Source organism: Micromonospora sp. NPDC093243, from assembly GCF_044753725.1.
Classification (GTDB): domain Bacteria; phylum Actinomycetota; class Actinomycetes; order Mycobacteriales; family Micromonosporaceae; genus Micromonospora.
The window spans coordinates 649,309-1,041,648 of the sequence record NZ_JBIVNT010000001.1 but is presented as its reverse complement, the minus strand read 5'-3'; the positions used below and the strand labels follow the sequence as shown (position 1 = coordinate 1,041,648).

342 protein-coding genes, 1 pseudogene and 1 riboswitch are annotated in these 392,340 nt (G+C 72.6%); of the genes and pseudogenes, 208 read left to right on the top strand and 135 right to left on the bottom strand.

Features of this window, described 5'->3' with window-relative positions:
• Positions 1–1,058 precede the first annotated feature (1,058 nt).
• Complete coding sequence (locus tag ACIP9D_RS04720) at positions 1,059–2,627, top strand: MFS transporter (protein ID WP_350871100.1); 1,569 nt, start codon at positions 1,059–1,061, stop codon at positions 2,625–2,627.
• Positions 2,628–2,638: 11 nt separating this feature from the next.
• Positions 2,639–3,247, top strand: coding sequence for a TetR/AcrR family transcriptional regulator (locus ACIP9D_RS04715; RefSeq protein ID WP_350871098.1), 609 nt, complete (start codon positions 2,639–2,641; stop codon positions 3,245–3,247).
• Positions 3,248–3,351: 104 nt separating this feature from the next.
• Here ACIP9D_RS04715 and ACIP9D_RS04710 read toward each other — a convergent pair whose 3' ends face one another.
• Both ACIP9D_RS04710 and ACIP9D_RS04705 read right to left on the bottom strand, forming a co-directional pair.
• A complete protein-coding gene (locus ACIP9D_RS04710) occupies positions 3,352–5,271 on the bottom strand; it encodes a helix-turn-helix domain-containing protein (RefSeq protein ID WP_350871095.1) in 1,920 nt (639 codons plus the stop codon).
• A 14-nt stretch (positions 5,272–5,285) separates the two neighbouring features.
• Positions 5,286–6,068, bottom strand: a complete 783-nt coding sequence (locus tag ACIP9D_RS04705; RefSeq protein WP_350871093.1) for a 3-hydroxybutyrate dehydrogenase — start codon at positions 6,066–6,068, stop codon at positions 5,286–5,288.
• 247 nt (positions 6,069–6,315) lie between these two features.
• Between ACIP9D_RS04705 and ruvC the strand changes: the two genes are divergently transcribed.
• The 8 genes from ruvC to ACIP9D_RS04665 all read left to right on the top strand — a co-directional run bounded on the left by ruvC (position 6,316) and on the right by ACIP9D_RS04665 (position 15,688).
• Entirely contained in the window at positions 6,316–6,843 is a 528-nt protein-coding gene (ruvC, locus tag ACIP9D_RS04700) for a crossover junction endodeoxyribonuclease RuvC (RefSeq protein WP_350871091.1), read from the top strand.
• On the top strand, positions 6,840–7,442 hold the full coding sequence (gene ruvA, locus ACIP9D_RS04695; protein WP_350871089.1) for a Holliday junction branch migration protein RuvA: 603 nt from the start codon (positions 6,840–6,842) through the stop codon (positions 7,440–7,442). Before ruvC ends, ruvA begins: the two co-directional genes overlap by 4 nt.
• Positions 7,439–8,509: a Holliday junction branch migration DNA helicase RuvB gene (gene ruvB, locus ACIP9D_RS04690; protein ID WP_350871087.1), complete on the top strand. Its 1,071-nt coding sequence runs from the start codon at positions 7,439–7,441 to the stop codon at positions 8,507–8,509. The genes ruvA and ruvB overlap by 4 nt, the downstream gene beginning before the upstream one ends.
• A 192-nt stretch (positions 8,510–8,701) precedes the next feature.
• Complete coding sequence (gene yajC / locus ACIP9D_RS04685; protein ID WP_400449336.1) at positions 8,702–8,989, top strand: preprotein translocase subunit YajC; 288 nt, start codon at positions 8,702–8,704, stop codon at positions 8,987–8,989.
• Positions 8,990–9,248: 259 nt separating this feature from the next.
• Complete coding sequence (secD, locus tag ACIP9D_RS04680) at positions 9,249–11,168, top strand: protein translocase subunit SecD (protein WP_350871083.1); 1,920 nt, start codon at positions 9,249–9,251, stop codon at positions 11,166–11,168.
• A gap of 1 nt (position 11,169) precedes the next feature.
• Positions 11,170–12,357: a protein translocase subunit SecF gene (gene secF, locus ACIP9D_RS04675; RefSeq protein ID WP_350871081.1), complete on the top strand. Its 1,188-nt coding sequence runs from the start codon at positions 11,170–11,172 to the stop codon at positions 12,355–12,357.
• Between the two features lie 107 nt (positions 12,358–12,464).
• Complete coding sequence (locus ACIP9D_RS04670) at positions 12,465–13,031, top strand: adenine phosphoribosyltransferase (RefSeq protein WP_350871079.1); 567 nt, start codon at positions 12,465–12,467, stop codon at positions 13,029–13,031.
• 170 nt (positions 13,032–13,201) lie between these two features.
• Positions 13,202–15,688: a RelA/SpoT family protein gene (locus tag ACIP9D_RS04665; protein ID WP_396700276.1), complete on the top strand. Its 2,487-nt coding sequence runs from the start codon at positions 13,202–13,204 to the stop codon at positions 15,686–15,688.
• A 244-nt stretch (positions 15,689–15,932) separates the two neighbouring features.
• Here the strand turns inward: ACIP9D_RS04665 and ACIP9D_RS04660 are convergent, their stop codons facing one another.
• Both ACIP9D_RS04660 and ACIP9D_RS04655 read right to left on the bottom strand, forming a co-directional pair.
• On the bottom strand, positions 15,933–16,772 hold the full coding sequence (locus tag ACIP9D_RS04660; protein ID WP_350871078.1) for a peptidylprolyl isomerase: 840 nt from the start codon (positions 16,770–16,772) through the stop codon (positions 15,933–15,935).
• Positions 16,773–16,832: 60 nt separating this feature from the next.
• Complete coding sequence (locus ACIP9D_RS04655) at positions 16,833–17,717, bottom strand: peptidylprolyl isomerase (protein ID WP_350871076.1); 885 nt, start codon at positions 17,715–17,717, stop codon at positions 16,833–16,835.
• A gap of 259 nt (positions 17,718–17,976) precedes the next feature.
• Between ACIP9D_RS04655 and ACIP9D_RS04650 the strand changes: the two genes are divergently transcribed.
• Entirely contained in the window at positions 17,977–18,696 is a 720-nt protein-coding gene (locus tag ACIP9D_RS04650) for an MBL fold metallo-hydrolase (protein ID WP_350871074.1), read from the top strand.
• 54 nt (positions 18,697–18,750) lie between these two features.
• Complete coding sequence (hisS, locus tag ACIP9D_RS04645) at positions 18,751–20,079, top strand: histidine--tRNA ligase (protein WP_350871072.1); 1,329 nt, start codon at positions 18,751–18,753, stop codon at positions 20,077–20,079.
• Positions 20,080–20,241: 162 nt separating this feature from the next.
• Here hisS and ACIP9D_RS04640 read toward each other — a convergent pair whose 3' ends face one another.
• On the bottom strand, positions 20,242–20,757 hold the full coding sequence (locus ACIP9D_RS04640; protein WP_350871070.1) for a PaaI family thioesterase: 516 nt from the start codon (positions 20,755–20,757) through the stop codon (positions 20,242–20,244).
• A 56-nt stretch (positions 20,758–20,813) separates the two neighbouring features.
• Between ACIP9D_RS04640 and ACIP9D_RS04635 the strand changes: the two genes are divergently transcribed.
• Positions 20,814–21,290, top strand: coding sequence for a helix-turn-helix domain-containing protein (locus ACIP9D_RS04635; protein ID WP_350871068.1), 477 nt, complete (start codon positions 20,814–20,816; stop codon positions 21,288–21,290).
• A gap of 61 nt (positions 21,291–21,351) precedes the next feature.
• Here the strand turns inward: ACIP9D_RS04635 and ACIP9D_RS04630 are convergent, their stop codons facing one another.
• Positions 21,352–22,245 (bottom strand): GDSL-type esterase/lipase family protein, encoded by an 894-nt coding sequence (locus ACIP9D_RS04630; RefSeq protein ID WP_350871066.1) that lies wholly within the window; start codon positions 22,243–22,245, stop codon positions 21,352–21,354.
• Between the two features lie 192 nt (positions 22,246–22,437).
• On the opposite strand from ACIP9D_RS04630, the gene ACIP9D_RS04625 reads away from it, so the two are divergent.
• Positions 22,438–23,484 carry a S1 family peptidase gene (locus tag ACIP9D_RS04625; protein ID WP_350871064.1) on the top strand — a complete coding sequence of 349 codons (1,047 nt, stop codon included), beginning with the start codon at positions 22,438–22,440 and terminating at the stop codon, positions 23,482–23,484.
• A 163-nt stretch (positions 23,485–23,647) separates the two neighbouring features.
• Here the strand turns inward: ACIP9D_RS04625 and ACIP9D_RS04620 are convergent, their stop codons facing one another.
• The gene (locus ACIP9D_RS04620) at positions 23,648–24,463 is read right to left on the bottom strand and encodes a DUF998 domain-containing protein (RefSeq protein ID WP_350871062.1); all 816 of its coding nucleotides are present in this window, start codon (positions 24,461–24,463) and stop codon (positions 23,648–23,650) included.
• A 187-nt stretch (positions 24,464–24,650) separates the two neighbouring features.
• On the opposite strand from ACIP9D_RS04620, the gene aspS reads away from it, so the two are divergent.
• From aspS to ACIP9D_RS04600, 4 genes are all read left to right on the top strand, one after another.
• Positions 24,651–26,456: an aspartate--tRNA ligase gene (gene aspS, locus ACIP9D_RS04615; protein WP_350871060.1), complete on the top strand. Its 1,806-nt coding sequence runs from the start codon at positions 24,651–24,653 to the stop codon at positions 26,454–26,456.
• 107 nt (positions 26,457–26,563) lie between these two features.
• Positions 26,564–27,376: a sugar nucleotide-binding protein gene (locus tag ACIP9D_RS04610; RefSeq protein ID WP_350871058.1), complete on the top strand. Its 813-nt coding sequence runs from the start codon at positions 26,564–26,566 to the stop codon at positions 27,374–27,376.
• A gap of 87 nt (positions 27,377–27,463) precedes the next feature.
• Positions 27,464–28,063 (top strand): helix-turn-helix domain-containing protein, encoded by a 600-nt coding sequence (locus tag ACIP9D_RS04605; protein WP_350871055.1) that lies wholly within the window; start codon positions 27,464–27,466, stop codon positions 28,061–28,063.
• The gene (locus tag ACIP9D_RS04600; protein ID WP_350871053.1) at positions 28,060–29,409 is read left to right on the top strand and encodes an MFS transporter; all 1,350 of its coding nucleotides are present in this window, start codon (positions 28,060–28,062) and stop codon (positions 29,407–29,409) included. The genes ACIP9D_RS04605 and ACIP9D_RS04600 overlap by 4 nt, the downstream gene beginning before the upstream one ends.
• A gap of 210 nt (positions 29,410–29,619) precedes the next feature.
• Here the strand turns inward: ACIP9D_RS04600 and ACIP9D_RS04595 are convergent, their stop codons facing one another.
• Positions 29,620–30,360, bottom strand: coding sequence for a GNAT family N-acetyltransferase (locus ACIP9D_RS04595; RefSeq protein WP_350871051.1), 741 nt, complete (start codon positions 30,358–30,360; stop codon positions 29,620–29,622).
• A 140-nt stretch (positions 30,361–30,500) separates the two neighbouring features.
• Between ACIP9D_RS04595 and ACIP9D_RS04590 the strand changes: the two genes are divergently transcribed.
• The 27 genes from ACIP9D_RS04590 to nusB all read left to right on the top strand — a co-directional run bounded on the left by ACIP9D_RS04590 (position 30,501) and on the right by nusB (position 60,886).
• On the top strand, positions 30,501–30,710 hold the full coding sequence (locus tag ACIP9D_RS04590; RefSeq protein ID WP_155332763.1) for a hypothetical protein: 210 nt from the start codon (positions 30,501–30,503) through the stop codon (positions 30,708–30,710).
• Positions 30,711–30,783: 73 nt separating this feature from the next.
• On the top strand, positions 30,784–32,340 hold the full coding sequence (locus ACIP9D_RS04585) for a replication-associated recombination protein A (RefSeq protein ID WP_350871049.1): 1,557 nt from the start codon (positions 30,784–30,786) through the stop codon (positions 32,338–32,340).
• A gap of 2,480 nt (positions 32,341–34,820) precedes the next feature.
• Positions 34,821–35,444: a hypothetical protein gene (locus tag ACIP9D_RS04580; RefSeq protein ID WP_350871165.1), complete on the top strand. Its 624-nt coding sequence runs from the start codon at positions 34,821–34,823 to the stop codon at positions 35,442–35,444.
• A 150-nt stretch (positions 35,445–35,594) separates the two neighbouring features.
• Complete coding sequence (locus ACIP9D_RS04575) at positions 35,595–36,059, top strand: DUF948 domain-containing protein (RefSeq protein WP_350871047.1); 465 nt, start codon at positions 35,595–35,597, stop codon at positions 36,057–36,059.
• Positions 36,060–36,086: 27 nt separating this feature from the next.
• Positions 36,087–36,392: a hypothetical protein gene (locus ACIP9D_RS04570; RefSeq protein ID WP_350871045.1), complete on the top strand. Its 306-nt coding sequence runs from the start codon at positions 36,087–36,089 to the stop codon at positions 36,390–36,392.
• Positions 36,389–39,067, top strand: a complete 2,679-nt coding sequence (gene alaS, locus ACIP9D_RS04565; RefSeq protein ID WP_350871043.1) for an alanine--tRNA ligase — start codon at positions 36,389–36,391, stop codon at positions 39,065–39,067. The genes ACIP9D_RS04570 and alaS overlap by 4 nt, the downstream gene beginning before the upstream one ends.
• A gap of 73 nt (positions 39,068–39,140) precedes the next feature.
• Positions 39,141–39,599, top strand: coding sequence for a Holliday junction resolvase RuvX (gene ruvX / locus ACIP9D_RS04560; RefSeq protein ID WP_350871042.1), 459 nt, complete (start codon positions 39,141–39,143; stop codon positions 39,597–39,599).
• Positions 39,599–40,795, top strand: a complete 1,197-nt coding sequence (gene mltG, locus ACIP9D_RS04555) for an endolytic transglycosylase MltG (protein WP_350871040.1) — start codon at positions 39,599–39,601, stop codon at positions 40,793–40,795. The genes ruvX and mltG overlap by 1 nt, the downstream gene beginning before the upstream one ends.
• A complete protein-coding gene (locus ACIP9D_RS04550) occupies positions 40,795–41,619 on the top strand; it encodes a shikimate dehydrogenase (RefSeq protein WP_350871037.1) in 825 nt (274 codons plus the stop codon). The genes mltG and ACIP9D_RS04550 overlap by 1 nt, the downstream gene beginning before the upstream one ends.
• Before the next feature lie 142 nt (positions 41,620–41,761).
• Positions 41,762–43,465, top strand: coding sequence for a glycoside hydrolase (locus ACIP9D_RS04545; RefSeq protein WP_350871035.1), 1,704 nt, complete (start codon positions 41,762–41,764; stop codon positions 43,463–43,465).
• Positions 43,466–43,675: 210 nt separating this feature from the next.
• Positions 43,676–45,619 (top strand): hypothetical protein, encoded by a 1,944-nt coding sequence (locus ACIP9D_RS04540; protein WP_350871162.1) that lies wholly within the window; start codon positions 43,676–43,678, stop codon positions 45,617–45,619.
• 86 nt (positions 45,620–45,705) lie between these two features.
• Positions 45,706–46,272, top strand: coding sequence for a DapH/DapD/GlmU-related protein (locus tag ACIP9D_RS04535; protein WP_350871033.1), 567 nt, complete (start codon positions 45,706–45,708; stop codon positions 46,270–46,272).
• Entirely contained in the window at positions 46,265–47,860 is a 1,596-nt protein-coding gene (locus ACIP9D_RS04530; RefSeq protein WP_350871032.1) for a lipopolysaccharide biosynthesis protein, read from the top strand. The genes ACIP9D_RS04535 and ACIP9D_RS04530 overlap by 8 nt, the downstream gene beginning before the upstream one ends.
• A 2-nt stretch (positions 47,861–47,862) precedes the next feature.
• Entirely contained in the window at positions 47,863–49,224 is a 1,362-nt protein-coding gene (locus ACIP9D_RS04525; RefSeq protein ID WP_350871030.1) for an O-antigen ligase family protein, read from the top strand.
• Complete coding sequence (locus ACIP9D_RS04520) at positions 49,221–50,864, top strand: lipopolysaccharide biosynthesis protein (protein WP_350871028.1); 1,644 nt, start codon at positions 49,221–49,223, stop codon at positions 50,862–50,864. The genes ACIP9D_RS04525 and ACIP9D_RS04520 overlap by 4 nt, the downstream gene beginning before the upstream one ends.
• 8 nt (positions 50,865–50,872) lie before the next feature.
• Complete coding sequence (locus ACIP9D_RS04515; protein WP_350871026.1) at positions 50,873–51,775, top strand: sulfotransferase domain-containing protein; 903 nt, start codon at positions 50,873–50,875, stop codon at positions 51,773–51,775.
• Positions 51,772–53,031 (top strand): hypothetical protein, encoded by a 1,260-nt coding sequence (locus ACIP9D_RS04510; protein ID WP_350871024.1) that lies wholly within the window; start codon positions 51,772–51,774, stop codon positions 53,029–53,031. The genes ACIP9D_RS04515 and ACIP9D_RS04510 overlap by 4 nt, the downstream gene beginning before the upstream one ends.
• Before the next feature lie 224 nt (positions 53,032–53,255).
• A complete protein-coding gene (locus tag ACIP9D_RS04505) occupies positions 53,256–53,735 on the top strand; it encodes a UDP-N-acetylglucosamine--LPS N-acetylglucosamine transferase (RefSeq protein ID WP_350871022.1) in 480 nt (159 codons plus the stop codon).
• 101 nt (positions 53,736–53,836) lie between these two features.
• Positions 53,837–54,451, top strand: a complete 615-nt coding sequence (locus ACIP9D_RS04500) for a glycosyltransferase (protein WP_350871161.1) — start codon at positions 53,837–53,839, stop codon at positions 54,449–54,451.
• The gene (locus tag ACIP9D_RS04495; RefSeq protein ID WP_400449307.1) at positions 54,412–55,362 is read left to right on the top strand and encodes a glycosyltransferase family 2 protein; all 951 of its coding nucleotides are present in this window, start codon (positions 54,412–54,414) and stop codon (positions 55,360–55,362) included. Before ACIP9D_RS04500 ends, ACIP9D_RS04495 begins: the two co-directional genes overlap by 40 nt.
• Before the next feature lie 120 nt (positions 55,363–55,482).
• On the top strand, positions 55,483–56,139 hold the full coding sequence (locus tag ACIP9D_RS04490; protein ID WP_350871018.1) for a class I SAM-dependent methyltransferase: 657 nt from the start codon (positions 55,483–55,485) through the stop codon (positions 56,137–56,139).
• 135 nt (positions 56,140–56,274) lie between these two features.
• Positions 56,275–57,453, top strand: coding sequence for a chorismate synthase (gene aroC, locus ACIP9D_RS04485; RefSeq protein ID WP_350871016.1), 1,179 nt, complete (start codon positions 56,275–56,277; stop codon positions 57,451–57,453).
• Positions 57,454–57,455: 2 nt separating this feature from the next.
• Positions 57,456–57,989: a shikimate kinase gene (locus ACIP9D_RS04480; protein WP_350871159.1), complete on the top strand. Its 534-nt coding sequence runs from the start codon at positions 57,456–57,458 to the stop codon at positions 57,987–57,989.
• 39 nt (positions 57,990–58,028) lie between these two features.
• Positions 58,029–59,108, top strand: coding sequence for a 3-dehydroquinate synthase (aroB, locus tag ACIP9D_RS04475; protein WP_350871014.1), 1,080 nt, complete (start codon positions 58,029–58,031; stop codon positions 59,106–59,108).
• Positions 59,105–59,542 carry a type II 3-dehydroquinate dehydratase gene (gene aroQ, locus ACIP9D_RS04470; protein ID WP_350871011.1) on the top strand — a complete coding sequence of 146 codons (438 nt, stop codon included), beginning with the start codon at positions 59,105–59,107 and terminating at the stop codon, positions 59,540–59,542. Before aroB ends, aroQ begins: the two co-directional genes overlap by 4 nt.
• A gap of 352 nt (positions 59,543–59,894) precedes the next feature.
• Entirely contained in the window at positions 59,895–60,452 is a 558-nt protein-coding gene (efp, locus tag ACIP9D_RS04465; RefSeq protein ID WP_120683886.1) for an elongation factor P, read from the top strand.
• 23 nt (positions 60,453–60,475) lie between these two features.
• Positions 60,476–60,886 (top strand): transcription antitermination factor NusB, encoded by a 411-nt coding sequence (gene nusB / locus ACIP9D_RS04460; RefSeq protein ID WP_350871156.1) that lies wholly within the window; start codon positions 60,476–60,478, stop codon positions 60,884–60,886.
• Between the two features lie 74 nt (positions 60,887–60,960).
• On the opposite strand, the gene ACIP9D_RS04455 is transcribed toward nusB, so the two are convergent.
• Positions 60,961–61,449, bottom strand: coding sequence for a transcriptional regulator (locus ACIP9D_RS04455; protein WP_013285505.1), 489 nt, complete (start codon positions 61,447–61,449; stop codon positions 60,961–60,963).
• 287 nt (positions 61,450–61,736) lie between these two features.
• Between ACIP9D_RS04455 and pyrR the strand changes: the two genes are divergently transcribed.
• The 19 genes from pyrR to ACIP9D_RS04360 all read left to right on the top strand — a co-directional run bounded on the left by pyrR (position 61,737) and on the right by ACIP9D_RS04360 (position 83,879).
• Positions 61,737–62,321, top strand: coding sequence for a bifunctional pyr operon transcriptional regulator/uracil phosphoribosyltransferase PyrR (pyrR, locus tag ACIP9D_RS04450; RefSeq protein WP_350871008.1), 585 nt, complete (start codon positions 61,737–61,739; stop codon positions 62,319–62,321).
• Positions 62,318–63,244, top strand: a complete 927-nt coding sequence (locus ACIP9D_RS04445; protein WP_350871005.1) for an aspartate carbamoyltransferase catalytic subunit — start codon at positions 62,318–62,320, stop codon at positions 63,242–63,244. Before pyrR ends, ACIP9D_RS04445 begins: the two co-directional genes overlap by 4 nt.
• On the top strand, positions 63,241–64,518 hold the full coding sequence (locus tag ACIP9D_RS04440; protein ID WP_350871003.1) for a dihydroorotase: 1,278 nt from the start codon (positions 63,241–63,243) through the stop codon (positions 64,516–64,518). The genes ACIP9D_RS04445 and ACIP9D_RS04440 overlap by 4 nt, the downstream gene beginning before the upstream one ends.
• Positions 64,515–65,657, top strand: a complete 1,143-nt coding sequence (carA, locus tag ACIP9D_RS04435; protein ID WP_350871000.1) for a glutamine-hydrolyzing carbamoyl-phosphate synthase small subunit — start codon at positions 64,515–64,517, stop codon at positions 65,655–65,657. Before ACIP9D_RS04440 ends, carA begins: the two co-directional genes overlap by 4 nt.
• Entirely contained in the window at positions 65,650–68,997 is a 3,348-nt protein-coding gene (carB, locus tag ACIP9D_RS04430; RefSeq protein ID WP_350870997.1) for a carbamoyl-phosphate synthase large subunit, read from the top strand. The genes carA and carB overlap by 8 nt, the downstream gene beginning before the upstream one ends.
• Positions 68,994–70,034, top strand: coding sequence for a quinone-dependent dihydroorotate dehydrogenase (locus tag ACIP9D_RS04425; protein WP_350870994.1), 1,041 nt, complete (start codon positions 68,994–68,996; stop codon positions 70,032–70,034). Before carB ends, ACIP9D_RS04425 begins: the two co-directional genes overlap by 4 nt.
• Positions 70,035–70,248: 214 nt before the next feature.
• Complete coding sequence (locus ACIP9D_RS04420; protein ID WP_350870992.1) at positions 70,249–71,523, top strand: adenosylmethionine--8-amino-7-oxononanoate transaminase; 1,275 nt, start codon at positions 70,249–70,251, stop codon at positions 71,521–71,523.
• 80 nt (positions 71,524–71,603) lie between these two features.
• Entirely contained in the window at positions 71,604–72,440 is an 837-nt protein-coding gene (gene pyrF, locus ACIP9D_RS04415) for an orotidine-5'-phosphate decarboxylase (RefSeq protein ID WP_350870989.1), read from the top strand.
• A 178-nt stretch (positions 72,441–72,618) separates the two neighbouring features.
• Entirely contained in the window at positions 72,619–72,936 is a 318-nt protein-coding gene (gene mihF / locus ACIP9D_RS04410; RefSeq protein ID WP_007458370.1) for an integration host factor, actinobacterial type, read from the top strand.
• Between the two features lie 25 nt (positions 72,937–72,961).
• Positions 72,962–73,495, top strand: coding sequence for a guanylate kinase (locus tag ACIP9D_RS04405; protein ID WP_350870986.1), 534 nt, complete (start codon positions 72,962–72,964; stop codon positions 73,493–73,495).
• 51 nt (positions 73,496–73,546) lie between these two features.
• Positions 73,547–73,813: a DNA-directed RNA polymerase subunit omega gene (gene rpoZ / locus ACIP9D_RS04400; RefSeq protein ID WP_025617742.1), complete on the top strand. Its 267-nt coding sequence runs from the start codon at positions 73,547–73,549 to the stop codon at positions 73,811–73,813.
• Positions 73,814–73,827: 14 nt separating this feature from the next.
• Entirely contained in the window at positions 73,828–75,036 is a 1,209-nt protein-coding gene (coaBC, locus tag ACIP9D_RS04395) for a bifunctional phosphopantothenoylcysteine decarboxylase/phosphopantothenate--cysteine ligase CoaBC (protein ID WP_350870983.1), read from the top strand.
• An 86-nt stretch (positions 75,037–75,122) separates the two neighbouring features.
• On the top strand, positions 75,123–76,316 hold the full coding sequence (gene metK, locus ACIP9D_RS04390; RefSeq protein WP_350870980.1) for a methionine adenosyltransferase: 1,194 nt from the start codon (positions 75,123–75,125) through the stop codon (positions 76,314–76,316).
• A gap of 59 nt (positions 76,317–76,375) precedes the next feature.
• Positions 76,376–78,286: a primosomal protein N' gene (locus tag ACIP9D_RS04385; RefSeq protein ID WP_350870978.1), complete on the top strand. Its 1,911-nt coding sequence runs from the start codon at positions 76,376–76,378 to the stop codon at positions 78,284–78,286.
• A gap of 176 nt (positions 78,287–78,462) precedes the next feature.
• Positions 78,463–79,446, top strand: coding sequence for an AAA family ATPase (locus ACIP9D_RS04380; protein WP_350870976.1), 984 nt, complete (start codon positions 78,463–78,465; stop codon positions 79,444–79,446).
• Positions 79,447–79,595: 149 nt separating this feature from the next.
• Entirely contained in the window at positions 79,596–80,864 is a 1,269-nt protein-coding gene (locus ACIP9D_RS04375) for a cytochrome P450 (protein ID WP_350870973.1), read from the top strand.
• Positions 80,865–80,908: 44 nt separating this feature from the next.
• Entirely contained in the window at positions 80,909–81,469 is a 561-nt protein-coding gene (def, locus tag ACIP9D_RS04370; RefSeq protein WP_350870971.1) for a peptide deformylase, read from the top strand.
• An 8-nt stretch (positions 81,470–81,477) separates the two neighbouring features.
• Complete coding sequence (gene fmt / locus ACIP9D_RS04365; protein ID WP_350870968.1) at positions 81,478–82,404, top strand: methionyl-tRNA formyltransferase; 927 nt, start codon at positions 81,478–81,480, stop codon at positions 82,402–82,404.
• On the top strand, positions 82,359–83,879 hold the full coding sequence (locus ACIP9D_RS04360; RefSeq protein ID WP_350871154.1) for a transcription antitermination factor NusB: 1,521 nt from the start codon (positions 82,359–82,361) through the stop codon (positions 83,877–83,879). Before fmt ends, ACIP9D_RS04360 begins: the two co-directional genes overlap by 46 nt.
• A 69-nt stretch (positions 83,880–83,948) precedes the next feature.
• On the opposite strand, the gene ACIP9D_RS04355 is transcribed toward ACIP9D_RS04360, so the two are convergent.
• Together ACIP9D_RS04355 and ACIP9D_RS04350 are read right to left on the bottom strand one after the other, a co-directional pair.
• Positions 83,949–84,836 carry a septum formation family protein gene (locus tag ACIP9D_RS04355; RefSeq protein ID WP_350870966.1) on the bottom strand — a complete coding sequence of 296 codons (888 nt, stop codon included), beginning with the start codon at positions 84,834–84,836 and terminating at the stop codon, positions 83,949–83,951.
• An 87-nt stretch (positions 84,837–84,923) separates the two neighbouring features.
• On the bottom strand, positions 84,924–85,808 hold the full coding sequence (locus tag ACIP9D_RS04350; protein WP_350870963.1) for a septum formation family protein: 885 nt from the start codon (positions 85,806–85,808) through the stop codon (positions 84,924–84,926).
• Positions 85,809–86,062: 254 nt separating this feature from the next.
• On the opposite strand from ACIP9D_RS04350, the gene rpe reads away from it, so the two are divergent.
• The 7 genes from rpe to ribH all read left to right on the top strand — a co-directional run bounded on the left by rpe (position 86,063) and on the right by ribH (position 92,419).
• Positions 86,063–86,743 (top strand): ribulose-phosphate 3-epimerase, encoded by a 681-nt coding sequence (rpe, locus tag ACIP9D_RS04345; RefSeq protein ID WP_350870961.1) that lies wholly within the window; start codon positions 86,063–86,065, stop codon positions 86,741–86,743.
• Positions 86,637–87,701, top strand: a complete 1,065-nt coding sequence (locus ACIP9D_RS04340) for a response regulator (protein ID WP_350870958.1) — start codon at positions 86,637–86,639, stop codon at positions 87,699–87,701. Before rpe ends, ACIP9D_RS04340 begins: the two co-directional genes overlap by 107 nt.
• Positions 87,702–87,781: 80 nt before the next feature.
• Positions 87,782–87,952, top strand: a riboswitch (FMN riboswitch).
• A gap of 168 nt (positions 87,953–88,120) precedes the next feature.
• Entirely contained in the window at positions 88,121–89,182 is a 1,062-nt protein-coding gene (gene ribD, locus ACIP9D_RS04335; RefSeq protein WP_350870955.1) for a bifunctional diaminohydroxyphosphoribosylaminopyrimidine deaminase/5-amino-6-(5-phosphoribosylamino)uracil reductase RibD, read from the top strand.
• 1 nt (position 89,183) lies between these two features.
• The gene (locus tag ACIP9D_RS04330; RefSeq protein ID WP_350870952.1) at positions 89,184–89,876 is read left to right on the top strand and encodes a riboflavin synthase; all 693 of its coding nucleotides are present in this window, start codon (positions 89,184–89,186) and stop codon (positions 89,874–89,876) included.
• The gene (gene pnuC / locus ACIP9D_RS04325; RefSeq protein ID WP_350870949.1) at positions 89,876–90,574 is read left to right on the top strand and encodes a nicotinamide riboside transporter PnuC; all 699 of its coding nucleotides are present in this window, start codon (positions 89,876–89,878) and stop codon (positions 90,572–90,574) included. Before ACIP9D_RS04330 ends, pnuC begins: the two co-directional genes overlap by 1 nt.
• A gap of 76 nt (positions 90,575–90,650) precedes the next feature.
• Positions 90,651–91,919, top strand: a complete 1,269-nt coding sequence (locus tag ACIP9D_RS04320; protein WP_350870946.1) for a bifunctional 3,4-dihydroxy-2-butanone-4-phosphate synthase/GTP cyclohydrolase II — start codon at positions 90,651–90,653, stop codon at positions 91,917–91,919.
• Positions 91,919–92,419, top strand: coding sequence for a 6,7-dimethyl-8-ribityllumazine synthase (gene ribH / locus ACIP9D_RS04315; protein ID WP_350870944.1), 501 nt, complete (start codon positions 91,919–91,921; stop codon positions 92,417–92,419). The genes ACIP9D_RS04320 and ribH overlap by 1 nt, the downstream gene beginning before the upstream one ends.
• 24 nt (positions 92,420–92,443) lie before the next feature.
• On the opposite strand, the gene ACIP9D_RS04310 is transcribed toward ribH, so the two are convergent.
• From ACIP9D_RS04310 to ACIP9D_RS04300, 3 genes are read right to left on the bottom strand one after another with little or no spacing between them, the layout of a single operon-like run.
• The gene (locus tag ACIP9D_RS04310; RefSeq protein WP_350870941.1) at positions 92,444–93,187 is read right to left on the bottom strand and encodes an amino acid ABC transporter ATP-binding protein; all 744 of its coding nucleotides are present in this window, start codon (positions 93,185–93,187) and stop codon (positions 92,444–92,446) included.
• A gap of 1 nt (position 93,188) precedes the next feature.
• Positions 93,189–94,034: an amino acid ABC transporter permease gene (locus tag ACIP9D_RS04305; RefSeq protein WP_350870938.1), complete on the bottom strand. Its 846-nt coding sequence runs from the start codon at positions 94,032–94,034 to the stop codon at positions 93,189–93,191.
• The gene (locus ACIP9D_RS04300) at positions 94,031–94,900 is read right to left on the bottom strand and encodes an ABC transporter substrate-binding protein (RefSeq protein ID WP_350870935.1); all 870 of its coding nucleotides are present in this window, start codon (positions 94,898–94,900) and stop codon (positions 94,031–94,033) included. The genes ACIP9D_RS04305 and ACIP9D_RS04300 overlap by 4 nt, the downstream gene beginning before the upstream one ends.
• Positions 94,901–95,098: 198 nt before the next feature.
• Between ACIP9D_RS04300 and ACIP9D_RS04295 the strand changes: the two genes are divergently transcribed.
• The 17 genes from ACIP9D_RS04295 (at position 95,099) to argH (ending at position 111,824) form a co-directional block, all read left to right on the top strand.
• Positions 95,099–95,362, top strand: a complete 264-nt coding sequence (locus ACIP9D_RS04295; RefSeq protein WP_350870932.1) for a phosphoribosyl-ATP diphosphatase — start codon at positions 95,099–95,101, stop codon at positions 95,360–95,362.
• A 46-nt stretch (positions 95,363–95,408) separates the two neighbouring features.
• Positions 95,409–96,254, top strand: coding sequence for an ATP phosphoribosyltransferase (gene hisG / locus ACIP9D_RS04290; RefSeq protein WP_350870929.1), 846 nt, complete (start codon positions 95,409–95,411; stop codon positions 96,252–96,254).
• 54 nt (positions 96,255–96,308) lie between these two features.
• Positions 96,309–96,782 carry a PH domain-containing protein gene (locus ACIP9D_RS04285; protein ID WP_350870926.1) on the top strand — a complete coding sequence of 158 codons (474 nt, stop codon included), beginning with the start codon at positions 96,309–96,311 and terminating at the stop codon, positions 96,780–96,782.
• Positions 96,783–97,128: 346 nt separating this feature from the next.
• A complete protein-coding gene (infC, locus tag ACIP9D_RS04280) occupies positions 97,129–97,779 on the top strand; it encodes a translation initiation factor IF-3 (RefSeq protein WP_350870923.1) in 651 nt (216 codons plus the stop codon).
• Positions 97,780–97,799: 20 nt separating this feature from the next.
• On the top strand, positions 97,800–97,994 hold the full coding sequence (gene rpmI / locus ACIP9D_RS04275; protein WP_007458415.1) for a 50S ribosomal protein L35: 195 nt from the start codon (positions 97,800–97,802) through the stop codon (positions 97,992–97,994).
• A 31-nt stretch (positions 97,995–98,025) separates the two neighbouring features.
• Positions 98,026–98,418 carry a 50S ribosomal protein L20 gene (gene rplT, locus ACIP9D_RS04270; protein WP_030335718.1) on the top strand — a complete coding sequence of 131 codons (393 nt, stop codon included), beginning with the start codon at positions 98,026–98,028 and terminating at the stop codon, positions 98,416–98,418.
• A gap of 28 nt (positions 98,419–98,446) precedes the next feature.
• Complete coding sequence (locus ACIP9D_RS04265; protein ID WP_350870920.1) at positions 98,447–99,298, top strand: RNA methyltransferase; 852 nt, start codon at positions 98,447–98,449, stop codon at positions 99,296–99,298.
• A 219-nt stretch (positions 99,299–99,517) separates the two neighbouring features.
• Positions 99,518–100,588, top strand: a complete 1,071-nt coding sequence (gene pheS, locus ACIP9D_RS04260) for a phenylalanine--tRNA ligase subunit alpha (protein ID WP_350870917.1) — start codon at positions 99,518–99,520, stop codon at positions 100,586–100,588.
• A 39-nt stretch (positions 100,589–100,627) separates the two neighbouring features.
• Complete coding sequence (pheT, locus tag ACIP9D_RS04255) at positions 100,628–103,174, top strand: phenylalanine--tRNA ligase subunit beta (protein WP_350870915.1); 2,547 nt, start codon at positions 100,628–100,630, stop codon at positions 103,172–103,174.
• Between the two features lie 161 nt (positions 103,175–103,335).
• The gene (gene argC / locus ACIP9D_RS04250; RefSeq protein ID WP_350870913.1) at positions 103,336–104,337 is read left to right on the top strand and encodes an N-acetyl-gamma-glutamyl-phosphate reductase; all 1,002 of its coding nucleotides are present in this window, start codon (positions 103,336–103,338) and stop codon (positions 104,335–104,337) included.
• A complete protein-coding gene (gene argJ / locus ACIP9D_RS04245; protein WP_350870911.1) occupies positions 104,334–105,506 on the top strand; it encodes a bifunctional glutamate N-acetyltransferase/amino-acid acetyltransferase ArgJ in 1,173 nt (390 codons plus the stop codon). Before argC ends, argJ begins: the two co-directional genes overlap by 4 nt.
• Positions 105,503–106,390, top strand: a complete 888-nt coding sequence (argB, locus tag ACIP9D_RS04240) for an acetylglutamate kinase (protein WP_350870909.1) — start codon at positions 105,503–105,505, stop codon at positions 106,388–106,390. The genes argJ and argB overlap by 4 nt, the downstream gene beginning before the upstream one ends.
• Positions 106,387–107,664: an acetylornithine transaminase gene (locus tag ACIP9D_RS04235; RefSeq protein ID WP_350870906.1), complete on the top strand. Its 1,278-nt coding sequence runs from the start codon at positions 106,387–106,389 to the stop codon at positions 107,662–107,664. Before argB ends, ACIP9D_RS04235 begins: the two co-directional genes overlap by 4 nt.
• Positions 107,661–108,632, top strand: a complete 972-nt coding sequence (argF, locus tag ACIP9D_RS04230) for an ornithine carbamoyltransferase (protein ID WP_350870904.1) — start codon at positions 107,661–107,663, stop codon at positions 108,630–108,632. The genes ACIP9D_RS04235 and argF overlap by 4 nt, the downstream gene beginning before the upstream one ends.
• Positions 108,629–109,144, top strand: a complete 516-nt coding sequence (locus ACIP9D_RS04225; protein ID WP_350870902.1) for an arginine repressor — start codon at positions 108,629–108,631, stop codon at positions 109,142–109,144. Before argF ends, ACIP9D_RS04225 begins: the two co-directional genes overlap by 4 nt.
• Positions 109,141–110,346, top strand: a complete 1,206-nt coding sequence (locus ACIP9D_RS04220) for an argininosuccinate synthase (protein ID WP_350870900.1) — start codon at positions 109,141–109,143, stop codon at positions 110,344–110,346. Before ACIP9D_RS04225 ends, ACIP9D_RS04220 begins: the two co-directional genes overlap by 4 nt.
• Before the next feature lie 14 nt (positions 110,347–110,360).
• The gene (gene argH, locus ACIP9D_RS04215) at positions 110,361–111,824 is read left to right on the top strand and encodes an argininosuccinate lyase (protein WP_350871151.1); all 1,464 of its coding nucleotides are present in this window, start codon (positions 110,361–110,363) and stop codon (positions 111,822–111,824) included.
• A gap of 55 nt (positions 111,825–111,879) precedes the next feature.
• Here argH and ACIP9D_RS04210 read toward each other — a convergent pair whose 3' ends face one another.
• From ACIP9D_RS04210 to ACIP9D_RS04185, 6 genes are all read right to left on the bottom strand, one after another.
• Positions 111,880–112,233, bottom strand: coding sequence for an MmcQ/YjbR family DNA-binding protein (locus ACIP9D_RS04210; RefSeq protein ID WP_350870898.1), 354 nt, complete (start codon positions 112,231–112,233; stop codon positions 111,880–111,882).
• A gap of 106 nt (positions 112,234–112,339) precedes the next feature.
• A complete protein-coding gene (locus ACIP9D_RS04205) occupies positions 112,340–112,777 on the bottom strand; it encodes a DNA-binding protein (RefSeq protein WP_350870895.1) in 438 nt (145 codons plus the stop codon).
• Between the two features lie 95 nt (positions 112,778–112,872).
• Entirely contained in the window at positions 112,873–114,045 is a 1,173-nt protein-coding gene (locus tag ACIP9D_RS04200) for a CU044_5270 family protein (RefSeq protein ID WP_350870892.1), read from the bottom strand.
• A complete protein-coding gene (locus tag ACIP9D_RS04195) occupies positions 114,042–114,566 on the bottom strand; it encodes a sigma-70 family RNA polymerase sigma factor (RefSeq protein ID WP_350870889.1) in 525 nt (174 codons plus the stop codon). Before ACIP9D_RS04195 ends, ACIP9D_RS04200 begins: the two co-directional genes overlap by 4 nt.
• A gap of 136 nt (positions 114,567–114,702) precedes the next feature.
• Positions 114,703–115,086, bottom strand: a complete 384-nt coding sequence (locus ACIP9D_RS04190; RefSeq protein WP_350870886.1) for a VOC family protein — start codon at positions 115,084–115,086, stop codon at positions 114,703–114,705.
• A gap of 71 nt (positions 115,087–115,157) precedes the next feature.
• The gene (locus tag ACIP9D_RS04185) at positions 115,158–116,096 is read right to left on the bottom strand and encodes an aminoglycoside phosphotransferase family protein (protein WP_350870883.1); all 939 of its coding nucleotides are present in this window, start codon (positions 116,094–116,096) and stop codon (positions 115,158–115,160) included.
• 112 nt (positions 116,097–116,208) lie between these two features.
• On the opposite strand from ACIP9D_RS04185, the gene ACIP9D_RS04180 reads away from it, so the two are divergent.
• A complete protein-coding gene (locus tag ACIP9D_RS04180; RefSeq protein ID WP_350870880.1) occupies positions 116,209–116,652 on the top strand; it encodes an OsmC family protein in 444 nt (147 codons plus the stop codon).
• A gap of 93 nt (positions 116,653–116,745) precedes the next feature.
• Here the strand turns inward: ACIP9D_RS04180 and ACIP9D_RS04175 are convergent, their stop codons facing one another.
• The 3 genes from ACIP9D_RS04175 to ACIP9D_RS04165 are packed head-to-tail and all read right to left on the bottom strand — an operon-like array spanning position 116,746 to position 119,933.
• Positions 116,746–118,485, bottom strand: a complete 1,740-nt coding sequence (locus ACIP9D_RS04175) for a multicopper oxidase family protein (RefSeq protein WP_350870877.1) — start codon at positions 118,483–118,485, stop codon at positions 116,746–116,748.
• The gene (locus ACIP9D_RS04170; protein ID WP_350870874.1) at positions 118,482–118,934 is read right to left on the bottom strand and encodes a DUF6220 domain-containing protein; all 453 of its coding nucleotides are present in this window, start codon (positions 118,932–118,934) and stop codon (positions 118,482–118,484) included. The genes ACIP9D_RS04175 and ACIP9D_RS04170 overlap by 4 nt, the downstream gene beginning before the upstream one ends.
• 9 nt (positions 118,935–118,943) lie before the next feature.
• The gene (locus tag ACIP9D_RS04165) at positions 118,944–119,933 is read right to left on the bottom strand and encodes a carboxymuconolactone decarboxylase family protein (RefSeq protein WP_350870872.1); all 990 of its coding nucleotides are present in this window, start codon (positions 119,931–119,933) and stop codon (positions 118,944–118,946) included.
• 144 nt (positions 119,934–120,077) lie between these two features.
• Between ACIP9D_RS04165 and ACIP9D_RS04160 the strand changes: the two genes are divergently transcribed.
• Complete coding sequence (locus ACIP9D_RS04160; protein ID WP_350870869.1) at positions 120,078–121,208, top strand: sensor histidine kinase; 1,131 nt, start codon at positions 120,078–120,080, stop codon at positions 121,206–121,208.
• Between the two features lie 236 nt (positions 121,209–121,444).
• Positions 121,445–122,107 carry a response regulator transcription factor gene (locus ACIP9D_RS04155; protein ID WP_350870866.1) on the top strand — a complete coding sequence of 221 codons (663 nt, stop codon included), beginning with the start codon at positions 121,445–121,447 and terminating at the stop codon, positions 122,105–122,107.
• Positions 122,108–122,195: 88 nt separating this feature from the next.
• Here the strand turns inward: ACIP9D_RS04155 and ACIP9D_RS04150 are convergent, their stop codons facing one another.
• From ACIP9D_RS04150 to ACIP9D_RS04140, 3 genes are all read right to left on the bottom strand, one after another.
• Positions 122,196–122,546: an STAS domain-containing protein gene (locus ACIP9D_RS04150; protein ID WP_350870863.1), complete on the bottom strand. Its 351-nt coding sequence runs from the start codon at positions 122,544–122,546 to the stop codon at positions 122,196–122,198.
• 142 nt (positions 122,547–122,688) lie between these two features.
• A complete protein-coding gene (locus ACIP9D_RS04145) occupies positions 122,689–123,297 on the bottom strand; it encodes an STAS domain-containing protein (RefSeq protein WP_350870860.1) in 609 nt (202 codons plus the stop codon).
• On the bottom strand, positions 123,294–123,662 hold the full coding sequence (locus ACIP9D_RS04140; protein WP_350870857.1) for a hypothetical protein: 369 nt from the start codon (positions 123,660–123,662) through the stop codon (positions 123,294–123,296). Before ACIP9D_RS04140 ends, ACIP9D_RS04145 begins: the two co-directional genes overlap by 4 nt.
• Positions 123,663–123,872: 210 nt before the next feature.
• Between ACIP9D_RS04140 and ACIP9D_RS04135 the strand changes: the two genes are divergently transcribed.
• The 3 genes from ACIP9D_RS04135 to ACIP9D_RS04125 are packed head-to-tail and all read left to right on the top strand — an operon-like array spanning position 123,873 to position 126,453.
• Complete coding sequence (locus tag ACIP9D_RS04135; protein WP_350870854.1) at positions 123,873–124,541, top strand: response regulator transcription factor; 669 nt, start codon at positions 123,873–123,875, stop codon at positions 124,539–124,541.
• Complete coding sequence (locus ACIP9D_RS04130; protein WP_350870852.1) at positions 124,538–125,896, top strand: HAMP domain-containing sensor histidine kinase; 1,359 nt, start codon at positions 124,538–124,540, stop codon at positions 125,894–125,896. The genes ACIP9D_RS04135 and ACIP9D_RS04130 overlap by 4 nt, the downstream gene beginning before the upstream one ends.
• The gene (locus tag ACIP9D_RS04125; protein ID WP_350870849.1) at positions 125,893–126,453 is read left to right on the top strand and encodes a GerMN domain-containing protein; all 561 of its coding nucleotides are present in this window, start codon (positions 125,893–125,895) and stop codon (positions 126,451–126,453) included. The genes ACIP9D_RS04130 and ACIP9D_RS04125 overlap by 4 nt, the downstream gene beginning before the upstream one ends.
• Positions 126,454–126,536: 83 nt before the next feature.
• Here ACIP9D_RS04125 and ACIP9D_RS04120 read toward each other — a convergent pair whose 3' ends face one another.
• Complete coding sequence (locus tag ACIP9D_RS04120) at positions 126,537–128,897, bottom strand: low temperature requirement protein A (RefSeq protein WP_350870846.1); 2,361 nt, start codon at positions 128,895–128,897, stop codon at positions 126,537–126,539.
• A gap of 255 nt (positions 128,898–129,152) precedes the next feature.
• Here ACIP9D_RS04120 and ACIP9D_RS04115 point away from each other — a divergent pair, with 255 nt between their 5' ends.
• A complete protein-coding gene (locus ACIP9D_RS04115) occupies positions 129,153–129,608 on the top strand; it encodes a phage holin family protein (protein ID WP_350870844.1) in 456 nt (151 codons plus the stop codon).
• A 65-nt stretch (positions 129,609–129,673) separates the two neighbouring features.
• Here ACIP9D_RS04115 and ACIP9D_RS04110 read toward each other — a convergent pair whose 3' ends face one another.
• Positions 129,674–130,549 (bottom strand): alpha/beta hydrolase, encoded by an 876-nt coding sequence (locus ACIP9D_RS04110; protein ID WP_350870842.1) that lies wholly within the window; start codon positions 130,547–130,549, stop codon positions 129,674–129,676.
• Between the two features lie 372 nt (positions 130,550–130,921).
• Between ACIP9D_RS04110 and ACIP9D_RS04105 the strand changes: the two genes are divergently transcribed.
• Positions 130,922–131,551 carry a VOC family protein gene (locus tag ACIP9D_RS04105; RefSeq protein WP_350870840.1) on the top strand — a complete coding sequence of 210 codons (630 nt, stop codon included), beginning with the start codon at positions 130,922–130,924 and terminating at the stop codon, positions 131,549–131,551.
• Between the two features lie 17 nt (positions 131,552–131,568).
• On the opposite strand, the gene ACIP9D_RS04100 is transcribed toward ACIP9D_RS04105, so the two are convergent.
• The 3 genes from ACIP9D_RS04100 to ACIP9D_RS04090 are packed head-to-tail and all read right to left on the bottom strand — an operon-like array spanning position 131,569 to position 133,165.
• Entirely contained in the window at positions 131,569–131,859 is a 291-nt protein-coding gene (locus ACIP9D_RS04100; protein ID WP_350870838.1) for a hypothetical protein, read from the bottom strand.
• An 8-nt stretch (positions 131,860–131,867) separates the two neighbouring features.
• Complete coding sequence (locus tag ACIP9D_RS04095; protein ID WP_350871148.1) at positions 131,868–132,866, bottom strand: NADPH:quinone reductase; 999 nt, start codon at positions 132,864–132,866, stop codon at positions 131,868–131,870.
• Positions 132,866–133,165 carry an antibiotic biosynthesis monooxygenase gene (locus ACIP9D_RS04090; protein ID WP_350870835.1) on the bottom strand — a complete coding sequence of 100 codons (300 nt, stop codon included), beginning with the start codon at positions 133,163–133,165 and terminating at the stop codon, positions 132,866–132,868. Before ACIP9D_RS04090 ends, ACIP9D_RS04095 begins: the two co-directional genes overlap by 1 nt.
• 135 nt (positions 133,166–133,300) lie before the next feature.
• Here ACIP9D_RS04090 and ACIP9D_RS04085 point away from each other — a divergent pair, with 135 nt between their 5' ends.
• On the top strand, positions 133,301–133,783 hold the full coding sequence (locus ACIP9D_RS04085) for a MarR family transcriptional regulator (protein ID WP_350870832.1): 483 nt from the start codon (positions 133,301–133,303) through the stop codon (positions 133,781–133,783).
• A gap of 41 nt (positions 133,784–133,824) precedes the next feature.
• On the opposite strand, the gene ACIP9D_RS04080 is transcribed toward ACIP9D_RS04085, so the two are convergent.
• Entirely contained in the window at positions 133,825–134,445 is a 621-nt protein-coding gene (locus ACIP9D_RS04080; RefSeq protein ID WP_350870829.1) for a helix-turn-helix domain-containing protein, read from the bottom strand.
• A gap of 205 nt (positions 134,446–134,650) precedes the next feature.
• On the opposite strand from ACIP9D_RS04080, the gene ACIP9D_RS04075 reads away from it, so the two are divergent.
• The 3 genes from ACIP9D_RS04075 to ACIP9D_RS04065 all read left to right on the top strand — a co-directional run bounded on the left by ACIP9D_RS04075 (position 134,651) and on the right by ACIP9D_RS04065 (position 137,020).
• The gene (locus tag ACIP9D_RS04075) at positions 134,651–135,691 is read left to right on the top strand and encodes an aldo/keto reductase (protein ID WP_350870826.1); all 1,041 of its coding nucleotides are present in this window, start codon (positions 134,651–134,653) and stop codon (positions 135,689–135,691) included.
• Between the two features lie 129 nt (positions 135,692–135,820).
• The gene (locus ACIP9D_RS04070; RefSeq protein WP_350870824.1) at positions 135,821–136,171 is read left to right on the top strand and encodes a DoxX family protein; all 351 of its coding nucleotides are present in this window, start codon (positions 135,821–135,823) and stop codon (positions 136,169–136,171) included.
• Positions 136,172–136,288: 117 nt separating this feature from the next.
• Positions 136,289–137,020, top strand: a complete 732-nt coding sequence (locus tag ACIP9D_RS04065; RefSeq protein WP_400449287.1) for a class I SAM-dependent methyltransferase — start codon at positions 136,289–136,291, stop codon at positions 137,018–137,020.
• On the opposite strand, the gene ACIP9D_RS04060 is transcribed toward ACIP9D_RS04065, so the two are convergent.
• Together ACIP9D_RS04060 and ACIP9D_RS04055 are read right to left on the bottom strand one after the other, a co-directional pair.
• A complete protein-coding gene (locus tag ACIP9D_RS04060) occupies positions 137,021–137,716 on the bottom strand; it encodes a cation transporter (protein WP_350870818.1) in 696 nt (231 codons plus the stop codon). It lies immediately after the preceding gene.
• Positions 137,713–138,072: a metalloregulator ArsR/SmtB family transcription factor gene (locus ACIP9D_RS04055; RefSeq protein ID WP_350870815.1), complete on the bottom strand. Its 360-nt coding sequence runs from the start codon at positions 138,070–138,072 to the stop codon at positions 137,713–137,715. The genes ACIP9D_RS04060 and ACIP9D_RS04055 overlap by 4 nt, the downstream gene beginning before the upstream one ends.
• A gap of 118 nt (positions 138,073–138,190) precedes the next feature.
• On the opposite strand from ACIP9D_RS04055, the gene ACIP9D_RS04050 reads away from it, so the two are divergent.
• Both ACIP9D_RS04050 and ACIP9D_RS04045 read left to right on the top strand, forming a co-directional pair.
• Positions 138,191–138,784: a hypothetical protein gene (locus ACIP9D_RS04050; RefSeq protein WP_350870812.1), complete on the top strand. Its 594-nt coding sequence runs from the start codon at positions 138,191–138,193 to the stop codon at positions 138,782–138,784.
• 167 nt (positions 138,785–138,951) lie between these two features.
• On the top strand, positions 138,952–139,626 hold the full coding sequence (locus ACIP9D_RS04045) for a DUF1524 domain-containing protein (RefSeq protein WP_350870810.1): 675 nt from the start codon (positions 138,952–138,954) through the stop codon (positions 139,624–139,626).
• Positions 139,627–139,793: 167 nt separating this feature from the next.
• On the opposite strand, the gene ACIP9D_RS04040 is transcribed toward ACIP9D_RS04045, so the two are convergent.
• Positions 139,794–140,450, bottom strand: coding sequence for a class I SAM-dependent methyltransferase (locus tag ACIP9D_RS04040; protein WP_350870808.1), 657 nt, complete (start codon positions 140,448–140,450; stop codon positions 139,794–139,796).
• A gap of 20 nt (positions 140,451–140,470) precedes the next feature.
• Here ACIP9D_RS04040 and ACIP9D_RS04035 point away from each other — a divergent pair, with 20 nt between their 5' ends.
• The 4 genes from ACIP9D_RS04035 to ACIP9D_RS04020 all read left to right on the top strand — a co-directional run bounded on the left by ACIP9D_RS04035 (position 140,471) and on the right by ACIP9D_RS04020 (position 144,505).
• Positions 140,471–141,172 (top strand): XRE family transcriptional regulator, encoded by a 702-nt coding sequence (locus ACIP9D_RS04035; protein WP_350870805.1) that lies wholly within the window; start codon positions 140,471–140,473, stop codon positions 141,170–141,172.
• 76 nt (positions 141,173–141,248) lie between these two features.
• Positions 141,249–142,901 (top strand): MFS transporter, encoded by a 1,653-nt coding sequence (locus ACIP9D_RS04030; protein WP_350870802.1) that lies wholly within the window; start codon positions 141,249–141,251, stop codon positions 142,899–142,901.
• Between the two features lie 43 nt (positions 142,902–142,944).
• Positions 142,945–143,358, top strand: coding sequence for a YciI family protein (locus ACIP9D_RS04025; protein ID WP_350870800.1), 414 nt, complete (start codon positions 142,945–142,947; stop codon positions 143,356–143,358).
• Position 143,359: 1 nt separating this feature from the next.
• Entirely contained in the window at positions 143,360–144,505 is a 1,146-nt protein-coding gene (locus ACIP9D_RS04020; RefSeq protein ID WP_350870797.1) for a DUF6596 domain-containing protein, read from the top strand.
• Positions 144,506–144,577: 72 nt separating this feature from the next.
• Here ACIP9D_RS04020 and ACIP9D_RS04015 read toward each other — a convergent pair whose 3' ends face one another.
• The gene (locus tag ACIP9D_RS04015; protein WP_350870794.1) at positions 144,578–146,422 is read right to left on the bottom strand and encodes a glycoside hydrolase family 15 protein; all 1,845 of its coding nucleotides are present in this window, start codon (positions 146,420–146,422) and stop codon (positions 144,578–144,580) included.
• Positions 146,423–146,748: 326 nt separating this feature from the next.
• On the opposite strand from ACIP9D_RS04015, the gene ACIP9D_RS04010 reads away from it, so the two are divergent.
• Positions 146,749–147,990: a cytochrome P450 gene (locus ACIP9D_RS04010; RefSeq protein WP_350870792.1), complete on the top strand. Its 1,242-nt coding sequence runs from the start codon at positions 146,749–146,751 to the stop codon at positions 147,988–147,990.
• 61 nt (positions 147,991–148,051) lie between these two features.
• Here ACIP9D_RS04010 and ACIP9D_RS04005 read toward each other — a convergent pair whose 3' ends face one another.
• A complete protein-coding gene (locus ACIP9D_RS04005) occupies positions 148,052–149,716 on the bottom strand; it encodes a Na+/H+ antiporter (RefSeq protein WP_400449333.1) in 1,665 nt (554 codons plus the stop codon).
• 342 nt (positions 149,717–150,058) lie between these two features.
• Between ACIP9D_RS04005 and ACIP9D_RS04000 the strand changes: the two genes are divergently transcribed.
• The 9 genes from ACIP9D_RS04000 to ACIP9D_RS03960 all read left to right on the top strand — a co-directional run bounded on the left by ACIP9D_RS04000 (position 150,059) and on the right by ACIP9D_RS03960 (position 161,429).
• A complete protein-coding gene (locus ACIP9D_RS04000) occupies positions 150,059–151,477 on the top strand; it encodes an MFS transporter (protein WP_350870786.1) in 1,419 nt (472 codons plus the stop codon).
• Between the two features lie 194 nt (positions 151,478–151,671).
• Complete coding sequence (locus ACIP9D_RS03995) at positions 151,672–153,675, top strand: molybdopterin oxidoreductase family protein (protein ID WP_400449332.1); 2,004 nt, start codon at positions 151,672–151,674, stop codon at positions 153,673–153,675.
• Positions 153,672–155,195 (top strand): FAD-dependent oxidoreductase, encoded by a 1,524-nt coding sequence (locus ACIP9D_RS03990; RefSeq protein WP_350870780.1) that lies wholly within the window; start codon positions 153,672–153,674, stop codon positions 155,193–155,195. Before ACIP9D_RS03995 ends, ACIP9D_RS03990 begins: the two co-directional genes overlap by 4 nt.
• Positions 155,192–157,690 carry a nitrite reductase large subunit NirB gene (gene nirB, locus ACIP9D_RS03985; protein ID WP_350870777.1) on the top strand — a complete coding sequence of 833 codons (2,499 nt, stop codon included), beginning with the start codon at positions 155,192–155,194 and terminating at the stop codon, positions 157,688–157,690. Before ACIP9D_RS03990 ends, nirB begins: the two co-directional genes overlap by 4 nt.
• Entirely contained in the window at positions 157,687–158,031 is a 345-nt protein-coding gene (nirD, locus tag ACIP9D_RS03980; protein ID WP_350870774.1) for a nitrite reductase small subunit NirD, read from the top strand. The genes nirB and nirD overlap by 4 nt, the downstream gene beginning before the upstream one ends.
• Positions 158,031–159,206, top strand: a complete 1,176-nt coding sequence (locus ACIP9D_RS03975; RefSeq protein WP_350870772.1) for a uroporphyrinogen-III synthase — start codon at positions 158,031–158,033, stop codon at positions 159,204–159,206. Before nirD ends, ACIP9D_RS03975 begins: the two co-directional genes overlap by 1 nt.
• A complete protein-coding gene (locus ACIP9D_RS03970; protein WP_350870769.1) occupies positions 159,203–160,036 on the top strand; it encodes a sirohydrochlorin chelatase in 834 nt (277 codons plus the stop codon). Before ACIP9D_RS03975 ends, ACIP9D_RS03970 begins: the two co-directional genes overlap by 4 nt.
• Positions 159,958–160,443, top strand: a complete 486-nt coding sequence (locus tag ACIP9D_RS03965; protein ID WP_350870766.1) for a carboxymuconolactone decarboxylase family protein — start codon at positions 159,958–159,960, stop codon at positions 160,441–160,443. Before ACIP9D_RS03970 ends, ACIP9D_RS03965 begins: the two co-directional genes overlap by 79 nt.
• A 152-nt stretch (positions 160,444–160,595) precedes the next feature.
• Positions 160,596–161,429, top strand: coding sequence for an SDR family NAD(P)-dependent oxidoreductase (locus tag ACIP9D_RS03960; RefSeq protein ID WP_350870763.1), 834 nt, complete (start codon positions 160,596–160,598; stop codon positions 161,427–161,429).
• Between the two features lie 23 nt (positions 161,430–161,452).
• On the opposite strand, the gene ACIP9D_RS03955 is transcribed toward ACIP9D_RS03960, so the two are convergent.
• The 3 genes from ACIP9D_RS03955 to ACIP9D_RS03945 form a co-directional block, all read right to left on the bottom strand.
• Positions 161,453–162,229, bottom strand: a complete 777-nt coding sequence (locus ACIP9D_RS03955) for a TIGR03943 family putative permease subunit (protein WP_350870761.1) — start codon at positions 162,227–162,229, stop codon at positions 161,453–161,455.
• Positions 162,226–163,296 (bottom strand): permease, encoded by a 1,071-nt coding sequence (locus tag ACIP9D_RS03950; protein WP_350870760.1) that lies wholly within the window; start codon positions 163,294–163,296, stop codon positions 162,226–162,228. Before ACIP9D_RS03950 ends, ACIP9D_RS03955 begins: the two co-directional genes overlap by 4 nt.
• A 154-nt stretch (positions 163,297–163,450) precedes the next feature.
• Positions 163,451–166,756 (bottom strand): S8 family serine peptidase, encoded by a 3,306-nt coding sequence (locus ACIP9D_RS03945; RefSeq protein ID WP_350870757.1) that lies wholly within the window; start codon positions 166,754–166,756, stop codon positions 163,451–163,453.
• A gap of 326 nt (positions 166,757–167,082) precedes the next feature.
• On the opposite strand from ACIP9D_RS03945, the gene ACIP9D_RS03940 reads away from it, so the two are divergent.
• From ACIP9D_RS03940 to ACIP9D_RS03870, 15 genes are all read left to right on the top strand, one after another.
• On the top strand, positions 167,083–167,475 hold the full coding sequence (locus ACIP9D_RS03940; protein ID WP_350870754.1) for a transcriptional repressor: 393 nt from the start codon (positions 167,083–167,085) through the stop codon (positions 167,473–167,475).
• Positions 167,476–167,491: 16 nt separating this feature from the next.
• Positions 167,492–167,734: a Fur family transcriptional regulator gene (locus ACIP9D_RS03935; protein ID WP_400449330.1), complete on the top strand. Its 243-nt coding sequence runs from the start codon at positions 167,492–167,494 to the stop codon at positions 167,732–167,734.
• 373 nt (positions 167,735–168,107) lie between these two features.
• The gene (rpmB, locus tag ACIP9D_RS03930; protein ID WP_350870751.1) at positions 168,108–168,344 is read left to right on the top strand and encodes a 50S ribosomal protein L28; all 237 of its coding nucleotides are present in this window, start codon (positions 168,108–168,110) and stop codon (positions 168,342–168,344) included.
• Positions 168,344–168,511, top strand: coding sequence for a 50S ribosomal protein L33 (rpmG, locus tag ACIP9D_RS03925; RefSeq protein WP_350870748.1), 168 nt, complete (start codon positions 168,344–168,346; stop codon positions 168,509–168,511). Before rpmB ends, rpmG begins: the two co-directional genes overlap by 1 nt.
• On the top strand, positions 168,511–168,816 hold the full coding sequence (rpsN, locus tag ACIP9D_RS03920; protein ID WP_350870745.1) for a 30S ribosomal protein S14: 306 nt from the start codon (positions 168,511–168,513) through the stop codon (positions 168,814–168,816). The genes rpmG and rpsN overlap by 1 nt, the downstream gene beginning before the upstream one ends.
• Positions 168,817–168,903: 87 nt before the next feature.
• Positions 168,904–170,376 (top strand): choice-of-anchor M domain-containing protein, encoded by a 1,473-nt coding sequence (locus ACIP9D_RS03915; RefSeq protein ID WP_350870742.1) that lies wholly within the window; start codon positions 168,904–168,906, stop codon positions 170,374–170,376.
• A gap of 92 nt (positions 170,377–170,468) precedes the next feature.
• The gene (locus tag ACIP9D_RS03910) at positions 170,469–171,692 is read left to right on the top strand and encodes a WxL protein peptidoglycan domain-containing protein (RefSeq protein ID WP_400449329.1); all 1,224 of its coding nucleotides are present in this window, start codon (positions 170,469–170,471) and stop codon (positions 171,690–171,692) included.
• Positions 171,692–173,206, top strand: coding sequence for an anchored repeat ABC transporter, substrate-binding protein (locus tag ACIP9D_RS03905; RefSeq protein WP_350870739.1), 1,515 nt, complete (start codon positions 171,692–171,694; stop codon positions 173,204–173,206). Before ACIP9D_RS03910 ends, ACIP9D_RS03905 begins: the two co-directional genes overlap by 1 nt.
• A gap of 14 nt (positions 173,207–173,220) precedes the next feature.
• The gene (locus ACIP9D_RS03900) at positions 173,221–174,801 is read left to right on the top strand and encodes a TIGR03773 family transporter-associated surface protein (protein WP_350870736.1); all 1,581 of its coding nucleotides are present in this window, start codon (positions 173,221–173,223) and stop codon (positions 174,799–174,801) included.
• Positions 174,798–175,547 (top strand): anchored repeat-type ABC transporter ATP-binding subunit, encoded by a 750-nt coding sequence (locus ACIP9D_RS03895; RefSeq protein ID WP_400449277.1) that lies wholly within the window; start codon positions 174,798–174,800, stop codon positions 175,545–175,547. Before ACIP9D_RS03900 ends, ACIP9D_RS03895 begins: the two co-directional genes overlap by 4 nt.
• A 35-nt stretch (positions 175,548–175,582) precedes the next feature.
• Entirely contained in the window at positions 175,583–176,404 is an 822-nt protein-coding gene (locus ACIP9D_RS03890; RefSeq protein ID WP_350871141.1) for an anchored repeat-type ABC transporter permease subunit, read from the top strand.
• Positions 176,405–176,552: 148 nt separating this feature from the next.
• The gene (locus ACIP9D_RS03885; protein WP_350870733.1) at positions 176,553–177,209 is read left to right on the top strand and encodes a choice-of-anchor M domain-containing protein; all 657 of its coding nucleotides are present in this window, start codon (positions 176,553–176,555) and stop codon (positions 177,207–177,209) included.
• Entirely contained in the window at positions 177,206–177,859 is a 654-nt protein-coding gene (locus ACIP9D_RS03880; RefSeq protein ID WP_350870731.1) for a choice-of-anchor M domain-containing protein, read from the top strand. Before ACIP9D_RS03885 ends, ACIP9D_RS03880 begins: the two co-directional genes overlap by 4 nt.
• 341 nt (positions 177,860–178,200) lie before the next feature.
• The gene (locus ACIP9D_RS03875) at positions 178,201–178,803 is read left to right on the top strand and encodes a hypothetical protein (RefSeq protein WP_350870728.1); all 603 of its coding nucleotides are present in this window, start codon (positions 178,201–178,203) and stop codon (positions 178,801–178,803) included.
• A gap of 127 nt (positions 178,804–178,930) precedes the next feature.
• On the top strand, positions 178,931–182,110 hold the full coding sequence (locus ACIP9D_RS03870) for a BTAD domain-containing putative transcriptional regulator (RefSeq protein ID WP_350870725.1): 3,180 nt from the start codon (positions 178,931–178,933) through the stop codon (positions 182,108–182,110).
• Between the two features lies 1 nt (position 182,111).
• Here ACIP9D_RS03870 and ACIP9D_RS03865 read toward each other — a convergent pair whose 3' ends face one another.
• Positions 182,112–182,939 carry an ABC transporter permease gene (locus ACIP9D_RS03865; protein WP_350870722.1) on the bottom strand — a complete coding sequence of 276 codons (828 nt, stop codon included), beginning with the start codon at positions 182,937–182,939 and terminating at the stop codon, positions 182,112–182,114.
• The gene (locus ACIP9D_RS03860; RefSeq protein WP_350870719.1) at positions 182,936–183,916 is read right to left on the bottom strand and encodes an ATP-binding cassette domain-containing protein; all 981 of its coding nucleotides are present in this window, start codon (positions 183,914–183,916) and stop codon (positions 182,936–182,938) included. Before ACIP9D_RS03860 ends, ACIP9D_RS03865 begins: the two co-directional genes overlap by 4 nt.
• Positions 183,917–184,224: 308 nt before the next feature.
• On the opposite strand from ACIP9D_RS03860, the gene ACIP9D_RS03855 reads away from it, so the two are divergent.
• Both ACIP9D_RS03855 and ACIP9D_RS03850 read left to right on the top strand, forming a co-directional pair.
• Positions 184,225–185,178: a methyltransferase gene (locus ACIP9D_RS03855; protein ID WP_350870716.1), complete on the top strand. Its 954-nt coding sequence runs from the start codon at positions 184,225–184,227 to the stop codon at positions 185,176–185,178.
• A gap of 42 nt (positions 185,179–185,220) precedes the next feature.
• The gene (locus ACIP9D_RS03850; RefSeq protein ID WP_350870713.1) at positions 185,221–185,550 is read left to right on the top strand and encodes a hypothetical protein; all 330 of its coding nucleotides are present in this window, start codon (positions 185,221–185,223) and stop codon (positions 185,548–185,550) included.
• Between the two features lie 59 nt (positions 185,551–185,609).
• Here ACIP9D_RS03850 and ACIP9D_RS03845 read toward each other — a convergent pair whose 3' ends face one another.
• The 6 genes from ACIP9D_RS03845 to ACIP9D_RS03820 all read right to left on the bottom strand — a co-directional run bounded on the left by ACIP9D_RS03845 (position 185,610) and on the right by ACIP9D_RS03820 (position 190,603).
• Positions 185,610–186,374 carry a DUF427 domain-containing protein gene (locus ACIP9D_RS03845; protein ID WP_350870710.1) on the bottom strand — a complete coding sequence of 255 codons (765 nt, stop codon included), beginning with the start codon at positions 186,372–186,374 and terminating at the stop codon, positions 185,610–185,612.
• A 123-nt stretch (positions 186,375–186,497) separates the two neighbouring features.
• Entirely contained in the window at positions 186,498–187,316 is an 819-nt protein-coding gene (locus ACIP9D_RS03840; RefSeq protein WP_350870707.1) for an ABC transporter permease, read from the bottom strand.
• Complete coding sequence (locus ACIP9D_RS03835) at positions 187,313–188,071, bottom strand: ABC transporter permease (protein ID WP_350870704.1); 759 nt, start codon at positions 188,069–188,071, stop codon at positions 187,313–187,315. The genes ACIP9D_RS03840 and ACIP9D_RS03835 overlap by 4 nt, the downstream gene beginning before the upstream one ends.
• 13 nt (positions 188,072–188,084) lie before the next feature.
• Positions 188,085–189,059: an ABC transporter ATP-binding protein gene (locus ACIP9D_RS03830; RefSeq protein ID WP_400449271.1), complete on the bottom strand. Its 975-nt coding sequence runs from the start codon at positions 189,057–189,059 to the stop codon at positions 188,085–188,087.
• Positions 189,060–189,171: 112 nt separating this feature from the next.
• Positions 189,172–189,720 (bottom strand): YciI family protein, encoded by a 549-nt coding sequence (locus ACIP9D_RS03825; RefSeq protein WP_350870701.1) that lies wholly within the window; start codon positions 189,718–189,720, stop codon positions 189,172–189,174.
• 52 nt (positions 189,721–189,772) lie between these two features.
• The gene (locus tag ACIP9D_RS03820; RefSeq protein ID WP_350870699.1) at positions 189,773–190,603 is read right to left on the bottom strand and encodes a TetR/AcrR family transcriptional regulator; all 831 of its coding nucleotides are present in this window, start codon (positions 190,601–190,603) and stop codon (positions 189,773–189,775) included.
• A gap of 245 nt (positions 190,604–190,848) precedes the next feature.
• Here ACIP9D_RS03820 and ACIP9D_RS03815 point away from each other — a divergent pair, with 245 nt between their 5' ends.
• Positions 190,849–191,538 carry an FAD-binding protein gene (locus tag ACIP9D_RS03815; RefSeq protein WP_350870696.1) on the top strand — a complete coding sequence of 230 codons (690 nt, stop codon included), beginning with the start codon at positions 190,849–190,851 and terminating at the stop codon, positions 191,536–191,538.
• Complete coding sequence (locus ACIP9D_RS03810; RefSeq protein WP_350870693.1) at positions 191,436–192,194, top strand: BBE domain-containing protein; 759 nt, start codon at positions 191,436–191,438, stop codon at positions 192,192–192,194. Before ACIP9D_RS03815 ends, ACIP9D_RS03810 begins: the two co-directional genes overlap by 103 nt.
• A 73-nt stretch (positions 192,195–192,267) precedes the next feature.
• On the opposite strand, the gene ACIP9D_RS03805 is transcribed toward ACIP9D_RS03810, so the two are convergent.
• Positions 192,268–192,948, bottom strand: a complete 681-nt coding sequence (locus tag ACIP9D_RS03805; protein ID WP_350870690.1) for a hypothetical protein — start codon at positions 192,946–192,948, stop codon at positions 192,268–192,270.
• 193 nt (positions 192,949–193,141) lie between these two features.
• On the opposite strand from ACIP9D_RS03805, the gene ACIP9D_RS03800 reads away from it, so the two are divergent.
• Entirely contained in the window at positions 193,142–193,630 is a 489-nt protein-coding gene (locus ACIP9D_RS03800) for a hypothetical protein (protein ID WP_350870687.1), read from the top strand.
• 136 nt (positions 193,631–193,766) lie between these two features.
• On the opposite strand, the gene ACIP9D_RS03795 is transcribed toward ACIP9D_RS03800, so the two are convergent.
• The 5 genes from ACIP9D_RS03795 to ACIP9D_RS03775 form a co-directional block, all read right to left on the bottom strand.
• Complete coding sequence (locus ACIP9D_RS03795) at positions 193,767–195,278, bottom strand: hypothetical protein (RefSeq protein ID WP_350870684.1); 1,512 nt, start codon at positions 195,276–195,278, stop codon at positions 193,767–193,769.
• A gap of 70 nt (positions 195,279–195,348) precedes the next feature.
• Complete coding sequence (locus ACIP9D_RS03790; RefSeq protein WP_400449268.1) at positions 195,349–198,177, bottom strand: PQQ-dependent sugar dehydrogenase; 2,829 nt, start codon at positions 198,175–198,177, stop codon at positions 195,349–195,351.
• Positions 198,178–198,280: 103 nt separating this feature from the next.
• Positions 198,281–200,410, bottom strand: coding sequence for a ThuA domain-containing protein (locus ACIP9D_RS03785; RefSeq protein ID WP_350870681.1), 2,130 nt, complete (start codon positions 200,408–200,410; stop codon positions 198,281–198,283).
• 107 nt (positions 200,411–200,517) lie between these two features.
• A complete protein-coding gene (locus tag ACIP9D_RS03780) occupies positions 200,518–203,388 on the bottom strand; it encodes a ricin-type beta-trefoil lectin domain protein (RefSeq protein ID WP_350870679.1) in 2,871 nt (956 codons plus the stop codon).
• Positions 203,389–203,569: 181 nt separating this feature from the next.
• Positions 203,570–206,713: a glycosyl hydrolase family 95 catalytic domain-containing protein gene (locus tag ACIP9D_RS03775; protein ID WP_350870676.1), complete on the bottom strand. Its 3,144-nt coding sequence runs from the start codon at positions 206,711–206,713 to the stop codon at positions 203,570–203,572.
• A 623-nt stretch (positions 206,714–207,336) separates the two neighbouring features.
• Between ACIP9D_RS03775 and ACIP9D_RS03770 the strand changes: the two genes are divergently transcribed.
• Positions 207,337–208,695 carry a M28 family peptidase gene (locus ACIP9D_RS03770; protein ID WP_350870673.1) on the top strand — a complete coding sequence of 453 codons (1,359 nt, stop codon included), beginning with the start codon at positions 207,337–207,339 and terminating at the stop codon, positions 208,693–208,695.
• Positions 208,696–208,820: 125 nt separating this feature from the next.
• On the opposite strand, the gene ACIP9D_RS03765 is transcribed toward ACIP9D_RS03770, so the two are convergent.
• On the bottom strand, positions 208,821–209,501 hold the full coding sequence (locus ACIP9D_RS03765) for a DUF305 domain-containing protein (RefSeq protein ID WP_350870670.1): 681 nt from the start codon (positions 209,499–209,501) through the stop codon (positions 208,821–208,823).
• A 278-nt stretch (positions 209,502–209,779) separates the two neighbouring features.
• On the opposite strand from ACIP9D_RS03765, the gene ACIP9D_RS03760 reads away from it, so the two are divergent.
• Positions 209,780–211,552, top strand: coding sequence for an LVIVD repeat-containing protein (locus ACIP9D_RS03760; RefSeq protein WP_400449266.1), 1,773 nt, complete (start codon positions 209,780–209,782; stop codon positions 211,550–211,552).
• A gap of 130 nt (positions 211,553–211,682) precedes the next feature.
• Here ACIP9D_RS03760 and ACIP9D_RS03755 read toward each other — a convergent pair whose 3' ends face one another.
• Genes ACIP9D_RS03755 through ACIP9D_RS03740 form a run of 4 tightly spaced genes read right to left on the bottom strand, consistent with a single transcriptional unit; the run spans position 211,683 to position 214,302 of the window.
• On the bottom strand, positions 211,683–212,609 hold the full coding sequence (locus ACIP9D_RS03755; RefSeq protein WP_350870667.1) for an acetamidase/formamidase family protein: 927 nt from the start codon (positions 212,607–212,609) through the stop codon (positions 211,683–211,685).
• 9 nt (positions 212,610–212,618) lie between these two features.
• Positions 212,619–212,990 (bottom strand): cupin domain-containing protein, encoded by a 372-nt coding sequence (locus tag ACIP9D_RS03750; protein WP_350870664.1) that lies wholly within the window; start codon positions 212,988–212,990, stop codon positions 212,619–212,621.
• Positions 212,991–213,043: 53 nt separating this feature from the next.
• Positions 213,044–213,454: a RidA family protein gene (locus ACIP9D_RS03745; RefSeq protein WP_350870662.1), complete on the bottom strand. Its 411-nt coding sequence runs from the start codon at positions 213,452–213,454 to the stop codon at positions 213,044–213,046.
• On the bottom strand, positions 213,451–214,302 hold the full coding sequence (locus ACIP9D_RS03740) for an NAD(P)-binding domain-containing protein (RefSeq protein ID WP_350870660.1): 852 nt from the start codon (positions 214,300–214,302) through the stop codon (positions 213,451–213,453). Before ACIP9D_RS03740 ends, ACIP9D_RS03745 begins: the two co-directional genes overlap by 4 nt.
• Before the next feature lie 88 nt (positions 214,303–214,390).
• Between ACIP9D_RS03740 and ACIP9D_RS03735 the strand changes: the two genes are divergently transcribed.
• Positions 214,391–215,287: a LysR substrate-binding domain-containing protein gene (locus ACIP9D_RS03735; RefSeq protein WP_350870658.1), complete on the top strand. Its 897-nt coding sequence runs from the start codon at positions 214,391–214,393 to the stop codon at positions 215,285–215,287.
• Positions 215,288–215,338: 51 nt separating this feature from the next.
• Here ACIP9D_RS03735 and ACIP9D_RS03730 read toward each other — a convergent pair whose 3' ends face one another.
• Positions 215,339–217,093 (bottom strand): ABC transporter ATP-binding protein, encoded by a 1,755-nt coding sequence (locus ACIP9D_RS03730; RefSeq protein ID WP_350870656.1) that lies wholly within the window; start codon positions 217,091–217,093, stop codon positions 215,339–215,341.
• Positions 217,090–218,754 carry an ABC transporter ATP-binding protein gene (locus ACIP9D_RS03725; RefSeq protein ID WP_350870653.1) on the bottom strand — a complete coding sequence of 555 codons (1,665 nt, stop codon included), beginning with the start codon at positions 218,752–218,754 and terminating at the stop codon, positions 217,090–217,092. The genes ACIP9D_RS03730 and ACIP9D_RS03725 overlap by 4 nt, the downstream gene beginning before the upstream one ends.
• Positions 218,755–218,945: 191 nt before the next feature.
• On the opposite strand from ACIP9D_RS03725, the gene ACIP9D_RS03720 reads away from it, so the two are divergent.
• Positions 218,946–219,500, top strand: a complete 555-nt coding sequence (locus ACIP9D_RS03720) for a GNAT family N-acetyltransferase (protein WP_350870651.1) — start codon at positions 218,946–218,948, stop codon at positions 219,498–219,500.
• Positions 219,497–220,027: a GNAT family N-acetyltransferase gene (locus ACIP9D_RS03715; RefSeq protein ID WP_350870648.1), complete on the top strand. Its 531-nt coding sequence runs from the start codon at positions 219,497–219,499 to the stop codon at positions 220,025–220,027. The genes ACIP9D_RS03720 and ACIP9D_RS03715 overlap by 4 nt, the downstream gene beginning before the upstream one ends.
• A 39-nt stretch (positions 220,028–220,066) precedes the next feature.
• Here the strand turns inward: ACIP9D_RS03715 and ACIP9D_RS03710 are convergent, their stop codons facing one another.
• Genes ACIP9D_RS03710 through ACIP9D_RS03695 form a run of 4 tightly spaced genes read right to left on the bottom strand, consistent with a single transcriptional unit; the run spans position 220,067 to position 223,967 of the window.
• Positions 220,067–220,840, bottom strand: coding sequence for an ABC transporter ATP-binding protein (locus ACIP9D_RS03710; RefSeq protein WP_350870646.1), 774 nt, complete (start codon positions 220,838–220,840; stop codon positions 220,067–220,069).
• Positions 220,837–221,916, bottom strand: coding sequence for an iron chelate uptake ABC transporter family permease subunit (locus ACIP9D_RS03705; RefSeq protein ID WP_350870644.1), 1,080 nt, complete (start codon positions 221,914–221,916; stop codon positions 220,837–220,839). The genes ACIP9D_RS03710 and ACIP9D_RS03705 overlap by 4 nt, the downstream gene beginning before the upstream one ends.
• A gap of 4 nt (positions 221,917–221,920) precedes the next feature.
• Positions 221,921–222,928 carry an iron ABC transporter permease gene (locus ACIP9D_RS03700; protein ID WP_350870642.1) on the bottom strand — a complete coding sequence of 336 codons (1,008 nt, stop codon included), beginning with the start codon at positions 222,926–222,928 and terminating at the stop codon, positions 221,921–221,923.
• A gap of 31 nt (positions 222,929–222,959) precedes the next feature.
• Entirely contained in the window at positions 222,960–223,967 is a 1,008-nt protein-coding gene (locus ACIP9D_RS03695) for an ABC transporter substrate-binding protein (protein WP_350870640.1), read from the bottom strand.
• A 101-nt stretch (positions 223,968–224,068) separates the two neighbouring features.
• On the opposite strand from ACIP9D_RS03695, the gene ACIP9D_RS03690 reads away from it, so the two are divergent.
• The 5 genes from ACIP9D_RS03690 (at position 224,069) to ACIP9D_RS03670 (ending at position 230,422) form a co-directional block, all read left to right on the top strand.
• Positions 224,069–224,779: a siderophore-interacting protein gene (locus ACIP9D_RS03690; protein ID WP_350870638.1), complete on the top strand. Its 711-nt coding sequence runs from the start codon at positions 224,069–224,071 to the stop codon at positions 224,777–224,779.
• Positions 224,780–224,884: 105 nt separating this feature from the next.
• Positions 224,885–226,060 (top strand): siderophore biosynthesis protein, encoded by a 1,176-nt coding sequence (locus ACIP9D_RS03685; RefSeq protein ID WP_350870636.1) that lies wholly within the window; start codon positions 224,885–224,887, stop codon positions 226,058–226,060.
• Positions 226,057–227,685, top strand: a complete 1,629-nt coding sequence (locus ACIP9D_RS03680; RefSeq protein WP_350870634.1) for an IucA/IucC family protein — start codon at positions 226,057–226,059, stop codon at positions 227,683–227,685. Before ACIP9D_RS03685 ends, ACIP9D_RS03680 begins: the two co-directional genes overlap by 4 nt.
• Positions 227,682–229,280 carry an IucA/IucC family protein gene (locus tag ACIP9D_RS03675; RefSeq protein ID WP_350870633.1) on the top strand — a complete coding sequence of 533 codons (1,599 nt, stop codon included), beginning with the start codon at positions 227,682–227,684 and terminating at the stop codon, positions 229,278–229,280. Before ACIP9D_RS03680 ends, ACIP9D_RS03675 begins: the two co-directional genes overlap by 4 nt.
• Positions 229,277–230,422, top strand: coding sequence for an alanine racemase (locus ACIP9D_RS03670; RefSeq protein WP_350870630.1), 1,146 nt, complete (start codon positions 229,277–229,279; stop codon positions 230,420–230,422). Before ACIP9D_RS03675 ends, ACIP9D_RS03670 begins: the two co-directional genes overlap by 4 nt.
• A 23-nt stretch (positions 230,423–230,445) precedes the next feature.
• Here ACIP9D_RS03670 and ACIP9D_RS03665 read toward each other — a convergent pair whose 3' ends face one another.
• Positions 230,446–231,192, bottom strand: coding sequence for an SDR family oxidoreductase (locus tag ACIP9D_RS03665; RefSeq protein ID WP_350870628.1), 747 nt, complete (start codon positions 231,190–231,192; stop codon positions 230,446–230,448).
• 86 nt (positions 231,193–231,278) lie between these two features.
• On the opposite strand from ACIP9D_RS03665, the gene ACIP9D_RS03660 reads away from it, so the two are divergent.
• The 5 genes from ACIP9D_RS03660 (at position 231,279) to ACIP9D_RS03640 (ending at position 239,501) form a co-directional block, all read left to right on the top strand.
• Positions 231,279–231,911, top strand: a complete 633-nt coding sequence (locus ACIP9D_RS03660) for a TetR/AcrR family transcriptional regulator C-terminal ligand-binding domain-containing protein (RefSeq protein ID WP_350870626.1) — start codon at positions 231,279–231,281, stop codon at positions 231,909–231,911.
• Positions 231,912–232,195: 284 nt separating this feature from the next.
• The gene (locus tag ACIP9D_RS03655; RefSeq protein WP_350871134.1) at positions 232,196–236,074 is read left to right on the top strand and encodes a ThuA domain-containing protein; all 3,879 of its coding nucleotides are present in this window, start codon (positions 232,196–232,198) and stop codon (positions 236,072–236,074) included.
• Between the two features lie 270 nt (positions 236,075–236,344).
• Positions 236,345–238,402, top strand: a complete 2,058-nt coding sequence (locus ACIP9D_RS03650; RefSeq protein ID WP_350870624.1) for a M6 family metalloprotease domain-containing protein — start codon at positions 236,345–236,347, stop codon at positions 238,400–238,402.
• Between the two features lie 74 nt (positions 238,403–238,476).
• Positions 238,477–238,908 carry a hypothetical protein gene (locus tag ACIP9D_RS03645; RefSeq protein ID WP_350870622.1) on the top strand — a complete coding sequence of 144 codons (432 nt, stop codon included), beginning with the start codon at positions 238,477–238,479 and terminating at the stop codon, positions 238,906–238,908.
• On the top strand, positions 238,905–239,501 hold the full coding sequence (locus ACIP9D_RS03640; protein ID WP_350870620.1) for a TlpA disulfide reductase family protein: 597 nt from the start codon (positions 238,905–238,907) through the stop codon (positions 239,499–239,501). The genes ACIP9D_RS03645 and ACIP9D_RS03640 overlap by 4 nt, the downstream gene beginning before the upstream one ends.
• 25 nt (positions 239,502–239,526) lie before the next feature.
• Here the strand turns inward: ACIP9D_RS03640 and ACIP9D_RS03635 are convergent, their stop codons facing one another.
• From ACIP9D_RS03635 to ACIP9D_RS03625, 3 genes are all read right to left on the bottom strand, one after another.
• A complete protein-coding gene (locus tag ACIP9D_RS03635; protein WP_120729441.1) occupies positions 239,527–239,733 on the bottom strand; it encodes a helix-turn-helix transcriptional regulator in 207 nt (68 codons plus the stop codon).
• Positions 239,733–240,167 carry a DUF2975 domain-containing protein gene (locus ACIP9D_RS03630; protein WP_350870617.1) on the bottom strand — a complete coding sequence of 145 codons (435 nt, stop codon included), beginning with the start codon at positions 240,165–240,167 and terminating at the stop codon, positions 239,733–239,735. Before ACIP9D_RS03630 ends, ACIP9D_RS03635 begins: the two co-directional genes overlap by 1 nt.
• A gap of 107 nt (positions 240,168–240,274) precedes the next feature.
• Positions 240,275–241,237, bottom strand: a complete 963-nt coding sequence (locus ACIP9D_RS03625; protein ID WP_350870615.1) for an AraC family transcriptional regulator — start codon at positions 241,235–241,237, stop codon at positions 240,275–240,277.
• A 219-nt stretch (positions 241,238–241,456) separates the two neighbouring features.
• On the opposite strand from ACIP9D_RS03625, the gene ACIP9D_RS03620 reads away from it, so the two are divergent.
• A complete protein-coding gene (locus ACIP9D_RS03620; protein ID WP_350870613.1) occupies positions 241,457–243,073 on the top strand; it encodes an NAD(P)/FAD-dependent oxidoreductase in 1,617 nt (538 codons plus the stop codon).
• A gap of 63 nt (positions 243,074–243,136) precedes the next feature.
• Here ACIP9D_RS03620 and ACIP9D_RS03615 read toward each other — a convergent pair whose 3' ends face one another.
• The 4 genes from ACIP9D_RS03615 to ACIP9D_RS03600 form a co-directional block, all read right to left on the bottom strand.
• A complete protein-coding gene (locus ACIP9D_RS03615; protein WP_350870611.1) occupies positions 243,137–244,480 on the bottom strand; it encodes a glycoside hydrolase family 18 protein in 1,344 nt (447 codons plus the stop codon).
• Positions 244,481–244,586: 106 nt separating this feature from the next.
• The gene (locus ACIP9D_RS03610; RefSeq protein WP_350870610.1) at positions 244,587–244,946 is read right to left on the bottom strand and encodes a hypothetical protein; all 360 of its coding nucleotides are present in this window, start codon (positions 244,944–244,946) and stop codon (positions 244,587–244,589) included.
• A gap of 60 nt (positions 244,947–245,006) precedes the next feature.
• Positions 245,007–246,467 carry an SDR family NAD(P)-dependent oxidoreductase gene (locus ACIP9D_RS03605; protein ID WP_350870608.1) on the bottom strand — a complete coding sequence of 487 codons (1,461 nt, stop codon included), beginning with the start codon at positions 246,465–246,467 and terminating at the stop codon, positions 245,007–245,009.
• Positions 246,468–246,646: 179 nt separating this feature from the next.
• Positions 246,647–247,900: an MFS transporter gene (locus ACIP9D_RS03600; RefSeq protein WP_350870606.1), complete on the bottom strand. Its 1,254-nt coding sequence runs from the start codon at positions 247,898–247,900 to the stop codon at positions 246,647–246,649.
• 124 nt (positions 247,901–248,024) lie between these two features.
• On the opposite strand from ACIP9D_RS03600, the gene ACIP9D_RS03595 reads away from it, so the two are divergent.
• On the top strand, positions 248,025–248,960 hold the full coding sequence (locus ACIP9D_RS03595) for a LysR family transcriptional regulator (RefSeq protein WP_350870604.1): 936 nt from the start codon (positions 248,025–248,027) through the stop codon (positions 248,958–248,960).
• A gap of 25 nt (positions 248,961–248,985) precedes the next feature.
• Here ACIP9D_RS03595 and ACIP9D_RS03590 read toward each other — a convergent pair whose 3' ends face one another.
• On the bottom strand, positions 248,986–249,444 hold the full coding sequence (locus tag ACIP9D_RS03590; RefSeq protein WP_350870602.1) for a MarR family transcriptional regulator: 459 nt from the start codon (positions 249,442–249,444) through the stop codon (positions 248,986–248,988).
• 28 nt (positions 249,445–249,472) lie between these two features.
• On the opposite strand from ACIP9D_RS03590, the gene ACIP9D_RS03585 reads away from it, so the two are divergent.
• The gene (locus tag ACIP9D_RS03585; protein WP_350870600.1) at positions 249,473–250,021 is read left to right on the top strand and encodes a hypothetical protein; all 549 of its coding nucleotides are present in this window, start codon (positions 249,473–249,475) and stop codon (positions 250,019–250,021) included.
• Here ACIP9D_RS03585 and ACIP9D_RS03580 read toward each other — a convergent pair.
• Together ACIP9D_RS03580 and ACIP9D_RS03575 are read right to left on the bottom strand one after the other, a co-directional pair.
• Complete coding sequence (locus ACIP9D_RS03580) at positions 250,000–250,695, bottom strand: ElyC/SanA/YdcF family protein (protein WP_350870597.1); 696 nt, start codon at positions 250,693–250,695, stop codon at positions 250,000–250,002. The genes ACIP9D_RS03585 and ACIP9D_RS03580 overlap by 22 nt on opposite strands.
• Before the next feature lie 199 nt (positions 250,696–250,894).
• A complete protein-coding gene (locus ACIP9D_RS03575) occupies positions 250,895–251,968 on the bottom strand; it encodes a hypothetical protein (protein WP_350870595.1) in 1,074 nt (357 codons plus the stop codon).
• A gap of 260 nt (positions 251,969–252,228) precedes the next feature.
• Here ACIP9D_RS03575 and ACIP9D_RS03570 point away from each other — a divergent pair, with 260 nt between their 5' ends.
• The gene (locus tag ACIP9D_RS03570) at positions 252,229–254,535 is read left to right on the top strand and encodes an LLM class flavin-dependent oxidoreductase (protein ID WP_350870593.1); all 2,307 of its coding nucleotides are present in this window, start codon (positions 252,229–252,231) and stop codon (positions 254,533–254,535) included.
• Positions 254,536–254,565: 30 nt separating this feature from the next.
• On the opposite strand, the gene ACIP9D_RS03565 is transcribed toward ACIP9D_RS03570, so the two are convergent.
• From ACIP9D_RS03565 to ACIP9D_RS03545, 5 genes are all read right to left on the bottom strand, one after another.
• Positions 254,566–255,093 carry a MarR family winged helix-turn-helix transcriptional regulator gene (locus ACIP9D_RS03565; RefSeq protein WP_350870590.1) on the bottom strand — a complete coding sequence of 176 codons (528 nt, stop codon included), beginning with the start codon at positions 255,091–255,093 and terminating at the stop codon, positions 254,566–254,568.
• 63 nt (positions 255,094–255,156) lie between these two features.
• Entirely contained in the window at positions 255,157–255,984 is an 828-nt protein-coding gene (locus ACIP9D_RS03560; protein WP_350871132.1) for a DUF72 domain-containing protein, read from the bottom strand.
• Positions 255,985–256,160: 176 nt separating this feature from the next.
• Entirely contained in the window at positions 256,161–257,444 is a 1,284-nt protein-coding gene (locus ACIP9D_RS03555) for a D-alanyl-D-alanine carboxypeptidase (RefSeq protein ID WP_350870588.1), read from the bottom strand.
• Positions 257,445–257,520: 76 nt separating this feature from the next.
• Positions 257,521–258,483: a class A beta-lactamase gene (gene bla / locus ACIP9D_RS03550; protein ID WP_400449328.1), complete on the bottom strand. Its 963-nt coding sequence runs from the start codon at positions 258,481–258,483 to the stop codon at positions 257,521–257,523.
• 101 nt (positions 258,484–258,584) lie between these two features.
• Entirely contained in the window at positions 258,585–259,205 is a 621-nt protein-coding gene (locus ACIP9D_RS03545; protein WP_350870582.1) for a TetR family transcriptional regulator C-terminal domain-containing protein, read from the bottom strand.
• A gap of 104 nt (positions 259,206–259,309) precedes the next feature.
• Here ACIP9D_RS03545 and ACIP9D_RS03540 point away from each other — a divergent pair, with 104 nt between their 5' ends.
• Both ACIP9D_RS03540 and ACIP9D_RS03535 read left to right on the top strand, forming a co-directional pair.
• Positions 259,310–260,026: an SDR family oxidoreductase gene (locus ACIP9D_RS03540; protein ID WP_350870579.1), complete on the top strand. Its 717-nt coding sequence runs from the start codon at positions 259,310–259,312 to the stop codon at positions 260,024–260,026.
• A 29-nt stretch (positions 260,027–260,055) separates the two neighbouring features.
• Positions 260,056–260,295, top strand: coding sequence for a 4-oxalocrotonate tautomerase family protein (locus tag ACIP9D_RS03535; RefSeq protein WP_350870576.1), 240 nt, complete (start codon positions 260,056–260,058; stop codon positions 260,293–260,295).
• Positions 260,296–260,362: 67 nt separating this feature from the next.
• Here the strand turns inward: ACIP9D_RS03535 and ACIP9D_RS03530 are convergent, their stop codons facing one another.
• Positions 260,363–261,409, bottom strand: coding sequence for an acyl-CoA desaturase (locus ACIP9D_RS03530; RefSeq protein WP_350870574.1), 1,047 nt, complete (start codon positions 261,407–261,409; stop codon positions 260,363–260,365).
• A gap of 94 nt (positions 261,410–261,503) precedes the next feature.
• On the bottom strand, positions 261,504–261,752 hold the full coding sequence (locus tag ACIP9D_RS03525) for a hypothetical protein (protein WP_350870571.1): 249 nt from the start codon (positions 261,750–261,752) through the stop codon (positions 261,504–261,506).
• A 223-nt stretch (positions 261,753–261,975) separates the two neighbouring features.
• Here ACIP9D_RS03525 and ACIP9D_RS03520 point away from each other — a divergent pair, with 223 nt between their 5' ends.
• The 10 genes from ACIP9D_RS03520 to ACIP9D_RS03475 all read left to right on the top strand — a co-directional run bounded on the left by ACIP9D_RS03520 (position 261,976) and on the right by ACIP9D_RS03475 (position 272,778).
• Positions 261,976–262,887: an NAD(P)-dependent oxidoreductase gene (locus ACIP9D_RS03520; RefSeq protein ID WP_350870569.1), complete on the top strand. Its 912-nt coding sequence runs from the start codon at positions 261,976–261,978 to the stop codon at positions 262,885–262,887.
• A 105-nt stretch (positions 262,888–262,992) separates the two neighbouring features.
• The gene (locus tag ACIP9D_RS03515; RefSeq protein WP_350870566.1) at positions 262,993–264,369 is read left to right on the top strand and encodes an FAD-dependent oxidoreductase; all 1,377 of its coding nucleotides are present in this window, start codon (positions 262,993–262,995) and stop codon (positions 264,367–264,369) included.
• A gap of 252 nt (positions 264,370–264,621) precedes the next feature.
• Positions 264,622–266,148: an alkaline phosphatase D family protein gene (locus tag ACIP9D_RS03510; protein WP_350870563.1), complete on the top strand. Its 1,527-nt coding sequence runs from the start codon at positions 264,622–264,624 to the stop codon at positions 266,146–266,148.
• A 13-nt stretch (positions 266,149–266,161) separates the two neighbouring features.
• Positions 266,162–267,490, top strand: coding sequence for a hypothetical protein (locus tag ACIP9D_RS03505; RefSeq protein ID WP_350870560.1), 1,329 nt, complete (start codon positions 266,162–266,164; stop codon positions 267,488–267,490).
• A gap of 117 nt (positions 267,491–267,607) precedes the next feature.
• Positions 267,608–267,985, top strand: a complete 378-nt coding sequence (locus ACIP9D_RS03500; protein WP_350870557.1) for a TraR/DksA C4-type zinc finger protein — start codon at positions 267,608–267,610, stop codon at positions 267,983–267,985.
• A 236-nt stretch (positions 267,986–268,221) separates the two neighbouring features.
• Positions 268,222–269,409, top strand: a complete 1,188-nt coding sequence (locus ACIP9D_RS03495) for an RNA ligase RtcB family protein (protein WP_350870555.1) — start codon at positions 268,222–268,224, stop codon at positions 269,407–269,409.
• Positions 269,406–270,029 carry a peptide chain release factor H gene (gene prfH, locus ACIP9D_RS03490; RefSeq protein WP_350870552.1) on the top strand — a complete coding sequence of 208 codons (624 nt, stop codon included), beginning with the start codon at positions 269,406–269,408 and terminating at the stop codon, positions 270,027–270,029. The genes ACIP9D_RS03495 and prfH overlap by 4 nt, the downstream gene beginning before the upstream one ends.
• Before the next feature lie 246 nt (positions 270,030–270,275).
• Positions 270,276–271,055 carry a basic amino acid ABC transporter substrate-binding protein gene (locus ACIP9D_RS03485; RefSeq protein ID WP_350870549.1) on the top strand — a complete coding sequence of 260 codons (780 nt, stop codon included), beginning with the start codon at positions 270,276–270,278 and terminating at the stop codon, positions 271,053–271,055.
• A gap of 83 nt (positions 271,056–271,138) precedes the next feature.
• The gene (locus ACIP9D_RS03480; protein WP_350870546.1) at positions 271,139–271,933 is read left to right on the top strand and encodes an amino acid ABC transporter permease; all 795 of its coding nucleotides are present in this window, start codon (positions 271,139–271,141) and stop codon (positions 271,931–271,933) included.
• A 5-nt stretch (positions 271,934–271,938) separates the two neighbouring features.
• A complete protein-coding gene (locus tag ACIP9D_RS03475; protein WP_350870543.1) occupies positions 271,939–272,778 on the top strand; it encodes an amino acid ABC transporter ATP-binding protein in 840 nt (279 codons plus the stop codon).
• 60 nt (positions 272,779–272,838) lie between these two features.
• Here ACIP9D_RS03475 and ACIP9D_RS03470 read toward each other — a convergent pair whose 3' ends face one another.
• From ACIP9D_RS03470 to ACIP9D_RS03460, 3 genes are all read right to left on the bottom strand, one after another.
• Positions 272,839–274,101: a hypothetical protein gene (locus ACIP9D_RS03470; protein ID WP_350870541.1), complete on the bottom strand. Its 1,263-nt coding sequence runs from the start codon at positions 274,099–274,101 to the stop codon at positions 272,839–272,841.
• Positions 274,102–274,162: 61 nt separating this feature from the next.
• The gene (locus ACIP9D_RS03465) at positions 274,163–274,996 is read right to left on the bottom strand and encodes an aldo/keto reductase (RefSeq protein ID WP_350870538.1); all 834 of its coding nucleotides are present in this window, start codon (positions 274,994–274,996) and stop codon (positions 274,163–274,165) included.
• A 191-nt stretch (positions 274,997–275,187) separates the two neighbouring features.
• Entirely contained in the window at positions 275,188–275,778 is a 591-nt protein-coding gene (locus ACIP9D_RS03460; protein WP_350870536.1) for a dienelactone hydrolase family protein, read from the bottom strand.
• A 64-nt stretch (positions 275,779–275,842) separates the two neighbouring features.
• On the opposite strand from ACIP9D_RS03460, the gene ACIP9D_RS03455 reads away from it, so the two are divergent.
• A complete protein-coding gene (locus ACIP9D_RS03455; RefSeq protein WP_350870533.1) occupies positions 275,843–276,454 on the top strand; it encodes a helix-turn-helix domain-containing protein in 612 nt (203 codons plus the stop codon).
• A 228-nt stretch (positions 276,455–276,682) separates the two neighbouring features.
• Complete coding sequence (locus ACIP9D_RS03450) at positions 276,683–277,399, top strand: alpha/beta fold hydrolase (protein WP_350870531.1); 717 nt, start codon at positions 276,683–276,685, stop codon at positions 277,397–277,399.
• A gap of 89 nt (positions 277,400–277,488) precedes the next feature.
• Here ACIP9D_RS03450 and ACIP9D_RS03445 read toward each other — a convergent pair whose 3' ends face one another.
• Positions 277,489–278,304, bottom strand: a complete 816-nt coding sequence (locus ACIP9D_RS03445) for an SAM-dependent methyltransferase (protein ID WP_350870530.1) — start codon at positions 278,302–278,304, stop codon at positions 277,489–277,491.
• Positions 278,305–278,418: 114 nt separating this feature from the next.
• A complete protein-coding gene (locus tag ACIP9D_RS03440; RefSeq protein WP_350870528.1) occupies positions 278,419–278,904 on the bottom strand; it encodes an FBP domain-containing protein in 486 nt (161 codons plus the stop codon).
• A gap of 58 nt (positions 278,905–278,962) precedes the next feature.
• Here ACIP9D_RS03440 and ACIP9D_RS03435 point away from each other — a divergent pair, with 58 nt between their 5' ends.
• The 3 genes from ACIP9D_RS03435 to ACIP9D_RS03425 all read left to right on the top strand — a co-directional run bounded on the left by ACIP9D_RS03435 (position 278,963) and on the right by ACIP9D_RS03425 (position 281,676).
• A complete protein-coding gene (locus ACIP9D_RS03435) occupies positions 278,963–279,532 on the top strand; it encodes a WHG domain-containing protein (RefSeq protein ID WP_350870526.1) in 570 nt (189 codons plus the stop codon).
• Positions 279,533–279,728: 196 nt separating this feature from the next.
• Positions 279,729–280,664 (top strand): rhomboid family intramembrane serine protease, encoded by a 936-nt coding sequence (locus tag ACIP9D_RS03430; RefSeq protein WP_400449243.1) that lies wholly within the window; start codon positions 279,729–279,731, stop codon positions 280,662–280,664.
• Between the two features lie 58 nt (positions 280,665–280,722).
• Positions 280,723–281,676, top strand: coding sequence for a GNAT family N-acetyltransferase (locus ACIP9D_RS03425; protein WP_350870522.1), 954 nt, complete (start codon positions 280,723–280,725; stop codon positions 281,674–281,676).
• A 38-nt stretch (positions 281,677–281,714) separates the two neighbouring features.
• Here the strand turns inward: ACIP9D_RS03425 and ACIP9D_RS03420 are convergent, their stop codons facing one another.
• The 3 genes from ACIP9D_RS03420 to ACIP9D_RS03410 all read right to left on the bottom strand — a co-directional run bounded on the left by ACIP9D_RS03420 (position 281,715) and on the right by ACIP9D_RS03410 (position 286,352).
• Positions 281,715–282,605 (bottom strand): ABC transporter ATP-binding protein, encoded by an 891-nt coding sequence (locus ACIP9D_RS03420; protein WP_350870521.1) that lies wholly within the window; start codon positions 282,603–282,605, stop codon positions 281,715–281,717.
• Positions 282,602–285,628, bottom strand: coding sequence for an FtsX-like permease family protein (locus ACIP9D_RS03415; RefSeq protein ID WP_350870519.1), 3,027 nt, complete (start codon positions 285,626–285,628; stop codon positions 282,602–282,604). Before ACIP9D_RS03415 ends, ACIP9D_RS03420 begins: the two co-directional genes overlap by 4 nt.
• Positions 285,629–285,704: 76 nt before the next feature.
• Entirely contained in the window at positions 285,705–286,352 is a 648-nt protein-coding gene (locus ACIP9D_RS03410; RefSeq protein WP_350870517.1) for an ATP-binding cassette domain-containing protein, read from the bottom strand.
• 182 nt (positions 286,353–286,534) lie between these two features.
• Here ACIP9D_RS03410 and ACIP9D_RS03405 point away from each other — a divergent pair, with 182 nt between their 5' ends.
• Together ACIP9D_RS03405 and ACIP9D_RS03400 are read left to right on the top strand one after the other, a co-directional pair.
• On the top strand, positions 286,535–287,191 hold the full coding sequence (locus ACIP9D_RS03405; RefSeq protein WP_400449240.1) for a M23 family metallopeptidase: 657 nt from the start codon (positions 286,535–286,537) through the stop codon (positions 287,189–287,191).
• Positions 287,192–287,432: 241 nt separating this feature from the next.
• Positions 287,433–290,786, top strand: a complete 3,354-nt coding sequence (locus ACIP9D_RS03400; protein ID WP_350870514.1) for a S8 family peptidase — start codon at positions 287,433–287,435, stop codon at positions 290,784–290,786.
• A gap of 65 nt (positions 290,787–290,851) precedes the next feature.
• On the opposite strand, the gene ACIP9D_RS03395 is transcribed toward ACIP9D_RS03400, so the two are convergent.
• A complete protein-coding gene (locus ACIP9D_RS03395) occupies positions 290,852–294,220 on the bottom strand; it encodes a hypothetical protein (protein ID WP_350870512.1) in 3,369 nt (1,122 codons plus the stop codon).
• A gap of 420 nt (positions 294,221–294,640) precedes the next feature.
• Here ACIP9D_RS03395 and ACIP9D_RS03390 point away from each other — a divergent pair, with 420 nt between their 5' ends.
• Entirely contained in the window at positions 294,641–296,722 is a 2,082-nt protein-coding gene (locus ACIP9D_RS03390) for an NPCBM/NEW2 domain-containing protein (protein ID WP_350870509.1), read from the top strand.
• Positions 296,723–296,792: 70 nt separating this feature from the next.
• On the opposite strand, the gene ACIP9D_RS03385 is transcribed toward ACIP9D_RS03390, so the two are convergent.
• The 3 genes from ACIP9D_RS03385 to ACIP9D_RS03375 are packed head-to-tail and all read right to left on the bottom strand — an operon-like array spanning position 296,793 to position 299,887.
• Complete coding sequence (locus tag ACIP9D_RS03385; RefSeq protein WP_350870507.1) at positions 296,793–297,809, bottom strand: methyltransferase; 1,017 nt, start codon at positions 297,807–297,809, stop codon at positions 296,793–296,795.
• Between the two features lie 34 nt (positions 297,810–297,843).
• On the bottom strand, positions 297,844–298,833 hold the full coding sequence (locus ACIP9D_RS03380) for an acetylxylan esterase (protein WP_350870505.1): 990 nt from the start codon (positions 298,831–298,833) through the stop codon (positions 297,844–297,846).
• Between the two features lie 16 nt (positions 298,834–298,849).
• Positions 298,850–299,887, bottom strand: a complete 1,038-nt coding sequence (locus ACIP9D_RS03375; RefSeq protein ID WP_350870503.1) for a LacI family DNA-binding transcriptional regulator — start codon at positions 299,885–299,887, stop codon at positions 298,850–298,852.
• 302 nt (positions 299,888–300,189) lie between these two features.
• Here ACIP9D_RS03375 and ACIP9D_RS03370 point away from each other — a divergent pair, with 302 nt between their 5' ends.
• The 8 genes from ACIP9D_RS03370 (at position 300,190) to ACIP9D_RS03335 (ending at position 310,965) form a co-directional block, all read left to right on the top strand.
• Complete coding sequence (locus ACIP9D_RS03370; RefSeq protein WP_350870501.1) at positions 300,190–301,176, top strand: ABC transporter permease subunit; 987 nt, start codon at positions 300,190–300,192, stop codon at positions 301,174–301,176.
• The gene (locus tag ACIP9D_RS03365; protein WP_350870499.1) at positions 301,173–302,111 is read left to right on the top strand and encodes a carbohydrate ABC transporter permease; all 939 of its coding nucleotides are present in this window, start codon (positions 301,173–301,175) and stop codon (positions 302,109–302,111) included. The genes ACIP9D_RS03370 and ACIP9D_RS03365 overlap by 4 nt, the downstream gene beginning before the upstream one ends.
• 45 nt (positions 302,112–302,156) lie before the next feature.
• Complete coding sequence (locus ACIP9D_RS03360; protein WP_350870497.1) at positions 302,157–303,797, top strand: extracellular solute-binding protein; 1,641 nt, start codon at positions 302,157–302,159, stop codon at positions 303,795–303,797.
• An 87-nt stretch (positions 303,798–303,884) separates the two neighbouring features.
• Positions 303,885–305,414, top strand: coding sequence for a GH39 family glycosyl hydrolase (locus tag ACIP9D_RS03355; protein WP_350870495.1), 1,530 nt, complete (start codon positions 303,885–303,887; stop codon positions 305,412–305,414).
• Complete coding sequence (locus ACIP9D_RS03350; RefSeq protein ID WP_350870494.1) at positions 305,411–306,100, top strand: DUF624 domain-containing protein; 690 nt, start codon at positions 305,411–305,413, stop codon at positions 306,098–306,100. The genes ACIP9D_RS03355 and ACIP9D_RS03350 overlap by 4 nt, the downstream gene beginning before the upstream one ends.
• Complete coding sequence (locus ACIP9D_RS03345; protein WP_350870491.1) at positions 306,097–308,130, top strand: beta-galactosidase; 2,034 nt, start codon at positions 306,097–306,099, stop codon at positions 308,128–308,130. Before ACIP9D_RS03350 ends, ACIP9D_RS03345 begins: the two co-directional genes overlap by 4 nt.
• Positions 308,127–310,184, top strand: a complete 2,058-nt coding sequence (locus ACIP9D_RS03340) for an alpha-glucuronidase (RefSeq protein WP_350870490.1) — start codon at positions 308,127–308,129, stop codon at positions 310,182–310,184. The genes ACIP9D_RS03345 and ACIP9D_RS03340 overlap by 4 nt, the downstream gene beginning before the upstream one ends.
• A 37-nt stretch (positions 310,185–310,221) precedes the next feature.
• On the top strand, positions 310,222–310,965 hold the full coding sequence (locus ACIP9D_RS03335; protein ID WP_350870488.1) for an MBL fold metallo-hydrolase: 744 nt from the start codon (positions 310,222–310,224) through the stop codon (positions 310,963–310,965).
• 34 nt (positions 310,966–310,999) lie between these two features.
• On the opposite strand, the gene ACIP9D_RS03330 is transcribed toward ACIP9D_RS03335, so the two are convergent.
• The 4 genes from ACIP9D_RS03330 to ACIP9D_RS03315 form a co-directional block, all read right to left on the bottom strand.
• Positions 311,000–311,962, bottom strand: a complete 963-nt coding sequence (locus ACIP9D_RS03330; RefSeq protein ID WP_350870486.1) for an LCP family protein — start codon at positions 311,960–311,962, stop codon at positions 311,000–311,002.
• A gap of 259 nt (positions 311,963–312,221) precedes the next feature.
• The gene (locus ACIP9D_RS03325; RefSeq protein WP_350870485.1) at positions 312,222–315,053 is read right to left on the bottom strand and encodes a M36 family metallopeptidase; all 2,832 of its coding nucleotides are present in this window, start codon (positions 315,051–315,053) and stop codon (positions 312,222–312,224) included.
• Between the two features lie 306 nt (positions 315,054–315,359).
• The gene (locus ACIP9D_RS03320; RefSeq protein ID WP_350870484.1) at positions 315,360–315,998 is read right to left on the bottom strand and encodes a response regulator transcription factor; all 639 of its coding nucleotides are present in this window, start codon (positions 315,996–315,998) and stop codon (positions 315,360–315,362) included.
• Entirely contained in the window at positions 315,995–317,194 is a 1,200-nt protein-coding gene (locus ACIP9D_RS03315) for a histidine kinase (RefSeq protein WP_350870483.1), read from the bottom strand. The genes ACIP9D_RS03320 and ACIP9D_RS03315 overlap by 4 nt, the downstream gene beginning before the upstream one ends.
• 147 nt (positions 317,195–317,341) lie before the next feature.
• On the opposite strand from ACIP9D_RS03315, the gene ACIP9D_RS03310 reads away from it, so the two are divergent.
• Positions 317,342–318,103, top strand: coding sequence for an ABC transporter ATP-binding protein (locus ACIP9D_RS03310; protein WP_350870482.1), 762 nt, complete (start codon positions 317,342–317,344; stop codon positions 318,101–318,103).
• Positions 318,100–320,637, top strand: coding sequence for an ABC transporter permease (locus tag ACIP9D_RS03305; RefSeq protein WP_350870481.1), 2,538 nt, complete (start codon positions 318,100–318,102; stop codon positions 320,635–320,637). The genes ACIP9D_RS03310 and ACIP9D_RS03305 overlap by 4 nt, the downstream gene beginning before the upstream one ends.
• A gap of 30 nt (positions 320,638–320,667) precedes the next feature.
• Here ACIP9D_RS03305 and ACIP9D_RS03300 read toward each other — a convergent pair whose 3' ends face one another.
• From ACIP9D_RS03300 to ACIP9D_RS03275, 6 genes are all read right to left on the bottom strand, one after another.
• On the bottom strand, positions 320,668–321,414 hold the full coding sequence (locus tag ACIP9D_RS03300; RefSeq protein WP_350870480.1) for a hypothetical protein: 747 nt from the start codon (positions 321,412–321,414) through the stop codon (positions 320,668–320,670).
• A 155-nt stretch (positions 321,415–321,569) separates the two neighbouring features.
• Positions 321,570–324,011: a hypothetical protein gene (locus ACIP9D_RS03295; protein ID WP_350870478.1), complete on the bottom strand. Its 2,442-nt coding sequence runs from the start codon at positions 324,009–324,011 to the stop codon at positions 321,570–321,572.
• Between the two features lie 187 nt (positions 324,012–324,198).
• Complete coding sequence (locus tag ACIP9D_RS03290) at positions 324,199–325,212, bottom strand: SDR family oxidoreductase (RefSeq protein WP_350870476.1); 1,014 nt, start codon at positions 325,210–325,212, stop codon at positions 324,199–324,201.
• Between the two features lie 81 nt (positions 325,213–325,293).
• Positions 325,294–326,904: a ricin-type beta-trefoil lectin domain protein gene (locus ACIP9D_RS03285; protein WP_350870474.1), complete on the bottom strand. Its 1,611-nt coding sequence runs from the start codon at positions 326,902–326,904 to the stop codon at positions 325,294–325,296.
• Between the two features lie 303 nt (positions 326,905–327,207).
• Positions 327,208–329,466: an esterase-like activity of phytase family protein gene (locus tag ACIP9D_RS03280; RefSeq protein WP_350870472.1), complete on the bottom strand. Its 2,259-nt coding sequence runs from the start codon at positions 329,464–329,466 to the stop codon at positions 327,208–327,210.
• A gap of 146 nt (positions 329,467–329,612) precedes the next feature.
• On the bottom strand, positions 329,613–330,035 hold the full coding sequence (locus ACIP9D_RS03275; protein ID WP_350870470.1) for a DUF2000 domain-containing protein: 423 nt from the start codon (positions 330,033–330,035) through the stop codon (positions 329,613–329,615).
• A 50-nt stretch (positions 330,036–330,085) separates the two neighbouring features.
• On the opposite strand from ACIP9D_RS03275, the gene ACIP9D_RS03270 reads away from it, so the two are divergent.
• Together ACIP9D_RS03270 and ACIP9D_RS03265 are read left to right on the top strand one after the other, a co-directional pair.
• Complete coding sequence (locus ACIP9D_RS03270; RefSeq protein ID WP_350870469.1) at positions 330,086–330,898, top strand: AraC family transcriptional regulator; 813 nt, start codon at positions 330,086–330,088, stop codon at positions 330,896–330,898.
• Between the two features lie 184 nt (positions 330,899–331,082).
• Positions 331,083–331,904, top strand: coding sequence for an alpha/beta hydrolase (locus ACIP9D_RS03265; protein WP_350870466.1), 822 nt, complete (start codon positions 331,083–331,085; stop codon positions 331,902–331,904).
• A gap of 45 nt (positions 331,905–331,949) precedes the next feature.
• Here the strand turns inward: ACIP9D_RS03265 and ACIP9D_RS03260 are convergent, their stop codons facing one another.
• The 4 genes from ACIP9D_RS03260 to ACIP9D_RS03245 form a co-directional block, all read right to left on the bottom strand.
• Positions 331,950–332,783: a helix-turn-helix transcriptional regulator gene (locus tag ACIP9D_RS03260; RefSeq protein ID WP_350870464.1), complete on the bottom strand. Its 834-nt coding sequence runs from the start codon at positions 332,781–332,783 to the stop codon at positions 331,950–331,952.
• 232 nt (positions 332,784–333,015) lie between these two features.
• On the bottom strand, positions 333,016–334,440 hold the full coding sequence (locus tag ACIP9D_RS03255; RefSeq protein ID WP_350870461.1) for an aldehyde dehydrogenase family protein: 1,425 nt from the start codon (positions 334,438–334,440) through the stop codon (positions 333,016–333,018).
• 83 nt (positions 334,441–334,523) lie between these two features.
• Positions 334,524–335,267 (bottom strand): hypothetical protein, encoded by a 744-nt coding sequence (locus ACIP9D_RS03250; protein ID WP_350870458.1) that lies wholly within the window; start codon positions 335,265–335,267, stop codon positions 334,524–334,526.
• On the bottom strand, positions 335,264–335,767 hold the full coding sequence (locus ACIP9D_RS03245) for a SigE family RNA polymerase sigma factor (RefSeq protein ID WP_350870457.1): 504 nt from the start codon (positions 335,765–335,767) through the stop codon (positions 335,264–335,266). Before ACIP9D_RS03245 ends, ACIP9D_RS03250 begins: the two co-directional genes overlap by 4 nt.
• A gap of 143 nt (positions 335,768–335,910) precedes the next feature.
• Between ACIP9D_RS03245 and ACIP9D_RS03240 the strand changes: the two genes are divergently transcribed.
• A complete protein-coding gene (locus ACIP9D_RS03240) occupies positions 335,911–336,735 on the top strand; it encodes a DUF3152 domain-containing protein (RefSeq protein WP_350870454.1) in 825 nt (274 codons plus the stop codon).
• A 70-nt stretch (positions 336,736–336,805) separates the two neighbouring features.
• On the opposite strand, the pseudogene ACIP9D_RS03235 reads toward ACIP9D_RS03240, so the two are convergent.
• The 3 genes and pseudogenes from ACIP9D_RS03235 to ACIP9D_RS03225 form a co-directional block, all read right to left on the bottom strand.
• A pseudogene (locus tag ACIP9D_RS03235) lies at positions 336,806–337,249 on the bottom strand (YybH family protein); the annotation flags it as partial.
• Positions 337,250–337,304: 55 nt separating this feature from the next.
• Positions 337,305–338,273: an RNA polymerase subunit sigma-70 gene (locus tag ACIP9D_RS03230; protein WP_350870451.1), complete on the bottom strand. Its 969-nt coding sequence runs from the start codon at positions 338,271–338,273 to the stop codon at positions 337,305–337,307.
• A gap of 27 nt (positions 338,274–338,300) precedes the next feature.
• Complete coding sequence (locus ACIP9D_RS03225; protein WP_350870449.1) at positions 338,301–338,612, bottom strand: STAS domain-containing protein; 312 nt, start codon at positions 338,610–338,612, stop codon at positions 338,301–338,303.
• A gap of 260 nt (positions 338,613–338,872) precedes the next feature.
• On the opposite strand from ACIP9D_RS03225, the gene ACIP9D_RS03220 reads away from it, so the two are divergent.
• On the top strand, positions 338,873–339,748 hold the full coding sequence (locus ACIP9D_RS03220) for a hypothetical protein (protein ID WP_350871129.1): 876 nt from the start codon (positions 338,873–338,875) through the stop codon (positions 339,746–339,748).
• Positions 339,745–341,307, top strand: a complete 1,563-nt coding sequence (locus ACIP9D_RS03215; protein ID WP_350870447.1) for a hypothetical protein — start codon at positions 339,745–339,747, stop codon at positions 341,305–341,307. The genes ACIP9D_RS03220 and ACIP9D_RS03215 overlap by 4 nt, the downstream gene beginning before the upstream one ends.
• Positions 341,308–341,414: 107 nt before the next feature.
• Here ACIP9D_RS03215 and ACIP9D_RS03210 read toward each other — a convergent pair whose 3' ends face one another.
• From ACIP9D_RS03210 to ACIP9D_RS03180, 7 genes are all read right to left on the bottom strand, one after another.
• Positions 341,415–342,557 (bottom strand): glycosyltransferase, encoded by a 1,143-nt coding sequence (locus tag ACIP9D_RS03210; RefSeq protein WP_350870444.1) that lies wholly within the window; start codon positions 342,555–342,557, stop codon positions 341,415–341,417.
• A 7-nt stretch (positions 342,558–342,564) separates the two neighbouring features.
• Positions 342,565–343,656, bottom strand: coding sequence for a glycosyltransferase family 2 protein (locus ACIP9D_RS03205; RefSeq protein WP_350870442.1), 1,092 nt, complete (start codon positions 343,654–343,656; stop codon positions 342,565–342,567).
• Positions 343,657–343,857: 201 nt separating this feature from the next.
• The gene (locus ACIP9D_RS03200) at positions 343,858–344,823 is read right to left on the bottom strand and encodes a zinc-binding alcohol dehydrogenase family protein (protein WP_350870440.1); all 966 of its coding nucleotides are present in this window, start codon (positions 344,821–344,823) and stop codon (positions 343,858–343,860) included.
• Positions 344,820–345,179 carry a hypothetical protein gene (locus ACIP9D_RS03195; RefSeq protein WP_350870437.1) on the bottom strand — a complete coding sequence of 120 codons (360 nt, stop codon included), beginning with the start codon at positions 345,177–345,179 and terminating at the stop codon, positions 344,820–344,822. The genes ACIP9D_RS03200 and ACIP9D_RS03195 overlap by 4 nt, the downstream gene beginning before the upstream one ends.
• The gene (locus tag ACIP9D_RS03190) at positions 345,176–346,042 is read right to left on the bottom strand and encodes an extradiol ring-cleavage dioxygenase (RefSeq protein ID WP_350870434.1); all 867 of its coding nucleotides are present in this window, start codon (positions 346,040–346,042) and stop codon (positions 345,176–345,178) included. Before ACIP9D_RS03190 ends, ACIP9D_RS03195 begins: the two co-directional genes overlap by 4 nt.
• A gap of 27 nt (positions 346,043–346,069) precedes the next feature.
• Positions 346,070–346,840, bottom strand: a complete 771-nt coding sequence (locus ACIP9D_RS03185) for a citryl-CoA lyase (protein WP_350870431.1) — start codon at positions 346,838–346,840, stop codon at positions 346,070–346,072.
• Entirely contained in the window at positions 346,825–347,961 is a 1,137-nt protein-coding gene (locus tag ACIP9D_RS03180) for a CoA transferase (protein WP_350870430.1), read from the bottom strand. The genes ACIP9D_RS03185 and ACIP9D_RS03180 overlap by 16 nt, the downstream gene beginning before the upstream one ends.
• Positions 347,962–348,154: 193 nt before the next feature.
• Between ACIP9D_RS03180 and ACIP9D_RS03175 the strand changes: the two genes are divergently transcribed.
• The 3 genes from ACIP9D_RS03175 to ACIP9D_RS03165 all read left to right on the top strand — a co-directional run bounded on the left by ACIP9D_RS03175 (position 348,155) and on the right by ACIP9D_RS03165 (position 352,235).
• Entirely contained in the window at positions 348,155–349,591 is a 1,437-nt protein-coding gene (locus tag ACIP9D_RS03175) for an amidohydrolase family protein (RefSeq protein WP_350870428.1), read from the top strand.
• A gap of 3 nt (positions 349,592–349,594) precedes the next feature.
• The gene (locus ACIP9D_RS03170) at positions 349,595–350,398 is read left to right on the top strand and encodes an IclR family transcriptional regulator C-terminal domain-containing protein (RefSeq protein WP_350870427.1); all 804 of its coding nucleotides are present in this window, start codon (positions 349,595–349,597) and stop codon (positions 350,396–350,398) included.
• 238 nt (positions 350,399–350,636) lie between these two features.
• On the top strand, positions 350,637–352,235 hold the full coding sequence (locus ACIP9D_RS03165) for a DHA2 family efflux MFS transporter permease subunit (protein WP_350870425.1): 1,599 nt from the start codon (positions 350,637–350,639) through the stop codon (positions 352,233–352,235).
• 95 nt (positions 352,236–352,330) lie between these two features.
• On the opposite strand, the gene ACIP9D_RS03160 is transcribed toward ACIP9D_RS03165, so the two are convergent.
• The 4 genes from ACIP9D_RS03160 to ACIP9D_RS03145 form a co-directional block, all read right to left on the bottom strand.
• Positions 352,331–352,936 (bottom strand): TetR/AcrR family transcriptional regulator, encoded by a 606-nt coding sequence (locus tag ACIP9D_RS03160; protein WP_350870424.1) that lies wholly within the window; start codon positions 352,934–352,936, stop codon positions 352,331–352,333.
• A gap of 133 nt (positions 352,937–353,069) precedes the next feature.
• Complete coding sequence (locus ACIP9D_RS03155) at positions 353,070–354,629, bottom strand: alkaline phosphatase D family protein (RefSeq protein ID WP_350870421.1); 1,560 nt, start codon at positions 354,627–354,629, stop codon at positions 353,070–353,072.
• Positions 354,630–354,777: 148 nt separating this feature from the next.
• Positions 354,778–355,722, bottom strand: coding sequence for a class A beta-lactamase (gene bla / locus ACIP9D_RS03150; RefSeq protein ID WP_350870418.1), 945 nt, complete (start codon positions 355,720–355,722; stop codon positions 354,778–354,780).
• Between the two features lie 112 nt (positions 355,723–355,834).
• Positions 355,835–356,293 (bottom strand): DUF5709 domain-containing protein, encoded by a 459-nt coding sequence (locus ACIP9D_RS03145; protein WP_350870416.1) that lies wholly within the window; start codon positions 356,291–356,293, stop codon positions 355,835–355,837.
• 217 nt (positions 356,294–356,510) lie between these two features.
• Between ACIP9D_RS03145 and ACIP9D_RS03140 the strand changes: the two genes are divergently transcribed.
• Both ACIP9D_RS03140 and ACIP9D_RS03135 read left to right on the top strand, forming a co-directional pair.
• Positions 356,511–359,324 carry a family 78 glycoside hydrolase catalytic domain gene (locus ACIP9D_RS03140; protein ID WP_350870414.1) on the top strand — a complete coding sequence of 938 codons (2,814 nt, stop codon included), beginning with the start codon at positions 356,511–356,513 and terminating at the stop codon, positions 359,322–359,324.
• An 83-nt stretch (positions 359,325–359,407) separates the two neighbouring features.
• Positions 359,408–364,054 carry a family 78 glycoside hydrolase catalytic domain gene (locus ACIP9D_RS03135; protein WP_350870412.1) on the top strand — a complete coding sequence of 1,549 codons (4,647 nt, stop codon included), beginning with the start codon at positions 359,408–359,410 and terminating at the stop codon, positions 364,052–364,054.
• A gap of 61 nt (positions 364,055–364,115) precedes the next feature.
• On the opposite strand, the gene ACIP9D_RS03130 is transcribed toward ACIP9D_RS03135, so the two are convergent.
• On the bottom strand, positions 364,116–365,147 hold the full coding sequence (locus ACIP9D_RS03130) for a LacI family DNA-binding transcriptional regulator (RefSeq protein ID WP_350870410.1): 1,032 nt from the start codon (positions 365,145–365,147) through the stop codon (positions 364,116–364,118).
• Positions 365,148–365,462: 315 nt separating this feature from the next.
• Here ACIP9D_RS03130 and ACIP9D_RS03125 point away from each other — a divergent pair, with 315 nt between their 5' ends.
• From ACIP9D_RS03125 to ACIP9D_RS03085, 9 genes are all read left to right on the top strand, one after another.
• A complete protein-coding gene (locus tag ACIP9D_RS03125; protein WP_350870408.1) occupies positions 365,463–366,986 on the top strand; it encodes a sugar ABC transporter ATP-binding protein in 1,524 nt (507 codons plus the stop codon).
• Positions 366,983–368,044 carry an ABC transporter permease gene (locus tag ACIP9D_RS03120; protein WP_350870405.1) on the top strand — a complete coding sequence of 354 codons (1,062 nt, stop codon included), beginning with the start codon at positions 366,983–366,985 and terminating at the stop codon, positions 368,042–368,044. The genes ACIP9D_RS03125 and ACIP9D_RS03120 overlap by 4 nt, the downstream gene beginning before the upstream one ends.
• Positions 368,034–369,092: an ABC transporter permease gene (locus ACIP9D_RS03115; protein WP_350870402.1), complete on the top strand. Its 1,059-nt coding sequence runs from the start codon at positions 368,034–368,036 to the stop codon at positions 369,090–369,092. The genes ACIP9D_RS03120 and ACIP9D_RS03115 overlap by 11 nt, the downstream gene beginning before the upstream one ends.
• 37 nt (positions 369,093–369,129) lie before the next feature.
• Complete coding sequence (rhaS, locus tag ACIP9D_RS03110; RefSeq protein ID WP_350870400.1) at positions 369,130–370,215, top strand: rhamnose ABC transporter substrate-binding protein; 1,086 nt, start codon at positions 369,130–369,132, stop codon at positions 370,213–370,215.
• 65 nt (positions 370,216–370,280) lie between these two features.
• Complete coding sequence (locus ACIP9D_RS03105; protein WP_350870399.1) at positions 370,281–370,634, top strand: L-rhamnose mutarotase; 354 nt, start codon at positions 370,281–370,283, stop codon at positions 370,632–370,634.
• Complete coding sequence (rhaI, locus tag ACIP9D_RS03100) at positions 370,631–371,812, top strand: L-rhamnose isomerase (RefSeq protein WP_350870397.1); 1,182 nt, start codon at positions 370,631–370,633, stop codon at positions 371,810–371,812. The genes ACIP9D_RS03105 and rhaI overlap by 4 nt, the downstream gene beginning before the upstream one ends.
• A 25-nt stretch (positions 371,813–371,837) precedes the next feature.
• Positions 371,838–373,880, top strand: a complete 2,043-nt coding sequence (locus ACIP9D_RS03095; protein ID WP_350870396.1) for a bifunctional aldolase/short-chain dehydrogenase — start codon at positions 371,838–371,840, stop codon at positions 373,878–373,880.
• Positions 373,881–373,896: 16 nt separating this feature from the next.
• Positions 373,897–374,115 carry a LuxR C-terminal-related transcriptional regulator gene (locus ACIP9D_RS03090; protein ID WP_350870394.1) on the top strand — a complete coding sequence of 73 codons (219 nt, stop codon included), beginning with the start codon at positions 373,897–373,899 and terminating at the stop codon, positions 374,113–374,115.
• On the top strand, positions 374,112–375,560 hold the full coding sequence (locus tag ACIP9D_RS03085; RefSeq protein WP_350870392.1) for a rhamnulokinase family protein: 1,449 nt from the start codon (positions 374,112–374,114) through the stop codon (positions 375,558–375,560). The genes ACIP9D_RS03090 and ACIP9D_RS03085 overlap by 4 nt, the downstream gene beginning before the upstream one ends.
• 31 nt (positions 375,561–375,591) lie before the next feature.
• On the opposite strand, the gene ACIP9D_RS03080 is transcribed toward ACIP9D_RS03085, so the two are convergent.
• The 10 genes from ACIP9D_RS03080 to ACIP9D_RS03035 all read right to left on the bottom strand — a co-directional run bounded on the left by ACIP9D_RS03080 (position 375,592) and on the right by ACIP9D_RS03035 (position 385,304).
• Positions 375,592–376,263, bottom strand: coding sequence for an FCD domain-containing protein (locus ACIP9D_RS03080; RefSeq protein WP_350870389.1), 672 nt, complete (start codon positions 376,261–376,263; stop codon positions 375,592–375,594).
• Positions 376,264–376,305: 42 nt separating this feature from the next.
• Positions 376,306–377,157, bottom strand: a complete 852-nt coding sequence (locus tag ACIP9D_RS03075) for an amidohydrolase family protein (protein ID WP_350870387.1) — start codon at positions 377,155–377,157, stop codon at positions 376,306–376,308.
• Positions 377,154–378,164, bottom strand: coding sequence for an aldo/keto reductase (locus ACIP9D_RS03070; protein WP_350870386.1), 1,011 nt, complete (start codon positions 378,162–378,164; stop codon positions 377,154–377,156). The genes ACIP9D_RS03075 and ACIP9D_RS03070 overlap by 4 nt, the downstream gene beginning before the upstream one ends.
• The gene (locus ACIP9D_RS03065; RefSeq protein ID WP_350870383.1) at positions 378,161–378,496 is read right to left on the bottom strand and encodes an L-rhamnose mutarotase; all 336 of its coding nucleotides are present in this window, start codon (positions 378,494–378,496) and stop codon (positions 378,161–378,163) included. Before ACIP9D_RS03065 ends, ACIP9D_RS03070 begins: the two co-directional genes overlap by 4 nt.
• A 51-nt stretch (positions 378,497–378,547) precedes the next feature.
• Positions 378,548–379,573: an ABC transporter permease gene (locus ACIP9D_RS03060; RefSeq protein ID WP_350870382.1), complete on the bottom strand. Its 1,026-nt coding sequence runs from the start codon at positions 379,571–379,573 to the stop codon at positions 378,548–378,550.
• Positions 379,570–381,036, bottom strand: a complete 1,467-nt coding sequence (locus ACIP9D_RS03055; RefSeq protein ID WP_350870380.1) for a sugar ABC transporter ATP-binding protein — start codon at positions 381,034–381,036, stop codon at positions 379,570–379,572. The genes ACIP9D_RS03060 and ACIP9D_RS03055 overlap by 4 nt, the downstream gene beginning before the upstream one ends.
• Before the next feature lie 68 nt (positions 381,037–381,104).
• The gene (locus tag ACIP9D_RS03050; RefSeq protein WP_350870378.1) at positions 381,105–382,154 is read right to left on the bottom strand and encodes a sugar ABC transporter substrate-binding protein; all 1,050 of its coding nucleotides are present in this window, start codon (positions 382,152–382,154) and stop codon (positions 381,105–381,107) included.
• Positions 382,155–382,319: 165 nt separating this feature from the next.
• Entirely contained in the window at positions 382,320–383,081 is a 762-nt protein-coding gene (locus tag ACIP9D_RS03045) for an SDR family oxidoreductase (protein WP_350870375.1), read from the bottom strand.
• Positions 383,074–384,459, bottom strand: coding sequence for an L-fuconate dehydratase (locus ACIP9D_RS03040; RefSeq protein ID WP_350870374.1), 1,386 nt, complete (start codon positions 384,457–384,459; stop codon positions 383,074–383,076). Before ACIP9D_RS03040 ends, ACIP9D_RS03045 begins: the two co-directional genes overlap by 8 nt.
• Positions 384,456–385,304: a fumarylacetoacetate hydrolase family protein gene (locus ACIP9D_RS03035; RefSeq protein ID WP_350870372.1), complete on the bottom strand. Its 849-nt coding sequence runs from the start codon at positions 385,302–385,304 to the stop codon at positions 384,456–384,458. Before ACIP9D_RS03035 ends, ACIP9D_RS03040 begins: the two co-directional genes overlap by 4 nt.
• Positions 385,305–385,605: 301 nt before the next feature.
• Between ACIP9D_RS03035 and ACIP9D_RS03030 the strand changes: the two genes are divergently transcribed.
• The 4 genes from ACIP9D_RS03030 to ACIP9D_RS03015 all read left to right on the top strand — a co-directional run bounded on the left by ACIP9D_RS03030 (position 385,606) and on the right by ACIP9D_RS03015 (position 391,867).
• On the top strand, positions 385,606–388,992 hold the full coding sequence (locus ACIP9D_RS03030; protein WP_350870371.1) for a glycosyl hydrolase family 95 catalytic domain-containing protein: 3,387 nt from the start codon (positions 385,606–385,608) through the stop codon (positions 388,990–388,992).
• Positions 388,993–389,058: 66 nt separating this feature from the next.
• Positions 389,059–389,829, top strand: coding sequence for a (Fe-S)-binding protein (locus ACIP9D_RS03025; protein WP_350871127.1), 771 nt, complete (start codon positions 389,059–389,061; stop codon positions 389,827–389,829).
• A gap of 17 nt (positions 389,830–389,846) precedes the next feature.
• Positions 389,847–391,268 (top strand): LutB/LldF family L-lactate oxidation iron-sulfur protein, encoded by a 1,422-nt coding sequence (locus ACIP9D_RS03020; RefSeq protein WP_350871125.1) that lies wholly within the window; start codon positions 389,847–389,849, stop codon positions 391,266–391,268.
• The gene (locus tag ACIP9D_RS03015) at positions 391,250–391,867 is read left to right on the top strand and encodes an LUD domain-containing protein (protein WP_350870369.1); all 618 of its coding nucleotides are present in this window, start codon (positions 391,250–391,252) and stop codon (positions 391,865–391,867) included. The genes ACIP9D_RS03020 and ACIP9D_RS03015 overlap by 19 nt, the downstream gene beginning before the upstream one ends.
• A 98-nt stretch (positions 391,868–391,965) precedes the next feature.
• On the opposite strand, the gene ACIP9D_RS03010 is transcribed toward ACIP9D_RS03015, so the two are convergent.
• A partial coding sequence (locus ACIP9D_RS03010) for a hypothetical protein (protein ID WP_400449220.1) occupies positions 391,966–392,340 on the bottom strand: 375 nt, incomplete at its 5' end.

Below are 392,340 nucleotides of genomic sequence, written 5' to 3'. Positions count from 1 at the left end.
CACCCCCCGGATCATCCGAAAGACAGGGGCAGGAAGTCATACCGGGCCGAGCGACCGAGGGTCCCCGGCTGGGGACGATCAAAAAGGTAACGGGGGGGGGGGCTTACGGCGTCGGGTCCAGGTGTAACGACCGGCGGCCCACCATCATTCCGGGGGCGGCTCGTCGGCCGGTCCAGGTGTAACGACCGCCGGCCCACCATAATTCCGGGGCGCCGGGCCACCGTCGGCGACCGGATGAACCGGCCGACCGAACGGGCTGCTACCTCGGCCGTCGGGGGTATTCAACGACGCCCGGGCGCCCACCATTCCGGCCCCGGGATGCCACCGGTCACACGCCAATACGCCCACCACCGCGCAGGACGCTTCGTACATCGCGACGCTCGGGCAGGACACCTCGGCCAGCGCGTTCCCGCCGGCGTGCATGCGCGGTGCAGTGCGGCCGGGTCCAGGTGAGGTGGTTGTCCGTTTCCAGGGTCGGATCGGCCGCCGCCCCCTAACCCCGGCGATCGGGTCCGGCAGTCCGGGGCGCGTGGGCGATCCTGCATCGGCACTAGCGCCTTGATCGACTCACCATCCTTGAGGTCGGGGTGAAGAGGCGATCGGGACACCCCGACATCAGCGAACCGGAGTCGATCAAACCGGACATGGCTTCTGATCAACTCCAGTTCGCCGACGTGGCGGTTATCCGCCCACCTGGTCACCACCATGTCGGCGACATTGCGGGCCACCGGGCGCCGGGCCACCGGGCGCCGGGCCACCGGCTGCGGGGCCGCCGAGCCGCCCGGCCAGGACGCGGGGGTCGCTGAGCCGCCGGGCCGCCAGCAGCCGGGCTGACGGGCCCCCCAGGCGCCGGGCACAGCACCGGTCGCCGGTTGCCGGGCTGGCGGGCCGCCGGTCGCCTGGTCCCTGGGCTCCCGGCCGTCAGGGGAGAGGTGACGCCGGACACATACGATACGGATCGGTTCCGTATCGTTAATGGGTGGGCTTAGGCTGACCGTGATTACGAGTCTGCTCCGTATCGTATCTTCGGGCGGGGCCACCGGGGGGGAGAACCGGCAATGGAGATCCGCGACAACACGGGCCACCCGAGGAGGTGGGCGATCCTGGGGGTGCTGGTGATCAGCCTCCTCGTGGTCGTCCTCGACAACACCATCCTGAACGTCGCACTACGTACGCTCGCCGACCCGACGCACGGGTTGGGTGCCAGTCAGGGCGAGCTGGAGTGGGCGATCAACTCGTACACGCTCGTCTTCGCCGGTCTGCTCTTCACCTTCGGGGTGCTTGGCGACCGCGCCGGTCGTAAGCGGTTCCTGCTGATCGGTCTGGTGCTCTTCGGCCTGTCGTCGCTGCTGTCGGCGTACGCGCAGAGCCCCGGGCAGTTGATCGCGGCCCGCGCGCTGATGGGGGTCGGCGGCGCGGCCATCATGCCGGTGACGCTCTCGATCATTTCGAACGTCTTCGACCCGCGGGAGCGGGGCCGGGCGATCGGCGTCTGGGCCGGCGCGGTCGGGCTCGCCGTCGCGATCGGCCCGGTCCTGGGCGGCGCGCTGCTCGAGCACTTCTGGTGGGGTTCGGTCTTCCTGATCAACGTGCCGGTGGTCGTGCTCGGCGTGGTCCTGGTCGCGCTCCTGGTGCCCGAGTCGCGGGACCCGAAGCCGGGCCGGATCGACGTGTTCGGTGTGGTCCTCTCGGTGGTGGGTCTCGTCGCGCTGACCTACGGCATCATCGACGGCGGCGAGCACGGTTTCGGCCGGCCGGTGGTGTGGGTCTCGATCGTCGGTGGCCTGGCGGTGCTCGCCTGGTTCGTCAACATCGAGCGGCGCAGCACCCACCCGTCGCTGGACGTCCGGCTGTTCAAGGTGCCGCAGTTCGCCGCGCCGGTCGCGATCGTCGGCCTGATCTTCTTCGCCGCGATGGGCGTGATGTTCTTCAGCTCGTTCTACCTGCAGCTGGTGCGCGACTACAGCCCGCTGCAGACCGGTCTGCTCTTCCTGCCGTTCGCCGGCGCCCAGCTGATCTTCGCCCCGCGCAGCGCGGCGATGGTCCGCAAGTACGGCGGCAAGGCGGTCGCGGTGGTCGGGTTGGTGCTGACGGCGATCTCGCTCGGCGCCTTCACCTTCATCGACGCGCAGACCCCGATCTGGGTCGTGCTGATCTTCTTCTTCATCCAGGGCGTCGGGATGGCCAACATCATGCCGCCGGCCACGGAGTCGATCATGTCGTCGTTGCCCCGGGAGAAGGCCGGTGTGGGTTCGGCGGTCAGCAACACGGTCCGCCAGGTCGGTGGCGCGCTCGGCGTGGCGGTGCTCGGCTCGGTGCTCTCCGCGGTCTACCGGGCCGACGTCGACCCTGCGCTGGCGGGCCTGCCGGCCCAGGCCCGGGACGCGGCGAACGAGTCCATCTCCGGCGCCTACGCGGCGGCCGGGCAGCTCGGGCCGGCGGCGCCGAAGCTGCTCGCGGCGGCGAACGACTCCTTCGTCACCGCCATGCACTGGGCGGCCGCGCTCTCCGCGCTGGTGGCCGCGCTCGGCATCCTGGTGGCGCTGCGCTGGCTGCCCGGCCGGGCAGCCAGCGAGCCGGCGCCGGCGGCACGGGCCGCGGCACCGGAGTTGGCCGAGACCGCATAGGTTCGGGGACAATGTCCGACATGACGTCCACTGCTGATGCTCCGCGGTCGCCCGGGCGACCGCGGAGCGTCCGCGCCGATGAGGCGATCATCGAGGCCACCCTCGATCTGCTCGCCGAGGGCAGCACCATCGAGGCGCTGTCGATCGAGGCGATCGCGGCCCGCGCCGGGGTGGGCAAGGCCACCATCTATCGCCGTTGGGCCGGCAAGGACGCGCTGCTGCTGGACGCGCTGCGCCGGCTCAAGGGCATCCTGCCGCAGCCGGCCGGGCACTCCGTCCGGGACGATCTGGTGCTGCTGGTCGGCGCGATCGGAAAGAACGTCGACCCGCGTGCCTCGAAGATCATGCCCTGCCTGGTGCCCGAGGTGAACCGCAGCCCGGACCACTTCCGGCTCTACCAGAACATCATCGCCCCGCGCCGGCAGTTGATGCGCGAGGTGCTGCGACGGGGGATCGCCGAGGGCGTGCTCCGGCCCGACCTCGACCTCGAGGTGACCATGGCCCTGCTCACCGGGCCGATGCTGATCCAGCGCGTGCTGCAGTGGAACCCGGACCTGGACGAGCAGACCCTGCCCGGGCAGGTCGTCGACACCGTGCTGGCGGGCATCCAGGCCCGCTGACCGCGCTGCCCTTCCGTCGATCATGCAGTTGTGGTGGTGCGCGAAAGGCGCCTGTCACCACTTGTCGGGCACCACGACTGCATGATCGACCCCGAGGGTGGCGGTCAGCCGGTGGGGGTGCGTAGGCGGTGCAGGCGCAGGGCCAGCTGCACCTCCAGGGCCCGCTCCGGCCGCTGCCAGTCCGCGCCGAGCAGCTGCCCGACCCGCTCCAACCGCTGGGTCACCGTGTTCACGTGCACGTGCAGCTGCTCGGCGGCGCGGGCCAGACTGCCACCCACCCCGAAGTACGCCTCCAGCGTCTTCACCAGGGCGGTGCCCCGCCGGGCGTCGTAGTCGACCACCGGCCCCACGGTCGCCGTGAGGAACTGCTCCACGTCCCGGTCGCCGCCGTCGCCGACCGCGCCGAGCAGCAACCCGACGAAGCCCAGCTCGGCGGTGCTCGCGCCCTGCCCGGCCCGGCCCAGCGCGCCGAGGGCGGTGAGGCAGCGGTCCGCCTCGCGGAACGTCGCGGCCAGCGACGCCGGCGTGGCCGACGGGCCGCTCGCCCCCGCGGTGACCGGCCGCCCGGTGATCCGGGACAGGTCCCGGGAGACCGCCCGGGCGCTCGCGCCGGCATCCCGACCGGGGAGCATCAGCACCACCCGGCCGTCGCGCGCCGCGGCCAGCCCGCCGCGGGTCGAGGCGTACGTGGTGGCCCAGGAGAGCACCCGCTGCCGAGCCGAGCCGGTGGCCGCGATCGCGTCCTCGCCCACCGCCACCAGCACGTGCGGCGCGTCCAGGTCCACCCCGAGCCGCCGGGCCCGGCTGCGCAGCGCGTCGGTGTCGCGCAGCGGCCGGGCGATCAGGTCGTCGAGCAGCTCGCCACGGACCCGTCCCTCCGCCTCGGCGACCGTCCGGCGGAACAGCAGCAGCAGCGCCGTCACCAGCGCGGCCCGCTCCAGGATCCGCTGGTCGGCGTCGACCAGCTCCTCGTCCGGGCGCAGCACCAACGCGCCCAGGTTCTCCGCGCCGGCCACCACGGCCGCGTACCAGAGCGAGCCCCGCCGGACGCTGCGTCCCTCGGTCCGGGAGGCGGCCACCGCCTCGACGATGTCCGACCGGTCCGGCTCGGTGATCTCCCCGACCCGGGCCAGAAGCCGGCCCTCCGCGTCCAGCGCCAGCAGCGCCCCGCCGAGCACCTCGGTCACCGCCGCCGCCACGTCCTCCACGCCGCCGCCGCGCAGCACCAGCGCGGTCATCCGGTCGTGGGCGGCCGCCGCGCGCTCCACCGAGCTGCTGTGCGCCCGGATGGTGGTGTTCGCCGCCGACAGCTCGGCCAGCGCCGAGCGGGTCTCGGTGAGCAGCCGGGCGGTGTCGATCGCGACCGCCGCGTGCGCGGCGAGCGAGACCAGGAGGGCGACCTCCTCGCGGACGAAGGGGCGGGCCGAGCGGTTCGCCGCGTAGAGCACCCCGATGGAGGTCGAGCCGAGCCGCAGCGGCACGCCGAGGATGGCCACCAGGCCCTCCTCGCCCACCCCGGCGTCGATCTCCCCGGTGTGGTGGAAGCGGTCGTCCTCCGGATAGTTCGCGGTGACGTACGGGGCGCCGGACTGGGCCACCAGGCCGCCCAGTCCCGCGCCCATCGGCAGCCGCAGCCGCTGGAAGCGGGCGGAGACCGAGCCGTCGGTGACCCGCATGTAGGTGTCGCCGCGCTCGTCGTCGTTGAGGGTCATGTACGCCACGTCGGCGCCGAGCAGGTTGCGTGCCCGGTGCACGATCGCCCGCAGCACGTCGTCCAGGTCGCGTAGGCCGGCCAGGTCGCTGACGGTGTCGTACAGCCCGGAGAGCTCGGTCTCCCGGCGGCGGCGCCGCTCGAGCAGCGCGCGGACCCGCAGCGCCACGGTCTTCGCCTGCTCCAGCTCGGCGAGCCGGTCCGGGGGCAGCCCGGCGGCGCGGGCCGCGACCAGCGGCCCCTCGAACTCGACCGCGGCGGCCTCCCGGGCGAGCAGTTCGAGGAACTCCACGGGCGAAGACATGACGCCCATTGTGCGCGGGGCCACTAGTTCGCCGTCCAGCCCCCGTCGAGCGCGATGGACGCGCCGGTGATGAAGGCCGCCGGTGGCGCACAGAGGTACGCCATCAGCTCGGCGACCTCCTCCGGCTCGATCAGCCGCTTGATCGCCGCCCGGGCCAGCATGATCTTCTCGACCACCTCGGACTCCGGGATGCCGTGGCTGGCCGCCTGGTCGGCGATCTGGCTCTCCACCAGCGGGGTGCGCACGTACGCCGGGTTGATGCAGTTGGCGGTGACGCCGTGCTGCGCGCCCTCCAGCGCGACCACCTTCGACAGGCCCTCCAGCGCGTGCTTCGCCGAGACGTAGGCCGCCTTGTACGGCGAGGCGCGCAGCCCGTGCACCGAGGAGATGTTGATGATCCGGCCCCAGCCCCGGGCGTACATGTGCGGCAGCGCGCGGCGGATGATCAGAAACGGCGCCTCCACCATGACCCGGTGCAGGTACGCGAAGCGCTCCGCCGGGAAGTCCGGCAGCGGGGCGACGTGCTGCAACCCGGCGTTGTTCACCACGATGTCCACGTCCGTGTCGAGCCGGTCCACCGCCGCGCCGTCGGCCAGGTCGACCCCCTCGGCCCGGCCACCGGCCTCGGCGGCCACCGCCTTCGCCGCCTCGACGTTGCGGTCCACCACCAGGACGGCCGCGCCGGCCGCCGCCAACCGCAGGGCACAGGCCCGGCCGATGCCGCTGCCACCCCCGGTCACCAGGGCGGTCCGACCGGTCAGGTCGACGTTCACGACGTGGGGGACCGCCACGGGTTCTGCCGTCATGGCGCAAGAAGTTACGAGCTGTGTGGCCGGGCGCACATGGGGTGGCGACACATACTCCACCGCCAAGGTGTGTGGGAGCGCGGCCGGTCGCGGTCGATCGCCGGCTCGCCGTCGTCTGCCCGGGCCGGCGGGGGCGGTGGGATGTGAGGGTGCGGTCCGGCGTCGGCGTGTCCCGGCGGGCCGGCGTTCGGGGCCACCAGTAGGGTGTCGAACACACGTACTGCTGGCAGCTGGGGGAGGAGGCGGCGTGCGGGTGCTCGGCGTCGACCCGGGGCTGACCCGGTGCGGGGTGGGCGTGGTCGAGGGCGTGCCCGGCCGGCCCTGCACCCTGGTCGCCTACTACGTGGTCTACACCGACCCGGCCGACGAGCTGCCGCTGCGCCTGCTGCACCTGGATCGCAAACTCACCGAGCTGGTGGCGGAGCACCGGCCGGAGAGCGTGGCGGTCGAGCGGGTGTTCAGCCAGCACAACGTGCGCACCGTGATGGGCACCGCGCAGGCCAGCGGCATCGCCGTGCTCGCCGGTGCGCGCGCCGGGCTGCCCGTGCAGACGTACACCCCGAGTGAGGTGAAGGCGGCGGTGACCGGCTCCGGGCAGGCGGACAAGGCGCAGATGACGGCGATGGTCACCCGCCTGCTGCGGCTGCCCGAGCCGCCCCGCCCGGCCGACGCCGCGGACGCGCTGGCGTTGGCGATCTGCCACATCTGGCGCGGCGGAACCCGCTCCAAACTGGCCGCCGCGGCGGACCGGGTACGACGAGGAGGAGCTAGATGATCGCGAGCGTGCGCGGCGTGGTGACCGCGACCGGCCCCGACCAGGCCGTGATCGAGGTCGGCGGGGTGGGCCTCGCGGTGCACTGTGCGCCGGGCACCCTCGCCGAGCTGCGGGTCGGCCAGCCGGCCCGACTCGCCACCAGCCTGGTCGTCCGGGAGGACTCGCTCACCCTCTACGGCTTCGCCGACGATGACGCCAAGCAGCTCTTCGAGCTGTTGCAGACCGCCAGCGGGGTCGGCCCCCGGCTGGCCCAGGCGGTGCTCGCCGTGCACACCCCCGACGCGGTCCGCAAGGCGATCGCCAACGCCGACACCGCCGCGTTGACCCGGGTGCCCGGGATCGGCAAGAAGGGCGCCGAGCGGTTGGTGCTGGAGCTGCGCGACCGGATCGGTCCGGTGCCGGTGGGCGCCGACGGCGCGGCCGGGGTGGTCGGCGGCGCCTGGCCGGACCAGGTGCGTCAGGCGCTGGTCGGGCTGGGCTGGACGGCCGCGCAGGCCGACCAGGCGGTCGCCGCGGTGGCGGAGACTGTGGACGGCCCGACGCCGCCGGTGCCGGTCCTGCTCAAGCAGGCCATCCGGCTGCTGGGCCGGACGCGATGACCGGTCCCGACCACGGCGTGGTCTCGGCGTACGTCGCGGACGCGGAGCGGGACGCGGAGGCCAGTGTCCGGCCGAAGCGGCTGGCCGAGTTCATCGCCCAGCACCGGGTGCGCGACCAGCTCGACCTGCTGCTGCAGGGGGCGATGCGCCGGGGCAGCCCGCCCGACCACATTCTCCTGTCCGGGCCGCCCGGCCTCGGTAAGACGACGTTGGCCAACATCGTGGCGGCCGAGTTGGGTGCGGGCATCCGGGTGACCAGCGGGCCGGCCATCGAGCGCTCCGGCGACCTGGCGGCCATCCTGACCAGCCTCGCCGAGGGCGACGTGCTCTTCATCGACGAGATCCACCGGATCGCCAAGCCGGCCGAGGAGCTGCTCTACAGCGCGATGGAGGACTTCCGGGTCGACGTGGTGGTCGGCAAGGGGCCGGGCGCCACCGCGATCCCGCTGGACGTGGAGCCGTTCACCCTGGTCGGCGCGACCACCCGCTCCGGCCTGCTGACCGGGCCGATGCGCGACCGGTTCGGTTTCGTCGCCCACCTCGACTTCTACGCCCCGGCCGATCTGGAGGCGCTGCTGCACCGCTCGGCGCGGATCCTCGGCGTGCCGATCACCGCCGACGGCGCCGTCGAGATCTCCGGTCGCTCGCGGGGGACGCCCCGGATCGCCAACCGGCTGCTGCGCCGGGTGCGCGACTTCGCCGAGGTACGGGCCGACGGCGTGGTCAACCTGGAGACCGCGCGGGCGGCACTGACCGTCTACGACGTCGACGCGCTCGGGCTGGACCGGCTGGACCGGGCGGTGCTGACCGCGTTGGTCGACTCGTTCCGGGGCGGCCCGGTCGGGCTCTCCACCCTCGCCGTCGCGGTGGGGGAGCAGCCGGACACGGTCGAGGAGGTCTGCGAGCCGTTCCTGGTCCGGGCCGGTCTGCTGGCCCGTACGCCGCGGGGGCGGGTGGCGACCGAGGCGGCCTGGCGACATCTGGGGCGTACACCACCGAATGGTACATTTGGTGCCGATGCCCCTCCCGTGGCCGATCTGTTCTCGACCGCGCCCGATCAGCCGTGATCCGAACGTGATCTGTGCCGCATTCGGCGTTCCCAGGTGCAGGGATTAGACTCGCCGCGGTCTGTACAGGACGTGAGAATCCGCCTCCGCTCCGGCACACCTGGTGCCGGCGGGAGGCCAATGGGAAGGTCTGTAACCGTGCAATACCTTGCAGCGGGCAGCGGCGGGGCCGGCGGTCTGACGCCGATCCTGATGATCGTTCTGCTCTTCGGCGTCATGTACTTCATGATGATCCGCCCTCAGCAGAAGCGCCGCCGCGAGGCCGCGGAGATGCAGTCCGCGCTCGGCCCCGGTGACGAGGTTGTCACCATCGGCGGCCTCTACGGCACGGTCACCGGCGTGGACGACGACACCGTCCTGCTCGAGGTCTCCCCCGGAGTCCAGACCCGGTACGCCCGGCCGGCCATCGCCCGGGTGGTCACCCGGGCCGAGCTTCCGGCGGAGCCGGCGACCGAGGACGCGGACACCGTCAAGGAGTGACCCGCCCCCCGTCGGGGCAGCCCGGCCGGTCCCAACCGGCCGAATCCCGACGGGGCGGCGGTGGCGACATCAAAACTGGATAATCGGGTCGACGCTGGGCGTCGGCACACCTGCGTGACCGGTCGGCGCCCCCGCGCTCTCCGCCGCGACGCCGTGCCGCCGACCGCAGCCGGGCCCGGTCGGATCCGTCGGCCCGGGATCCCGGCCCGACACCCGTCGCCGCGGGGGCGGCGCGACCGTACAGGGAGACAGGACAGCCGTGGCACCACCTCAGGGACAGATGCGCCCCGGGCGGCAGCTCGCCGTACTCGGGCTCATCTTCGTCGTCCTCTATCTTTTGGTGTTCTTCTCGGGCGGCGCCAAGGGCAGCTTCACCGACCGGCTCGAGCCCCGGCTCGGCCTGGACCTGGTCGGCGGCACCCGCCTGACGCTGGAGGCGAAGAACACCGTCGACGGTCGGCCCCCGACGGCGGAGAACCTCGAAGAGGCCCGCCAGATCATCGAGAACCGGGTCAACGCCTTCGGCGTGGCCGAGGCCGAGGTGGTCACCGAGGGCAACCGGAACATCGTGGTCTCCCTGCCCGGCGAGAACCGGGACCTGACCAACGTCGGCACCCCGGCCGAGCTGCGCTTCCGCAAGGTGCTCAAGGCGGCCGACGGCAGCGGTGCGATCGCCGCCCCGCCGGCCGCGACGCCGGCCCCGTCCGGCAGCGCGAGCCCGGCCCCCTCGGGCAGCGCGACGCCGACCCCGTCGGGCAGCGCCGCGCCGAAGGTGACCAGCTCGCCGTCGGGCGGCCAGGGCGGCATGGCGCCGGCGCCGAGCGCGAGCGCCACCCCGACCCCCTCGACGTCGGCCTCGCCGAGCGCCGCCGCGCCTGCGCCGAGCGCCAGCGAGGCACCGGTGCCGGCCAGCATCGAGCAGCAGCGCAAGGCCGTCGAGCAGAAGGTCGGTGCGGCCGCCTGGTCGGCCGCCAGCGGGTTGCAGGCGCCGGCGGACCTCACCGCCGACCCGTCGCTCGCCGACAAGCTCAAGCCGTTCGGCACGCTCAGCCCGCAGGAGGTCGCCGTCCTGCCGGCGCAGATGCAGTTCAACGTGCCGACCATCGGCTGCGCCCAGCTCGACGGTCGCCCGCCGGCCTCGGTCTCGGACCCGCAGCAGCAGGTGGTGGCCTGTGAGGACGGCGCTGCGAAGTACCTGCTCGACGTGGCGAAGGTGCTCGGCACCGACGTGAGCGACGCCAGCGCGGTGATGGACCAGACCAGCTCCTGGGTGGTGAGCCTCGACTTCACCGGCAACGGCCAGGAGAAGTGGACCAACCTGACCCGCGAGGCGTTCAACAACGAGGGCCAGGCCTGTGACGCCTCCGCCCTCGGCCAGGACGGCAAGTGCCGGGTGGCCGTGGTGCTGGACAACGAGATCGTCTCCTCGCCCGAGATCCAGGGCGTGCTCACCGGCGACTCGCAGATCACCGGCAACTTCACTCAGAAGGACTCCAGCACGCTGGCCAGCCAGCTGCGCTACGGCGCGCTGCCGGCGACCTTCGAGGCGCAGGAGCAGCAGAACGTCTCCGCCACCCTGGGCGCCAGCCACCTGCGGGCCGGCCTGCTCGCGGCCGGCATCGGCATGCTGCTGGTCATCATCTACGCGTTCTTCTACTACCGCCTGCTCGGCTCGGTGATCTTCCTGAGCCTGATCCTCTCCGCGCTGCTGGTCTTCGGCGCGCTGATCGTGCTCGGGCGGCAGATCGGGTTCACCCTGACGCTCGCCGGCATCGCCGGTTTCATCGTCTCGCTCGGTGTGGCGGCGGACTCGTTCGTCATCTACTTCGAACGATTGAAGGACGAGATCCGCGAAGGCCGCAGCCCGCGTAGCGCGGTGCCGCGGGCGTGGATCCGGGCCCGCCGGACGATCATCTCGGCGAACGCCATCTCGATCCTCGCGGCGGTGGTGCTCTACATCGTCTCGGTCGGCACGGTGAAGGGCTTCGCCTTCGCCCTGGGTCTGGCGACGGTGCTGGACCTGGTCGTGGTGTTCCTCTTCCGGCACCCGATCATGACGATGTTCGCCCGGACCCAGGCGTTCCTCTCGCCCCGGGTCAGCGGCCTGGGCCGCGTCCTGCGGACGGCCGAAGCCGAGCGGGAGACCACCACCCGCCCGTCGCGCGTGAAGGAGGCCTGACATGGCCGGTAGCGGTTTGGCCACTCGCCTCTACCGGGGCGAGGCCGGTCTCGACATCATCGGCAAGCGCAAGCTCTGGTTCGGCATCGCCGGCGCGCTGGTGCTCGCCGCGCTGCTGAGCTTCCTGTTCCGGGGCTTCACCCTCGGCATCGAGTTCGAGGGCGGCAACTCCTTCCAGGTGCCGGCCAGCGTCGGCACCCTCAACCAGGCCGAGGACCGCGTCGACACGGTCCTCGCCGACGCCGGCAGCACCGAGGTGGAGTCGGCCCAGCGGGTCGGCGGCGCGGGCGGCGAGTTCTACGAGTTCCGCACCGCCGTGCTGAACTCCGAGCAGGCCAACGCGGTCAAGTCCGGGCTGGCGCAGGAGTTCGGCATCAACGCCGACCAGATCAGCTCCAACCAGGTCAGCGCGGCCTGGGGTGGCCAGTACACCGAGCGCGCGCTGCTCGGTCTGGTCATCTTCATCGCGCTGGTGATGCTCTACCTGATCATCCGTTTCGAGTGGCGGATGGCGGTCGGCGCGGTCTCGTCGCTGCTGCTCAACCTGGTCCTCACCGCCGGGGTCTACTCGCTGGTCGGGTTCGAGGTCACGCCGTCGACGATCATCGGCTTCCTCACCATCCTGGGCTTCGCGCTTTACGACGTCGTCGTGGTGTTCGACAAGGTCCAGGAGAACACCCGGGGCATCACGGCGAACAACAACCAGACCTACGGCGAGGCAGCCAACCTCGCCATCAACCAGACCCTGATGCGGTCGATCAACACCGGTCTGGTCGCGCTGCTGCCCGTGGGTGGTCTGCTCTTCATCGGTGTCCCGCTCGGCGCGGTCACCCTGGAGGACCTCGGTCTGGTGCTCTTCGTCGGTATGTTCATCGCGGTCTACTCGTCGATCTTCTTCGCCACCCCGGTGCTGGCGACGCTGAAGGACTTCGAGCCGCGAATCCAGGCGCACAAGAAGCGGGTGCTGGCCCGGCGGGGCGCGATCGCCCGTGGCGAGGTGACCCCGAAGGGCGCACCGCGCGCCAGCGCCGGCGGCGGCGAGAGCGTCGTCGACCCGGAGGCCGCCGCGCTCGCCGGCGCGGCGCCCAAGGTGGGTGCCAGGCCGGCCGCCAAGCGGCAGACCGGCGCCCGCGGTGGGCGGCCGACCGGTGGCGGCGGAAACCGGCCGGGCGGCGCCAAGCGGCGCTGACCGACCGCCGGGGGCCGACCCGGTAGGAACCGACCTGACGGCGTCCTTCATGCTGTGCGAGCAGCATGCAGGACGCCGTCGTCGTCGGAAGGGAAACGGGAACTGCCGTGACGGAGACCCACAGCGCCGAGGTACGCGGGGACAGCGGTGTCGAGACCGCCCGGCTGGTGGCGAGCCGGGTGCTCGACGTGCCGGACTTTCCCAAGCCGGGTGTCGTGTTCAAGGACCTGATGCCGCTCTTCGCCGACGGGGCCGCGTTCCGCGAGGTGACCGACCGGATCATCGCGTACCACGGGCGGGACGCGTTCGACGCCGTGGTGGGCATCGAGGCGCGCGGCTTCGTGGTCGCGGCGGCCATCGCCTACGCGACCGGGGTCGGCGTGGTGCCGGTGCGCAAGGCGGGCAAGCTGCCCCGGGCCGCCTACTCGGCCTCGTACGAGCTGGAGTACGGCGAGGCGACCCTGGAGGTGCACCAGGACGCGTTCACCGCGGGGCACCGGGTGCTGGTGGTGGACGACGTGCTCGCCACCGGCGGGACCGCGGCGGCGACGCTCGACCTGGTCGAGCGGGCGGGCGGCACCGTGGCCGGGTTCACCGTGCTGCTGGAGCTGGGTTTCCTGGGTGGCCGGGACCGGCTCGCCCCCCGTCCGGTCCATGCCCTGCTGACCGTTTGATCCGGGTGGCCGCTGGTAGGCCCGGCGCGGTCCGTCCGGCGGAGCGGCAGGGCACCGTCTGTGCGGGTAGCATTGCCCTTTGCTGACGCCGGCGGTACACCGTTCGGCGGCACGAGACCAGACCGATCGGCGTACGGTCGGTGTGTTTCCGGCGAGCGGTGAGGAGGCCGGTGTCCCACGATGTCGTCCCTCCGGTGGAGGGCACGTTGCACCCGACAGGCGACGCGGACGGCTCGGTGACCGACCGGAACGGTGACGCGACAGCCCGGGTGACGGGCTCTGGCAACGGCTCAGGCCTGACCGACCCGGTCGACGGCGCCCGGCCGGCCGACAACGTGGTGGTCCCGTTCCGGGCCGACGGGTCGGTCGAGCCGGCGGTCGGCACCGGTTTCGGCTTCTCCAACGCGCCCACCGGCCGACGGGTGCGGGCCCGGCTGGCCCGGTTCAACGCGCCCTGGCAGACCTCGCAGGTCAGCGAGGTGCTCGAGCCGCTGATCTCGACACACCGGGAGAACCACCCCAAGGCGGATGCCCGGCTGCTCCAGCGCGCCTTCGACACCGCGGCCCGCTGGCACTCGGGGCAGTACCGCAAGTCCGGTGACCCGTACATCACCCACCCGCTGGCGGTGGCCACCATCCTCGCCAACCTCGGGATGGACACCACCACGCTGGTCGCGGCGCTGCTGCACGACACCATCGAGGACACCGAATACACCCTCGACCAGATGCGCGCCGACTTCGGTGGCGAGGTCGCGCTGCTGGTCGACGGTGTCACCAAGCTCGACAAGGTCAAGCTGGGTGACGCGGCCAAGGCCGAGACCATCCGCAAGATGGTGGTCGCGATGGCGAAGGACCCGCGGGTCCTGGTGATCAAGCTCGCCGACCGGCTGCACAACATGCGTACCCTGACCTTCCTGCCCCGCCCCAAGCAGGAGCAGAAGGCGAAGGAGACGCTGGAGATCCTGGCCCCGCTGGCCCACCGGCTCGGTATGAACACCATCAAGTGGGAGCTGGAGGATCTCGCCTTCGGCACCCTCTTCCCGAAGCGGTTCGAGGAGATCAACCGGCTGATCGGGGAGCACCAGCCGCAGCGCGAGGCACTGCTGCGCCAGGTCACCCAGAAGGTCTCGACCGACCTGAAGGCCGCCAAGATCAAGGCGGACACCACCGGCCGGCCGAAGCACCTCTACTCGATCTACCAGAAGATGATCGTGCGGGGGCGCGACTTCAACGACATCTACGACCTGGTCGGGGTGCGGATCCTGGTCGACACCGTGCGCGACTGCTACGCGGCGCTGGGCGTGATCCACGCCAACTGGCAGCCGGTGCCGGGCCGGTTCAAGGACTACATCGCGATGCCCAAGTTCAACATGTACCAGTCGTTGCACACGACGGTCATCGGGCCCACCGGTAAGCCGGTGGAGATGCAGATCCGCACCTACGCGATGCACCGCACCGCCGAGTTCGGCATCGCCGCGCACTGGAAGTACAAGGAGCACAAGGGCACCCAGATCGTCGGCCCGCCGGCGCACATCGACGAGATGACCTGGCTGCGTCAGCTGCTGGACTGGCAGCGCGAGGCGGCCGACCCGAGCGAGTTCCTCGACGCGCTGCGCTTCGACCTGTCCAGCCAGGAGGTGTACGTCTTCACCCCCAAGGGTGACGTCATCCCGCTGCCGACCGGGTCGACGCCTGTGGACTTCGCGTACGCGGTGCACACCGAGGTCGGGCACAAGTGCATCGGCGCCCGGGTCAACGGCAAGCTGGTGCCGCTGGAGTCGACGCTCTCCAACGGCGACGTGATCGAGATCTTCACCTCGAAGTCCGACACGGCCGGCCCGACGCAGGACTGGTTGGGCTTCGTCAAGAGCCCCCGGGCCCGGACGAAGATCCGCCAGTACTTCAACAAGGAGCGGCGCGAGGAGGCGATCGAGGCCGGCAAGGACGCGATCGTCAAGGCGATGCGCAAGCAGGGCATGCCCCTGCAGCGGATGCTCACCTCCGACGCGTTGATGTCGATCGCCCGCGACCTGCACCTGGCCGACGTCGCCTCGCTCTACGCGGCGGTCGGCGACAGCCAGGTCAGCGCCCAGTCGGTGGTGCAGAAGCTGATGGCCGCGTACGGCGGCGAGGAGGGCGCGGCGGAGGACATCGCCGAGACCGCCGTCGCCACCCGGCCGCCGCGCAGTCGGCAGAGCAGCGCCGATCCGGGTGTGGTGGTCCGTGGCGTCAGTGACGTCTGGATCAAGCTGGCCCGGTGCTGCACCCCGGTGCCGCCGGACGCGGTGTTCGGCTTCGTCACCCGCTCCGGCGGGGTGAGCGTGCACCGCGACGACTGCGCCAACGCCGAGGATCTGCGGGCACAGAGCGAGCGGGTGGTCGAGGTGAGCTGGAAGCTCACCTCCGCCTCGACGTTCCTGGTCGCCATCCAGGTGGAGGCGCTCGACCGGCACAAGCTGCTCGCCGACGTCACCCGGGTGCTCTCCGAGGAGCGGGTCAACATCCTCTCCGCCACGGTCACCACCACCCGGGACCGGGTGGCGGTGAGCCGGTTCAGCTTCGAGATGGCCGACCCGAAGCACCTCGGCCACCTGCTGGCCACGGTCCGCAAGGTGGACGGCGTCTTCGACGCCTACCGGGTCACCTCCGGCGCCTGACGCCGCCCGGCTGACCGGGCCCGGAGGGCGCGGCCTGCCGGGTCCACCGTGGCGGGCTCGTCGGTGCGCCCGCCAGTTCGCGAGATCACCCGCCCCGACACCGGCGCCATGACCACTCGACTTCCGTGAAAGTCGGGGTATCCGGGCGACCGGACACCCCGACATCCGCGCACCCGAGTCGATCACGAACGAAAACGCCCGCCGGTCGGTGACCGGCGGGCGCTTCGTCGTACGAGGGGCGCGCTCAGGACTGCGGCGCGCTCATGGTCAGCTTCTTGATGACGATCTCCTTCTTCGGGTGACCGCCACCGGCCTGCTGCGCGAAGGCCTTGTCGTCGCCGGCCTTCGCCACGTCCTGGACGATGTTCATACCGCCGGTGACGGTGCCGAGGACGGTGTAGTTCGGGTCCAGCGGCGAGTCGCCGTAGACGATGAAGAACTGGCTGCCCGTGCTGCCCGGCTGGCCGGAGTTGGCCATCGCGATGACGCCCTCCGGGTAGGGGGGCCGCTTGTCGGTCGGCAGGTTCTCCTCGGCCATCCGGTAGCTCGGGCCGCCGGTGCCGTCGGTGTCCCGCCAGCCCTTGCCGGTGGCGCTCGGGTCACCGCACTGGAGCACCTTGATGCCCTCGGTCACCAGCCGGTGGCACTTGCTGTTGTCGAAGAAGTTCTTCTCGGCCAGGTGGGTGAAGCTCGCCGCGGTGCAGGGCACCAGGGACCGGTCGACCTTGGCGGTGATCGGCCCGAGGTTGGTGTCGATCGTCATGGTCTGCACACCGGTGTTCGACTGCTGGTTGGCCGGCAGCCCGACGTCCTTGATCTCCTTGATCCGCTGATCGGCGGGGATCTCGGTGTAGGCGCACTGGGCGAGGCCGCTCGCGGCCGTCTCGGTGCCGGTCTTGTCGTCGTCGCCACCCAGGCTGGTGGCCAGCCAGACGGTGCCGGCCACCACGAGCAGAAGGGCGAGGCTCGCCCCCACGATCGCCTGGGTCTGCCGGCGCTTGCGGGCCAGGGCCGCGCGCTCGGCCATCTCCTTCTCGAGCCGGGCGCGTGCCGCCGCGCGCTGCCGCTCTCTGGTGGACGTCACGCCTGGATCCTCCTGGACTGTCTGTCTGGGTGCCGCTGCGGGTGGGGTGGGGCTGCCCGGTCAGCCGGCGCTCGGGCTGGGCGCCGGGGCTCCGGAACCGGTGGGCGCCGGTGCGCCCCCGGCGACCGGCTCGCCGACGGTGAGGCTCTGGATCGTCACGTCGGTCTTGGGCTTGACCGTGGCCCCGGTCCCATTGTCCACGGTCGGCAGGGCGCCGACCTTCTCCAGGACGTCCAGGCCGCCGGTGACCTTGCCGATGACCGGGTAGGCCGGCTTCTCCGGGTTGTAGTCCTTGAAGAACAGCAGGAACTGGCTGCCGTTGGCGCCCGGCGGGTTGGCGATCATGGCCACCGTGCCCTTCGGGTAGGCCGGCGGCTGCCCCGGGGTGGGGCTGGCGGACGGGCTCGGCTCGGCCCCGTCCGGCACGTTCTCGTCGTAGAACGAGTAGGTCGGGCCGCCCAGCCCGGTGCCGCTGGGGTCGCCGCAGCGCAGCGCGCCCTCGGCGGTGATCTCGTGGCACTTGGTGTTGTCGTAGAACGACCGGCCCGCCAGGTGGGCGATGCTCGCCGCCGCGCACGGCGCCGAGACCAGGTCGAGCTCGGCGGTGATCGGCGCACCCTGGTTGGTGGTCACCGTCATCGCCCGGGTGCCCTCGGTGGGCAGGCCGGTGGTGGCCGGAGTGCCCACGTCCTTGAGGTTGGTGTTCGCCGAGGCGTCCTGCGGGGTCCAGAGGCAGACTTCCTCGGCGGCGCTGTTCTTCGCAGGATCCGAGTCGAAGGCGCCCAACGCCCAGGCCGAGCCGGCCACGATCAGCGCCAGCACCAGAGCGGCGCCCACGCCGGCCTGGATCTGCCGCCGGCGCCGGACCCGTCCGGCCCGACGGGCCATCTGCCGGTCGAGCTTGGCCCGCGCCAGTTTGCGCTGCCGGTCCCTGCTGGAAGCCACCCGTGCTCCCCTTCCTCTACGCTGGTCGTCACCGGCGGCGGGCGTCCCCCGCCCGGGCGGGCCAGTGCGCCACGCCACACGCCCGCCAGAGTGTACGGCCACCGGCTGGGAATGTGGTGTACGAGGTCCCGGCTGCGCTTATCGGAGCGGATCACTGTGCCGAACGGGAACGGCGGGACGGATGGGTCCGCCTAATGCGCTCGTGCCGCCGGTTAGGCTGCTGGCAGACGGACAGCAGCTCGACGGAAGGGGAGCGGACGTGCTCGTGGCCGGCTTTCCCGCCGACGCCTTCGGCACCAACTGCTACGTGGTCGCCACGGCGCCCGGCGAGCAGTGCCTGGTGGTCGACCCCGGGATCGGCGTACTCGACCGGCTCGACGCCCTGCTCGCCGAGCACCGCCTGCACCCGGCCGCCGTGCTGCTCACCCACGGCCACCTCGACCACACCTTCTCGGTGGCGCCGGTCTGCGGGGCGCGCGGCGTCACCGCGTACGTCCACCCCGGCGACCGGGAGATGCTGGCCGACCCGGCCAAGGGCCTGTCGGCGGAGCTCAGGTCGCTCTTCGGGGGGCGGTTGCCCTACTCCGAGCCGGAGGACGTCGCCGAGTTGACCGACGCCGCCACCCTCGCGCTGGCCGGGTTGGAGATCACCGTCGACCACGCACCGGGCCATACCGGCGGGTCGGTGCTGTTCCGGATGCCCGGCGCCGGCTCGCGCTGGGAGGCGGACGAGGTCTGCCTCTCCGGCGACGTGCTCTTCGCGGGCTCGATCGGCCGCACCGACCTGCCGGGCGGCAGCATGCCGGCGATGCTCACCAGCCTGCGGGACAAGATCCTCCCGCTGGCCGACGACACCGTCGTACTGCCCGGCCACGGCCCCACGACCACCATCGGCCGCGAGCGCGCGACCAACCCGTACCTCCTCGAGGTGGCGGAGTCCGGCGACGCGCGCCCGGCCGCACCCACCCGCGGCCTGTAGCCGGCCGCACCGACTCTCCCCGCGCGGGCCGCGCGGGTCCGCGAACGGAGCATCATGAGCAAGCCCACGCCCATCTCCGGCTTCCCCGAGTGGTCACCGCCGCAGCGGTTGATCGAGCAGTACGTGCTCGACCGGATCCGGAACACCTTCGAGCTGTACGGTTTCGCCCCGCTGGAGACCCGCGCGGTCGAGCCGCTCGACCAGTTGCTGCGCAAGGGGGAGACCTCCAAGGAGGTCTACCTGATCCGCCGGTTGCAGGCCGACGCCGACGGGCCGGCCGGCGACGACTCGCTCGGGCTGCACTTCGACCTGACCGTGCCGTTCGCCCGGTACGTGCTGGAGAACGCCGGCAAGCTGCAGTTCCCGTTCCGGCGCTACCAGATCCAGAAGGTGTGGCGCGGGGAGCGGCCGCAGGAGGGGCGCTACCGCGAGTTCCTTCAGGCCGACATCGACATCGTCGACCGGGACACCCTCGCCGCGCACCACGAGGCGGAGATGCCGCTGGTGATCGGCGACGCGCTGCGCTCCCTGCCGATCCCCCCGGTGCGCATCCAGGTCAACAACCGCAAGATCTGCGAGGGCTTCTACCGGGGCATCGGGCTCACGGACCCGGAGGCGGCGCTGCGCGCGGTCGACAAGCTGGACAAGATCGGCCCGGCGAAGGTGGCCGAGCTGCTGGCCCAGACGTCGGGCGCGAGCGAGGCGCAGGCGAAGGCGGTCCTGGCGCTGGCCGAGATCTCCGCGCCGGACGCGTCGTTCGCCGACGCGGTGCGCGCCCTCGGGGTCACCGACCCGCTGCTCGACGAGGGGATCGAGGAGCTGGTCCGGGTGATGGAGACCGCGACCGCGCACTCGCCCGGGCTCTGCGTCGCCGACCTGCGGATCGCCCGTGGCCTGGACTACTACACCGGCACGGTCTACGAGACCCAGCTGCGCGGCTACGAACGGTACGGCTCGATCTGCTCCGGTGGCCGGTACGACAACCTGGCCAGCTCGGGTTCCGTCCGGTTCCCCGGGGTCGGCATCTCGATCGGCGTCACCCGGCTGCTCGGCCTGCTCTTCGGCACCGGCGGGCTGTCGGTCTCCCGGGAGGTGCCGACCTGCGTCCTGGTCGCGGTGATTAGCGAGGAGCAGCGTCCGGTGAGCAACCGGGTGGCCGACGTGCTGCGCCGGCGCGGGGTCCCGACCGAGGTGTCGCCGAGCGCGGCGAAGTTCGGCAAGCAGATCCGCTACGCCGAGCGGCGGGGCATCCCCTACGTCTGGTTCCCCGGCGTGGACGGCGCCGCCGACGAGGTCAAGGACATCCGTTCCGGCGAGCAGGGGCCGGCCACCGCCGACACCTGGACCGCGCCACAGGCGGACCTGAAGCCCCTGGTGAGCTGACCCGACCCGACCCCTCTCCCGACTCTCCTGACTCTCTCGCGACTCGCGTCGATCATGCAGTTGTGGTGGGGGACACATCCCGCTTTTCGGTATGTACCAGGCACCACGACTGCATGATCCACGGGGCCGGGGCCGGGGCCGGGGCCGGGGCCGGGGTTGGGGTTACGCGTCCGGGGTTAGCGGGAGGATCAGGCAGGTGCTGGTGGCGTGGGCGACCAGGCGACCGCGGGCGTCGGTGAGGCGGGCCTCGGCCAGGGCGGTGCGGCGGCCGCGTTGCAGCACGGTGCCCTCGCAGCGCAGCGTGCCGGAGTCGACGGTGGCCGGGCGGAGAAACTTCACGTTCAGGTCCAGCGAGGTGTAGCCGACGCCGGCCGGCAGCGTGCTGTGCACGGCGCAGCCGGCGGCGGTGTCCAGCAGGGTGGAGAGGATTCCGCCGTGGACGGTGCCGAGCGGGTTGTAGTGGAACTCCTGCGGCACCATCTCCACCGTGACGCGTCCCTCGTCGGCCGTCATCCGGGACATGTCGAGCAGCTGCATCACCGGCGGCGGGGGCAGTTCGCCGGCGAGCATCGCCTGGAGCATCTCCAGGCCGCCGCGCCGGCCGAGCGCGGCGGCGTTCTCCGCGGGGTCGGACCAGGAGAAGGTGCGACTGCGCGTGGCGTCCTGCGTCTGCGTCATGGACTCAGGGTGTCAGTCGGTTGCTGAGTCTGTCAACGAGACCTAGCCTGGTCGCCATGAGGCCCCCTGCGCTGGACTGGTCGGTGGAGAACTGCACCATCGCCCGGGCGATGGCGATTCTCGGCGAGCGGTGGACCCTGGTGGTGCTCCGGGAGGTCTTCAACGGCATCCGTCGCTTCGACGACATGCGGATCCGCACCGGCATCCCACGCCAGGTGCTCACCAACCGGCTGGCCACCCTGGTCGAGCAGGGCGTGCTGCGCCGCGAGCCGTACCGGGAGCCGGGCAGCCGGGTGCGCCACGAGTACCGGTTGACCGACAAGGGGCTCGACCTGTGGCCGGTGCTGGTCGCCGTGCTCGGCTGGGGTGACCGCTACCTGGCCGATCCGGAGGGCTCGCCGCTGGCCGTCGAGCACCGCGACTGCGGCGCCGAGATCCGGGTCGGGCTGCGCTGCGACAGCGGCCACCCGGTGGAGTCACCGCGCGACGTGGTGCCGCGACCGGGCCCGGGCGCCCGTCGCCGAATCGGCTGACCGAGGTGACCGGCCGCGCCGGCGGGCGGGCGGGGACGGTCGCCCACCCGCCGGTCGGTGGTCACCAGCGGAAGCCGGCGGCGTACGAGACGTTCGCCAGCACCTGCTGGCCGGTGGCGTTCGGGTGGAAGTAGTCCCAGCCGGAGAGCTGGCTCAGCGTGAACGGGTAGCCGAACACCGCGTTGTCGTCGAAGTCGCAGTTCGGGCCGTACGCGGCGCAGGCCTGCGCGAGCTGGGTGTTGTAGTCGATGACCCGCTGGCGTACGCGGTTGCGCCGGTCGGTGTCGGCCGGGGCGGTGGAGGTCGGGTTGGCCAGCATCGACTGGCAGATGCCGAAGAGCGACCACGCGCTGCGGGCGCTGCCGCTGTCCTTGCCGACCGACCAGAGCCGGCGGATGTCGGGGATGCTGATCAGCTGCACCCGGGCGGTGGGCAGCCCGGTCTTGAGCCGGTTCAACGCGGCGTCGATGTTGGCCCGGTAGGTGCTGACCGGGGTCATGCTCGACTCCGAGCTGGTGCAGGCGTCGTTGGCGCCGATCAGCATGGTCACGTAGCCGACGCCCTGGCCGACCGCGGTGCCGGCCTGCCCGTACATGTCGGCGGACTTGGCCCCCGACCGGGCGTCGTTGTGGTTGCGCCCGCCGATGGCCGGGTTGACCGCGCGGATGCGCAGGTAGTGGCTGTTGACGGCGGAGTTGTCACCGGTGCTGAAGGACCGGGACGTGCAGTCGACGTACCAGCCGCAGGCGTTGAAGCCACGGGTGATCGAGTCGCCGAGGCTGGCCATCGCGCTCGGCGGTGGCCCGGGATCGGCGGCGGCAGGGGCGGCGGGGAGCAGGGCGAGCGCGGTGAGGGCGGCGAACGGGACGAGTAGGCGCCGAATGAGGGACATGGTGGCCTCCGGGTCGCGGGTGCCGAGGGGGAGGTGCGGTGAGCAGATGGTATAGACAGCCATCTGTGTCCACAATGTTTCCGGTCGATGACCACCGTTGACGGGGCGAAAAGGACAAAGTTAGGTCTTGCCGATGATCTTAAGCATGTGAATACTTCAGTGAGTCGCGGCCGATTCCCCCAGTTCGGCCGGATTGTCCTGTGCCCCCGCCAGCCCCTGGTGTGGGCCGTCGCTCCCTCCCTGGAGGTTTGTTACATGCGACCCACGAGGTCATCGATCCGCCACGCCGCCACCCTCACCGTGGCCGGAGCCCTGGTCGTCGGCTCGCTCATCGGCGCGCCTGCCCAGGCGGCCCCCGCCGCCTCGCCCGACACCGCCGCCGCCCTCGCCGCGCAGCTCGGCGACCGCTCCGCCGGCTCGTACATCGACGCCAACGGCAAGTCGGTCGTCACCGTGACCGACGCGGCGGCCGCCCGCCAGGCGAGCAAGGCCGGCGCCACCGTCAAGTACGTCACCCGCGGTGCCGCCGAGCTCAACCGGGCCACCGCGGACCTGGAGCGCTCCGCCAAGATCCCGGGCACCGCCTGGTGGAGCGACCCGGTCACCAACCAGGTCGTCGTCTCCGTGGACAGCACCGTCACCGGGGCGAAGCTGGAGCGGGTGAAGGCCGCCGCCGCGCGGGCCAACGGCGCCGTCCGGATCGAGGCCGAGGCCGGCGTGCTGAGCACCCGGATCTCCGGTGGCCAGGCCATCTACGCCGGTGGCGGCGGACGCTGCTCGCTCGGCTTCAACGTGCGCAGCGGCAGCACCTACTACTTCCTGACCGCCGGGCACTGCACCAACATCTCGTCGAGCTGGTACTCGAACTCGGCCCAGACCGCGCTGATCGGCACCCGGACCGGCACCAGCTTCCCGGGCAACGACTACGGCATCGTCCGGCACAGCAACTCCGCCAACGCGGCCGGCAACGTCTACCTCTACAACGGCAGCTACCGGGACATCACCGGCGCCGGCAACGCCTCCGTCGGCCAGTCGGTGCAGCGCTCCGGCAGCACCACCGGCCTGCGCAGCGGCTCGGTGAACGCGACCAACGCCACGGTGAACTACGCCGAGGGTTCGGTCTCCGGCCTGATCCGGACCAACGTCTGCGCCGAGCCGGGCGACAGCGGCGGCTCGCTGTTCAGCGGCGGCACCGCCCTGGGCCTGACCTCCGGCGGCAGTGGCAACTGCCGCACCGGCGGCACGACCTACTTCCAGCCGGTCACCGAGGCGCTGAGCCGCTACGGCGTCAGCGTCTTCTGACCCAGACCAGCTGAGCGGGCCGCCGGATTCTTCCGGCGGCCCGCGTCGTGCGTCCGGGCGGTGGCGGCGGGGCTGAGTCGGTGGTTGGGGGGTGCGTTGCGCGGGTCGCCGCCTTGTCGGCGGGGTACCGCGCGGACAGCCGACTCACGGAAGCGGGGCCGACTCACGGAAGCGGGTCAGGCCGCGGCGGGGCTGGCTCACGGGCCGGCCGACGGGAATCGTGCGGCACGACCCGGGTCACCCGCCGACCCGAGTCGACGGGCGGGGTGGCGTCGGCGGCCGTGGCGGGCCCGGCGACCGTGGTGAGACCGGCGGGAGTGGTGGGACCGGCGGCCGTGGTGTCATCGACGGCCGCGGCGGCCCAGGCGAGCTGCGCCCGCCGGGCGGAGAGGACTGCCAGCAGCGGCCAGAGCGCGACGGCCACCGCCAGCACCCGCTCGGCCAGCCCGGTGCGGGACCCGCCGGTCACCTCGAACGCGAACCAGCCGAAGAGGCTCAGCAGCAGCGCGGTGACGCTGAGCCCCACCGCCCGCCGGAACGCCCACGGCGGCTCCGGCCGGGCCGGGTGCCCGGCGTCCGGGCCGGGCGGCAGCCGCAGCGCCGAACCGGCCGGCCAGAGCGCCATCGCGAGGACGGCCACGGTGGCCACGATTCCGTGGCCGAGGGAGCCGCCGACCGTCGGCCGGGGGAAGGCGATCAGCGCGATGGTGGCCACCCCACCGACGGCGAGCAGGAAGCGGCTGGGCAGCCCGGCCGCGTGCAACACGGCGGCGATCGCCACGTAGCAGCCGCCGAACAGCACCAGACAGCCGATCATGATCCAGGCGTCGGTGGCGTCGTGCCCGGCCAACTCGCTGATGGTGTCCCGGATCGGGTCGTAGCCGGCGGGCTGGCGGGCGCCCGCGACCGTCCAGCCGGTCACCAGCAGCACGGGTGCCGCCGCCGCCGTGGCGACGGCCCAGTTGGGTACGACGCGCATTCGGCCACGTTAACCGGCGCGGCGTCGCGCCGAGCCGGGTTCGCGCCGACCGCCCAACGACGAATTTCCCTGGCGCGCCGACCGCCCGGCGACGAATTGCCCTGGCGTGCCGGGTGCCCCGGAACGAGGACTGCCGCCCCTGACAGAATGCCGGTGAGGACTGTTCCACGATGAGGAGTTGCCAGCCGTGATCCGTACCCACAATGCCGGAAGCCTGCGCGCCGCGGACGCCGGCTCGACGGTGACGCTCGCCGGCTGGGTGGCCCGCCGCCGCGACCACGGCGGTGTCATCTTCGTCGACCTGCGCGACGGCTCCGGCGTGGTCCAGGTGGTCTTCCGCGAGGAGGACGCGCACGCGCTGCGCAACGAGTTCTGCGTGAAGGTCATCGGTGAGGTGACCCGCCGCCCGGAGGGCAACGAGAACCCGGAGCTGCCCACCGGCGAGGTCGAGGTGACCGTCGCGGAGCTGGAGGTGCTCTCCGAGGCGGCGCCGCTGCCGCTGCCGGTCGACGACCAGATCGAGGCCGGCGACGACATCCGGCTCCGGTACCGCTACCTCGACCTGCGACGCAGCGGGCCGGCGAGCGCGATGCGGTTGCGCTCGCGGGCCAACCAGCTGGCTCGCGGCGTGCTGCACGAGCGGGACTTCCTGGAGATCGAGACCCCGACGCTGACCCGGTCCACCCCGGAGGGCGCCCGCGACTTCCTGGTGCCGGTCCGGCTCCAGCCCGGCAGCTGGTACGCCCTGCCGCAGTCCCCGCAGCTGTTCAAGCAGCTGCTGATGGTCGGCGGGATGGAGCGCTACTACCAGATCGCCCGCTGCTACCGCGACGAGGACTTCCGCGCCGACCGGCAGCCGGAGTTCACCCAGCTCGACATCGAGATGTCCTTCGTCACCGAGGACGACGTGATCGACCTCGGCGAGGCGATCGTCTCGGCGCTCTGGAAGGAGCTGGCCGGGCACGAGATCTCCCGGCCGATCCCGCGGATCACCTGGCACGACGCGATGGCCCGGTACGGCTCCGACAAGCCGGACCTGCGCTACGGCGTCGAGCTGACCGAGCTGACCGACTACCTGCGCGGCACTGAGTTCCGGGTCTTCGCCGGCGCGATCGACGCCGGCGGCTACGTCGGCGCGGTGGTGATGCCCGGCGGCGCGTCGCAGACCCGCAAGGAGCTGGACGGCTGGCAGGACTGGGCAAAGGCGCGCGGCGCGCGCGGTCTGGCGTACGTGGTGCTCGACGCGGAGACCGGCGAGGCGCGCGGCCCGGTGGCGAAGAACCTCTCCGAGGCGCACCTGGCCGGGCTGGCCGACGCGGTCGGCGCCAAGCCCGGCGACGCGATCTTCTTCGCCGCCGGCGCGAACACCCGCGAGGCGCAGGAGCTGCTCGGCGCTGCCCGGATCGAGATCGCCAAGCGGGCCGGGCTGGTCGACGAGAGCGCCTGGGCGTTCTGCTGGGTGGTCGACGCCCCGATGTTCGAGCGCACCGACGAGGGTGGGTGGACCGCGGTGCACCACCCGTTCACCTCCCCGAACGCCGAGTGGGTGGACCGGTTCGAGGAGGCGCCGGACCGGGCCCTCGCCTACGCGTACGACATCGTCTGCAACGGCAACGAGATCGGCGGCGGCTCGATCCGTATCCACCGCGGTGACGTGCAGAAGCGGGTCTTCGACCTGCTCGGCATCACGCCGGAGGAGGCCCAGGACAAGTTCGGCTTCCTGCTCGAGGCGTTCAAGTACGGCGCGCCGCCGCACGGCGGCATCGCCTTCGGCTGGGACCGGGTCTGCATGCTGCTCGCCGGCGCGGACTCGATCCGCGAGGTGATCGCCTTCCCGAAGACCCGGGGCGGCTTCGACCCGCTGACGGGCGCGCCGACGCCGATCACCGGCCAGCAGCGCGCCGAGGCCGGCATCGACGCCAAGCCCAAGCCCCCTGCCACCCCGCACACCGGCACCGCCGGCCCCGCCGCCCCGGTAGCCGACCCCACCTGACCCACCCGGGGGCCTGCCCCTGTTGATCAAGAGGTCCGCGTCATGATTCGCTGTCGACATGACGCGGACCTCTTGATCCTTTGTGGGAAGAGCGGGGGCGGGGCGGGATGAGGCTGCTCGTGGTGGGGGCCAGCGGGTTCCTGGGCGGTGAGGTGTGCCGGCAGGCGGTGGCCGCCGGGTGGCCGGTGGTGGGGACGTACCACTCGGGCGCCGTCGGGCTGTCGGGAGTGCGGGCGCGGCGGCTCGACGTGACCGACCGCGCCGCGGTGCGCGCTCTGGTCGCCGAGGTGCGGCCGGACGCCGTCGTGAGCACGCCCTACCGGTACGGCGACTGGACGGTGACCGCCGACGGGGCGGCGCACGTCGCGGTCGCCGCCGCCGAGGTGGAGGCGCGGTTGGTGCACCTCTCCAGCGACGCGCTGCACGCCGGCCGCCCCGAGCCGTACGCCGACGACGAGCCGCCCCGCCCGGTCTACCCGTACGGCGCGGCGAAGGCGGCGGCGGAGACCGCGGTGCGGGCGATCGACCCCGGCGCGGCGCTGGTGCGCACCTCGCTGATCCTGGGGGAGGGGAGCAAGCAGATCGAGCTCTGCCGGGATGCGCTCGCCGGCCGGGCGGCTCTCTTCACCGACGCGATCCGCTGCCCGGTCGACGTCACCGACCTGGCCGCCGCCGTGCTGGAGCTGGTCGAGGGCGACCACTCCGGCCCGCTGAACGTGGCCGGCCCGGACGCGGTGAGCCGCGCCGAACTGGGCCGGCTGGTGGCCCGCCGCGAGGGGCTCGACCCGGCCGGCCTGAAGACCACTACCAGCGCGGAGGCTGGGGCGACCGGCCCCGTCGAGGTGCGCCTCGACTGCTCCCGCGCCGCCGGACTGCTGCGGACCAGGCTGCGCGGGGTCCGCGAACTCCTCGCCGGCTGAGCGCCCTCGGAAGCATCCCCGACGGTCACGCACACTTCCTATGCACAACTATTGTGCATAGGAAGTGTGCACAGCTATTGTGCATGCATGGATGACGAACATCCGGGCGGGCCACCCGCCCCCCGCAGCGTCCAGCTGGACGCCCGGCAGGTCCGCACGCTGGCCCATCCGCTCCGGATGCGGCTGCTCGGCACGCTGCGCCTCGACGGGCCGGCAACGGCCACCGCGCTGGCCGAGAAGCTGCACACCAACACCGGGGCGACCAGCTACCACCTGCGGCAGCTCGCCGAGGTGGGGCTGGTGACCGAGGACCTCGACCGCGGCGCCGGCCGCCAGCGGTGGTGGCAGGCGGCGCACGACATCAGCAACTTCGAGCCGACGGACTTCGACGACGACCCGGACGCCCGAGCGGCGGTGCAGTGGATCCAGGCCGACCAGGTGCGGCTCCTCGCCGAGCAGGCCGAACGGTGGATGGCCGTCGCGCCCGGCTGGTCCCGCGAGTGGCGCGACGCGGCCGGCATGGGTGACATGGTGCTCGAACTCGGGCCGGCCCGGCTCCGCGCGCTCAACGACGAGCTGTGGCAGCTGCTGATGCGCTACCGCGACGAGGCCACGCCCGACGAGCCGGACGCCCGGTCCGTGCACGTCTTCCTGGCCGCCTTCCCCCGGGTGGAGGAGGAACGATGAGCGCGCTCTCCGTACGCCAGGTCCGCCGCCGTTTCCTGGTGCTGCATGGTCTGCGCTGGCTGCCCTCCGGCCTGATCATCCCGGTGATGATCCTGCTGATGCAGCAGCGCGGCCTGTCGCTGTCCCAGATCGGGCTGGTCACCGTCGCCCAGGGCCTGGTCGTGCTGGCGCTGGAGCTGCCCACCGGCGGGCTCGCCGACGCCCTCGGCCGGCGGCCGGTGCTCCTGGTGGCCTGGACACTCGGCCTGGTCTCTCTGCTGATCTTCGCGGTGGCCGACTCGTTCGCGCTCTTCGCCCTGGTCTGGGCGTTGCAGGGCGTCTTCCGGGCGCTGGACAGCGGCCCCCTGGAGTCCTGGTACGTCGACGCCACCCTGGCCGCCGATCCCGAGGCGAAGTACGAGCCGGGTCTCGGCTACGCGGGCACGGTGATCGGCGTCGCCATCGCCGCCGGCGCGCTGCTCAGCGGCGGTCTGGTCGCGCTCGGCCCGATCGGGCCGGTCAGCGCGCTCACCGTCCCGGTGCTGGTCGCCGCCGCGTTCCAGCTGGTGGCCCTGGTCGCCCTGCTGGTGCTGCTGCGGGAGGTCCGCCCGGCCCGGGGCGCCGGGGCGCTGCGGGCGTCGCTCGCCGAGGCGCCCCGGATGATCGGTCAGGCCGTCGGGCTGCTGCGCCGCTCCCGAGTGCTCCTGGCGCTGGTCTCCGTCGAGCTGTTCTGGGGCTTCGGGATGGTCACCTTCGAGTCGCTGCTGCCGGTGCGGCTCTCCGAGGTGGTCGGAGATCCGGACCGCGCGGCGGCGCTGCTCGGGCCGGCGAACTCGGCGGCCTGGCTGGCCGGGGCGGCCGGCGCCGCGCTCACCCCGCTGCTGCTGCGCTGGCTCGGGGCCGCCCCGGGCGCCGCGCTGATGCTCCTTCTCCAGGGCGGCACGGTGGTCGGGATGGGGCTGCTCGCCGGCCCGGTCGGTGTACTGCTCGCGTACCTCGCCTGCTACACCGTGCACGGGGCGGCCAACCCGCTGCACCAGGGCCTGCTGCACCGACAGGTCGACGGCCCCTACCGGACCAGCGTCATCTCGCTCAACTCGATGATGGGCCAACCCGGCTTCGCGATCGGCGCGGTGGCGCTCACCGCGCTCGCCGACACGGTCAGCGTCACCGCCGCGATGCTGGTCGGCGCCGTGGTGCTGGCCCTCGCCGCGCCGCTCTACCTGCCCGCCTGGCGGGCCGGTCGCGGCTCAGGGCCGGTGTCGCCCGGCCCGACATCGCCGACTCCGGTCCCGACCGGCGTCGCCGAGCCGGCGGGTGCCCCGGGCGCCGCGACGGCCGACGCACCCGCCGCGAGGGGCGGCTGAGCCGCCACTCGGGAAGGCGTGCGCACCGAGCGTTTCCGGGGACAGTCGATCCTGCGGGGCCGACCCTGTGGACGGTTGATCCCCACCCCGGTGGCGGCGCCGGACCTCAGCGAGCGTGATACCGCAGAGGCATTTTGATGACTCTCCGGTATCACGCTCGCCGCGTCGGTCGGCTGGGGAACGCAGGAGGCGGTGCGCCAGGCACGGACCTCAACCGAGCCGGACCGAGCTGAGGCCGAGGGTGTGGATGAAGCCGAGCCGCCGGTAGAGGCGGATCGCACCGACGTTGACCGGATAGACGCCCAGCGCCGCCTGGTCGTACCGGGTCAGCAGGGCCCGCGTCATCGTGGCGGTGAGCGCCGCGCCCAGCCCCTGCCCGCGAACGGCCGGGGCGACGGTGAGCCCGGCCAGGAAGCCGATGTCGCCCCGGCTGCGATCCGCCCCGCAGGCGACCAGCCGGTCGCCGTCGCGGATGCCGTACCAGTCGACGACCCGGGGGTCGCCCGGGCGTGAGGTGCTGGTCGGGAAGGCCTCGTCGACCAGCGCGGCGAGCGCCGGGTGGTCGGCCTCGGTGAGTCGGACCACCCGCTCCTCGCCCGGCTGTGCGGGCGGCGCTGTGCTGGTCCAGAGGAAGTCCCAGTCGTCGTGCCGGCCCACGGTCAGCCGGCCCGCCAGGTCGTCCGGGCCGAGCCGCGGCAGGTGCACCCCCTGGCCGGGGCGGAGCGTCCCCTCGGCGGTCAGCGCCCCGCAGATCTCCGCTGCGGGGACGGCGGCGCCGAACCCGCAGGCGCCGACACCCTGCCCCGCCGGCAGCAACCACACGACCGCGCCGTCGCGTCGGTAGCCACGCGGCTCGACATCCCGCCCGAGTTGGTGCCGGACGAACGGGTGGTGGCCGGCGGCGGCCAGGACGGCGGCCCGGCCGTGCAGGGCCTGGTCCGAGACGATCATGTGATCAGCCTAGAAGCCCCGACCCGGCGCGTCCCCCAGGGCGCCCGCCCGGAGCGGCCGGTCCACGGTGGAGATTGGCGAGCGGACCGATTGGGTACATCTCGCGCCGACCTACTGGGAACCCCCACCGGAGGAACGCCATGCTCGCCATTCTCGCGGCGATCGTATTCGGTTTCGCCCTGCTGCTCGACCTGATGGACACCAACTTCGGCGCGCCGGACCTGTTCAACTGGAACACCCTCGTACTCATCGGCCTGCTGCTGCTCTCGCTCTACCTGGCCGGTGTCGGCCGCGGCCCGGGTGGCGGCGGCGGCCGCTGGTACCGGGGCCGGCGTCCGGGTCGGGGCTGACCGGAACCGATCACCGAGGTCGGGCCGCGGCGCGATTCCGGCGTTGCGGACCCGGCCCGGTACTGTTCCCGTGATGGAGTCCGACGCCCTCTTCTCCCTCGGTGAACCCGCCGGAGCGCCCAGCGCCCCCGCGGGTTCCGCTGGCGTCGGCGGGTTCAGCACGGTCGGGCCGGATTCGCCCCTGCCGGTACGGATGCGTCCGGCGAGCCTCGACGAGCTGATCGGGCAGGACCACCTGCTCGCCCCCGGGGCGCCGCTGCGCCAGCTGGTCAACGGCGGCGCGCCGATGTCGGTGATCCTCTGGGGCCCGCCGGGTAGCGGCAAGACCACCATCGCGCACCTGGTCGCCGGGGCCACCGACCGCCGGTTCGTCGCCATGTCGGCGCTCTCCGCCGGGGTCAAGGACGTCCGGGCGGTGATCGAGACGGCCCGTCGGCAGCGCCGCAGCGGCGGCCCGCAGACCGTGCTCTTCATCGACGAGGTGCACCGGTTCAGCAAGACCCAGCAGGACTCGCTGCTCGCCGCGGTCGAGGACCGTACGGTCACGCTGCTCGCGGCCACCACCGAGAACCCGTACTTCTCGGTGATCTCGCCGCTGCTCTCTCGGTGCGTGCTGCTGACCCTCCAGCCGCTGGACGACGAGGCGGTGCGTGGCCTGCTGCGCCGGGCGGTCGCCGACGATCGGGGTCTCGGCGGAACGCTGACCCTGGAACCGGCGGCCGAGGACCACCTCGTCCGGCTCGCCGCCGGCGACGTACGCAAGGCCCTGACCGCCCTGGAGGCCGCCGCCGCCTCCGCCGCCGCGCTCGGCGCCGGCGTGATCGACCTGAGCACCGCCGAGCAGGCGGTGGACGTGGCCGCCGTCCGCTACGACCGGGACGGCGACGCGCACTACGACGTGATCAGCGCCTTCATCAAGAGCATGCGCGGCTCGGACGTGGACGCGGCGCTGCACTGGTTGGCTCGGATGCTGGTCGCCGGGGAGGACGCCCGGTTCATCGCCCGCCGGCTGGTGATCTTCGCGAGCGAGGACGTCGGGATGGCCGACCCGAGCGCGTTGAGTGTGGCCACCGCCGCCGCGCACGCGGTGGAATACGTAGGGCTTCCGGAGGTCCAGCTCAACCTCGCCCAGGCGGTGATCCACCTGGCCACCGCACCGAAGTCCAACTCGGCCACCACCGCGATCGGCGCGGCCATCGCCGACGTGCGGGCCGGGCGGGGCGGTCCGGTGCCCCGAGGGCTGCGCGACGCGCACTACGCCGGCGCCCGCGGGCTCGGCCACGGTGCCGGTTACCGCTATCCGCACGACGACCAGCGCGGCGTGCTCACCCAGCAGTACGTGCCGGACGACCTGGTCGGCACCGACTACTACCGGCCCAGCCAGCACGGCTCGGAGCGGTCGGTGGCCACCCGGCTGCCGCTGCTGCGCCGGATCGTCCGCGGGCTGCCCACCCCGGTGAGCCGGCCGGCGGCGTCGGACTCGGCGGCGACGCGACCCGTGGTCCCGGCGGCCGGGCCCGAGGCGCCGGCTTCGGTCCCGGCGGGCAACGGCGGTCGACCGACGGGCCCGGATGGCGCCGAGGTGGCGGAGCAGGGCGGCAGCGACGCCGCCGGAGAGGGTCAGCAGTGAAATCCCGTGGGGAGCGACCGGAGGACGGCCCGGACGAGCGGCGCGATCCCCGTGCCAAGGGCCGCCGCTGGGGGCGGGGCCGAGCCGAGGCCGAACCGGAGGAGCCGGTCAGCGGCGAGGAGTTCGGCTGGATCGACGACCTGCGCTCGGCCAAGCAGCAACAGGTCGAGCTGGGGCCGGGTGCGCCGGAGGCCGGCGGGCCGAGCGTCCGTGGCGGCGTTCCGGTACCACCCGGCCCGGACGGGCCACCCCCCGGCGCGCCCCCGGTGCGCCGGGGCGGACCGGAGAGTGGCGCCGCCCGGCCGCGTCCGGTCGACGGGCCGTGGCCCGGCGCGCCGGAGCCGCCCGGTCCGGCCCGCCCGGAGCAGCGGCCACCGGCGCCGCCCGGCGCCGGGCCGACGCCCGGCCCGGCCGCCCCGCACCAGCCCGTCCGCCGCGGCGCGGCGTCGGTACCGGCTCCCGGAGCGCATCCGAACCCGGGCGGCCCGCCGGGGCCCCGGCCAGCCGCCGGCGCCTCGAGAGGCCCGCAGGCCCGCCCGAACCCCGAGGCTCCCGCCGGGCCACCCGGTGCCCGACCCGTAGCCGGTCCGCAGGGCCCCCGGCCCACCCCCGGCGATCCGGCGGGTGCGCCGCCACGCCCGGGTGTTGACGGCCCGGTACGCCCGCCCGGTCCCCGGCCGGTCTCCGGCGGCCCGGCCGGAGCGCCGACGAACCCGCGAAACCTTCCGCCGGTCGGTCAGCCGCCGCTCGGTCAGCCGCCGGCGGTGCCCGGCGGTCTGCGGCCCGACCCCGGTGCCGAGCGCGACCCGCGCCCGGACCGGCGCCGCCGCGGCCCGGTCGGTGCGCTCGCCCCGGACCCCGGGGCTCCGACCACGACCGGGCCGGTCACCGACCGGGCCCCCGCATCCGGTTCCGGTCGCCGGCGGGCACCGGAACCCGAGGAGTCCCCGGTGCCCCGCTCGGGCAACGCTCCGCCCGTTCCCGGCACCTCCGCCGAGGAGCCGACGGCCGGCTCGGCCACCGCCAGCGGACGTCGCCGGCGCCCGGTGGCGGGGGAGACGGAGAGTCCAGCGGGCCGTCGGCGGGCCGTCCCGGACGAGGCCGACACCGCCTCGGGCCGTCGGCATGCGCCCGACGAGGCCGACACCGCCGCCGGCCGTCGGCATGCGGCGGACGGTGCCGAGACCGCCGCGGGCCGTCGACGGGCGGCGGACGACGCCGATGCCACCGCGGGCCGTCGGCGGGTGGAGGCGGAGGAGGCCGAGACCGCCTCCGGTCGGCGGACCGGCGCGGGCGATGCCGGTCCGACCCGGGGCGGTCGCCCCGAACGCCCGGCGGACTGGCTGCGTCAGGCGGGCCGACTGCCACACACCGATCCGAAGCTTCCGGTGATCAACCGCAGCGGGTCGACGCCGTCCGCGCCGACGACCCCGCCGGCCCCGGACCGCTCCACCGGGCGGCGGCCGGCACCCGGCCCGGTCCCGCCGGGTCAGGCCGCGCCGAGCGACCGGCCGACCGGCCGCCGCTCCGCCGTGCCACCCGGCCAGGACCCGACCGGCACGCGGCGCGCCTCCGCGCCGGTGCCACCGACCGCCGAGCCGACCACCGGGCGCGGCGTGCCCGTGGACCCGGGGCCCGGCGACCCGACCGGCCGGCGGGCCGCCGCAGGTCCGCCTCGCCCCGCCGACGACCCCTACCGCTCCGGTCCGGACCGGGGGCGGGGCGCCGACCGGAACACGCCGGCCGAGCCCACCGGTCCCGCCACGCCGGCCCGGGGCGCGGCCCGCCCCGGCCCGGGCGCCGAATCGCCGATCGGTCCCGGCCCGGACGCCGCGACCGGCCCGGTTCGCGGCGCGGCCCGGCCCGGCCCCGACGCACCCGCCCGTGGCGCGGCCCGGCCCGGTCCCGACGTGCCTGCCCGTGGCGCGGCTCGCCCCGGCGCGGATGTCGCCGCCCGGGCCGCCGTCCGCCCCGGCGTGGACGGTCCGGTTCGCGGGGCGGCCCGTCCCGGGCCCGACGGTCCGCCGCACCCCGGTCCGGATCCCGGCGGACGGTCCGGTCCCGACGGTCCCGGCCGGCCCCCGACAGCGGCCGGCGCCGACGATCGCGGCCGGCCCGGCGGCGGACCCCGGCCGGGTAGCGCGGCCGTACCCGCCGCGGCCCGTGCCACCGCCCCCGGCCGGCCGGCCGCCGAGGACCGGGCCGCCGGCCGCGCCCTGCCGCCGCAGCGGGAGGCGGGCCGTCCCGAGCCCTCCGGCGTACCGCCGGTGCCGGTCGTCGGCCGCCCGGCAGAGCCGCCGGCGGTCGCCCGGGCCGCCGCGGTGGTGCCGCCCCCCGGCCCCGCGCTGGACGGCCCCGGCCCCGCGCCGGAGCCGGTGAGCGGATCGCCGCTGCGCAGCGCGGCCGGACCGGACGCCCCGGACGACGAATCCGCCGCGGCCGGCGGCCTGCGCGGCGCCCGCTCGGACCTGCGCCGGCAGATGCGCGAGCGTCGCCGGCTGCGGATGGCCGTGCTGGCGGTGGTCACCCTGGTGCTGCTCGGTGCGGTGCCGGTCTACTTCGGCATCCGGACGCTCAGCCGTGACCCGGTCTTCGACAGCCTCGACGAGCTGAAGGTGCCGGGCTGGGCGGCGGCGCAGACGGTCGACGAGGTCAGCGGCAGCCGGTGGTGCCTGCTCGACTGCCGGCTGCGTGAGCGCACCGTCACCTCGGAGCGCGCGCCGGACGAGACCGTGCAGGTCTACGAGAGCGCGCTGCGGCAGGACGGCTGGCAGCCGTGGAAGGTGGCCCGTTGTCCGGAGCAACAGGAGAAGGGCAGCTACACCTGCTGGCGTCGGGACGAGCTGACCCTCGACCTGTGGGTGCGCGAGCCCGCCTGTGTGCCGCCGCCGGTGGACGGGGAGCCGGCCATCGTGCCGTCTCCCGACCCGTCGGCCGCTGCGGGTACGTGCGCCGGCTCGTTGGTGTCGGTGAAGGTCCGCAACGCGATCGACGACGAGCGGACCCGACCACAGCCGACCACTGATCCGTCACTCACCGGCGAGGATCCGTTCCCGACCCTCAGCGGAGACCCGTTGGGTGAGCTGACACCCTCACCGTCGTGAGCCGGTTTCCATCACGGACGGTAGGGTCTGGGGCTGGCAGGCCCGCCTGCTCCCGTTGACCCGCACGGGTCGTCGAGCGCCGGTGTGGGTACCAAGGTCGCACGTTCCGGGGACGTCCGGTCCCCGGGACTCTGCTTGAGGAGGACAGGCGTGGACATTGGAGAGGTCGCGGCGCTGATCGCGGCGATCGCGTTCGCGATGCTGGTGTTGATCCTGACGCTGCCCATCCTGCGGCTGCGACACACCGTCGACGCCACCACGCGGATGATCAATGACCTCAACGACCGCACCGCTCCGCTGCTCGGCGACGTGAACACCACGGTGAGGAACGTCAACACCACCCTGGAGCAGGTGCAGACGTCGCTCGACGGTGTCAACCTCCAGCTGGCCAAGGTCGACAACATGACCGGCCACGCCCAGAACGTCACCGCCAACGTCGCCAACCTGGTCGCGGTGGTCTCGGCCGCCGCGGCGAACCCGTTGGTCAAGGTCGCGGCCTTCGGCTACGGCGTCCGCAAGGCCGCCTCGGCCCGTCGGCACGCCGAGACCGAGCGTGAGGTGCGCGACACCATCAAGCAGCAGCGGCGGCGGGCCGCCCGGCGCGTCGAGCACTGACGCCGGCGACCAGGAGGTGCGACGAGCATGAGACGGTTGTTCTGGCTGGGCATCGGGCTGGCCGTCGGGGTGGTGGTGGTCCGCAAGGCGACCCGTACCGCACAGGCGTACACCCCGGCCGGCATCGCTAGCACGATGTCCGAATCCGCTGGCGGCCTGGTCGAGTCGCTGCGTAGCTTCGTGGAGGACGTCCGGGTCGGGATGGCCGAGCGCGAGCAGGAGATCCACCACGCGTTCGCCCAGGGCGAGGCGTTCGACGACCACTTCGCCGACCTGCGGGAAGACCCGCGGATCGGCGATCGAGAGATCTTTCCGGAGGAACACCAGCGATGAAGACGGCGGAGATCAAGCGGCGGTACCTCGCGCACTTCGAGGCGAACGGCCATGCCGTGGTGCCGTCCGCTCCGCTGCCCGCCATCAGCGACCCGAACCTGTTGTTCGTCAACGCCGGCATGGTGCAGTTCGTGCCCTACTTCCTGGGGCAGCAGACCCCGCCGTACCGGCGGGCGGTCAGTGTGCAGAAGTGCATCCGGACCCCGGACATCGACGAGGTCGGCAAGACCAGCCGGCACGGCACGTTCTTCCAGATGAACGGCAACTTCTCCTTCGGCGACTACTTCAAGGACGGGGCGATCCCGCTCGCCTGGGACCTGGTCACCAAGTCCCGGGAGCAGGGCGGCTACGGCCTCGACCCGGAGCGGATCTGGCCGACGGTCTACCTGGACGACGACGAGGCGTACGAGATCTGGCGGTCGGTGGGGGTGCCGGCCGAGCGGATCGTGCGTCGCGGCAAGGCGGACAACTTCTGGTCGATGGGCATCCCCGGCCCGTGCGGGCCGTGCTCCGAGCTGTTCTACGACCGCGGCCCCGAGTACGGCCGTGAGGGCGGCCCGGCGGTCGACGAGGACCGCTACATGGAGTTCTGGAACCTGGTCTTCATGCAGTTCGAGCGGGGCCCGGGCACCACCAAGGACGACTACCCGATCCTCGGCGACCTGCCGGCGAAGAACATCGACACCGGCATGGGCCTGGAACGGATGGCCTCGATCCTGCAGGGCGTCGACAACCTCTACGAGATCGACGAGGTCCGGCCGATCCTGGACAAGGCGGCCCAGCTCACCGGCAAGCGGTACGGCGCGCACTCCGGCCACGTGGCCAGCGAGTCGCACCCGGACGACGTGCGGCTGCGGGTGATCGCCGACCACGTGCGTACCGCGCTGATGCTGATCGGCGACGGGGTGACCCCGTCCAACGAGGGGCGCGGCTACGTGCTGCGCCGGATCATGCGCCGGGCGATCCGGTCGGTGCGGCTGCTGGGCTGGCAGGAGCCGGCGCTGCCGGAGCTGCTGCCGGTGGCCCGCGACTGCATGGCGCCGTCCTACCCGGAGCTGGCGACCGACTTCGACCGGATCGCGGAGTACGCGTACGCGGAGGAGGACGCGTTCCTGTCCACGCTGCGGGCGGGCACCACGATCCTGGACACCGCGATCGCGGAGACCCGCACCGCCGGCGGGGCGGCGCTCTCCGGTGAGAAGGCGTTCCAGCTGCACGACACGTACGGCTTCCCGATCGACCTGACCCTGGAGATCGCGGCCGAGCAGGGCCTGCAGGTGGACGCGGAGGGCTTCCGGCGGCTGATGGCCGATCAGCGGTCCCGGGCGAAGGCGGACGCGCAGGCCCGCAAGACCGGGCACACCGACCTGTCGGCATACCGGGCGGTGCTGGACGAGAGCGGCCCGGTGCGGTTCACCGGCTACTCGGAGGTGTCCCGGGAGTCGCGGGTGCGGGCGCTGCTCGGCAAGTCCGGCCCGCTGGGCGGGGCGGTCGAGGGGGACACGGTCGAGCTGGTGCTCGACGTCACCCCGTTCTACGCCGAGGGCGGCGGCCAGCAGCCCGACCAGGGCATGATCACCGTCGGCGCCGGTCAACTCGAGGTGCTCGACGTGCAGCAGCCGGTGCCCGGCCTGATCGTGCACCGAGCCCGGGTGGTCCGGGGTGAGGTGCGCCCGGGCGAGACCGGCTTCGCCGAGATCGACACCACCCGCCGGCGGGCCATTTCCCGCTCGCACACCGCGACGCACCTGGTGCACCAGACCATGCGCAACTTCCTCGGTGAGTCGGCCACCCAGGCGGGTTCGCTGAACGCGCCGGGCCGGCTGCGCTTCGACTTCAACACCCCGACGGGGGTCTCGCCGAGCGTGCTGCGCGACGTCGAGCAGCAGGTCAACGAGGTGCTCCTGGCCGACCTGGAGGTGCACGCCTTCATCACCTCGCTGGACGAGGCGCGGCGGATCGGCGCGATGGCGCTGTTCGGCGAGAAGTACGGCGAGGAGGTCCGCGTCGTCGAGGTCGGTGACTACGCCCGGGAGCTGTGCGGTGGCACGCACGTGGCCCGCTCGGCCCAGCTCGGCCTGGTGAAGATCCTCTCCGAGGCGTCGATCGGTTCGGGGGTACGCCGGGTCGAGGCGCTGGTCGGCATGGACGCGTTCAACTTCCTGGCCCGGGAGCACCTGCTGGTCTCCCGGCTGGCCGAGCTCTACCGGGTGCCCTCCGAGCAGGTGGCCGACCGGGTGGAGCAGACCGTCACCCAGCTCCGCGACGCGGAGAAGGAGCTGGAGAAGCTCCGCGCGCAGCTGGTGCTCGGTGGGGCTGCGGCGCTCGCCGCGCAGGCCAAGGAGGTGCGTGGAGTCGCGTACGTGGGCACCGAGGCGCCGGAGGGCGCGGGCGGCAACGACGTGCGGACCCTCGCCCAGGAGATCCGCGGCAAGATCGACCCGGCCCGGCCGGCGGTGGTCGCGGTGGCGGCCCGCAACAACGGCAAGGCGTCGCTGGTGGTCGCGGTGAACCAGGCGGCCCGGGGCCGGGGGTTGGCCGCGTCGGATCTGGTCAAGGCGGCTTTCTCCGGGCGAGGTGGTGGCAGTCCGGATCTCGCCCAGGGCGGTGGTCTGCCCGCCGCGGAGGCGCCGAACCTGCTGCTCACCGTAGAGAAGGCGATCGCCGAGGCGTGATGGCCCACCTCAGCCAGCCAGGGCGGACCGCTTCGGTCCGCCCTGGTTCGTCATATCCGGCCGGTGACGACCGGTGACCGGGCTGTCGCGCGGGGTGCGCCTCGGCGTGGACGTGGGGCAGGTCCGGGTGGGCGTCGCCCGGTCGGACCCGCACGGGGTGCTGGCCACCCCTCTGGTCACCCTCGCCCGGGACCTCACCGCGGCGCCCGACGCGGTGCCCACCGACCTCGCCGAGCTGTCCGCCCTGGTCACCGAGCACGAGGCGGTCGAGGTCGTCCTCGGCCTTCCGGTCAACCTCGCCGGCAAGCACGGTCCCGCAGCCGTCCATGTGAAGGCGTACGCTGACCGACTGGCCGATGTAATAGCGCCCGTGCCGGTAACGCTCACCGACGAGAGGATGTCCACGGTCGTGGCTTCTCGTAGGCTTGCCGAGCGTGGGGTCCGGGGGAAACGTCAACGCGCGGTTGTCGACCAGGCGGCCGCGGTGGAGATCTTGCAAAGCTGGCTGGACGCGCAGCGGAGGCGGACGTAATGATCGACGATCTGGACCTGGGCTTCGATGAGGCGGAGCGGGGGGAGAAGGGCCGACACCGGCGCGGCTTCGTCCGCAAACGCAACGGGAAGTCCGGTGGACGTGGCAAGACCGTGCTGGCCCTGCTGCTCGCCCTGGTCCTGCTCGGCGGCATCGGCGGCGGAGCCTTCTACGGCTTCGACCGGATCCAGAACTACTTCGTCACCCCCGACTACGACGGCGCCGGCACCGGCGAGGTCAGCGTCGAGATCAAGCAGGGCGCGCTGATCGCCGACATGGCCGTCGCGCTCTACGACGCCGGGGTGATCAAGAGCACCAAGGCGTTCATCGAGGCCGCCGAGGCGAACTCCCGCAGCAAGAACATCCAGCCGGGTCTCTACAAGCTGCGCAAGCAGATGAGCGGCGAGAGCGCCGTCACCGCGATGCTCGACCTCAAGAACAAGATCGTGAACGGGGTCACCATCCCGGAGGGCCGCACCGCCAAGAACGTCTACAAGCTGCTCTCCGAGCACACGAAGATCCCGGTGAAGGAGTTCGAGACCGCGGCGAAGGACCCGATCGGGCTCGGCGTGCCGGACTGGTGGTTCAAGCGCAGCGACGGCAAGAAGGTCAAGCCGTCGATCGAGGGCTTCCTCTACCCGGACACCTACGAGATCCCGCCGAAGGCGACCGCGGAGAGCGTCCTCAAGCTGATGGTCGACAACTTCCTCTCGGTCACCGGCTCGATCCAGTTCGCCGACCGGGTGCAGAAGGAGCGCGGCGGGATCACCCCGTACGAGGCGCTGGTCGTCGCCTCGCTGGCCCAGGCCGAGGCGGGCAACAAGGACGATCTGGGCAAGGTCGCCCGGGTCGCCTACAACCGGGTCTACGGCGAGTTCCCGTGCGGCTGCCTGGAGATGGACGTCACGGTCAACTACTACCTGGAGGCGACCGGTCAGCAGACCAAGTCGTCGAAGGACATGACCGCGGCCGACCTGGACAACCCGAAGAACCCGTACAACCGCAAGCTGCGCGGTCTGGTGCCGACCCCGATCAACAACCCGGGCAAGCAGGCCATGGAGGGCGCGATGGCCCCGCCGCCCGGCAAGTGGCTCTTCTTCGTGGCGATCGACAAGCAGGGGCACTCGGCCTTCGCCGACACCTACGAGCAGCACCAGCAGAACGAGAACAAGGCCCGGGAGGCCGGGATCATCTGATGGCGCAGCGACGGCGGGCGGCGGTGCTCGGCAAGCCGATCGCGCACTCCCTCTCCCCGGTGATCCACAAGGCCGGCTACGCGGCGGCCGGCTTGACCGGGTGGTCGTACACCCGGATCGAGTGCGCGGAGTCGGAGCTGCCGGGGCTGGTCGCCGGCCTGGGCCCGGAGTGGGCCGGGCTGTCGGTGACCATGCCCGGCAAGGAGGCGGCGCTCGCGGTGGCCGACGCCGCCTCGCCGGTCGCGACCGCGGTCGGTGCGGCCAACACGCTGGTACGTCGCCCGGACGGCTCCTGGTACGCGGACAACACCGACGTCGCCGGCATGGTCGACGTGCTCACCACCGCCGGCGTGCGTCCCGGCGTCACGGTGACGGTGCTGGGCGCGGGCGGCACCGCCCGCGCGGCGCTGGCCGCGGCGGCGCGGCTCGAGGCCCGCGCGGTGACCGTGGTGGCGCGGCGGCCGACGGCGGTCGACGAGCTGCGCCCGGTGGCGCGGGCACTCGGCCTGCCGATGACCGGCGCGCCGTGGGTCGACGCCGCCGAGCTGTGCCGCGCCGACGTGGTGGTCTCGACGGTGCCGAAGGGGGTCGCCGACCCGCTCGCCGGCACGGTCGGCTGGCGGCCGGAGACCGTGCTCTTCGACGCGCTCTACGACCCGTGGCCGACCCCGCTGGCCGCCGCGGCGGAGGCGGCCGGCTGCCGGATCGTCTCCGGGCTCGATCTCCTGCTGGCCCAGGCGGTCGGCCAGTTCGAGCAGTTCACCGGCGTGCGCGCCCCGCGCGAGGCGATGGCCGCCGCGCTCGCCGCCGCCCGCCGGCGCTGACCCGGCCCGCCCGCCGACCGCCCACTGTGGCACGCCTTAGGCCAGGATTAAGACGCGCTTAGGTACCCCTGACTTCCTGCCAACATGCGGTGGCCGTCGATACGCTGCTCTCCGTCAACGCAGTAGACACAGGGAGTTTCCGGTGAGCAGGCCAGGACTGCACCGCCTCATCCGACACCACGGCGCCCGGCGTAAGGCCGTGCTCCTCAGCGTGCTCGGCACGTCGGTGGTGGCCGGCATCGTGGCGACCATGATGCCGCTGCTGGCCAGCGACGACCTCTCGATCCGGGCGGCGGCCGACACCACCGCGACGGTGGTGACGCAGGACGGCGACAACTCGGCCAAGACGACCCTGGCCACCTGCCCGGCCCGCTGCGACGGCAACCCGCGCGGCAGTCGGGACGCGGTCATCCAGTTCGCGGTGAGCACCGTGCCGGCCACCGCGGTCAACGTCCGGGCCACCCTGCGGGTGCATGCCTGGCGCACGGCCGCCGCCACGGTGACCGCGCACGCGTCCCCGGTCGACGCCCGGGCGGCCCGGCCGGCCCCGGCGGTCCCGGGCCCGGCGCTGGCCACGGTCACCGCTGTCCGGCCGGGCTTCAACGAGTGGGACGTCTCCAAGCTGGTGACCGGGAACGGCACCTGGACGGTGTCGTTGGCGCAGACCGGCCTGGAGACCAGGGTCTACTGGGCCGCCACCGAGAACCGCGATCCGGAGCTGCGGCCCCGGCTGCTCATCACGTACGACATCGGGACCCGGCCGTCGGCGGTGGTGACCAGCCCGGCGGCGGCGCCGCCGTCGCCGAGCGGGTCGCCCAGCGCCCCGCCGCGGCCGTCGCCGACGACCAGTCCGGCGCGGCCGACGCCGAGCGCGACGCCCAGCCCGTCGGTGGGCTCCGGCCGGTGCGGCGAGGTGTCGGCGAAGCTGGTGCCCTCCTGCGGCGCCTGGTGGGGCATGTACTCGCCCACCAGCGCGGCGGACGGGTGGGATCACGGCGGGGCCGTCAGCGAGGTGGAGGCGCAGGTCGGACGGCGGTTCGACATCGTGCACCGCTACCACGACTTCTCCAACACCGGCAGCAACGGCGCGTTCCCGGACGTCTACGAGCGGCAGCAGATGCGCGAGGGCCGGCTGCTCTTCTTCGCCTGGGAGTCCCGGATCTTCTCCAGCGGCAAGGTGCTGACCTGGGCCGACATCTACAGTGGCCGGCACGACGCGACCATCGACGCGGTGGCCGGTCGGATCCGCGACACCGGCGTGCCGGTCTTCATGGGCTTCGACCACGAGCCGGAGGACGAGCCGGCCAAGGGCAGCGACGCCGAGTTCGTCCGCGCCTGGCGGCACGTGCACGACCGGTTCGCGGCGGCCGGGGCGGCGAACGCGGTCTGGGTCTGGACGATGATGGGCTGGTCCGGGCACTACAACCGGTACGCGGGCCTCTATCCGGGCGACCGCTATGTCGACTGGGTGGCCTACGACCCGTACAACTTCCACGTCTGCAACGGCAGCACGGTGTGGAAGAGCCCGAGCACCACGGTCGGCGGCTTCTACCGGTGGCTGGACGAGCACGGCATCGGGGCCGGCAAGCCGCGGATGCTCGCCGAGTTCGGCACCAACTTCAACTCCGCCGACCCGGCGGCGAAGCAGCGCTGGTTCGAGGAGTTCCCGGCCGCGTTGAAGGCGCACCCGAAGATCAAGGCGGCGATCTACTTCAACTCCGCCGGCATGACCACCACCACGGGCAACTGCAACATGACGATGAACCACGACGCGTCCGCGTTGGCCGGCTTCGCCCGCGCCGGGCAGGACAGCTACCTGCGGCAGCCCACCGGAGGGAGCCGCTGACGACGCTGACCGTCGGGTGACGGGACGTCGCCGGGTCGGGACGGACATCCGACTCGGCCACGTTCTGTCAGCTAGCGGATTCACTGACCGCCCAATCGGCGGATATCGGCCACCAGGGTTGGCGAGGCACGCTACGCGGGTTCTCATCCATCTTGGAGGCGTAGCGTGCCTGAACTCCCGTTCTCCCGGCGCCCTTCGACAAGACTTCGCATCTGGGCGGGGACGGTCGCGCTGACCACCGTCGCCGCGGTACTCGCCGTGCCGACCGTGACCTCCGCGGCCGTGGTGCCCACGCCGGCGCCGGCGACCGTGGTGTCGGCTAACCCGGCCAATGCGACCCCGCACGCCAGAGACGGTGAGACCCGGGCGTTCGCGGAGGTCGGCAACCTGGTGTTCGTCGGCGGGAGCTTCACCCAGATCCGCCAGACCGCCAGCTCCGCGTGGGTCACCCAGCGCTACCTCTTCGCGTACGACCGGAGCACCGGCACGATCTCCACCGGCTTCCTGCCGGTGCTGGACGGCGCGGTCAACACGCTGATCGCCGGCCCCGGCGGGACGCTCATCGTCGGCGGCACCTTCAAGAACGTCAACGGGGTCGCCCGGCGGAACCTGGTCGCGCTCAACCCGACCACCGGCGCGATCATCGACAGCTGGGTCGGCCGCTCGGACGGCGGCACGGTCCGCGACCTGGTGCTGCACGGCAACTGGCTCTACGTGGCCGGCGCGTTCAACTGGCTCAACGGCACCGCGCACGCCGGTCTCGGCCGGCTCAACGCGACCACCGGCGCGATCGACCCGACCTTCAACGTCAACGCCACCGTCGGGCGGCACAGCACCACGTCGTACGTCTGGACCATCGACGTCTCGCCCGACGGCGGCACGCTCGCCGTGGGCGGCAACTTCCTCAACGTCAACGACCTGCCGCGCAACCAGATGGCGTTGGTCGACCTGACCGGCACCCCGACCGTGCTGGACTGGAGCACCGAGAAGTTCGTGCCGCCGTGCGCGGCCCCGGCGACCTTCGTCCACTACGTACAGGACGTCAAGTTCGGCGGCGACGGCAGCTGGTTCGTGGTCGGCACCAACGGCGGCGCCGGCTGGCCGGCCGCGTACTGCGACGCGCTGGTCCGGTTCGAGACCGCGAACCGGGGCAGCGGCCAGCTCGCCACCTGGGTCGACTTCACCGGCAACGACACGGTCACCTCGGTGGAGGTGGCCGACAACGTCATCTACCTCGGCGGGCACTTCCGCTGGCTGAACAACCCGAACGCCAGCGACAACGCCGGCGCCGGCGCGGTCGACCGGCTGGGCATCGGTGCGGTCACCCCGGCCACCGGCATGCCGATCAACTGGAACCCCCGCCGTAGCGGCGGCTCGGCGCTGCCCTCCGGCGCCAGCTCGTGGGGGTCCGCGGTGCCGGTGCTCTGGCGCGGATCCGACGGGCTCTACTTCGGGCACAACTCCGACGGGATGGGCGAGGAGTACCACGGCCGGCTCGGCATGTTCCCGCTGGCCGGCGGGCGCACCATCACCCCGAAGAACCCGCCGACGGCCAGCACCGGCAACCTCTACCTCGGTACCGGCCCGGGCACGGTGGCCAAGGTGCCCTTCAACGGCACCACCCTCGGCACGCCGACCACGGTCAGCCAGCCCAACTACACGGCGGCCGGCGCGACCTGGCGGGTCGACGACCGGATCTACTGGTCGCACGCGGTGGCCGGCACCCCCACCGGCAGCCGGATCGACATCTCGCTGTTCAGCGGCGGAGCGATCGGCGCGCCGTGGGAGGCCTCCGGCTACAACGACTGGTACAACCCGGCCGCGCTGACCGGCGCGTTCTTCCTCAACGGACGGCTCTACTACACCCGCAGCGGGGCGAACGCGCTCTACTACCGCTACTTCGAGATCGACGGCAACTACCTCGGCGCCACCGAGTTCAGCCTGCCCACCACCGGGGTGACCTGGTCGACGGTGCGCGGGATGGCCTGGGTCGGCGGCCGGATCGTCTACGGCGCCACCGACGGCACGCTGCGCAGCGTCCCGTTCGACCCGACGGCCGCTCCGGTGGTCGACGGGACGGCCACCACGGTGGTGGCGACGGCGACACCGGAGCTCACCTGGTCCTCGCCGTCGACGTTCTTCGCGGTGCAGTGATCGACCGTCTACTCTTCGTAGCCGATCATCGGTAGATTGTTCACGTCGGGCCGGCGACGGGACCACCGTCGCCGGCCCTGCCACACATGGGGGAGGGGTCGTTGGCCGGTGCCGGTGGTCTCCGCGGTGGGCGCGCGGTGCGCGTCGTCTTCGCCGTCAAACGTGGCTGGTACCGGCTGCGCTACCGGCGGCTGACGCTCGGCCGCGACGTCGAGATCCGCGGCCGGATCCGGCTGCGTCGCGGGATCCGGGTCCACATCGGCGAGCGCACCCGGATCAACAAGCTGGTCCGCTTCGCCGGCCCGGGCGAGGTCCGGGTCGGGGCCGACTGTCTGCTCAACGCCACCTGGATCGGCAGCTGGACCTCGGTGACCATTGAGGACCGCTGCCTGCTCTCCGACTGCGAGTTGCTCGACAGCGACTTCCACAACCTGCCGCCCAAGCTGCGGCACGACCCGGCCACCCCGGCCACCCGGGCCCCGATCGTCGTCGAGGAGAACGTCTGGATCGGCACCCACGCGTTGGTGCTGAAGGGCGTCCGGATCGGCCGGGACTCGGTCGTCGGTGCGGCCACCGTGGTTCGCACCGACGTGCCGCCGGGCGTCGTGGTCGTCGGCAATCCTCAACAGACGGTGAAGAAGTTCCATGACTGACCCAGCAGCCGGTTCCTGGCCCGTCGACGCCGCGCGCGGCGGCGGTGCGGGCCGCACGGTGACCCTGACCGACCTGCTCCGCGTGCCCCTGCACCGGTTCCGCCTCGTCGCCGGGGTGGCCGCGGTCGGCCTGCTCGCCGCGCTCGGCTACCTGGTGCTGGTCCCGTCGGCGGTGACCGCCAGCGCGGTGGTGGCGGTCCGGCCGGTGGTGACCGACGCGTTCACGCCGAGCGGCGCCGGCGCCGACCGCGCGGTGAACATGAACGTGGAGAGCGGCATCGCCACCGGCACCGAGGTGGTGCAGCGGCTCGCCGACGCGGTCGACGGCGACCCGCGCGACATCCGCGCCGCGCTCGAGGTCGAGGTGCCGACCGGCGGGCAGATCCTGCGCTTCCTCTACCAGGCGCCCAGCCCGCAGCGCGCGGTGGAGAGCGCTAACCTCGCCGCCCAGGCCTACCTGGACGTGCGGCGCACCATGTACGAGAAGCAGCGCTCCGAGATGCTGCGCTCCTACGACGAGAGCATTGCCAAGGTCGTCGCCCAGCAGAGCGCGGTGCAGAAGCGGGTCAACGGCGCCCGCGACACCGCCGCCGGGGACGCCGCGGTGGCCGAGCTCGCCGGGATCAACAGCCAGCTGACCCAGCTCAACTCCGCGCGTACCGAGATCGCCGCGGTCGACGTCAACCCCGGCTGGGTCACCCAGACCGCGGAGAAGGCGCTGGTCTCCGCCGCCGGGCACCGGCCGACCTACCTCCTCGCCGGTCTGCTCGGCGGCCTGCTCGTCGGGGTCATGCTGGCCTACCTGTGGGAGTCGATGGACCGGCGGATCCGTTCGGTGACCGACGGCCGTGACGCCACCGGCCTGCCCCTGCTGGGCACCGTGCGGCGGCAGCGGTTCCGGGGCCCGCGCCGGGCCGTCGACGCCGACGTGCGCTACGTGGCGATGGCGATCGCCGAGCGGGTCCGACAGCCCGCCCGGGTCGCCCTGCTGACCGCCCGCGAGGATCCGAGCGGGCTGACCGCCGGGCTCGCCGTGGCGCTGGCCGCCGACGGTCGGGAGGTGTTCGTCGCCGACGACAGCGGGCGGGTCGAGCGGCTGCGCACCGCCGTGCTCGCCGACCGGGGGCGGCTGCCGGCGGTCGCCGAACCCACCCGGTCGATCGTGCCCAAGCCGCGCCCGGCCGGGACGCCCGTGGCAGCGGACACGGCGGCGCGACGGCCGTCGCCGCACCCGCCCGGCGCGCGCCCCTCGACCGACCCGGACGCCACCCTGACCCTGCCGCGGGTCACCTCCGCGCAGGGCGGCGAGAACGGCCGGGTGATCGGGGCCGAGGACGTGCCGGTCGGCATCGGCAGCGTCCGGTTCGGCAGTTGGCGTCAGGGCGCCGACCACGGGCTGGTGCTCTACAACGCCCCGCCGGCGGAGTCCGACGAGCGCGGCGTGGCGATCGCCCGCCAGGGCACCGCGGTGGTGGTGGTGGAGCGGGACCGGACCCGGCAGAGCGACCTGCGCCGGCTGGTCGAGCGGCTGCGGGCCGCCGGGGTGACGCCGTTGGGCTTCGTGCTCACCCGCAGCGGCCGGGGCTGACCGTGTCGACCACCCGGGCCCCGGCCACCAGCGATCCGGCCGGGGGTGATCCGCGGCCGGCCGCGCCGCTCGATCCGCCGCCGGCGCCCGCGCCGCCGCTGCTGCCGCTCTGGCCGCTGGCGGTGATGTTCGGGCTGGTGCCGCTCTGGTGGCTGGCCGGCGCCTTCTACCTCGGCTGGCCGCTGCTCGGCGCGCTGCTCTTCGTGCTGCTGGTCACCCGGGGGCGGGTGCCGCTGCCCCCGGCGACGGGAATCTGGCTGCTGTTCCTCTGCCTCGTGGTGGTGAGTGCCACCCAGTTGCAGGCGCCGTCGGCGGTGCTGTCGTTCACGCTGCGGCTGGCCTTCTACGCCACCGCGCTGGTCGTCGGGGTCTACGTCTACACCGCCGTGCGCGAGCGCGCCGACCCCGTGGCCGTGCTGACCCCGCTCTGCGCGTTCTGGTGCGGGCTGGTCGTGCTGGGCTGGCTGGGGGTGCTGGTACCCCGGTTGGCGATGACCACGCCGATGGAGCTGCTGCTCCCGGGCGGAGTGGCCGGCAACCCGTTCATCCAGGACATGGTGCACCTGAGCACGGCCGAGTACAGCGCCCGGTCCCTGAACCCGATCTACCGACCGGCGGCGCCCTTCCCGTACACGAACAACTACGGCAGCGCGTACGCGATGACGCTGCCCGCCGTGGTCGCGTACACCATGCTGCGCCCCCGCGGCGTGCTGCGCTGGCTGCTCCTGGCGACGCTGCCGCTGTCGCTGGCGCCGGCGTTCCTCACCCTCAACCGGGGGATGTTCCTCAGCCTCGGCGCGGGGCTGGCCGTGCTGGGCATCCGGGCCGGTCTGCGCGGGAATGTGCGGGTGGCGGCGTCCATCGTCGGGATCGTGGTGATCAGCGGGCTCGCCACCCTGTTCATCCCGGTCACCGAGCTGATCGGCAACCGGGTCGAGTCCAGTGACACCAACACCGACCGGCTCTCGCTCTATCTCGAGGTTATCCGGCGGATAGCGGACTCGCCGTGGCTCGGCTACGGCGCGCCGGTCAACGTGGACACCGTCACCGCGGCCGCGCCCATCGGCACGCAGGGGCAGCTCTGGATGGTGCTGTTCAGCCACGGCGTGCCCGCGTTGCTCTGCTTCCTCGCCTGGTTCGTGGTCGCCGCGGTGCTCTGCGCCCGGGCCACCTCGGCCGCCGGCCAGTGGCTGGCGGTGGTCCCCGTGGTCTGCCTGGTGCAGTTCCCGTTCTACGGCATGGCCAGTCCGAACCTCGCCGTCGCGTTCTTCGCCATCACCTTCGCGATCGCGATCGCCGAACGCGAGGCCCGCGCCACCCGGCGCGCGCGCCCGACCCGACGTCCCGAGGCGGTGCCGGCATGACCGCCGCCACCCGTCCCGGTGGTCCGACGGGGGCGTCCGGCGGTTCGGCGACCGGCCCCGGCGCCGTCGTCGCCGACGAGAGCGTCGATCCGATCGACCGCACGGTGGAGGCCCGCCGGGGCGCCCGCAGCGGCGCCGCCGGGCTGGTCGGCGCCGCGACCAGCGGCCTCTTCGGTTTCGTGCTCGCGGTCGTGATCACCCGGGGCTACGGCACGGTGGGCTCGGGCGCGTTCTTCGCCGCGATCGGAGTGGTCACCGTCGCCACCGCGGTCTGCACGCTCGGGGCGGAGACCGGGTTGATGTGGGCCCTGCCGCGGCGGCGCACCGGGCCGGGCGGGAACGCCGCCCGGGTGCTGCCGGTCGCGCTGATCCCGCCGCTGGTCGTCGCGGTGCTGGTCGCCGGCGTCGGGGTGCTGGCCGCCGACGCGTTCGCGCCCCGGCTGCTGGGCGGCTCCGGCGCCGCCGGCCCGCCGCTGCTGGCGCTGAGCTTCGCGGCGGTGCCGGTGGTGGTCGGGATGACCCTGCTGCTCGCGGCGCTGCGCTGCGTACGGCCGATCCGGGCGTACGTCGCGGTGCAGTTCTTCCTGCTGCCGGTCGCCCGGCCGGTGCTGGTCGGCGCGGCCGCCCTCGCCGGTGGTGGCCTGCTCGCCGGCATGACCGGTTGGCTGGTGCCGGCGGCGCTCGCGCTGCTGGTCTGCCTCACTCTGGTCGCCGGTCCGCTCGGCGTCGGCCGGGGCGCGGTGCTGCGCCCGGAGCGGGCCGACTGGTCGGTGTTCTGGCGGTTCGCGCTGCCCCGGGCCGCCTCGGCCGCGATCGACGCGGGCAGCATGTGGGTGGGGGTACTGCTCACCTCGGTGCTCGCCGGGCAGGCCGACGCCGGCGTGTTCGGCGCGGTCGGCCGCTACATTCTCGCCGGGCAGTTGGCCATGCAGGGGCTGCGGGTGGCGGTCTCGCCGCAGCTGTCCCGGCTGCTCGGCCGCGGCGAGCGGGCGGCCGCGGCGGCGGTGCACCGGCAGCTGACCACCTGGGCGCTGGTGCTCTCCTGGCCGGTCTATCTGCTGCTCGCCGTCTTCGGGCCGGCCTTCCTCCAGCTCTTCGGCCCGGAGTTCGCCGCCGGCGCGCCGGCGATGACGGTGCTGGCGCTGGCCATGCTGGTCAACACCGGGGTCGGCAACGTGCAGAGCCTGCTGCTGATGGGCGGGCGCAGCGGCCTGCACCTGACCGCCGCCCTCGCCGGCCTGCTGGTCACCGTCTCCCTGGGGCTGTGGCTGATCCCCGGGCACGGCGCGACCGGCGCGGCGCTGGCCTGGGCGGCCGGGATCGTCACCGAGAACCTCACCGCCGCCGCCTGCGCCCGGGCGGTGGTCGGTCAGCCCCTGCTCGACGCGGCGCTGTTGCGGGCGGCAGCCGGAACGGTCGCCGTGGTGGGTACGGCGGCGCTCGCCGGTGTGCTGGGCGCCGGGCGGGAGATCCCCGGGCTGGCGGTGGCGCTTGCGGTGCTGGCGGCCGGCTGCGTCGGCTTGTTGACGTTGCCCCGGGTGCGACGGCGCATCCGGGTGACCATGAGTCAGGTCCGTGGCCGGGAGCAGGCGGCGCCGACCGCCGCCGATGCCGCCGCGGCGTCGATGAAGGGCAGGTGAGGTCCGTCGTGCCGTCCATCCGAGACCGGGTGAAGCAGCTCGTGCCGACCCAGGTGACCGACCGGGTGAAGGACTCTCTGGTCGACTACGCGGTGCGCACCAGCGACCGGCGGCCACTGCCGGACTTCCTCATCATCGGCACCAAGCGGGGCGGCACCACCTCGCTCTGGAACTACCTGGTGCAGCACCCGCTGGTGCCGCGCCTCTTTCCGGCCTGGAACACCAAGGCCTCGCACTACTTCGAGGAGAACTGGCACCGGGGCGAGGCGTGGTACCGCTCGCACTTTCCGACCGTCCGGCAGCGGGCGGCGCTGGAGAGCCGGCACGGCGGGCCGGTGCGGGTCGGCGAGGCCGCCCCGCTCTACATGTTCCATCCGCTGGCGGCGCAGCGGGTCGCCGCGCTGATGCCGTCGGTACGGCTGGTGGTGCTGCTGCGGGACCCGGTCGAGCGGGCGTACTCGCACTGGAAGGAGCGGCGGACGCACGGCATCGAGCCGCTGGACTTCGCCGACGCGCTCGCCGCCGAGGAGAAACGCACGGCGGGGGAGCGGGAGCGGCTTCTCGCCGAGCCGGAGTACTTCAGCGAACGCTACGACTGGTACAGCTACCGGGCCCGGGGGCGCTACCTGGAACACCTGGAGCCGTGGCTGGACCGGTTCGACCGGGCGCAGATCCTCTTCCTGCCCAGCGAGGACCTCTACCGCGACGCCCGCGGCACCTACCGCCGCACGCTCGACTTCCTCGGGCTGCCCCCGCACGACCTGCCCGACTTCAAGGTCTACAACGACCGCCGTTCGGCGCCGCTGGAGCCGGCGCTGCGGGCGGAGCTGACCGCGTACTACCGGCCGTACAACGACGCGCTGCGCCGGCGGCTCGGGCTGGACCTCGACTGGCCGGACCGGGCGGCGTGACCGCCTCGGTCGCCGCGTCCGCCGATCCGCGTACCCGCGGCGACGGGCTGGGCTGGGTGAGCCGGGCGGTCTTCGGCGACGAACGGGTGGCGCTGACCGTGGGCGGCGCCCCGCCGGCCGGGCACCGGGCGGTCGCCCGCTACGCGGTGGTGCCGTCGCTGTCCCGGGCCCGTTTCCTGCTGCCGCTCGGCGCGCCCCGGGTCACCGCGGCATCGCTGCTGGCGTACAACGCGCTGCGGCCGCCGAAGGTGCGCGCGGTCCGGGCCGCGCTCGGCGGGCTGTCCCGGGTCGGCGCGGTGCAGCGGGCCTTTCCCACCCTGACCGTCGCGGTGCCGGCCGGGGCGCCGCTGGCCGAGCTGCTGCTGGCCGAGCGGCTCGCCGCGGCCCTCGGCGGCGCGCCGCTGCACGCCGCCTGCGGGGTACGGCCACCGGACGCCAACCACAAACCCACCCTGCAGCTCTTCACCGCCGACGGCCGGCCCCGCGGGTACGCGAAGATCGGCTGGAACGGCGCCACCCGGGCGCTGGTCGCCGCCGAGTCCGCCGCGCTGCGCACGCTGGCCGAGGTGATCGGGGTGCCCGACCATCCGGTGACGCCCCGGCTGCTCGCCGAGCTCGACTGGGCGGGGCAGCTCATCGCCGTGGTCGAGCCACTGCCGTCGAGGGTGCGCGGGGTGCCGGTCACCGATCCGCCTCGGATCGCGGCGCTGCTCGCGGTGGCCCGTCGGGGCCGTCCGGCGGCGCCGCCCCGGCCGCTGGCCGGATCGCCGTTCCTGGCCCGGTTGACCGCCGAGGCGGACCGCTCCGCCGTGGCCGAACCGGCCGGCGCCCGGGCAGTCGCCGCGGTGACGGAGCTGGCCCGCCGGCACGGCGGCACACCGGTCGAGTTCGGGCACTGGCACGGCGACTGGGTGCCGTGGAACCTGGGCCGGCACGACGGCCGGCTGGTCGCGTGGGACTGGGAGCACAGTGGACCGGACGTACCCCTCGGCTTCGACCTGGCGCACGACGCGTTCCAGCGGGCCGTGGTGCTGCGCGCGGAACCGGCCGCGACGGCCGCGCGGGCCGTCGACGCGCAGCTCGACCGGTACGGCGAGCGGTTGGGGCTCGGGCCGGCACAGCGCCGCCTCGTGGCCGACGGCTACCTGCTGGAGATGTGGCTGCGGACCTGGCGGCTGGCCGACGCCGGGGCGGGCTGGAACAGCGCGTTGCATCCCGCGCTCCTGGACGTCATCGAGAAACGACATAGCGGCTGATCCGGTCGGATCGCCACGCCGATGACTGTTGACCATTGGCGTAGCGTGACGGAAGAATTGCTGGTCGTGATGGTGGTCGATGGACCGCCGGGCGTACGGGGTGGCCGGCGACCCCGGCGGAGGGGCGGTCGATCACCCGGTCGCCCTATACAACGGTCGGTCGAGCTGTGATCTGCTCTTGCGTGGCGCCGACCGAAACTCCAAGCGAACTTGTGGGGAGTCGCGTGGACACGAACACTGAGGATGGCGGGCCCCCGGTCCTGCTGCTGGTCAGTTCCAGCGGCGGCCACCTGGCCCAACTTCTGGCACTGCGGCCCTGGTACGAGCAGCGGCGTCGGTGCTGGGTCACCTTCGACACGCCGGAGGCGGTGTCGCTGCTCGCCGGCGAGGAACTGGTGCCGGCGCACCACCCGACCACCCGCAACGTGCCGAACCTGTTGCGCAACGCGGTGCTCGCCTGGCGGGTGCTGCGTCGCCGGCGGGTCGCCGCGGTGGTCACCACCGGCGCCGGCGTCGCCGTCCCGTTCGTGGTGGTGGCCCGGCTGCGCGGCATCCCGACCGTCTACATCGAGGTGTACGACCGGATCGACACCCCGACGCTGACCGCCCGGCTCTGCCGCCCGTTCCTCAGCGCCATGCTCGTGCAGTGGGACGAGCAGCGCCGGCAGTACCCCGAGGCGACCGTCGTGGGGACGCTGCTGTGAGCGGGGACGCGACAACCGGGACCGCCCCGGCGCACCGGCCCGCGCCGACCCGGCCGGCGTCGCACCCGGCCCGGCCCGCCGGCCGCCCCGACCCGACCCGGGTGCCGCGCCAGCGCGACCGCGCCGACGCCGCCCGACTCCAGCTGCTGGTCGCCGTCGGCACCGACAAGCACCCCTTCGACCGGCTGGTGAACTGGCTGGAGGAGTGGCACGCCGAGGCCACCGACCAGATCGGGCTCACCGTCCAGCATGGGCACACCCGGGCCCCCGCGGTGCCCGGCGCGGTGCCGTTCCTCGGCCACGACGCGTTGCAGACCGCGATGGCCGACGCCGACCTGGTGGTCTGTCACGGCGGGCCGGCGACGATCCTGGAGGCCCGCCGGCACGGTCACCTGCCGATCGTGGTCCCCCGGGATCCGTCCCACGGCGAGCACGTCGACGATCACCAGCTGCTCTTCGCCCGCCGGCTCGGCGCGGCCGGCATGGTCGCGCTCTGCGAGTCCCGGCAGGACCTGCGCACCGCGCTCGCCGCCGGGCTGGCCGACGCGGCCCGCTTCGCGGTCGCCGCGGACCCGCAGGCGCACGACGCGCGGCACGAGGCGGTGAACCGGGTCGGGCAGATCGTGGACGGGCTGGTCGCCGCAGCGGCCGGGCGACGCCGGCAGTGGTGGCGGGCGTGGGCCCGGCCCACCCAGGGCGAGGGGCGCAAGCCGTGACGCCCACGGTCAGCGTCGTGGTGCCCACCCGGGACCGGCCGGAGCTGCTCCGCGCCGCCGTACGGGCCATCCTCGACCAGGACCATCCCGCCCCCATCGAGGTCGTGGTGGTCTACGACCAGTCCGAGCCGGACGGGTCGCTGGCCGCGCTGTCCCGGCCCGAGCGCAGCGTGCGGGTGATCCGCAACGAGCGCACCCCCGGGCTGGCCGGGGCGCGCAACTCGGGCACCCTGGCCGCCGACGGGGAGTTGATCGCGTTCTGCGACGACGACGACGAGTGGCTGCCGGGCAAGCTCGCCGCCCAGGTCGCCGCGCTCGCCGCCGCGCCCGAGGCGGAGTTCGTCAGCTGCGGCATCCGGGTCAGCTACGACGGGCACACCGTCGACCGGGTGCTCGACAAGGACCGGGTCGGCCTCGCCGATCTGCTGCGCGACCGGATGACCGAGCTGCACCCGTCCACCTTCGTGATCCGCGCCGCCGCGCTGCGCGACGGCTTCGGGCTGGTCGACGAGGAGATCCCGGGCAGCTACGCCGAGGACTACGAGTTCCTGCTCCGGGCGGCGCGCAGCGCGCCGCTGGTCAACCTGCGCACCCCGTACGTGCTGGTGCGCTGGCACAAGCGGTCCTACTTCGCGCAGCGCTGGGACACCATCTCCGAGGCGTTGCAGTGGCTGCTGAAGCGCTACCCGGAGTTCGCCGGCCAGCCGGCCGGCGAGGCGCGGGTGGCGGGTCAGATCGCCTTCGCCCGGGCCGCCTCCGGTGACCGGCGCGGCGCCGTCCGCTGGGCCCGCCACACCCTGCGGCGCAACCCGCGCGAGCCGCGCGCCTACCTGGCGCTCGCGGTGGCCGGCCGGGTGGTCCGCGCGGACGCGGTGCTGCGCAGCCTGCACCGGCGCGGCCGGGGGATCTGACGATGGCGCCGCCGGATCGGCCGGGCGGATTCGGCGGGGACGCGTTTGTTCCACGAGCCCTGATGGCACGGACCGATCGGCCGATGACACGGTCGAATCGATCGATAAAAATCTGATTCCATGGCCCTCCACTCGCTCAGGTTCTATCTGGTTGATTCGCCGACTTCCCTGGGCGCGAAACGGCGCGCCCGGCGTGCCGCGTGGCTCTCGGACACTTTTCCGGATCTCGCCGAGATGAATGTCCTCGACCTGGGCGGTCGGGTGGAGAGCTGGGCCAAGGTTCCGGTGCGTCCGGCACACGTGCACGTGGTCAATCTTGAGCCGCTCCCCACGGAGCTGCCCGAGTGGGCCGAGGCCGACCACGCCGATGCGTGCGAGCTGCCCAAGAGTGTCCTGAACCGCCGCTACGACCTCGTCTTCAGCAACAGCGTGCTGGAGCACGTCGGCGGATACGAGCGGCGTCGGCGAATGGCGGAGGCGGTCCGGGAGCTGGCGCCGGCCTACTGGGTCCAGACGCCTTACCGTTACTTCCCGATCGAGCCGCACTGGGTCGCGCCCGGAATGCAATTCCTGCCGGTGTCGGCGCGGGTTGTCGTGGCGCGCAAGTGGCCCCTCGCCTACACGCCCGGAAAATCCTACGACCTGGCGATGAAACAGGTCCTGACGACGGAACTCGTCGGTCGGGCCGAGCTGCGTTACCTCTTTCCCGACGCCACCATTCGAAATGAGCGCCTGCTGGGCCTCACCAAGTCGTTGATCGCGATCCGCAGGCCGTGACCCCGGTTCGCCGATCATGATCGGGTCGGCGACCCGGCCGGGCCGGGCACGCTGGTGGCGGACGCCGTCGTCCGCAGGACGGGACGGGGCGGGCACCGCACGGCGGTGACCACCCGGCGTGACAGACTGACCGCTGTGTTGCGCTGGCTGACTGCAGGTGAATCGCACGGACCCGCCCTCGTCGCGCTGATCGAGGGGGTGCCCGCCGGGGTCGAGGTGACCACCGGCGACATCTCCGCCGAGCTGGCCCGCCGGCGGCTGGGTTATGGCCGGGGCGCGCGGATGGCGTTCGAGCAGGACGAGGTCGAGGTGATCGGCGGCCTGCGGCACGGCGTCACCATCGGCAGCCCGGTCGCGGTCCGGGTCGGCAACTCCGAGTGGCCGAAGTGGCGCACCGTGATGGCCCCCGACCCGGTCGACGCCGACGAGTTGGCCGGGCAGGCCCGCAACGCCCCGCTCACCCGTCCCCGGCCCGGCCACGCCGACCTCGCCGGCATGCAGAAGTACGGCCACACCGACGCCCGGCCGATCCTGGAGCGGGCCAGCGCCCGGGAGACCGCCGCCCGGGTCGCGGTCGGCACCGTCGCCAAGGCGCTGGTGAAGCAGACCCTCGGCATCGAGATCGTCTCGCACGTGGTGGAGCTGGGGCCGGTCGCGGTCAAGCCGGGGCTGCGCCCGCGCCCGGAGGACGCCGCCCGGATCGACGCCGATCCGCTGCGCTGCCTCGACCCGGAGGCCAGCGCCCGGATGGTCGCCGAGGTCGACGCCGCGAAGAAGGCCGCCGACACCCTCGGTGGCGTGGTCGAGGTGCTGGCGTACGGGGTGCCGCCGGGGTTGGGCAGCCACGTGCAGTGGGACCGCAAGCTGGACGCCCGGCTGGCCACCGCGCTGATGTCCATCCAGGCGATCAAGGGCGTGGAGATCGGCGACGGCTGGCAGCAGGCGCGCTCCCGCGGCTCCGAGGCGCACGACGAGATCATGCCGACCGCCACCGGCGTACGCCGGGTCACCGACCGGGCCGGCGGGCTGGAGGGCGGCATCACCACCGGTGAGCCGCTGCGGGTCAAGGCCGCGATGAAGCCGATCTCGTCGCTGAACCGGGCCCTGGCCACCATCGACGTGACCACCGGCGAGCCGGCCACCGCGATCAACCAGCGTTCGGACGTCTGCGCGGTGCCCGCCGCCGCGGTGGTGGCCGAGGCGATGGTCGCCCTGGTGCTGGCCGAGGCGACCATGGAGAAGTTCGGTGGCGACTCGGTTGCCGAGATCCGGCGCAACCTGGCCGGCTACCTGGACGCGCTGGTGATCCGGTGACCGTGGCCGGTCCCGATCCGGCGCTCGGGGCGACCAGGCCGGTCTGTGTGCTGGTCGGCGCGCCCGGCTCGGGCAAGACCACGGTCGGTGAGGCGCTCGCCGCCGCGCTCGGCGTGGAGTTCCGCGACACCGACCTGGACATCGAGCGGATGGCCGGCAAGCCGATCCCGGAAATCTTCATCGACGAGGGCGAGGCGCACTTCCGGGCCCTCGAACGGGCCGCGGTGGCCGCGGCGCTCGCCTCCTGCCCGGGGGTGCTCGCCCTCGGCGGCGGCGCGGTCCTCGCCGAGGAGACCCGGGCCGCCCTGGTCGGGCACACCGTGGTGCACCTCTCCGTCGAGCTGCCCGACGCGGTGAAGCGGGTCGGCCTGGGCGTCGGGCGCCCGCTGTTGACGCTCAACCCGCGGGCGACGCTGAAGCACCTGATGGACCAGCGCCGACCGCTCTACACCGAGGTGGCGACCGCGACGGTGGTCACCGACGGGCGGAGCCCGGCGGAGATCGCCGCCGAGATCACCGCCCTGCTGGCGCGCTGACGTCGCCCGGTCCGGGCCCGCTGGACTAGGCTGCCGGCGATGGACGAGGTGACCCGGATCCCGGTCGGCGGCGAGCGGCCGTACGACGTGCTGGTGGGACGCGACCTGCTCGACACGCTCCCCGGCCTGCTGCCCGGGGCGACCCGGGTGGCGCTGCTGCACGCGCCACCGTTGAAGGAGTTGGCCGACGCGGTCGGCGAGCGGCTCAACGCCGCCGGCGTCGCTCCGCTGCCGATCGAGGTGCCGGACGCCGAGGCCGGCAAGCAGATCGACGTCGCCGCGGCGTGCTGGGACCGGCTCGGCGCGGCGGGCTTCACCCGCTCCGACGCGGTGGTCGGCGTGGGCGGTGGCGCGGTGACCGACCTCGCCGGCTTCGTCGCCGCGTCCTGGCTTCGCGGGGTGCGCTGGGTGCCGGTCGCCACCTCCCTGCTCGGCATGGTCGACGCCGCGGTCGGCGGCAAGACCGGGATCAACACCGCCGCCGGCAAGAACCTGGTCGGCGCGTTCCACCCGCCGGTCGGGGTCCTCGCCGACCTGGCCACCCTGGACAGCCTGCCCCCGAGCGACCTGGCCGCCGGGCTGGCCGAGGTGGTCAAGTGCGGCTTCATCGCCGACCCGGTGATCCTCGACCTGGTCGAGGCCGACCCGGCGGCGGCAACCGACCCCGGCGGGCCGGTGACCCGGGAGCTGATCGAGCGGGCGATCCGGGTCAAGGCCGACGTGGTCTCCGGCGACCTGCGCGAGTCCGGCGTCCGCGAGGTGCTCAACTACGGTCACACCCTGGCGCACGCGATCGAGAAGGTGGAGGGCTACCGCTGGCGGCACGGGCACGCGGTCGCCGTCGGCCTGGTCTACGCCGGCACTCTGGCCCGCCTCGCCGGCCGGCTCGACGAGGCGACCGCCGGCCGGCACCGCGCCGCCGTCGCCGCGCTCGGCCTGCCCACCAGCTACCGGGCCGACGCCTGGCCGGAGCTGCTGGGGGCGATGCGGGTGGACAAGAAGGCCCGGGGTGACCGGCTGCGCTTCGTGGTGCTGGACGGGCTGGCCCGCCCGGCGATCCTGGACGGCCCGGACGACGACCTGCTCCGCGCCGCCTACGCGGAGGTGGCAGCCGGGTGAAGGTGTACGTGCTGAACGGGCCGAACCTGGGCCGGCTGGGCACCCGCCAGCCCGAGGTGTACGGCGCGACCAGCTACGCCGACCTGGTGACGCTCTGCGAGTCGGCCGGCCGTGAGTTGGGCCTGGACGTCACCGTCCGGCAGACCGACGCCGAGCACGAGCTGCTCGGCTGGCTGCACGCCGCCGCCGACGAGGGCGCCGCGGTGGTGCTGAACCCGGCCGCCTGGTCGCACTACTCCTACGCCGTCCGGGACGCCTGCGCGCAGCTGCGCGGACCGCTGGTCGAGGTGCACATCTCCAACATCCACGCTCGCGAGGAGTTCCGGCAGCACTCGGTGGTCTCCGCGGTGGCGACCGGAGTGATCGCCGGGCTCGGCGTCGACGGCTACCGCCTCGCCCTGCACCACCTGGCCACCCTGACGCCTGACGCCTGAGCCAGGTCCGTTGGCGCTGTTCCACGCGTTGTTCGCTCACCGTGACCGGCGCGGAGTGCGCCGACCCCCTTCCTCGCCGCCTTTGCTCTGGGGGCGGTCGGGCCCGTAGGTGCGGCGGTTGTAGCGGGGCCGGCTGCGGGCGGACAGTTCCCGGGCGCGGCCACGCGGACCTGCGGGTGTGGGCAGGCAGCCCCCGGGGTGTGGGGAGGCAGCCCGCCGGGTGTGGGCAGGCAGCGTGTGGGGGTTGGGCTGGCCGCCCGCCGGGAGCCGGCCGGTGACGGCGGAGGCGGCCGTCCCGGGCGGCTTGTAGACTTGCCAGGTCTGTCCGCCAAATTGATGATCAAGGCAGGAAATGGCCACCACCAACGACCTGAAGAACGGCCTGGTACTCAACCTCGACAAGGAGCTCTGGGCCGTAGTCGAGTTCCAGCACGTCAAGCCCGGTAAGGGTGGTGCGTTCGTGCGCACCACGTTGAAGAACGTGCTCTCCGGCAAGGTGGTCGACAAGACCTTCAACGCGGGCACCAAGGTCGAGACGGCGACCGTCGACAAGCGCACCATGCAGTACCTCTACGCCGACGGCGAAGACTACGTCTTCATGGATCTGGAGACCTTCGACCAGATCACCGTGCCCGGCGGCACGGTCGGCGAGGCGGCCAACTACCTGCTGCCCGAGGCCGAGGCGACCGTCGCCACCCACGAGGGCGTCCCGCTCTACATCGAGCTGCCGACCAGCGTCGTGCTCGAGGTCACCTACACCGAGCCGGGTCTGCAGGGCGACCGCTCGACCGGCGGCAACAAGCCGGCGACCGTCGAGACCGGCGCGACCGTGCAGGTGCCCCTCTTCATCACCACCGGCGAGAAGATCAAGGTCGACACCCGCGACGGCCGTTACCTCGGCCGCTCCTGATGGCTGAGGGTCCCAAGCAGCAGATGCCGGCGCGCCGCAAGGCGCGCAAGCGGGCACTGGATGTGCTCTTCGAGGCCGACCTGCGGGATCACCCTCCGGTGGAGGTGCTCGCCGGCTACCTGCAGCGGATCGAGCGACCGCACCCCGAGCACCTGGGCTACGCGGTGGGCCTGGTCGAGGGGGTCGCCGCCCACCTCGACCGGATCGACGAGCTGATCGCCAGCTACACCGAGGGCTGGACGCTGGAGCGGATGCCGGTGGTCGACCGCAACCTCGCCCGGATCGCGGTCTACGAGCTGCTCTACGTCGACGAGATCGACGACGCGGTGGCGATCAGCGAGGCGGTCGAGCTGGCCCGGCAGATGTCGACCGACGACTCGCCGCGCTTCCTCAACGGGGTGCTCGGCCGGATCGCCGAGTACGCCACCCGCTGAAAGCGGCTCCGCCGCACCCGTACCACCACGAAGGGCCCGTGCCGGACGGCACGGGCCCTTCGGGTGTTCGCAGGTCAGGAGGCGAAGAACGCCCGCGGGTCGGCGACCAGCACGCCGTGCTCGGTGAGCCGCTCGATCAGACCGGACGGCGAGGCGTCGTAGACGATCGCCAGGGCGCGCAGGTCGTCGGCGCGGATCGAGAGCACCCGGCCGTTGTAGTCACCGCGCTGCTGCTGGATCGCCCGGGCGTAGCGGGCCACGTAGGCGAGGTCCTCGGAGGCCTCGTCGTAGAGCCGCTCCAGGTCCAGAACGATCTTGCTGGTGGGCTCGTGACGCACCCCGCTGCCGTCGGGCAGCAGCTCCGAGACGGGAACGCGGTAGAAGTCGGCCAGCTCGGCCAGGCGGGACACCGTTACGGCGCGGTCGCCGCGCTCGTACGAGCCGACCACCACGGCCTTCCACCGCCCGTTCGACTTCTCTTCCACCCCCTGCAGGGACAGCCCCTGCTGCTGGCGGATGGAGCGCAGGCGGGCGCCCAGCGACTTGGCGTATTCAGAGGGCATTCGGACACTCCCAGTGCTGCTTTGGGGTTCTCCCAGCGATCGCTACGGAGCGTGACGGTACGGGGATTGCGACACCTGGTCAAGTGGTCGTGACCTTACCGTTGGGGAGCACGGGGGGAGTTATCCCCATTTCGCCGGCCTGATCCGATGGTCAGCGGGCCGCCGCGATCGGCCCGGTGACCACTGGTAACGTGGCGTGAAGCCCCGGCGTCGCCCTTAGCGGCCGGCCCGGAGGTGTCCGACATCCTTTAACGACCCGTCCCGTGAGGCGGGGAAGGAGGTCCGCCGTGGCCTGCCCACCGGCTGCCCAGTCGCCGACCGCGCGGCAACCCTCGGTGAAGGTGATCCTCGCCAGCGCCGACGTGCAGCGCGTGGTCGACCGGATCGCCCACCAGATCCTGGAGAAGACCCAGGGCGCCGCCGACACCGTGTTGCTCGGCATTCCCACCCGGGGCGCCCCGCTGGCCAAGCGGCTCGCCGCCCGGATCAGCACCTTCGAGGACGTCGCCGTCCCGGTCGGTGTGCTCGACATCACCCTCTACCGCGACGACCTGCGCCGGCACGCGATCCGCGCGGTCGGACCGACCCAGCTGCCGCCCGGCGGCATCGACGGCAAGCGGGTCATCCTCGTCGACGACGTGCTCTTCTCCGGCCGCACCGTACGGGCCGCTCTCGACGCGCTCAACGACGTCGGCCGGCCGGCCTCGGTGCAGCTCGCCGTCCTGGTCGACCGCGGTCACCGTGAGCTCCCGATCCGGGCCGACTACGTCGGCAAGAACATCCCCACCGCACTCTCCGAGAGCGTGAAGGTGACGCTCGCCGAGACCGACGGCGTCGATGGGGTCAAGCTGTACGGAGGTAACCCCGCATGATCCGGCACCTGCTCTCCGGCGCCGACCTGGACGCGGCCACCGCCACCCGGATCCTGGACACCGCCGCCGAGATGTCCACCGTCGCCGGCCGGGAGATCAAGAAGCTGCCCGCGCTGCGTGGCCGGACGGTGGTCAACCTCTTCTACGAGGACTCCACCCGCACCCGGATCTCCTTCGAGGCGGCGGCGAAGCGACTCAGCGCCGACGTGATCAACTTTTCCGCGAAGGGGTCGAGCGTCACCAAGGGCGAGAGCCTCAAGGACACCGCGCTGACCCTGCAGGCGATGGGCGCCGACGCTGTGGTGGTCCGCCACCCCGCCTCCGGCGCCCCGCACCGGCTCGCCGAATGGGTCGACGGGTCGGTGGTCAACGCGGGCGACGGCACCCACGAGCACCCCACCCAGGCGCTGCTCGACGCGTACACCATGCGGTCCCGGCTGGGCCGGCTGGCCGGCCTGTCGGTCACGGTGGTCGGGGACGTTTTGCACAGCCGGGTCGCCCGCTCCAACGTGCTGCTGCTCTCCACCCTCGGCGCCAAGGTCACCCTGGTCGGGCCGCCGACGCTCATCCCGGTCGACATCGCCCAGGCGCTCGCCCCCGGCACCGCCGTCTGCTACGACCTCGACGCGGCGCTGCCCGACGCGGACGTGGTGATGATGCTGCGGGTGCAGCGGGAGCGGATGAACGACTCCTACTTCCCCTCCGCCCGCGAGTACGCCCGCCGCTACGGCCTGGACGGGCCGCGGATGCGCCGGCTGCCGGAGCACGCGATCGTCATGCACCCCGGTCCGATGAACCGGGGCATGGAGATCACGCCCGAGGTGGCCGACTCGCCCCGCTCCACCATCGTCGAACAGGTCACCAACGGGGTCTCCGTCCGGATGGCCGTCCTCTACCTGCTGCTCGGGGGGAACAACGCATGACCGCGTACCTGGTCAAGGGAGTCAGCGTGCTCGGCGCCGCGCCGACCGACCTGCTGATCCGCGACGGCGTCGTGGCCGAGGTCGGCGCCGCTCTGACCGCCGCCGACGCCACCGTGATCGACGCCGCCGGGCTGGTCGCCCTGCCCGGCCTGGTCGACCTGCACACCCATCTTCGGGAGCCGGGCCGCGAGGACGCCGAGACGGTCGAGTCCGGCTCCCGGGCGGCGGCGCTCGGCGGGTACACCGCGGTCTGCGCGATGGCGAACACCTCCCCGGTCGCCGACACCGCCGGGGTGGTCGAGCAGGTCTGGCGGCTCGGCCGGGAGGCCGGCCTGGTGGACGTGCAGCCGATCGGCGCGGTCACCGTAGGGCTGGCCGGCGAGCGGCTGGCCGAGCTCGGCGCGATGGCCGACTCCGCGGCCCGGGTGCGGATCTTCTCGGACGACGGGCACTGCGTGGCCGACCCGAAGCTGATGCGCCGGGCGCTGGAGTACGTCAAGGCGTTCGACGGGATCATCGCCCAGCACGCCGAGGAGCCCCGGCTGACCGAGGGCGCGCAGATGCACGAGGGTGAGGTCTCCACCCGGCTCGGGCTGACCGGCTGGCCGGCGGTGGCCGAGGAGGCGATCATCGCCCGGGACGTGCTGCTCGCCGAGCACGTCGGCAGCCGGCTGCACGTCTGCCACGTCTCCACGGCCGGCAGCGTCGAGGTGCTGCGACAGGCCAAGGCCCGCGGGGTCCGGGTCACCGCCGAGGTGACCCCGCACCACCTGCTGCTCACCGACGACCGGGCCGAGACCTACGACCCGGTCTACAAGGTGAACCCGCCGCTGCGCACCACCGGCGACATCGCCGCGCTGCGCGCCGCGCTGGTCGACGGCGTGATCGACGTGGTCGCCACCGACCACGCGCCGCACGCGGTGGAGGACAAGGAGTGTGAGTGGGCGTACGCCCGGCCGGGGATGCTCGGACTGGAGACGGCGCTCTCGATCGCGCTCGACGTGCTCGGCCCGCGCTGGGACCTGATCGCCGAGCGGATGTCGCGTACCCCGGCCCGGATCGCCGGGCTGGACGCGCACGGCCTCGACCCGGCGCCCGGCGTGCCGGCCAACCTCACCCTGGTCGACCCGGCCGCCCGTCGGGTGGTCGAGCCCGCGGAGCTGGCCAGCCACAGCCGTAACACCCCGTACGCCGGCATGACGCTGCCGGGTCGCATCGTGGCGACCTTCCTGCACGGCGAGCCGACGGTCCTCGACGGAAAGGCGACGAAGTGAAGAGGCGTCCAGCGATTCTGGTGCTGGAGGACGGGCGGACCTTCGCCGGCGAGGCCTACGGCAGCGTCGGGGAGACCTTCGGCGAGGCGGTCTTCAACACCGGCATGACCGGCTACCAGGAGACCCTCACCGACCCCTCCTACCACCGGCAGGTGGTGGTGCAGACCGCGCCGCACATCGGCAACACCGGGGTGAACGCGGAGGACGACGAGTCGGCCCGGATCTGGGTGGCCGGCTACGTGGTCCGCGACCCGGCCCGGATCGGCTCGAACTGGCGGGCCACCGGCGGGCTGGAGGACCGGCTCGCCGCCGAGGGTGTGGTCGGCATCAGCGGCGTGGACACCCGGGCGCTCACCCGGCACCTGCGTGAGCGGGGCGCCATGCGGGTAGGCATCTCCAGCGTCGAGGACGACCCGCGGGCGCTGCTGGCCCGGGTCCGGCAGGCCCCGGAGATGGTGGGCGCGGACCTCTCCGCCGAGGTGACCACCGCCCAGCCGTACGTGGTGCCGGCGCAGGGTGAGCACCGGTACACGGTCGCCGCGCTGGACCTCGGGATCAAGCGCAACGTGCCGCGCCGGCTGGCCGCGCGTGGGGTCACCACGCACGTGCTGCCGGCCGGCTCCACCATCGACGAGCTGCTCGCGACCGGTGCCGACGCGGTCTTCTTCTCGCCCGGCCCGGGTGACCCGGCGACCGCCGACCGGCCGGTCGCGCTCGCCCGCGAGGTGTTGAGCCGGAAGATCCCGCTCTTCGGCATCTGCTTCGGCAGCCAGATCCTCGGCCGGGCGCTCGGCTTCGGCACCTACAAGCTGGGTTACGGGCACCGTGGCATCAACCAGCCGGTGCTCGACCGGGCCACCGGCAAGGTGGAGGTGACCAGCCACAACCACGGCTTCGCCGTGCAGGTGCCGGGCGCGGGCGCCGGGGTGGTGGTCCCGGACCAGGTGATCGACACCGAGTTCGGCGGGGTCCAGGTGTCCCACGTCTGCCTCAACGACAACGTGGTCGAGGGGCTGCGGGCGCGTGACGTGCCCGCGTTCACCGTGCAGTACCACCCGGAGGCGGCGGCCGGCCCGCACGACGCGGACTACCTCTTCGACCGCTTCGCCGAGCTCATCGAGGGGCGCAGCAATGCCTAAGCGGACCGATCTCAACCACATCCTGGTCATCGGCTCCGGGCCGATCGTCATCGGCCAGGCCTGCGAGTTCGACTACTCCGGCACCCAGGCCTGCCGGGTGCTGCGCAGCGAGGGAATCCGGGTCAGCCTGGTCAACTCCAACCCGGCGACGATCATGACCGACCCGGAGTTCGCCGACGCCACCTACGTCGAGCCGATCACCCCCGAGTTCGTCGAGCTGGTGATCGCCAAGGAACGCCCGGACGCGATCCTGCCCACCCTGGGCGGGCAGACCGCGCTGAACACCGCTGTCGCCCTGCACGAGGCCGGCGTGCTGGAGAAGTACGGCGTGGAGCTGATCGGCGCGAACATCGACGCGATCAACCGTGGCGAGGACCGGCAGCTGTTCAAGGAGATCGTGGCCAAGGCCGGCGTCCGGCTCGGCATCGACGACCCGGCCGCCCTGGTGCCCCGCTCCCGGGTCTGCCACTCGATGGAGGAGGTCGAGGCGACCGTCGCCGAGCTGGGCCTGCCGGTGGTGATCCGGCCGTCGTTCACCATGGGCGGGCTGGGCTCGGGCATGGCGCACACCCCGGAGGATCTGGCCCGCATCGCCGGCGACGGCCTGGCCGCCAGCCCGGTGCACGAGGTGCTGATCGAGGAGAGCGTGCTCGGCTGGAAGGAGTACGAGCTCGAGCTGATGCGCGACCGCCGCGACAACGTGGTGGTGGTCTGCTCGATCGAGAACATCGACCCGATGGGCGTGCACACCGGCGACAGCGTCACCGTCGCCCCCGCCATGACCCTGACCGACCGGGAGTACCAGCGGCTGCGCGACCTGGGCATCGCGGTGCTGCGCGAGGTCGGGGTGGACACCGGAGGCTGCAACATCCAGTTCGCGGTGAACCCGGCCGACGGCCGGATCGTCGTGATCGAGATGAACCCTCGGGTGTCCCGCTCCTCCGCGCTGGCGTCGAAGGCGACCGGCTTCCCGATTGCGAAGATCGCCGCCAAGCTGGCCATCGGCTACACCCTGGACGAGATCCCCAACGACATCACCCTGAAGACCCCGGCGGCCTTCGAGCCGACGCTGGACTACGTGGTCGTCAAGATCCCCCGCTTCGCCTTCGAGAAGTTCCCCGGCGCGGACCCGGAGCTGACCACCACGATGAAGTCGGTCGGCGAGGCGATGAGCCTCGGTCGCAACTTCAGCGAGGCGCTGAACAAGGCGATGCGCTCGATGGAGACCAAGGCGGGCGGCTTCTGGAGCGTGCCGGATCCGCGCGGGGCCACCAAGGAGAACACCCTGGCCGCGCTGGGCGTCCCGCACGACGGCCGGCTCTACACGGTCGAGCGGGCGCTGCGGCTGGGCGCCTCGATCGCCGAGGTGGCTGCCGCCTCGGGCGGGATCGACCCGTGGTTCCTGGACCAGATCGCCGGTCTGGTCGAGTTGCGCGACGAGATCGTGGCCGCCCCGGTGCTCGACGCCGAGCTGCTGCGCCGGGCCAAGCGCGCCGGCCTCTCCGACCGGCAGCTGGCCGCGCTGCGCCCGGAGCTCGCCGCCGAGGACGGCGTGCGGACCCTGCGGCACCGGCTGGGCATCCGCCCGGTCTACAAGACCGTGGACACCTGCGCGGCCGAGTTCGAGGCGACCACCCCGTACCACTACTCGTCCTACGACCAGGAGACCGAGGTCGTCGGGTCGGACCGGCCGAAGGTGCTGATCCTGGGCTCCGGCCCGAACCGGATCGGGCAGGGCATCGAGTTCGACTACTCCTGCGTGCACGCGGTCCAGGCACTGCGGGCGGCGGGCTTCGAGACCGTGATGGTCAACTGCAACCCGGAGACCGTCTCCACCGACTACGACACCGCCGACCGGCTCTACTTCGAGCCGCTCACCTTCGAGGACGTGCTGGAGGTCTGGCACGCCGAGGACTCTTCCGGCCGGGCGGCCGGTGGGCCGGGCGTGGTCGGGGTGGTCGTGCAGCTCGGCGGGCAGACCCCGCTGGGCCTGGCGCAGCGGCTCAAGGACGCCGGGGTGCCGATCGTCGGCACCTCACCGGAGTCGATCCACCTCGCCGAGGAGCGGGGCGCGTTCGGCGCGGTGCTGGCCCGGGCCGGGCTGCGCGCCCCGGCGCACGGCATGGCCACCTCGTACGACGAGGCGAAGGCGATCGCCGACGAGATCGGTTACCCGGTGCTGGTGCGTCCCTCCTACGTGCTCGGCGGGCGGGGCATGGAGATCGTCTACGACGATCCGACCCTGCGCGACTACATCGGCCGGGCCACGGACATCTCGCCGGACCACCCGGTGCTGGTGGACCGGTTCCTCGACGACGCCATCGAGATCGACGTGGACGCGCTCTGCGACGCCGACGGCGAGGTCTACCTCGGCGGGGTGATGGAGCACATCGAGGAGGCCGGCATCCACTCCGGGGACTCGTCCTGCGCCCTGCCGCCGATCACCCTGGCCGGCTCGCACCTGGCCGAGGTGCGCCGGTACACCGAGGCGATCGCCCGGGGGGTCGGGGTGCGCGGCCTGCTGAACGTGCAGTACGCGCTCAAGGACGACGTGCTCTACGTGCTGGAGGCGAACCCGCGGGCGTCGCGCACCGTGCCGTTCGTGTCCAAGGCGACCGCGGTGCCGCTGGCCAAGGCGGCGGCCCGGATCGCGCTCGGTGCCACCATCGCCGAGCTGCGCGCCGAGGGTCTGCTGCCGCGTGACGGCGACGGCGGCGCCATGCCGGTGGACGCCCCGATCGCGGTGAAGGAGGCGGTGCTGCCGTTCAAGCGGTTCCGCACCCGCTCCGGCAAGGGGATCGATTCGCTGCTGGGCCCGGAGATGAAGTCCACCGGCGAGGTGATGGGCATCGACACCAACTTCGGGCACGCCTTCGCCAAGTCGCAGTCGGCCGCGTACGGTTCGCTGCCGACGGACGGGAAGATCTTCGTCTCGGTGGCCAACCGGGACAAGCGCGCGATGATCTTCCCGATCAAGCGCCTGGCCGACCTGGGCTTCCAGATCGTCGCCACCACCGGCACCGCGGAGGTGCTGCGCCGGCACGGGATCGCCTGCGAGCAGATCCGCAAGCACTACCAGACGGGTGAGGGCGAGGACGCGGTCTCGCTGATCCTCGGCGGTGACGTGGCCCTGGTCGTCAACACCCCGCAGGGCTCCGGCGCCAGCGCCCGCTCCGACGGTTACGAGATCCGCAGCGCCGCGGTCACCGCGGACATCCCGTGCATCACCACGGTGCCCGGCGCCGCGGCGGCGGTGATGGGCATCGAGGCCCGCATCCGCGGCGACATGCAGGTCCGTCCCCTCCAGGAGCTGCACGCCGCGCTCCGGGCCCAGCAGTGATCTTCGAGCGGGCGGTGCGGCCGACGCTGTTCCGGATCGGCGGCGGCGACGCGGAGGCGGCGCACGAGTGGACGCTGCGCCGGCTCGCCGGGGTGTCCCGGCGGCCGGCGCTGCTCGCCGCGCTGCGGGCCCGGTACGCGGTCCGCGCGCCGCGGACCGTGTTCGGCGTCGAGTTCCCCAACCCCGTCGGCCTGGCCGCCGGGATGGACAAGAACGGCGTCGCGCTGCCCGCCTGGCCGGCGCTGGGCTTCGGCTTCGTCGAGGTCGGCACGGTGACCGCGCACGGTCAGCCGGGCAATCCACGGCCCCGGCTGTTCCGGCTGCGCGAGAGCGAGGCCGTGGTCAACCGGATGGGCTTCAACAACGCCGGCGCCGAGGCCCTGGCGGCCCGGCTGGCCGCGCTGCCCCGACCGATCGGCGTGCCGCTGGGCATCTCGCTCGGCAAGTCCAAGGTGACCCCGTTGGACGACGCGGTGGCCGACTACCTCGCCTCTTACCAGGCCCTGCGCGGGTACGGCGACTACTTCGCGGTCAACGTCTCCTCGCCGAACACTCCGGGCCTGCGTTCGCTGCAGGACCGGGCGCACCTGGACGCGCTGCTGGCGGCGCTGGTGGGGGAGAAGCCGGTGCTGGTGAAGATCGCACCGGACCTGACCGAGTCGGCGATCGCCGAGCTGCTGGAGGTCTGCCTGGCCCGGGGCGCGGCCGGCGTGATCGCCACCAACACCACGCTCGCCCGCGACGGCCTCGCGGCCGTGGACCAGCCCCGAGGCGCGGAGTCCGGCGGGCTCTCCGGCCGGCCGCTCACCGGGCGGGCCCGGGCGGTGGTCTCCTTCGTGCACCGGGAGACCGCCGGGCGGCTGCCGGTGATCGGGGTGGGCGGAATCCTCGACCCGGACGACGCGGCGCGGATGCTCGACGCCGGCGCCAGCCTGGTGCAGCTCTACACCGGCTTCATTTATCGCGGTCCGGCGCTGGTCCGCGCGGCCGCCCGGGCCGCCGCCGTCCCGACGCCGGCCCCGGCCGCACGCCGGTGAGCCGATCGGCGGCCGGCCCCGCTTGGACCGCCGTCCGCGCGTACGTCCGCGTCCGCATCCACGTTCGCATCCTTTGCTCTGCTTCGGTCCCGGCAACGGCCGCCGTCCGCTCTCCGGACATCGGCTGTCGCCTCTGCTGAAGCAGAGCAAAGGTTGCGCGCGGTGGTTCCCCCTCGGGCGCCACCGCCAGTTCCGACGGTACGAAGGAGAGCCCGTGACACCCGAGGAGATCCTGGCCGCCGACCGGGCGCACGTCTGGCACCCGTACGCCCCGCTGCCGCCGGCCAGCCCGCCCTACGTGGTGGCGGGCGCGCAGGGCGTACGGCTGCGGCTGGCCGACGGCCGCGAACTCGTCGACGGGATGTCGTCCTGGTGGGCGGCGATCCACGGCTACCGGCACCCGGTGCTCGACGCGGCCGTCACCGACCAGCTCGGCCGGATGAGTCACGTCATGTTCGGCGGGCTGACCCACGAGCCGGCGGTCCGGCTGGCCGAGACGCTGGTCGACCTCGCCCCGGACGGGCTGGAGCGGGTCTTCCTCTGCGACTCCGGCTCGGTGAGCGTCGAGGTCGCGGTCAAGATGTGCCTGCAGTACCAGCGGGCCACCGGCCGGCCGGAACGCCGCCGGCTGGGCACCTGGCGGGGCGGGTACCACGGCGACACCTTCCACCCGATGAGCGTCTGCGACCCGGAGGGCGGCATGCACCACCTCTGGGGCGACGTGCTGCCCCGGCAGGTCTTCGCGCCGATCCCACCGAGCGGCTTCGACGCCCCGCCCGACCCGGCCTACTGCGCCGCGCTGGCGGAGGCCGTCGAGCGGCACGCGCACGAGCTGGCCGCGGTGATCGTGGAGCCCGTGGTGCAGGGCGCCGGCGGGATGCGCTTTCACCACCCGGAGTACCTGCGGGTGCTGCGCGAGGCGACCCGGGCGCACGGGGTGCTGCTCATCTTCGATGAGATCGCCACCGGCTTCGGCCGGACCGGCACCATGTTCGCCGCCGAGCACGCCGGCGTGGTCCCGGACGTGATGTGCGTCGGCAAGGCGCTCACCGGCGGCTACCTCACCCTGGCGGCCGCGCTCTGCACCGCCGAGATCGCCCGGGGGATCTCCGCCGACGGCGTGCTGGCGCACGGCCCGACGTTCATGGGCAACCCCCTCGCCTGCGCGGTGGCCAACGCCTCCATCGGCCTGCTGCGGGCCGGTGACTGGGCGGGTGAGGTGGCGAGGGTGAGCGCGGGGCTGCGGGCCGGTCTGGAGCCGCTACGCGGCGCGCCCGGGGTGCTCGACGTGCGGGTGCTCGGCGCGATCGGGGTGGTGCAGCTGGACCACGAGGTGGACCTGCCCGCCGCCAGCGCCGCGGCGGTGGCCCAGGGGGTCTGGCTTCGGCCGTTCCGGGATCTGATCTACACCATGCCGCCGTACGTGACCGACGACGCCGACCTGGCCCGGATAGCGACCGGGGTGGCGGCGGCGGTGAAGGCCGGCTGAGCCGCCGGCGCGGCCATCCGGGCGGATACGCGGACGGCACCGGCCGTCCGTGTGAGGAGAGCGAGGAGAGGGAGAGGCGGATGGAGAGCTTCGGCGCCCGGCTGCACCGGGCCGTGATCGAGCGGGGACCGCTCTGTGTCGGGATCGACCCGCATCCGGGGCTGCTGGCCCGCTGGGGACTGGCCGACGACGTCGACGGGCTCGACCGGTTCGCCCGGACCGTCGTGGACGCCCTCGGTGACCGGGTTGCGGTGGTCAAGCCCCAGTCGGCCTTCTTCGAGCGATTCGGGGCCCGGGGCGTCGGGATTCTTGAGTCAACTATCCGACAGTTACGGGATCGCGGCTCGCTCGTTCTGCTTGACGCGAAGCGTGGCGACATCGGCTCGACGGTCCGCGCGTACGCCTCGGCGTACCTTGATCCATCCAGCCCGCTGTATGTCGACGCGGTCACCGCCAGCCCCTACCTGGGAGTAGGTTCGCTCGCCCCGATGTTCGAGTTGGCCGCCGAGCACGGCGGCGGCGTCTTCGTCCTGGCGTTGACCTCGAACCCCGAGGGAGCCGCCGTGCAGCACGCCCGCACCCCTGACGGGCGGACCGTCGCGCAGACCGTGATCGACGAGATTTCCCAGCTCAACGCGGGTGCGGACCCGCTCGGCAGCTTCGGTTTGGTGGTCGGAGCGACCATCGGCGACACCGGTCATGATTTGTCCCAGGTGGGGGGTCCGCTGCTCGCGCCGGGGCTCGGCGCGCAGGGCGCGACGGCCGCCGATCTGCGTACCGTCTTCGGTGCCAGCCTGCCCGCGGTGCTTCCCTCGTACTCCCGTGAGGTGCTCGGCGCGGGCCCCGACCCGGTCGCGCTGCGGGCCGCCGCGGAGCGCGTGCTGGCCGACTGCCGGGCGGTCCTGCCGGCCCGCTGACTGACTGACGGCTCGGTCACTTTGCGATGATCATGGCGCGCCCACGTTGCCGAAAGCTCCGTTGACCGCTAGTTTTCCCCGCGCTGGGAACCACGGACCCCTTGGTTCACAGCGACACCACGTTTCACAGATGCGGCGGTGCGCCCCGCCCGTCGCGATAGGGACCTGAGGAGAACTGGTGCCGCTCCCGTCACTGACCCCCGAACAGCGCGCTGCCGCGCTGGAGAAGGCCGCGGAGATCCGCAAGGCCCGTGCTGAGCTGAAGGAGCAGCTCAAGCAGGGCAAGACCACCCTCGGAGCCGTCCTCGAGCGGGCCGAGTCCGACGACGTCGTGGGCAAGCTCAAGGTGTCGGCCGTCCTCCAGGCGATGCCGGGCATCGGCAAGATCCGGGCCACCCAGATCATGGAGAAGCTCAAGATCGCTGACAGCCGTCGCCTGCGTGGCCTCGGCGAGCAGCAGCGCAAGGCACTGCTTGGAGAGTTCGCCGCCAACTAAGAATGGCAGCGTGTAGAAACAAGCAGTGAGCACGGATGGCGAGGCGCGCCCGGTGGCTCGGCTCACTGTCCTGGCCGGCCCCTCGGGTGCCGGCCGGGAGAGTGTCGTCGAGCTGGTCCGGGCGCGTTCTCCGTCCGTGTGGCGGCCGGTGCCGGTGACCACCCGGCCCCGCCGCGCCGGCGAGGTCGACGGGCTCGAGCGGATCTTCCACACCCCGGCCGAGTTCGACCGCATGATCGAGTCCGGTGCGCTGCTGGAGTGGTCCCGCACCGGGCCGCACCGGCGCGGAACCCCCTACGAACCGCTGCGCTCCCGGCTCGCCGCCGGCCAGCCGGTACTGCTGCCGCTCGATGTCCCGGGCGCGCTGGCCGTCCGGGAGCGCCTCTCCGCCGTCCGGCTGGTGCTGCTCTGCCCGCCGGGGCACCGCCCCGAGCCGGCCGTCGCCGCGTCCTTCGAACTCGCCCTCACGCACGACCTGACCGATCGCGTCGCTGATGAGCTGGTAGGCTTGCTCGGTTCTTCTTATCCGACTCCGGCCCGACCGGGCGTGCTCGGTTAGGAGCGGGTCAGCACCGCGTCCGCGCGGTACTAAAGACGCAGAGGTTATTTCGTGGGATCCATCGCCACCAACCCCGAGGGCATCACCAACCCGCCGATCGACGAGCTCCTCGAGAAGACGACGTCGAAGTACGCGCTGGTCATCTTCGCCGCCAAGCGTGCCCGCCAGGTCAACGCCTACTACAGCCAGCTCGGTGAGGGCCTGCTGGAGTACGTGGGACCGCTGGTCGAGACGACCCCCCAGGAGAAGCCGCTCTCCATCGCCATGCGCGAGATCAACTCCGGCCTGCTCACCGCCGAGCCGACCGACCAGCCGTAACCCGCCGCACCGCGATGTCCGCCGGGATCGTCCTCGGAGTCGGTGGCGGCATCGCCGCCTACAAGGCGTGTGAGCTGCTGCGGCTCTTCACCGAGTCAGGTCACCGGGTCCGCGTCGTGCCGACCGCGTCGGCGCTCCGTTTCGTCGGAGCGCCGACCTGGGCGGCGCTCTCCGGCCAGCCGGTCGCCGACGACGTCTGGTCCGAGGTGCAGGAGGTGCCGCACGTGCGGCTCGGCCAGCAGGCCGACCTGGTGGTCGTCGCGCCGGCGACCGCCGACCTGCTGGCCCGGTCGGCGCACGGCCTCGCCGACGACCTGCTCACCAACACGCTGCTGACCGCCCGCTGCCCGGTCGTGGTGGCCCCGGCCATGCACACCGAGATGTGGGAGCACCCCGCCACCGTGGCCAACGTCGCCACGCTGCGCGCCCGCGGCGTCCGGGTGATCGAGCCTGCCGTCGGCCGGCTGACCGGAGTCGACACCGGCAAGGGCCGGCTGCCCGATCCGGCGGAGATCTTCGCGGTCGCGCGGCGGGTGCTCTCCCGTGGCGTCGACGCGCCCGCCGATCTGGCCGGCCGCCGCGTGGTGGTGACCGCCGGCGGCACCCGCGAGCCGCTGGACCCGGTGCGGTTCCTCGGCAACCGGTCCTCCGGCAAGCAGGGTTACGCCTTCGCCCGCGCCGCGGTCGCCCGGGGCGCCCGGGTCACCCTGATCGCGGCCAACGTCGCCCTCACCGACCCGGCCGGGGTCGACCTGATCCGGGTGGGCACCACCGAGGAGCTGCGGGAGGCGACCCTCAAGGCGGCCGTCGAGGCCGACGCCGTGGTGATGGCCGCTGCTCCGGCCGATTTCCGCCCCGCCGTCTACACGCCTGGCAAAATCAAGAAGGCGGACGACGGCAGTGCGCCCACCATCGAGCTCGTCACCAACCCGGACATCGCCGCCGAGCTGGGTCAACGCCGTCGCCCGGAGCAGGTGCTGGTGGTGTTCGCCGCGGAGACCGGCGACGCCGAGGCCAACGGTCGGGCCAAGCTGGCCCGCAAGCGCGCCGACCTCATCGTCATCAACGAGGTGGGGACGGACAAGGTCTTCGGCGCCGACACGAACGCGGCGACCGTCATCGGTGTGGACGGTTCGGTCAACCGGATGCCCGAGCAGTCCAAGGAAGACCTCGCCGACGGCGTCTGGGATCTCGTCGTGACGCGACTGGCCGGTCACTCCTGAGGGTTGGAACGCACCTGACCACCTCCGCCGCACCCGCCGGCGGTGACTACACTGCCGCGAACGACCTTCATACGCTTAGGAGTGCCGTGACACGCCGCCTCTTCACGTCCGAATCGGTCACGGAAGGCCACCCGGACAAGATCGCCGACCAGATCAGTGACGGAATCCTCGACGCGCTGCTCGCGGAGGATCCGCGTAGCCGGGTCGCGGTGGAAACCATGATCACCACCGGGCAGGTGCACATCGCGGGTGAGGTGACCACCAAGGCGTACGCCGACATCCCGACGATCGTCCGCCGGACCATCCTCGACATCGGCTACGACTCGTCGAAGAAGGGCTTCGACGGCGCCTCCTGCGGGGTCAGCGTCTCGATCGGCGCCCAGTCGGAGGACATCGCGCAGGGCGTCGACAACGCCTTCGAGCTGCGTACCGGGTCGTCGGAGAGCGCGCTGGACGCGCAGGGCGCCGGCGACCAGGGCATGATGTTCGGCTTCGCCTGCTCGGAGACCCCCGAGCTGATGCCGCTGCCGATCGCGCTCGCGCACCGGCTGGCCCGCCGTCTCGCCACGGTCCGCAAGGACGGCACCGTCCCGTACCTGCGCCCGGACGGCAAGACCCAGGTCACCATCGAGTACGAGGGACTGCGCCCGGTCCGGCTGAACACCGTGGTGGTCTCCAGCCAGCACGCGGCCGACATCTCGCTGGAGTCGCTGCTCACCCCGGACGTCCGGGAGCACGTCATCGCCCCCGAGCTGGAGAGCCTCGGCCTGGACACCGAGGGCTACCGGCTGCTGGTCAACCCGACCGGCCGGTTCGAGATCGGCGGGCCGATGGGCGACGCCGGGCTGACCGGTCGCAAGATCATCGTGGACACCTACGGCGGCTACGCCCGGCACGGCGGTGGCGCCTTCTCCGGCAAGGACCCGTCGAAGGTGGACCGCTCGGCCGCGTACGCGATGCGCTGGGTGGCCAAGAACGTGGTCGCCGCCGGCCTGGCCGAGCGCTGCGAGGCGCAGGTCGCCTACGCGATCGGCAAGGCGCACCCGGTCAGCCTCTTCATCGAGACCTTCGGCACCGAGACCGTGCCGGTCGCCTCGATCGAGAAGGCCGTCAACGAGGTCTTCGACCTGCGGCCGGCCGCCATCATCCGGGACCTCAACCTGCTCCGCCCGATCTACCGGCAGACCGCGGCGTACGGCCACTTCGGCCGGGAACTGCCCGACCTGACCTGGGAGAGCACCGACCGGGCCGCCGACCTCAAGTCGGCTGCGGGAGCCTGACCGGCACCACGCGCAGCGACCGGCGACCCGCGGACGGGTCGCCGGTCGCTCGTGTCTGCGTGGACGTCCCGCTGGCCCACCTGGACCGGCCCTTCGACTACCTGGTCCCGGCCGAGCTGGCCGAGCTGGCGGCGCCGGGCACCCGGGTGAAGGTCCGCTTCGCCGGCCAACTGGTCGACGGTTGGCTGCTGGAGCGCACCGACGGCTCCGGGCACACCGGCCGGTTGGCGTACCTGGAGAAGGTGGTCTCCCCGGAGCCGGTGCTCTCGCCCGAGGTGGCCGGGCTGGCCCGCGCGGTCGCCGACCGGTACGCGGGCAGCCTCGCCGACGTGCTCCGGCTCGCGGTGCCACCACGGCACGCCCGGGTGGAGAAGGAGGCGCACGAGCCACCCCCGCCGGTCGACCCGCTGGCGGCACCCGAGCCGGCCGGCTGGCGCGACTACCCGGCGGGGCCGGCCTACCTGCGCGCGCTCACCGACGGGCGGGCGCCCCGCGCGGTCTGGTCGGCGCTGCCGGGGGAGGACTGGGCGGCCCGCTACGCCGACGCGGTGGCCGCGACCGTGGCCGGCGGCCGGGGCGCGGTGGTGGTGGTCGCCGACAACCGGGACCTGGACCGGCTGGACGCCGCCGTCGGCGCCGCCCTCGGCCCGGGGCGACACGTCAGCCTCTCCGCCGCGCTCGGCCCGGCCCGGCGTTACCGGGCCTTCCTGGCCGCCCGCCGTGGCGACGTGCCGGTGGTGATCGGCACCCGGGCCGCCATGTTCGCCCCGGTCGCCCGGCTGGGTCTGGTCGCGGTCTGGGACGACGGCGACGACCTGCACGCCGAGCCTCGGGCGCCGTACCCGCACGCCCGGGAGGTGCTGCTCACCCGGGCCCAGCTCGCCGAGGCCGGTGCACTGGTCGGCGGGTACGCCCGCACCGCCGAGGCGCAGCTGCTGCTGGAGACCGGCTGGGCTCGGGAGGTGGTGGCCGACCGGGGCACCGTGCGGTCGCGTACCCCGGCCATCGCGCCGGCCGGCGACGACCCGCAACTGGCCCGGGACCCGGGCGCGGCGACCGCCCGGCTCCCCAGCCTGGCCTGGACCGCGGCCCGCGACGCGCTCCGGGCGGAGCTGCCGGTGCTGGTCCAGGTGCCCCGCCGTGGCTACCTGCCGTCGGTCTCCTGCGCCGACTGCCGCACTCCGGCCCGCTGCCCGCACTGCGCCGGCCCGCTCGCCCTGCCGTCGGCGACCGGCACCCCCGCCTGCCGCTGGTGCGGCCGGGTCGCCGCCGCCTACGCCTGCCCGGAATGCGGCGGACGGCGGCTGCGGGCCGCGGTCACCGGCGCGCGCCGCACCGCCGAGGAACTCGGTCGGGCCTTCCCCGGCGTGCCGGTGCGCACCTCGGGGCGCGAGGAGGTGCTCGCCGCCGTGCCCGGCGGCGCCGGGCTGGTGATCGCCACCCCGGGGGCCGAGCCGGTCGCCGAGGGGGGCTACGGCGCGGTGCTCCTGCTCGACTCGTGGGCCCTGCTCACCCGGGCGGACCTGCGCGCCGGGGAGGAGGCGCTGCGCCGGTGGCTGGCCGCGGCGGCGCTGGCCCGACCGGCCGACGCCGGCGGCCGGGTGGTGGTGGTCGCCGACGGCGCGCTCGCACCGGTGCAGGCGTTGCTGCGCTGGGACGCCGGCTGGTTCGCCGGCCGGGAACTGGCCGAGCGACGTGAGCTGGGCTTCCCGCCGGCGGTCCGGATGGCCAGCGTGACCGGGTTGCCGGCCGCGGTGGCGGACCTGCTCGCCGAGGCCCGGCTGCCGGCGGAGGCCGAGGTGCTCGGGCCGGTCCCGGCCGACGGCGAGCGGGAGCGGATGCTGGTCCGGGTGCCCCGCGCCCGGGCCGGGGCGCTGGCCGACGCGCTGCACACGGCGGCCGGCGCGCGCAGCGCCCGCAAGGCAGCGGACCCGGTCCGGCTGCAGGTCGACCCGCTCAGCCTCTTCTGACCTCGGCCGGGTGAGCTGCGCTGCGTCGCACGCCGCGTGCGGCGGGAGGCTGGCGAGCGGGTGGTAGCATCGCCCGTCATGCCCGGGCGCACGGACGGCGCGACGATGGCGGGAGCGCGTCGGACCGACGCCAGTTCGACGATGTCAATCAGCCGGTGATCAGGGGTGGACCAGTCGTGACCGTTCGTCAATCCATCGTCTTCAACGGTGATCTCGGCAGCGGCAAGAGCACGGTGTCGGTGGAGATCGCCAAGCGGCTGGGGCTGCGCCGGGTGAGCGTCGGTGACCTCTACCGGCAGATGGCGCAGGAGCGGCAGATGACCGCGCTCCAGCTGAACCTGCACGCCGAGCTCGACCAGGCCGTCGACGGCTACGTCGACCAGCTTCAGCGCAACATCGCCGCGTCCGGCGAGAGCCTGGTCATGGACTCCCGGCTGGCCTGGCACTTCTTCACCGACGCGCTCAAGGTGCACATGATCACCGAGCCGGGCGAGGCGGCCCGCCGGGTGCTGGCCCGCCCGTCCGGGCCGGCGGAGAGCTACACCTCGCTGGACGAGGCCAAGGCCAAGCTGCGCGAGCGCAGCGAGAGCGAGCGGAGCCGGTTCCTGGTCCGCTACGGGGTGGACAAGGCCAAGCTGCGCAACTACGACCTGATCTGCGACACCACCCGGGCCACCGCCGAGGAGGTCATCGAGCACATCGTCGCGGCGTACGAGGGCAAGCTCGGCGCCGACGTGCTGCGCGACGGCCCGCCGCTGCTGCTGCTCGACCCGGCCCGGGTCTACCCGACCGAGGACATCACCACCCTGCGCGGGCTCTGGGACTCCGAGTTCGTCGGCGAACTGGCCGGCGCCGGCGACGAGGCGCTGGAACCCTTGAAGATTGGCTTCACCGGCGAGCACTTCTTCGTGGTCGACGGCCACCGCCGGCTCAGCGCCGCCCTGCAGAACGGCTTCCACCTGGTGCCGGCCCAGCTGGTCGCCGAGGTGGACGAGCCGGTGGTCGGCGGGATGAGCGCGGTGGACTACTTCTCCGCCCAGGTCCGCCCCGGCACGGTCTACGACTGGGAGGCCGCGCACGGCATCCAGCTGCCGCTGCCCGAGCACGCCCTGCTCGCCGGCGACGCGGTGCTGGCCGGGGAGCCGGGCCACAGCGCCTGACGCCCGCTGCCTGACCGCTGCGGCCGTACGCTCGGGCAGCCGTCGCCCGCCCACGCGGCGGGCCGGCCGGCCCGGACGTCGACGGGGATGCCGGCGGGCGGCCGGCTCGGCATGATGGAGCCTCGTACCCGTCGACGGGGAGGCCGGTCATGGATGCCGCCGAGGCGCTCACCCTGCTCATGTCGCCAGCGGGGCGGGTGGATCCCTACCCGACCTACGAGCGGCTGCGCGCGCACGGGCCGGTGGTCGAGGCCGCGCCGGGGTTCTACGTGGTCACCGGCTACGCCGAGGCCGACGAGCTGCTGCGCGACCCCCGCCTCGGGGTGATGGACGACGCGGCCCGGGACCAGGTCTGGCCGGGCTGGCGGGAGAGTCCGGCGGTGGCGTCGATCTCCCGGTCGATGCTGCGTACCAATCCGCCCGACCACAGCCGGATGCGCCGGCTCGCCGCCGGCGCGTTCAGCCCGCGCCGGATCGCCGGCATGCGTGACGTGGTGACCGCCCAGGCCGACGAGCTGATCGACACGATGCTCGATCGCGCCCGGCAGGGCGACGAGGTCGACGTGCTGGCCGACTTCGCCTATCCGCTGCCGGTCGGGGTGATCTGCGCCCTGCTCGGCGTGCCGGCCGCCGACCGGCCGCTCTTCCGGCGCTGGGCGGCCGACCTGACCGGCATCCTGGAGCCGGAGATCACCCCTGCCGAGCTGGCCGTGGCCGACCGGGGCGCGGCCGAGCTGCGCGGCTACTTCACCGAGCTGGTCGAGTCCCGCCGGCGGGCCCCGGCCGACGACCTGACCACCGCGCTGGTGCGGGTGCACGACGCCGACGGCGAGCGGCTCTCCGGCGACGAACTGCTGGCCAACCTGGTGGTGCTGCTGGTCGCCGGCTTCGAGACCACCACCAACCTGCTCGGCAACGGGCTGGTCGTGCTGCTGGCGCACCCGCGGGCGGCGGACGCGCTGCGCGAGCACCCCGACCTCGCGCCGGCGTACGTCGAGGAACTGCTCCGCTACGACTCTCCGGTGCAGCTGACCACCCGGTTGAGCACCGACCGGGTACGAGCCGGCGGGATCGACCTGCCGCCCGGCGCCTGGACGCTGCTGCTGCTCGGCGCCGCCAACCGCGATCCGCGGCGTTACCCGCAGCCGGACCGGTTCGACCCGTGGCGGGCGCAGGCGCACCCGCTCTCCTTCGGAGCCGGCCCGCACTACTGCCTCGGCGCCGGGCTGGCCCGGCTGGAGGCGCAGGTGGCGTTCCCACTGCTGCTGCGTCGGCTGCCCGGGCTGGCCCTGGCCGGCCCGCCCCGGCGGCGCACCCGGCTGACCCTGCGGGGCTACGAAGCCCTGCCGGTGACGCTCGGCACACCGGCGGTGGCCGATCGCGGTACGCCGGCCGGAGCCCCTCCCGGCACTCCGTAGACTGGTACGGCCCGGTTGTCCCACCCCTGAAGGAGCCGTCCCGCGTGACCGTCCAGCCCATCCGTCTGTTTGGGGATCCGGTGCTGCGCACGCCGGCCGATCCGGTGGTCGACTTCGACGCCGAGCTGCGCCGGCTCGTCGCCGACCTGACCGACACCATGCGTGAGCAGAACGGCGCCGGCCTGGCCGCACCGCAGCTCGGGGTGGGCCTTCGGGTCTTCACCTTCGACGTCGACGACGTCCTCGGTCACCTGGTCAACCCGGTGCTGGAGTTTCCCGACGTCGAGGAGCAGGACGGCCCGGAGGGCTGCCTCTCGATTCCCGGGCTCTACTTCGACACCAAGCGCCGGCAGAACGTCATCGCCAAGGGCTTCAACGGCTACGGCGACCCCCTGCAGATCGTCGGCACCGGGCTGATGGCCCGCTGCGTGCAGCACGAGACCGACCACCTCGACGGGGTGCTCTTCGTCGACCGGCTAGACCCGGCCGGCCGGAAGGAAGCGATGAAGGCGATCCGTCAGGCCGAGTGGTACGACGCGGCGGCCCCGCCGGTGGTCAAGCTCAACCCGCACACGGCGGACAGCCCCTTCGGTCTGGGCCGGTGACCGGCCCGATGCGCGTTGTCTTCGCCGGTACGCCCGCCGTCGCCGTTCCGGCGCTGGCCGCCGTCGCCGCCTCCCGGCACGAGCTGGTCGCCGTGCTCACCCGGCCCGACGCGCCCGCCGGGCGTGGCCGTGGCCTTTCCCGCTCCCCGGTCGGCGAATGGGCCGACGAGCACGGCATCGAGGTGCTCACCCCGGCCCGCCCGCGCGAGCCGGAGTTCCTGGCGCGGCTGCGCGAGCTGGCCCCGGACTGCGTGCCGGTGGTCGCCTACGGAGCGCTCGTGCCGCCGGCGGCCCTGGAGATCCCCCGGCACGGCTGGGTCAACCTGCACTTCTCGCTGCTGCCGGCCTGGCGTGGTGCGGCACCCGTGCAGCACGCGGTGCTGCACGGTGACGAGCTGACCGGGGCCAGCGTCTTCCAGTTGGAGGAGGGGCTGGACACCGGCCCCGTCTACGGCACCCTGACCGACGAGATCCGCCCGGCCGACACCTCCGGTGACCTGCTGGAGCGGCTGGCCAAGGCCGGCGCCGGCCTGCTGGTGGCGGTCCTCGACGCGATCGCCGACGGCACCGCCCGGGCCGAGCCGCAGCCGGCCGACGGGGTGTCGCTGGCACCGAAGCTGACCGTGGAGGACGCCCGGGTGCGCTGGGCCGACCCGGCCTTCGCGGTGGACCGGCGGATCCGGGCGTGCACGCCGGCACCCGGCCCGTGGACGACCTTCCGGGACGAGCGGGTCAAGCTCGGCACGGTCACCCCCGTCGCGAACGGACCGGACCTCAAGCCGGGTGAGCTGCGGGTGGAGAAGTCCGAGGTGCTGGCCGGCACCGGCACCGTGCCGGTGCGGCTGGGCGAGGTCCGGGCGGCGGGAAAGCGGGCGATGCCGGCCACCGACTGGGCGCGTGGCGTCCGGGTCGCGACCGGCGAGGTGTTCGCGTGACCGGCCCGGCGCGGCCGGACCGCGGTGACCGGCGAAGCGGCGGCGAGCGGTCGGCCGGGGGAGCCCGGTGGGGCGCCCGCACCGGCGTCGACCGACGTGTCGGCCGGGGCGGCCGGCCGACGGTGGACCTGCCCCGGCAGGCGGCGTACCAGGCGATCGCCGCGGTGCACCGGGACGACGCGTTCGCCAACCTGGTGCTGCCCGCCATCCTGCGCGAGGAGGGACTGTTCGGTCGGGACGCGGCGTTCGCCACCGAACTGACCTACGGCACCCTGCGCCACCTCGGCACGCTCGACGCGATCCTCACCGCCGCCGCCGAGCGTGACGTGCAGCGCATCGACCCGCCGGTCCGCGACGCGCTGCGGCTCGGGGCGTACCAGCTGCTGCACACCCGGGTTCCCGCACACGCGGCCGTCTCCTCGACGGTCGACCTGGTCCGGTCGGTCGGCCCCGGCGCCACCGGCTTCGCCAACGCGGTGCTGCGGGAGGTCTCCAGCCGCGACGCCGACGCCTGGGTGCAGCGGCTCGCGCCGAGCATGGAGACCGACCCGGTCGGGCACCTCGCGCTGGCCTACAGCCACCCGCAGTGGGTGGTGCGGGCGTTCTCCGAGGCGCTCGGCGGCGACCTCGGCGAGACCACCCGGCTGTTGATCGAGGACAACGAGCGCCCGCCGGTGCACCTCTGCGCCCGGCCGGGCCTGATCGACCCGGTCGAGCTGGCCGACGAGGTCGGCGGCGCCCCGGGCGCCTTCTCGCCGTACGCCGTCTACCTGCCCGGCGGCGCGCCGGGCGACCTGGCGGCGGTGGTCGAGGGTCGTGCCCACGTCCAGGACGAGGGCTCGCAGCTGGTAGCGAACGCGCTGGCGGTGGCGCCCCTCGACGGCCCGGACGAACGCTGGCTGGACCTCTGCGCCGGCCCCGGCGGCAAGGCCGGGCTGCTCGGCGCCCTCGCCGCCCAGCGCGGCGCCCGGGTGACCGCCGTCGAGGTGGCCGAGCACCGGGCCCGGCTCGTCGCCCAGGCCACCCGGGGGCTGCCGGTTACCGTGCTGCACACCGACGGTCGCACCGTCGGGCAGGATCCGAAGCTGCCGGAGGACCACTTCGACCGGGTGCTGGTCGACGCGCCCTGCACCGGCCTGGGTTCGCTGCGTCGGCGGCCTGAGTCGCGGTGGCGGCGGCAGCCCTCCGACCTGCCGCCGCTGACCCGGTTGCAGCGCGAGCTGCTCGGCGCGGCGCTGCGCGCGGTGCGTCCCGGCGGCCTGGTCGCCTACGTCACCTGCTCGCCGCACACCGTCGAGACCCATGTGACGGTGACCGAGGCGGCGCGCCGTTCCGGGGTGCCGGTGGACTTCGTCGACGCCCGGCCGCTGCTGCCGGCCGGCATGCCGGGCCTGGGCGACGGGCCGACCACCCAGCTGTGGCCGCACCGCCACGGCACCGACGCGATGTTCCTCGCGATGCTGCGCCGCGGCTGACCGCTGCCGCTGCGAGTCGAGGGTGGCCACCCCACGCGGGGCGGCCACCCTCGACTCGTGCAGGGGGCGTCAGGTGACCGGGAGGCCCTTGCTGCCGGCGCCCTTCATCGAGCGGGTGAGGTTGCGGTCGCTGACCCACAGGAAGCACTGCACCCCGCGGTTGCCGTTGCGCCACTCCTGCTCGTACGGGTGGTAGAAAATCGTGCCGGCCCGGTACTGCAGGTCGCTGTTGTCCGGCACCTTGGCGTAGCCGGCGAGCACCTTGCGGCACGCCTTGTGGGTGCGCAGGGTGGTCCGAGTGAACTCGGCGTAGCTGATGTCGGGCGCCTGGTAGATCCCGACGAACTCGGCGTGGTGCTTCGCCGTGCAGGAGACCGCGATCATCTCCCGGATGTCGTCGCCGCTGATCTTCGGGTTGAAGCAGCGGTGGGCCAGCGGGGCGGCGCCGGTCAGCGCGCCCTTCAGGCCGCCGGTGCGCGAGACCGCGCCGCTCTCCTCGATGCTCTCGTACTCGGTCAGCTCGCAGCGGAACCAGCGGGCGCCGCCGGTCCAGGCGGCGCTGGAGGGCAGCACCACGCCCAGCCCCAGCCGACCGGAGCGCCAATCGGCGCCGAGCAGCTCGTTGGCCGCCTTGTCGCACTCCGTACGGGCGGCACGCAGCGCCGCCGAGCCTGCCGGCGGGGGAGTGGACCGTTCGGCGTTCGCCCCCGTCAGCGTCCCGACGTGCACGGTTTCGGCGCGGTGCGGCTGCGCGCAGTCCACCGGGTTGTACGCGGTCAGGTAACCGACGTCCTGCAGGCCGACGTGGCACACCCCGGGGTCCGGAACGAACGTCTCGGCCGCGGCGAGCGCCGGCCAGTCGTCGGTGAGGTTCGCGTCCAGGCCGGCCGGGGCGCACCCGGCGACCCCCAGCACCGCCGCCGCGGCCACGGCGACCGCCGCCCACCACCGTCGCATCCGCCGACCTCCCCGCCGACCGTGGTCACGTCCACCGGCGATCGTCGACCGGTTGCGCCACGGCGCAGCAGCATACGGCACCGGCGCTCAGATCGCGGGCAGTCCCTGCGGGCCGACTCCGCGCATCGACCGGGTCAGCTTCCGGTCGTCGCTCCACAGGAAACAGCGCACCCCCCGGTCGCCCTCCTCCCACTCCCGCTTCGACGGTGGGTAGTAGATGGATCCCGCCCGGTAGGGCAGGTCGCTGTTGTTGGGTACCGCGGCGAACGCGGCGATCAGCGCCATGCAGCGCCGGTGCGCCTGATCGGGCGCGGCGGTGAACTGCGCCCAGCTCATGTCCCGCTCGACGTAGACGCCGACGAACTCGGCCCGGTGCGGTTCGGTGCAGAGCACCGGCGCCATGTAGTTCAGGTTCTCCCCGATCAGCTTCGGGTCGAAGCAGCGGTGGATCAGCGGCGAGTCGCCGATCATCGCCCCGCGCAGGCTGCCGGTGCGGTTGACCGGGCGGGTGTTGTCGATGCTGTCGGTCTCGCTCAGGTCGCAGCGGAACCAGCGGGCCCCGGCGTCCCACGCCGTGGCGGTGGGGAGCGCGATGTTCAGGGTGAGCCGGGCGGAGTGCCAGTCGCCGCCGAGCACCTCGCGGGCCCGCTGGTCGCACTCGGCCCGTGCGGTGCGCAGCGCCGACGAGCCGGGCTCCGGCCGGGGACCGGCGGGCAGTCCGCCGATCGTGCCGACGTGGATGGCTTCCGCCAGGTGGTTGCGGGAGCAGGCCACCGTCTCGTAGGTGCTCGCCTGCACGACCGGGGTGATCCGGGGCAGGCAGGTGTCGGTGGCCGGGACGAAGAGCGCCGGGGCCCGCATCGCCGGCCAGTCGTCCACCAGGTCACCGTCGGCGCCGTGTGGTTGCAGGCAGCCGGCCAGCAGGACCGTCGCCGCGCCGGCAAGCGCCAGCGTCCCTAGCCACCGTCGCATCGTCCGCCCTTCCCGGAAGCCGGTGACCTCCCCGCCCGGCCGGTCGCACCCCGCCGGCGGTGGAGCACGCCCGTCACCGTCCCTGTTGGAGTCTCGTCGGGTTCCCGTCGTTCGGCCAGTCGCAAATGTCTCTTCGTCCGGAAACGTCGGTCCGGACCGGCCAATTCTGCACCACTGGTCACTGCTGGGTCACAGCGCGTCTCCGGTGGTGCGGTGGTGCCGGCGGCGGATCGCCACGTTCGTACACTGGCCCCGTGACCGTACCGCCGCCGATCGTCGCGCCGAGCATCCTGGCCGCCGATTTCGCCCACCTCGCCGATGAGGTCCGTGCCGTCGAGAACGCCGCGGACTGGTTACACGTCGACGTGATGGACAACCACTTCGTACCGAACCTGACCATCGGGCTGCCGGTCGTGCAGAGCCTGCGGGCGGTGACCCAGATCCCGTTCGACGTGCACCTGATGATCGAGGATCCGCGGCGCTGGGCCCCCGGCTACGCCGACGCCGGGGCGTACAACGTCACGTTCCACGCGGAGGCGTGCGACGACCCGGTGGCGCTGGCCAAGGACCTCCGCTCGGCCGGGGCGAAGGCGGGTCTGGCGATCGACCGGGACACCCCGATCGAGCCGTACCTCGACCTGCTGCCGAGCTTCGACACGTTGCTGATCATGACGATCAAGGCCGGCTTCGGCGGGCAGCGTTTCCTGCCGCAGCTGCTGGAGAAGGTCAGCGCCGCCCGCCGGCACGTGGCCGCCGGCCACCTCGAGCTGCGCATCGAGGTCGACGGCGGGATCGCCGCCGACACCATCGAGCAGGCCGCCGCGGCCGGTGCCGACGCCTTCGTGGCCGGCACCGCGGTCTACGGCGCCGACGACCCGGCCGAGGCGGTACGCCGGCTGCGGGCACTCGCGGAACGCGCGATCGCCGGGGCCTGAGGTGGACCCCGCGCAGGAGCGCCCGGACGTCATCCTGGTCGTCGACGACGACGCGGACATCGCGCGCTTCGTCGAGTTCAACCTGCGGCTGCACGGCTTCGAGGTGATCCACGCCAGCGACGGCCAGGAGGCGCTGGAGGTGATCGAGCGGCAGCGGCCCGACCTCGCCGTGGTCGACCTGATGATGCCCCGGATCGACGGTCTGGAGCTGACCCGGCGGCTACGCGCCGACCCGATGACCTCCGCCCTGCCGGTGATCATGTTGACCGCCAAGGGGATGACCGTGGACAAGGTGCACGGGCTCAGCGCCGGCGCCGACGACTACCTGGTCAAGCCCTTCGACACCGCCGAGTTGGTCGCCCGGGTCAGCTCCACCCTGCGGCGCAACAAGGAGTTCCGGGAGGTCTCCCCGCTGACCGGGCTGCCCGGCAACAGCCGGATCCGGCGGGAGATCGCCGACCGGGTGCGCAGCGGGTCGGACTACGCGGTCGGCTACATCGACATCGACCGGTTCAAGAGCGTCAACGACCGGTACGGCTTCGTCCGCGGCGACGACTTCATCTCGGCGCTGGCCCGCAGTCTGCACCGGGCGGTGGTCTCGGTGGGGCTGCCGCCGGCCTTCCTCGGGCACGTCGGCGGCGACGATTTCGTGATCGTCTGCTCCCCGGACCAGGTCCGGCAGCTGACCTCCCGGGCGGTGGTCGACTTCGAGAAGGCCGCCGACACGCTCTACGACCCCAACGACCGGGAGCGCGGTTTCGTCGAGCTCAAGGACCGGCGCGGGAACATCCGCCGGGCCGCGCTGGTCACCCTCTCGATCGGGGTGTCCCTGTCCGCCGCCGACAAGCGCTTCACCGACCCGCTCGAGGCGATCGCGGTCGCCAGCGAGATGAAGACGGTGGCCAAGAGCCAACCCGGGTCGTACGTCGCCGTGGACCGGCGCCGCGGCGTCACATGATCGTGGCGCTCTGCTGTGAAGTAGCTCGCCTCGGTGGCACCACCCCCCGCTCGGCGTGTAAGACTTCCGGTGTACCCACCACGCGCTGGCGGGACTCGGTGTAATTCCGAACCGGCGGTGATCCACAGCCTGGCTGTGGTCAGCCCGCGACCCGGACGGCTCTGCCGCCCGGTGGACCTGGTGAGAACCCAGGGCCGACGGTTGGGGGCGGTTCGTCCGCGCCCAGAAAGTCCGGATGGGAGACAGCGCGCGGGACGGACGGGTCCGAGCCGACCGCTGGCTTCAGCGTGCCGTGCCGACCCCCCCGGGGCGGCTGTGCCGTTCCCGGAATCCGCCGCCGCACGTCCGCGGCCCCATGGCCGCCGCCTCCCTGACCGCCCGCGCGTGCAACGGCGAGTGAGAGGGCAGGGTCACCGGCGATGACGAGCGTCTCCGTCGACGAGGCGATGCGTCGTGCGATCGAGCTGGCCGCGCGCGGGCTCGGCACCACCAGCCCCAACCCCGTGGTCGGCTGCGTGCTGCTCGACGCCGGCGGCGAGGTCGTCGGCGAGGGCTTCCACGCGTACGCCGGCGGGCCGCACGCCGAGATCGTCGCGCTCGCCCAGGCCGGTGAGCGGGCCCGGGGCGGCACCGCGGTGGTCACCCTGGAACCCTGCGACCACACCGGTCGCACCGGTCCCTGCAGCCTCGCCCTCATCCAGGCCGGGGTGGCCCGGGTGGTGATCGCCGTACCGGACCCGAACCCGGTCGCCTCGGGCGGCGCGGCCACGCTGCGCTCCGCCGGGGTCCGGGTCGACGCCGGCGTGCGCCTCGACGAGGCCGAGGCCGGGAACGTCGCCTGGCTGACCTCGATGCGCCGGGGCTGGCCGTACGTGATCTGGAAGTACGCGGCGACGCTGGACGGCCGGTCGGCGGCGGCCGACGGGACCAGCATGTGGATCACCTCGGAGGCGGCCCGGATCGACGTGCACGCGCTGCGCGGCACCGTGGACGCGGTGGTCGTCGGGGTGGGCACCGTGCTCGCCGACGACCCTCGATTGACCGCCCGTAACCTGCGCGACGGCAGCCTGGCCATCCGGCAGCCGCTGCGAGTGGTGGTGGACAGCGCCGGGCGTACGCCCGACGACGCGCGGGTCCGCGACGGCGCCGCCCGCACCTGGATCGCCACCGCCAAGGAGGTCGGCGCCGGCCCGGACGGCGGGGTGGACCTGCCGGCGTTGCTCGCGGCGCTGCACCAGCGTGGAATCCGCGCGGTGCTGCTGGAGGGCGGACCCCGGCTGGCCGGCGCGTTCCTCGCCGCCGGGCTGATCGACAAGATCGTCGGCTACGTCGCGCCGCGGCTGCTCGGCGCCGGACCGGCCGCGTTGGTCGACGCGGGTGTGAGCACCATCGCCGAGGCCATCGATCTGGAGTTCATCGACGTTACGCAGATCGGTCCGGATCTACGGATCACCGCGCTGCCCCGAAAGAGGGAGGGCTGACATGTTCACCGGCATCGTCGAGGAGTTGGGCGAGGTCGTCCAGGTGACGGCCACCGCGGGCGACTCCGCGCTGGTCGCCGTCCGCGGCCCGCTGGTCACCGCCGACGCCCGGCACGGCGACTCCATCGCGGTCAACGGCGTCTGCCTGACGGTGGTGGACGTCGACGGCGGCATCTTCACCGCCGACGTGATGGGCGAGACGCTGCGCCGCTCCGCGCTGGGCGCGTTGCGCGCGGGTGACCCGGTCAACCTGGAGCGGGCCGCCACGCTGGGCAGCCGGCTCGGGGGGCACCTGGTGCAGGGCCACGTGGACGGCGTCGGCGAGGTGCTCTCCCGGGAGCCGGCCGAGCAGTGGGAGACGCTCCGGTTCCGGCTGCCCGACGCGCTCGCCCGGTACGTGGTGGAGAAGGGCTCGATCACCGTCGACGGCGTGTCGCTGACCGTCGCCGGCGTCGGACCGGACTGGTTCTCGGTCGGCCTGATCCCGACCACGCTGAAGCTGACCACGCTGGGTGCCCGCGGCGTCGGTGACCCGGTCAACCTCGAGGTGGACGTGCTCGCCAAGTACGTCGAGCGGCTGCTCGGCGACCGGGCCGTCGGCTCGCCGAGCGGGCCCGACGCTGCGGCGGCGGACGCGGCTCCCGCGCAGGCCGGCGCGGTGGACGGCGCCGCGCCGGTGGGCGAGGTGGCCTGATGGGCCCGCTGCACTGGCTGCTCGACACGCAGGTGAGCGTCGCCGGCTCGCCGGTGCTGCTCCGGGAGATCGTCGGCAACGTCTTCGGGCTGGCCTCGGCGGTGCTCGGCCTGCGCCGGGTGGTCTGGGCCTGGCCGGTCGGAATGGTCGGCAACGCGCTGCTGTTCACCGTCTTCCTCGGCGGGGTGTTCGCGACCCCGCAGGCGCACGACCTGTACGGGCAGGCCGGTCGGCAGGTCTTCTTCTTCGCCGTCAGCGTCTACGGCTGGTGGCGCTGGTCGCGTACCCGCCGGCTCGGCGTGGTGCCGGACCGGGGCGCGGTGGCGCCGCGCTGGGCCACCGGCCGGGAGCGGCTGGCCCTGCTGGCGGCCGCCGCGCTGGGCACCGCAGCCGCGTACCCGCTGCTCGCCGCGCTCGGCTCGTGGGGGCCGTTGCCGGACGCCTGGATCCTCGTCGGCAGCCTGCTCGCCACCTACGGCATGGCCCGGGGCTGGGTGGAGTTCTGGCTGGTCTGGATCGCGGTGGACGCGGTGGGCGTGCCGCTGCTGCTGCGCGGCGGGTTCTATCCGTCGGCCGCCATGTACCTCGTCTACGGCGCCTTCTGCGTCTGGGGCTTCGTCAGCTGGTGGCGCACCTCGCGGGTGCTGCGACCGGCCCGCACCCCGATCCCGCCCACCTACACGGAGGCTGTGGCATGAGCGAGCGTAGCGAGCGAATCATCAGGTCCAGTCCCTTGGTGCCTCATGACGGCACGGAGCGAAGCGGAGTGCTGGCATGAGCATTTTTGCGACCATCGAGGAGGCGTTGGCGGAGATCGCCGCCGGCCGGCCGGTCGTCGTGGTCGACGACGCCGACCGGGAGAACGAGGGCGACCTGATCTTCGCCGCAGAGCTGGCGACGCCGGAGCTGCTCGCGTTCATGGTCCGCTACACCTCGGGCTACGTCTGCGTGCCGCTGACCGAGAGCGAGGCCGACCGGCTCGACCTGCCGCCGATGCACCACACCAACCAGGACCGGCGGGGCACCGCGTACACGGTGACCGTCGACGCCCGGGAGGGGGTCAGCACCGGCATCTCGGCGGCCGACCGGGCGCACACCATCCGGCTGCTCGCCGACCCGACCACCGGGCCGACCGACCTGGCCCGTCCCGGCCACGTGGTGCCGCTGCGCGCCCGCGAGGGCGGGGTGCTGCGCCGCGCCGGTCACACCGAGGCCGCCATCGACCTCACCCGGCTGGCCGGCCTGCAGCCGGCCGGCGTGCTCTGCGAGCTGGTCAACGACGACGGCACCATGATGCGCCTGCCGGACCTGGAGAAGTTCTCCGCCGAGCACTCGCTCACGCTGGTCACCATCGCCGACCTCATCGCCTACCGGCGGCGGACCGAGAAGCAGGTCGAGCAGGTCGCCGACGCCCGGATGCCGACCGAGCACGGGGTGTTCCGGGCGCTGGGCTACCGCAGCGCGCACGACCCGGCCGAGCACGTCGCGATGGTCTTCGGTGACCTTGGCGACGGGCAGGACGTGCTGGTGCGGGTGCACTCCGAGTGCCTGACCGGCGACGTCTTCGGCTCGCTGCGCTGCGACTGCGGCCCCCAGCTCGACGCCGCCCTGGCCCGGGTGGCTCGCGAGGGGCGCGGCGTGGTGCTCTACATGCGCGGGCACGAGGGACGGGGAATCGGGCTGCTGCACAAGCTGCAGGCGTACCAGTTGCAGGACCGGGGCCGGGACACCGTGGACGCCAATCTGGACCTCGGCCTGCCGGCCGACGCCCGGGACTACGGCACCGGCGCGCAGATCCTCTACGACCTCGGGGTGCGGTCGATGCGACTGCTCACCAACAACCCGGCGAAGCGGGCCGGCCTGGAGGGGTACGGCCTGACCATCACCGGCCGGGAGGGGCTGCCGATCCGCCCGCACCCGGAGAACGTCCGGTACCTGCGCACCAAGCGGGACCGGATGGGGCATCTGCTGGACGAACTGGACGAGGTCACCGAGGCGCCGGCCGCCCGGCTGGCCGCCGGTGACGAGATAGGAGCGAAGTGATGGCGGGATTTGGCGAACCGGCGACGGCCCCGGTGGACGCGGCCGGGTTGACCGTCGGCGTGGTCGCTGCCCGGTGGCACGGCGAGCTGACCGATCACATGCTCGACCGGGCGATCGCCGCGGCACAGGCGTGCGGCGCCCGGGCGGTGGTGGCCCGGGTGGCCGGCTCGGTCGAGCTGCCGGTGGTGGCCCAGGCCCTAGCCCGCCGCTGCGACGTGGTGGTCGCGCTCGGCGTGGTGGTCCGCGGTTCCACGGCGCACTTCGACTACGTCTGCCGGTCGGTGACCGACGGGCTGACCCGGATCGCGCTGGACGAGGGGAAGCCGGTGGCGCACGGCGTGCTCACCGTGGACACCATCGAGCAGGCCCGGGACCGGGCCGGGCTGCCGGACTCGGCGGAGGACAAGGGCTGGGCGGCCACCGTGGCCGCGCTGGACGCCGCCCTGGCGATCCGGGGCGTGGCGTCGAGCAACGGCCAGCGGGTCGGCTTCGGCGGCTGACCGCCCGCCGGCCGGCTCGTACGGTCAGAGCCGGCCGGCTTCGATGATCCGCTTGAGGAACTGTCGGGTCCGTGGCTGCGTCGGGTCGCCCAGCACCTGGGCGGGCGGCCCGGCCTCCACCACCCGCCCGCCGTCGAGGAAGCAGACCTGGTCGGCGACCTCCCGGGCGAACCCCATCTCGTGGGTGGCCAGCACCATCGTCATGCCGTCCGCCTTCAGATCGCGGATCATGGTGAGCACCTCGCCGACCAGCTCCGGGTCGAGGGCGGAGGTCACCTCGTCGAGCAGCATCAGCCGGGGCGAGTTCGCCAGCGCGCGGGCGATGGCCACCCGCTGCTGCTGGCCGCCGGAGAGCCGGTCCGGGTAGGCGTCCGCCTTCGCGCCGAGCCCCACCCGGTCGAGCAGCTCCCGGGCCTGCGCCTCGGCCTCGACCCGGGCCCGCCGGTGCACCCGCGTCGGGGCGAGCGTGATGTTCTGCAACACCGACAGGTGCGGGAAGAGGTTGTAGGACTGGAAGACCATCCCGATCCGCCGGCGTACCCGGTCCGGGTCCACCCGGGGGTCGGAGATCTCCTCCCCGTCCAGCTCGATCACCCCGTCGTCCAGCTCCTCCAACAGGTTGACGCAGCGCAGCAGGGTCGACTTGCCCGACCCGGACGCGCCGATCAGAGCCACCACCTGGTGCTCGTCGACGGTCAGGTCGAGGTCGTCGAGGACCACGTGGTCGCCGAACTCCTTGCGCAGTCCCCGGCAGGTGAGCAGGGCCATGTCAGCCTCCGGACTGGCGTCGGGCCGAGCGCAGCGTCACCCAGTCGGTGACCGCGATCAGCGGGATCGCGAGCAGCACGAACAGCACCCCGGCCACGATGTACGGGGTGTAGTTGAAGGTCTCCGCGGTGGCGATCTGGGCGGCGCGTACCGCGTCGATCGGCCCGGCCAGGGAGACCAGCCCGACATCCTTCTGCAGCGCCACCACGTCGTTGAGCAGCGGCGGCGCGACCCGCCGGACGGCCTGCGGCAGCACCACGTGCCGCATGGTCTGCCGGTAGGTCAGGCCCAGCGAGCGGGCCGCGGCGAGCTGGCTCGGGTGGACCGACTCGATGCCGGCACGGAACACCTCGGCCAGGTAGCCGCCGTAGGTGAGCACCAGCGCCAGCCCGCCGAGCACCAGCACCGGCGGCATGCCCTGCAACCGCAGCCCGGGCACGCCCAGGGTGAGCAGGTAGAGCACGATGATCAGCGGCAGGCCGCGGAAGGTGTACGTGTAGCCGGTCGCGAGCGCCCGGACCGGAAAGAAGACCGGCCCGCGTAGCGTCCGCAGCAGCGCGATCAGCAGCCCGAGCAGCAGCGCTCCGGCGGCGCAGCAGACCAGCAGCCGTAGGTTCAGCCAGAGCCCGGCCAGCACGTCCGGCAGGGCGTCGCGGGCGATCGCCGGATCGAGGAACGACTCACGGACCCGCTCCCAGCCCGGCGCGCCGGTGACCGCGACGACGAGCAGCGTGCCGAGCACCGCCGTGGAGGCGGCGGCGATCAGCACGCTGCGCGTCGTCTGACGACGCCGGTACGCGGCCCGGCGCCGCTGGGCCACCGAGGGGGTGTGGTGCAGCAGGCTCACCGGAGTTCGGCCGCCCCCGCCACCTGGGCGAGCCACTTCTGCTCCAGTTGGGTGAGCGTGCCGGCCTCGGTGAGTTGGCCGACCGCGCCGCTGACGCAGCCGGTGAGTGGGGAGCCCTTGTCCAGCAGCAGCCCGAACGCCTCCGGGGTGCCGACCTGCGGCACCTGCCCGACGATTGTCGCGTCGGTGAGTTCCGCGCCGGTGATGTAGAACGCGGTCGGCAGGTCCACGACCAGGCCGTCGAGCTGGCCGTTCTGCAGGGCCTTCTTGGCGTCGTCGTTGCTGTTGTAGACCTGCGGCGCGACCGTCGGCTTGATCACGTCGGTGATCGCCTGGTAGCTGGTCGTGCCGACCTGGGCCCCGAGCTTGGCGTCGCGCAGGTCGGCCAGCGCGGTCCTGCCGGCGATCTTCGACGACTTCAGCGCGATCACGGTCTGCCGCACCAGGTAGTAGGGGGCGGAGAAGTCGACCGCCTGCTTGCGTTCCTCGGTGATGGAGAACTGGTTGATGTCGAAGTCGAAGTTCTTCGGGCCGGGGGCGATGGCGGTGTCGAACTTGACCCGGGTCCAGGTGACGTCCGCCCGGGCGTAGCCGAGCTTCTCCGCGACCGCGTACGCCACGGCGGCCTCGAAGCCCTCGCCGCTCTCCGGCTTGTTCTCCCGGAACCACGGCTCGTACGCCGGCTCGTCGGTGGCGATGGTGAGCTTGCCCGGGGTGCGGGTGCGCAGGCTCTCCTTGTTGCAGGAGGCCGCGCCGCTGCTGGCGGTGTCGGTGGGGGATTCGTCGTCCTGCGGCGCGCAGCCGGCGACCGCGAGCAGGGCGGCGGTGGCGGCGGTGAGCGCGACGGTACGTGAGCTGCGTCCCATGGCGGACAGCGTAGGACGGGCGCGGCGACGTTCCGAAGGGTGTCCCACCAACTAGGTAGGGAATTGTCGCCGGAACGATGCGGCTCCGTTGCCGGGCGGCGGCGCCCGCCGGCGGGCGCTCGCCCGGCCGGTCCCGCTGGGTGAGCGGGATCTGACCCGGCGGAGCCGGGCCGTCGGGGCGGCTGGAAGAATCGCGGTGTGAAGACGTTCGAGGAGTTGTTCGCCGAGCTGCAGGCCAAGGCCGCCGCCGGCACTCCCGGCTCGGGCACGGTCGCCGCGCTCGAGCGGGGCGTGCACTTCATCGGCAAGAAGGTCGTCGAGGAGGCGGCCGAGTCGTGGATGGCCGCCGAGCATGAGGGTCGGGAACGGGCCGCCGAGGAGATCTCCCAGCTGATCTATCAGACCCAGGTGCTGATGCTCGCGACCGGTCTGGAGCTCAAGGACGTCTACCGACATCTGTGAGTGCGCCCCGTCGTTGATCTGAATCGACTGCAAGGAGCACTCCGTCATGCTGCGTGTCGCCATCCCCAACAAGGGCACTCTGGCCGAGCCGGCCGCCCAGATGCTGCGCGAGGCGGGCTACCGCCAGCGCACCGACCCGAAGGACCTGGTCTGCCGGGACGAGCCGAACGACGTCGAATTCTTCTATCTGCGCCCGAAGGACATCGCCACCTACGTCGGCTCCGGTGACCTCGACCTCGGCATCACCGGCCGGGATCTGCTGATCGACTCCGGCGCGCCCGCCGAGGAGGTGGTGGACCTCGCCTTCGGCCGGGCCACCTTCCGCTTCGCGGCCCGCCCCGACGCCACCGACTCCGTCCAGGAGCTGGGCGGGCACCGGATCGCCACCGCGTACCCGGGGCTGGTCGAGCGGCACCTCGCCGAGCTGGGCGTGAAGGCCGACGTGATCCGCCTCGACGGGGCGGTGGAGAACGCCGTCCGGCTCGGCGTCGCCGACGTGGTCGCCGACGTGGTGGAAACCGGCGCGACGCTGCGCCAGGCCGGGCTGGTGGTCTTCGGCGAGCCGCTGCTGCGCTCGTCGGCGGTGCTGGTCCGCCGGGCCGACGCGCCGGCGCACCCGCAGGCGGCGCAGCTGCTGCGCCGCCTGCACGGGGTGCTGGTGGCCCGCCGCTACGTGATGCTCGCCTACGACGTGCCGGCCGGTCTGCTGGACCGGGCCAGCTCGCTGACCCCGGGCATCGAGTCGCCCACCGTCTCGCCGCTGCACCGGGAGGGCTGGGTCGCGGTGCAGGCCATGGTGCTCCGCGACGACGTGCACCGGATCATGGACGAGCTCTACGAGCTCGGCGCCCGGGCCATCCTGGTCACCAACATCCACGCCTGCCGGCTCTGAGCCGGCCCGTGTGGCGGTGACCGGCCCGGCGGGGCCGGATGGCAGACTGGTGGGGTGAGTGAACCCGAGCTGATCCGCCTCCGGCCCCGCCGTATCCGGGTGGTCTGCTGGTCCTCGGCGGCCGTCCTGCTGGTGGTCTTCACCGCGGTGGCCACCTCGCTCAGCGGCCCGACCGGGAACGGCTACGGCACCTTCCAGCGCGGCGACCAGATCGCCATGGTCGGCCTCGGCGTCCTCGGCGCGCTCGGCTTCCTGCTCTTCACCCGGCCCCGGGTCGAGGCCGACGCGCGGGGGGTCCGGGTGCGCAACGTGCTCGGCTCCTACGAGCTGCCGTGGGAGGTCGTCCGGGGGGTCCGCTTCGACCGGGGCGCCCCGTGGGCCAGCCTGGAGCTGCACGACGACGACCTGCTGCCGATCGTCGCCCTCCAGGCCGCCGACAAGGAGCTGGCCGTCGAGGGCGTCCGCGCCCTGCGCCGGCTGCACCAGGCACACCTGGCACGGCTCGGCGAGGGCGCCACCGGCCGCTGACCCGTCCCGTTCCCGCCCGGTTTGGGGGTGAGTCGGCGCAGGGTGTAGTGTTGTCGAGTCGACCAGGCTGTCTTCTCGTGCGAGCAAGTCCGCACGTGACCCGGCAGCCATGAAAGTGGAGCGCCTGCTCCCACCCGCGTCGCCACCACGGTGGCCGGGTCCGGTCCCCGGTTCCGGGCACGTCCCGGCACCGGATGCGCGATCCTGTGATCGTGCCGACCGGTCGAGCGGGCCCTGGCATGTGCCGGGGCCTTCTGCTTTCCGGCTCGGCTCCCACCCGGGGGCCGCGGGGTCGGCACAGAGCAGACACTCGACTCGAGGAGGCCCCATCAGCGTCGAACCACGCGTGAACGAGCAGATCCGGGCACGTGAGGTCCGACTGGTCGGCCCCGAGGGTGAGCAGGTGGGCATTGTCCCGCTGGAGCGCGCCCTTCAGCTGGCCGCGGACGTCGATCTGGACCTGGTCGAGGTTGCGCCGATGGCGCGCCCGCCGGTGTGCAAGCTCATGGACTTCGGCAAGTTCAAGTACGAGAGCGCACTCAAGGCGCGCGAAGCGCGGCGTAACCAGCAGCAGACCGTCATCAAGGAGATGAAGCTCCGGCCGAAGATCGACCCGCACGACTACGAGACCAAGAAGGGTCACGTGGTGCGGTTCCTCAAGGCGGGCGACAAGGTCAAGGTGACGATCATGTTCCGCGGTCGCGAGCAGAGCCGCCCGGAGCTGGGTTACCGGCTCCTGCGCCGGCTCGAATCCGAGATCACGGACCTGGGATACGTCGAGGCCGCTCCGAAGCAGGACGGCCGAAACATGATCATGGTTCTCGCTCCGCACCGGGCCGTCAAGGCCTCCGCGGTCGCCGCCACGGCGTCCCGCGGTGGGCCCCGGGACCGGGCCGCGGACGAGTCCGCCGCTCCGGCAGCCGGCGAGACCCCGGCGACCGGCGAGACCGCAGCAGCCGGTGAGACCGGCGCAGTCGCCGACAACAGCGGCGAGTAACAGGGGAGAAGACGTTCCACATGCCGAAGATGAAGAGCCACACGGGTATGGGTAAGCGGGTCAAGGTGACCGGCAAGGGCAAGATCGTTGCCCAGCAGGCCGGCCTCCGGCACAACCTGGAGAAGAAGCCATCCACCCAGACCCGGCGGCTGACCGGCACGGTCGTGCTGGCCAAGGCCGATGTCAAGCGCATCAAGAAGCTGCTCGGCCGCTGACGCGCGCCACCCGACGTAAGAAGGAGTTGAGATGGCACGCGTCAAGCGGGCTGTGAACGCCCAGAAGAAGCGCCGTACCCTGCTGGAGACCGCGAGCGGCTACCGCGGTCAGCGCTCCCGGCTGTACCGCAAGGCCAAGGAGCAGGTGCTGCACTCGATGCAGTACGCCTACCGGGACCGTCGCGACCGCAAGGGCGACTTCCGGCAGCTCTGGATCCAGCGGATCAACGCGGGCGCCCGCGCCAACGGGATGACCTACAACCGCCTGATCCAGGGTCTGCGGCTGGCCGGCATCGAGGTCGACCGGAAGATCCTGGCCGACCTGGCCGTCAACGACGCCGCCGCGTTCGCGGCGATCGTCGAGCTGGCCCGGGCCGCGGTCGCGGCCGAGGGCACCGGCGGCGCGGCGGCCCAGGCCGCCTGATCCCCTGCGGCTGACCGAGGCGTCCCCCATGTCGTCACCGACCCCTGGGGGGCGCCTCGCTGGTGCCCGAGGGAACGCCACCGTGCTCTTCACCCCGCGTACGCCCCGGGTGGTCGCCGCCCGCCGGCTGCACCGCCGCCGCGACCGTGACACCACCGGCCGCTTCCTCGCCGAGGGCCCGCAGGCCGTCCGCGAGGCCCTCGCCCGCCCCGGCGTGGTCACCGAGCTGTTCGGTACGCCGACCGCGCTGGACCGCCACGCCGAACTGGCCGCGCTGGCCGCCGGCGGTGGCGTACCGGTCTCCGAGGTGACCGACGACGCGCTGGCCGCCCTCGCCGAGACCGTCGCCCCGCAGGGCCTGGTCGCCGTCTGCCGGCACCTCGACGTGCCGCTGGCGCAGGCCCTCGCAGGCGCGCCCCGGCTGGTCGCGGTGCTCGCCGAGATCCGCGACCCGGGCAACGCCGGCACCGTGCTGCGCACCGCCGACGCGGCGGGCGCCGGTGCGGTGGTCTTCGCCGGCGACGCCGTCGACCCCTACAACGGCAAGTGCGTGCGAGCCTCCGCCGGCAGCCTCTTCCACGTCGACGTGGTGCGCGCCGCCGACCCGGTCCAGGCGGTCGACGCGCTGCGCGCCGCCGGACTCTCGATCCTCGCCACCACCGGCTACGGCGAGGCGGACCTCGACGACCTCGCCGACGCCGGCCGACTCGCCTCGCCGACCGCCTGGCTCTTCGGCTCCGAGGCGCACGGGCTGCCGCCGGCGCTGACCGAGGCCGCCGACGCCCGGGTCCGGGTGCCGCTGCACGGGCGCGCGGAGAGCCTCAACCTGGCTGCGGCCGCCGCGGTCTGCCTGTACGCTTCAGCCAGAGCACAGCGATGACCACCACTGGGTCACGCGCACGGCACAGCAGGGGAGAAGTAGTCGTCGATGAACGCGCCACGGCGTTCGTTTAGCCAGCCCGCCGGTGTCGGCGGGCGGCGGGCCTGACTCGCTCCCTGCACAACTCCCACCGGCGGGCTGCGGCACAGCCGCGCGTCCGTAGACTCGCTTCGCCGTCCCGCGAGGGCCGGCGCCGCCGTGAGGGAGTGCCCGTACGCCATGAGCTACCGCAACGATCCGTACGATCCGAAGCAGGTCGCCCTGCTCGACCCGGCCGCCCTGGCCGAGGCCGTCGCCGACGCCGAGAAGGCGTTCGCCGCCGCCGGTGACCCGGACGCGCTGACCGCGCTACGCCCGTCCCACCTCGGTGACCGGGCGCCGATCTCACTGGCCCGCCGGGAGATCGGCGCGCTGCCGCCGGCGGCCAAGTCCGAGGCCGGCAAACGGGTCAACGAGGCCCGCCGGGCGATCGAGGCCGGCTACGCCGCCCGCGCCGAGGTGTTGGAGCGCGAACACGCCGAGCGGATGCTGGTGGCCGAGCGGGTCGACGTGACGCTGCCGCACGAGCGCCGCCCGCGTGGCGCCCGGCACCCGCTGGCCACGGTGATGGAGCAGGTGAGCGACCTCTTCGTCGGGATGGGCTACGAGGTGGCCGAGGGCCCCGAGGTCGAGCTGGAGTGGGTCAACTTCGACGCGCTCAACATTCCCGCCGACCACCCCTCGCGGGGACTGATGGACACCTTCTACGTCGCGCCCGCGGACGGCTCCGGCCTGGTGCTGCGCACGCACACCTCGAACGTGCAGACCCGCACCATGCTCAGCCGCAAGCCGCCGATCTACGTGATCTGCCCCGGCCGGGTCTACCGCACCGACGAGGTGGACGCCACCCACAGCCCGGTCTTCCACCAGGCGGAGGGTCTGGTGGTGGACAAGGGCATCACCATGGCGCACCTGCGCGGCACGCTGGACCACTTCGCCCGGGCCATCTTCGGCCCGGACGCGAAGACCCGCTGGCGGCCGCACTACTTCCCGTTCACCGAGCCGTCGGCCGAGTTCGACGTCTGGTTCCCGGAGCACCGTGACGGTCCCCAGTGGGTCGAGTGGGGTGGCTGCGGGATGGTGAACCCCCGGGTGCTGCGCGCCTGCGGCATCGACCCGGAGGTCTACTCCGGCTTCGCCTTCGGCATGGGCATCGACCGGACGCTGATGGTCCAGCACGGAATCAGCGACATCCGCCATCTCTTCGAGGGCGACGTCCGGTTCAGCCGGGCGCTCGGGACCGAGGCGTAGACGATGCGGGTACGAGTTACGGAGACGGTGGTCTGAGTCATGCGAGTTTCTGTCAGCTGGCTGCGGGAGTACGTCGACCTCCCCGCCGACCTGCCCACCGGTGACCTGGAGCAGGCCCTGGTCGACCTCGGCATCGAGGTCGATTCCGCGGTGGACCTGCGGGAGACCGTCACCGGGTCGCTGGTGGTCGGTGAGGTGCTGGAGATCGAGGAGCTCACCGGCTTCAAGAAGCCGATCCGGTTCTGCCGGGTGGATGTGGGCGCCGCCAACGGCACCGGCGAACCGCAGGAGATCGTCTGCGGGGCGCGTAACTTCGCCGTCGGCGACCGGGTGGTGGTCATCCTCCCTGGCGGAGTGCTGCCCGGCGGCTTCGCCATCGGCGCCCGCAAGACCTACGGCCACAACTCCAACGGCATGATCTGCTCGGCCAAGGAGCTGGGCCTCGGTGACGACCACTCCGGCATCATCGTGCTGCCCGCCCAGACGCCGGCGAAGCCGGGCGACGACGCGCGCCCGGTCGTCGGCCTCGACGACGTCGTGCTGGAGCTGGAGATCACCCCCGACCGGGGGTACGCGCTGAGCCTGCGCGGCCTGGCCCGGGAGCTGTCGCACGCGCTCGGTGTGCCGTTCCGCGACCCGGGCCTGGCGCCCGCGCCGGGCGGTACCCCGCAGCCGGCGTACCCGGTGCAGGTGCGCGACACGGTCGGCTGCGACCGGTTCGCCGCCCGGATGGTCCGGGGCGTCGACCCGGCCGCGCCCACGCCCGGCTGGATGCAGCGGCGGCTGACCACCGCCGGCGTCCGGAGCATCTCGCTGCCGGTCGACATCACCAACTACGTGATGCTCGAACTGGGCCAGCCGATGCACGCGTTCGACGCCGACCGCATCGCCGGGCCTCTCGTCGTCCGCCGGGCCGAGGCAGGGGAGAAGCTGACCACCCTGGACGGCGTCGAGCGGGTGCTCGCGCCGGAGGACATGGTGATCTGCGACGAGACCGGCCCCATCTCGCTGGCGGCGGTGATGGGCGGCCAGACCAGCGAGGTCGTCGCCGACACCACCAACGTGCTCTTCGAGGCCGCGCACTGGGACCAGGTGATGGTCGGGCGCACCGCCCGCCGGCACAAGCTGTTCAGCGAGGCGGCGAAGCGCTGGGAGCGGGGCGTCGACCCGGCCCTGGCGTTGGTCGCCCTGGAGCGGGCGGTGCGGCTGCTCACCGAGTACGGCGGTGGCGTCGTGGGCGACGAGATCCTGGACATCGACCACGTCCGGCCGCGTACCCCGGTGACCCTGCCGGTGGACCTGCCGACCCGACGGATCGGGGTCGACTACCCGCCGGCGCGGGTGGTCGCCCTGCTGGAGCAGGTCGGCTGCACCGTGGCCCAGGGCGCGGACCGGCTGGCCGAGGATCCGGGCGCCGTCGGCGCCGCCACCGGGGGCGGGCTGGCGCTGAGCGTCACCCCGCCGAGCTGGCGGCCCGACCTGACCGACCCGGCCGACCTGGTCGAGGAGGTGGTCCGCCTCGACGGCTACGACCGGGTGCCGTCGGTGCTGCCGCTGGCGCCGGCCGGCCGTGGGCTGACCTGGCAGCAGCGTCGGCGCCGGGCGGTCGCCCGGTCGTTGGCCGAGCACGGGTACGTCGAGGTGCTGGCCCACCCGTTCGTCTCGCCCGAGCTGCCCGACCTGCTCGGCCTGCCCCAGCAGGACCCGCGTCGGCAGGCGGTGCGGCTGGCCAACCCGCTCTCCGACGAGGAGCCGCTGCTGCGCACCACGCTGCTCGGCCCGCTGCTCGGGACCCTCAAGCGCAACCTCGGTCGGGGCCACCGCGACGTGGCGCTCTACGAGATCGGAGCGGTCTTCCACCCGCGCCCCGGCGCGGGTAGTCCGCCCGCGATGGGGGTGGACCGGCGTCCGACCGATGCCGAGTTCGCCGCCGCCGACGCGGTCGTGCCCGACCAGCCCCGGCACGTCGCCGCGGTGCTGACCGGCGAGGTCGAGCTCTCCGGTTGGTGGGGCCCGGGCCGGGTGGCCGGCTGGGCGGACGCGGTCGAGGCCGGTCGCACGGTGCTCGCCGCCGCCGGCATCCCGGCGGACCGGGTCGAGGTCCGGGCCGCCGAGTACGCGCCGTGGCACCCGGGCCGCTGCGCCGAGCTGCTGGTCGACGGCACCGTCGTCGGGCACGCGGGCGAGCTGCACCCGACGGCCGTCGCGGCGCTGGAGCTGCCCCGGCGGACCAGCGCCATGGAGCTGAACCTCGATCTGGTGCCGGCGCCGCCGGTGCTGCCCGCGCCGACTGTCTCCGGCTTCCCGCCGGCGCTGATCGACGTGGCGCTGGTTCTCGACGCGACGGTGCCCGCGGCCGAGGTGCAGCGCGCCCTCACCGAGGGTGCCGGCGAGCTGCTGGAGGATGTGCGGCTCTTCGACGTGTACGCCTCGGAGCAGCTCGGCGCCGGGCGCAGGTCGCTGGCGTACAAGCTCACCTTCCGGGCACCGGACCGGACGTTGACCGTGGAGGAGGCGGTGGCCGCCCGGGACGCGGCGGTCGCCGTGGCCGCCGAGCGTTTCGGCGCCACCCTGCGCGGCGCCTGACACGGATCAACGGGCCCCGGCTGTCAGCTGACAGCCGGGGCCCGTTCGCGTCCCGGTCAGGTGACGCAAGCCATTTCTCATCTTCATGCAATCCCCTGCATTAACTTGCGGATGGAGATCATCGCTGCTAGCCTTCGGTGCATAGTCATGCGGAGGTGAGTATGGGGATCCGAGTCGCGGTCGCCGGTGCCAGCGGTTACGCCGGCGGCGAGCTGCTCCGCCTGATCGCCGGGCACCCGGAGTTCGAGCTGGTCGCCGCCACCGCACACAGCCAGGCCGGGCACCGCGTCGACGTCGTACACCCGCAGCTCACCGGGCTGGACCTGGTGCTCGGCGCGACCGGACCGGAGACCCTGGCCGAGGCGGACCTGGTCTTCCTCGCCCTGCCGCACGGCGAGTCGGCGGCGCTCGCCGCCCAGCTGCCGGCCGATGTCCGGATCGTGGACCTCGGCGCCGACCACCGGCTGGCCAACCCCTACGACTGGGCGCAGTACTACGGCGGTACCCACGCCGGGCAGTGGACCTACGGCCTGCCGGAGCTGCCCGGGCAGCGGGAGCTGATCGCCGGCTCCACCCGGGTGGCCAACACCGGCTGCTACGCCGCCACGATCACCCTGGCGCTCGCCCCGCTGATCGCGGCCGGCGCGGCCGAGCCGGCCGACGTGGTCGTGGTCGCCGCCTCCGGCACCTCCGGGGCCGGCCGGGCCGCCAAGGCGCACCTGCTGGCCAGCGAGGTCATGGGGGACCTGTCGCCCTACCGGGTCGGCACCCACCAGCACGTGCCGGAGATCAAGCAGGCGACCGGGGCGACCAGCCTCTCCTTCACCCCGGTCCTCGCGCCGATGCCGCGCGGCATCCTGGCCACGGTGACCGCGGCGCCGGCCCGCGGCGTGGACCCGCAGGCGGTGCTCGCCGAGGCGTACGCGGACTCGCCGTTCGTGCACGTGCTGCCCGAGGGGCGCTGGCCGCACACCGCCGCCACGCTCGGCTCCAACTCCTGCCACCTGCAGGCCACCGTCGACGTCGACTCCCGCCGGATGATCGTGCTGAGCGCGCTGGACAACCTCGGCAAGGGCGCGGCCGGCCAGGCCGTGCAGAACGCCAACCTGATGTTCGGCCTGCCGGAGACCACCGGCCTGTCGGTCTGGGGGGTCACCCCGTGACCGTCACCGCCCCTCGGGGTTTCCGGGCGGCCGGGGTGGCCGCCGGACTCAAGCCCAGCGGCGCGGCCGACGTGGCCGTGGTGCTCAACGACGGCCCGGACGCGGGCGTCGCCGCGGTCTTCACCGCCAACCGGGTGAAGGCCGCGCCGGTGCTCTGGACCCAGCAGGTGGTCCACGGCGGCGTGGTCCGGGCCGTGGTGCTCAACTCGGGCGGCGCGAACGCCTGCACCGGCCCGGCCGGCTTCCAGGACACCCACGCCACCGCCGAGCACGCCGCCGCCACGCTCACCGCGGCCAGCCCCCGGCTGATCCTGGGCGCCGGGGAGGTCGCCGTCTGCTCCACCGGCCTGATCGGCGAGCGGCTGCCGATGCCCGCGCTGCTCTCCGGGGTGCGCACCGCCGTTCGTGGGCTGGCCCGCGACGGTGGGCTCTCCGCCGCCGAGGCGATCATGACCACGGACACCCGCTCGAAGACCACCGTCGTGGCCGGCAGCGGCTGGTCCGTCGGGGGCATGGCCAAGGGCGCCGGCATGCTGGCGCCGGCCATGGCCACCATGCTCTGCGTGCTGACCACCGACGCGGTGGCCGGGCCGGAGGAGTTGGACGCCGCGCTGCGCGAGGCGTGCCGGGTCACCTTCGACCGGATCGATTCCGACGGCTGCATGTCCACCAACGACACGGTGCTGCTGCTGTCCAGCGGCGCCTCCGGCATCACGCCCGACCGGGCGGAGCTGACCGCCGCGGTCACCGCCGCCGCCCACGACCTGGCCCAGCAGCTGATCGCCGACGCCGAGGGCGCCACCAAGCAGATCGCCATCGACGTGGTCGACGCGGCGAGCGAGGACGACGCGGTCGAGGTGGGCCGGGCGGTCGCCCGCAACAACCTGGTCAAGACCGCGCTGTTCGGCAACGACCCGAACTGGGGGCGGATTCTCGCCGCGGTCGGCACCACCGCCGCCGCGTTCGAGCCGGACGCCGTCGACGTCGCGGTCAACGGGGTGTGGGTGTGCCGGGCCGGCGCGGCCGCCGAGGACCGGTCGAAGGTCGACCTGACCGGGCGGGACGTGACCATCCGGATCGACCTGCACGCCGGCGCCGCCGCGGCCACCGTCTGGACCAACGACCTCTCCCACGCGTACGTGCACGAGAACTCGGCCTACTCGTCATGACCCTCTCCGCCGACCTCACCCGCTCCCAGGCCAAGGCCGCCACGCTGATCGAGGCGCTGCCCTGGCTGGCCCGCTTCTCCGGCTCGACCGTGGTGGTCAAGTACGGCGGCAACGCCATGGTCGACCCCGAGCTGCAGCGGGCCTTCGCCGCCGACATGGTCTTCCTGCGCTACGCCGGCCTGAAGCCGGTCGTCGTGCACGGCGGCGGGCCGCAGATCTCGGCCATGCTCGGCCGGCTCGGCATCGCCAGCGAGTTCCGCGGCGGCCTTCGGGTGACCACCCCCGAGGCGATGGACGTGGTCCGGATGGTGCTGGTCGGCCAGGTGGGCCGGGAGCTGGTCGGGCTGATCAACGCGCACGGCCCGTTCGCGGTCGGCCTCTCCGGCGAGGACGCCGGGCTGTTCACCGCGGTACGCCGGCCGGCGTACGTCGACGGCGAGCCGGTCGACGTCGGCCAGGTCGGCGACGTCGAGTCGGTCGACATCTCGGCCGTCACCGACCTGATCGACGCCGGCCGGATCCCGGTGATCTCGACCGTCGCGCCGGACGTCGACGGGGTGCTGCACAACCTCAACGCCGACACCGCGGCCGCCGCGCTCGCGATCGCGTTGCGGGCCCGCAAGCTGGTGGTGCTCACCGACGTCGCCGGGCTCTACGCCGACTGGCCGGACGCCGCCAGCCTGATCTCCGAGATCAGCGCCGACGACCTGGCGAAGCTGCTGCCCTCCCTGGAGTCGGGGATGGTGCCGAAGATGGAGGCCTGCCTGCGGGCGGTGCGCGGGGGCGTGCCCGCCGCGCACGTCGTCGACGGCCGGGTCGCCCACTCCACGCTGCTCGAGGTCTTCACCACGGAAGGATTCGGAACGATGGTGATGGAGTCATGAGCAGTCTGGTGCAGCGCTGGGGCCAGGCCATGATGGACAACTACGGCACGCCGCCGCTGGCGCTGGTCGCCGGCTCGGGCGCCGTCGTGGTCGACGACACCGGCCGGGAGTACGTCGACCTGGTGGGCGGCATCGCGGTGAACGCCCTGGGCCACGCCCACCCGGCCGTGGTCGCCGCCGTCTCCAAGCAGGTCGCCACCCTCGGCCACGTCTCCAACCTCTTCGTCGCCGAGCCGCCGGTCGCCCTGGCCGAGCTGCTGCTGGCGCTGGCCGGCCGGCCGGGCCGGATCTTCTTCGCCAACTCCGGGGCGGAGGCGAACGAGGCGGCGTTCAAGCTCTCCCGGCGTACCGGCCGCACCCACGTGGTCGCCACCCGGGGCGGTTTCCACGGCCGGACCATGGGCGCGCTCGCGCTCACCGGTCAGCCGGCCAAGGCCGACCCGTTCCGTCCGCTGCCCGGCGAGGTCACCCACGTCGACTACGGCGACGTGGCCGCGCTGGAGGCGGCGGTCAGCGACGCCACCGCCATGGTCATCCTGGAGCCGATCCAGGGCGAGAGCGGCGTGGTCGTACCGCCCGCCGGCTACCTGGCCGCGGCCCGGCGGATCACCGCGCGGCACGGCGCGCTGCTGGTGCTCGACGAGGTGCAGACCGGCGTCGGGCGGACCGGGCACTGGTTCGCCCACCAGGCCGAGGGCGTCGAGCCGGACGTGATCACCCTGGCCAAGGGGCTCGGCGGCGGGCTGCCGCTCGGCGCCACGCTGGCCTTCGGTCGGGCCGCCGACCTGCTCACCCCGGGCTCGCACGGCACGACCTTCGGTGGCAACCCGATCAGCTGCGCCGCAGCCCTGGCCGTGGTGGCGACCATCGCCAACGAGGGGCTGCTCGACCACGTCAAGCGGGTCGGCGAGCGGCTGCGCCGGGGGATCGATGCGCTGGGCCACCCGCTGGTCGCCGAGGTACGCGGCGCAGGGCTGCTGCTCGGCGTGGTCCTGACCGAGCCGGTCGCCCCGGCGCTCGGGGAGGCGCTGCGCGCGGCGGGCTTCCTGGTCAACCCGGTGCAGCCGGGCGTGCTCCGGCTCGCTCCGCCGCTGATCCTCACCGCCGAGCAGGTCGACGCCTTCCTGGCCGCGCTGCCCGCCGCGCTCGACGCCACCGCGCCGGCCTCCGCCAAGGCGTCCGCGCCGGATCCAGGCGGGCTGGGGCCGACGTCGCCCAGGATCTCGACGCCGATCCAGCCGACCCAGCCCACCACGACGGAGACGAACGCATGATCCGGCACTTCCTGCGGGACGACGACCTCAGCCCGGCCGAGCAGTCGGCCGTGCTCGACCTGGCCGCCCGGATGAAGGCCGACCGGTTCGGCTACCAGCCCCTCGCCGGGCCGCGTTCGGTGGCGGTGCTCTTCGACAAGCAGAGCCTGCGCACCCGGATCTCCTTCGACGCCGGCATCGCCGAGCTGGGCGGGCACCCGCTCGTGGTGGACACCCAGGTCACCCACTTCGGCCGGGGCGAGACCCTCGCCGACGCCGGACGGGTGCTGTCCCGCTACGTCGCCGCGATCGTGCTGCGCACGCACGGCGACGACCGGATCGCCGAGGTCGCCGGGGGCGCCACCGTGCCGGTCGTCAACGCGCTCACCGACGGCTTCCACCCCTGCCAGCTCCTGGCCGACCTGCTCACCATCCGGGAGCGGTGCGGCGGCACCGCCGGGCGCACCCTCGCCTACCTCGGCGACGCCGCCAACAACATGTCCCACTCCTACCTGTTGGCCGGGGTGACCGCCGGGATGCACGTACGGGTGGCCGGGCCGGCCGGCTTCGCCCCCGATGCCGCGGTGGTGTCCCGGGCCACCGAGATCGCCGCCGGCACCGGCGGTTCGGTGAGCGTGCTGACCGACCCGGCCGAAGCGGTCAAGGGCGCCGACGTGATCGCCACCGACACCTGGACCTCGATGGGCCAGGAGGCCGACGGCCTGGACCGGATCACCCCGTTCCTGCCCTACCAGGTCAACGCCGAGCTGCTCGCGCAAGCCGCGCCGGGCGCGATCGTGCTGCACTGCCTGCCCGCACACCGCGGCGAGGAGATCACCGACGAGGTGCTCGACGGCCCGCGCAGCGCGGTCTTCGACCAGGCGGAGAATCGGCTGCACGCCCAGAAGGCGCTGCTCACGTTCCTGCTCGGGGAAGCGAACCCGGACGCGGCGGCGCCGGACGCCACCGTGACCAGGGAGATCCGATGACCACCCCGCTGACCCGCGCCGCCCGGCACGCCCGCATCGTCGAGCTGATCCGGGACAAGGCGATCCGCTCGCAGACCGAACTGGCCGACCTGCTCGCCGGCGACGGCGTCGGAGTCACCCAGGCCACCCTGTCGCGGGACCTGGAGGAGTTGGGCGCGGTCAAGGCCCGCGGCGGCGACGGGCGGGCCGTCTACCTGATCCCCGAGGACGGCCACCGGCCGCTGCGCGACGCCGAGGCGGCCCCCGCCCGGCTGGTCCGGCTGCTGCACGAGCTGCTCAACGGGGTCGACTCCAGCGGCAACATCGCCGTACTGCGCACCCCGCCGGGCGCAGCCCACTACCTGGCCAGCGCGTTGGACCGAGCGGGCCTGCCCGAGGTCGTCGGCACCATTGCCGGCGACGACACCATCCTCGTCGTGGCCCGCGAGGCCGACGGCGGGGCCGCGCTCGGCGAGAAGCTCGCCGGCTGGGCCCGCCGCGAAGAGAACGTTGAAGGGAGCACCACACCATGACCGAGCGGGTCGTCCTGGCGTACTCCGGAGGGCTGGACACCTCCGTCGCCATTCCCTACCTGGCCGAGCAGACCGGCGCCGAGGTGATCGCTGTGGCGGTCGACGTCGGGCAGGGCGGCGAGGACCTCGACGCGATCCGGCAGCGCGCGCTCGACTGCGGCGCCGCCGAGTCCGAGGTGGTCGACGCGCGCGACGAGTTCGCCGCCGACTACTGCCTGCCGGCCATCCGGGCCAACGCCCTCTACATGGACCGCTATCCGCTGGTCTCCGCGCTGTCCCGGCCGCTGATCGTCAAGCACCTGGTCGCCGCGGCGCGCAAGCACGGCGGCACCATCGTCTCGCACGGCTGCACCGGCAAGGGCAACGACCAGGTCCGCTTCGAGGTCGGCCTGGCCGCCCTCGCCCCCGAGCTGAAGATCATCGCGCCGGCCCGGGACTACGCCTGGACCCGGGACAAGGCCATCGCCTTCGCCGAGGAGAAGGGCCTGCCGATCGACGTGTCGGCCAAGTCGCCGTACTCCATCGACCAGAACCTGTGGGGCCGCGCCGTCGAGACGGGCTTCCTGGAGGACATCTGGAACGGCCCGATCGAGGACCTCTACTCGTACACCTCCGACCCGGCCGAGCCGCGCGACGCCGACGAGGTCGTGATCACCTTCGACGGCGGTGTACCGGTCGCCGTCGACGGCGAGACGGTCACCCCGTACCAGGCGATCCTGGAGCTCAACCGGCGCGCCGGCGCCCAGGGCGTCGGCCGGCTCGACATGGTCGAGGACCGCCTCGTCGGCATCAAGAGCCGCGAGGTGTACGAGGCGCCCGGCGCGATCGCGCTGATCACCGCCCACCAGGAGCTGGAGGCGGTCACCGTCGAGCGGGACCTGGCCCGGTTCAAGAAGAGCGTCGACCAGCGCTGGGGCGAGCTGGTCTACGACGGCCTCTGGTTCTCGCCGCTGAAGGACTCGCTGGACGCGTTCATCGACGACGCCCAGCGGCACGTCTCCGGCGAGGTGCGGCTCACCCTGCACGGCGGCCGGGCCACCGTCACCGGCCGGCGCTCCGAGGCCAGCCTCTACGACTTCGGCATGGCGACCTACGACACCGGCGACACCTTCGACCAGTCGCTGGCCAAGGGCTTCGTCCAGCTGTGGGGCCTGCCGAGCAAGATGGCCGCCGCCCGGGACGCCCGGCTGGGTGGCTCCTGACCGTGGGGACCACAATGGGCGGGGTGGACGACAAGAGCCTGACCGAGAACAGCGCCGCCACCAACCGGACCAGCCTGTGGGGCGGCCGGTTCGCCGGCGGCCCTGCCGAGGCCCTGGCCCGGCTGTCGGTGAGCGTGCAGTTCGACTGGCGCCTCGCCCCGTACGACATCGCCGGGTCCCGGGCGCACGCCCGGGTCCTGGCCGGCGCCGGCCTGCTGGATCCCGAGGAGCTGGGCCGGATGCTGGCCGCGCTCGACGACCTGGAGGCGGCCTGCGCCTCCGGGCAGTTCCGGCCGACCGTCGACGACGAGGACGTGCACACCGCCCTGGAGCGCGGCCTGCTGGAGCGGCTCGGCAGCCTCGGCGGAAAGCTGCGCGCCGGCCGGTCGCGCAACGACCAGGTCGCCACCGACCTGCGGCTCTATCTGCGCGATCACGCCCGCGGGGTGGCCAGCCGGTTGGTCGAGCTGGCCGAGGCCCTGGTCGAGCAGGCCGAGCGGCACGTGGACACCCCGGCGCCCGGGATGACCCACCTGCAGCACGCCCAGCCGGTCACCTTCGGGCACTGGCTGCTCGCCCACGTGCAGCCGCTGCTGCGCGACCTGGAACGGCTGCGCGACTGGGACCACCGCACGGCGGTCAGCCCGCTCGGCGCGGGCGCGCTGGCCGGCTCGTCGTTGCCGCTGGACCCGGTGGCCGTCTCCAAGGAGCTGGGGTTCCGCACGTCCTTCGCCAACTCGATGGACGCGGTCGCCGACCGGGACTTCGTCGCCGAGTTCCTCTTCGTCACCGCGCTGGCCGGGGTGCACCTGTCCCGACTCGGCGAGGAGGTGGTGCTCTGGACCTCGCAGGAGTTCGGCTGGGTGGAGCTGGACGACGCCTTCGCCACCGGGTCGTCGATCATGCCGCAGAAGAAGAACGCGGACATCGCCGAACTGGCCCGGGGCAAGTCCGGCCGCCTCGTCGGCGGGCTGATGAGCGTGCTCACCATGCTCAAGGGCCTGCCGATGACGTACGACCGGGACATGCAGGAGGACAAGGAGCCGGCCTTCGACGCGGTCGACACGCTGGAGCTGCTGCTGCCGGCGCTGGCCGGCATGATCTCCACCATGACGGTACGGGTCGACCGGCTGGTCGCCGCCGCGCCGGTGGGCTACTCGCTGGCCACCGAGGTGGCCGACTGGCTGGTGCGCAAGGGCGTGCCGTTCCGCGACGCGCACGAGATCACCGGCCGGCTGGTCGCGCTCTGCGTGGCGCGGGACTGCGCCCTGGACGAGGTCTCCGACGACGACCTGGCGACGGTCAGCGCGCACCTGGACCCGTCGGTGCGTGACGTGCTCTCGGTCCGTTCGGCGCTCGCCGCCCGGATCACGCCCGGCTCCACCGGCCCCGGCCCGGTCGCCGACCAGCTCGCCGCCGCGGCGGACAAGCTGGCCGGCTGGCGGGAGTGGGCCGCCGAACGGGTCGTTCCCCGCTGAGTCCTGCGCCCGCGCGGTGCCCCCTCGGGCGCCGCGCGGGCACCCTCACGGCTGTTCACACCGTCGGCCGCTCCCGCTTCGGCAGCTTGGCCACCACCGCGTCGTACGACGCGTCGACCGCCTCGGTCAGCTCCTCGTCGTCGATTCCGCCGTCCAGCCGCAGGGTGTTCCACCCGGACCGTCCGATGTAGGGCATCACCCGGGCGTCGGACGGGTACCGGTGCAGCCACTCGTCGGCCGCCTCCCGGGTCGGGCCGCACTTCAACCCGATCGTCGGGTCGGCCGCCGGCGAGCCGAGGAAAGCAAAGATCCGGCTGCCCACCTTGACCACCTCGTCGCCCTCCCACGGCTGGTCCAGCCAGGCGCCCGGCTTCGCCAGGCAGTACGCCAGCATCTCCTCGCGCCGCATCGCGCCCTCCCGTCGGTTGGCTTCCCGCACAGTCTGCCCGAGGTGGTGGGAGCCGTCCCGGGTTGACGCCGCTGTCAGGAGCGCGGGTGGGGCGATCGCGACCTGGTCACTGCCCGGCGGCGGTCGCGCCGGTGCGGTCCGCGAGCCGGTCGAAGCGCTGCCGGGCGGCCTGCGCGCTGCCCAGCCCGAGCCCGAAGGCGATCGCCTGCCAGGTGAGTCCGCGAGCGCGGGCCAGCGTCAACAGGCCCGCCTCCAGCGCGTCGAGTTCGGCGCGGACGTGCGGCAGCAGGGTCAACGCGGCGGTGAGGTCGCCGTCGTCGACCGGATCCTCGCCGTCGTCGAGTTCGGCCCCGCCGGCCGCCAGGGCCGTGACCAGGGCGACGGCCTCCCACGGGTCGGCCACGTACGGGTTGGCGTAGCGACGCCGACGGGTGTCGGTGCCGGCGTGCCGTTCGGTGATCCGGCTGAGCGCCGCGTAGGTGCGGTGGGCCCGCGCCTGAGAGGGGTCGGGCGCGGCGAACGGGTCGTCCTGCTTCTGGGTCATGTACCGATTCCAGTACATGAACCAATCGTTGTCAACAGAATGTTGATAGCCGGCGGCGGCGCGGTAGCGCCGCCGCCGGCTCGGCGTGCGCGAGATCAGTTCTTGACGGCCACCGACGGCGGGTTGTCGTCGGTGCCTTCCGACACCAGCACCAGCTGGTAGGCGAACAGCGCGCCCGGCGCGATCCACGACGCCCGGCCACGCGGCTGCACCGCCCGCAGCTCCTTGCCGAGAGCCTGCCCGGTGTCCGGGTCGATGATCAGGCGTACCTCGACACGGCCGTTGCCCGGGCTGTCCTGCGTGTAGGCGACCGCCTGCCCAGGCCGACCGTGCATGTCGTGCACGACGCCAAGCCCCCGCACCCCCGGCAACGCGGCGAGCACACGGTACGCGGCGGCGCGGACCTCGTTGCTGACCGGCAGGTCGATCACCACGTTGGCGGCGACGGTGAACAGCCACTGGTCGCGGTCCGTGGGCAGGTCACTGCCGCCCCCGTGGAAGCGGCTGAGCAGCGCGTCGCGGAGGGCGCCCGGGTCGGTTGGCAGCGCATCGAGTTGCGCCTGCGACACGTTGCGGTCACCGAGGGCGAAGAGATGGGCCGCGTCGACGGTGTTGCCCTGGATCTTGCCCGGGGCGATCTGCAGGTCGAAGGGCTTGGGCTTGGTGACCCTGACGACGGCCGGAGACCCGCTGCGGCGCCAGGCGTCCTCGTCGGCGGGGGTGGCGGGCGTCGCACCGAGCGACTGCGCGAAGACCCAACTGTGGTCGGTGCTGGAGCGGGCCAGCCAGTACTGGCCGCCGCTCTTGGCGAACATGGTGTAACCGCCGCCGGCGGATTTGACCGGCACCGCGGAGCCGCTCTCCGTCTGGATGGTCAGATAGCGCCCGCCCGCCGGCGGAACGCTGTCGCTGCGTTCGGCAGCCACGAGCAGCAACCGGCTGGAGTCCATCGGCGTCTGCGTGGCCGGCGACGCGACGGTGGGTGCCGCGCCGGGTGCCCGGCGCGGAGCGTCGCCCGGTCCGGTCACCGACACGGCGACGGCGACGGTGGTGACGACGGCCGCAGCCCCCAGCGCCCCGAGCAACGCCACCCGTGGACGCGTGGACCGGCGGTGTCGCTCGGGCCTGGCCTGAGCCTCGACGGGGGAAGCCCCAGCCACGATGGCGGCGACGGCGTCCGCCGTGTGCTCGCCCCGGTTGGACGGCGGGTCCAGCCGCGCCGGCCGGGCCTTGGCAAGCAGGTCCAGTACATCTGTTGAGCGGCTCATCGGATCGACTCCTTCGGGACCAGCCTGACGTTTGGTCGGGGCAACTCCGGTTCGGTGGCGGCCGACATGGCGTCCTTCAAGTGACGCCGGGCGCGATGCAGGCGCACGTAGTACGTCGCTGTGGAGCAGCCGAGGACCCGAGCTACCTCACCCGGCGACAGCCCGTGCCAGGCCACCAGGGTCAACAGTTCGCGGTCGTCGTCGGACAGTCGGGCCAGAGCCGTGAGCACCGCGGCCCGCTCGGCGACGCCGTCCGCCACGTCGGCGACAGACAACTCCTCGGCACTGATCCACGCGCGCATCTCGGCGGCAACGGCCTGCTGCCGCTCCTCCGCGCGGTACCGCTCACTGACGACATTGCGAGCGACCGCGAGCAGCCACGGCAGCGGCGTTGCCATCGGTAACGCCGGCAACCGCCGCCACGCCACCAGGAATGTCTCGGCGACGACCTCGTCGGCCAGCTGGCGACCGGCTCGGGTCACGGCGTACGCGTACACCTGCCGGTGATGCGCCTGGTACACGGCGGTGAAATGGTCCTCCGGTTGGGGTTCTGGCACTGGCTCCGGCCCTTCCTGTCAGAGTTTCTCCGTCACCAGGAAATGACTCGGGCGCGCCGTTTCTTACATCGATCACCGACCGGGGTGAAGGAAGCCGACGTCAGGCGACGCAGAACTCGTTGCCCTCGGGGTCGGTCATGACGACGTGTCCCAACGCGTCGCCGTAGAACTCCTCGCGGACCACCGTCGCGCCGGCGGCCACCAGCTCGGGCACCTTCTGCCGGATCAGCCGGGCACGCTCGGCCATGTCCCAGGGACCGGGGCCCGCCACCCGGACGTCGATGTGCATCCGGTTCTTGGCGGACTTGCCCTCGGGCACCTTCAGGAAACTGATGGCGGGCCCCCTGCCATCCGGGTCGACGATGGACGCGTTGTCGGGCTCGTCGAAACCGGGTTCCTTGACATAGCCGAGGGCAAGCGCCCAGAAGGCGGCGATCCGCTGGGGATCGTCGGCATCGCAGCCCAGGGTCCAGAAGGTCGCCATGGCGTCAACGTACGCGGGCCAGCACACGCTGTCTCGGCACGACAGCCTCCGCGGACCCGGGTCCTGACCTGTCAGCCCAGCAGGGCCCTGGTGACGTCGGCCCGGTTGAGTGCCGCCACGCACCAGGCGAAGTGGCCGTCCCGGCCCGTCGGATCGTAGGCATTCGCCGAGATCAGCGAGTATGCGGCCCGATAGACGAGCATCGCGGCACGGTCGTAGCCCATTCGCTCCTCGATCCGGTCGAGGAGATCCTGTTCGACCTGCGACGCCTCGTGCCCGTACATGTCGAAGATCGCCGCGGCGACGGCCGCGTCGAACGCCGGGTCGCCCTCGGTCGTCAGGAAGCCCCAGTCCAACACCGCGCTCGGCTTGCCCGCGGTGTCGACCAGGACGTTCGCCGGAGTCAGGTCACCGTGGATGACCGCCCGCCGCCCACTGTCGACGTCGAGCAGGCGGCCGGCGAGCGCCGCCGCCTTCGCTTCGAGTCGGTCGACGGCCTGACCCAGCACCGGCCGGAAACGCTCGACCCGGCGTGCCGCGAGCCGCGCGAGTGCCACCGGAAAGTCCTCCCCGGCTGCGAACAGCGGGAAGTCCTCGTCCAACACCGTCAGCTCACGGGCCGCCGCGAGCGTGCCGCCGGCGGCAAGCCCGCAGACCACGTCGACAAGGACCGCGTACGCGTCCTCGCGTCGCACCGCGCCGGCCGCGAGGGCGGCCGACAACGTGGTGCCGGTCAGCCGTCGCTCGATCGTGACCACCCGCCCCTCGACGGTCTCGACCTGCATGATCCTCGGTACGCGAAATGTGAACGCCCTCGTGTCGAGAGCGTCGTAGAACCTCGCCATCCGGCGCGACAACTCGACAGAACCGGCGTACCACAGCTTCGCGACGCGCGACTCGTCGATCTCGTAGACCGCGCCCTCCATCCCCTCGCCCAGTAGCTTGGGAACGGCCGTGCCGGTCCACCGGCTGAGCGCCGTGGCCGCCGGGTCGTCCGAGGTGTGGCTCATCAGGAAATTCTCCTGCCCCCTGAGGCTTGCGGACATGTTCCCCGCCGGATCTTGTCCGACGATCGCTCGGCCGGTGGCCCCGGGACCAGCGGACCTCGGTAGCGTGCCTGTCATGAGTGCGGACACTTTCCGCTCGGTCGAGATCGAGCGCACCAGCATGGGGCAGTACGTCGTGCGGAACAGCCGCGGCGGGTCGATGTCGATGGGCACGGGTGAGGACGGCAGCTTCACGCCGGTGGAACTGCTGCTGGCGGCCATCGGCGGGTGCACCGCGGTGGACGTCGATTACATCACCAGCCGCCGTGCCGAGCCGACCGAGTTCTCCGTCGAGGTCACCGGCGACAAGATCCGGGACGAGACCGGGGGAAACCGGATGGAGAACCTCACGGTCACGTTCACCGTGACGTTCCCGGCGGGCGAGGACGGCGACAAAGCGCGCGAGGCGCTGCCCCGGGCGCTGCAGCAGTCGCACGACCGGCTCTGCACCGTCTCCCGCACGGTCGAGCTGGGCACTCCCGTCTCGACCAGCGTGGCCGCCGGTTCCCGCGAGGACTGAGCTCCTCCGGCGGAGTCGCCGGTGGCGTTCGCGCCCCGGCGACGTCACGCCGACCCCGCGGGACGGGTGAGGTCAGCACTCCACAACGTCGCTTCACGAGTACATCAGGTGCAGTGTCATCCCGGCGTCGGCGTGCGCCAGGTTGTGGCAGTGGTTGGCCCACACCCCGGGGTTGTCGGCCCGGAACCCCACCTCCCAGACGTCGCCGGGACGGACGTCGAACGAGTCCCACCACAGGGGGCTCCCGGTCGCCGGCTCTCCGTTGCGGGAGAGCACCAGGACGTGATGCCCGTGCAGATGCCACGGGTGCACCACCGATGATCGGTTCACGATCGTGAACTTGACGACGTCGCCGAGGCGTACGACCTGCGGCGGGATGTCGGGGTCGGCCGCGCCGTTGACGGTGTGCGCGTAGCGCGGACGCAGTCCGTGCAGGTCGAGGCCGCGATCCAGGACGAGCGTGAACTCCCTGTCGTACCGGGACCACGGCACCGGGAAGCCGACGCCGTAGTCGAGGGGATCCAGCACCGGCCATCCGTCGGTCGCCGCCGACACGCCTCCGGTCGACCACACCGTTCGTCCGTCCACGAACAGCGCCACCGGTGTGGCGGGTGCGGTGAACACCAGGTCGTAGCGGCCCCCGGCCGGGATCAGCACGGAGGTGTCCACGAGCGGGGTGGGGCCCCGCAGGTCGGATCCGTCGATCGCGGCCACCTGGAACGGGGTCCCGGCCAGGGCGTACCGGTGCGTCGTGCTGTCGGTGTTGATCAACCGCAGCCGCACGGGTGTTCCCGCCTGCACCGGCTCCGCCCGCGGTGCGGGCAGTGGAAGGTTGGCCAGCGTGTGCACCGGCACCGTCACGTCGACGCCGGTCGGCGGCGCGGGGCGTACCACCAGGACGCCGTAGAGCCCCATCCGCACGCCGACGTCGGAGACCGCATGCGTGTGGTACCAGTACGTCCCGACCTGATCGGCGCGGAACCGGTAGACGAACTCCTGTCCGGGCAGCACCGCCGCCTGCGTCACGCCGGGCACCCCGTCCTGGCTGTTCGGCACGTCGTACCCGTGCCAGTGCAGCGTGACGCCCCGCCCGATGTCCCGGTTGCGCAGCGTCACCTCCAGGACGTCGCCGACGGTGGCGGTCAACTCCGGCCCGGGAACCTGCCCGTTGAACGCCCACGCCCCGACGTCCCGGCCGCTCACGCTCACCGTGGCGGTCCCGGCCGTCAGGGTGAACCGCCTGGTCGGTTCGCCCACGGTCCGCGCGTCCCGATATTCGTGATCATGGGGTACGGCGGGAGCAGCGTCCGGGGTGGCGGCGAGCCCGGTTCCGGTCACCAGTGCCGCGACCGCCACCGCCAGGGCCACCCGGGACACCGTCGGGGACGGGCGCCGCCCGAGGGCGCGCCAGGACACCGCGGTCGCCGCGACGACCCCGGCGACCGCGAGCAGCCCCACGCCCGGCGACGCCGGATAGCCGTGCAGGACCGTGACGAGCAGGCCGCCGCTCACGGCGTACCCGGCGAAGAGGAGCGGGACCGCGACGGACCGGATGTCGCCCGGGGCCCGCAGCAGCCGCGGCCCGGCGACGGCCACGGCCGCGAGCGACAGCGGGGCGGCGACGAGGACCTTCTCCGCCGCGAACCACCAGCCGGCGCGGGCGAGCGCGGTGATGGTGACCGCGCGGGCCAACGTGGCGAGCAGCGCGAAGGCGGCCAGCCCCAGGGCGAGCGGACGGCGTCGGGCAGCGGACGCGGCGCCTCCGCCCAGCCACCCGGCGGCCGCGAGGACCGCGATCACCAGGTCGGCCGCGAGCAGCGAGCCGACGGTCATGCCGGCTCCCCTTCCCGGACGGCCACCTGGGCGGCGGCGGCCGGCGCCGGGCTGGCCAGTGTGCGCGCTGCCCGGAGGAGACCGACCACGACGTGTACGGCGACGATTCCGTTGATCGCGTGCAGCCCGGCGATGGTCAAGCCGACCGGAGTGCTGGCGCCCACGGCGTCGGTGAAAGCGTTCGCAAGCATGGCGAGGAGCGCCTGCAGGACGACGAGGCCGAGCGGCAGGACCGCCAGACCGACGAGCCGGCCCGGCGCCTTCGCCAGCACGGCGAACAGGATGGTGACCAGGGTGAGGACCGGGATGACCGCCATCCCGGTGACGCTGTGCAGCGCGTACGCGCCGTCACCCGCGGGTTTCGTGAACGCGCCCACGGCGGCGAAGACGAACTGCAGGGCGAACGCGACGAGCAACACCGCACTGACGACGACAAAAGCCTTGCGCATGGTGACCTCCTAGCGGGGAGCCGGGGCCAGTGCCCCGGCGACGTGGTCGGTGGCCGTGATCGCGCCGTAGGCGACCAGCCGCACCAGATCGGCGTCGCCCGGATGGGAGAGCCGCCAGAGGGCGACGTCGCCGATGCTGATCGCGCTCGGCGCGAACGCCGCCAGCAACGCGATCCGCGTCCCGATGCGGTCCGTGCCGGGCACGTCGCGGACCAGATCGAGGGCCCAGTCCGCGGGCCGGGCCGGGAACTTCCCGTTCTCCCAGCGCACGGTGGCCGTGACGGTCTGGCGAGCCACCTCGCCCAGCAGATCCCCGCCGCGCAGGGCGGCGGTCCGCAACGCCGCGTACGCGACGCCGACGGGGCTGTCCCCGGCCCAGCCCGGTGGCGCCGTCCTGTCGGCGCCGAGCAGCGACAGGCCGCGGCCCGGCTCCTTCGGCTCCCGGGCCGCCCTGGCGTGGAGACGGCCGCCGACCGAGCGCACCGCGCGCGAGCGCTGGAGGCCGCCGGGCAGCAGATCCGGGTCGAGCAGCGCCGAGACGACCCGGTTGATGAAGTGGAACGCGAGCAGGGTGCCGGTGACCTCCGGGCGGTACGGGCTGGTCCAGCCGGCGGCTCTCGGGCTGCGGCTGGCCTCGGCCCAGGCGGCGAGCTCGGCGTGCCTCGGCTCCGGTGGCGTCCCGCCCCGGGCGATGGCCTCGGCCAGCTCGTGCTCGCCCAGCGCGTGCAGCAGCATCACGTGGGCGTCGACGCAGAACCGGCAGCGGTTGGCCCGGGACACCGACGACGCGACGAGCTCGCGGTCGACCCGGGACGCGTCCCCGGCGAGCAGCGCCTCGCGCATCAGCGCCCAGGTCGCCGCCAGCACCTCCGGCACGGCCGAGAGCGCCTGGAAGGTGGGCGCCGGCCCGAGGAACTCGTCGCGTAGCTGTTGGTAGACCTCCGCGGTGAGACCGGTCGCCGCCTTCGGGGGAGTGGGGGTGAAGAAGCGGTATGTCATGGGCTCGATGCTCGCCGCGGTGGGACCGGAAAACGTCGTGCCACCGCAGGCACTTGCCCCACCGCCGATACCGCGTCCGCAGTACGCCGCAACTACTGCGCTCGCGGGATGCCCCGCTGACGACGGCCGCTCTACAGTGCGACCATGCGCCGCGATCTGCCGTACGCCCTCAGCGGTCTCGTCCTCGGCCTCCTCCTGCTCGGCAACGCCGCGCTCGCGCCGGACGCCGCGCCGGTGCGGGCGCTCGACGTCGCACTGGTCCTGGTCATGGCGGCGGCCCTGGCGGTGTGCCGGCGCTACCCGGTGGTGGCGTTGATCGCCGTGACCGCGACGATGCTGGCCCTGCATCTGCGGGTGCACCCCGGGGTGTCCGCCGCGTTCCCCGTCCTCGGCGCGGTCTACGTCGCCGCCTGGCGGGGGCACCGATCGGTCACCGCCCTGGCCAGCCTGGTCTTCCTCGGCGGCTTCCTGGCCCGCGACATCTCGGTCGCGCCCGCCGGCCGGCCCGGCCAGCAGATCGTCGAGCGGACCGCCCTGCTGCTGGGCTGGTTCTTCGCGGCCAACATCGCGGGGCTCATCGGCCGGCAGCGCCGCGCGTACCTGGAACAGGTCGAGCAGCGGGCGGTGGAGGCCGAACGCACCCGCGAGGAGATGGCGTTGCGTCGCGCGGGGGAGGAGCGCCTGCGCATCGCCCGGGATCTGCACGACTCGCTGACCCACAACATCTCCGTGATCAAGGTGCAGGCCGGGATCGCCGTGCACCTGGCCCGCAAGCACGGCGAGGAACCGTCGGCCACGCTGCTGGCGATTCAGGAGGCCAGCAGCGCCGCGATGCGGGAATTGCGGGCGACGCTGGACGTCCTGCGCTCACCCTCCGACGAGGACTGCGTCGGGCTGGCCCGGGTGGGCGAACTCGCCGAGCGGACCCGGGCGGCCGGCGTACCGGTGCAGGTGAGCGTCACGGGTCAGCCCCGAGACCTGCCCGCCGACGTCGACCAGGCCGGATACCGCGTCGTGCAGGAGGCCCTGACCAACGTGGCCCGCCATGCCGGCCCCGCCAGCGCGCAGATCCACGTCGAGTACGCCCCGGCGCAGCTGACCGTCTCGGTGACCGACGACGGCCAGGCCACGCCGGCCCGGCCGGTGACACCGGGGGTGGGCCTGCGCGGCATGCGGGAACGGATCACCGGACTGGGCGGCACGCTGGACGCCGCCGCTCGCGACGACGGCGGCTTCGCGGTACGGGCCAGGTTCCCGCTGGACGAACAAGCATGACCGAGCGTTTGCGCGAGGTCCGGCCGGTTCGGTCCGCCACGGATCGTGGCGGCTCCGACCGGAGGGAGGAGCTGGCATGATCGAGCGCTCGCGCGAGGTCCGGCCGGTTCGGTCCGGCACGGATCGTGGCGGCTCCGACCGGAGGGAGGAGCCGGCATGATCGAGCGCTCGCGCGAGGTCCGGCCAGTTCAGTCCGCCACGGATCGTGGCGGCTCCGACCGGAGGGAGGAGCCGGCATGATCCGGGTGCTGCTCGCCGACGACCAGGCCCTGATGCGGGCCGGGTTCCGGGCCCTGCTCGACGCCGAGGACGACCTGGAGGTTGTCGGTGAGGCCACCGACGGCGCTTCGGCCGTCCACCTGTCGCGACGCCTGCGGCCGGACGTCGTGCTGATGGACGTGCAGATGCCGGGACTCGACGGCATCGAAGCCACCCGGCGCCTCGTCGCCGACCCCGACCTCGCCGCGGTCCGCGTGCTCATCCTCACCAACTACGGGCTCGACTCCTACGTCTTCGCCGCACTCCGTGCGGGCGCCAGCGGCTTCCTGCTGAAGGACGCCGACCCGGCCGATCTGTTGCAGGCCGTCGCCGTCGTGGCCCGCGGCGACGCGCTGCTCGCCCCGGTGGTCACCCGCACCCTGATCAGCGAGTTCGTCGCCGGTCCGCCGCCGGCCGACCCGGCGGCCGGACGCGACGTGCTGACCGCGCGCGAACAGGAGATCGTCGACCTCGTCGCCCGAGGGCTGAGCAACGACGAGATCGCCGAACGCATGGTGATCAGCCCGTTGACCGCCAAGACGCACGTCAACCGGGCGATGACCAAGCTGCACTGTCGCGACCGGGCCCAGCTGGTCGTGTGGGCGTACGAGTCGGGGCTGATCACACCGCGTCGCCGGTGAGGCGGGCGAGATTCAGGCGCAGGTACCACTCGCCGGCACGTTCGGACTCGCGATCGGCGAGACTGGCGTTGCACAGGGTGGCGCGGGGTCAGGTCAACAGACCCTCTCCACCGGAGAGCCGCAGCTGATGGCGTACGGTGACCGGCGCCCGCACGATGCCGATCTTCGTTCCGCCACTCGCGTCCAGAATGATCGCGGTGATCATGCCGGTGACGCCCGGGTCGATCTCGAAGAGGCCGGACATGTCGAGCTCCAGTCTCGCCGGCCGGTGCAGGCGCAGGACGTCGCTCAACGCGGTGCGCAGGGCGTCGACGTCGGCACGGCCCACCGATCCGCGCAGAACGAGGGTGACCACGCCTGCCGCCCGGATCATCGACGTGATCGACAAAGCCATCATCGCAGGCCGCGACGTCGGGACGGAATGCGTGCCGGGCTGCACACGTGGAAGACGCCGGCCGGCTCCGGATCGTTCGCGGAGCCGACGGTGGGACCGTCGGGGTACGGCCAGGAAAGCATCACGGTTCTCCGGTTGACGGGATGGGGTTGCAGCGTGGCGATCGGCGGCTCGCCGAGCATGCGGATTACTCGCGGCGGACGACAGCCGGTGCGGCGGTCCCGGACCGCATCGCGGCCATCCCGCGAAGGGCGTCCGCGCGGCTCTCCAGGACCGGGAAGAGGCCGTCGAGCCGCATCGTGTGCAACACGGTCAGCACGAACCGGGACGGCCCGACCAGGCACAGCGTCGCCTTCTGGTGTCGTGCCTCCTGGTGGGCGCGGACAAGCAGGCCAAGCCCGATCGAGTCGATGACCTCCACGTCGGTGAGGTCGACCAGGACGTGCGGTCCGACGTCGGTCGCCTCCAGCAACGCCCGTCGTACCGCCTCTGCCGGGTCGGCCTCGACGGCCGGGTCCTGACCGACGTCGTCCAGGTAGTCGATGCCGAGTATGTGCGCCCGGCTGCCGCCGTGTCCCGCGACAGCCGTGCCGTCGACGCCGTTCGCCTGCAGGCCTGTGCTGCAACGGGGGCAGTGGTGGGGGCCGGAGGCGAACGGCGAGCCGGCCCAGCCGCTCTCGAGCACCAGCGTCCAGACGACCTCCGCGTCGGGCAGCAGCCGAGCGGTCCCGGTGATCGTGTCGCCGCAGCCGTCGCAGATCAGGGTCATCCTCTCCTCCGCCGGCACGACGGTCATCGCCTGTCCTCTCGATCGTTGCTGGCCTGCGGCCGGTCGGCGGGTCGGCGGGCCAGGCGTGAGTGCCCGGCGGCGCGGGGACCACGTCCGGCGGCGTCGTCCGTGCGGCGTTGCCCGCCGGTGACGAGGGCCAGAACCACCGCGACGCCGGCGCAGCCGGTCTGGACGGCCAGCCGCAGGGTGCTGAGTTCGTCCACGTCAGCGCTGGCTACGCGGACGACGATGGAGCCGAGCAGTGCGGCGGCCACGCCGAGCGCGAGGGTCAACCAGACCGGCGCGGCCTTGCGCCCCGGCAGGACCAGCCGTCCGGCCGTCCCGATCGCGAGCCCGACGACGAGGGCACTGATGAGAGCATCGCCGGTCACTGACTTCTCCTGTCCTTGCGTCATCCACCGCTCAGGGTTCGGTCCGCCCGGCCGCGCGCCGGCATCGACTCCTTCAGACTGCGCGGTACGAATGCAACCCTCGGTGAGGATCTTGGAGGTGGTTGCGCGGTCGGATGACAGTTGTGTGACAAAACCCCAGGACAACGGGCACGGTTGGGCGACGCGACGCCGACCCGGAATGATGCCGTTATGACGGCCGTACTGGTGATCGAGGACGACGACCGGATCCGGCTCGCCATGCTGCTCGCCCTCGACGACGAGGGTTACGACGCGTACGGCGTGGCCACCGCTGAAGAGGGGTTGCGCCGGCAGCGGACGACGCCGGCCGACAACGTGCTCGTCGACTTGATGCTGCCGGGCATGGACGGCTTCGAATGCATCCGACAGCTGCGCCGCGACGACGACGTCCCCATCGTGGTGATCAGCGCCCGGGACGACACGCACGACATCGTGGCGGCCTTGGAAGCCGGCGCCGACGACTACGTGGTGAAGCCGGTGGCGATCAAGGAACTGTCGGCCCGGCTGCGCGCACTGCGCCGTCGCGGGCGGGCCACCCAGGTGCCCACGCAGGTCTTCGGCGATCTGGAAATCAGCCCGGACGCCGGCGAGGTGCGGCGAGCCGGACAGCCCGTTCCCGTCACCCGCACCGAGTTCCGGCTCCTCTGCGAGCTGGCCGAACACGCCGGCAAGGTGTTGTCCCGCCAACAGTTGCTACAGCGGGTGTGGGGGTACGACACCGGCGACGAACGTCTCGTCGACGTGCACGTCGGCCGGGTACGACAGAAGATCGAGCAGGACCCGGCCAACCCGCGGCACCTGGTAACCCTCCGTGGTCTCGGCTACAAATTGCAGCGATGACACGTCTCGGCCTGCGTGCCCGGGTCAGCGCCGGCTTCGCCGTCGGCGCACTGCTGCTCGCCGCGTCGATGGCGCTGTTCTCCTACGACCTGACCCGGCGGTCGCTGCTGGAGGAACGGGAGCGGACAGCGGTGCGGGCCGCCTACTTCGACGCAGCCGTCGTACGCACCGGGCTGGAGACGGACGCTCCGGACGTGGTGGAGGTGCTGCGATCGCTGGACACCGGTAGCTTGCGCCGCCCCCTGCTGCACCGCAACGACCGCTGGTACGCGCGCACCGCGGAGACCGGCGCCGGTGCCATTCCCACGGAGTTGCGCCGCATCGTCCGCTCCGGGAAACCTGCGGTCCAACGGGTCCGCCTCGACGGGCAACCGGTCCTGCTCGTCGGTGTGCCGCTGTCGGACACGACCAGCTACTACGAACTCACCTCGCTGCGCGAGGTCGAGCAGACCCTGCAGGTGGTCGGCCTGACGCTGACCGCCGTGGCCATCATGATCGCCGGCTCGGGAGCCGCGCTCGGCTGGTACGCCACCCGGCGTAGCGTGCGCCCGCTGACCGACGTCGCCGACGTGGCCGAGAAGATCGCGGCGGGCGACTTCGGCACCCGGCTCGACGCCACCACGGATCCGGACCTCACCCGCTTCTCCACCTCCTTCAACCACATGGTCGACCAGCTCGTGCAGCGCATCGAGCGGGACCGCCGGTTCGCTGCGGACGTCAGCCACGAACTGCGCTCTCCGCTGCAGACCCTGGCGGCGGCCGCGAGCGTCCTGGCCCGTCGACGCGAACATCAAGACGAGCGCACCGCAACGGCGGCCGGCCTCGTGGCCGACGAGATCACCCGCTTCCAGCGGCTGGTCGACGACCTGATCCAGCTCGCCCGCACCGAACAACCCGTGCAGCGGGAGCCGGTCGACGTCGTAGCCCTCGCCCGTGATACCTGCCGCGCCCGGTCGCTGCCCGACAGCCTCGTCCGGACCGGGGCGACCACGACGACGACCACCTGGTCGATCGACCGGCGACGTGTCGAACAGATCCTGCTCAACCTGCTCGACAACTCCGTCCGTTACGGCAGGGGAGCCGTCGCGGTGCGCCTGACCTGCCGACCACCCGACGTCGGCGTCCTCGAAGTCGACGACCAGGGCCCCGGAGTGCCGCCAGCAGACCGGGAAGTCATCTTCGGCCGATTCGTTCGGGGGCGCGCCGCTCACGCCCGCGCCGACAGTGACGGCACCGGCCTCGGACTGGCGCTCGTCGCGCAGCACGCCGCCGCACACGGCGGCCGAGTGGGTGTGACCGACCGCCCCGGCGGGGGCGCCCGGTTCTGGGTGGAGCTGCCGGGGTGCCTGTCATGAGGGCACGCATCTTGTCGCTTGGCGTCGCGATCCTGCTGGGCGGTTGCGGCGTACCGGCCGACGACCTTCCCCGTGCCGTCGAGGTGCCACCCGGCCCTTTCCCCGCTCCGGTCACGGCCGGCCCGACGGACTCCCGAGGCCGCCTCGACGAGGCGCTCTGCTACGTGCGAGACGATCGGATCGACCGGATCCTGCGGCGCACGGACACGCTGCCCACCGTTGAGGTCCACCTGCAGCACCTGCTCGCCGGACCCGGTGCGCTGGAGCGTGACAGGGGCGTCAGCAGCTCCCTGCCCGGCACGATCACCGTGGCCGGTGCCCGGCTCGTCGGCACGACCGCCGAGGTCGACGTCGAATCGGCCGGCGACGAGACCGGCCGCAACGACGAAGTTCTCGCCTTCGGCCAGATCGTCTGCACCCTGACCTCGCGCGGCGACGTGACCGGAGTGTCCTTCCGCCGTGCTGGGCAGCCGTTGGACGTTCCCCGCGCCGACGGTTCCCTCACCCGGGACCCTCTCACCGCGGCCGACTACGAACTGCTCATGATCCAACGCTGACGGGCCTGGCCAGGCAGCAGTGCGCAGGCCGCGGGTGACGGCAGCGCGATGGGGGACCGGTGCACCGGCTGGTTCGCGGGGACTCAGGACCGGTCGGTGAGCACCGTCTCCAGCGGCGGGGTGGCCGAACGCCCGAACACGTGCGCGGCGAGCAGCGCCACCGTGAGCACGACCAACGCCCACAGTGTCGGCAGCATCATCGTCACGGGGGCCAGCGCGGCGACGACCAGGATCACCGCCCACCGGCGACCGGCGCGACGGTGCGCGCGTCGCCACACGAGGTGGTCTGCGAGTAGGAACACGATGATTCCGCACACCAGCGTGAGCCGCCCGACCATCATCGGGGTGCTCGAATGCTGCCCTGGCTGTGGCAGGGTCGTGCGCAACCCGAAGGCGACCAGCACGAGGCCGCCGACCAGGAACAGGTGCAGGTACGCGTAGGCGTCGCGGGCCAGCGCACCTCGTTGGCGGGTGGTCGCGAGTTCGGCGAACCGTTGGCCGACGACGACATCCGTCCCGACGTAGGTCCACCACAGTGCCGACAGCAGTCCCGCGCTCAGCGCGACGGCCCCGAGAGTGGCAATCGAGATGGGCGGGTCGCCGACGGCGATGCCGGTGGAGACGACCGCCTGGCCGAGCGCGACGAGGATGACCAGGTTGAAGCGGCCCATCCATCGGCTGACCGAGTGCAGCCGCCAGTTGCGGGCTCCGATGAGGTAGCCGCCGCCAACGTCGATGAGGATGGCGAGGACCCAGCACAGGGTGGTCAACGGGGTGAGCGGATTGCCGGTGGCCGGGGCGGTCAACACCGCGCACAGCAGCAGGCCTATCCCCACCCCGGTCGGTGCGGCTGCCAGGATCACCGGGGTGCGAAGGGCGGCATCGCGGCGGACCGACAACCAGAACACCACCAGGTGCAGAATGCGTACCGCCCCGTACGCGGTGACGACGATCAGCGGTGCGGGCAGGCCCCCGGGCACGTAGCTGAACGTCTGGGGAATGGCGACGCCGAGCATCAGGATCAGGGCCACCGCGGCGAGCACGATCAGTCGCAGTCGGGTTCCTGCGCTGCGAATCGTCGTGGTGAACCAGGTGTAGTTGACCCAGGACCACCACAGCAGCGCCAGCACGGCCAGTCCCTGGAGCACCCCGACGGCCGAAGGGTGTCGGGTCATCAGCACGGTGACCTGGATGAACGCGTACACGAAGGCCAGATCCAGGAAGAGTTCCTCCGGGGTGGCGTCGACCTCCTGGCCGGCGGTCACCGCGACGGCGCGGTGCAGTTGGCGGTGGCGGCGTCTGAGCACCGTCACGTGGGCGAGGACCACGCAGACCAGCGCACCGGCGAGGAGCGCGAGTGATCCCAGAGGTGTCAGGTGGCGGGCCGGCGTGATCAGCAGCGCCACGAGTACGAGGCCGAGCACGGGGCCGCGGCCCACCCGCCGAACGATGCGCCACTCGAACGCCACCAACCCGAGCAGGTACAGGATCACGCCGCCGTACAGGATCGCCGGTTCGGATACGTCCCAACGATCGGGGTGGCCGACCTTCGCCCCGCCCAGCGCCTTCTTGAGCCCGAACGCCACCAGGATGAGCCCGCCGATCATCGGCAGGTGCAGAAACGTGTAGGCGTCGCGGGCGAGGCGGGACCGGGCGCCGGGTGAGGCCGACTCCAACGCCTGCTCGGCGCGGGGTGACGCGATGTCGAAGTACGCCCACCACAGGAACGCCACGACGACAAGACCGAGCGCGGACCCGGCGAGCACCGACCAGGTGATCGGATCGTCGCCGGTGAACCCACGGCTGGTGCCGATCGAAATGATCGTCTCGCCGAGTGCGATCAGCATGACCAGGTTGTGCCGCTCGGCCCAGTGCCGCACTGACGTCAGCTGCCAGTTGCCGGTGCCGGGTGCCCGTAGCCCCACGTAGTCGACGACGATCGCCACCCCGAAGAGCAGAAGTTGGAGAGCTTCCGTTCTCCGCCCAGCCGGTAGTTGGTAGGGCAGCAGGGCCGCGCAGAGCAGCAGGGGAGCGCTGCCGGCGAGCGGTAGCCACGCCCGCCGGGCGGGAGCGGCGGAGTTCGCCGAGCCGCGCTGCCCGCGGGCGATGATCAGCAGGGACCCCACCCGGGCCGCCAGGAAACCGCCGACGAAGACGAGGGGTCCGGAGAGCCCACCCGGTTGGTCGACGAAGACCTCCGGAATGGCGACGGCGACGAGCAGGATCGCGGTGGCCGCCGCGAACACGGCGATCGGCCGGCCTCCCCGGTCGAGCCGGACCAGGTTCCCCACCCAGGCGTACCCGACCCAACTGCGCCAGAGCAGCAGCACCACCACCGCTCCCTGAACCAGCGCGTCCAGGGTGGGGCGTTCCGACATGAGCCGGGTGACGTTGATGAAGGCGTAGACGAAGACCAGATCCAGGAAGAGTTCGGAGCGCGTCACCCCGCCATGCGTCGCGGCCCTGATCCGTTGATCGGGCGGAAACGCGCCGGGCGAAGCCGCTTCCCGAGCGCCGCCGTTCACCCGCCTACTGTGTCAACGAATGAGATCAGTGGCAGACAAACCGATGAACCACCCCGGCTCACCCATCGCTGACGTGGAGTGGGTGGAGGCGTCACGGAATGACCGACCGGCCGAGTGTGTCCGAGACCCGTCCGGGTAACCGGCGAGCTCGGGAACTCGACAGGTGGAGGGGCCATGAGCGACGCGACGGGCCAGTCCCGGCACGACGGGCGGACGGGCAGCGCGACCGAACGGCTGACGGCGGAGGTGGCCGACGCCGTGCGCGGCGAGATTCGGGTCGTCCGCGACCAGCTGACCGAGACGTTGCGTCCGGCCGGCCTGGGTGTCGTCCTGCTGGGCACCGCGGGTGCCTGCCTAGTGCTCGGCGCGGGCGCGGCCTCGGCCACCGCGCTGCGCATGCTGGAGGCGTTCCTGCCCCGCCGGTTGGCCACGGCCGGTCTCACCGCTGGTTACGTGGCCGCGGCCGTGGTGCTCGGCCGGCTGGGGCTGCAACAACTGCGCGCAGCGGGTGGCACCTCGGCCCGGCTCGCGGACGAGGTGCGCGACATGGTGTCGACGACCGCGGGCCGGGTGGTGCCGGCCAGCGCCGACATCGCCCGCGACCAACTGGACCGACAGCGAAAGCTCTGAGCCGCGGCGTCGTGTTCACCGCGACGTCGCCTGCCCGGTTCACGGCTGGCCGCCGCAAGCGATCGTCAGCCGGCGGCCAGGACCTCGCGGAGCCTCGTGGCGAATTCCTCGGGCTTGCCCGCGTAACCGAACTCGCCACCGAGGAAGCCGCCGTGATGGCTCGGGAACACCGTTGCCTGCTGGCCGAGCAGAGCGGCGGTGCCGAGGGCCGTACGCGCGGTGTAGGTCTGCGCCGACTCCTCGCCGACGGCGATCACGATGCGGGTCGGCGCCGCGCCGAGCAGGCCCGGGTCGGGGCGGTAGTCGGTGACCGCCCAGGAGCTCTTCGACAACAGCGGGTCGTCGCGGGTGCCGTCGTCCTCGGTCGGCATGCCGAACATCGCCGGATCGGGCGCGGGCTGAGCGAAGTAGGCGTCGGTGAATTCACCCTGCCAGGACGTCATCGCGATGAAGGCCGCCATACCCGCGCCGAAGCCCTTCGCCTGATATGCCTGGTGGAAGGCGGCCCGGGCGCGCTCGGCGGCCGCGGCGTCGGGAAGCACGGCGTTGATCGGCGGCTCGTGCGCCACCAGCGTGACGACATCGCCGGGTTGGGTGGCGACGAGCTCCAGCGCGGTCACCGCACCACCGCTGCTCGCGAACACGTCGACCGGGCCGGCGCCGAGCGCCTGGATCAGCAGGTGCAGGTCGGCCGCCTGCTGCTGCGGCGTGTGGTCGGACCGGCCGTCCGTCCGGATGCTGCGGCCCAGGCCGCGCGGATCGTAGGTGACGACCGTGCGGTCGGTGAAGTTCGCGGCGAGCGCGTCGAAGCCCTCCGCCGTCATCGGCTGACCGATCATGAGCAACGCCGGCCGGCCGCCGTCCGGCGGGAGCGGTCCACGCACGTCGTAGACCAGATCGACGCCGGGCGCGGCGAGCGTGTGGGTCTGGGTCGTCGTCATGACGGTGAGACTACGGACAGGGTGCGACGGGTACACGGAACCGCTCCCGGGCGGCACGTCGGCGCCGCTCATCCGGGTTTTCCTTGGTTGTCCATGCCCCCTACCTGACCGGCTCACCGGCCACTGCCACACCCCGATTCACCGGACATCTGGGCCATGCCCCGAGGTGGTCGCTGATGCCGGAACGAGGCATCCGACCGCGGCGAAAGCACTAGCGTGGTGATCGGGACCGTGCGTGGCCAGCGGCGCTCGGGGAACGGCGGCTCGCGTGCTCATCCGGGAAACGCGGCCGCCGCCGCGGCCCGCCGGCCAACGAGATTCACGGGTACGCCGCGGAGCGTATGGGGCCGCACTCAGTTCAGGGAGGCCGCGATGAGCCCGAAGGATGCTCGCAGCGACACGGGTGGGACGACGAGCATCGAAAACCTCGACCTCAAGCTCGAGGTGATCGTCGTTCCGGTGTCGGATGTCGACCGCGCGAAGGAGTTCTACCGGCGCCTCGGATGGCGGCTCGACCAGACGCCGCCCGGCATTGTCCAGCTCACGCCACACGGCTCCGGGTGCTCAGTGCAGTTCGGCCCGGAGCTCACGTCGGGAGCGCCCGGTTCGGCCATGGCGTACCTGATCGTCTCCGACATCGAGGCGGCCCGCAACGCCCTGGTCTCCGCCGGTGTCGAGGTGGGCGACATCTTCCATCCGAGCCCGAACGGCCCGGTCGACGGGCCGGATCCCGAGCGGCGCAGCTACTTCTCGCGCGCCACCTTCCACGACCCGGACGGCAACACCTGGTTGATGCAGGAGATCACGACCAGGCTTCCCGGGCGGATCGAGACCGGCGTGACGTCGTTCGGCTCCGCGAGCGAACTGGCGAGCGCGCTCCGACGCGCGGCCGCCGCCCACGGCGAGCACGAGAAGCGCACCGGCGAGCGGGACGAGAACTGGCCCGACTGGTACGCGACGTACATGGCGAGCGAGCAGACCGGGGCCAAGCCGCCCGAGTGAGCCGGGACGGACGTCGTTCACGGGTCGAGGTGGCGTTCCACCGGCCGTTTGCGCCGCCGGCGCGCGACGGGTAGTTCCAGCTCGACCCGGCCGGCGTCGCGCTCGGCTGGCTCGTCCGTGCTCGACCGGCCCCGGCCGGCACGCCGGGCAACCCAGGCCCAGCCGCATCGTCCGGGGTTCGCCACCTCGAAGACCCGAACCTGCTGGTACACCGGGTTGCCGTCGCGGCTGCCGGCCGACGACCAGCCGCTGGAGAGGGTCGCCCCGGTGAGCTCCAGACGCCGTACGCCCTGGCCGACCGGGAGCATGCCGATGATCAGGATGACCGCGACGCTTCGATGTCCAGGACGACCCGGCCCCTGGCCGCGCTGTGTTCAGTCAGTTCGTGGGCCTGTGCGATCTCCGCCAACGGCAACCGGGCGGCGATCGGGTAGCGCAGGTCACCGGCGACCAGCGCGGCTGTCAGGTCGGCCGCGGCAGCCTCGTTCGCCGGCTCCGGAAAGTCGTCGTTGCTGAGGAACCGGACCGTGATGTTCTTGAAGCCGAGCGGCCAGTACGGGATACGTGGCTCGGCCGCACCGGTGGCGTAGGTGGCGATCACACCGCCGTACCGGAGGATTTCCAGGTCGGTCGCGATGTTGGCGTCGAACGCAAGCTCGGCCACGCGGTCGATCGGTTCCCCGCCGGTGTGTTCGAGGATCCGGGCGGCCACGTCGTCGCCGGCGGTGTCCACCGCGTGGTGCGCTCCTGCGGCCAGCGCCTGCTCGACCTGGCCCGGGTTGCGAACTGTCGCGATCACGGTGGCGCCGCCCCGGCGGGCCACGGCCAACGCGGCGCGGCCGACCGCGCCGAGGGCTCCGGTGACGAGTACCCGCTGGCCGGTCACCGGCCCGTCGGCGAAGATCGCCCGGTGGGCGGTGATGCCCGGGATGCCGAGCCCGGCCGCCTGCTCGTACGGCACGCCGGCCGGCAGCGTCACGGCGTGCCGGGCCGGCACCACGGTGTATTCGGCGGCGGTGCCGAACGGGCGGTACGACTGGGCGAGGTAGACCCAGACCCGCTCGCCGACCCGTGCCGGATCGACGCCCGGTCCGACGGCGTCGATCACCCCGGCGCCGTCCCCGTGCGGTACGACGCGGGGGAATGGCATCGTCGAGCCCCACCAGCCCTGGCGTTTGCCGAGGTCGCCGACGTGGATCCCGGAGACCGAGACGCGGACCCGGACCTCGCCCGCACCCGGCTGCGGCTCGGGCAACTCACCGACCTGGAGCACCTCGCGCGCCGGGCCCTGCCGGTCGTACCATGCCGCGCGCATCACGCACCCACCGTATCGGTGCTGGTGCCCTCTTCAACGCTGATCACCGTGTCGATCAGCGCGAAGAACGCCTGGATACCGGGCCGGTCGCCGCCCCGGCGCCGGGACTCGGCGAAGTCCTCGGGCGAACGCCAGAAGACGATGTCCAACCATTCCTCGGCGTTCAGCCGGATCAGTCGCGCGCCGAGGAAGCCGGCGCGATCGCTCTGGAAGTCGCGCAGCATCGCCGGTCGCGCGGCCAGCAGGGCGTCGGCGCGCGCCGCGGGCACGCGGAAACGGGTGATTTCTACGGTGCTCATCGCTCCTCGATCCTCTCGGGTACGGACCGAAATGTAGTCAAGATTTGTGACTATCACAAATGATGACTGTCACATCCCCGTAGTAACCTGCACCGAGTGATCGCGCCGACTGGCGGCCAGGGTTGGGGAGAGTGGATGAAGCGCAGCGTGCGTAAGCGGCAGGACCCTGATCTGGGCGTACTCGCCGCGAGGCTGTTCTTCGGCCTGCAGGAGGAGCTGTTCCGCCGAAGCGCCGAGGAGGGCTTCGACGACATCACGCCCCGACACGGCGCCGTCCTGGCGTACCTGGATGAGGACGGGATCCGTCCCAGTGAACTCGCGCACCTGTCCGGCCGGCACAAGCAGACCATCGGCACCATCGTCGACGAGCTGGAGAAACTCGGTTACCTGCGGCGTGAAGCGGATCCCGCCGACCGGCGGGCCAAACTCATCATGCCCACGGAGCGTGGGCGCAGGTTGATGCGCTACTCCGACCTGGTGGTCGCCGAGATCGAGGCCCGGCATGCCGCGCTGCTCGGGACGGAACGGTACGGGCAGTTCAAGAGCACCCTGCGGGTGATCGCGACCGCGCCGCCTGCACCCCCGGCACCTCCGTCGACGACCAGTTCGGTGAGGTGACCAGCGCCGGCCGAGGGGGTTGAGACGGCCCGTTCACCGCGCTAGTCCGCCGGGCGGCGATAGGCGCCGTGCCGCCAGATCAGGGCCAGCTCGCGGGCAAAACCGGCGTCTTCGCTGGGATCCGCGACGGTGATGTGGTCGAGGATGGCTCGCTCGCCGCCCACGACTATCACTCGGCTGGCGTTGCCGAGGTCAAGTCTGGCGGGACTTCGGCCCGCGGCCTGCTCCTGACGAAGTACTTCGATCGTTCGGTCCCTGAACCGGATCGTCCTCTCGCTCCAGAACCTGCGCACGGTCGCGTCGTAGGTGGCGACCTCGGCGATCGCCCCCAGCACGGCGGCATGTTCCCGATAGACCCCTACCACCTGCTGAAAGGCGTCCGCGAGACCTTCGACACCGTCCGATGGTTCCCAGGCCGAGGCGATGTTGAAGGACGCGTCCACCAGCGTGCCGGCGAGGCGCATGAGTAGATCTGTCTTGTCGCGGAAGTGGCTGTAGAAGGTCGATCGAGCGACGCCGGCCTCGATGGAGATCTGTTGTACGCCGAGCTCGGTGAAGTTCGCGCCGTCGATCAGGAGGCGACCGGTTGCGGCCAGTATCTCCGCCTCGGCTGGGGCACGTCGCCCGGGACTCGGGGTACGTCGTCGGGTGATCGAGGGCATGTCCAGGTCCTAGGGTCGTGGCTCGCCCGGGGTTCTCAAGCCGCTCGAGCCGTCTCCGGGTCGTGGCGAAGCCAGACTACATGCTGTCCGGACAGCGTGTAGCATAAATTTCGGACACACTGTCCGACGAGCTGACCGGGCGTTTGTCGCCGGCGCCGATGTAGTCGCTGGGCGACCGGACTCTCAGGCATCAAAGGAGCAAATAGTGAAGTATCGCTTGCTTGGGCGAACCGGAGTGTGGGTTTCCGAGATCTCTCTGGGCACGATGACGTTCGGGGGCAAGGACCACCCGGTGTACCGCACCATGGGCGCACTCGGGCAGGAGCAGGTGAACCAGGTCGTCGGCACCGCACTCGACGCCGGGGTCAACTTCATCGACACCGCCGACGTCTACGCTGACGGCGAGAGTGAGGAGATGCTCGGCCGGGCGATCGGGCAGCGCCGGCGCGATGTCGTGCTCGCCACCAAGCTGATGGCCCCCGTCGGGTCGGGGCCGAACGACCAGGGGCTTTCCCGGCTGCACGTCATGCGGGCCCTGGAGGACAGCCTCCGACGACTGAAGACCGACTACGTCGACCTCTATCAGATCCACAACTACGACCACGTGACGCCGCTCGAGGAGACGCTGAGCGCCCTCGACGACGCGGTCCGGCAGGGCAAGGTCCGCTACATCGGCTGTTCCAACCTCGCGGCCTGGCAGATCAGCAAGGCACTGGGCATCTCCAAGCTGCACAACCAGGCGAAGTTCGTCGCCAACCAGACGCACTACTCGTTGGTGTCGCGAGACGCCGAACGTGACCTGGTGCCCATGGCCGAGGACGAGGGGCTGAGCCTGACGGTGTGGAGCCCGCTTGCTGGCGGATTCCTCTCCGGCAAGTTCGACCGCGGCGGAATGACCACCGAGCAGGACTCCCGCCGGGCTCAGGTCGGCGTCGACTTCGTGCAGTTCGACGAGGAGAAGGGCTTCAAGGTCGTGGACGTGCTGCGGACCGTCGCCGCGCGGCACGAGGTGAGCCCCTCCCGGGCAGCGATCGCTTGGCTGCTCGCTCAGCGCGCCGTCACCAGCGTCATCGTCGGTGCTCGCAAGCTGGAACAGCTCACGGACAACATCGCCGCGAGCGACCTGGCCCTCACCGAGCAGGACCTCGCCGAACTCGATGAGGTCAGCCGGCCGCCGGTCGCCTATCCGAACTGGATCCAGGAAGCGTTCGGTCCGGTGCGGATCCCGGCCGGCAACGTGGCCTGATCCGGTCTGCTTCGGGTGTCAGGCACGGGAACGACCCAGCCTGACACCCGACCCGGTGCCGGCGATGGCACCCCGTCACATCCGACGTGGCCAGCTCGTCCTGGAAGCGGGCAACCACGAAGGAGTGCGATGTTCGCCGCTTACGTCACGGTCACCATTCTCGCCGCGGTCTTCACCGGCATCGCGGCCGTCACCTACCTGATCGGCCACGACTATCCGAAGGCCCAGGCGGACATGAAACGCGTGCCCCGATCGTGGGTACCGGTGTTGGGCATGCTGCTGGCGGCCGGTTCTCTGGGGCTACTGGCCGGGTTCGCTGTGCCACTGCTGGGGGCACTCGCCGCCGCTGGACTCGTGCTGTACTTCGTCGGCGCGCTCGTTGCGCACCTACGAGTGGGCTCTCGTCAGCTGGTGGGGTGGGCCGTCTTCTTCTCGACCGAGGTGGCCGCGCTAGTCGTGAACCTGGTTTATCACTGGTGACTCGACTCCACTCCGCCGCCGACGATCCGGGGTTGAGCCACACGAAAGACGAAGCGCGTACGGCGCAGCCCGTGTCAGGATCTCGGCGTGCCCAGTCGCGCCTTGAGCTTCGGAGCTGTGGCGGAGGCGTACGAACGGTTCCGACCCGGCTATCCCGTGGCGCTTCTCGACAGAGTGATGGCGTACGCGGGTCACCCGGTTCGGACCGCCCTCGAGATTGGCGCCGGGACCGGTAAAGCCACCCGGCTCTTCGCTCAACCGGGCATCACCGTCACCGCCACCGACCCGGACCCGGCCATGCTCGCCGAGCTGCGAAAGCACGTGCCGGCGGACGTCAAGACCGCGCGAGCCGCGTTCGAGGACCTGCGGCCGGGCGAGACCTACGGGCTGGTCTACGCGGCGGCGGCGCTGCACTGGACGAGCCCGGAGGGCCGGTGGGCGCGCATGGCCGCACTACTGGAGCCGGCCGGCGTGTTCGCATCGTTCGGTGGGCCGATCCGGTTGGTCGACCCCGCTGTGGAAGAAGCTGTTCGCACGGCCCGAGCGCCCTTCCTGGAGAGCGACGAGGTTCCGTCTCCCGATGGGACACCGCCGGAACACGAGATGCAGTGGCCGGGTACGGAGCTCGAACAGTCCGAGTGGTTCGTCGATGTTCAACAGTTGGTGATCGAGCGCCGCTTGATGATGAGTGCTTCCGACTACGTCGGCCATCTCTCGACCATCTCGGCATACCTCGAACTGCCGGCCCCAAAGCAGGAGCAGGTCTACAGCCGCATCGAGCAGGTCCTGCCGGCGGCGGTCGAGCTTGCCGCCGACATCGTCGTTCATCTCGCGCGCTGTGAGCGGTAGTCACGACTGCCGGCTGGCGCAGCAGCCGTCTGCGCAGTCCGGCGCCTGGCCGTTGGCGGGGTCGGCAGGCGGTGGCGCGCAGTCGTCGCAGTGCTCCCCGCGCCAGGCTTGCACACCTTCCTTTCCGGCGACCCCGGCGATGACCAGTGCGGCGATCGGGTCCGCCCACGACCAGCCGAAGGCGGCGTTGAGGACCAGGCCGACGAGCAGCACCGCCGAGAGGTACGTGCACAGCAGGGTCTGCGTCGAGTCGGCCAGGACCGTTGCCGAGCCGAGCTCCCGGCCGGTGCGGCGTTTTGCCCGTACGAGCAGCGGCATCACGATCAGCGACGCGACGGCGATCCCGATCCCGAGCGGGCTGGAATCCGCGTCCCCGCCGGACAGCAGCGAGCGGCCGGCGTCGAAGGCCACCCAGGCGGCCAGGGCGAAGAACGACAGCCCGATCAGCCGCAGCGCCAGGCGCTCCCGGTTCTCGGGCACGCGCGAGCGGAACTGCCAGATGAGCACGGCGGCGCTGGACACCTCGACGAACGAGTCCAGACCGAAGCCGATCAGCGCCGTGGACGAGGCCGCGGCGCCGGCGGCGATCGCGACCAGGCCCTCGAAGAGGTTGTAGCCGGCGGTGGCGTAGGCCAGCCACAGGCTGCGTCGGGACAGCACCGCCCGCCGCTGCGGGGTCAGCACGGACACGCTCACGCGCGGACCCGCACCGACGAGTTGGCGGGCGCGCCGTAGACCGGGCAGAGGGCGACCGCCTCGCCGGTGGCGGCGAGGAGCTGTTCCGCCGAGCGCAACAGTTCCAGCAGCTCCGGCCGGGTGAGTGCGTAGAACGACTGTCGACCCTCGACCCGGTAGTCGATCAGCCCGCAGTCCCGGAGACACGCCAGGTGCTTCGACACCGTCGACTGCGCCAGCCCCAACTCGGCAGTCAGATCCACTACCCGCGCCTCTCCGCCCGCGAGTCGTTGCAGGATGGCCAGCCGGGTCGGGTCACCGAGGGACCGGAACAGCGCCACAGCTGGAGTCAGCCCAGGATCACAACCCATCGCCATAGAGCGATGATAGCGTCCGCACCGAATCATTCGCAGCGGGGGGTCGTCCGGCACCCTGCCAGTGGTCGAGTGAGTAGCAGGCGACGAGGTGTCTTCCTGTGCTGTTACTTTGCCAGCCGTGGATGATCAGCTGACGTGGATCGACCGCATCGTCGAGGCAACCGGATGGCGCCACGAGCCTGAGAGCGCCGTCGGCTGGGAGCAGGTGGAGGCTGAGCTCGGTGTCGCCCTGCCGTCGGACTTCAAGCAACTGTGTCGACGGTTCGTGCCGGGGTCGTTCTACGCGTACCTGGATCTGCTGCGGCCGGCCGACGGGCACCGTTCGCGGCAACTGCTCGCGGCCTGGGCCTTCTGCCGGAACGAGTCCTTCGCGAGTGTCTACGCCCCGTACGGGATCTATGGACCAGACAAGGGATCGGGCCTGATCCAGTGGGGTGACGACCAGGTCGAGGGGCAGTACTACTGGCTGGCGGACCGTTCGATGGAGCCCGACCGGTGGCCGGTGGTCGCTCAGAAGTACGGCGGCGGCGATCCGTGGCATCGGTTCGACATGTCGACGACGGAGTTCATCTACCGGATGATCGCGGATACTGGGTTCGAGCCGTTCACGGTGGCCGACCCGAAGCGTCGGGCCTTCTACCTGCCGTACTGGCAGACGATCTCGGGCGCTGAGCAGTGGGATGCTCTCACCAACCCGGACCGGGAGGGCTAGCCTTTCACGCGCCGAAGAGCGCCCACCGGAGTGCCAGCCGACAAGCGGGGTGGGGGCAGAAAGATGCCGAATGCTCAATGGCCGGACCGCAGCCTTTCACTGATACGTACTTCGATCGACATGATCGTCAGGGACGGTTGTCATTCCCCTGACGAGAGGCCCCCACCATGTCGAGCACCGCACCCACCGCCCGCCGCCGAAGCCTGCGGCGCCACGCCGCCGCCACCGTCGCCGCCGCCCTCGCCGGAGCCTGCCTGGCCGTGGCGACCGGGCAGCCGGCTTCCGCCACGCCGCCCGGCATCCCGTCGAAAGCGACCGCGCAGTCGCAGCTCAACGCGCTGACGGTCGCCGCGCAGGGCTCGACGAGTGGCTACTCGCGGGACCTGTTCCCGCACTGGAGCACCGTCAGCGGCAGCTGCAACACCCGCGAGCAGGTCCTCAAGCGCGACGGCACCTCGGTCGTGGTCGACAGCTCCTGCGCGGCGACCTCCGGGCGCTGGTACAGCCCCTACGACGGGGCCACCTGGACGGCGGCCTCCGACGTCGACATCGACCACGTGGTGCCCCTGGCCGAGGCCTGGCGCTCGGGCGCCAACTCCTGGACCACCAGCCGCCGGCAGAGCTTCGCCAACGATCTCAGCCGCCCGCAGTTGATCGCGGTGACCGACAACGTGAACCAGTCCAAGGGGGACCAGGACCCGTCGACGTGGCAGCCGTCGCTGTCGTCGTACCGGTGCACCTACAGCAAGATGTGGATCACCGTGAAGTACAACTGGAGCCTGACGCTGCAGTCCTCGGAGAAGTCCGCGCTGCAGAGCATGCTCAACACCTGCGGCTCCTGACCGCCGTACCCGCTTCCCGGCCGGCCGGACCGCCCAGCGGCACCACCGGCCGGGTGCTGCGGCGCGTCGCGTATCCGTACGTGCCGCTCACACGTTGCGCACGGCGCGAGGCCGCCCGCCGACAGCTCCTTCTGCCATCCGGGCGAGCGCAGCTCGCGACCGCGGCATCACCTCGGCTTGCGATGGGCTCTGACGACCAGGTCCTGGATGCTCATTCCCGTCGAGCCATGCCCGACCTGGCGGGTCCGGATCTCAGCCACGTCGACGTCCCACAGCTCCGCGCTCAGCGCACCTGTCACCGCGTCGGGACCGATCGAGGCCTGCTCGGGGGCGTGGGCCGCCGAGTGCTCGTCGCCGGGAGCGTGGCCGACGATGAGCAGCGTTCCGCCTGGAGCGACGGCCCGGGCCAGCCGGGCAACGAAGTCGCTGAAGGGCATGGTGGGGTGGACGTACTGGCTGACCACCAGGTCGTACTGCTCCGGCGGTTCCCAGGTTGTCAGGTCGGCCGCCAGCCAGGAGACGCGCGAGGCGATGTCAGGTTCCTGATGTGCCGCGAGGTCCTTGGCGTCGCTGACGGCTGTCGCCGAGACGTCGACCGCCGTCACCTGCCAGCCTTGCCGGGCGAGCCAGAGCGCGTCGGCTCCACGCCCGCAGCCCGCGTCCAGCGCCGACCCGACGGGAAGGCCGGTGAGCTCGGCCACCAGCTGGGGGCTCGGCGAGCCGTGTGTCACCGCGTGCTCCTGGTAGTGCTGCTCCCACCATTGCGGGCCGAACGCGGGGTGCTCCGCGTGCGGCGATCCCTGCTGGCCGTGAACCTTGTCCATCACTCGACTCCTGCTGACGGTTGCGCGAAGGAGACAGGTCACCGCTGTCTCGGCTCAACCGTAGGGTCCGCTTCGATTGCGGCAAGTGGCTTTGCGATTTTGGCAAGAAGCCGAGTATGGTGGCGGCCATGTCCCAGGTCGACCTCTCAGATGTCGTTCGTCAACGCATCCGCGGACTGCGCCAGGCGCGCGGCTGGAGCCTCGACTCGCTCGCCGCCCGGTGCCACCTCAGCGCGTCGACGCTGAGCCGGATCGAGACGGGTCACCGTCGCATCGACCTCGACCAGCTCGTGGCACTCGCCCATGCGCTGGACACCACGATCGATCACCTCGTGGAGCCCATCGACGACGCCGACGTGATCATCCGGCCGGTGCGGCATCAGGAGGTCGGTCTGACCACCTGGGTGCTGTCGCGCGACGCGGCTCAGCATGGTGGCCGCCTGGTGGCCAAGATGCGGATCACTCCCGAACGGCGCACCGGCCCCGGGGGTCTGGCCGTCCATCCCGGCCGGGAATGGTTCACCGTGCTCAGCGGCACCGCCGTGCTCTACCTCGGCGAGCGCCGGCTGACGGTCGGTCCGGGCGAGGCGGCGGAGTTCTCCACCATGATTCCGCATTCCATCGGCGCGCTGGGCGGGCCGGTCGAGATCCTCACGATGTTCGACCAGGACGGGGAGCGGGCGCACGCCGAGTCGTCCGGAGCGACGCCCAGCGCGGATTGACGGCCGCCAGCCACTGGTTCTTGCGGTTACCGCAAGGCGCGATGCCAGGCGCGCAAGGCGGCGTTAGCTTTCGCGCATGACTCTTCATCCCTCGTCCGCGCAGGTCAGCGTCGCCGACCCGGGGATCCACGACCCGCGCCGGCTGCGCGCGATCCTGATCGCGGTGTGCATCGCCCTCATGGCGGTCATCGCGTCCGTCTCCGGGCTCAACGTCGCTCAGCAAGAGATCGCCCTCGCCTTCGACGCCTCCCAGGGCACCGTCCTGTGGATCATCAACACCTACACCATCACCCTCGCCGCGCTGCTTCTGCCGCTCGGCGCGATCGGCGACCGATGGGGTCGCAAGCCGGTTCTGCTCGCCGGTCTGATCGTCTTCGGCGCGGCAAGCGCGGCGGCGGGTCTCGCCACGTCGGCCGAGGTCATGATCGCCACGCGTCTGCTCAGCGGCGTGGGCGCCGCAATGATCATGCCGGTCACCCTGGCCGTCATCACTTCGACGTTCCCTGACGAGCAGCGTTCCCGGGCAATCGGTGTGTGGACCGGTGTCGCCGGCGGTGGCGGCCTGCTGGGCATGTACCTGTCGGCGCTGCTGGTCGACGTGGCGAGCTGGCGGTGGCTCTTCGTCCTGCCGGTCGCGCTCGTCGTCGTGGCCACGATCATGGCGCTGCGCTCCGTGCCCAACTCGCGCGAGGGATCGCGGCACGGATTCGACGTCGTCGGTTCGCTGACCTCCGTGGTGGCCGCGGTCGGGCTGATCTTCGTCCTGCACGAGGGCCCGGAGCGAGGGTGGACCGCTCCCGCGACGCTCGGCAGCCTCCTGGTCGGCGTGATCGGCGCCGTCGGCTTCGTGGCATGGGAGCGGCGCCGGCGAGCGCCACTGCTCGACGTCCGCCTCTTCCGCGAACGGGGCCTCGCCAGCGGCTCCGTGTCGCTGCTGACGCTCTTCGGGGTGCAGGCCGGAATCTTCGTGGTCCTCTTCCCGTACTTCCAGGCGGTACTCGGTTGGTCCGGCCTCCGCGCCACCCTGGCCCTCATGCCGATGGCGCTGCTGATGATGCTGACCTCCGGTCTCGCCCCGCACGCGGCCGCACGCATCGGAGCCCGCGCGACCATGGCATCCGGGGTCTTTCTGGGCGGTGTGGGTCTGGCCCTCATGGCCGCTCTCGTCTCCGTCGACGGCGGCTATTTCTCGATCCTGCCCGGCATGATCGCCATGGGACTCGGCATGGGCCTGACGATGACCCCCGCCACCGAAGCCATCACCGCCGCCCTGCCGCGCGAGCGTCAAGGCGTCGCGTCCGCCCTCAACGACGTCACGAGAGAGTTCGGCACGGCGCTCGGCGTCGCGCTGCTCGGAGCCATCCTGTCCGCCGGCTACCGCAGCGCCATCGCCCCGCGGCTCGAGGGCGTTCCGCAGGACACCGCGGAGACCGCCCGCCACGGCATCGCCACCGCTCTCGCCACCGCCGACGGAGCCGGGCCCCAGGCGCAGGCACTGATCCGAGCCGCCCAGGAATCATTCGTCGACGGCTGGCGGCAAGCCATGTGGGCAGGCGTCGGCATCATGGCCATCCTGCTCGCCTACGTTCTCGCGCGCGGCCCCCGGAGCACTCCACCCGCCCGGGCCCAACTCCAACCAAGCCGTTCGCCAACGCCCACCGACAAGATGACCGACGAGATTTCGGCGGGCGATGTCGAGAACCGGTGGCCGGCTCCGTCCCCGGGGTGAGCGCGACCAGAATGGGTCGCAGCCCGAACCGAGGAGAACCACGATGGCCAAGTACCTGCTGCTGAAGCACTACCGCGGCGCGCCGGCTGCGGTCAACGACGTGCCCATGGACCAGTGGGCGCCGGAGGAGATCTCGGCGCACGTGCAGTACATGAACGACTTCGCGGCTCGGCTCGAGACCACCGGCGAGTACGTCGACGGTCAGGCCCTCGCCCCCGAGGGGACGTTCGTCCGGTACGACGGCGAGGGGCGCCCGCCGGTCACCGACGGCCCGTTCGCCGAGACCAAGGACCTCATCGCCGGCTGGATGGTGATCGACGTCGACAGTTACGAGCGTGCCGTCGAACTGGCCGGGGAACTGTCGGCCGCTCCCGGGGCGGGCGGGAAGCCGATCCACGAGTGGCTCGAGCTGCGCCCGTTCCTGACTGCGTCGCCCACCATCACGGAGTGCCACTGAGGTGAACGAGCTCCTGCTCCGGAGCCTCATGCCGAGCGTGCTCGCCATCCTCGTCCGCCGCGGAGCCGACTTCGCGGCGGGCGAGGACGCCGTGCAGGACGCGCTGGTCGAGGCGGTCCGCGTCTGGCCGGCCGACCCGCCGCGGGATCCGAAGGGCTGGCTGGTCACCGTGGCCTGGCGCCGGTTCCTCGACGCGACCCGGGCGGACGCCGCCCGGCGCCGGCGGGAAGACCTCGTCGACGACGAGCCGGCGCCCGGGCCCGCGCCCGAGGTGGACGACACCCTCCAGCTCTACTTCCTGTGCGCCCACCCGTCGCTGACGCCGTCGTCCGCGGTCGCGCTCACGCTGCGCGCCGTCGGCGGGCTGACCACCCGTCAGATCGCCCAGGCCTACCTGGTGCCCGAGGCGACCATGGCGCAGCGCATCAGCCGCGCCAAGCGCACCGTCTCCGGGGTGCGCCTCGACCAGCCCGGCGACGTCGCCACCGTGCTGCGCGTGCTCTACCTGGTCTTCAACGAGGGCTACTCCGGCGACGTCGACCTGGCCGCCGAAGCCATCCGGCTCACCCGGCAGCTCGCGGCCGCGATCGACCACCCCGAGGTGGCGGGGCTGCTCGCCCTCATGCTGCTGCACCATGCCCGGCGCGCCAGCCGGACCGCGCCCGACGGCAGCCTGGTGCCGCTCGCCGAGCAGGACCGTGGCCGGTGGGACACCACGTCGATCGCGGAGGGCGTCGAGATCCTGCAGGCGGCCCTCGCCCGCGACCGGCTGGGCGAGTTCCAGGCCCAGGCCGCCATCGCGGCCCTGCACGCCGACGCGCCCACCGCCGGGGAGACCGACTGGGTGCAGATCGTCGAGTGGTACGACGAACTCGCGCGCCTGACCGACAGTCCGGTGGTCCGGCTCAACCGCGCGGTGGCCGTCGGCGAGGCCGACGGACCGCGCGCCGGGCTCGCGGCGCTCGCCGCGCTGGACGAGGCGGTGCCCCGCCACACGGCGGTGGCGGCGTACCTCCACGAGCGCGACGGTGACCTGGCGACGGCGGCGCGGCTGTACGCCGAGGCCGCCCGAAAGGCCGCCAACCTCGCCGAGCGCGACCACCTGACCCGCCAGGCCGCCCGGCTCAACGCTCGCCGGGACCGCTGAGCGGTCACGTTCCCGCAGCTCCTGGCGCGGCCCGGGCCGTCCGCCCACCGCGAGTAGGCCCTACCGGCCCGGTCACTGCTCGCTCTCCGGATGGCCTTCCTGGTTGGCGGGGATGAGGCGATCGGGTGCCGGCGGAAAGTCGCGGTGTCCGGCGTCGAGGTCGGTGAGGTCTCCGGCGGCGTTGATGAGGCCGATGTGGGAGAAGGCCTGGGGAAAGTTGCCCAGCTGTTCTCCGCTGCGCGGGTCGATCTGTTCGGCGAGCAGACCCAGGTCGTTGGCCTGGGCGGTCAGTCGTTCGAAGAGCTGGCCGGCCCGGTCGCGCTCGCCGGCCAGCGCGAGGCAGCTGATCAGCCAGAACGAGCAGATGACGAAGCCGGCGGGATCGCCCTCCCAGCGACGCAGCAGGCCTTGGTGGGACAACTGCTCCTCGACCATCCGAATCGTGGACCGCATCCTCGGGTCGGTCGCCGGCAGGAAGCCGACCAGCGGCATGAGCAGGACCGACGCATCCAGGTCGTCGCTGTCGAAGGCACCCGTGTAGGCCCCCACCCGCTCGCTCCAACCCCGGCTGAGCACGGCGCGGCGTACCTCGTCCCGGGCCGTCGTCCAGCGGGCGATGTCTTCCTGCGAGCCGAGCCGGGAACCAAAACGGACAGCTCGGTCCAGCGCCGTCCAGCACTGAACCTTCGACGACACGTAGTGGCGCTCGGCGTCACGTGCCTCCCACATCCCCGCGTCGGGCAGGTGCCAGTCTCGCGCGGCCCGTTCGGTCATCGCCCAGAACACGTCCCGGAAGTCCGGCGGTATCGGGTCGAGGTGCTCGCGCATCAGCCAGGCCGCGCTGAGTGTCTCACCGTGTACGTCGTTCTGACGTTGCCGCCAGGCGTCGTTGCCGACCATCACGGGTTGACTGTTCGCGTAGCCGGCCAGGTGGTCGAGGTGGTGTTCGGTGAGGTCCCGCTCTCCCTCCACGCCGTACATGATCGGCACGATGCCCTCGGCCATCCCCATCGACCGTGCCAGCCACCCCACCTGCCGGGTGATCTCGTCGGTACACGCCACTCGCCAGAGCGCGTCCAGGGTGAAGCTGAAGTCGCGGATCCAGACGTAGCGGTAGTCGTAGTTCCGCGCCCCGCCCAGCTCCTCGGGCAGCGACATGGTCGGAGCGGCCACCACCGCCCCACTGGGCCGGTAGGTCATGCCCTGCACCACCAGCGCGCTGCGTCGCACCTGCTCCCGGTAGAGACCCTGGTAATCGTGCAGACCGAGCCACGACCGCCAGCCCGCCGCCGCGTCGTCGACCACCTGTTCGGCGTCCAGCACCGCCGGCGGGCCGGCGTTGTACGCCGGTGCGTACGCGAGGGTGAAACCGTGGGTTTCCCCGGCCCTTACCGTGAACGATCCGAACGCCTCGCCGCCCTCGGGGGACAGCGGAATGCTGGTACGCAGATTCAGCCGGGCCGCCGCCGCGGCGGCGACCAACGCGTCGTCCTGCCACACCAGCTGGGCGGTCATGCGGCCGTACTCGAACCGTGGCCGGTAGTGCAACCGCATCCGGACCTCGCCCGCCAGCCCGTGCACCACCCGCGCCAGCACTCGCGGCGAGTGCAGACCGACGTCGTGGCCGCGTGCGCCCGGTGCCAGGGCCAGTGCGTCGGTGATCGCCACACTGCCGGTGGCGGTGGTGAAGACGGTGCGCAGCACCAGCGAGTCGACCAGATAGGCACGTTCGGTCCGGAAGGCGCCCTCGGGACGGATCTCCCAGTGCCCGGCGTCGTCGTCGAGCAGCCGGGCGAAGACCGACGGAGCGTCGAACCGTGCCGGGCACCACCAGTTCACCGAACCCGCGCTGTCCACCAATGCGGCGCTCCGGCCATCCGCCAGGAACCCGTGGTCCGCGATCTGCCCCGATCCCATCCGGCGGACTACCCGAACGGAACTCACTGACACGTTTCGCCCCGGCACCGCCACGGCGTGCCGCGGAACCTTCTCTCTCAGGCGTCCGCCGGGCCGGTCTCGACGATGTCGTCGTCGAAGGCGGCCGCGAGCGCCTTCCCAGCCAGCTCGCGGCCCGGGGGATCACGGTGAACGCGGTTGCTCCCGGCGCCACCCGCACGGCGGCCAACGGATCGGCCTTGCGAGTGGTGGGCTGTTCCTCGGACCCCGCGCCTGACCACCGATCGCCGGCCAGCCTCGACGAGGAGGCGTGTTTACCGCCTGGCCCGCCGGGCAGGACTGCAACCATGCCCAGACGCTCCACCGTTCGCCTCGACAACGCTCTTCCGCTCGCCCTGGAGGGCTACGCCTGGCTGCCCAACCGGCTGCGCCGGGCCGACGCGGACGTGCTGCGGACCCGGCTGCTGGGGCTGCGCGCGGTGGCGTTGCACGGTCCGGCCGCCGCGCGCTTCTTCTACGACGAGCGGAACGTCCGCCGGCACGGAGCGATTCCGGGTCCGGTGCAGAGCACCCTGTTCGGTCACGGCGCGGTGCACACCCTCGACGGCGCGGCGCACCGGGTCCGCAAGGAGTTGCTCGTGGGGCTGCTGATGAACGGCGGCATCGACGGCCTGGTCGAGCGGGCCGGCGCCGCGTGGCAGGCCGCCGCCCGGGACTGGCCGACCCGGGGCCCGGTGGTCCTCTTCGACGAGGTCAGCCAGGTGCTGACCCGGGCGGTCTGCGACTGGACCGGCATCCCGCTGACGCCGGCCGAGGTGCCGGAGCTCGCCGCCGACCTCGTCGCCATGGTCGACGGCTTCGCCACGATCGGCCCCCGGCACTGGCGGGCCCGGCGGGCCCGGACCCGCCGGGAGAACTGGCTGGCCGCGCTGATCGAGCAGGTACGCCGGGGCGAGTCGAGCGCCGCGCCGGGCTCCGCGGTCGCGGTGGTGGCGGAGCACCGGGACACCGACGGCAGGGCGCTGGACGCCTGCGTCGCCGCGGTCGAACTGCTCAACATCATCCGGCCCACCGTCGCGGTGAGCTGGTTCGTGGCCTTCGCCGGGCACGCGCTGCACTGCTGGCCGGCGCATCGGGACCGGCTCGGCGCGGCCGACCCGGCGTTCACCGAGGCGTATGCGCACGAGGTCCGGCGGTTCTATCCGTTCGCGCCGTTCGTCGGCGGGCGGGCGGTGAGGGACCTGGCGTGGGAGGGGGTGCGCATCCCGGCCGGCGCGATCGTGCTGCTCGATCTGTACGGACAGAACCACGACCCTCGGCTCTGGCCGGAGCCGTACCGGTTCCGTCCCGAGCGCTTCCTCGGCCGGGAGATCGGGGCATTCGAGCTGGTCCCCCAGGGCGGTGGCGATCCACGCACCGGCCACCGCTGCCCCGGCGAGCTGATCACCGTGGCGCTGCTGCGGAATCTCGCCGCGCGGCTGGCCCGACTGGCCTACACGGTGCCCGAGCAGGACCTTCGCATACCCCTGCACCGCATCCCGACCCGACCGGTGGACGGCCTGGTGATCGAGGTCCGCCCGACGGCCTGACGGACCGCTCCCGCGTGGTGACCGGATCGGCGGCACCCCGACGGACGGCACGGAAACCGGGTCAGCGCGAAGCCCGGTTCGGGAGCAACAACTCCTCGTGGTCGAGTTCCCGTTCCAGGATGCGGAGCCCTTCGTCGGGCAGCCGGCCGGCGTCACGCCAGCGCAGCAGCTCCTCTCGCTGCGCGTCGATGGCCGCCCTACGGACCCGCAGCGCCGTCTCGTACTGGGGTGAGGTGGGTACCTCGGTCGACTCGGTCTGCTCCAGCAGGTCGAGCCGCCCGCGGTAGCGCGCCAGCCGGGTCAGCAGCTGGGTGCGGGTGGTGTTGACGGCCTCCGCGCTGTCCCGGTCGTCGGCGGCAACCTCGTCCAGGCGGGCCAGGGCAGCCTCGACCGCCGCCGAGCGGGCCTCGTTGCGGATCCGAGCCTGGTCGGTCTCGTTGGCGCGCAGGCCCAGCATCCGCACCAGCGGCGCGAACGTCAGCCCCTGCCCGACGAGCGTGACCAGGACGACCACGAAGGTGCAGAACAGCAGAAGATTGCGGTCGGGGAAGGGCGCGCCACTCTCGGTGGTCAGCGGCAGCGTGAAGATCGCCGCCAGGCTGATGACGCCACGGGTGCCGGACCAGCTCAGCGCCACCACTTCCCGGCGGTTGAGCCGGCGGGCGTTGCGGTCCGCGCGCGCGACCTGCCGGCTGCTGCTGGTCTCGTCGGGGTCGTCCTGGTCGGAGATGCCACCGAGGCGGGTGTGCAGCGACCGGGGGAGCGACTGGGTCAACACCAGCCAAGCGGGGCGGAGCAGCAGCACCACGCCGACCGATATCGCGACGGCGATGGCGATGGTGGACGGCTCGTACTGGCGCAGGCCGCGGACGACCTCGGGAAGCTGCTGGCCGATCAGCAGGAAGACGAAGCCTTCCAGGAGGAAGTCGACCAGCCGCCACACCGCGCTGGTCTGCAGCCGGCTGGCGCCGGAGTCGAGCTGGGGCGTGTGATGGCCGACGACCAGCCCGGCGATCACCACGGCGAGCACGCCGGAGACGTGCAGCTCCTCGCCCAACAGGTAGGCGACGAACGGCGTCGCCAGCGAGATGGCGTTGGACAGCAACGGGTCCACGGTCAGCGGCCGGGCCAGCCGCACGGCCCAGGCGACGACCGCTCCCACGGCGACGCCACCGACCGCCGCCAGCACGAACTGCCCCACGGCTGCCGGAAAGGAGAACTCACCACCGACGGCCGCGGCCACCGCGACGCTGAGGATCGTCAGCGCGGTCGCGTCGTTGAGCAGTCCTTCGCCCTGGATGATCGTGACCAGCTTCGGCGGCAGGTTCACCCGGCGGCCCACCGCCAGGGCGGCCACCGGGTCGGGTGGCGCGACGGCGGCGCCGATCGCGATGCCGGCGGCCAGGGTCGCCCCGGCGACGAACAGGTGGAACCCGATTCCCACGAGTAACGCGGTGAAGAGCACCAGCACCACGGACAGGCTGACCACGATGCGCAGGTTCCGGCGGATGCCCAGCAGCGAGGAGTCCAGTGCGGCGCTGTAGAGCAACGGTGGCAGCACGACCATGAGCACGAGGTCGGGATCGAGGCTGATGTTCGGCCCCGGGAGCAGCGCGTAGGCGATGCCGATGAGCGGCAGCAGCGCCGCCGCCGGCAGACCGGTCCGGGCCGCCACCCACCGCACCACCACGATGACCGCGACGGCGGCGAGCACGAACAACAACATCGTCTGTGTGCTCACCTGGTGACTTCTCCCTGAAGCGGCGCGAGGGTGCGAGACTGGGCGGCTCGACGGCCCGGCTCGCGGCTGAAACCGACCGGTCGGATCCGATCGGTGACGCCCGCCGACGCCGGATACGGGCTGGCAGCGCAGCCTGCGGAGGTGTCGAGCGTACCCGCTTGATCAGCCGAGACCCCTCGCTGCCGCCGTGGGGACTCCCGCGCGAACTGCCGTTGCCGGCCGATGGGGGAGCTTCACCATGGCCTCTCGGCGGTGGTGACGGGTATTTCACGCGACCGGCACGGCCCAGGTCACCGGGTGGCAACGCCGCGGCTGGAAGTTACCGCCATGCATGCCACCCTGACCCCTGACGCCGCCCCCGACACGTTGGCGGCCCCGACCGGCGGTCGGGGCCGCTGGATCACGCACTGGGACCCGGAGGACGACACATTCTGGAACGGCGGTGGACGCCGGGTCGCTCGTCGCAACCTCGTCTACTCGATCTTCGTCGAGCACATCGGCTTCTCGATCTGGCTGCTCTGGAGCGCGGTCGCGGTCAGTCTCCCGGCCGCCGGCTTCCGGTTCACCGTCGATCAGCTCTTCTGGCTGGTCGCCCTGCCGAACCTGGTGGGCGCGGTGATGCGCATCCCGTACACCGTCGCGGTGGCACGCTTCGGCGGCCGGAACTGGACAGTGGTCTCCGCCGTCCTGCTGCTGGTGCCGATCACGCTGCTGGTCGCCTGCGTCGGCAACCCCGGCACGCCCTACTGGTGTTTCCTGGTCGCGGCGGCGACCGCCGGACTCGGTGGCGGGAACTTCGCCTCGTCGATGGCGAACATCTCGCACTTCTATCCGGAGCGGCGAAAGGGCTTCGCCCTGGGGGTCAACGCCGCCGGCGGCAACCTCGGGGTGGCCGTGGTGCAGTTCGCGGTGCCGCTGGTGATCACGGTGCCGCTGCTCGGCGCGGCCCAGGGCGACGGGGTGTGGTTGCAGAACGCCCCGCTGCTGTGGCTTCTGCCGGTGCTGGTCGTGGCGTGTTGCGCCTGGTTGTTCATGGACAACCTGAGTGTGGCCCGGGCCTCGGTGGCGGAGCATGCGGCGGTGCTGCGTAACCGGCACAGCTGGATCATGTCCGGGCTCTACATCGGAACGTTCGGCTCGTTCATCGGCTACTCGGCCGCCCTGCCGCTGCTCATCTCGTCGCAGTTCCCGCAGATGAAGGGGCTGCTCTACGCCGCGCTCGGCCCCCTGGTCGGCTCACTGGCCCGCCCGGTCGGTGGGTGGCTCGCCGACCGCCTCGGCGGCAGCCGGGTCACCGCGGTGACGTTCCTCGTCATGGCGCTGGGCGTCGGCGGCGTGCTGGTCAGTCTCAGCGCGCACCGCTTCGCCCCGTTCCTCGCCGCCTTCCTGTTGCTCTTCGTGGCCAGCGGTGTGGGCAACGGGTCGACGTACCGGATGATTCCGGCGATCTTTCGCAGCCAGGCGGTGGCGGGGGCGGGCGACGATCCGCGGGCCGTGGCCGAGGCGGCAGCGCGGGGACGTACGGACGCGGCGGCCGTGATCGGGCTCGCCTCGGCCGTCGGAGCGCTCGGCGGCTTCCTCATCCCGCGCGGCTTCGGCACGTCGATCGCGCAGACCGGGTCGGTCGACGCCGCCCTGCTGGTGTTCCTCGCCGGCTACGCGGCCTGCCTCGCCGTGACGTGGTGGTTCTACCTGCGCACGGTGCTGGTCAGGTTCTCCCCGAGCCTCGCCGAGGCGGCGGTCTGAACGCCGCGCCACCGCCGGCCGGAAGAACCGACCCGAGGGCCGCGGCTCACCTTCACCAAGGCTGGGAGACGGATGTGACATCGGATTTTCACGCCGGAAACGGCGGCTTGGCTGCGGGGAAACAGCCGGCGACGAGTCTCGCTGACGTGACGGCGACCGCCACCCACTGCCCGTACTGCGCCCTGCAGTGCGCGATGACGCTGACGCGTGTCGAGGGCGCGGTCGTCGTCGACGGCCGCGAATTCCCGACCAACGGCGGCGGCCTCTGCCAGAAGGGCTGGACCGCCGCCGAACTGCTCGACCACCCGCAGCGCCTGCTCACCCCGCTGCTGCGCGACGAGAGCGGGCAGCTGCGGCCGGCGAGCTGGGCGGCGGCCTACGACCGGATCATCACCGCGATCACCGCCATCCAGCGACGGCACGGCTGCGACGGCGTCGCCGTGTTCGGTGGCGGTGGGCTGACGAACGAGAAGGCGTACGCGCTCGGACGGTTCGCCCGGGTGGCGCTGGGCACCCGCATGATCGACTACAACGGCCGGTTCTGCATGTCCTCGGCGGCCGCCGCCGGGATGCGGGCGTTCGGCGTCGACCGGGGACTGCCGTTCCCGGTGAGTGACATCGCCACCGCGGACGCGGTGCTGCTGGTCGGGGCGAACCCGGCCGAGACGATGCCTCCGTTCGTCCGCCACCTGGACCCGGCGCGGCTGATCGTGGTCGATCCGCGCGCCACCCCGACGGCCCGCCGGGCCGCCCGGCACCTGCAACCCACTCCCGGCACCGACCTGGCGCTCGCCAACGGGCTGCTGCACATCGCTGTCACCGAGGGACTCGTCGACCGGGCGTACGTCGCGGCGCGTACCACCGGTTTCGCGCAGGTCCGCAAGAGCGTCGCCGGTTACTGGCCGGCCCGGGTCGAGCGGCTCACCGGGGTGCCGATCGCCGACCTGTACGCGACCGTGCGGCAGCTCGCCGCAGCGTCGACCGCGATCGTGCTCACCGCCCGCGGCGCCGAGCAGCACGCCAAGGGCACCGACACGGTGTCCGCGTTCGTCAACCTGGCCCTCGCCCTGGGCCTGCCCGGCCGGCCCGGTTCCGGGTACGGCTGCCTGACCGGCCAGGGCAACGGGCAGGGCGGGCGCGAGCACGGGCAGAAGGCCGACCAGTTGCCCGGCTACCGCCGGATCGACGACCCGGCGGCGCGGGCGCACGTGGCCGCCGTGTGGGGCGTCGACCCGGCCAGCATTCCCGGGCCGGGGCCCTCGGCATACGAACTGCTCACCTCCCTCGGCGCCGAGGGAGGGCCGAGGGGACTCCTGGTCTTCGGGTCCAACCCGGTGATCTCCGCGCCCCGCGCGGCGGACGTGGAGCGGCGGCTGCGGAAGCTGGAGCTGCTGGTCGTGGCCGACGTGGTGCGTTCCGAGACCGCGCAGCTGGCCGACGTGGTGCTGCCGGTCGCGCAGTGGGCCGAGGAGGACGGCACGATGACCAACCTGGAGGGGCGGGTGATCCGCCGCCGCCGGCTGTCGGGCCCGCCGCCCGGCGTGCGCACCGACCTCAGCGTGCTGGCCGAGCTGTCCGGGCGACTCGGTGCGCCGACCGGCGACGACCCGCAGACCGTCTTCGACGAGCTGCGCCGCGCCAGCGCAGGCGGGATCGCCGACTACTCCGGGATCAGCTACCCGCGTATCGACGCCGAGGATGGGATCTTCTGGCCGTGTCCGGGCCCGGACCACCCGGGAACGCCGCGGCTCTTCCTGGACCGTTTCGGCACCCCGGACGGGCGGGCCCGGTTCGTCGCGGTCGAGCACCGGCCGGCGGCGGAGGAGCCGGACGAGTCGTATCCGCTGTACCTGACGACCGGCCGCGTACTGACCCAGTACCAGTCGGGCGCGCAGACCCGCCGGATCGCGAAGCTGCCCGGCCGGCCCTTCGTGGAGCTGCACCCGGACCTGGCGGGGCGCCTCGGGGTGGCCGAGGGGGAGCCCGTGGTGGTGACGACCCGGCGGGGGAGCGCCACCGCGGCGGCCCGGTTGAGCGAGGCGATCCGCCCGGACACCGTGTTCATGCCGTTCCACTATCCCGGCGCAGCGCGCGCCAACACGCTGACCAGCACGGCGTTGGATCCGATCTCCCGGATGCCGGAGTTCAAGGTGTGCGCCGCACGAGTCGCCGCCGCGACCGGTGAGGGGCTCTCGTGAGGGTGGTCATCGCCGGCTACGGGATGGCCGGGGCCCGTCTCGCCGCCGAGCTGCGGGCCCGCAGCGTCGACGTGAAGGTCACCGCCTTCGGCGCGGAGGCGCATCCGGCGTACAACCGGATCCTGCTGTCGGCGCTGCTGGCCGGCAAGGTCGGCGAGGACGACCTGCCGCTGGTCGAGCCGCCCGGTGGTGTGGACGTCCGGCTGGGGGCCGCGGTCACCGCCATCGACCGGACCCGCCGCGTGGTCCGCACCATTGACGACGAGCACGAGTACGACGCCCTGGTGCTGGCGACCGGCGCCCGCCCGGTGCTGCCGCCGCTCGCCGGGCTGACCCGCGAGGACGGGACGCTGGCGGACGGGGTGTCGCTGTTCCGCACCCTCGACGACTGCCGACGCATCACGACGGACGCCCGCGGGGGTGCCACGGCGGTGGTGCTCGGCGGTGGCCTGCTCGGCATCGAGGCCGCCCGAGGGCTGGCCGACCGTGGGCTGCGGGTGACCGTGGCGCACGCCGGCACCCATCTGTTGGAGCGCCAGCTCGACCCGGAAGCCGGCGACGTGCTCTGTCGGACCCTCGCCGAGGTCAAGGTGCGGGTACGCCTCGGCGTGCGGGCCGTCCAGTGGACCGGCGACGGTCTGCGCCTGGCCGACGGGACCGTTCTCCCCGCCGACCTGCTGGTGGTGGCCTGCGGCGTACGCCCGGACACCGGGCTCGCCGAGGCCGCCGGGCTCGCGGTCAACGTGGGGGTGCTGGTCGACGACGCCCTGCGCACCAGTGATCCGCGGGTCTTCGCCATCGGTGACTGCGTCGAGCACCAGGGCACCGTCTACGGTCTGGTCGCCCCGGCCTGGGAGCAGGCCGCCACGGTCGCCGACCGGCTCACCGGTGGCGCGGCGGCCTACCGGGGATCCCGCCCGGTGACCCGGCTCAAGGCCGCCGGCATCGACCTGGCCGCGATGGGCTCGCTGGCCGCCGGACCGGACGCCGAGACGATCTGCTTCGCCGACCCGGCCCGGGGCACGTACGCCAAGGTGGTGGTCCGGGACGGCCGGCTCACCGGTGCGGTGCTGCTCGGCGACAACCCGACCGTCGGCACGCTGGTGCAGCTCTTCGACCGCAACGGCGAGGTGCCCGTGGACCGGCGTTCCCTGCTGCTCGGCCGGGCGCTCGGGGCGGCCCCGGCACCTGTCGAATCCCCGGCGTTCATGCCGGACCAGGCGGTGGTGTGCCGCTGCAACAGCGTGTCCAAGGCGGCGATCACGGCGTGCTGGCGTGGCGGAGCCCGCCGCCTCGCCGACGTGGTGGCCGGAACCCGGGCCACCACCGGCTGCGGCAGTTGCGCCGACGCGGTGCGGGGACTCGTGGACTGGCTGGCGAGCGTGGATCCGGTCGGGGCCGCCGCGGAGCCGGCGCTGCTCGGGACGACCCCGGCGCCGGCCGCGACCGCGCCGGCCCTCTCAGGGTCGGCTCCGGCCGGGGTGGCTCCGGCGGATGTGACCGAGGAGGTAGCGGTATGAGGCTCGTCGTCATCGGTAACGGCATGGTCGGTCAGCGGTTCGTCGAGGCCCTGGTGGCGCGCGACGCCGGCCGGCGATGGTCGGTGACGGTCCTCGGCGAGGAACGTCGACCGGCCTACGACCGGGTGCGGCTGTCGGCGTACTTCGAGGGGGCCACCGCCGAGGAGTTGACGCTCGCGCCGACGGGGGTGCCGGCCGGGGTGCGGTTCCGGCGTGGCGAGCCCGCCCTCGAGGTGGACCGGGCGGCGCGGGTGGTGCACACCGCGACCGGCGCGTACCCGTACGACGTGCTGGTCCTCGCCACCGGGTCGCGGCCGTTCGTGCCACCGGTGCCGGGCGCGCAGGGGCCCGGGCGTTTCGTCTACCGCACGCTTGACGACCTGGAGGCGTTGCGCGACTACGCCGGCGCCCGCGGCAGCGGAGTGGTCGTCGGCGGTGGACTGCTCGGCCTCGAAGCGGCGAACGCGCTGCGGCTGCTGCGACTGCGGACCTCCATCGTGGAGTTCGCGCCGCACCTGATGCCCATGCAGGTCGACCAGGCCGGCGGTGCGATGCTGCGGCGGCGCATCGAGGAACTGGGCATCGCCGTGCACTGCGGCACCGCCGTGACCGGCATCGCCGACGCCGGCGACGGGCTGCGGTTGAGCACCGCCGCGGACCTCACCCTGGACACCGACCTGGTGGTGTTCGCCGCCGGGGTGCGTCCCCGCGACGAACTGGCGCGGGCCGCGGGCCTGCCGGTCGGCGAACGCGGCGGGATAGTGGTCGACGCGGCCTGCCGCACCGCCGACGAGCGGATCTACGCGATCGGGGAGTGCGCCTCGATCGACCTCACCCGCGACTGGACCGCCGCGCACGCCGAGTCGGAGGGCGGACGCTGCTACGGCCTGGTCGCCCCCGGCTACGCGATGGCCGACGTGGTCGCCGACCAGCTGCTCGACGGCGACACGGTGTTCCCGGGCGCGGACACCGCCACCAAGCTCAAGCTGCTCGGCGTGGACGTGGCCAGCTTCGGCGCCACCACCGGCCCGCTCGACGTGGTCTACGCCGATCCCGCCCACGGCCTCTACGCCAAGCTGGTCCTCACCGACGACGCCCGGACCCTGCTCGGCGGGGTGCTGGTCGGCGACGCGTCGGCGTACCCCGCGTTGCGGGCGGCGGTCGGCGGGCCGGCACCCGGCAGGCTCGCCGACTTCCTCGCCACCGGCGCCCCGGATCTGCCCCTGCCCGCGAACGCGCAGGTGTGCAGCTGCAACGCGGTGACCAAGGATCAGATCGTGGCGGCGATCGGCGACGGCTGCGCCGACGTCCCGAGCCTCAAGGCGTGTACGCGCGCCGGCACGACCTGTGGCTCCTGTGTGCCCCTGCTCAAGTCGCTGCTCGCCGAGAGCGGGGTGGCCCAGTCCACCGCGCTGTGCGAGCACTTCACGCACTCCCGGCAGGAGCTGTTCGACCTGGTCCGCATACGCGGCATCACCACCTTCTCCGCGCTGATCGGCCGGTACGGCACCGGCCGGGGCTGCGACATCTGCAAACCGGTCGTCGCCTCGATCCTCGCCTCGCTCGGCACCGGCCACATTCTCGACGGGGAGCAGGCGGCCCTGCAGGACACCAACGACCACTTCCTGGCCAACCTGCAACGCGACGGCACGTACTCGGTGGTGCCGCGGATACCGGGCGGTGAGATCACCCCGGAGAAACTGATCGTCATCGGCGAGGTGGCCCGCGACTTCGGTCTCTACACGAAGATCACCGGCGGGCAGCGGGTCGACCTGTTCGGGGCGCGGGTGGAGCAGCTTCCCGCGATCTGGCGTCGCCTCGTCGACGCCGGCTTCGAGTCCGGGCACGCGTACGGCAAGGCACTGCGGACGGTGAAGTCCTGTGTCGGGTCCACCTGGTGCCGCTACGGCGTGCAGGACTCCGTCGGCCTCGCGATCGCGCTGGAGTTGCGCTATCGCGGGCTGCGCGCCCCGCACAAGATCAAAGCCGCGGTGTCGGGTTGCGCGCGGGAGTGCGCGGAGGCCCGTAGCAAGGACTTCGGGATCATCGCCACCGAGAGCGGCTGGAACCTCTACGTCGGCGGCAACGGCGGCTTCCGACCCCGGCACGCCGACCTGTTCCGCTCTGACCTCGGCACCGAGGAGTTGGTCCGCACCATCGACCGTTTCCTCATGTTCTACATCCGCACCGCCGACCGGCTCCAACGCACCGCCGCCTGGTTGGAAGCCCTCGACGGCGGACTGGAGCACCTGCGCGCGGTCATCGTCGACGACAGCCTCGGCCTCTGCGCCGACCTCGACGCGGCGATGGCCCGGCACACCGCCTCCTACGTGGACGAGTGGCGTGCCGTGCTCGACGACCCGGAGAAGCTGCGCCGCTTCGTCTCCTTCGTCAACGACCCCGCGGCGCCGGACCCTGCGATCTCGTTCGCCGTCGAACGCGACCAGCCCGTGCCGTCGAGAACCCAGGTGAGGCTGACGGAGGTGATCCGATGACCACGACGACGGCCGTTACCCGCTGGAGCCGGGTGTGCCGCCTGACCGACCTGCTCCCGGAACGAGGCGCCGCCGCGCTCGTCGGCGAGGTCCAGATCGCCGTCTTCCGGCTGTACGACGGGACGGTCCGGGCGACCGGCAACCACGAACCACTCTGCGCGGCCAACGTGCTCTCCCGGGGCATCGTCGGCACCCGGGGCGGTAGGGACATCGTGGTGTCACCGATGCACAAGCAGGCGTACGACCTGGAGACCGGGGCGTGCCTGGACGTGCCGGGAGTGGTCGTGCCGGTCTATCCCGCCCGTGTCCGCGACGGCCTGGTCGAAGTGGCGGTGCCCTGATGGCCACCGGGGCGTCCCCGGTCGCCGCCTCGCCGGCCGGCGGCACACCGTCGTCGCCGGCCGCCGCCCGGGCGGGGGAGGGTGACATCCCGCCGCTGGCCGGCTTCACCGTGGCGGTCACCGCCGAGCGACGCCGCGACGAACTCGTCGCCCTGCTGCGACGGCGCGGCGCACGGGTGGTGACCGCGCCCGCCATCACGATCGTGCCGCTGCTGGACGACGAGGCCCTGCACAGCGCCACTCTCGCCTGCGTCGGACGCGCCCCGGACGTCGTCATCGCCACCACCGGCATCGGCTTCCGCGGCTGGCTCGAGGCCGCCGAAGGGTGGGGCGTCGGCGACCCGCTGCGCACCCGCCTGCGTCAGGCCCGACTGCTCGCCCGCGGCGCGAAACCGTGCGGCGCGATCCGCGCCGCCGGGCTCAGCGAGGAGTGGTCGGCGCCGACCGAGTCGTGTGACGAGATCCTGCGCCGCCTCCTGGACGAGGGCGTCGCCGGCCGGCGCATCGCGGTCCAACTGCACGGCGGCCCCCAGGCCGACTTCGTCGCGGCGCTCCGGGCCGGCGGAGCCGAGGTGATCGAGGTGCCCGTCTACCGGTGGCGGGCACCCGACGACACCGCCCCCGTGCGCCGGCTGGTCGACCTGATCCTCACCGGGCAGGTCGACGCCGCCACGTTCACCAGCGCCCCGGCGGTGCTCACCCTCCTCGACGCGGCCGGTCCCAACACGCCACGACTGCTACGACTCTTCTCCGAGCGGGTCGTGGCCGCCTGCGTCGGCCCGGTCACCGCGGCCCCGCTGCGCGAGCACGGGGTGCCGGTGCTCGTGCCCGAACGGGCCCGACTCGGCGCGCTCGTGAAGGCGGTGACCGACGAGCTGCCGCGTCGGGCCCGGCGCATCTGCGTCGCCGGCACCGTGATCGAACTACGCGGCCACGCCGTCGTTCTCCACGGCGAGCTGCGTCCCCTCGCTCCGGCGTCGATGGCGATCCTGACCAGCCTCGCCGCCCGGCCCGGTGCCGTGCTCTCCCGCGCCCAGCTCTCCGCCGCTCTGCCCCTGAACGAGGGCAGCCACGCCGTCAACCAGGCCGTCGCCCGCCTGCGCGCCGCGCTCGGCGACACCCGCTACATCGAAACGGTGGTCAAGCGCGGCTTCCGCCTCCGGGTCGACCCGTGAGCGCACCGGCACTGGTCCTCGTGGCCCACGGCACCCGCTCACCGGCCGGCCAGGCCCAGATCCGCGGCCTCACCCGGACGGTCGCCGAGCACGCGCCGGAGCTGGACCTGCACCTGTCCTACCTGGACGTGCAGCGGCCCCGGCTCGCCGAGGTCGCGCCCCGGTTGGATCGACCCGCCGTCGTGGTGCCCCTGCTGCTCAGCGCCGGCTACCACGTTCGCGTCGACATTCCGAACGCCACCGCCGGCCGGGACATCACCGTGACCCCACCGCTCGGCCCCGACCCGGAGCTGGTCGACGTCCTCACCGGGCGGATCGCCGCCGCCGGGCCGGCGGACGCCGTCGTGCTCGCCGCGGCCGGCTCCAGCGACGCCCGATCCCGCGCCGACGTCGCCTCGGTCGCCGGGGCGCTGTCGACGCCCGCCCGGGTCGGGTACGCCTCGACGAGCACTCCGCGCGTGTCCGAGGTCATCGCCGAGCTGCGGGCCGAGGGCGCCCGACGGGTCGTGGTCGCCGCGTACCTGCTCGGCGACGGGATCTTCCACCGTTCACTGCGCCGCGCCGGGGCGGACGCCGTCACCGCCCCGCTCGTCACCAGCCTGGCGATCGCTCGGCTGGTGCTGGACCGGTACGCCGCGGCGGTGGCGGGGAGGAGCGATGTGGCGCGCGTCATGTGGTCGCACCGTCACAGGGATCCGGTCGCCGGCATCTCATGTTCGTCCAGCGCAACGCCACGGGAGAGGACGAAGGCATGGATGCCCGATTCGACATGTTCGGCAACGAGGTCGCCGTCAGGTTCGCCAAGCGGTTCGCCAACGCCGGCCTGGTGATCCACCAGTCCACGCTGCCGAAATCCACGCAGGAGCTGGTGTCGCTGCGCGCCAGCCAGATCAACGGCTGCGGCTGGTGCGTCGACATGCACACCAAGGAGGCCGCAGCCGCCGGTGAGACCTCGGTCCGGCTCCACCTGGTCGCCACCTGGCGCGAGTCCACCGTGTTCACCGAGGCCGAGCGGGCCGCGCTCGCGCTCGCCGAGGAGGGCACCCGGCTCGCCGACGCCCACCACGGCGTGTCCGACGAGACGTGGGCCCGGGTGCGCGCGCACTACGACGACGACCAGATCGCCGCGCTGGTCGCCCTGGTCGCCCTGATCAACGCAGCGAACCGACTCGCCGTCATCGTGCACCAGCAGGGAGGTTCCTACCAGCCCGGCATGTTCGCCGCCGCGTTCAACTGATCGGCAGACGGACGTCAGGCCCGGCCCGGGATCACGCGATCCGGGCCGGGCCACCGATCCGCGAGGCGCGGGCCGAATCAGCCCGCATCGGGGCGCCGCTCGCCCGATGATGGCAGGACGGACGTCGCACGGTGAGCGGAGGGCGATCAAGGATGGGCGACCAGACACCCGGAACGGTCGTGCTCACCGGCGGGACCAGTGGGATCGGTGCGGCGGCGGCCCAGCGCCTCGCCGCATCGGCCCGACGCCTGATCGTCCACGGGCCGCAGCCCCACTCGGCGGTGCTGCCGCTGCTGGACCAGCTTCGCAGTGCCGGCCGGGCCGAGGTGGTCTACGCACCGGCCGATTTCGACCGACTCGACGACGTCGTGGCCCTGGCCCGGCAGGTGGCGAACCTTACCGACCAGGTCGACGTGCTGATCAACAACGCGGGCCGTCCGGGTTCCGAGCGCCGCCAGGGCAGCGCGGACGGCTACGAGGCGACGCTGCAGACCAACTACCTGGCGGCCGTTCTGCTCACCGAACGCCTCCTGCCGCTCATCCCCCCGACGGGCCGGGTGGTGCACGTGTCGTCCGCGACCCACCTCTCCGCCCACCTGGACCTGGACGACCTGCAGTTCGAGCGCGGCTACCAGCCGGCTGCGGCGTACGCGCGTTCCAAGCTCGCGCTGGTCGCCCACGCCGTCCGGCAGTCCCGGCACTACCGGCCCGGGATCGTCAGCGTCCACCCGGGAGTCGTCGAGACCCGGCTGCTGCACGCGATGTTCGCGGTCCAGGGTGAGAACGCGGCCTACGGGGCTGCCAACGTCATCCACGCCGCTCAGGACCCGAGCGTGCCCAGCGGGGCCTACCTCGACGAGAGTCGGGTCGCCGAACCGGCCGGGCAGGTCCGGAAGGCGAGCTTCCGGGACCACCTCCACCAGCGCACCATGGCCCTGCTCGGCCCCTGGCTCGACGACCCGTCGGCTCGACCCGACCCCGCGTGAACCGGCGCGTACCGCAACGGCGTCTATTCGTACGGATCCGCCGGCACCGGCACCTCTCGCCACGACTCGACCTCGATATAGGGGATCTCCTCGTCGTTGATCGGGTCGCGCCCGCGCCGGTCGCTGTAGCGGCCGATGACCTGAACCCAGGTGTCGCTGGCGAGGCCGGTGGGGGCGTCGCCGGCCATGCCGATTTTGACGGGTCGGCCGTCGGCGGCACAGCAGGAGAGGATCATCCGGGCAAGGATGGGCTGCCCCTCGGGCCCGGGCGTGATGAAACCGGTGAGTGCGATCCGGCGGTCGCCGATCGACTCGCCCTTGTCCCACAGCGCCCGGGCGGCATAGTCGAAGAGGCTGGTCTTCGCCGGGTCGCCGGCGGGCAGCGGCGGATACTCGTACTCCTCCTCCGACGTCAGGGCGGTGCCGGCCTGGCCTGCGGCATACGAGCCGAGGGCGGGCGGGACGACCATGAGGAGCCCGACGACCGGCAGGATCAGCAGCCAGGCCACCCGCGGCTCGTGATGGGCGTGGTGAGCGTGGCCGTGCTCGTCGGTCGCCGGTGCGGCGTCTGCCTCGTCCGGCTGGTCGGCGGCGGGTCCGTCCGGCTGTGGCACAGCGAAGGCGGGCCGGAGTTCGTACCAGAGGGTCATCGCGGCGGCGGCGATCAGCACGAGGCTCGCGGCGATGAGGAAGGGGCGCAACTCCTCCTTGACGTAGCGCAGGTAGAGGTCCGTGACGGTGGCCCGCAGCACGGCGCCGCCGAGGAGGATCATGACGCAGGCTTGGGCTTGGCGGTTCACAGCAGCACCATCCCGGTCACGACGGCGACGGCGACCGCGACCGCGAAGGTCGCCGGCGCGAAGCGGGCGGCGAACCGCCGGCCGAAGATCCCGGCCTGCATGGAGATCAGTTTGAGGTCGACCATGGGACCAACCACCAGGAACGCGAGTCGGGAGGTGAGCGAGAACTGTGACAGTGAGGCGGCGACGAACGCGTCCGCCTCGGAGCAGATGGACAGCAGCACGGCGAGCGACGCCAGGGCGAGAACCGAGAGAACCGGTTGGTCGGCGAGAGTCTGCAGCCACCGCTCGGGTACCAGGACATTGATGCTGGCCGCAGCCGCCGCGCCGATCACCAGGAACCCGCCGGCATGGACCACGTCGTGGCGCACGGCGGACCAGAATGCCTCGCCGCGTGGAAGTCGGTCGAGGTCGGGCCGGTGCGGCAGCCGGATCCAGTCGGCGCGACCCAGGCGCAGCCAGAGCCAGCCCATCACCATGGCGACGATCAGGCTGGCGACGGCACGGCCGACCACCATTTCGGGATTGTTCGGGAACGCGACCGCGGTCGCGGCGAGCACGATCGGGTTGATCGCCGGTGCGGCGAGAAGGAAGGCCAGGGCGGCCGCAGGGGTGACGCCGCGACGGATCAGGGAGCCGGCGATCGGCACGGCACCGCATTCGCAACCCGGAAGAACGACGCCCGCTGCGCTGGCCACGGGGACCGCGAGGGCAGGATGCCGGGGAAGGGCGCGGGCCCAGAAGGAACGCGGCACGAAGACCGCGATCACCGCCGAGAGCAGGACGCCGAAGACCAGGAACGGTACGGCCTGCACCATCACGGAGACGAACACCGTCGTCCAGGTGGCGAGGGCCGGCCTGGAGAGCAGATCGGTCAGCGGTCCGTTCAGGGCGAGCAGGAGGACGAGCAGCGTCGTGAAGATCTCGACGGAGCCGATCCGGGTGGGAATCAGGGACCGCAGCCCGTCGCCGCGGCCGTCCGCCGGTGGGTGGGGTCGGTCGGCCACCGCCTGCGACGGTCCGGTCTGCTCCTCGCCCGCTGGGGCGACGTGCTCGGGCGCGGTCAACGCAGCTCCCTTCCGCTGCTGGACGTTCATGCCGATTCTCGAAGCGGGGCCAGCAGGAGGGTCGGGTAGCTGGCGCGGGCCGAGGCGTCAGAAGTAGACGCTGGGGCCCGTCCCCGGAAGTTCGGAAACGAGCCCCAGCGTTTGGATCAGTCGATCAGTTGACGGCACCGATGTGGACGGCGCCGCGGCCGACGACCGCGCCGTCGGCGGTGACGATGGCGAGTTCGCCGAACAGCTCTCGGCCGGCGCCCGGGGTGGACTGGGCGGTCACCGTCCCGGTGAGGGTGGCGGTGGCGCCGTGGGGCAGGGCCAGCGGGGTGACCGGGGTGGTGAGCGCACCGAGTGACGGGGCCGAGAACGAGTCCCGGTAGTCGTACGCGGTGCTGGTGCCCGGCCCGTCGACGGCGTATCCGTCGACGACGACCCGATAGCTGCCCGCCGGCGGGTTGGCGATGGTGACGGCTTCCTCGGAGTCACCGTCGGCCGCCTGGCCGACCTGGGTGTCGCCGCGGAACACCGTCAGGTCCAGGTCGGCGCCGAGGTTGGCCGTGTTGCCGATCCGGGCCGTGAAGCTCGTCGCGCCCGCGGGCACGTCGACCAGGTACTCGTGCTGCGCGCCTTCGGCGATGGTCGGCCGTTCGGTGTGCACGCTGGACAGCGCGCCGCCCTGACCGGTCACCGCGACCGGACCGTACGCGTTGGTCAGCGTCCAGTTCGCCGGGGTCGGCTGACCCGCGGCGACCGTCGGCAGGTCGATCACGGACGGTTCGACCGTGACGCCCTGCACCCGCGCCTGAAGCTGGAACGGGTTGTTCAGCGATGGCGAGGTCCGCCGGGACTCGACCTCGATCTCCCAGACTCCGGCGATCGGGTTCTGGTAGTCCCGCTCCTGCGGCTTGCAGGCCGCGGCGTCGGAGAAGTTGGTGTAGCAGGCGGTGCTCGCGGTGGGGTCCACCGGAACGCCGTACGGGTTGATGGCGATGAAGCGGGTCTGCGACCCGGTGGCGATGCCCGACAGGTTCACCTGCAGCGCGCCGGCACCCGCCGGCACGGTGACGAAGTACGAGACGAAACCATTTCGCTGCACCGAGCCCTCGGCGGAGAACGAGAAGCTGGGCTTGGTGACGTCGTTGGACGCGACGACGACGGCGGAGACCTCGAAATCGATCACGGAGGTCTTCGGGTCGTCGACGGTCACGATGGTGCCGTGCGCACCGGTGGACCTGGGCTTGGCGGTGACCGCGATCGTGACGGTCTTGTTCAACGGCAGGGCGACGGACTTCGGCGCGGAGAAGGTCCCGTCGTTGCCGCGCAACGCCACCTTGTGGTTGACCGAGCCGGCCGGGCCGCTGGTCCGGGTGAGCTTGACCTGGTAGGTCCGGCTCTGGCCGACCTTTTGCCCGCCCTCGGCCGAAGCGCAGCGGTTGTAGACGCCGGCACCCCGGTTGGGGTTCGGGACGAAGCGGTTCAGCTCGCGGTCGTAGCGGGTTAGGTTCTCCGACAGCCCGGAGCAGACCGGGGCGTCGGAGGTGTACGACCGGGTCTCGACGTTCTTGGCGAGCAGCTTCCAGGCGCCGGGCACGTTGAGCATGCCGTAGCCCTGGGCGTAGGTCGCGACGTCCGCGATCGGCTTGGCCGAGGTGTAGATGGCCCGGCGCAGCGCGGCCGGGGTGACACCCTTGTCGGTTGCCTTGGCGGCCGAGAGCAGCAGTGCGGCGGCACCGGTGGCCTGCGGGGAGGCCATCGACGTGCCGTTGAGCATCTGGTAGCCCGGCGGCAGCGGGTAGCCGGCCTCGGGGACCGGATTGCCCGGCTGCCAGGTCGGCGCGGTGGAGATCGCCGATCCGGGGGCGGTGATGTTCGGCTTGAAGCCGCCGTCCTCGCGGGGGCCGCGGGAGGAGAAGTTGAACAGGGCGTTGTCCTTGCGGACCACCGAGCCGTAGTTGGCCAGCCAGGTGTCCTTGCTGATGTTCGCCGCGACGCTTACCACGTTCTCGGCGACGGACGGGTCGCCGACCGTGTTCAGGCCGGGGCCGGAGTTGCCGGCGGAGATGAACATCTGCACGCCGTACGTGCTGATCAGGTTGTTGTACAGCTGGGCGCGGGCGTTGGAGCCGTCGTTGAGCGTCGGCAGGCCGCCGATGGACATGTTGAGCACGTCCACGTGGCGGTTGATGACCAGGTCGGCCATGCCGGTCGTCAGCGCCGCGGCCGTGCAGCCGCCGCCCCACGAGCAGGCGCGGGCGGAGACGATCTTGGCGCCGGGAGCGGCGCCGTCGAAGGCGGTGTTGCCGAGCATGTCGTTCGCGGCGGTGATGCCGGCGACGTGCGTGCCGTGGGTGGCCTCGATGATGCCGATGTTGACGTAGTCGGACGTGCCCGGGATGTTCAGCGGGGTGGTGTCGACGTCCTCGCGGTACTCGACCACGAACGGCATCTGATCGCGTACGGCGGTGGCGGGGTTGTCGGTGCCGAAGTGTCCGACGTCGAACTTCTCCCGGTATGGCCGCATCAGGGCCTCGTCGGTGAAGTCGTTGTCCTGGTCGACGTCGACCCAGATGTCGTGGGTCTGCGGGTCGTACAGGATGCCCCACACGTCGGTGGTGTCGCCGTCGCGGTTGACGTCGCCAGCCGGGTCGCTGGCCGCGGTGATGGACTCGCGGAAGACGTTGAAGCGGTAGGCGCCGGCCGGCGCGGTCCAGGTGGCGCCGGCGGCGGTGAAGGACGGTCCGTTCACCTCGGTGTTCATCCGCCGCCAGGTGCCGTCGTTCTCGGTGACCGGGTCAGTCGCGGTGACCCAGTCGACGATCTTCCGCTCGCCGGTGGTGGTCTTCTGCAGGGCCGGCTGGTCCAGGTCGACGCCGGAGTCCATGATGCCGATGGTGACTCCACGGCCGTCCCACGTGGGGTGGGCCGCCTTGAACGCCACCGCGCCGGTCTCGTTGGTCGGCATGTACGGGTTGGTCGCGCCGGTGCCAGCGCCGGGTCCCGCGAGCGTGGCCGCCTGCTTCGCCGACTTCGCGCCGGACGGTGCCACGTCGGGGGTCGGGTCCGGCAGCTGGATGGTCTCGTCGAGGTCGACCGCGGAGACGCCGGGCAGTGCGGCGGCCTTGAGCACCTTCGCGGTGGGCACGGTGGCCAGGACGTACCCGATCTGGTCGAAGCGGCGGTTGACCGTTCCACCCAGGGCCTTGAGCCCGTTGGCGACGGCATTGGCGTCGCCCTTCTCGGTGGCCACGATCAGCGTCACCGTCGGCGCGTGCTTCGCCTCGGCCACGGCCAGGAGCTTGGCGTCGTGCGAGCCCAACGCCTCGGCGGGGGTCGCCTGCCCGGTGTCGGGTGTGGACGGGGCGGCGCTCGCGGTCGCGGCGCCACCCGTCACGGTCGCGGCGCTGGCCGCCAGGACCGACGCGAAGAGCAGGGCCGAGGTACGCCTGCTCAGGTTGCGGGGTTCTCTCACGTTCTCTTTCCTCCAGAGAACAGGGCCCTGTGGGTGCAGGGCGCTTCTGAGCGAATCCTTGGCGGTTTTGGTAGTCGATGTCGATAGATGCCGTCACGTTGTAATCTCTCCGTGACGTCACGCGCAGTCAACCGCTGAGGCGGGACCGGTGCCGGCCTGGCCAGCCCCCTGCCGACCGGGGACGCCGAGATCTGTCCGAAATGGCACGGCCACAGCTGCGGTCGATCGACGCATAATGGTCCGACCGACAGCGCGTCGGGCGTCGGAACTGGCCGGTCGGACGGCGGCCGAGATCACGGAGGGTGGCGGCCACGGTGAATCAGGCAATGCCGAATGTGACCCGGAACACCCGGCAGCGCGGCGAGGTGCTGGCGCTGCTGCGGGAGGTCGAGGGTTTCCACACGGCGCAGCAACTGCACCAGATGCTGCTCGCCCGCAACGCGCGGGTCGGCCTGACGACCGTGTACCGGACGCTGCAACTGCTGGTCGACGCCGGTGACATCGACTCGACCCGGCTGCCGGGCGGCGAGCAGCTGTACCGCCGGTGCAGCCAGAGCAAGCATCACCACCACCTGGTCTGCCGCGACTGCGGGCGCACGGTCGAGGTCGCCGGGCCGGCCGTCGAGCGGTGGGCGGACCAGGTCGCCGCGCAACACGGCTTCACCGACGTCGGTCACACCTTGGAGATCTTCGGTACCTGCGCACAGTGCGCGCGCTGATCCTCCGTCACGCACGCTGCAGGCCCTGCTCGAGTCCGGTGAGGTGGACAGCATGCGGCTGCCGAGCGGTGAGCAGCTGTTCCACCGGTGCACTGGCTCCCGCCATCACCATCTGGTGCGCCGGCACTGCGCCCGCACCATCGAGGTCGTCGGGCCCACCGTCGACGCCTGGGCCCGAAGAACCGCGCAGCGGCATGGCTTCGCCGACGTGAACCACACGCTGGAAATCTTCGGCACCTGCGCCGCCTGCGCGGTCTGACCACACCCTGCCGACCGCCGCCGGCAGATCATGCGCGCCGCGCCCGACTGCGCGGGCGTCGGCCTGAGCACCTTCGGCACCTCGCCCGCCGGCGCTTCGCGGCCGCGACGTGGTTTCTCGTCCTGACGCGCGCGCCGACATCGGCCCCCTCGCCCGCTGTGCACCGGGGCCGCCGTGGCCGCGCCTGACCGGTGGGAGACCACGTCGCCCCCCGCTGTCCAGGTGGGACGCGCGCCGACGCGCGGGGACAGGCGCGGCGGGGGTGGGTCCGGGTGGTGGCAATCGTGCGGACCCCCGGCGGCAACCCGACCGAACGGCTGATGTAGAAATGAAAACCGTTACCGTTAAGGTTGCCGTATCGAGAAGGAGTCAGATGTCCAGACGCTGTGACGTGACCGGGGCGAAGCCGAGCTTCGGCAACGCCGTGTCCCACTCGCACCGGCGGACCCGCCGTCGGTGGAATCCGAACCTGCAGAGCCACCGCTACTGGGTGCCGTCCGAGCGACGCTGGGTCACCCTCACTCTCACCGCGAAGGCGCTGAAGACGGTGGACCGCAAGGGCATCGAGACGGTCGTCGCCGAGCTGCGGGGTCGGGGGGTGCGGATCTGATGGCCCGCCAGACCGACGTACGTCCGATCGTCCGCCTGCGTAGCAGCGCGGGCACCGGCTACACCTACGTGACCCGCAAGAACCGCCGCAACGATCCCGACCGGTTGGTGCTGCGTAAGTACGACCCGGTCGTGCGCCGGCACGTCGAGTTTCGCGAGGCGCGCTGATGGCTCGCACCAGCCTGGGCAACCGACAGGCCCGCCGCGTGGTGCTCGTCGCCCGCCACGCCGAGCGTCGGGCGGAGCTGAAGCGGATCATCGCCCACCCGGGAACGGACCCGACGGCGCGCGACGAAGCGGTGCGCCGGTTGGCCCGGCTGCCGAGGGACTCCAGCCCGGTGCGGTTGCGCTCTCGTGACCAGATCGACGGTCGGCCCCGCGGCGTGCTGAGCCGGTTCGGGTTGTCGCGGGTGCGGTTCCGCGAGATGGCGCTGCGCGGTGAGCTGCCGGGCATCCGCAAGGCGTCCTGGTGAGCCCAGCTCCCACGAGTCACCTGCCGGTCGTCGAGCGGCAGTGAGAACCGGGCACGCGCCTCGAGGTGTGCCCTCGGAAGGGGAGGTATGAAGATTGCCACGAGGCCGCCCGGTGTGGCGGCCCTGATCACCGGGGCGGTGCTGGCAGCCAGCGTGGTGCTGGCGCCGGCGACCGCGTCGGCAGCCGACCGGGCGGTGTTGTCGAAGGGGCACACCGACGCGGTCGATGTGCACTACGACGACGGTCGGTTGTCGCTGGAGGTGCACGACGACACGGTCAATCCGGCGGTGACGCGGGACCCGGCGGACGTGACGTTCCAGGTGCTGCCCCAGGCGGCGACCCCGGTGCCCGACGATCCGCGGTTCACCTTCCTCGGGCCGGCCGGCTCGCAGATCTGGCTGCTGCCGATGACCCAGGACCCGGATCTGCTCTGGCCGGGCTGGAACACCACGACCCTCGACTCCGGGGTGTTCGTGGGGGACAAGGTGCGGTTGAGCCTGGTCGACGTGTCCGGGCCGGGTGAGGTGTCGCTGTTCATGCAGGACGTGTTCGGCGGTCCGCTGGTGAAGTTCCACAGCAGCGACGGACTGCCCGACGCGCTCGACGTGCCGGTGCACACCCACGCCCACGCCAACTGGGCCTTCACCGCCGAGGGTAGCTACACCCTGAGGTTCCAAGCCGACGCGACGCTGACCGACGGCACCGGGATCAGCAGCGGTCCGGTCGACTACTCGTTCGTGGTCGGGGAGCTGCCCGACGCCGACCCGAGCGTCGCCCTGGCGGTCAACGGGATGGCCGAGGAGTACCAGCCGGGCGACAACGTCACGCTCAACGCGGTCCAGACTCCGCAGACCGAGCTGGACCACTACCACTGGTTCAGCAGATGTGCCGGCGCCGAGCAGTTCTCGGTGATTCCCGGCGAGGCCGGCGCTGCCTACACCTTCACCGCCACTCGCGAGCTGAACGCCTGCGAGTACGTGGCGAAGCTGTACGACGACGACCACCAGGTCGTCGCCACCAGCGAACCGGTGTCGCTCTGGGTGGCGTTCCCGCCGGAGACCCCCGGGGCGTCGCAGACCATCACGGCGGCCATCGACGCGACGGCGGGCGCGCTGACGATCAGCGTCAACCCCGACGACCGCGCCGTGGTCCTGCCGCCCGCCCAGCTCTCCGCCGGCGGTGACCGGTGGGAAAGCGTCGGTGAGCTGCGGCCGGTGACCGTCACCGACACCCGGGGCGCGAGCCCGGGCTGGAGCGCGTCGGGTCAGGTTCCGCAGGACTTCACCGCCGACGGCGGCGCGTCGTTCAGCGCGGGCTATCTCGGATGGACTCCGCGGGTGCTCGCGCAGGCCGACGGCCAAGGCATCACCGCCGGAGCGGAGGTGACGCCCTACACCGTGGGCTCCGACGGTGGGCTGGGCGCCAGCGCGGTGCTGGGCTCTGCGCCGGACGGCGCCGGTCGGGGAACCGCGCGCCTCGGTGCCGGGCTGCGGCTGAGCCTGCCCACGGAGACCGCCGCGGGCACGTACACCGCGACGCTCGTCCTGACGGCGATCTGACCGCCGGGCCGGGGCGGACGCACCACGGTCCGCCCCGGCCGTCCAACCCATCCCCGCGACGGCCACCCCTTCGTGAACGGATCGCTGTGCCCGTGCTCCTGCTCCCCACCCTCGTCGCGACCCTCGCCCTCACCTCGCTCATCCCGGCTCCGGCGGCGTCGCTTCCGCGGACCGTCCCGGCTGCCGCGCCGAGCCCCGGACCGTCCTCGCCGCCCCAACCTCGCGCGTCCGCACCTCTGTCAGCGGTCACCGTGGGCATCGCCCCGTCCACGGCGAGAGGGCCGAACGGTCGATCGGCCTTCACCTACAAGCTGAACCCCGGCGCGAGCGTGACGGACCACGTCGGGATCACCAACCACTCGACCCGGCCGGTCACCCTCGCCCTGTACGCGAGCGACGCCTTCACCACCCTGCGCGGCGGCTACGACCTGTTGCCGGCCGGTCGGCAACCGGTCGACGTCGGCTCATGGGTCCGGCTGCCGAGGCAGACCGTGACCGTTCCGTCGACGTCCCGCCTCGACGTGCCGTTCACCCTCACCGTGCCGACCAACGCCACTCCCGGCGACCACGCCGGTGGCATCGTCGCCTCCCTGACCGCCACGACCACCAACGCCCAGGGCAACCAGGTCGCCGTCGACCATCGGGTGGGTTCCCGGATCCACCTGCGGGTCACCGGCGAGCTCGCACCCGCGTTGGCGGTGGAGAACCTCGTCGTCGGCCACAACCGGTCAGTCGATCCGCTGCGCGGTGGCACCGTCACCGCGACGTTCGACGTCCGCAACACCGGCAACGTCCGGCTCACCGGACAGCCGTCGCTCGAGGTGGCCGGTCCGTTCGGCCTCGCCGGCCGCACCGTCGACGGTGCCGCGCTGCCGGAGATCCTGCCCGGTGGCGCCGTACGTACCACCGTCCGGATGCACGGCGTGCCCCCACTGGTCCGGCTGACCGCGACCGCCGCCGTGGCCCCGCAGCCGGTCGACGGTCAGGTCCTCGACCCACCACCGGCCACCGTCGTCGCGCGGGCCTCGCTGTGGGCGCCGCCCTGGCCGCAGCTTCTCCTGCTGGTCGCCTGCGGGCTTGTCGGGTGGGGCCTGGTCCGCGTTCGGCGGCGTCGCCAGCGACGTCTCCGACGCGCCCTGGACCTCGCCCGGGCGCAGGGCCGCGCCGAGGTCGTCGCCGCCGGGACGACACCCGCCTCGGCGCAGCCGACACCGGCTGAGCCCCACCCCGACCCGGCGCCGGCCCGACCCGGCCGCGACCACACCACCCGCAACGACCGCGAACCCACCACCGACCACACGGGGAGAACCACCTGATGAGACGCATCCGCCGCGCCGGGGCGACCGCCCTGGCCCTGGCGATCCTGACGAGCGGCTGCGCACCCAGCCGGGCCGGAGACGACGGGCGAGTGTCGGTGGCCGTCAGCACCGAGATCCTCGCCGATCTGGTCCGCAACGTCGGCGGCGACCGCGTCACCGTCGAGGCGGTCGTGCCCGCCGGCGGTGACCCGCACTCCTACGAGCCCACCCCGTCCGACGCCGCGAAGGTCGCCCGCGCCGACGCGGCGTTCACCAACCACCTGCTGCTCGAAGAGCACGCCCTGATCAAGCTGTTCGACAACAACGTGTCCAAGGGCGCACCGAACATCTCCCTCGCCGAGGGCGCCGAGCAGTACGGCGCCACCCTGATCCCGCTGATCGAGGACGTCGGCCTGGACGTGCTCTGGCTCGGGCTGGCGGTACGCGGCAAGGGCCCGAGCCGCAGCGCGGACATCCGGCTGTCGGCGACCAGGGTGGACGGACCCGGCCAGTTCGCCGCCTACCTCACCGACGCGCTCGGCCAGCCGAAGATCTACTACAACAACGCCGACGGCATCGACGGCACGGACGTCGCGGTGCTGCCGCCGGACGCGCACACCCACCTGAACTGGGCGTTCAGTAAGCCGGGGGAGTACCGGGTGACGCTCTCCGCCGCGGTCGACGCCGGCGACGGCAGCCCGGTGCGCCAGCTCGGCTCGGGAACGTTCGCCTTCGCCGTCGGAGTCGAGCCCCGAGGGCTGCTGCGCGACGGCCGCAGCCGGCTGTTGGACGCCGGGCACACGGACCTCGCCGTCGACCTGGACACCGCGACGGTCTTCGCCCGCACCGACGAGCAGGGCGACATCCCCGCCGAGCAGGTCGTCATCGACGTGCCGAACCGCGCCATCGAGCAGGTGCCGGACGACAAGCGGTTCGGCTTCCTCGGTGCCGCGGGCGGCTCGGTGTGGCAGCTGCCGCAGGCGGTGCTCGGCAAACACGTACACGGCGAGATCGACCCGCACCTGTGGCAGGACGTCCGCAACGCCAAGGCGTACGTGCAGGTCATCGCCGACACCCTGAGCAGGGTCGACCCCGAGGGCCGCCCGACGTACCACGCCAACCGGGACCGCTATCTGGCCGACCTGAGCGAGTTGCACACCTACGTCGCGGGCCAGCTCTCGAAGATCCCGGCGGAACGCCGGCAGCTCATCACCACCCATGACGCGTTCGGCTACCTCGCCAAGGCCTATGGGCTGACCATCGCCGGCTTCGTGGTGCCCAACCCGGCGCAGGAGCCGAGCGCCGCGCAGGTCACCAAGCTCTCCGAGACAATCCGCAACCTCAAGGTCCCGGCGGTGTTCATCGAGCCGAACCTCGCGGCCCGCGCCAGCGTCCTGCGCCGGGTCGCCACCGACCAGGGCGTCGACATCTGCCTGGTCTACGGCGACGCCTTCGACGCCAACGCCACCACCTACGTCGCCATGATGCGGCACAACGCCGACGAACTCCTGCGCTGCCTGGGAAGGAAATGATGAAACTGCGATGCATGCGGGCCGGAGCCGCCGGCCTGGCGCTCGGCGTACTCGCGCTGATGGTCGGCGCCGCCCCGGTCACGGCCGCGCCGGCCACCGCCACCGCGGCGGGAACGGACCTGGTCTCGATCGCCCTCAACAAATCGGCGCTCGCGCTGCGGGTCCGCGACGCGGCGCAGGCCGGGCGGGGACTGCCCGGCCACGACCCCGCCGCCGTCCTGCTCGGCCCGGCCGGCGGCTCCGCCGGCCGGGTCCCGGCCGGGCAGAACTTCGCGTTCCTCGGCGAACCCGGTCACCCGGTGTGGTCACTGAGCAGCGGCGACAACGGCTTTCCCCAGCTGGACACGACCGGGGTACGACGCGGCGCGACCATCGGCGACGTGGTGGAGGTGTCGCTGCGCGCGGTCGACGGCCCGGGCCGGTTCACCGCGTACACGCTCTCGTCTCTGGGGGTGCCGACTCCGCTGTTCGGCACCGGGCCGGACGCTCCGGACACCGCGCGGCTGCCCGCCGCGACCCGCGCCGGCAGCCTGATCTGGATGTTCGACGCGGCCGGGGAGCACCGGGTGACCCTTGCCGCGTCGGTCACCCTGCCCTCTGGCGAGAAGGCGAGCACGCAGGAGAGCTACCGGGTGCAGGTCCCGACGATCAACCCGGGCCCGACGGCGCCGCTGCCGGCGCCGGCCCTTTCCCGACCCGCCGCCCCCGACGAGAGCGGCGCCCCGCGCACGTCCGCTGCCGCATCCGGGACCAGCGCGAAGCCCGCCGCCGCGCCACGGGCCCTGACCGCACCGGCCGCCAAGGTTGCTGCTCCCACGACCGCCGCCGGCCGGAAGGTGATCGCCGACGGGCACGTCGACATGGGCCCGCAGCTGACCGGGGACGCCTGGATCATCAGGATCAAGGACGACACCGTCAGCCCACCGGTGTGGCGGGAGTTGTCCGACGTCGTGCTGCACGTGAAGGACACGGCGAAGGTCGAGGTGCCGGCGGGCGCGGACTTCCTCGGCAAGCCGGGTGACGCGGTCTGGCTGCTGCCGCAGGCTCAACAGTCCGGCATCGTCTGGCCCGGCTGGAACACCCAGCACGAGTCCGTCGTCGCGGGCACGAAGGGCAACGTGACCTGGGCGCTGAAGGGGGTCACCGGGCCGGGACGTTTCACGCTCTTCCTGACCGGCTCGTTCGGCAAGGCCGACGTGCTGTTCGACTCGGCCAAGGCCCTGCCGCAGCAGATGAGCGTCCCGCCGAACACCCACGCGCACGGCAACTGGGCGTTCAGCAAGCCCGGTCTCTACCGGCTGGCCGTGCAGATGAGCGCCACCACCACCGCGGGTAAGGCGGTGACCGACACGAAGACCCTCACCATCGCGGTCGGCGACGCGACCGATCCGGGCAGCGGCTCGGGCTCGGGCTCGGGCAACGGTGGTGCCGGCACCGGGTCCGACACCGGATCGGGCCCGCTGCCGCGTACCGGTGCGGGGTGGGTACTGACCGCAGTCGGCGGCGGCGGCACGCTGGTCGCTGTCGGAGCCCTGCTGCTGGTCGCCGCTCGTCGTCGACGCCACACGGGCCCGACCGGCGCGGAGTCGGCGTGACCGCGGCGCTGCGGGTGGAATCGCTGCGCGTACGGCTCGGTGAACGTCTCGCCCTCGACGGTGTCGACCTCACTGTCGGCGCCGGAGAGATGGTCGGGCTCATCGGGCCGAACGGGGCCGGCAAGACGACGCTGCTGCGGGCGGTGCTGGGTCTGCTGCCCGTCGAGAGCGGCCAGGTGCTGATCGGCGGCGAACCGGTCGCGCGGTCGCGGCGGATGATCGGGTACGTCCCGCAACGGCACGAGTTCGCCTGGGACTTCCCGGTCACCGTGGCCGGCGCCGTGCTGACCGGGCGTACCCGTGCCATCGGGTGGCTACGCCGCCCCCGGTCCGCCGACCGGGAGGCGGTGGATGAGGCGCTGGCCCGCGCCGGGCTGACCGACCTGCGGGACCGGCCGGTCGGGCAGCTCTCCGGGGGGCAACGGCAACGGGTGCTGGTCGCCCGGGCGTTGGCGTCCCGGCCGGCGGTGCTGCTGCTCGACGAACCGTTCACCGGGGTCGACGTCCCCACCCAGGAGTTGCTCACCGATCTGGTCGCCCGACCGCGCGCCGACGGCACGGCGCTGCTGATGACGACCCACGACCTGCCGGCCGCCGCCGCCACGTGCGACCGGCTCTGCCTACTCAACCAGCGGGTCGTGGCCGAAGGGCCGACTGCGGAGCTTCGGGACCCGGCGGTCTGGCTGAGGGCCTTCGGCGTGACCTCCTCCGACCAACTGCTGACCGTGCTGGGAGTCCCCAAGTGATCGAGATCCTGGCCGAACCCTGGCAGCACGTGTTCATGCAGCGGGCGTTCACGGTCGCGATGCTCGCCAGCGTGGTCTGCGCGGTGGTCGGTAGCTTCGTGGTGCTGCGCGGAATGGCGTTCATCGGCGACGCGGTCGCCCACGCGGTGTTCCCCGGGGTGGCGGTCGGCTATGTGCTGGGCGCCAACCTCGCGATCGGTGGGGCGATCGCGGGAGTCGTCACGGCCCTGACCATCTCGGTGGTGTCGCAGAACCGGCGGCTCAAGGAGGACGCCGTCATCGGGGTGTTCTTCGCGTTCGCGTTCGGCCTCGGCATCGTGTTGATCAGCACCCAGGGCACGTACACCGGTGACCTCGCCTCCTTCCTGTTCGGTCAGATCCTCGGACTGTCCGACGGCGACGTGATCACCGTTGCGGTGGTGGGCGCGGTGCTGATCGCGGCGACCCTGCTGCTGCGCAAGGAACTGGTGACGGTCAGCCTGGACCGGGAGACCGCGGCGGCGTCCGGGCTGCCGGTCTTCTGGCTGGACACCGCCCTCTACGTGATGGTGACCCTGGCGATCGTCATATCCCTGCAGGCGGTCGGGAACATCCTCGTTCTCGCGCTGCTCATCACGCCGGCCGCCGCGGCGCGGATGCTCACCGAACGGCTCGGCGTGATGATGCTGCTCGCCGCGGGCATCGGTGTCGCCTGCGCGGTCACCGGGTTGTACGTCTCCTACTACTACAACCTGGCATCGGGAGGCCTGATCGTGCTCGCCCTGACCGCGGTGTTCGCCGGCTGCTGGCTCGCCGCCCCCCGCTACGGCCTGCTCGGCCGGCGGCGGCAGCGGGCCCGACCGCTGGCCGCCACCTGAGCCCGTAGCGCCCGAGAGCGCCCGCGTCCGTCGTCTGCCGACACGAGCGCGGGCGCTCTCCTCATTCACCCCTTCCGTTCGTTAATCGAAACGACTATCGTTTTCATTAATCGCCGGTCCGCAAAGGACCGCAGGGAAGGAGCGGTACGTGCACAAGCCCATCCGCCTGTTGCTCGCCTCGGGGGTCGTGACCGCGGCCCTCCTCGCGGCCGCGCCGCCAGCCCAGGCTGAGACCGGCACCCTCGTCACGCTCAGCGCCGGTCACCTCGATGTCGCCGACGTCGCCTACGAGGACGGAACCCTCGAGATCGGCGTCCACGACGAGGACAACGACATCGAATACGCCGCCGACGAGGTCAAGCTGGTCGTCAAGCGTCAGGCCAAGGCCACCGTTCCCACGAACCCGGACTTCGCGTTCCTCGGCACGCCCGGCGTCGCGAAGGTCTGGATCCTGCCCGAGGTGCAGAACAGCGACCTGATCTGGCCGGGCCTGGCGGCCGAGGAGGTCGAGCCCGGCGTCTTCGTCGGCGACGCGCTCGCGCTGACCGTGCAGTCCGTGACCGGCCCCGGACAACTCGCCATCTACACCGAGAACGCGGTGGGCCAACCGACGATCCTCGCCGACAGCGGCGACGGACTGCCCGACGCGATCGCCCTGACCGCCGGCGATCACCGCCACGCCAACTGGGCGTTCGACCGCTCCGGCGCCTATTGCGTCACCCTCCGGGCCACCGGCACCGTCGCCGCCACGGGCCAGACCATCACCTCCGCCCCCGCAACCCTGCACTTCACCGTGAAGGCGTGATCAACGTGCGCATCCGTTACCGCTTCCTGGCCGGCACCGCCATGGTCGCCGCGCTGCTCGCCGGCACCGCCGGCCCCGCCACGGCGGCGCCGGTCGTGCTGTCCAGCGGCCACGTCGACATCATCGACGTCGACTATGCCGCCGGCGCGCTCACCGTCGACGTCCTCGACGGCACCGGCACGACCGGGGTCGAACGCCAGCCCGGCGACGTCGTCTTCCAGGTGCCCCACGCCGCCAGCACCGCCGTTCCGTCCGGCTCGGCCTGGTCCTTCCTCGGCACCGGCGGCCAGGCGTGGGTCCTGCCGCAGTCCAGCACCGCCGGCCTGCTCTGGGCGGGCTGGAACACCACCGACGTGCCCAGCGGGGTGCTGCAGAACAACGGGCTGACGTTCAAGCTGACCAGCGTCACCGGGCCGGCCGGCTTCAGCATCTACACCGTCTCCGGCGGCACTCCCACCGTCCTGTTCGACAGCGGCAACGGGCTGCCCGACAGCCTGAACGTCAGCCGCAACACTCACGCCCACGTCAACTGGGGTTTCGACGCGGCCGGCACCTACACCGTCAGCTTCGAGGTCACCGGCCAACTCGCCACCACCGGCAGCACCATCAGCTCCGGGACCAAGACCTTCACCTTCCAGGTTCTCCCCTGACCCCCTCCGGCAGCTCGGACGCCCGCTAGCGGTCGACACATCGCCAAGGCGCGGTGGCGGGTGTGCGATTCACGCGGCGCGGAGCCCGGCGTTGTCCGGGCGCCGCGCCGTGCCGCTCGCGCCCCGGCAAACGACCGCCGGATCTCATCGACGCCACCTTTAGTCCTCGACGACCAAAGTTTGGGCGTCCAGAACCGAACTATCGACGGACATCACAGAAAGGGTTAGTCTCCCGGCCAGGAGCCGGATCGGTAGGAGGGCACACCGTGTCGCGTCGAACTGGGAAGCCGTCCTATCTGGCCCAGCCGCCCGTCAAACAGCGGCGCTACCGGACACGGCTGGTGGCCGGCGTCGCCGTCGCGGTGCTCGTCGCGGGCCTCATCGGAGGGCTGATCGGATTTTCGGCCGGGCAACCAACGCCGACCGAGGCGAGCATCGCCGAGATACATGAAGCCGAGGCCGAGCGCGACGTCCAGCAGATCATCGAACTGACCGGGATGGCGCGGCGGACCGGCGACCAGATCTCACCGATCATCCTGGCGATCAAGCAGGCTGCGGAAGCTGGAGGCGTACCCGAAACCTCCCAGGTCCGCCAGTGGCAGCAGACCATGCGCCAGCAACTCGATCAGTTCGCCGACCCTCCCTCGGGCACGACCGCGACCAACGTCGCACGCGGGGGCCTGCGGGGCGCCGTCGAGCAGGCCGCCGTCGCGGTCGACTCGGTGGCGCTCGCCGCGACCGCGCCCGTCCCCGGACGCAAGGACCACCTGCTGCTGGCGGCCCGCCAGGCCACCCTCGCCACCACCACGTGGTCGGTGGCCGCGGCGCAGCTCGACCAGATCAACATCGACGCCGGGCAGGGGCACCAACACGTGTACCTCGACACCGGCCAGGCGGATGGCGCCTTCACACCGGACGGGGAGGCAGAGGGCGCCGGGGGCTGACGGCCGGCCACCGGCGGTGGGCCGGGCGGCCACGGCGGACCCACGGCGGCAAGGGGGAACGGCCGCCGGCACCCGCGATTGAGCGGGCGACCAGCAGCCCGGTGCGGGGGTGGGGGATGCTGGGTCCGTGCAGATCACGATCCTCGGCCCGCTCGCCGTCGACGGCCGGCCGGTCCGGGGTGAGCGCCTCGCGGCGGTGCTCCGCGCGCTCGTCGACGCGCGTGGCCGGGCGGTCTCCAGCACGCTGCTGATGGACGCGGTGTGGGGCGGCACGCCGCCCGACGACGCGTCCGGCGCGGTCCAGGCGCTCGTGTCCCGAGTGCGCCGACTCGGGCTACCGGTGGTCGCGGTGCCGGGGGGTTACCGCCTGCCCGCGGAGGAGATCAGCGTTGACGCGATCGAGGCGCGGACGCTGGTCGAGCGGGGGCGTGCCCTGCTCCGCACCGGTGACGTGCTGGCCGCCCGCGACTCGGCCGAGCAGGCCCGCGCCCTGTTCCCGGAAGTCCCGGAACTGCTCGGCGCCGAGGACGCCCGGCTGTTCGCGGATGTCGCCGCGCTGCGCGCGGAGGCGGCGCTCGCCGGTGCGGGCCCGTTCGACGAGGCCGACCTGCGCCGGCTGGTCGCGCGTACGCCCCCGGACGAGCCGTCGGCCGCCCTGCTCGTTCGAGTGCTCGCCGCTCAGGGGCGAGACGCCGAGGCGTTGGAGGTGGTCGAGCGGCTTCGCGCCGAACTGGCCGACCGGTACGGCACCGACCCGTCGCCCGTGATCACGCAGGTTCACCTGGCGCTGCTGCGCGGCGAGCTCACCACCCCGGCCGTCGTGGCGCCGCCCAGGCAGCCGGCGCGGATCGCCCTGCCCGCCGCATGGCGTCGGCCGGTGACCGCCCTCGTCGGTCGGGAGCGGGACGTGGAGATGGTGGGCCAGGCGCTCACCGAGACGGCTCTGGTGACAATCGTGGCGACCGGCGGCGCGGGGAAGACCCGGCTCGCCGCCGAGGTGACACGCCGCGCGGCGGCGGCCGGTCGGGCCGTACGTGTGATCGAACTCGCTGGCCTGCGCTCGCCCGACGAGGTGCTGCCCACGGTGCTCGCGGCGCTCGGGGGCGCGGACACCTCGGCGACCGGCGGCAGCCTGGGCCTCGAACGGCGGGTGCTCAGCCCCGAGGAACGGTTACGCGCCGTGGCGCCGGACCTCGACGGGCTGATCGTGCTGGACAACTGCGAGCACGTTCTCGACGCGGTGGCCTCCGTCGTCGCGGACCTGGTCGCGGTGACCTCGCCGGAGGTCGCGGTGCTCGCGACGAGCCGGGCCCCGCTGGGCCTGGCCGGCGAGCTGGTCCACCGGCTGACCGCGCTGCCGGACGCCGACGCGCTCGGGCTGCTCGAGTCGCGGGCGCGGGCCGGCGGCGCGGTGCCGACCTGGGACACCGTGCGGGCGCTCGCACTGTGCCACCGGCTCGACAACCTGCCGCTGGCGCTCGAGCTGGCCGCCGCGCGACTGCGGCACATGCCGATCGACGACGTGCTCGCCGGGCTGGTCGACCGGTTCGCGCTGCTCGACGACGCCCTGCGCGGCCTGCCGGACCGGCACGCGAGCCTGTGGGCGATGGTCGACTGGAGCCGGGAGTTGCTCGCGCCCGACGACCGCGAGCTGCTCCAGCGGGTGGCCGTCATCCCCGCGCCGTTCACCGCGGACCTCGCCGCCGCGGTCGCGGGAACCCCCGACGTACGCCGTGGCCTGGCGACGTTGGTGGAACAGTCCCTGCTGGCCCTGGTCGAGGGGGAGGGCCCGCCCCGCTACCGGATGCTCGAGACCGTCCGCGAGTACGGTGAGGCCCGCCTCGACGCGGCCGGCGACCGGGACGTGGCCATGGCCGGGCTGGTCGGGTGGACGCGGGAGCAGGCCGTCGCGCTCGCCGACCGGTTCGTCGGCGCCGGCCAGATCGAGGCGCTCGCCCGCTGCGCCGCCGAGCAGGACAACCTCATCGCGGGTCTGCGCTGGGCGCTGGGACAGGACGACGAGCCGGCCGCGATCGACGTCGCCACGGCACTGCTCTACCTCTGGACGGTGCGCGGTCTGCACCTCGAGGTTCTCGGGTGGGCGCGGGGTCTGCTGCACGTGGCGGACCCGGACCGACGGCGACGCTCCGCGATCCTGCACGGCCGGTCCACCGGCCGGCCGCTGCCCGATGCCGACCGGATCGCCCGGACGTGCCTGTTGATCGGCGTCAACGCCGGCATCAGCGGCGAGCTCCGGCTCGCCGTGCTCGCCCGCCGGGCGCTGCGGACGCTCCTCGCCGAACGACCCGCCGAGGTGTCACCCCGGCAGACCGCACTCGCCTCGGCGTTGCCCGGGTTCGACACGTCCGATCCCGAGGAGAGCATGAAGGGTGCCGCCGAGCTGATCGCGGACCCGGACCCGTACGTGCAGGCGCTCGGCTTGTTCGCCCGCGCCGCGATCCGGGAGAACGGTGGCATGCCCGAGGCGTCGGTGGACGACGCCGAGCAGGCGTACCGCCGTTTCGAGGTGGCCGGCGACCACTGGGGCATGGCCATGGCGGCGGGGGCCGTCGGGCAGTTCCTGGTCCCGCGCGACGACCACCGGTCGACCGACTGGCTGGCCCGCAGCATCCGGCACATGGAGCTGATCGGCGCCACGCAGGACGCCCGGTCGGTCCGGGTGCGGCTGGACATGCAGCTCGCCCTGGCCGGTGACCGGGAGGCCGAGCGGCGGCTGGTCGACACGGCGGCGCCGGGCGAGGCCGAGGAGCTGGACAGCGCCCAGGCGCGCCTCGGGCTGGCCCACCTCGCCTGGCAGCGTGAGCGGTACGACGAGGCCCTCGCCCACGCCGAGGGGGTGAAGCTGATCCTGTCGGCGTGGACCGGGGCGCCGCCGCAGCCGCGCGTCATCCTCCGGGTCGCGGTGGCGGTGCTGCACCTGCGGGTGGCCCAGGTGCGGCCGGTCCCCGGCGAGGACGCCGACGCCGACGCCGCCGCGTTGCTGACCCTCGCCCGGGACGAGGCGCTCTCCTCGAAGGACCTGCCGGTGATCGGCGCGTGGGCCCAGGGCGGCGCCGAACTCGCGGCGCACCGGGGTGACGTCGAGGCCGTGCGCGAGCTGTTCGCGCTCGGGACGCGCATCGGCACCCACGTCGGGACGTTCTTCCCGCCCGGCGACGCCGAACGGCTCAGCGCCGCCCTCGGGAGTGAGGAGCAGCGTGAGCCGTTGCTGGCCGCGTGGCGCGGGCGGCCGGTCGCCGCCGCCGTCGCCCGCATCCGCGAGCTGATGGACGACCTGCTCGCCTAGGTCAGATCTTCTTGCGGTACGCGCGCAGCGCCAGCGGCATGAACACCGCCACGAAGCCGGCGCACCAGGCGAGCGTCCACCACACGTGCGAGCCGAGCGGGGTGCCGAGGAACAGCCCGCGCACCGCCGCCACCAGGTGGGTCATCGGATTGACGTCCACGAAGGCCTGCATCCAGCCCGGCAGGGTGTCGGCGCTGACGAACACGTTCGACGCGAAGCTCAGCGGCATGATCAGCGCGAACATCAGGCCCTGCACGGCGCCCGGGGTGCGTACCTTCATCGACACGAAGACCGGCAGCCAGCTCAGGCAGAGCGCGAACAGCACCGCGAGCAGGCAGCCGGCGATCGCCCGGAGCGGGTCGGTGTCGATCCGGAACCCGAGCAGGTAGCCGATCGCGAGGGTGGAGACCGTGACGATCACGTACCGGACGACGTCGCCCAGGACCGCGCCGACCAGTGGTGCGGAGCGGGGGATCGGCAGCGACCGGAACCGGTCGAAGATGCCCTTGGCGATGTCGGTGTTGAGGTTGACGCCGATCGCGATGGCGCCGGTGGCGATGGTCTGCGCCAGGATTCCGGGCAGCAGGAACTGCAGGTAGTCGTGGGTCGATCCGGCGACCGCGCCGCCGAAGATGTACACGAAGATGACGAGGAACAGCACCGGCTGCAGCGTGACGTCGATCAGCGCCTCGGGCGTACGCCAGGTCTTGATGAGGCTGCGCTTGGCGAGCGCCAGCGAGTGCCGGACCAGCCGGAACGGTCGTGGGTTCGGGGCGGCCGTCGAGAGCGTGGGGCTCGCCGTGGGTGGTGCGCCGACCAGGGTGCTCATGCCGCGACCTCCTTGAGTCTGGTGGTGTCGTCCTCGGATGCCGTACGCCCGGTGAGGGTGAAGAACACCTCGTCGAGGCTCGGCAGGTGCAGGGAGAGTTCGGTGACCGTGATGCCGGCGGCGGCGAACCGCGAGACGCTCTCGGTCAGCGCGGCGTCGTCGGTGACCGGTACCGCGAGCACGCCCTTGCGGATCTCGTCGGCCTGCGCGCCGGAGCTGACCTCGGACAGGATCGCCGCGGTCCGGGACAGCTGCGCGGGGTCGGACGGCCGGACCTCGAGCGTCTGGCCGCCGACGACCCTCTTGAGCCCTTCCGGGGTGTCGTGCGCGATGACCCGGCCGTGGTCGATCACCGTGATCGCGTCCGCCAGCGCGTCGGCCTCCTCCAGGTACTGCGTGGTGAGCAGGACGGTCGACCCGTTCGTGACCAGCGACCGGACGACGTCCCACATGTCTTCGCGCTTGGCCGGGTCGAGCCCGGTCGTCGGCTCGTCCAGGAAGATCACATCCGGCGAGCCGACCAGGCTGGCGGCCAGGTCCAACCGGCGCCGCATGCCGCCGGAGTAGGTCTTGGCCGGCCGGTCGGCGGCGTCGGCGAGGTCGAACCAGTCGAGCAGCTCGGCGGCCCGCCGTCGGGAGCCGGTGCGCCCCAGTTCCAGCAGGGTGCCGAACAGCTCCAGGTTCTGCCGCCCGGTCAGGTCCTCGTCGACCGAGGCGTACTGACCGGTGAGGCCGATGCTCTGCCGGACCCGTTCGGCGTCGCGGACGACGTCGAAGCCGCTGATCCGGGCGGTGCCGCCGTCCGGGCTCAGCAGCGTGGAGAGGATGCGTACGGCGGTGGTCTTGCCGGCGCCGTTGGGGCCGAGCACCCCGAGTACCGTCCCTCGGGGTACGGCGAGGTCCACGCCCTGTAGCGCCCTCGTCTTCCCGAAGTTCTTGACGAGGCCCTCGGCCTCGATCACCAGGTCAGCTGTCATGCCTCAGAGCGTGCGCCGGTGGCCTGACATCGCCCCGACACGCCACCGACACGCCCCTGACGGCGGCGGAACGGGCGGGTCGGGCGCTCAGACTCCGCCACGTCCGGCCCCGGGCGCGAGTCCTGGACGGGGTGGCTGGCCCGCTGCCGCGGGCCGTAGCATGGGGCAGGAAAATAGATGAATAACGATCTTCGGGGGGATCAGTGGCCGACCAGCAGATCCAGCGTGTGTTCGCACCATCGCCCCACGGGTCGGAGCCGGACGGCCCGGACCCGGCGCCGCCACTGAATCCCGCGCGGATCACCGGCGTGGCCTCCGGATTCATGACCGCCAAGGCGCTCTTCGTCGCCGCCGAGGTCGGTCTCTTCGCCGCCACACCCCCCGAAGGAGCGACCGCGTCGAGCATCGCCGAACGCTGCGGAATTCCGGCGCGCAGCGCCCGTGCGCTCGCCGACCTGCTGGTCGCCACCGGCCTGCTCGAACACGACGGCGAGTGCTACCGCAACGCTGCCGACACCGAGGCGTTCCTCGCCGGTCGAGGGCCACTCGACTTGCGACCCATGCTGACCTACTGGGACATCGTCAGCTATTCGGCCTGGGCGCGGGCGTCCACCGCGTTCCGCACCCGGCAGGGCGTCCGGGGCGACCTCACCGAAGCGCAGGTCCAGGCGTACGAGTCGTCGGTGGCTCTGGTGACCGCGGAGACGGCCGCCGACCTGGCCGAGGCGTACGACTTCGGCCCGCACCGCCGGGTGCTCGACATCGGTGGCGGCATCGGCACCTTCGTCAAGCCGATCCTGGGCGCTCATCCACAACTCACCGCGACCCTGCTCGACCTGCCCGAGGTGGTGACCGTCGCCCGAGAGCAGCTCGCCGCCGACGCCTTCGCCGACCGGCTCGACCTGGTCGGCGCGGACGTCTTCGTCGACGCACTGCCCGACGGGCACGACGTGCTGATCGTGGCCAACTTCCTGCACCTGTTCTCCCCGGAGCGCAACATCGAGCTGCTGACCCGGCTGCGGAATGTGGCCGCACCGGAGGGCCGGCTGCTGTTGGTCGACTGGTGGCGCGACCCGTCGGCACCCCATCCGGCGACCCGCCTCGGCGGGGGCGAGTTCCTCATGATCAGCGGCGGGGACACCTACGAGGCGGGCGAGGCGGCACAGTGGCTCGACGCGACCGGTTGGCGGCAGGTGGCACACCTGCCGCTGGCCGCGCCGGCCGGGCTCATCGTCGCCGCGCCGGCCGAGGCGCGGACGTAAGGCGAGACCGTCGCCGTCTGGGAAGCGGCGATCGCCCATCTGATGACCACCACGGTCGCCCGTGTCGAGGATGAGGACGGGTGGCAGGGCTGGTGCGGGCGGGTCCTCACCTGGTTCCTCAACGCTGCCGGGGTGCCGGAGCAGCGGAGCGCCACGCTGGTGGACAGGGCGCTGGACGCACGGTTCGACGGCTGGGTGGCGCTGTGCGCCGCCGACGTCGTCGACGTCGCCGAGCGGCTCGCCAGAGAGGTGACCGGGCCGGAGCCCGGCGGGCTCCCACGGCCGGGCCAGGGTGGAGATGACTGGCCCGACACCTGGCCGAGCGGATGGCCGTCGTGGCGGGCGACCGACCTCGCTCGTATCCACAGCTGACCCACCGCCGCCGGGGCCTCCGCGCCAGTTGCTGAAGCCCGCCTGCGTCTGGTCGGGCCTCAGGAGAAGTGCGTCTTCGGCCGGGGGAGTGCCTCCCCGTCGACGATCAGGTCGACCTTCTCGTTGTAGAAGGCGACCAGCCCTGCGATCGGCAGCAGGGCGCTGGTGGGGAACTCGTACGACCAGGCCAGGTCGGGGTGGACCGTGCCGGCGACGCGCACCGACCAGTAGCGGCTGGTTCGGCCCTTGTACGGGCAGGCGGTCCTCGTCTCCGACGGCACGAGGTGCCCGAAGTTCACCTCGGTCCGGTTGAGGTAGTAGCGGGTGGGCAGGCCGGTCTCGAAGACCAGCACCGGCGACGCTGACTCGGCCAGCACGACCCCGTCGAGTTCCACCCGTACGCGGCGGGTGGAGCGCAGCGCGTCCACCCGGGCGTACGGGTTGCGGGGGTGCACGAAGACCTCTTCGTCCTCTTCGAACCAGCCGTCCATGGCGGCCCACTCGAACCGGACGGTGTCCGCCAGGCCGGGCAGCGCGTCCTTCCCGTAGCACCGCGCGGACGAGGGACGAGACATCTCACCCACCCGCAGCCCGTGCACCCGTCCGGTCCCGCACCGGATCCGCTCGGTGCGGTGCTCGTCGACCAGCAGGTCACGCTTCACGTCGGCGAGCGGGATGTAGTACTGGGGGTAGAAAGGCCATTCCCACACGTACTGTGCCCGCCTGGTGTCCAGCACCAGCTCGCCGGCGAGGTACGCGCGGATCCGACGGGGCACCGGCTCCACACGGTCGTCCGGGCCGATCGCCTTCGGATAGTCCGGCACGTTGTCCTCCAGTTCGCCAACGGCCCCCGGTTCGGGGGTACTGGCTCAACGATCAGGAGGGCTCGGGTGTCTCGCCCGGGTGCTGTCGCGTGTCGGGACGGCGATCGCGCTGAACCCGGTCCGTCAGCGCAGCATCGCTCGGGTCATCCGTCGGGTGGCGATGAGCATGGCGATCGACCCGAAGGCGACGAGATACACCACCGGGATCAGCAGGTCCCAGCCGAGGTGTCCCAGCGCCGGCTCGCGTACCAGCTCGATGCTGTGGTAGAGCGGCAGGGCCTGGACCAGGGGCTGTACCGCCTCCGGGTAGACCGACAGCGGGTAGAACGTGGTCGCGAACAGGAACATCGGCAGCATGAAGAGCTGGATGTACTGGAAGTCGGGGAAGTCGCGCAGGTAGGTCGTGACAGCGAGCCCGCCCGCGGCGAACGCGTACGCGATCAGCACCGACGCCGGTAGCGCGAGCAGCACCCAGGCCGAGGTGATCAGCCCACCGATAGCCATGACGGCCAGGAATCCGATCGACGTCAGCAACGCGTTGATCATCGCGCTGGTGACCTCGCCGATCGCGATGTCGGTGACGGACAGCGGCGTCGGCAGGATCGCCTCGTAGGTCCTCTCCACCTTCATCCGGACGAAGACGCCGAAGCTGGTCTGGTTGAACGCCGTGTTCATCGCGGTCGTGGCCAGGATCGCCGGGGCCACGTAGACGGCGTAGGGGACATCGACGCCAGGCACCGTGCCCACCAGCAATCCGACGCCGACACCGATCGACAGCAGGTACAGGATCGGTTCGACGAGCGCGTTGAGCAGCGGCGTGACCGACCGGCGATAGATCATGAAGTTGCGTTCGATGAGCGCCAGGGACCGGCGCGCCGCCCACCCGGGCGCGGCGGTGGTGGTCATCGGCGCCTCCGCGGCGTGCTGGACGTCGGCCGTCATCCGTGCAACCTCCGGCGGTAGGTGATTCGAGCGACCAGGAACCCGCCGACCGCCAGGACCAGGAGGTAGGCGATGTGGACCGAGCTACCGGTGATCGTCGCGGTGCCGAGGCTGAGAGTCCGACACAGCTCCACTCCATGCCACAGCGGCAACACGTACGACAGCGGCCGGATCCACTCCGGTAGCTGCGAGACCGCGAAGAAGGTGCCGGAGAACATGTAGAGCGGCATGATGACGAAGCGGAACACCGTGTCGATGTGGCGCAGCTTGCGCACGCCGACCGCCCACGCGGCGGCCGGCGCCGCGAACGCGACCCCCGTCAGCGTCGCCCCGAGCAGGGCCCCGAGAACCCACCAGCCCCTGATCAACCCGAAGGCGGCCATCACCGCGATGAACGCGCCGCTGGCGGTGAGCACCCGGAACGCGATGAAGAGCAGGTGCCCGGCGGCGAGCTGCTCGGGTTCGAGCGGTGTCGGGGTCGCACCCCGGTAGGCACCGAAGGTCGCGGCTCGGGCGACTCCGGCGGACCCCTCCAGAAAAGCGCTCTGCATCGCGGCCGCGGCCAGTATGCCCGGCGCGAAGAACGCCGCATAGGAGACGCCGGCGATCTGCGCCGGAGCGTTGTCGTCGACGAGTGCACCCAGGCCCGCGCCGATGCCGATGAGGAACAGCAACGGGTTCAGCACGCTGATCACGATCGAGCCACGCCAGGTGCGTCGATAGAGCATGATCCAGTATCCGAATGCGCGAAGCACCAGTGGTCTCCTGCTACTCGATGAGCGATCGGCCGGTGAGCCTGAGGAACACGTCCTCCAAGGTCGCGCGGCGGACCAGCGCGGTGAGCGGGGTGATCGACATGGCGTGCACCGCGGCCAGGGCCGCCTCGCCGTCGGCGGCGTAGACGAGCACCCGGTCGGGGAGCAGCTCGACGCGTCCGTCGGTGTCGCTGCCGCCGGTGGCGAGCGCCGACGTGCGGAGCTTCTCCGCCGCGGTGTCCCGCTCGTCGAGGCGGAAACGGAGTTCGAGAACCTCCCGGGTGGCGTACCGGGCGATCAGCTCGCGAGGGGAGCCCTGCGCGACGATCCGGCCGTGGTCGACGACGATGAGCCGGTCGCAGAGCTGCTCGGCCTCGTCCATGTAGTGCGTGGTGAGGACGAGCGTGACGCCCTCCTGTTTGAGCCGGAAGAGCCGGTCCCACAGGACGTGCCGGGCCTGCGGGTCGAGGCCGGTGGTCGGCTCGTCGAGCAGCAGGATGTCTGGTTCGTTGATCAGGGAACGGGCGATGGTCAGCCGCCGGCGCATGCCGCCGGAGAGCGTCTCGACCTGGTCGCCTGATCGCTCCTGGAGGTGGGCGAAATCCAGCAGCCGGGCCGCGCGCTCGCGAATGACCGCGCGCGGCAGGCTGAAGTATCGCCCGTAGATGTGCAGGTTCTCCCGCACGGTGAGTTCGTTGTCGAGGCAGTCGTCCTGTGCTACGACGCCCAGCCGGGCGCGGATCTGCGGGCCCTGCCTCATCGGGTCCATGCCCAGCACGCGCAGGCTGCCACCACTGATCGGCGACGTCGCGGCGATCATGCGCATGGTGGTGGACTTGCCGGCGCCGTTGGGTCCGAGAAGTCCGAAGGCCTCGCCCCGTTGGAGTTCGAAGTCGATGCCGTCGACGGCACGGAACTCCGCAGTGGAGCCCCGCGGTGGATAGATCTTGGTTAGGTTCCTCGCCTCGACCAGGGGGAGTTCGGTCACGCGAGCAGCCTACGGAAATTCAATGAGCCCCTGCAAGTTTTTAACAAGGGCTTGCAATTTTTGAACCGCTACCTTCTTGGGCTTTCGCAGACCCGGGCCGGAGCGGGTCGGGTCAGGACGGCCGCCCGCCGAACACCCAGTTGTGCACCTCGATGTCGGCGTACCGGCCCGGGGTCACGATCGCGCGCGCCTCGACCGGGTTCGCCGCCCGGACCAGCGCCGCCGTACCAAGCCAGCTGTCGCCGTCGTCGGACAGCAACGGCCCGTACGCGATCAGCCCGGCGCGGTCCGACGGCGCGGTCGGGTCGGCGGCCTTCCCCGTGCCGAGACCGAGCACCAGGTACCGGTTGCCGCCGGTGCGACCCGCGGGGAAGTCCCACATCGTGCGCCCCAGCGTGTTGCGCCACCGGCGCAGCAACACGTCCCGGTAAGCGCCGGCCTGGTAGTTGGGCTCGTCGAAGGCGAACGCCCGGGCGGCGGCGGGATCGGGCAGGTCGAGGATGTGCACGCTGCCGGTGGGCGTGCCGTCGTCGGCGAGGGTCGGCCCACGGGCGATCATCTCCGCCGCGAAGCGGTCCATGTAGGACCAGTGCTCTTCCCGCAGCTCTTCGCGCAGTGCCGCGGAGCCGCGTCGGTCGCGGTGGTAGCAGAAGAACTCCATGCCCCAGTCTTGACCTCCGCGCCGGACGCCGGCGCGGGTGGGTGGCTGTTGGTCACACCTCGGAGCGTGGCAGGAGGCCGTCGAGCAGCCGGCGCAGGCCGAACTGGAACCAGGTGTCGAGGTCGGTGTCGGGCCTGGCGCGGCTGGCTGCGGCCAGCCAGGGCCGTCCCTCGGTCTGGCCGGTTCGCTCGAGCCGGGTGCGGGTCGCCGACCACCAGGCCTGGTAGGTGGTGTCGGCCGGCTCGCCCCGGATGAGCAGGGCCATGCCCTGGATGTAGCCGCTGAGCACCAGGTAGGCGCGGAAGGCCTCGGCCGGGTCGTACCCGGCTGCGGTGAACGCCGCCACGACGCGGTCGACCATGGCCAGTACGGCGGGTCCGGTCGGTGGCCGGTCGGTGGCGAGGACGGCCAGCAGCCACGGGTGGCGGCGGTACATCGCCCACTCGTCCCCGGCGAGCCGTTCGAGTTGCTCGCGCGGGTCGTGAGGCAGTGGTGCGTCGAGCCGGCGGGCGGCGGTGACCTGCTCGGCCATCGCGCTGAGCAGCGCGGCCCGGTTCGGTAGGTGCCGGTACACGGCGTGGGCGGGCGTCGCGGCGCGGTGGGCGAGGGCCCGCATGGAAACCGCGTCCAGGCCCGCCGTGTCGGCGAGCCGGACCGCGAGGCCGACCAGCCGCCCGCGGGGATCGCCGCCGGTGGGCGGCGGCAGATCGGGGAGGCGGCGCGAGGTGGCGGTGGGGCCGTGGTCACGGCGCCGGCGGTACGCGCGTGCCTGGCAGCGGCGCGAGCAGTAGCGGCGCGGGCGCCCCCGGCCTGGGCCGGCGGGCAGCTCGGCCGCGCACTCGACACACCGGACGGTGAGCACAGCCGCCTCCGCTTTCGTCACGGTACGTGGTGTGACGAAAGTACTGCACACCGTCCGCCGGCGGCCACAGGATCGAGGGCATGAACCAGCCCAGCCGCAGAGACCTGCTCCGCGCCGGCGCAGTAGCGTCAGCCGCCGTCCTCCAGCCGTCTCCGGCTCCCGCCTCCCCACCGGCGGGGGACTGCGCGCCGCCGCTGGGCCCGGTGCGGGTGTTCCCGGACGACCCCAGGTACGCGAGCCTTGTCCGCCGAGGCAACCGGCGGTTCGTGGGAGCGCCCGACGAGGTGCGCGTGGTCGGCTCGACCGACCAGGTCGTTTCCGCCGTGCAGGACGCGGTGCGGACCGGCCGGCGGGTCGCGGTACGCGGCGGCGGGCACTGCTTCGAGGGGTTCGTGGACGACCCGGCGGTCCGGATGGTGATCGACATGTCCGGCCTGACCGGGATCTACCACGACCCACGCCGGTTCGGCTTCGCGGTCGAGGCGGGCGCCACGCTCGGCGACGCGTACCGCCGGCTCTACCTCGGCTGGGGGGTGACCATCCCGGGCGGATCGTGCCCGGGCGTGGGCGTCGGTGGCCACATCGCGGGCGGCGGCTACGGCCGGCTGTCCCGCCTGCACGGGCTCGTGGTCGACCACCTGTACGCGGTCGAGGTGGTCGTGGTGGACCGCGGCGGCACCGCCCGGGCGGTGGTTGCCACCCGGGAGCGCACGGACCCGAACCGCGACCTGTGGTGGGCGCACACCGGTGGCGGCGGCGGCAACTTCGGCGTCGTCACCCGCTACTGGTCCGGGCGCTGCCCACCCCACCCGCCCGGGTGCTGGACTTCACCGTCACCTGGCCGTGGGCCGGCATGGACGAGCCGGCTTTCCACCGACTCGCCGGCAACTTCGGCGCCTGGTGCGCGCGCCACAGCGCACCCGGCTCGCCGGGCGGGCACCTCTACGGCGAGTTGATCCTGTCCCGCCCGCAGGCCGGCGGCCACACCCTCGTCGGTCAGGTGCCTCACGACCGCCAGCACCTGCTCGACGAGTTCGTCCGTGCGCTCGGCGAGGGTGTCGGCGTCACCCCGACCGTCTCGTCGGAGACGCTGCCCTGGCTGACCGCGACGCTCGGCGGTGACAGCGACGACGGCAAGGGCTGGCGGCTCAAGGTCAAGTCCGCCTTCCAGCGCGCGCCGCTGACCGAGCGGCAGTTGCACGTCGCCTACCGCCACCTGACCGGCGCCGGAGACGGCCTGCTCACCGGCTCGCTCAGCCTGAACACCTACGGCGGGGCGATCAACGCCGTACCAGCCGTCGCCACCGCCGCCGTGCACCGCAGCGCGTCGACCCTGCTGTTCTACCTCGCGGGCTGGACCGACCCGGCGGCCGACGCGCGACACCTGGCCTGGATCCGCGAGTTCTACCGCGACATGTACGCCGACACCGGCGGCGTGCCCCCGGACGGCGCCTACATCAACTATCCCGACATCGATCTCGCCACCGGAGCCCGACCCTGGCCCGACCTCTACTACGGCCCCAACTACCGACGGCTGCGGCAGGTCAAGGCCCGATGGGATCCACGAAACGTCTTCCGGCACGAGCTGTCGGTACGACCGGCCGACCGCTGATCCGCGCGACGGCGTCCCGTGGCGGCGGTCGAGTCGACGTGGCACGGAGGCCGGCGGTAGGCCGACCGGGCCGTCAGTCGACCGACGCGAGTACCGACTCGCCGCCGGGGTAGGCGAACGACGCGCGCGGTGAGTAGAAGCCCCATGTGACATCCAGCGACTCGGCCGGACGCAGCGCGTACACCGGGTGATCGGGCACGAGGAACTCCAGTGACTCGACCTCGAAGGGGTCGACCGGCTCGGCCACGAACGGGTAGTTGCCGCTGAGCAGCTCGCCGTCCAGGTGGGTCAGGTAGCGCAGTTGTCCCCGGTTCACGGCGTCGCCGGTGCGACCGACGCGGGCGGTCGTCCTGATCACGGGTACGCCGTCGGACTCGGTGGTGGCGACCAGCCGGTGGCCCCTCAGCTCGATGGTGGTGGTCCCCACCGTGGCGGGCACACCGCGGGCGGCGGCGTAGGCGCGTACGGCGGGACTCGAGTTGAAGTAGTGCGTCCACCAGCGGCCCGGGGTCACCCCGTCCGGAGCGTCCACTCCGGACAGATCGGGCCCGAGGTACGTCAGCGAGTAGGCGCCGAAGCCGGAGGTCTGCGACGCGTCGTCGACGACGTACTGGTTCATGAAGACCTGGCGGTTCGGGGCAGGAGCGAGTCCCTCGGGAACGAGGGCGGACACGGCCTCGGGGTCGGCCGGGGTCCAGCCGAAGTAGAGCATCCTGCTGTTCACGACGAGTTGCGCGGCGACGAGTTCGGTCACGAGGGGGCCCTTCCGCGTGGCGGCGATCTGTAGCCGCGACGCTACGGAGCGGCTCCGCCGGGGGACAACGACGGATTGCCGACACGCGACCGCCGGGCCAGCGGCGGGCCTTGCGGGCCGTGCCTAGGCTGCGGGAGGAAGCGTGTCACCGACCCGCGTTCGTGCGACATCGAGCGGACTCTCAGGGAGTGTCATGGCCCAGCTACCGACTCAGCCGGTATCCACCACGGACGTCCAGCCGGTCGTCATCGCCAACGACAACACCTTCGCGCACGCCTTTGCCGGCGTTGCCGAGATGCTGAGCGAGCGGGACCTCGGTGCGAAGGGTGGCCTGGAGTTCTTCGACCGGTCGGGCCGCAGGCTCGCACCGGTGCTGAGCCCCACCTGGGAGGTGGCAGGTCTGGCGCCCACCTTGGACGAGCCGGACCCGAAGCTGCTCACCGGCCGGTTGGCGGCGGTGGTCCAGCACGTCGGCGACCACATCCGGCGTCATCCGGACGTGGTCGCCCGCTCCGGCCTGTCGGTCGAGGAGGCGCTCGCCGCGCTGCCGCGGATCGGCGCCGGCACCCTGGCCGAGGACCTTGCCCAGCTTCCCGGGGCGACGGCGGACGGCGAGTTCGGGCTGATGCACTCGGATGGCTGGTTCCACAACGCGATGCACGCCGCCGGCTGGGCGCACTGAGGATCCGACCGCTCCGACCACGCTCCGGCCCGGCGGAATCCGCCGGGCCGGAGCCTGTCGTGCCCCAGGCGTCGGCGCCCGACGCCGTCGGCCAGCACGACGCCGGGAACCAGCGTGTGCCACGGCTGGCCGGTCGTCAGCCGGCGACCAGGTCGAAGCGCTCCCAGGGGCCGATCGCGGTCCGGTTGGCGATCAGCGGCGCGGCCCCGGCGTTCTCCGCCGCCACGTACCGGTCGTTCACCGCGGCGCGCAGGCTCACACTGCCGTCGCCGTTGCGCACCAGGTGGAACGCCTCCCACAGTCCCACCGCGGCCCGGTTCGCGACCAGCGGCGCCGCTCCTGCGTTCTCCGCGGCCACGTACCGACCGTTGCCGCGGGCGCGCAGCGCCACCGTGCCGCCGCCGAGATCGGTGAGGTCGAACTGCTCGGTCGGGCCGACCGCCGGCTGGCTGGCGACCAGCGGGGCGGTGCCGGCGGCGGTGACGTACCGGCCGTTGGCGTGCGACCGCAGGCTCACCGGCCGGTCCGGGTTCGGCACCGGATCGACGGAGGGATCGAACCGGTTCACCCAGTACCGAGTGCGCTCCAGGTAGGCGGTCTCGGCCGCGGCGCCGCTCCGGCCGTACGCGCCCGAGTAGGTCAGGTAGCCGTGCCCGGCCGGCGGGTTCGTGCTCGCCGGCTCGATCGTCGAGCCCTCGTGCCACTCGTTGAACGAGGTGATGGAGACCCAGGTCGGCGGGCCGCCGTGCGACGGGTTCAACGCGTTGGACCACTGCTGGTCGTACATCGCCCCGTTGGCCCGGTCGACGGTGGGGGTGGTGTTGCCCGGCACGGCCCGGTCGTCGAGATAGCCGGGAGCCACCGAGGGCGCCCAGACCAGGCCGTTGGCCCGGCAGAAGGCGCTGGCGGACGCCCAGCCGGGCGCCGTCGCCCCGGCGATCCCGTCGTAGGTGTACATCCCGCCGAAGTGGGCGACCTTCGTGGTGTCGGTGGTCTGGGCCAGCACGATGCTGGTGTCGCGGACCTGCGCCAGCGGCGACCAGTCGGCGATCCGCAGACTCTCGAAGACGTAGAACGGGGCCCGGTTGCCGTGCGCCGCGTCCCGGTGGAACGCCGGGTGGCTGCCGTAGCGGTTGTGCAGGTAGTTGATGTCGGCCACGGTCGAGGCGGCGGTCCGGCCCGCGTACGGCTCCAGGTGCCAGGCGACCCGCAGGCCGTACGCGGCCGCGGCGTCGAGCACGGTCGGGGTCAGGTTGTCCTCGTAGGAGCCCTGGCCCCACCAGCTGTGGACGAGCACGCCGACGCCGGCGTCGCGGATCCACGCCATGTGCCGACGCACGGCAACCGGGTCACCGGAGTCGTACGCGCCGAGCGTCGGGTAGAAGTTCGCGCCGATGTCCTGCGGCGGGGTGTGGCCGCCCTGCGGCCAGTGCCGGTAGCTGCCGGCGACGCTGGGGTTGCCGTACCAGGAGTAGTAGAAGATGTGCACGTTGCTGGCGGTCGCGGCCAGCGGCGCGACCGGTGCGGCGGGGCCGGCGGCGGTCGGCGGCGGCGGGGCCGCCTGGGCGCTCGGGGCGGCGGCGACGGCGAGGCCGACCGCGACCAGGGCGGCGGCCGCGCGGCGCAGCCAGCGGTTCTTCGGGTACATGACGCTCCATCGGGGTCGGGGTGGCGGTGCGGCCGGGGGGACGCCGGCCGCACCGCCGGTCTGGTGGTGGTCAGCCGTTGCCGAGGGTGAACTTCTCCCACGGTCCGACGGCGGCCCGGTTGGCGATCAACGCGGCGGCGCCGGCGTTCTCGGCGACGACGTACATGTTGTTGGCGGCGGCCCGCAGGCTGACCGTGCCGTCGGTGTTGCGGACCAGCGCGAACGTCTCCCACGCCCCGACCGCCGCGCGGTTGGCGACCAGCGGTTGCGCGCCGGCGTTCTCCGCGCAGACGTACATGCCGTTGCTGCGCGAACGCAGCGCGACGTTGCCCGCGCCGAGGTCGACGAGGTCGAAGCGCTCGGTGGCGCCGACGGTGGCCTTGTTGGCGATCAGCGCGGCGGTGCCGACGGCGCTGACGTACTGGTTGTTGGCGCCCGCCCGCAGGGTGGTGCCGGTGCCCCCGCCGGTGCCGCCGTCGAGGGTGAAGGCGTCCACGTCGAACAGGTTCCCGGCACCGCCCTTGAAGACCAGGTACAGCGTGGTCGGCGCGGACGGCTGGTTGGTCAGCGTGGTCGACACGTTGGTGAAGGTGTCCCAGCCGCCGGTGGGGGCCACGGCCACGCTGCCGAGCAGGGTGCCGGTGGCGGAGCCGGCGCGCACCTCGATGGTGCCGCCGGGGCCGCCGGAGGAGACCCGCGCGGTGAACCGGGTGGCGGTGGCCAGATGGTACGGCTGGAACGAGACCCAGTCGCCGTTGTCGATGAAACCGGCGGTGCGGCTGCCCTCCGCGGTGGCGTGCTCGGCGGTCTGGACACCGCCGGACTGGGCGCCGAAGTGCTCGGCCTGCCGATGCCGGGGCTGCAGGATGCGGGTGCTGCGCGAGGTCAGCCCGCCGTTGTCGGTGTAGCTGGCGTCGAAGACGCCGTAGATGTTGGCGGCGGTGTCGTGTTCCCCGTCGACCGGCACGGTGATGGTGCCGGAGCAGCCGTTGCGCACCGTGATCTCGTGGGCGTGGCTGTCGTGGCCGAGGGCGTAGGCCATCCGGACCCGCGAGCAGTCGATCGTGCCGTCCTCGGGGTCGGTGACGGTGACCTGGAACGGGACGGTGTCGCCGAAGGTGAACAGGGAGCCGTCGGTCGGAACGGTGAGCGTCACGGTCGGCGCGGCGTTGCCGACGGTGATCACCAGGCTCGCGGTGGCGGAGAGTCCGGTCGGATCGGTGACCCGCAACGTCGGGGTGTACGTCCCGTTCGCGGTGTACGTCTTCGTCGGGTTGGCCGCGGTGGAGGTGGTGCCGTCGCCGAAGGTCCAGAGGTAGCTCAGCGCCCCGCCCTCCGGGTCCTGGCTGCCGGCGGAGGAGAAGGTGACGGTCAGCGGGCTGGGACCGGAGGTCCGGTTCGCCGCGGCGACGGCGATCGGGCTGCGGTTGCCACCACCGATGTACTCGATCCGGTAGAGCGCCTGGTTGTTCGACCCGGTGCCGTAGTCGAGCACGTAGAGCGCCCCGTCCGGGCCGAACGCCTGGTCCATCACCTGGGTGCCGCGCCACGGGAAGTCGGAGATCTCCCCGGGTGACCCGTCGGCGTTGACCGCGATCGCCTTGATCCAGCGCCGGCCGTACTCGCCGGCGAAGAACTGCCCGTTGAGCGAGGCCGGGAACTTGATGCTGGAGTTGAGGTTCGGGTCGTAGCGGTAGACCGGCCCGCCCATCGGCGACTCGGACCCGCTGCCGAACTGCGGCGGCGACCCGGCGTCGCCGTACCTGATCCAGTTCGGCCGGGCCGGGGGCAGCATGCTCTGGCCGGTGTTGCGGAACGAGTTGTTCGTCGGCCCGGCGGCGCAGTTGTACTTCGCCGCGGACGGCCCGGAGGGGAAGGTGTACTCGTTGTACGTCTCGGTGCTGGTGTTCGTGCCGGTGCAGTACGGCCAGCCGTAGTTGCCGGCGCTGGTGATCCGGTCGAACTCGACCTGGCCGCCGGGGCCGCGATTCGGGTCGGTGCCGCCCGCGTCCGGGCCGTAGTCGCCCAGGTAGACCACGCCGGTGGGCTTGTCCACCGCCATCCGGAACGGGTTGCGGAAGCCCATCGCGTAGATCTCGGGCCGGGTGTTGGGCGTGCCGGCCGGGAAGAGGTTGCCCGCCGGAATGGTGTAGCTGCCGTCCGGCTGCGGCTTGATCCGCAGCACCTTGCCGCGCAGGTCGTTGGTGTTGCCCGAGCTCCGCTGCGCGTCGTACGCCGGATAGCGGTTGGTCCGCTCGTCGATCGGGGTGTAGCCGGCGGACTCGAACGGGTTGGTGTCGTCGCCGGTGGAGAGGTAGAGGTTGCCGGCGGCGTCGAAGTCGATGTCGCCGCCGACGTGGCAGCACATGCCCCGGTCGGCGTCGACCTGGAGCATGATCCGCTCACTGGCCAGGTTCAACGTGTCGTCGGCGTTGAGGGTGAACCGGGACAGCCGCAGGTGCCCCTTCCACGGTGCGAAGTCCGCTGCGGTGCCGGTGGCCGGGGCGTCACCGCCCGGCGTGCTGAGGGTGGGGGAGTAGTAGAGGTAGAGGTGCCGGTTGGTGGCGAAGTTCGGGTCCGCCGCGACGCCCTGCAGGCCCTCCTCGTCGTGGGTGTAGACCGGCAGGGTGCCGGCGACCTTGGTGTTGCCGGCCGCGTCGGTGATCCGGACGGTGCCGTTGCGGGCGGTGTGCACCACCGACCGGTTCGGCAGCACGGCCAGTGACATCGGCTCGCCGAGTTCGGCCGTACCGGTGGCGAGGGTGACCTGCTGGTAGTCGGCGGCGGGGATGACCGCCGCCTGGGCGGCCTGCGGGGGCGCGACGGCGAGGACCACGGCGGCGGTGGCGACCGCCGTGGCCAGGTACGACCGGAGCCGCCGTCTGGGGTGTGCGGACACGGGACCTTCTTTCCGAGGGGGTGTGGGGGCCGACCGGTGCTGCGGTGGGCGGCCCCCGCGGACGAAGAGGTGGGACGGGACGAACCGGGCCGGTGGACCGGGGTCAGCTGCCGTGGACCTCCAGCTCCCACAGCGAGTAGCCGTACGCGGGCAGGGCGCGCTGGGTGCCGTGCACGCGCAGGTATCGGCCGGTGGCCGAGATCGCGATGTCGTCGACGCCGCCGTCGCCGGTGGTCGTGGTGTGCACCGGCGACCAGGTGAGGTTGTCCGAGGACACCTGCACCTGGTACGCCCGCGCGTACGCCGCCTCCCAGGTCAACCGGACCCGGTTCAGGGCGCGGGACGCGCCGAGGTCCACGGAGATCCACTGCGGGTCGGCGTAGGCGCTGCCCCAGCGGGTTGCCGGGTTGCCGTCCACCGCGTTGCCCGGCACGTGCCCGCTGCCGGTCTCCACGCTGGACGCCGTCACCGGCCGGCCCCGGGAGAGCAGGGTGCCGCCGGACGCGGTGCCGTAGACGTTGACGTCCCACAGCGAGTAGCCCCACTGGGTGGCCCGTTGGCTGCCGTGCACCCGCAGGTAGCGGCCGGTCCCGGCGACCGTGAGGTCGTCGACGCCGCCGTCGCCGGTGGTCGTGCTGTAGACCGGCGACCAGGTGGCGTTGTCCGAGGACACCTGCACCTGGTACGCCCGCGCGTGCGCCGTCTCCCAGGCCAGCCGGACCCGGTTGATCGCGTACGTGGCGCCGAGGTCGATCGAGAGCCACTGCGGGTCGGCGTAGGCGCTGCCCCAGCGGGTTGCCGGGTTGCCGTCCACCGCGTTGCCGGCCACGTGCCCGCTGCCGGCCTCCACACTGGACGCGATGGCCGGCCGGCCCCGGGCCAGGTCGGTGGCGGGCGGCTCGCTCGGACCGTCGGTCTTGATCCGTACGTTGCGGTAGTTGATGTCGAGACCGGCGCCGTCGTTCTGCAACCCGATGTATCCGTTGGCGATGGCCCGGCTGCTGACGTAGTCGTTGATCTTCACGCCGTTCAGCCAGATCTCGACCCGTTGGCCGTGCACGCCGATCTCGTAGGTGTTCCAGGAGCCGGGCGGGTTGAGCGCCGCCGCCCGGGCGGCCTGGTTCGGCGCCTGGAAGCTGTAGACGCTGCCGGTGGTGCGCGCCGGATCGGCGTCGGTGGCGTCGATCTGGATCTCGTGGCCGGCGTCGACCGGGGCCCACGGGTCGCCCTGCGGATCGGGGAACCCGATGAAGACCCCGCCGTTGTCGTCGCCCGGCATCATCCAGTCGACCTTGAGCGAGTAGTTGCCGAAGGTGCGCACCGGGTACCAGAGCAGCCCCATCCCGCCGTACGAGGTCAGCGTGCCGTCGGCCAGCGTGAAGCCACCCGGCCCGGCCTGCCGCCACTGGGCGAGACTGGCCTGGGTGCCGTCGAAGATCGGCGTGTAGCCGGGCTCCGGCCGGCAGTCGGCCGAGGCGGCGCCGCCGGCCACCTGGATCCCGCCGAGCAGCATCCGGGTGAAGTTCGGGTCGCTGTAGCTCTGCTCGGTGTGACCGAGGCCCGTGTACCAGGCGCGTCCGCCGCCGTAGCTGTGGCACCAGGTGATCGGGTGGTCGCCACCCATCGACCCGCCGCTGTACGACGACTCGTCGAGGCTGGCCAGCACCTTGACCGCCGAGCGGGGATTGGTCCGGTAGTTGTACCACTCGTCGGTGCGCGTCCAGGTCGACGGCAGGTGCGCGGTGGACGGGTTGGCCCGGTCCTCGACGCGGATGGTGGCCTGCTGGGTCGCCGGGTGCGAGGCGAAGTACCCGCCGACCAGACCGCCGTACCAGGGCCAGTCGTACTCGGTGTCGGCGGCGGCGTGCACCCCGACGAAGCCGCCGCCGGCGGCCAGGTACGCCTCGAAGGCGCTTTGCTGCCCGGCGTTGAGCACGTCGCCGGTGGTGCTGAGGAAGACCACCGCCTGGTACTGGGCGAGGTTGGCGGTGCTGAAGGCGGTCGCGTCCTCGGTGGCGGTCACGGTGAAACCGTTCGTCGCGCCGAGCTGCTGGATCGCGGCGATGCCGTTGGGGATGGAGGAGTGCCGGAATCCGGCGGTCTTGGAGAAGACCAGCACCTTGCTCAGCGGTGCGGCCTCGGCCGGGGTCGGGGTCACCGTCGCCGCACCGGCGGCGACGGCGAGTCCGGCGACCACGGCCGCGGCCGTCGCGATGATGGCGCGTCTGCGCATGTGGGGGCTCCTTGCTGGGGTCGGGCCCGGGGGCCGTCCGTCGGTGCGAACGGCTCCCGGGTACTCGTCCGGTGCCGGCAGGGCGCCGGCGGATGGGGTCGGTCGGGTCAGGGCAGCGTCCAGTTCTGCGCCGCGGTGCCGTTGCAGTCGTAGATCTGCAGCTGCCGGCCGTTGCTCGGGTTGGAGGAGGGAATGTCGAGACACCTGTTGGCCTGCGGGTTGCGCAGGCTGCCGTTGGGGCCGGAGACCCACTGCTGGGCCCCCGTGCCGTTGCAGGTCCACAGGTGGATCGGCGTGCCGTTGGTGGTGCCGCTGGACTGGACGTCCAGGCACTTGCCCAGGCTGCGGATGGTGCCGTCGCCGGGCAGCGTCCACTGCTGGTTGGTGGCCCCGGCGATGCAGTCCCACATCTGGACGCGGGTGCCGTCGGCGGTGCCGCCGGCGTTGACGTCGACGCACTTGCCCATGCCCCGGAGCGGGCCGGTGCGGGTGCCGCCGACCGGGGTGCTCACCCCGACGCCGGTGAACGTGTAGCTGTCCAGGTCGAGCAGCGCCCCGCCGGTGCCACCGGTGAAGACGACGTAGAGGTCGTGGGTGTTGTCGTCGGGCTTGGTGACCGTGGCGCTGACCTCGGTGTAGTTGTCCCAGCCGCCGGTGTTGGGCACGGTGACCCGGGCGACCTCGGGACCGGTGGGTGAGTCGTACCGGAAGGAGACGACGTTGCCGGCCTTGTCCGACGAGACCCTGGCCCGGACCCCGGTGATGCCCTTCAGGCTCACCGCGTGGTGCCGGACGTACTCGCCGTTCTGGATGTCACCGAGCCGGCGGCCGCCCTCGGCGCCGCTGGCATTGATCACCTGGGGGCCGTGCAGCGAGACGTAGTGCTCGGCCTGCCACTGCTTGGGCCAGAGCGTGACGTCCTTCTCCGCGGTCAGCGGCACGGAGCCGGCGGCGCCCCGGTCGGTGTAGCCGGCCCGCAGCAGGAAGAAGAGCACCGAGTCTGGCCCGGCGTGCACCGGTCCGGTGTTGACGGTGAAGCCACAGCCGGTGCCCTGACCCTCCTCGTGGGCGTGCTCCTGGTGACCCAGGGCCGCCCGGATCACCACGTTCGCGCAGGGGATGGTGCCGTCCTGCGCGTCGGTGGCGCTGCCGGTGGCGGTCAGGTTCTCGTCCCAGGAGAACAGGCCACCGTTGGGCAGCCCGTTCAGGGCGACGGTGGGCCGGTTGTTGCCCACCACGACGGCGATCTGCGTCGTGCCGGACCGGCCGGTGCCGTCGGAGACGGTGAGCCGAGCCCGCTTGTCGCCGTTGCTGGCGTACGTGTAGGTGGGGTTCGCGGCGGTGGAGTCGACGGTGCCGTTGCTGTCGAAGTCCCAGGCGTAGGTCAGCGGGTCGCCGTCCGGGTCACTGCTGCCGGCGCTGGAGAAGCTGACCGTCAGCGGGCTGAGCCCGTTGTCCGGCGTGGCCGAGGCGACCGCGGTCGGCGACCGGCCGCCCGCGACGTAGTTGATTTTGTAGAGGCCGGCGGCGGCGTCGCCGGAGAAGTAGCCGTTGCCGTACTCCAGCAGGTAGAGCGAGCCGTCCGGGCCGAACTCCATGTCGATCGGGTGCACGAACGACATGCCGGCCAGCACCGGCTCGATGACCGTCGGATTGCCGGTGCGCGCGTTGCCGTTGTCGAACTGGACCTCCTTGATCCAGTTACGGCAGTACTCCGTGATGATCAGCTTGTTGTCGTAGTACTGCGGCCACTTCACCTCGGAGTTCAGGTTGGGGTCGTAGTGGTAGACCTCGGCGTGGTTGGGTGAGCCGCAGCCACCCGGGTTGTCCAGGGCCGGCCACTCCCGGCTGCCGCCGTGCTGCTCCCAGACCAGCGCGCCCCGGGTCGGCGGCAGCTGCTGCAGCCCGGTGTTGCGCGGCGAGTTGTTCACCGGGCCGGTGCTGCCGCCGCAGGGGAACCAGCCGCGCGGCGCGTTGGCGGCGAAGTCCCAGTCGTTGTATGCGACGTTGGGCCCGCCGCAGTAGGGCCAGCCGTGGTTGCCCGGTGCGGTGGCCCGGTTCCACTCGTCGTACGCCGCCGGTCCCCGGTTGGGAATGGTCGCGCCCGCGTCCGGCCCGACCTCACCCCAGTAGAGGGTGTTGCCGTTCTTCTTGTCGACCCACACCCGGTACGGGTTACGCAGGCCCATGACGTAGACCTCCGGGCGGGTGCCGCTGGTGCCGGGTGCGAAGAGGTTGCCCGCCGGGACCGTGTACGTGCCGTTGTCCTCCGGGTGGATGCGGTTGATCTTTCCCCGCAGGTCGTTGGTGTTGCCCGAGGTGCGCTGTGCGTCGTACTGCGCGTCGCGGCTGGTCCGCTCGTCGATCGGGGCCATGCCCGCCGAGTCGCCGCCGGAGTTGGTGTTGTCGCCGACGGCGAAGTAGAGGTTCTCGTTGCTGTCCCAGGCCATCGAGCCGGCCGAGTGGCAGCACAGCCGCCGTTCGGTCGGCCACTCGATGAGTCTCGTCTCGCTCGCCGGGTCGAGCACCAGGGTGCTCGGGTTGAAGGTGAACCGCGAGATCCGGTTCACCAGCGGCGTCGCGACCGGCGAGTAGAACAGGTACACCCAGCGGTTCGAGGCGAACCTCGGGTGCAGGGTGATGCCGATCAAACCGTCCTCGAACCGGGCGTCGAGCTGCAGGGTCAGCGCGACAGTGGTGGTGCGGTTGGTCGGGTTGTAGAGGCGGACCTGCCCACCGCCGGAACTGGTGCCCCGGTTGATGTAGAGCACCTTGCCGTCGGGCAGGACGGACAGCTCGATCGGCTCCCCCATGGAGAGCCCGCCGTCGAGCTTGACCTTCTCGAACTGGTTGGTCGGGGGCGGCGCCGCCATCGCCGGCGGGGCGGCGGTGGTGACGCCGATGAGAATCGGCAGCAGGCCGGCGAGGGTGGCCAGGACGACGGCCGCGACGAGGCGCGGACGCGGTTTGCGGATCATGGCGTTCTCCGGTGTTCGGGGGACGGGGACGGCCGAACCAGTCGGGCGTGCGGCACCGGCGGGTGTACGCACACCCCGGGGAAGGGTGAGGTCAGGTCGAGCCGGGCCGCCGACGCCCGGCTCGACAGGGGGACACGGAGATGCCGGCCGGCGGGCCCGGTCCGGCCCGCCGGCTCTGGCGTCAGGCGGGAACGAGGTCGAACTTCTCCCAGGGGCCGATCGCGTCCCGGTTCGCGATCAGTGCCTCGGCCCCGGCGTTCTCGGCGACCACGTACTTGTTGTTCACCGTCGCCCGCAGGCTGACCGAGCCGTCCGAGTTGCGGACCAGGGCGAAGGTCTCCCACGATCCCGCCGCCGCCCGGTTGGCCACCAGTGGGTTGGCGCCGGCGTTCTCGGCACAGACGAACTGGTTGTTCACCCGGGCCCGCAGGCCGACGTTGCCGCCGCCGAGGTCGACCTGGTCGAACTGCTCCGAGCCGCCGATCGCGGCGGCGCTGGCCACCAGGTTGCCCGCGCCACCGTTGGTGGCGGAGACGTACCGGCCGTTGGCCTGGGCCCGTAGCGCGACCGCCCCGCCAGTCGGTGGGCTGCCGCCGGTGAGGACCCGGATCGCGTCCACCATGCCCACCGAGGTGCTCTTGTTGACGATGCGGATGGTGTGCGTGCCGTTGGTCAGGCCGGTGCGGCGGAACACGACCTGCTGGGCCTGGCGGGGGCCGGCGACGTAGAGGTTGACGTTGGCCTGGAGGACGTTGTCCAGGTAGACGTCGACGTTGCCCATGTCGCTGAACCGCTCGGAGAGGTACTCCACTCCGGTGCCGGTGAAGGTGTAGCTGGCGGCGGCGCCGACGGTGGTGCTGTGGTGGGTGTCGTCGTTGTAGTCGCCGTACCCCCGGGCGGTGGTGTGGTGCCAGTTGGCGTCGTAGGTCAACATCGTGTCGTTGACCAGGCCGCCGCCGCCGAGACCGCCCAGGCCGAGCGTCGACGCGGTGCCCGACAGCGCCTTCTCGCCCTGGTTGGCGGTTCCGGTGAGGGTGGTGACGGCGTACGTCGACAGCGGCTTCGCGGTGCGCTCCACGACGTACACCGTGTTCGCCGCGGTGGCGAAGGTGATCTCGGCGGCCGAGGTGGTGGTCAGCACGGCGTTGTCGGAGGCGCGGCGGACCCGTACCTCCTGGCCGCCCCACGGGTTCACCACACGGGCCTGCTTGCCGTGCAGGCTGCGCAGACCGACGTACTTGACCTCGCCGGCCTCCCGCTCCGAGCTGACCAGGAACCCGTCCTTGGCCAGCAGGGTGAACTTGCCGACGAAGCTGGAGTCGGTCGGCACGGCCGGAAAGACCCGGATCTTGTCGTTGTACGACTGCATCAGCGACTCGTTCATCGCCGCCAGGTGGATGCCGAGGTACTCGAAGACGCCGTTGGTGTTGTTGGTCATTCCGTTCGGGTAGTTCTGGTACTTCTGCAGCATCGTCCGCATGCCCTGGAACGCCTGGTTGCCGAGGCCGAGCCGGGCGGCGTGCACGTGGTCGTTGGACCAGACGTTGCCGTACGGGTGCGGGCGTACGTTCCAGGTGTTGATCGCGGTCTGCTGGTCGGGGTAGCCGATGCCGGTCTGGTCGTAGGGCCAGACCAGTTCCAGCGCCACGTTCTCGTTGTTGCGGGTCTGGGAGATCGGCGGATCGTGCGGCAGGTACGCCCCGTTCTGGACCTGGTAAGGGGCCAGGTTGTTCACGATGTTCTGCCAGTTGGCCCGCAGCCCGGCGTCGAGCCCGAGCTGTTGGCTCACCTGGATGGCGAGCGGGAAGAGCAGCCGCACCGCGGCCAGGTCGGTGATGGCGTTGCGGACGTCCCAGTACGTCTCGTGCGCGTTCGAGTTGGCCATGTACCACCGGCCGGTGGCGCCGTCGCGGTCCAGCATGTCCTCGTAGAACTTCACCGCCTCGCGCATGTACGGGTAGGCGGTGTTGCGCAGGTACGCCTCGTCGTTGGTGTACCGGTACTGCAGGTACATGTTGTAGGCGGCCTCGGTGCCGGTCGAGTAGAGGTCGTTGACGTAGTCGCTGTTGACGGTGCCCCGGGCGTTGCCGTCCCAGCCCATCGTCTCCGGCACCCAGAGCCCGTCGCTGCCGTAGCGGGTGGTGGTGTACGACTTCAGCGCCGGGAGGTTGCGGCTGTAGAGCCGGTTGAAGCCGGCCATCAGGTCGACGTGGTTGCTGGCCAGGAACGAGTTGTAGACGTCACGCTGGTTCCAGTACCAGTACCCGTTGCTCCACTTGGAGTTGTCCTGGGTGGCCCGGAAGACCCCGTTGATGAAGTGCAGCGGATAGTTGCCGTAGCCGCCCGCGGCGATCATGTAGGTCGCCAGGTAGTAGACGTTCTCCAGGTAGTCGGCGTCGCCGCCGGCGTTGGAGTACTGGACGAACGACTTGGCCCAGAAGTCGTGCCACCAGGTGCGGTAGTTGTTCAGCGTGGTGGCGTAGCCGGCGCTCTTGACCGTCGCGAGCTGGTTCTTCGCCTGGGTCACCGAGTTGAGCCCGGGCGAGTTGATCCGGCTGGCCGCGGTGAACCAGACGGTGTAGCTCGACGTGGGGGTGATGGTCAGCCGGACCCGGGTGCTGTTGACCACCTGGGCGGTGTAGGACGCTCCCTCGACCGTGGCCGCCAGGGTGTACCCGAAGTTGTTCGCGTCGGTCTGTCCACGGCTCAACCCGACGCCGCTGGCGTCGGCGAAGGTGGAGACCGTCCGCCAGGTGTTGAGGTCCGGGACGTCGGCGATGTTCTGGACGCTGTTCATGTCCCAGAGGCTCAGGTCGAGGCCGACACTGGTGACCCCGGGACGGCTGTCCTCGACGTGGATGCCCATCACCTCGGAGTTGGGCGCGCCCATGACGGTGACCGTGCGGTTGTTGTCGTACCTCGTGGTCAGCGTCCCGTCGTAGAGCGAGAGTCGCTGCTGGAACGTGGTGTACCCGGTGTCGAGCTGCGGATTGCTGTAGAGGTTGACCAGGCCGGCGGCGTAGGTCGACTGCTGGGCCAGGTCCACGCCGGAGACCTGCATGCTCAGGCCGTTGGCGTTCCAGGCCATGGCGCCGGTGCGGCCGTTGCCGACGGTGAGGCCGTGCAGCGGGTTGGTGTTCGGTCGGTTGTAGACGATGTCGTGCTTGGCCAGGTAGGCGGCCCGGTTGACGTTCAGCGTCCCGGTGCCGGCGTTGAATGCGGCGTCCGTCGGTGCTGCGGCGGCCGGTCCGCCCGACCCGACGGCGACGGCGCCACCGGCGAGCAGGACGGCGAGCGCGATACGCAGCGGCGTTCTCACCTTCATCGACACGATCTCCTCTGGATCGTCCGTGCGGATGATGTCTCGCGCCCCGGGGAGATGCCCCGGTCTGCCCGCGTCCGCCGAAACGCGGGCGACGTCGAGACGGATCTGGGACGGTGCCCACCGACGTCGGTTGAACCGACGGCCAGGTAAACATCGACCCACATCGTTGATATGCAGTTAACATCGGACGTCTTTTTGGGTCAATCCCTCTGGTTCGACAATCTTGTGCCGCCAGTGCCGAGTTGGCCCGCCGGCCGGTGCAATACATCCGACGAATCGGCTCGGCGGTACACGTTGGACCGAAGCGGGCCGCGTCCCTTCCACTGGCGGTCATCCGCCTGATCGGGCGCCGCGCGGCCACACCGGCACCGGCCCTCGCCCCCGGACCTGGCCGGCCGGCCTGGTCAGGGGCGACTGCACGGCCCTCGGACGACCGCCGAACGGATCTTGGAGAGAGCGCGAAGAAGTGGATAGGTTCAAATTTCTGTGGGCTCGGTCACCCACCGGTCGGCCGGGCTCGCCAAAGATCAGGAGGAGCCATGACCCACGGCGGCCATCCCGCTACGTCCGCTACCGACACGTCCGCTACCGACCTGGCCAGCTCCACCGCGAACCGACGACGCATGTTGACCATCGCCCTCGGTGGCGCCGCCACCGTGGCCCTTCCCGCGCCGGCATGGGCGGCGACCGAGCAGCGCCCCGGCGCCCACCGTCCGCCGGCGCTCACCCCCGACGACCGCAAGGTCATCGCTCAGGTCTCAGCCGAGCGGGCGCTGTCCCACCTGCGTGTGCTCAGTGAAGAGATCGGGCCGCGCATCGGCGGGACCGCCTCCGAGCGCCGCGCCGCCGACTACATCGCCAAGAAGCTCGACCACCTCGGCTATGACGTCCGGCTGGAACCGTTCGCCGTGGCGGACAAGTTCCTCGCCCAGCTCGCCTCGCCGGCCGGACTGCCCACCGACCTGAACTGGCAGGCCGGTGCCTCACCGCACGCCGCGCTGGACACCACGGTCGCCGGCGACGTGGTGGACGTGGGCGCGGGCGCGGCGGAAAACTACCCCGCCGACGTGACCGGCCGCATCGTGCTGGTCGACTACGTGGCTGCGCGGCGCGAGCAACTGGTCGCCGCCGCGCTGACCCGTGGGGCGGCCGCCGTCGTGTTCCTCGCGGCCGACGGCGTACCGCCCCGGCGGACCGCGGCGTTCTCGCCGACGCTGCCGGGTTCGGCCAGCTCGCCGGTGCCGATTCCGGTGGTCGGGGTCGCCCAGGCGCAGAAGGAGCGGCTGCGTGGCCTGCTCGCCACCGGTCGGCTCACGCTCACCATCTCCACCGTCGCCCACCGCGGTCTGACCTCGAACAACGTCATCGCCGAGCGGGTCGGGCGCTCCGGTGCCGGTGGGCCGGTGGTGATGGTCAGCGCCCACTACGACACGGTCATCGGCGCACCCGGTGCCAACGACGACGGCTCCGGCACGGTGCTCTGCCTCGAGTTGGCCCGGGTCCTACGCGCGATCCCGGTCGAGGCCACCCTCCGATTCGCCCTGTGGGGCTCCGAGGAGCAGGGCCTGCTCGGCGCGCGCCATCACGTACGGCAGCTTCCGCAGGCGGAACGGGACCGGATCCTCGCGGTGTACCAGAACGACATGGTCGCCACCAGCTGGGACCCGGCGACCCGCTACTGGCTGCTCTCGTTCACCGGCCAGTCCAACCGGGCCACCGACGAGGTCGCGGCCGCCGCCGGCCGCCTCGGCTACGACCCGCGGATCTCGCCGGTGACGCAGCGCGGCTCCAGCGACCACCAGGCCTTCCAGGAGGTCGGTATCGCCAGTGCCAACTTCTCGTGGCGCGGTGAGGAGACCCCGGCGCTGCTGGAGCCGCCGTACCACACGCCGGAGGACACCATCGCCAAGAACATCAGCCTCGAGCGGCTCCAGGTGTCGCTCGAGCTGATCGGTTGCGCCACGTACGCGACCGCTCGCTGAACGATCCCGCCGGTGGCAACGGAGCTGGCGCCACGGGCGGGGCCATGGGGTAGCGGGCGTCGCATCCGGGTTCGTCCCCGGTGCGGCGCCCGCGCTCATGCCCTGCCTGGCTCCTGCCGAGGGCGCTACTTCGCGTCGCCCAGCGTCTGGCGCATCCGGTTGATCTCGGCCCCCTGCTCCACGACGACGCTGCTGGCCATCTCGTTGATGAGGTTGTCGACACCGAGCGCCAGCACCTCGTCCGCCATGTCGATGGCGCCCTGATGGTGCTCGGTCATCATGCTGACGAACAACCGGTCGAACTCGACGCCGCGCAGGGCGGTGAGGCGGTTCAGCGCGTCCGCCGACTGCATTCCACCCATGGTGTGCTGGTGCTCGGTACCGGGGTCGCGCGGCAGGCCCCGGTCCGTCAGCCAGGTCTCCAGCGTCTTGATCTCCGGTTCCTGGGCCGCCAGGATCCGGTCGGCGATGATCCTGAACTGCGGGTTCTCGCACCGGTCGGCGACCAGCCGGGCCATCACGAGCGCCTGCTCGTGGTGCGGGATCATCTTGGTGACGAAGCGGATGTCGGCGTTGTTGTACGACGGGCGCGGCGCGGGCGACGCCTCGTTCGCCGGGCGGCTCCGCGCGGATTCGCCGGGCCGCCCCGGCATCAGCACCGGCGCGGTGGCGTCCGGCAGGCCGGGCAGGTCGAGAGGCTGCGGCGGCTTCGCCTGCGCCGTCGGCCGCGAGTCACCGTCGGGCAGCGCGACGGTCACCGCCGCCCCGAGAGCCAGGACCGTCAGTACGGCCAGCTCGATCAGCACAATCGCCCTCGACTGCCGGGAAAGCGCCCGGAACCATCCACTCAGCACAACTCGACTCCCGCCGTACGCCTGGATTGGCGGGATGGTATCCCGGGGCTCACCTGTGCCGGCAAGATCACCGGTAGCGAAAAGGTTCGATTGCCTGACCTGCGGTTGTTTGGACCGAGGTAATTCTCGGCCATTGGCCGAACCGTGATCTAAACCCGCGTCGGCTGAGTGTCGGATCAGGGATATGTTCCGGCTACCTCCTGCTCACCCATGACGAAGGGTGTCGCTACATGTCTCAACCCAATCCACGAGGGAGCCGAAGGCGGGCCGTCGGCCTGGCCGCCGGCGGTGCCCTCCTCCTCGCAGCCGTCGTGGCGGTTGCCGCCCCGGCGAGCGGTGCCGTCGACTCGACGCAGAGCACCGACAACTGTGAATCGTTCCGCGCCTCCGGCGACAACTTCGCCGAGTACTGCATCGCGGAGGAGGCGGCCAACGACGTGTCCGCCGCCGACGCGATCCCGGGCGTCGACGAGATCTCCAGCAGCGCCAACATCCGGCAGATCGCCAACATCCCGAAGTTCGGCGGGTTCGCCAGCGAGGGCGCGTACAACTCGGATCTGGCGTTCCAGGGCAACTACGCCTTCGCCGGCAACTACGAGGGCTTCAACGTCTTCGACATCACCGACCCCAGCTCGCCCCAGGTGACCAGCCAGGTGGTCTGCCCCGGCTCCCAGGGCGACCCGACCGTCTTCGGCAACCTGCTGTTCCTCGCCGTCGACGCGCCCCGCAGTGACGACTCGTGCAACAGCGCGAGTGGTTCCTCGGCCCAGGCGAGCTCCTGGGAGGGCGTCCGGATCTTCGACATCAGCGACAAGGCGAACCCGCGGTACATCAAGGCGGTCCGCACCGACTGCGGTTCGCACACCCAGACGCTGGTGCCGAGCAAGGACGGCAAGAGCGTCTACGTCTACGTCCAGTCGTACGGTCCGTCGAACAACGCGTTCTACTGCAAGCCGCCGCACGACAAGATCTCGATCATCAAGGTGCCGTTGGGCAGCCCGACCGACGCCGCCGTGGTGGCCACGCCGGTCCTCTTCCCGCAGACCGCCGGCGCCACCTCCACCAGTGGCTGCCACGACATCACCGCCTACCCGGAGCTGGACCTGGCCGCCGGCGCCTGCATGGGTGACGGCGTCCTGATGGACATCTCCGACCGGGAGAACCCGGTGATCCTGAGCCAGGTTCGGGACACCAACTTCGCGTTCTGGCACTCGGCCACGTTCAACAACGCCGGCACCAAGGTCGTCTTCACCGACGAACTCGGCGGCGGCAGCGGCGCGATCTGCACCAGCGGCTACCGGGCCAACCAGGGCGCGAACGGGATCTACGACATCGTCGGTTCCGGCGCGGACCGTGAGCTGGTCTTCAAGGGCTACTTCAAGATCCCGCGGTTGAACACCACGCTGGAGAACTGCGTGGCGCACAACGGCTCGCTGATCCCGGCGATGGGCCGCGACATCATGGTCCAGGCCTGGTACCAGGGCGGTGTCTCGGTGATCGACTTCACCGACTCCGCGAACCCGGTCGAGATCGCCTACTGGGAGCGGGGTCCGCTGTCGGACACCCGCCGCGTCCTCGGTGGGGCGTGGTCGACGTACTACCACAACGGCTACATCTACTCGAACGACATCCAGAAGGGTTTCGACGTCCTCAAGCTGGACGACCCGCGCACGAACAACGCCCGGGCGGTGGCCTTCGCTGAGCTGAACGTGCAGACGCAGCCCAGCTACCCGGCCTGCACCACCATCCTGCGTGAGCGGCGCAACGGCAGCCTCAACATCACGTCCGGCGTCACCTGCCTGGACGGGGCGAGCGTCAACGGTGCGATCAAGGTCGCTCCGGGCGCCGGCCTGATCGTCTTCAACTCGACCCTCAACGGTTCGCTGCACGCGAGCGGCGCCTCGGTGGTGTCGATCGTGGAGAGCCGGGTGAACGGCTCGGTGGACGCCATCGGCGCGACCATCCGGGACAGCAAGGTCAACGGCTCGGTGCGGACGAGCTGATCCGCACACCCGTTACCAGCACCACGCTCCGGCCCGGCGGAATCCGCCGGGCCGGAGCCCGTCCCGGTCCGGGACATGCTGCCGCGGCATCCGGGGGTGCGAGCGTCGGTACGTCGCCCACGACCTCGGCTCAGCGCAGCGCGTCGTCGCGGAGCACCGCGTGCGCGCCGACGGTCTGGTTGACGATCTGCGTCACCCGTACGTCGACCGCGACGCTGGCCAGCGCCACCGCGTCCGGGCGGCTCACGCCGTGGAGCCGTTGCATCAGGGTCAGCATCGAGTCCAGGGCCAGGAACGTCGCGTCGTCGAGGGTCGCGCCGACACCGAGGGTCAGCCAGGCGTCCGCGGTCCTGGCCACCGGGCCGGTGACCGGAAAGTCGTCGCGGACGTCGAAGGTGAGGCTCACCTCGTCCATCGGGCACTCGATCGCGGTACCGCCGATCTCCCCGTCGCCCTGCGCGGCGTGCCCGTCCCCGACCGAGAACAGCGCCCCGTCGACCGTGATCGGCAGCAGCAGGGTACTGCCGGCGGTCAGGTCCTTGCAGTCCAGATTGCCGCCGCAGGGCCGGGGCGGGACCGTCGAGTGCCGCCCCGGCTCGGCCGGTGGCAGGCCGAGCACCCCCATGAAGGGGCGCAGCGCGACGGTGTGGCCGTGCTGGTTGCGACCGGTCATCGCCACCGGGTCGAGTTCCCAGGCGTGGACCACCCCTTCCTGCGCGACGCCGTAGCGCTGGTTGAACCCGCTCGGCCAGCCGCCGGCGACGGTGGTTCCCCACCTGGCCGGGACGATCGTGTCGATCCGCACGGAAAGGGTCTGGCCGGCGCGGGCACCGCGGACGGCGACCGGACCGATCAGCGCGTGTCCGTGGTCGGGCTGGTACTGCGGGGCCCGGGGCCGTTCCCGGTTCAGCCCGCCCGGGTACGGGCCGGCCGACCACCAGCAGTCCAGCGTCCGGTAGGTGACGGTGTCGCCGGAATCGATGGTGAGCACCGGCGGGAAGTCGGGGGAGAAGTGGCCGTGCAGGGTGTCGTCGCCCGGTGCGAGAGTGTGTCGCATCTGGGCAGGCTAGTTGCTGCCATCGGAGCGGGGTAGGTGCTCGACGTCGCGCCTCGCCCGTGACCCGTAAGCCGGTCCGAACACCACCAACAGCACCAGGTCCTCGGTGACGTCGACGAAGCGGTGCTCTTCTCCCGCAGGCACGAAGATCACCGCGCCGGGCCCGACCGGGGCGGCGCCGGTCGGCGTGACGATCCGGGCCCGCCCCGCGGTTACCACGTAGATCTCGTCCTCGGTGTGCGGACTCTGGTCGTCGACCCCGCCCGCCGGGATGCAGTACGTCCCGACCGAGAGGTCCGGCACTCGCAGGTGCTCCGCCCAGTCATTGGCGGCCAGGTCGGCGGGCGGTGCCCACCGACCAGCGCCATCGATGATCTGCATGCCGGCAGCCTAGTGGTCGGCGTCGATGCAGGCGGTACCGCCGCCGGCCCGCGTCAACCGGCGGTCAGGGCGGCGGTCACTTCGACCTCCAGCACCGCGCCCTGAAGGAAGAGCCGGCTCACCTCCACCGTGGTGCTGGCCGGCTTGACGTGCGGGAAGTACCGATCGCGGACCTCCCCGTAGCCGGACAGCAGGCCGAGGTCGGTCATGAACGTCCTGACGTGCAGAACGTCGGTGAACGCGGCGCCGTGCGCGGCGAGCAGACCGCCGATCAGGTCGAAGATCCGTTCGGACTGCGCCCGGACGTCGCCGGGCGCCACCACTGCGCCCTGATCGTCCACGCCGACCTGGCCGGAGAGCACGAGCAGCGCACCGCCGCCCGGCAGGTCGAGGCGAGCGACGTGGGAGAACCGATCGCCGAACGGAGCGGCGACGTTCGCGGGATTGTCCAGGGTCAGGGTCATGCTCGCTCCTTGCGGTAGGTGGCGGCGTCCGCGACGCGGCCGCCGGTGAGGGTGGCGATGTCGGCGCGCGGATCAGGTACGGCCGCCAGCACCGACGCGGCGGCCCGCAGTACGGGCGCGGGCGTGTCGCCGAGCGCGTCGAGGGCGAGCCGGGCGTCCTTGGCGGCCAGGGCGGCCGCGAATGTGGCATCCCGGGCGGTCGCTCGGGCGAGCGCGCCGCCGAGCGGCCCGGTGGCGAGAGATTCGAGTGTCGTGTGCCGGTCGACACCGACCGCCGCCGCGACCGCCAGCGCTTCCGCGACGGCCGCGACCGCCGTGACCAGGGCGGTGTTGAGGACCAGTTTCAGCCCGGCGCCGCTGCCGGGGCCCCCGCAGCGCCGGACGGTGCCGAGCAGTTCCAGTATCGGGGCGACCCGTTCGACGGCGGCCTCGTCGCCGCCTGCCAGCACGACGAGCCGACCCTGCTCGGCGGCACCGGCGCCGCCGGCGACGGGCGCGTCCACCAGCCGCACGCCGGCCGGCAGGGACTCGGCGAGCTCAGCTACGGCCCGTGGGCCGATCGTGGACATCTCGACCAGGTGGGCGTGGGGGCGCAGGACGGCTGCGGCTCCGTCGGCGTCGAACAGCACCGCCCGCACGGCCGTCGCGTCGGTGAGCATGGTCATCACCACGTCGGCGTCCCGCACCGCCTCGGCCGCAGTGGCGGCAGCCCGGGCCCCTGCGGCGACCAGTGAGTCCGTTCGGGCGCAAGTGCGGTTCCAGACCACGAGCCGCTGCCCGGTGGCCAGCAACCGGTGGCCGATCGCCGTACCCATCGTGCCCGTGCCCAGCAGTGCGATGACATCCATGATCCGAAACGCTAGGCGTCGGAAGCCCATGCCACCAGCGAATGTTCCGCATCGCTGTCATGCGTCTACGGCATGGCAGGCTGGTGGCATGGAATCGCACGCCCTGCACGTCTTCCGCACCGTCGCGGAGCTCTCCTCCATCACGGCCGCGGCCCGGACCCTGCGCTACACCCAGTCCGCGGTGTCGCGGCAGATCGCCGCGCTCGAGGCCGAGACCGGTGCGCCCCTCTTCGACCGACTTCCGCGCGGTGTCGCCCTGACCGAAGAGGGCCGCTGCCTGCTCGGCCACGCCGAGGCGGTGCTCGACCGGCTCGCCGCCGCCCGTCGGGACCTGACCGCGCTCCGCGACCTGACCGCCGGCCGGCTGCGGGTCGGCGCGTTCCCCACGGCGGTCGCCGCGCTCGTTCCGCGCGCCCTGTCCGCGTTCCGCGCCGCCCACCCGCACGTAGCGCTGTCCCTGGTCGAAGGATTGACACCGGGACTGTTGGACCGCCTCGTCGCCGGGGACGCCGACGTCGTCGTGGTGAGCGCGGCACCCGACCAGCCCCTCGACGGCGACCGGCTCGACCTGCACCACCTTCTCGACGAGGCCCTGCTGGTGGCGGTTCCCCGGACCCACCGACTGGCCCACCGGCGTACCGTTCGGCTACGCGAACTGGCCGATGACGCCTTCATCGCCGGCTCGGCCATCGCCGAGGAAACTCTGCTGCGCGCCACCCTGCCGGCGGGCTTCCGACCTCGCATCGACATCGTGGCCGCCGAGTGGACCGGCAAGCTGGGCTGTGTCGCGGCGGGGCTCGGCGTCGCGCTGGTGCCCGCCCTGGCCGTGCGGGCCGCCCCGCCCGACCTGGCCCTGCTCCGCCTGCACCCCGACGACGCCGCCGTCCGGCGGGTCTACGCCGCCACCCCCAGGAACCGCAGCCTGCCGCCGGCCGTGCAACGGTTCCTCACCCATCTCGACGAGGCGACGGCGGGTCTGGGCTGACTCCGGGCCGGATGCCAGCAGGGCAGGCGGTCTTTCCGCTTGCCGGCACCGTCAACCGGTGGGCAGCGGTCGTTGGTCCGACCACGCCTGCCACAGCGTGGCGTACGGCCCGGCCCGACCGATCAGCTCCTCGTGCGAGCCGACCTCCACGATCCGGCCCGAGTCCATGACCACGATCCGGTCCGCGTTCACCGCCTGGCTCAACCGATGCGCCACGATCAGCGCCGACCGGCCCTCGAGCGCGGCCGTGGCCACCCGCTCCAGCAGGCGCGCGCCGGCGCTCCCCGCCTCGGCGGTGGCCTCGTCGAGGATGGCGACCGGCGGGTCGGCCAGGATCAGCCGGGCGAACGCGAGTTGCTGCGCCTGGGCGGCGGTCAGGCTGTACCCGCCCGCGCCCACCTCGGTCGACAGTCCGTCCGGCAACTGCTCCGCCCAGGCCAGCGCGTCCACCGTGGCCAGTGCGGCGCGCACCTCGTCGTCGCTGGCGCCCGGCCGGGCCAGCCGCAGATCCTCCACGAGCGGGCCGGCGAAGACGTGCACCTCCTGGGTGATCAGCGCGACCTCGCCGCCGGGAACCTCCACCGTGCCGGCGACCGGCTGGTGCACCCCGGCGATCACCTTGGCCAGCGTCGTCTTGCCGGCGCCGCTGGCGCCGACGACGGCTACCCGTTCGCCATGGCCGACGGTCAGGTCGACGCCGCGCAGCACCGGCCGGTCGGGGGAGTAGGCGAAGTCCAACCCGGATACCGTCACCGCGGGCCCGGGCGCTCCGGGCCGGCGCGGGCCGGGGGACGCCGTCGGGGTGGGTGTGCGCGGCGCGGCCAGGTCGGCCACACCGACCAGCCGATCCAACCCGGAGGCGGCCGCCTGGGCATCGTCGACGAGTGCCAGCGCCACGTTGATCGGGCCGAACAAGCCGTGGAAGTACAGGGCCGCGGCGGTCGCGGTGCCGATGCTCACCGCGTCCCCCCGTACCAGGAAGAAGCCGGTGCCGAGCACCGCGGCCAGCCCGGCGAGCTCGGCGACGTGCAGCCGGGCGTAGAAGCGGGTCTGCAGGGCGACTCCCCGCAGCAGGAGGTCCACGGCCTGTTGGGAGCGCGCGCCGACCCGGTCGCGGTGGTGATCGGCGAGCCGGAACGCCCGGATGGTCGCCGCGCCGTTGATGGTGGCGAGCAGGTGGTGCTGCTGCCCGGCCACCGCGACCCGCTGCCGGGCGTAGAGCGGGATGGCGCGGCGGGCGTACCAACGTACGGTGTGCAGCTGAACCGGAACAGCGATCAGCGCCGCGACCAGGAACCGCCAGTCGAGCACGGCCATGCCCGCCAGGGTGAGCCCGATCGTCAGCAGCGCCCGGGTGAACTCGGGCAGCGCCGTGCGGGCGGCTTCGGCGATCACCGCGACATCGTTGGTCACCCGGGACGTCAGATCCCCGGCGCCGGCGCGTTCCACCTGTTCCAGCGGCAGCCGTAGCGCCGATTCGACGAAGCGCTCCCGCAGCCGGGCCAGCACCCCCTCGCCCACCTGGGCCAGCAGGGCGACGCCGACGCCGGCGAGGGCCGCCTCGGTCAGCGCCGCGCCGACCAGCGCGACGCCGGCGAGGACGATCTCCCCGGCACCGCTGCCGGCGGTGGCGAGGTTGACGACATGGCCGAGCAGCGGCGGCGTGACCAGCCCGGCCGAGGTCCCCGCCACCAGCAGCGCGAACGCCCCGGCGAGGCGGGCTCGGTGCGGACGCAGCAGCACCCGCAGCATCGCGCGGGTACGCCGCCCGGTGGCGATCGGCAGCAACATCGATCCGTTCGTCATGCCAGCACCGTCGATCGGTAGCGGGAGTCGTCGGCGACCAGCTCGCCGTGCCGGCCGGTCGCCCGCACGACTCCGTCGTGCAGCACGATCACCCGGTCGGTGGCGGCCAGCAGGGCCGGGCTGGTGGTGATCAGAACGGTGGTCCGGCCGTCACGCACCGACCGGAGCCGGGCGGCGATACGGGCCTCGGTGACGGTGTCGACCGCGGTGGTGGGATCGTGCACCACGAGCACCGTCGGGTCGGTGGCCAGGGCCCGCGCCAGGGCGATGCGTTGGCGTTGCCCGCCGGACAGTGCGCGCGCCTGGTCGTCCAGGACCGTGTCCAGCCCGTCCGGCAGCGTCCGGATCACCTCGTCCGCGGCGGCGGCGGCCACGGCGGCGTCGACCAGGTCCACCCGGGCCCGCCCGGCGGCGGTGATGTTCGAGCGGATGGTGCCGTCGAACAGGTCGGTGTGGTGCTCGGTGGTCAGCATCGCGGAGCGCAGGCTGCCCGGATCCAGCTCGGCCAGTGCGACACCGTCCAGCTCGACCGCCCCGGCGACCGGGTCGTACGCGCGGCCGAACAGGCCGACGAGCGCGGCGGCCTCGGCCGGGTCGGCCGTGACGATCCCGACCAGCTCCCCGGCGTCGATGTCGAGGTCGACGCCCCGCAGTGGTGGGCTGTGCAGCCCGCGTACGGTGACCCGGCCCCGGACGGGCATGCTCGGCTCGGCGTCGCCCCCGGCGACGGCCGGCGCGGCGTCGAGCACCGCGGCGATGCGTCGGGCCGACGCGCGCCCCTGGGCGAGGTCGACGCCCACCCATCCGAACGTCGACATCGGACCGACCAGGAACTGGGCCAGGCCCACCGAGGAGATCAGCTGGCCGACGCTGATGTCGCCACCGGCCGCCAGGACGCCACCCACGACGGCGACGACCGCCAGGAACACGCCGCTGGCCGTGTGCACCAGACCCTGGTACGCCGCCTCGGCGCGCGCGACCCGGACGCTCGCCGTCAACGCCCGCCGGCTGCGGTCGGCGTACCGTTCGACCGCCGCGTCCTCCGCCCGCAGCCCCTTGACCACCCGCAGCCCCTTGACCAGGTCCGCGGCGATCCCCGAGGCGTGCGCGCTCTGTTCCTGCTCGGACTCGCTGCGCCCCTCCAGCGGCTTGCCCAGCAGATGGGTGAGCAGCAGCAGCGGCGGGATGCCGAGCAGCACCAGCAGCCCCAGCGGCAGCGAGATCCAGAGCAGCAGCACCGCCGCGAGGGCCAGCGCCATCACGGCCGCCACGCCCGACGCGATCGCGACGGCGACCGCGCCGACGCGGGCGGCGTCGCTGGTGGCGATCGACACCAGCGCGCCGGGCAGCCGGTCCGCCTCGGCGCCGCCGCGCGCGTCGAGCACCCGTCGGGTCAGGCGCAGCCGTAGCCCGTGGGCGGCCTGCTCGGCGGCCCGTTCGCCGTAGCGCACGCCGTACCGGAAGCCGTAGCTGAGACCGAGGTACACCGCGCCGAGCACACCGAGCCAGAGCGCCAGGTCGCCGACCCCGCCGCCGACGGCCCGGTCGATGACCACGCCGATGAGGAACGGCACCAGCGCCTCGCCGGCCTGGTGGGCGGTGACCATGAGCGCGCTCAGGATGACGAGGCGGCGCTGCCCGGCAAGTGCGCCGGAGAGCACACCGCGTCCACGCCGGGATGGACCGGTGCGCCGCATATCACCTGCTCCGTCTGCTGGAATGATCTCGCAAATTAGGTGAGGCTAACCTCGCATCTGCCCGGGTCTGTCGTCGGGGTCGGTGGGCGGATCTTGCTTGCCGAGGGGAAGCTCCATCTGGTTAGGTAAGCCTAACCGAACTTGGAGAGTGCCAGATGCAGCAGGACGACCGGGAGAGCAGCGTCGTCATCACCGACGAGGTCGATCTGGACGCGCTCGCCGACGTCTACCGCCGGGTGCACGCCGCCGACCTGCACCTGACCGACCACAGCGACCCCACCGTCGAGGACCGTCTGCGCTGGACGGCCGAGGCGCCCGGTTTCCAGGCCGCGGTCGGCTATGTCGGCGGCGAGTTGGTCGGCACGGTGATGGGCTGCCCGCTGCCGGCTGAGACGCTCTGGTGGCGCGACCTCTACTCCGCGGAGGACCCGGACCTGGTCGCCGAGTGGTCGGGCCGCACCTTCGCGATCTGTGAGGCGTTCGTGCTGCCGGAGCATCGACGGCACCGCCTGGGTCTGCGGATGACGGCCGACCTGCTGGCCCAGCGCCCGGAGGAGCGGGTCTCGCTCGCGGTCGCCGAGACCAACACCCGGGTCTGGCGGTCGTTGCAGGGACTGAAGTTCCGGCACGTCGGCGACCTGGAGCCGTACCCCGGCTGGCGCTCGCACCGGATGCTGGTCCGCTCGCTGCCGTTGCAGGCGTCCCGGTGAGCGCCTACACCGAGGACCTTCCCGGCCTCGGACGGTTCACCCTGGTCCCGCTCGACCCGACGGGACACCTCGACACCGTGCACCGCTGGGTCACCGAGCCCCGCGCCGAGTTCTGGGGCATGACCGGCTACACCCGTGACGAGGTCCGCGAGGTCTACGAGTTCGTCGACGGGCTCACCACCCACCACGCCTACCTGATGCTGCTCGACGAGGTGCCGGCGGGCATCTTCCAGACCTACGAGCCCGCGGCCGATCCGATCGGCGAGTTCTATCCGGTGCGGGACGGCGACTTCGGCATCCACCTGTTCGTCGCCCCGGCCGAGCGGGAGATCCCCGGCTTCACCGGCGCGATCGCCGGCGCGCTGACCCGGTTCGTCTTCCAGGAACCGGGCCGACGTCGCATCGTGGTCGAGCCGGACGCCCGCAACGAACGCGCGCTGCGCCGGTGGAAGCGGCTGGGGTTCACCTTCGGCGCGGTGGTGCAGACCCCGCACAAGCCGGCGCAGCTCGCGTTCCTCGACCGCTGAACCGCTCGGCCGCCCCGGCACCTGTCGGGGCAGCCGGGATCAGGCGGGCACGATCATCGGGGTACCGCTGACCGGGTCCGGCACGACGAGGCAGCTGAGACCGAAGACCTTCTCGACCAGCTCGGCGGTGACCACGTCGGTGGGGGCCCCTTCGGCGACGATGGAGCCGTCCGCCATCGCGATGAGGTGGTCGCAGAAGCGGCCGGCGAGGTTGAGATCGTGCAGGACGATGACGATCGTCTTGCCGGATTCCGCGTTCAGCCTGCGGAGCAGTCGTAGCAGCTCGACCTGGTGGTTGATGTCCAGGTAGGTGGTGGGCTCGTCGAGCAGCAGCAGATCGGTGTCCTGGGCCAGGGCCATGGCGACCCAGACGCGTTGGCGCTGCCCGCCGGAGAGCTCCCGGATCGGACGGTTGATCAGCTCCGCGCTGCCGGTGGCCTCCAGCGCGCGGGCGACCGCCTCGTGGTCGTGCTCCGTCCACCGCCGGAACCAGCCCTGATGTGGGTAGCGGCCCCGGGCGACGAGGTCGGCGACCGTGATGCCGTCCGGCGCGACGGGGGTCTGCGGGAGCAGGCCGAGCACCTTCGCCACGTCGAGGGTGCGCAGCTCGGCGAGAGCCTTGCCGTCGAGGTAGACGGCGCCGCCACGGGGTGCGAGCAGCCGGGCCATGCCACGCAGCAAGGTCGACTTTCCGCAGGCGTTCGCGCCGACGATCGCGGTGATCCGACCGTCGGGCACCTCGACGTCGAGGTTGCTGACGACGGTTCGCTCGTCGTACCCGAGGGTCAGGTTCTCGGTGCGCAGTCGGGTCATCCGCCCGCTCCTTGCCGGTTGGTGGTGATCAGCAGCCACAGCAGATAGGGAGCACCGACCGCGCCGGTCACCACGCCGGTGGGCAGCGGTGTGGGCAGCAGGTGCACGGCGACGAGGTCGGCGACGAGCAGTAGCGCGGCACCGACCAGTGCGGCGGGAAGGATCCCGCCGGTGGCCGGGCCGAGGAGCCGGTTGGCGATCGGTCCGGCGACGAGCGCCACGAAGACGATGGGGCCGGCCACGGACACCGCCAGGGCGACCAGCGCGATCGCGGTGCCGAGCAGGGCCGCGCGACTGAGCTCCGCCGGGGTGCCCAACGTACGCGCGGTGTCGTCGCCGAGTTCGAGGGCGCGCAGCGGTCGCTGGAGCAGTATCGCGAGGGGCAGCAGCACCAGCAGGGCGCCGATGAGCAGCCGCAGTTCGCTGGTGCTGGCCTGACCGATGGAGCCGGTCAGCCAGTGCGTGGCCTGTCGGGCCTCGGAGAGCTGCGCCCGGGTGAGCACGTAGCCGATGAGGCCGTCGAAGAAGACCGCCACGCCGATGCCGATCAGGATGAAGCGGTAGCCGCTGACCCCGTCGCGCCAGGCCAGCAGGTACATCAGCAGGGCGGCGACGATCGCCCCGCCGAGGGCGAGCCCGCTGATGGCGAGCCCGGTGGCCTGCAGGAGCACGATGCCGGCGACCGCGGCGAGCCCGGCTCCGGAGGTGATGCCGACGAAGTCCGGGGAGGCGAGCGGGTTGCGGAGCAGCTGCTGGAAGATCGTCCCGGAGGCGCCCAACGCGAGTCCGACCGCCAGGGCCGAGGCGGCCGTCGGTAGCCGCAGGCCGCGCACGACGAAGTCGACGCTGGGGTTGTCGGAGAGGTGCAGCACCGAGGCGATGACCTCGCTCGCCCCGATCCGGAAGCTGCCGACCATCATGGTGAGCACGAAGAGCGCGGCCACGGCCACGGCCAGGCCGCAGGTCACCACGACCGACCGGGCGACCCGACGCCGCCGGTTGCCGCGCAGCGCCGCCGCCACGTCGAGCGGGGTGACCGCGGTGTCCGTCGTGGTCGTGGTCGTCGTTGTCGTCATCCGCTCACATCTCCGACAGCCGGGCGTAGCGCACCACCGCGACGAACGCGGGAGCGCCGAGCACCCCGAGAACCACGCCGACCTGCAACTCGTCCGGGGCCGCCGCCACCCGGCCGAGCACGTCGGCGAGCAGTAGCACGATGGGGGCCAGCAGCATCGAGTACGGCAGGATCCACCGATAGTCGGGGCCGCAGATGAACCGGGCCAGGTGGGGCACGACGAGCCCGATGAAGACGATCGGTCCGCAGGCGGCGGTGGCCGCGCCGGCGAGCACCGCCACCACGGCGAAGGCGGCCACCCGGGTGCGGGTGACGTTCTGGCCGAGGCCGCGAGCGGTGTCCTCGCCGAGCGCGAGGCCGTTGAGGGCACGCCCGAAACCGAGCGACGCGGCCAGGCCGAGCAGCAGGAACGGCGCCACCCCGGTCAGGATCGGGGCGTACCGGCCGGCGAGCGACCCGACCTGCCAGAACCGCAGTTCGTTGAGGGCGACCACGTTCGTCATCATGATGCCGGTGGTCACCGAGACCAGGCCGGCGGTGACAGCCGCCCCGGCCAGGGCCAGCTTGACCGGGGTGGCGCCCTCCCGGCCCAGCGACGCGATCGCGTACACCAGCGCGAGCGCCGCGATCGCTCCGGCGAACGCGAACCAGACGTAGACGCCGACGCCGCGTACGCCGAGCACGGTGATGGCGAAGACCACGAACGCGGCAGCGCCGGAGTTGATGCCCATGATTCCCGCGTCGGCGAGCGGGTTGCGGGTGACGCCCTGCAGGATCGCCCCGGCGACCCCGAGCGCGGCGCCGACCAGGATGCCCAGCAGGGTGCGGGGCACCCGCAGCTCCAGCGTCACCGTGTCGGCGATCGACCCGTCAGCGCCCAGGCTGCCCAGCGCGCGGAGCACCTCCGACAGGCCGATCGAGCGCGAGCCCATCGTCACGCTCAGGAACGCGACGACGGCGAGGACCGCGCAGAGCGCGACGAGCCCCGGCCCGAGGGCCGAGGCGCGCCGCACGTCGCGTGTCCCGGTGCGCGTCGCGTACCGGCTAGTTGCCGACATTCGGATCCGCGGCCTTGACCGCCTCGGTCAGCTTGTCCAGCTCCGTGGCGAAGTCGCCGTACGTGTGCAACCAGAACGCCGGCCAGGAGACGGCCGCGCCGGCCTTCGCTGCCTTGATCTTGAACCAGGTCGGCTGCTTCTTGCCCCACTCGGCGTTGACGGTGGGCGTGTAGGAGCGACCGTCCCAGAGGATCAGGTCCGGCTGGTACTTGTCCGCGTTCTCCCAGCTGAGGTTCTCCCAGTACGGGAAGCCCGGGTCCGGGCTGGCCGGGTTGAGCACCTTCAGCCCCCAGCTCTGCAGGTCCAGCAGCTCGGGCGCGTACTCGGGGTTGGCCACGTACACCTTCTCGTCGGTGGGCGACATGGCCGCCACCGTGAGGTCGGGCTTGCTCGCGACCGCCTCCTTGAACCTGGCGACCGACTCCTCGAAGCGCTTCTTGTTCGCCGCGATCTGAGGGCTGTCGACCTCGGCGCCGAGGCTCTTGGCCAGCGACTCGTACCCCTCGGCCAGCGCCACGATCGACTTGCCCTGCGAGACCCCGACGACGGGGGCCAGCTCGGCGAGCTTCTTGCTCTTCTCGTCGACGCCTTCCTCCATGCCGCTGTGCGCCTTCTCGGCCGGCCACCAGTCCCCGACGATCAGGTCCGGCCGCAGGGCGGCGGCCTTCTCCACGTCGATCTTGCCCCACTCCTGGCCGAGGATCTCGATGCCGGTGAGGTCGAGGTTCTTCAGGTTGGCGTCGGTCTTGACCGACTCGTCCGCGTAGACCCCCACGGGTTTGATGCCGAACGACATGAGTGCCGCGGCCTCACCGGCGTGGGCGATGATCCGGGTCGGGGTCTTGTCCGCCTTGACCACCTGGCCGGACCCGTCGGTGAAGGACCAGGGACCGGCAGCGGCGGAGGCTGTCTCGCCGGTGTCGGTGTTGCTGCCACAGCCGGCGAGCACGGCGCTCAGCGCCGCCACCGCCAGGACCGGACGCCATGCGCGCATGGTGAGGTCTTCCGTTCTCTGAGTGTTGGGGAACCCCCCATGGCTGAAAGTTAGGCTAGGCTACCCTCCCCTAACAAAGGCTTACCTTACCTGGAGGGTGCGTGAAGCGGAACTGGGAGGGCCTGGTGCTCAAGGCCATGGGAGGCCGGGACTTCCGGTTGACCGTGCTGGGCACCGAGTCGGTCGACGGGCACTATCAGCGGCTGCTCGTGGACGGCGGCGATCTGCTGGAGGCGTGCGGGGTGCACCCGACGATGTGGGTGCGACTGTGGTTCGACAACGACGGCCGGCCCCACCAGCGTGCGTACACATTGGTCGATCCCGACCCGGCCACCGGCCGGTTCAGCCTCGAGTTCGCCCTGCACGACGGCTGTGCCGCCCGCTGGGCCACCGCGGCGCGGGTCGGCGACACCATCGACGCGACAGTGCAGGGCAGCGCGTTCCGCCTCCCCGACCCCGCACCCGAGCACCTCTACCTGATCGGCGACGCCTCCGCCCTGCCCGCGGTGAACAGCCTGCTCGACGCGGGCGCCGACATCCCGGCGACGGTCTGGCTGGAGTACGCCCACGAGGGCGAGCAGGTGCTCGCCCCGCGCGCCCGGGCGCACCACGACGTCACCTGGGTGCCTCGTCGCGATGCCGGCGAGCACCTGGTCGAGACCGTCCGCGCCGCCCTGCCCGCCAGCGACACCGCCCACTACTGGGTGGCCGGCGAGGCGGCCAACACCCGCAGCATCTCCCGGCACATCCGCCGTACTCTGGGCGTCGGCAAGCACCAGCTCACCAGCCTCGGCTACTGGAGAGCCACGTGAACCGACGTACCGGGCTCCGGACCGCGCTGCCGGCGGCCACGGAGGTCACTCCTGTCAGGTTGATTCACCGGATCGCGGACGGTCAGTCCCGTCGACGGAGGTGAGATGCGGCTGTACCTCACCGCGCTCAATCCCACCGACGCCGTCCTGGAGGGATTCCTGCCGGCGGCGGCCGCACTCGGCCTGTCGGTCACCGTGCTGACCGACCGCCCCGACCAGTGGCCGGCCGGCGTGCCGGTCAGCGGATGCGCGGTCCGCGACCCGGCGGCGGTGCTCGCGGCGACGGCAGCGGACCGACCGGCGGCGTTGTTCTCCAACAGCGATCACCTGCAGGAGGCGACCGCGCTCGCCGCGCGGAGGCTCGGCCTGCCCGCGAAGGAGCCCGACGCGGCCCGGCGCTGCAAGGACAAGGCCGCGGCCCGGCAGGGGATCGCCGCCGCCGGTCTCGACCGGGTGAGCGCCGTCGTGGTCGACCCCGGTACGACACCGGCGGTGCCGGACGAGATGTTTCCGGCGGTCGTCAAACCCCGCGACGGCGTGGCGAGCGAGGACGTCTACCTGGTCACCGACCATCGGGAGCTGACCGCGCGGATCGCCGAGATCCGCCAGCGCCGACCAGACGTCGCGCTGATGGTCGAGGAGTACCTCGCGGGCGAGTTGCGTACCCACGAGACCCTCGGCGACGCGACGACGCTGGCCGTCCTCGGCGGCTGGCGTACCGGTCTCGGCCCGCCACCGACCTTCACCGAGGTCAGCCTCGACTGGTCGCCGGCGCAGGAGCGGGTCAGCGCCCAGGTCAGGGCGCAGCTGGACGCGCTCGGCGTCGGCTTCGGCGCGTGCCACACCGAGTACGTCGTCCAGGACGGCCGGGTCCGGCTGATCGAGGTGAACTACCGGCTGATCGGCGACCGGATGGACCTGATCCTCGCGGAGCTGCTCGGCGTACCGCTGTTCGAGCACGTCATCCGGCTGCACCTGGGTGAACCGCTGACCGCGCTGAAGCTGCCCGCCCCCGCCGCGAGCAACCGGTACGCCCGGGTCGAGTACGTCTGCGCGGACCGCCCCGGCCGGCTGGTCGCGGCCCCCGACCGGCTGGACGCGGTCCATGACGGCGTCCACCTGGCCTGCCGACCGCTGCGCGAGATCGGGCACAGCGCCGACCGGACCGGGACCAACCGCGACTATCTGGCCGTGCTGCACGCCATCGGCCCCGACGAGAGCAGCGTCCGCGCGGCGCTGGCCGCCTTCCGGGACGACCTCCGCTGGACCATCGCCGGATGACCGACGACACCGAGCGGGAACTGTTCGCCAGAGTGCTCGACGCCCTGCTGCGCGAGGACCACCTCGGGCTGCTCAGCCGCGGCCGGCCGGCCGGCGCCGACTGGTGGGAGGTCCCGCACGCCAACGGGCTGCTGCGGATGCCCGTTCGTGGGGACGGCTTCCAGCAGAGCTTCCGCGTGGCCGAGCCGCGGCTGCACGTCGTCGGCGCGGCGGCGGCCGTGCGTCAGGTCGACACCGTGGAGGATCTGCTGACGCTGCTCGCACCCCACGCCGACCCCGAGGCGGAGGCTGGGTGGCAGACCTTCGCCGCCGAGTGCCGCGCCGACCTGCGGGCCCGGCGCCTCACCGCCCGGGCCCGCCCCCGGGTGTACGCCTCGGTGGCCGCCGAACGGGCCCTCACCCGCACCGGCATGCCGGCGGCGCTGCTCGACGACGTGCTCGCCGCGCACGCCGGGCACCCCGTCTATCCCACAGACCGCTGCCGCCACGGCCTCGGTGACGACGAACTGCTCCGCTACGCCCCCGAACACGCGCCCCGTTTCCCGTTGCGCTGGCACGCCGTTCCCGCCGACACGGTGCGGCTCACCGGTGAACTGCCGTCGTGGTGGCCACGGGCGGAACGGGCCGATCAGGCGCTGATGCCGGTGCACCCGCTCACCGCCGCGCGCGACGCGCTGCCGGTGGCGGACCAGCCGGTGATCGCCGTGCGGCCCACCCTCTCCATGCGGACGGTGGCGCTCGAGCACGACCCGTACACCCACCTGAAACTGCCGCTGCCCACCGCGACCCTCGGCGCCCGCAACCGGCGGACGCTGCAGCCGGACACGCTCGCCGACGGAGCGGCTGTCGCCGGGCTGCTCGACCGGGTCGCCGCCACGGAACCGGCCTTCGCCGGCCGGATCCGGCACGCCGACGAAGGCACCTACGCGCACGTCGGCGGCGACGAGCGACTGAGCTTCCTGCTGCGCCGATTCCCGCGCGACCTGGCCGGGGCGCAGGTGGTGCCGGTGGCGGGCCTCGCCGCGACCGACCCCGTGGCGGGCACCGTCGCCGAGCGGATCAGCGACGGCAGGCCCGGCGCGCTGATCGGGTCCTACCTGGATCTGCTGCTCGACTGGCACGTCTGCCTCTGGCTGCGGTACGGAGTCGCCCTCGAGGCGCATCCGCAGAACATCCACCTGCTGGTCCACCCGGACCGGTCGGTGGGTCTGCTCTACAAGGACAACGACGGCGCCCGCCTGGACCCCCGGCACCACGGGCCCGGCGGGCTCACGCTGCGCGACGAGCGGATGTGGGCACACGATCCGCAGGAACTCGCCGACGTGTTCGTCACGATCAGCCTGCACCTGGCCGCGGCGGCGCCCCTGCTCGCCCTCGCCGCCCAGGGGGTGAGCGTGCCGTCGCCGGCCGCCGCGTTGGCGCCTCGACTCGCGGCGGCCCGCGACCGGTGGGGCACCGGGTCGGCGGCGCGCCTGTTCACCGAGCGGGTGTTGGACGCCGCCCGGCTGCCGATCAAGGCGATGCTCACGGCCGGCACCCTCCTGCCCAAGCAGCGACTGGGCTGCGCCGACGTGAACAAGTACTACCGGCGCACCGGACCGAACTACCTGCGGGAGACGTCATGACGTGCACCGGGTTGCGCTCCCGGCCTGGCCCCGACACCGACCGGCTCGCGGACCTCGCCGCGGCCCACGCCGTCTTCGGCTGCCTGCTGCGCGAGGTCGCCCTTCCCGACGGCGACGCGACCGTGACGGGCCGAGCGGTGCAGCTGCGGCTGCGGCGCCTCGACGTGACCCTGCGCTGCGCCCTCGCGCGGATCTCACCGCTCGGTGCGCACCGCTACACCGGGCCGGTGCAGCGGTTGGTCGCCGGCGGCCAGTGGGAGGATCTCGACGCGGCGCAGCTGGCCGAGCAGGTCGGGGCGGAGCTCACCGTCCGCACCGGCTTGGTGAACGACGAGTTCGTCGGGCAGATCCGGGCCAGCCGCGACACGGTCGCGCGGCTGCTGGCCGAGCGGCCGGCGCAGGACCCCAGCCCGACCGGCGACGCGGCCGTCGACGCCTACGTGGAGTCCGAGCAGTCACTGCTCTTCGGGCATCCGCACCACCCCGCCCCGAAGTGGCGCAGCGGGGATCCGGACGGCTGGCGGGCGTACGCGCCGGAGCTGCGCACCGCGTTCCGGCTGCACTGGCTCGCGATCCCGGACGAGCGGGTGGCCGGCGCCGGGCCGTTCGATCCGCTCATCGAGGCCCTCGACCCGCCGCGGGCACCCGCCGGGCACCAGGTGCTGCCGGTGCATCCCTGGCAGCTGTCGCTGGTCCCGCCGGTGCATCCCTGGGCTCTGCAACTGGGCCCGGCCGGCGTCCCGGTGCGGCCGACGGCCAGCGTCCGCACCCTCTACGCCCCGATGGCCGACCTGTTCGTCAAGACCAGCCTGCACGTGCGGATCACCAACTGCCTGCGCAAGAACGCGCGGTACGAACTCACCGGAGCGGTGGCCCTCACCGGGCTGCTCGCCGCCGTGCCGCTGCCGGCCGGGGTCGCGCTGCTCACCGAGCCCGCCTACCGCACGGTCGACGTGCCGGGCGCGGACGAGGCGTACGGAACGATCCTGCGGACCGGCCTGCGCCCGCACCTGCGCCCCGGGGAGACCCCGCTGTTGGCGGCCGCGCTGGCCGCCGCGCCGCTCGCGGTGCCGGACCCGGTGGCCTGGTGGCGCGCGTACGTCGGACTGCTGGTGCCGGCGGTGTTGCGCTCCTGGCTCCGCCACGGCGTCGTGTACGAGGCGCACCTGCAGAACGTGGTCGTGCTGCTCGACCGGGCCCGCCGGCCGGTGCGGATGCTGCTGCGCGACCTGGAGGGGGTGAAGCTGGACGCCGACCGGTTGGCGACCTGGCCGGACGGTGTTCCACCGCAGGCGCGCTACCGCGCTTCGGACGCCCGCCACCGGATCGTCTACTGCCTGTTCGTCAACCACCTGGCCGGCGTCTGCGGGGCGCTCGCCGACGCCCGGCCGGGCATCGAGCCGCGCCTGTGGCAGGAACTGGGCGAGGTCGTCGCGGCCGTGGCCGCCGACCTGGGCGACCCGCCCGAGCTGCGTCAGCTGCTGCGCGGGGAACCGCTGGTGGCCAAGGCGAACCTGCTGGTCCGGTGGCGGCGTGATCCCGACCGTGCCGCGCCGTTCGTGCCGGTGCCCAACCCGATCGGCGGGCTCCGGTGACCGGACCGGTCTACGTCCACGACCTCGACGGGCTCGCCGCGCACGCCCGGTCCATCCGGTCGGCGTTGCCGCGCCGGGTCGAGCTGCTCTACGCCGTCAAGGCGAACCCGGACGCCGACGTGCTGCGGACCCTGGCCCCGGCCGTCGACGGGTTCGAGACCGCCAGCCGCGGTGAGCTGCGCAGGCTGGCCGAGGTGCTGCCCGGCCGGGCGTCGGCCGCGTACGCCGGACCGGGCAAGACCGACGAGGACCTCGTCGCGGCGCTCGCCGCCGGGGTGCACCGCATCCACGTCGAGTCGCCGACCGAGCTGCGGCGCCTCGGCGCGCTGGCCCTCGCCGCGGGCACCACGGCCCAGGTGCTGCTCCGGGTGAACCTGCCGGTCGCCGCGCCCGGGGCGAGCCTGGTCATGGGGGGCGGGCCGAGCCCGTTCGGCATGGACCCGGCCGACGCGGTGCGGTGCGCCCGGCGCCCGCCCGCCGGTGTCGAGGTGCGGGGGGTGCACGCGCACCTGGCCAGCGGTCTGGACGCCCCGCTGGCCGGGGAGGTCGCCGCCGAGGTGGTGCGTTGGTCGGTCGGGCAGCTCGACGCGGCCGAGGTCGATGTCGGCGGCGGGATGGCGGTGGACTACCGGGACCCGGCGGCCCGGTTCGACTGGGCCGGTTACGGCCGGGCGCTGGCCGACATCCTCGGGGCGTACCCCGGGTTGCGGCTGCGGATCGAGCCGGGCCGGTCGGTCACCGCCTACTGCGGGTCGTACCTGACCGAGGTCATCGACGTGAAGCGGTCGCACGGCGAGTGGTTCGTGGTGGTGGCGGGCGGTACGCATCACCTGCGCACGCCCGCGGCGAAGGGGCATCCGCAACCGTTCACCGTGCATCGGCGGCCGGGGGCCGCAGGTCCCCGCACCGACGGCGGTCCGGTCACCGTCGTGGGGCAGTTGTGCACCCCCAAGGACGTGCTGTCCCGCTCGGCCGACGCCGGGCCGGTCGGCGTGGGGGACGTGCTGGTGTTCGCCATGGCCGGCGCGTACGCCTGGAACATCAGCCACCGCGACTTCCTGCTGCACGACCCGCCGCGGTTCCGCCTCGGTGATCCGCACCGGGTGGCCGCCGAGTGGACGGCCCGACCGGTGCCGGACTGACCTTTCCGCGGGGGAGGGGCGGGTCAGATCGCCCCACCGTTGGCGAACAGCACCTGACCGTTGACCCAGCGGCCGGGGCCGGCGAGGAAGGCCACCACCTCGGCGATCTCCTCGGGGGTGCCGATGCGCTCCATCGGGGGCTCGGCCGCGATCCGGGCCAGGGTCTCCTCGTCCTTGCCGTCGAGGAAGAGAGCGGTCCCGGTCGGGCCGGGGGCCACCGCGTTCACCGTCACGTCCCGGCCGCGTAGCTCGCGGGCGAGGATCAGGGTGATCGCGGAGACCGCGCCCTTGCTCGCCGCGTACGCCGCGTAGCCGGGGCGGGCGAAGCGCATGAGCGAGCTGGAGAAGTTGATGATCGCCCCGCCCCGGCGCACCCGACGGGCGGCCTGCTGGTCGACGGCGAAGGTGCCCCGCACGTTCACCCGCAGGAGCCGGTCGAGCTGGTCGAGGTCGAGATCGGCGATGGGGCTCAACGCCATCGCCCCGGCCGCGTTGACCACCACGTCGATCCCGCCGAACTCCCGCTCGGCGGCGTCGAAGAGGGCGGCCACGGCGACCTCGTCGGCGACGTCGGCCCGTACCGCGATGGCCTGGCCGCCCGCCGAGCGGACCTCGGCGACCGCCGCGTCCGCCTCGGCCTGGTTGCCCACGTAGTTCACGACGACGGCGTATCCGTCGGCCGCCAGCCGCTGGACCACCTGCCGCCCGATGCCCCGGGATCCGCCGGTGACGATCGCAACCCGAGTTCCGCTGGCCGAGGTGCTGCTCATGGGGTGTCTCCTTCGGCTCTACTCATGTGTACGCTGTGTCCATATAACCACGATGAAGACACCCTGTCCATATAACTGGAGGGACCGTGCCCCAGCTCACTCCCGGCGCCGACCCGCCGCCTCGCCGTGGGCGAGGCCGGCGCCCAGCCGACCAGGTCCGGGCCGAGATCCTCGCCGCCGCCGGCAATCTCCTCCTCGCCGAGGGCATGGCCGGCTTCACCATCGAGAAGGTCGCGGCCCTGGCGGGCGCCAGCCGTATGACGATCTACAAGTGGTGGCCCTCCAAGGGCGCGCTCGCCCTGGACGGCTACTTCTCCGTCGTCGCCCACACGCTGGCCTTCCCCGACACCGGCGATGTCGTCGCCGACCTGACCAACCAGCTCGTCGCCTTCGTCCACCTTATGACCGACACCCCGGCCGGGCGGGTCATCAGCCAGCTCGTCGCCCAGGCGCAGACCGATCTCGAACTGGCCGCCGCCTACCGTGAGCGCTACTCCGCGCCGCGTCGCGCCCTCGGCGTCGAGGCCCTCACCAGGGCGATGGCCCGAGGCCAGTTGCGCGACGACCTCGACCCCGAGGTCGTCGTCGACCAACTCTGGGGGGCCTGCTACCACCGGCTGCTCATCCCCGACCAGCCCCTCACCGAGGACTTCGCCCGCGCCCTGGTCGACAACCTCGTGCGCGGCCTGCGTGGCGAGATCGGGCCCCGAAAACCGTAATCTGATCTCCGCTCGGCCGTCGGCCCTGAGCTGCGGAGATAACGCTCTCACGGATGGTGGGAGAGTGCTTGACGGGCTCGGGATCCAGCCGTAACGATGTATTTACATGTCTTCGCGCTCGCGGTGGCGACGGTGCCGCAGGGCGAGGCGTGGGCATGCCCGGCACCACCTCCCGCACACCACCAGGCGTGATCGGCGCACGCCGTCCCCGCACCGCGAAAGGACCCACCGTGCGCAGATCCCTGAGATCGTGGCTCGGCGCCGTGCTGAGCGCGATCCTCGTGATGGGCGGCATAGTCGCCACGCCACCCGCGGCGAACGCCGCACCGTTCACCGTGCTGGTGTTCAGCAAGACCGCCGGCTTCCGGCACGGATCCATCGCCCCGGGCATCGCCGCCATCCAGCAACTCGGCGCCGCCAACGGGTTCACCGTCGAGACCACCGAGGACTCGGCCCAGTTCACCGACGCCAACCTGGACCGGTTCGCCGCGGTGATCTGGCTCTCCACCACCGGCGACGTCCTCAACGCCACCCAGCAGGCCGCGTTCGAGCGCTACATCCAGGGCGGCGGCGGATACGTGGGCGTGCACGCCGCCGCCGACACCGAGTACGACTGGCCCTGGTACGGCGGGCTGGTCGGGGCGTACTTCGCCTCGCACCCGGCCGACCAGACCGCCACCATCAAGGTCGCCGACCAGGTGCACCCCTCCACCGAGACGCTGCCGCAGCGCTGGACCCGGCTGGACGAGTGGTACAACTACCGCACCAACCCCCGGGGCAACGCGCACGTGCTGGCCACCCTGGACGAGAGCACCTACACCGGCGGAAGCATGGGCGCCGACCACCCGATCTCCTGGTGCCAGAACTACTCCGGCGGCCGGTCCTGGTACACCGGCCTCGGGCACACCGACGCGTCGTACGCCGAGGCGAACTTCCGTCAGCACCTGCTCGGCGGCATCAGAAGCGCGGCCGGCGCGGTCGACGCGGACTGCGGCCCCACCGTCAACAGCAACTTCCAGCAGGTGGAGCTGGCCAAGGGCGCGGCCGAGACCGGCGAGCCGATGAGCCTCACCGTGCTACCGGATCGGGGCGTGCTGCACACCTCGCGCAACGGCGTGATCCGGCACACCGACGCGGCCGGCAACACCAAGGTCGCCGCCACCCTGCCGGTCTACACCGGTGACGAGGAGGGTCTGCAGGGCATCAAGGCCGACCCGAACTTCGCCACCAACCGTTGGGTGTACGCGTACTACGCGCCACCGCTGAGCACCCCCGGCGGCGGCGCGCCGGCCACCGGCACGCCGGCCGACTTCGCCGTCTGGGACGGCGTCAACCGGCTGTCCCGGTTCACCGTGAACGCCGACAACACCCTCAACCTGGCCAGCGAGACGCTGATCCTGAACGTACCGACCAGTCGGGGCATGTGCTGCCACGTCGGCGGCGACATGGACTTCGACGCGGCGGGCAACCTCTACCTGTCCACCGGCGACGACACCAACCCCTTCGACTCGGCCGGGTTCACCCCGATCGACGAGCGGGCCGGCCGTAACCCGGCCTTCGACGCCCAGCGCACCTCGGCGAACAGCAACGACCTGCGCGGCAAGGTGCTCCGGATCAAGCCGAGCGCGGCCGGCGGCTACACCGTTCCGGCCGGCAACATGTTCGCCCCGGGCACCGCGCGGACCCGCCCGGAGATCTACGCGATGGGCTTCCGCAACCCGTTCCGGATGAGCGTCGACAAGGCCACCGGCATCGTCTACCTCGGCGACTACGGCCCCGACGCGGGCACCGCCGACCCGAACCGGGGACCGGCGGGCAACGTGGAGTTCGCCCGCATCGACCGGCCCGGCTTCTACGGCTGGCCGTACTGCACCGCCCGCAACGACGCCTACAACGACTACACCTTCCCGTCCGGCCCGTCCGGGCCGAAGTTCGACTGCGCCAACGGGCCGGTGAACAACTCGCCCAACAACACCGGCATCACCCAGCTGCCGCCGGCCATCCCGGCGTGGCTGCCGTACGGCGGTTCCGGCTCCCCGCCGGAGTTCACCGGCGGCGGCCTGTCCCCGATGGGCGGCCCGGTCTACCGGTACGACCCGAACAACACCTCGGACGTGGCGTTCCCGGAGTACTACGACGGGACCTACTTCGCCGGTGAGTTCGGTCGCCGCTGGATCAAGAACATCAAGCTCGACCCGGCCGGCCAGCCGTTGAAGATCAACCCGTTCCCGTGGACCGGCACCCAGGTCATGGACATGGAGTTCGGCCCGGACGGCGCGCTCTACGTGCTCGACTACGGCACCGGCTGGTTCAACGGCGACGCCAACTCGGCGCTGTACCGGATCGAGTACGCCCGCGAGGGCCGGGCGCCACGCGCGGTGGTCTCGGCCACCCCGACCAGCGGCGTCGCGCCGCTGACCGTGGCGTTCTCCTCGGCCGGCACCCTCGACCCGGACGGTGACCCGTTCACCTACGCCTGGGACTTCGACAACAACGGCACCACCGACTCGACCGCGGCGAACCCGAGCTTCACATACACCACCAACGGGACCCGCAGCCCGACCCTGACGGTGCGGGACAGCACCGGCAAGACCGCCACCGCCAGCGTGGTCGTCACGGTCGGCAACAGCGCCCCGGTCGTCACCGTGAACACCCCGTTGAACGGGCAGACCTTCAACTTCGGCGACGCGGTGCCGTTCACCGTGACCGTCACCGACGCCCAGGACGGTGCCGTCAACTGTGCCCGGGTGAAGGTGAACTACGTCCTCGGTCACGACTCGCACGGCCACCAGCTCGGCAGCGTGCAGGGCTGCTCCGGGGTCATCCAGACCTCGGCCGACGGCGAGCACGACACCGCGGCGAACATCTTCGGCATCATCGACGCCGAGTACACCGACCTCGGCGGGGGTGGCCAGCCGGCACTGACCACGCACACCCAGGCCGTGCTCCAGCCCCGGGTGCGCCAGGCGGAGCACTTCGGCGACTCCTCCGGCGTCCAGATCGTCGCCGGGGCAGCCGGGCACGGCGGGGCCGCGGTCGGCTACATCGACAACAACGACTGGATCTCGTTCCGTCCGTACAACCTGACCGGCGTCCAGTCGTTCAGCGCCCGGGTCGGCGCTCCGGCCGGCGGCGGCGGCACACTGGAGCTGCGGGTCGATTCGCCCACCGGGCCGCTGGTCGGTTCGGCCACCGTCGTACCCACCGGCGGGTACGCCAACTTCGCCACGGTCACCGGCGGGATCACCGCCCCGACCGGCACCCGGACCCTCTTCCTGGTCTTCAAGGGCACCGGCCCGTGGTTCGACATCGACGAGTTCACCCTCTCCACCACCCCCGGCGGCCCGGGTCCGGACCCGGACCCGCCGACCGGGAACCTGGCCAGGGGCAAGCCCGCCCGGGCGTCCAGTTTCGAGGGCGCGTTCACCGCGGCGAACGCCTTCGACGGTGTACTCGGCACCCGCTGGGGCAGCGCCTTCAGCGATCCGCAGTGGATCGATGTGGACCTGGGCGCCACGTACGACATCAACCGGGTCAAGCTGACCTGGGAGGCGGCGTACGGCAGCGGCTACCAGATCCAGACCTCGCCGGACGGGGTCAACTTCACTCCGATCCGGACGGTGACCGGCGGCGACGGCGGCGTGGACGACCTGACCGGGCTCACCGGCTCCGGCCGCTACGTCCGGCTCACCGGCACCACCCGCGGAACCGCCTGGGGCTACTCGCTCTTCGAGTTCGAGGTCTACGGCGGCACCGGCGGCCCGACCGGCCCGGGTACGAACCTGTTGCTGAACAAGCCGACGTTGACCTCCAGCAACGAGGGAGCCGACGTCGCGGGCGCCCAGGCGGTCGACGGCAGCCTCACCACTCGCTGGTCGAGCGCGTTCTCCGACCCGCAGTGGATCCGGGTCGACCTCGGCAGCCCGACCGCGATCGGCCGGGTCAAGCTGAGCTGGGAGGCGGCGTACAGCAGCGCGTACATCATCCAGACGTCGAACGACGGCACCACCTGGAGCAACGTGAAGACGGTGACCGGGGCCGACGGCGGCGTGGACGAGCACGCCGCCCTCGGCGCCAACGGTCGCTACCTACGGATCTACGGCACGGCCCGGGGCACCCCGTGGGGCCACTCGCTCTGGGAGTTGGAGGCGTACGGCAGCTGAACCACCACCGAGAACGTGGCCGGCACGGGCCCACCGTGCCGGCCACGGCCGTCCTCGGCCGGAACACCGGCGACGCCCCGACCGGACGTCGACGCGGACGAGTGTCCTGCACGTGTCGGAAGTGGTGCCGGTCTATCTGCCGACATCTGCACAGTGACCGCGTGGCGGGCCGGCTCCTAGATTCATGATCGGGCGTGATCATGCGGACGGTGAGCGCTGCCGGCCCCGATCGGCGCGCCCTCACCAGCCCTCGACCTGAGAGGTGACCCGATGCACCTTCTGCCCACCAGGCGCGCGGCGTGGCGTTCGGTGCTGGCCGCCGCGGTCGCGACCGTCCTGGTCGCGACCGGCGCCACGCAGCCGGCCACCGCCGCACCGGGCGGCCCACCGGACGGGCCCGCCCCGTTCCAGGTGCTCGACCCGCAGAACTGGCAGAACCCGGACACGATGACCTGGGACGACTACGTCCCCGTCCCCAACAGGAACTGGGCCGACCCCACCGTGCGCGGGTCGGTCCGCAACTTCAAGATCGCGCTGGTCACCCTGGACTACCCGGACCAGCCGTTCGTCATCACCCAGCCGGCCGGCTCCACGGTGTTCGGCAACCCCCAGGCGACTGCCGCCAACGTGCCGCGGAACCAGGTCGCGCCGTTCTACACGGACTTCCTCAACAAGCCCGGCGGGCTGAACCGGGGACACACCCTGCACGAGTACTGGATGCAGGACTCCAACGGCCGCTACGGCGTGGACCTCAACGGCTTCGGCCCGTACGAGATGCCCGCGAAGTCCTACCAGTACGGCATCGACAACGGCTTCAACCCCGGCGCCTGCCCGTCGGGGGAGACGTGCGCGAAGAACATCCGGACCGACGGGCTGGGCGCCTGGCGCGCGGCGGTCGGCGAGGAGGTGGCGAACAGCTTCGAGCTGGTCTTCATCCTCTCCGCCGGTCAGGACGAGTCCTCCACCTGGCAGGAGTTCGGCCAGATGATGTTCCAGACCAAGGAGGACGTGCCGGACGCGTGGGGCCCGCCGGACCCGGCGCTGCCCAACTACGCGAAGACCCGCTACGTCGACTGGACCTCCTGGAAGGCGGCGGCCACCATCTGGCCGAACGCGGGCGGTGGCTCGTCGACCCAGGCGGAGAGCTCCGGCATGGGCGTGTACGCCCACGAGCTGAGCCACCTGCTGAGCATCGGGGACAACTACAACAACCCGTACGGGACCCCGCTGCGACGCGCGTACACCGGCATCTGGAGCATGATGTCGCGCGGCTCCTTCAACGGGCCCGGCGGCCCGCACACCCGCTGGCAGATCCCCCCGGTCAACGGCGGCTCGATGGGCTCGCTGCACACCCTGCGGGACAAGATGAAGATCGGTCTGGTCGGTGAGGAGCACGTGCTCCGCCTGTCGCGGGAGGCGCTGGCCTCCTCCGGCCTCGTCGTCGCCGACGTCACCGCCCGCGCGGTCGACGCCGGCCAGGGCGGGCTGACCGGCCTCAACATCGCCATGGACCAGGACCGCTCCCCGTCCTGCACCGTCACCACCGACCCGCTCTGCGACGGCGGCCGGTTCAACAACTACACCCTCGAGGTCGTCGACCGGATGGGCGCCGACTCGTTCACCCCGGACAACGGCGTGCTGATCAGCAAGACCAAGAACACCGACAGCGCCCCGTTCCAGTGGGTCGTCGACGCCAACCCGCAGGACATCGACATGGTGGACTTCTACCAGCCGAACGGCACCCCGCAGAAGATCACCATGGGCGACTACCGGCAGCTCTCCGACGCGCTGTTCCACGCCGGCGCCAACTCCGGCAGCGAGTACGAGTACGTGGACGAGGCCAACCGGCTGCACTTCTACGTGCTCAACCTCCGGCGGGACGGCAACGGGGTGCTGTCGTACACGGTGGCGGTCCGTTCGCTGGACGGCGCCGGCCCGAGCGCGCACGGCGTGAAGCTCTCCAAGGGCAAGCTGGTCACCCGGGGCAAGCCGAGCGGCAAGGGCGCGACCTGCGCCTTCGACCTGACCAACACGGGCAGGTACGTCGCGGGCGAGCAGCAGCACCCGGAGGACGCCGCCGCGTACCTGCAGTCCGACGTGTACCGGCTCTCGGCGAGCGTCGCCGGCAGGGGCTGGCGGGTGGAGCTGCCGAACGCGCTGGCCACGGCCGAGTTCGGTGAGAAGGCCCCGGTCAGCGTCTCGGTGGGCGCCGACGCCCGGGCGAGCGCGACCACCCTGGTGACGCTCACCGCCACCTCGGTGAGCGACCCCAGCAAGACCGTGACCAGCCAGTGCCGGGTCGAACGACCGCGCGCGCTGCTCGGCTGATCCGCGGCGCGGCCCGGGTGGTGGCTGTTCGGACGGCCACCACCCGGGACGCACCCCGACGACCTGGAGGACAGATGCGGCGCCTGCTCGCAGCGCTGTGGCTATCGTCGTTGCTCACCGGCGCGCTGGCGGCCTGTGGCGAGGCCGAGGAGGCCCGCTCGGCGATGACCGTGCGGGTGCTCGTGCGGGACATCAACATCCGGCCGGAGGGCGTGGAGTGCGCCGGCACCGGCCCGTACACCCACTTTCACAATCGGGCGCCGTTCCAGGTGATCGACGCCGGCGGGCGGACGCTCGCCGAGGGCGCGCTGCCGCCGGGCACCTCGGTGGCGACGTTCGAGGAGGACCTGGAGGTGGCGCGCGTGCCGACGTACTGCGAGTTCGCCGTGCCGGTCAATGTGGCCGCGCGGGACGCCTACCGGCTGGTCGTCGACGGCCAGCCGCCGATCGCCCTCACCGCCAACGACAGCGAAGGGCCGGCGCTCGTCGCGGTGGTGCCGGCATGACCCGCCGCGCCCGGTGCCTGGCCGCCGCCGCGCTGGCGCTGGTCACGGCCCTCTCCTCGACCGCCTGCTCGGCCGACGACGACCCGTCGGGGCGGCCGCAGCCGGTCGCCGGTGGGGCCGCCGTGCTGCCCGGTCCGGTGCCGGCGGGTTTGGCGCTGCGTCCGGCCCCGCCCGGGGCGCCCGGCGCGCCCGCCGTCAGCGGCGCGCTCACCGACGGCAGCACCGTCGCCTTCGCCGACCTGTGGGCCACCCGCCCGGTCGTGCTGGTCTTCTTCAGCTCCTGGTGCACCGTGTGCGCGCAGCGACAGGACGCGCTCAGCGAGCTGGCCCGCGCCCACCGGGACAGGGTGGTGTTCGTGGGAGTGGCCACCGAGGACAAGGCGCCGGACGTGCAGCGGTACCTGCGGGAGCACCGGGTGGAGTACCCGGTCGTCCTCGACGAGGACGGCGCGATCTGGCGGGCGTACGCGGTCCGCGAGCCCCCGGCCGTGGTGGTGATCGCCAAGGGCGGCGCACTGCTGCGGGGCTGGCCGGGCGGGGTGGACGCGGCGACCCTCGACGGCAAGCTGCGCGAGCTGGTGTTGGCCTCGTAGCCGGGACGCCGGGGCGCCGGCCGGCTCACTCGTCGACCCACTCGAGCAGGTCGCCGGGTTGACAGTCGAGCACCCGGCACATGGCTTCCAGGGTGCTGAAGCGGACGGCCTTGGCGCGACCGTTCTTCAGCACGGCGATGTTCGCCGGCGTGAGCCCGACCCGCTCGGCGAACTCGCCCACGCTCATCTTGCGTTTGGCCAACTCGACGTCGATGCGCACCACGATCGGCATCAGATCACCGCTTCCATGTCGGTCCGCAGGGTGGTGGCCTGCCGCAGCAGTGCCCGCATCACCACCATGAGGAGCCCCAGCACGGCGACCCCGACCAGCGTCAGGAACAGCAGGAGTGGCAGCCCCGGGTCGTCGGCGTTGAAGCCGATGTAGAGGAACACGCCCAGGAGCACCACCCACGCGGCGGCGATGGCCCACACGATCGCGTCCACCCAGGCCAGGGCGGCCTGGGTGAAGATGCGGTCGTTCTTGACCAGGGTGAGCAGCTTCCAGGTGGCGACGATCACCACCTGGACGCACAGCACCCAGAAGACCGACACGGCCGTCGCCGGCCACCTCAGGTACGCGTGCTCCGGATCCTGCTCGGCCATGTACGCGAACTGCCCGGGCAGCGAGAGGGTCTGGAACACGACCAGGATCCCGAAGAGCAGCACCAGGAACACTCTGAGTGGGGCTACCGCCCGATTTTCTGTGACCATGTATCGAGTTTCGCTCGCCACCTATCGATTGTCAATAGATTCGGCTGCCTCGGAGGACGCCGTCAGCGACGCAGGGTGGCCGACGGCGGCTCGCCGAAGCGGGCCCGGTACTCGCCGGCGAAGCGGCCCAGGTGGGCGAAGCCGTGCGCGAGGGCGACGTCCGTGACGGAGGCGCCGGCCCCGGCCGCGCGCAGCGCCCGGTGCGCCGCGTCGAGTCGGCACGCGCGTAGGTACGCGGTCGGCGTCGTCGCCAACTCCCGGCGGAAGCAGTCCTGCAGCGTCCGGACGCTGACCTGCAGGGCCTCCGCGACGTCCCCGACCGTCAGGGTCTCGGCGTGGTGGTCCTGGATCAGGGCGCAGGCCCGCCGCACCAGCCGCCCAGGTGCCGGGTGCCGGGCCGGCGCGGCGAGCAGACCGGTCCAGGTGTGCCGGTGGGTCAGCAGCAGCTTGCCGATCAGGGCCTGGGCGAGACGGTCCGCGACCAGGGGATGGTCCAGCAGCGACCCGCCGCCCGGCCGGGCCAGCTCGGTGGCGAGGAAGTCCACCCCGCGCGTCCACGCCAGGGCTGCGGGAGTGCCCATGGCCATCCCGGGGTCGAAGCGGACCGGACCGTCCGCGGGACGGCCCAGCAGCCGGGCCAGTTCCCGGTCCAGGGATTGCTGGTCGGCGTAGAAGATCCGGTGCGGCGACCCCTCGGCCCAGTGCATGTCCGAGGCGTCGAAGGGGGAGAGGACGGAGGCCGTCTCGGGGGTGGAGGTCACGGTCCGCCCGGCGTGCCGGACGACCGCGCCGCCCCCGAGGGGGATCTGCACGAGGTAGAAGGACCCCAGCGGGCCGGGCTGGATGCGTACCGCCCGCCCGTAGTCGAGGTCGACCACGCCGACGCCGGCCACCCGGTGCGAGGTCATCCGCAGGTGGACCTCGCGTACGCCCGACTGCGGCGTGAGCCGGTGGGGGCAGAACACGCGGCCCACCTCGCTGCGGGCGTGCTCGATGTCGTTCGTCCGGACCGTCACGGCGTCCACCGGCACCTCCCGACCCCGCTGGGCTGCCCCGACCGTAGGGGAGCGGTACGGCGTGCCCGCTCGCCGAGCCGCTGATCCGACAGTTGGCGCTTCCCGCGTACCCCGGACAGCGCCCGCGCCCAGCGGATAGCGACCCCGCCGCGGTGCTCGATAGCGTGCGGACACCGGCGGCCACCCGCCGCCGCGTCGCGTCAGCCGCCATCCTCTCTGGAGGTCGTCATGAAGATCGCCGTCGTCGGGGCCGGATTCGGCGGACTGAGCGCAGCGAAGGTGCTGCGGCAGAGCGGGTTCGACGTCACCGTGTTCGAGAAGGCCCCCGACGTCGGGGGCGTGTGGAGTCGTACCCGGCGCTACCCCGGTCTGCAGACCCAGAACGACAAGGGCACCTACCACCTCTCCGACCTGCCGATGCCCGCGCACTATCCGCAGTGGCTGACTGGTGAGCAGGTCCAGCGCTACCTGGAGAGCTACGCGGAGCTGTTCCGGCTCGGCCCCGTGCTGCGGCTGTCCACCGAGGTCGTCTCCGCCGAACTCGTCGACGGGGAGACGGGATGGCGGATCGGCTTCCGGCCGGCGGGCACCGACGAGCCGGTGACCTGGGAGCGGTACGACCACCTCACCGTCGCGAACGGCATCTTCTCCGACCCGTACATCCCGTCTTTCCCCGGCCGGGAGGACTTCGTCGCCGCCGGGGGACGCGTCCTGGCCGCCGGCGGGTTCCACGACCTGGAAACGGCCCGGGGCCGGCACGCCGTCGTGGTCGGGCATGGCAAGTCGTCCTGCGATGTGGCGGTGCCCCTCAGCGACGTCGCGGCGCAGACCCACCTCGTCGCCCGCGAGCTGCTCTGGAAGATGCCGAGGAAGCTCGGTCCGGTGAATTACAAGTACCTCCTGCTCACCCGGATGGGCGAGGGACTGTTCCGCTACATCACGCTGAAGGGCTTCGAACGGTTCCTGCACGGCCCCGGCGATGGCGTACGCCAGGCGATGCTGCGCCGCGTCGGCGCCGCCGCCACCCGGCAGCTCAAGCTGCGTGAGCTGGGTCTGGTGCCGCACGGCACGTTCGCGGACATCGCCCGCAGCACCGTCAGCCTCGCCACCGAGGGCTTCTCCGAGCGCGTGGCGGACGGCCGGATCACCGTCCACCGCGACCGGGTGATCAGCGAACTCCTGGTCGACGACGGACGACCGGCCGCCCGCCTCGCCGACGGCACGGTGGTCCGTGCCGACCTGGTGATCTGCGGCACCGGCTTCCGGCAGCACGTGCCCTTCTTCGACGCCGCGCTGCACGCCCGGCTGGAGGACGGCGCCGGCAACTTCATGCTGCACCGGCAGATCCTGCCGATCGACGTCCCGTGCCTGACCTTCGCCGGCTACAACTCGTCGTTCTTCAGCCCGCTCAGCGCGGAGATGGCGGCGGTGTGGATCGCCGCCCACCTGCGCGGCGGGGTCGAGCTGCCGTCCACCGAGGAGATGCGCGCGCAGGTGCGGGCCCGACTGGCCTGGATGCAGGAACGGACCGGCGGACACCACGCCCGCGGCACGAACATCATCCCGTTCTCGATGCACAACATCGACGAGGTGCTCGACGAGCTCGGTCTCAACGTCGGCCCCCTGACGCGCGCCCGGCAGTGGCTGCTGCCGGTCGACCCGGGCGCCTACCGGCGGGTGACGCCGCGCATGATCCGGCGCACCGCGGCGACGGCGGCCAGGTCGCGCGCGGGACGGATGGCGAACCGCGAGGCCGTGCCGACGACCGACGGCCCGGCCCGCGCCGTAGCCACCGGCGACGCCGCGCCGCTCCCGGCCGAGCCACGGCCGGGCGCGGGGCGCTGAACGGCCACCGGCCTGTCACCGACCGAGGACTGGTCGGTGACAGGCCGGCGCCGTGGGGTACGGCTAGCGCGTCGTGAGGCCGAGGCTCATCGTCTTGGTCAGGGTGGCGTTGTCGTCGTCGCCGTCCAACGACCAGGCCATCGCGCCGGCCAGGCCGGCCCGTCGGATGTAGAGCGTCTTCTGCAGCACGACCGCCGGATCGTCGTACGTCCAGAGGGTCGTGCCGTCGAACAACCAGGCGTGTCCGGAGCGCAGGTCGCGGTGGACGGTGTAGCCGTTGCCGGGCAGGGTCTTGAGCTGCTTGTAGTCCTCGTAACCGGCCGCGAAGGTGGCCGGCGCGGGCCCGGCGGCGGGCTGGAACAGGCCGTTCCCGCCACCGGTGACCCCGGTCCAGCCCTGGCCGTAGTACGGGATCCCGAGGACCAGTTTGCCGCGCGGGGCACCGCGAGCGATCCAGCCGTCGATCGCGACCTCGACCGAGAAGTCCGGGTCGTCCGGCGCTCCCGCCGGCACCCGCAGCGCCGACTGCTGGTTGGTCACCGTGTCCCAGGAGCCGTGGAAGTCGTACCCCTGGACCGTCGCGAAGTCCAGGTACTTGAAGATCTTGCGGCCCTCGAATCCGGCGTCCATGGCTGCCGGGTTGGCCGGCAGGAACGCGGTCAGCGGGTGGTGCTCGCGGGTCGTCCGGCCGTAGGCGTCGAGCTGCCGGCGGAACTCGGCGAGCAGCTTGGTGAAGTTCTGCCGGTCCTCCGTACGGATCACGTTGCCCGGCTCACCCGGCCAGTTCGGCCACTCCCAGTCGAGGTCGATGCCGTCGAAGACGCCGGCGGCGGCGCCCGGTCCGCCACTGCCGCCGTCCAGGATGGGCAGGTTTCCCTTGAGGTAGAGGTCGATGCAGGAGGCGACGAACGCCTTGCGCGAGGCGTCGGTGCGGGCGGCGTTCGAGAAGTACGTGGACCAGCTCCAGCCGCCCAGCGAGATCAGCACCTTCAGCCCGGGGTGCTTCGCCTTGAGCTTGGCCAGCTGGCCGAAGTTGCCGTTGAGCGGTTCGCCCCAGGCGTCGGCAACGCCGTCGACGCTCTCCTCCGCCGGCACAGGACGCTGATAGTCGGCCCAGGCGTCGCCCTCGCCGGGCCCGCCGTCGACAAAGCAGCGCCCGTCCTCGCTCACGTTGCCGAAGGCGTAGTTGATGTGGGTGAGGCGGCTCGCCGCCCCGGAGGTGTCGAGCTTCTTGACGGGGAAGGCGCGGCCGTAGATGCCCCACTGGGTGAAGTAGCCGACCCGGTGGTAGCCATCCCGGCGGTGCGAGCTGTCAGCGGCGTTGGCGGCGGCGGGCGGGGCGGCGGTGACCAGCAGGGTCGCCAGGGCGACGAGGGCGGTGAGGCGGCGGGGACGGAATGGTCGCATCGGCACTCTCCACGGTGAATGGAGCGGAATTAGTTAAGAGACCTTTCTGATTGATGAAGTTAAGCCGATCACATTCCGCGGTCAAGAGTTGGACGGCGCGCGAGCCCTACTGGCCGAACGTGTACCGCAGGTTCGCGTTGATCAACTGGTTGACCCGCTTGCGCAGGTGCCCGAGCAGCGCGGGGTCCGGCAGTGGCGCTGCCAGCAGCAGGGTCCAGCGCAGATCGGTCCCACCGCCGCCGTCGGGCGCCAGGTCGAAGCGCACGACGGCGTCCGGCCGCTTGATCCAGATCGAGGACCACACGACGAGGGCGGGTTCGTGAGCGTCGAGCGTTCGCGGCCGTTCTTCGTCGTCCAGGAGCAGCAGCCACGGACGGGCCGGGTCGCGGTCCGGCTCGGTGAGCGCCGCGAAGACCACGTGTGGCGGGGCCGGTTGGGTCCTGCGGCGGCTACCAGCTTCGAGCACGCCGAAGTCTAAGCGACCCGGCGACTCCTGCCTTCGCGGTCGCAACGAATTGCGGGACGATCACCAGGCGCAGGGCGCGTAGTCCTTCAGGAAGCAGCCGTACAGGTCCTCGCCCTGCTCACCGCGGACGATCGGGTCGTACACCCGGGCCGCGCCGTCGACCAGGTCCAGTGGGGCGTGGAAGCCCGCGTCCGCCAGCCGCATCTTCGTCGGGTGCGGCCGCTCGTCGGTGATCCAGCCGGTGTCGACGCTGGTCATCAGGATGCCGTCGGCGAGCATCTCCTGGGCGCTGGTGCGGGTCAGCATGTTCAGCGCGGCCTTGGCCATGTTGGTGTGCGGGTGGCCCGCCCCCTTGTAGCCGCGCGCGAACTGCCCCTCCATCGCCGACACGTTCACCACGTACTTGCGGCGTGCGCTCGCCGCGGCCATCGCCGGGCGCAGCCGGCTGACCAGCACGAACGGCGCGGTCACGTTGCACAGTTGCACTTCGAGCAACTCGACCGGGTCGACCTCGTGCACCCGCTGCACCCAGCTGTTGACCGCGTCGAGGTCCGGCACCAGACCGCCGGCGTCGATCGCGGTGGCCGCCGCGATCCGTTCCGGCGAGGCCGAGCCGCTGGTCAGCGCCAGCGCGGTGAGCGCGTGCGGAGTGATCGCGGTCGACTCCGGCGCGGCGGTCAGGCTGCCCGCCGGATCGCTCCAGGCGCCCGGCTTGGCGAACGTGATCATCTCGGGCAGCGGACCGTCCGGCAGGGCGGCCGTCTCCGCGGCGGCCAGCTGGGCGTACGCCCCGGGTGTGCGGCGCACCGTCTGCGCCGCGTTGTTGATCAGGATGTCGAGTGGTCCCTGGCTGCTGACCGAGTCGGCGAGGGCGATGACCTGGGCGGGGTCGCGCAGGTCGATCCCGACGATCCGCAGGCGGTGCAGCCACTGGTCGCTGTCCGGCATCGCGGCGAAACGGCGCACCGCGTCGTGCGGAAACCGGGTGGTCACCGTGGTGTGCGCGCCGTCGCGCAGCAGCCGTAGCGCGATGTACATGCCGATCTTCGCCCGGCCACCGGTGAGCAGCGCGCGCCGGCCGGTCAGGTCGGTGCGGGCGTCCCGCCGCTCCCGGTTGAGCGCGGCGCAGGAGGGGCAGAGCTGGTGGTAGAAGGCGTCCACCTCGCGATAGCGCTGCTTGCAGACGTAACAACCGCGCGGGTTGTGCAGGAAACCGGCCGTGGCGCCCTCGGTCGGGGAGGCGAGCGGGATGCCCTGGGTCTCGTCGTCGATCCGGCCGGGGGCGCCGGTGGCGGTGGCCGCCGTGACGGCGCGGTCGGCCGCCGCGATGGCGTCCCGCCGTTCCTCGCGTCGCCGCTGCTTGATCATCTTGTAGAGCTTCGCGGTGGCCCGCTGCACCCGCACCACGTCGGGGTGGTCCGGCGGCAGCTCCTCCAACGCCTCGAAGACGCTGAGACAGGTTTCGAGCTGGCTGCGGTCGATGCCGTGCTGACCGGTTTCGGTAAGGTTTTCCGCCGTCATGCTGTCGCTGTCTCGTCCCGTTCCCTGAGCCGGCGCTGACCGGCCCACCCCAGATCCGACCCGGAACTGTACGCACCGCACGGCCTCTGACGCATCCCGCTGCGGGGCTCCGGGTGGTAGCCGACGCCAAAGTCACACCGGCCGGTGCCGCCGTCGGCGTCGGGGGCGCCCGGCGAAGGTCATCGAGCGGCGGTCACCGCCGGCGGGGCCGGCTCGCCGGCCGGCGACGGCGTCCCGGTGCCGCGCGGCAGCAGTAGCGGGGTGGCCAGGAGCAGCACGCCGGCAAGGCCGATCGCGATGCGGACGTCGGTGGCCGCGGCCAGCACGCCCCAGAGCGCGGTCAGTACCGCGATCGCCCCGGTACCCGTGACGTTCCACGCGACCAGCACCCGGCCGACCCGGGCGGCCGGCACCCGCCGGAGTCGCTCGGTCGCGAAGAGCGGGCTGAACACCCCGATGCAGGTGATCAGCATCAGCTCGAGCGCGATCACCAGGATCACGCCCGCCGTGCCCGGCAGCACGAAGAACAGGCCGACCGGCCACAGCGCGCGCAGCACGCCCGAGACCAGCAGGACCCGTCGGCGCCCGTAGCGGGCCGCCAGGCGCGGGGCGAGTTGGGAGCCGACGAACCCGCCGACGCACGGCAGCCCGAACGCCAGCCCGTACTGCCAGGCCGCCCAGCCCAGATCGCCCAGCAGCAGCACCGCCAGCAGCGGCTCGGTCGCCATGATCAGCGCATTGACGGACACGGTGTTCAGGAACAGCGGGCGCAGCTCGCGGTCGGCGACGATGAACCGCCACCCCGCAAGCAGATCCGCGCCGCGTGTCCGGGTAGCGCTCGGGTGCGTCGGGCGTGGCTCGCGCTCCCGGATCATGCCGATCGCGAGCGCCGACAGCAGGAACCCGAAAGCGTTGGCGATCAGGGTGACCACCGGCCCCAGCAGACTGATGGCGCCCCCACCCAGGGTCGGCCCCACCGCGGTCGCGGTCCAGGTGGTCGACTCGAAGCGGCCGTTCGCGACGAGCAGCAGGTCGGGGCGCACGATCGACTTGAGGAAAGCGCCGCTCGCGGCGCTGAACGCGATGTTCGCCGCCGCGCTGAGCACCGAGACGACCAGCAGTTGGGGGTAGCTCAGCAGCCCGAGCCCGAACGCGATCGGGATGCTCAGCAGGGCCACGACCCGGATGACGTCCGTGGTGATCATGACCGGCTTCTTCGGCTGCCGCTCGACCCACGGGCCGAGCGGCAGCGCCAGCCCGGCACCCACCGCCAGCCCCGTCGCGGCCAGCGCGGAGACCGCGGCCGGACCGATGTCCAGCACCTGGATCGCGATCAGCGGGAAGGCCCCGAACCCCAACCAGGTGCCCACGGTGCTGGCGGCGTACGCCGACCACAACCATCCGAACGACCGCCCCAACCGCTGCCGCGCCATGCTGACCCTTCCGCCACCACCGATCGTTGACGGCGAGGATTCGACCAGGCCCGGTGATCCGTGATCCAACAACGGGCCCGCCGGCGAGCCACAACCAGCGGTTGTGCGTCCGTATCATCCGGGCGTGGACATCGAGGCCGTGCGCACCTTCGTCGCCGTCGCCGACGCGGGCCAGTTCCAGGAAGCCGCCATCGACCTGCGCATCACCCAGCAGGCCGTCTCGAAGCGCGTGGCCAACCTCGAACGCAGCCTCGGCGTCATCCTCTTCGCCCGCACCGCCCGCGGCGCCCGGCTCACCCTCGACGGGAAAGCCTTCCTGCCGCACTCCCGTGAACTGCTCCGAGTCGCCGAACGGGCGGCCGCCTCGGTCCGGCCGGGCGAACGCGCACTGCGGGTGGACGTCCTGAACCGGCGCATCGCCCCGGCCGTGACCCTGCAGCGCTTCTACCGGGCCCACCCCGGCACCGAGCTGGACGTCGTCACGCTCTCCAACGCGAACGTCGAGACAGCGATCGAGGCAGTCCGGGCCGGCGAGATCGACGCGAGCTTCCGGGCCGTACCCGTGCCCGCCCGCGAACTACCCGACGGCATCCTGGTCGAACGGGTCCTGGACGACCCGCTGCAACTGCTCGTCGGCCCGGCCCACCCGCTCGCCGCCGCCCGCTCGCTGACCCCCGCCGACCTGGTCGGGCACCGCATCTGGATCCCGGGCATCAAGCAGGGCACCGAGTGGGCCGCCTACTACGACGAGCTCACCGAGGCGTTCGACCTGCGGATCGACGCCATCGGCCCGAACTTCGGCACCGAAATCGACGAGATCGCCGGCTCCGCCGAGCTGGCGACCCTGGTCGGCACCGGTGACCGGTACAGCTGGCCGGGCACCCACGACCTGCGCCGCATCCCGCTGCACGGCCCGACGCCCGTCTACCCGCACTCGTTGGTGCACCGCGCGGGCAACCCGCACCCGACACTCGCCGCACTGCGTCGGCACCTGGTGGCCTCCCGCCCGGCCCCCATGGCCGACAGCTGGACGCCGAGCTGGGCCACCGCCAACGCCTGACGCCGGACCGCATGCGCCCACGAGTTCAGGAGGGGTCCGGGTCGGCGAGCTTGACGGTCTGCGCCCGCAGGACCCGGATGGTGTTCTCGATGTAGTCGACGATCGCCGCCATCTCGCGCTCGTCGTACGCCGCCATGAACGCGGTCATCTCCCGGCCCAGGTCCGCGAAGATGCCGCTCAGGTCGGGCACCGCGGACTCGTCGGCGACGAGGAGCACCCGGCGGCGGTCGGTCGGATCCGGTTCGCGCCGGACGTACCCCGCGCGCGCCAGCCGGTCGACGATGCCGGTGACGGCGGTGGGTCCCACCCCGAGTTCGGGGGCGAGCGTGCCGGTCGGCATCGGGCCGGACCGGACGATCAGGCCGAGCGCCTTGTGCTCTGCGGCGTTGAGGCCGAGCCGTCGCGCGATCGCCTCGTGGAACAGCACCACCGCCGTGCTCAACTCCCAGCCGTAGTCCCGCATCAGACTCACCCATTGCTTCATCGATCTGGATAGTTCATTCTCGTGAAGTATGAGGCAGACACTCGCATTGAGCAAAGCCGCGCTCCACTGGGCGGCCGTCTTCTACGCCCGTCACCTGCTGCTCGTCCTCGGGCTGTCGCTGGTACCCACCGTGCAACGGTTCCTCGTGGTGCGCTACGACGTGCCCGCGCCGGTAGCGGTGACGACCGAGGCGCTGGTCGTACTCGTCCGGCTGCTCCTGCTGTTCCTGATCATCCGGCTCCTGTTGACCGAGTTGGCGGCGTCGGGAATCGACCGCCACCGGGCCTGGGCGCGTCTCGCACGCGGTATCGACGCGCGGCGCGTCGCGTTCTGGCTCCAGTGGGTGGTCCTGGCGGTCGCGTTCGTCGTCTTCGACGTCATCCCCAACGTGGTCATCGCTGCCGTCGTGCCCGAGGCGGGTCGGGAGACGGTGACCGCGGTCGTGGTGGCGGTCAAGAATCCCACCGTCATCGCCTTCACTTTTCTGTGGATGGTCGGCATCGCCCGCACGCTGATCGTCGAGACCGACGATCGGGCTCCCCGCACGCCGGACGGTCAGCGGCTGAGCGCGTCCTGAACCGCCGGATCCGCGGGCGAATGGATCGCCGGCGGCCTGCGGCGGATCGCGTCCCACGCCGCCTTGCCGCTGGCGAAGTAGTCCCGGACCGTCTTCTCGGCGAGCAGGGCGAACCCACAGTCGCCGCAGCGGGCGACCACCCCGTCGACATCGAGGCCGAGGTGCCGGCAGAGCGTCACCGCCCGGGACACGTGGTAGGACTGGGTGACGATCAGGGCGCGGTCGACTCCGTACACGTCGCGCGCTCGCGCGCAGGTGTCGTATGTGTCCAGGCCGTACGGGTCGGCCACGACGCGACGCGGATCGACGCCGAGCCGCTCGGTCAGGTAGGAGGTCATCACGGTCGGCTCGTCACCGGATGATCCGCCCCCGTCTCCCGAGACCAGGACCACCCGGGCGCGTCCGCTGCCCACCAGCTCCGCGGCGGTTTCCAGCCGGCCGGTGAGCCGGTCCCCGGGCTGACGTCGGTCCGGCGCCACGCTGGTGCCCAGGACGATCACGACGTCGGCGGCCGGCGCGTCGGCCTCGTCGTACACGTGGCCGCGCGCGGCGATCGTCGTCCAGAGCCAGGGGACGCTGGCGAGCAGCAGCCCGGCCAGGCCCAGCGCGGCCGTACGCGCCAGCCGCCGCCGCCACCGGTTCGGCCGACCGGCCGTGTGGGGGCTCTCGCTCACCTGCCGCTGCCGAGAACCGTCGCGGTGTCCACCGTTCGTCCTCCCCGTGGTGGTGGCGGGACCGGATGCGGCCGGCCGCGCCACCGACGCGCGCCGGCCGGTCCACGATGTACCGACCGAGCCTCGCCGAGCTTGAACAATAGACGTGACGCCCGGCCGGGGGAGGCCCGGCCGGGCGGGACCACGCTCAGGTGGCCGGTCAGTCGATGGTCGGCGGCGCGGTCCGCGCTGCCTCCTTGAGGGCCGCCGCCGCCGCGGTGTACGGGTTGTGGGCGTAGGTCCGGGCCAGGCCGGCCGGGACGGTGAAGTACTCGGCGGACAGCTTCGCCGGGTCGCTGGCCAGCTCCCCGCGGGCGGGCAGGTCATTGCCGTCGTCCCAGCCCCAGGGCGCGTTGGCCGAGTTGGACGAGCAGCTCCAGGTGTCCGAGCCGCAGTCACCGGAGGCGTCCCCGGCGAAGGTGCCGAGGCTGGCGAAGAGGCTCGAGTTCGCTCGCTGCGCCCAGAGGCCGCCGGCGGCGAAGATGTCGATCAGTTGGTAGCGCACGTCGCGGTCGTTGCCGTTGCTCGGCGTCTCGGCGACCGTCGACGGGTAGTAGATCAGGCCGTCACCGTTGATCGAGTACTGGGGATACGCCTTCAGGCCGTGGCCCTGCGCCTCCTGAGCGGTCACCGGGTGCGGGAACGCGTCGTGCGGCGACGTCTGGAACTGCAGGGTGCCGTCGACGCTCTCGCGGCCGCTGGTCCAGGTGCTGCCGGTCGGCGTGTACGAGTAGAAGTCGCTGTGCGCCACGGTGACGGCCGCCCGCAGGACGCCGTAGGTGGAGCCGTCGCGCTCGATCGCGAAGAGCACCCCCTCGCCGTCGTTCTCGTGCTCGGTCTCGAAGAACGGGTGGTCCGTCCAGTCCCGAGGGTGGAAGAAGAGGTACGTGATGTACCAGTGGGTGCTGGTCTCCACGACGGAGTAGTACGCGTGCGCGGCGAGCGAGGTGCCGGCCTGGCCCGTCCGATCCCAGTTGTTGCGGCCGTTCAGGTCGCCGTCGAAGTCGACCTTGGCGATGTAGTCGGACTGCCCGCCCAGGGCGTGGCTTCCGGTGGCATCGACGTCCTGGTAGTGGATGGGGGCCCAGCGGAGGGCGAGCTCGGCTCGGCTGACCGCGGCGCTCGCGGGGGCGGCTGCCGTGAGCTGCGCTGCCGCCAGCGTCGCCACTGCGCCGGCGGCCGTCAGCGCCTTCACCACCCGGGATCGCCAGGACTTGCTGCTGCTGTCGCGCATGTGTGCTCCTGCGTCCGAATTGACAGATCGCAATGGATCATCGTGGCCCCGGACACCGGGGGCGTGTCCGTCGAGAGAAGAAAGGATAGATGGATTTCGACGGATAGGGTCTCCCGCCGGCGGCCGAACGGGGCGCGGCGGGGCCCTGGGCGGCGCCCGTGCCGCACCGGGAATCACTCCGAGGCAAGATGCGTTGTTTGACAACAGATATGCCGCACAGAATTCATGTTCGATCAACGATGACAAGCGGGAGTGAAAAAATGCCCGATTACGGCCACGAACTCCTGTTCGGGACGTTCCTCACGCCGAGCGCACACGATCCGGACCGCGTCGTGACGCTGGCGGAGTTGACCGAGGCGGCCGGGCTGGACCTCGCCACCTTCCAGGACCATCCGTACAACGCCGAGTTCCTCGACACCTGGACGCTGCTGAGCTGGGTCGCCGCCCGTACCGAGCGGCTGCGGGTCTCCGCGAACGTGCTGAACCTGCCGCTGCGCCCGCCGGCCGTCCTGGCCCGGGCCGCGGCGAGCCTCGACCGGCTGTCCCACGGCCGGTTCGAACTCGGCCTCGGCGCCGGTGCCTTCCCCGACGGGGTCGAGGGCATGGGCGGCCGTCGGCTGACCGCGGGTCAGGGCGTGGCGGCGCTGCGGGAAGCGATCGACATCCTGCGCGGCGTCTGGGACGACGCCACTCCAGGGCCGCTGAAGCGCGACGGAAAGTACTACCCGATCCCGGGCATGCAGCGCGGGCCGGCGCCGGATCACGACATCAACATCTGGCTCGGCGCCTATCAGCCTCGGATGCTGGCGTTGACCGGCCAGACGGCCGACGGCTGGCTGCCGACCCTGGAGTACCTCCGGTCGCCGGACCGCGTCACCGCCAACCGGCTCATCGACGAGGCGGCGGTCGCGGCCGGGCGCGACCCGCGGCAGATCCGCCGGCTGCTCAACATCTTCAACGTCGACGTGTCGTCGCGCGACCGCGGCTTCCTGCAGGGCCCCGCCGAGCAGTGGGTCGACCAGCTCCTCCCGCTGGTGATCGACGAGGGGTTCAGCGCCTTCCTGATCGGCCGCGACGACCCCCGGATCATCCAGACCTTCGGGCAGGAGATCGCGCCCGCTCTCCGTGAGGCCGTGGCCAGGGAGCGCCAGGGGAGCGGGGCCACCACCGCACCGGTCCGGCCGGCCGTCGCCCTGGCCAGGCGCCAGCCTGGCGTCGACTACGACGCGCTGCCCGCGTCACTGGCCACCCACTCCGTCGAGCCGGGCGACCCGGAGTACGAGCGGGTGCGCCACTCGTACAGCTGGCAGGGCTCGCCGGCGTTGGTCCTCCGCCCCCGCGCCGCCGCCGAGGTGATCGACGCCGTGGCCTACGCGCGGACCCAGAACCTTCCGTTCTCCGTACGCAGCGGCGGGCACGGCATCAGCGGCCGTTCGACGAACGACGGCGGAATCGTCATCGACCTGTCCACGATGAACAAGGTCGAGGTGCTCGACCGGGCAACCCGCCGGATCCGGCTGGAGCCGGGCGCCCGCTGGGGACACGTCGCCCAGGCGCTCGCCCCGTACGGCCTGGCGATGAGTTCGGGGGACTACGGCGACGTGGGCGTCGGTGGGCTCGCCACCACCGCCGGCATCGGGTACCTGGTCCGCAGGTACGGCCTGACCATCGACCACATCGTCGCCGCCGAGATCGTCACCGCCGACGGCAGCCTGCTCCGGGTGGACGAACACCACCACCCCGACCTGTTCTGGGCGATCCGCGGCGCCGGCGGCAACTTCGGCGTCGTCACGGCCCTCGAGCTGGAGGCGTACGAGGTCGGCGACGTCGTCTATGCCCAACTCGTCGCCGACGCGACCGACACCGCCGAACTGCTCCGTCGCTGGGGCCAGCTCGTCGAGGACGCACCCCGGGAGCTGACCAGCTTTCTCTCCCTGTTCCCCGGTCGCCGGGGCAACCCGCCGATGGCCCAGGTCACCCTGGTCTATGCCGGAGACGACGTCGAAGCCGCGCAGGCCGCCCTGAGCCCGTTCCTGGAGATCGGGCCGATCCTCGACCAGCAGGCCCAGCTCGCGCCCTACCCGGCCATCGTCGCGCCGCCCGGCAACCAGCACCGGGGCCAGGGACTGTCCGACAGCCACAGCGGCCTGCTGCACCACATCACACCGCAGGCGGCGGAGGCCATGGCGACGATGATCCGCTCCGGTGACGTGATGATCATGCAGTTCCGGTCCGTCGGCGGTGCGGTCAACGACGTCGCCCGCGACGCGACCGCCTACGCACACCGGGACCAGAACTTCTCGGTGCTCGCCGCCACCGTCCCGGACCGCCGGGCCCGGCTCGACAAGTTCTGGGCCGACCTGTACGAGCACCTCGACGGCATGTACCTCAGCTTCGAGTCCGACACCAGCCCGGAGCGGCTCCTCGACGCCTTCCCCGAGCCCACCCTCAGCCGGCTACGTGCCATCAAGGCCACGTACGACCCGGAGAACATCTTCAACCGCAACTTCCCCATCCCGCCGGCAGGTGCGCCGCAGACCGGAGCGGAGACCGACGATGTCGCTTGATCACGTTGGGCAAGGCGCCGCCGCCCCGACTCAGCGCCCGGGTTGGTCGGGCGGGGAGAGGACGTCCGTCACCGCCGCGCACGGGTCCGTCCCGGGTGCGGCGGCCTGGATCGCCTCGGCGGCGCGTTCGGCGAACTCGCGGAAGGTCGCGCGCTCCTCCTCGGGCAGCCCGCCCAGCACGTGGTCCTCGGCGTGTGCGACCCGCCGCTCGGCGTCGGCGAGCACCGTCCGCCCGTGGTCGGTCGCCACGATGCGCCGGGCGCGCCGGTCGCGCGGGTCCAACCGCCGCTCGATGAGGCCGGCGTTCTCCAGGTCGTCGATCACGTACGTCAGGACACTGCGGTCGATCACCAGGCGGGACGCCAGCGCCCCCTGCGTCGGCACGTCCTCGTGCACGACCACGGCCAGGATGTGGTAGCCGCGGCTGCCGTGCGGCAGGTCCTTCAGCGCCTCCTCGACGTAGTCGTGCCAGCGGCGCAGGACCATGCCGAGGGACCAGCCGAAGTTGGAACCGCGCGCGCGGTCGGCGGGCAGCTCGCAATCGTCGGCGTCGGACACATCCCCGACCCTAGCAGGCAATATGTTGATCAGCAGACGTGTTGGCGTGCAACGAATAGCGGGTCAGAAGAGCGTCGACGGCCCGACCGGCGACGGCTCCGGCAGCGGCTCGACCTCGGGCAGCCGCGCCCGGACCTCGGCGTGGAAGTTGCGCGCGAGCTCGGGCGCGTCGGCGTTGTCCGGGGTGTGCACGAAGACCGTGGGTGAACGCCCCTCCCGCAGCCAGCCGGTCACCACGTCGAGCCAGGGTCGCCAGCCCTCGATCGTGCGTGCCGGGTCGTCCCGACCGAGGTACCGGACGATCGGACGATCGGTCAGCGCGCGAGTGCGCAGCGGCGTGCGTGGCTTCTTGGTCCACGCGTCCCGCTCCGCGTCACTGGTCGGCGGAGTGCGGAAGAACGCGGTGGTGTCGAACGGAATCCACTCCGCCCCGACTGTGCCGAGCGTGTCCTCCAGGGTCCGCGCCTCCCGGGGGTCGTCGAAGAAGGCCGGGTGGCGGACCTCCACGGCGTACCGGTGGGCGGTGGGCAGCCCGCGCAGGAACCGGGCCAGCACAGGTACGTCGGCGGGGCCGAACGAGCCCGGCAACTGGATCCAGAGCGCGTGCGCTCGCGGGCCCAGGGGTTCGATCGCGTCCAGGAAGACCCGCAGCTCCTCGTCGGCGTCGGTGAGCCGGCGTTCGTGCGTGACGACCTTCGGCAGCTTGAGCACGAACCGGAAGTCGGGGCCGGTCTGCGCCGCCCACGACGCCACCGTCTCCCGAGCGGGAGTCGCGTAGAAGGTGGTGTTCCCCTCGACCGCGGTGCACCAGCCGGCGTAGGCGCGCAGCCGCTCGTGGGCCGGCAGCGGGTGTTCCAGAAACCGACCCTGCCAGGCCTTGTGCGTCCACATCGCACACCCCACGTGCAGGCGCATCCGAGCCTCCCACCCCGCGCGACCGGGCGCGGAGCGACCCGCGCCCGGGTACGGTATCCGGCCGGCAGCCGTACCCCGGGCGCGCCCTCCCCGGCGCGGCACGCTCCGGCAAGCGGACCGGCGTGGTCCCGCGGCATGGTCGGCGGTGCGGGTCAGCGGCGCGCTCGGATCCGCTCCCAGGTGCTCGGCGGGTCCAGCCGGATGCCCGTGCGCAGCGTCGCGGCGACCGGGTCGGCATCGCCGGCGACCGCGCTGACCCGGCCGTGTTCGGCCCCGCCCGCCAGCCGCGCGGGTACGGCCGGGATGTCGACGTCGAGGCGTACCGGCAGGCCCGGCCAGCCCAGCACGGTCAGGTCCTGCGCGGCGTCGATGCTGGTGCTGGCGCCCAGTGGCCCGCGCACGGTGGCGACCTGATCACCGGCCCGGACGACCGGGTGCACCGCGATCGCGGCGGTGGCGGTGCGGACCAGCGAACGGGTCGCCCGGAACACCCGCTCCAACTGCACGGGAGTGTTGGCGCCGGGCTGCCCGAGGACGGCGCCCACGATGGTGATCCTCCGGTCACCAACCTTGACGACGGCGGCGAAGACCAGGCACCCACCGGCCTCGTCGGTGGACCCGGTCTTGATCCCCACCACGCCGTCCTTGCCGACCAACGAGTTGTAGTTCCGCACGGTGCCGGCGACCGGCAGGGTGGCCTTCTGCTGCGCCACGATCTCCGCGAACGCCGGCAGTTCCATCGCCTTGCGGGCGAGGATCATCTGGTCGACGGCGGTGCTCACGGTGCGCGGATCGAGCCCGGCCGGGTCGGTGTACCGGGTGTCGGCCATGCCGAGCGCGGCGGCCGTGTCGTTCATCTTGGCGACAAAGGCGTCGACGCTGCCGGCGTCCCAGGCGGCCAGGATCCGGGCCATGTTGTTCGCCGACGGCAGCAGCACCGCCTGGAGCGCCTGGCGTTCGGTGAAGACCGCGCCCGCGACGACCGGCACCAGGGACTCGCCGCGCGCCCGCTCCCGGGGGTACGCGGCGGCCTGTGCCGCGCTGACCGTGAGCCGCGGCCCCTGCTCGCCGCGCTTCAGCGGGTGATCGGTCAGGATGACGTACGCGGTCATCACCTTGGCCACGCTCGCGATCGGCACCGGGTCGCTTCCGCCGGACGTGCCGAGCGAGCCCACCCCCTCCACGGAGAGCGCGGCCTGCCCGGTCGTCGGCCACGGCATCGCCGGGGGCGTCCCGGCGATGACGGTCGACGCGGGCAGGGTCCGGGTGACGGTCGGCGCGGGCAACGGGTGACGTAGCGGTTCGACCGCGACGGCCCCGGCACCGGCCAGCAGCAGGATCAGCAGTCCGGTGACCAGTACCCGTGGGCCGCGGCGCCGGCTCGGCCGCTGCGGCGGGACCGGCTCGATCACCTGGGTCGTCGCGGCGTCCAGCATCGTGTGCTTCCCCCGATTGCCGCGCCGGCTCGCCGGCGCCGCGGTTGTAGGTGTCACCGGGCGGTTGGTGACCGGCTCAGGTGAGGGTGGCCACCACATAGGCGGTCGCCTCGGCAATAAGGGCCTGATCGTATTGGGCGTCTTCGGCGGCTCTGCTGGACATGACGGCGACGACGAGCGGCGTGGAGTTCGGGGGCCACACGACGCCGATGTCGTTGACCGTGCCGTGGTCGCCGGTCCCGGTCTTGTCGGCCACGGTCCATCCCCGCGGCACGCCCGCCCGGATGCGTCGGGCCCCGGTGGTGTTGCGTTCCAGCAGGTCGCGCAGGAAGGCCCGCTTGTCGGTCGGCAGGGCGTCGCCCAGCACGATCTGCTGGAAGTCGGCACCGAGGGCCCGCGGAGAAGTCGTGTCACGGGGGTCTCCCGGGACGGCCGACACGATGTCCGGCTCGATCCGGTCCATCCGGGTGACCGTGTCGCCGAGGCTGCGCGCGTACGCCGTCAGCTGGGCCGGCCCGCCGAGCTCGCGGAGCAGGAGGTTGCCGGCCGTGCCGTCGCTGTAGCGGACCGCGGCGTCACAGAGCTGACGGAGCGTCATTCCGGTGGCCACGTGCTTCTCGGTGATGACGGCACTCCTCATGAGGTCGCGCCTGCCGTACCTGACGACCGTGTCCAACTCCGCCAGTGGTTTCCGATGCAGGACGGCGGCCGCCGCGAGGGCCTTGAACGTCGAACAGAACGCGAACCGTTCATCCGCCCGGTGGGCGATGGTGGCGCCGGTCCCGGTGGCGAGCGCGTACACGCCCAGGCGCGCGTCGAACCTCCGCTCCAACTCGACCAGGCGGTCGTGGCGATCGACGGCCGGGGCGGTGGGGGGCGGGGAAGCGGAGGCCGGAGAAGCGGCGGGGGGAGAGGGGGCGGGCGGGTCGCCGGCCGCGCACCCGGCCAGTGGCAGCAGCGCTGCCACTCCGAGGAGGGTGCGGCGGGTGGCGCGAGGTTGCGATGCCCGAGGGTCGGCCGAGGCCGGGACCGTCGGCACCGTCCCGCCGGGCGGGTTGAGATTCTCCATCGTGGGTTACACGCGCGGGGGCGCGGCGATGGTTGCAGCCGGCCTCTCCGGCGCGACGGCGCCGGTGCTGCTCAGTCCACCGCGGCCCGTACCCCCGGCGGCACCTGGAGCAGGTCCAGGCTGTTCCGCCACAGCGTCTCGAGCTGAGCCGGGTCATTGAGCAGCTTCGCGAGCAGCGCGCGTCCCTCGATCTGGGCGACCATCGACCGCGCGGCCTCCCGGGTGTCGACGGACGGGCCGGCCTGGCCCAGGTCCTTCGCCTCAACGACCACCGCCTCGATGAGGTCGATCTGGGCCTCGAAGATCTCCTGGAGTCGGCTGCGGATCTCCTCGGCCTGGGTGCTGAGTTCGAGCGCGAGGTTGCCGAAGAGGCAGCCGACGACCCGACCGACCTCCTGCTGCCCGGTGCGCTGCACCTCCTCGGTGGCCTCGAAGAGATCCCGCAGACGCCGCAGTGGGTCGCGGTCGCTGCTGAGCAGCTCGACCCACTGCCGGCGCTGGCTCACCCAGTGCTCGTCGATCACGGCGAGCGCGAGCGCCTGCTTGGACTCGAAGAAGTAGTAGAAGCTGCCCTTCGGCACGCCCGCCGTCGCGCAGATCTCCGCCACGCCCAGCGCCGAATATCCCCGCTGCTCCAGCAGCGTCGCGGCCGCGTTGAGGATCTTGTTCCGCGCGTCACTCGTCCGTCCCATGCTTTGACGATACACGACCGGTCGGCTAGCTTTTTGTCGACCAGTCGTCTACTGGTTCGGAAGCCTCGGCCAGCAAGGTCCGCGGCGAGTCAGGAAGGGTCGTCATGAGCACCAGTCAGGAACAGAAGGTCGCAGTGATCACCGGTGCCTCTCAGGGCATCGGCGCCGGCCTCGTGCAGGCGTACCGCAAGCTCGGCTACGGCGTCGTGGCGACGTCGCGCTCGATCACCGAGGCCGACGACCCGGAGATCGTCGTCGTCCGGGGCGACATCGCGGACGCCGACACGGCGGAGCGGGTGACCAACGCGGCCCTTGAGCGCTTCGGCCGCATCGACACCCTCGTCAACAACGCCGGCATCTTCGTCGCCAAGCCCTTCACCGACTACACCGACGAGGAGTACGCGCTGGTCACCGGGATCAACCTCGCCGGGTTCTTCCACCTCACCCGGCGCGTCCTGCCGCACCTGGTGGCGGGCGGAGAGGGGCACATCGTCACCATCACGACCAGCTTCGTGGACCAGCCCAACTCCAACGTCCCGTCCGTGCTCGCGTCGTTGACCAAGGGCGGCCTCAGCTCCGCGACCAAGTCCCTGGCCATCGAGTACGCCACCCGCGGTGTCCGGGTCAACGCCGTCGCGCCGGGCGTCATCAAGACCCCGATGCACCCGGTCGAGACCCACGAGACGCTCGCCGGGCTGCACCCGGTCGGCCGGATGGGCGAGACCAGCGATGTCGTCGACGCGGTCCTCTACCTCGAGTCCGCGCCCTTCGTCACCGGCGAGATCCTGCACGTCGACGGCGGCCAGAACGCCGGTCACTGACCCCCAAAACTCGCAGAGAGGGCCAGACGATGCCGATCGTCACCATCCAGATCACCCGGGAGGGCAGCACGCCCGGCGCTTCCGCGGCGACCGCCGAGGAGAAGGCGGCGCTCATCAAGGGCGTCAGCCAGCTGCTGCTCGACGTGTTGAACAAGCCGTTGACCTCGACCTTCGTGGTGATCGACGAGGTCGAGACCGAGAACTGGGGGCGCGGCGGCCTCCCGGTCGAGCAGTTCCGACAGCAGCAGGCCGCGAACCCGCCGCGGTAGCGGGCCGGGATACCGGGGGAGCGCGCCGGCGCGGCTGGTGCGCCCCCTGCTCCGGTGTGGCCCGCGCTCAGCGGCTCCGGGTCTCCTCCGGCGCCCGCCGAGCGCCGACGGATCGCAGGTGGCTCAGCGCCTGCGACCAGGAATGCCAGAGCGTCGTCTCGTGGTAGGAGATGTCGTGCTGGGCGCAGAAGTCCCGGATCAGCGGTTGGGCGCGGCGGAGATTCGGCCGGGGCATGCTGGGGAACAGGTGGTGTTCGATCTGGTAGTTGAGACCCCCGAGCAGACCGTCCATGAACCACCCGCCGCGCACGTTGCGGGAGGTGAGGACCTGGCGCCGCAGGTAGTCGACCTCGTCGTCGGCGGCGAGGATCGGCATGCCCTTGTGGTTCGGCGCGAAGGAGCTGCCGAGATAGAGGCCGAGCAGGCCCTGGTTGACGAGCACGAACGCGACCGCCTGGCCGGGGCTCAGCACCGTCACCACGGCGGCGACGTACCCGCCGAAGTGCAGGGCCAGCAGCGTCGCTTCGACCGGTCGGCGCCTGATCCGGTCCCGCCGACTGACCATGGCCCTGAAGCTGATGGCGTGCAGGTGGACGGCTTCCAGCAGCAGCAGCGGAAAGAACAGCCAGGCCTGGTGCCGGACCAGCCACGCGCCCGGCCCGCGCTGCCGGCGCGCCTGCTCAGCGGTGAAGGAGAGCGGCCGGACGGCGATGTCCGGGTCCCGGCCTTCGGTGTTCGGGTGGGCGTGGTGCCGGTTGTGCTTGCCCACCCACCAGCCGTAGCTGATGCCGGTCATCAGGTTGCCATGGACGAGACCGACCAGGTCGTTGGCGCGCCTGGTGCGGCAGATCTGCCGGTGCCCGGCGTCGTGACCGATGAAGGCGGCCTGCGCGAAGATCACGGCGAGGGCCGCGGCGACGGCGATCTGCCACCACGACTCGCCGAGCCACCCGAACACAGCCCAGGTCGCGACGTAGCCGGCACCGAGCAGGCCGACCCGCGCCAGGTAGTAGCCGCGTCGCCGGTCGAGCAGGCCCGCTCGGCGCACCAGGCGGGACAGGTCCGCGTACTCGCTGCCGCCCTGACGGCTGGTGTCGACGGTGGTATCGCTCATGGTGACGGCTCCGCCCACTTTGGCAATCTCGGCCGGTCGATGCTCCGCGGCAGGGTTGGCGTCATCGCGGTCCGGGTCGGGTGCCCGCCCGCTCTCAGCGGGTCGGCCCGGCCGACGACGCGGCCGCGCTGCTACGGCTCGGGGCGGTGCCGGCCACCGGTGGCGCATCCACCCCCGCGCCGGCGAACGTGCCCGTCGGGAAGGTCGGAAGATCGGCGGCCGTCTGGTCACCGTCGGCGCGCCGACGAGCCGCCCGCGCGACGGCAGCCGCGGCCACCGCCGCGGTCAGCACCATCGCCGCCGCCTGCAACAGCCGGCCTCTCCTGCTCCGTCGACGCCTCATGCCGCTCACCCTCTCGTCGGATCCGTGCCTTCTCCATCGTCGGGGCTGCGGGCCGCCCGTGCCCCGCCGTTCGGCTCATTTGACCCGGTCGGGTCAGAACACGAGGTTTCCTCCACGCCCCCGCCGAGCCGGCGGTCGCCCGGACGACCGGATCGCGTGTCGTCCCCGCGGGTGGCCGTACCCCAGCTTCTGCGGCACGGCGCACCGCGGGAAGGATGTGGCCATGACCGATCCTGTTGTCGAATCCGCACTACCCAGGCGCGTTGTCGTCACCGGGGCGACCGGCAAACTCGGCCGCGCCGTGGTGCGGCACCTGCGCGACGTGGGCGTCGACGTGCTGGCGGTGGACCGCGCCGGCGGGCGGGACCCGCGCGACGTCGACGGCGAGTTCCTCCTCGTCGACCTCACCGACTACGGGCAGGTGGTGGAGGCGTTCACCGGCGGCGCCGACGAACACGCCGGCCGGGTCGACGCGATCGTGCACCTGGCGGCGGTCCCGGCACCCGGGCTGCTGCCGAACGCGACCACCTTCGCCAACAACTCCGCGGCGACGTACAACGTCTTCGCCGCGGCAAGGGCTGCCGGGATCAAGCGGGTGGTGTGGGCGTCGAGCGAGACGGTGCTCGGGCTGCCGTTCGACACCCCGCCGCCGTACGCGCCGGTCGACGAGGAGTACGCGCCCCGCCCGGAGTCGACCTACTCGCTGAACAAGGCGCTCGAGGAGGAGATGGCGCGGCACTTCTGCCGGTGGGACCCGGAGCTGGTCATGGTGGGCCTGCGCTTCTCCAACGTGATGGACGTCGAGGACTACGCGCCGTTCCCCTCCTTTGACGCCGACCCCCGACTGCGCCGGTGGAACCTGTGGGGCTACATCGACGCCCGCGACGGCGCCCAGGCGGTGGAGCGGAGCCTCGCCCACGACCAGCCCGGCGCCGACGTGTTCATCATCGCCAACTCCGACACGGTCATGAGCAGGTCCAGCGCCAGCCTGATGGCCGAGGCGTACCCGGGTGTCGAGATCCGCAAGGCGCTCGGCGAACACGAGACCCTGCTCAGCATCGACAAGGCCCGACGGGTGCTGGGCTACCGGCCCCGGCACTCGTGGCGGGACCACGCGGGCCCGGCGAGCCGCTGACCGGCGCGCGGGCCGGGTGGCCAGGACTGGCCCGGCCCGCGCCCCGCGGCCGTGCGAGGATCGACGGACAGTCATGTCGCCATCTCGCACCGCTTGGAGAGCAGGATGTCCCCCTCCCCGGCTCGAGTCTTCGCCGCGCTGAACGCGGTACGGCCACCCGACGAGGCAACCCCGCTCATGGACAAGGCCGTCGTCGTCGGTGGCAGCGTCGCCGGTCTGCTGGCCGCCCGGGTGCTGTCCGACCACGCGCAGAGCGTGGTCATCATCGACCGGGACGACCTGCACGTGGCCGGGGCGCGACCCGGCGTGCCACAGGGGACGCAGCTGCACGCGCTGCTGCCCGGCGGGCTTGTCCAGCTCGAGCAGCTGCTGCCGGGATTCCGCGAGCAGGCCGTGGCGCGGGGGGCGATCGAGGCTCCGCCCGCGACCAGGCGGAACTACCTCGACGGCCGGCGGAAGGTGGTCGTACCCGACGACGCCGACAGCCTGGCCGGCAGCCGGCCGCTGCTGGAGGGGCTGATCCGTCAGCAGGTGCTTCGCCTGCCCAACGTCAAGACCGTGACGGCCAGAGCCACCGGTCTGGTGCTCGACGGTGCGGTGACCACCGGGGTGCGATGTGACGTCGATGGCGTCTCCGGCGTGGAGAGCGGCGATTTCGTGGTGGACGCCATGGGTCGTTCGAGCAGGTTGTCCGAGTGGCTGGAGCAGGCCGGCTGGGAGCGACCCGTCACCCGGCGGATGACCGTCGACCTCAACTACGCGACGGCGCTGTTCCGCCGTCCGGAGGCAGACCCGGAGCTGACCATCGCGTTGGCGTTGCACAGTCCGCGGATGGGACTGGACGTGGCCGGGGCCGCGTTCTTCGCCATCGAGGACGGCCGGTGGATGGCCATGATGGCCGGCTACGGGGACAACCGTCCCGGGCGTACCGCCGAGGATTTCGTCCGCCGGCTGCGGGAGCAGTTCCCACCGGAGTTCGGCGAGGTCGCCGCGGGCGAGATGCTCGGCGACGTCCAGACCTACCGACACGCCGACAGCCGGCGGCGGGACTTCCACGCGCTGGAGCGGTTTCCGGCCGGTCTGGTCAGCGTCGGTGACGCGGTCGCGTCGTTCAACCCGGTGTACGGGCAGGGGATGACGGCGGCCGCCCTGCACGCGGCGGGCCTGTCGACATACCTGCGGTCGAAGCCGGACCTGGGCGTGCCCGCGCGCGAGTTCTTCGCCGTGCAGAAGGTCGTGGTCGACGCCGCCTGGTCGATGTCGACCTCCGCCGACCTGGCGCTGCCGCACGTCGACGGCCCCTACCCGCGCGGGTACCGGATCACCAGTTGGTTGAGCAATCAGATCGTCACGGCGACCGTCACGGACGTGTCGATCGCCCGGCGGTTCAACCAGGTCGTCTCCATGCGCGAGCATCCCAGCTCGCTGGCCACGCCCGGTGTGGTTCTGGGCGCCCTGCGGGCCAACCGGCGCGCTCGCTGACCTGATCCCGGCCGGGCGCCACCGATTCCACGCGCGCCTCCACGGGTTGCCGCCGACCCGGATCGGATCGGCGGCAACCCGTGCGTCGCCTGACCGCCGCCGGCCCCGGAGCCGGCCTGGACGGGCCGTGGTCGCGGCGAGCCGGGCGCGGCCGGCCCAGGACCTGACCGCCTTGGCGCGGACAGCATGGTGTCACTTCGGATTCCGCGCGACACCGCTCGCCGTTCATCGACGATCACGAAGGTATGGCTCATGACAAGGCTGAGCCGTCGTATCTTCGTCCTCAGTGGACTCGCTGCCGCGGGCGCCGCGGTGACCCCCTGGCAGGGCGCCCGGGCCGCGGTGCCGTACCCCTTCAAACTCGGTGTGGCGTCCGGGGACCCGGCGCCCGACAGCGTCGTGCTCTGGACCCGGCTGGCACCCGCGCCGCTGAACGCCGACGGGCAGGGTGGCATGGCCAACGCGGACGTGACCGTCGAGTGGCAGGTGTCGACCACCGACCGCTTCTCCTCGCTCGTCGCCTCCGGATCGGTGGTGGCCCGCTACGCCGACGCGCACTCGGTGCACGTGATCGCCGGCGGGCTCGCCGCCGACTCCGACTACTACTACCGGTTCCGGGCCCAGGGTCACATCTCCCCGGTCGGGCGCACACGTACCGCCCCGGCGCCCAGCTCCTTCGGCCGCGACCTGGTGATGGCCTTCGCCTCCTGCGCCCACTACGAGACCGGCTACTACACCGCCTACCGCCGGATGGCCGAGGAGAACCCCGGGCTGGTCCTGCACCTCGGCGACTACATCTACGAGGGCGGCACCAACACCTCCGCGGTACGGCAGCACGTCGGCAGCGAGATCGTGTCGCTGGCCGACTACCGACGCCGGTACGCGCTCTACAAGTCGGACCCGGACCTGCAGGCGGCGCACGCGGCGGCGCCCTGGCTGGTGGTGCCCGACGACCACGAGGTGGAGAACAACTACGCCAACATGGTCCGCGCGGACAGCAGCCCGGCGCTGACTGCCGCGCAGTGGACCGCCCGGCGTACCGCCGCGTACCGGGCCTACTACGAGAACATGCCGCTGCGGCCGACCGCGGCGCCGAGCGGCAACAGCATTCCGCTGTACCGCCGCGTGCGGTGGGGGCAGCTGGCCACCTTCCACATGCTCGACACCCGGCAGTTCCGCGACGACCAGGCGTGCGGCGACGGCTGGAAGGTCTGCACGGACGCGGACCTGGCCTCCCGGTCGCTGACCGGCGCGACGCAGGAGAGCTGGCTGCTCGACGGGCTGGCGCAGCACTACGGCACCTGGGACATCCTCGGCCAGCAGGTGTTCTTCGCCCGCCAGTTCGAGGCGAGCGGGGCAGCGAACATGGACGCCTGGGACGGGTACCGGGCCTCCCGCAGCCGGATCCAGACCGGCTGGCAGCAGCGCGGGGTGCGCAACCCGCTGGTGCTCACCGGCGACGTGCACAAGGCGTGGGCGAACGAGCTCAAGGCCGACTACGCCAACCCGTCCTCCGCCACGATCGGCACCGAGCTGGTCTGCACCTCGATCACCTCCGGCGGCAACGGCAGCGGCAGCACCACCATTCCGAACGCGGCGACCAACCCGCACCTGAAGTTCCATTCGGACCGGCGCGGCTACGTGCGTACCACGATCGGCCGCAGCCAGGTCCGGGCGGACTTCCGCGCGGTCAGCACGGTGACCGAGCACGGCGCCGCCGCGTCCACGGTGCGCTCGTTCGTCATTCTCGACGGCCAGCCCGGCCTGCAGGCCGGCTAGGAGGAGACCACAGATGTCAGCATTCACCGCACTGCTCGCCGCGTCCGTGCTGGTCCCGGGCGTGATCGCGGCCGCTGCCCCGGCGCCGATCGCGGTGACCGCCGCGGCGGTCAGCTGGACCACCGCCAACAGCGCCTCCGTCGGCGACCAGGACCTGCCCGCCATCGCGATGAACCGCACCGGGAAGGTCGCGGTGGTCTGGGAGGACGACCGGGACAGCACCGGCCCCGAGGACGACACCCACAGCGAGATCTTCCTGCGCCTGTTCGGCGACGGCACCCCGGCCTATGAGCTGAAGCTCTCCGGCGGCGGCACCAGCGGCGCCGCCTGGCGCCACATCAGCCCGGACGTGGGGCTCGACGACCGGGGCAACGCGGTGGTGGCCTGGGCCGCCGACGGCGACGGCAACGGCGTCTACAACATCCAGTACCGGGTGGTGTCGCCGGCCGGCGTGGTGCTCGGGTCGGGGCAGGCCAACGCCAGCGACGCCGGCCAGCAGATCTGGCCGAGGGTGGCGGTCGATCCGGACGGCGCGCCCAACAACGCCGCCGCGGTCGGTTTCACCGTGGTCTGGGAGGACGTGCAGGGGACCGCCCCCGCCACCGTCAAGGCCGCGGGCTTCACCGCCGCCACCACCAAGGCGTACGAGGTGACGGCCTCGCAGACGACGGGTGCGCACCATCGCCCCGACGTGGCGGTGTCCGCCTCCGGTGAGGCGCTGGTGGTCTGGGACGAGGACGCCGACGCGAACGGCGCGTACAACATCGGGTTGACCCGGCTGGCGCGGTCTAACGGGGCGGTGGCGCTGTCCCGGCGGACGGCCAACGCGCAGAGCGGCGGGCAGCAGCAGCGTGCCTCGGTGGCCGCGAACTTCGCCGGTGACTTCACGATCGCCTGGGAGTCCGACCACACCGGCACCCGCGGCGTCTGGGGGCGCTCGTTCACCGTGGCCGGCGCCCCGCGGCACGCCGAGGTCGAGGTCTCCACCGGCGCCGGGGCCACCGGCGCCGGGGCCGGCATCGACGACCAGGGCAACGTGGTGGTGGGCTGGACGGTGTCCGGCGCCAACCCGGACGTCTGGGCGCGCGGCCTCAACCCGGACGGTACGACCACCGGCCGGCTGGCCGCCCAGGCGCTGAGCCAGACCACGACGGGCCGGCAGGACCAGATGGCCGTCGCCGCCTCCCCCTGGGGCGAGGTGAGCGTCTGCTACACCGACGACAACGACGGGAACTCGTTCGACCAGGTGCTTCTCGGCCTCGGGGCGACGAACTCGACCTGGCTGATGTCGGCCGAGGAGTTGCGCCGGCTGAAGGCGCGGGGCGCGCCGACCGCGGGCTGAGCCGACCGGCCGGGGCCCGGTGCGCAGGCTCGCCGCCCGCGCACCGGGCCTGCTGCGTGCGCGCGCCGCCGGGTCGCGGTGGCCGCCCCGGCGACGACGTGCGCCTACGCTGGGTCGATGGCTGACACTCCGGACCGCGCCGACGGGGCCGTCGTCGGCGCCGTCGGGCGGCTCCGGGCCGAACGCGCCCACACGATCGAGCAGATCGACCACCTGACCAGGGTCGTCGCCGGGATCATCGCCGCCGCGTCGTCGGAGAACACCGATGACGAGCACGACCCGGAGGGCCAGACGATCGCCTTCGAGCGTGCCCAGGCGAGCGCGCTCCTGCGGGAGGCTCGGGAGCGGCTCGCGTCGATCGACCGCGCCGTGGACCGGATCGACGACGACAGCTACGACCGCTGCGAACGGTGCGGCGGGCCGATCGGGTCGGAGCGGCTCGAGGCGCTCCCGGCCACCCGCACCTGCATCGCCTGCGCCTCCTCCCGCCGCTGAACCGGACTCCCACCGGCCGCGCCGGACGACAGGGGAGGGCCGCCTCCCGACCCCTTGGAGCTGGACGGCAGGGTCTCCGCCCTCTCCGCGGGCGAAAACGGCTTGCCGGCCCGGGGTGGGCTCGGGGAGGCTGCTCGCCATGACGTTCTGACGGACAGCACCCAGCCAGCCCGCGATCCCGGCGCCGATCGGCGCCGCGACGCCGTCCGCCACCCTTTCTCCGGGAGAGAACGTCCTTGTCTGAGCAAGACCCCCGGCGGGATTCACCGCCGCAGTCCACCTCGGCCTCCGTCACCGTGTTCGCCTCAGCCGGGAGCTGGATCGAGTCCGACGCCCTGGCACAGTGCCAGCAGGTGGCCGCCCTCGACGGCATGATCCACGTCGCCGCGATGCCGGACCTGCACCCCGGCAAGGGCGCACCGATCGGCGCCGCCATGGCGTCGACCGTGCTGTACCCGTTCCTGGTCGGCTCCGACATCGGATGCGGCATCGCCGTGTTCCCGATCAGGCTGAAGCGCGTCGTACCCGAGCGGCTCGCCGCCCGGTTCCCCGACCTCGACCGCGCGCTCGACCCCGAGCGCGATGCCGGCGACCCGGCGTGGGCCGTGCTGGCGGGCGACGTTCCCGCCGGTCATCTGGACGGACTCGGGACGGTCGGCCGGGGTAACCACTTCGTCGAGCTGGCGCGGATCGGAACCGTCCTCGACCCCGACCACGCGGACCGGCTCGGGCTCGACGCCGGCGACCTCGTGCTCGTCGTCCACACCGGTTCCCGAGGGCTGGGCGAGCGGATCCTGCGGGCGCACACCGAGCTGCACGGCGCGGGCCGCGCCGTCGATCCCGCCGCCTACCTGGCCATGCACGACGACGCCGTCCGCTGGGGATCGCTCAACCGACGGTTGCTGGCCGCCCGGGTCGCCCACGCACTGGGCGCCGAAACCAGCGAGCCGATCGTCGACCAGTGCCACAACCTGGTGGAGGTGCGCGACGGGGTCTACCTGCACCGTAAGGGTGCGGCGCCCGGTGACGGTCGGGACGTGCTCATCGCCGGCACCCGCGGCACCCCCTCCTACCTGGTGGCCGCGCACGCCGGCCCGGAGGCCAATCATTCGGTGGCGCACGGCGCGGGTCGCAAGATGTCCCGCGCCGACGCGCTGCGCCGAGGCCGGGCCAAGCACACCGTCGAGGAGCTGCGCCGCACCCCGGTGGGGTCGCTGGTGGTGTGCGGTGATCGCCAGCTGCTCTTCGAGGAGGCCCCGACGGCCTACAAGCGCATCGAGCAGGTGATCGCCGACCTCGTCGACCACGACCTGGCCACGCCCGTGGCCACCACGGTCCCCCTGGTCACGTACAAGACGGCGGACCTCGGGCCGGCACCGGCACGGGACCGTCGGGACCGCCGGCGCAGGGGCGGCCGAGCGTGAGCGTCCACCTGTTCCTGTCGGCCGGGCGTGGCCCGCAGGAGTGCGCCTGGGCGCTGGCGCGGCTGCTGCGCCGGCTGGAGGCCGACGCCACCCGGCACGATCTGCGGACCCATCGGATCGAGACCGTCCCCGGCGACCGGCCCGGCACCTACCGATCGGTCCTGGTCCGGATCTCCGGCGACGACGCCGAGGGCTTCGCCACCTCGTGGACCGGCACCCTCTGCTGGCAGGCCGCCAGCCCCTACCGGGCCGCCACGGGCCGCAAGAACTGGTACGTCATCGCCCGGCCGTGCGAGGTCGACACCCCGCGCGGCGACTTCTCCGAGGCGGATGTCGAAATCGTCGCCTGCCGCACCGGCGGCCCCGGCGGCCAACACCGGAACAAGGCCAGCACGGCGGTGCGGGCGACCCACCGCCCCTCCGGGCTGGTCGTCGTGGTCGACACCGAGCGGCAGTTCAGCCTCAACCGCCGCCTGGCCCTGCAGCGGCTGCGGCAGCGCATCGAGCGGGGTGACGAGGCGACGGCCCGGTCGGTCACCACCGGCCGTTGGCGCATCCACGACGAGCTGGTCCGCGGCAACCCCACCCGCGTCGAACGGCCCGGACCTGACGTCGACTGACGACCCGGGTGACGCGCTCGGCGGGCGTCCCGGACGTCCGGTTGCCTGCCGACTGCCCGATTACTGAGTGTGACGGGTTGCACCATCGGCTCAACGCCTGGACGTGATCTAGGTAAGGCCATTCACATCAGGTACCGTCGCCTGTCACACCGTCTTTGCACGAACCTTGGCCGCCTGTCACAGGGGCCGAAACGGAGGGACCTCGCCGTGAACTTCCATAGCGCAGTCCGCAAGGCTGGCTTGATCGTGGCGATCGGCGCTCTCGCGGTGACCGCGGGATGCGCCAAGAAGGACGAGGGCGAGGTCCAGGCGAGCGGGGTCAAGCTGGTCGAGAAGGACAAGCTGACGGTCTGCACCCACCTGCCGTACGCGCCGTTCCAGTCGAAGGACGCCAGCGGCAAGGTCGTCGGGTTCGACGTCGACGTGATCGACCTGGTGGCCAAGGAACTGGGCGCCGAGCAGAAGATCATCGACACGCCGTTCGAGGGCATCAAGTCCGGCCAGGACCTGAACACCGGCAAGTGCGACGTGGCCGCGGCGGGCATGACGATCACCGAGGAACGGCAGAAGGTCATGAACTTCTCCGATCCGTACTTCGACGCCACTCAGGCTCTGCTGGTCAAGACCGGTAAGCCGTACAAGTCGTTCGACGACCTCAAGGGCAAGAAGGTCGGCGTCCAGGCGGCGACCACCGGCCGCGACTACGCGCGCAAGCACGAGGCCGAGAAGGGCCTGCAGCTCGTCGAGTTCGAGGACCTCGCCGCCCTGCAGCAGGCCCTCGCCAACGGTCAGGTCGAGGCCGCCGTCAACGACCTGCCGGTCTGGACCGAGTACATCAAGGAGCACCAGGGCGGGTTCGAGGTCACGGCCGAATTCGACACCGGCGAGCAGTACGGGTTCTCGGTGAAGAAGGACAGCAACCCGGAGCTGCTCAAGAAGATCAACGAGGTGCTCGCGAAGGCCAAGCAGGACGGCACGTACGACAAGATCTACGAGAAGTGGATCGGCAAGCTGCCGAACGCGTGACCTGAGACTCCTGGCCGGAGGGCGTGCGCGGGGCGCGCGCCCTCCGCGTCGGTAACCTGCGCACAGTCAAGGAGCGCCGAACCGTGAAGCTGCGACGCCGCCAACGAGAGCGGCTGTCCCTCTGGCTCCAGTACCTGGCCTTTGTCGTTGTCATCGTGGCGGTGATCTTCGCCGCCGACTGGGGCCGGCTCAGCGATGCGTTCTTCCGCGTCGACATCATCAAGTCGATGTTCCCGACGATCATCACGGTCGCGCTGCGCAACACCATCCTCTACACGCTGGGCGCGTTCGCCTTCGGCCTCGTGTTCGGCACCCTGCTGGCGCTGATGCGGCTCTCCCGGGTGGCTCCGTACCGCTGGGTGGCGACGGCGTACATCGAGCTGTTCCGGGGCCTGCCCGCGCTGCTGGTGCTCTTCCTCGTCGGGTACGGCATCCCCATCGCCTTTCCTGAGCGGGAGATCCCCGGCGGTGTGTTCGGCTCGATCGCGATCGGTCTCGGGTTGACCGCCGCCGCCTACATGGCCGAAACCATCCGGGCCGGCATCCAGGCGGTGCCGAAGGGGCAGATGGAGGCGGCGCGCACGCTCGGCATGTCCCACTTCACCGCGCTGCGTACGATCATCATCCCGCAGGCGTTCCGGATCGTGATCCCGCCGCTGACGAACGAGCTCATCCTGCTCACCAAGGACTCGTCGTTGGCCTACGTGCTCGGCGTGACGGCGCAGACCATCGAGGTCACCAAGTTCGGTCGGGACACGCTCAACGACCGGGTGAACGCCACCCCCTTGCTGGTGGCCGGCTTCACCTACCTGATCATCACCCTGCCCCTGTCCCAGGTGGTACGACGCCTCGAACTCCGCTACGCCAAGGCTCGGTGACCCAGATGACGACCACCCAACCCCGGCCCGCCGTCGAGATCCGCGACCTGCACAAGTCCTTCGGGCCGCTCGAGGTGCTCAAGGGCATCGACTTCGAGGTCGGCCACGGCGAGGTGGTGTGCGTTATCGGGCCGTCCGGTTCCGGCAAGTCGACGCTGCTGCGGTGCGTCAACCTGCTCGAGGAGCCGAGCGCCGGCAAGATCTGGGTGAACGGCACCGAGATGACCGATCCGGACGTCGAGATCGACGCGGTACGCCGCGGTATCGGCATGGTCTTCCAGTCGTTCAACCTCTTTCCGCACCTGACCGTGCTGGACAACCTCACCATCGCCCAGCGCCGGGTGCTCAAGCGCGGCCGCGGCGCGGCCGAGCAGGTCGCCCGGGGCAACCTGGAACGGGTCGGCCTGATCGACAAGGCCGACGCGTTTCCCGCGCAGCTCTCCGGAGGCCAGCAGCAGCGGGTGGCGATCGCCCGGTCGCTGTCGATGGATCCCAAGCTGATGCTCTTCGACGAGCCGACCTCGGCGCTCGACCCGGAACTCGTCGGTGACGTCCTGACGGTCATGCGCAAGCTGGCCGAGGACGGCATGACGATGCTGGTCGTGACCCACGAGATGGCGTTCGCCCGGGACGTCGCCGACCGGGTCGTGTTCATGGACGGCGGTGTGGTGGTCGAGCAGGGGCCACCGCAGGACGTGCTCGGCGCGCCGAAGCACGAACGGACCCGCTCGTTCCTCTCCCGGGTCCTCGACCCGACCCACGTCGCCCAGCTCGGCCAGCCCGACCAGCGCCCCGAGCCGGCGGCCGGGCCGAGTCTGCCGGCCGACGACCACCGCGACCGTTGAGCGCCGTGCGGTCCTCCGCGCGCCGGACCGCTCGCTGACCCCGCCGTCGCGCGCGACCGGCTACGGCAGGGGCGCGAGATAGGCGAGCATCGCCGCGCGGCTGTCCGGCAGGCCGTACTCGCCGACGAGCATGGCGACGTTGCCGAACTCCTGCCCGTCGATCAGCCAGGGTTCGGGTGACCGGCCCAGCACCTCGGCGAGCCGACGTTGCCGGGGTGCCAGCGCCGCGGCCGGCGTCCCCGCCGGCGCCGGCCCGTCCGGGAACGCGAGGCGCAACGCCGTACCCAACACGGTCAACGACCGGTCGCCGCTGACCGCCGGGAGCCGGTCCAGCAGCGCGTCGAAGGCGCGCTCCGCGTGCTGCGGGCCGAGCTGCCGCAGCGCGAGTCCCGCGTAGCCGCCGAGGTCGCCGTCGAGAAACGGCACCCAGTCGTCCGCCGGTGCCATCGCCGAGTCGTCGGCCGGGGCGGTCGCGTCGGCGGGTGGGGCCGCCGTCCAGGCCAGCAGTTCGTCGACGGTAACCGGGTCGGCCCCGGCGCCCAGCACCCGGGCGCGGCCGACCGCGGCGCCCCAGCGGACCACCGGGCGCGCGTCGGTCAGCCACCGGTCGTCGGGCGCGACGCCGAGCAGCCCCCCGGCCACCAGCATGGTGGCCACCTCGCCCGGCGTGACCCCGGCTCGGGCGGGTTCCCGAGCGGCGTCGATCGCGCGGGCCAGCGCCGCCACACTGCCCGCGGCCTCCTCCGGAAACCAGGCGAGGGTGTAGGCCGCCCCGATCCGCAATCCCGGGTCGGGGTGGGCCAGCAGGGTGCGCAGCAGCGGCACTCCGGCCCGTACCGCGTCGTAGACCGCCAACTCGATGTACGCCCAGAACCGGGCCTGGTCCGACGGGTCCAGGGACTCGACGTACGCGTACTCGACGTACTCCTTCTCGGCCTCGTCGTCGCCAACCCACGGTGGTGGCTTTGCGGCGAGCAGCTCGCGCCCGCCCGCCGCGGCCCGGCGGTACCCGGTCACCGGGAAGCCGTCGGGCAGGACACTCTCGTCGTGCCCGACCGTCAGGGAGGCCAGCAGACCGAGTACCGCCGTCGGGTCCGGCGTCGCCGGATCGGCGAGCAGTTCCAGCAGGAACGGCACCGCGTACGCGCTCGCCTCGAACCGGCCACCCTGGTGGAGGATGTTGCTGTACAGCTCGCCCAGGGCCTCGTCGCGTACCGCCGGATCGGGCGATCGGAGCGCGCGCAGCTGGCCGGGCACGTCGTCGGCCGCCCCGTAGGCGTGGCCGAGCCGCCGCCACTGGATGTCGTCAAGTCCGTCGAGCACGCCCCATGCTCTCCCGGCCCCACGGCAACGTGCGGAGCGGGGCTGGTGCGGACGGGGTGGCTCAGAACTCCTCGTACGTCGCCGGATCCTGGCCCGCGAGGCGCCCGTCGGGGCGACCCAGCGCGGTGATGGCCTCGACCTCCTGGTCGGTGAGCTTGATGCCGAAGATGTCCAGGTTCTCGTCCTGCCGCTGCGGGGAGGCGGCCTTGGGCAGCGGGATCACCTGACGGGCCACGTGCCAGGCGAGGATGGCCTGCGCCGGGCTGATGCCGTGGGCGGCTGCGATCTCCACGACGGTGCGCTGCTGTTGCAGGTCGTTGCCCCGGCCGATCGGGCTCCAGGCCTGCACGAGGATCCCGTGCGCGCGGTGGAAGTCGATCGCCTCCTGCTGCGGGAAGTACGGGTGCACCTCGATCTGGTTGACGACCGGGGCGACACCGGTCTCGGCCACCAGCCGGTCGATGTGCTCGGGCAGGAAGTTGGAGAGACCGATGTGCTTGACGAGGCCGCGCTCACGCGCCTCGATCAGCGCGCGCCAGGCCTGCACGTACAGGTCGACCCTGGGGTTCGGCCAGTGGATCAGGTAGAGGTCGATCTGGTCCAGGCCGGTGCGGAACACGCTCTCCTCGATGGTGGTCAGCGCCTCGTCGTAGCGGTGGTGGCGTCCCGGCAGCTTCGAGGTGACCACCAGTTCGTCCCGTGCCTGCGCCGAGCGCGCGGCTCGACCCACCGCTCCCTCGTTCTCGTAGTTCACCGCGGAGTCGATCAACCGATAGCCCGTCGCGATCGCCTGACCGATCGCGACGGCGCCCTCCGAGCCGGTCAGCCGGTAGGTGCCGAGCCCGATCGCCGGCAACGTCGTGCCGTCGGCGGCCGTCAGGTGGGGGATCGCCATGGTTGCTCTGCCTCTCCGTCGACCGTGATCGGCCGGCCAGTCGCGGCACCGGGGGCCGGCTCGGTCAGGTGGGTGGTCCGCGGCTCGCCACCGGCGAGACGCGTTCTGACCCTACCCGCGCGAGCCGCGCCAGCCGGGTGGCCCGCGCCCCGGTGCCCCGGCCGAGAAGGGCACGGATGGCGGGGTGCGGCTCAGCCCACCCGGTCGAGGAAGGCCCGTGAGCGCTGCACCACCAGTGCGGCCGCCGCCGCGTCGTACGACGGCAGCGCGCTGTCGGTGAACAGGTGCTGGTCACCCGGATAGACGAAGAGCTCGCCCAGGTCGGATCCGACGATCTCGACCAGTTGGCGGGCGGCGTCGAGGTCACCCTCGAGCGCGAAGAACGGGTCCTTGTCCATGCCGTGGATCTGCACCGGGACCCCGTCGGGCCAGGGCCCGACGGCCCATTCGCCGGTGATCGGGAGGCAGGCCTCGTAGAGCAGCGCACCGCGCGCGTCGGGTCGGGTCTGCGCGAGCCGCTGCGCCGTGCCGGCGCCGTAGGAGAAGCCGCCGTACACCAGGCTCCTGGGCAGGTCGGCCAACGCCCGGTCGGCGCGGTCGTCGAGCACCGCGGCGCCGAGGCGCTCGGTCAACGCGAAGCCCTCCTCAAGGGTCGCCGGTCGCTCGCCGTCGAACAGGTCGGGGGTGTGCACGCGATGTCCGCCGGCGCGTAACTGCTCGGCGAACGCGCGCACCCCGTCGGTGAGCCCCCGCAGATGGTGGAAGAGGACCACGTCAGCCATCTCGTACACTCCTGTGATCAAACGGCGATGATGGAATGATCCATGATTCTAGAACGGTCGAGAAATGTCGGTCAATGAGCGGATCCCGGACTACGACCTCGACGAGCTGCTCGTGGTCACCGCGCCCGAGCAGCTGCGCGCCCTCGCGGACCCGCTGCGCGACACCCTGCTCGAACTGCTCCTCGAACGGGCGGCCACGGTCACCGAGATGGCGCGTGCCGTCGACCGGCCCAAGAGCAGCGTCGCCTACCACGTGAACCTTCTCGTCGACGCCGGCCTGCTCAAGGTGGTGCGCACCCGGCGGGTGCGGGCGATCGAGGAGCGGTACTACGGGCGCGTCGCCCGCACCCTCTACGTCGGCGCGCTGCACCGCCCCGAGGACAAGCAGGTCGTGGCCGCCATGAACGGGCTCGCCCAGGCGGCGACCGAGGCCGCCGCGGCCCACGCGGCCGACGACCTGCGGTGCACGCTGGTGCACGCGCGTATCCCGAGGGAGGAGGTGCGTAACTTCTGGGCGGAGGTCCAGGCCCTGGCCCGCAGGTTCGCCCAGATCCCGCGCGCCGGCGACCAGGTGTACGGCTTCGCCGCCGGCCTCTACCCGACCGATGCGCCCACCCTCCCGGACGCCGAGGGTGAACCCACAGGCCCGGACTCCGGCCCTGCCGCGCGCGGCTGACGGGCCGGCGGGCGTTCGTCGGCCCGCCGGGCGGGCCGACGTCGAGCGGAGACGGCACGCGTCAGCAGCCGGGCCGGCGCCCGCGCGACCCGGGCCGGAAGCCGCATCCCGTCGGTGCCACCCGGGTAGCCTGCGGTGGATGTGCCGCAGCTGCTGGTGTGATCCGCCAGCCCTGGGCTGGGACGGGAGAACATGGAATTGTCTGTTTCCGGGGGGCGTGCGCCGCTCGTGCTCCTGCACGGTCTGACCTTCGACCGGCGGCAGTGGGAGCCGCTGCTGCGTGAGCTGGACGTGGTCGATCCGGGCCGCCAGGCGCTGGCGCTGGATCTGCCCGGCCACGGCGGGTCTCCGCGCCAGGACTCCTATCGGACGGCGGACGTCGCCGAGTTCGTGCACGCGAAGGTGCGGGAGGCCGGCCTCGCGGATCCGGTGCTGGTGGGCCACTCCGTGGGGGCGGTCATCGCGACGGTGTACGCCGCCCGCTATCCGGCCCGCGCCGTGGTGAACCTGGACCAGCCGTTGCTACCCGGTCCGTTCGGGGCTGTCGTGCGTGCGGCGGAGCCGGTGTTGCGCGGCCCGGACTGGCGGCAGATCTGGGACCGCCTGCTGGCTGGAATGGGGATCGAGTCCCTCCCGGCTGATGCGCGCGCGATCGTGGAGACCGCGACCGACCCGCGACCGGACCTGTTGCTCGGCTACTGGGACGAGATCCTGCACGGTTCCGACGAGGCGATCACCGCCGAGCGGCGGCGGGATCTGACGGTCATCGGTGAGCGGGGGATCGGCTACCTGTGGGTCACCTCGTCGGAACCACCGGCGGCATACCGGGAGTGGCTGACCGCGGCGCTGCCGACGATCGACGTGACCGTGCTGCCCGGCGGTCACTTCCCGCATCTGGCTCATCCGGCGGAGCTCGCCAGGATGCTCGCGGACCTGCCCGAATAGCCGGGTCCGCGTCGGCGCCCTCACCGAGGCGCGCTCGGTTACCGCTGAACGGGCGGGGCGGCGATCGCTGCGCCGCCCGGCCCGTCCGGCTACGGCTTGCGGCCGACGGCCACCAGACCGGAGCTGCGGGACGGGTCGTCGGCGAAGTCCGCCGGATCGTCCGGGGCGGGCCGCCACTGCGGCAGCCACACCACGCCGGGCGCGACCAGGTCGAGGCCGGCGAAGAACCGCTCGAACTGCGGGCGGGTGCGCAGGTGGAACGGGGTCGCGGTGTTGCGCCGATACAGTCCCTGGGCGGTCTGCACGTCGTCGGGGTCGGCGTCCCCGCCGTCGGCGCAGGCGTGCGACGCCACCAGGTAGCTGCCCGGCGCGAGCGCCGCCCGCAACTGCCCCACCACGTCGTACGCCAGGTCGTCGTCGGGTACGAAGTGCAGGACCGCGCCCAGCAGCAGGCCGACCGGCTGGTCGAGATCGAGCAACGCCCGCACCCGCGGGTGCGTCAGGATGGCCTGCGGCTCCCGCAGGTCGCCCCGGACGGCGGTGGCCCGGTCGTTGCCGTGGAGAATCTCCAGGCTCTCCGACACGGCGACGGGGTCGATGTCCGCGTAGACCACCCGGGCGTCGGGCGCGATCTGCTGGGCGATCTCGTGCACGTTGCCCTCGGTCGGGATGCCCGAGCCGATGTCGAGGAACTGCCGCACCCCGGCTCCGGTCAGGTGACCCACGGCTCGCCGTAGGAACGCCCGGTTGGTGCGGGCCAGCACCGGCGCCAACGGGAACATCTGGGCCATCGCCTCGGCGGCGGCCCGGTCGGCCGGGAAGTTGTGCGTCCCGCCGAGGTGGTAGTCGTAGATCCTCGCCGCGCTCGCCGGCTTCGTCCCGCCGTCATCGTCCACACCGGACACCGTTGCGCCTCCCTGATGAGCGTCGCGACGCGTCCCCTGGCCTTCACGGGCCGAGTGGGACCGTTCCCGCGGCACCCTACCGAAAAGCGCGCACCCGGATCGGGTGAGCGGTGCTCACCCGGCCACCTTCTGCAGAAAGGCGTCGAGGCTGCTGGTGGTCCGTTCGATCTTCTGCTCCAGCGTGATCGACTCGTCGATGCGTCGCCCGGCGTCCTTCTTCCCCCGCAGGTAGAGCGAGCAGGCCAGGTCGGTGCAGAGGTAGGCGCCGACCGAGTTGCCCTGCCGCCCCTCCTTGCCCGCCTTGCGCGCGGTCATCAGCGAGACGCCGTCCGCGGTGTGCGTGGTCAGGCAGAACGAGCACATGCTGCGCCGCGCCTGCCCGGTCTGGGCGGCCACCCGGAGGGCGACCCCGATGAGCCCGTTGGGGGACTCGGCGATCAGGTAGGCCCGCTCGGGCGCGGACGGGTCACGCCAGCCGAAGAAGTCAAGGTCGTCCCAGGGGCGGGTGGCCAGGTCCTTGGGCACGGCCAGGCGCTGCGTCTCGCCCTTGGTGCAGTTGACGAAGGAGGCGCGGACGGCGGCTTCGGTCACCGGGTTCATAGGCATTACTCTAGTATGCCTAGGCAAGCGCTTTAATTCTCTAGGTGGAGCGTGACACATGGCACGTGCGGGCCTGACCCCCGAGCGGCTGACCCTGGCGGCGGCTGAGCTGGCCGACGAGGTCGGCCTGGAGAACGTGACGATTTCGGCGCTCGCGCGCCTTTTCGGGGTGAAGGACGCAAGCCTCTACTTCCATCTCAAGAACGTGCAGGACCTGCGGATCCGGGTGGCGGGGCTGGCCCTGACCGAGCTCGCCGACCGGGTCGCCGACGCGCTCGCCGGCCGGGCGGGCAAGGACGCGCTGGTGGCCTTCGCCAACGCCTACCGCGACTACGCGAAGCGGCACCCGGGCAGGTATGCCGCGATGCAGGTCGACCTCGACCCGGAGACCGCGGCCGCGAGCGCGGCCCGCCGGCACTCGGAGATGACACGGGCGATCCTGCGCGGCTACCAGCTCTCCGAGCCCGACCAGACGGACGCGATCCGGATGCTGCACAGCACCTTCCACGGCTACGTGTCGCTGGAGCGGACCGGTGGCTTCCGCCACCACCCCCGCACCGCGGACGTGTCGTGGTCCAGAGCCCTCGACGCCCTCGACGCCGTCCTCAGGAACTGGCCGCCGGAGTGACCTCCGCCGTGGCCGACCAGGGATTCGGCGCGTGCGGTCCGGCTCCGGTGCCGGCCGGCACGACCGGCACCGGACGGGGAGGCGCGCGCCGGTCCTGACCGCTACCATGACGCGGCTGACGCGTCCGGAGGCGTATCACCCGGCCACCGACGCGCCGCCACCCCAGCGACAGACCTCCCAGGATCCGGACACCTCAATGGACAGTTTGAACACCGAGCAACCACCGTCCGAGGCGAACGCCACCTGCTTCCGGCACCCTCGTCGGGAGACGTACGTGCGGTGCACCCGGTGTGACCGTTCCATCTGCCCGGACTGCATGCGCGAGGCGCCCGTCGGTTTCCGCTGCCCCGAGTGCATCCGCTCGGAGAACCGCACGGTGCGGCAGTCCCGTACCGTCTTCGGCGGCCGGGCGCTCGGCCGGCCGGTGGCGACGTACGTGCTGATCGGCCTCAACGTCCTGGTCTACCTGGCCGAGCTGGTGTGGCCGGCGATCATCAGTCGGTTCGACAGCCTGGGCACCGGCCTGGTCGACGAGAGCGGCCGCTACTTCGTCGACGACGGCGGCAGCTACGCCGGCTACCAGCTCGTCGGCATCGCGCACGGCGAGTGGTACCGCCTTATCACCTCGGCCTTCCTGCACACCGAACCGACCCAGGGCTTCTTCGGGATAACCCACATCCTGTTCAACCTGTACTGGATCTGGGTGCTCGGGCGGATCCTGGAGGAGCGGCTGGGCGTGCTGCGCTTCCTCGCCGTCTATTTGCTCTCGGCCCTCGGCGGCTCGGTGCTGTTCTTCCTGGTCGATCCGCACTCCGCCGCGATCGGCGCGTCCGGCGCGGTCTACGGCCTGGCAGCCTGCTACTACGTGGTCAGCCGCCGACTGCGCTACGAGCCACTCGACCGCAACCGGATGCTGATCCTGTTGACGGTGTGGTTGGTGATCTCCGCCGGGTTCACCGCCTGGCAGGGCCACCTCGGTGGCCTGCTGGTCGGTGCCGCGGCAGCCGCGGGAATGGCTTACGCGCCGCAGCGCCGCCGTGGCCTCGCGCAGGCGGCCGTGGCAGTGGCGCTCGCGGTCCTGCTCCTGGCGCTGGTCGTGCTGAAGGCGCTGAACCTCGACCCGGCCGCCTGACCTGGTCCTGCCCCTTAACGGTTCGACGGCTCCGCGGGAGCCTGACACAGTGGCCACCATGACGAGCGGCGAGCTTGTGACGGCCGCGGACGTGCGGCTCATGCAGGGTCTGGCGCAGCGGGTCACCGCCGCCCGTCCGGAGGTGGTGAACACCGATGCGACCTTCGGCGAGCTGGCCTGGAACTGGGGCAAGGGGCACGCCGGCTACGGCGCGACCTGGCGGCGTCGGTTGTGGTTCTCGGGCGGGGATCTGGTGGCGTGGAGCTGGGCGCATCTTCCGCACCAGGTCAGGCGGAGCGACGGGTCGGTGCGGGACGTCACCGGCGCCTATCTGGCGTATCAGGTCCACCCCGACCACGCCGGGCTGGTCGACGAGGTGATCGACTGGTACGACGGTACGGCGCCGGACGTCGCGCGTAGGGTGATGCCGAGCGCCGTCGATCAGTTCGCCCTGCGACGTTGGGCGGCGCACGGCTATGAGATCGACCCGGCCGCGCTCGGCGACACCGGGTCCTGGACCCAGCTCAACGAGCGGGACCTCACTGACGTGGAGCAGCCGGTGCTGCCGGACGGATTCCGGTTTCGCACCGCCGACGAGGCCGGGCCGGAGGCCGCGGTCCAGGCCCATCTGGACGCCTGGGCTCCCTCGACGTACACGGCCCAGGGCTACCAGGGCGTCCGGCAGGCGGCGGGGTACCGCGGCGACCTGCACATCCTGGTGCAGGCGCCGGACGGGACGATGGCCTCCTCGACGATCATGTGGCTCGACGAAGCGAACAGGACCGTTGAATTCGAACCGGTCGGTACGCATCCGGACTACCGGCGTCGGGGGCTGGGAAGGGCGATGCTTCTGCACGGGATGCGGTTGGCGCGGGCGGCCGGAGCGACTCATGTGACGGTCGCCTGCCTGGGTGCGCCAGGGCATCCCCAGGCGCGCGGGTTGTACTACAGCGTCGGGTTCCGGGAGTTCACACGGGACGCGCCGCTCCTCAGGACCAGAACCGCGGGCTGAGGACCGGTCGTCGACCCCCGGTCGCCGTTGCCGGCGAATCACCGCTCCGCTCGGCCATCCTGTCGTTGCGCGGCAGTCGTGGGCTTCGCCGTCGCGTCCAAGGTGATGGAGCCCTCGGTGTGGTCGACGGCGAAGAGTGTGCCGGGCGGAAAGGCCGCCAGTGTCTCCGGCGGCAACTGGATCGTGCCGTCCCCGGCCACCACGGCGAATTCCCGGCCGTCGCGCCCTTCGGCCCCGACCCGACCGTCGCGGATGGTCACGGCCCGGCCGAGCCGGGTACCGACCTCGGCGTCGTGGGTCACCACGACCACTGTGGTGCCGCGTTCGGAGTTGATCGTGTCAAGGGCCGCGAGCACCTCGTCCCGGCCGGCGGTGTCGAGTTGACTGGTCGGCTCGTCGACCAGGAGCAGACCCGGCCCGGCGGCCAGGCCCTGGGCCAGGGCGGCCCGCTGGCGCTGGCCCGGGGTCAGGTCACCGGCCCGCCGTGCTCCGGCGTCGGCGAGGCCGACGAGGTCGAGCACCGCCTCCGGCGGATCCAGTCGGCGCCCGGCGAGACGGGCCGCGGATCGCTGCGCCAACCAGACGTTGCGCGCCAGCGACACGTACGGCAGCAGGTTGCGCTCGGCGCCCTGCAGCACCGTGCCCACCATCGTCCCGCGTAGGGTGGCCAGCTCGGTCGTGGACAGCCGCGACAGGTCGTGGTCGGCCACGTACACCCGTCCGGCGCTGGGCCGCATGAGCCCACCGAGGATCGACACCAGGGTGGACTTCCCGGAGCCGGACGGCCCGACCAGCGCGAGCATCTCGCCGGGGGAGATGTGCAGGTCCACACCGGAGAGCGCGACCACGTCGCCGGCTGGAGTCGAGTAGATGTGGATCAGCCGGTGGCAGGTGACCGCCACCCCCTCGTCGGGCACCCGCGCGGTCACCGACGGCTCCGCCGGCGGATCGAGGCGGCGAAGACCTGGCCCAGCACCGCCGCGGTCACCGCGAAGACGGCCACCGCCGGCACCGTGATCAACACCAACCGGCCGGCGTCCGGCCAGACGGGGACCGGGACGGGCGACCAGCCGTCGACGAAGAACCGCTGCCCGGACCGGGCCAGCATCCAGATCAGCACGGTGGCGAGCACGCCCGCCACCGTGGCGACCGCGACCGGCCACCCGTAGCTGCCGCGGACGGCACGCGCGGGCACACCCTGCCGGCGGAGCGCGACCAGCATGGCCACCCGGTTACGCTGCTCCGCCGCCGCCATCGCGACCAGACCCGCCGCCCCGATCAGGACCCCGGCCAGCGCGGCGAACAGGTTGAAGGTCAGCGCCAGCGAGGGAGCCTGCCGGTCGAAGTCCGCCCGGGCGGCGGGAATCGTCCGGTCGTAGCGCACCACCAGACCCCGCTCGCGCAGTCGGTCGAGCACGTCGGCGGGTGCCGCCGGGCCCAACCACACCTCCTTGACCCCGGACTGCCCGCCGACGGCGGGCCGGTCCACGTAGTCCAGGTCGACCAGCAGACCGGATCCCCCCAGCCGGGGCAGCCGGTCCACCTGGCCGACGACCCAGGCCGTGGTCGGCAGCGAGTCGACTCCCTCGTACGGGTGCTGCCAGCCGACGGGTGTCAGCTTCGAGCGGGTCAGCCAACCGGGTACCAGCTCCGGCGTGTCGGCCACCCTCAGGGAGATCGGCCTCGGCCGCCGGCCGTCCGGCGCCTCGATGCCCAGAGCTGGACCACCCTCGGTCACGCCGTACATCGCGACGTCGTCCAGCTTGGACATCCGCCACCGGTTCAGCTCGGCGAACTCCGCGCCGCTGACCTGCACCGGGTCGGCGTCGTCCGAGCGCAGCTCGTTGAATTGCAGGCGGAGCGGTTGGGGGAGGGCGAGCGGTGTGGTGATCTCGAACCCGACCAACCGGCACTCCGACGCGCACTCCGGCGCCGCGACGGAGTATTCCTTCCGACCGGGAACGATGGGGGTGCCCGCACTGACCCGACGGGTGCCGTTCGTGCTGGCGATCAGGGCGTAGAGGCGGGGCTGGGGCTTGCCGAAGACCGCCTCGTCGTAACTGGCCGTCAGGTCGACAGTGAGCAGACGTCCCCGCAGGAGGATCGGTGGGAGCGGATCCGGGCGGAGCGTCCGGGTCAGCTTCGCCAGGTCCGCGCCGTACGACGGGTGCGGCGCGACGACGGCCGCCAGCCGGTCGGAGTCCACGGCGAGGACCGGGGTGCCGACCTCGTCGGCGAGGTTCGTCACCACCGTGGCCATCGCGAACCGCCGCTCGGGGTCGACGGCCCGGACGGCGTCGAGCAGGTGCCGGCGCGACAGCGCGTCGACGCCGACCACCCGGGGAGCGCCGACCTCGAGGGTCGCCCGATCCGCGTAGGCGGCCGAAGCGACCTCCCGCGCCGCCACGGTGAAGGCGAGCATCGCGACAACGACCGTGAGCAAGGCGATCAGGGGTCGGAACCGTGGCTGCCGCGCCACCTGCACGAGCGGAAGGCCGATCCGAGTCCGGCCGCGTGCCAGCAGTGCCGCGCCGGCCGCCGCCCCCACCAGCATGGCCACCCGCGCCAGCAGGAAGCCGACCGCGAGCGCGCCGACGACCGGTGCCAGCAGGGCGAGCCCGCTGGGTGACCCGCCGGCGCGCAACTGCACCACGGCCGCGGCGGCGAGGGAGACCGCGACAAGGTCGGCGGCGCTCGCCCGCCAGCCACGGGCCCGCGCCGGCACCCGGCGGAGCAGATCGACGACGGGTGCGGCCAGGGTGCGGGCCTGGGCCAGCAGCACCGCGACGAGCGCGCCGACGGCGGCGACGGTGGCGTAGCCGATCGCGGTGGTGTTCAGCGTGACGTCGGCGTCACCGGTCAGGGTGTGCGCGGCGAGCAGCTCGGTCGCGGCGAGGCCGGCCAGGCAGCCCAGCGGGATCGCGGCCAGCGCGGGTGCTGCGTGCTCGCCGATCGCCAGCGCCCACAGCCGGCGGCGCTGCAGCCCACGCAGCAGCAGCAGGCCCTGTTCCGGTCGGCGTTCGTCGGCGGCCGAGCTGACCGCCACGAAGAGCACCAGCCAGCAGAGCAGGACGAGCAGCGCGGCACCCAGCGTCACCCCGGCCGCCAGTTGGTCGCGCTGCAGCGCGATGCGATCGAGCAGGTTGGGCAGGGCGGTGCCGACTCCGATCTCGAACTGCCTCGCGTCGCGGCCCGCCGCCGAGACCGCGGTGCGCAGCCCGTCGGTCGGCCGCGCGTGCAACAGGTGCTCGGTGACGAACACGTCCGCCGTCGGCTGGTGCAGAAGGGCGTCGTCGTCGGGGAGCCGTGCCGACTCGGCGGTGAAGATGGCGTCGTCGGCGCCGCCCACCGCTGACGTGGCCGGTGCCCCCGGTGCGGGCGCCCGGAGAAGCTCGTGGCCCATCCAGTACGGGTCGGTCGCGTCGACGGGCCGGTACACACCGGACACCCGCAGCGGCACCGCCTTGAACGTGATCTCACCGCCGGCCGCGACCTTCAGGTGCGCCGCGGTGCCCGCACTGACCATCACCTCGGGCCGTTCGCTCGCCGTGGTGGACGCCGGGCAGCGGCCGGTCACCACGACCCGCTCGCAGATCCCCGTGCGGAAGACCAGGTTCGTCGTCACGGCCGCCGCCGGGCCGCGGGCGACGCCACCGGACTGCGAGCCGAAGACGACGTCGAAGCCGGCCGGTGCGAGCTGCTCGACCTCGTCGGCGAAGCCGGATCGGGCCGGATCACCGGGCATGCCCGGGTGCTCCTGGATCGCGACGAACCGCAGCCGGCGCTCCTCCGGTGTGGCGGCGGAGAGCTCCGCGTCGGCCAGGACCCGCCCCGCGGCGGCCGCGTACATCGGTGCGACCGCGGCCGCGGCGCCGGCGAGCACCGACAGGAGCAGCACCGCCAGGGCGTGTGCCCGGCGGGCGGCGAGTGCTCCTGCGATCACAGCCAGCATCGACAGCCATACTATGAGCGGCCGAGAATCGGGATGGCCCGCGACGAGGATCGATACCCGACGGTTACCGTCCTGCTCAGCCGCGCACGCGCTCCGCTCGCCCGTCGACGAGGTGCAGCTCCGCCTCGCAGCCGGCGGCAACCTCCGGGTCGTGGGTGGCGAACACGACGGCGACGCCCCGCCGCGCCTCGTCGTGCAGCAGGTCGAGCACCCGCTGCCGGTTTCCGGCGTCCAGCTCGCTGGTCACCTCGTCGGCCAGCAGCACCTCGCCGCGCAGCGCCACGCCGCGAGCGATCGCCGTACGCTGCTGCTGGCCGCCCGACAGCTCCTCCACGAGCTGGTCGGCCTGGCCGGCGAGACCAAGGCGGTCCAGCGTCGCGGCGGTGAGCCGGCGCGCCTCGGGTGCGGTGACGCCGCTGCCGACCAGGGCCACCTGCAGGTTCTCCGTCGCGGTCAGGATCGGGGCCAGGCCGTTGTCCTGTGGAATGAGGACGACCCCGCGCTGCACCGCGTGATCGCGGTCCCGCAACCGCTGGTCGGCGACGCTCACCGTGCCGGCCCGGGGCCGCAGCAACCCTGCCATCGCGTGCAGCAGGGTGGTCTTGCCGGCACCGGACGAGCCGGTCACCGCCAGCATCCGGCCCGGCCGCACCGTCACCGAGACGCCGCTGAGCACGGCTGGTGCGTCGCCGTAACCGACGGACAGGTCGTCAATCGCCAACATGTGCAACCGCTTCCTCCGGCGCTGCTCTCCCGGCAGACTCGCACGGCGGGCGGGCGGGGTACAAGGCATCGGCCGGTCCGCCGCATCACGCCGGCGGCAGCGAGGTGCCCCTGCCGTTGTGCCCGAGCCGCCGGCCCGAGCGGTCACGCCATCTGACAGCCGGGGCCTTGCCGGCGTCTGTCATGCTCTGGACGGTGACGACCGGCCACCCCTCCCGCTTCCGCCACCGCCGTCGCGGGCCACGCCGCACCCTTCGCCTGGTCCTCGTGCTCGGCGCGGTCGCCGCCCTCGTCGCGATCGCCGTGGTCGTCGTGCCGCTGCTGCGGCCCGCTGGTCCGCGCCCGCTCTTTCAACTCCCCGTCGCCTGCGGCGAGACCTGGCAGCTCGGTACCTATCCCGGCCACGACGACTACGACGTCGACCTCTTCCCGACCGAGGGCGAGGCGTGGGGGAGACCCGTGCTCGCCTCGTACGCCGGCACGGTCACCGTGGCGGGGATCAACGGCTCCCTGGGTGGACGCACCCCGGAGAATCCGGAGGGGCCGCGCGGCCGCGGCGGGGGTTACTGGGTGAAGATCGACCACGGCGGCAAGTGGGAGACGCAGTATCTGCACCTGCTGGAGCAGCCGCTGGTCCGGGTCGGTCAGCGGGTCGCCCAGGGCGACCAGATCGGGCGGCTCGGCAGCACCGGCAACTCCGGCGCTCCGCACCTGCACTACGAGCAGCGCCGGGGCTGGGAGAAGGTCGAGACGTACTTCGACGGATCGGCGTCGGGCATCACCAACGACGACACCGAATACACGGTCCGGCGAAAGAGCAACAACTGTCCCACCGGGTGACGTTTGCCGCAGCCCGCTCGTCGTGGCCCGGACGGTCCGGCCGACATCACGGATGTGCGACCTGATGATCGGTTCGACGTCGGGGGAAATCAACGGTGAACCAGCCCGGAACCGTTCTGGCGTAGGCCGCTCGGTGCTGCGCAATCCGTTGCGGCGCAGGGCATTGCGACGCGGCCTCCGCACATAGGATCTTGCTCCACGTCGCGCAGGAGCGCGGCGACCACTGGAAACAGGGAGCAAGATGCACAGGAAGATGCGGTGGCTGATGGCCGTCGCTGTCACGGCGACGGCGCTCGGCGCACTGCCGGGCAACCCGGCCACAGCCGCCACCGACAATGCCGCCCCGGCGGGCGCAACCGACGCCCGCGCCGCCGGGAAGACCTACACCGTCACCCTGCTGACCGGGGACGTGGTGACCGTACGCAGCAACGGGCCGGGGTGCCCACAGGCCACGGTGCGGCCGGCCGAGCCGAACGCGGTGATCCGGCAGACCTGCGGCCCGGACGGGCATCTGCACGTCATCCCCGCGAAGGTCGCGGCCCAGATCGGTTCGGTCCTCGACCCCGACCTCTTCGACGTCACCGCGCTCATCGCCGACGGCTACGACGACGAGAACACCGCGGAACTGCCGGTGATCGTCCAGCCGGCCACGAAGTCGGCCCGGGTGGCCGCCCTCGACGACGTACTGCCACTGCCCAGCATCGACGCGGTGGCCGGCCACGTACCCAAGAAGAACCCGGCCACCGCGAAGCTGGCGACGAGCTCGCTGCTCGCCGGCGCGAAGAAGATCTGGCTCGACCGCAAGGTCCGCGCCACCGCGCTGACCGCCGGCGGGCACGGCGGCAACCTCGACCGGAACCTGGACCAGATCGCCGCGCCCGAGGCCTGGCGGGCCGGCTACACCGGCAAGGGGGTCCGGGTCGCGGTGCTCGACACCGGCGCCGACTTCACCCACCCGGACCTGGTCGGCCGGGTCGCCGACCGGGCCGACTTCACCGCCGAGGGCGGTGACGTCGTCGACCACAACGGCCACGGTACGCACGTCGCGTCGACCATCGCCGGCACCGGGGCGGCCGCCCACGGTCAGCGTCGTGGCGTGGCGCCGGACGCCAAGCTGGTGATCGGCAAGGTCCTCGACGACCACGGCTACGGCGAGGACTCCGGAATCATCGCCGGCATGGAGTGGGCCGCCTCCCGGGCCGACGTGATCAACATGAGCCTCGGTGGCAGCGCCCCGGACGACGGCAGCGACCCGCTCTCGCTCGCCGTCGACGCTCTGAGCGAGCAGACCGGCGCGCTCTTCGTCATCGCCGCCGGCAACAACGGCGCCCAGATCTCGTCGCCGGGCTCCGCCGCCAGCGCGCTCACCGTCGGCGCCGTCGACCGTGACGACAAGCTCGCCGACTTCTCCAGCCGGGGCCCGCTGGTGAACAGCCACGCGGCCAAGCCGGAGCTGGTCGCACCCGGCGTCGACATCGTCGCCGCCCGGGCCGCCGGCACCAACCTCCAGGACCCGATCGACAGGTACTACGAGGCCATCAGCGGCACCTCGATGGCCACACCGCATGTGGCGGGCGCCGCCGCGCTGCTTGCCCAGCGGCACCCGGACTGGACCGGAGAGAAGATCAAGGCCGCGCTCGTCGGCGCCGCCGACCCGCTGACCCGCGTCGACCCGTACGCGGTCGGTGCCGGCCGGCTCAACGCCGCCCGGGCCCTCAACGGGCCGGTCAGCGACCAGCCGGTGGTCAACCTCGGCACCTTCGCGTACCCGCAGTCCGGGACCAGCGAGACGACGCTGAGCTGGACCGGGGCGCCGACGCCGGCGACGACCGCCCTCGACCTCGACGTGTCGGTGGTCAACCACGACGGAGCGCCGGTACCGCGCGGCGCGGCGACGCTCTCGACGAGCCGGCTGACCCTGAAGCGGGGTGTCACCGCCGGCACGACGCTCCGGCTCGACCGCGCGGCACTGGCCGGCAGGCCGGGCTTCTACCTGGCCACCGTCACCGCCCGTACCGCCGGCCGCAAACTGGTCTCGACCACGCCGGTGAGCTTCCACGTCGAGCAGCCCAGCTATGACCTGACGATCCGCACGAAGCCGCTGTCGGGACTCAAGGACGGGGCGGAGACCTGGATCAACCTCATGGTCACCAACCTCACCGACCCGCTGCTCTACTACGGTGGGGCGGGCGGCACGCCCGGAGACACCTTCACTTTGCGGGTTCCGGTCGGCCGGTACGCGGTGCTCGGCGCCTCCGTCGCCTACTACGTCGACAGTGACGTGCTGGAGACGACGCTCACGGGTGAGGCCGACCTGGACGTGCGCAGCGCCCGGAGCGTGACACTCGACCCGACGCGGACCAGGCCGGTGACGGCGACGGTCGACGGGGTCCCCACCACGCCCACCCGGATCGACTTCACCAACCTCCAGACCGCGTCGAACGGTCTGTCCTGGTGGCACCAGATCAGCGGGTACGGGGGCGCGACGACGGTCCGTACGTCCCCGCTGCCACAGCCCAGCATCGGATCGCGGCGAACCTGGGCGGCTGTCAACCTGAACTCGCCGGCCGGCGCGGCCAACCCGTACCGCTACAACCTGGTGCACGAGTACCCGAACGGCGTGCCGGCCGAGCCCGCGTACCGGGTGACCAAGGCGGAGCAGGCCAAGCTGGCCCGGATCGACGAGCGGTTCCACCAGATGGACTCGCCGGGGATGGTCACCCAACTGGTCCGTACCGGCTTCACCCCCGACGGGGTTGGCGTGACCCAGACCCACGAGGGGAACCTTCCGCCCTACCGGACCGACTACGTCTCGCCCGGCATCCGCTGGGCCGACGAGGGTGTCTACGGTGGACTGTCGGCCCAGGAGGCGCCGCGCAGCTACCAGCCGGGGAGCCGGCAGACGAAGATCTGGGCGCGGCAGCCGCTGCGCTCCGGCTGGTACGACGACCCGGCCGGGGCCGGCTGGAGCTGTGCCACCCCACCGTCGCGGACCCGGGGCAACCTGCACGTCGACCTGGCCACCCTGGTCGACCAGCACCAGCGGGCCGACTGCCTGCAGGGCGACACGATCGGGGTGCAGCGCAAGCTGTCGCTGTACCTCGACGGCAAGCTCGTCGAGGAACGCGACCGCCCGCTCGCCGACTTCACCGTTCCCCAGCAGGCGGCGGACTACCGGCTGACCCTCGACGTCGACACCAGCCTGATCCTGCCCGTCTCGACCAGGGTCAGCACCTCCTGGACGTTCCGGTCCGCCGGACCGGAGGGGACCGGGAGCGTGCCGTTGCCGCTGCTCGCCGTCGATTACGCGCTGCCGATGGACAGCGACAACCACACCGTTGGTGGCAGCGCCGAGTTCGCCGTCCGGCAGGCGCGCGGTGTGCCCGCGCAGAAGGTGACCTCGTTCCAGGTCTGGACCTCGATCGACGACGGTGCCACCTGGAAGGCGGCCCGGGTGACCCGAAACGGGGAGAGCTACCGGGCCGAGTTGCCGAAGGGACCCGCCGGCGGGGCTGTCTCGCTGCGGGTGAAGGCCGACGGGAACGGTGGTAGCGGGATCGACCAGACCATCATCCGGGCGTACCACGCCGGCTGATCGTCACCGCGCTGGTGCGGCCCGGGGTCGGGCCGCACCAGCGCCACGGCCCGAGACGCGGCGGGTCACGCCGCAGCCATGGAGACGCCGAACGCGGCGTCGCGGACGTCGGCGACGGGGTGCCCGCGCAGGAGGCGGAGCAGATTCCGCCAGGGTTGGGGCCAGCCGAGCGACCTGCCGTGGCGGGCCAGCGCCACCGCGAACAGGCCGGTCGCGACGTCGCCGCGCCCGGCGAGGGAGCCGGCCGCGTCGAGCAGCAGCGCCGGGTCGACCGAGGTGGGTCGCCAGCGCGTCGTCCGCCGACCGAGGAGATGGGCCAACCGCCCGGCGAGGACCGGTCGCCCGTCGACCAGCTCGGCGATCCGCACGATCTCGGCGACGAGCTGACCCGAGGTCACCGCGTCCAGCCGTAGCAGCGCGCTGAGCAGCCCGGCCGCCTCGGCCACGTACGCCGGGTGCCGACCCAGCGCGACGGCCGCCTGGCGGGCCGGTGCCCGGTCGACCTGCGGACCTGCCGTCCCGGCCCAGTTTCCGGCCTCGTCCACGATGGCGCCGATCCGTCGCCGGGCCGGCCGGTCGGCCGCTGGACCGCCCAGGTCCGGGTCGGCGTCGTCGAGGCGCACGAGGGTGCGCAGGGCCTCGGCGAGCACGTCGCGCTCCGGCCGCTCCGGGTGGTCGAGCAGCGCGCGTACGAGCGGGTACGGCGACGGCCAGTTCTGCTGCTCACCCAGGTCGGTGAGCGCCGCGGTGACCAGGTCGGTGACGTCGGGCGCCCAGGGCATCCAGCGCGCGAGTCGGGGCCAGGCGGACCGGGTGACCTGGTGGTCCGGGCTCGCGCAGGCCAGCGCGACGAGGGCGGCGTAGCGGGGGCGGTCGGGGGCCGCGACCCGCTCCGGTGGGGCGGCCAGCACGGTCAGGGACTCCGCGCGGTCGCCGAGGACCGCCTGCTCGAGGATCGTCCAGCTTTCGGGGGTGCTTAGTCGCTCCCGGGCGGCCGCGACGACCGCCGCCCGGACGTCGCGATGCTGGCCGGTCTGCTGCCACGCCGCGAGCAGCACTGGCATCGCCTCCGGCGGGCCGAAGCGGCCGAGCAGCCGAACCGCGGCTTTCCGGCTGGTCACCTTGCCTCGGCCGAGGGCCACGGCGGACAGCGGAGCCAGCAGGTCGTCCGGCCGGAGGAAGCGGGCCGTGCGGCCGGCGGCGTACATGCTGACCCGGGCGCGGTCGTCGGCGGCGTGCGACAGCAGTACCGGTAGTGCCTCGTCCGGCCGGTCGGTCCACGGCAGCGCGCCCAGAGCGGCCTCGGCGAGGGTGATGTTCGGCGAGTCGACGTAGCGCAGCACCAGGTCGCGACCGGCCCCGGGCACGGCCGCGGCGTTCCGGAGGGCGGTGGTCCGATCGTGCAGCGGGGTGCCGGCGTCGGCGGCGAGCCGGGCCTGCAACCGGACGAAGGCGTCCTGTTGACGGGGAAGCCACCGCTCGGCGTGCACCGGCCTGCCCGGGATCCAGCGCGTGCCCGCGGTGAGGAAGGCCCCGGCCGGTGGCGGATCCTGCAGCACCCGGTCGAGCAGGTCGGTGCGGCGGGTGCTGACCGTCCGCCAGAGCAGCGGAAAGGTGATGGTGGAGCTGTCGGCGTCCAGCACGTACGCCACCCGCTGCGCCCGGGTTGTCGGGTCGGCCAGCCACAGCTCGGCGGCCGTGCGGACCACGTGGGAGACGACGCCGGGGCGGATCGACCGGCGCAGCAGCTCCTGGAGTTCGGGCACCCGCCAGGCCCGCCGCCCCAGGGCCCGGGTCACCGCGAACAACGTGTCGAACTCGCCACGGGCGACGCCCGCCTCGATCCGCCCGCGCAGCCGGGTGAAGAGCAGCTCCTCCTGGCCGTGGCGCAGCGTCTCGTCGAACCGTTCCAGCGGCGGGAGCCGGCGACCACCGAAGAGCCGGTCGGCGGTGTCCAGCGCCCACCTCAGCAGGGCCGGCTCGTCGATGTGGTGGTTCAGCACCCGGGCGACGAGGGCGCCGAGCGCGGAGAGGGTGCGGGTGGACGCGTCGCGGCTGGTGGTCGCGTCCACAGTGAGCTGGTTCAGCGCCTCGACGCAGCCGGCGTGCAGCGACCGGGCCAGACCCGCCAGCTCCGTCAGGAGCGCGGCGCGGACCGGATCCTGCTCGTTGCGCGACCGGGTCAACCGGAGCACCGCCTCGGTCACCGCACTCGGGTCGCCGCTGCGCCGCGCGGCGGCCAGGAGCAGCGTGTACCCGGCTGTCCGGTCCGGCGCATCGGCCGCGCGCAGGCTCGGGCTGAGCGCCTGCGACGCCTCGGGCCAGGGCAGGAAGGCGCTCCAGGTGCGTACCGCCGCCTCGTCGCGGCGGACCCGGTCGAGGGTGAGCACGCGCCGGGCCTCCCGCTCCCGCCAGGCGCGGGGCAGCACCTCCACGAGCGCCGTGTCGGGAACGTCGTTGGCCCGTTCCAGGTCCGCGAGCACCGCATCGTACAGGTGACCGCGACGCGCCGGCGGCAGTGCCGCCAACAGCCGGTCCAGCGAGTTGTTGTAGCCGCGTACCCGCCGACCCAGCTCCACCAGCTCCGCCTCAGGCAGCCGGCCGAGCCGACGCAGCAGCGCCGGCGGCAGCCACTGGTGACAGACCCAGCCCGCCCGGGACGGCGCGGTCAGCAGCGCCAGCATCCGGTGCGGCGCGGCGGCGGCGAGGTAGCCGTAACCGGCCAGGTCGCCGGGGAGGAAGTCGGCTGGGGCGTGACGTTCGAGCAGCGTCAGCGCACGGTCCGGTCGGCCGCGACCGGCCAGCAGGATGCCCCTGACCCGCGCCGACCACCAGCCGGCCCGTTCCTGCAGACCGAGCCCGGGCGACACCGCCTCGGCGTGGGCGAGCAGCACGTCGCCGTGGTGGCGGGCCAGTGGCAGCCAGTTCTGCACCGCGTGGTCGACTGCCGGTAGCAGCCGGCGGGCCGTGTCGGGGCCGCAGGCGGGCAGCAGAGCGACCGCCTCGGTGGCACCGAAGCGCTCCAGCACCTCGTCGACCAGCCCGTCCGCGACCTCCTCGCGGCCCAGGTGCCGCAACGACCGGTAGACCAGGGCGCGCAGGTCAGCCGGCGCGTTCCGCACGAAGGCGAGCAGGTCCGGACCGGCGAGCCAGCCGGCACGCAGGCCGCCTTTCACCGCGACCGCCCGGATGGTCGGGTGCTGGTCGTCCAACGCCACCCGCACCGCCTCCGGGTCGCCGGCGAGCTGGCCGGCGGTGACCGCGAGGAACCGGTGGTACGTCGTCCCGCCGCGCAGATCTGCCAGCACGCTCGGCAGCTCGCCGGTGGCGGCGAGGTCGCCGGCCCGGCGCGCGAGCGTGGACATCCGCTCCCGGTACGGCAGCACGTCGAGTTCGTCGAGCAGGAGCTGTGTTGATCTCTGCACGGCGCTCATTGTGGCCGTCGCCGCCCCGTCGTGCCGACCCGTTTACGCGTCGTGACCGCGCAGCGCGGCCCTCAGGGTCCTAACTGGACAAAGCTGGTCGGCCTAGAACTCGTAATTTACGAAATAATATTGACACCTGCCCGTAACGGGATGCAAGATCCTGGAAACAGAGCTCAGGAGTGCGGGCATGACTGATCTGGCAGCCCCTCGCGGGGACGTGCCGCAGAGGTCTCGGGGCGCGGTGCGCCCTGACTCGCGTCCGCAGCCGTACCGCCTCCACGTCGGACCCAGCGGGCGGCGCGCCCGGCCGGCCGACAGGAGCGGGACGAGCGATGTGCTCCCGGCGCCGCCCCCACCTCCCGTTCCGGCGCGCGAGTTCGTCGGCGCCGGTGCGCCCGTCCACGACCCCCGGCAGCAAAGGATTCCGATGTGAAACGGCATCTGCTCACCGCCCTGGCCCTCACGGCCGGTCTGCTGATAGTGCCCGCCACCCCCGCGGGCGCCGCCCCGGCGACCGCCGCTGTCAGCGACGCGGCCTCGGCGCCGGTGCTGAGCCCGACGCCCTACCAGGGCTGGAACACCTACTTCGGCCTGGGCGGCAACTTCTCCGCCGAGTCGGTGAAGGAGGTCGCCGACGCTCTGGTGACCCGCGGCCTGGCCCGGGCCGGCTACGACATCGTCTGGCTCGACGGTGGCTGGCAGGACCCGGAGCCGCGGACGGCCGGCGGTGACCTGCAGGCCGACCGGACGCGCTTCCCGGACGGGTTGAAGCCGCTGGTGGACTACATCCACGCCAAGGGCCTGCGGGCGGGCATCTACACCGACGCCGGGCCGTACATCCCCGGCAAGTGCGGGCTCGGCAGTGGTGGCGGCTACTACCAGCGCGACGCGGACCAGTTCGCCGCGTGGGAGTTCGACGCGGTGAAGGTCGACTTCCTCTGCGGGATCGCCGCGAACCTGGACCCGAAGACCGTCTACACCGAGTTCGCCCAGGCGCTGCGGAACAACGCCAGCGGCCGCCAGATCATCTTCAACCTGTGCAACCCGGTGACCTCTCCCGACTGGGGCAACTACCCGGAGGAGCAGCAGTCGACCTACTCCTGGAGCTACGCGCCGGCGATCGCCCAGTCGTGGCGGACCTACACCGACGTGGGCTTCGTCGGGGAGATCAAGTTCAAGGACGTGCTGCGCAACTACGACGCGAACGCGCGGCACCCCGAGGTCGCCGGGCCCGGCCACTTCAACGACCCGGACTACGTCGCACCGGAACTCGGCATGACCGACGAGGAGTTCCGCACGCAGATGTCGCTCTGGTCGGTGGCCGCCGCGCCGCTGGTGATCGGTAGCGACGTACGCAAGCTCAGCCAGACCTCCGTCGACATCCTCGCCGACGCCGACATGCTGGCGATCAACCAGGACCCCGCCGGTGTCCAGGCCGTCCGGGTCGGCCCGGCCGGTACGACGGAGACGTGGGTGAAGCGCCTCGCCAACGGTGACCGGGCCGTGGTGCTGCTCAACCGGGGCGAGACCCCGACGACGCAGACCACGAAGGCATCCTCGCTCGGCCTCTCCGGATCGCGCTTCACCGTCCGCAACGCCTGGACCGACCGGGTCACCGAGAGCGCCGGCACCATCAGCGCGGCGGTACCCGCCCACGGCGCGGCACTGCTCCGGGTCGGCCCGGCGCGCGGCCTGCCGGGTGTCCCGCACCTGACCGCCGGGCTGCCCGAGGTCACGCAGGTCGGCGGCGCCCCGACGCAGGACGGCTCGGCGCCGGTGCTCGCCGGTGGCGACGAGGCGCGGGTCGAGGTCGTCGTGCGCAACGACGGTTCGCTGCCGGTCCTCACGCCGAAGGTCGCGCTCGCGACGCCCGCCGGCTGGACGGTCCGGCCGCTCGGCCGGGCACCCCAGCTGCTGACCCCCGGCGGCCGGACCACCTTCGCCTTCACGGTGGCCCTGCCGGCCTCCGCCACCCCCGGTTCCGCGGCGCTGACCGCCGCCACCTCGTACCGGGTGCCCGGGCACGGCCAGCTGAGCCAGCGGACGGTGTCCACCCTGGTGATCGCGCCGGCGCCGCCGGACGGCGAGGTCGTCCTGTCGCACCACACCTGGATCAGCGCCACCAGCGGCTGGATGAGCCCGACCGTCGATCTCAGCGTCGGTGGCTGGACGCCGATCAGCATGCTCGGCCGGGTGTACCCGACCGGCCTCGGGGTCGCCTCGCCCTCCACGGTCCGCTACTACGTCGGTGACCGGTGCACGCGACTGACCGCGGTGGTCGGCCTGGACGACGCGGTCCGCAACGTCGGCCCGGAGGGGGCCACCTCGACCTTCCAGGTGATCGGTGACGGCCGGGTCCTCTTCGACAGCGGCGTGCTCACCCGCGAGGACATCGGCCAGGTCGACGTCGACCTGTCCGGCGTGCGGGTGCTCGACCTGGTCGTCGGCGACGCGGGCGACGGTGGCTACAACGACCGCGCCAACTGGGCCGGCCTGAACGCCACCTGCTGAACGGGGACAGTCGCGTCCAGGTGACCGGTCACCTGGACGCGACTGTCGTCAGTGGCCGCGGTCCGGCCGGTCAGGCCCGCCGGGCCAGCACCGCGCCGTTGGCGCCCGGCGCGTCGAACGGCACCGTGCGGACGTCGACGAAGCCGACGTCGGTGAGCCAGGCGCGGTACTCGGCGCCGGAGTAGTTCTTGCCGCCCTCGGTCTCGACCAGCATGTTCATGCCCATCAGCGCCGCCTCCGGCGGCCCGGTGCGCTCGTCGTTGAGCAGCAGCTCGCAGATGACGACCGTCCCGCCGGGCGGCAGCGCCGCGTGACACTTGGCCAGCAGGGCCCGGTTCGTCGGTTCGTCCCAGTCGTGCAGGATCATGCTGAGCAGGATCACGTCGTGCCCGTCGGGCAGCGCCGCGTCGTTGAGGAAGTCCCCGGCGACCGTGCCGATCCGCCCGGTCAGACCGGCCGCCGCGATCCGCTCCCGGGCCCGGACGCACACGTGCGGCAGGTCGAGGACGGTCGCCGCCAGGTCGGGCAGGCGTCGACAGAACTCGACCGGGAAGGCGCCCGCCCCACCGCCGACGTCGAGCAGCCGGCGGTGCGCGCCGAAGTCGTACGCGTCGGCCAGCGCGCGGGCGGTGAAGCTGGAGGTCGAGTACATCGCGTCCCAGAACTCCGCGAGCATTCCCGGGTCGGTGGTGTCGAACATCGACTGCTGGCGCTGCGGATCCCAGGTGAGAGGTCGGTCGGTGCGCAGCGCCTCGGCGATGCGGTGCCAGGGCAGGTACGTGCGCAGGTCGGAGTAGCGGACCTGAGCGCCGAAGTAGTAGGGGCGACCCTCGACCAGGAACTGCTCGGCGAGTTCGGAGTTGCGGTAGCCGTCGCCGGCCTTCTCGAGCAGGCCGAGCGAGGCGCTCGCGGCCAGCAGCAGATCAGCCGGGCGTTCGGGCAGCCCGAACTCGGCCGACGCCTCGGCGACGGTGATGGTCCGTCCGTTCGCGAGCCGGGTGAAGAGTCCCAGCTCGACGCCGACCGCGAGGGTCTTGAATCCCCAGACGCCGGCGACCAGGCTCATGAGGGGAGTGGGAGTGATCATGGGCCATATCAGAGCATGAATGCTTCACGCGTAGTCAGCGTCGCAGCAGCGAGCCGAGCCAGCGCAGCTGACGCCGGACGTGCAGCGCCTCCCCGCCCTCGTGGCCGTTGAACGGGTAGACGTGCAGCTCCCGCTCCGGCGGCACCGGCCGGCCGGTCGCGGCGCCGTAGTGGTTGTAGGCGGCGAAACCGGTGCTCGGCGGGCAGACGTTGTCCCGCAGGCCGATCCCGAAGTGCGCCGGGGCGCTCGCCCGGCGGGCGAAGGTCACCCCGTCCACGTAGGACAGCGTATGGCGGGCCGCCGCTTCGGCCTCGCGATGCACCGCGAGGTACCGGGCGATCTCGCCGTACGGCGCGGCGTCGGTGAGCGCGACGGCCCGCTGGACGTCGCAGAGGAAGGGTGCGGTGGTGAGCAGCGCCGCGAGGTCGCCGACGAGCCCGGCGACGGCCAGGGCGAGCCCACCGCCCTGGCTGTTTCCGGCCGCCACGACCCGGGTCGGGTCGACGCCCGGCAGGGCGCGGACCGCGTCGACGGCCCGCACCGCGTCGGTGATCAGACGACGGTAGTGGTAGTCGTGCGGGTCGAGAATTCCCCAGGTGGTGGGCCAGGGGCCGCCGGGCGCGCTGTGCGGGTCCGGGGTGTCGCCGACGGCGTACTGCCCGGACTGCCCCCGGTTGTCCATCAGCAGGTGCGCGTAACCGGCCACCGGCCAGGTCAGTCGTTCGTGCGGTAGACCGCGCCCGCGCCCGTAGCCGGCGTACTCGACGACGGCGGGAAGTGGCGTGTCCACGCCGGCCGGGCGGGTGTACCAGGCCCGCACCGGGTCGCCGGCGAAGCCGGCGAAGGTGACGTCCCAAGTCTCCAGCAGCCGCAGGTCGGTGGGTTCCGGGCGGACGTCGAGCAGGACCGGCCGGGTGGCCGCCTCGGCGAGGGTGGCGGCCCAGAACTCGTCGAAGTCGTCGGGCTCGACGACGGTGGGCGTGTAGCGCTGGAGCTGGTCGAGAGCGGGGTCGGCAGGCTGCATCGGTCCTCGCAGGGGGTCAGCGGGGGTGGGCGGGCGACGCGGTGCTGTCCCGGACGACCAGCTCGGTCACCAGGTCGATCCGGGTGGTCGCGAGCTCGTTGCCGTTCGCCAGGTCGAGCAGCATCTGGGTGGCGATGCCGGCCATGTCGCGCAGCGGCTGGTTGATCGTGGTGAGCGCCGGATCGGTCCAGGCGGCGACCGGGAGGTTGTCGTACCCGATCACCGAAAGGTCCTCGGGCACCCGCAGGCCGCACTGCCGGGCCGCCCGCAGCACCCCGATGGCCTGCATGTCCGAGCCGGCGAAGATCGCCGTGGGTCGGTCGGGTCGGCTCAGCAGCTGCAGGCCGTGCGTGCGCCCGGCGTCCGCGGAGAAGCTGCCGTACCGGACCAGCTCGGGATCAACCGTCACCCCGGCCTCGTCGTGCGCGGAGCGGAACCCGGCGGCTCGGGCCTGGCTGCACAGCACGTCACGCGGCCCGGAGATGACCGCGATCCGCCGGTGCCCGAGTTCCAGCAGGTGTCGGGTGGCGAGCAGGCCACCGTTCCAGTTGTTCGAGCCGACCGTCGGTACGGAGGCCGAGGTCGCGCTGTCGGTGTCCACGACGACGAAGGGGATCCCCTGGCGTCGGAGCTGCTGCTGCTGGGCCTCGGCCAGGTGGCAGAGCACGAGCAGCACGCCCAGGGGACGGCGGGTGAGCAGCGCGTCCAGCCAGCCTGACGACGGACGGTGCGCGCCCTCGAGCTGCGACACGGTGAGCCCGAGCCCGGCGACGGTGGTCACCGCCTCGACGCCGCGCAGGATCTCCATGGCCCATCCGACGTCGAACTCGTGGAACACGAGCTCGATCTGTCGGGTGCCGACCGCCTGCCGCCGGTTGCGGCGCTGGTACTGGTGGCGTTCGAGGCTCTCCTCCACCCGGGCCCTGGTGGCGGGGGCGACATCCGCTCGTCCGTTGAGGACCTTCGACACCGTCGCCGTCGAGACGCCGACCTCGCCGGCGATGGTCGCGATGGTGGTGGAGGCGGGTGTGCCGAGCGGACCGTGCTCTGTCATCGCACCCTCATGCATCCGAAAGTTTCGGCAGACCGTAACACGACCGATCGACGTCGCCGGACGGACGCGGCCCCGTAATCGCTCACCCAGCGATCACGCGGTGAAGCGGGACCGGCGACGTAGGGCCGTCCATAGTCCTTTTGAGACCCTTGACACACCCAGATGGGGCCCCTAGGTTGCCGAAAAGGTTAGGCGGGGTTTCCGAAAAGTTTCGGGAGCTGGGCCAGGTGGCTGTGACGCCGCTGCCAAAACGGCGCGAGGTACGGCCGGAGCTGGGGGTGTGGCATGACCGGAGGCCATGGATGACATCCGAGACGTTGCGGCCTCCGCCGCCGACATCACCCCCGGCCCCGACGGGGACGCCCGCCCCGCGACCGGCCGGTCGCCGCCGGACCTGGCGGCAGACGCTGCGTCGGGACTGGCAGCTCTACTCGCTGGCCGTCCTGCCGTTGCTGTTCTTCCTCATCTTCCGGTACCTGCCGATGCTCGGGAACGTGATCGCGTTCCGCCGGTTCAGGCCCGGCGGCAGCATTTTCGGCGAGTACTGGGTCGGCCTGCGGTACTTCCGGATGTTCCTCACCGACGCCACGTTCTGGGAGGTCTTCACCAACACCCTGGTGCTGGGCGGGCTCACCCTGCTCTTCTGCTTTCCGCTGCCGATCGTGCTGGCGCTGCTGCTCAACGAGGTCCGCGCCCGCCGGCTGCGGCAGTTCGTGCAGTCCGTGTCCTACCTGCCGCATTTCCTGTCCATCGTGATCGTGGCCGCGATGGTCATGCAGCTGGTCTCGGTGGACGGCACCGTCAACCAACTCGTCCAGGCGGCGGGCGGCGAGGCGGTGCCGTTCCTGCAGCGACCAGAGTGGTTCCGGACCATCTACGTCTCCTCGGAGGTCTGGCAGACCGTCGGCTGGGGCACCATCCTCTACCTCGCCGCGCTCACCACCATCGACGACGACCTGTACGAGGCGGCCCGGATCGACGGCGCCAACCGGTGGCGCCAGACCTGGCACGTCACGCTGCCGGGCATCCGACCGACCATGGTGACGCTGCTGATCCTCAACATCGGCACGTTCATGGCGGTCGGGTTCGAGAAGATCCTCCTGCTCTACAACCCGCTGACCTATCCGACCGCCGACGTGGTCTCCACGTACCTGTTCCGGATGGGCTTCGGGTCCAGCAACTTCAGCTACGCCGCCGCCATCGGGCTCTTCGAGGCGGTGATCGGGCTGGTCCTGGTCCTGTCGGCGAACCTGATCGCCCGCCGCACGGTCGGGACGAGCCTGTGGTGACCGTCGACGCCGCCGCGCGGGTTGGCGAGACCGGGCCGCCGGCCGGCCGGCGGCAGCGCGGCATCCGCCCGAGCCGCGGTTACCGAGTGTTCCAGGCGTTCAACGCGATCATCCTGACCGCCGTCGTGGTGCTCACGCTGTATCCGTTCGTCAACGTGGTGGCCCGCTCGCTCAGCGACGAGGCGTACATCATCGCCGGCCAGGTCAACCTCGTGCCGCGCGGGTTCAACCTGGAGACCTACCGGCTGGTGATGTCCGACTCGCTGTTCTGGACCAACTACCGCAACACAGTGGTCTACACGGTCGTCGCCACGCTCATCTCGATCGTGCTGACCACCTGCTACGCCTACGTGCTGTCCAAGAAGCACCTCAGGGGACGCACCGCGCTGGTCGGTATCGCGGTCTTCACCATGTTCTTCTCCGGCGGACTGATCCCCAACTACGTGCTGGTCACCAGTCTGGGCATGAAGAACACCGTCTGGGCCATCGCGGTGCCCAACGCGATCAACGTGTTCAACCTGCTGGTGATGAAGGCGTTCTTCGAGAGCCTGCCGGTCGAGCTGGAGGAGGCCGCCGCGGTCGACGGGCTGAACACGTACGGGATCCTGCTGCGCATCGTGCTGCCGCTGTCGAAGGCGATCGTCGCCACGATGGTGCTGTTCTACGCCGTGGCCTTCTGGAACTCGTGGTTCGCCGCCTTTCTCTACATGGACCGGCAGGAGCTCTGGCCGGTGACCGTCTACCTGCGCAACCTGATCGCCGGAGCCACCGGAGCGGAGAACGTCGGCGCGATCGCCGAGGCCGACGAGGTGCAGGCCGAGGCGACGCTCAAAGCCGTGACCATCGTGCTCACCACCCTGCCCATCCTCCTGGTCTACCCCTTCGTCCAGCGGTACTTCGTCCGCGGCGTGATGCTCGGCGCGGTCAAGGGCTAGCCATCGCGTTCACCCCGTCCCCCACCGATCCCGAAAGGACCCGCCATGTTCCACAGATCGTGGCGTCGCGTCGCGACGGCAGCCGCCGCGCTGCTCGCGGCCACCACCATCGCCGCCTGCGGTGACGACCCCTCCGACAAGCAGGACCTGTCCGGGAACCGCGTCGGCGCGATGGCCGACTACGGCCTGGGCGCCCAGTTCAAGGCGAGCGAGCCGGTTTCCTTCTCCGTCCTGTACAACAACCACCCGAACTACCCGTTGAAGGACGACTGGCTGTTCTGGTCGGAGTTGAAGTCGCGGGCCAACGTCACGCTCGAACCGGTCGCCGTGCCGCTGAGCGACTACGAGCAGAAGCGCGGTCTGCTGATCGGCGCCGGCGACGCCCCGATGATCATCCCGAAGACCTATCCCAACCAGGAGGACGCGTACGTCTCGTCCGGGGCGATCCTGCCGGTCAGCGACTACCTCGACCTGATGCCGAACCTGCGGGACAAGATCGAGCGGTGGAACCTCAAGCCCGAGATCGACACCCTGCGCCAGGAGGACGGCAAGTTCTACCTGCTGCCCGGGGTGCACGAGAAGGCCTGGCAGGACTACTCGCTGGCGATCCGGACCGACATCCTCGACGAGCTGAACCTGGAGATCCCGAAGACCTGGGACGAGCTGTACACGGTGCTCAAGGCGATGAAGGCCAGGTACCCGGACGTGTACCCGTTCTCCGACCGGTGGAGCAAGCCCAACCCGGCCGGCAACCTGCTCAACATCCTGGCCCTCTCCTACGGCCTGCAGGGCGCGGGTTGGAACTTCCAGCACGCCAGCTGGGACGCCAACGCCAAGAAGTTCGTGTACACCGGCGCCGCCGAGCAGTACAAGCAGATGCTCCAGTACCTCAACAAGCTGGTGGCGGAGAAGCTGCTCGACCCGGAGAGCTTCACCCAGACCGACGACCAGGCCCGGCAGAAGCTCGCCAACAGCAAGTCGTTCGTGATCAGCGCCAACGCCCAGGCCGTGGTCAACGACTACCGGCCGGACCTGGCGAAGACCAACCCGAAGGCGAAGATCACCAAGATCCCGCTGCCGATCGGGCCGGCCGGTGAGATCAACCCCGCCAGCCGCTTGGAGAACGGCGTGATGATCTCGTCGAAGGCCCGGGACAGCAAGAACTTCGTGGCCATGATGCAGTTCGTCGACTGGCTCTGGTATTCCGACGCCGGCCAGGAATTCGCCAAGTGGGGCGTCGAGGGCACGACGTACGTCAAGGACGCCTCCGGTAAGCCCACGCTGGCCCCCGACGTCAACGTCATCGGTATCCATCCCGAGGCGAGCAAGCACCTGCAGAAGGACTTCGGCTTCTACAACGGGGTGTTCGCCTACGGCGGCAAGCCGGAGCTGGTGCAGGGATTCTTCTCCGCGGAGGAGCAGGAGTTCCAGAAGGTGCTGAACGCTCGCACGCCGGCCGTGGTGCCTCCGCCGTACCCGTTCAGCGACGAGGAGCGGGAGCAGGCGTCGCTGTGGGAGACGCCGCTGCGCGACCACGTCTACCAGGCGACGCTGCAGTTCGCGCTCGGCCAGCGCGACCTCGCCCAGTGGGACGCCTACCTGACCGAGCTGAAGGGCAAGCACATGGACTCCTACCTGGAGCTGGTCAACAAGGCCTACGACCGCTACCGGACGGAGAACAGCTGACCGCGGGCCGGTCCGGTGGCGCCCGCCGCCACCGGACCGGCCGGCCACCGTCAGCCGACGCACCTCGCCGCGAACAAGAGGACGACCATGCGCATCACCGTTGCGGAGCACCCCTGCGGCCGGCTGTCCGACGCGTGGCGCTTCGCCGTCGGCACCGGCCGCTTCGAGCTGGCGTTGCGCCGCGACTACCAGGACTCACTGGCGCTCATCCAGGCCGACATCGGCTTCAAGCACATCCGTGGGCACGGCCTGCTCAGCGACGGCGTCGGCGTCCACCGGCCGTACCAGCACCGGGGCGAACGCCGGGTGCACCACTCGTTCACCTACGTCGACCAGGTGATCGACGCCTATCTCGAACTGGGCCTGCGACCCTTCGTGGAGCTGGGGTTCATGCCCTCGGGTCTGGCCTCCGGCGACCAGACGGTGTTCTGGTGGCGGGGCAACGTCACCCCGCCCCGCTCCTGGTCGGAGTGGGGCGACCTGGTCCGCGCCACGGTCGCGCACCTTGTCGACCGGTACGGCCTCGACGAGGTACGCGGCTGGCCGATCGAGGTGTGGAACGAACCCAACCTGGTCAACTTCTGGGCGGGCGCCGACCGCGACGCCTACCACCGGCTGTACGAGGTGAGCGCGTACGCGGTCAAGGAGGTCGACGCGGGCCTTCAGGTCGGCGGTCCGGCGATCTCCCCCGGGGCGGACGAGTGGTTGGCGCCGTTCGCCGAGTTCGTCACCGACCGTCAGGTGCCGGTTGACTTCGTCAGCCGGCACGCCTACACCTCCGGCCCCGCCCAGCACGTGCCCTTCGGCACCCACCAGACCCTCGCCCCGGCGGCGGAGCTGCTGAGACAGTTCGCCGCGCCGCGCGAGCACCTGCGGGGCACCGCGCTGGCGGAGCTGCCGGTGCACATCACCGAGTTCAACTCCTCCTACCGGCCGGACAACCCGATCCACGACACGGCCTGGCACGCCGCGTACCTCGCCCCGGTGCTGGCCGGCGGCGGTGAGCTCGTCGACTCCTTCGCCTACTGGACGTTCAGCGACATGTTCGAGGAGGAGGGGGTGCCGACCGCGCTGTTCCACGGCGGGTTCGGCCTGCTCACCCACCGTCAGATCAAGAAACCCACCTACCACCTGTACGCCTTCATGGCCCGCCTCGGTGACGAGGTGCTGGCGCGCGGAGCGGACCATCTGGTCACCCGCCACCCCGACGGCCGGGTCGCCGTGCTGGCCTGGGCTCCGGTCGACGTCACCGGCCAGGCCCCGGTGCCCGACCGGCACCCGCTGGCGCTGTCGGTCCCGCTCGGGCCGCCCGGCACCACCTCCGCCTTCCTGCTCCGCTCCTCGGTCGGCGAGGAGTGGGGCAACGCCTGGGCGGCCTGGGCCGAGCTGGGCCGGCCGCGCTCGCCCCGGCCCCGCCAACTCGACGCCCTGCGGGAGGCCGCCGAGCCGGCCCGTACCCACCGGGCCCTGCCGGTCGTCGCCGGGCGGGTCGAGGTGGACCTCACCCTCGGTCGGCACGAGGTGACCCTGGTCGAGCTGAGCCCGGTGGTGGACGAGACCCCGCCGTGGTGGGACGACCGCCGCCTGCTCGGCGCCGACCCGGAGGAGAAGCCGTGAGTGACACCACCCAGGCCCGGCGGCAGTTCGGCGACGGGCCGCTCTCGCGGGCCGCCGCCCGCGTCTACACCCTGCTCGTCGTCGAACTGCTGCTCCTGCTCACCACCCTGCCCGGCCTGGTCCCGCTGGTCCTGCTCGACCGTGACGTCAGCAACCTCCCGCTGGTCGCGCTCTGCCTGCTCCCGCTCGGCCCGGCTGTGTGCGCCGCCCTCTACGCCCTGCGCCACCAGCGTCCCGACCTGACCGACCTGCGGCCCGCCACCGTGTTCTGGCGGGGCTACCGGGCCAACCTGCGCGGCGCCCTGCTGGTCTGGGCGCCGGCGCTGCTCTGGCTGACCATCCTCGCGGTGAACCTCGCCCACCTCGGCGCCGCGGCCGTTCCGAGCTGGTGGGCGGTGCCGCTGGTGCTGCTCGCCGCCGCGGTGACGCTCTGCGCGGTCAACGCGGTGGTGATCACCTCGCTCTTCGCCTTCCGCACCCGCGACGTGGCGCGGCTGGCCGTCCACTTTCTGGTCCGTGCCCCCGGCGTGACCATCGGCAACGTCCTGCTGCTGGCCGCGGCGGCCGGGATCACCGCGGTCTTCTCCGAGGCGGTGCTGGCGATGCTCGGCTCGCTCATGCTCCTGGCGTTCCTGCTGGTCGGCGACCCGATGATCCGCACGATCCGGAAGGAGTTCACGGCATGAGCCTGCCCGTCACCGCGAAGGTGCCATTCGGCGGAGACTACAACCCGGAACAGTGGCCCGAGGACGTGTGGAAGCAGGACCATCGGCTCTTCGACGCCGCCCGGATCGACCTGCTGACGCTCGGGGTGTTCGACTGGGCGCTCACCCAGCCCGCCGAGGACGTCTACGACTTCGCGCTGCTGGACCGGATCGTCGGGCGGGCCGCCGCCGAGGGGCGCGGCATCTGCCTGGCGACCGGCACCGGCGCGCATCCGGCCTGGCTGGCCCGCGGGCACCCCGAGGTGACCCGGACCGACTTCGAGGGGCGCCGGCACCGCTTCGGGCAGCGACACAACTCCTGCCCCAGCTCACCGGTGTTCCGCCGGTTCTCCACCGAGTTGGCCCGCCGGGTCGCGCGCCGCTACGCCGGCAACCCCGCCGTCGTCGCCTGGCACGTCGGCAACGAGTACGGCGGCGCCTGCTACTGCGACCTCTGCGCGGCCGGCTTCCGTGACTGGCTGCGCCACCGCTACGGCACCCTCGACGAGCTGAACGCGGCCTGGTACACCACGTTCTGGTCACACACCTTCACCGACTGGGACGAGATCGAGGCGCCGTCGGCGCTGACCGAGCACTGGCGCGGCCCCGACCACACCGCGTTCCAGGGCATCACCCTGGACTACCTGCGCTTCTCCTCCGACGCCATGCTGACCAACTTCCGCGACGAGAAGGCCGCCATCCGGGAGTCCAGCCCCGACGTCCCGGTGACCACGAACTTCATGGGCATGTACCGCCCGATCGACTACCACCGCTGGGCGGAGCACCTGGACTTCGTCTCCTGGGACAACTATCCGCCCGACGACCAGTCGGCGGCCCGGATGGCGCTGACCCACGACCTGATGCGCGGACTCAAGGACGGCCAGCCGTTCTGGCTGATGGAGCAGACCCCCAGCGTCACCGCCAGCCGCGACGTCAATCCACTCAAGCGGCCCGGGCTGATGCGACTGTGGAGCTGGCAGGCGGTGGCGCACGGCGCGGACGCGGTGCTCTTCTTCCAGCTGCGCGCCTCCCGGGGGGCCTGCGAGAAGTACCACGGCGCGGTCATCGGTCACGCCGGCCGCTCCGACACCCGGGTCTTCCAGGAGGTCGCCGGGCTTGGGGCGGAGCTGGACCGGCTCGGCCCGGTGTCGCTCGGCGCGCGGACCCCGGCCCGGGTGGCGCTGCTCTTCGACTGGGACAGCTGGTGGGCGCTGGAGATCTCAGACGGCCCGTCGCGGCTGGTCCGCTACCAGCAGGTGGTGCTGGCCTACCACCGGGCGCTCTGGGACGCCGGGGTCGACGTGGACGTGGTCGCGGTGACCGCCGACCTCGCCGGCTACGACGTGGTCGTCGCACCGGCCCTGCACATGCTCAAGGCGGACCTGCCCGCGCGCCTGGAGGCGGTCGCCGCGCGCGGTGGCTCGGTGCTGACCACCTACCTGTCGGGGCGGGTGGACGAGAACGACAACGCGTTCCTGATGGACGTGCCCGGCCCGCTCGGGCAGCTGATGGGGATCCGGATCGACGAGTGGGACGCCCGCGGCCCGGAGGTCGTCAACCCGGTCCGCCTCGGCGCCGGCGCCGAGCAGCTCGACGTCGAATCGCGGCTGCTGTTCGAGCTGGTCATCCCGCAGGGCGCGGAGGTGCTCGGCCGCTACCAGGCCGACTTCTACGCCGGCACCCCGGCGGTGACCCGCAACGCGTACGGAGAGGGGCACGGCTGGTACGTCGCCGCCGGGCTGGACCAGACCGGTGTCGACTGGGTGGTCCGGCAGGTGCTGGCCCGCCACGACCTGCTCGGGCCGTATCCCGACGTGCCGGACCTGGAATCCGCGGTCCGGGTCGCCCCGGACGGGACGCGGCTGCTCTTCCTGCTCAACCACCGTGCCGAGCCGGTCGAGGTGACCGCCCACGTCGGCGGCGTCGACCTGCTCACCGGCGACCGGGTGGAGCGCGGCGCGCCGCTGCGGCTGGCGGAGCGCGGCGTTCTGGTGCTGCGGGAGGACGCGTGAGCGGCGCCCCGCAGGACTGGCACCCCGCCTGGCTGCCTGCGGCGGCGTTCCGCGCGCTCGGCGTACGCCGCGTCCTGGTGCACGGCGACGGCCCGCTCGTCGACACCGTCTTCGACGAGGTCACCCGGGCCTGCGCCGAACACGGCGGGCGGGCGCTTCGCGCGGGCGAGGGTGGCGTGCCGGCCGACGCCGACCTGGTGATCGCGCTGCGCACCCGGCAGCCGCTGCCCGTGCCGGCTCACGTAACGGGGGAGGGCGGGCCGCTCGGCGACGACGGCTTTCTGCTGACCCGCGCGGGTGACGTGACCCTGCTGCTGGCCGACCGGCCGCCCGGCCTGCTCTACGGGCTGTTCCACCTGGTGCGGCTCGGCGAGGCGGCCTTCGACGCCGCCCGTCCCGCGCAGGCCCACCGGCCGGCGCTGAGCCGGCGGATGCTCGACCACTGGGACCACGTCGCCGTGCACCCGGTGATGGGCCAGGTGGAGCGGGGCTACGCCGGCGGGTCGATCTTCTGGCGCGACGGCGGGCCGCGCCGCGACCTCGCCCGGCTGCGCGCGTACGGGCGGCTGCTGGCCGCCTGCGGGATCAACGCGATCTCGGTGAACAACGTCAACGTCCACGCCACCGAGGCGCGGCTGCTGACCGACCGGCTCGGCGACGTGGTCGAGATCGCCGACGTGCTGCGTCCGTACGGCGTCCGGGTGCACCTGTCGGTCACCTTCGCCGCTCCGGTGGTCGTCGGCGGGCTGCCCACCGCCGACCCGCTGGACGAGCGGGTGCGCGACTGGTGGGCCAGCACCACCCGGCAGGTGTACGAGCGGATCCCGGACTTCGGCGGCTACCTGGTGAAGGCCGACTCGGAGGGGCAGCCCGGCCCGTTCACCTACGGGCGCGACCACGCCGACGGGGCGAACCTGCTCGCCGGGGCGCTCGCCCCGCACGGGGGAGTGGTGCACTGGCGGGCGTTCGTCTACAACCACCGGCAGGACTGGCGGGACCGCTCGACCGACCGCGCGCGGGCCGCGTACGACCACTTCGCGCCGCTCGACGGGCGGTTCCACGACAACGTCGTCCTCCAGGTCAAGTTCGGCCCGATGGACTTCCAGGTACGCGAACCGGTCTCCCCGGTGATCGCGGCGATGCCGGCCACCCGACTGGCCGTGGAGGTGCAGGTCACCCAGGAGTACACCGGCCAGCAGCGGCACGTCTGCTACCTCGGCCCCTGCTGGACGCAGGTGCTCGGCTTCCGGCCGTGGGGTCCGGACGGCCCGTCGGTCGCCGACGTGATCGTGGGCGACCCCGATCGGGAGGGTGGCGGCCTGGTCGCGGTCTCCAATGTGGGCGACGACCGCTTCTGGACCGGTCACCCGCTGGCTCAGGCCAACCTCTACGCCTTCGGCCGGCTGGCCTGGGACCCCCGGCTGGACCACGGGGCGATCCTCGACGAGTGGATCGACCTCACCTTCGCGCCGTCGGCCACCGGCGACCCGGTCCGGGTGCGGGAGACCCTGCACGCGATCATGGACGACTCGTGGCGCGGCTACGAGCGCTACACCGCTCCGTTGGGGGTCGGGTTCATGGTCCGTCCCGGCCATCACTACGGCCCCGACGTGGACGGCTACGAGTACACCCCGTGGGGCACGTACCACTTCGCCGACCGGGACGGCGTCGGCGTGGACCGCACCCGCGCGTCCGGCACCGGCTTCACCGGCCAGTACCCGTCGCCCTGGGACGAGATCTACGAGTCGCGCGATCGCTGCCCCGACGAGCTGCTGCTCTTCTTCCACCACGTGCCGTACGGGCACGTCCTGCGCAGCGGGGTCACCGTCATCCAGCACATCTACGACACCCACTTCGCCGGGGTCGAGCAGGTGACGCTGATGCGGCAGCGGTGGGAACGCCTCGCCGGCCTGATCGACCCGGCCGTCCACGACCGGGTGGCCGAACGCCTCGACGAGCAGTCCCGCAGCGCCGCCGAGTGGCGCGACCAGATCAACACCTACTTCTTCCGCAAGTCCGGGGTGCCCGACGCGCACGGCCGCCGCATCCACTGACCCGCCGCGGGTCGGCCGTGGCGGTAACGTGCGCGGCATGCGGCTTACCGTTCTCGGCGGGTGCGGGGTGTGGCCCGAGGCTGGCCAGGCGTGCAGCGGCTACCTCGTCGAACACGACGGCTTTCGGCTGCTGGTCGACGTCGGCTACGCGATCGTGCCGCAGCTGCTGCAACGGCTCAGCGTGGACGAGATCGACGCGGTCTTCGTCAGCCACGGGCATCCCGATCACTGCGCCGACCTGAACCCGTTGCTGCGGGCCCGTGCGCTGCGCGACGACCCACCCGCGCCGCTGCCGGTCCACGCGCTCGCCGGAGCGTTGGACGCGGTGTTGGCGCTGGACCGGCCCGGCATGCTGGATGCCGCGTACGCGCTGCACGAGTTCACCGCCGGCGACCGTCTCGACATCGGCCCGTTCCGCGCCGACACGCGTTCGCTGCCGCACTGGGTGCCGAACGCGGGGGTACGGCTGGCCGCGGGTGACCGGGTGCTCGCGTACACCGGCGACACCGGGCCGAGCCCCGACGTGGTGGAGTTGGCCCGCGGGGCCGACCTGCTGGTTGCCGAGGCCACCTATGTGCACGAGGTGCCGGCGGACTCGAAGGGCTACCAGTCGAGCGCGCGCGACGCGGGCCGACAGGCCGCGGCTGCCGGCGCCGGGCGCCTGCTGCTGACCCACCTCCGACCGGGTACGGAGCACGCCGCCGCACGGGCGGCGGCCGGTGCCGAGTACGGCGGTGAGATCGCCGTCGCCACCGCCGGCCTGGTTCTCGACCTGGCTTAGCACCCGGCCCCGCACGCCCTGCTGGCACCGGCGATCAGGTCAGGTACTGCTGCACCGTGTCGTGGGCGACTGCCTGGTAGAGCTCCTTCGCCTTCGCGGTGTCCGGCAGCACCACGCTCTGGCCGCTGCGCATGCCGGTGCCCGCGCTCGGGCTGCCCAGGAAGGTCAGGTCGTCGCTGCGCAGGTCGCGCAGTTCCAGGGCGACGTCGACCAGGTGGAAGTCCTCGTCCACGGTGACCGACCGGGTGACGGCCTGGAGGAAGGAGTTGAGCTTGACCGGGTTCGACAGGGTGCCGATGCCCGCCGCGCGGTCGAGCAGGGCCTGCAGGAACTCCCGCTGGTGTCGTTCCCGGCTGAAGTCGCCGTCGGCGAACTGGTAGCGCTGGCGGACGTAGTCCAGCGCCGCCGCGCCGTCCAGGTGTCGGGTGCCCTTCTGGAAGGTCCGGTGCGGCGCGTGGATCGAGGTGATGGTCTTCTCGATCTTCAGGTCCACGCCGCCGAGCGCGTCGACGACCTGCGCGAAGCCGGCGAAGTCGACCAGGGCCACGTGGTCGACGTGCACGCCGGTGAAGGTCTCCACGGTCTGCACGGTCAGCGGGGTGCCGCCCCAGGCGTACGCCGAGTTGATCTTCGCCATGGTGTTCCCGTGCCGCCCGTCAGCCGACTTCGGGACGAAGACCCAGGTGTCGCGGGGGATCGAGATGACCTCCGCCTTCTGGTGGTCGGCGTCGAGGTGCAGCAGCATGATGGTGTCGGTCCGGGAATCGGCCGTCTTGTCCGGGTCGCGGGAGTCACTGCCGAGCAGCAGCACGTTCATCGCGCTGGTGACCGCCTGCGTGGGGCGGGCGCTCTCCGGAAGTCCGGCGAAGGCGTCGGTGCGCGCCAGGTTGCTGTCGAGCGAACGCCCGTAGGCCCCGATGGCGATCGTCGCCCCGCCGCCCAGCACCAGCAGTGCCGCCAGCACCGTGATCAGAATGCGCCGTGATCGTCGTTGCACCCGCTCCAGCCTCCCCCCACCTCAGCCGCGCCCGTGCCCGGTCACCGAGCGTGACCAAAGGTAGCCGACAAAGCTGAGAGCTGGCTTGGAGCGATCAGCGGTGCCGGGGCCCGGCTGACTGAAGCGCGCTGGCGAAGGGCCGCCAGCCATGCTCATATTCGGTCAACCAGGCCGAGACTTCGCAGCCCGGGACCGACCGGCGGGAGCGTTCCGCGTTTCGGAACGCTCCCGCCGGCTCACCTGGTACCGCTGCCGCGGCTCAGTCGGTGAACCTGAAGTAGGCGCGGTGCTGGAATCCGTCGTCGAGAGTGAGCACGAACTCGCGGCAGGTGCCCGCCCAGGCGGGGTCGGTCTTCCACGGGTAGTGGTACCGGCCGTTGGCGTTGGCCGACAGCCCTGACCCGCCGGGGCTGACGGCGGCGACCGGGGTCGGCCGGGGAGTGACGGCGCCGTCCGGGCCGACCGTCTCGAGCGTCTCGCAGTCCACCAGCCGCGAGTACGGCGAGCCGCTGGCGAGGATGTCCAGGCCCCGGTTGGAGGCGAGCGTGAACTTCATCGGTACGGCGTCACCGGCGACGACGGTGTTGAGGGCGGGCTGGGCGGCCCGTCCCTGGAAGTCGCCCCGGCACGACGGGTGGGTGTCGAACGCCTCGGTGTTGTCGTTGCGGCCGGTGGTGCCCTGAACGGCGCTGTAGCCGAGACCCCGGCGGGCGAAGGAGGCCCACAGGGTGCAGGCGTTGTCGCCGCCGGTGAGGGCCGCGTCGGCGGCGATGATGGCGTTGCGGCCGGTGACGAAGCCCGGGCCGCAGCCCTGCATCTTCAGGCCGTCGATGACGAGTTGCAGGGCGAGGTTGTTGCCGCCGGTGTTCCACGCCTCGTAGACGTTGGGATTGAAGCCGTGCCGGTCGACGAGGTCCCAGGTCATGTCCCACAGCACGGCCGCCCAGCCGTGTCCGATGCCGTGCGGGGCGGCCAGGGACGTGCCGTCCAGCCAACCGCCGGTCTTGATGCTGTCGTACGTGAACGGCTGGATCTCCATGTTGCGCGAGTAGGGCCGCGGGCGGATCCCGCCACCCACCCGGCTGTCCTGGAACAGCGCGTACTGGCCGTAGCCGCGGGCGTTCTCCGGATCGTCGATCGCGGGGTTCAGCAGCGAGGTGATCGCGAGGAAGTCGCTCCAGCCCTCACCCATCTGCTCCTCACCGGTGAGGCAGTTGACCGTCGGGCCCCCGGTCAGCCGGTTGGACACCCCGTGGCCGTACTCATGGAAGATCGTCTCGGAACGGAACGAGGCGTCCCGCATCGCCGGCCGGTTCAGGTTGCGGTGCACCCGGCCGGCGGCCGGCTGCCCGGCCTTGATGGCGTTCCCGTCGGCCTGGCTCAGCATGACCGCGGGAATGCCGACCGCCGGGTTCATGGAGCCGCTCAGCACCGCCGGGGCGCCCGCGACGTTGTTGACGACCACCACCGCGACGGCGCCGGCCGCCTCCGCGTTGACCACCTGCGTGTGGGCGTTGCACGTGCTGGTCCGGTCGACCACCGCGATCGCGCCGGCCGGCAGGCTGTAGGCGCTGCAGCCGTCGCCGGTCGCCCCGCTGCCGTCGTCGACCGCCACCACCGCACCGGCGAAGCCGGCGCTGGTCGGCGCGGGGGTGAACCGGGCGTACTCGGCCTCGTACGTGCCGGCGGCGGAGCCCCCGTCGATCGTCACGGCGTTCGGCAGGCCGAACTGGTTGCCCGGCCAGAGGAACATCTGCATCCGGGGTCGCCCGCCGTCCAGCGCCGGGGTGGAGAAGTTGGCGTTGTTCTGGCCGGAGCCGTCGTGCGCCTCGCACTGCACGTCGTCGCCGCCGGTGCCGCCCCGCCCGTAGTTGTTGACCTGGAAGTTGCCGGACGCCTCGTCGAAGCCGTACCGGTAGGTCAGGTCGTGGACCATGTTGCACCAGTAGAACTGGTTCACCACCGCGGCCTGGGTGTACGTCTGCGGATGCTCGTTAAGGTCGGCCGGGAAGTTGAAGCTCAGGCCGGCCCCGCCATCAGCTCCGCTGGCAGGGTCGATCTGGTTGTTGGCGTCCCGGTCGGTGTAGGCGTGCGCGTTGTTGCCCCGGGTGATGGTGTACTCGGCGCCCGGCGCGCCGTCGGTGTCGTGCCAGCCGTACGGCGAGGCGGTCCCGTCCGCCGGGTTGGTCACCAGGCTCTGCGGGCCGTCGTTCGGGTCGCCCTTCGGGAACTCGAAGACGCGGTAGCTCGATCCGTCGTCGACCGGGTTCGGCGGCGTGACCTTCGCGGCGGGGACGCTCGCGGTGGCGATGGCCGGCGTCTGGTTCTCCCGGCGGCCCAGCGTGCTGGCGAGATCGGTCGGGCTGTCCTGGTGGGTCCAGTCCTCGGTGTTGAGCAGCTTGCTGGTCTCGGCGTCGACGGTGACGTTCCAGAGGTGGACGTCGGAAGAGTCGTCGATCACCAGCTGCCAGGCCGGGCGCAGTCCGTCATCGGTCGGCTGCCAGCCCAGCTTCGCCGGGATGGGCTGGTCGGAGATGCCGCTGCCGGAGACGACGGTGCGCTGAGCGGGGCCACCGCTGCGGCTCATCACCCGCGAGCCGGCCGGGTCGGCCAGGTCGAGGGCGTCGGCGGCCGCCTCCACCGCCTGCACCGCGTCGAGGGAGACAGTTCCGGTGGCCTTGTCGGACAGGCCGGAAACCAGGGTGTCGCCGACGAAGATGACGCTTCCGTCGCGGGCGATGTTGACGGTGGCCGTCGCCCCGAAGACCTCCAGTTCCTTGTGGCGCTGGGCCAGGTTGACGTGCGTGACGCCGTTGTGACGGCTGGTGTAGCTGGAGGCCACCGCGAGGTCGGCGAGGTCCGCGCCGCGGACACCGTGCTCGGCCGGGTGTGCCCGCAGGTAGCTGACGGCGATGTCGTTCGGCGCGCCGCTGTTGGCGCCGGTGAGGAAGATCGGGTTCGCCGGGCGGGCCTGCTCGGGGTCGGCCCAGGCGGGTTGCACGGCCAGCGGCGTGAGCGTCGCGACGAGGGTCGTGGACAGCAGTAACGCGGTGTTGCGTCGAGCACGGGATGGACCAGGAGGTAGGGGCACCGCTGCTCCCTTCAGGAGAGGCGAAAGACGGCATGGAGCTTCGGCTCACGACCGCCGCGGCGGCCCGCCGCGCTGATCCGCGGCGCCCGCGTGGCTGTCACGTCCAGTGATCGGGCCGATGCGGGGTGAATTGCCTCGACGCTACGGTGGGGCCGGCGGCGGCTCATCCGACGAGTGGCGAAATATTTCGATGGCCGGTCCTACGCCTGTCGTGGCCCGCCCGCCCCCAGCCCGCCGGCCGGCCGGAGCTGGACAGTCCCTTGCGGACGCCGACGGGCGCTGCCCGGAACTCCTTCGGGACGCGGGTCAGCCGACCAGGCGGCGTTCCCACGCCCAGGCGGCGATCTCGACCCGGTTCCGGGCCGGCAGCTTCATCTGCACGCTGGCCAGGTGGGTCTTGACCGTGCCGACGGCGATGAAGAGCCGGGTGGCGATCTCGGCGTTGGTCAGACCCCGGGCGACGAGCTTCACGACGTCGAGTTCCCGCGGGGACAACCCGGCGTCGTCACGGGTCGGGGCGGGTGGGCTGAGGTGCTCCAGCAGCCGTACCGTGATGGACGGGCTGATCAGCGCGTCGCCGGAGACGGCCGCCCGGACGGCCTCCACCAGAAGCGCCGGGCCGGAGTCCTTGAGCAGGAAGCCGCAGGCGCCGTTGCGCAGCGCGGTGTGCACGTACTCGTCGAGGTCGAAGGTGGTCACCACGACCACCCTGATCGGGTCGGCGACGCCTGGCCCGGCGAGCAGCCGGAGCGCCGCCAGGCCGTCGAGGCGCGGCATCCGGATGTCCAGCAGCACCACGTCCGGGCGCAGCCGTCGGGCCAGCTCGACCGCCGCCACGCCGTCGGCGGCCTCACCGATCACCGTCATGTCCGGCTGTGCCCCGACGATCATGCCGAAGCCGGTCCGGACCATCGCCTGGTCGTCGGCGATCAGCACGCGGATCATCGGAGCGCCGTCGAGTGCAGCGGCAGCGCCGCGTCCAGCACCCAGCCGCCGGCGACACCGGGGCCGGCGGTGATCGTGCCGCCGAGGGCGCGTACCCGCTCGGTGAGACCGATCAGGCCGTAACCGTGCCCGCGGGCCGGCGGGGTACGCGGGGTCGCGCCGTCGTCGGCCACCCGGACCAGCAGCCAGTCGGGGGTACGGCGCACGAAGACATCGACCGACCGGGCGTCGGGGGCGTGCTGGCGGCTGTTGGTCAGCCCCTCCATCACCACCCGGTAGCCGGACGTGGAGACCTCCACCGGCAGCCCGTCCAGCGGGCCGTCGACGTGCAGCCGGGCCGGCGCGCTCGCGCTGCCGTTGAACCCCGCCAGCAGGGGCGCCAGATCGGCCACGCCGGCCAGCGGGGCCACCGGGGCGTCCGGCGCGGCGTCCGGGCTGCGCAGGATCCCGACCATCCGCCGCATCGACGCCATCGTCTCCGCGCCGGCCCGCTCGATCTGCTCCAGAGCGGCGATGACCCGCTGCGGGTCCTGCTCGGCCACGAACCGGGCCCCCTGCGCCTGCACCACGATCCCGGTCACGTGGTGGGCGATGAAGTCGTGCAGGTCACGGGCGAACTCGGCGCGCTGCTCGGCCCGTACCAGCGAGATCGCCCGCTCCCGCCCGGCCGCGACGACGCGCAGGTAGAGCCCGCCCGCGGCGGCGCCGGCCGCGGCGAGCGCCTGGATCAGCCCGAAGATCACGTACGCGTTCTCGACGCCGGCGCGCAGTGGCAGCGCGGCGGCGGCGAGCCCGGCGAGCACCGCGGCCCAGGGCGCGAGCCGGGGCGCGCCCCAGCGGGTCACCACGAAGACCACCGCCAGCAGCCCGGCCGACTCGGCCAGCCCCCAACTGCCGCTGAGCAGGTAGCCGTCACCGGCGACGATCCGGATCCCGGCGGTTACGGCGAGTGAGGCGAGCGCGAGCGTGAGCGCCGCCAACGGCAGCCGGCGGGAGCCCTGCCGGTGCACCGGGAGCCAGAGCGGCACCGTCGCCACCGCCAGCCCCATCCGCACCAGCAGGAGCAGGGCGGCGGCGCTGCTCATCCCGCCGATCGTGCTGTAGCGCAGGTCGAAGAGGACGAGCAGGCCCAGCACCACCAGGCCGCCGGCCTGGGCCAGGCGCACCCACCAACGTCGAAGTCCCGGCGCGTTCATCGTGACCCAGCGTAGCCAGCCGGGTGGTGGTCACGGATCGGCCGAAAGGCAGACCCGACGGCGGCGCGTACCCGGCTCCGGACCGATGTGCCCGCCGGCCGCCGACGGCCAGGCTTCCGGGGTCGGAGAACCATCACTGGAGGATCCATGAGAACGCAGAGCCCCGCCCCACCGGAGACGAGCCTGGCGGTCGCCGCGGTCGACCTGGTCAAGGTGTACGGCAGCGGCGACACGTCGGTACGCGCACTGGACGGGGTGTCGGTCGGCTTCGGCCGTGCCCAGTTCACCGCGATCATGGGGCCGTCGGGGTCCGGCAAGTCGACGCTGATGCACTGCCTCGCCGGCCTGGACACCGCCACCGCCGGCCGGGTCCTGCTCGGCGGCACCGAGCTCACCGGGCAGTCCGACCGGACGCTGACCCGGGTGCGCCGGGAGCGGATCGGGTTCGTCTTCCAGTCGTTCAACCTGCTGCCGCAGCTCACCGCGGCGCAGAACATCACCCTGCCGCTGGATCTGGCCGGTCGCCAGCCGGACCCGGATCTCCTCGCACACCTGGTCGGGGTGCTGGGGCTGGGCGACCGGCTCGGCCACCGACCCAGCGAGCTCTCCGGTGGCCAGCAACAACGGGTGGCACTGGCCCGGGCCCTGGTGTCGCGCCCGGAGGTCGTCTTCGCCGACGAGCCGACCGGCAACCTCGACTCCCGCTCCGGCGCGGAGGTGCTCTCCTTCCTGCGGGACTCGGTACGTGACCTCGGTCAGACGATCGTCATGGTCACCCACGACCCGATCGCCGCCGGGTACGCCGACCGGGCGGTGCTGCTCGCCGACGGCCGGGTCGCCGGCGAGATCGACAAGCCCGACCAGGGCTCGGTCACCGACGCGCTGCGCGATCTGGCGGCCGGCGCATGAGGGCGGCTGTGCTGCGTACCCAGGTCAACGCGGCAGCCCGCCGCCCCGGTCGGCTGATCCTGACCGGCCTGGCCATCCTGGTCGCGTCGTTCGTCGTCTTCGGCACCGTGCTCGCGCAGCAGATCACCGAGCAGACCGCGCGGGACAACCTGAGCGGCACCCCGGCCGCCACCGACCTGGTGATCGGCGCCCCGGAGCAGCCGCCGCCCACCCTGGAGGCGTTGCGGCGGATCCGCGCCGTGCCCGGCGTCGCCGAGGCGGTGGGCCGGCTGGACCTCGGCGTGAGCGTCGGCGAGTCGTACCTCAACCTGCGGACCGACCCCGGCGCCGGCCCGCTGGCCGCCGTCCGCCTGGTCGAGGGGAGCTACCCGGACGCCCCGGGCGAGTTGGCGGTCACCCGGCGCACCGCCGAGCGGTTGGGGCTCTCGGTCGGCACCGTGACCACCGGGACCGGCGGCGAACTGACCACGCCCGCCCGGCTCACCGTGACCGGCCTGGTCGAAACCGCCGACGACGCCGGCTACGACGGGTACGCCCCGGCCGCCGCCGTGACCGAGTGGGCCCACCTGACCGAGCTGAACCGGATCGACCTGCGGGTGGCCCCCGGCGAGTCGGCGGAGACGGTCCGCCAGCGGCTGAGCGCGGCGCTCCCGGCCGACCTGCCGATCCGCGCCGGCGACGAGGTCCGCCAGGAGGAGGCCGACGCGGCGGCCGAACAGGTCGGGAAGCTCTTCGCGCTGGTCGCCATGTTCGTCGCGGTCGCGGTCGCCGCCGCGGCGCTCGTGGTCACCTCGACGTTCCGGATCGTCTTCGCCCAGCGGATGCGGCAGCTCGCGCTGCTGCGCGCGGTCGGGGCGAACCGAGGCTCACTGGTGCTGGCGCTGACCGTGGAGGGAGCCCTCACCGGCCTGGTCGCCGGCGTCGTCGGGGTACTCGCCGCGCTCGGCCTCGGGCACGCCCTGCCGGCGATCCTGCGCGCCTCCGGCCTGGCCGTCTCGTCCCCGGGGGTGCCACTGGCGGCGGCGGTCGCCGTGGTGATCGGCGCCGTGGTCCTCACCGCGCTGGCGGTGCTCGCGCCGGCGTTCTCGGCCGCCCGGGTCGCTCCGCTGGAGGCGTTGCGCGCGGCGAGCACCACCGCCGGCCAACGCGGCATCGGCGCGCCACGGCTGGTCAGCGGGCTGCTGCTGGCCGCGGCTGCGGTGCTGGCGGGCGGCACGGCGGCAAGCCGGTTGCCCACACCGGAACAGGAGTCCTACGACCCGGGTTCCGTGCTGCTCCTGCTCGTCGCGTCCGGTGCGCTGGCGTTCTTCGCGCTGGTCTGCCTCGGGCCGCTGCTGGTGCGACCGGTCCTGGCCACGGTGGGCTGGCCGATGCGCCAGTTCGGGCCGATCGGACGGCTGGCCGTCGGCGGCATCGGCGGGGCGCCGCGCCGGGCTGCCGCGGTCTCCGTGGTGGTCGCGCTCGGCGTGACCCTAATCTCCGGGGTGGCCATCGGCAGCGCGTCGCTGCGGGTGCTCACCGACCGGGAACTGGCCCTCTCCGCGCCGGCCGACTTCGAGATCACCAGCAGCAACGGCTCGACCCTGCCGAGCGCGGTGGTGACGCGGGCCGAGACGGCCGGCGGCGCGCTGGCCCGGGTGGTGCCGTACCGGCGGGTCGCCGACGTCACGCTGGTGCGCGGCGGCGACCGGCTCGGCGGTGCCGAGTCCGGGTATCCGACGACCGACCTCGACGTGGCGGCCCTGCCGACCACCGACCGGTTGGACGTGGCCCAGGGCACGCTGGCCGACCGGGGGCCCGGCCGGATCGTGCTCGGCAGCTGGGTCGCCCGGAGCACCGGGCTGAGGGTCGGCGAAAGCGCGGGACTCGCCCTCGCCGGACGTACCGTCGAGGTGCGGGTGGCCGCGATCCTGCCCGACCACGGCCCACTGCACGCCGGCATCCTGGCCGCCCCCGGCGACCTCGACCGGCTCGGCGTGCCGGCGGCGTACACCGGGCTGCTGGCCGACCCGGCCCGCTCGGGCGAGGAGGGCCGTACCGCCGGGGTGCAGGCGCTGCGGCAGGCGATCGCCGGTACCGACGGGGTGGGCCTCGCGGTGCTCGCCGACGAGCGCGACCGAAACGACGCGGTGCTGGGCACCCTGCTCTGGATCGCCGCCGGGCTGGTCAGCCTCACCGTGCTGATCGCGGTGGTCGGCGTGGGTTCCACGACCGCGCTGTCGGTGGTGGAGCGGGTACGCGAGTCCGGACTGCTCCGCGCGGTCGGCCTGTCCCGGGCCGGCCTACGCGCCATGCTGACCGCCGAGGCCGGTCTCTACGGGTTGATCGGTGCGAGCATCGGCCTGCTGCTCGGCGTCCCGTACGCCTGGCTGACGGTCGAGGCCCTCGGGGTGAACGCGCCGCTGGTGCTGCCGGTGCTGCCGGTCATCGGGCTCTTCGCGGCGCTGGTCGTGCTGACCGCGCTGGCCGGGGTGCTGCCGGCGCGGCGGGCGTCCCGGGTCAGCCCGGTGGCGGCGCTGGGCACCGAGGGCTGAGCGCCCACGCCCGCCCGGGACCCTCGGCGGCTACAGGTCGGCGCAGTCGGCCTCGTCCGGCAGGAGCGGCCGTGCGGTCACCTGCCACAACCGTCCACCGGTAGTGAAGTGCGTGCCGGCGTCGGCGGTGGCGACCGTCCGGCGGACCGTGTCGAGGTCGGCGCCGCGCAGCACGAGGCAGGTGGAGCCGGCCGACGTGCCGCCGAGGGCCTCGCCGGGCAGCCCCGGCAACGGCCAGGGGCGGGCCGGTTCGGGGGAGTCGCTCGGCGTGGCGACGACCGCGACGGCGGTCGGCTGGTACGGCACCGACTGGCCGTCGGCGTACCGGGCGAGCGCCGCCCGCAGCCGCGCGGCGGCCGGGTCGGCCCGGGGAAGGGTGACGGTGCGCTGCCCGTCGGTCGATCCGACGACGACCCGGACGACGGGCTCGTCGGGGCCGCCGGCCGCGGCCTGCTCCGGCAACCTGACGGCGTGCCGGAACAGATCGCGTACGCCGTCCGGCGGAATGCGGTCCTCGCGCAGTTGTGGCCAACCGCCGGGCGATCCGGTCGGGACGCTGATCAGCCGGCCGTCGCCGAAGAGGGAGAAGCGCGGCGGGATGGCTGCCACGCCGCCGAGGGGCAGCATGCCGGGCAGCTCGCTCAGCCGCAGCACCAGCGCCTGGGCGTCGGTCGGCAGCTCCGATCCGCTGCCGTCGCCGCCGGCGCAGCCCGCGGTCGTCGCCGCGGCCAGCAGAGCCGGCACAGCGAGCAGGGCCAGGACTGCACGTCGGTGCATCGGTCGCCTCCCACGTCACGTTCACCCTGGTCGGACGCCATCTCGGCGTCGCCGGTTCCGTCCCGGCCGGGACGCGGGACAGCGGGCCGCGGCGCAGGGTGGTCCGGGAGCGCCGAGTGGGCGCTCCCGGACCGGTCTGCACGGCCCTTCGATGCTCAGGACCGGGTGAGGGTGTAGTTCCCCGAGCCTGCCTTGTTGGTCACCACGACGCCGTACCAGGCGGTGCGGGTCGGGGTGAGGGTGACCGACTCGGTCGCGCCGGCGCCGCCGCCGCTGGCCGCGGCCACGGCACTGGACCGGGAGCGGATCCAGGTCGCCGAGTTGGCCGGGTCGCTGTCGAAGACGAACAGCTCGGCATCCTGGCCGACGTTGGTGGCCGCCACCGAGATGGTGACCGGCACCCCGGCGGTCAGGTACGCGTCCCGCACCGTGACCACGTTGTTGCTGCCCATCGTGATCGTGCTGCTGCCGGCGTTCAGCACCGACGAGCCCTGGGCGAGTTCGACGCGGTAGCCACCGCCGCCCGAGTAGTTCGACACCCGCGGGTAGTAGTCGCCCACCGCCCGACGGTTGGAGTCCACCGTGACGAAGTCGATCGCGGTGCCACCCCAGGCGCTGCCGCTCAGGTAGGCGCCCTGCCCCCGGTCGTCGTAGAGCTGCAGGTCCAGGTCGCCCGAGTTGGGCTTCAGCGCGACCACCGACCAGTAGGGCGACGACGTCGAGTAGCCGAAGTTGTGCGGCGGCGTCGGCACCGGGCGGGTCAGCGGGGCGTAGCTGCCCAGCGGGTCCCGGAACTGGTAGTCGATCGTGTTCTGGTAGACCGAGGCGCGGGCGCCGGAGTCTGCCACGTTGAAACCGTCGGCGGTGCGGTTGGCCCAGAAGGCCGCGAAGGTCGCGGAGTTGTACCGGCGGGAGGTCGTCCAGATGTTGAACGGGCCTTCGCCGTACCGGTCCCAGGTCCCCTCGTTCGCGGAGTCGGTGATGTCGATCAGCGCTGCGGCGACCCGGCCCTCGGTGGTGTCGCCCTCGCCCCAGCCGTTGCCCCAACTGGCGTTCTCCAGGTTGAGCGAGGCACCGCTCGGCCAGCGGAAGAACGGGTCGTTGTAGACCGTCGCCGGGAACCACTCCGCCCAACCCTCGGTCCAGGCGCAGCCGGCGGAACTGGCGCCGGTGACGCTGTGCGGGCTGCAGTTCGGCGCGGCGGGGAAGCTGTCGTTGTACAGGTCGTCCATCACCGCGTGGCCGATCTCGTGCACCACGGTGGTCGGCGCGTTCGGATCGTCGGCGGCCAGGTGGACCTGGTTGCCGCCCAGGTCGTAGTACGTCCCGTCGGTCGAGTCCGGCGCCCAGTTGACGACCACCTGCCGGCAGCTCGCGTCGTCCTGGTCCCAGCACAGGTTGTTGGGCTTCGGCACCCACAGCCAGGCGTCGTTGCCGGAGTCGAACGCGTGCAGGCCGCGTTGCAGCGCCCCGTCCGCGGCGCTGAGCGAGCCGAGGTTCAGGGTGCTGCCGGTGGCCACGTCGTTTGTCGTACCGGTCTGGAACGTCAACGGGTTGCCGCCGCGCTGCACCCGCCACAGCGAGTTGGAGGTGATGAAGCGGACGTAGATGTCCGCCGTGCCGCTGTCCGGCCATCCCTCGACCTGGGAGTCGAAGCAGATGTTGTAGTTGCCGGCGCCGTCGGTCACCCCGCTGGCGAGCAGCGAGTCTCCGAAGGTGTCGTCGTCCCAGACCTGCACCTGCATGTTCATCTGGTTGTGCCAGGCGCCGTTCTGGTCCTGGAAGCTCCAGTTGCCGGCCACCCGGGTGTCGCAGGGCGCCTGCGGGCTGATCACGGCCAGCCCCTTGGCGGTGGCCTCGGCCCGGGCCTCGCCGGCCACACTCGACACACCGACGCTCTTCAGCTTCTGCCCGGCAAGCCGGGGCGCCCGCGCCGAGGTGGGCACGGACCGGGTGGCGTTGTCGCTCGTCGGGGTCGCGTGCCCGAGCCGGGAGAGCCCGGCCTTCGCCCCGATGGTCAGGAAGACGTCGTCCTGACCGGCCTGGACGTCCTTGCCGTAGGGAGCGGTCGCCCGCGCCTGGATCTGCACCTGGCCGGCCTTGACGGCCCGGACCACGCCGCTGAACGCGACGCTGTCGCCGCTGCGCAGGGCGCGGGTGGTACGCGCGACCGAGACCGAGCCGGCCCGCTCGGGCTGGGCGCTGGCGCGCTTCTGGACGCCCAGCTCGGCCGGCGCGGTGACCCACTCCAGCTCGGCCGGAAGGGTGACACTGATGTCGCTCGGCCCGATCTTGCCCTGGGCGCGTACGGCGACCCGCAGGGTCGCGGTCTCACCCACCGCGGGCGTCCGGTCCAGCTTCGTCTCGACACCCAGGCAGCTGAGCGTCTCGTCCTTCGGGCTCTTGCCGGCGGACGGGCGAAGCCCGCACGTCTCGCCCCTCGCCAGTTGATAGGCCGGCGTGGCCCGGGCCTTCGCGGCCTCCTCCGGGTCCGCGGCGTACGCCGGAGCGGCTACCCCCGCGACCGCCACCATGACGCCCGGCACGAGCACGGCGAGCGCCGCTCTCGTGGGCCTGGTGGCCTGCTTACCGAACATTGATGTTCCTCCCCCCAACGTGGGGCCATTCTCCGGCCCTGCGTCGATCGGGCCGCTGTTTGGGCCCCGGGGAAGCATGCGTATCCAAAGCCGTTCCGGAAAAGCCTTTGACCGGTTGGCGACATGGCGACGCGGCAAAATGGACCAACCGCATGCCGATCTCGGGCGTTGAGCGCGTACGGGCAGGTCAACCAGCCGGCATGCGCCGTTGAAAACGTCGAATCGAACATGTGGTGGAACGACACATGTCATTTCCCGGACAGGAATTCGTCGCCGCCATGGCGGCTGAACGCAAGCGCTGGCAATCGCTTTTGAAGAGCAGTGGAGTCGTTCTTCCGACCCGATCTGATTCCCAATGACGGGAAATGCGTCGGGCCATCAGGCGGCCGGGAGGCCCGCGATCGGCGGCGTCAGGGCAGGATGGCGTCGACGTAACCGCCGTCCACCCGCAGCGCGCCCCGGTGGTCGCCGACGCGAGCGGCGACGACAGGTAGACCACCATGTTCGCGATCTCCTCCGGCTCGATGAGCCGTTGCAGCAGCGACTGCGGGCGGTGCCGGAGCATGAACTCGCGCTGCGCGTCGTCCCAGGGCAGGTCGGTGCCGACCAGCGATCGGACGAAGTCCTCGACCCCGCCGGTGTGGGTCGGCCCGGCGATCACGCTGTTCACGGTGACGCCCGAACCGGCCGCCTCCTTGGCGAAGCCGCGGGAGACGGCCAGCAGCGCCGTCTTGGAGACGCCGTAGTGGATCATCTCGATCGGGGTGACCACTGCGGAGTCGCTCGCGATGTACTGGATCCGGCCCCAGCCGCGCTCGCGCATCCCCGGCAGATACTCCCGGGTCAACCGGACGGCAGCCAGCACGTTCACCTCGAAGTAGCGCCGCCAGTCGTCGTCGGTGATCTCCAGCGCGGCCTGTGCGCCGAAGATGCCGAGGTTGTTGATCAGAATGTCGACCCGGGGGAGCAGGTCGAGCACCGCCGCCGCCCCGTCGGCGGTCGCGACGTCGGCGGGTACCGCCACGAAGTCGCCCTCGCCCAGCTCGGCCAGGGCGCGGTCGACGGACTCGGTCGATCGTCCGTTCACCCCGACCCGGGCCCCCGCCGCGGCGAGTCCCGCGGCGATGGCGCGGCCGATGCCCTGGGTCGAGCCGGTGACGAGGGCGGTCTTACCGGAGAGATCTAGGCGCATGCCGCCCATTCTGCCGAACTGGGACGGGGCGGGCAGTCGCACGGATCACGGGGCCGGGCGCCGCTCCGACGGCGCCCGACCCCGGCCCGGTCAGTTCGGGTTGTCGCCGTGGGTCAGCGTCTCCCACGCGACGAAGAGGTTGTTGCTGCCGGCGGGTCGCTGTTGGAGCGTGAGGGTCTGGGTGTTGGTCATCGTGTTGCCCAGGCGGTTGCCCATCGCGTTGAAGCCGACCTCGGTGATCGGGCCGAGGCCCCGGGTGAGGCTGCCGCCGCAGAGCCAGGAGGGCGCCGCCGTGCCGAGCTGGTACGTCGAGTGGAAACCGAGGGCGTGCCGCAGCCGTTCACCGACCTGCGGGTACAGGTCCCGACCCTGGATCCGGGAGGTCTCCGCGACGTGCGAGATGGCCGAGATCCCGTACCCGGTGTGGGTGAAGTCGCGGCAAGTCTCCTGCGCCAGGCCGGCGACGAAGGTGGACTGGCCGTGCCAGTAGTTGATGATCTCGCTGCTGGTGTCCAGACCGCTGCCGGGCACCGTGTACGGCAGCGCTCCGTCGCTGGGCAGGTAGATGAAGGCCCTCGTCCGGTTGAGGAAGCGGGTGACCGCCGCGTCGTAGCTGGCCCGGTCGTCGAGGAAGACGGCGATGCCGACCGTGGCCTCCATCATGCTCAGCTCCCAGTTTCCGTTGCTGCTGGAGCCGTTGCGGACCATCGGCAGGTAGACGTTGCGCAGCATGGTGGCGAACCGGTTCGCGTTGGGCCAACTGCTGTAGGTGTACTTGATGATCTCGGCGGCCCGGGGCCAGACCGAGCCGGCCCAGCCGGTCTGCAGCGGCGCGTTGCTGCCGGTGTGCGCGGTGATCGTCGCGGACCAGGCGTCCATGATCTGAATGGCCTTCTGGGCGTACCGGGCGTCCCCGGTCACGTACCAGGCGAGCGCGTCGGTGTACGCGGCGATCGCGTCCTCACGCTCGTCGGTGCAGCCGTAGTTGGGGTTGGAGTAGGAGCCGCACTCGACGACCGCGCGGGGCGCCGGGGTCCGCGACAGCGAGGCGTACCGGCTGCCCATCATCTGGTTGTAGGCCGCCGTCCACGGCTGCGCGCCGGCCTGCACCCGTCCCCGCACGAAGTCGAGCTGGCCGCGGCTGACCAGCACTCCGGGGTGGGTGAACCCGCCGGCGGGCGGCGGCGGGGTGCCGCCGGTGGGCAGGGTCCAGGTCTGGTTGGCGGCGCCGGTGCAGGTCCAGATCTGCAAGGGGGTGCCGTCGGCCGAGCTCGGGCCGGTCGCGTCGAGGCACTTGCCCGAGGTCGGGTTGACCACCTGCCCGGCGCTGTACGACCACCGCTGCGCCCCGGTGCCGTTGCAGTCGTAGATCTGCACCCGGGCGCCGTTGGCGGTGCTGGCGGCGGCGATGTCGAGGCACTTCCCGAGCGCCCGGATCGTGCCGTCGTCGGCGACGGTCCACTGCTGAGCCGTGGAGCCGTTGCAGGCGTAGAGCTGCACCTGGGTGCCGTTGGCGGGGTTCGCCGCGGCGACGTCGACGCACTTGCCGCCGTAGCCGGCGATGGCGCCCACGGTGGCCGCGGCCGCGGGTGGGGTGCCGAGCAGCAGGCTCACCGGCACGATGAGGGCCGCCGCGCTGAGCGCGGCGGCCAGTCGGGTGCGGAGCCGGCGGGGGGCGACCCCGGCCAATCGTCGCGCCATGTCCTGGTCCTTTCCACCGCGCGGAGCGGTAGATCGGGACTCCGCCGGCGCGCGGGCACGCCGGTCACCGGTGGGGCTCTGGCAGGGGTGCCGGTAGTTCGGTGGCGGGCGCTGGTCCGGGACGGCGGATCCAACTGTAAAGTGTGTTAAGTATTACAGCCATGGGCATTGATATCAATGTCTTGCGGGTGGGGCAAATCCCGTGAGGGTCGGTGGATCCCACGATCGTCGTCGCTGAGCGACGTGGACCACGGACGGAGGACGGCCCCCGGCGCAGCGCGCCGGGGGCCGTCCGTCCGCCGGCTACCGCAGGCCGGCTACGTCGAGAACGATGAGCTCGGTGTCGTCCGCGCGCCCCGCGATGCGCCCGTCGTTGCCGGGGAAGTTGTTGTCGTTGGCGACGAGCACCCGGTCACCGCCGAGCGGCAGGACCGACTCGACCGACTGCAATGGGAACGAGAAGAGCGGGCCGACGCCGTACTCGCCTGGGCGGGCCGGGGTGGAGACGCCGTCCGGGTCGGCGACCCGCATCAGGTCGACCGCGGTGCGGCGGGTCAGGTAGCCGTCGCTGCCGACCTCGTCGAGGTCGGCGACGACCAGACGCTTGACCAGCGTCTGCGGCCCCATGGCGTTGTCCCGCTCGATCAGCAGCAGCCGCCGCCCGTCGAGCACCGCCGCGTCGCCGACCAGCAGGGACGGGTCGTCCACCCGGAACGACCAGGTACGGCCGCTGTAGCGGTTGGCCCGCACGTCGAACTCGTAGACGACCCGGCGCCGCTGGTCGGGGTCGGCCGTCTTCGCGCCCTCCAGAATCGGGTAGAGGGTCCACCCGTCCTGGCTGGCCGCCATCGCCTCGAAGCCGTTGCTGGCGCGCAGGGTCGGGGTCTCGCCCGGCGTGAGATCCGGCGACTGGGGCGACTTGGTCCCGTCCGGCAGCGGGATCGGCGCCTGGAGCACCTTGCCGGTCCGATCGGTACGGATCAGGTACGGGCCGAACTCGTCACCGATCCACAGGTCACCCCGCGCGTCCCGGGCCAGCGACTCGATGTCGAAGTCCGCGCCGGTCAGCAGCCGGTCGCGGGTGCCGCCGTTGACGATCGGGAACGGCACCTTGCGGTCCGGGTCGCGGAAGCTGATGTGTCCATCGATCTTCACGCGGTGGGTGCCGTACTTCGGCTCGATCTCGTAGGCCCGCAACAGGAAGTCGGCCGAGTTGGTCTTCGCGCCGAAGCCGTTGTCGGGCATGGCGAGCAGCCGCTCGCCGGAGCGGTCGCCGGCCCGCGCCGGAATCACCGCGGAGAAGCCGGGGATGGGCTGGCCGGGGAAGGGCGGCGCGATCCCGTTGACCGGGGTCGGCGCGAGCTGGGTGCCGGAGACCGGGCCGGGCTGGTAGGCGGTCGCCGAGATCAGCGCCCGACTCCGCAGGCTCACCTCGGGGCGCAGCGTCACCGACAGCGCGTACACCCGGGTGGTCTGGGTGGCGCTGCCGTTGTCGTCCGAGACGAGATAGAGGGCGCGGAGGCCGCCGGGCAGCGGACCGCCGAGCGCGGCGCCCTCGACGTTGTCCAGCAGCGGGTTGGGCTGCGGCTGCTTGGTGGTCGCGCCGGACGGCGGGCAGTCGGCGATGTCGACCAGCAGCTCCTTGCCCAGCCACGAACGCTGGTCGGTCACCGTCGACAGGGACGGCACGGCGGAGACGTCCGGCGCGCCGGTCGCGGAAACGCGGTACACCCGGACGGTGTTGCCCACGCCGGTGGTGAAACCCCGCTCCACGGCGAGCAGCTGGTCGTCGCCGAGCGCCAACAGCTCCACCAGGCCGAGGTTGGCGTCGGTGCGGTACGCGTACTGGGCGCTCGGGGTGTAGGCGGCGCCCTCGCGACCGGCGTACCGGATGATCCGCTGCAGGCCCCGGCCCTCGGCGTCGCGGCCGTCCGCGGCCAGTGGCCCCTCCATCCCGGCGTAGAGCGTCCGATGGTCCGGGGTGGTGGCGAGCGCCTCGAAGGTCTGGTTGACCGTGGCCTCCCCGGCCGGGGTCACCTGGAACCGGGCCGGCACCGGCAACGACGCGATCTCGCGGCCGTCGGAGAGCCGGAACCGCCGGATGGACGGCTCCCGCTCCGAACTGGCCAGCACGGTGGCCCCGCCGTGCTCGGCGACGAGCCCCTCGCCGTCGAAGTCCGCGCCGGTGTACGGCGTGCCGTCCGGCCGGGTGAGCACGGTGACGTCGCGGACGGCCACGTCGACCCCGCGCCGGTCGGTCTCCAGCCCCAGCTCGTACACGCGCGCCGGGGTGGTGCCGATGTTGTCCACCAGCGCCAGGGCCCGCGACGGTCGGGCGAACGCCAGCGCGGAGAGACCGGCGACCGGGGTGCCCCGGAAGGTGGTCTTGTCGAGGGCGTCGGAGAAGCCGAGCAGCGACGCGTCCGGTGCGCAGCTCGCCCCCGCGGCGAAGTGCCCGGGGTTCGGGTGCGTCGGGGCGCCGAGCGCCGGCGCGGCCGCGAGCAGCGAGATCGCGGCCGCGCCGACCGAGACGACGCGCGCCCGTATCGAAGAGGTACCCACATTGCCTCCAGCATGCTGTGGACGGTCGTTACCGCCGGGCCTGATGCAAACGGCCGCGGCCCGCCACCCTGGAACCCCCGCCGGAACATGGCATGAACACCCGGTGCACGATGCCCGTGCCGGCGCGCCCGGCGCCCCCGACGGGGTCAGGGATGCATCCGGGCGCCCTTGAGGACCTTGTCCACCACGTTGCGCGGGGCGTGCAGCGCCAACCCGACCAGGTCGAGCTTGTCGCGGCCGACCGCCCGGACGGCCGCGCGGTTGTCCCGGTCGTTGCCGGTGGCGAAGAGTTCCCGCGTGAAGACCGAGATGCGCAGCCCGCGGCCGAGCGCGCGGGAGTGCGCACCGGTCAACGTGGACCGGTCGCCGACGAGGACCAGCACCGGTTGGCGGAACATCGGCAGGTAGCTGGTGTCGTCCGCGTCCCGGTACTCCTCGCCGAGCAGGTCCGCCTCGGCGTGCGCGATGCCGCTGATCAGAAAGGCGGTGACGTTCAGCCGCTGCCAGGTCGCCAGGTCGTCGCTGAGCAGGACGGCAATCTTCGTGGGAAAGCGGATCGGTTCGGTCATGGCGTCGAGCCTGTCCGCCCGTGGACCCGCCGGTCTTGTACGTTCTTAGCGTGGCCAGCCCGCCGGCCGGTGCGCACGTCAGCGCCTGGCGACCCGCCGTGGCCGGGGTCGCCGAGGTCTTCCACGCCCGCTTCGTCGACCACGCGTACCCGTCGCACACCCACGACGCCTGGACGCTGCTGATCGTCGACGACGGGGCGGTCCGCTACGACCTCGACCGGCACCGGCACGGCGCCTTGCCGACGTCGGTCACGCTGCTGCCTCCGTACGTGCCGCACGACGGCCGCTCCGCCACCCGAGAAGGCTTCCGCAAGCGGGTGCTGTACCTCGACACGTCGGTGCTCGACGCGGAACTCGCCGGCCGGGCCGTCGGCCGGCCGAGCCTGGCCGACCCGAGGCTGCGCTACCGGATCCACCAGCTCCACCAGGTGCTCGCCCGGCCCGGTGACGAGCTGGAGGCCGACAGTCGGCTCGCGTTCGTCCTGGAACGGCTCGGCCGGCACCTGCGCCGGCAGACCCCGGCCACCGTCCGGCCGTCCGACCGTGGTCTCGCCGTTCGGATGCGCGAGCTGCTGGACGCGCGGACCGCCGAGGGCCTCACCCTGCGTGAGGCGGGGGAGTTGCTCCATGCGCACCCGACCCATCTGGTCCGGACGTTCACCCGCGTGCACGGGCTGCCGCCGCACGCGTACCTGACCAGCCGGCGGATCGACCTCGCCCGCCGCCTGCTCCTCGCCGGCCAGCGCCCCGCCGACGTCGCGGCCGCCGCCGGTTTCTTCGACCAGGCACACCTGACCCGGCACTTCACCCGCCATCTCGGGGTCGGCCCGGCCCGCTACGCGCGGCCCGATCCGGCCCGGTGATCTGTGCGCCGTTCGGCCGAAGCGGCCGTGCCGGCCGGTTGCCGCACCTAGCATCGGAAAGAGCGGCCCGGGCCCACCGTCGGCGGGGTCTTCGCTGCGGCGGTCGCCGTCCGCACGCCCGGCGCCGGCAACCCTGCGCCTGCCGCCGCCACTCGCGACTGTCAGAACGACGGGGGAGCACCGCATGAGCTACATCAAGGCCAAGGACGGCACCAAGATCTACTACAAGGACTGGGGCTCGGGTCCGGTCGTCACCTTCTCCCACGGCTGGCCACTGAGCGCCGACGCCTGGGACGGGCAGATGCTCTTCCTCGTCCAGAACGGCTTCCGGGTGGTCGCCCACGACCGTCGTGGGCACGGCCGGTCGGGTCAGGCCAGCGCCGGCAACGACATGGACGGGTACGCCGACGACCTGGCCGCGGTCATCGAGGCGCTCGACCTGCGCGACGCCACCCTGGTCGGGCACTCGACCGGTGGCGGCGAGGTGGCGCGCTACATCGGCCGGCACGGTACGAGCCGGGTCGCCAAGGCCGTGCTCATCTCGGCCGTGCCGCCGATCATGGTGCAGTCCCCGGACAACCCGGAGGGGTTGCCGATCAACGTCTTCGACGACCTGCGGGCCCAGCTCTTCGCCGACCGGTCGCAGTTCTACCAGGACCTGGCGCAGATGTTCTACGGCGCGAACCGCAAGGGCGCGAAGGTCTCCAAGGGGATCCTCGACCAGTTCTGGCTGTGGAGCATGCAGTCCGGGCTGTGGAACGCGTACCAGAGCATCAAGGCCTTCTCGGAGACGGACTTCAGGGCCGACCTTGCGAAGTTCGACGTCCCCACGCTGGTCATGCACGGCGAGGACGACCAGATCGTCCCGGTCAAGGACTCGGCGCACAAGACCGCCCAGCTCGTGGCGAACGCGCAGGAGATCTACTACCCGGGCGCCCCGCACGGCGTGACGGCGACGATGCAGGACCAGGTGAACAAGGACCTGCTCGCCTTCCTGCGGAGCTGACCGCTGCGGATCCCTCGCCGGCCCGGCCGAGCCGCCGGCGAGCGGTCAGACCCGCTGGGCGCCGATGACGGAGAGCAGGCGGAGCTTCTCGTCGCTCTCCGAGCCGGGCACGGCGGTGTAGACCAGCAGCGTCTGGGACTCATCCGGATCCACCAGGACCTGGCAGTGCAGCTCCAACGAGCCGACCTCGGGGTGCTGGAACCGCTTCGGCGGGCAGTACGAGCCCGGCACCGGGTGCTCCCGCCACAGCGCGGCGAACTCCGCGCTGGCCGCGAGCAGCGCGTCGACGATCGCCGCGGCCCGCGACGCCCGGCCGTCCCGGGTGTACGCGGCGTGCAGGTGCGCGGCGATGAGCCGGCTCTGCGTGGCGTGGTCCGCGGCCGGGTGCCGCAGCCGCGCCGCCGGGTCGGTGAACCAGCGGTAGTGCACGCTGCTGGCCAGCCCGGTGTGCCGGGTCTCGTCGCCGAGCAGCGCGACCGCCGGCGCGGTCTGCGCCAGGGTCTCGCCGAGGTGGTTCACCACCTGGGCGGGGGTGTCGTGCAGCCGGTCGAGGATCCGCATCATCCCGGGGTTGACGTGGTCGGCCCGGACGGCCCGGCGCGGGACGGCGTGCCCGGCGAGTTGGAACAGGTGGTCCCGCTCGGCCAGCGAGAGCCGCAGGCCCCGGGCCAGCGCGGCGAGCATCTGCTCGGAGGGGTGCGCTCCGCGCTGCTGTTCCAGCCGGCTGTAGTAGTCGGTCGACATCCCGCTGAGCGCGGCGACCTCCTCGCGCCGCAGCCCACCGGTACGCCGACGCCGGCCCCGGGGCAGCCCGACGTCCTCGGGCTGCAGCGCCTCCCGGCGGGTACGCAGGAAGCTGGCGAGTTGTGCGCGGTCCACGGTGGGTCTCTCCTTCCGGCCCGCACGGCTCGGGCGGCACACCGTCCGGTACAACGGGTTGCCCGGCGGCCCTGTTCCTCGCTCCACCCTCGCTCCGCCACAGGGCGTTAACCAGGGCGGATCAGTCCCTGGCTCAGGAGCCGCGTAGACCACAACAGCACCATCAGCCCCGTGGTCCTCGCGGTTGCGGACGGCCCCGGCCCGATGGTCCGGGCGGGGCCGTCCGTCGGAATCAGCGCTGGATGGACTTCGTCTCCAGGAACTCCTCCAGCCCGAAGCGGCCGAACTCACGGCCGTTGCCGGACTGCTGGTAGCCGCCGAACGGGGCGAGCGGGTTCCAGTGGCCACCGTTCACGTCGACCTGGCCCGCCCGCAGCCGCCGGGCGACCGCCAGCGCGTGCTCCGGTGCGCCGAAGACGCCGCTGGTCAGGCCGTACACCGTGCCGTTGGCGATGGCGACCGCCTCCTCCTCGTCGGCGTACGGGATGATCGTCAGCACCGGACCGAAGATCTCCTCCTGGGCGATCGCGGAGCGCGGGTCGACGTCGGCGAAGATCGTCGGCCGGACGTAGGCGCCCTTCGTCAACCCCTCCGGCCGGCCGGGGCCGCCGAACACCAGTCGCGCGCCGTCGGCGATGCCCCGCTCGATGTATCCGTGGACCTTCTCCCGGTGCGCCTCGGAGGCCATCGGGCCGATCCGGGTCGCCTCGTCGGTCGGGTCGCCCACGGTGTGCTGCTTCGCCGCCTCGACGGCCAGCGCGACGACCTCCTCCTGACGGGCCGCCGGGACCAGCATCCGCGGCCACGCGCCGCAGACCTGGCCGCCGTTGGCGAACGCCATCATGACGCCGGCGGTGACCGCCTGCGGCAGGTTGGCGTCGTCGAGGATGACGGTCGCGCCCTTGCCGCCCAGCTCCAGCGCGACCCGCTTGACGGTCTCCCCGGCCACGGCGGAGATGCGCCGCCCGGCGCGGGTGGAACCGGTGAAGGAGATCATGTCGACGCCCGGGTGGGCGGAGATGGCCTCCCCGACGACCGGGCCGGTGCCGTAGACGACGTTGAACACGCCGGCCGGCACGCCCGCCGCGGCGACGACCTCGGCGAGGATCCCCGCGGTCAGGGGCGCGTTCTCGGACGGCTTGAGGACCATCGTGTTTCCCGCGAGCAGCGCCGGCGCCAGCTTGGAGACGACCTGTTGCAGCGGGAAGTTCCACGGCGTGATCGCGCCGACCACGCCGATGGGCTCGCGGACGATCAGGGAGTTGCCGATCTCCTCGGTCCACGGGAACTCCCCGGCGAGGCCGGCGATGGACTCGATCACGGCGGCCGGGAAGCCGACCTGGGCGGTCCGGGACAGGCTGATCGGGGAGCCCATCTCGGCGGTGATCGCGGTGGCGATCTCCTCCTGGCGGGCGGCGAGACCCGCGGCGACCCGGCGTAGCAGGTCGGCCCGCTCCGCCGGGGTGAACGCGGCCCAGCCGGGGAAGGCGGCCCGGGCGGCGGCGACGGCGCGGTCGACGTCGGCGGCGGTGCCGGCCGGTGTCTCCGCGACGAGGTCGCCGGTCGCCGGGTTGACGACGGGAAGAGTGCCGGCCGAGCCGGCGACGATCTCGCCACCGATCCAGTGGCCGGTGACGGAGTATGTCGAAGTGGTCATGGACCGACCGTGGCACCCGCCCGGAACCCCATCCAGGTGCGGTTTATCCAGGGTCCGGCGGTCCATGGCTGCGGACCCGGAGCTCAGAGCCGCCGGTCGGCCGCGTCCCGGGCGACGATGCCGTCCAACTCCACCCCCGGCGCGAGCGAATCCGGATGGAACCAGAAGATCACCACCTGCGGATCCTCGCTCCACCTCGCCAGCCGGGCGGTGATCTGACGGCCGTCGGCGGTGCCGACGATCCGTTTGGCGGGCCCGACGAAGTAACCGAAGGTCGGCACCGGGCTGCGGTGCGGCGGGAAGCCCTGCTGGTCGTTGCCGATCTGGTGGAAACCGGGCCGGCGGTCGAAGCCCTCGACGTCGTTGACCAGGTAGTCCGAGGTCAGCTCCCCACCGGCGGAGCGCCGACCGGCGACCAACCCCATCGTCACCCGGGGCGCGGCCGGCACGTCGACCGGGACGAAGTAGAAGACCCGCTCCTCGTCGCCGTACCGCAGGTCGGTCCGCACCACCGCGCCGAGCGGTTTCGGGCGCGGCTCCCAGGGGCTCGCGGTGGTGGAGGGCGATGGCAGTGCCTCGCGGGTGGCCGGCGCGGTGCCGACCGGACCGGGCTGTGGCGAGGGCTGCGGTGCTCCGGCCAGCTGCCCGACGACCGCGACACCGAAGACGAGCACCGCGACCGAGAGCGCCGCCGCGCCGGTGCTGGCAAGCCGGCGGCGCAGGCGCAGCCGACGTCCCGCACGCATGATCTCGGCCAGGTCGAGGCTGTCCCGATCGCCGCGTTCGGTCGTCCGCATCGCCTGCCGCAGCCGCTCCGCCTCGTTCATCGCCGGGTCCCCTCGGGCTGCGGCGCACCGGCGCCGGCGATCCGCAGCTTCTCCAGGGCGCGGGAGCTGGTGCTCTTCACCGTCCCGACCGAGACGTCGAGTTCGCGGGCCACCTGGGACTCCGGAAGGTCGAAGTAGTAGCGCAGTACGACGATGGCGCGCTCCCGAGGACTGAGCGTGCCGAGGATGGCGAGCAACCAGCGCCGGGTGACCACCTCGTCGGCGACGTCGCCGCGGCGCTGCTCCGGGACGTCGTCGCGGGGGTACTCGCGGATCGGCCGGCGCCAGCCGTCGACGAGATGGTTGACCAGGATCCGGCGGGCGTAGCCGTAGGCGTCGTTGTCGCGGACCCGGGCCCACGACGCGTAGGTGCGGACCAGGGCGGTCTGCGCGGCGTCCTCGGCCTGGTGGTGGTCGCCGGTCATCAGGAAGGCGGCGTGCACCAGCCGCCCCGACGCCGCCCGGGTGAACTCGACGAACTCGGCGTCACCCCGGGCCATGGCCGGCCTTCCCGTACCCCACGGGGGAGAGGACGAGTGGGGCGGGCGAAAGGTTGAGTCCGTAAGAGATCAACTTTTTGGCCGGTCCGCTCGTCCTCTTCCCTGCGCACCACCGACCCCCGGTGGGAGGCGAGGGGAGGCACATGACCAGCAAGACTACGGGCCGGGCACCGGGCGGATCAGCGGCGTCGGCGCTGACCGCCCTGCTCTGCGCCGCGCTGTTGGCCGGCTGCGGGCTGCCGGGCACCGGTCGGCCGGCCGCTGCCGAGCCGGTCCGGCCGCCCGCCGGTCGGCCCGCCGGCGGGATCGCCAGCACCGCCGCGCCCGTGGCGTCACCACCGCCCCGACCCGCCGCGGTCAGCTATCCGGCGGACGGCGGCGGCGAGTGGCGGGTGGCCGCCGCCGAGCCGTCGGCCCGGCGTGGCGACGGCCGGCTGCTGCGCTACCGGGTGGCGGTGGAGCGCGACATCCGGGGCCTGCCGGTGGCGGACGTCGCGGCGGAGGTCACCCGGACGTTGTCCGGTCCGCGCGGCTGGACCGCCGACGGGGAGCGGACCCTGCGTCGGGTCGGGCCGGGCCAGCGCGCCGACTTCACCATCTACCTGGCCACCCCCGGCACCCGCGACGAGCTGTGCCAGGACCGGCCGGACGGCTACACCTCCTGCCGCAACGGCGACCGGGTGGTCCTCAACGTCGCCCGCTGGGTGAAGGGCGTGCCGGGTTACGGCGCCAGCCTCGCCACCTACCGCCGCTACATGGTCAACCACGAGGTCGGGCACCGGCTCGGCTTCGGGCACGAGCGGTGCCCGGGTCGGGGCCGGCCGGCGCCGGTGATGCAGCAGCAGACCCTGGGGTTGCACGGCTGCACCGCCAACGCCGACCCGTTCCTCGACGGTGAGCGTTACCACGGGGTCTCCGGTGCGTACGACGACCCCATTCCGCCCCGGGAGCGGGGCCGCTCCGGCTGAGTCGCCGGCGCCGACGCGGGCGGGCCGGTCACGGCCGCAGGGCCGGCCGTGCCTGCCCGCCGGTCGTGCCCTGCTCCCCGGTCGTGCCCTGATCGCCTGAGGTGTCGGCGAAGGAGTGGTGCTCGTGCGTGACGACCCACCGTCCGTGCGTCTTGCGCAGCCCGATGGTGAGGCGCAGGTGGTGGCCCGGGTCGCGGGCCAGGTCCTGCGGGGTGCCGCAGCGCAGCAGGGCGTGCGCGAACGCGACGTCGTCGCCGGCGGTCACCTCCAGCGAGACGATCTCGAAGGCGGCGCCCTGTGCCTGCCACCGGAAGAACGGCGGCCAGGTGTCGCGGTAGGCGGCGAGGCCGCGGACCCCGTCGTGCGGTGGCGGTACGTCGAACATCACGATGTCGTCGGCGTGGTCGGCGAGCACGGTGTCCAGGTCGCCGGTGTGCACCGCCGCCGCCCAGCGCTCGATCAGCTCGGTGACGAGCCGCCGGTCGTCCGCGTCGCCCTGCGTTTCGGTCTGCATGCTGTTGCCTCCTGCGGGTTGTGGTCACCGGTACAACCCGTGCGGCGGCCCGAACTCATCGCGCAGGCTGACCGGCGATCTCCGTCGGCAGGCCGAACGAGGGGAAGTCGGCGGTCAGGAACGACACGACCTCGGTGACCGCCGACCCGCGCACGGCCAGCAGGTCCAGGCCGGCGGCCAGCCAGCTGCCCCGCTCGTCGTCCCACCGGTAGGTGCCGAAGGTCAGCTGCCCGTTGGCCGAGGCGGGTAGGAAACGCCAACGTCGCGCGGTGGTCACCTCGACGAGGAAGGCGCGGATGCTCAGCCGGCCCTGGTACACGACGGGAAGCGGTGGCATCGAGTAGCGGGCGTCCTCGGCGAGCAGGGCGACGATCGCGTCGACGTTCCCCTGCTCCCACGCGGTCGCGTACCGCTGTGCCAATTCGCGGACCGCCCGGTCGCCCAGCAGGCGCAGCGTCCGCTGCTGGCTGGCCTCGGGCCGCAACCCGTCGAGTCTCGCGCGGGCCCGTTGCAGGGCGCTGTTCACGGCGGGGACCGTGGTGTCCAGCAGGCCGGCCACCTCGCGGGCGCTGAACCCGAGGACCTCGCGCAGCAGCAGCACGGCCCGCTGCGCAGCGGTGAGGTGCCGCAGAGCGGCGACGAACGCCAGCTCGACGCCTTCGCGGGCCAGCACGCGGGCCTCCGGGGTCAGCGTCCGCGCCCACTCGAGCCGGCCGTCCGGGTACGGCTGCACCTGCGTCGCCTCCACCGAGAGGTCGGCCGGCACCTCCCGGTGGCCGCGACGCGCCAACATGGTGAGGCAGCGGTTGGTGGCGATCTTGTAGAGCCACGGCCGGATCCCGCCGCGATCCTCGTACCGCGCCAGCCCGCGCCACGCCCCTACCAGGGTCTCCTGGACGGCGTCGTCGGCGTCGTGCGGCGAGCCCAGCATCCGGTAGCAGTGCGCGTGCAGTTCCCCGCGGAACGCCTCGATCAGCTCGGCGCGGCCGTCGACCGGACCGGTGTCCTGCGCTGCGGGCAGCATCCGAGCATCGTCGCACGCCGCGGGCGGTCAGGCGCGTACCGGACGCAACCGTTGGTGCGGGACGCCGGACGCGCACAGCAGATCCGCGACTCCGGCCGACGGGTTGTCGAGGAAGACGGCGACACCGAGTTCGTCGGCCACCGGGACGATCGCCACCAGCGTCCCGACGTTGATGTCGTCCAGGCCGCTGACCTCCGCGAGGTCGACCACCAGCCGGTACGGGCGCACCCGGCGGATCAGGTGCACGAGGAGCTGACGTAGCTCGACCGCCGCGTCGACGCCGACGTCACCGCGAGGCTGCAGCACGACCGTGCCGTCGTCGCTCGTCCGTACGGTCAACGGCGGATTCGCCACGCATCTCCCATCCCGCGCACGTGGTCAGTTGCCACCGCCCACGCTAATGTCCGCGTCCCCGTTCGGACAGAAGTGGCGAGGGAGGAAATCACCCGTCACGTCACTCCCGACGAACCGGGGTGAAAACCGTGCAGCCCGATCCCGCCGGCGCGCGCCCGGGTGTCCACGTGCCCGTGGCCCGGCATTCACGTCCGGTGGCTACGCTCCCGCTCGCGCCAACTCCCGGGGGAACGGTCGTCGCCACCGTGCATCACGCCAACCACTACTACGGCCACTCACACGTGCTGGCCCGCTACTGCGGGCTGGACGACCGGACACCTCAGCGCATCCGCGGTTACCTGCAGCACGGCTGGAACATCGGCGACGGGATGGCCGCCGACCACGAGTTCCTGCCCGGTGTGCCGCTGTTCGTGTGGTCGGAACGGACCCGCCGGCGGGCCTGGTCGCTGGGCCGCCGCCAGACGTACGTCGTCGGCGCGCCCTGGGCGTACCTGCTGGCGATGGAGCCGGAGCCGGAGCCGGCGCAGCCCCGCGACGGCACCATCTGGTACCCGTTCCACGGCTGGGAGGGCCAGCACGTGGTGGGGGAGCACGACCGGTTGATCGCCGAGATCAAGGCGACCGAAACCGGCCCGGTGACGGTCTGCCTGTACTGGCAGGAATACCGGTCCGCCCGGGTACGCGAGCAGTACGAGCGGGCCGGCTTCCGGGTCATCTGCCACGGCTACCGGGGCGGCCGGTGGGACAGCCTGGACCCGGATTTCCTGCGCCGGCAGCTGGCCGAGCAGCGCCGGCACCGTCGGGTCGCATCGAACCGACTCTGCACCGCCGTCTTCTACGCCACCCTCGCCGGCTGCGAACCCGCCGTGTACGGCGATCCCATGCGGCTGGCCGGGGAGGTGCCGATCTGGGGCGGGCAGCCGCGGATCCGGCGGCAGTGGGCGGAGCTGCACGGCGCCGAGGTCGACCCGGTGGCGGCGCGGGAGGTCGCGGTCGCCGAGCTGGGCGCCGACCGGCTGCTCCCGCCCGCCGTGCTGCGCCGGTTGTTCGGCTGGCCCGATCCGCAGCCCTCGTCCCGCCCCGCCGACACCGACGCCGACCTGACCGAGGAGATCCGGTGAACCTGCGACTGATCGGCGGGGAGATGCAGGTCTGGTCGGACCTGGACGGCCGGCACGGGCCCGGCCCGGTCCGCGGGCCGGTGCTGGCCCCGCTGTTGGGCACCGCGTCCGGGCGCACCCTCGTGCTCGGCCCGCTCGACCCGACGCTGCTCGACGCGGTGCCGGTGGACGAGGTGACGGTGCTGGTGCGGGGCATTCCGGACGCCGAGGCGCTCGCCGTCCGCCTGGCCGCCCGACCCGGCGTCACCGTGCTGTGCGGCAGCCCGGAGAAACTCGCCACCGAGCCCGCGTACGACACGGTCATCGCGCTCGACGGGTTGGAGCGGCTCGGCTCGACCGAGGGCGCCGACCTGAGCTGGGCGGACGCCCTCGGGCTCCTGGTGGCCGCCCTGCGACCCGGTGGTCGGCTGCTCCTCGCCGCCGAGAACCACCTCGGCCTGCACCGGCTGGTGGCGCTGCCGGCCGAGGTCACCGACACGGACTGGGCGGGCGCGGGCGAGTACGACCCCGACCGGCCGGCCGGCCTGGATCGCCTCCGGGCCCGGCTGGCCGCCGCCGGACTGTTCGTCACCGACACCCACGCCGCCTGGCCGACGGCGATCGCGCCGACCGCGTTGCTGCGCCCGCGGCTGCTGGCGAACCCGGAGGTGATCGGGTTCCTCCAGGCGACGCTCGGCCGGGCCTGTGAGCCGCTGGGGGAGGTGCTGACCGACCCGGGCCGGTTGGCGGCCAGGGCGCTGCGGCACGGCGCGGCCACCGAACTCGCCCCGGCCTGGATCCTGCAGGCCGAGCGGATCGCACCGGCGCCGGGCCCGTCCGGTTCGCCGGCCGTCGCGCAGGCCCCGGCCGCCGGCGGCGCGGCCCTGCCCGACGCGCTGATCTCGGTCGACGACGGCCGCCACGACGTGGTCAACGGCCCCGGCGGCGCTCTGGTCCTGTGCCGCCCGGACGGTGGCACCCAGGCGGTGCCGACCGGCCGTACCCTCGAGGACCTGCTCATCGTCGCGGCCCTGCGGCGGGAGCTGCCGACCGTGCGGGAGCTGCTGCGCCGCTGGCAGGCCGGCGGGTACGCGGGCGTTCCGGCGGACCGGATCGTGGCCACGCGCGGCCGGGAGCTCGCGCCGCTGGCACCGGCGGGTCCGCCCCCGGCTGCGCTGCGGCGCCTCGCGGCCCGGCTGCTCGACGCGGGTCTCGGTCACCTCTGGCCGTCACCCGCGGACCCGGCCGAGCTGGCGCTGACCCTGGCCGCCCTGGCCGGTCGGGTCGAACCGGTCGCGCCCGCCGGCGACGAGCCGGGTCGGCCGGACGCCCTGGCCTACCGGGAGCTGCTGATGAGCCGGGACCGGCTCTCCCGCGAGCTGGCCGAGGCCCGCGAACGGGAGGCGTGGTACGAGCGGACGCTCGCCGCGTGCGAGGGCGAGCTGCGCCGGGCCAGAGGCATGCTGGCGCTACTCAGCGGCACGCCGACGGCGCGGGCCGGGAAGCTCTTCCTGGCCGGGGCGCGGCGGGCCCGCCGGACCGCCGGCGCGGCCGTGCGGCGCGTCCTGCCGCGCGAGTGACGGCCGGCCCGGCCGGGCCCGCCGCGGCTGCCCGGCAGCGACGTCGACGGCTGCCCGACAGCGACATGCACGGCTGCCCGGTTGGCTCGTTGCGGACCCCGGCGGGCTCAGGACGGGGTCGGGACCACGGGGTCGGCGTCCGGGCGAGCGGCGTCGGTGCCGGGTGCGACGAGGCTCTCGTACAGCTCCTCCAGCAACCGGGTCTGCCGCCGGAGGTCGAAGGTGGTCTCGGCGTGCTGCCGGGCCGCCCGGCCGAGGCGCTCGCGCAGCGGCTCGTCGGTGAGCAGCTGCCGGAGGTTCGCCGCCAACGCCACCGGGTCCCGTTCGGCGCTGAGCAGGCCGGTCTCCCCGTGCCGGACCGCCTCGGGAATGCCGCTGTGACGGGTGGCAACGACCGGTAGCCCGAGACTCGCGGCCTCCAGGATGGTCGTGGGCAGCCCTTCGGAGTCCCCGTCCGTCGCGGTCTTCGACGGCGCGGCGAGGATCCTGGCCTGCGCCATGTGACGCAGCACCAACGCCGGTGGCTGTGCTCCCAGGAAAGTGGCGTCCAGGCTCAACTGCGCCGCCCGCTCCCGGGTCGACTCCGCCAGTGGTCCCGTCCCGACGAAGACGACCCGGGGTCGTAGCTCCGAGATCAGGCCGAGCGCCTCGACGAGGTCGTCGACGCCCTTCTTCTCGACGAACCGGCCGACGAAGATGACGTCCCAGGTTTTCGGCACCGCCGGCGGCTGTGGCGGCATCGGCACGCCGGTGTAGTGCACGCGTACCTTCGCCGGATCGGCGCCCAACTCCACCGCACGGTCCCGGATGAACCCGGAGACGGCGATGATCAGATCCGCTCGCGCGAACGCGACGCGGAGGTTGCGGCGGTGCCGGGCGCCACGCGGGCCGGGCACGGCGGGCTGCCGGGTCACGTCCAGGCCGTGCAGCGTGATGACCAGGGGTACGCCCAACTGCTTCGCGGTACGGCTGATCAGCCACCCGTCGCCGCCGAAGTGGGCGTGCACCACGGCCGGCTTCACCCGGGTCAGCAGTCGTCGCAGCCGGGGTGAGCCGCCCGTGAGCCGGAGCAACCGCCAACCGCGACGGCCGCGCGGTGTGTCGGGATAGACGATGATGTCGGTGTCCGAGGCGATGGGTGAGGCGGTCTTCGTGGCACCGAGGTAGACCGGCCGCCACGAGGGCAGCGCGTCGCCCTGGTTGCGGATGAACGTCTCGGAGACCGGCAGCAGGCAACTGCGCCAGATCACGGCGATCCTAGGCGTGGACATCGTTCCTGGAGGTGGGGTTCGGGGCCGGCGACGCGGGCAGCGTGGCCTCGTCGGGCGCGACCACGCTGCTCAGCGCGGCCGGTTCGGCGGCGCCGAACGTCTGCTCCGTCGCGTGCGGCTCGGTGTCGCCGGCCTGGCCGGCCTGCCGCCGGCGGCTCAGGATCCTGTCGCGCAGGGTGTGCCGCAGCTGCGGCGGGATCAGCCAGATCTGCAGGAACGTCAGGTAGTCGATGGCGCTCGGCCGGCCGTGCCGGCGCGCCTCGCCGAGCAGCATCCGGAAGACGCGGAAGCTGCGGGTGGGCGCCGCCATCGAGCTGATGATGCTCATGACGATCGCGGCGTACGCCTTGGGGGTGAGCAGGGGACGGATCCCGCGAAGCCACTCCAGCTGCGCCTGCCACGGCGAGTTCAGGCTGATCCGGGGCCGGTCCTCATCCTGGTGCCAGAGCACCAGCGGTTCGGCGGCGATGACGAGGTCGACGTCGTCGTGGTCCAGCGCCCGTAGCGTCCAGTCCAGCTCCTGCTGGCGGCGCAGACCGACGGTGAACGGCACGCGGCGCAGCAGGGAGGTCGGCGCCATGATCGTCGAGGTCTGGATGAATCCGTCACCGTGGAACAGTCCCCGTCGGACGGTGAGGTACTCGCACACCGGTTCGCCGGCCATGGGAAGCCGACGGGGCATGACGAACTCCGCGCGCGGGGTCTTGTTGATCAGGCGGCTGGCGATGACCGGCGTCGGGACCGTGCTCGTCCGGGCGGTCTCCAACTGCACGGCGAGCTTCTCCGGCAGCCACTCGTCGTCGTCGTCCAGCAGCGCGGTCCAGGGCGCCCGGGCCGCCAGCACGCCCATGTTGCGCGCGTTCGGCGCGCCGCCCTTGCGGGCCAGCTCCACCAGCCGCACGCGGGGATCGCCGATCTCGCCCAACGCGTCCCGGGTCGCCTGGTCGGGCCCGTCGACCACGACGATGACCTCGATCTCGGTCACGGTCTGGGCGAGCGCGCTACGGACGGCTCGGGTGACCAGGTCGGGGCGGGCGAACGTGGGGATGACGACGCTGACCTCAGGTGCGGACGACATGCTCACCTGCTCATTCCGGCCGGAGACGGTTTGTCCGCAGGTGACGCTAGGGGTGCTACCCGTCATGCCGGTGAATGGAATCCGGCGGGCACGCGTACAACGGGGGCGGGATCGGCGCCTCCGTCGCGCGCGAGGTGCCGGCGGCCTCGACGGCTGCCGGGTGGTGCCCGCCGGCCCGGACGGAGATCCGTCCGGGCCGGGTCAGAAGGCGAGGACGATGCGGCCGGCGGCCGTGCCGGCGGCCTGCCGCGCCCAGGCGTCCGCGACCGAGGTGAACGGCACGATCTCGTGGTCGACGGTGAGCCGGCCGGCCGCCGCGTGCCCGGCCACCACGCCCAGCGCCGCCGCCCGCTGCTCGCCCGACAGCGCGTTGTTGGTGTAACCGATCAGCCGCAACGACCCGCTGCGCAGCGTCGCGGACTCGATCGGCGCGATCGCGCCCGCGGAGCTGCCCAGGTTGACCAGGCGGCCACCCGGGCGCAGCACCCGCAGCGCCGCCGCGGCCGGAACGCCGAAGACCGGATCGAGCACCAGGTCGACCGGGCCGTCGGCGGCGTCGCGCAGCCGGTCGGCCAGCGTCGCGACATCGTCGTCGGGGAGCAGGGGTACGGCGACCGAGGCGCCGAGTTCCTCGGCGCGGGCGCGCGCGGGGGCGGAGCGGGACACCGCGATCACCCGGCGTGCCCCGGCGAGCCGGGCCAGCTGCACGGCCGCCTGGCCGACGACACCGCCGGCGCCGAGCACGACGACCTGCTCACCGACCGTGAGATCCCCGGCGTGGGTCAGCGCCGCGTGCGCGGCGACGGCGGAGAGCCCCAGCGCGGCGAGCAGGGCCAGCGGTACGTCGGCCGGCAGCGTCACCACGTCGGCGGCCGGCACCGCCACGGTGGCGGCCATGCTGCCGTGCACGCCGGGTCGCATCCCGGCCGAGGTGCCGAACCAGACGGCGGTGCCGTCGTCGAGCCGGCCCACGCCCTGCACCCCCGGCACGTACGGGGTCGGCGGGGTGCCGAAGTAGCTGGTCCCGGTGGCGCAGAGCACGTCGAGCGGGGTGATCGGCACGGCCTCGACGGTGATCGGCAGCTCACCGGTGGCCGGCACCGGGGCCGGCCGTTCGGCGATCGTCGGCGCCGTGCCGCAGGCGGTGAGCAGGGCCGCCCGGATCATGTGGCGATGTCCGGGTACGGCAGGTCGAAGTGGGCCAATCGCGCGCCGTAGGCCAGCTGGTACTCCAGCGGCCCGTGGTCGCGTTCGAACAGGGCGATGAAGAGGGTCAGGGTCAGGAACGGGTGGGCGCCGAGCTCGAAGAGCTTCACGTGGTCGTGGGTGGCGAGCGCCTCACGCTCGATGTCGTCGAAGCGCAGCCAGGTGCTCGCCTCGCCGGTGTGGCAGTTGAGCACCCTGTTGGCGAACTCCGCCTCCCACCAGGTGACCAGCTCGCGCGGCTCGCTCCGGTAGCGCTCGACCAGCTCCGGGTCACGGTCCACGGTGTAGAGGAACTTGTTCAGCAGGTACTTGCTCATGCTGCCGGCGCTCCGTTCGGGTACCAGGTGAAGTAGGCCTCCATGGTGTGGAACAGATCGAGGGTGTCGACGTGGTCGGCCTTCGCGCCCTCGCCGGCCACGCCCATCATCAACATGAAGTCCATGAAGCCGTGGGTGGCGTTGCCGGGCGCGTGCAGGCTGTCCAGGGTGACCTCGCGCAGACACCCGTCCAGGTCGCCGTTCGCGATCCACTCGACGGCCCGCCGGTCGAACTCGGGGTCGGGGCCGTGCGGTCCGAACTGCCGGGGCCCGCCCAGCTCGAGCGAGAGGTGGCCGGTGCCGATGATGGCGACCCGCAGGTGCGACGGCCACGACTCGACGATCTCCCGGATCGCGGCGCCGAGCTGCACGAAGCGCTTCGGCTGCGGCAGGGGCGGCGCGAAGATGTTCGTGTAGATGGGCACGATCGGCAGGTCGGCCTCGGGCCGCAACGTGATGATCGGGCAGGTGATGCTGTGGTCGATCCGCAGCTCGTTGCTGAACGCGAGGTCGAAGCCGGAGTCGAGGCCGGCCCGCAGGATGTGCGCCGAGAGGTCCTCCTGGCCCTTCAGCAGCATCCGCGGCAGGCCGAACTCGCGTTCCTCGTTGTACCAGTTGGCGTCGTAGGCGGGCGCCTTGCCGACCAGGAACTGCGGCATGTTGTCCAACCAGAGCTGGTGGAAGTGGTCCGAGCCGACCATCACCAGCACGTCCGGCCTGGCCCGGGTCAACGTCTCCCGGAACGCCAGGATCTTGCTGGTCCACTCGTCGGCGAACGGTGGCCGGTCCGCGCCGGTGGCCGTGCTGGCCCGGTAGTAGAAGGGATGGTGGGTGGAGGCGATGACCGCGACGACGGTGGCCATTCCCGCTCCTCTCGCTGCTGAAGGGGCTCAGGGTTCGTAGACGGCGTTGCGGTCGACGGTGCGGTAGATCTCCATGCCGAGCGGCCGGCGCCGCTCCTCGGCGAGGTGCCCGAGCAGCCCGGCCGCGCGGGCCAGCAGGGCGAAACCGCGCAGCAGCTCGACCGGGAGGCCGAGGTCGGCGAGCGCCGCGCCGCAGACCCCCGCGCCGTTGAGCGGCAGGGTCCGACCGAGCACCTGGGGGTGCACCCGGCCGATCGCCTCGAACAGCCGCAGGTGCGGACCGCGCAGCCCCTCCTCCTCGGCGATCCGGATCAGCACCGGGGTGCGCGGATCCTCCTCCTTGTGCACCGGGTGCCCGAGGCCGGGAACGAGGCGGCGCTCCTGCCGGGCCCGGGTGACGGCGTCGAGGGCCACCGCGTCGTAGTCGGTAACCTCGCCGGCCTGCGCGAGCGTGTCGGCCAGGAAGCGCCCGCAGTCCTCGGTGACGCCGAGGAAGCGGGAACCGCCGCCGAGCAGGCCGGCCGCGAGGGCGCCCTGCAGGGCCTCGGGCGCGGAGAGGTAGGTCAGCCGGGCCGCGATCGCCGTCGGGGTGAAGCCGTGATCGGCGAGCGCCACCAGCACCGCTTCGAAGACCCTCACCTCGCCCGAGGTGGGGCGTCGCCCGGCGACCAGCCAGTACGCCAGCTCGCCGAAGCCGACCCTGCCCATCAGGTCGGCGGCCAGGTCCTGCCCCAGCAGCGAGATGGTGGTCGGGTCGGACGTGCCGATACCGGTGGGGAAGCTCAGCTCTTCAGCCACGCGCGGATCTCCTCGCCGTGTTCGTCGATCCCGGGCGGCGGCAGCTCGTATCGGGCCGGGGTGTCGGAGAAGGTGATGGGGTTGCGGACCCCGGGTACGTCGCCGACGGTGACCACCGGGTCGAGCCCCAGCTCCTCGGCGAGCGCGACCCCGCCGTCGATCGTGTTGATCGGTGCACAGGGGACGCCGGCGGCGAGCAGCTCGCGGAACCACTCGTCCTTGGTGCGCTTGGCGAGCCGCTCGACCAGCAGGGGTCGCAGCTGCTCGCGGTTGGCGGTGCGGTCCTGGTTGCGCCCGAAGCGCGGGTCGTCGGGCAGCTCCGGCAGGTCGAGCACCTGGCAGAGCTTGCGGAACTGCCCGTCGTTGCCGGCGATGACGATCAGCTCGCCGTCCGCGGTGGGCAGCGGCTCGTACGGGAAGAGGCTGGGGTGCGCGTTGCCCATCCGGAACGGGACGGTGTCGCCGGCGACGTAGCCGCTGGAGTGGTTGACCAGGCCGGAGAGCGCGGAGCTGAGCAGGTTCACCTCGACGTGCTGACCCCGGCCGGTCTCGCCGCGGTGGTGCAGGGCGGCGAGGATGCCGATGCTCGCGTGCAGCCCGGCCATCACGTCGAAGACCGAGATGCCGGCCCGGTAGGGCGGGCCGTCCGGATCGCCGGTGAGGCTCATCAGCCCGGAGATCGCCTGCACCATCAGGTCGTAGCCGGGGAAGTCCGCCCCGGCGCCGGTGCCGAAGCCGCTGATGCTGGCGTAGACGATCTTCTCGTTGCCGGCGGCGACGGTGTCGTAGTCCAGACCGAAGCGGGCCAGACCGCCGGGCCGGAAGTTCTCGATCATCACGTCGGCGCGGCGGGCGAGTTCGCGAGCGGCCTCGAGGTCGCCCGGGTCCTTCAGGTCGAGGGCGACCGACCGCTTGTTGCGGTTGATGCCGAGGTAGTACGTCGAGACGCCGTCGCGGGTGGGCGGCATCCAGGTGCGGGTGTCGTCGCCGCCGGGGCTCTCCACCTTGATCACCTGTGCGCCCAGGTCCGCCAGGAGCATCGTCGCATAGGGCCCGGCCAGGATCCGGGAGAAGTCCGCGACGAGCAGGCCTGCCAGCGGCCCTGCCGAGTGCTGCACCATGTCACCGCCCGTTCTGCGGACATCTGTCCGCGAGGACAGCTTGCGGCAGCCGAACCGCCGTGTCAACGGGCGCGTCACCGTGCGGAAACACGCTCTTGACACGACCCGTGACGGGGACCACACTGGCGCCACTCGGGCTGCCCGTACAGCGGACAAGGGTCCGAAACTCCGTACCCGGAAAGGATGGGTGGCGATGAGCGCAACCGACCGGCCGGTGGTCCTTCGCAACGGCCTGGTGCTGACCATGGACGACGCGCACACGGTGCTCTCCGGCGCCGACGTGCTGGTCATCGGCGACCGGATCGCGGAGGTCGGCGTCGGCCTCACCGCGCCCGACCACGCCGTGGAGATCGACGCCACCGGCGGCATCGTCATGCCCGGAATGGTCGACACCCATCGGCACATGTGGCAGACCGCCATGCGGGGGTACGGAGCCGACTGGACCCTGACGCAGTACTTCGTCTGGTACTACCTCGAGTCCGGCAAGCTGTTCCGGCCCGAGGACGTCTACGCCGGCAACCTGCTCGCCGCGATCGAGGCCGTCGACGCCGGCGTCACCACCACCGTCGACTGGTCGCACGGCCTGCAGACGCCCGACCACGCCGACGCGGCGGTCGACGCGCTCGAGGCGGTGCCCGGCCGGTTCGTCCTCGCCTACGGCAACATCCAGCAGGGTCCGTGGCAGTGGGCCACCTCGCCGGAGTTCCGCGACTTCCACCGCCGCCGCGTCGACGGCGGCAAGCTGGCCGGCTTCCAGTTGGCCTTCGACGTCACCGGCGATCCCGCCTTCCCCGAGCGGGCCGCCTTCGAGGTGGCCCGGGAACTCGGCGTCGCGGTGACCACGCACGCCGGCGTCTGGGGCGCGACCAACGACGACGGCATCCGGCTGATGCACGAGCACGGCTTCATGACCCCGTCGACCGTCTACGTGCACGCGTCGACGCTCACCCATGACTCGTACAACCGGATCGCCGCCACCGGCGGCTCGGTCTCCGTTTCCACCGAGAGCGAGCAGAGCGCCGGGCAGGGCTACCCGCCCACCTGGCAGCTGCGCCACCACGACATCCCGGTCTCGCTCTCCATGGACACCAGCGTGTGGTGGAGCGGCGACCTCTTCTCCGCGATGCGCTCCACGCTCGGCGCCGACCGGTCCCGGGAGCACCTGGAGGCGCACGCCAAGCAGGAGACCGTCACCCACTGCCACCTGCGCGCCGAGCAGGTCGTGGAGTGGGCGACCCGGGGCGGCGCCCGGGCCCTCGGCATGGACTCGGCGATCGGCGCGATCACCCCCGGGCGGCAGGCCGACATCGTTCTGATCAAGAACGACGCCTCGCCGGTGATGTTCCCGATCCTCAACCCGCACGGCCACGTCGCCTTCCAGGCCCAGCGCGGCGACGTGCACACCGTGCTGGTGGGCGGCAGGATCGTCAAGCAGGACGGCCGGCTGGTCGACGTCGACCTCGCCGCCGCCCGGGCCAAGGTGGCGGCGACCGTTTCCCACCTGCGGGAGACCATGGGCGAGCAGGCGTGGCAGCGGGGCATGAACCCGGACATTCCCGAGACGGACCTCCTCGAGAACCCCTACCAGTACACCGAGTGGGACGCCGGCTCGGCCCAATGGAAGCATTAGGACATGAGTGACACCGGAAGGGGCGCCGGGCCTGACTTCATCGAGGCCCTCGCCCGCGGGCTCGACGTCCTGCGCTCCTTCCGCCCGGGCTGCCCGTCGACCACGCTCAGCGAGATCGCCACGGCCACCGGCCTGGCTCGGCCGACGGTCCGCCGTATCCTCATCACGCTCGAAGCGCTCGGCTACGTCCGCGCGGTCGACCGCGGCTTCGCCCTCACCCCGCGTGTGCTCGAACTGGGTATGGCCTACGTCAACGCGCTGAACATGTGGGACATCGCCCGCCCGCACATGGAGCGGCTCGTCGAGCAGACCAACGAGTCGACCTCGATGGCCCAGCTCGACGGCAGCGACATCGTCTACGTGGCCCGGGTGGCCGTACCGAAGATCGTCACGCTTGCCGTCACCATCGGCACCCGCTTCCCGGCCCCCGCGACGTCGATGGGCAAGGTGCTCCTCGCGGCGCTGCCCCCGGCGGCGCTGACCGCCGTGCTCACCGAGCCGACCCGCTCCGGCATCACGCCCCGCTGGCAGCCCTCGCCCGGGGAGCTCGACACCGCGCTGCGCGAGGTCCGGGCGAAGGGCTGGGCACTCGCCGACCAGGATCTGGCCCCGGGCATCCGGTCCATCGCCACCGGCGTACGCGACGGCGACGGAAAGGTCGTCGCCGCGCTCAACGTGACCGTGCACGCCGCCGAGACCTCGGTGGAGACGCTGCTGGAAGAGCACCTGCCGAAGCTGCTGCGCGCGGCCGCCGACATCGGGCACGACTGGGCGCTGACCGCGGCGGTGCCGGTGGTCACCGGCTGACGTAAAGACCCGGGCAGGAGTGCCGGGGCGATCGACACCCCGACGTCCGGTCACCATCGGGGCGGCCGAACGGGTGTGTCGCGGCGATCGTCGGTAATCCGGCGGCGACTTGTCGGTGCCTGCGGTTAGTCTTCCCTGCGCGCGTCGTCGCCTCGGTACGTCGCGCCCCGCGCCCGATGGCGCGGCACCGCCGCCACCACCCACCATTGGCCGGCACATTCGATTTACAGGAGAGTTTGTGACACAGCAACCTGTCGTGGCACCGCCTGTCGCGACATCGGACAAGCTCGACGCCGCGGTTCTCAAGGTGGCCGGCGTCGTCGTGCTCGGCGCGATCATGTCGATCCTCGACGTGACCGTGGTGAGCGTCGCGCTGCCGACGTTCCAGGACGAGTTCGACGCGTCCTACGCGCGGGTGGCGTGGACGATGACGGCCTACACGCTCGCGCTGGCCACGGTGATCCCGCTCAGCGGATGGGCCGCCGACCGGTTCGGCACCAAGCGCCTCTACATGGTGGCGCTGGCGCTCTTCACGATCGGGTCCGTGCTCTGCGCCACCGCCGACACGATCGGGCAGCTCATCGCCTACCGGGTGGTGCAGGGCCTCGGCGGCGGCATGCTCATGCCGATCGGCATGACGATCATGACGCGGGCGGCCGGGCCGCACCGGATCGGCCGGCTGATGGCCGTCCTCGGCATCCCGATGCTGCTCGGCCCGATCGGTGGCCCGATCCTCGGCGGCTGGCTGATCGACACCGCCAGCTGGCACTGGATCTTCCTGATCAACCTGCCGATCGGCCTGATCGCTCTCGTCTACGCCCAGTTCGCCCTGCCGAAGGACAACCCGGAGCCGTCGGAGTCGTTCGACTTCGTCGGCATGCTGATGCTCTCGCCGGGCCTCGCCCTGTTCCTCTACGGCGTCTCCTCGCTGCCCGAGGCCGGCACGTTCGCCGACGCGAAGGTCCTGGCGCCGATGCTGGTCGGCGCCGCACTGGTGGTGGCGTTCGTCCTCTACTCGTTCAGGCCCCGGCACCCGCTGCTCGACCTGCGGCTGTTCGCCAACCGCAACCTGACCATCGCGTCGCTGACGCTGTTCGTGTTCATCATCGCGTTCATGGGCGCCGGCCTGCTCTTCCCGAGCTACTTCCTCCAGGTGCGCGGCGAGTCGACGCTGGCCGCCGGCCTGCTGATGGCGCCGCAGGGGATCGGCGCGATGATCACCATGCCGATCGCCGGCACCCTCGCCGACCGGGTGCCCGTCGGGCGCACGGTTCCGTTCTCGCTGGCGCTGATCGTTCTCGGGTTCTTCACCTTCACCCAGCTCGACGCGGACACGTCCTACCTGCTGCTCTGCGGGTCGCTGTTCGTCATGGGGCTGGGCATGGGCGGCACGATGATGCCGATCATGACCTCGGCGCTGAAGACGCTGAACGCGCAGGAGGTCGCCCGCGGCTCCACGCTGGTCAACATCCTCCAGCAGATCGGCGGCTCGGTAGGCGCGGCCGTGATGTCGGTGATCCTCACCAACGAGCTGAACGGTTCCCGGCCGATTCCCGGCGTGACGGACCCGAGCGGTGAGCCGTTCACCGAGGCCGGTCTGGCCATCGCCAGCCAGCAGCGGCCGGAGCTGACCCAGCAGCTTCCGGTGGACCCGTCGATCATCGACCGCGGGCTCGACTTCGCGGCCAGTTCGTTCGCCAACACGTTCTGGGTCGCGTTCGCGCTCGTGGCGGCCACGTTCATCCCGGCCGCGTTCCTGCCCCGCCGGCGGGAGCCGTCGCACCTGCTCGACGGTGAGCAGCCGGAGCAGCCGAAGGCGCCGGTCGTCATCCACTGAGCCGACCGTCCGTCGGGCACGTCACGGCGTGCCCGACGGGCGGGATGCTCCCGCGCGCCGTCGTGCGCCGGCCGCCCGACCTGGCCGCATCTGCCCTACGCGGCCGGCGCGCTCGCCCGGAGGTTGTCGATCGCCACATCGAGGGCGGCCTCAAGGTGGGTGATGTCCCCGGTCATGAGCATCAACAGCACGCCGCCCTGGATCCCGGCGAGCAGCGCCGCCGCCGCGCGTTCGACGTCCAGTTCGGCCGCCACCTCGCCGGCCCGCTGCATGTGCCGGATTCCCGCGGTGAGTTCGGACTGCCACTTGCGCATCAGCTCGGTCTGCACGGCGCGAGCCCCCGGAGTCCGCTGGTCGAGCTGGGAGAAGACGATGTGCAGCGGGCACTCCTGACCCTGGGCCAGATAGCGGGCCACGACCCGGTCGCGCCACGCCTGGAAGGCCGGCCAGGAGGTGAGCTGGCTCAACATCGGCTGCTGGTCGCTCAGCACCTTGTCGGCCTCGAGTCGCGCCACGGCGAGGAGCAGCTCCTCCTTGCCCTGCGGGAAGTAGTGGAAGAGCTGGCTCTTGCTGGTCTTCGTCCGGGCCAGCACGTCGTCGAGCCGGAACACGGCGATGCCCCGCTCGCGGATCTCCGCGGCTGCGCCCTCGACGATGCGCTGCCGGGTCGCGCTGCCCTTGCGGGTGAACGTCGCGGCCATGTCCCACCCTTCGTCTGGACCTACCAGTCCAATTCTAGCGACCGCGTCGGCGTGTCCGGGCGGGCGTGGGCGCGACGTGCCGCGGCGCCGCCGGCCCGGGACCAGGGCCGGCGGCGCCGCAGCGGGTGCGGGGTCAGGAGAGCGTGTCGGTCTGGACGCCGGGGCGGCCGTTCTCGACGACGAAGCTGGCGTGCGTGCTCACCGGAGCCCCCGGGGTCGTGACGTACGGGACGACCCGGTAGTCGCTGCGCCACTCGTCGCGTCCGACCGTGCAGCGCACGTACCCGCGCCGCTGGTTGTAGTACCTCATGTGCGGGTTCGAGGCGAGCCACTCCCGGCCACGGGCGTCGATGTCGGCGCCGTCGGCCCCGGAGCTGATCGAGGTGCCGAGAAACTCCGTCCCCACAGTGCGGGAGTTCTGGTCGTCGAAGTTCTGCTTGAGGTCGGCGACCATGCTGCAGTGCGCGTCACCGGTGACGACCACCATGTTGTCGACGTTCCGGCTGGCGACCGCGTCGAAGATCCGCTGCCGGGCCGGCTCGTAGCCGTTCCAGTTGTCGTCCGACAGCTGCTCGCCCGGTCCGGGGTCGCGGTCGGCACGGGCCATGACCGTCTGCTGGGCCAGGATGTTCCACGTCGCGCGCGACGCGGTCAGGCCCTCCAGCAGCCACTTCTCCTGCTCCGCGCCGAGCATCGAGCGCGTCGGGTCGTCGGCCTCGGGCGAGCCGGGCGGGACCTGGTCGTCGCGGTACTGGCGGCCGTCGAGGATGTTGAACTCGGCGAGCCGGCCGTAGCGCAGCCGTCGGTAGAGCCGCATGTCCGGGCCGTGCGGCAGGGCGCTGCGCCGCAGCGGCAGGTGCTCGTAGTACGCCTGGTAGGCGGCGGCCCGCCGGGTCAGGAAGCTCTCCGGCGACTGGGCGGCGTCCTCGGAGTTCTCGTCGGCGTAGTTGTTCTCCACCTCGTGGTCGTCCCAGGTGACGGCCCAGGGAAACCGGCCGTGCGCGGCCTGCAGGTCGGGGTCGGTCTTGTACTGAGCGTGCCGGACCCGGTAGTCGGCGAGGGAGAAGATCTCCGCGGCGGGCAGGTGCGCCCGGCCGATCGTGCCGGCCGCCGGCCCCTCGTAGATGTAGTCGCCGAGGTGGACGACCAGGTCGAGGTCCTCGTCGAGCATGTGCCGGTAGGGGGTGAAGTGGCCGGTCGGAAAGTTCTGGCAGGAGACGAACGCGAAGGCGAGGCTGCGCGGCAGGTCCCGGAAGGCCGGGGCGGTGCGGGTGCGGCCGACCGGGCTGATCTCGGTGCCGGCCCGGAACCGGTAGAAGTACTCCCGGTCGGAGCGCAGCCCGCCCACCTCCGCGTGCACCGAGTGCCCGAGCTCCGGGGTGGCCAGCTCCACCCCCCGGCGGACGACGTGGCGGAAGCGGGGGTCCTCGGCGACCTCCCACCGCACCGGCACCACGTGCTGTGGCATCCCACCGAGACCGTCTGCCGCCAGCGGCTCCGGGGCGAGACGGGTCCAGAGGACGACACCGTCGGGCAGCGGGTCGCCGGACGCGACGCCCAGGGTGAACGGGTTGTCAGGGAGCCGGCCGGTCGCCCAGGCCGGAGCGGCGGACCAGCCGGCCACCGCCGCTGCGACCCCGGCGCCGGCCGCCCCGGCCAGGCCGAGGAACGCGCGCCGATCGAACTGCTGCATCGAAGATCTCCTTACGACGGAGGGGAAGATCAACTCGATCCTCGGCAGCAGCGGTGAGGATCAGGTTTCCCTGTCGTTGCCGACCGACGGCCATCCCGGGCACAGCAGTCGACGGCGGTGGATCATCTGTCGATCCCTGGGGCAGGAGTCAGCGGCGCAGCGTGTCGACGGCGACCCGGGTCGCCTGCGCGATGAGCGCGTCGTCGTACGTCGCGTCCTTCCCGCTCCGGCTCGACATCACCGCGAGCACGATCGGCGCGCCCTCCGGCGGCCAGAGCACGGCGATGTCGTTGCGCGTGCCGTATCCGCCGGAGCCGGTCTTGTCGCCCACCACCCAGCCGTCCGGGACGCCGGCCCGGACGAGGCCGTCGCCCGTGGTGTTGCCCCGCAACCATCCGTTGAGGAGGTCCTGGTCCTCGTCGGACAACGCGGTGCCGACGGCGTACGCGCGCAGGTCGTCGGCGAAGGCTCGCGGCGTGGTGGTGTCCCGCTCGTCGCCCGGCGTGGCCTCGTTGAGGGCGGTCTCGTAGCGGGCCGCCTCGGTGGTCGTGTCGCCGAGGCGGCGCAGCGCCTCCTCGAAGCCGCGCGGCCCGCCGAGGCGGCGCAGGATCAGGTTGGCCGCGGTGTTGTCGCTGTACCGGATCGCGGCGTCGGCCAGGTCGCGCAGCGGCATCCCGACGGCCACGTGCTTCTCGGTGACCGGGGAGTGCGCCACCAGGTCCGCTCGCGGGTAGCGGACGACGCGGTCGAGGTCGGCGGTCGACGTCCGGTCGAGCAGGGCCGCGACGGCCAACGCCTTGAACGTGGAGGCGTAGGCGAACCGTTCGTCGGCCCGGTACCGCACGCTCCGGCCGGTCCCGGTGTCGACCGCGTGGACTCCCAGCCGCGCGTCGAACGCGGTCTCCAGCCGGCGGAACTCCTGCTCGGCCCGGGGTGTGGCGACCGCGGTGCCACCCGGGCCGGACGTGGCGGCGGCACCGGTCGGTGCGACGGGGCTGTCCGTGCGGGAGGGGTCCGTGGCGTCGCAGGCGGTGAGCGGAGTGAGCGAGAGCACCGCGAGTGCGACGACGGCCCTTACGCGCGAAGGTCGCATCCGTCCCTCTCCGTCCGGCCGGGGGCGAGCGTGTTCGGCTCACCCGAGATGACGGTGTCGGGCTGCCCGACCTCCAGGGCAGCCCGACGGGGCGCGACCCCGGTGGGCGCGCTCAGCGCAGCGGGCCGTCCCCGGGGCCGTTCGGGTCGTCGACCAGGTGGACCGCGGCCTCCTCGGCGCTCGCGGCGCCCGCGTCGATGCCCGCGTCCCAGGCCACCGACTCGGCCTCCTCGTCCTCGCCGAGGCCCTCGTCATAGGCGACGAGGCGACCCGCGCGCGCCTCGCGCTCGTAGCCGCGCCGGGTCAGCTCGTCCTCGTCGTCGCCCCCCTCGGCGTACGGGTCGACATCCGGCTCCTCCTGGGCGAGCAGCTGGTCGAGGGACTCGCCCGCTCGCTCCTCGGCGGGCGTGGTGCCGAACCGGTTCGCGCCCCGCCAGTGGTCCTCGGCGATGATGCCGGTGTCCAGCGGGTCTCCGATCCGGTCGTCCAGGGTGTCCGACGCGTCCAGGACCCCGTCGTCCTCGGCGACGTTCCACTCCTCGTCGGAATCCACCCGTTCGGTCTGGCTCACGACGGTCTCCTCTTCGTCACGGTGTAGCGATGCAGGCCAGCCTAGGACGCGTCTTTCCAATCTTGAAACGGCGTCCCGCCGAACGTGACGCAGGCCGTTCACCCCGGGGGGCCGTACATCGATCGCTGTGCTGGCCGGATCCGGCCACCGGGGACGTCTTCACACGGCGAACACGAGCACGTAGCCTGCCTGAAACGATTCACAGGTGGAGGCGGGCGTGACACCTCGGAATCTCACAGCCGGACCGCTGTTCCCCGTGCTGGGCCGCGGAGCCGCGCTCCTGGCGGCCGCCACCGTCGTCGCAACGGTCGTGGCCGGGGCGCCCCCGGCGCTGGCCGCCCACGGTCACGCCCCGCACGCGCCGGTCGCGCTCACGGTCGGCGACCGGGTCCGCCCGCTCAACGTCGAGGGCACACCACGGTTCGGCTGGCTGCCCCGGGACACCGACCCCGGCGAGCGGCAGACCGCCTACCGGATCACCGTCAGCGAGGCCGGCGGCGACCGGGTCTGGGATTCCGGCAAGGTCACCTCCGACCAGCAGTCCTACGTGCCGTACGCCGGGCCCGCCCTGCGCCCCGGCGCGGCGTACCGGTGGACGGTGCGCACCTGGGATCGCACCGGCCGGCAGTCCCCGCCCGGAAGCGGCGCCTTCGAGACCGGCATCTCCGACGGCCAGTGGGAGGGCGCGAGCTGGATCCGGCGCGCCACCACCGAGGCCGACGACTACACCCTGGCCCGCACCGAGGTACGCCCCAACCCCAGCCGCGTCGTCCGGGCCCGCGCCTACACCGCCGCCGACCACACCTACGAGCTCTACCTCAACGGCGCCCGCGCCGACCGGGGCACCTCCTTCGGCTACCCCGGCGAGGACTACTACCAGGCGGCCGACGTCACCGCCCTGGTGGCCGCCGGCAGGCCGCTCGTGATCGGGGTGCGCTACCACTGGTACGGCAGCGGCCAGGGTCGCCCCGCGGGTGCCCGTGGGCTGCTGGTGAAGCTGGTCGTCGAGCACGCCGACGGCTCCCGCGAGGTGTTCCGCACCGATTCCTCATGGCGGGTCGCCCGGGACACCCGCTTCGTCGCCGGCGCCGAACGCCGCAACGGCGAGGGCGACCGGGTCGAGCGGCAGGACGCCCGCGCCGAGGTCACCGGGTGGATGCGGCCCGGCTACGACGACAGCGCCGCGCCGTTCACCGCCGCCGAGGTGCTCGGCGCGCACCCGACCCCGGCAAACCCACACCTGATCGGGCAGGAGACCCGGCTGGCCGAGCGCGGCGTCGCGCCGGTGGCCCTACGTACCGCCGCCGACGGCACGGTGGTCGCCGACTTCGGCGTGGTCATCCCCGCCCGCCCGGTCGTCCGGTTCGACGCCGGCGTGGCCGGACGCACTGTCGCCTTGCGCGCCGGCTACACCCTCACCGACAGCGGCCGGGTCGCCACCTCCACCCTGGACTCGCAGGGCACCGACATGAGCTTCCCGTACCTGCAGAAGGACGGGGCGCAGGAGTTCCGGGCCTTCACCCACCTGGGCTTCCGCTACCTGGAGATCCCCGACGCAGGCGAGGAGATCTCGCCGCGGGACGTCTCCGCCGTCCTGGTGCACACCGACGTACCGCCCGGTGGGGAGGCCACCTTCACCAGCTCGGACGCGACCCTCGACGCGGTGTGGTCGATGATGAAGCGCTCCGCGCTCTACTCCGTCCAGGAGGCGTTCGTCGACACGCCCACCCGGGAGAAGGGCCAGTTCCTCGGCGACGCCGCGAACATCTCCTACGCCACCATGGCCGCGTTCGCTGAGCGCGACGCCACCCAGCAGGCCATCCGCGAGTTCCTCCGCTCGGCCACCCGCTACTGGAACACCGGCGACGACCGCGGCCGGTACAACGCGGTCTATCCCAACGGCGACGGCAAGCGGGACATCCCCGACTACTCGCTGATGTTCGTCGACTGGGTCTGGCGGTACTGGACCGAGACCGGCGACTGCGAGCTGCTGGCCGAGGCGTACCCGGCGATCCGGGACACCGCCGACTACGTGCTGCGGCACATCCCGGCCAGCGGTCCCACCGCGGGCCTGGTCACCGACCTGGCCGGTGGCAGCGGCGCCTACCGCTACGGCATCGTCGACTGGCCCGAGCCCGGCCGGTTCGGCTACGACATGACGGCCGCCGCCCGGACCACCATCAACGCCCAGGGCGTGGACGTGCTGCGCACCACCGCCCGGATGGCCGAGGCCCTCGACCGGCCGGCCGCCGAGGTGGCCGGATACGACGGGCACGCCGCCGCGCTCACCAGCGCGATCAACGCGACGCTGCGCGCCGCCGACGGCGGCTACGTCGACGGGCTCTCGGCCACCGGTGAGCCCAGCGGCCACGCCGGCCAGCACGCCACCTCGTACGCCGTCGCCCACGGGGTGGCCCCCCGCGCGGACCTGCCGGCCCTGGCCCGGCAGCTCGCGTCGATGGGTATGAAGCAGGGACCGATGACCGCGCACTGGCTGCTGCGTGCCCTCGCCGACGCCGGCCGGCCGGACGCGGTGCTGCGGCTGCTGACCAACCCGGACGACCTGGGCTGGGCGAACATCCTCGCCCGGGGCGGCACCTTCACCTGGGAGGCGTGGACCCTCGACCCCGGCAGCAACTTCAGCCAGTCGCACGGCTGGGGAGCGCAGGCGGTGGTCGACGTACAGGAGACCCTGCTCGGCGTCCGCACCGCCAGCCCGGGCGCCGCCGTCGTCGAGGTCGCGCCGCCCGCGGTCGGGCTCGACCGCGCCGCCGGCACGGTGCCCACCCAGCGCGGTCCGGTCCGCCTCGACTGGCGGCGCACCGGCTCCGGCCTACGCGTCGACCTCGACGTGCCGGTCAACGTGACCGCCCGGGTGGCGCTGCCGGTCACCGCCGGGAAGAGCTATCGGGCGGCCGGACCGAGCAGGGCCACCTTCGTCGGCATCTCCGACGGCCGCGCCGTGTTCGAGGTCGGCTCCGGCCGGTCCAGCTTCCACCCGGTCGGACATCCGGCCGCCCAGCCCCGCTGACCAGAGCTCCGGGCCGCCCGCCGGCCGCCCGGGCGCCGCCCACGTCGGGTGCGGACCGCCGCACAGAAGGGTGAGGACCAGCCATGATGCGCACGAGGCGGTACCGGGCCGCACTGTCCGCGACTGTCGTACTGCTCCTCGGTCTGACGCCGACGGTGGCGCCGGGTCCGGCGGCGGCCGCCGCACCGGAGGCCGCACCCCGGCTCACGGTGACCGGCCTGACCACCGAACGGGCGACCGACCCGATCGGGCTGGACGTGGCCCGGCCCCGCCTCGGTTGGCGGATCGACGCCGCCGTTCGGAGCGTGGTCCAGGAGTCCTATCAGGTGCGCGTCGCCTCCAGCCGGGACCGCCTGGCCGACGCCGACGTCTGGGACAGTGGCCGGGTCACCTCGCGGGCGAGCACCCTCGTGCCGTACGCCGGGCCGCAGTTGCGTCCGCGCACCCGCTACGCCTGGCAGGTCCGGGTCTGGGACACCAGGGGCCGCGCCTCCGGGTGGAGCGTCCCGGCCTCCTGGGAGACCGGCGTGCGGGGGGCCGAAGGCTGGCGGGCCGACTGGATCGGGCTGCCGTCGCCCACCGAGTCCTGGACGGACTACACGGTGCAGACGACGCTCCGCCTGGAACGCGACGCCGCCGGGATCTTCCTGCGGGCCAGCGGGTCGGGCAACGCCTACATGTGGCAGTTCTCCATCACCGGCGGGAGCGCGAAGCTGCGCCCGCACCGGCGGGTCGACGGCGCCTGGACCCTGCTCAAGGAGGTGCCGCTGGGCGGGATCGTGCCGGCCGACCGGCTGACCGCACCGCACACCCTGCGCATCACCGCGGCCGGCGACACCATCACCAGCTGGGTCGACGGCACCCAGGTCGACGTCACCCGGGACACCGCGCACCGGGCCGGCTCGGTCGGCCTGCGTACCAACGGGGTGGAGACCGGCGTCTTCTCCGACTTCTCGGTGACCAGCGGCGGCGACACCCTCTTCGCGGCGCCGCTCACCGACGGCGAGAACCCGTTCGGGGCGGGTACGCCCACCGCGGGCGGCCTGCGGGTCGGCGGGGACGCGGAGGCGATGCTCACCGCGCTGGACGCGAACCCGCTGCTGCGCCGGGGCTTCCGGGTCGACGGCGAGATCGCCCGCGCCCGGATCTACGCGACCGCGCTCGGGGTCTACCAGCTGTCGCTCAACGGCCAGCGGGTCGGCGACCACGAACTGGCCCCCGGCTGGACCGACTACGACAAGCGGGTGCAGTACCAGACGTACGACGTGACCCGGCAGCTGCGCCCGGGCGACAACGCGCTCGGCGCCCTGCTCGGCGACGGCTGGTACGCCGGCAGCATCGCCTGGTTCGGCACCGACAACTACGGCTCGCGCCCGCACCTCAGCGCCCAACTGGTGATCGACTACGCCGACGGGCGCACCGAGACGATCGGCACCGACGGCGGGTGGCGGGCCACCCCCGGGCCGTTCCGGCAGAGCGACCTGATCCACGGCGAGAGCTACGACGCGCGGCGGCTGCCGGCCGGCTGGGACCGGCCCGGCTTCGACGATTCCGGCTGGTCGCCGGCGAGCGTGGACGACACCGGCGCCACCGGGCGGATCGTCGCCCAGGTCGACCCGCCGGTGCGGGTCGTGCAGGAACTGCCGGCCCGGGCGCTGACCCAACCCACCCCGGGCACCTGGATCTTCGACCTCGGCCAGAACATGGTGGGCAAGGTCCGGCTGAAGCTCGACGGCCCGGCCGGCGCCACCGTGCGCCTCCGGCACGCCGAGGTGCTCAATCCCGACGGCACCGCCTACACCGCCAACCTGCGGTCGGCCCGGGCCACCGACCTCTACACCCTGCGCGGTGGCGGCCCCGAGGTCTACCAGCCGACCTTCACCTTCCACGGCTTCCGCTACGTCGAGCTGACCGGCTATCCCGGCACCCCCGACCTGTCCACCGTCACCGGTCTGGTCATGCACACCGACGGGGAGCTGACCAGCGAGTTCGAGACCTCCAACCCGATGGTCAACCAGCTGCACAGCAACATCACCTGGGGGCAGCGCGGCAACTTCCTCTCCATCCCGACCGACACCCCGGCCCGCGACGAGCGGCTCGGCTGGACCGGTGACATCAACGTCTTCGCCGAGACCGCGACGTTCAACATGGACAGCCTGACGTTCCTCAGCAAGTGGTTGCAGGACCTGCGGGACGCCCAGTCGGCCAACGGCGCGTACCCCGACGTCGCGCCGCGGGCCTGCTGCGGGGACGGCGCGACCGGGTGGGCCGACGCCGGCATCACCGTGCCGTACACGCTGTGGCAGCGCTACGGCGACACCCGGGTGGTCGAGGAGCACTACCCGTCGATGGTGCGGTACGCGTCCTGGCTGGAGAGCACCAGCTCGGGCAACCTGCGTACCAACGCCGGCCCGTACCTCGACTGGCTCAACCTCGACGACCCGACGCCCGCCGGTGTCATCGGCACCGCCTACTACGCGTACAGCATCCGGCTGCTGGCCGAACTGGCCGGCGCGCTCGGTCGGGACGCCGACGCGGCCCGCTACACCGCGCTGGCCGGCGACATCGCGCAGGCGTTCGTCGACGCGTACGTCTCGGCCGACGGCACCGTCCAGGGCGACAGCCAGACCGGGTACGTGCTGGCCATCGGCATGGGGCTGCTGCCCGAGCCGCTGCGGGCCAAGGCCGCCGACCGGCTGGTCGACAACGTACGCCGGCACGACTGGCACCTCTCCACCGGCTTCCTCGGCACCCCCGACCTGCTGCCGGCGCTGAGCGACACCGGGCACCTGGACGTCGCCTACCGGCTGCTGCTCAACGACAGCTATCCGTCGTGGGGCTACGAGATCGCCAAGGGCGCGACCACGATCTGGGAGCGCTGGAACTCGATCATGCCGGACGGGAGCTTCGGCGACGTGTCGATGAACTCCTTCAACCACTACGCCTACGGCGCGGTGGGGGACTGGATGTACCGGACCGTCGCCGGCATCCAACCCGACTCCGACCACCCCGGGTACGCGCACCTGACGATCGCGCCGCAGCCGGGCGGCGGCCTCACCTCGGCGCGGGCGTCCTACCGGTCGATGTACGGGGTGATCGGCAGCGACTGGGACCTCGACGCCCGCGGCGACCTGCGGTTGCGCCTCACCGTCCCGGGCAACACCACCGCCACGGTACGTGTCCCGGCTCCGGGGCGGCACGCGGTCACCGAGGGTGGCCGGCCGGCGGAGCAGGCCGACGGCGTGCGGTTCGTCCGGATGGACGGCGGGACCGCCGTCTACGAGGTCGGCTCCGGTTCCTACGCCTTCGCCGTCGACCGGGTGCTGGGCGACCTGGGTGACTCCGCCGACGCGGTACGGGAGTTGACGGCGCTGACCGACGAACTCGCCGGTCAGTTGGGCAGCCCGACGGTCGCGTACCTGCGCGCCCGGCTCGACCGGCTCGCCGCCCAGACGGCGGCGGCGCGCACGGCGTACCTGGCGGGCGACGCCCGGGCCGCCGCCGACGTGCACCGGGCCCTGGCGACGACGGCCGACCTGGCCCGGTGGCTGCGGACCCAGGTCGCCGCCGGCCGCCTCAACCCGGCCCTCGCCGACCGGTTCACCGCGCCGCTCACCCGGCTCGACCAGCGGCTCTCCGCGGCGTCGTCGGCGCTGGTCGGGGCGGTGGTGCGGCTCGATCTCCCGGTGGGCGAGCGGTTGCCCGGCGACGTCGTCCGGGCGACCGTCCTGGTGTCGAACGGCGGCCCCGATCCGCTGACCGGGGTGACGTCCGATCTGCGGGCGCCGGCCGGTTGGACGATCACCCCGGTCGGCGGCCGGGCCACCACGGTCGCGCCGGGTGGAACCGTGAGCCACCGTTACGACCTGCGGATCCCCGCCGGCCAGTCGCCGGCGGGCGAGCCGGTCGAGGGCTCCGCCGGCTACCGTCACCGGGGCGGGACGGCGACCCTGCCCGTCGCCGGGACGATCACCGTCGCGCCGGCCGTGCAGATCGTGTCGGCGGCCGCGGCTCCCGCCGCCGTCGCGCCGGGCGCCGCGACGACGGTCGGCACGGTGCTGCGCAACCGGGCCGCCGTGCCGGTGACGGGACGGCTCGCCGTCACCGCGCCGGAGGGCTGGCGGGTCGAACCGGCCACCGCCGGGTACGACCTTGCCCCGGGCGCGGAGACCACCGTGTCCACCGTGCTCGCCGCGCCGCTGTCGGTGACCGAGGAACCGGCGGAGGTCACGGTGGCCACCGGCGGTACGGAGGCCGAACGCCGGGCCCTCGCGGTCCCGGTCCGGATCGACAATCCGCCACCCGGTGCGTACGACCACGTGGACCTCGGCGACCCGGCCTCCGAGCAGGCGCACCGCCTCGCCGCCTCGCAGTACTCGGGCACCAACAGCGAGGCCGGCCTGACCCGCCGGTACACCGACGTGACCCGCCCCGGCGGTTGGTTCGAGTTCGACCTCGCCGTCGCGCCCGGTCAGCCGTTCCTGCTGCGTGCGGTCGAGACCTACGACCAGCCGCAGCTGAAGGACTACGAGGTGGTCGTGGACGGGGTGGTGGCGCAGGCCCGCAGCTGGCGGCGTACGGCGGGCGGGGCCGGCACGGTCAGCTACCAGCTCGTCGTCGACCTGCCGGACGCGACCCGCGACGGGGCCGTCCGGGTGCGGTTCCGGGACAGTGGCAACGGCTACGACCCGTCCATCGCCGACGTGTGGTCCGTGGCCGTGCCGTCCTGAGGCCCGCCGCGCCGCCACCGCGCCGGGGAGGGGTCGGTACGGTGGCGCGCCGGTGGGGCGGTCAGCGCCGGGCGCGCCGGGGCTGCTCGCTGGAGCGCCGCACCACCAGCTCCGGCTGGAACACCACGTGCCGGTGCCGGTGCGTGTCGCCGGACTCGGCCTCCTCGAGCAGGAGTTGCGCGGCGGTCCGGCCGAGCTGCTCGCGGGGCTGGCGTACCGACGAGAGCGGCACCGCCGCCGCGTCGGCGAACTCGATGTCGTCGTAGCCGACGATGGACACGTCGGCCGGCACCCGCAGGCCGCGCGCGGTCACCTCCTGGAGCACCCCGAGCGCGATCAGGTCGTTGGCGCAGAAGACGGCGGTGGGGCGCTGCCGGGCGGGCAGGGCGAGCAGCTGCTCGGCGGCGCGCCGGCCGGCGGCGACGGTCAGGCTGGTGGTCACCGCCACCTGGAGTTCCGCGCCGGTGCCACGCTCTTCCACCGCGGCGGCGGCCCCGGCGTGCCGGTCGGCGACCTGGGCGATCGAGAGCGGCCCACCGAGGTAGGCGATGCGCTGGTGGCCCTGGTCCAGCAGGTGGTCCATGGCCAGCCGGCCGCCCAGCACGTCGTCCACGGCGACCGAGCAGCGGCTGGCCCGGCCGGTGCCCCGGTCGACGAGCACCACCGGGATGCCCCGGTCGATGAGCTTCTCCAGCTGGGGTTGGGGGCCGTGGCCGACCGGGGTGATGAGCACCCCGCGGACCCGCTGTTCCTCCAGCAGTTCCAGGTGGCGGCGCTCCCGGGCGTTGTCCCCGCCGCTGTTGCAGACCACCAGCATGGCGCCGGCCTCCTCGACGACCTGTTCGGCGCCGCGGACCACGTCGGTGAAGAAGGGGTTGGCCACGTCCAGCACGACGATGGCGACGGTGCGGCTGTGCCCGGCGCGCAGCTGCCGGGCCGAGTCGTTGCGGACGTAACCGAGCTCGGTGATCGCGTCGAGCACCCGCTGGCGGGTGGCGGGGGCGACGCTGTCGGGCCGGTTGAGCACGTTGCTCACCGTGCCGAGGGAGACGCCGGCGTGCCGGGCGACCTGCTTGATGTTCGCCCCTGCCATGGCTCCCTCGACGATCCGTGCGGTGGTTCGCGGTCCGGTGCGGGCACGCGGTCGCGGTCGGCCCGGGGCTGTCCGGGCGCGTCGCGCCGGATGGGCGAGCCGGGTCGACCGGCAGTGTATAGCGACTAAAACGTTTCATCCAGCCGGCGGTGTCGGCCCGCGCGTCCCGGATCGCCGGCGTCCGGAACCGGTCCGCGCGGGATCGCACGTCCGCCTCGGCAACGGGGGAGAAATCAGCGGGAAACTCTTGACGCTCGTGAATGCCTCCCCCTACGGTCCATGCACGACACGTGAAACGATTCAGGAGGGGATCGGATGAGCCCCGACGCACCGGGCGCGGACGGCGCTCCGCTGCTGGAACTCGACGCGGTGACGAAGTCCTTCGGGGCGGTCGCCGCGCTGCGCGGGGTGCACCTGGCGCTGCACGCCGGTGAGGCCCACGCCCTGGTCGGCGAGAACGGGGCGGGCAAGTCGACCCTGGTGAAGGTCCTGGCGGGCGCGCACGCCCCGGACTCCGGCGGGATGACCCTCGACGGACGGCCACTGGAGCTGCGCGGCCCCGCCGACGCCCGGGCCGCCGGCATCGCGGTCATCTACCAGGAGCCGACGCTCTTCCCGGACCTCTCGGTGGCGGAGAACATCTTCATCGGCCGGCAACCACTGCGCGGCCTGCGCCGCATCGACGCCGCCGCGATGAACCGCGACGCCGAGCGGCTGTTCCAGCGGCTCGGCGTCCGGATCGATCCCACCCGGCCCGCCCGCGGGCTCTCCATCGCCGACCAGCAGCTCGTCGAGATCGCCAAGGCCCTCTCCTTCGACGCCCGGGTGCTGGTCATGGACGAGCCGACCGCCGCGCTCTCCGGGGTGGAGGTCGAACGGCTCTTCGCGGTCGCCCGGTCGCTCTGCGAGCGGGGCGCCGCGGTCCTGTTCATCTCGCACCGCTTCGACGAGGTGTTCGAGCTCTGCCAGCGGGTCACCGTGTTGCGCGACGGCGCCTGGGTCTGCACCGACCGGGCCGCCGACCTGAGCGTGGACGAGGTGGTGCGGCGCATGGTCGGACGCGACGTCGCCTCGCTCTATCCCAAGCAGGAGGCCCCGGTGCGGGACACGCTGCTCGAGGTGCGCGGGCTGACCCGGGCCGGCGTCTTCGCCGACGTGTCGTTCACCGTCCGCGGTGGGGAGATCGTCGCGCTGGCCGGGCTGGTCGGCGCGGGACGAAGCGAGGTCGCCCGCGCCGTCTTCGGCGTCGACGGGTACGACGCGGGCGAGGTGCGGGTGGCCGGCCAGCGTCTCCCGGCGGGCAGACCGGGCCGGGCGATCCGCGCCGGGATGGCGCTGGTCCCCGAGGACCGGCGGCAGCAGGGCCTGGTGATGGAGCTGTCGGTCGAGCGCAACGCCACCCTCGCCCGCCGGCGGGCCCTGAGCCGGCTGGGCCTGCTGCTCGGCGGCGCGGAGCGCACCGAGGCCCGGCACTGGACCCGGCGCCTACAGGTGAAGGCGGCCCGGCTCGGCGCGCCCGTGGCCACCCTCTCCGGCGGTAACCAGCAGAAGGTGGTGCTCGCCAAGTGGCTCGCCACCGAGCCGCGCGTCCTGATCATCGACGAGCCCACCCGCGGCATCGACGTCGGCACCAAGTCCGAGGTGCACCGGCTGCTGTCGGAGCTGGCCGGCGAGGGGCTGGCCATCCTGATGATCAGCAGCGAGCTGCCCGAGGTGCTCGGGATGGCCGACCGGGTCCTGGTCATGCACGAGGGGCGTCTGGTCCGCGAGCTGTCCCGCGCCGAGGCGGACGAGACCTCCGTGATGTTCGCCGCCACCGGGCAGGGAGCGACCGCATGAGCCGCACCGACGCCGGCGCGCCCGAGCAGGTCAGCGCGACCGCCCTGACCGTCCCCGACCGGCAGCGGCGCGGCCTCACCGAGCGCCTGCTCGCGGTACGGGAGCTGAGCCTGCTGATCGCGCTCGCGGCGCTGGTCCTGGTGACCAGCGTCCGCAACGACCGCTTCCTGAGCAACCAGAGCGTCAAGGACCTGCTGCTGGGTTGCGCGCTCCTGGTGATCCTGGCGGTCGGGCAGACCCTGGTCATCGTCACCCGCAACGTCGACCTGTCGGTGGGCTCGATCCTCGGCCTGGTCGCGTTCGCCACCGGCTCGCTGTTCCTCGCGGCGCCCGGCACCCCGTGGCCGGTGGCGCTGCTGCTCGGCGTCGGCCTGGGCGCGATGTGCGGGGTGGTGAACGGCGGCCTCATCGCGGTGGCCCGGGTGCCGGCCCTGGTCATCACCCTCGGCACCCTCTACGCCTTCCGGGGCGTCGACTACTACTGGGCGTCCGGCCGGCAGATCAACGCCGCCGACATGCCGCGATCGTTCCTGCGGCTGGGCAACCAGACGCTGCTCGGCGTACCCGTGCTGTTCCTCGTCGCGCTGGTCGTCGTCGCCGCCGTCGGTTTCTACCTGCGCTCCTACCGCAGCGGGCGGGAGCTCTACGCGATCGGCTCCGAGCCGGCCGCGGCCCGGCTCTCCGGCATCCCGGTCGGCCGGCGGGTCTTCGCCGTCTTCGTGGCCAACGGTGCGCTCGCCGGGCTGGCCGGCGTGCTCTACGCGGCCCGGTTCGGCACGCTCGACGCCGCCGCCGGCACGGGCCTGGAACTCCAGGTGGTCGCCGCCGCGGTGGTGGGCGGGGTGGCCATCTTCGGCGGCAGCGGCAGCGCCTACGGCGCCGCGCTCGGCGCCGTGCTGCTGACCACGATCGGCAGCTCGCTCGCCGTCCTGCGCATCGACCCGTTCTGGCAGCAGGCCGTGGTCGGCGCGCTCATCCTCGCCGCCATCGGTCTGGACCGGCTCCTGGCCCTGCGAACGGCGGCCCGGCTCCGAGGGAGAAGCGCCCATGGCGCATGACAGCCTGTACGCGGCACCGCCCCGGGCCGACGCCGAGGGTGGCGCGGGCCGGCTCGCCACGGTACGCGGGGTGCTCGGCTCCTGGGACGCGGTGATCGTCGTCGCCCTCGTGGTCGCGGTGCTGCTCGCCGGCCTGACCGTGGAGAACTTCGCCACCGGCCGCAACGCCCAGTTCCTGCTGCTCGACCTGGTGCCGCTGGCGCTCCTCGCGCTGCCGATGACCCTGATCGTGGTCACCGGCGAGATCGACCTCTCGGTGGCGAGCATGGTCGGTCTCGGCAGCACCCTGATGGGGCAGCTCTGGCTCTCCAGTGGACTCTCCCTGGAGCTGATCTGCCTCCTCGTGGTGCTGCTCGGCGCCGTGCTCGGCGCGGTGAACGGCCTCTTCGTCACCGGCTTCGGCCTGCCGTCGCTGGCGGTGACCATCGGCACGCTCGCCCTCTACCGCGGGCTGTCGTTCGTGGTGCTCGGCGACCAGGCGGTGGCGGACTTCCCGGCCGGCTGGACCGCGGCCGTCGTGCGGAACATCCCGGGCACGTCGATCCCGGTCGCGCTCGTCGGGGTGCTGCTGCTGGCCCTGCTCTTCGGCGTGGTGCTGCACTTCACCCCGATCGGTCGCGCGCTCTACGCGATGGGCAACAACGACCAGGCCGCCACCTTCGCCGGTGTCTCGGTGGCCCGGACGAAGTTCTGGCTCTTCGTGGTCTCCGGAGCGGTCTGCGGGCTGGTCGGCGTCTTCTGGACCCTGCGCTACGCCAGCGCCCGCGGCGACAACGCCACCGGCCTCGAGCTGACCGTGGTGACCGCCGTGCTGCTCGGCGGCGTCTCGATCTTCGGTGGCCGGGGCGGTCTGCTCGGTGTGGTGGCCGGCGTGCTGCTCCTCGGTGTGCTCCGCAACGCCCTGCAACTCGCCGACGTCGACGCCAACGCGTTGACGATCGTCACCGGCACTCTGCTCATCGTCTCCGTCGTGCTGCCCAACGCCGTCGCGGACGTGCGCGCCCGGCTGCACCGCCGCCGACAGCGCGCGCGCCCCGTCGCGCCGTGACGTCCCCCGCTCACCAACCACCCCCGGAAGGATGACGATGTCCGCTTATCGCACAGGGCTCCGTGTCGGGGCCACCAGCCTCACCCTCGCCGCACTACTGCTCAGCGCCACGGCCTGCGGCGGCACCACCCGGGAGAACTCCGGCAACGAACCCGGCGCCGGCAGTCAGGCCAGCGGTGGCGCCGATCCTGACGCCGCGATCAAGGAAGGGCTCAAGATCGCCTTCCTGCCGAAGCAGGTGAACAACCCCTACTTCACCGTCTCCGACAACGGTGGCAAGGCGGCGGTCACCGAGTTCAAGGGCGAGTACAAGGAGGTCGGCCCCTCCGAGGCCAGTGCCTCCTCGCAGGTCAGTTACATCAACACCCTGTCCCAGCAGGGCATGGACGTCATCGTCACGTCGGCCAACGATCCGAACGCGATCTGCGGCGCGCTGAACCAGGCGAAGGCCGCCGGCGCCAAGATCGTCACCTTCGACTCCGACACCAAGCCGGAGTGCCGTCAGATCTTCGTCAACCAGGTGACCGCGCAGGGCATCGCGGAGAACCAGGTCAAGCTCATCTCGCAGCAGATCGGTGGCGAGGGTGAGATCGCGATCCTCTCGGCCACCGCCAACGCGACCAACCAGAACGCCTGGATCGCGTTGATGAAGGAGGAGCTGAAGAAGCCCGACTACAGCAAGATCAAGCTGGTCACCGTGGCGTACGGCAACGACGACGACCAGAAGTCGTTCCAGGAGACCCAGGGCCTGCTGCAGTCGTACCCCAACCTCAAGGGCATCATCTCCCCGACCACCGTCGGCGTCGCGGCCGCCGCCCGCTACCTCAGCGGCTCCCAGTACAAGGGCAAGGTCAAGCTGACCGGGCTGGGCACCCCGAACCAGATGCGGGAGTTCGTCAAGGACGGCAGCGTCGACGCGTTCGCCCTGTGGAACCCCGCCGACCTCGGCTACCTCGCGGCGTACGCCGGCGCCGCGCTGGCCTCGGGGCAGATCACCGGTGCCGAGGGCGAGAAGTTCACCGCCGGCAAGCTCGGCGAGTACACCGTCGGCAAGGACGGCGTCGTCATCCTCGGCCCACCGACCGTCTTCGACAAGAACAACATCGACCAGTTCGACTTCTGACCGCTCACCGGGCGGTGCCGGCGTCCAACGGCGCCGGCGCCGCCGGGGGCGCCGACGGGAGAACCATGCCCCGCGTCTGCTTCACCCTTCAGGTCGATCCGGCCCGGCTGGCCGAGTACCGGGCCCGGCACGAGCGGGTCTGGCCCGAGATGCTCGCCGCGCTGGCCGAGAGCGGCTGGCACGACTACTCGCTCTTCCTCCGTTCCGACGGCCTGCTCGTCGGGTTCCTGGTGACCGACGACTTCCCGGCGGCCCTGGCCGCCATGCAGGCCCGCGACGTCAACGCCCGCTGGCAGGCGGAGATGGCGCCCTTCTTCCTCGACCTCGACCAGGGCGCCGCCGACCGTGCCATGCGGCCACTGGACGAGGTCTTCAACCTTGCGGCACAACTCGCCGCGGAGACGGGAGAGACACCATGACGCAGCCCGACGCGTCCACCCGGGACCGGATCACGCAGGCCCTGCGCGCCCAGCGCATCGAGACCGCCTCCTGGGCGTACGCCAACTCCGGCACCCGGTTCAAGGTGTTTCCGCAGGAGGGCGTCCCGCGCGACCCGTACGAGAAGATCGCCGACGCGGCGGTCGTGCACCGGCTCACCGGGGTCGCGCCCACGGTGGCCCTGCACATCCCGTGGGACCGGGTCGACGACTACGCCGACCTGGCGCGCCACGCGGCCGAGCTGGGCGTCACGTTGGGCGCGATCAACGCCAACGTCTTCCAGGACAACGACTACAAGCTGGGCAGCGTCACCAACCCGGATCCGGGGGTGCGGCGCAAGGCGATCGACCACCTGCTGGAGTGCGTCGACATCATGGACCGCACCGGCTCGCGGGACCTGAAGCTGTGGTTCTCCGACGGCACCAACTACCCGGGCCAGGACGACATCCGCGCCCGGCAGGACCGGCTCGCCACCGCGCTGCGCGAGACCTACGACCGGCTCGGCGACGACCAGCGGCTGCTGCTGGAGTACAAGCTCTTCGAGCCGGCCTTCTACACCACCGACGTGCCGGACTGGGGGACCGCGTACGCGCACTGCCTGGAACTCGGGCCGAAGGCGCAGGTCGTCATCGACACCGGGCACCACGCCCCGGGCACCAACATCGAGTTCATCGTCGCGTTCCTGCTGCGCGCCGGAAAGCTGGGCGGGTTCGACTTCAACTCCCGCTTCTACGCCGACGACGACCTGATGGTCGGGGCCGCGGACCCGTTCCAGCTGTTCCGGATCATGCACGAGATCGTCCGTGCGGACGCGTTGGCGCCGGCGGCCGGCATCGCGTTCATGCTCGACCAGTGCCACAACATCGAGCCGAAGATCCCGGCGATCATCCGGTCGGTGATGAACGTGCAGGAGGCGACCGCGAAGGCGCTGCTCGTCGACGCCGGCGCGCTGGCCGCGGCGCAGCGGGCCGGTGACGTGCTGGGCGCCAACGCGGCGCTGATGGACGCGTACCACACCGACGTGCGGCCGATGCTGGCCGAGCTGCGCGCCGACGTCGGTCTGGACCCGGACCCGATCGCCGCCTACGCCCGCTCCGGCTACTTCGAGACGATCCGGGCCGAGCGCGCCGGCGGGCAGCAGGCCGGCTGGGGCGCCTGACCACCACGAGTACGCAGACAGGGACGTGAGGACGATGCATTCCGAGGTTCAGGCGTTGATCGCGCGCAGCAACCGGCTCGGCGCCGACCCGACCACGACGAACTACGCCGGGGGCAACACCTCGGCCAAGGGCGAGGCCACCGACCCGGTGACCGGCGGTCCGGTCGAGCTGCTCTGGGTGAAGGGCTCCGGTGGCGACCTCGGCACCCTGACCGAGCCGGGTCTGGCCGTGCTCCGGCTGGACCGGCTGCGCGCCCTCGTCGACGTCTACCCGGGCCTCGCCCGCGAGGACGAGATGGTCGCCGCGTTCGACTACTGCCTGCACGGCCGGGGTGGGGCGGCGCCCTCGATCGACACCGCCATGCACGGGCTGGTCGACGCGGCGCACGTCGACCACCTGCACCCCGACGCCGGCATCGCCATCGCCACCGCCGCCGACGGCCCGGCGCTGACCAAGGAGATCTTCGGCGACCGGGTGCGGTGGGTCCCGTGGCGGCGGCCCGGCTTCCAGCTCGGCCTGGACATCGCCGCCGTGGCGGCGGCCAACCCGCAGGCGATCGGCGTCATCCTGGGCGGGCACGGCATCACCGCGTGGGGCTCGACCAGCGACGAGTGCGAGCGCAACTCGCGGGAGATCATCCGCACCGCCCAGGCGTTCCTCGACGAGCGGGGCCGGTCCGAGCCGTTCGGCCCGGTGCGTGCCGGCTACCAGCCGCTGCCGGCACCGGAGCGGCGGCGGCGGGCCGCGGCTCTCTTCCCGCTGCTGCGCGGCCTCGCCAGCACGGACCGGCGGCAGGTCGGGCACTTCACCGACAGCGATGTGGTGCTCGACTTCCTCGCCCGGGAACGGCATCCCGCGCTCGCCGCGCTCGGCACCTCCTGCCCCGACCACTTCCTGCGTACCAAGGTCCGACCGATGGTGCTCGACCTGCCGCCCACCGCGCCGATCGAGCAGGTGACCGCCCGGCTCCGGGAGCTGCACGCCGCGTACCGCGACGAGTACCGCGCCTACTACGAGCGGCACGCCACGGCGCAGAGCCCGCCGATGCGCGGCGCCGACCCGGCCGTCGTGCTCGTGCCCGGGGTGGGAATGTTCAGCTTCGGCCAGAACAAGCAGACCGCCCGCGTCGCCGGCGAGTTCTACCTCAACGCGATCAACGTGATGCGTGGCGCGGAGTCGGTCTCGCGCTACGCGCCCATCGACGAGGCCGAGAAGTTCCGCATCGAGTACTGGGCCCTGGAGGAGGCGAAGCTGCGCCGGATGCCGAGGCCGAAGCCACTGGCCACCCGGGTCGCGTTCGTCACCGGCGGTGGCTCCGGCATCGGCCGGGCGGTCGCGCACCGGCTCGCCGCCGAGGGGGCGTGCGTAGTGGTCGCCGACCGCGACGCCGAGGCCGCCGCCACCGTCGCCGCGGCGATCGGCACCACCGACGTGGCGGTCGCCGTCGCCGCCGACGTCACCGACGCCGCGGCCGTCACCGCCGCGCTGCGGGACGCGGTGCTCGCCTTCGGCGGGGTGGACCTGGTGGTGAACAACGCCGGCCTGTCCATCTCCAAGCCGCTGCTCGAGACCACCGAGGCGGACTGGGACGTGCAGCACGACGTGATGGCCAAGGGATCCTTCCTGGTCGCCCGGGAGTCCGCCCGGGTCATGCTCAAGCAGGGATTCGGCGGCGACATCGTCTACATCGCCAGCAAGAACTCGCTCTTCGCCGGCCCGAACAACGTGGCGTACGGCGCGGCCAAGGCCGACCAGGCGCACCAGGTCCGGCTGCTCGCCGCGGAGCTGGGCGGGCACGGCATCCGGGTCAACGGCGTCAACCCGGACGGGGTGGTGCGCGGCTCCGGCATCTTCGCCGGCGGTTGGGGCGCCCGACGGGCCGCGGTCTACGGCGTGCCCGAGGAGAAGCTCGGCGAGTTCTATGCCCAGCGCACCCTGCTGAAGCGGGAGGTGTTGCCGGAACACGTCGCCAACGCCGTCTACGTGCTCACCGGCGGCGACCTGTCGCACACCACGGGGCTGCACGTCCCGGTGGACGCCGGCGTCGCCGCGGCCTTTCTCCGCTGAGGCCGGTGCGGGCGAGATGAGGACGACGTCACCGGTGGACGATCCGATGCTCGGCGAGGCGGACCTGCGACTGCTGCGACTGCTCGCGAGCGGCCTGCCGCTGGAGACGGTGGCGCGGCGCACCGCGCTCTCCGAGCGCACCGTGCGGCGGCGGGTGCGGGCCATCTGCGACCGGCTCGGCGTGACGACGCCGATCGAGGCCGTGGTGTGGGCGGCCCGGCGGGGGATGCTGTGAGCCTGCGCGTCGCCGCGGTCGACCTCGGCGCGTCCAGTGGCCGGGTCATGGTCGGCCGCGTCGACCCGGCCTCGCTGGAGCTCACCCAGGCGCACCGGTTTCCCAACGAGCCGGTGCGGGTGGGCGAATCCCTGCACTGGGACATCCGCGGCCTCTACCGAGGTGTGCTCGACGGCCTGCGGGCCGCCGGACCCGTCACCAGCATCGGGATCGACTCCTGGGCCGTGGACTACGGTCTGCTCGACGCCGCCGGAGAACTGCTCGGCGACCCGGTGCACTACCGCGACCGGCGTACCGACGGGGTGGCCGAGCGGGTGGCTCCGCGGCTGGGGGAGCGGCGGCTCTACGCCACCACGGGGTTGCAGCAGTTGCCGTTCAACACCCTTTATCAGCTCGTCGCCGCCGCCGGCACGCCGCAGCTGGTGGCGGCGCGGTGGTTGCTGCTGATCCCGGACCTCGTCACCTACTGGCTCACCGGTGCGATCGGCGCCGAGATCACCAACGCCTCCACCACCCAGCTCTACGACCTGCGCCGACGGGCGTGGGCCCACGACCTGATGGCCGACGCCGGGATCCCCGCCGAGCTGTTCCCGCCGCTGCGCGAGCCCGGCACCCCGGTCGGCCCGGTGCTGCCCGCGTTGGGGCTGCCCGGCGAGCCTCGGGTTGTCTCGGTGGGCTCGCACGACACCGCGTCCGCGGTCGTCGGGGTGCCGGCGGCCGGGGAGCATTTCGCGTACGTCTCCTGCGGCACCTGGTCCCTGGTCGGAGTGGAGCTGGACGCGCCGGTGCTCGGCGAGCCGAGCCGGCTGGCCAACTTCACCAACGAGTCCGGGGTGGACGGCACCATCCGCTATCTGCGCAACGTGATGGGCCTGTGGCTGTTGCAGGAGTCGGTGCGCGCGTGGGGGAGCGTCGACCTGCCCACCCTGCTGCGGCAGGCGGCGGGGGAGCCGGCCTTCCGCTCGGTCGTCGACCCGGACGATCCGGCGTTCCTGCCGCCCGGTGACATGCCGACGCGGATCGCCGACGCCTGCCGGCGGGCCGGTGAGCCGGTGCCGACCAGCCCGGCCGGCACGGTCCGCTGCATCGTGGACAGCCTGGCCCTGGCGCACCGCCGCGCGGTACGCCAGGCGCAGCAGCTCTCCGGCCGGCACGTGGACGTCGTGCACGTGGTCGGCGGCGGCGCCCGCAACGAGCTGCTCTGTCAGCTCACCGCCGACGCCTGCGGGCTGCCGGTGCTCGCCGGGCCGGTCGAGGCGACCGCGCTGGGCAACGTCCTGGTGCAGGCCCGGGCCGCCGGCGTCGTCGGTGGGGGCCTGCCCGCGCTGCGGGCGGTGCTGCGCGAGACCCAGCAGATCGTGCGGTACGAGCCGCGCGGCGACCAGGCGGCCTGGCGGGCCGCCGAGGACCGGATGGGTGGGATGCGGCTGCCGCGCTCATCGTGACGTGCGCCGGTCACCTGTCCGGCCCGCCCGCTCAGAGCACCCGGCGCAGCCACTGCTCCACGCCGGCGACGTGCACCGTGGCCCAGGACCTGGCCAGGTCGGCGTGCCCGGAGGCGACCGCGTCCAGGATGGCGGCGTGCTGCTCGCGGGTCTTGGCGACCGCACCCTCCTGGGTGAGCCCCCGCCAGACCCGCGCCCGGGTGGTCGGGCCGGAGAGGCTGTCGAGCAGGGACGAGAGCACCTTGTTGCCCGCGCAGACGGCGATCAGCCGGTGGAACTCCAGGTCGTTGGCGACCAGCTCGTCGATGCTCGGATCGTCGCCGAGCCCGTCGAGCACGCCGCGCAGCGCGGCGAGATCAGTTTCGGTCGCCCGCTGCGCGGCGAGCGCGGTCGCGGCCGGTTCGAGGATCCGCCGGACCTCGAGGAACTCCAGCACCGTGTCGTCGCGGTGGAAGTCGACGACGAAGCTCAGGGCGTCGAGCAGCAGCGCCGGATCCAGGCTCGTCACGTACGTCCCGTCGCCCTGTCGGACGTCGAGGACCCGGATCAGCGACAGCGCCCGGACCGCCTCACGCAGCGAGTTGCGGGACAGCCCCAACCGTTCGGCCAGATCGGGTTCGCGGGGCAGGCGGTCGCCCGGGCGCAACTCGCCGGCGACGATCATCTGCTTGATCTTGTCGATCGCCTCGTCCGTGACAGCCACGTTCTCCCCCGCCTTCGTCCGTACCGCAGAGTATGAGACCGTTCAACGCCCGAGCCGGTAGGTCCGCGCCGCGGTGTCGCCGAACACCGCCGCCCGCTCCCCGGGCGACAGCGGTGGCAGCGCCTCGGTCAGGGCCGCCAGCACCGCCTGGTAGTCGGCGGCGAGCCGGCAGACCGGCCAGTCGGACCCGAACATCAGCCGGTGCGCGCCGAAGCGGGCGAGGGCCTCGGTCACGAACGGACGCAGGTCGGCCACCGTCCAGCGCTCCCAGTCGGCCTCAGTGACCAGCCCGGAGAGCTTCGCCGTGACGTTCGGCTCGGCGGCGAGCGCCGAGATCGGACCGGCCCAGGCGGCCAGACCGGCGTCGCCGTCCCGGATCCGTGGTTTGCCCAGGTGGTCGAGGACGAATCGCAGCTCGGGCACGCCGCGGGCGGCCCGGGTCACGGCCGGCAGCTGGTCGACCCGGACCACCACGTCGAGGGCCAACCCGGCGTCGGAGATGGTGCGCAGGCCGCGTCGGACCTGCGCGCGGTCCAGGTAGTCCGGGTCCGTCTCGGCCTGCAGCTGCGGGCGCAGGCCGACCAGCAACTCGCCGCCGGGCAACCGCCGGTAGCCGGCGATGGTGTCGGCGAGCGCCGGGTCGGCGGGGTCGACCCAGGCGACCACCCCGGCGATCGTCGGGGTGCGCCGGGCGTGGTCGAGCAGCAGGGCCGCCTCGTCGAGGTCGCAGCGGCCCCCCTCCACCAGGACCGTCCGGTCGACGCCGGCGGCCGTCAGCTCCGGCCGCAGGTCGTCGGGGACGAACGAGCGTCTGATCGGGGCCAGCTCGGGCGCGTCCAGCCATCGGTAGCCGTCCTCGACCCGCCACAGGTGGTGGTGCGCGTCGACGATCACGCCACACCGACCGACGGGGCGGGCAACGGCGCGTCCGGGCGGAGCAGGCCCTCGGCGATCAGCTCCGACCAGAAGTCGCCGGTCGGGGGCGCCGCGGCCGACAGCGCGGCGTTGCGCCGGACCTGGTCGGGGCCGTGGGCGCCCACCACCACCGCGGCGACGGCCGGGTGCGCGGCGGCGAAGGCGAGCGCCGCGGCCGGCAGCGAGGTGCCGTGCCGGGCGCAGACCTCGGCGATCGCCCGGGCCCGGTCCAGCACCGCGGCCGGCACGTCGGCGTACTCGTAGGGGAGACCGGCGTGTGGACGCGGCACGGCCAGCAGACCGCTGTTGAAGACGCCCGCGTTGAGGACCGAGACGCCGTGCTGCTCGCACTCGGGCAGCAGCGTGTCGAGCGCCGGTTGCTCCAGCAGGGTGTAGCGGCCGGCCACCATGACCGCGTCCACCTCGGTCTCGGTGACGAAGCGGCGCAGCACCTGCCACTGCTTCGATCCGGCCCCGATCGCGCCGATGACGCCCTGGGCCCGCAGCTCGTGCAGCGCCGGGTAGGCCTGCGCCAGCGCCGGCGTCTGGTGGTCCTCCGGATCGTGGATCAGCACGAGGTCGATCCGGTCGAGGCCGAGCCGGATCAGGCTGGCATCCAGGGAGCGGCGCACCCCGTCCGCGGTGAAGTCCCAGACGCGCCGGTGGTCCGCGACCACGTCGAAGCCCTCCGGGTCGCGCCGCCCGCCCCCGGACCGCTCCGGAACGAGCAGCCGACCCACCTTCGTGCTGACCGTGTACGCCGGCCGGGGCAGGGCACGCAGCGCGTCGCCGAGCCGGCGCTCGGAGAGCCCGAGACCGTAGTGCGGCGCGGTGTCGAAGTAGCGGATCCCGCTGTCCCAGGCGGCCGCCACGGTGGCGATGGCGTCGGCCTCACCGATCGGCGTGTAGAGGTTGCCGAGTTGGGCGCAGCCGAGACCGAGCCGACCCACGGTCACCTCCGACCGGCCCAACCGCACGCCGGTCATCGGATCGCCCCGTCCCGCTCGGCGGGCAGCGCCCACACCAGGGGCAACCCCGAGTCGGTGCCCGAGTAGTCGTCCGGCACGTCGAGCAGCGGAGCCATCCGGGCCTGCCACGCCACGTTCGCGGGATGCTCGCGCAGCGCGTGCCGCATCCGCTGGTAGTCCTCGACCTCGACCAGGTGGAACAGGTCCGGTCCGTCCCGCCAGATCCACCAGCCGCGCACCCCGGCGGTGCGGATCGCGGTCGCCAGCTCCGCCGGGATGCTGGCGTGGACGTCGTCGTACTCACTCTCGCTGCCCGGCCTGAGCCGGGTGTGCAGGGCGATCCGCTGCATGGGCGACGCTCCTTCCGTTGCCTGTCCGGGTCACTGCTGGTGCGCGTCCGGCTAGTCCTGGGCCTTGCCGGAGGTGAGGCGGGCGAGGATCAGCGCGACCAGGATGATGCCGCCGTAGATGGCCTGGATCCACTGGGCGGACACCCCGCCGAGGGTCAGGATGTTGTTGATCAGACCGAGGACGATCACGCCGCAGAGCGCGCCGAAGAGCGTCCCCTTGCCGCCGTCGAGGCTGATCCCGCCGATCACCGCCGCGGCGAAGACGGTGAAGATCATGCCGTCGCCCTGCGCCGCCGCGACCGAGCCCAGCCGGCCGGTCATCAACAGACCGGCCAGCGCGGCCAGCAGGCCCCCGATCATCAGGACCGCCCAGACCACCCGGTCGGTGCGGATACCGGCGGCCCGGGCGGCGTCGGTGTTGCCACCGATGGCGTAGACGGACCGGCCGTGCCGGAAGAAGCCGAGCGCGGCGATGCCCACCACGAAGAGGGTGCCGCTGATCCAGATGGACGCCGGTACGCCGAGCCAGAGCGCGCTGCCGAGGTAGAGCACCGAGGGCGGAATGTCGAAGAGGTTCTGCCCGCCGGTGATCCCGATCTGCAGACCTCGCAGCACGATCAGCATGCCGAGGGTGACGATGAACGCGGAGAGCTTGAACCGCAGGATCAGCAGGCCGTTGAAGGCCCCGATCGCCAGCCCGGTGAGCAGGCAGAGCACGATGGCCAGGCCGGCCGGCAGCTCGGTGCCCAGCCCGTTGCTGGCCGCCGGGATGACCAGCGCGACGGCCAGCGCCGGCGCCAGTCCGATCGTCGACTCCAGCGACAGGTCGAACTTGCCGGCGATGAGGATGATCGCCTCGGCGAGCACCAGCAGCGCCAACTCGGTCTGCTGCTGCAGCACGTTGGTGATGTTGGCGGCGCTGAGGAACACCGGGTCGATGAGCGCGCCGACCACGATGAGCAGGAGGATCGCGGGGACCAGCGCGAGGTCCCGCAGTCGGGCCAGCGGTAGCCGGCCGATACCGGGCCGGCCGCCGGTCGGCGTCGGCGGCTTGACGATGGTCTGGGTGCCGGTCACGGCTGCTCCACTCCCTCCACTGCGGCCACCAGCTCGGCGTCCGTCCAACCCCGGGACACCTCCCGGACCACCTGCCCGTGGAACATCACCAGCACCCGGTCACACGAGCGCAGGTCGTCCAGCTCGTCGGAGACGATCAGCACGCCGGTGCCCCCGTCCGCCGCCTCGGCCACGGCGCCCAGCAGCGACGCCTTGGAGCGGACGTCCACGCCGGCCGTCGGGCTCACCATGACGAGCGCCTTGGGTTCGTTGGCCAGCGCCCGGGCCAGCACGACCTTCTGGGCGTTCCCGCCGGAGAGGCCGCTGACCGGCTGGTCCGGTCCGTCGGTCTTGATGTCGTACGTCTGGATCATGCGCTCGGCCGCGGCGCGGCGCCGGGCCGGCGCGACGATCCCGCCGCGCCCGAGCCGGTCGGTGATCGGCAGCGTGGCGTTCTCCGCCACCGATAGCAGCGGCACGAGACCCTCCCGGTGCCGGTCCTGCGGCAGGTAGCCCAGCCCGGCCGCGAGGGTGGCCGGGACGCTGCCCGGCTTCGGGGTGCTGCCGGCGATCGTCACCGTGCCGCTGTCGGCCTTGCGTAGCCCGGCGATCGTCTCGGCGAGGGCCACCTTGCCGCTGCTGCCCGAGCCGATCAGGCCGACCAGTTCCCCGGCCCGCACCGTCAGGTCGATGCCGTCGTAGTAGCCGGCCAGCCGCAGGCCGGCCAGGCCGAGCACCACCGGCGCGCTCGCCGGCACCGGCGGCCGGGCGGTCCCGGCGCCGAGCGTCGGGCCGCTGTCACCGGTCATCGCGGCGACCAGTTCGTCACGGGAGAGCGTCTGCACCGGCTGGGTGAGGATGTGCCGCGCGTCGCGCAGCACGGTCACCGTCTGGCACACCTCGTAGACCTCCTGCAGGTGGTGCGAGATGAACAGGAAGGTGACCCCGGCGGCCTGCAGTTCGCGCATCCGGGCGAAGAGCCGGTCGATGGCGGCGGCGTCGAGCTGCGCGGTCGGCTCGTCGAGGATGATGAACGTGGCGCCGATCGAGAGCGCCCGGGCGATCTCGACGAGCTGCCGTTGCTCCACGGTGAGCGAGCCGGCGAGCGCCGCCGGGTCGACGTCCACCCCGTACCCGGCCAGCAGGTCGGCGGCGCGGCGGCGCAGGCCGCGCCAGTCGATCAGGCCACCGCCGGCCTGTCGGTTGAGGAAGAGGTTCTCCGCAACGGTCAGCGCGGGGATGATCGTGGACTTCTGGTAGACGCAAGCCACCCGTTGCCGCCAGGCACTGCGATTCGCCAGCGCCGGCGCGGGCGTGCCGTCGAAGCGGATCTCCCCGCTGTCCGGCCGCTGCAAACCGGTCAGGATCGACACCAGCGTGGACTTGCCGGCGCCGTTGCGGCCGACCAGGCCGTGGGTCTCGCCGGCCTGGACGGTGATGCCGGCGGCGTCCAGCGCCACGGTCGCCCCGTACCGCTTGGACACACCGCGGGCCTCCGCGGCCGGGGCGGTGGCCCCGGCCGCGGAGCTCGCACTCTGCTCGTGACTGGTCATCACTTGCCGATCTGGTTTCCCCAGAGCGCCGGATCGTCGACATTCTCCTTGGTCACCAACGGTGCGGCGATCTGGTCCTCGAGGCCGTTGCCGATGTCGATGATGGTGCTGTCGTGATCGGTCGGGCCGGGCTGGAAGGTCTTGCCCTCGGCCGCCGCCTTCGCGTAGTAGAGCGCCCACTTGGCGTAGAGGTCGGCGGGCTGGGAGACGGTCGCGTCGATCTCGCCCTTGCGGATCGCCTCGAACTCCTGCGGGATGCCGTCGTTGGAGACGATGAAGATGTGCTTCGGGTCGGTCGGCGGGACCAGCAGGTTCTTCGACCGGAGCACCTGCAGCGTCGGCGCCAGGAAGACGCCGCCGGCCTGCATGTAGACGCCCTTGATGTCGGGGTGCTGGGCCAGGCGGGTCTGCAGCGCCGCCGCGGCCTTGGCGCCCTCCCACTCGGTCGGCTCCTCGAAGATGGTGATGCCGGGGAACTTCGTCTTCATGCACTCGGCGAAGGCTTCCGAGCGGTCCCGGCCGTTGATCGAGGAGAGCGAGCCCTGGAACTCGATCACCTTGCCCTTGCCGCCGAGCTTCTCGCCCAGGAACTCGCAGGCCTTCTGCCCGTAGGCGCGGTTGTCAGCGCGCACGACCATGAAGACCTTGCCCTTGTCGGGGCGGGTGTCGACGGAGACCACCGGGATCTTGCGGTTGTCGAGGGTGTCCAGGGTGGAGGCGATCGCACCGGTGTCCTGCGGCGCCATCACGATCGCCTTGGCGCCCTGGCTGGTCATCGCCTGCACGTTGGCGACGAGCTTGGAGACGTCGTTCTGGGAGTTGGTCGGGGACATCAGGTTGATGTCGTACTCGTCGGCGAACTGCGGAACGTACTTGGCGTAGGAGTTCCAGAAGTCGGAGTCGGCGCGGGGCAGGTCGATGCCGATCTGCGGGCTAGATCCGGCCTGGCCGCCCGTCCCGCTCGACGACGAGTCACCACAGGCGACGGTGCCCAGGGCGAGGATCGTGGCGACGGCGATCCCGATCGGGGTCCTGGCGGTATGTCTCACGGTGGTCCTCCATCCAGTGTGGATACGGTGAACGCTTCTCGGAGGCAAGCGGGAAACACGCTGTTAATACATCGGATGTCTATCAGTCGATCTAAGGCCCGGCAAGACCTGATAGCGCGATTTTGCGGGACAGGCCAGATGGGATGGCCGTGGTACATCGGATGTTCAGCCCGGGGGCGGGGTGGGACGCAGTCGTAGGCCGTGCATGCCGCCGTCGACGGCGAGCACGCTTCCGGTGGTCGCCGCGGCCAGCGGGCTCGCCAGGTAGGCGATCGCGGCGGCCACCTCCTCCGCGCTCACCAGCCGACCGGTGGGCTGTCGGGCCCGCAGCGCGGCCAGCTCCGCCGCCGGGTCGTCCGCCGCGTCGAGCAGCCGGCGTACCCAGGGCGTGTCGGCCGTTCCGGGGTTGACACAGTTCACCCGGACGCCCTCGCGCACGTGGTCGGCGGCCATCGCCAGGGTGAGCGCCTGCACGGCGCCCTTGCTGGCGCTGTAGAGCGCCCGCTGCGGCAGGCCGGCCGAGGCGGCGATCGAGCAGGTGTTGACGATCGCGGCGTGGGCCGAGGCGCGCAGGTGGGGGAGCGCGGCCCGGGTCACCCGGACGATGCCGACCACGTTGACGTCGAACACCCGGTGCCACTCCTCGTCGGAGTTGGCCTCCACGGTGCCGCTCGCCCCGATGCCGGCGTTGTTGACGAGGACGTCGATGCCGCCCAGCGACCGCGCCGCGGCGGCGACCGCGGCCCGGACGCTCACGTCGTCGGTCACGTCGGCGGCGAGCCCGAGCAGTGGCTCGGGTACGTCCTCCGGACGCAGGTCCAGACAGGCCACCCGCGCTCCACGGGCGGCGAGCAGCGTGGCGGTCGCGAGGCCGATGCCCGACGCGCCGCCGGTCACCACCGCCGCCAGACCGGTGAACTCAGCCACGGTGCCACCCCGCCTCCGGCAGCGCCGAGCCCGGCTGTCGCGGCTGCGGTGGCCGGGGGATCGGTTCCGGCGCCTCGGGCGTCTCCGCCGACCAGACCGGGCCGTGCGGGTAGGCGTACTCGCTCAGCGTCCGGGGCCGGATGGTGGCGCTGAAGCCGGGCGCGGTCGGCGCGACGTAGCGGCCCCGGCTGATCACCACCGGGTCGACGAAGTGCTCGTGCAGATGATCGACGTACTCGATGACCCGGCCGCGCATCTCGCCGGCGACCGCCACGTAGTCGAACATCGCCAGGTGCTGGACCAGCTCGCAGAGCCCGACCCCGCCGGCGTGCGGGCAGACCGGCACGCCGAACTTCGCGGCCAGCAGCAGGATCGCGATGTTCTCGTTGACCCCGGCCACCCGGGTCGCGTCGATCTGCAGGTAGGAGATCGCGTCGAGCTGGAGCAACTGCTTGAAGAGCACCCGATTGGCCACGTGCTCGCCGGTGGCGATCCGGATCGGCGCCAGCTCCCGGGCGATCGTGGCGTGCCCGACCACGTCGTCGGGGCTGGTCGGCTCCTCGATCCAGTACGGGTCGAAGGGCGCCAGCTCGCGTACCCATTTGATCGCCGTCGGCACGTCCCAGCGCTGGTTGGCGTCGACCGCGATCGGGAAGTCCGGCCCGCAGGTCTGCCGGGCGATGGTCATCCGCCGGATGTCGTCGGCCAGGTCGGCGCCGACCTTCAGCTTGATCTGGCCGAAGCCGTCGGCCACCGCCTCCTTGCAGAGCCGGCGCAGCTTGTCGTCGTCGTAGCCGAGCCAGCCGGGTGACGTCGTGTAGGCCGGAAAACCGGCCGACAGCAGGTGCTCCTCGCGTTCTGCGCGTCCGGGTCGCGCCGCCCGCAGGATCTCCAGCGCCTCCTGCCGCGTCAACGCGTCGCTGAGGTAGCGGAAGTCGACGAGGTCGACCAGTTCCTCGGGGCTCAGTCGGCTCAGCAACTGCCAGAGCGGCAGCCCCTCCCGCTTGGCCCGCAGGTCCCACAGCGCGTTGACGACCGCGGCGATCGCCATGTGCATGACGCCCTTCTCCGGGCCGAGCCAGCGCAGCTGGGAATCGTGGACCAGCTCGCGCCAGAGACCGCCCAGGTCGGCCAGGACCGCGGCCACCGGACGCCCCACCAGGTACGGACGCAGCGACGCGATCGCCGCGGCCTGGACGTCGTTGCCGCGACCGATGGTGAAGGCGAACCCGTGCCCCTCGTGGCCGTCACCGGCGTCGGTGCGGAGCACCACGTAGGCGGCCGAGTAGTCCGGATCGGGGTTCATCGCGTCGGAGCCGTCGAGCGCCCGCGAGGTCGGGAAGCGGATGTCGGCGATGTCCAGCTCGGTGAAGATCATGCCTGCCCCACCACCTGTCGCTGTCGGCCCAGACCGTCGATCTCCACTTCGATCACGTCGCCGGACCTCAGGTAGGGCTTCGGATCCGGCTGGCCGAGCGCGACCCCGGCCGGAGTGCCGGTGTTGATGACGTCTCCCGGGTGCAGCACCATGAACTGGCTCAGGTAGCGGACCACCTCGGCCACCGGAAACACCATGTCCTTGCTGGTGCCGTCCTGGCGCAGCACACCGTTGACCCAGAGCCGCAGCCGGAGCTGCTGCGGGTCGGGGATCTCGTCGGCGGTCACCAACCAGGGGCCGAACGGGTTGAAGGTCTCGCAGGACTTGCCCTTGTCCCACTGGCCGCCGCGCTCGAGCTGGAACTCGCGCTCCGAGACGTCGTTGGCGACGGCGTAACCGGCGATGCAGGCCATCGCCTCCTCGGTGCTGCTCAGATACCGCGCCGGACGGCCGATGACCACCGCCAGCTCGACCTCCCAGTCGGTCTTGGCGCTGCCGCGGGGCACCAGGACGGCATCGTCGGGGCCGATCACCGTGTCGGGCGCCTTCAGGAAGACCACCGGCTCGGCGGGGAGCGGCGCGCCCGTCTCGGCGGCGTGGTCCCGATAGTTCAGCCCGATGCAAACGATCTTGCCGGGGCGCAGCGGCGGGCCCACGCGTACGCCCGCGCCGTCGAGCACCGGCAGTTCGTCAACCGCGACCGTGGCCAGCCGGCTCAGGCCGTCGGCCGCCAGGAACGCGGCGTCCAGGTCGTCGATCACCCCGCTGAGGTCGCGTAGCCGTCCATCCTCGTCCAGCAGCGCCGGGGACTCCTGCCCCGGCGCGCCCATCCGCAACAGCCTCACCCGTCGCCCCCAGACACCGTCTCGCAATGTGCCAGCAATACATCCGATGTCTATCAGGCCCTCGCGACGCTCCACAAGACCGCGACCCGCATCCAGGCCGGCACCGTCGAAGGTGGAGGCGGCGTCGGGAGAGGCAGCGCCGAGGTGAGGCGGTGCGATCGACGAGACTGAGTCCTTGTTTCTCGATGGTGTCCTTTGTAACCTCGTGCTCAAACATCGGAGGCATGCCGCAGGTGATCCGTTCTCGTGGAGATCGGCCCGCCAGGCTCCCGCTCGGCCCTCGGACGATCCGGAGACCCCCATGGATGACCCTCGCCGCTGGCGAGCCCCTCGTCGGCTGACCGCGGTGGCCCTGGTGGCCGTGCTGGCCGCGGCGCTCCCCGCCTGGTCGGCCCCTTCCCCGGCGGTCGCCACCACGGGCGCGCCCGCCGCGGCCGCCCAGGACCCGCTCACCCTCTGGTACGACGAACCGGCCGCCGACTGGGAGACCCAGGCGCTGCCGATCGGCAACGGCGCCCTCGGTGGAATGGTCTTCGGTCGGGTGGCGGCGGAGACCGTGCAGTTCAACGAGAAGACGCTCTGGACCGGCGGCCCCGGCTCGGCCGGCGGCTACAACTTCGGCAACTGGACCTCGCCCCGCCCCGGTGCCATCGAGGAGGTGCAGCGCCTGATCAACGAGCGCGGCCGGCTGACTCCGGAGGAGGTGGCGAGCCGGCTCGGCCAGCCCAAGAGCGGCTTCGGGTCGTACAACACCTTCGGCGACCTGTCGCTGCGGCTCAGCCAGGATCCCGGCGCCGTCCAGGAGTACCGCCGTGAGCTGAACATCGGCCGGGCCGTCGCGACGGTCTCCTACCTCGACGACGGGGTGCGCTACACCCGCGAATACTTCGCCAGCCACCCCGACGGGGTGCTGGTGGTCCGCCTCTCCGCCGACCAGCCGGGCCGGATCGGCTTCACCGCCGGCGTCACCGCGCCGAACAACCGGTCCCGGACGGTCACCGCCAACGGCGGCCGGATCACCTTCACCGGCGCGCTCAACGACAACAAGCTCAGGTACGAGTCGCAGATCCAGGTGAACGCGGAGGGCGGCGCCGTCACCGCCGGCGCCGACGGCACGGTCAGCGTGCGGGACGCCGACGCGGCCACCGTGGTCCTGGCCGCCGGCACCGACTACGCGCCGGGCTACCCGAGCTACCGCGGCGCCGATCCGCACCCGAGGGTGACCGCGACGGTGGACGCCGCGGCCCGGAAGACCTACGCCGAACTGCTCGCCGCGCACACCGCCGACCACCGCGCGCTCTTCGACCGGGTCCGACTGGACATCGGCCAGGCGATGCCCGACATCCCGACCGACGACCTGCTGCGCGGCTACACCGGCGGTGCGTCGCCGGCAGACCGGGCCCTGGAGGCGCTCTTCTTCCAGTACGGCCGCTACCTGCTGATCGCGTCGTCCCGGGCCGGCTCACTGCCGGCGAACCTGCAGGGGGTCTGGAACAACTCGACCAGCCCGCCCTGGGACGCCGACTACCACGTCAACATCAACCTCCAGATGAACTACTGGCCGGCCGAGATCACCAACCTGTCGGAGACCACCGCGCCGCTCTTCGACTACGTCGACTCGATGGTGCCGCCGGGCCAGGTCACCGCGGCGCAGGTCTACGGCAACCGGGGCTGGGTGGTGAATAACGAGACCAACATCTACGGCTTCACCGGCCTGCACAACTGGGCCACCTCGTTCTGGTTCCCCGAGGCCGGCGCCTGGCTCGCCCAGCACTACTACCAGCACTACCAGTTCACCCGCGACGAGCGGTTCCTGCGCGACCGGGCTTATCCGATCATGAAGGAGCTCGCGCTCTTCTGGCTCGACGAGCTGGTGGTCGACCCGCGGGACGGCAGGCTCGTCGTCTCGCCGAGCTACTCCCCGGAGCAGGGCGACTTCACCGCCGGGGCCTCCATGTCGCAGCAGATCGTCTGGGAACTCTTCACCAACACCGTCGAGGCGGCCGGGATCGTCGGCGGCGACAACGCGTTCCGCAAGGAGCTGCGGGCCGCGCTCGACAAGCTCGACCCGGGCATCCGGGTCGGTTCGTGGGGGCAGTTGCAGGAGTGGAAGGAGGACCTGGACGACCCCGAGAACGAGCACCGGCACGTCTCGCACCTGTTCGCCCTGCATCCGGGGGACCAGATCTCCGCGCTGGAGGACCCCGAACTGGCCGCTGCGGCCCGGGTCTCGCTCGCCGCCCGGGGTGACGGCGGTACCGGCTGGAGCAAGGCCTGGAAAATCAACTTCTGGGCCCGGCTGCTCGACGGCGACCACGCGCACAAGATGCTCACCGAGCAGCTGCGGCAGAGCACCCTGACGAACCTCTGGGACACCCACCCGCCGTTCCAGATCGACGGCAACTTCGGCGCCACCTCCGGCGTCGCCGAGATGCTCCTGCAGAGTCAGAGCGACAGCGTGCACGTCCTCCCGGCGCTGCCCAGTGCCTGGCCGGAGGGGTCGGTCAGCGGGCTGCGCGCCCGCGGCGACCTGACCGTCGACACGAAGTGGTCGGCCGGGGCTGCGACCGAGATCGCCGTCACCGCCGGGCGGAGCGGCGAGGTGAGCCTGCGCAGTCCGCTCTTCGCCGGACCGTACCGGCTGCTGGACGCCAACACCGGCAAGCGGGTCACCGCGTCGCCGAAGGGTGAGCGGCTCACCTTCGCGGCGCAGAAGGGGCACCGCTACGTCGCCACCGCGCAGGTCGGCTTCGCCGTCGACGCGCCGCAGACGCTGGAGGTCGGCGAGTCCGGGACGGTCTCGGTGACGGTCACCGCCGCGGGGAACCTCGCCCCGTCGACGCTGAAGCCGGTCCTGCCGGCGGGCTGGAGCGCGCGCCCGGCCCGGTTCGAGGTGCCCCGGCTGCGCGCCGGCGACTCCCAGGTGTACCGGTTCACGGTCACCCCGTCGGCGCAGGCCGCCCCGGGGCGCAGCCGGATCGGGGCACGGCTGGTCGGCGACGGGTGGCGAGCCTCCGCGTGGACCGCCATCGCGCTGCCGGTCCCGCCGCCCTGCGCGCGACCCGACCCGGGCCACCCGCTCGTCGCCTGGGATCCCGCCAGCGGCGACACGGTCGCCGACCGGTCGCCCAACGGGCGTACCGCCACGGTGCAGGGCGGCGCGGCCTACGTCACGGACGGGCCGACCGGTAGCGCGCTGGCGCTGGACGGCACCCGCTACCTGCGGACCGCCCCCACCACGCTGGGTTTCCTGGAGACCGCGACGTTCGCCGCCGAGGTCAAGGTGACCACCAGCGGCAGCTACCGGCGGCTCTTCGACTTCCAGCCCGGCGGCGACCCGGGCACCGACGGGGTGCTCATCGACCTCACGCCGAACAACCAGGTGCGGTTCATCGGCGCCGGCACCGGCGTCACCAGCAACGCCACCATTCCCGTCGGACGCTACGTCGACCTGGTGATCACCATGGACGACGCCGGCGCCATCGTGGTCTACGTCGACGGCCAGCAGGCCGGCACGGCCAAGGTCCCGGACGGTGGCATTCTCGGCTGCGCCAACCGCGAACTGCGGTTCGCGGCCGACCAGGACGGCGGGCAGCGACTCACCGGTGAGGTGGACCGGATGGCCATCCTGCCCGAGGCGCTCCTGGCCGACCAGGTCGCCACCTGGCAGACTCGTGCCTTCGGCTGACCCTCGACAGCGGACGGGTGACGTGGCGGCCCGACCGGCCGCCACGCACCGGATGGGCGGGTGACGATGCGGGTCGCGCTCTTCGTGACGTGTCTGGCCGACACGATGTTCCCCGCGGCGGCCACTGCGACGGTACGGCTGCTCGAGCGGCTCGGGCACGAGGTGGTCTTTCCCGAGCAGCAGACCTGCTGCGGGCAGATGCACGTCAACACCGGCTACGTGGCCGACGCGGTGCCGCTGGTCCGGCGGCACGTGCGCACGTTCGAGCCGTACGACGTGGTCGTGGCGCCGTCGGGGTCCTGCGTGGGGTCGGTGCGTCACCAGCACGCGATGGTGGCCCGCCGGGCCGGCGAGGAACGGTTGGCCAGCCGGGCCGAGGAGGTGGCGCGGCACACCTACGAGCTGTCGGAGTTCCTCGTCGACGTGCTGGGAGTGACCGACGTGGGCGCGTACTACCCGCACCGGGTGACGTACCACCCGACCTGCCACTCGCTGCGGATGCTCCGGGTGGGTGACAAGCCCCTGCGACTGCTGCGGCAGGTCCGCGGCCTGGACCTGGTCGAGCTGCCGGCGGCCGAGCAGTGCTGCGGCTTCGGCGGCACCTTCGCGGTGAAGAACGCCGACACCTCGACGGCGATGCTCGCCGACAAGCTGCGCCACGTGCTCTCCACCGGCGCCGACGTGTGCGCCGCCGGCGACTCGTCCTGCCTGATGCACATCGGCGGTGGGTTGTCCCGGCTGCGCACCGGGGTGCGCACGGTGCACCTGGCCGAGATCCTGGCCGCCACGGAACAGACCGCCGCCGACGCGGCCGGCGCGACGGGGGCGCGACCGTGACCCGCACCTTCCTCGGCATGCCGGCGACCGCGCCACGCGGCGTGGGTCACCTCCGCGGCGACGAGCCGTTCCCGGTGGCCGCCCGGCGGGCCCTCGCCGACCCGCAGCTGCGCCGCAACCTCGGGCACGCCACCACCACGATCCGCGCCAAGTCCGGCGCGGTCATCGGCGAACTGCCCGACTGGGAGCGGCTGCGCGCCGCCGGCTCCGCCATCAAGGCCGACGTGATGGCCCGCCTGCCGGAGCTGCTGGAGCAGCTGGAGGCCGCGGTCACCGCCGCAGGCGGCACGGTGCACTGGGCCGCCGACGCGGTGGACGCCAACCGGATCGTCACCGAGCTGGTGGCCGCGACCGGCAGCGACCGGGTCATCAAGGTCAAATCCATGGCCACCCAGGAGATCGGCCTCAACGAGGCCCTGCACGACGCGGGGATCACCCCGGTGGAGACCGACCTGGCCGAGCTGATCGTGCAGCTCGGCGACGACCGGCCCAGCCACATCCTGGTACCGGCGATCCACCGCAACCGGGCCGAGATCCGCGAGATCTTCCTGCGCGCGATGCCCGGTGTCGACCCGGCGCTGACCGACGACCCGGCGGCGCTGGCCGCCGCCGCCCGCCGCTACCTGCGCCAGACCTTCCTGAGCACCCGGGTGGCGGTCTCCGGCGCCAACTTCGCCGTCGCCGACACCGGCACGCTCGCCGTCGTGGAGTCCGAGGGCAACGGGCGGATGTGCCTCACCCTGCCCGACACGCTGATCACCGTGATGGGCATCGAGAAGGTGGTGCCCACCTGGCGCGACCTCGAGGTGTTCCTGCAACTGCTGCCACGGGCGTCGACGGGGGAGCGGATGAACCCCTACACCTCGATGTGGACCGGCGTCACCCCCGGTGACGGACCACAGGCCTTCCATCTCGTGCTGCTGGACAACGGGCGCAGCGCCGTCCTCGCCGACGAGGTGGGCCGGCAGGCGCTGCACTGCATCCGCTGCTCGGCCTGCCTGAACGTCTGCCCGGTCTACCAGCGCGCCGGCGGGCACGCGTACGGGTCGGTCTATCCCGGGCCCATCGGCGCCGTGCTATCGCCCCAGCTCACCGGGGTTGAGGACAATGCCTCCCTGCCGTACGCCTCGTCGCTCTGCGGCGCCTGCTACGACGCCTGTCCCGTGAAGATCGACATCCCGGAGCTGCTGGTCCACCTCCGCGCCGAGCACGTCGCCGCCCAGCGTCGGCCGTCCGCCGAGTCCGTCGCGATGGCCGCCGCCGCGTACACCATGGACCACCCGGCGCTGTACGCGGCCGCGCAGCGCGCCGCGCGGCTCACCCGCCTCGCCGGCCGTCGTGGTCGCGGCCTGCCTCCGCCGCTCTCCGGCTGGACCATCGGCCGCGACCTGCCGGAACCCCCGGCGCAGACCTTCCGCGAATGGTGGGCGCAGCGGTGAACCCCCGGGAACTCGTCCTGGCCCGGGTCCGCGCGGCCCTCGGCGCTGCCCCGGCCGCACCCACCGACATCGCCCGCGACTACCGGCCGGCGGGCGGAAGCGTCGACCTGGACCTGCTGGTTCGGCGGCTCACCGACTACCGGGCCACCGTGCACCGGTGCGCCGACGACGAGGTGGCGCAGGTGGTGGACGCGATCTTCGGCGGCCGGCGGGTCGTCGTCCCCCCGGCGCTGCCTCGGCGGTGGCTGCCCGCCAGCGTCGCCGCTCTTGCCGACGACGGCCTCTCCGCGGAGCAGATCGCCGCCACCGATGGGGTGGTCACCGCGGCCGCCGTGGCCGTCGCCGAGACCGGCACGATCGTCCTCGACGGCGACCCCGACCAGGGGCGGCGCGTCATCACGCTCCTGCCCGACGTGCACGTCTGCGTGCTGCGCGCCGACCAGGTGGTCGCCGGTGTGCCGGACGCGATCGCCCGGCTCGATCCGCGCCGCCCGCTGACCTGGATCAGCGGACCCTCCGCCACCAGCGACATCGAGCTCAACCGGGTGGAGGGCGTGCACGGCCCACGCAACCTGCACGTGGTCATCGTGCCGGTCTGAGCCCACGCTGGCCACACCACCGGTGCTCCCGCGCCCGGGACGGCGCGGCGGCCGGCCGGCGGGCCCGCGACCCGCGGGCCCGCCCTGCCCCGGCGCCGCTACTGCCCGAGCTGGTGCTGGTAGATCCGCTGCTGCGCCCCACGGACGAACAGCCGCAGCTCACCGCCGTAACTGACGAGTGCCGGCCCCGACGTCGCTCCGGGCCCGCCGGGCAGACCCGACCATCCCGACCATTCCAGGGTGGTCAATGTGTAGCGGGTGGCACGGATCGTGTCGCCGGCCCCGCGGACGACGAGGTGCAGGTCGCCGCCGTAGACGGCGGTGGCGGGTGCGGAGGTGGCGCCCGCCGGGCCGGGTACCGCCGACCAGCCGGACCACCGGTCGGTGGTCAGGGTGTAGCGGGTGTTCCGCACGGTGCCGGCGGTGCCCCGGGCGAAGATCCAGAGGTCGCCGCCGTAGACGGCGGTCGCCGG

Bases quoted from the DNA above. Each gene is read 5' to 3' on its own strand.
- ACIP9D_RS04720 (WP_350871100.1), top strand. From the start codon at position 1,059: ATGGAGATCCGCGACAACACGGGCCACCCGAGGAGGTGGGCGATCCTG.
- ACIP9D_RS04715 (WP_350871098.1), top strand. From the start codon at position 2,639: ATGTCCGACATGACGTCCACTGCTGATGCTCCGCGGTCGCCCGGGCGA.
- ACIP9D_RS04710 (WP_350871095.1), bottom strand. From the start codon at position 5,271: ATGGGCGTCATGTCTTCGCCCGTGGAGTTCCTCGAACTGCTCGCCCGG.
- ACIP9D_RS04705 (WP_350871093.1), bottom strand. From the start codon at position 6,068: ATGACGGCAGAACCCGTGGCGGTCCCCCACGTCGTGAACGTCGACCTG.
- ruvA (WP_350871089.1), top strand. From the start codon at position 6,840: ATGATCGCGAGCGTGCGCGGCGTGGTGACCGCGACCGGCCCCGACCAG.
- ruvB (WP_350871087.1), top strand. From the start codon at position 7,439: ATGACCGGTCCCGACCACGGCGTGGTCTCGGCGTACGTCGCGGACGCG.
- yajC (WP_400449336.1), top strand. From the start codon at position 8,702: ATGATCGTTCTGCTCTTCGGCGTCATGTACTTCATGATGATCCGCCCT.
- secF (WP_350871081.1), top strand. From the start codon at position 11,170: ATGGCCGGTAGCGGTTTGGCCACTCGCCTCTACCGGGGCGAGGCCGGT.
- hisS (WP_350871072.1), top strand. From the start codon at position 18,751: ATGAGCAAGCCCACGCCCATCTCCGGCTTCCCCGAGTGGTCACCGCCG.
- ACIP9D_RS04640 (WP_350871070.1), bottom strand. From the start codon at position 20,757: ATGACGCAGACGCAGGACGCCACGCGCAGTCGCACCTTCTCCTGGTCC.
- ACIP9D_RS04635 (WP_350871068.1), top strand. From the start codon at position 20,814: ATGAGGCCCCCTGCGCTGGACTGGTCGGTGGAGAACTGCACCATCGCC.
- ACIP9D_RS04630 (WP_350871066.1), bottom strand. From the start codon at position 22,245: ATGGCTGTCTATACCATCTGCTCACCGCACCTCCCCCTCGGCACCCGC.
- ACIP9D_RS04625 (WP_350871064.1), top strand. From the start codon at position 22,438: ATGCGACCCACGAGGTCATCGATCCGCCACGCCGCCACCCTCACCGTG.
- ACIP9D_RS04620 (WP_350871062.1), bottom strand. From the start codon at position 24,463: ATGCGCGTCGTACCCAACTGGGCCGTCGCCACGGCGGCGGCGGCACCC.
- ACIP9D_RS04610 (WP_350871058.1), top strand. From the start codon at position 26,564: ATGAGGCTGCTCGTGGTGGGGGCCAGCGGGTTCCTGGGCGGTGAGGTG.
- ACIP9D_RS04605 (WP_350871055.1), top strand. From the start codon at position 27,464: ATGGATGACGAACATCCGGGCGGGCCACCCGCCCCCCGCAGCGTCCAG.
- ACIP9D_RS04600 (WP_350871053.1), top strand. From the start codon at position 28,060: ATGAGCGCGCTCTCCGTACGCCAGGTCCGCCGCCGTTTCCTGGTGCTG.
- ACIP9D_RS04595 (WP_350871051.1), bottom strand. From the start codon at position 30,360: ATGATCGTCTCGGACCAGGCCCTGCACGGCCGGGCCGCCGTCCTGGCC.
- ACIP9D_RS04590 (WP_155332763.1), top strand. From the start codon at position 30,501: ATGCTCGCCATTCTCGCGGCGATCGTATTCGGTTTCGCCCTGCTGCTC.
- ACIP9D_RS04585 (WP_350871049.1), top strand. From the start codon at position 30,784: ATGGAGTCCGACGCCCTCTTCTCCCTCGGTGAACCCGCCGGAGCGCCC.
- ACIP9D_RS04580 (WP_350871165.1), top strand. From the start codon at position 34,821: ATGCGCGAGCGTCGCCGGCTGCGGATGGCCGTGCTGGCGGTGGTCACC.
- ACIP9D_RS04570 (WP_350871045.1), top strand. From the start codon at position 36,087: ATGAGACGGTTGTTCTGGCTGGGCATCGGGCTGGCCGTCGGGGTGGTG.
- alaS (WP_350871043.1), top strand. From the start codon at position 36,389: ATGAAGACGGCGGAGATCAAGCGGCGGTACCTCGCGCACTTCGAGGCG.
- mltG (WP_350871040.1), top strand. From the start codon at position 39,599: ATGATCGACGATCTGGACCTGGGCTTCGATGAGGCGGAGCGGGGGGAG.
- ACIP9D_RS04550 (WP_350871037.1), top strand. From the start codon at position 40,795: ATGGCGCAGCGACGGCGGGCGGCGGTGCTCGGCAAGCCGATCGCGCAC.
- ACIP9D_RS04535 (WP_350871033.1), top strand. From the start codon at position 45,706: ATGGGGGAGGGGTCGTTGGCCGGTGCCGGTGGTCTCCGCGGTGGGCGC.
- ACIP9D_RS04530 (WP_350871032.1), top strand. From the start codon at position 46,265: ATGACTGACCCAGCAGCCGGTTCCTGGCCCGTCGACGCCGCGCGCGGC.
- ACIP9D_RS04520 (WP_350871028.1), top strand. From the start codon at position 49,221: ATGACCGCCGCCACCCGTCCCGGTGGTCCGACGGGGGCGTCCGGCGGT.
- ACIP9D_RS04490 (WP_350871018.1), top strand. From the start codon at position 55,483: ATGGCCCTCCACTCGCTCAGGTTCTATCTGGTTGATTCGCCGACTTCC.
- aroB (WP_350871014.1), top strand. From the start codon at position 58,029: ATGGACGAGGTGACCCGGATCCCGGTCGGCGGCGAGCGGCCGTACGAC.
- efp (WP_120683886.1), top strand. From the start codon at position 59,895: ATGGCCACCACCAACGACCTGAAGAACGGCCTGGTACTCAACCTCGAC.
- nusB (WP_350871156.1), top strand. From the start codon at position 60,476: ATGCCGGCGCGCCGCAAGGCGCGCAAGCGGGCACTGGATGTGCTCTTC.
- ACIP9D_RS04455 (WP_013285505.1), bottom strand. From the start codon at position 61,449: ATGCCCTCTGAATACGCCAAGTCGCTGGGCGCCCGCCTGCGCTCCATC.
- ACIP9D_RS04445 (WP_350871005.1), top strand. From the start codon at position 62,318: ATGATCCGGCACCTGCTCTCCGGCGCCGACCTGGACGCGGCCACCGCC.
- ACIP9D_RS04440 (WP_350871003.1), top strand. From the start codon at position 63,241: ATGACCGCGTACCTGGTCAAGGGAGTCAGCGTGCTCGGCGCCGCGCCG.
- carB (WP_350870997.1), top strand. From the start codon at position 65,650: ATGCCTAAGCGGACCGATCTCAACCACATCCTGGTCATCGGCTCCGGG.
- pyrF (WP_350870989.1), top strand. From the start codon at position 71,604: ATGGAGAGCTTCGGCGCCCGGCTGCACCGGGCCGTGATCGAGCGGGGA.
- coaBC (WP_350870983.1), top strand. From the start codon at position 73,828: ATGTCCGCCGGGATCGTCCTCGGAGTCGGTGGCGGCATCGCCGCCTAC.
- ACIP9D_RS04375 (WP_350870973.1), top strand. From the start codon at position 79,596: ATGGATGCCGCCGAGGCGCTCACCCTGCTCATGTCGCCAGCGGGGCGG.
- fmt (WP_350870968.1), top strand. From the start codon at position 81,478: ATGCGCGTTGTCTTCGCCGGTACGCCCGCCGTCGCCGTTCCGGCGCTG.
- ACIP9D_RS04355 (WP_350870966.1), bottom strand. From the start codon at position 84,836: ATGCGACGGTGGTGGGCGGCGGTCGCCGTGGCCGCGGCGGCGGTGCTG.
- ACIP9D_RS04350 (WP_350870963.1), bottom strand. From the start codon at position 85,808: ATGCGACGGTGGCTAGGGACGCTGGCGCTTGCCGGCGCGGCGACGGTC.
- ribD (WP_350870955.1), top strand. From the start codon at position 88,121: ATGACGAGCGTCTCCGTCGACGAGGCGATGCGTCGTGCGATCGAGCTG.
- ACIP9D_RS04330 (WP_350870952.1), top strand. From the start codon at position 89,184: ATGTTCACCGGCATCGTCGAGGAGTTGGGCGAGGTCGTCCAGGTGACG.
- pnuC (WP_350870949.1), top strand. From the start codon at position 89,876: ATGGGCCCGCTGCACTGGCTGCTCGACACGCAGGTGAGCGTCGCCGGC.
- ACIP9D_RS04320 (WP_350870946.1), top strand. From the start codon at position 90,651: ATGAGCATTTTTGCGACCATCGAGGAGGCGTTGGCGGAGATCGCCGCC.
- ribH (WP_350870944.1), top strand. From the start codon at position 91,919: ATGGCGGGATTTGGCGAACCGGCGACGGCCCCGGTGGACGCGGCCGGG.
- ACIP9D_RS04310 (WP_350870941.1), bottom strand. From the start codon at position 93,187: ATGGCCCTGCTCACCTGCCGGGGACTGCGCAAGGAGTTCGGCGACCAC.
- ACIP9D_RS04300 (WP_350870935.1), bottom strand. From the start codon at position 94,900: ATGGGACGCAGCTCACGTACCGTCGCGCTCACCGCCGCCACCGCCGCC.
- hisG (WP_350870929.1), top strand. From the start codon at position 95,409: ATGCTGCGTGTCGCCATCCCCAACAAGGGCACTCTGGCCGAGCCGGCC.
- rpmI (WP_007458415.1), top strand. From the start codon at position 97,800: ATGCCGAAGATGAAGAGCCACACGGGTATGGGTAAGCGGGTCAAGGTG.
- rplT (WP_030335718.1), top strand. From the start codon at position 98,026: ATGGCACGCGTCAAGCGGGCTGTGAACGCCCAGAAGAAGCGCCGTACC.
- ACIP9D_RS04265 (WP_350870920.1), top strand. From the start codon at position 98,447: ATGTCGTCACCGACCCCTGGGGGGCGCCTCGCTGGTGCCCGAGGGAAC.
- pheS (WP_350870917.1), top strand. From the start codon at position 99,518: ATGAGCTACCGCAACGATCCGTACGATCCGAAGCAGGTCGCCCTGCTC.
- pheT (WP_350870915.1), top strand. From the start codon at position 100,628: ATGCGAGTTTCTGTCAGCTGGCTGCGGGAGTACGTCGACCTCCCCGCC.
- argC (WP_350870913.1), top strand. From the start codon at position 103,336: ATGGGGATCCGAGTCGCGGTCGCCGGTGCCAGCGGTTACGCCGGCGGC.
- argB (WP_350870909.1), top strand. From the start codon at position 105,503: ATGACCCTCTCCGCCGACCTCACCCGCTCCCAGGCCAAGGCCGCCACG.
- ACIP9D_RS04235 (WP_350870906.1), top strand. From the start codon at position 106,387: ATGAGCAGTCTGGTGCAGCGCTGGGGCCAGGCCATGATGGACAACTAC.
- argF (WP_350870904.1), top strand. From the start codon at position 107,661: ATGATCCGGCACTTCCTGCGGGACGACGACCTCAGCCCGGCCGAGCAG.
- ACIP9D_RS04225 (WP_350870902.1), top strand. From the start codon at position 108,629: ATGACCACCCCGCTGACCCGCGCCGCCCGGCACGCCCGCATCGTCGAG.
- ACIP9D_RS04220 (WP_350870900.1), top strand. From the start codon at position 109,141: ATGACCGAGCGGGTCGTCCTGGCGTACTCCGGAGGGCTGGACACCTCC.
- argH (WP_350871151.1), top strand. From the start codon at position 110,361: ATGGGCGGGGTGGACGACAAGAGCCTGACCGAGAACAGCGCCGCCACC.
- ACIP9D_RS04210 (WP_350870898.1), bottom strand. From the start codon at position 112,233: ATGCGGCGCGAGGAGATGCTGGCGTACTGCCTGGCGAAGCCGGGCGCC.
- ACIP9D_RS04205 (WP_350870895.1), bottom strand. From the start codon at position 112,777: ATGACCCAGAAGCAGGACGACCCGTTCGCCGCGCCCGACCCCTCTCAG.
- ACIP9D_RS04200 (WP_350870892.1), bottom strand. From the start codon at position 114,045: ATGAGCCGCTCAACAGATGTACTGGACCTGCTTGCCAAGGCCCGGCCG.
- ACIP9D_RS04190 (WP_350870886.1), bottom strand. From the start codon at position 115,086: ATGGCGACCTTCTGGACCCTGGGCTGCGATGCCGACGATCCCCAGCGG.
- ACIP9D_RS04185 (WP_350870883.1), bottom strand. From the start codon at position 116,096: ATGAGCCACACCTCGGACGACCCGGCGGCCACGGCGCTCAGCCGGTGG.
- ACIP9D_RS04180 (WP_350870880.1), top strand. From the start codon at position 116,209: ATGAGTGCGGACACTTTCCGCTCGGTCGAGATCGAGCGCACCAGCATG.
- ACIP9D_RS04175 (WP_350870877.1), bottom strand. From the start codon at position 118,485: ATGACCGTCGGCTCGCTGCTCGCGGCCGACCTGGTGATCGCGGTCCTC.
- ACIP9D_RS04170 (WP_350870874.1), bottom strand. From the start codon at position 118,934: ATGCGCAAGGCTTTTGTCGTCGTCAGTGCGGTGTTGCTCGTCGCGTTC.
- ACIP9D_RS04165 (WP_350870872.1), bottom strand. From the start codon at position 119,933: ATGACATACCGCTTCTTCACCCCCACTCCCCCGAAGGCGGCGACCGGT.
- ACIP9D_RS04160 (WP_350870869.1), top strand. From the start codon at position 120,078: ATGCGCCGCGATCTGCCGTACGCCCTCAGCGGTCTCGTCCTCGGCCTC.
- ACIP9D_RS04155 (WP_350870866.1), top strand. From the start codon at position 121,445: ATGATCCGGGTGCTGCTCGCCGACGACCAGGCCCTGATGCGGGCCGGG.
- ACIP9D_RS04145 (WP_350870860.1), bottom strand. From the start codon at position 123,297: ATGACCGTCGTGCCGGCGGAGGAGAGGATGACCCTGATCTGCGACGGC.
- ACIP9D_RS04135 (WP_350870854.1), top strand. From the start codon at position 123,873: ATGACGGCCGTACTGGTGATCGAGGACGACGACCGGATCCGGCTCGCC.
- ACIP9D_RS04130 (WP_350870852.1), top strand. From the start codon at position 124,538: ATGACACGTCTCGGCCTGCGTGCCCGGGTCAGCGCCGGCTTCGCCGTC.
- ACIP9D_RS04125 (WP_350870849.1), top strand. From the start codon at position 125,893: ATGAGGGCACGCATCTTGTCGCTTGGCGTCGCGATCCTGCTGGGCGGT.
- ACIP9D_RS04115 (WP_350870844.1), top strand. From the start codon at position 129,153: ATGAGCGACGCGACGGGCCAGTCCCGGCACGACGGGCGGACGGGCAGC.
- ACIP9D_RS04110 (WP_350870842.1), bottom strand. From the start codon at position 130,549: ATGACGACGACCCAGACCCACACGCTCGCCGCGCCCGGCGTCGATCTG.
- ACIP9D_RS04105 (WP_350870840.1), top strand. From the start codon at position 130,922: ATGAGCCCGAAGGATGCTCGCAGCGACACGGGTGGGACGACGAGCATC.
- ACIP9D_RS04100 (WP_350870838.1), bottom strand. From the start codon at position 131,859: ATGCTCCCGGTCGGCCAGGGCGTACGGCGTCTGGAGCTCACCGGGGCG.
- ACIP9D_RS04095 (WP_350871148.1), bottom strand. From the start codon at position 132,866: ATGCGCGCGGCATGGTACGACCGGCAGGGCCCGGCGCGCGAGGTGCTC.
- ACIP9D_RS04090 (WP_350870835.1), bottom strand. From the start codon at position 133,165: ATGAGCACCGTAGAAATCACCCGTTTCCGCGTGCCCGCGGCGCGCGCC.
- ACIP9D_RS04085 (WP_350870832.1), top strand. From the start codon at position 133,301: ATGAAGCGCAGCGTGCGTAAGCGGCAGGACCCTGATCTGGGCGTACTC.
- ACIP9D_RS04080 (WP_350870829.1), bottom strand. From the start codon at position 134,445: ATGCCCTCGATCACCCGACGACGTACCCCGAGTCCCGGGCGACGTGCC.
- ACIP9D_RS04070 (WP_350870824.1), top strand. From the start codon at position 135,821: ATGTTCGCCGCTTACGTCACGGTCACCATTCTCGCCGCGGTCTTCACC.
- ACIP9D_RS04055 (WP_350870815.1), bottom strand. From the start codon at position 138,072: ATGGCGATGGGTTGTGATCCTGGGCTGACTCCAGCTGTGGCGCTGTTC.
- ACIP9D_RS04045 (WP_350870810.1), top strand. From the start codon at position 138,952: ATGTCGAGCACCGCACCCACCGCCCGCCGCCGAAGCCTGCGGCGCCAC.
- ACIP9D_RS04040 (WP_350870808.1), bottom strand. From the start codon at position 140,450: ATGGACAAGGTTCACGGCCAGCAGGGATCGCCGCACGCGGAGCACCCC.
- ACIP9D_RS04030 (WP_350870802.1), top strand. From the start codon at position 141,249: ATGACTCTTCATCCCTCGTCCGCGCAGGTCAGCGTCGCCGACCCGGGG.
- ACIP9D_RS04025 (WP_350870800.1), top strand. From the start codon at position 142,945: ATGGCCAAGTACCTGCTGCTGAAGCACTACCGCGGCGCGCCGGCTGCG.
- ACIP9D_RS04015 (WP_350870794.1), bottom strand. From the start codon at position 146,422: ATGGGATCGGGGCAGATCGCGGACCACGGGTTCCTGGCGGATGGCCGG.
- ACIP9D_RS04010 (WP_350870792.1), top strand. From the start codon at position 146,749: ATGCCCAGACGCTCCACCGTTCGCCTCGACAACGCTCTTCCGCTCGCC.
- ACIP9D_RS04005 (WP_400449333.1), bottom strand. From the start codon at position 149,716: ATGTTGTTGTTCGTGCTCGCCGCCGTCGCGGTCATCGTGGTGGTGCGG.
- ACIP9D_RS04000 (WP_350870786.1), top strand. From the start codon at position 150,059: ATGCATGCCACCCTGACCCCTGACGCCGCCCCCGACACGTTGGCGGCC.
- ACIP9D_RS03995 (WP_400449332.1), top strand. From the start codon at position 151,672: ATGACGCTGACGCGTGTCGAGGGCGCGGTCGTCGTCGACGGCCGCGAA.
- nirB (WP_350870777.1), top strand. From the start codon at position 155,192: ATGAGGCTCGTCGTCATCGGTAACGGCATGGTCGGTCAGCGGTTCGTC.
- nirD (WP_350870774.1), top strand. From the start codon at position 157,687: ATGACCACGACGACGGCCGTTACCCGCTGGAGCCGGGTGTGCCGCCTG.
- ACIP9D_RS03975 (WP_350870772.1), top strand. From the start codon at position 158,031: ATGGCCACCGGGGCGTCCCCGGTCGCCGCCTCGCCGGCCGGCGGCACA.
- ACIP9D_RS03965 (WP_350870766.1), top strand. From the start codon at position 159,958: ATGGATGCCCGATTCGACATGTTCGGCAACGAGGTCGCCGTCAGGTTC.
- ACIP9D_RS03960 (WP_350870763.1), top strand. From the start codon at position 160,596: ATGGGCGACCAGACACCCGGAACGGTCGTGCTCACCGGCGGGACCAGT.
- ACIP9D_RS03940 (WP_350870754.1), top strand. From the start codon at position 167,083: ATGCCGAATGTGACCCGGAACACCCGGCAGCGCGGCGAGGTGCTGGCG.
- rpmB (WP_350870751.1), top strand. From the start codon at position 168,108: ATGTCCAGACGCTGTGACGTGACCGGGGCGAAGCCGAGCTTCGGCAAC.
- rpmG (WP_350870748.1), top strand. From the start codon at position 168,344: ATGGCCCGCCAGACCGACGTACGTCCGATCGTCCGCCTGCGTAGCAGC.
- rpsN (WP_350870745.1), top strand. From the start codon at position 168,511: ATGGCTCGCACCAGCCTGGGCAACCGACAGGCCCGCCGCGTGGTGCTC.
- ACIP9D_RS03915 (WP_350870742.1), top strand. From the start codon at position 168,904: ATGAAGATTGCCACGAGGCCGCCCGGTGTGGCGGCCCTGATCACCGGG.
- ACIP9D_RS03905 (WP_350870739.1), top strand. From the start codon at position 171,692: ATGAGACGCATCCGCCGCGCCGGGGCGACCGCCCTGGCCCTGGCGATC.
- ACIP9D_RS03900 (WP_350870736.1), top strand. From the start codon at position 173,221: ATGCGGGCCGGAGCCGCCGGCCTGGCGCTCGGCGTACTCGCGCTGATG.
- ACIP9D_RS03890 (WP_350871141.1), top strand. From the start codon at position 175,583: ATGCAGCGGGCGTTCACGGTCGCGATGCTCGCCAGCGTGGTCTGCGCG.
- ACIP9D_RS03865 (WP_350870722.1), bottom strand. From the start codon at position 182,939: ATGAGCACCCTGGTCGGCGCACCACCCACGGCGAGCCCCACGCTCTCG.
- ACIP9D_RS03860 (WP_350870719.1), bottom strand. From the start codon at position 183,916: ATGACAGCTGACCTGGTGATCGAGGCCGAGGGCCTCGTCAAGAACTTC.
- ACIP9D_RS03850 (WP_350870713.1), top strand. From the start codon at position 185,221: ATGACCACCACGGTCGCCCGTGTCGAGGATGAGGACGGGTGGCAGGGC.
- ACIP9D_RS03840 (WP_350870707.1), bottom strand. From the start codon at position 187,316: ATGACGGCCGACGTCCAGCACGCCGCGGAGGCGCCGATGACCACCACC.
- ACIP9D_RS03825 (WP_350870701.1), bottom strand. From the start codon at position 189,720: ATGGAGTTCTTCTGCTACCACCGCGACCGACGCGGCTCCGCGGCACTG.
- ACIP9D_RS03810 (WP_350870693.1), top strand. From the start codon at position 191,436: ATGGACGAGCCGGCTTTCCACCGACTCGCCGGCAACTTCGGCGCCTGG.
- ACIP9D_RS03800 (WP_350870687.1), top strand. From the start codon at position 193,142: ATGGCCCAGCTACCGACTCAGCCGGTATCCACCACGGACGTCCAGCCG.
- ACIP9D_RS03795 (WP_350870684.1), bottom strand. From the start codon at position 195,278: ATGTACCCGAAGAACCGCTGGCTGCGCCGCGCGGCCGCCGCCCTGGTC.
- ACIP9D_RS03785 (WP_350870681.1), bottom strand. From the start codon at position 200,410: ATGCGCAGACGCGCCATCATCGCGACGGCCGCGGCCGTGGTCGCCGGA.
- ACIP9D_RS03780 (WP_350870679.1), bottom strand. From the start codon at position 203,388: ATGATCCGCAAACCGCGTCCGCGCCTCGTCGCGGCCGTCGTCCTGGCC.
- ACIP9D_RS03775 (WP_350870676.1), bottom strand. From the start codon at position 206,713: ATGAAGGTGAGAACGCCGCTGCGTATCGCGCTCGCCGTCCTGCTCGCC.
- ACIP9D_RS03770 (WP_350870673.1), top strand. From the start codon at position 207,337: ATGTTGACCATCGCCCTCGGTGGCGCCGCCACCGTGGCCCTTCCCGCG.
- ACIP9D_RS03760 (WP_400449266.1), top strand. From the start codon at position 209,780: ATGTCTCAACCCAATCCACGAGGGAGCCGAAGGCGGGCCGTCGGCCTG.
- ACIP9D_RS03755 (WP_350870667.1), bottom strand. From the start codon at position 212,609: ATGCGACACACTCTCGCACCGGGCGACGACACCCTGCACGGCCACTTC.
- ACIP9D_RS03750 (WP_350870664.1), bottom strand. From the start codon at position 212,990: ATGCAGATCATCGATGGCGCTGGTCGGTGGGCACCGCCCGCCGACCTG.
- ACIP9D_RS03745 (WP_350870662.1), bottom strand. From the start codon at position 213,454: ATGACCCTGACCCTGGACAATCCCGCGAACGTCGCCGCTCCGTTCGGC.
- ACIP9D_RS03740 (WP_350870660.1), bottom strand. From the start codon at position 214,302: ATGGATGTCATCGCACTGCTGGGCACGGGCACGATGGGTACGGCGATC.
- ACIP9D_RS03735 (WP_350870658.1), top strand. From the start codon at position 214,391: ATGGAATCGCACGCCCTGCACGTCTTCCGCACCGTCGCGGAGCTCTCC.
- ACIP9D_RS03730 (WP_350870656.1), bottom strand. From the start codon at position 217,093: ATGACGAACGGATCGATGTTGCTGCCGATCGCCACCGGGCGGCGTACC.
- ACIP9D_RS03720 (WP_350870651.1), top strand. From the start codon at position 218,946: ATGCAGCAGGACGACCGGGAGAGCAGCGTCGTCATCACCGACGAGGTC.
- ACIP9D_RS03710 (WP_350870646.1), bottom strand. From the start codon at position 220,840: ATGACCCGACTGCGCACCGAGAACCTGACCCTCGGGTACGACGAGCGA.
- ACIP9D_RS03705 (WP_350870644.1), bottom strand. From the start codon at position 221,916: ATGACGACAACGACGACCACGACCACGACGGACACCGCGGTCACCCCG.
- ACIP9D_RS03695 (WP_350870640.1), bottom strand. From the start codon at position 223,967: ATGCGCGCATGGCGTCCGGTCCTGGCGGTGGCGGCGCTGAGCGCCGTG.
- ACIP9D_RS03685 (WP_350870636.1), top strand. From the start codon at position 224,885: ATGCGGCTGTACCTCACCGCGCTCAATCCCACCGACGCCGTCCTGGAG.
- ACIP9D_RS03680 (WP_350870634.1), top strand. From the start codon at position 226,057: ATGACCGACGACACCGAGCGGGAACTGTTCGCCAGAGTGCTCGACGCC.
- ACIP9D_RS03675 (WP_350870633.1), top strand. From the start codon at position 227,682: ATGACGTGCACCGGGTTGCGCTCCCGGCCTGGCCCCGACACCGACCGG.
- ACIP9D_RS03665 (WP_350870628.1), bottom strand. From the start codon at position 231,192: ATGAGCAGCACCTCGGCCAGCGGAACTCGGGTTGCGATCGTCACCGGC.
- ACIP9D_RS03655 (WP_350871134.1), top strand. From the start codon at position 232,196: ATGGGCGGCATAGTCGCCACGCCACCCGCGGCGAACGCCGCACCGTTC.
- ACIP9D_RS03650 (WP_350870624.1), top strand. From the start codon at position 236,345: ATGCACCTTCTGCCCACCAGGCGCGCGGCGTGGCGTTCGGTGCTGGCC.
- ACIP9D_RS03645 (WP_350870622.1), top strand. From the start codon at position 238,477: ATGCGGCGCCTGCTCGCAGCGCTGTGGCTATCGTCGTTGCTCACCGGC.
- ACIP9D_RS03640 (WP_350870620.1), top strand. From the start codon at position 238,905: ATGACCCGCCGCGCCCGGTGCCTGGCCGCCGCCGCGCTGGCGCTGGTC.
- ACIP9D_RS03635 (WP_120729441.1), bottom strand. From the start codon at position 239,733: ATGCCGATCGTGGTGCGCATCGACGTCGAGTTGGCCAAACGCAAGATG.
- ACIP9D_RS03620 (WP_350870613.1), top strand. From the start codon at position 241,457: ATGAAGATCGCCGTCGTCGGGGCCGGATTCGGCGGACTGAGCGCAGCG.
- ACIP9D_RS03615 (WP_350870611.1), bottom strand. From the start codon at position 244,480: ATGCGACCATTCCGTCCCCGCCGCCTCACCGCCCTCGTCGCCCTGGCG.
- ACIP9D_RS03605 (WP_350870608.1), bottom strand. From the start codon at position 246,467: ATGACGGCGGAAAACCTTACCGAAACCGGTCAGCACGGCATCGACCGC.
- ACIP9D_RS03600 (WP_350870606.1), bottom strand. From the start codon at position 247,900: ATGGCGCGGCAGCGGTTGGGGCGGTCGTTCGGATGGTTGTGGTCGGCG.
- ACIP9D_RS03590 (WP_350870602.1), bottom strand. From the start codon at position 249,444: ATGAAGCAATGGGTGAGTCTGATGCGGGACTACGGCTGGGAGTTGAGC.
- ACIP9D_RS03585 (WP_350870600.1), top strand. From the start codon at position 249,473: ATGAGGCAGACACTCGCATTGAGCAAAGCCGCGCTCCACTGGGCGGCC.
- ACIP9D_RS03575 (WP_350870595.1), bottom strand. From the start codon at position 251,968: ATGCGCGACAGCAGCAGCAAGTCCTGGCGATCCCGGGTGGTGAAGGCG.
- ACIP9D_RS03570 (WP_350870593.1), top strand. From the start codon at position 252,229: ATGCCCGATTACGGCCACGAACTCCTGTTCGGGACGTTCCTCACGCCG.
- ACIP9D_RS03560 (WP_350871132.1), bottom strand. From the start codon at position 255,984: ATGTGGACGCACAAGGCCTGGCAGGGTCGGTTTCTGGAACACCCGCTG.
- ACIP9D_RS03555 (WP_350870588.1), bottom strand. From the start codon at position 257,444: ATGCTGGACGCCGCGACGACCCAGGTGATCGAGCCGGTCCCGCCGCAG.
- ACIP9D_RS03545 (WP_350870582.1), bottom strand. From the start codon at position 259,205: ATGGGACGGACGAGTGACGCGCGGAACAAGATCCTCAACGCGGCCGCG.
- ACIP9D_RS03540 (WP_350870579.1), top strand. From the start codon at position 259,310: ATGAGCACCAGTCAGGAACAGAAGGTCGCAGTGATCACCGGTGCCTCT.
- ACIP9D_RS03535 (WP_350870576.1), top strand. From the start codon at position 260,056: ATGCCGATCGTCACCATCCAGATCACCCGGGAGGGCAGCACGCCCGGC.
- ACIP9D_RS03530 (WP_350870574.1), bottom strand. From the start codon at position 261,409: ATGAGCGATACCACCGTCGACACCAGCCGTCAGGGCGGCAGCGAGTAC.
- ACIP9D_RS03525 (WP_350870571.1), bottom strand. From the start codon at position 261,752: ATGAGGCGTCGACGGAGCAGGAGAGGCCGGCTGTTGCAGGCGGCGGCG.
- ACIP9D_RS03520 (WP_350870569.1), top strand. From the start codon at position 261,976: ATGACCGATCCTGTTGTCGAATCCGCACTACCCAGGCGCGTTGTCGTC.
- ACIP9D_RS03515 (WP_350870566.1), top strand. From the start codon at position 262,993: ATGTCCCCCTCCCCGGCTCGAGTCTTCGCCGCGCTGAACGCGGTACGG.
- ACIP9D_RS03510 (WP_350870563.1), top strand. From the start codon at position 264,622: ATGACAAGGCTGAGCCGTCGTATCTTCGTCCTCAGTGGACTCGCTGCC.
- ACIP9D_RS03505 (WP_350870560.1), top strand. From the start codon at position 266,162: ATGTCAGCATTCACCGCACTGCTCGCCGCGTCCGTGCTGGTCCCGGGC.
- ACIP9D_RS03500 (WP_350870557.1), top strand. From the start codon at position 267,608: ATGGCTGACACTCCGGACCGCGCCGACGGGGCCGTCGTCGGCGCCGTC.
- ACIP9D_RS03475 (WP_350870543.1), top strand. From the start codon at position 271,939: ATGACGACCACCCAACCCCGGCCCGCCGTCGAGATCCGCGACCTGCAC.
- ACIP9D_RS03465 (WP_350870538.1), bottom strand. From the start codon at position 274,996: ATGGCGATCCCCCACCTGACGGCCGCCGACGGCACGACGTTGCCGGCG.
- ACIP9D_RS03460 (WP_350870536.1), bottom strand. From the start codon at position 275,778: ATGGCTGACGTGGTCCTCTTCCACCATCTGCGGGGGCTCACCGACGGG.
- ACIP9D_RS03455 (WP_350870533.1), top strand. From the start codon at position 275,843: ATGTCGGTCAATGAGCGGATCCCGGACTACGACCTCGACGAGCTGCTC.
- ACIP9D_RS03440 (WP_350870528.1), bottom strand. From the start codon at position 278,904: ATGAACCCGGTGACCGAAGCCGCCGTCCGCGCCTCCTTCGTCAACTGC.
- ACIP9D_RS03435 (WP_350870526.1), top strand. From the start codon at position 278,963: ATGGCACGTGCGGGCCTGACCCCCGAGCGGCTGACCCTGGCGGCGGCT.
- ACIP9D_RS03430 (WP_400449243.1), top strand. From the start codon at position 279,729: ATGGACAGTTTGAACACCGAGCAACCACCGTCCGAGGCGAACGCCACC.
- ACIP9D_RS03425 (WP_350870522.1), top strand. From the start codon at position 280,723: ATGACGAGCGGCGAGCTTGTGACGGCCGCGGACGTGCGGCTCATGCAG.
- ACIP9D_RS03415 (WP_350870519.1), bottom strand. From the start codon at position 285,628: ATGCTGGCTGTGATCGCAGGAGCACTCGCCGCCCGCCGGGCACACGCC.
- ACIP9D_RS03410 (WP_350870517.1), bottom strand. From the start codon at position 286,352: ATGTTGGCGATTGACGACCTGTCCGTCGGTTACGGCGACGCACCAGCC.
- ACIP9D_RS03405 (WP_400449240.1), top strand. From the start codon at position 286,535: ATGCTCTGGACGGTGACGACCGGCCACCCCTCCCGCTTCCGCCACCGC.
- ACIP9D_RS03400 (WP_350870514.1), top strand. From the start codon at position 287,433: ATGCACAGGAAGATGCGGTGGCTGATGGCCGTCGCTGTCACGGCGACG.
- ACIP9D_RS03395 (WP_350870512.1), bottom strand. From the start codon at position 294,220: ATGAGCGCCGTGCAGAGATCAACACAGCTCCTGCTCGACGAACTCGAC.
- ACIP9D_RS03385 (WP_350870507.1), bottom strand. From the start codon at position 297,809: ATGATCACTCCCACTCCCCTCATGAGCCTGGTCGCCGGCGTCTGGGGA.
- ACIP9D_RS03380 (WP_350870505.1), bottom strand. From the start codon at position 298,833: ATGCAGCCTGCCGACCCCGCTCTCGACCAGCTCCAGCGCTACACGCCC.
- ACIP9D_RS03375 (WP_350870503.1), bottom strand. From the start codon at position 299,887: ATGACAGAGCACGGTCCGCTCGGCACACCCGCCTCCACCACCATCGCG.
- ACIP9D_RS03370 (WP_350870501.1), top strand. From the start codon at position 300,190: ATGACATCCGAGACGTTGCGGCCTCCGCCGCCGACATCACCCCCGGCC.
- ACIP9D_RS03360 (WP_350870497.1), top strand. From the start codon at position 302,157: ATGTTCCACAGATCGTGGCGTCGCGTCGCGACGGCAGCCGCCGCGCTG.
- ACIP9D_RS03355 (WP_350870495.1), top strand. From the start codon at position 303,885: ATGCGCATCACCGTTGCGGAGCACCCCTGCGGCCGGCTGTCCGACGCG.
- ACIP9D_RS03345 (WP_350870491.1), top strand. From the start codon at position 306,097: ATGAGCCTGCCCGTCACCGCGAAGGTGCCATTCGGCGGAGACTACAAC.
- ACIP9D_RS03335 (WP_350870488.1), top strand. From the start codon at position 310,222: ATGCGGCTTACCGTTCTCGGCGGGTGCGGGGTGTGGCCCGAGGCTGGC.
- ACIP9D_RS03320 (WP_350870484.1), bottom strand. From the start codon at position 315,998: ATGATCCGCGTGCTGATCGCCGACGACCAGGCGATGGTCCGGACCGGC.
- ACIP9D_RS03315 (WP_350870483.1), bottom strand. From the start codon at position 317,194: ATGAACGCGCCGGGACTTCGACGTTGGTGGGTGCGCCTGGCCCAGGCC.
- ACIP9D_RS03310 (WP_350870482.1), top strand. From the start codon at position 317,342: ATGAGAACGCAGAGCCCCGCCCCACCGGAGACGAGCCTGGCGGTCGCC.
- ACIP9D_RS03305 (WP_350870481.1), top strand. From the start codon at position 318,100: ATGAGGGCGGCTGTGCTGCGTACCCAGGTCAACGCGGCAGCCCGCCGC.
- ACIP9D_RS03300 (WP_350870480.1), bottom strand. From the start codon at position 321,414: ATGCACCGACGTGCAGTCCTGGCCCTGCTCGCTGTGCCGGCTCTGCTG.
- ACIP9D_RS03295 (WP_350870478.1), bottom strand. From the start codon at position 324,011: ATGTTCGGTAAGCAGGCCACCAGGCCCACGAGAGCGGCGCTCGCCGTG.
- ACIP9D_RS03290 (WP_350870476.1), bottom strand. From the start codon at position 325,212: ATGGGCGGCATGCGCCTAGATCTCTCCGGTAAGACCGCCCTCGTCACC.
- ACIP9D_RS03285 (WP_350870474.1), bottom strand. From the start codon at position 326,904: ATGGCGCGACGATTGGCCGGGGTCGCCCCCCGCCGGCTCCGCACCCGA.
- ACIP9D_RS03275 (WP_350870470.1), bottom strand. From the start codon at position 330,035: ATGACCGAACCGATCCGCTTTCCCACGAAGATTGCCGTCCTGCTCAGC.
- ACIP9D_RS03265 (WP_350870466.1), top strand. From the start codon at position 331,083: ATGAGCTACATCAAGGCCAAGGACGGCACCAAGATCTACTACAAGGAC.
- ACIP9D_RS03255 (WP_350870461.1), bottom strand. From the start codon at position 334,440: ATGACCACTTCGACATACTCCGTCACCGGCCACTGGATCGGTGGCGAG.
- ACIP9D_RS03250 (WP_350870458.1), bottom strand. From the start codon at position 335,267: ATGAACGAGGCGGAGCGGCTGCGGCAGGCGATGCGGACGACCGAACGC.
- ACIP9D_RS03245 (WP_350870457.1), bottom strand. From the start codon at position 335,767: ATGGCCCGGGGTGACGCCGAGTTCGTCGAGTTCACCCGGGCGGCGTCG.
- ACIP9D_RS03240 (WP_350870454.1), top strand. From the start codon at position 335,911: ATGACCAGCAAGACTACGGGCCGGGCACCGGGCGGATCAGCGGCGTCG.
- ACIP9D_RS03230 (WP_350870451.1), bottom strand. From the start codon at position 338,273: ATGCTGCCCGCAGCGCAGGACACCGGTCCGGTCGACGGCCGCGCCGAG.
- ACIP9D_RS03205 (WP_350870442.1), bottom strand. From the start codon at position 343,656: ATGTCGTCCGCACCTGAGGTCAGCGTCGTCATCCCCACGTTCGCCCGC.
- ACIP9D_RS03200 (WP_350870440.1), bottom strand. From the start codon at position 344,823: ATGATCCGGGCGGCCCTGCTCACCGCCTGCGGCACGGCGCCGACGATC.
- ACIP9D_RS03195 (WP_350870437.1), bottom strand. From the start codon at position 345,179: ATGAGCAAGTACCTGCTGAACAAGTTCCTCTACACCGTGGACCGTGAC.
- ACIP9D_RS03190 (WP_350870434.1), bottom strand. From the start codon at position 346,042: ATGGCCACCGTCGTCGCGGTCATCGCCTCCACCCACCATCCCTTCTAC.
- ACIP9D_RS03180 (WP_350870430.1), bottom strand. From the start codon at position 347,961: ATGGTGCAGCACTCGGCAGGGCCGCTGGCAGGCCTGCTCGTCGCGGAC.
- ACIP9D_RS03175 (WP_350870428.1), top strand. From the start codon at position 348,155: ATGAGCGCAACCGACCGGCCGGTGGTCCTTCGCAACGGCCTGGTGCTG.
- ACIP9D_RS03170 (WP_350870427.1), top strand. From the start codon at position 349,595: ATGAGTGACACCGGAAGGGGCGCCGGGCCTGACTTCATCGAGGCCCTC.
- ACIP9D_RS03160 (WP_350870424.1), bottom strand. From the start codon at position 352,936: ATGGCCGCGACGTTCACCCGCAAGGGCAGCGCGACCCGGCAGCGCATC.
- ACIP9D_RS03155 (WP_350870421.1), bottom strand. From the start codon at position 354,629: ATGCAGCAGTTCGATCGGCGCGCGTTCCTCGGCCTGGCCGGGGCGGCC.
- bla (WP_350870418.1), bottom strand. From the start codon at position 355,722: ATGCGACCTTCGCGCGTAAGGGCCGTCGTCGCACTCGCGGTGCTCTCG.
- ACIP9D_RS03135 (WP_350870412.1), top strand. From the start codon at position 359,408: ATGATGCGCACGAGGCGGTACCGGGCCGCACTGTCCGCGACTGTCGTA.
- ACIP9D_RS03130 (WP_350870410.1), bottom strand. From the start codon at position 365,147: ATGGCAGGGGCGAACATCAAGCAGGTCGCCCGGCACGCCGGCGTCTCC.
- ACIP9D_RS03125 (WP_350870408.1), top strand. From the start codon at position 365,463: ATGAGCCCCGACGCACCGGGCGCGGACGGCGCTCCGCTGCTGGAACTC.
- ACIP9D_RS03120 (WP_350870405.1), top strand. From the start codon at position 366,983: ATGAGCCGCACCGACGCCGGCGCGCCCGAGCAGGTCAGCGCGACCGCC.
- ACIP9D_RS03115 (WP_350870402.1), top strand. From the start codon at position 368,034: ATGGCGCATGACAGCCTGTACGCGGCACCGCCCCGGGCCGACGCCGAG.
- rhaS (WP_350870400.1), top strand. From the start codon at position 369,130: ATGTCCGCTTATCGCACAGGGCTCCGTGTCGGGGCCACCAGCCTCACC.
- ACIP9D_RS03105 (WP_350870399.1), top strand. From the start codon at position 370,281: ATGCCCCGCGTCTGCTTCACCCTTCAGGTCGATCCGGCCCGGCTGGCC.
- rhaI (WP_350870397.1), top strand. From the start codon at position 370,631: ATGACGCAGCCCGACGCGTCCACCCGGGACCGGATCACGCAGGCCCTG.
- ACIP9D_RS03090 (WP_350870394.1), top strand. From the start codon at position 373,897: ATGAGGACGACGTCACCGGTGGACGATCCGATGCTCGGCGAGGCGGAC.
- ACIP9D_RS03070 (WP_350870386.1), bottom strand. From the start codon at position 378,164: ATGACCGGCGTGCGGTTGGGCCGGTCGGAGGTGACCGTGGGTCGGCTC.
- ACIP9D_RS03065 (WP_350870383.1), bottom strand. From the start codon at position 378,496: ATGCAGCGGATCGCCCTGCACACCCGGCTCAGGCCGGGCAGCGAGAGT.
- ACIP9D_RS03040 (WP_350870374.1), bottom strand. From the start codon at position 384,459: ATGATCTTCACCGAGCTGGACATCGCCGACATCCGCTTCCCGACCTCG.
- ACIP9D_RS03030 (WP_350870371.1), top strand. From the start codon at position 385,606: ATGGATGACCCTCGCCGCTGGCGAGCCCCTCGTCGGCTGACCGCGGTG.
- ACIP9D_RS03025 (WP_350871127.1), top strand. From the start codon at position 389,059: ATGCGGGTCGCGCTCTTCGTGACGTGTCTGGCCGACACGATGTTCCCC.
- ACIP9D_RS03020 (WP_350871125.1), top strand. From the start codon at position 389,847: ATGCCGGCGACCGCGCCACGCGGCGTGGGTCACCTCCGCGGCGACGAG.
- ACIP9D_RS03015 (WP_350870369.1), top strand. From the start codon at position 391,250: ATGGTGGGCGCAGCGGTGAACCCCCGGGAACTCGTCCTGGCCCGGGTC.